The sequence below is a fragment of the Enterococcus sp. CR-Ec1 genome, from assembly GCF_002850555.1.
GTDB lineage: Bacteria > Bacillota > Bacilli > Lactobacillales > Enterococcaceae > Enterococcus_D > Enterococcus_D entomosocium.
The window spans coordinates 3,022,253-3,452,500 of the sequence record NZ_CP025223.1 but is presented as its reverse complement, the minus strand read 5'-3'; the positions used below and the strand labels follow the sequence as shown (position 1 = coordinate 3,452,500).

396 protein-coding genes, 14 tRNA genes, 1 other RNA gene, 7 pseudogenes, 1 riboswitch and 5 other annotated features (2 of these 424 only partly in view) are annotated in these 430,248 nt (G+C 43.1%); of the genes and pseudogenes, 318 read left to right on the top strand and 100 right to left on the bottom strand.

The features are described from left to right. The 16 genes from CXM95_RS16570 to CXM95_RS16495 all read left to right on the top strand — a co-directional run. Positions 1–19: transfer RNA gene (locus CXM95_RS16570), tRNA-Met, on the top strand (it extends 55 nt beyond the left edge of the window). Positions 20–57: 38 nt separating this feature from the next. After that, positions 58–134, top strand: a tRNA-Asp gene (locus tag CXM95_RS16565). A 1-nt stretch (position 135) separates the two neighbouring features. Then, positions 136–206, top strand: a tRNA-Gly gene (locus CXM95_RS16560). Positions 207–223: 17 nt separating this feature from the next. Next, a tRNA-Ile gene (locus CXM95_RS16555) sits at positions 224–297 on the top strand. Positions 298–318: 21 nt separating this feature from the next. Beyond that, positions 319–406 (top strand) — tRNA-Ser (locus tag CXM95_RS16550). A gap of 10 nt (positions 407–416) precedes the next feature. After that, positions 417–488, top strand: a tRNA-Glu gene (locus CXM95_RS16545). A gap of 12 nt (positions 489–500) precedes the next feature. Beyond that, a tRNA-Ser gene (locus tag CXM95_RS16540) sits at positions 501–590 on the top strand. Between the two features lie 66 nt (positions 591–656). Beyond that, positions 657–730, top strand: a tRNA-Met gene (locus CXM95_RS16535). A 39-nt stretch (positions 731–769) separates the two neighbouring features. Beyond that, positions 770–843: transfer RNA gene (locus tag CXM95_RS16530), tRNA-Asp, on the top strand. Between the two features lie 8 nt (positions 844–851). Then, a tRNA-Phe gene (locus CXM95_RS16525) sits at positions 852–924 on the top strand. A gap of 7 nt (positions 925–931) precedes the next feature. Next, positions 932–1,002 (top strand) — tRNA-Gly (locus CXM95_RS16520). 16 nt (positions 1,003–1,018) lie between these two features. Further along, positions 1,019–1,092 (top strand) — tRNA-Ile (locus CXM95_RS16515). A 15-nt stretch (positions 1,093–1,107) separates the two neighbouring features. Next, positions 1,108–1,179: transfer RNA gene (locus CXM95_RS16510), tRNA-Glu, on the top strand. Positions 1,180–1,270: 91 nt separating this feature from the next. Then, positions 1,271–1,352: riboswitch (SMK box riboswitch) on the top strand. Next, positions 1,350–2,534: a methionine adenosyltransferase gene (gene metK / locus CXM95_RS16505; protein WP_060792588.1), complete on the top strand. Its 1,185-nt coding sequence runs from the start codon at positions 1,350–1,352 to the stop codon at positions 2,532–2,534. It overlaps the preceding riboswitch by 3 nt. A 66-nt stretch (positions 2,535–2,600) precedes the next feature. Next, the gene (locus CXM95_RS16500) at positions 2,601–4,058 is read left to right on the top strand and encodes an MDR family MFS transporter (RefSeq protein ID WP_086298745.1); all 1,458 of its coding nucleotides are present in this window, start codon (positions 2,601–2,603) and stop codon (positions 4,056–4,058) included. Positions 4,059–4,080: 22 nt separating this feature from the next. Continuing rightward, positions 4,081–4,860 carry an alpha/beta hydrolase gene (locus tag CXM95_RS16495; RefSeq protein ID WP_005227672.1) on the top strand — a complete coding sequence of 260 codons (780 nt, stop codon included), beginning with the start codon at positions 4,081–4,083 and terminating at the stop codon, positions 4,858–4,860. A gap of 24 nt (positions 4,861–4,884) precedes the next feature. On the opposite strand, the gene CXM95_RS16490 is transcribed toward CXM95_RS16495, so the two are convergent. From CXM95_RS16490 to CXM95_RS16480, 3 genes and pseudogenes are all read right to left on the bottom strand, one after another. Then, the gene (locus CXM95_RS16490) at positions 4,885–5,463 is read right to left on the bottom strand and encodes a tRNA (mnm(5)s(2)U34)-methyltransferase (RefSeq protein ID WP_005233365.1); all 579 of its coding nucleotides are present in this window, start codon (positions 5,461–5,463) and stop codon (positions 4,885–4,887) included. After that, on the bottom strand, positions 5,438–6,421 hold the full coding sequence (locus CXM95_RS16485) for a TIGR01212 family radical SAM protein (protein ID WP_016613000.1): 984 nt from the start codon (positions 6,419–6,421) through the stop codon (positions 5,438–5,440). Before CXM95_RS16485 ends, CXM95_RS16490 begins: the two co-directional genes overlap by 26 nt. 14 nt (positions 6,422–6,435) lie before the next feature. Beyond that, positions 6,436–7,086 (bottom strand): annotated as a pseudogene (locus CXM95_RS16480) (phosphatase PAP2 family protein). Positions 7,087–7,377: 291 nt separating this feature from the next. Here CXM95_RS16480 and CXM95_RS16475 point away from each other — a divergent pair. Together CXM95_RS16475 and leuS are read left to right on the top strand one after the other, a co-directional pair. Further along, positions 7,378–9,078, top strand: a complete 1,701-nt coding sequence (locus tag CXM95_RS16475) for a muramidase family protein (RefSeq protein WP_005233372.1) — start codon at positions 7,378–7,380, stop codon at positions 9,076–9,078. 42 nt (positions 9,079–9,120) lie between these two features. Continuing rightward, positions 9,121–9,340 (top strand) — a binding site (T-box leader). 86 nt (positions 9,341–9,426) lie between these two features. Continuing rightward, positions 9,427–11,841 carry a leucine--tRNA ligase gene (gene leuS, locus CXM95_RS16470; RefSeq protein ID WP_016620000.1) on the top strand — a complete coding sequence of 805 codons (2,415 nt, stop codon included), beginning with the start codon at positions 9,427–9,429 and terminating at the stop codon, positions 11,839–11,841. 106 nt (positions 11,842–11,947) lie between these two features. Here the strand turns inward: leuS and CXM95_RS16465 are convergent, their stop codons facing one another. Continuing rightward, positions 11,948–12,178: a hypothetical protein gene (locus CXM95_RS16465; RefSeq protein WP_005233376.1), complete on the bottom strand. Its 231-nt coding sequence runs from the start codon at positions 12,176–12,178 to the stop codon at positions 11,948–11,950. 220 nt (positions 12,179–12,398) lie between these two features. Here CXM95_RS16465 and CXM95_RS16460 point away from each other — a divergent pair, with 220 nt between their 5' ends. Then, on the top strand, positions 12,399–12,698 hold the full coding sequence (locus tag CXM95_RS16460) for a DUF5960 family protein (protein WP_008382014.1): 300 nt from the start codon (positions 12,399–12,401) through the stop codon (positions 12,696–12,698). A gap of 98 nt (positions 12,699–12,796) precedes the next feature. Here CXM95_RS16460 and CXM95_RS16455 read toward each other — a convergent pair whose 3' ends face one another. Further along, a complete protein-coding gene (locus CXM95_RS16455) occupies positions 12,797–14,092 on the bottom strand; it encodes an ISL3 family transposase (RefSeq protein WP_101699437.1) in 1,296 nt (431 codons plus the stop codon). A 200-nt stretch (positions 14,093–14,292) separates the two neighbouring features. Then, positions 14,293–15,813 carry a UDP-N-acetylmuramyl-tripeptide synthetase gene (gene murE, locus CXM95_RS16450; RefSeq protein ID WP_101699436.1) on the bottom strand — a complete coding sequence of 507 codons (1,521 nt, stop codon included), beginning with the start codon at positions 15,811–15,813 and terminating at the stop codon, positions 14,293–14,295. Positions 15,814–16,012: 199 nt separating this feature from the next. Here murE and CXM95_RS16445 point away from each other — a divergent pair, with 199 nt between their 5' ends. The 3 genes from CXM95_RS16445 (at position 16,013) to CXM95_RS16435 (ending at position 19,666) form a co-directional block, all read left to right on the top strand. Next, on the top strand, positions 16,013–17,659 hold the full coding sequence (locus CXM95_RS16445) for a putative polysaccharide biosynthesis protein (protein ID WP_008382016.1): 1,647 nt from the start codon (positions 16,013–16,015) through the stop codon (positions 17,657–17,659). Positions 17,660–17,728: 69 nt separating this feature from the next. Further along, complete coding sequence (locus tag CXM95_RS16440) at positions 17,729–18,448, top strand: pseudouridine synthase (RefSeq protein ID WP_101699435.1); 720 nt, start codon at positions 17,729–17,731, stop codon at positions 18,446–18,448. A gap of 141 nt (positions 18,449–18,589) precedes the next feature. After that, entirely contained in the window at positions 18,590–19,666 is a 1,077-nt protein-coding gene (locus CXM95_RS16435; RefSeq protein WP_016620004.1) for a M23 family metallopeptidase, read from the top strand. Between the two features lie 96 nt (positions 19,667–19,762). Here the strand turns inward: CXM95_RS16435 and CXM95_RS16430 are convergent, their stop codons facing one another. After that, a complete protein-coding gene (locus CXM95_RS16430; RefSeq protein ID WP_016620005.1) occupies positions 19,763–20,617 on the bottom strand; it encodes an RluA family pseudouridine synthase in 855 nt (284 codons plus the stop codon). 191 nt (positions 20,618–20,808) lie between these two features. Between CXM95_RS16430 and CXM95_RS16425 the strand changes: the two genes are divergently transcribed. From CXM95_RS16425 to CXM95_RS16405, 5 genes are all read left to right on the top strand, one after another. Beyond that, positions 20,809–22,971, top strand: a complete 2,163-nt coding sequence (locus CXM95_RS16425) for a PBP1A family penicillin-binding protein (protein WP_101699434.1) — start codon at positions 20,809–20,811, stop codon at positions 22,969–22,971. 70 nt (positions 22,972–23,041) lie between these two features. Next, positions 23,042–23,383 carry a YlbF family regulator gene (locus CXM95_RS16420; RefSeq protein ID WP_005227708.1) on the top strand — a complete coding sequence of 114 codons (342 nt, stop codon included), beginning with the start codon at positions 23,042–23,044 and terminating at the stop codon, positions 23,381–23,383. 193 nt (positions 23,384–23,576) lie between these two features. Next, positions 23,577–24,767: a metallophosphoesterase family protein gene (locus CXM95_RS16415; protein WP_034878261.1), complete on the top strand. Its 1,191-nt coding sequence runs from the start codon at positions 23,577–23,579 to the stop codon at positions 24,765–24,767. After that, complete coding sequence (locus CXM95_RS16410; RefSeq protein ID WP_176257010.1) at positions 24,764–27,439, top strand: AAA family ATPase; 2,676 nt, start codon at positions 24,764–24,766, stop codon at positions 27,437–27,439. The genes CXM95_RS16415 and CXM95_RS16410 overlap by 4 nt, the downstream gene beginning before the upstream one ends. Before the next feature lie 16 nt (positions 27,440–27,455). Further along, positions 27,456–28,400, top strand: coding sequence for a 3'-5' exoribonuclease YhaM family protein (locus CXM95_RS16405; protein WP_034872173.1), 945 nt, complete (start codon positions 27,456–27,458; stop codon positions 28,398–28,400). A 169-nt stretch (positions 28,401–28,569) separates the two neighbouring features. Here CXM95_RS16405 and CXM95_RS16400 read toward each other — a convergent pair whose 3' ends face one another. The 3 genes from CXM95_RS16400 to CXM95_RS16390 all read right to left on the bottom strand — a co-directional run bounded on the left by CXM95_RS16400 (position 28,570) and on the right by CXM95_RS16390 (position 30,520). Continuing rightward, a complete protein-coding gene (locus CXM95_RS16400) occupies positions 28,570–29,604 on the bottom strand; it encodes a peptidylprolyl isomerase (protein WP_061053367.1) in 1,035 nt (344 codons plus the stop codon). A gap of 115 nt (positions 29,605–29,719) precedes the next feature. Beyond that, on the bottom strand, positions 29,720–30,094 hold the full coding sequence (locus tag CXM95_RS16395; RefSeq protein ID WP_005227717.1) for a YtxH domain-containing protein: 375 nt from the start codon (positions 30,092–30,094) through the stop codon (positions 29,720–29,722). Beyond that, positions 30,095–30,520 (bottom strand): HIT family protein, encoded by a 426-nt coding sequence (locus CXM95_RS16390; protein WP_005233401.1) that lies wholly within the window; start codon positions 30,518–30,520, stop codon positions 30,095–30,097. Between the two features lie 211 nt (positions 30,521–30,731). On the opposite strand from CXM95_RS16390, the gene CXM95_RS16380 reads away from it, so the two are divergent. From CXM95_RS16380 to CXM95_RS16310, 15 genes are all read left to right on the top strand, one after another. Continuing rightward, positions 30,732–31,211: a hypothetical protein gene (locus CXM95_RS16380; protein ID WP_005233404.1), complete on the top strand. Its 480-nt coding sequence runs from the start codon at positions 30,732–30,734 to the stop codon at positions 31,209–31,211. 84 nt (positions 31,212–31,295) lie between these two features. After that, complete coding sequence (locus tag CXM95_RS16375; RefSeq protein WP_005233406.1) at positions 31,296–32,030, top strand: ABC transporter ATP-binding protein; 735 nt, start codon at positions 31,296–31,298, stop codon at positions 32,028–32,030. Next, complete coding sequence (locus tag CXM95_RS16370) at positions 32,027–33,238, top strand: ABC transporter permease (RefSeq protein ID WP_087664548.1); 1,212 nt, start codon at positions 32,027–32,029, stop codon at positions 33,236–33,238. The genes CXM95_RS16375 and CXM95_RS16370 overlap by 4 nt, the downstream gene beginning before the upstream one ends. A gap of 104 nt (positions 33,239–33,342) precedes the next feature. Further along, positions 33,343–34,122, top strand: a complete 780-nt coding sequence (locus CXM95_RS16365) for a phosphotransferase family protein (RefSeq protein ID WP_005233409.1) — start codon at positions 33,343–33,345, stop codon at positions 34,120–34,122. Between the two features lie 57 nt (positions 34,123–34,179). Next, positions 34,180–34,836, top strand: coding sequence for a tRNA (guanosine(46)-N7)-methyltransferase TrmB (gene trmB / locus CXM95_RS16360; RefSeq protein ID WP_101699433.1), 657 nt, complete (start codon positions 34,180–34,182; stop codon positions 34,834–34,836). 88 nt (positions 34,837–34,924) lie between these two features. Beyond that, positions 34,925–35,887: a competence type IV pilus ATPase ComGA gene (gene comGA / locus CXM95_RS16355; protein WP_101699432.1), complete on the top strand. Its 963-nt coding sequence runs from the start codon at positions 34,925–34,927 to the stop codon at positions 35,885–35,887. Further along, positions 35,841–36,869: a competence type IV pilus assembly protein ComGB gene (gene comGB / locus CXM95_RS16350; protein WP_016612983.1), complete on the top strand. Its 1,029-nt coding sequence runs from the start codon at positions 35,841–35,843 to the stop codon at positions 36,867–36,869. Before comGA ends, comGB begins: the two co-directional genes overlap by 47 nt. Further along, positions 36,866–37,171 (top strand): competence type IV pilus major pilin ComGC, encoded by a 306-nt coding sequence (gene comGC / locus CXM95_RS16345; protein WP_005233413.1) that lies wholly within the window; start codon positions 36,866–36,868, stop codon positions 37,169–37,171. The genes comGB and comGC overlap by 4 nt, the downstream gene beginning before the upstream one ends. Further along, positions 37,155–37,619: a competence type IV pilus minor pilin ComGD gene (gene comGD / locus CXM95_RS16340; RefSeq protein WP_005233414.1), complete on the top strand. Its 465-nt coding sequence runs from the start codon at positions 37,155–37,157 to the stop codon at positions 37,617–37,619. Before comGC ends, comGD begins: the two co-directional genes overlap by 17 nt. Then, the gene (locus tag CXM95_RS16335; protein WP_005233415.1) at positions 37,600–37,914 is read left to right on the top strand and encodes a hypothetical protein; all 315 of its coding nucleotides are present in this window, start codon (positions 37,600–37,602) and stop codon (positions 37,912–37,914) included. The genes comGD and CXM95_RS16335 overlap by 20 nt, the downstream gene beginning before the upstream one ends. Beyond that, complete coding sequence (gene comGF / locus CXM95_RS16330; protein WP_005233416.1) at positions 37,904–38,329, top strand: competence type IV pilus minor pilin ComGF; 426 nt, start codon at positions 37,904–37,906, stop codon at positions 38,327–38,329. The genes CXM95_RS16335 and comGF overlap by 11 nt, the downstream gene beginning before the upstream one ends. Further along, positions 38,292–38,663 carry a competence type IV pilus minor pilin ComGG gene (comGG, locus tag CXM95_RS16325; RefSeq protein WP_008382038.1) on the top strand — a complete coding sequence of 124 codons (372 nt, stop codon included), beginning with the start codon at positions 38,292–38,294 and terminating at the stop codon, positions 38,661–38,663. Before comGF ends, comGG begins: the two co-directional genes overlap by 38 nt. A 167-nt stretch (positions 38,664–38,830) precedes the next feature. After that, positions 38,831–39,835 carry a class I SAM-dependent methyltransferase gene (locus CXM95_RS16320; RefSeq protein ID WP_005233418.1) on the top strand — a complete coding sequence of 335 codons (1,005 nt, stop codon included), beginning with the start codon at positions 38,831–38,833 and terminating at the stop codon, positions 39,833–39,835. A gap of 24 nt (positions 39,836–39,859) precedes the next feature. Continuing rightward, positions 39,860–41,044, top strand: a complete 1,185-nt coding sequence (locus tag CXM95_RS16315; protein ID WP_005233419.1) for an acetate/propionate family kinase — start codon at positions 39,860–39,862, stop codon at positions 41,042–41,044. 357 nt (positions 41,045–41,401) lie between these two features. After that, on the top strand, positions 41,402–42,862 hold the full coding sequence (locus tag CXM95_RS16310; protein ID WP_005227746.1) for a peptide MFS transporter: 1,461 nt from the start codon (positions 41,402–41,404) through the stop codon (positions 42,860–42,862). A gap of 96 nt (positions 42,863–42,958) precedes the next feature. Here the strand turns inward: CXM95_RS16310 and abc-f (CXM95_RS16305) are convergent, their stop codons facing one another. Together abc-f (CXM95_RS16305) and CXM95_RS16300 are read right to left on the bottom strand one after the other, a co-directional pair. After that, entirely contained in the window at positions 42,959–44,542 is a 1,584-nt protein-coding gene (gene abc-f, locus CXM95_RS16305) for a ribosomal protection-like ABC-F family protein (protein WP_101699431.1), read from the bottom strand. Positions 44,543–44,855: 313 nt separating this feature from the next. After that, positions 44,856–46,856 (bottom strand): KUP/HAK/KT family potassium transporter, encoded by a 2,001-nt coding sequence (locus CXM95_RS16300; protein ID WP_008382045.1) that lies wholly within the window; start codon positions 46,854–46,856, stop codon positions 44,856–44,858. A 270-nt stretch (positions 46,857–47,126) separates the two neighbouring features. On the opposite strand from CXM95_RS16300, the gene CXM95_RS16295 reads away from it, so the two are divergent. Continuing rightward, positions 47,127–47,882 (top strand): ABC transporter ATP-binding protein, encoded by a 756-nt coding sequence (locus tag CXM95_RS16295; protein ID WP_008382046.1) that lies wholly within the window; start codon positions 47,127–47,129, stop codon positions 47,880–47,882. Beyond that, positions 47,883–49,463: an ABC transporter gene (locus CXM95_RS16290; RefSeq protein ID WP_086298415.1), complete on the top strand. Its 1,581-nt coding sequence runs from the start codon at positions 47,883–47,885 to the stop codon at positions 49,461–49,463. Between the two features lie 284 nt (positions 49,464–49,747). Here the strand turns inward: CXM95_RS16290 and CXM95_RS16285 are convergent, their stop codons facing one another. The 4 genes from CXM95_RS16285 to CXM95_RS16270 all read right to left on the bottom strand — a co-directional run bounded on the left by CXM95_RS16285 (position 49,748) and on the right by CXM95_RS16270 (position 52,308). After that, positions 49,748–50,227, bottom strand: a complete 480-nt coding sequence (locus CXM95_RS16285; protein WP_101699430.1) for a universal stress protein — start codon at positions 50,225–50,227, stop codon at positions 49,748–49,750. Between the two features lie 64 nt (positions 50,228–50,291). Beyond that, on the bottom strand, positions 50,292–50,582 hold the full coding sequence (locus CXM95_RS16280) for a hypothetical protein (RefSeq protein ID WP_005233435.1): 291 nt from the start codon (positions 50,580–50,582) through the stop codon (positions 50,292–50,294). Positions 50,583–50,750: 168 nt separating this feature from the next. Further along, a non-coding RNA gene (ssrS, locus tag CXM95_RS16275) (6S RNA) lies at positions 50,751–50,945 on the bottom strand. 85 nt (positions 50,946–51,030) lie between these two features. Continuing rightward, positions 51,031–52,308 carry a replication-associated recombination protein A gene (locus tag CXM95_RS16270; protein ID WP_008382049.1) on the bottom strand — a complete coding sequence of 426 codons (1,278 nt, stop codon included), beginning with the start codon at positions 52,306–52,308 and terminating at the stop codon, positions 51,031–51,033. A gap of 216 nt (positions 52,309–52,524) precedes the next feature. Here CXM95_RS16270 and CXM95_RS16265 point away from each other — a divergent pair, with 216 nt between their 5' ends. From CXM95_RS16265 to CXM95_RS16145, 25 genes are all read left to right on the top strand, one after another. Further along, positions 52,525–53,223: a DNA-3-methyladenine glycosylase gene (locus CXM95_RS16265; RefSeq protein WP_101699429.1), complete on the top strand. Its 699-nt coding sequence runs from the start codon at positions 52,525–52,527 to the stop codon at positions 53,221–53,223. Next, positions 53,159–53,647 carry a DUF3013 family protein gene (locus CXM95_RS16260; RefSeq protein ID WP_034872159.1) on the top strand — a complete coding sequence of 163 codons (489 nt, stop codon included), beginning with the start codon at positions 53,159–53,161 and terminating at the stop codon, positions 53,645–53,647. The genes CXM95_RS16265 and CXM95_RS16260 overlap by 65 nt, the downstream gene beginning before the upstream one ends. Before the next feature lie 11 nt (positions 53,648–53,658). Next, entirely contained in the window at positions 53,659–54,606 is a 948-nt protein-coding gene (gene prmA, locus CXM95_RS16255) for a 50S ribosomal protein L11 methyltransferase (RefSeq protein WP_005233456.1), read from the top strand. A 1-nt stretch (position 54,607) separates the two neighbouring features. Continuing rightward, positions 54,608–55,363, top strand: coding sequence for a 16S rRNA (uracil(1498)-N(3))-methyltransferase (locus CXM95_RS16250; RefSeq protein WP_008382053.1), 756 nt, complete (start codon positions 54,608–54,610; stop codon positions 55,361–55,363). A gap of 4 nt (positions 55,364–55,367) precedes the next feature. Beyond that, positions 55,368–56,033, top strand: a complete 666-nt coding sequence (locus CXM95_RS16245) for a deoxyribose-phosphate aldolase (protein WP_016621954.1) — start codon at positions 55,368–55,370, stop codon at positions 56,031–56,033. 187 nt (positions 56,034–56,220) lie between these two features. Beyond that, entirely contained in the window at positions 56,221–58,431 is a 2,211-nt protein-coding gene (locus CXM95_RS16240; protein WP_005233463.1) for a RelA/SpoT family protein, read from the top strand. Between the two features lie 6 nt (positions 58,432–58,437). Continuing rightward, entirely contained in the window at positions 58,438–58,884 is a 447-nt protein-coding gene (gene dtd, locus CXM95_RS16235; RefSeq protein WP_008382058.1) for a D-aminoacyl-tRNA deacylase, read from the top strand. A gap of 313 nt (positions 58,885–59,197) precedes the next feature. Continuing rightward, positions 59,198–60,748, top strand: coding sequence for an ABC transporter permease (locus CXM95_RS16230; RefSeq protein WP_016621953.1), 1,551 nt, complete (start codon positions 59,198–59,200; stop codon positions 60,746–60,748). A 12-nt stretch (positions 60,749–60,760) separates the two neighbouring features. After that, a complete protein-coding gene (locus CXM95_RS16225) occupies positions 60,761–61,435 on the top strand; it encodes an ABC transporter ATP-binding protein (protein WP_005227776.1) in 675 nt (224 codons plus the stop codon). After that, positions 61,428–62,975, top strand: a complete 1,548-nt coding sequence (locus CXM95_RS16220) for a PASTA domain-containing protein (RefSeq protein WP_005233477.1) — start codon at positions 61,428–61,430, stop codon at positions 62,973–62,975. The genes CXM95_RS16225 and CXM95_RS16220 overlap by 8 nt, the downstream gene beginning before the upstream one ends. Positions 62,976–63,161: 186 nt before the next feature. Further along, positions 63,162–64,901, top strand: a complete 1,740-nt coding sequence (locus CXM95_RS16215) for an ABC transporter ATP-binding protein (protein ID WP_042890682.1) — start codon at positions 63,162–63,164, stop codon at positions 64,899–64,901. Then, positions 64,840–66,762, top strand: coding sequence for an ABC transporter ATP-binding protein (locus CXM95_RS16210; RefSeq protein WP_228085046.1), 1,923 nt, complete (start codon positions 64,840–64,842; stop codon positions 66,760–66,762). The genes CXM95_RS16215 and CXM95_RS16210 overlap by 62 nt, the downstream gene beginning before the upstream one ends. Positions 66,763–66,963: 201 nt before the next feature. After that, positions 66,964–67,458 carry a methylated-DNA--[protein]-cysteine S-methyltransferase gene (locus CXM95_RS16200; protein WP_005233483.1) on the top strand — a complete coding sequence of 165 codons (495 nt, stop codon included), beginning with the start codon at positions 66,964–66,966 and terminating at the stop codon, positions 67,456–67,458. A gap of 103 nt (positions 67,459–67,561) precedes the next feature. Then, on the top strand, positions 67,562–69,067 hold the full coding sequence (locus CXM95_RS16195; protein ID WP_005233485.1) for a phosphoglucomutase: 1,506 nt from the start codon (positions 67,562–67,564) through the stop codon (positions 69,065–69,067). Positions 69,068–69,086: 19 nt separating this feature from the next. Beyond that, positions 69,087–69,290: a hypothetical protein gene (locus tag CXM95_RS16190; protein ID WP_005227790.1), complete on the top strand. Its 204-nt coding sequence runs from the start codon at positions 69,087–69,089 to the stop codon at positions 69,288–69,290. A gap of 159 nt (positions 69,291–69,449) precedes the next feature. Further along, complete coding sequence (gene sapR / locus CXM95_RS16185; protein WP_005227794.1) at positions 69,450–70,124, top strand: two-component system response regulator SapR; 675 nt, start codon at positions 69,450–69,452, stop codon at positions 70,122–70,124. Continuing rightward, positions 70,121–71,158, top strand: a complete 1,038-nt coding sequence (sapS, locus tag CXM95_RS16180) for a two-component system sensor histidine kinase SapS (protein ID WP_016621950.1) — start codon at positions 70,121–70,123, stop codon at positions 71,156–71,158. The genes sapR and sapS overlap by 4 nt, the downstream gene beginning before the upstream one ends. Positions 71,159–71,273: 115 nt before the next feature. Beyond that, entirely contained in the window at positions 71,274–72,140 is an 867-nt protein-coding gene (locus tag CXM95_RS16175; RefSeq protein WP_008379298.1) for a GRP family sugar transporter, read from the top strand. 23 nt (positions 72,141–72,163) lie between these two features. After that, complete coding sequence (locus tag CXM95_RS16170; RefSeq protein ID WP_005233503.1) at positions 72,164–73,549, top strand: APC family permease; 1,386 nt, start codon at positions 72,164–72,166, stop codon at positions 73,547–73,549. 274 nt (positions 73,550–73,823) lie between these two features. Next, on the top strand, positions 73,824–75,272 hold the full coding sequence (locus CXM95_RS16165) for an ABC transporter permease (RefSeq protein WP_016621948.1): 1,449 nt from the start codon (positions 73,824–73,826) through the stop codon (positions 75,270–75,272). Between the two features lie 12 nt (positions 75,273–75,284). Further along, entirely contained in the window at positions 75,285–75,959 is a 675-nt protein-coding gene (locus CXM95_RS16160) for an ABC transporter ATP-binding protein (RefSeq protein WP_008379303.1), read from the top strand. After that, a complete protein-coding gene (locus tag CXM95_RS16155) occupies positions 75,952–77,265 on the top strand; it encodes a PASTA domain-containing protein (protein ID WP_086298412.1) in 1,314 nt (437 codons plus the stop codon). The genes CXM95_RS16160 and CXM95_RS16155 overlap by 8 nt, the downstream gene beginning before the upstream one ends. 40 nt (positions 77,266–77,305) lie before the next feature. Continuing rightward, positions 77,306–77,464 (top strand): hypothetical protein, encoded by a 159-nt coding sequence (locus tag CXM95_RS18900; RefSeq protein ID WP_016621946.1) that lies wholly within the window; start codon positions 77,306–77,308, stop codon positions 77,462–77,464. Between the two features lie 73 nt (positions 77,465–77,537). Next, positions 77,538–78,224 carry a response regulator transcription factor gene (locus CXM95_RS16150; protein WP_005233513.1) on the top strand — a complete coding sequence of 229 codons (687 nt, stop codon included), beginning with the start codon at positions 77,538–77,540 and terminating at the stop codon, positions 78,222–78,224. Further along, positions 78,218–79,549, top strand: a complete 1,332-nt coding sequence (locus CXM95_RS16145; RefSeq protein ID WP_016621945.1) for a sensor histidine kinase — start codon at positions 78,218–78,220, stop codon at positions 79,547–79,549. The genes CXM95_RS16150 and CXM95_RS16145 overlap by 7 nt, the downstream gene beginning before the upstream one ends. An 84-nt stretch (positions 79,550–79,633) precedes the next feature. Here CXM95_RS16145 and CXM95_RS16140 read toward each other — a convergent pair whose 3' ends face one another. Continuing rightward, complete coding sequence (locus CXM95_RS16140) at positions 79,634–80,827, bottom strand: toxic anion resistance protein (protein WP_005233515.1); 1,194 nt, start codon at positions 80,825–80,827, stop codon at positions 79,634–79,636. 97 nt (positions 80,828–80,924) lie between these two features. Beyond that, positions 80,925–81,566 (bottom strand): 5-bromo-4-chloroindolyl phosphate hydrolysis family protein, encoded by a 642-nt coding sequence (locus CXM95_RS16135; RefSeq protein WP_008379306.1) that lies wholly within the window; start codon positions 81,564–81,566, stop codon positions 80,925–80,927. Between the two features lie 218 nt (positions 81,567–81,784). On the opposite strand from CXM95_RS16135, the gene CXM95_RS16130 reads away from it, so the two are divergent. Both CXM95_RS16130 and macP read left to right on the top strand, forming a co-directional pair. After that, positions 81,785–82,363 carry an NUDIX hydrolase gene (locus CXM95_RS16130; RefSeq protein WP_008379307.1) on the top strand — a complete coding sequence of 193 codons (579 nt, stop codon included), beginning with the start codon at positions 81,785–81,787 and terminating at the stop codon, positions 82,361–82,363. Then, a complete protein-coding gene (macP, locus tag CXM95_RS16125; RefSeq protein WP_005233519.1) occupies positions 82,356–82,652 on the top strand; it encodes a cell wall synthase accessory phosphoprotein MacP in 297 nt (98 codons plus the stop codon). The genes CXM95_RS16130 and macP overlap by 8 nt, the downstream gene beginning before the upstream one ends. 57 nt (positions 82,653–82,709) lie before the next feature. Here the strand turns inward: macP and CXM95_RS16120 are convergent, their stop codons facing one another. Next, a complete protein-coding gene (locus CXM95_RS16120) occupies positions 82,710–83,312 on the bottom strand; it encodes a class I SAM-dependent methyltransferase (protein WP_008379308.1) in 603 nt (200 codons plus the stop codon). 152 nt (positions 83,313–83,464) lie between these two features. Here CXM95_RS16120 and CXM95_RS16115 point away from each other — a divergent pair, with 152 nt between their 5' ends. Genes CXM95_RS16115 through CXM95_RS16105 form a run of 3 tightly spaced genes read left to right on the top strand, consistent with a single transcriptional unit; the run spans position 83,465 to position 85,067 of the window. Further along, positions 83,465–84,160 (top strand): 5'-methylthioadenosine/adenosylhomocysteine nucleosidase, encoded by a 696-nt coding sequence (locus CXM95_RS16115; RefSeq protein WP_042890679.1) that lies wholly within the window; start codon positions 83,465–83,467, stop codon positions 84,158–84,160. Between the two features lie 43 nt (positions 84,161–84,203). Further along, a complete protein-coding gene (locus CXM95_RS16110) occupies positions 84,204–84,767 on the top strand; it encodes a cysteine hydrolase family protein (protein ID WP_008379309.1) in 564 nt (187 codons plus the stop codon). Further along, complete coding sequence (locus CXM95_RS16105; RefSeq protein WP_008379310.1) at positions 84,768–85,067, top strand: hypothetical protein; 300 nt, start codon at positions 84,768–84,770, stop codon at positions 85,065–85,067. It abuts the gene before it with no gap. 50 nt (positions 85,068–85,117) lie between these two features. Here the strand turns inward: CXM95_RS16105 and CXM95_RS16100 are convergent, their stop codons facing one another. Beyond that, positions 85,118–87,010 carry a M13 family metallopeptidase gene (locus tag CXM95_RS16100; protein WP_016612961.1) on the bottom strand — a complete coding sequence of 631 codons (1,893 nt, stop codon included), beginning with the start codon at positions 87,008–87,010 and terminating at the stop codon, positions 85,118–85,120. Positions 87,011–87,150: 140 nt separating this feature from the next. On the opposite strand from CXM95_RS16100, the gene CXM95_RS16090 reads away from it, so the two are divergent. Both CXM95_RS16090 and CXM95_RS16085 read left to right on the top strand, forming a co-directional pair. Continuing rightward, positions 87,151–87,690, top strand: a complete 540-nt coding sequence (locus CXM95_RS16090; RefSeq protein WP_005233534.1) for a C39 family peptidase — start codon at positions 87,151–87,153, stop codon at positions 87,688–87,690. 71 nt (positions 87,691–87,761) lie between these two features. Then, entirely contained in the window at positions 87,762–88,727 is a 966-nt protein-coding gene (locus tag CXM95_RS16085; RefSeq protein WP_005233536.1) for a ribose-phosphate diphosphokinase, read from the top strand. Positions 88,728–88,804: 77 nt separating this feature from the next. On the opposite strand, the gene CXM95_RS16080 is transcribed toward CXM95_RS16085, so the two are convergent. Together CXM95_RS16080 and CXM95_RS16075 are read right to left on the bottom strand one after the other, a co-directional pair. Next, positions 88,805–89,824, bottom strand: coding sequence for a LacI family DNA-binding transcriptional regulator (locus CXM95_RS16080; RefSeq protein WP_005227844.1), 1,020 nt, complete (start codon positions 89,822–89,824; stop codon positions 88,805–88,807). A 107-nt stretch (positions 89,825–89,931) separates the two neighbouring features. Beyond that, entirely contained in the window at positions 89,932–92,196 is a 2,265-nt protein-coding gene (locus tag CXM95_RS16075; RefSeq protein ID WP_016621941.1) for a glycoside hydrolase family 65 protein, read from the bottom strand. A gap of 251 nt (positions 92,197–92,447) precedes the next feature. On the opposite strand from CXM95_RS16075, the gene CXM95_RS16070 reads away from it, so the two are divergent. Together CXM95_RS16070 and CXM95_RS16065 are read left to right on the top strand one after the other, a co-directional pair. Continuing rightward, a complete protein-coding gene (locus tag CXM95_RS16070; RefSeq protein WP_016621940.1) occupies positions 92,448–94,622 on the top strand; it encodes a PTS transporter subunit IIBC in 2,175 nt (724 codons plus the stop codon). Positions 94,623–94,715: 93 nt separating this feature from the next. After that, entirely contained in the window at positions 94,716–95,546 is an 831-nt protein-coding gene (locus CXM95_RS16065) for an endonuclease/exonuclease/phosphatase family protein (protein ID WP_101699428.1), read from the top strand. A gap of 55 nt (positions 95,547–95,601) precedes the next feature. On the opposite strand, the gene CXM95_RS16060 is transcribed toward CXM95_RS16065, so the two are convergent. From CXM95_RS16060 to CXM95_RS16030, 7 genes are all read right to left on the bottom strand, one after another. After that, positions 95,602–96,042 (bottom strand): hypothetical protein, encoded by a 441-nt coding sequence (locus CXM95_RS16060; RefSeq protein WP_016621938.1) that lies wholly within the window; start codon positions 96,040–96,042, stop codon positions 95,602–95,604. After that, positions 96,035–96,808, bottom strand: a complete 774-nt coding sequence (locus CXM95_RS16055) for a MurR/RpiR family transcriptional regulator (protein WP_016621937.1) — start codon at positions 96,806–96,808, stop codon at positions 96,035–96,037. The genes CXM95_RS16060 and CXM95_RS16055 overlap by 8 nt, the downstream gene beginning before the upstream one ends. Before the next feature lie 63 nt (positions 96,809–96,871). Next, positions 96,872–98,203: a 6-phospho-alpha-glucosidase gene (locus tag CXM95_RS16050; protein ID WP_008379332.1), complete on the bottom strand. Its 1,332-nt coding sequence runs from the start codon at positions 98,201–98,203 to the stop codon at positions 96,872–96,874. Positions 98,204–98,216: 13 nt separating this feature from the next. Then, positions 98,217–99,809 carry an alpha-glucoside-specific PTS transporter subunit IIBC gene (locus tag CXM95_RS16045; RefSeq protein ID WP_016621936.1) on the bottom strand — a complete coding sequence of 531 codons (1,593 nt, stop codon included), beginning with the start codon at positions 99,807–99,809 and terminating at the stop codon, positions 98,217–98,219. Between the two features lie 187 nt (positions 99,810–99,996). After that, positions 99,997–100,668, bottom strand: a complete 672-nt coding sequence (locus CXM95_RS16040; protein WP_005233555.1) for a type 1 glutamine amidotransferase — start codon at positions 100,666–100,668, stop codon at positions 99,997–99,999. Continuing rightward, entirely contained in the window at positions 100,661–102,010 is a 1,350-nt protein-coding gene (locus tag CXM95_RS16035) for a Mur ligase family protein (protein ID WP_042890677.1), read from the bottom strand. Before CXM95_RS16035 ends, CXM95_RS16040 begins: the two co-directional genes overlap by 8 nt. Before the next feature lie 198 nt (positions 102,011–102,208). Next, positions 102,209–103,615 carry a TrkH family potassium uptake protein gene (locus CXM95_RS16030; protein ID WP_008379338.1) on the bottom strand — a complete coding sequence of 469 codons (1,407 nt, stop codon included), beginning with the start codon at positions 103,613–103,615 and terminating at the stop codon, positions 102,209–102,211. Positions 103,616–104,006: 391 nt separating this feature from the next. Between CXM95_RS16030 and CXM95_RS16020 the strand changes: the two genes are divergently transcribed. Further along, positions 104,007–104,825, top strand: a complete 819-nt coding sequence (locus CXM95_RS16020; protein WP_016621934.1) for a Cof-type HAD-IIB family hydrolase — start codon at positions 104,007–104,009, stop codon at positions 104,823–104,825. A 182-nt stretch (positions 104,826–105,007) separates the two neighbouring features. Then, the gene (locus CXM95_RS16010; RefSeq protein ID WP_324847116.1) at positions 105,008–105,802 is read left to right on the top strand and encodes an HAD family hydrolase; all 795 of its coding nucleotides are present in this window, start codon (positions 105,008–105,010) and stop codon (positions 105,800–105,802) included. A gap of 152 nt (positions 105,803–105,954) precedes the next feature. Here the strand turns inward: CXM95_RS16010 and CXM95_RS16005 are convergent, their stop codons facing one another. Both CXM95_RS16005 and msrA read right to left on the bottom strand, forming a co-directional pair. Next, on the bottom strand, positions 105,955–107,019 hold the full coding sequence (locus CXM95_RS16005; protein ID WP_005233563.1) for an iron-containing alcohol dehydrogenase family protein: 1,065 nt from the start codon (positions 107,017–107,019) through the stop codon (positions 105,955–105,957). A 162-nt stretch (positions 107,020–107,181) separates the two neighbouring features. Beyond that, positions 107,182–107,700 carry a peptide-methionine (S)-S-oxide reductase MsrA gene (gene msrA, locus CXM95_RS16000; RefSeq protein WP_016609916.1) on the bottom strand — a complete coding sequence of 173 codons (519 nt, stop codon included), beginning with the start codon at positions 107,698–107,700 and terminating at the stop codon, positions 107,182–107,184. Positions 107,701–107,792: 92 nt separating this feature from the next. Between msrA and CXM95_RS15995 the strand changes: the two genes are divergently transcribed. From CXM95_RS15995 to upp, 9 genes are all read left to right on the top strand, one after another. Continuing rightward, entirely contained in the window at positions 107,793–108,314 is a 522-nt protein-coding gene (locus CXM95_RS15995) for an AAA family ATPase (protein ID WP_101699425.1), read from the top strand. A gap of 2 nt (positions 108,315–108,316) precedes the next feature. After that, positions 108,317–108,742, top strand: coding sequence for a GNAT family N-acetyltransferase (locus CXM95_RS15990; RefSeq protein WP_005233566.1), 426 nt, complete (start codon positions 108,317–108,319; stop codon positions 108,740–108,742). 54 nt (positions 108,743–108,796) lie between these two features. Further along, positions 108,797–109,378 (top strand): GNAT family N-acetyltransferase, encoded by a 582-nt coding sequence (locus CXM95_RS15985; RefSeq protein ID WP_042890675.1) that lies wholly within the window; start codon positions 108,797–108,799, stop codon positions 109,376–109,378. 136 nt (positions 109,379–109,514) lie between these two features. Further along, positions 109,515–110,099: a thymidine kinase gene (locus CXM95_RS15980; protein ID WP_005227882.1), complete on the top strand. Its 585-nt coding sequence runs from the start codon at positions 109,515–109,517 to the stop codon at positions 110,097–110,099. Positions 110,100–110,102: 3 nt separating this feature from the next. Next, entirely contained in the window at positions 110,103–111,176 is a 1,074-nt protein-coding gene (gene prfA / locus CXM95_RS15975) for a peptide chain release factor 1 (RefSeq protein ID WP_005227884.1), read from the top strand. Further along, a complete protein-coding gene (gene prmC / locus CXM95_RS15970) occupies positions 111,169–112,026 on the top strand; it encodes a peptide chain release factor N(5)-glutamine methyltransferase (RefSeq protein ID WP_016621930.1) in 858 nt (285 codons plus the stop codon). Before prfA ends, prmC begins: the two co-directional genes overlap by 8 nt. Positions 112,027–112,202: 176 nt before the next feature. Continuing rightward, on the top strand, positions 112,203–113,231 hold the full coding sequence (locus CXM95_RS15965) for an L-threonylcarbamoyladenylate synthase (protein WP_086298302.1): 1,029 nt from the start codon (positions 112,203–112,205) through the stop codon (positions 113,229–113,231). An 81-nt stretch (positions 113,232–113,312) separates the two neighbouring features. Next, a complete protein-coding gene (gene glyA / locus CXM95_RS15960; protein WP_005233585.1) occupies positions 113,313–114,557 on the top strand; it encodes a serine hydroxymethyltransferase in 1,245 nt (414 codons plus the stop codon). Between the two features lie 249 nt (positions 114,558–114,806). Continuing rightward, complete coding sequence (gene upp / locus CXM95_RS15950; protein WP_005227894.1) at positions 114,807–115,436, top strand: uracil phosphoribosyltransferase; 630 nt, start codon at positions 114,807–114,809, stop codon at positions 115,434–115,436. Positions 115,437–115,614: 178 nt separating this feature from the next. Here the strand turns inward: upp and CXM95_RS15945 are convergent, their stop codons facing one another. After that, entirely contained in the window at positions 115,615–115,851 is a 237-nt protein-coding gene (locus CXM95_RS15945; protein WP_005227896.1) for a hypothetical protein, read from the bottom strand. Positions 115,852–115,977: 126 nt separating this feature from the next. On the opposite strand from CXM95_RS15945, the gene CXM95_RS15940 reads away from it, so the two are divergent. Continuing rightward, a tRNA-Thr gene (locus tag CXM95_RS15940) sits at positions 115,978–116,050 on the top strand. Between the two features lie 70 nt (positions 116,051–116,120). Here CXM95_RS15940 and CXM95_RS15935 read toward each other — a convergent pair. The 4 genes from CXM95_RS15935 to CXM95_RS15920 all read right to left on the bottom strand — a co-directional run bounded on the left by CXM95_RS15935 (position 116,121) and on the right by CXM95_RS15920 (position 118,631). Then, the gene (locus CXM95_RS15935) at positions 116,121–117,260 is read right to left on the bottom strand and encodes a tyrosine-type recombinase/integrase (protein WP_101699424.1); all 1,140 of its coding nucleotides are present in this window, start codon (positions 117,258–117,260) and stop codon (positions 116,121–116,123) included. Between the two features lie 102 nt (positions 117,261–117,362). Continuing rightward, positions 117,363–117,737 carry a hypothetical protein gene (locus tag CXM95_RS15930; protein WP_199559929.1) on the bottom strand — a complete coding sequence of 125 codons (375 nt, stop codon included), beginning with the start codon at positions 117,735–117,737 and terminating at the stop codon, positions 117,363–117,365. Between the two features lie 36 nt (positions 117,738–117,773). Beyond that, positions 117,774–118,196, bottom strand: coding sequence for an ImmA/IrrE family metallo-endopeptidase (locus CXM95_RS15925; protein WP_101699423.1), 423 nt, complete (start codon positions 118,194–118,196; stop codon positions 117,774–117,776). A gap of 15 nt (positions 118,197–118,211) precedes the next feature. Beyond that, entirely contained in the window at positions 118,212–118,631 is a 420-nt protein-coding gene (locus tag CXM95_RS15920) for a helix-turn-helix domain-containing protein (protein ID WP_101699422.1), read from the bottom strand. A 278-nt stretch (positions 118,632–118,909) separates the two neighbouring features. On the opposite strand from CXM95_RS15920, the gene CXM95_RS15915 reads away from it, so the two are divergent. The 47 genes and pseudogenes from CXM95_RS15915 (at position 118,910) to CXM95_RS19210 (ending at position 155,971) form a co-directional block, all read left to right on the top strand. Continuing rightward, entirely contained in the window at positions 118,910–119,098 is a 189-nt protein-coding gene (locus tag CXM95_RS15915; protein ID WP_101699421.1) for a hypothetical protein, read from the top strand. 15 nt (positions 119,099–119,113) lie between these two features. Beyond that, a complete protein-coding gene (locus tag CXM95_RS15910) occupies positions 119,114–119,446 on the top strand; it encodes a DUF771 domain-containing protein (RefSeq protein WP_101699420.1) in 333 nt (110 codons plus the stop codon). Beyond that, a complete protein-coding gene (locus CXM95_RS15905; RefSeq protein WP_101699419.1) occupies positions 119,443–119,637 on the top strand; it encodes a hypothetical protein in 195 nt (64 codons plus the stop codon). The genes CXM95_RS15910 and CXM95_RS15905 overlap by 4 nt, the downstream gene beginning before the upstream one ends. Positions 119,638–120,049: 412 nt before the next feature. After that, a complete protein-coding gene (locus CXM95_RS15900; RefSeq protein WP_101699418.1) occupies positions 120,050–120,373 on the top strand; it encodes a hypothetical protein in 324 nt (107 codons plus the stop codon). Continuing rightward, positions 120,370–122,319 (top strand): ATP-binding protein, encoded by a 1,950-nt coding sequence (locus CXM95_RS15895; protein WP_101699417.1) that lies wholly within the window; start codon positions 120,370–120,372, stop codon positions 122,317–122,319. Before CXM95_RS15900 ends, CXM95_RS15895 begins: the two co-directional genes overlap by 4 nt. Next, positions 122,316–122,546 (top strand): hypothetical protein, encoded by a 231-nt coding sequence (locus CXM95_RS15890; protein ID WP_101699416.1) that lies wholly within the window; start codon positions 122,316–122,318, stop codon positions 122,544–122,546. Before CXM95_RS15895 ends, CXM95_RS15890 begins: the two co-directional genes overlap by 4 nt. Before the next feature lie 20 nt (positions 122,547–122,566). Next, positions 122,567–123,631, top strand: a complete 1,065-nt coding sequence (locus tag CXM95_RS15885) for a hypothetical protein (protein WP_101699415.1) — start codon at positions 122,567–122,569, stop codon at positions 123,629–123,631. Further along, positions 123,628–124,356 (top strand): MBL fold metallo-hydrolase, encoded by a 729-nt coding sequence (locus CXM95_RS15880; protein ID WP_101699414.1) that lies wholly within the window; start codon positions 123,628–123,630, stop codon positions 124,354–124,356. The genes CXM95_RS15885 and CXM95_RS15880 overlap by 4 nt, the downstream gene beginning before the upstream one ends. Positions 124,357–124,369: 13 nt before the next feature. After that, complete coding sequence (locus CXM95_RS15875) at positions 124,370–125,194, top strand: DnaD domain-containing protein (protein ID WP_101699413.1); 825 nt, start codon at positions 124,370–124,372, stop codon at positions 125,192–125,194. A gap of 14 nt (positions 125,195–125,208) precedes the next feature. Beyond that, positions 125,209–125,484 carry a hypothetical protein gene (locus tag CXM95_RS15870; RefSeq protein ID WP_101699412.1) on the top strand — a complete coding sequence of 92 codons (276 nt, stop codon included), beginning with the start codon at positions 125,209–125,211 and terminating at the stop codon, positions 125,482–125,484. Between the two features lie 4 nt (positions 125,485–125,488). Continuing rightward, positions 125,489–125,923 carry a RusA family crossover junction endodeoxyribonuclease gene (locus CXM95_RS15865; protein ID WP_101699411.1) on the top strand — a complete coding sequence of 145 codons (435 nt, stop codon included), beginning with the start codon at positions 125,489–125,491 and terminating at the stop codon, positions 125,921–125,923. Between the two features lie 13 nt (positions 125,924–125,936). Continuing rightward, positions 125,937–126,722, top strand: coding sequence for a hypothetical protein (locus CXM95_RS15860; protein ID WP_101699410.1), 786 nt, complete (start codon positions 125,937–125,939; stop codon positions 126,720–126,722). Beyond that, the gene (locus CXM95_RS15855; RefSeq protein WP_101699409.1) at positions 126,719–126,913 is read left to right on the top strand and encodes a hypothetical protein; all 195 of its coding nucleotides are present in this window, start codon (positions 126,719–126,721) and stop codon (positions 126,911–126,913) included. The genes CXM95_RS15860 and CXM95_RS15855 overlap by 4 nt, the downstream gene beginning before the upstream one ends. Before the next feature lie 141 nt (positions 126,914–127,054). Continuing rightward, a complete protein-coding gene (locus tag CXM95_RS15850; protein WP_101699408.1) occupies positions 127,055–127,246 on the top strand; it encodes a hypothetical protein in 192 nt (63 codons plus the stop codon). A 35-nt stretch (positions 127,247–127,281) separates the two neighbouring features. Then, a complete protein-coding gene (gene dcm, locus CXM95_RS15845; RefSeq protein ID WP_101699407.1) occupies positions 127,282–128,520 on the top strand; it encodes a DNA (cytosine-5-)-methyltransferase in 1,239 nt (412 codons plus the stop codon). A gap of 1 nt (position 128,521) precedes the next feature. Beyond that, positions 128,522–129,310: a DNA adenine methylase gene (locus tag CXM95_RS15840; protein ID WP_101698890.1), complete on the top strand. Its 789-nt coding sequence runs from the start codon at positions 128,522–128,524 to the stop codon at positions 129,308–129,310. A gap of 36 nt (positions 129,311–129,346) precedes the next feature. Further along, a complete protein-coding gene (locus tag CXM95_RS15835) occupies positions 129,347–129,538 on the top strand; it encodes a hypothetical protein (protein ID WP_101699602.1) in 192 nt (63 codons plus the stop codon). Between the two features lie 164 nt (positions 129,539–129,702). After that, a complete protein-coding gene (locus CXM95_RS15830) occupies positions 129,703–130,173 on the top strand; it encodes a hypothetical protein (protein ID WP_101699406.1) in 471 nt (156 codons plus the stop codon). A 284-nt stretch (positions 130,174–130,457) separates the two neighbouring features. After that, positions 130,458–131,324 (top strand): hypothetical protein, encoded by an 867-nt coding sequence (locus CXM95_RS15825; protein WP_101699405.1) that lies wholly within the window; start codon positions 130,458–130,460, stop codon positions 131,322–131,324. Between the two features lie 85 nt (positions 131,325–131,409). After that, positions 131,410–132,228: a phage terminase small subunit gene (gene terS, locus CXM95_RS15820; protein ID WP_101699404.1), complete on the top strand. Its 819-nt coding sequence runs from the start codon at positions 131,410–131,412 to the stop codon at positions 132,226–132,228. Positions 132,229–132,233: 5 nt separating this feature from the next. Further along, positions 132,234–133,508, top strand: a complete 1,275-nt coding sequence (locus tag CXM95_RS15815) for a PBSX family phage terminase large subunit (protein WP_101699403.1) — start codon at positions 132,234–132,236, stop codon at positions 133,506–133,508. A gap of 13 nt (positions 133,509–133,521) precedes the next feature. After that, complete coding sequence (locus CXM95_RS15810; RefSeq protein WP_101699402.1) at positions 133,522–134,913, top strand: phage portal protein; 1,392 nt, start codon at positions 133,522–133,524, stop codon at positions 134,911–134,913. 5 nt (positions 134,914–134,918) lie between these two features. Beyond that, positions 134,919–136,526, top strand: coding sequence for a minor capsid protein (locus CXM95_RS15805; protein ID WP_101699401.1), 1,608 nt, complete (start codon positions 134,919–134,921; stop codon positions 136,524–136,526). After that, positions 136,519–136,722, top strand: coding sequence for a hypothetical protein (locus CXM95_RS15800; protein ID WP_101699400.1), 204 nt, complete (start codon positions 136,519–136,521; stop codon positions 136,720–136,722). The genes CXM95_RS15805 and CXM95_RS15800 overlap by 8 nt, the downstream gene beginning before the upstream one ends. A gap of 224 nt (positions 136,723–136,946) precedes the next feature. Beyond that, positions 136,947–137,531, top strand: coding sequence for a phage scaffolding protein (locus CXM95_RS15795; RefSeq protein ID WP_101699399.1), 585 nt, complete (start codon positions 136,947–136,949; stop codon positions 137,529–137,531). Further along, positions 137,531–138,559, top strand: a complete 1,029-nt coding sequence (locus CXM95_RS15790; protein ID WP_101699398.1) for a head protein — start codon at positions 137,531–137,533, stop codon at positions 138,557–138,559. The genes CXM95_RS15795 and CXM95_RS15790 overlap by 1 nt, the downstream gene beginning before the upstream one ends. Before the next feature lie 8 nt (positions 138,560–138,567). After that, the gene (locus CXM95_RS15785; protein ID WP_101699397.1) at positions 138,568–138,936 is read left to right on the top strand and encodes a hypothetical protein; all 369 of its coding nucleotides are present in this window, start codon (positions 138,568–138,570) and stop codon (positions 138,934–138,936) included. Positions 138,937–138,943: 7 nt separating this feature from the next. Next, the gene (locus tag CXM95_RS15780; RefSeq protein WP_101699396.1) at positions 138,944–139,306 is read left to right on the top strand and encodes a hypothetical protein; all 363 of its coding nucleotides are present in this window, start codon (positions 138,944–138,946) and stop codon (positions 139,304–139,306) included. Next, a complete protein-coding gene (locus CXM95_RS15775; RefSeq protein ID WP_101699395.1) occupies positions 139,303–139,773 on the top strand; it encodes an HK97 gp10 family phage protein in 471 nt (156 codons plus the stop codon). The genes CXM95_RS15780 and CXM95_RS15775 overlap by 4 nt, the downstream gene beginning before the upstream one ends. Further along, a complete protein-coding gene (locus CXM95_RS15770) occupies positions 139,770–140,201 on the top strand; it encodes a phage tail terminator family protein (RefSeq protein ID WP_101699394.1) in 432 nt (143 codons plus the stop codon). The genes CXM95_RS15775 and CXM95_RS15770 overlap by 4 nt, the downstream gene beginning before the upstream one ends. Beyond that, on the top strand, positions 140,188–140,421 hold the full coding sequence (locus CXM95_RS15765) for a hypothetical protein (protein ID WP_101699393.1): 234 nt from the start codon (positions 140,188–140,190) through the stop codon (positions 140,419–140,421). The genes CXM95_RS15770 and CXM95_RS15765 overlap by 14 nt, the downstream gene beginning before the upstream one ends. A 1-nt stretch (position 140,422) precedes the next feature. Then, the gene (locus CXM95_RS15760; RefSeq protein ID WP_101699392.1) at positions 140,423–141,727 is read left to right on the top strand and encodes a phage tail sheath family protein; all 1,305 of its coding nucleotides are present in this window, start codon (positions 140,423–140,425) and stop codon (positions 141,725–141,727) included. Between the two features lie 19 nt (positions 141,728–141,746). Then, complete coding sequence (locus CXM95_RS15755; protein WP_101699391.1) at positions 141,747–142,211, top strand: phage tail tube protein; 465 nt, start codon at positions 141,747–141,749, stop codon at positions 142,209–142,211. Positions 142,212–142,228: 17 nt separating this feature from the next. After that, positions 142,229–142,624, top strand: coding sequence for a phage tail assembly chaperone (locus CXM95_RS15750; protein ID WP_101699390.1), 396 nt, complete (start codon positions 142,229–142,231; stop codon positions 142,622–142,624). Beyond that, positions 142,624–142,797, top strand: coding sequence for a hypothetical protein (locus CXM95_RS18895; RefSeq protein ID WP_164888636.1), 174 nt, complete (start codon positions 142,624–142,626; stop codon positions 142,795–142,797). The genes CXM95_RS15750 and CXM95_RS18895 overlap by 1 nt, the downstream gene beginning before the upstream one ends. A 9-nt stretch (positions 142,798–142,806) precedes the next feature. Further along, positions 142,807–147,267, top strand: a complete 4,461-nt coding sequence (locus CXM95_RS15745) for a tape measure protein (RefSeq protein WP_101699389.1) — start codon at positions 142,807–142,809, stop codon at positions 147,265–147,267. Positions 147,268–147,276: 9 nt separating this feature from the next. After that, entirely contained in the window at positions 147,277–147,954 is a 678-nt protein-coding gene (locus CXM95_RS15740; protein WP_101699388.1) for a hypothetical protein, read from the top strand. Then, positions 147,951–148,928, top strand: a complete 978-nt coding sequence (locus CXM95_RS15735; RefSeq protein WP_101699387.1) for an XkdQ/YqbQ family protein — start codon at positions 147,951–147,953, stop codon at positions 148,926–148,928. Before CXM95_RS15740 ends, CXM95_RS15735 begins: the two co-directional genes overlap by 4 nt. Further along, positions 148,928–149,230 carry a DUF2577 family protein gene (locus CXM95_RS15730; protein ID WP_101699386.1) on the top strand — a complete coding sequence of 101 codons (303 nt, stop codon included), beginning with the start codon at positions 148,928–148,930 and terminating at the stop codon, positions 149,228–149,230. The genes CXM95_RS15735 and CXM95_RS15730 overlap by 1 nt, the downstream gene beginning before the upstream one ends. Positions 149,231–149,234: 4 nt before the next feature. Continuing rightward, a complete protein-coding gene (locus tag CXM95_RS15725; RefSeq protein WP_101699385.1) occupies positions 149,235–149,609 on the top strand; it encodes a DUF2634 domain-containing protein in 375 nt (124 codons plus the stop codon). After that, positions 149,606–150,739 (top strand): baseplate J/gp47 family protein, encoded by a 1,134-nt coding sequence (locus CXM95_RS15720; protein WP_101699384.1) that lies wholly within the window; start codon positions 149,606–149,608, stop codon positions 150,737–150,739. The genes CXM95_RS15725 and CXM95_RS15720 overlap by 4 nt, the downstream gene beginning before the upstream one ends. Beyond that, positions 150,736–151,317, top strand: a complete 582-nt coding sequence (locus CXM95_RS15715) for a putative phage tail protein (protein WP_101699383.1) — start codon at positions 150,736–150,738, stop codon at positions 151,315–151,317. The genes CXM95_RS15720 and CXM95_RS15715 overlap by 4 nt, the downstream gene beginning before the upstream one ends. Continuing rightward, entirely contained in the window at positions 151,314–151,580 is a 267-nt protein-coding gene (locus CXM95_RS15710; protein ID WP_101699382.1) for a hypothetical protein, read from the top strand. The genes CXM95_RS15715 and CXM95_RS15710 overlap by 4 nt, the downstream gene beginning before the upstream one ends. Beyond that, positions 151,581–154,085, top strand: coding sequence for a pyocin knob domain-containing protein (locus CXM95_RS15705; RefSeq protein ID WP_101699381.1), 2,505 nt, complete (start codon positions 151,581–151,583; stop codon positions 154,083–154,085). A 56-nt stretch (positions 154,086–154,141) separates the two neighbouring features. Continuing rightward, positions 154,142–154,510: pseudogene (locus tag CXM95_RS15700) on the top strand (phage holin family protein); the annotation flags it as partial. A gap of 171 nt (positions 154,511–154,681) precedes the next feature. Then, positions 154,682–154,990 carry a hypothetical protein gene (locus tag CXM95_RS15695; RefSeq protein ID WP_101699379.1) on the top strand — a complete coding sequence of 103 codons (309 nt, stop codon included), beginning with the start codon at positions 154,682–154,684 and terminating at the stop codon, positions 154,988–154,990. Next, entirely contained in the window at positions 154,991–155,971 is a 981-nt protein-coding gene (locus CXM95_RS19210) for an N-acetylmuramoyl-L-alanine amidase (RefSeq protein WP_101699378.1), read from the top strand. Positions 155,972–156,046: 75 nt separating this feature from the next. On the opposite strand, the gene CXM95_RS15685 is transcribed toward CXM95_RS19210, so the two are convergent. The 3 genes from CXM95_RS15685 to CXM95_RS15670 all read right to left on the bottom strand — a co-directional run bounded on the left by CXM95_RS15685 (position 156,047) and on the right by CXM95_RS15670 (position 157,975). After that, a complete protein-coding gene (locus tag CXM95_RS15685; protein WP_101699377.1) occupies positions 156,047–156,364 on the bottom strand; it encodes a hypothetical protein in 318 nt (105 codons plus the stop codon). 874 nt (positions 156,365–157,238) lie between these two features. Continuing rightward, positions 157,239–157,496 (bottom strand): hypothetical protein, encoded by a 258-nt coding sequence (locus tag CXM95_RS15680; RefSeq protein ID WP_101699376.1) that lies wholly within the window; start codon positions 157,494–157,496, stop codon positions 157,239–157,241. Positions 157,497–157,684: 188 nt separating this feature from the next. Further along, entirely contained in the window at positions 157,685–157,975 is a 291-nt protein-coding gene (locus CXM95_RS15670; RefSeq protein ID WP_101699374.1) for a DUF5960 family protein, read from the bottom strand. Positions 157,976–158,388: 413 nt separating this feature from the next. Here CXM95_RS15670 and CXM95_RS15665 point away from each other — a divergent pair, with 413 nt between their 5' ends. Together CXM95_RS15665 and CXM95_RS15660 are read left to right on the top strand one after the other, a co-directional pair. Beyond that, complete coding sequence (locus CXM95_RS15665) at positions 158,389–159,300, top strand: ATP-binding protein (protein ID WP_101699373.1); 912 nt, start codon at positions 158,389–158,391, stop codon at positions 159,298–159,300. Continuing rightward, positions 159,291–159,584 carry an STAS-like domain-containing protein gene (locus tag CXM95_RS15660; protein WP_101699372.1) on the top strand — a complete coding sequence of 98 codons (294 nt, stop codon included), beginning with the start codon at positions 159,291–159,293 and terminating at the stop codon, positions 159,582–159,584. Before CXM95_RS15665 ends, CXM95_RS15660 begins: the two co-directional genes overlap by 10 nt. 409 nt (positions 159,585–159,993) lie before the next feature. Here the strand turns inward: CXM95_RS15660 and CXM95_RS15650 are convergent, their stop codons facing one another. The 7 genes from CXM95_RS15650 to CXM95_RS15620 are packed head-to-tail and all read right to left on the bottom strand — an operon-like array spanning position 159,994 to position 166,121. Beyond that, complete coding sequence (locus CXM95_RS15650) at positions 159,994–160,509, bottom strand: YjbQ family protein (RefSeq protein WP_005227898.1); 516 nt, start codon at positions 160,507–160,509, stop codon at positions 159,994–159,996. A gap of 4 nt (positions 160,510–160,513) precedes the next feature. Further along, positions 160,514–161,206, bottom strand: coding sequence for a triose-phosphate isomerase (locus tag CXM95_RS15645; RefSeq protein WP_086298299.1), 693 nt, complete (start codon positions 161,204–161,206; stop codon positions 160,514–160,516). Then, positions 161,203–162,054 carry a class II fructose-bisphosphate aldolase gene (locus CXM95_RS15640; RefSeq protein WP_016621926.1) on the bottom strand — a complete coding sequence of 284 codons (852 nt, stop codon included), beginning with the start codon at positions 162,052–162,054 and terminating at the stop codon, positions 161,203–161,205. The genes CXM95_RS15645 and CXM95_RS15640 overlap by 4 nt, the downstream gene beginning before the upstream one ends. Before the next feature lie 12 nt (positions 162,055–162,066). Further along, the gene (locus CXM95_RS15635; protein ID WP_008379369.1) at positions 162,067–162,351 is read right to left on the bottom strand and encodes a PTS sugar transporter subunit IIB; all 285 of its coding nucleotides are present in this window, start codon (positions 162,349–162,351) and stop codon (positions 162,067–162,069) included. Positions 162,352–162,366: 15 nt separating this feature from the next. Then, the gene (locus CXM95_RS15630; protein ID WP_101699370.1) at positions 162,367–163,704 is read right to left on the bottom strand and encodes a PTS galactitol transporter subunit IIC; all 1,338 of its coding nucleotides are present in this window, start codon (positions 163,702–163,704) and stop codon (positions 162,367–162,369) included. Between the two features lie 15 nt (positions 163,705–163,719). Then, entirely contained in the window at positions 163,720–164,175 is a 456-nt protein-coding gene (locus CXM95_RS15625; RefSeq protein ID WP_008379372.1) for a PTS sugar transporter subunit IIA, read from the bottom strand. 2 nt (positions 164,176–164,177) lie between these two features. Then, complete coding sequence (locus CXM95_RS15620; protein WP_016612940.1) at positions 164,178–166,121, bottom strand: BglG family transcription antiterminator; 1,944 nt, start codon at positions 166,119–166,121, stop codon at positions 164,178–164,180. A 555-nt stretch (positions 166,122–166,676) separates the two neighbouring features. Between CXM95_RS15620 and CXM95_RS15610 the strand changes: the two genes are divergently transcribed. The 6 genes from CXM95_RS15610 to CXM95_RS15585 all read left to right on the top strand — a co-directional run bounded on the left by CXM95_RS15610 (position 166,677) and on the right by CXM95_RS15585 (position 171,579). Further along, positions 166,677–167,861: an FtsW/RodA/SpoVE family cell cycle protein gene (locus CXM95_RS15610; protein WP_034872154.1), complete on the top strand. Its 1,185-nt coding sequence runs from the start codon at positions 166,677–166,679 to the stop codon at positions 167,859–167,861. Between the two features lie 9 nt (positions 167,862–167,870). Next, on the top strand, positions 167,871–168,248 hold the full coding sequence (locus tag CXM95_RS15605) for an arsenate reductase family protein (RefSeq protein WP_005233612.1): 378 nt from the start codon (positions 167,871–167,873) through the stop codon (positions 168,246–168,248). Next, complete coding sequence (locus tag CXM95_RS15600; protein WP_010749086.1) at positions 168,230–168,568, top strand: glycine cleavage system protein H; 339 nt, start codon at positions 168,230–168,232, stop codon at positions 168,566–168,568. The genes CXM95_RS15605 and CXM95_RS15600 overlap by 19 nt, the downstream gene beginning before the upstream one ends. Before the next feature lie 77 nt (positions 168,569–168,645). Then, positions 168,646–168,895, top strand: a binding site (T-box leader). Between the two features lie 71 nt (positions 168,896–168,966). Beyond that, a complete protein-coding gene (locus CXM95_RS15595; protein ID WP_008379383.1) occupies positions 168,967–170,001 on the top strand; it encodes a methionine ABC transporter ATP-binding protein in 1,035 nt (344 codons plus the stop codon). Next, positions 169,994–170,680, top strand: a complete 687-nt coding sequence (locus tag CXM95_RS15590) for a methionine ABC transporter permease (protein WP_005233617.1) — start codon at positions 169,994–169,996, stop codon at positions 170,678–170,680. Before CXM95_RS15595 ends, CXM95_RS15590 begins: the two co-directional genes overlap by 8 nt. A 44-nt stretch (positions 170,681–170,724) precedes the next feature. Then, positions 170,725–171,579: a MetQ/NlpA family ABC transporter substrate-binding protein gene (locus CXM95_RS15585; RefSeq protein WP_010749087.1), complete on the top strand. Its 855-nt coding sequence runs from the start codon at positions 170,725–170,727 to the stop codon at positions 171,577–171,579. 38 nt (positions 171,580–171,617) lie between these two features. Here CXM95_RS15585 and CXM95_RS15580 read toward each other — a convergent pair whose 3' ends face one another. The 3 genes from CXM95_RS15580 to CXM95_RS15570 all read right to left on the bottom strand — a co-directional run bounded on the left by CXM95_RS15580 (position 171,618) and on the right by CXM95_RS15570 (position 174,164). Next, positions 171,618–172,670: a helix-turn-helix domain-containing protein gene (locus CXM95_RS15580; RefSeq protein WP_016612937.1), complete on the bottom strand. Its 1,053-nt coding sequence runs from the start codon at positions 172,668–172,670 to the stop codon at positions 171,618–171,620. Between the two features lie 243 nt (positions 172,671–172,913). After that, positions 172,914–173,231, bottom strand: a complete 318-nt coding sequence (locus CXM95_RS15575) for a DUF960 domain-containing protein (protein ID WP_005233624.1) — start codon at positions 173,229–173,231, stop codon at positions 172,914–172,916. Between the two features lie 318 nt (positions 173,232–173,549). Then, complete coding sequence (locus CXM95_RS15570; protein ID WP_005227923.1) at positions 173,550–174,164, bottom strand: 50S ribosomal protein L25/general stress protein Ctc; 615 nt, start codon at positions 174,162–174,164, stop codon at positions 173,550–173,552. A gap of 300 nt (positions 174,165–174,464) precedes the next feature. Here CXM95_RS15570 and CXM95_RS15565 point away from each other — a divergent pair, with 300 nt between their 5' ends. The 3 genes from CXM95_RS15565 to udk all read left to right on the top strand — a co-directional run bounded on the left by CXM95_RS15565 (position 174,465) and on the right by udk (position 176,586). Continuing rightward, positions 174,465–175,181, top strand: coding sequence for a 16S rRNA pseudouridine(516) synthase (locus CXM95_RS15565; RefSeq protein WP_016612935.1), 717 nt, complete (start codon positions 174,465–174,467; stop codon positions 175,179–175,181). A gap of 14 nt (positions 175,182–175,195) precedes the next feature. Then, positions 175,196–175,879 carry a YjjG family noncanonical pyrimidine nucleotidase gene (locus tag CXM95_RS15560; RefSeq protein WP_016612934.1) on the top strand — a complete coding sequence of 228 codons (684 nt, stop codon included), beginning with the start codon at positions 175,196–175,198 and terminating at the stop codon, positions 175,877–175,879. A gap of 83 nt (positions 175,880–175,962) precedes the next feature. Further along, positions 175,963–176,586, top strand: a complete 624-nt coding sequence (udk, locus tag CXM95_RS15555; RefSeq protein WP_005227927.1) for a uridine kinase — start codon at positions 175,963–175,965, stop codon at positions 176,584–176,586. A 351-nt stretch (positions 176,587–176,937) separates the two neighbouring features. On the opposite strand, the gene CXM95_RS15545 is transcribed toward udk, so the two are convergent. From CXM95_RS15545 to CXM95_RS15535, 3 genes are read right to left on the bottom strand one after another with little or no spacing between them, the layout of a single operon-like run. Further along, complete coding sequence (locus CXM95_RS15545) at positions 176,938–177,411, bottom strand: GNAT family N-acetyltransferase (RefSeq protein ID WP_016612933.1); 474 nt, start codon at positions 177,409–177,411, stop codon at positions 176,938–176,940. A gap of 11 nt (positions 177,412–177,422) precedes the next feature. Continuing rightward, positions 177,423–178,739 carry a sensor histidine kinase gene (locus CXM95_RS15540; protein WP_005233642.1) on the bottom strand — a complete coding sequence of 439 codons (1,317 nt, stop codon included), beginning with the start codon at positions 178,737–178,739 and terminating at the stop codon, positions 177,423–177,425. A gap of 3 nt (positions 178,740–178,742) precedes the next feature. After that, complete coding sequence (locus tag CXM95_RS15535; protein ID WP_005233644.1) at positions 178,743–179,417, bottom strand: response regulator transcription factor; 675 nt, start codon at positions 179,415–179,417, stop codon at positions 178,743–178,745. 131 nt (positions 179,418–179,548) lie between these two features. Here CXM95_RS15535 and CXM95_RS15530 point away from each other — a divergent pair, with 131 nt between their 5' ends. The 6 genes from CXM95_RS15530 to CXM95_RS15505 all read left to right on the top strand — a co-directional run bounded on the left by CXM95_RS15530 (position 179,549) and on the right by CXM95_RS15505 (position 185,761). Then, positions 179,549–180,271, top strand: coding sequence for a polyphosphate polymerase domain-containing protein (locus CXM95_RS15530; protein ID WP_005233646.1), 723 nt, complete (start codon positions 179,549–179,551; stop codon positions 180,269–180,271). Next, the gene (locus tag CXM95_RS15525) at positions 180,261–180,938 is read left to right on the top strand and encodes a DUF4956 domain-containing protein (protein ID WP_101699369.1); all 678 of its coding nucleotides are present in this window, start codon (positions 180,261–180,263) and stop codon (positions 180,936–180,938) included. Before CXM95_RS15530 ends, CXM95_RS15525 begins: the two co-directional genes overlap by 11 nt. Before the next feature lie 15 nt (positions 180,939–180,953). After that, a complete protein-coding gene (locus CXM95_RS15520; protein ID WP_101699368.1) occupies positions 180,954–182,810 on the top strand; it encodes a carbohydrate-binding domain-containing protein in 1,857 nt (618 codons plus the stop codon). A gap of 170 nt (positions 182,811–182,980) precedes the next feature. Then, positions 182,981–184,465 (top strand): ABC transporter permease, encoded by a 1,485-nt coding sequence (locus CXM95_RS15515; protein WP_101699367.1) that lies wholly within the window; start codon positions 182,981–182,983, stop codon positions 184,463–184,465. A 10-nt stretch (positions 184,466–184,475) separates the two neighbouring features. Then, on the top strand, positions 184,476–185,141 hold the full coding sequence (locus CXM95_RS15510) for an ABC transporter ATP-binding protein (protein WP_005233653.1): 666 nt from the start codon (positions 184,476–184,478) through the stop codon (positions 185,139–185,141). A gap of 167 nt (positions 185,142–185,308) precedes the next feature. After that, the gene (locus CXM95_RS15505) at positions 185,309–185,761 is read left to right on the top strand and encodes a YaiI/YqxD family protein (RefSeq protein ID WP_008379406.1); all 453 of its coding nucleotides are present in this window, start codon (positions 185,309–185,311) and stop codon (positions 185,759–185,761) included. 52 nt (positions 185,762–185,813) lie between these two features. Here CXM95_RS15505 and CXM95_RS15500 read toward each other — a convergent pair whose 3' ends face one another. Further along, a complete protein-coding gene (locus CXM95_RS15500; RefSeq protein ID WP_086298287.1) occupies positions 185,814–187,556 on the bottom strand; it encodes an ABC1 kinase family protein in 1,743 nt (580 codons plus the stop codon). Between the two features lie 182 nt (positions 187,557–187,738). Between CXM95_RS15500 and CXM95_RS15495 the strand changes: the two genes are divergently transcribed. The 12 genes from CXM95_RS15495 to CXM95_RS15440 all read left to right on the top strand — a co-directional run bounded on the left by CXM95_RS15495 (position 187,739) and on the right by CXM95_RS15440 (position 200,538). Next, entirely contained in the window at positions 187,739–188,833 is a 1,095-nt protein-coding gene (locus tag CXM95_RS15495; RefSeq protein ID WP_101699366.1) for a D-alanine--D-alanine ligase, read from the top strand. 86 nt (positions 188,834–188,919) lie between these two features. Then, positions 188,920–190,269 (top strand): UDP-N-acetylmuramoyl-tripeptide--D-alanyl-D-alanine ligase, encoded by a 1,350-nt coding sequence (locus CXM95_RS15490; protein ID WP_101699365.1) that lies wholly within the window; start codon positions 188,920–188,922, stop codon positions 190,267–190,269. Between the two features lie 290 nt (positions 190,270–190,559). Next, complete coding sequence (gene cshA / locus CXM95_RS15485) at positions 190,560–192,086, top strand: degradosome RNA helicase CshA (RefSeq protein WP_010749100.1); 1,527 nt, start codon at positions 190,560–190,562, stop codon at positions 192,084–192,086. Between the two features lie 202 nt (positions 192,087–192,288). Next, on the top strand, positions 192,289–192,654 hold the full coding sequence (gene acpS / locus CXM95_RS15480) for a holo-ACP synthase (protein ID WP_005233665.1): 366 nt from the start codon (positions 192,289–192,291) through the stop codon (positions 192,652–192,654). A 121-nt stretch (positions 192,655–192,775) separates the two neighbouring features. Next, positions 192,776–193,897: an alanine racemase gene (alr, locus tag CXM95_RS15475; RefSeq protein WP_101699364.1), complete on the top strand. Its 1,122-nt coding sequence runs from the start codon at positions 192,776–192,778 to the stop codon at positions 193,895–193,897. A 9-nt stretch (positions 193,898–193,906) separates the two neighbouring features. Next, positions 193,907–194,278 (top strand): type II toxin-antitoxin system PemK/MazF family toxin, encoded by a 372-nt coding sequence (locus CXM95_RS15470; RefSeq protein ID WP_005227961.1) that lies wholly within the window; start codon positions 193,907–193,909, stop codon positions 194,276–194,278. An 8-nt stretch (positions 194,279–194,286) separates the two neighbouring features. Then, positions 194,287–194,583 carry a hypothetical protein gene (locus CXM95_RS15465; protein ID WP_016612926.1) on the top strand — a complete coding sequence of 99 codons (297 nt, stop codon included), beginning with the start codon at positions 194,287–194,289 and terminating at the stop codon, positions 194,581–194,583. A 305-nt stretch (positions 194,584–194,888) separates the two neighbouring features. After that, complete coding sequence (rlmN, locus tag CXM95_RS15460) at positions 194,889–195,956, top strand: 23S rRNA (adenine(2503)-C(2))-methyltransferase RlmN (protein WP_010749104.1); 1,068 nt, start codon at positions 194,889–194,891, stop codon at positions 195,954–195,956. A 196-nt stretch (positions 195,957–196,152) separates the two neighbouring features. After that, positions 196,153–196,836: a DUF969 domain-containing protein gene (locus tag CXM95_RS15455; RefSeq protein WP_005233676.1), complete on the top strand. Its 684-nt coding sequence runs from the start codon at positions 196,153–196,155 to the stop codon at positions 196,834–196,836. Continuing rightward, on the top strand, positions 196,837–197,757 hold the full coding sequence (locus CXM95_RS15450; protein ID WP_005233677.1) for a DUF979 domain-containing protein: 921 nt from the start codon (positions 196,837–196,839) through the stop codon (positions 197,755–197,757). A 30-nt stretch (positions 197,758–197,787) separates the two neighbouring features. Further along, entirely contained in the window at positions 197,788–198,435 is a 648-nt protein-coding gene (gene pcp / locus CXM95_RS15445; RefSeq protein ID WP_008379428.1) for a pyroglutamyl-peptidase I, read from the top strand. Positions 198,436–198,876: 441 nt separating this feature from the next. Continuing rightward, on the top strand, positions 198,877–200,538 hold the full coding sequence (locus tag CXM95_RS15440; RefSeq protein WP_005233679.1) for a peptide ABC transporter substrate-binding protein: 1,662 nt from the start codon (positions 198,877–198,879) through the stop codon (positions 200,536–200,538). A gap of 100 nt (positions 200,539–200,638) precedes the next feature. On the opposite strand, the gene CXM95_RS15435 is transcribed toward CXM95_RS15440, so the two are convergent. After that, a complete protein-coding gene (locus CXM95_RS15435; RefSeq protein WP_005227990.1) occupies positions 200,639–200,974 on the bottom strand; it encodes a DUF3899 domain-containing protein in 336 nt (111 codons plus the stop codon). An 84-nt stretch (positions 200,975–201,058) separates the two neighbouring features. On the opposite strand from CXM95_RS15435, the gene opp3b reads away from it, so the two are divergent. From opp3b to CXM95_RS15410, 5 genes and pseudogenes are all read left to right on the top strand, one after another. Beyond that, complete coding sequence (gene opp3b / locus CXM95_RS15430; protein ID WP_005233681.1) at positions 201,059–202,000, top strand: oligopeptide ABC transporter permease; 942 nt, start codon at positions 201,059–201,061, stop codon at positions 201,998–202,000. Beyond that, on the top strand, positions 202,000–203,043 hold the full coding sequence (locus CXM95_RS15425) for an ABC transporter permease (RefSeq protein WP_005233683.1): 1,044 nt from the start codon (positions 202,000–202,002) through the stop codon (positions 203,041–203,043). The genes opp3b and CXM95_RS15425 overlap by 1 nt, the downstream gene beginning before the upstream one ends. Positions 203,044–203,065: 22 nt before the next feature. After that, on the top strand, positions 203,066–204,094 hold the full coding sequence (locus CXM95_RS15420) for an ABC transporter ATP-binding protein (RefSeq protein WP_101699363.1): 1,029 nt from the start codon (positions 203,066–203,068) through the stop codon (positions 204,092–204,094). A gap of 14 nt (positions 204,095–204,108) precedes the next feature. Next, positions 204,109–205,047, top strand: a complete 939-nt coding sequence (locus CXM95_RS15415; RefSeq protein WP_005233685.1) for an ABC transporter ATP-binding protein — start codon at positions 204,109–204,111, stop codon at positions 205,045–205,047. Between the two features lie 30 nt (positions 205,048–205,077). Continuing rightward, positions 205,078–206,075, top strand: a pseudogene (locus tag CXM95_RS15410) (RNA-guided endonuclease TnpB family protein). A 145-nt stretch (positions 206,076–206,220) separates the two neighbouring features. Here CXM95_RS15410 and CXM95_RS15405 read toward each other — a convergent pair. Next, positions 206,221–207,051: an NUDIX domain-containing protein gene (locus tag CXM95_RS15405; protein ID WP_005233702.1), complete on the bottom strand. Its 831-nt coding sequence runs from the start codon at positions 207,049–207,051 to the stop codon at positions 206,221–206,223. A gap of 50 nt (positions 207,052–207,101) precedes the next feature. Beyond that, on the bottom strand, positions 207,102–207,377 hold the full coding sequence (locus CXM95_RS15400; protein ID WP_034872151.1) for a hypothetical protein: 276 nt from the start codon (positions 207,375–207,377) through the stop codon (positions 207,102–207,104). A 356-nt stretch (positions 207,378–207,733) separates the two neighbouring features. Here CXM95_RS15400 and metG point away from each other — a divergent pair, with 356 nt between their 5' ends. The 10 genes from metG to CXM95_RS15350 all read left to right on the top strand — a co-directional run bounded on the left by metG (position 207,734) and on the right by CXM95_RS15350 (position 222,817). Continuing rightward, positions 207,734–209,740 (top strand): methionine--tRNA ligase, encoded by a 2,007-nt coding sequence (gene metG, locus CXM95_RS15395; RefSeq protein WP_005233704.1) that lies wholly within the window; start codon positions 207,734–207,736, stop codon positions 209,738–209,740. A 262-nt stretch (positions 209,741–210,002) separates the two neighbouring features. Further along, the gene (locus CXM95_RS15390; RefSeq protein ID WP_016612920.1) at positions 210,003–212,681 is read left to right on the top strand and encodes a cation-translocating P-type ATPase; all 2,679 of its coding nucleotides are present in this window, start codon (positions 210,003–210,005) and stop codon (positions 212,679–212,681) included. Positions 212,682–212,852: 171 nt separating this feature from the next. Further along, entirely contained in the window at positions 212,853–213,281 is a 429-nt protein-coding gene (locus tag CXM95_RS15385; protein ID WP_034872150.1) for a hypothetical protein, read from the top strand. Between the two features lie 487 nt (positions 213,282–213,768). Further along, positions 213,769–215,271 carry a ribosomal protection-like ABC-F family protein gene (abc-f, locus tag CXM95_RS15380; protein ID WP_101699362.1) on the top strand — a complete coding sequence of 501 codons (1,503 nt, stop codon included), beginning with the start codon at positions 213,769–213,771 and terminating at the stop codon, positions 215,269–215,271. A gap of 469 nt (positions 215,272–215,740) precedes the next feature. Next, positions 215,741–216,814, top strand: a complete 1,074-nt coding sequence (locus CXM95_RS15375) for an ABC transporter ATP-binding protein (RefSeq protein WP_005233711.1) — start codon at positions 215,741–215,743, stop codon at positions 216,812–216,814. After that, complete coding sequence (locus CXM95_RS15370; RefSeq protein WP_008379450.1) at positions 216,814–217,695, top strand: carbohydrate ABC transporter permease; 882 nt, start codon at positions 216,814–216,816, stop codon at positions 217,693–217,695. Before CXM95_RS15375 ends, CXM95_RS15370 begins: the two co-directional genes overlap by 1 nt. Before the next feature lie 4 nt (positions 217,696–217,699). Continuing rightward, positions 217,700–218,518 carry a carbohydrate ABC transporter permease gene (locus tag CXM95_RS15365; protein ID WP_005228015.1) on the top strand — a complete coding sequence of 273 codons (819 nt, stop codon included), beginning with the start codon at positions 217,700–217,702 and terminating at the stop codon, positions 218,516–218,518. Continuing rightward, the gene (locus CXM95_RS15360) at positions 218,502–219,794 is read left to right on the top strand and encodes an MBL fold metallo-hydrolase (RefSeq protein WP_101699361.1); all 1,293 of its coding nucleotides are present in this window, start codon (positions 218,502–218,504) and stop codon (positions 219,792–219,794) included. The genes CXM95_RS15365 and CXM95_RS15360 overlap by 17 nt, the downstream gene beginning before the upstream one ends. A gap of 16 nt (positions 219,795–219,810) precedes the next feature. After that, positions 219,811–221,094 (top strand): ABC transporter substrate-binding protein, encoded by a 1,284-nt coding sequence (locus tag CXM95_RS15355; protein ID WP_016612916.1) that lies wholly within the window; start codon positions 219,811–219,813, stop codon positions 221,092–221,094. 175 nt (positions 221,095–221,269) lie between these two features. Beyond that, positions 221,270–222,817 carry a bifunctional metallophosphatase/5'-nucleotidase gene (locus CXM95_RS15350; protein ID WP_016612915.1) on the top strand — a complete coding sequence of 516 codons (1,548 nt, stop codon included), beginning with the start codon at positions 221,270–221,272 and terminating at the stop codon, positions 222,815–222,817. Positions 222,818–222,860: 43 nt separating this feature from the next. Here CXM95_RS15350 and CXM95_RS18890 read toward each other — a convergent pair whose 3' ends face one another. Genes CXM95_RS18890 through CXM95_RS15340 form a run of 3 tightly spaced genes read right to left on the bottom strand, consistent with a single transcriptional unit; the run spans position 222,861 to position 224,448 of the window. Next, positions 222,861–223,022 carry a hypothetical protein gene (locus CXM95_RS18890; RefSeq protein WP_005233739.1) on the bottom strand — a complete coding sequence of 54 codons (162 nt, stop codon included), beginning with the start codon at positions 223,020–223,022 and terminating at the stop codon, positions 222,861–222,863. Positions 223,023–223,055: 33 nt separating this feature from the next. After that, positions 223,056–223,406, bottom strand: a complete 351-nt coding sequence (locus CXM95_RS15345; RefSeq protein WP_005233740.1) for a hypothetical protein — start codon at positions 223,404–223,406, stop codon at positions 223,056–223,058. A gap of 19 nt (positions 223,407–223,425) precedes the next feature. After that, complete coding sequence (locus CXM95_RS15340; RefSeq protein WP_034872149.1) at positions 223,426–224,448, bottom strand: lactonase family protein; 1,023 nt, start codon at positions 224,446–224,448, stop codon at positions 223,426–223,428. 118 nt (positions 224,449–224,566) lie between these two features. Here CXM95_RS15340 and CXM95_RS15335 point away from each other — a divergent pair, with 118 nt between their 5' ends. The 8 genes from CXM95_RS15335 to CXM95_RS15295 all read left to right on the top strand — a co-directional run bounded on the left by CXM95_RS15335 (position 224,567) and on the right by CXM95_RS15295 (position 233,363). Then, the gene (locus tag CXM95_RS15335; RefSeq protein ID WP_034872148.1) at positions 224,567–224,920 is read left to right on the top strand and encodes a PTS glucitol/sorbitol transporter subunit IIA; all 354 of its coding nucleotides are present in this window, start codon (positions 224,567–224,569) and stop codon (positions 224,918–224,920) included. A 15-nt stretch (positions 224,921–224,935) separates the two neighbouring features. Continuing rightward, on the top strand, positions 224,936–226,117 hold the full coding sequence (locus CXM95_RS15330; protein ID WP_005233743.1) for an AI-2E family transporter: 1,182 nt from the start codon (positions 224,936–224,938) through the stop codon (positions 226,115–226,117). A 282-nt stretch (positions 226,118–226,399) separates the two neighbouring features. Beyond that, positions 226,400–226,981 (top strand): TetR/AcrR family transcriptional regulator, encoded by a 582-nt coding sequence (locus CXM95_RS15325; RefSeq protein ID WP_086372380.1) that lies wholly within the window; start codon positions 226,400–226,402, stop codon positions 226,979–226,981. Between the two features lie 19 nt (positions 226,982–227,000). Further along, positions 227,001–227,537: a flavodoxin domain-containing protein gene (locus CXM95_RS15320; protein WP_008379457.1), complete on the top strand. Its 537-nt coding sequence runs from the start codon at positions 227,001–227,003 to the stop codon at positions 227,535–227,537. Positions 227,538–228,067: 530 nt separating this feature from the next. Next, the gene (locus tag CXM95_RS15310; RefSeq protein ID WP_101699360.1) at positions 228,068–228,994 is read left to right on the top strand and encodes an ROK family protein; all 927 of its coding nucleotides are present in this window, start codon (positions 228,068–228,070) and stop codon (positions 228,992–228,994) included. A 129-nt stretch (positions 228,995–229,123) separates the two neighbouring features. Beyond that, on the top strand, positions 229,124–231,391 hold the full coding sequence (locus tag CXM95_RS15305) for a helix-turn-helix domain-containing protein (RefSeq protein ID WP_008379459.1): 2,268 nt from the start codon (positions 229,124–229,126) through the stop codon (positions 231,389–231,391). Positions 231,392–231,410: 19 nt separating this feature from the next. Next, positions 231,411–232,712, top strand: coding sequence for a family 20 glycosylhydrolase (locus tag CXM95_RS15300; RefSeq protein WP_101699359.1), 1,302 nt, complete (start codon positions 231,411–231,413; stop codon positions 232,710–232,712). Positions 232,713–232,862: 150 nt separating this feature from the next. After that, entirely contained in the window at positions 232,863–233,363 is a 501-nt protein-coding gene (locus tag CXM95_RS15295) for a GNAT family N-acetyltransferase (RefSeq protein WP_005233764.1), read from the top strand. A 238-nt stretch (positions 233,364–233,601) separates the two neighbouring features. On the opposite strand, the gene CXM95_RS15290 is transcribed toward CXM95_RS15295, so the two are convergent. From CXM95_RS15290 to CXM95_RS15275, 4 genes are read right to left on the bottom strand one after another with little or no spacing between them, the layout of a single operon-like run. Continuing rightward, on the bottom strand, positions 233,602–234,906 hold the full coding sequence (locus CXM95_RS15290; RefSeq protein ID WP_101699358.1) for an alpha-L-fucosidase: 1,305 nt from the start codon (positions 234,904–234,906) through the stop codon (positions 233,602–233,604). Positions 234,907–234,931: 25 nt separating this feature from the next. Continuing rightward, positions 234,932–235,429: a hypothetical protein gene (locus tag CXM95_RS15285; RefSeq protein WP_101699357.1), complete on the bottom strand. Its 498-nt coding sequence runs from the start codon at positions 235,427–235,429 to the stop codon at positions 234,932–234,934. Positions 235,430–235,447: 18 nt separating this feature from the next. After that, positions 235,448–237,319: a beta-N-acetylhexosaminidase gene (locus CXM95_RS15280; protein WP_101699356.1), complete on the bottom strand. Its 1,872-nt coding sequence runs from the start codon at positions 237,317–237,319 to the stop codon at positions 235,448–235,450. A 15-nt stretch (positions 237,320–237,334) separates the two neighbouring features. Further along, positions 237,335–237,964, bottom strand: a complete 630-nt coding sequence (locus tag CXM95_RS15275) for a DUF624 domain-containing protein (protein WP_101699355.1) — start codon at positions 237,962–237,964, stop codon at positions 237,335–237,337. Positions 237,965–238,260: 296 nt separating this feature from the next. Between CXM95_RS15275 and CXM95_RS15265 the strand changes: the two are divergent. The 7 genes and pseudogenes from CXM95_RS15265 to CXM95_RS15235 all read left to right on the top strand — a co-directional run bounded on the left by CXM95_RS15265 (position 238,261) and on the right by CXM95_RS15235 (position 250,006). Next, a pseudogene (locus tag CXM95_RS15265) lies at positions 238,261–239,618 on the top strand (alpha-L-fucosidase). Positions 239,619–239,673: 55 nt separating this feature from the next. Then, a complete protein-coding gene (locus tag CXM95_RS15260) occupies positions 239,674–240,627 on the top strand; it encodes an ABC transporter permease (protein ID WP_008379472.1) in 954 nt (317 codons plus the stop codon). Positions 240,628–240,642: 15 nt separating this feature from the next. Continuing rightward, complete coding sequence (locus CXM95_RS15255) at positions 240,643–241,557, top strand: carbohydrate ABC transporter permease (protein WP_008379474.1); 915 nt, start codon at positions 240,643–240,645, stop codon at positions 241,555–241,557. 21 nt (positions 241,558–241,578) lie between these two features. Further along, entirely contained in the window at positions 241,579–243,231 is a 1,653-nt protein-coding gene (locus CXM95_RS15250) for an extracellular solute-binding protein (RefSeq protein ID WP_016612901.1), read from the top strand. An 84-nt stretch (positions 243,232–243,315) separates the two neighbouring features. Then, positions 243,316–246,363 carry an alpha-mannosidase gene (locus CXM95_RS15245; protein ID WP_016612900.1) on the top strand — a complete coding sequence of 1,016 codons (3,048 nt, stop codon included), beginning with the start codon at positions 243,316–243,318 and terminating at the stop codon, positions 246,361–246,363. A gap of 6 nt (positions 246,364–246,369) precedes the next feature. Further along, positions 246,370–248,625: a glycoside hydrolase family 3 N-terminal domain-containing protein gene (locus CXM95_RS15240; protein WP_016612899.1), complete on the top strand. Its 2,256-nt coding sequence runs from the start codon at positions 246,370–246,372 to the stop codon at positions 248,623–248,625. Continuing rightward, positions 248,622–250,006 (top strand): annotated as a pseudogene (locus CXM95_RS15235) (glycoside hydrolase family 1 protein). The gene CXM95_RS15240 and the pseudogene CXM95_RS15235 overlap by 4 nt, the downstream one beginning before the upstream one ends. A 69-nt stretch (positions 250,007–250,075) precedes the next feature. Here the strand turns inward: CXM95_RS15235 and CXM95_RS15230 are convergent. After that, positions 250,076–250,936, bottom strand: a complete 861-nt coding sequence (locus tag CXM95_RS15230) for a MurR/RpiR family transcriptional regulator (RefSeq protein ID WP_008379484.1) — start codon at positions 250,934–250,936, stop codon at positions 250,076–250,078. 216 nt (positions 250,937–251,152) lie between these two features. Here CXM95_RS15230 and rpsO point away from each other — a divergent pair, with 216 nt between their 5' ends. The 4 genes from rpsO to celB all read left to right on the top strand — a co-directional run bounded on the left by rpsO (position 251,153) and on the right by celB (position 256,797). Next, a complete protein-coding gene (gene rpsO, locus CXM95_RS15225; protein ID WP_005228072.1) occupies positions 251,153–251,422 on the top strand; it encodes a 30S ribosomal protein S15 in 270 nt (89 codons plus the stop codon). Positions 251,423–251,716: 294 nt separating this feature from the next. Next, positions 251,717–253,834 carry a polyribonucleotide nucleotidyltransferase gene (gene pnp, locus CXM95_RS15220; protein WP_008379486.1) on the top strand — a complete coding sequence of 706 codons (2,118 nt, stop codon included), beginning with the start codon at positions 251,717–251,719 and terminating at the stop codon, positions 253,832–253,834. A gap of 219 nt (positions 253,835–254,053) precedes the next feature. After that, positions 254,054–255,454, top strand: a complete 1,401-nt coding sequence (locus CXM95_RS15215) for a glycoside hydrolase family 1 protein (protein ID WP_008379488.1) — start codon at positions 254,054–254,056, stop codon at positions 255,452–255,454. 2 nt (positions 255,455–255,456) lie between these two features. Beyond that, positions 255,457–256,797: a PTS cellobiose transporter subunit IIC gene (celB, locus tag CXM95_RS15210; protein WP_034872146.1), complete on the top strand. Its 1,341-nt coding sequence runs from the start codon at positions 255,457–255,459 to the stop codon at positions 256,795–256,797. Between the two features lie 81 nt (positions 256,798–256,878). Here the strand turns inward: celB and CXM95_RS15205 are convergent, their stop codons facing one another. From CXM95_RS15205 to mvk, 5 genes are all read right to left on the bottom strand, one after another. Continuing rightward, complete coding sequence (locus CXM95_RS15205) at positions 256,879–258,801, bottom strand: heavy metal translocating P-type ATPase (RefSeq protein ID WP_051154593.1); 1,923 nt, start codon at positions 258,799–258,801, stop codon at positions 256,879–256,881. A gap of 294 nt (positions 258,802–259,095) precedes the next feature. Beyond that, on the bottom strand, positions 259,096–260,136 hold the full coding sequence (fni, locus tag CXM95_RS15200; protein WP_016612893.1) for a type 2 isopentenyl-diphosphate Delta-isomerase: 1,041 nt from the start codon (positions 260,134–260,136) through the stop codon (positions 259,096–259,098). Then, entirely contained in the window at positions 260,133–261,215 is a 1,083-nt protein-coding gene (locus tag CXM95_RS15195; RefSeq protein ID WP_005233792.1) for a phosphomevalonate kinase, read from the bottom strand. The genes fni and CXM95_RS15195 overlap by 4 nt, the downstream gene beginning before the upstream one ends. A 36-nt stretch (positions 261,216–261,251) precedes the next feature. Next, positions 261,252–262,250, bottom strand: coding sequence for a diphosphomevalonate decarboxylase (gene mvaD, locus CXM95_RS15190; RefSeq protein ID WP_034872145.1), 999 nt, complete (start codon positions 262,248–262,250; stop codon positions 261,252–261,254). Continuing rightward, complete coding sequence (gene mvk / locus CXM95_RS15185) at positions 262,243–263,175, bottom strand: mevalonate kinase (protein WP_172634709.1); 933 nt, start codon at positions 263,173–263,175, stop codon at positions 262,243–262,245. Before mvk ends, mvaD begins: the two co-directional genes overlap by 8 nt. Positions 263,176–263,480: 305 nt before the next feature. On the opposite strand from mvk, the gene CXM95_RS15180 reads away from it, so the two are divergent. Together CXM95_RS15180 and CXM95_RS15175 are read left to right on the top strand one after the other, a co-directional pair. Continuing rightward, positions 263,481–264,125: a deoxynucleoside kinase gene (locus CXM95_RS15180; protein ID WP_008379503.1), complete on the top strand. Its 645-nt coding sequence runs from the start codon at positions 263,481–263,483 to the stop codon at positions 264,123–264,125. A gap of 90 nt (positions 264,126–264,215) precedes the next feature. Then, positions 264,216–265,121, top strand: a complete 906-nt coding sequence (locus CXM95_RS15175; protein ID WP_008379505.1) for a magnesium transporter CorA family protein — start codon at positions 264,216–264,218, stop codon at positions 265,119–265,121. Here CXM95_RS15175 and CXM95_RS15170 read toward each other — a convergent pair. Further along, entirely contained in the window at positions 265,118–265,753 is a 636-nt protein-coding gene (locus CXM95_RS15170) for a pentapeptide repeat-containing protein (RefSeq protein WP_005233801.1), read from the bottom strand. The two genes, CXM95_RS15175 and CXM95_RS15170, sit on opposite strands and share 4 nt — an antisense overlap. Positions 265,754–266,085: 332 nt before the next feature. On the opposite strand from CXM95_RS15170, the gene nox reads away from it, so the two are divergent. The 5 genes and pseudogenes from nox to CXM95_RS19115 all read left to right on the top strand — a co-directional run bounded on the left by nox (position 266,086) and on the right by CXM95_RS19115 (position 270,709). Further along, positions 266,086–267,420, top strand: a complete 1,335-nt coding sequence (nox, locus tag CXM95_RS15160; protein ID WP_008379508.1) for a H2O-forming NADH oxidase — start codon at positions 266,086–266,088, stop codon at positions 267,418–267,420. A gap of 99 nt (positions 267,421–267,519) precedes the next feature. Beyond that, positions 267,520–267,643 (top strand) — a sequence feature (ribosomal protein L20 leader region). Positions 267,644–267,690: 47 nt separating this feature from the next. Then, positions 267,691–268,212: a translation initiation factor IF-3 gene (gene infC / locus CXM95_RS15155; RefSeq protein ID WP_005228103.1), complete on the top strand. Its 522-nt coding sequence runs from the start codon at positions 267,691–267,693 to the stop codon at positions 268,210–268,212. A 60-nt stretch (positions 268,213–268,272) separates the two neighbouring features. After that, positions 268,273–268,473 carry a 50S ribosomal protein L35 gene (gene rpmI / locus CXM95_RS15150; protein ID WP_003128650.1) on the top strand — a complete coding sequence of 67 codons (201 nt, stop codon included), beginning with the start codon at positions 268,273–268,275 and terminating at the stop codon, positions 268,471–268,473. A 63-nt stretch (positions 268,474–268,536) separates the two neighbouring features. Next, positions 268,537–268,896 carry a 50S ribosomal protein L20 gene (rplT, locus tag CXM95_RS15145; protein ID WP_010749133.1) on the top strand — a complete coding sequence of 120 codons (360 nt, stop codon included), beginning with the start codon at positions 268,537–268,539 and terminating at the stop codon, positions 268,894–268,896. A 194-nt stretch (positions 268,897–269,090) separates the two neighbouring features. Continuing rightward, positions 269,091–270,709: pseudogene (locus tag CXM95_RS19115) on the top strand (ABC transporter ATP-binding protein). Positions 270,710–270,733: 24 nt separating this feature from the next. Here CXM95_RS19115 and CXM95_RS15135 read toward each other — a convergent pair. Continuing rightward, positions 270,734–271,309, bottom strand: coding sequence for a helix-turn-helix transcriptional regulator (locus CXM95_RS15135; RefSeq protein ID WP_101699354.1), 576 nt, complete (start codon positions 271,307–271,309; stop codon positions 270,734–270,736). A 549-nt stretch (positions 271,310–271,858) separates the two neighbouring features. Between CXM95_RS15135 and CXM95_RS15130 the strand changes: the two are divergent. The 6 genes and pseudogenes from CXM95_RS15130 to CXM95_RS15105 all read left to right on the top strand — a co-directional run bounded on the left by CXM95_RS15130 (position 271,859) and on the right by CXM95_RS15105 (position 277,531). Then, a pseudogene (locus CXM95_RS15130) lies at positions 271,859–272,457 on the top strand (MptD family putative ECF transporter S component). Continuing rightward, positions 272,454–273,155 (top strand): energy-coupling factor transporter transmembrane component T, encoded by a 702-nt coding sequence (locus CXM95_RS15125; protein ID WP_016612886.1) that lies wholly within the window; start codon positions 272,454–272,456, stop codon positions 273,153–273,155. Before CXM95_RS15130 ends, CXM95_RS15125 begins: the two are co-directional and overlap by 4 nt. Further along, on the top strand, positions 273,152–274,588 hold the full coding sequence (locus CXM95_RS15120; RefSeq protein WP_016612885.1) for an ABC transporter ATP-binding protein: 1,437 nt from the start codon (positions 273,152–273,154) through the stop codon (positions 274,586–274,588). The genes CXM95_RS15125 and CXM95_RS15120 overlap by 4 nt, the downstream gene beginning before the upstream one ends. Before the next feature lie 141 nt (positions 274,589–274,729). Further along, entirely contained in the window at positions 274,730–275,437 is a 708-nt protein-coding gene (locus CXM95_RS15115; protein WP_008379528.1) for a response regulator transcription factor, read from the top strand. Continuing rightward, the gene (locus CXM95_RS15110) at positions 275,427–276,785 is read left to right on the top strand and encodes a sensor histidine kinase (protein ID WP_016612884.1); all 1,359 of its coding nucleotides are present in this window, start codon (positions 275,427–275,429) and stop codon (positions 276,783–276,785) included. Before CXM95_RS15115 ends, CXM95_RS15110 begins: the two co-directional genes overlap by 11 nt. Positions 276,786–276,892: 107 nt before the next feature. Further along, positions 276,893–277,531 carry a PepSY domain-containing protein gene (locus CXM95_RS15105; protein ID WP_005233880.1) on the top strand — a complete coding sequence of 213 codons (639 nt, stop codon included), beginning with the start codon at positions 276,893–276,895 and terminating at the stop codon, positions 277,529–277,531. A 68-nt stretch (positions 277,532–277,599) separates the two neighbouring features. Here the strand turns inward: CXM95_RS15105 and CXM95_RS15100 are convergent, their stop codons facing one another. Both CXM95_RS15100 and CXM95_RS15095 read right to left on the bottom strand, forming a co-directional pair. Beyond that, positions 277,600–277,770 carry a hypothetical protein gene (locus CXM95_RS15100; protein WP_008379536.1) on the bottom strand — a complete coding sequence of 57 codons (171 nt, stop codon included), beginning with the start codon at positions 277,768–277,770 and terminating at the stop codon, positions 277,600–277,602. A gap of 90 nt (positions 277,771–277,860) precedes the next feature. After that, on the bottom strand, positions 277,861–278,295 hold the full coding sequence (locus CXM95_RS15095) for an acyl-CoA thioesterase (protein WP_008379539.1): 435 nt from the start codon (positions 278,293–278,295) through the stop codon (positions 277,861–277,863). 189 nt (positions 278,296–278,484) lie between these two features. Then, positions 278,485–278,689 (top strand) — a binding site (T-box leader). 403 nt (positions 278,690–279,092) lie between these two features. On the opposite strand from CXM95_RS15095, the gene hisS reads away from it, so the two are divergent. The 4 genes from hisS to CXM95_RS15075 all read left to right on the top strand — a co-directional run bounded on the left by hisS (position 279,093) and on the right by CXM95_RS15075 (position 285,276). Continuing rightward, complete coding sequence (hisS, locus tag CXM95_RS15090) at positions 279,093–280,391, top strand: histidine--tRNA ligase (RefSeq protein WP_034872142.1); 1,299 nt, start codon at positions 279,093–279,095, stop codon at positions 280,389–280,391. Positions 280,392–280,402: 11 nt separating this feature from the next. Then, entirely contained in the window at positions 280,403–282,178 is a 1,776-nt protein-coding gene (gene aspS, locus CXM95_RS15085; RefSeq protein WP_016612881.1) for an aspartate--tRNA ligase, read from the top strand. 156 nt (positions 282,179–282,334) lie between these two features. Further along, positions 282,335–283,210, top strand: a complete 876-nt coding sequence (locus CXM95_RS15080) for a YitT family protein (RefSeq protein ID WP_005233887.1) — start codon at positions 282,335–282,337, stop codon at positions 283,208–283,210. A 197-nt stretch (positions 283,211–283,407) separates the two neighbouring features. After that, positions 283,408–285,276, top strand: coding sequence for an acyltransferase family protein (locus CXM95_RS15075; protein ID WP_016612880.1), 1,869 nt, complete (start codon positions 283,408–283,410; stop codon positions 285,274–285,276). Positions 285,277–285,354: 78 nt separating this feature from the next. On the opposite strand, the gene dhaL is transcribed toward CXM95_RS15075, so the two are convergent. The 4 genes from dhaL to CXM95_RS15055 all read right to left on the bottom strand — a co-directional run bounded on the left by dhaL (position 285,355) and on the right by CXM95_RS15055 (position 289,885). Continuing rightward, positions 285,355–285,960 (bottom strand): dihydroxyacetone kinase subunit DhaL, encoded by a 606-nt coding sequence (gene dhaL, locus CXM95_RS15070; protein ID WP_005233893.1) that lies wholly within the window; start codon positions 285,958–285,960, stop codon positions 285,355–285,357. Between the two features lie 14 nt (positions 285,961–285,974). Continuing rightward, a complete protein-coding gene (gene dhaK / locus CXM95_RS15065) occupies positions 285,975–286,958 on the bottom strand; it encodes a dihydroxyacetone kinase subunit DhaK (protein WP_008379550.1) in 984 nt (327 codons plus the stop codon). Continuing rightward, complete coding sequence (gene dhaM, locus CXM95_RS15060) at positions 286,955–287,359, bottom strand: dihydroxyacetone kinase phosphoryl donor subunit DhaM (RefSeq protein ID WP_005228160.1); 405 nt, start codon at positions 287,357–287,359, stop codon at positions 286,955–286,957. Before dhaM ends, dhaK begins: the two co-directional genes overlap by 4 nt. 201 nt (positions 287,360–287,560) lie before the next feature. Then, positions 287,561–289,885 (bottom strand): HAD-IC family P-type ATPase, encoded by a 2,325-nt coding sequence (locus tag CXM95_RS15055; RefSeq protein WP_034872141.1) that lies wholly within the window; start codon positions 289,883–289,885, stop codon positions 287,561–287,563. A gap of 259 nt (positions 289,886–290,144) precedes the next feature. Here CXM95_RS15055 and queG point away from each other — a divergent pair, with 259 nt between their 5' ends. Beyond that, complete coding sequence (gene queG, locus CXM95_RS15050; protein WP_034872140.1) at positions 290,145–291,320, top strand: tRNA epoxyqueuosine(34) reductase QueG; 1,176 nt, start codon at positions 290,145–290,147, stop codon at positions 291,318–291,320. Between the two features lie 39 nt (positions 291,321–291,359). Here the strand turns inward: queG and CXM95_RS15045 are convergent, their stop codons facing one another. Then, a complete protein-coding gene (locus tag CXM95_RS15045; RefSeq protein WP_008379558.1) occupies positions 291,360–291,716 on the bottom strand; it encodes a hypothetical protein in 357 nt (118 codons plus the stop codon). A gap of 164 nt (positions 291,717–291,880) precedes the next feature. Here CXM95_RS15045 and CXM95_RS15040 point away from each other — a divergent pair, with 164 nt between their 5' ends. From CXM95_RS15040 to CXM95_RS15015, 6 genes are all read left to right on the top strand, one after another. Beyond that, entirely contained in the window at positions 291,881–292,756 is an 876-nt protein-coding gene (locus CXM95_RS15040; protein ID WP_008379560.1) for an SPFH domain-containing protein, read from the top strand. 3 nt (positions 292,757–292,759) lie between these two features. Further along, positions 292,760–293,257: an LURP-one-related/scramblase family protein gene (locus CXM95_RS15035; protein ID WP_005233908.1), complete on the top strand. Its 498-nt coding sequence runs from the start codon at positions 292,760–292,762 to the stop codon at positions 293,255–293,257. 19 nt (positions 293,258–293,276) lie between these two features. Then, on the top strand, positions 293,277–294,149 hold the full coding sequence (gene scrK / locus CXM95_RS15030; protein WP_002347415.1) for a fructokinase ScrK: 873 nt from the start codon (positions 293,277–293,279) through the stop codon (positions 294,147–294,149). Between the two features lie 98 nt (positions 294,150–294,247). After that, a complete protein-coding gene (locus tag CXM95_RS15025) occupies positions 294,248–294,997 on the top strand; it encodes an alpha/beta fold hydrolase (RefSeq protein WP_008379569.1) in 750 nt (249 codons plus the stop codon). Positions 294,998–295,104: 107 nt separating this feature from the next. Further along, on the top strand, positions 295,105–296,067 hold the full coding sequence (gene trhO / locus CXM95_RS15020) for an oxygen-dependent tRNA uridine(34) hydroxylase TrhO (protein WP_016612875.1): 963 nt from the start codon (positions 295,105–295,107) through the stop codon (positions 296,065–296,067). A 266-nt stretch (positions 296,068–296,333) separates the two neighbouring features. Next, positions 296,334–297,272: a 2-dehydropantoate 2-reductase gene (locus CXM95_RS15015; protein WP_008379573.1), complete on the top strand. Its 939-nt coding sequence runs from the start codon at positions 296,334–296,336 to the stop codon at positions 297,270–297,272. Positions 297,273–297,384: 112 nt separating this feature from the next. On the opposite strand, the gene CXM95_RS15010 is transcribed toward CXM95_RS15015, so the two are convergent. After that, positions 297,385–298,173 (bottom strand): PHP domain-containing protein, encoded by a 789-nt coding sequence (locus tag CXM95_RS15010; protein ID WP_101699353.1) that lies wholly within the window; start codon positions 298,171–298,173, stop codon positions 297,385–297,387. Positions 298,174–298,305: 132 nt separating this feature from the next. Here CXM95_RS15010 and CXM95_RS15005 point away from each other — a divergent pair, with 132 nt between their 5' ends. The 6 genes from CXM95_RS15005 to CXM95_RS14980 all read left to right on the top strand — a co-directional run bounded on the left by CXM95_RS15005 (position 298,306) and on the right by CXM95_RS14980 (position 303,997). Continuing rightward, positions 298,306–299,172 carry an AraC family transcriptional regulator gene (locus CXM95_RS15005; RefSeq protein WP_101699352.1) on the top strand — a complete coding sequence of 289 codons (867 nt, stop codon included), beginning with the start codon at positions 298,306–298,308 and terminating at the stop codon, positions 299,170–299,172. Between the two features lie 234 nt (positions 299,173–299,406). After that, positions 299,407–300,480: a Gfo/Idh/MocA family protein gene (locus CXM95_RS15000; RefSeq protein WP_101699351.1), complete on the top strand. Its 1,074-nt coding sequence runs from the start codon at positions 299,407–299,409 to the stop codon at positions 300,478–300,480. Positions 300,481–300,510: 30 nt separating this feature from the next. Further along, a complete protein-coding gene (locus CXM95_RS14995) occupies positions 300,511–301,263 on the top strand; it encodes a sugar phosphate isomerase/epimerase family protein (RefSeq protein ID WP_008380356.1) in 753 nt (250 codons plus the stop codon). Then, a complete protein-coding gene (locus CXM95_RS14990) occupies positions 301,260–301,979 on the top strand; it encodes a ThuA domain-containing protein (RefSeq protein ID WP_074536784.1) in 720 nt (239 codons plus the stop codon). The genes CXM95_RS14995 and CXM95_RS14990 overlap by 4 nt, the downstream gene beginning before the upstream one ends. Further along, a complete protein-coding gene (locus tag CXM95_RS14985; protein WP_101699350.1) occupies positions 301,976–302,944 on the top strand; it encodes a sugar phosphate isomerase/epimerase family protein in 969 nt (322 codons plus the stop codon). The genes CXM95_RS14990 and CXM95_RS14985 overlap by 4 nt, the downstream gene beginning before the upstream one ends. 24 nt (positions 302,945–302,968) lie before the next feature. Next, the gene (locus tag CXM95_RS14980; protein WP_101699349.1) at positions 302,969–303,997 is read left to right on the top strand and encodes a Gfo/Idh/MocA family protein; all 1,029 of its coding nucleotides are present in this window, start codon (positions 302,969–302,971) and stop codon (positions 303,995–303,997) included. A gap of 78 nt (positions 303,998–304,075) precedes the next feature. On the opposite strand, the gene CXM95_RS14975 is transcribed toward CXM95_RS14980, so the two are convergent. Continuing rightward, positions 304,076–304,984 carry an ArsR/SmtB family transcription factor gene (locus tag CXM95_RS14975; protein ID WP_008380365.1) on the bottom strand — a complete coding sequence of 303 codons (909 nt, stop codon included), beginning with the start codon at positions 304,982–304,984 and terminating at the stop codon, positions 304,076–304,078. Between the two features lie 246 nt (positions 304,985–305,230). On the opposite strand from CXM95_RS14975, the gene CXM95_RS14970 reads away from it, so the two are divergent. The 9 genes from CXM95_RS14970 (at position 305,231) to CXM95_RS14930 (ending at position 316,346) form a co-directional block, all read left to right on the top strand. Then, positions 305,231–306,472 (top strand): extracellular solute-binding protein, encoded by a 1,242-nt coding sequence (locus CXM95_RS14970; RefSeq protein ID WP_101699348.1) that lies wholly within the window; start codon positions 305,231–305,233, stop codon positions 306,470–306,472. A gap of 159 nt (positions 306,473–306,631) precedes the next feature. After that, positions 306,632–307,507 carry a carbohydrate ABC transporter permease gene (locus CXM95_RS14965; RefSeq protein ID WP_101699347.1) on the top strand — a complete coding sequence of 292 codons (876 nt, stop codon included), beginning with the start codon at positions 306,632–306,634 and terminating at the stop codon, positions 307,505–307,507. Positions 307,508–307,518: 11 nt separating this feature from the next. Continuing rightward, the gene (locus CXM95_RS14960; protein ID WP_061053283.1) at positions 307,519–308,352 is read left to right on the top strand and encodes a carbohydrate ABC transporter permease; all 834 of its coding nucleotides are present in this window, start codon (positions 307,519–307,521) and stop codon (positions 308,350–308,352) included. Between the two features lie 18 nt (positions 308,353–308,370). Next, a complete protein-coding gene (locus CXM95_RS14955) occupies positions 308,371–310,164 on the top strand; it encodes a glycoside hydrolase family 2 protein (RefSeq protein ID WP_087664606.1) in 1,794 nt (597 codons plus the stop codon). 30 nt (positions 310,165–310,194) lie between these two features. Then, a complete protein-coding gene (locus CXM95_RS14950; RefSeq protein WP_101699346.1) occupies positions 310,195–311,601 on the top strand; it encodes a glycoside hydrolase family 43 protein in 1,407 nt (468 codons plus the stop codon). Positions 311,602–311,806: 205 nt separating this feature from the next. Further along, a complete protein-coding gene (locus CXM95_RS14945) occupies positions 311,807–312,733 on the top strand; it encodes an alpha/beta fold hydrolase (RefSeq protein ID WP_101699345.1) in 927 nt (308 codons plus the stop codon). 125 nt (positions 312,734–312,858) lie between these two features. Further along, entirely contained in the window at positions 312,859–313,938 is a 1,080-nt protein-coding gene (gene serC, locus CXM95_RS14940) for a 3-phosphoserine/phosphohydroxythreonine transaminase (RefSeq protein ID WP_101699344.1), read from the top strand. Further along, entirely contained in the window at positions 313,939–315,123 is a 1,185-nt protein-coding gene (locus CXM95_RS14935; protein ID WP_005233935.1) for a phosphoglycerate dehydrogenase, read from the top strand. Further along, positions 315,123–316,346, top strand: a complete 1,224-nt coding sequence (locus CXM95_RS14930; RefSeq protein WP_101699343.1) for a DUF1015 domain-containing protein — start codon at positions 315,123–315,125, stop codon at positions 316,344–316,346. The genes CXM95_RS14935 and CXM95_RS14930 overlap by 1 nt, the downstream gene beginning before the upstream one ends. A gap of 43 nt (positions 316,347–316,389) precedes the next feature. Here CXM95_RS14930 and CXM95_RS14925 read toward each other — a convergent pair whose 3' ends face one another. Together CXM95_RS14925 and CXM95_RS14920 are read right to left on the bottom strand one after the other, a co-directional pair. After that, positions 316,390–317,739: an Nramp family divalent metal transporter gene (locus tag CXM95_RS14925; protein WP_005231816.1), complete on the bottom strand. Its 1,350-nt coding sequence runs from the start codon at positions 317,737–317,739 to the stop codon at positions 316,390–316,392. 156 nt (positions 317,740–317,895) lie between these two features. Beyond that, positions 317,896–320,238: an ABC transporter ATP-binding protein/permease gene (locus CXM95_RS14920; RefSeq protein ID WP_008380388.1), complete on the bottom strand. Its 2,343-nt coding sequence runs from the start codon at positions 320,236–320,238 to the stop codon at positions 317,896–317,898. A 138-nt stretch (positions 320,239–320,376) separates the two neighbouring features. Between CXM95_RS14920 and CXM95_RS14915 the strand changes: the two genes are divergently transcribed. The 8 genes from CXM95_RS14915 (at position 320,377) to CXM95_RS14880 (ending at position 330,913) form a co-directional block, all read left to right on the top strand. After that, entirely contained in the window at positions 320,377–320,862 is a 486-nt protein-coding gene (locus CXM95_RS14915) for a MarR family winged helix-turn-helix transcriptional regulator (RefSeq protein WP_034872137.1), read from the top strand. 160 nt (positions 320,863–321,022) lie between these two features. Then, positions 321,023–322,810, top strand: coding sequence for a glycoside hydrolase family 13 protein (locus CXM95_RS14910; RefSeq protein ID WP_034872136.1), 1,788 nt, complete (start codon positions 321,023–321,025; stop codon positions 322,808–322,810). A 304-nt stretch (positions 322,811–323,114) separates the two neighbouring features. Then, a complete protein-coding gene (locus tag CXM95_RS14905) occupies positions 323,115–324,167 on the top strand; it encodes an aspartate-semialdehyde dehydrogenase (protein ID WP_005233942.1) in 1,053 nt (350 codons plus the stop codon). 122 nt (positions 324,168–324,289) lie between these two features. Further along, entirely contained in the window at positions 324,290–325,972 is a 1,683-nt protein-coding gene (locus CXM95_RS14900) for a ribonuclease J (RefSeq protein ID WP_005228243.1), read from the top strand. 242 nt (positions 325,973–326,214) lie between these two features. After that, positions 326,215–327,654 (top strand): MFS transporter, encoded by a 1,440-nt coding sequence (locus tag CXM95_RS14895; RefSeq protein WP_008380496.1) that lies wholly within the window; start codon positions 326,215–326,217, stop codon positions 327,652–327,654. Positions 327,655–327,852: 198 nt separating this feature from the next. Beyond that, positions 327,853–328,536 (top strand): metal-dependent hydrolase, encoded by a 684-nt coding sequence (locus CXM95_RS14890; RefSeq protein WP_101699342.1) that lies wholly within the window; start codon positions 327,853–327,855, stop codon positions 328,534–328,536. A gap of 37 nt (positions 328,537–328,573) precedes the next feature. Further along, positions 328,574–329,905: a DRTGG domain-containing protein gene (locus CXM95_RS14885; protein WP_101699341.1), complete on the top strand. Its 1,332-nt coding sequence runs from the start codon at positions 328,574–328,576 to the stop codon at positions 329,903–329,905. A 54-nt stretch (positions 329,906–329,959) separates the two neighbouring features. After that, positions 329,960–330,913 (top strand): DHH family phosphoesterase, encoded by a 954-nt coding sequence (locus CXM95_RS14880; protein ID WP_101699340.1) that lies wholly within the window; start codon positions 329,960–329,962, stop codon positions 330,911–330,913. Between the two features lie 140 nt (positions 330,914–331,053). Here the strand turns inward: CXM95_RS14880 and dapD are convergent, their stop codons facing one another. Genes dapD through dapA form a run of 3 tightly spaced genes read right to left on the bottom strand, consistent with a single transcriptional unit; the run spans position 331,054 to position 333,430 of the window. Continuing rightward, on the bottom strand, positions 331,054–331,767 hold the full coding sequence (gene dapD / locus CXM95_RS14875; protein ID WP_005233952.1) for a 2,3,4,5-tetrahydropyridine-2,6-dicarboxylate N-acetyltransferase: 714 nt from the start codon (positions 331,765–331,767) through the stop codon (positions 331,054–331,056). A 12-nt stretch (positions 331,768–331,779) separates the two neighbouring features. After that, positions 331,780–332,535: a 4-hydroxy-tetrahydrodipicolinate reductase gene (gene dapB / locus CXM95_RS14870; protein WP_101699339.1), complete on the bottom strand. Its 756-nt coding sequence runs from the start codon at positions 332,533–332,535 to the stop codon at positions 331,780–331,782. Positions 332,536–332,548: 13 nt separating this feature from the next. Then, entirely contained in the window at positions 332,549–333,430 is an 882-nt protein-coding gene (gene dapA / locus CXM95_RS14865) for a 4-hydroxy-tetrahydrodipicolinate synthase (RefSeq protein ID WP_101699338.1), read from the bottom strand. A gap of 222 nt (positions 333,431–333,652) precedes the next feature. On the opposite strand from dapA, the gene CXM95_RS14860 reads away from it, so the two are divergent. The 8 genes from CXM95_RS14860 (at position 333,653) to CXM95_RS14825 (ending at position 341,244) form a co-directional block, all read left to right on the top strand. Next, positions 333,653–334,822, top strand: coding sequence for a M20 metallopeptidase family protein (locus CXM95_RS14860; protein ID WP_008380505.1), 1,170 nt, complete (start codon positions 333,653–333,655; stop codon positions 334,820–334,822). A 4-nt stretch (positions 334,823–334,826) separates the two neighbouring features. After that, positions 334,827–336,143 (top strand): diaminopimelate decarboxylase, encoded by a 1,317-nt coding sequence (gene lysA, locus CXM95_RS14855; protein WP_005233959.1) that lies wholly within the window; start codon positions 334,827–334,829, stop codon positions 336,141–336,143. Positions 336,144–336,166: 23 nt separating this feature from the next. Beyond that, a complete protein-coding gene (dapF, locus tag CXM95_RS14850; RefSeq protein ID WP_101699337.1) occupies positions 336,167–337,000 on the top strand; it encodes a diaminopimelate epimerase in 834 nt (277 codons plus the stop codon). 93 nt (positions 337,001–337,093) lie between these two features. Beyond that, positions 337,094–337,328: a binding site (T-box leader), on the top strand. A gap of 50 nt (positions 337,329–337,378) precedes the next feature. Continuing rightward, positions 337,379–338,236: a MetQ/NlpA family ABC transporter substrate-binding protein gene (locus CXM95_RS14845; protein ID WP_101699336.1), complete on the top strand. Its 858-nt coding sequence runs from the start codon at positions 337,379–337,381 to the stop codon at positions 338,234–338,236. A gap of 14 nt (positions 338,237–338,250) precedes the next feature. After that, complete coding sequence (locus tag CXM95_RS14840; RefSeq protein ID WP_016621699.1) at positions 338,251–339,276, top strand: methionine ABC transporter ATP-binding protein; 1,026 nt, start codon at positions 338,251–338,253, stop codon at positions 339,274–339,276. Then, a complete protein-coding gene (locus CXM95_RS14835; protein WP_081117871.1) occupies positions 339,269–339,928 on the top strand; it encodes a methionine ABC transporter permease in 660 nt (219 codons plus the stop codon). Before CXM95_RS14840 ends, CXM95_RS14835 begins: the two co-directional genes overlap by 8 nt. 181 nt (positions 339,929–340,109) lie before the next feature. Next, positions 340,110–340,442 (top strand): zinc ribbon domain-containing protein YjdM, encoded by a 333-nt coding sequence (locus tag CXM95_RS14830; protein WP_005228268.1) that lies wholly within the window; start codon positions 340,110–340,112, stop codon positions 340,440–340,442. A gap of 94 nt (positions 340,443–340,536) precedes the next feature. After that, positions 340,537–341,244, top strand: a complete 708-nt coding sequence (locus CXM95_RS14825; protein WP_016612795.1) for a zinc metallopeptidase — start codon at positions 340,537–340,539, stop codon at positions 341,242–341,244. A gap of 55 nt (positions 341,245–341,299) precedes the next feature. Here the strand turns inward: CXM95_RS14825 and CXM95_RS14820 are convergent, their stop codons facing one another. After that, entirely contained in the window at positions 341,300–341,980 is a 681-nt protein-coding gene (locus tag CXM95_RS14820; RefSeq protein ID WP_008380519.1) for a hypothetical protein, read from the bottom strand. Between the two features lie 748 nt (positions 341,981–342,728). Between CXM95_RS14820 and CXM95_RS14810 the strand changes: the two genes are divergently transcribed. Next, positions 342,729–344,336: a CTP synthase gene (locus CXM95_RS14810; RefSeq protein WP_008380521.1), complete on the top strand. Its 1,608-nt coding sequence runs from the start codon at positions 342,729–342,731 to the stop codon at positions 344,334–344,336. Positions 344,337–344,601: 265 nt separating this feature from the next. Here the strand turns inward: CXM95_RS14810 and CXM95_RS14805 are convergent, their stop codons facing one another. Continuing rightward, complete coding sequence (locus tag CXM95_RS14805) at positions 344,602–345,057, bottom strand: YehR family lipoprotein (protein ID WP_005228292.1); 456 nt, start codon at positions 345,055–345,057, stop codon at positions 344,602–344,604. A 368-nt stretch (positions 345,058–345,425) separates the two neighbouring features. Between CXM95_RS14805 and CXM95_RS14795 the strand changes: the two genes are divergently transcribed. The 5 genes from CXM95_RS14795 to CXM95_RS14770 all read left to right on the top strand — a co-directional run bounded on the left by CXM95_RS14795 (position 345,426) and on the right by CXM95_RS14770 (position 350,509). Then, entirely contained in the window at positions 345,426–346,295 is an 870-nt protein-coding gene (locus CXM95_RS14795) for a class II fructose-bisphosphate aldolase (RefSeq protein ID WP_005228297.1), read from the top strand. Between the two features lie 173 nt (positions 346,296–346,468). Further along, a complete protein-coding gene (locus tag CXM95_RS14790; protein WP_005233977.1) occupies positions 346,469–347,728 on the top strand; it encodes a UDP-N-acetylglucosamine 1-carboxyvinyltransferase in 1,260 nt (419 codons plus the stop codon). Between the two features lie 2 nt (positions 347,729–347,730). Next, positions 347,731–349,026 (top strand): transcription termination factor Rho, encoded by a 1,296-nt coding sequence (gene rho / locus CXM95_RS14785; RefSeq protein ID WP_005233978.1) that lies wholly within the window; start codon positions 347,731–347,733, stop codon positions 349,024–349,026. A 99-nt stretch (positions 349,027–349,125) separates the two neighbouring features. Continuing rightward, entirely contained in the window at positions 349,126–349,389 is a 264-nt protein-coding gene (locus CXM95_RS14780; RefSeq protein WP_008380527.1) for a type B 50S ribosomal protein L31, read from the top strand. A gap of 493 nt (positions 349,390–349,882) precedes the next feature. Continuing rightward, the gene (locus CXM95_RS14770) at positions 349,883–350,509 is read left to right on the top strand and encodes a restriction endonuclease (RefSeq protein WP_086316552.1); all 627 of its coding nucleotides are present in this window, start codon (positions 349,883–349,885) and stop codon (positions 350,507–350,509) included. Positions 350,510–350,654: 145 nt separating this feature from the next. On the opposite strand, the gene CXM95_RS14765 is transcribed toward CXM95_RS14770, so the two are convergent. Continuing rightward, positions 350,655–351,554 (bottom strand): LysR family transcriptional regulator, encoded by a 900-nt coding sequence (locus tag CXM95_RS14765; RefSeq protein ID WP_005234023.1) that lies wholly within the window; start codon positions 351,552–351,554, stop codon positions 350,655–350,657. A gap of 236 nt (positions 351,555–351,790) precedes the next feature. Here CXM95_RS14765 and CXM95_RS14760 point away from each other — a divergent pair, with 236 nt between their 5' ends. The 8 genes from CXM95_RS14760 (at position 351,791) to CXM95_RS14725 (ending at position 363,136) form a co-directional block, all read left to right on the top strand. Then, the gene (locus CXM95_RS14760; protein WP_005234024.1) at positions 351,791–352,642 is read left to right on the top strand and encodes a sugar phosphate isomerase/epimerase family protein; all 852 of its coding nucleotides are present in this window, start codon (positions 351,791–351,793) and stop codon (positions 352,640–352,642) included. Positions 352,643–352,672: 30 nt separating this feature from the next. Continuing rightward, positions 352,673–353,521 carry a shikimate dehydrogenase gene (aroE, locus tag CXM95_RS14755; protein ID WP_008380533.1) on the top strand — a complete coding sequence of 283 codons (849 nt, stop codon included), beginning with the start codon at positions 352,673–352,675 and terminating at the stop codon, positions 353,519–353,521. Between the two features lie 87 nt (positions 353,522–353,608). Continuing rightward, complete coding sequence (locus tag CXM95_RS14750; protein ID WP_101699334.1) at positions 353,609–354,892, top strand: MFS transporter; 1,284 nt, start codon at positions 353,609–353,611, stop codon at positions 354,890–354,892. A gap of 115 nt (positions 354,893–355,007) precedes the next feature. Further along, positions 355,008–356,336, top strand: coding sequence for a hypothetical protein (locus tag CXM95_RS14745; RefSeq protein ID WP_005234027.1), 1,329 nt, complete (start codon positions 355,008–355,010; stop codon positions 356,334–356,336). A 17-nt stretch (positions 356,337–356,353) separates the two neighbouring features. After that, positions 356,354–358,474: a hydantoinase/oxoprolinase family protein gene (locus CXM95_RS14740; protein WP_101699333.1), complete on the top strand. Its 2,121-nt coding sequence runs from the start codon at positions 356,354–356,356 to the stop codon at positions 358,472–358,474. A gap of 12 nt (positions 358,475–358,486) precedes the next feature. After that, a complete protein-coding gene (locus tag CXM95_RS14735) occupies positions 358,487–359,155 on the top strand; it encodes a hypothetical protein (protein ID WP_101699332.1) in 669 nt (222 codons plus the stop codon). Positions 359,156–359,242: 87 nt separating this feature from the next. Then, the gene (locus CXM95_RS14730; RefSeq protein ID WP_034878349.1) at positions 359,243–360,082 is read left to right on the top strand and encodes an SDR family NAD(P)-dependent oxidoreductase; all 840 of its coding nucleotides are present in this window, start codon (positions 359,243–359,245) and stop codon (positions 360,080–360,082) included. 138 nt (positions 360,083–360,220) lie between these two features. Next, entirely contained in the window at positions 360,221–363,136 is a 2,916-nt protein-coding gene (locus tag CXM95_RS14725) for an NADH-dependent flavin oxidoreductase (RefSeq protein WP_101699331.1), read from the top strand. Positions 363,137–363,669: 533 nt separating this feature from the next. On the opposite strand, the gene CXM95_RS18885 is transcribed toward CXM95_RS14725, so the two are convergent. The 4 genes from CXM95_RS18885 to CXM95_RS14705 all read right to left on the bottom strand — a co-directional run bounded on the left by CXM95_RS18885 (position 363,670) and on the right by CXM95_RS14705 (position 366,613). After that, the gene (locus tag CXM95_RS18885; protein WP_005234033.1) at positions 363,670–363,837 is read right to left on the bottom strand and encodes a hypothetical protein; all 168 of its coding nucleotides are present in this window, start codon (positions 363,835–363,837) and stop codon (positions 363,670–363,672) included. Between the two features lie 222 nt (positions 363,838–364,059). Then, positions 364,060–364,833 carry an ABC transporter permease gene (locus tag CXM95_RS14715; RefSeq protein WP_005228413.1) on the bottom strand — a complete coding sequence of 258 codons (774 nt, stop codon included), beginning with the start codon at positions 364,831–364,833 and terminating at the stop codon, positions 364,060–364,062. A gap of 5 nt (positions 364,834–364,838) precedes the next feature. Then, complete coding sequence (locus CXM95_RS14710; protein WP_101699329.1) at positions 364,839–365,642, bottom strand: ABC transporter permease; 804 nt, start codon at positions 365,640–365,642, stop codon at positions 364,839–364,841. Next, positions 365,639–366,613, bottom strand: coding sequence for an ABC transporter ATP-binding protein (locus tag CXM95_RS14705; RefSeq protein WP_016612782.1), 975 nt, complete (start codon positions 366,611–366,613; stop codon positions 365,639–365,641). Before CXM95_RS14705 ends, CXM95_RS14710 begins: the two co-directional genes overlap by 4 nt. Before the next feature lie 396 nt (positions 366,614–367,009). Here CXM95_RS14705 and CXM95_RS14700 point away from each other — a divergent pair, with 396 nt between their 5' ends. Beyond that, positions 367,010–367,678, top strand: coding sequence for a CPBP family intramembrane glutamic endopeptidase (locus CXM95_RS14700; protein WP_034872126.1), 669 nt, complete (start codon positions 367,010–367,012; stop codon positions 367,676–367,678). A gap of 46 nt (positions 367,679–367,724) precedes the next feature. On the opposite strand, the gene CXM95_RS14695 is transcribed toward CXM95_RS14700, so the two are convergent. After that, entirely contained in the window at positions 367,725–368,516 is a 792-nt protein-coding gene (locus tag CXM95_RS14695; RefSeq protein WP_008380558.1) for a helix-turn-helix domain-containing protein, read from the bottom strand. A 235-nt stretch (positions 368,517–368,751) separates the two neighbouring features. On the opposite strand from CXM95_RS14695, the gene CXM95_RS14690 reads away from it, so the two are divergent. The 3 genes from CXM95_RS14690 (at position 368,752) to CXM95_RS14680 (ending at position 371,543) form a co-directional block, all read left to right on the top strand. After that, on the top strand, positions 368,752–369,765 hold the full coding sequence (locus CXM95_RS14690; protein ID WP_101699328.1) for an acyltransferase family protein: 1,014 nt from the start codon (positions 368,752–368,754) through the stop codon (positions 369,763–369,765). Between the two features lie 177 nt (positions 369,766–369,942). Then, entirely contained in the window at positions 369,943–371,007 is a 1,065-nt protein-coding gene (locus CXM95_RS14685; protein WP_101699327.1) for a DUF1002 domain-containing protein, read from the top strand. Between the two features lie 164 nt (positions 371,008–371,171). Beyond that, complete coding sequence (locus tag CXM95_RS14680; RefSeq protein WP_087664625.1) at positions 371,172–371,543, top strand: YccF domain-containing protein; 372 nt, start codon at positions 371,172–371,174, stop codon at positions 371,541–371,543. A gap of 277 nt (positions 371,544–371,820) precedes the next feature. On the opposite strand, the gene CXM95_RS14675 is transcribed toward CXM95_RS14680, so the two are convergent. Further along, positions 371,821–372,672, bottom strand: a complete 852-nt coding sequence (locus tag CXM95_RS14675; protein ID WP_005234042.1) for a MurR/RpiR family transcriptional regulator — start codon at positions 372,670–372,672, stop codon at positions 371,821–371,823. A gap of 483 nt (positions 372,673–373,155) precedes the next feature. Next, a complete protein-coding gene (locus CXM95_RS18740) occupies positions 373,156–373,338 on the bottom strand; it encodes a hypothetical protein (protein ID WP_005234044.1) in 183 nt (60 codons plus the stop codon). A gap of 259 nt (positions 373,339–373,597) precedes the next feature. Between CXM95_RS18740 and CXM95_RS14670 the strand changes: the two genes are divergently transcribed. The 10 genes from CXM95_RS14670 to CXM95_RS14625 all read left to right on the top strand — a co-directional run bounded on the left by CXM95_RS14670 (position 373,598) and on the right by CXM95_RS14625 (position 381,974). Next, entirely contained in the window at positions 373,598–374,599 is a 1,002-nt protein-coding gene (locus tag CXM95_RS14670) for a D-isomer specific 2-hydroxyacid dehydrogenase family protein (protein WP_005234045.1), read from the top strand. A 15-nt stretch (positions 374,600–374,614) separates the two neighbouring features. Then, positions 374,615–375,718 carry an iron-containing alcohol dehydrogenase family protein gene (locus CXM95_RS14665; RefSeq protein WP_034878352.1) on the top strand — a complete coding sequence of 368 codons (1,104 nt, stop codon included), beginning with the start codon at positions 374,615–374,617 and terminating at the stop codon, positions 375,716–375,718. 12 nt (positions 375,719–375,730) lie between these two features. After that, on the top strand, positions 375,731–376,558 hold the full coding sequence (locus CXM95_RS14660) for a PTS mannose/fructose/sorbose/N-acetylgalactosamine transporter subunit IIC (protein ID WP_087664627.1): 828 nt from the start codon (positions 375,731–375,733) through the stop codon (positions 376,556–376,558). 19 nt (positions 376,559–376,577) lie between these two features. Continuing rightward, positions 376,578–377,435, top strand: a complete 858-nt coding sequence (locus CXM95_RS14655) for a PTS system mannose/fructose/sorbose family transporter subunit IID (protein WP_005234048.1) — start codon at positions 376,578–376,580, stop codon at positions 377,433–377,435. Positions 377,436–377,450: 15 nt separating this feature from the next. Further along, on the top strand, positions 377,451–377,957 hold the full coding sequence (locus CXM95_RS14650; protein WP_005234049.1) for a PTS system mannose/fructose/N-acetylgalactosamine-transporter subunit IIB: 507 nt from the start codon (positions 377,451–377,453) through the stop codon (positions 377,955–377,957). A 110-nt stretch (positions 377,958–378,067) separates the two neighbouring features. After that, positions 378,068–378,943, top strand: a complete 876-nt coding sequence (locus tag CXM95_RS14645) for a hypothetical protein (protein WP_101699326.1) — start codon at positions 378,068–378,070, stop codon at positions 378,941–378,943. Positions 378,944–378,967: 24 nt separating this feature from the next. Next, the gene (locus CXM95_RS14640) at positions 378,968–379,423 is read left to right on the top strand and encodes a PTS sugar transporter subunit IIA (RefSeq protein ID WP_016621658.1); all 456 of its coding nucleotides are present in this window, start codon (positions 378,968–378,970) and stop codon (positions 379,421–379,423) included. 20 nt (positions 379,424–379,443) lie between these two features. Further along, positions 379,444–380,541: a mannonate dehydratase gene (gene uxuA, locus CXM95_RS14635; protein WP_101699325.1), complete on the top strand. Its 1,098-nt coding sequence runs from the start codon at positions 379,444–379,446 to the stop codon at positions 380,539–380,541. After that, positions 380,538–381,155: a bifunctional 4-hydroxy-2-oxoglutarate aldolase/2-dehydro-3-deoxy-phosphogluconate aldolase gene (locus CXM95_RS14630; protein ID WP_101699324.1), complete on the top strand. Its 618-nt coding sequence runs from the start codon at positions 380,538–380,540 to the stop codon at positions 381,153–381,155. The genes uxuA and CXM95_RS14630 overlap by 4 nt, the downstream gene beginning before the upstream one ends. A gap of 96 nt (positions 381,156–381,251) precedes the next feature. Further along, the gene (locus CXM95_RS14625) at positions 381,252–381,974 is read left to right on the top strand and encodes an HAD family hydrolase (protein ID WP_087664630.1); all 723 of its coding nucleotides are present in this window, start codon (positions 381,252–381,254) and stop codon (positions 381,972–381,974) included. Positions 381,975–382,239: 265 nt separating this feature from the next. Here the strand turns inward: CXM95_RS14625 and CXM95_RS14620 are convergent, their stop codons facing one another. Continuing rightward, a complete protein-coding gene (locus CXM95_RS14620; protein WP_172634710.1) occupies positions 382,240–383,034 on the bottom strand; it encodes an AraC family transcriptional regulator in 795 nt (264 codons plus the stop codon). A gap of 266 nt (positions 383,035–383,300) precedes the next feature. Here CXM95_RS14620 and CXM95_RS14615 point away from each other — a divergent pair, with 266 nt between their 5' ends. The 4 genes from CXM95_RS14615 (at position 383,301) to CXM95_RS14600 (ending at position 388,113) form a co-directional block, all read left to right on the top strand. Beyond that, the gene (locus CXM95_RS14615; protein WP_101699323.1) at positions 383,301–384,917 is read left to right on the top strand and encodes a glycoside hydrolase family 43 protein; all 1,617 of its coding nucleotides are present in this window, start codon (positions 383,301–383,303) and stop codon (positions 384,915–384,917) included. After that, positions 384,914–386,239 (top strand): ABC transporter substrate-binding protein, encoded by a 1,326-nt coding sequence (locus CXM95_RS14610; RefSeq protein ID WP_101699322.1) that lies wholly within the window; start codon positions 384,914–384,916, stop codon positions 386,237–386,239. Before CXM95_RS14615 ends, CXM95_RS14610 begins: the two co-directional genes overlap by 4 nt. A 128-nt stretch (positions 386,240–386,367) precedes the next feature. Continuing rightward, on the top strand, positions 386,368–387,279 hold the full coding sequence (locus tag CXM95_RS14605) for a carbohydrate ABC transporter permease (RefSeq protein ID WP_015510298.1): 912 nt from the start codon (positions 386,368–386,370) through the stop codon (positions 387,277–387,279). Next, positions 387,280–388,113 (top strand): carbohydrate ABC transporter permease, encoded by an 834-nt coding sequence (locus CXM95_RS14600; protein ID WP_005228444.1) that lies wholly within the window; start codon positions 387,280–387,282, stop codon positions 388,111–388,113. Between the two features lie 55 nt (positions 388,114–388,168). On the opposite strand, the gene CXM95_RS14595 is transcribed toward CXM95_RS14600, so the two are convergent. Further along, a complete protein-coding gene (locus CXM95_RS14595; RefSeq protein WP_005234059.1) occupies positions 388,169–389,347 on the bottom strand; it encodes an ROK family transcriptional regulator in 1,179 nt (392 codons plus the stop codon). 250 nt (positions 389,348–389,597) lie between these two features. On the opposite strand from CXM95_RS14595, the gene xylB reads away from it, so the two are divergent. From xylB to CXM95_RS14560, 7 genes are all read left to right on the top strand, one after another. Beyond that, positions 389,598–391,094 carry a xylulokinase gene (gene xylB, locus CXM95_RS14590; protein WP_101699321.1) on the top strand — a complete coding sequence of 499 codons (1,497 nt, stop codon included), beginning with the start codon at positions 389,598–389,600 and terminating at the stop codon, positions 391,092–391,094. Between the two features lie 117 nt (positions 391,095–391,211). Continuing rightward, positions 391,212–392,519, top strand: coding sequence for a xylose isomerase (xylA, locus tag CXM95_RS14585; RefSeq protein WP_101699320.1), 1,308 nt, complete (start codon positions 391,212–391,214; stop codon positions 392,517–392,519). A 141-nt stretch (positions 392,520–392,660) separates the two neighbouring features. After that, entirely contained in the window at positions 392,661–394,127 is a 1,467-nt protein-coding gene (locus CXM95_RS14580) for a glycoside hydrolase family 1 protein (RefSeq protein ID WP_101699319.1), read from the top strand. A gap of 36 nt (positions 394,128–394,163) precedes the next feature. Then, positions 394,164–395,573: a response regulator gene (locus CXM95_RS14575; RefSeq protein ID WP_101699318.1), complete on the top strand. Its 1,410-nt coding sequence runs from the start codon at positions 394,164–394,166 to the stop codon at positions 395,571–395,573. A 137-nt stretch (positions 395,574–395,710) separates the two neighbouring features. Continuing rightward, positions 395,711–396,610, top strand: a complete 900-nt coding sequence (locus tag CXM95_RS14570) for an ROK family protein (RefSeq protein ID WP_101699317.1) — start codon at positions 395,711–395,713, stop codon at positions 396,608–396,610. Continuing rightward, a complete protein-coding gene (gene yicI, locus CXM95_RS14565; RefSeq protein ID WP_016612766.1) occupies positions 396,607–398,877 on the top strand; it encodes an alpha-xylosidase in 2,271 nt (756 codons plus the stop codon). Before CXM95_RS14570 ends, yicI begins: the two co-directional genes overlap by 4 nt. Further along, positions 398,878–400,341 carry a glycoside hydrolase family 43 protein gene (locus CXM95_RS14560; RefSeq protein ID WP_101699316.1) on the top strand — a complete coding sequence of 488 codons (1,464 nt, stop codon included), beginning with the start codon at positions 398,878–398,880 and terminating at the stop codon, positions 400,339–400,341. A gap of 58 nt (positions 400,342–400,399) precedes the next feature. Here CXM95_RS14560 and CXM95_RS14555 read toward each other — a convergent pair whose 3' ends face one another. Both CXM95_RS14555 and CXM95_RS14550 read right to left on the bottom strand, forming a co-directional pair. Continuing rightward, on the bottom strand, positions 400,400–402,196 hold the full coding sequence (locus CXM95_RS14555; RefSeq protein ID WP_086298007.1) for a sensor histidine kinase: 1,797 nt from the start codon (positions 402,194–402,196) through the stop codon (positions 400,400–400,402). Beyond that, positions 402,193–402,798 (bottom strand): YesL family protein, encoded by a 606-nt coding sequence (locus CXM95_RS14550; RefSeq protein WP_086298004.1) that lies wholly within the window; start codon positions 402,796–402,798, stop codon positions 402,193–402,195. Before CXM95_RS14550 ends, CXM95_RS14555 begins: the two co-directional genes overlap by 4 nt. Before the next feature lie 234 nt (positions 402,799–403,032). Between CXM95_RS14550 and CXM95_RS14545 the strand changes: the two genes are divergently transcribed. The 11 genes from CXM95_RS14545 to rbsK all read left to right on the top strand — a co-directional run bounded on the left by CXM95_RS14545 (position 403,033) and on the right by rbsK (position 414,811). Next, complete coding sequence (locus tag CXM95_RS14545) at positions 403,033–403,974, top strand: ABC transporter permease (protein ID WP_005228459.1); 942 nt, start codon at positions 403,033–403,035, stop codon at positions 403,972–403,974. A gap of 15 nt (positions 403,975–403,989) precedes the next feature. Next, a complete protein-coding gene (locus tag CXM95_RS14540) occupies positions 403,990–404,922 on the top strand; it encodes a carbohydrate ABC transporter permease (protein WP_005234069.1) in 933 nt (310 codons plus the stop codon). A gap of 21 nt (positions 404,923–404,943) precedes the next feature. Next, on the top strand, positions 404,944–406,692 hold the full coding sequence (locus CXM95_RS14535) for an ABC transporter substrate-binding protein (protein WP_077452014.1): 1,749 nt from the start codon (positions 404,944–404,946) through the stop codon (positions 406,690–406,692). A gap of 138 nt (positions 406,693–406,830) precedes the next feature. Further along, positions 406,831–407,487 carry an SGNH/GDSL hydrolase family protein gene (locus CXM95_RS14530; protein ID WP_086298001.1) on the top strand — a complete coding sequence of 219 codons (657 nt, stop codon included), beginning with the start codon at positions 406,831–406,833 and terminating at the stop codon, positions 407,485–407,487. Further along, the gene (locus CXM95_RS14525; RefSeq protein ID WP_016621638.1) at positions 407,484–408,950 is read left to right on the top strand and encodes an alpha-L-fucosidase; all 1,467 of its coding nucleotides are present in this window, start codon (positions 407,484–407,486) and stop codon (positions 408,948–408,950) included. The genes CXM95_RS14530 and CXM95_RS14525 overlap by 4 nt, the downstream gene beginning before the upstream one ends. 10 nt (positions 408,951–408,960) lie before the next feature. Next, positions 408,961–409,770, top strand: coding sequence for an alpha/beta hydrolase (locus CXM95_RS14520; RefSeq protein WP_016621637.1), 810 nt, complete (start codon positions 408,961–408,963; stop codon positions 409,768–409,770). A 150-nt stretch (positions 409,771–409,920) separates the two neighbouring features. After that, the gene (locus CXM95_RS14515) at positions 409,921–410,934 is read left to right on the top strand and encodes a LacI family DNA-binding transcriptional regulator (RefSeq protein ID WP_008380606.1); all 1,014 of its coding nucleotides are present in this window, start codon (positions 409,921–409,923) and stop codon (positions 410,932–410,934) included. 140 nt (positions 410,935–411,074) lie between these two features. Beyond that, entirely contained in the window at positions 411,075–411,995 is a 921-nt protein-coding gene (gene rihC / locus CXM95_RS14510; protein ID WP_081117921.1) for a ribonucleoside hydrolase RihC, read from the top strand. A gap of 12 nt (positions 411,996–412,007) precedes the next feature. After that, entirely contained in the window at positions 412,008–413,378 is a 1,371-nt protein-coding gene (gene dcuC / locus CXM95_RS14505; protein ID WP_005234077.1) for a C4-dicarboxylate transporter DcuC, read from the top strand. A 4-nt stretch (positions 413,379–413,382) separates the two neighbouring features. Then, a complete protein-coding gene (locus CXM95_RS14500) occupies positions 413,383–413,877 on the top strand; it encodes a GNAT family N-acetyltransferase (protein WP_086297989.1) in 495 nt (164 codons plus the stop codon). Between the two features lie 4 nt (positions 413,878–413,881). After that, positions 413,882–414,811 carry a ribokinase gene (gene rbsK / locus CXM95_RS14495; RefSeq protein ID WP_086297986.1) on the top strand — a complete coding sequence of 310 codons (930 nt, stop codon included), beginning with the start codon at positions 413,882–413,884 and terminating at the stop codon, positions 414,809–414,811. Positions 414,812–414,902: 91 nt separating this feature from the next. On the opposite strand, the gene CXM95_RS14490 is transcribed toward rbsK, so the two are convergent. Then, positions 414,903–416,117, bottom strand: coding sequence for an amidohydrolase family protein (locus tag CXM95_RS14490; RefSeq protein WP_086297984.1), 1,215 nt, complete (start codon positions 416,115–416,117; stop codon positions 414,903–414,905). A gap of 230 nt (positions 416,118–416,347) precedes the next feature. On the opposite strand from CXM95_RS14490, the gene CXM95_RS14485 reads away from it, so the two are divergent. The 13 genes from CXM95_RS14485 to CXM95_RS14425 all read left to right on the top strand — a co-directional run. Next, complete coding sequence (locus CXM95_RS14485) at positions 416,348–416,761, top strand: RDD family protein (protein WP_005234081.1); 414 nt, start codon at positions 416,348–416,350, stop codon at positions 416,759–416,761. Next, entirely contained in the window at positions 416,739–417,032 is a 294-nt protein-coding gene (locus CXM95_RS14480; RefSeq protein WP_005234082.1) for a hypothetical protein, read from the top strand. The genes CXM95_RS14485 and CXM95_RS14480 overlap by 23 nt, the downstream gene beginning before the upstream one ends. Positions 417,033–417,082: 50 nt before the next feature. Beyond that, entirely contained in the window at positions 417,083–419,410 is a 2,328-nt protein-coding gene (locus tag CXM95_RS14475) for a glycoside hydrolase family 65 protein (RefSeq protein ID WP_086297981.1), read from the top strand. Positions 419,411–419,421: 11 nt separating this feature from the next. Next, entirely contained in the window at positions 419,422–420,699 is a 1,278-nt protein-coding gene (locus CXM95_RS14470) for a sugar ABC transporter substrate-binding protein (RefSeq protein WP_005234084.1), read from the top strand. Between the two features lie 62 nt (positions 420,700–420,761). Continuing rightward, complete coding sequence (locus CXM95_RS14465) at positions 420,762–421,670, top strand: carbohydrate ABC transporter permease (RefSeq protein WP_008380619.1); 909 nt, start codon at positions 420,762–420,764, stop codon at positions 421,668–421,670. 5 nt (positions 421,671–421,675) lie between these two features. Then, positions 421,676–422,512 carry a carbohydrate ABC transporter permease gene (locus CXM95_RS14460; protein ID WP_016612747.1) on the top strand — a complete coding sequence of 279 codons (837 nt, stop codon included), beginning with the start codon at positions 421,676–421,678 and terminating at the stop codon, positions 422,510–422,512. Further along, positions 422,499–424,625 (top strand): glycoside hydrolase family 65 protein, encoded by a 2,127-nt coding sequence (locus CXM95_RS14455; protein ID WP_101699315.1) that lies wholly within the window; start codon positions 422,499–422,501, stop codon positions 424,623–424,625. Before CXM95_RS14460 ends, CXM95_RS14455 begins: the two co-directional genes overlap by 14 nt. A gap of 3 nt (positions 424,626–424,628) precedes the next feature. Beyond that, the gene (locus CXM95_RS14450; protein ID WP_005234088.1) at positions 424,629–425,654 is read left to right on the top strand and encodes a LacI family DNA-binding transcriptional regulator; all 1,026 of its coding nucleotides are present in this window, start codon (positions 424,629–424,631) and stop codon (positions 425,652–425,654) included. 244 nt (positions 425,655–425,898) lie between these two features. Beyond that, positions 425,899–427,779, top strand: a complete 1,881-nt coding sequence (locus CXM95_RS14445; RefSeq protein WP_086297971.1) for a BglG family transcription antiterminator — start codon at positions 425,899–425,901, stop codon at positions 427,777–427,779. A 3-nt stretch (positions 427,780–427,782) separates the two neighbouring features. Further along, positions 427,783–428,568, top strand: a complete 786-nt coding sequence (locus tag CXM95_RS14440; RefSeq protein WP_008380628.1) for a tyrosine-protein phosphatase — start codon at positions 427,783–427,785, stop codon at positions 428,566–428,568. Positions 428,569–428,583: 15 nt separating this feature from the next. Next, positions 428,584–429,849 (top strand): PTS sugar transporter subunit IIC, encoded by a 1,266-nt coding sequence (locus CXM95_RS14435; RefSeq protein ID WP_034872121.1) that lies wholly within the window; start codon positions 428,584–428,586, stop codon positions 429,847–429,849. Between the two features lie 28 nt (positions 429,850–429,877). Beyond that, entirely contained in the window at positions 429,878–430,177 is a 300-nt protein-coding gene (locus CXM95_RS14430; RefSeq protein ID WP_034872120.1) for a PTS sugar transporter subunit IIB, read from the top strand. A gap of 1 nt (position 430,178) precedes the next feature. Then, positions 430,179–430,248, top strand: partial view of a PTS lactose/cellobiose transporter subunit IIA gene (locus CXM95_RS14425; protein WP_005234093.1) — the start only. The gene runs 272 nt beyond the window's last position; 70 of the gene's 342 nt are visible here — the first part of the coding sequence; the start codon lies at positions 430,179–430,181; its stop codon lies beyond the right edge, outside the window.

Below are 430,248 nucleotides of genomic sequence, written 5' to 3'. Positions count from 1 at the left end.
TCAAATCCTGCTCCCGCAATTGCTTTTGTTTTCAAAAGCGCAATAAAAGCTAAATATGGTTTGGTAGTTCAGTTGGTTAGAATGCCTGCCTGTCACGCAGGAGGTCGCGGGTTCGAGTCCCGTCCAGACCGCCATGCGGGTGTAGTTTAGTGGTAAAACCACAGCCTTCCAAGCTGTTGTCGCGAGTTCGATTCTCGTCACCCGCTTTAGCTTTTATTTTTTGGGGCCTATAGCTCAGCTGGTTAGAGCGCACGCCTGATAAGCGTGAGGTCGATGGTTCGAGTCCATTTAGGCCCATCAAAATGTAGTCATACATTTGGGGAAGTACTCAAGTGGCTGAAGAGGCGCCCCTGCTAAGGGTGTAGGTCGGGAAACCGGCGCGAGGGTTCAAATCCCTCCTTCTCCGTTTTTTTATTGGTCCGTTGGTCAAGTGGTTAAGACACCGCCCTTTCACGGCGGTAACACGGGTTCGAATCCCGTACGGATCATTTGTTACTTTTGGAGGATTACCCAAGTCCGGCTGAAGGGAACGGTCTTGAAAACCGTCAGGCGGGTAAAACCGTGCAAGGGTTCGAATCCCTTATCCTCCTTAACTGTCTCTTTTGTTGCGAGCAAAAGAATCACAGTCCTTTAATTACTGAAAAGTAATTACTTATCGCGGGATGGAGCAGTCTGGTAGCTCGTCGGGCTCATAACCCGAAGGTCGTAGGTTCAAATCCTGCTCCCGCAATCGCTTTGTTTAACGGCAAAGCAGCAATACAAAGCTTCTGGTTTGGTAGTTCAGTTGGTTAGAATGCCTGCCTGTCACGCAGGAGGTCGCGGGTTCGAGTCCCGTCCAGACCGTTGTTTTTGGCTCGGTAGCTCAGTTGGTAGAGCAATGGATTGAAGCTCCATGTGTCGGCAGTTCGATTCTGTCCCGCGCCATAGGAATGCGGGTGTAGTTTAGTGGTAAAACTACAGCCTTCCAAGCTGTTGTCGCGAGTTCGATTCTCGTCACCCGCTTTGCATTTTTTATTTGGGGCCTATAGCTCAGCTGGTTAGAGCGCACGCCTGATAAGCGTGAGGTCGATGGTTCGAGTCCATTTAGGCCCATTACATTTTCAAACTGGTCCGTTGGTCAAGCGGTTAAGACACCGCCCTTTCACGGCGGTAACACGGGTTCGAATCCCGTACGGATCATGCAAACACTCTTGAGAGTGTTTTTTTATTACCCAAAAATGATCTTTTTTATCATTTTTCAACTACGAAGGGTCAAAATTTGTTATAATCAGTCCGTTGCAAGTTCCCGAAAGGATTCGCAGCTGCGAAGATGCCTTGTAACCGAAACATATATTAGGGGGAATACAAAAATGACAGAGAAACACTTATTTACATCAGAGTCCGTATCAGAAGGACACCCAGACAAAGTAGCCGACCAAATCAGTGATGCCATCTTAGATGCGTTGCTTGCCGAAGATCCAATGGCTCGGGTTGCTTGTGAAACGTCAGTTACCACCGGATTGGTTTTAGTTTTTGGAGAAATTTCTACTTCTGCTTACGTAGATATCCAAAAAGTCGTCCGTGAAACCATCAAAGAAATCGGCTATACACGAGCAAAATTCGGCTTTGACGGCGATACGGTTGCTGTTTTAGTAGCGATCGATGAGCAATCACCAGATATCGCTCAAGGCGTTGACGATGCTTTAGAAAGTCGCGGAGAAACGGATAAAGAAGATATCGGTGCCGGTGACCAAGGCTTGATGTTTGGTTTTGCCGTTGATGAAACACCTGAATTGATGCCTTTACCAATCGCATTGAGTCATCGGTTAGTCCGTCGTTTAGCAGAGTTGCGTAAAAACAATGAACTAAGCTACTTGCGTCCAGATGCAAAATCGCAAGTAACTGTTGAATATGATGATAACGATCAACCACAAAGAGTGGACACCGTCGTTATTAGTACCCAGCATGATGATGCGGCTGATAATGAAATGATCCACCGTGATGTCATTGAAAAAGTGATCAAAGAAGTGATTCCTGCCGATCTTTTAGACGAGCAGACAAAATATTATATTAATCCTACTGGTCGTTTTGTGATCGGCGGTCCTCAAGGGGATGCCGGTTTGACAGGCAGAAAAATCATCGTTGATACTTATGGCGGCTATGCTCGTCATGGTGGCGGTGCGTTTTCTGGAAAAGACGCAACCAAAGTTGACCGTTCAGCCAGCTATGCGGCTCGCTACATTGCCAAAAACATCGTAGCAGCAAAGCTAGCCAAAAAAGTGGAAGTCCAATTAGCCTATGCGATCGGTGTGGCACAACCCGTGTCGATCAGCATCAACACTTTTGGTACCGGAACCGTCAGCAACGAGCGCTTGATCCAAGCGGTACGAGAAAACTTTGATTTGCGACCAGCAGGAATTATTGAAATGTTAGATTTGCGCCGTCCGATTTATCGTCAGACTGCCGCTTACGGACATTTCGGTCGTACAGATATCGATTTGCCATGGGAACGCACCGACAAGGTGGCGGCACTTTTGGCAAGTGTGAAGGATTAAAAGAGGCGACCTCTATTGATGACTATCAATAGGGGTTCTTTTTTTTGGAGTAAAAGGAGGAGTTACATGCGAACCAATGTAAAATTAGTCACTATTGCGGTCTTTGTCGCAACGTTTATGACCGCGATCGAAGGAACGATCATTACGACAGCGATGCCTACCATCGTTAGTTCATTGAAAGGAATCGAGATCATGAACTGGGTCTTCTCGATCTATCTTTTGACCAGTGCGATGTTGACCCCGATTTACGGCAAGTTTGCCGATAATATCGGCCGCAAACCAGTCTTTCTATTTGGTACGCTGCTGTTTATTATCGGGTCGGCGTTTTGTGGGATGGCCAACACAATGTTGACGTTGATCATTGCCAGAGCATTGCAAGGATTAGGCGCAGGGGCCATGATGCCCGTTGCCCTAACGATCATTGCGGACCTGTATCCCGTTGAAAAGCGGGCGAAAGTCTTAGGGCTCAATAGCACTGCTTGGGGGATCGCCAGTGTCGTTGGTCCCTTAGCCGGTGGATTGATCGTAGATACGATCGGGTGGCATTGGATCTTCTTTATCAACGTGCCCATCGGATTAGGGTTGATCGCTTTGATTTGGTTTTATTTTCATGAAGAAAAAAAGGCCTTTGCTGCAGTCAACATTGATTATGCAGGCAGTCTCTTGTTGATGTTGACGTTAGTAGGGCTCCTGCTAGGCTTCCAATTGCTTGGAGATTATGGGGTAAGTCTGCCTGTTATCGGTCTGTTCGTTTTTTCTGTCCTCACGTTTATCGGCTTCATTCGTGTGGAGAAAAAAGCAGCAGATCCGATTATTGATCTGAAGCTGTTCCACTCAAAATTGTTTGTGGTGGTCAACATCGTAGCAGCTTTGGCTAGCGGCTTCCTGATGGGGATCGATGTTTATATCCCAATGTGGATGCAAGGGGTCTTAGGCATGAGTGCGGGGATTGGCGGCCTTGTGTTGGCACCGTTGTCGATTTTATGGATGATTGGTTCCTTCTTAGCCAGCCGTTGGTTGACACAGCACAGTGTCAGCTGGGTCTTGACGGTTAGCTTGTTGATCACGGCTACCGGTGCTTTGTGGTTGTTTTTGACACCGGCACAGACTTCATTCTGGTTGTTCTTGGTCATTTCTTCTATTACGGGCGTCGGATTAGGGGCAACGATGGTGGTTTGTACCGTTACTGCCCAAACCAGCGTTGCACCCACCCAAGTCGGCGTGGCGACTTCTTTTAATACCCTGCTGCGAACGATCGGGCAAACCATTATGGTGGCGGTCTTCGGTATCGTTTTAAACACCAGCAATAGCGTGGGCTTGGCACAGGCGCAAGTCACTGATAGCAGTGTCATGAATCAGCTGGTAGATCCAGCCGCCGCGCGTCAGCTGCCAACAGCCTTATTAGGGCAATTACGGGAGATTCTTTATAGCGGTCTACACTGGGTTTTTGGGATCGGTGTTTTGTTGATTGTTTTAGCGATTGGTTTGACCCGCACGATTTCGCGAGAATCTGGTACAATATAAAAAAAGGATCGCAGGTGATTGTATGGCTTTTTTACAAGCAAATATCTATTCAAATGTTCTTGAAATGGAGGTAATGATCGATGTGATCTTGCCTCAAAGTACCAAGAAAAAAATCGGCACCCAAAGCCAATCGACGGGCACAGATCTCCCGGTGCTTTATTTATTGCATGGGATGAACGGAAATCATAGTGTTTGGCAGCGACGGACGTCGATCGAGCGGTATGCCGCAGAGTATCAACTAGCGGTCATCATGCCGTCTACTGATCTGGGGTGGTATACCGATACGACCTATGAGATGAAGTATTGGACTTTTATCGCCGAAGAATTACCACAGATTTGCCATGAGCTGTTTCCTCAGCTGACGCAAAAACGAGAAAAAACTTTTGCGGCTGGGCTTTCGATGGGGGGATATGGGGCAGTAAAACTCGGGCTGAGAAAGCCTGACCAGTTTGCGGCGGTAGCGTCTTTGTCTGGGGCATTAGCGCTGGCTGAAAGCATGGATTCCTTGCTGCAGCTGCGAAGCCAAGCTTATTGGGAAGGAATTTTTGGACCATTAGAGCAATTCAAAGGGTCAGAAAATGATTTGATCCATCTGATTGAGACCATCGATCCAAGCACAGCGCCGCGCTTTTTTATTAGCTGCGGAACCGAGGATCAGCTGTATCCGGCAAGTGAATATGCGGTGGATAAGCTGCAAAAACGCAAACTAGCCGTAACGTTTGAATCGGGAACTGGGGATCATGATTGGAATTTTTGGGATCAATGGATCCAACGAGTCCTGCAATGGCTTTTTAGTGAATAAAAAAACCATCAGTCGATCGACACCTTAACGTGCCGAGGACTGATGGTTTTTTCGTTCGATACAAAATAAGATCGGCGGCTGGTTGCGCTGATTGATAAATTGATAGGAAAGGACATTATATTCCTCTTGCGGCAGCTGCTGACAAAAGGAGTGGACTTCTTTCAGCTCTGCTTCGCCGCCAGCGTGTCCATAATAGCAGACGAGGATGATTCTACCTTTCGGGACTAAACGTGTCAGTAAAGCTTCTAAAGCCGTTTTCGTTGTATCAGGCAGCGTGATGATCGCTTTGTCCCCTTTCGGCAAGTAGCCTAAATTGAAAATGGCGGCGTGAACCGGACCACTCACAACATCTGCCAACGTCTCATGGCCTTGATGGATCAGCTGAACTTGCGGCAACAGCTCTTTTTCAGTCAAACGTTTTTTGGTGGCTTGGAGGGCTTGTTCTTGAATATCAAAAGCAAACACCTGACCAGTCGGCCCAACTAAGGAAGCCAGTAATTCCGTGTCAAAGCCGTTGCCCATCGTGGCATCAACAGCGGTATGTCCCGGTTGCACAACTTCTTTTAAAAGGGTGTGGCTATAGCGCATGGCGGTCGGAAGCATTGACAAGCTCCTTTCGCACGTTGAATTTCCCTTGATAGGAGTTGCGGCGTAGCATTTCTTGATCGATCTCATTCAAGACTTCCCATTTTTTCAAACTCCACATTGGACCTACCAGAGAATCCCATGGTGCATCGCCTGTCAAGCGATGAATGATGATCTCTGGGGGGATCATTTCTAACTGATCGCAGATCAATGACACATAGGTATCGCGCCGCATCAATTGCAAACGTCCCTCATGATAATCCCGCAGCATCCGAGTATTGCGCATCAAATGCAGCAGGTGCAGTTTGATGCCTTGGATATCAGAATCTTGAATGGTGCGGCGGACGTTTTCTTGCATCATCTCGATCGTCTCGCCTGGCAGGCCATTGATCAAATGGGTACAGACACGAATATTGTGTTTGCGCAGGCTGGCGACGCCGTCTAAGTAGGTTTGATAATCATGGGCGCGGTTGATGGCATTGCTCGTGGTTTCAAACGTCGTTTGCAGTCCTAATTCGACCCATAAATAAAAGCGTTGATTGAGCTCTGCCAGATAGTCAACGACATCTGCTGGTAAGCAGTCTGGTCGGGTCCCAATGGAGATCCCGACAACACCAGGTAGTGTCAGTACTTGCTCGAAGCGCTCGCGGATCACTGCCACCGGTGCGTGGGTGTTCGTAAAATTTTGAAAATAGACAATGTATTTGTCCACTTGCGGCCACTTTTTGTGCATCATGGCGATCTCTTTTTCAAACTGCTCTGGTAACGGGGCTTCAGGTGCTACGATCATATCGCCAGAGCCGGACACACTGCAAAATGTACAGCCGCCTTTGGCAACGGTGCCGTCACGATTGGGGCAGTCGAAGCCCGCATCGATGGGAACTTTAAAGATTTTTTCGCCAAATTCTTGCCGCAAAGCAAAGTTCCATGAATGGTATCGTTTGTTTTTATCTTCTGCATAAGGAAATGGATTCATTTTTTTACCTTCTTTTATAATTGTTTACGCGTGAAGCGCCAGACAAAACGTTTTTGCAAGTAGTAAGGGTAGGTCAACAGTAGCCAAGACAGGCCGACACAAAAACCGCCTAACACATCACTGGGAAAATGCACGCCAACATAGATGCGGCTGATGCCGATACAACTGATCAATAGGCCTAGCAGAATACGGAGTCCCCATTGCCAAAAAGGCTGCTTGAAGAAAACTGGGACCAAGAAGAGCAATGTCCCATAAAAAACCATACTGCCTGTCGAGTGTCCGCTGGGGAAACTAAAACTTGATTCCGTGACTAAGTGTTCAAGGGTTGGTCGCTCCCGTAAAAAGACCAGTTTGATCAATGGATTAAAGAGCCCGGCAATCCCGATGGTGCCGATACTGAGCCATAGTGCTTCTGCATAATATTTATTGATCACTAAAACGGCTAAAACAGCAAGAAAGAGCAAGATGATCGTGGTAGGATTCGCAAATTTTGTGACTCATAGAAAAAACGGTGTCCAAAACGGATAGCCGGTGCGGATGATGCGAGTCAAGGTTTCGTCAAAGGAGACCAACCAAGTAGGATAAAATTTCACGAGATAGCCGAGAAAAACGAACAGCAGTAAAAAGCAGCTGCCGGCAAATTGAAAATAAAGTTTTTTATGCATGGAAAAGCCTCGTTTCTAGAGAATTTCTGTCCCTTCAAGCAAAGAGACATCTAGAAGGTATTATAGCATTTATCGCAAGACGGAAAAAGCAGGGAACCATTCAGGGAGCATCCCACTGCCAAGGAATATTTTTCGTTGGGTTAAATACAAACTCTTCATTTCAATAAATGTTCGTTTGATTACAAAGAGTTTACAGTTTCTGAAATCGGCTCAAATACCTTTTATAAATTCTTAAGAAATTGTATACTAAACCTACGTTCACTATAAGGAAAAAACGGAGGAATAACGGACATGAACACGAGTCAATCAAGAAAAGTACATCGTCAAGCAGACCAATCGGGCGATAAGTATCGAGTGATCAAAAAAAGTGCAGTTGTTTTAGGAACGACACTGACTGCTTGCTCTGTTGTAGCTCCATTGGTGTCATCGGTTCAAGCAGAAGCCGTAGAGACCTCGATCGCCCAAGTTTCTACTAGCAATTTTGCCGCGCCGAATACTTCCGCATTTATTGCCGAAATCGCTACTTACGCTCAGCCCGTGGCACAAGCCAACGATTTATATGCTTCTGTGATGATCGCACAAGCCATTTTAGAAAGTGGTTGGGGCCGAAGCAGTTTATCAAAAGCACCGAATTATAATCTATTCGGGATCAAAGGCAGCTACAACGGTCAAACCGTTTATATGAGTACTTTGGAGTACTTGAACAATCAATGGTTGACTATGAATGAACCCTTTAAGCGCTACCCATCATACACGCAATCATTCGAAGATAACGCACGTACTTTACGCTCAACCTCTTTACAAAGCGGCGTTTCATATTATTCTGGCGCTTGGAAGAGCAATACGACTTCATATCTTGATGCAACCGCATGGCTAGCAGGCCGCTATGCGACTGCACCCAATTATGCTTCTTCCCTGAATGCAGTGATCCAACAATTTGGTTTGACGCAATACGACACACCTGCTTCTGGCAATGCCGGTGGTGGTGCCACAGCTAGCGCATCAACCAATACTACGACTACAACGGCGGCTGTCAGCACGAGCGGCAGTCAAACCTATACAGTCGCTTCGGGCGACTCTGTATGGTCGATCGCTAACAAACATGGCATCTCCATGGACCAGTTGCGCAGCTTGAACAACATCAAAAATGATTTTGTTTATCCAGGGCAAACGTTGAAAGTCAACGGCAGCACCCAAAGCACTTCGGCAACTTCTACGGTATCGATCGTCAATCGTAATACTTCAGCAACTACATCAGGCAACACCTATACCGTAGTTTCTGGTGATTCAGTCTGGTCGATCGCCAATAAACATGGGATTTCAATGGATCAATTCCGCAGTTTGAACAATATCAAAAATGACTTTGTCTACCCAGGACAAAAAGTTGTCGTCAGCGGTGGTTCGTCTACGAATACCAGCAGTACCACGACAGTCAGCACTGCATCAACTGCTAGCCAAAGCAGTGGCGGTACCTATACAGTGGCAGCGGGTGATTCAGTCTGGTCGATCGCCAACAAACATGGGATCTCCATGGATCAATTTCGCAGTTTGAACAATATCAAAAATGATTTTGTCTACCCAGGACAAAAAGTTGTCGTCAGTGGTAGTTCCGCAACGAGTACAAGTACAACAACGAGCACGACCGTCAGCAGCCAAACCAGCAGCAGTGCTGCAGGCAACACCTATACGGTGGCAGCGGGTGATTCAGTCTGGTCAGTTGCCAATAAACACGGGATTTCGATGGACCAATTCCGCAACTGGAACAACATCAAAAATGATTTTATCTATCCAGGACAAAAGGTGGTCGTCAAGCAAGGCGGCACAACAGCTACTACCAGCACTTCAGCGACAAATGGAACTTACAAGGTCGCATCGGGTGATTCCGTTTGGGGGATCGCAGATAAGTTTGGCATCACGACGGATCAATTTATTCAATGGAACAATATTCAAAATAACTTTATTTACCCAGGACAAACAGTTAGGGTAAAATAGATTGCTATTCCTAATGATTTTTGTTAGGATAAGTGCAAAGAAACTTTCACGTTTGAGAAGGAATAGTAGAAGTACGGTGGGACTTTTAGAGAGTGCATGGTTGGTGGAAATGCACAGCACACCTTTCGAACTCGTCTTCGAGTGATATCTGACTGAACCTGATTTGGCTAGGCAGATACGGCGATGGCCGTTAAAACATCGAGGTCTGCTTTTTTGAGGAGCAGATAAACTTAGGTGGTACCACGTTGATAACGTCCTATAAAAATCATAGCGATTTTTATAGGACTTTTTTTAAGTTTTGCTGGTTGATTTGACGAGCAAAGCACCAATTTTTAGGAGGAGTCCATCGTGAATTACAATCACAAAGAAATCGAAAAAAAATGGCAAAAATATTGGGCAAAGAAAAATGAGTTCAACACCCATGATGAGCCGGACAAACCAAAATTTTATGCGCTAGATATGTTCCCATATCCATCCGGACAAGGATTACATGTCGGACATCCAGAAGGCTATACGGCTACGGATATCTTGAGCCGCTTCAAACGCAGCCAAGGGTACAATGTACTGCACCCAATGGGCTGGGATGCCTTTGGTCTGCCTGCCGAACAATATGCACTAGATACAGGAAATGATCCAGCGGAATTTACGAAGAAAAATATTGAGACCTTCCGCCGTCAAATCAATGCGCTAGGGTTCAGCTATGACTGGAATCGTGAAATCAATACGACAGATCCTGAATATTACAAGTGGACCCAATGGATCTTTACCAAGCTTTATGAAAAAGGGTTAGCTTATGAAGCCGAAGTTCCGGTAAATTGGGTACCAGAGCTTGGAACTGTGATCGCCAATGAAGAAGTCATTGACGGCAAGAGCGAACGGGGCGGCTATGATGTGATCCGCAAACCGATGCGCCAATGGATGCTAAAAATCACGGCATATGCTGATCGTTTGTTGGACGATTTAGAAGAAGTTGATTGGCCAGAAAGCATCAAAGAAATGCAACGCAATTGGATCGGACGTTCTGTCGGAGCCAACGTAACGTTTAAAGTGGCAGGGATGGAAAAAGACTTTACCGTCTTTACGACTCGCCCAGATACCTTGTTTGGTGCGACCTACGCTGTATTGGCACCAGAACATGAGCTAGTGGCTCAAATCACTACCCCAGAACAAAAAGCAGCCATTGATGCCTATGTAGAAGAAGCATCGAAAAAATCTGATTTGAACCGAACAGATTTGGCCAAAGAAAAAACCGGTGTCTTCACTGGTGCCTATGCCATCAATCCCGTGAATGGCAAAGAGATCCCGATTTGGATCGCCGATTACGTTTTGGCTTCTTATGGAACAGGTGCGATCATGGCGGTTCCTGCCCATGACGAACGTGACCACGAATTTGCCAAAACATTCGGTTTAGAGATCATTCCTGTATTGGCAGGGGGCAACGTGGAAGAATCTGCCTATACCGAAGATGGACTGCATATCAATTCAGACTTTTTGGATGGGCTAGACAAAGAGACCGCCATTGAAAAAATGGTCGCATGGTTGGAAGAAAACCATGTTGGGAAAAAAGAAGTCAGCTATCGTCTTCGCGATTGGTTGTTCTCTCGCCAACGGTATTGGGGTGAACCAATCCCAATCATCCATTGGGAAGATGGGACGACCACAGCGCTTGCTGAAGATCAGCTGCCATTGCGTTTGCCAAAAACCGACAATATCAAACCAAGCGGTACCGGGGAATCGCCATTAGCTAATGTCACGGATTGGGTCAATGTCACCGATCCAGAAACTGGGAAAAAAGGACGTCGCGAAACCAATACGATGCCACAATGGGCAGGAAGCTCATGGTATTTCTTACGCTTTATCGATCCTCATAATAAGTCTGTTTTGGCAGACTATGATAAATTGAAACGCTGGATGCCAGTCGATATTTATATCGGTGGGGCGGAACACGCTGTCTTGCATTTGCTTTATGCTCGCTTCTGGCATAAATTCTTGTATGATATCGGTGTCGTACCAACGAAAGAACCATTTGAAAAATTGTTCAACCAAGGGATGATCCTTGGGGAAAACAATGAAAAAATGTCGAAATCCCGCGGCAACGTCGTCAATCCAGATGATGTCATCAATCAATACGGTGCAGATACTTTGCGTCTATATGAAATGTTTATGGGACCATTGGATGCATCGATCGCCTGGAATGAGAATGGCCTTGAAGGCAGTCGCAAATTCTTGGATCGCGTGTGGCGCTTGATCGTCGATGAAAATGGCAAAATGCGCGACCGCATCACGACATTCAACGATGGAAAATTGTCGAAGGTGTATAACCAAACGGTTAAAAAAGTGACGGAAGATTATGAACAGCTGCATTTCAATACGGCGATTTCCCAATTGATGGTCTTCGTCAATGAAGCGTATAAAGCTGATGCCTTACCTTACGAGTATGTCGAAGGATTTGTGCAGCTATTGGCTCCAATCGCACCGCATATCGGTGAAGAGCTCTGGTCGATCCTCGGGAATGACCATGGGATCTCTTATGTGCCTTGGCCAACCTATGACGAAAGTGCCCTAGTGGAAGATGAGATCGAAGTCGTCTTTCAAGTCAACGGCAAAGTTCGTGCCAAAGCAATGGTTCCAGCAGACGCAGAAAAAGCAGTGCTTGAACAATTGGCCCAAGAAAACGAACTTGTCCAAGAACAGCTCCAAGGAAAAACGATCCGCAAAGTGATCGTCGTACCCAATAAATTGGTTAATATCGTTGCAAACTAAACGCTAAAAAAGTAGCTGCCTAACAGGACAATGGTCTGTTAGGCAGCTTTTTGGTAGCGACAAAGAAAAAAAGTGTTACTGAGTGGTTCTCAGCAACACTTTTTTGTTATTTTTTGCGAATGATCCCATAGAACAAAGCGGCTGTTGCGACCAATGGAATCAAGATCACTAGTAGAAAGCCGTTTGGATACGTAGCGCGAGTGAAAATTTCTGATGAAGCATCACTTCCGCCAAATAGATGATTGGAAATCATGAACTGAGCCATCATAGCAACGATTGCGACAAAACCAATTGCAGCACCAGTACCGACGAATAATTTTTTCTTTGCGTTGTTCATTACATTTGCCCCTTTTATAGTCTCTATGTATCATTATACAAAATTTGGATACGTGTTCAATCTGATTTTGTCAAATAATTGATTCGTAATACACTTGAAATGTTTCTGACATATTTAAGCGCTAAAAAAGCCAAATTTCCGCTTGTTAGCGATCATATTATTCGCTGATCCTCACAGACTCTCGTATAATAAAGAAAGAGAAAAGAAAGAGGGGACTTACATGGAGTATCAATCATTTGAAGGCCAAACGGCTTTTTTTGAAGATTATGCACGGATTGCCAAACCTGGCTATGAAGAAGAGGCAGTCACTGCCGATGTCTTGGAACAGTTGAATCAACAATTAACAGAAGAAGAGCTGTTTTACCGTTTAGCAGCCGAAGATGCCAAAGAAGGGCAAGTCTTTTTGTTTCCTTTCAGCAAGCGAATGTTTACCGAAGACCTTGACGCTGCCATTTCAACAGAATTCCGTTATGATGGCGCACCCTATGTCTATGAGACTTACGAAGATGAACAACCTTAATCACACAGGAAAAAAGGGCTCTTTGTCAATAAGGACTGATGAGTTGTGCAAAATCAAATCTGGGTCAGAATGAACCGCATTCTGGCTCAGATTTTTTGTTATCTTACATTGATTAATTGATTGATCAAAAAGATTCTAATTCTCATGTTCTCGAATGATTTAAATCCGTAGGATACTCGTTTCATTGTCTTTATGTGGGTATTCTTCGCTTCTATTTTTCCATTGGAATAAGGATAGATCATTGCGTTGGTGATGCCTTCTTCATAGGTCAGAAGGTTTTGAAGCTTCTCCCGAAAGCCGTCATCTAACGTTTCGGGAAGTTCTGCCAATATGCAGAAAAATAAGTCAGGGTCTTTGTCTCGAAAGGCTTCAACTAATTCATGAAAAAAGGGATACGCCTCCTTCAGGGGCGTAGAAAACTCAAGCAATCGATCAATCATCATTGCTTCAGTAAGAAATGGGTATTTTGGTGCTCGGAAACTTTTCCATGTTTTGTATTCATAATGGTTGATGTTTGCACGATTTTTTAGCAAAAAGCGCCAGTTCTTTTTCAGTTTTTCTGCCTGGCTTTTCTGTCCTACTTTACGAAGTTCATTCATTTCACGGATACGCAACCCATTGAACGCTTGATTCATGTGTTTGACAATATGAAACCGATCAATCACTATTTTCGCATTTGGCAGAACACGTTTGGTGAGCTGGAAGTAGGCAGCGTTCATGTCTGTAACCAAGAATTCTACTTCTTCTGGATTGGTACAACCTAAGAAATAGCTTGTTAATCGAGGTAATTTACGCGTAGGCAAAACATCTATTAATTTTCCTGTTTCGCCATCTGCGCAAATAAAGCTCATTTTATCTTCTATGGAAGCATGCGAACGAAATTCATCAACCATCAATACTCTGGGGAGAATCTTCTTAGATTGCTTTGGTAAATAGCTTTTAAACTCTTTCAATGTACGAATAACGGTGGTCAAAGATACCTGACAGCTTTTCGCAATAAAAGATAAAGATACTTTTTCAGTCAGTAAAGAAGCAATTTTATATCTAACATGATTTGCGATTGAATGTCTGGGTTGGACAAAATAACTTTGAGCAGTCCAATGGGTTCGGCAGTTTTTACAGGTATAGCGCTGTTTTTTTAGGCGCATAACCAAAGGCATATGATTGTATTGTTCAAAACGGACAATCGTTTCCTTCTTCCCATTTTTCACTATAATTGCTTTCCCGTTTCCATCTACCACAGTAGAACCACAACTTCTACAAGCACGAGGAGCAGGCGAGAGAACAGCATCGACGACCAACGTCTTTTTCTTCTGAAGGGTCTCGTAAGAGACCTCTATAATCATCAAATCTTTCTCTATTATTCTCAGCATTTTTTTGATAGAATCATTCATATAGCATATCGTCCTCTCAGTTGTTTATTTTGTGGTGATTTAATCATACTAGAGAACGATATGTTTTTTAATACCTAAAATGAAAATGGGACTGAAGAATCAATTCTGATTCATCAGTCCCATAAATTATAGAGCCGAAAAAAGCTTTCAGATGATTTAATGGATCATCTGAAAGCTTTTTTTGTTGAGACAACTTGTTGCTATTGGTGCTTGGCTTGCTGCTGCGCTAAGGTCAAGTCACCGATGTAAGGGACTTTTTTTCCAGCGACTTTCAAGTATTGTTCGGCGCCTTTGCCCGCAATAATCACGATATCACGACCGTCTGCTTCAGCGATCGCCAATTTGACGGCTTGAGCCCGATCCATCTCATGAATGATGGCAACTTCAGGATTGGTGATAGCATCTGCAATTTCTTTTGCGATCGCAGCTGCTTCTTCAAAATCAGGATCATCGCTGGTCAGGTAGACTTTGTCCGCATATTCTCCTAGCGCTCGTCCCATATCTGCTCGGCGAGATTGGGCTTTTCCGCCAGCACTGCCAGTGACAAAAAGCAGGCGGCCATCTGGTCGTAATTGACGGGCAAGTTCACTTAATGATTGGAAGCTCAGGTAATTGTGGGCATAGTCAACGATCATGACGGCGCCATTTTCTTTTTCTAAAACGATCATTCGTCCAGGGATGATCACTGTCGGCAGGACTTTCTGAGCGTCCTCACGAGAGGCACCCGCTAAGCAGGCAGCCAAAATCGCCGCTGCGGCGTTCTCATGGTTGAAAGAACCTAAGATCCCCAGTTGATATTCACCAGAGACTTGCAAGACATCAGAAGCAGCTGTCAGGGCGAAACTCTTTAGGTCCATTCCTTCTTGAACGACATAATCGGCATCTGAACGTCCGTAGGTGATATAAGGAACTTGATGGACTTCACAAGTTTCTCGCAGCAAGTGGTAGTGATCGCTTTGACGATTTAAAATCATTTGTTTGCTGTTGCGAATCAGTTCCCGTTTGCAGTAAAGATAATCATCATAAGTTGGATGTTCCACCGGTCCAATGTGATCAGGCGAAATATTCAAGAACGCGCCAATATCAAAGGTAATGCCGGCGACCCGTTTGGTTTTATACGCTTGAGAAGAAACTTCCATTACAAGATGGGTCATGCCGTTTGCAACAGCCTCAGCCATCATTTTATAAAGATCCAGTGTTTCGGGAGTCGTCAACACTGCTTTATTAAAGGTTTTTCCATCGACTGAGTTTTCCTCAGATGAAAAGAATGCTACTTTTTGACCCGTCGATTCTGCTAAAATCGCCCGAGCAAAATAGGCGCAGCTGGTTTTGCCTTTGGTGCCAGTGATGCCGATGGTCACCAGCTGTTCTTGCGGGTTGCCATAAAACGCTTGAGCGATCACTGCCATCGTTTCTCGAATGTCCGTAACAATGATCCCGTAGGTTGCGAAGTTGTCATAAGGTGTTTCTGAAATGTAGCACTGAATGCCTTGATCAATGGCGGCGGCTAGATAGCTTTCTTTAAAAGAAGCCCCTTTACAGAAAAAAAGCGTTGCCGCATCGGCCGTTCGCGAGTCGTAACTTAAGGAGGTAAAGGCAATATCAGTCATTTCTTGCGGCACGGTATAAACCCAATCAGTGGGGGTGATGATTTCTTTTAATAGGTTTTCCTGCAATAAGAGTTTGCGGATCTGTGGCACGGTAATGAGTTCCTTTTGCATCGTTGTTCTCCTTCATTCCTCTAAAGATTTCTCTTATTATAGCATAACTCCTAAAAACCGCCGTTTAGGAGGGAAAAGTTTTCTTTTTTTTCTTCTTATTTTGAAGAAACTTTAAGATGTTGCAAAAATAGATTGCGACCAACTCTTTTTCGAATTAAAATGGAAGGGATATGTTTGTAGAAAGTTGGAGATAATGGCGATGGATAATCACATGCGTTCAGTGTCAAAAGAATTAACTACACAAGAAAAAATGGCTCAAGGATCTGCTTGGATGACAATGGGCAATATCGGTTCACGTTTGCTTGGCGCCATTTACATTTTACCTTGGTATTATTGGATGGGGGCAAATGCCGATAAAGCAAATGCGTTATTTGGGATGGGCTATAATGTTTACGCCTTATTTTTAATGATCTCAACTGCTGGGATCCCATCGGCAATTGCCAAGCAGATTTCTTTTTATAATTCTCGCCAAGAATACCGCACCAGCCAGAAGCTCTTTTTAAGGGCCTTCCAATTGATGGCAGGCTTTGGCGTGGTGACCGCCGGAATCATGTATTTGGCAGCCCCATGGTTGGCAACGGCTTCAGGTGGCGGGGAAGAATTGATTCCTGCAATGCGCTCATTGAGCATTGCACTATTGGTCTTTCCTTGTATGAGTGTTATGCGAGGATACTTCCAAGGAAACCAAGACATGAAACCTTTTGCGATCTCGCAAGTTGTCGAACAAATCGCCCGCGTCTGCTATATGCTTTTGGCGACCTTCATCATTATGCGGGTTATCGAAGGCGAATACACGGCGGCTGTGACGCAATCGACCTTTGCCGCCTTTATCGGTGTCTTAGCCAGTATTTTGGTTTTAGGCTATTACTTCCAAAAGCAACGGGTGCGGATGGACGTCTTAGTCGATATGAGCAAAGAAGAAACCGTGTTGCAAACCAAAGAATTGGTTTTAGCGACCATCAAAGAAGCGATCCCTTTTATTATCGTTGGTTCTGGGATCACGATTTTAAAATTGGTGGATCAATACACCTTTGTGCGGATCATGAGTAGTTTTACTGAATTTTCAAATGATCAGCTCTTAGAATTAATGGCGATTTTCGGTAGCAACCCTGATAAGTTGACGATGGTGGTTATCGGATTAGCTACTTCCATGGCTTCAACAGGCTTGCCTTTGATCAGTGAAGCAGTCGCCAAAAAAGACAAAAAGAACTTAGCTAAATTGATCAGCAACAACTTACAATTGTATTCCTTTGTAATGTTCCCAGCGACCTTCGGGATGATCGTGCTGTCTTATCCCTTATACACCTTGTTTTATCGTCCAGATGCGTTAGGAGCGAGCGTTTTAGTCGCTGCCTGTCTGTCTGGTCTGGTCTTGGGCTTGTTTATGCTTAGTTCTAGTATGCTGCAAGGAATGTACCACAACAAAGAAGCCGTTGTTTTCTTCTTTGTAGGATTGCTGGTGAAGTTGATCCTGCAGTATCCAGCGATTCGGTTGTTCCAAGTTTATGGCCCATTAGTTTCCACGACGATTGCTTTAGGGATCGTCTGCTGGCTGAACATTCGCAAGATGATTCGCAAAGGCCATTTCAATGTAAACTTAACGTTGCGACGGACGTTATTGATTGGCGCGATGACGATCATTATGGTGATCGCAGCGTTGATCGCCCGCCAACTCTTTGGTCTCATCTTTAGCTCGGAAAGAAAAGTCCAAGCCTTTATCTTGAGCTTGCTAGTAGCAGGAGTCGGTGGCAGTGTGTACATCTACATTGCGCTGAAATTGCGTTTAGCTGAAAAACTACTCGGCTCATCAATGGTTCGTTTACGCCAGAAATTACACATCAAATAAAACTAGAAGCAGCCGCTGAGCCTCCTTTGCGAGACCTTGGCGGCTGTTTTATATGAAAGGAAGAAACCGATGCGTTTAGACAAGTTTTTAGCGGATATGGGCTATGGCTCCCGCAAAGAAGTGAAACAGTTGATCAAAAAAGGTCTCGTGACCGTCAATGGACAAGTCATCAAGAGTGACAAAGCGCAAGTACTAGAAACACAAGATACCGTTTGTTTTGAGGGGGAACCCATCGTCTATCAAAGCCAGTTTTATTATTTGCTGAATAAACCCGCTGGAGTGATTTCGGCAACCGTCGATTCCTATGAAGAGACGGTCTTAGATTTGTTTTCTGAAGAAGCGTTTCGCGAAGATTTGTTTCCAGTAGGACGGTTGGATAAAGACACCGAAGGCTTTTTGCTGATTACGAACGATGGCGGATTGGCGCATCAATTATTGTCGCCTAAGAAGCATGTGGAAAAAGAATATTATGCCCAAGTCGAGGGAATCATGACAGCGGAGGATCAAAAAAACTTTGCCAAAGGCATCAAATTAGACGGCGAGTGGACCTTGCCGGCTGAACTGCAGATCCTCAACGTCGATGAAGACGAAACGCGCAGCGAAATCAAACTGATCCTCCATGAAGGCAAGTTTCATCAAGTCAAACGGATGGTCCATGCAGTAGGAAAAGAAGTCGTTTATTTGAAACGGATTCGCATGGGAGGCCTGTCCCTGCCAGATGATTTGGCATTAGGCGAGTATCGGGAATTGACTCCTGAGGAATTGGCGAAGCTGCAAGAGCGAGGATAAGACGATCGGCGAGCTAAAGAAATTCTTATGAAAGTTGTTATTCGGCTGCAATATTTGTAAAAAAAGCCCGTTTTATAGGTGATTTACATGAAAGTTTGCAACAATAGACTTTAAACTGTTGGAAAAACCCTCTTTTTTTTCATGAATAAGCATGTTAAAGTAGCCAAGCTACTAAAAAAAGAAGGAGTTACCTCATTGAAGAAAAAGATTTTTTTATTGCTCGCCCTTACGTTGCCTCTTTTCCAGCCAGCTATCAGTTATGCTGCTGAAACCAAGAGCAGCGAGGAACTGACGGTTTTGACCACAGAACTAGCCTCTTATGAAGACGAAGTCACCACCAGCCAACAGAAAGTCACAGCGTTGGAAAGTCAATTAGCGGATTATCAGGAAGAATTAAGCCAATTGGCAGAAGAAAGCAAGGAAGTTCAAACGCAGATCACTGCACTGAATGATCAAAAAGCCCAGCACCAAGGAAGCCAAGCGCAAAGCAGTCTGGTAGTCGATGGACCGCAAGCCACGATCCAGCAACTACGCAAGTTTAGTGAACAACAAGCGGCTTTACGGGAAGTGAACCAACAATTGGCGGAAAAAGAAGCCGAACAACAACGAATCACTTCGTACCAAACCTTGACGCAAGCCCAATTAGTACATAGCGAAGAACAATTAGCAACAGCCAAAAAAGAATTGCAGTCCCAACAAGAGCAGCTGCAGCAGACGCAAGCCCAAGTGCAAGACCTACAAGAAAAAGTGGAGCAAGAAGCAAAAGCAGCTGAAGAAGCGAAACAAAAAGCCAAAGAAGCAGCGGAGAAAGCGGCAGCCAGTGAATTTTCACTGCCAATCACTGGCTCCGTGTCGATCTCCAGCGGTTTTGGTACTCGAGCAGACCCGACTGGTTTTTCAGGGACGCAGCATGACGGGATCGACTTCACAGGTCAAGCGGGGGAGAAGATCGTCGCCGCTCGTGATGGACAGGTAGAAGATGCTGGCTATGGCCCAAGCACTGGAAATTACGTGATTTTGGCTCACGATAATGGCTTTTACTCGTATTATTTTCATTTAACAGCTGTCAGTGTCTCAAAGGGGGCGACCGTTGCAGTCGGCGACCAAGTCGGTACGATGGGGACGACTGGAAATTCGACAGGCGTCCATCTGCACTTTGGACTGAGTAAGACGTTGTGGTCAGATTTCGTTGATCCAGCAGCTTACTTACCGCTATAAACCAAAATACCAAGTAGAAGCATGGAGAAAATCATCTGAAACCAAAAAGCATGACTGACAAGAGGGATTCCTCAAGTCGTCATGCTTTTTGGTTGCTTACCACAAGCCCGGTTGAGCGATGATCACTAACTGTTCTTTGGTAAAAGGATGCTCTAGATGCAATTCGTAGCCATGCAGCAGCAAACGTGGCGCTGGTTTGTTTTGGTAAAGCGGGTCGCCAACGACTGGATGACCGATGCTGGCAAGGTGGACGCGAATTTGGTGGGTCCTACCAGTTTCTAACACACAATACACATTGGTTGTCTTTTGTTGGGCGTGGGCGATGGTTACATGGGTGACGGCTGACTGACCGTTGCGGGAGTCAATGATCCGCTTGCGACGATCGTGACGGTCACGACCGATTTTTTTGGCGATCGTTTGATCTTGCGTAAGTTTCCCCAAAACAGTGGCTTGATAGCGACGGAAAATCTGTTTGTTTTCCAGCATTCGGCCCAAGATCGGCAACACCAAAGGATTTTTTGCAAATAAAACCACACCGCTGGTTTCTTTGTCTAAACGATGGACCACATAAGGCTGCTGCTGTTTCGGCGCAAGGTAAGCAGCTGCATCATTCAACAGAGTATCGGCTTCTAATGGCTGATTTGGGTGCGTCTTGACCCCGGCAGGCTTGTTCAGCACCAATAAGTGTTCATCTTCAAAAAGTACGTCGACTTTGTCCGCTTGGCCTAACTGGATCGGCTGGTAGCTGTAATCACTGTCTTCAATGATCAAAGTGATTTGATCGCCGCCACGAACTTCTTGATGAAACATCGCGGGCTGCTGATTGACGGCCACATTTTTCCGTGTGCGCAGAAAATGGCGCACTTTTCGTGGAACGAGCCACTCCTGTTCCAACAAATCGCGAAGCGGCATGGGCGGGTGATTTTCGGGTAAAGTCATGGTGTATTCCATAATAACGTCCTTTCTTTGCTATTCGCTACCGACTATTATAGCATCTTTAAGCTTTTCTTATAAAAAAAACAATAAAAAACAGAGTATTCAATGCTAGAATAATAAAGCATTCTTTTCGAATGAAATTACGTCTAGAGCCGTATAACAAAGAAAGTCATTTATGCTACACTTAACCAAAGGAGCGTGAAGTAATGGATTGGAAACACATCCTTCACAAAATAAAGACCGGTTGGCTGACCTTTTGGCGCTGGTTAAAACCGTATTTGCAGCAATTTCATCAATGGCGCAAGCGGGTTTGGAAAAAATACCACGTAAATAAAATTTTTATTTTACTTAGTTTAGTTGCTATCTTAATCATGAGCGGGTATTTATTTTATATCGCCAAAAATACGAAAGTCAGTGAATTAGAGTCAGGTCTGAAAGAATCGACGGTGATTTTTGATGCCAATGGTGATGAAGCAGGGCAGTTGTACTCGCAAAAAGGCACGTACGTTTCTCTTGATGCCATCTCCAGTGATGTGGTCAACGCCTTGATCTCAACTGAAGACCGCAACTTCTATAATCACCACGGGTTTGATATCAAAGGGATCGCTCGGGCAGCCCTACGTATGCTGGTCAACCGCAGTGCCGAAGGCGGTGGGGGAAGTACCATCACCCAGCAGCTTGCTAAAAATGCCTATCTGTCCTTGGATCAAACCTTTAGTCGAAAAGCCAAGGAGCTTTTCTTAGCGATCGAGATCGAGAAGAAATATTCTAAAGATGAGATTTTAGAAATGTATTTGAACAGTTCCTATTTCGGTAACGGGGTTTGGGGCATTCAAGATGCCTCGCTAAAATATTTCGGTGTCAATGCTTCTGAACTAAGCGTGGGAGAAGCTGCGACGTTGGTGGGGATGCTCAAAGGTCCTTCGATCTATAACCCGATCGACAATCTGGAAAACGCCACGAACCGTCGCGACACCGTCTTGAGTTTGATGGTGGATAACGGCAAGTTGGACCAGTCCGTTGCTGACCAAGAATCACAAGTTGCCTTAGCCAATTTACTTTATGATGGATTTGGCAATTCAGAATCTGGCTATAAGTATCCTTATTATTTCGATGCGGTCATCGACGAAGCCGAATCCTATGGGTTGGACGCCGATGATGTCATGAATCGCGGCTACAAGATCTATACAGCCCTGGATCAAAACTACCAAGCACAAATGGAAGCTGCCTATAAAAACGATGCCTTGTTCCCTGAAAATGCCGCTGATGGCACGATGGTGCAATCTGGCTCTATTGCACTTGATCCGAATACCGGTGGGGTGCAAGCGGTGGTGGGTCGTCGTGGTGAGCACGTCTTTAGAGGATTTAATTTTGCCACGCAAATGAAACGTTCACCAGGTTCCACGATCAAACCGATCAGCGTCTTCGCCCCTGCCCTAGAAGCTGGGTTTGAACCGGACAGTGTCCTGAAAGACGAGCCCCTTGATTTTTATGATGCTCAAAACTTTGACGGGACCTATGCTGGCGAAGCAGTCATGTACCAAGCCCTCGCCCAAAGTTTGAATCTGCCAGCAGTTTGGCTGCTGCATGAGATCGGCTTAGATCGCGGGTATAGCAAAGCACAAGAATTCGGTCTTTCCTTGACCGAATCCGACAAATATTATGGCTTAGCATTAGGTGGTTTGGAAAAAGGGGAATCTCCAATGACGATGGCAGCAGCGTATGGCGTTTTCGCTAATGGCGGGTATTACTACAAACCGCATTTGATCACCAAAATAGTTGATTCAACTGGTGCCGTGATCGTTGACAATACGTCTGTGCAAGGCAAACGCGTGATTTCTAAAGAGACCGCTGATAAAATGACGAGCATGATGCTAGGAACCTTCTCTAACGGGACGGGGGTTAGTGCTAGTCCGTACGGCTTTACGATCGCCGGTAAGACGGGTACGACAGAGACCAACTTTGATGCTTCTAAGGTCAATGACCAATGGATCGTCGGCTATACTCCTGATATGGTTCTGTCAACCTGGCTAGGATTTGAACATGTGAGTGAAGATCATTACTTAACGGGAACTAGCGGACAAGTTGTTGGGAAAATATTTAAAGCAGAGGCCGAAAGCTTACTGCCTTATAGTCAAGGCACCCAATTCCAAGTTGCAGACGCTTATTGGACAGGCGGAAAATTAATGGCAGCCGATGAGGTACCAGATCCTGATAGCAGTACGTCACAAAATAGCAATGATTGGCAACAAACCATCGATGACTTTGCCGAAAGCGCCAAAGAAGGTATGAAGGAATTCGGCAGCAAGATCAAAGAAGGAACGAAAGAATTGTTTGGCGGCTTGTGGAATTCCATTAGTGGAAATTAAAGGAATTAGGCAACTGCTAGTCTAGAACCTGAGAAGAATGGTATACTAGAAAAAAAGAGGAGGCGTCAAAATGGCAAATATTTATGATACAGCAAACCAATTAGAACGTGAATTACGGGAGTCAGAACAATTTCAAGATCTGAAAGGTTCTTTCGACCGTTTGAAAGCAAATGAAGAAGCGTACGCGTTATTCAAAGAGTTTCAAGAGTTGCAACAAAGCCTGCAACAAAAAATGATGGCTGGCGAAGAAATGACGGAAGAAGAAGCGCAAAAAGCCCAAGAATTATCGCAAAAAATTCAACAAGACGGCATCGTTTCTGACTTGATGCAAAAAGAGCAAGCCTTCAGTTTAGTGGCCAATGACTTGAACCGCATCATCATGGGTCCTGTAAGAGATCTATACGAAGCGTAATCGCCAACAAACAAAGACCAAAGAAGCAAGTGAAACTTCAGAGAAATCGGCTGCAACTGCAAGAGTCGTTTCCAAAGAAGTTTCAAAAGCGCTTCTTTGGTTTTTTTTATGAAAAAGGCGAACAAATTTTCGTATTTTGCTGACGGAATGACTGATAAATGTTATGATAGAAGCATTAAGGAGGGAGAAAGAAATGCGATTTTTACATAGTGCAGACCTGCATATCGACCGGTCATTTGAAGGGGTCCATCTGTTATCTGAAAAAGTGAAGACCCAACTCCCTGCTATCAATCAAAAAATCATCCGTAATTTGGTGGATGTTGCTTTAGAAAAAGCGGTCGATTTTGTTTTGCTGGCTGGGGATACATTCCATCAAGCACGGCCGAGTCTAAAAGTGCAGCATGACTTTTTTGCCCAACTGCAACGACTGGGAGAAGCAGAGATCCCAGTCTATATGATTTTCGGCAACCATGATTATTATGATCCGCAACGGTATTGGTTTGCTTTTCCAGAAAACGTCATTCTCTTTTCATCGGAAGAAGTTCAAACGGTACAAGGAACAACGAAAAACGGTGAAACCTATGCAATCAGTGGATTTAGCTACCAACATCTTTGGATCGCTGAAAATAAAGTAACAGAATTTCCCGCAAGAGCAGCGGTGGATTACCATATTGGGCTTTACCACGGGGATCAAGCCGGTGAACGGTATGCCCCCTTTTCAATCAGTGAAATGAAGCAAAAAGGCTATGATTATTGGGGCTTGGGGCACATCCATGTACCTAAGACGCTCTCAGAGCAACCACCGATCCTCTATCCCGGTACGCCTCAAGGAAAGACCAAGAAAGAGCAGGCGACTGGGGTGATTTTGGCAGAATTATCGCCACAAGGACCAACAATCGAGCGCTTGGAGATCGCGGAAATCGCTTGGCAAAAGCAAGTGGTCTCCTTAGCGGATGTGACCGCCTCGAATGCCGTATTGCCAGCGATCATCGAGCGCTTAAAAAGTCCTCGTTCGCGCTTGCTGCATCTGGTGTTGACCGATGTGCAGCAGCTGCCGCCAGATTGGTTTCCAGCTGCGGAAAAAAATGAATGGCTGACCTACCTCAATGAACGGTTGGCACAAACAGAGCCGCTGCAAGTAATCTATGCCCTTGAAGTCGAGCAAGCCAATGAAGACAAGATCGCATTGGCGGTACCACAAGACTATATGCTGCAGTTTTTAGCGATGTATGAGTCACCAGAGATCTTTGCGGACCGACTGTCCGATCTATTGCAGCATCCGCTGATCCAGCGGGGGATCACCCATGAATCATTTCAAGAAGAAGTCTTGCAGCAAGCCAAGCAATTGTTGAAAGACGACTTTCAATGGGAGGAGCAGTCATGAGAATTTTAAAAGCAGAGATTACCGGTTTTGGGAAATACCATGAACAAAGCTTTGCCTTTCATCCGCAAAATCAGCTGCTCTTTGGGCACAACGAGATCGGAAAATCGACGTTGTATCAATTTATTGCCGCCATCTTATTTGGCTTTCCGAAAAAGACAGCCAAGAAAAAAGACTATACCCCCAAAAACGGTGCAGCTTACGGTGGCAAGTTATGGTTGGCGCTGGAACCCTTCGGCGAAGTGATCGTGGAACGCTATCGGCATGTAGACCGCGGTCGTGCCAAAGTCCATGTCGCTGGTCAGACGGTCGATGAGCAATGGCTGGCACAACACCTGCAGCCCCTCAATCGAGCATTGTTCTTCGATGTCTTTACCTTTCAGCAAGAGCAATTGACCCAGATCGATAAGCTAGAAGAAAATGAGCTGCACCAAGCGTTGATTTCTCTGGGAATCAGCGGCAGTCAAAAAATGCTGCAGCAAGTGGCACAATATGAAACCATCAATCAGCAGCAATACAAGCCACGGGGGCAAAAGCTGCCTTTGAATCAGGCGTTAAAACAATTAGAAAAACTGCAAAAAACGATTGCGGAAAAAGAAAGCGAAGAAAGCCGCATCCAACAGCAGTATCAGCAGATCGCCCAGTTGCAAGAACAGATCCAAGACTTGCGACACCAGTTTCAAGCATTGAATGAAGCCTATCAGGAAAATCAGCAGCAGCTGAGTCATTGGGGGCTTTATGAAGAGTGGCAGCAAATGGCACCAGCAGATACGTTAGCCGATCCTCAGCAAGTCCAAGCCATCAAACAGTTTTATCAGCAGTATCAGCAGCTGACGGAAGAAATTCGCAAAAAAGAAGCTGAATTAGATCAGTTGGAGCAAGGAAAAGAATCAGATAAGTATTTCTTTTACCTTGATCACGAGCACCAAATCAATCACTTGCTGCAGCAGCAAGTGACGATGGCGCGTTTGGCAGATCGTGAAGCAGCGGCCAATCATCAAGAAGCCGTCGCCATCACGGAGCTGAATCGCTTGGTCGAAAAGCGCCAATGGAGCAGAGAATCGCCGCCGCTAGTAACGGCTTCGATCCATGAACAAACCACACGTTTACTACAAGAACGTGTGCAGTTAGAAGAGCTCGAAAAGCGCATGATGCGTTTAGAAGAAAAAGCGCAGCCTTTGCAAGCCACCGCAGCTCGCTTAGAACAGCAGCATCCTCAATTGATTGGCCGCAAGCCGGTTTCTCGCCCGCTATGGCCGCTAGGGATCGTCGGTGGGCTGCTAGTAGTGATCGGTATCTTTTTGCCGAGTCCGTGGCGCTGGCTTGCTCTAGGTGTAGGGATCGCAGCGATCATTGGCAGTGTTTTGCCGTTGATGAAAGCAGCGCCAAACAAACAGCAAGGCATCAAACAGGAATGGCAGACGGTTCTCATGCAGCTGGATCTGCTGGGAGAAGAGTTGGCGCAGCTGGGAAATGAACAGCAGCAAAAGCAGCAGCAGATCGATCGTGCCCACCAAGCCCTGACACCCTTTTTTGGTAATTTGCCGGTGGAAAGCTGGCAGTCGTATTTATTAGCCTATGATGAAGATGTTGCTAGCTATCAAGCCTACTCACAGCAGCGCAAACAAGCCTATCAAGAACGGCAAGCCGTCGCAGAAGAACTGGCACCCTTTGACGAGCAGTTCCGACCTTATGCTGAGTGGCTGCCGTTGCAAAACAAAACCTTGTTAGAAAAAGCAGCGATCTTGCAGAGGTTTAATGAAGAGATGCAAACAATCAAGCTTTCACGACTGCAACAACCTAGCACGCTGCTGGCCCAACAGTTGACCCGCACCCGCAATGAACGCGACCAGCTGCTTTCCCAGGCCAGTGATCTCTTACAGCAACAAGGCTTAGATCACCCTGCAGAAATCAGCCTCTGGTTGAAGCAATGGGAAGCGGCGCAACGCACGCAGCAGCGAGCAGAAGAATTGGCGGTGATGTTAACACCGATTTATCCTAAACCAGTGACGCAAGCAGAATTGCTGCAGCAAAAAGACCAGATCAAGCAGCAGCAAACACAGCTTCAGGCACAAATACAGCAGTTGACGGAGCAAAAACAGCGTTTGGAATTAGAAGCAGCAGCTAGTCAAAAAAATGGCACCTTGAATCAGCTTTATCAAGAAGAAAGTGAGCTAAAGGCGGTCATTGAAGAACTTGCTGTGGCATGGGGGAGTCGTCAGTTGGCGGCTTCGATTTTAACGGATGTCACGACCGAGTTGTCAGAACAGCAATTGCCGCAGCTATTGTCGGCTGCTTCAACCTATTTTGAACAGCTATCAAACGGACGTTATCAAAAGATTCTTTTGGAAAATGGCTTGTTGGTAGCGGCAAATGCCAGCGAGACGTTTTCGATCATCGACCTGTCCACAGGCACGAAGGATCAGTTAATCATGGCGTTACGCTTCGGTTATCTAGCACTGCAAAAAAATCACCCATTGTGTCCAATCATTATTGATGATGGTTGGCTGCATTATGATAGTGTTCGTAAGGAACGGTTTGCCGCACTGTTAAAAGAGTTTGGGCAAAGTTATCAAGTAATTTGTTTGTCTTCTGACCAAGAAATGGTAAGCTATTATCAGAAGTACCAGCAGCCTATCCAGGATCTGAGTAAAGGAAGTGAAAGATTTGGCTGATCGGCCAAATAAGCCCATGAAAAAAATTCGTGAATTAACTGTTGATGAAACGTTTCAACTTTTCTTGCTGATCAAGAATGCCGATGTGCGGATCGCGAAAAACGGCAAAAAATTTATTGCCTTCACCTTTCAAGATACATCCGGCACGATCGACGGAAAGTTCTGGGATGCATCAGATGAAGAAATCGCCCGTTTTGAACCCGGGAAAGTAGTACTGCTAGATGGAAAACGGGAGGTCTACCAAGGCAATCCGCAAGTCAAAATCATGCATTTGCGTTTAGCGAAACCGGAAGAGCCCCATGAACCAAGCCAATACATGGAAAAAGCACCCTTGCGAAAAGAAGAGATGGAAGAAGAAATCAGTCAAACCTTGTTTGAGATCACGAATCCTCACTGGAATCGAATCGTCCGTTTCTTACTGAACAAGTATAAAAAGGAATTCTTTGACTTTCCAGCTGCGAAGCGCAATCACCATGCCTTCGCCAGTGGATTGGCGTATCATACGACCACTATGCTGCGGTTAGGAAAAGCAATCGTCAAAGAGTACCCTGAATTGAATGCTTCACTACTGTATGCGGGTATCATTTTGCATGATTTAGGAAAAGTGATCGAGTTGACAGGTCCGATGACGACAGAGTATACCTTGGCGGGGAATCTAGTAGGGCATTTGGTCTTAGTGGATGAAGAAATCACGCAAGCCTGTATGGCTTTGAAATTTGATGACAAAGAAGAAGATATCGTTGTTTTGCGGCATATGGTTTTAGCCCACCATGGCTTATTAGAATATGGGTCACCTGTTCGCCCCCGCATAATGGAAGCGGAGATCCTCCATCAAATCGATAATTTGGATGCTTCCATGCAAATGATGCTGACGTCGATTCGTTTAACGGAACCTGGTCAATACACAGACCGAATTTTTGGCATGGACAATCGGAGTTTTTATGTACCGAAAGAAGTGTAGCGGTGACCTTGTAGCACGATCAACCAAAGTGAATGACGGAAAGAACAAAAACCACGCTAGGCTTGCTTAGCGTGGTTTTTCAGATGTTGGAAAAAGTAGCTGAATCGGCAATATTAACCTAATTAGCATAAAAAAAGAAGCGCCGCTACGACGGCACTTCTTTTTTCGTTTATTCAGCAGAAGAATCTGTAGCACTCTCACTCGTTGCAGTAGAATCATCGGTTGCATCAGTAGCAGAAGAATCTGCCGCTGAGCTGTCCGTTGCATCGGTAGCAGAAGAGTCAGCAGTTGAATCTTCTGTTTCGGCCGCTGTGATGTAATCAGAAAGCAAGTCTGCTAAGTCAGAGTCTTTCATTTTCACATTAGCTGCTTGCAATTCTTGACCGATCGTTGCTGCCATAAAGGTTGAATCATTCAACAAAGTGTTTTGAGCAATTTCAGTCAATTCATCTTTGTATTTATCCATATCATTGCCTTTGTCTTGGTTTTTCACCATTTTCACGATATAGTATTCCGTCGTGTAAGTTGACGTGTTGGTTGCAGAGATCACTTCAGAGATTTCACCATCTTTTAAATCAAAAGCGGCTGTTTTTACTTCACTTGGTACAGCTGATGAAGTAGAATCGAATTTGATCGTTCCGCCATCTTCTTTTGTTGCCGCATCCGTTGATTTTTCTTTAGCGATTTCGCCAAAGTCTGCATCATCTTTTTTCGCTTCTTCTAAGACGTCTTTGGCATCATCTTCACTTGCTACTTTGATGATTTGTGCTTCTACTTCAGGGTGGAAAGAATCCCAAGCAGTTTTCATGTCTTCATCAGTGATATCCATGTTGGCTTTTAAGCCTTCACGTAACGCAAGTTGTTGTTTCAATTCTGCACGGTAAGATTTCACCGTATAACCAGAGGCAGTCAATGTTGATTCAAAGGAATCACTGCCGCCATATTGTTCAGCCACATTATTGAATTGTTCGTCGATCATTTCTTCTGTTACGTCATCACCGTATTTTTCATCAAACACTTTTAAGACGATCATTTGACGCAACGCTTGTTGATTTTCTGAACTTGTTTTTGCTTGGTCATAAAAATCTTGAACAGTGATTTTACCGCCCTTCATTGTTGCGATTTCCTCACTTGAGTTACCACAAGCCGCTAATGCAAAAAGACTCATTGCACTGACTGCTACTAAAATTAATTTTTTCTTCATTCGTTTAAGCACTCCTAATTCTAAAAAGATTCATAATAATCACTGCACCTACTATACCACTTCTAGAAATGGTTGGAAAGAAAACAGCGGATGTTTCAAACAAAATTCATAAAAACTACAAATTTTCGATTTGTTTGTCATCCTCGGCGCTTTGGGCTTGAATCGTCGTGATGTGCTGATTCAATTGTTCCATTTGGGTTTTTATCCGAGCAAGGCGCGGTTGTGCTTGGAATTTGAAGGCTTCCAAATCTTTCGTGAAAGATTCGGTCACAACTGGGATCGTTTCGTCGATCGTTTTGCGGGTTACCATCACAGCATCTTTGAGCTGTTTGACACTGTCATTGAATTCTAAGGTCGCTTCTGTCGTGTCATCTAAATAGCGAATCAATTCTTCACGGGTTTCATTGCCGCTTTTTGGTGCAAAAAGCAAACCGCCTAAGCCGCCGGCGATGGAACCGAACAAAAGTCCTTTAAGAAAATTACCGATCATTTAGTTCACCTGCTTTCCAATTTTTTCGGCGATTGCCGCCAGCTCTTCCCCCGTGTAATTCTCTGCATGATTGCCAAAATGGATCTTGAAATCATCGTCTTTGCTGTAGCGAGGAATCAAATGGACATGGGAATGGAAGACGGATTGGTACGCCAATTCTTTATTGTTGTTGATGATATTTAAGCCTTCGATCTCAGGGAATGCTTTTTCGATCGCCCGAGCAATCTTAGGGATACGGGCAAAAACCGCTGCTGCCAACGTTTCATCGTACTCGAAAATATCCGTCACATGCGTTTTGGGAATGACCAATGTATGACCAGGGGTGACTTGGGAAATATCTAAAAAGGCATAGACTTGCTCATCCTCGTAGACTTTGTAGCTAGGAATCTCACGATTATTGATTTTACAAAAAATACAATTTTCCATTGTAAAAAACCTCCTTGATCTATTACCTCTACTTTACCATATTTTGCTTTTTTTCGTCTGGTTTCCTCTTTGAAAAAGTCGGAACAAGGCAACTGTTCCTTCAACAAAGGCGCTTTTTTAAAGAAATGCGAAAAGCAAGCGAGAAACGCTTGCATTTAGATTCCAACAACCCTAGACTTAATATCAGAAATCATTTGGAAAGAAGGAACCTATGAAACCGATCATTAAAGAAACCTTACAGAAAAAAACAACGACTTCAGCGAAGCTTCGCTACTTAGCCTATGCCTATAAAGAGTGGTTGATCGCGATCACGCTGTTTGTGGTGTTTGCTGGTTCAATCACTTATTCTCTGACACGTCCGCAAGAAGAAGTAGTCAATGCCGCCATTGTCACTGAAACAGCAATGGACCCTGCGGTGCAAAGTGAATTGGAAGCAGCCGTTGAAGCATGGGCAATAGATCAAGGGTATCAAAAAGAAGAGCTGCGGATCAGCCTGGTTTCTTATGCCGAACCAGCCGCTGTCCAAGCCTTTACCACCCGTCTTGCCGCTGGTGCCATCCAAATGGTCGTCTTTCCAGCCAGCGAAGCACAAACGTGGCAAGAGCGCTTTGGCAGCCAAGAACTAGCGCAAGAAATCATTACAGTGGGAGAAAATGAATTTATCCTGCAAGTCACGAATAAAGAAAAATAAACAACTGTTTTGCCAGCTGACTGAATTGAACAAAAAGAGCCTACGTTGACAAAGAGCCATAATCAGGCGAATCGGAGGGAAAAAATGACTTTACAAGTAGCAAACGTGACAGGCGGCTACAATCAGCTGCCAGTCTTAAAAAATATTGATTTTACGATCGGCGATGGGGAGCTCGTTGGCTTGATCGGCTTGAACGGGGCAGGGAAGAGTACGACGATCAAAGAAATCATCGGTTTACTGCAACCTCATAGCGGCACCATCACGATCGATGGCTTGACCCTTAAAGAAAACCCAGAGCAATACCGCAAACAAATCGGGTATATCCCCGAAACCCCTTCTTTATATGAAGAATTGACCTTAAGAGAGCACATTGAAGTGACGGCGATGGCCTACGATCTTCCACAAGAAGAAGCCATGAAGCGAGCAGAACGCCTGCTAAAAACCTTTCGCTTAGAAAACAAACTCGATTGGTTCCCGGCAAACTTTTCAAAAGGGATGAAACAAAAAGTTATGGTACTGTGTGCCTTTTTGATTGAGCCGAGTGTCTACATCATTGATGAACCCTTTCTAGGATTAGATCCTTTAGCGATCAATGCGTTATTGGAACTGATGAATGAGATGAAACAAACCGGGGCATCTATTTTGATGTCCACCCACATTTTAGCAACCGCAGAGAAGTATTGTGACAAATTCATCCTCTTGCATAACGGTGAGATCCGCGCACAAGGGACATTGGCGGAACTAAGAAGCCAATTTCAAGCACCAGAAGCCTCCCTTGATGATCTGTACCTCGCACTGACAAAGGAGAGTCAAGCATGAAGCAGTTTTTCTCGCAACGCTTACAGCGGCATCAAAAACAGATGACACGCTATTTGCGCTATGTCTTCAATGATCATTTTGCTTTGATCAGCACCTTCTTAGTCGGAGGTCTGGGGCTCTATTATTCTGAATTGCTAAAAACATTGCCGCGGCCGTTTCCATTAGGCGGCATCATCGTGGTCGCTGTTTGGCTCTTTGTTTTACCGCTGGGACGCTTAGCGACACTGACGAAACCGGCAGATTTGATTTTTCTGTTAGCCAAAGAAGGACAAATGACAAGTTATCTCAGCCAAGCGTTACGTTATTCCCTCTGGCTGCCCTTTGGGGTTTTATTTTTAACCGTAGGGGCAACGATGCCTTTGGTCGTGGTCACAGCAAACAGCACCTTTGCCTCATTCCCATACTTTTTAGGGATGATGTGGCTCTTAAAACTGGGGGATCTTTCACTACAACGGATTCGTTTGTATCAAGAAACTCAGCAGCAAGTCAAACAGCAGCGAGGCATCTGGTTCGCAAGTGCGTTAGCTGCCACACTTGCCAGTATTTATGTAGCACCTTGGCTAGGGTTGGGGATCAGCATCTTCCAAGCAATCTGGTTCCTCTTTGGACTGAAAGCCAATAGCCAGCTTTTGGATTGGGACTATATGATCCAAGCCGAACAGTCGCGCTTAATGCGTATCTATCGGTTTATCAACTTATTTACAGATGTTCCCCAAATCACGACGGAAGCCAAACGGCGCAAATACCTCGACTGGCTGCTGGCAAAGATCAAACCAGTGCACAGCAATACGTACCTCTATCTTTACTTGCGCCGAGTGATCCGTGGGGGGCAATATGGCGGGCTTTATGTCCGTTTGACTTTGATTGGTGGGTTCGTCTTATTCTTTGTCGATGAGCTTTGGATCAGTCTGCTGATCGGCTGCTTGTTTCTTTATCTGATCGGTTTCCAACTGATTCCTTTGATCAATGAGTTTCAATACATGGTTTTGACACATCTGTATCCCGTGCCAGAAAAACAAAAAGCCGCAGCGATCAAAAAAATTCTTGGGGCACTCTTACTGGTGACCGCAGTTCTTTTCGGCGTGATCTGTTGCTTGCGCTTGCCTTTTGTTTGGCAAGGCGGTATCGCGTTTCTTGGCTTCTTAGGGTTTGCGGGTCTTTTTTTAGGCATCTACTTGCCAGGGCGATTAAAGAAAATGCACGCCTGATCCACAAGTGGCCTCTCTTACAAAAAGCGAACGCATATGCGCTTGACGGCGACCCATTAGGAAGCTAGAATAAGAGGTACTGCGAAATAAGGAGAGAAGCTAGGATGGATATTCGCTTGGATCAAGATTGGCGTATGCGGCCAATCAAAGGCGACACCGGGAAAGCCTATATCGGGCTCAAGGACAACGACAAAGTCTTTATCAAACGAAATACGACCCCGATGCTTGCGGCACTCTCTAAAGAGGGCATTGCACCCAAACTCGTCTGGACGAAACGGACAGGAAATGGGGATACGCTCTCCGCACAAGAATGGCTGGATGGACGGGTCTTAGATCCCGATGAAATCGGCCAAAGAAATGATGTCATTGATGTGTTGTATCACTTGCATCATTCAAAAACGTTGGCACAGATGCTAAGCAAAATCGGCGGACAAGTCAGATCGCCTGAACAGATGCTGATGGATTATCAGGATCAGCTGCCTTCTGCGGTCGCCCAAAACCGTTTTATTCATTTGGTCACCGAGTATTTAAAAACCAATATTCCAGCTTTTGACGAGCAGAAAGCCGCGGTCGTCCATGGCGATGTCAATTATCGAAATTGGCTAGTTTGTCAAAACTATTTGTATTTAGTCGATTGGGATTCCGTGATGTTTGCAGATCCGGCAATCGATATCGGCACTATTTTAGGTCACTATGTGCCATTATCTGGCTGGTCTCATTGGCTCGTGCGCTATGGTATCCACAGCAGCAGCGAAGTGATCGAAAAGATTTATTGGTACGCATTGTTGAGTATGCTGCAAGAGGTCAAAAAATATTATCTGCGAGGCGATTACAAAGCCATGAATGCAGAGATTTTACAATTAAAACGAATTTATAGCGAATGAAGAGAAGATGGAGCGAGGCAATTTGGTTCCATCTTGTTTTTTCGGAAAGGAAGAAACATGAGAGTAAGAAAACGTGCAGGTGCAAAAGAGCTGATTGACGCTCATCCAGAATACGTTGTGGCAGAGCCTACTGAATGGAAAGGGCGTTGGCATGAACGCTTTGGCAATGATCACCCGCTGCATATCGAAATTGGAATGGGAAAAGGCCAATTTATTACGGAAATGGCGAAAGCTCATCCCGAGATCAATTATATTGGTGTGGAAATGCAGATTAGTGTCGTTTCGATCGCATTAGATAAAATGATCGAGCAGGAGATCCCGAACTTGCAACTGCTGCATGTCGATGGTTCCGCATTGACCAACTATTTTGCAGACAATGAAGTAGACCAGATCTATTTGAATTTTTCTGATCCATGGCCTAAGAAGAAGCATGAGAAGCGCCGTTTGACTTCCAAAGCCTTTTTAGCAGTCGACGAGCAGATTTTACGTCCCAACGGCGAGATCCATTTCAAAACGGATAACCAAGGATTGTTTGAGTATTCCTTAGCGAGCTTTTCTCAATACGACATGATTATCAAACAAGTTTGGTTGGACTTGCATAACAGTTCCTTTGAGAACAATATCATGACGGAATATGAAGAAAAATTCTCAAGCCGCGGGCAGCGGATCTATCGGGTGGAAGCCCAATTTGTGGCAAAAGAACCACAGAAATAAACGAATGATGAAAGATGAAGCAAATTTGCTTCATCTTTTTTTTCTATTCTCAAAGCGTTTGCGTATTTCTTTTTAGGAGGGATAAGTCGTGGATATTCAAGCATTCTCAGACGAGTTGATTCATTATGGGAGACAAGAACACATGCAGGATCTGACCATTTTGCCTAGCGGTACACAGATGGAGGTGATTTTCAGTAAAAGCTATCTCAGAAAGACCTATCAAGTACTGACCAACGAAGAAGCTCAGCAGCTGATCACCCGCTTCAAATTTTTAGGAGGAATGGAGGTGGGAGAACGGCGCAAAGCTCAGTTAGGCGCAGTCAGCTATCTGTTAGGCGATCAGCTACAGCGGTTGCGCGTCTCAACGGTGGGTGATTATCAAGGGCGTGAAAGTCTCGTGATGCGGTTTCTTTATCCTTTGAACAAGGAGCATCTGCGCTATTTTTTTGCAGAAGACGTCCAGCAGATCCAACAGACAACCAAACAAAGAGGCCTATATTTATTTTCTGGTCCCACTGGCTCAGGAAAATCGACCCTCATGTATCAATTAGCACGGGCAACCAAGGGACAAGTCATTACCATCGAAGATCCTGTGGAGATTGAAGAGCCGCATTTTTTGCAGCTACAGACCAATTTGAAAATCGGACAAGACTATGATGAATTGATTCGCTTGTCTTTACGGCATCGTCCGGACCTGCTTTTGATTGGTGAGATCCGTAACAAAGAGACGGCGCAAGCCGCTGTACGAGCCGCTCTGACAGGTCATCGAGTATTTGCCACGATCCATGCACGAGGTGTAGCAGAAACCAAGACACGGCTGCTGGAATTGCTAGGGGCAGACGATCTTCTGGCGCACGCGTTGCAAGGGATCATTTATCAGCGATTGTTGCCGAATGAAGTCAACGAACCCCATGGATTGCTGGCGTATCACTTTTATGAGGGGCAAGTGGAAAAACAGTGGCAGCACGTATTAAAACGAGTGAAAGAAAGTGGGTGGATCACCGATGAAGTTTATGAAAAAGAAGCCCCAGCTACCACGCCGTGCAACTGAAGCCCTCTTGGTCACCTTCACGGTGTTATTGGAGAGTGGCTTTTCCCTACAAGAAAGCCTCCAAGTGTTGCTGCGCAGTCGCCAGTTTTCTGAACCTGTGATCGAACAGCTGATTGCCCATCTTGCCCAAGGGCAAAGCTTGGCAGCAGCAGTAGCGCCGTTGTCTTTATCGGCTACCGAAAAAAATCAGCTTTATTTAGCAGAAAGTCATGGGAATCTCACGACGACCTTGCGGCGGATGGTCGACTACCACAAATTGGTCAACAAGCAAAAACAGCTGCTGTACAAAGTAGCGGCCTATCCGCTTTTGCTACTGGTCTTTTTAGTGGCGGCTCTCTTTGGCATGCATCGCTTTTTAATGCCTCAATTGTTAGCCTCTGGCATGATCGACGAAGGTCATTGGGGCATTCGCGCCATCACTTGGGCACCAGCAGTACTTATCCTCTTCTTGTTGGTAAGTGTGCTGCTTTTTGTGATCAGCCGCTGGGTATTTGCCCGCCGCACTGCCTTGCAAAAAGCTGTATTCTTCAGCCACCTGCCATTGTTCGGAGCATTGTACACGAGTTATCACACGAGTTTTTTCGCATTGGAATGGGGCAAGTTGTTTCAGCAAGGGTTAGATATCCAACAGATCATTGAGTGTATGGAGCACACCAATAAAGCTACCTTGATCCAAGAATTAGCGCGAGAGTTGCGAGTGACCTTGACACTTGGCGGAGAACTCCCAGAAAAACTTCGTCATTTCTCGTTTCTCACACCAGAATTTTCTTTGATCGTCTTTCAAGGAGAAGTACGGGGAAAGTTAGGAGAAGAGCTTTTTTTATACAGTCAATTATTGATGGATCGCTTGTTTCAACGAATCGAAAAAGCTATTCACTGGGTTCAGCCTCTGATTTTTTTGTTGGTTGCTTTAATGATCGTTGGGATCTATGCCGCTATGTTTTTACCAATCTATGGAAATATCCAAGGAGTGATCGAATGATAGAAAAGAAAGTCGCATCTTCTCGCAAGCAGGGGATTTGGCGTGTCAAAAAAGGCTTTACATTGGTTGAAATGTTGGTTGTTTTATTAGTGATCAGTATTTTGGTTTTGTTGTTTGTCCCAAATCTTGCCAAGCAAAGAGGAATCATTGATGAGAAAGGAAATGCGGCCATCGTGAAAGTGGTGGAAACCCAGATCGAACTCTTTCGTCTGAATGAAAATCGGGAGCCCTCGAGAGAAGAATTGATCGCTGAAGGGTATGTATCTGAGGAGCAATATGCGATTTATGAGCAAGGGGACTAAGGGCTGTCGACGTTGCTCTTTTGCTGGTTTTACTTTAATAGAAAGCCTTTTGGTCCTCATGGTCAGTAGTATGTTTCTCTTTTTTCCCGTCGTGGCCATCGAGTACTATCAACGATCTGCTGAAGTCTTAGGCTTTTGTGCACGCTTAGAAAAAGGCCTCTATACCATACAGCAATCGGCCATCATCGATAACACACAAACCCGAGCCGTTTATCAAGCAGCGCCAACGCCAACTGTTTCATTTTATGGCGCTGCAACTGAGCCGGTCACCAAGATCGAAGTCCCTCCTCAACTAGCGATGCAGGCGTTTCCCGATATTCTTTTTAGTAGTCAGTCCGGCAACAATAGCAGTCTGCGAAGGATCGTTTTCTATTGGCAGGAGAAAAAGCAAACCATCAGCTATAAGTTTTTATTTGGGAGCGGACGCTATGAAAAAATCGTTGAATAGCGGGTTCATCTTAGCAGAAAGCCTGATTGGCTTTGGGGTGTTGGCAACCTGTGTGTTATTGTTTTTAGCGATGCAGACCGCTTCACTGACGCAAAGTGCGGCATTGCAGGAAAAAGCCCAAATGCTGCGGGTGCTGTATGAAGAAGTCCAGAACCACTCCTTTGATGCGTCAACCATTACCTACACGACGCAGCGTCAGACGGTCTATCAAGTTCGCTTTTGGCAAGCAGCGCAGCATCAACAGGCACGCATCCAAAGTGGCGAACAGCTCTGGGAGATTGTGTATGAAGAGTAAAGGCTTTACTTTGTTGGAGTGTCTGTTGTCTTTATGGGTATTGGCGATCTGCTTATTGATGATCAGCGGGATCGTCAAGCACCTCGCACCGGTCAATCAGCAGATCATGGCTCGCAAAGATCAAGAATGGCATGTTTTTTTGTTTCAGTTGGAACGGGAATTAAGTACCTGTGTCTATCTATCAGTCAGCGAGAACACGCTATATTTGCGAAGCAGTCAAAACAATTCGGTAACGATCGATCGCATCAACCGCGTGTTGCGGAAACGGGACAACAATGGCTATCAACCGTTGTTGACAGAAGTGGCAGATGTGTCTTTTGAGAAAATTGGCGCAGCGATCCGCTTTACCGTTTCCTTTGAGAATGGAGACCAGAAAATTGGACAATGGAAAATACACTCACAAGAGGCGGCATAAAGGCGGTATTTTACTCACAGCATTGTTGTTTGTGCAGCTGTTGAGCTTGATGTTATTGCTGGTGTTAGAAAACAGCCGCACAACAGCCCTTTTTTATACAAAAACCATTGAAACCTATGAAGCCCGTATTATGAGTGAACTTTTCCATGCGGAATTCTTGCAAAACGAGTTGGAAGATCGAGGGACACGGTTTTATAATGTAGGAAAGTTGACTTATGAACGGCAAGGACAGAGCTTACAGATCGAATGCTATGTCAAAAGTCGGCGATTTACTTTTACCTTTTTGTTGCCTGAAGAGCAGCCTGAAATAGACACAGATGACCAAGAAGAATAGTACAGGAAAAGGATGGTTGTTTCGACCATCCTTTTTCATACAGAAATAGAAAAAGAATGTTTACAGCTTCACAAATTATTCTAAACGAAAGCGATTGATTATTTTGGATGAATCGGCTAAAATTAAACAGGTATATATGTTGTTATAGTTTTGAAAAGAGGTGCAAGATGTCCGCAGAAAAAATGGAAACGTCTTTTCATTTGACCGTTGAAGCGATCCAACTGCTTCAAAACGCATTGGAAACGTCTTTTTTTGATGCTTACGTAGAGACGATCGAAAATTTTGTTGATCAATACCAAGTTCGCGTGATCGATGGGGTACCAGATGAAGCAACTGCTGCTCGTTTAGAAACCATCTATCAAGAAATTCGAGCAATGGAACTATCGGCAGAAGAAAAACGCAAGCTTGCGCAGTTGGTTTTGTTGAAAGGCAGCCAAACGGAGCGCCTGCAGGCCAATCACCAACTGACACCAGATAGTCTTGGGTTTTTATTCGTCTATTTGATCGAGCAGTTGAGTAGTGCCGATCAACCAGTGAAACTTCTTGATTTATCGGTAGGCATGGGGAATCTCTTATTGACAGTCTTGCTGAATCTGCAATTAGCCAAGCGTCCAGTAGAAGGAACCGGTGTGGATATTGACGAAACCTTGTTGGCGATCGCAGCTGCAACTGGCGAATGGACCAAAGCGCCCTTGCATTTGTTCCATCAAGATGGCTTGCAAGAGCTTTTGATCGAACCGATGGATCTGGCGATCAGCGATCTACCGGTGGGCTATTACCCACAAGATGACAAAGCCCGCAGCTTTATTACGGCGGCTCCAGAAGGACACAGTTACGCCCATCATTTGTTGATGGAACAAGCGATGAACTATGTCAAAGCTGGCGGTTACGGTTTGTTCTTACTACCAAGCAATTTCTTGGAAACGGAACAGAGTGAATTTTTGAAAAAATGGCTGAAAGAAAAGGTTTATTTGCAAGGAATGATTCAGCTTCCTGAAGAACTCTTTAAAAATGAACATTCACGTAAAAGTATATTGCTTTTACAAAACCACGGAGGGACAAGCAAACAAGCAGAAGAAGTCTTGCTGGTCAAGCTAGCCTCACTGAAAGAACCAAAGAACATCACAAAACTTTTTGAACAATTTGCGGCTTGGAAAGCAGCAAATCTGTAATATAATTCGGATAAGGAGATCATCATGTCAAAAACAATCGCAATCAATGCTGGAAGTTCAAGTTTAAAATGGCAATTATATCAAATGCCAGAGGAAACAGTTGTCGCTAAAGGAATCGTTGAACGAATCGGTTTGAAAGATTCTATCTTTACCATCAAATATGGGGAAGATCAAAAATTCGAACAAATCATCGATATCAACGATCACGAAGTAGCTGTAAAAATGTTATTGGATCAACTGATCGAATTAAACATTTTAGGTGCTTATGATGAAATCACTGGCGTCGGTCACCGCGTCGTTCACGGCGGAGAAGATTTCCCTGATTCAGTTGTGATCACAGACGAAGTGATGGAACGCATCCAAGCATTGGCTGAATTTGCGCCATTACACAACCCAGCAAACTTGATGGGGATCACTGCTTTCAAAAAAATCTTGCCTGAAATCATCAGTGTCGCTGTTTTTGATACTTCTTTCCATGCAACGATGCCAAAACACAATTACCTATACAGCTTGCCATTAGAGTACTATAACGAGTTTAAAGTACGTAAATACGGCTTCCACGGTACAAGCCACCGTTATGTTTCTGAGCGTGCGGCAGAAATGTTAGGCAAACCAATCGAAGAATTAAAAATCATCACTTGCCATCTAGGGAACGGTGCGTCGATCACTGCAGTTGACGGCGGAAAATCAGTAGATACATCAATGGGCTTCACGCCGTTAGCTGGTGTAACGATGGGAACACGTTCTGGTGACATCGATCCTGCTGTTTTGCCTTACTTAATGGAAAAATTAGATTTGAACATCGATGAAATGGTGGATGTTTTAAACAAAAAATCTGGTTTATTAGGCTTAACTGGTATTTCCAGCGACATGCGCGATCTAGAAGCAAACTACGACAAAGAAGAAGTCAAAGTTGCTTATGACGTCTTTACTGACCGCATCCGTAAATACATCGGTGGCTATGTAACGACCATGAACGGTGTCGATGCGATCGTCTTTACTGCTGGTATCGGTGAAAATGATGCCCACGTCCGCAGCGAAGTTATCAAAGGCATGACTTGGTTTGGTTGCGAATTAGATGCCGATCAAAATGCAAAACGCGGCGAAGAATTAGTGATCTCAACTGAAGAGTCAAAAGTCAAAGTACTTTTGATCCCAACAGATGAAGAATTAATGATCGCTCGTGATGTGGAACGTTTACGCGGCTAAGCGAAAACATTTCTTAGAATAGAAGCTGAAACACATGCAAGAGAAATGCTTGCATGTGTTTTTTTGTAGGAAAGTCCGCAAAACGGGACTAGAGAGAAAAATTGGTGAAGACCATTTTCTAATTTTTTAAACAGAAAATTTAATAATTATACATATGAAAATTGGCTCATACTGCACCTAGGTGGATGGCTTCTCATTTTGCTTTCATTTGAATTTAAATTTCCTTCCTTTTTTACAAGATGTTCTCAGGGAAATACCCTTGTAAAAGTTGCCAAATGGGAATAAACTGGCATTTGTGAATTTTCAGAAAAATTCCGCTATTTTATTTTCATTAATTTTTATAAGGGGCCATTACATATGGAAAAAGAAAAAACATTCTTAGGTCAGCCGCGAGGGCTGTCGACGTTATTCTTCACGGAAATGTGGGAACGATTCAGTTATTATGGTATGCGGGCGATTTTGGTGTACTTCATGTACGATGCAGTTGCCAACGGCGGCTTAGGGTTGCCAAAAGGAACGGCTGTGGCGATCATGTCGATTTACGGTTCCTTAGTGTATATGTCAAGTATTGTTGGCGGTTGGATCTCGGACCGTCTTTTAGGATCAAATAAATCCGTCTTTTATGGTGGAATCTTGATCATGTTAGGACACATCGTCTTGGCAACACCTTTAGGGATTCCAGCGTTGTTTGTGTCCATGATGCTGATCGTCATCGGAACCGGACTCTTGAAATCCAACGTGTCGGGTATGGTGGGGCATTTGTACAGCAAAGACGATATCCGTCGGGATGCTGGTTTCTCAATTTTCTACATGGGGATCAATATCGGTGGCTTGTTAGCACCGATCATCGTCGGGATCTTAGGACAAGAGGTCAACTACCACTTAGGCTTTTCGATTGCTGCTATCGGGATGTTTATCGGTTTGGTGCAGTATTATGTGCAAGGAAAAACCACGTTGAAAAGTGTAGCGATCGCGCCAACGAATCCCTTATCGGCAGCCGAAAAGAAAACCTTCTTCCGAGCAGTCGTTCTAGTTCTTCTCGCATTGGCAGTGTTATTTGGCGCAGCTGCTGCAACAGGCCATCTGACGGTTGATTTCTTCATCAACTTCATCAGTGTTTTAGGTATTTTCTTGCCGATCTACTACTTTACCAAAATGCTGCGTTCGAAAGATGTCACACCAGATGAAAAGAAAAAAGTGTTGGCCTACATTCCGCTGTTCTTGTCAGCGATCGTCTTTTGGTCCTTAGAAGAACAAGGCTCATCGATCTTGGCATTGTTTGCTGCTGACCGTACGCAATCAACGTTATTCGGCATCAATATTCCAGCAAGTTTGTATCAAACCTTAAATCCACTTTTTGTCGTCTTACTGACACCTGTCTTTGTCTGGTTGTGGACCAAACTAGGCTCTCGTCAGCCACGGACAGAAGTGAAGTTTGCCATCGGTTTAGTCTTAGCCGGTTTGTCCTTTCTATTGCTAATGCTGCCAAGCCTCTTGTTTGGAGTAGAAGAACGGGTCAGCCCATTATGGTTGGTATTGAGCTTCTTCATCATGATTGCAGGGGAAATGTGTCTTTCACCGGTGGGCTTGTCGGTGACGACCAAACTAGCGCCGAAAGCTTTCGAAGCACAAACCTTGGCGATTTGGTTGTTAGCAGACGCTTCTTCACAAGCCATCAATGCGCAAATCGCTCGGTTCTATACACCACAAACAGAAGGGATGTACTATGGCATCGTCGGCGGAGTAGCCGTTGTTGTCGGCATCATCTTGTATTTAGCTAGAAAACCGATCCGCAACTTGATCGGCAACATTCATTGATCAAAAAATAAAAACTTGATTTTCCGCCTATGCATGGATTGAACAACCCATGCTTACTGTAGGAAAATCAAGTTTTTTTTGTTGCGAATCAATGTCTTAGTCAATCAATGGGCTTAGTGGCTGGCGTGTGATCTGCTGCTGTGCAATGACCAGGGCTTCTTGGAAGTGCTGCTGCAAAAAGTAGCGGTCATGGCTGACTGCCAGCAGGGTCCCTTGATAATCTTGCAGCATTTCTTCAATTTCTTCTCGGGCATAGCTGTCGAGGTGATTGGTTGGTTCATCCAAAATCAGGACGTTGATTTTTTCTAAAAAGAGTTTCAGTAACGCCAAACGGATTTTTTCACCACCAGATAAATCTTTGATTCGTTTGGCCACATCACTTTGATAAAACCCACTTTTGGCCAATTGCCGACGAGCAGCCTCTTCGTTTCCTGTCAACGTCTGTACGTAGGCCAACAAGCGGCTCTCAGTATCGGCAAACTGTAGCTGTTGGGGCAAATAGCCGATTTGTAAGCTGCTGCCGCGCTTGATAGTGCCGCCGCTAGGAAGCTCCTCACCGAGAAGTAATGTGAGTAAGGTTGATTTTCCGGTACCATTGTCGCCGATGATGGCTAGATGCTCCCCACGGTAGATTGCAAAACTGCTGTCTTTGAATAGGAGCTGATCGGCATATTGCTGGTGCAAGTCGCGAACGATGAACACCTCTTTACCTGATTTTCCGCCATTTGCCAAGCCTTGCAGCCGATTTTTCGGGGGCGCTGGCGGTTTGACCAGTGTAAGTTTCGCTAGGCGGCGTTCCAATTCTTTGGCTTTTTTGAAGAAGGATTCATTGTCTCCTTCATGGCCCCACTGACGAAATCGACGAATCATGACTTTCAGTCGCTGGACTTCTTTTTGCTGCAGTTCGTAATTTTTGGTCAGCTCCGCCAAGCGAGCTTCTTTCAAGACACGAAATCGGCTATAGTTCCCAGGATACTCAATCAGGGCGCCTTCTTCCAGTTCCCAGGTCTTGGTGGTGACTTGATCGAGAAAGTGTCGATCGTGAGAAACGACTAGAACCGCTTTTTTCGTATTCTGTAAATAATTTTCCAACCAGCGGATACTTGAAAGATCCAAGTGATTGGTTGGTTCATCCAGTAACAGCAAGTCAGCATCGGTGACTAACACTTTGGCTAAAGCGACTTTGACCCGTTCACCCCCGCTAAGGTCTGTTAACCGTGCGTCCTGCCGATGGGGAATTCCTAACCCTTGTAAGATCGCGGAAATTCGGTCTTCTAATCCATAACCGCCCAGCTCTTCAAAGCGCTGCTGCAGCTCGCCATAACGGATCAGACACTTCTCTAAATCAGTATCGGGTTCTGCCATCAAGGCTTCGTAATGGCTCATTTGCTGTTTGAGTTCTTGAATGTTAGCTGCAGAATGGAGCAGGTAGTGGGTAACGGTTGCTTCAGAAACTGTCAGCTCTTGCTCGACCGTCCCGATCCTCAAGCCTTTTTGGCGGCTGATAACGCCGCTATCGACACCTTCACTGCCAGTCAAGATTTGTAAAAAGGTTGATTTGCCCGTTCCGTTGATGCCGACTAGGGCAATTTTTTCCCCAGCTTCGATTTGGCAGGATAACTCCTCAAATAACGGATTCCCGCCGATGGTTTTTTTAATAGCAATTGCTTGTATGATCATGATCTCTCTCCTTGAGACCACTCAAAAAGGCCATGGATATCCATGGCCAGTGTTATTTAAACTCAGATTTTTTTGAGAAAAATACCTTGAGATGGCCATTGATTTTACGTAAATTTAACTGTTTTGGACAGACTCGTCCCGTCAACAGCAACTGTAAAACCAATTGCATGGCTAAATGCGATATGGTATCGTTGGTAATTTTCATTACTTGTTATTTTAGTCATGCGCATCATGGTCGTTTTCCCTCCTTTGTGTCTTTGTCTTTTCAGTGTACCTGAAAGTATCAGAAAGTTCAACCAGTACTGGCGGTTTCTTAGCGTTCCTCGATGCGTAATTCTGTCAGAGAGCTTTCTTTCATCTGACCGATGACCAAAGGAACGGTCTCATGAACCACATCGCTGTATTCTAAGCCGAACCAGCGTTCAGGTGAAATAGTATGGCGTTTGATAAAAAGCTTCGTCTGCATGACTTGCTTCTGCCATTTGCTTAATGCAGTTGCATTCGACAGCTCTTCTTCGATCATCACGAATTGGAAATCACCCACATTGCGTCCAGGCGTTAAGGAATAGCGTTGCGGCTGCAGCGGCAAGCGACCATCTTTCATCAATTCTTGAATGATTTGGCGAATGTAGAGATTGACTTCTTGCGGCACCCGAAAGCCGAGATAAAGCTTTAGTTTAACGATAAAATCGGTATCTGCCATCGAAACTTCATATTTTTTCGTATAAGGTTCATCGGTGACTTCCACATTGACGAACCAATACACTTTGGCACGCTTCGGCCGTTTGTCTAAAATGGAATAGATGAACTGCTGACCGATCTGATCGTCTTGCAGTTTAGGAACCATGAAGACGACGTTCGTCTGAGATAATGGCAAAGAATCATCTTCCCGCAACTGTTTCAATTGAGGGATGTAGGTAGAAAGTGCAACTTCTTCGGCAGCATTTTCTTGAATACGATTGCCCCATTCCCAAATCAGCATCACACCGATGATCACGCTGGCTAATAAGATGGCAACGTAACCGCCATGGAAAAATTTCGTCGCACTAGAGATAAAGAAAATGCCTTCGATCGCTGCAAAAAAGAGCGTGATGAACGGTGCCAAGAAACGGGTCTTCTTGTTTTGGTGCAAGTAGAAATACAGCAAAATAGTGGTCATCAACATCGTTACCGTAATGGCCAATCCATAAGCGGCTTCCATCCGAGTAGAGGTCTGGAAGAATAAGACCACGCCGGAACAGGCGATCCACAGCAAGGTGTTCAAGGCAGGAATATACATTTGCCCGATAGACGCCCCCGGATAGATGATTTGCATCCGCGGCAATAGTTTCAACTTGATGGCTTCAGAAACCAAGGTAAAGGAGCCAGACAGCAGAGCTTGCGAAGCAATGATGGCAGCGAGTGTGGCGAAGCTGACACCAAAGACTGTCCACCCTTGCGGCAATGCTTGGAAAAATGGGTTCAAGTTTTCGATTTCTTGATAAGTCGGGTTTTGATAGACTTGCAGCAGCCACGCCGCTTGACCAAAGTAATTCAGCATCAAGCAGATTTTGATATAGGGCCAGCTGGCATAAATGTTTTTTTTGCCCACATGACCTAAGTCCGAGTAGAGGGCTTCCGCACCAGTAGTCGCCAAAAAGATATTGCCGAGAATAAAGAGACCAGCGCTGTTATCGGGACTAAAGAGCAGATTGATCGCATACCGGGGATCAAGGGCCCGAATCACCGAAAGGTCACCGGCAAAGTTCATCACACCGACGATGCCCAAGAAGGTGAACCAGCCTAGCATGATCGGTCCGAAGGCTTTGCCGACAAACTCAGTCCCAAAGCGCTGCAGGGCAAAGAGGACCAATAAGATTGCTAAGGTGATGCCGACGATGATCGATTGGTCATTGCCGAAGCGATCAAAAAAGGCTGGAATTCCCCGTAATCCTTCGATGGCAGTGGTTACGGTCACGGCAGGCGTCAATACCCCATCTGCTAGCAGGGCTGCGCCCCCGATGATCGCTGGAATAATCAAGTAGCGGCTGTTTTTACGAACTAAGGTATAAAGGGAAAAAATCCCGCCTTCTCCATGGTTATCCGCGTTTAATGCGATCAAGACGTACTTGATCGTCGTTAACAAGGTCAGCGTCCAAAAGACGAGCGAGACGCTGCCTAAGATAAAGTCGGGCGTTAAGGTGCGTAGTCCGCCATTGTCCTCCACCAGGGCTTTCATTACGTAAAGTGGGCTCGTACCGATATCACCGTAGACCACCCCCATGGCGACTAAAAGTCCGCCGGCGGTCACTTTTTTCATTTTACTTGAACTCATTGACTGTTTTCCCTCCATTTTAAACTGCAAAAAGACCTAAGCGGCCCCTTGCCACTTAGGTCTTGCAAGAAACATCTTAAACCAGCGGATTCCCGCTTGCTGTTGATCTAAGATCATGGAACGATCCATGTGCTACTCCCCTAAAGTGCTCTTATTATCTTTGTTTTTGCAGCTCCTGTCAATTGATTTGATAAAAATGGCAATAAACATTTTTCTTTTACTACGTTTCAGCGTAAGATAACAATAGGTATGGAATAAGGAGGCAGGAAAATGATTGAGATCAAGAATCTGACGAAACAATATGGACCAAAAAAAGCATTGTCTGATCTTTCCCTGACGATTCGTCAAGGGGAGATCTTTGGCTTTCTGGGACACAACGGGGCAGGGAAGTCGACAACGATCAAAAGCTTAGTTAGTATTTTACAACCGACGAGTGGGGAAATCTTTTTTGACGGTCAATCCCTCGTGGAACATCGGGAAGCGATAAAAAAACAAATTGCCTATGTGCCGGACACGCCAGATTTGTTTTTACAGCTAACGGCAGGGGAGTATTGGGACTTGATTGCCGCAGCGTATGAGGTGCCAGCAGCGGAAAAGGCCGAGCGTTTGCAAAAATTAGGGCGCTTGTTTGATATGCTGTCTCATGAAGAAGAGACCATCGCTAGCTTTTCCCATGGAATGCGGCAAAAAACGCTGCTGATTGGGGCATTGATCCCCGATCCGGACATTTGGATCTTGGACGAACCATTGCAAGGCTTAGATCCCCAAGCAGCGTATGATTTAAAAGAAATGATGAAACAGCATGCTGCCAAGGGCAAGACCGTGATTTTTTCTACCCACGTCTTAGACACCGCCCAGCAGTTGTGTGATCAATTAGCGATTTTGAAAAAAGGTGAGCTGCTGTACAATGGCTCAGTGGCAGATTTGCTGGCACAGCATCCGTCGCTTTCTTTGGAAACGATCTATCTGCAAATGACTGGGAGAAGTCAAGAAGAAGCGATTCTTGCAGAAGCGGAGGAAGCGTAGATGCGAAAACAACAATTTCTGACGCTGACCTCCGTTAATTTGCGGTATGCCAATCCCCAACTAACAGACAAAGCCCGCAAAAAAGGCAAGGCTGGTTCGACCTTGACCAGTTATCTGTTGTTTCAATATGCGCTTTCTGGGGTAGTGTTTCTCCTAATCTATGGCTTGACGATGATCACATTGGATTTTAGTCAGATGCCGGGCTTTTTTACCTATTATGTCGCTTTGTTCGGAATCTTAGGCTTTTCCCAAGGGATTTCGTCCATTTACAATGTCTTCTTCGAAAGTCAAGATCTGCCAGCGTATTTGCCGCTGCCCTTTCGACAGAGTGAAATTTTTCTGGCAAAGATCGTGGTGGTATTTCTTACCGTTGCGCCGTTTATTTTTCCTTTGTTGGTCTTATTTCTCCTGACAGGGATTCGGGCAAACGTCTTTTTCTTGCTGACGATCTTATGGGCGTTCTTGCTGTTCGGCTTGTTTTTAGTCTTGATCTTCAGCATTTGCAGCTTGATCGTCTTCAGCCTGACCCGCACCAAGTTTTTCTTGAAGCATAAAAAATTGGTCACTAGTTTATTGCTAGGCGTGACGATGCTGGTTGTTGTGATCGGGGTCTTAATGATGAATCAGGTGAATACTTATGAGACAGACGTGGTAGACCGGGGAGCGATCAGCTTTTTATTGCCTTTTTATTATGTGATGGTGGCACCGTTTCAAACGACCGGTTTGCTTAGCTTGCTAGGGATCATCGCCACAGCAGGCGTGCTGCTTTTTGCCCTCTATCGATTGATCTTGCCGAAGTTTTATGAGCAAGTGGCAGCCGCGGCGCCTAACCAAGGGAGTGTTCGTCGGAAACATAAGCCCAATCAAGGCTTGGGCCAGCTGTTGTTTAATTACAATTCGCAGTTGATCCGTGATCCGAATTTGATCATGCAAGTCTTTTCTTCTTCGTTGCTGATGCCCATCATTTTCTTAGTGTCTTTTGTGTTTACAGGAGCGATTCAGTTAAGTGAATTGGATGAGCGGTTTATCGGTGTTGTTTTCGTGGCGGGGATCGCCTTGGCGGCACTGATGGTCAACCCGACTTCTTTTATCAGTAATTTGATTTCATTGGATCAGGAGAATTTCTTGTTTGTCCGCTCCTTGCCGCTATCGATGAAGCGCTACTTGCGGGAAAAATTCCGCTTTGGCGTCGTTTTGCAGCTGAGCTTAACGGCAGTCATCGTGCTGGCAGCAGTGCTTTTATTCAAAATGCCGCTGATTTTGGCTATCTCTTTCCTAGTAGGAGCACTTTGGAGCAGTTTTCTTTTGTGCTTGAAATATTTTGCTCGGGATTATCGATTGCTGCTTTTGGATTGGACCAATATCAGTCAATTGTTTACGAGAGGGGCGGGGAGTCTTGGGTTAGCCATTGGAACAGTCGCAACGCTATTTCTTTCCGTCATTGTTATCATCCTTTATGGCTTTGCTGCGACTTCGGTTGATTTTTGGTTATTGAATGGTCCGGTTTTCTTTGTGATCCTCTTGACCAGCGTCCTTTGGATAGCCCATTATCACCATAGATTTTGGCGTCGTTTTTCCTAAGGGAAGCGACGCTTTGCTTTTTTTATTTAAGGATGGGTAAATTAACTATTTATTCAGAAAATTCAGAAAAACTATTTACAATCAAAAGGAAACATGGTTAGATAGGAGTACCTATTACTTTGCTTTCATTTTTTGCTGTACAAGTTTGGATAACCGACTTGTCAAGGAGCTGTGACCAAAGGCAAAAAGACCAATGAGACCTAAGTGCTCGTTAACTCTTTTGCTTTTGTCACGGTTTTTTTTGCACAAAAAAACCTGCCAAGCAGCGGCAGGTCGTCTCACTATTAAGCTTTCGTCTGGTCTTTTGCTGGGACTTTGTTTTCTAGGTCTGTCCGCACAACTAACACATCACAGCCAGCATGGCGAATGACATACTCAGACACGGAACCGATAAAGATTCGTTCCACGGCATTTAAACCAGTGGCACCGATCATAATCAAATCGATGTTGTGATCTTCGGGCAATTGTTTGGCAATGATTGGTTTTGGCGAGCCGTATTCAATCACTGTTTTGACTGCAGTTACTTGGTGTTTGCGGGCATAATCCTCATAGTCTTTCAAAGTTTGTTTGGCCATTTCGGTTGCTTGCTCAGCAAGCATGCCGTCAAAAGAAGAAACGGTTTGAAAGGCCCGAGTGTCGATCACATGTGCTAAAACTAATTCAGAATCATTCCGCTGTGCCACATTCACGGCTTTTTTGAAGGCTAATTCTGACTCGCTAGACCCATCGACGGCTACCATGATTCGTTGATATTGTTGTAACATAAGAAACACTCCCATCTGTTATCTTCTACTTTTATTGTAATGCTTTTTTCTGGAAAAAGAAAACCTAATCTTCCTTTTTTTTCATTTTTTGTGCCAGCAAGATGCTGAATGAAGCGGAAGAGAGCAGCAACAACGCCAAATAAAACAAGGCAATCAGCTCTCTATCGACAAAGCCCACAACCAATGCCACTACGCCTAAAAGGAAATGAATGAGGCTATAGGTTTTTAAGAAGACTTTATTCGCCTCAGTAGTAGGGATCAAAGTGAAAAAAATCGCTTGTTTGGCATAAAGCAAATAACTGGTGCCGAATAATACGAGTGCCACGATCGTAAATAATAGAAGAATCATAAACATACGCCATCCTATTCTAAGTTGATAGATTTAGTATAGCGAACCCTAGAAAGAATAGCAAAAGCCACCCTTACTTTGATATCAGATGGAGGACGTTGCACGGTTTCTAACGGCTAGAAAACGCAAAAAAGCCATCTGTTAAAAACAGATGGCACATTCTAAAAAGAATGGGTAATATCCGTTGATGCCGTTCTTTTTCCCATAGTATTGATCCCGCAAATTCTAGCAGGTGGGTTCCACGGTCTAAGCTTCGAACTACCAAAGGAAAAGGCATGTTACCAGCATTGACACAAGACGGATCCCAAGATATCAATAAAAATGTTCGGTCAACACACAAAAGGGACAACTCGTACATCACAGAATTCCCACCCTTATAGTAGCATAGGAATGACGAAGGTGCAATAAAGTTGTTTGAAAACGATGCCAAAAAGTCACTATTTTTTCTAAGCACCTAGTTTTTTTTCTTTCGTTGCTGCAATTGTTGGTACCGTTGGCCCAACGCTTGCTCATATTTACCGGTGGCTTTCGGTTGATAATAGTGGGTACCTTTTAGCTTATCAGGTAAATATTGCTGATCGACCCATGCATCATCAAAATTATGTGGGTATTGATAGCCAACTCCTCGATTCAAACTTTCGGCGCCTTTGTAATGACTGTCTCGTAAATGATCCGGGACATCTCCAGCTTTACCGCTACGAATATCTGCGATCGCTGCATCCAATGCCATGTAGGCCGAGTTGGATTTTGGTGACAAACATAGATCGACCACCGTATCGGCCAAAGGGATCCGAGCTTCCGGCAAGCCCAAACGTTCAGCGGCTAACACAGCATTGACGGTTCGAGCAGCGGCTGCTGGGTTAGCTAAACCGATGTCTTCATAACCGATGACCATCAAGCGCCGACAAATGATCGCCAAATCGCCTGCCTCTACTAAACGACCTAAGTAATGCAGCGCACCATCCACATCGCTGCCGCGAATCGATTTTTGAAAAGCAGAGATCACATCATAGTGCGCATCCCCATCTTTATCATGGGTCAATGCTTTGCGCTGTACGCACTCTTCGATGATCGCTAAGGTCAAATGAATAATGCCGTCTGGTCCTTTTGGTGTGGAACGGGCAGCGAGTTCTAAGCCATTGAGGGCGCTTCGTAAATCACCGTTGGTCGCTCGCGAGAGATGCAAGCGGGCATCATCGGTCAATACGATGGTTTCTGATCCAAGTCCGCGAGTTTCATCTGCTAAAGCTTGATCAATGGCGGTCAAAATATCTTCTTCTTGGAGCGGTTTGACTTCAAAAATCTGTGTCCGACTGCGAATCGCTGGATTGATCGTAATGTAGGGATTTTCCGTCGTGGCACCGATCATAATAATCTTGCCGCTTTCTAAATGGGGCAGTAAAAAGTCTTGTTTTGTCTTGTCTAGTCGATGGACTTCATCAAGCAATAAAATGACAGTACCGCTCATTTTGGCTTCCTCTGCCACGATTTGCAGGTCTTTTTTTGTATCTGTGGCGGCGTTCAGCATGCGAAACGCATAGCGTGTCGAGCCGGCAATCGCACTGGCAATGCTGGTTTTTCCGGTTCCCGGCGGTCCGTATAGGATCATCGAAGAAAGCATTTTGGCTTCGACCATTCGGCGAATGATTTTCCCCGGGCCAACCAAATGCTGCTGTCCGACGACTTCATCTAAGTTCCGTGGCCGCATTCGATAAGCAAGTGGCTGCTGCATAAAACGATCCTCTCCTTTTCCTGTAAGTATAACATAAGAACGTACATTCTCATAAACAAGCTGATTTGCGTCCTTACGAAAACAAAAGGGCGCGTATTTTCCACTCAGTCAGCAAAAAACAGGTTCGTTGAAAAGAAATCGTTGAGATCACCGCAACTCTGTAGTCAAAGATAGTAAGTTGACCGAGAATTGTGTAGAATAAAGAGGGTGATGAGAATGGATGAATTAATGGCACTATTTGCGACACAGCCGACAACGACCATCGCACGTGCCTTATTAGGAATGTATTTGGAACATGAGATCCCAGAAGGAACATTAGGTGGGTATATCGTGGATTGTGAAGCGTATCTAGGTCCCGATGATCTGGCGGCTCATAGTGTGGGCATGCGAAACACACCAAGGGTTCGGGCGATGTATCAGGAACCCGGCACGATTTATTTATATACGATGCATACGCATCGAATTGTCAACTTTATTACGCAACCAAAAGGCATCCCACAAGGAATCATGATTCGCGGGCTAGAACCGGTGGATGGGATTGACTTGATGGAACAACAGCGACAAAAAACGGGACCGGATGTAGCCAATGGCCCCGGGAAAATAGTACAGGCACTACAGATTCCAGCTGAGCTTTACGGCGAATCGATTTTTACGAGTCCGCTGCATTTGGTTCCTGAGCGCCGACGTACCCCAAAAGAAATTTTGGCATTGCCTCGAATTGGTATCCCGAACAAAGGGGAGTGGACTCAGATGCCGCTTCGATTTGCGGTAGCTGGTAATCCTTATTTAACAAATATACGAAAAGCCGCTGTTCAGCAAGATCATGGCTGGCTAGAAAGAAGGAATAGTGATGGCGAAAGAAACGATATTGACTTACTTAGATCAGCGATTAACGAAAAAAATCTCCGATTATGATGTGGCGATCGATTGGGATGCCAAAAATCATACCATCGAATTGGTGTTGCGCTTGTTTGCCGAAAATCCTCAACAAGTCCAAATCGACGATGCGCAAGGTGTGGCATCAGAGGAAGCGATCATTGAATTTGAAGATGGGATTTTGTTGTATGATCCACAAAAATCAACGTTTGATGAAGAAGATTATTTAGCGACGATTCCTTATGCAGGAAAAAAAGGGATCCAAAAAGCGTTGTTAGACGGATTGGTTGATTACATTCAAGAAATTTTAGAAGAAGGCCAAAGCGATCTGCTTGATTTCTTGAACGATGACAGTGAAGAAGCGATCTTTGAATTGCGATTCAACGAAGAAGCATTTGTGGAGAAAATGACGAACTATCAAGCCGGGGCTGGGGAAACCATGATCCCGTACCCTAGTTACTAAGGAGAACGAACATGAAATGGAATGAAGTAACCGTAGCGACAGCTAGCGAAGCAGTGGAAGCAGTCGCCAATATTTTAATGGAACACGGAGCAAGTGGGGTAGCGATCGAGGACGTTTTAGATGTCGAAAATTTTAAAAGCGATGCGTATGGCGAAATTTTGGATAAAGAAACCTATACGACCTTAGAAGAAGGTGCGCAAGTCAGTGCCTATTTCCCAGAGACGATTTTTTTGCCAGAAGTGCTGCCGACGATCAAAGCAGCCATCGACCGTCTGCCGGAGTATGGTTTGGCAATCGGCAAAAACACCATCACAACGAGCGAGGTCGTGGAAGAAGCATGGGCAACGGCCTGGAAAAAATATTACCATCCAGTCCGTATCTCCCGCTATCTGACGATCGTGCCGAGCTGGGAAAACTATCAACCGCTGCAAGAAGATGAAAAGATCATCACCCTTGATCCGGGAATGGCCTTTGGGACCGGCACGCATCCTACGACACGCTTGACATTACAAGCCCTAGAAGTCTACTTGCGGGGCGGTGAAACCGTCTTAGATGTCGGGACGGGCTCAGGGGTGTTAAGTATCGCCAGCAAATATTTAGGTGCCAAAGACGTGTTTGCTTATGATCTAGATGAAGTCGCTGTGAGGTCCGCCCAAGAAAATATGGCGATGAACCCCATTGCTCACGATGTGACCGTGCAAGCCAATGACCTTTTGCAAGGGGTGACGGTCCCTGCTGATCTTATCGTTGCCAATATTTTAGCGGATATCATTTTATTGATGATCCCTGATGCATGGCGTTTATTGAAGCAAGAGGGCACCTTGATCGTTTCTGGGATCATTGAGACGAAAAAACAATTAGTGATCGATGCCATGATCGCACAAGGCTTTGAGATCGATCAATTGTTCAATCAAAAAGACTGGTATGCGATCGCCTTTAAAAAACCAGAGGTAGAGTAAGATGCAGCGATATTTTTTACAGGAGCCTTATGAAGCAAAAGCGGTGTTTGCCGTTTCGGGAGAACCCTTCCACCATATGATCCGAGTGATGCGCATGACTCCCGGCACGAAAGTCGGTTTAGTTTTTGAGGATCATTTGGCGATCATCGCCAAGATCAAAGAGGCCGATGAAGAAACGGTTTACTTAGAGGAAGTCGAAAAAGAACAGCAGGACAAGGAATTGCCGCTGCAGGTCACGATCGCTAGCGGCTACCCGAAAGGCGACAAGCTGGACTTGATCGTTCAAAAAGGCACGGAACTTGGGGCGGCAGCATTTATCGGTTTTCCTGCGCAAACTTCGGTCGTGAAATGGGATCAAAAGAAGTTACAGAAAAAGCAGCAGCGGCTGCAAAAAATCGCCCAAGAAGCGGCGGAGCAATCCCAACGGCAGATCGCACCAGCCATCACACTACTGGATAACGCCAAAGCATTTTGGCAAAGCCTCAGTCAGTACGATGCGGTCCTAGTGGCTTATGAAGAATCAGCCAAGCAAGGAGAAGTAGCGATGCTGCTGCAAGTGATCACCGAATTGCCCGTTGGTAGCAAAGTTTTAGCGATCTTTGGCCCAGAAGGCGGTCTGACCCCCTCCGAAATCGAAGGAGCCCAGGAAAACAACGCTAAATTATGCGGGTTAGGCCCTCGGATTTTACGAACAGAAACAGCACCGTTTTATTTTTTAAGTGCTGTCAGTGTGCTAACGGAATTAAAGAGGATGTGAGTTGATGAATAAGAACCAAGAAGCAATCAGTGTCCGTTTGTTGACGGCCGATATGACCGACTGGGTCTTGAAGGATTTTATCAATCAATATAAAACGGCTTTAAAGGAAGTCGTCGTTTTGCCTAGTGCCATTCGGCGGGCGAAAATCTTGGCACAAGGCTCTTCCTTACAAATCGGCGCAGTGATCGATTACCCCCTTGCCCAAGGAACACTGGCAAAGGTAGCGTTTGAAATCGGTCGGGCGTTTATGGAAGGTGCCGATTTTTTGGAAGTCTGGCTACCGGCTTCTTCCTTCATGGAAAATGATCGTGGCTTTGCGGAATTGACCGAAACGATTCGCTCCTTGACCTTGACAGGAGGGGAGATCCGCTTAGCTGTGCAAACCGAGATCATGAATGAATTGACGAAGATCCAAGTGGCACAACGCTTGAAAGAAGAAGCATGGCCAAAGATCGTGTTAGGACAAAAACAACCACTAGCAGAAGCATTGCACGACGTGAGCTTGTTTTCCTTAGATGGTGGCAGTCAACTGTCGATCCAGATCAATCCTGACACAATAGATGAACAAGCTATGCAATCACTACAGGCTGCCGGCGCCGAGAAAATCGGGCTCTCGTATCATGTTTTTGAAGAATTGCTTAAGGACAAGCCGGCACCCGATGTGCTTTGAACAACAGCGATTGAAAAATAGCTGAAAAATTTGTATAATAATACTACTAAATAAGAACTGCAGGTTAGACAGGAGTCCCATGCTTAGAACGTTTGTCCGCAAGGCTTTGGGTGCGTGACGAAACGTTAACAGCGACTTCTGTCTGCCTTTTTGATAGCACAAAAAAGAAAAGCAGGAGGCGGAATGAATGGCAAAAGAAGTTATATTGACCGGGCCCAATGTCATCAAATTGGTCGCTCATTATATGAGTGAAGAACATGTTGCCTTTGTCCAAAAAGCATTAGATTACGCGACAGAAGCCCATAAAGAACAATTCCGTAAATCCGGCGAGCCTTACATTATTCATCCAATCCAAGTTGCGGGGATCTTGGCAGAATTGCAGATGGACCCTCATACCGTTGCAACTGGTTTTTTGCATGATGTCGTCGAAGATACCGATGTGACGTTAGCCGATCTGAAAGAAGAATTCGGTGCCGATGTAGCGATGCTAGTGGATGGCGTGACCAAGCTGGGTAAGATCAAGTACAAATCTCATGAAGAACAATTAGCAGAAAATCATCGGAAAATGTTGATCGCCATGGCGCAAGATTTACGGGTCATCATGGTCAAACTGGCTGACCGTTTACATAATATGCGTACGTTGAAACATCTGCGGGAAGACAAACAACGCCGCATCGCCCAAGAAACGATGGAAATCTATGCCCCATTGGCTCATCGTTTAGGGATCAGCCGAATCAAATGGGAACTAGAAGATATTTCTTTGCGTTACTTGAATCCACAGCAATATTACCGAATCGTGCATTTGATGCAGACCAAACGAGAAGAACGGGAATCCTACGTTTCCGAAACCGTGGAAGAGATTCGGATCGCTACGGAGGAACTAGATATCTATGCTGAGATCTATGGTCGACCAAAGCATATTTACTCGATCTATCGCAAAATGAAAGACCAAAAGAAACAGTTCAATGAAATTTATGATTTGTTGGCGATCCGAGTGATCGTTGACTCCATCAAAGATTGTTACGCGGTTTTGGGAACGATCCATACAAAATGGAAACCAATGCCTGGGCGGTTCAAGGACTATATCGCTATGCCAAAAGCCAACATGTACCAATCGCTGCATACGACGGTCATTGGTCCCAAAGGCAATCCTGTCGAGATCCAAATTCGGACCCATGAAATGCATGAGATCGCTGAATTTGGGGTTGCTGCGCACTGGGCCTATAAAGAAGGCAAGACCGAAAAAGTCCGAGCCGACAAGATGACCCAACAAGTTGGCTGGTTCCGTGAAATCTTGGAACTGCAAGATGAAAGCTATGATGCTTCTGAATTTATGGAAGGTGTCAAAGGCGATATTTTCAGCGACAAAGTCTATGTATTTACGCCAAAAGGTGATGTGACGGAGTTGCCTCAAGGCTCCAGTCCACTGGATTTTGCCTATAGCATCCATACCGACATCGGCAACAAAACTACTGGTGCCAAGGTCAACGGCAAAATGGTCCAATTAGACTATAAGCTGAAAAATGGCGACATTATTGAGATTCTGACATCACCGAATTCCTTTGGGCCAAGCCGCGACTGGGTCAAACTAGTGGCTACCAGCAAAGCGAAGAACAAAATCAAACGATTTTTTAAAGCCCAAGATCGTGATGAGAATATCATCAAAGGACATGAGGCAGTGGTTCGTACCTTACAAGATATGGGCTTTGTGCCAAAAGAATTCTTGACGAAAAGCAAAATGGCGGAAGCTTGCGAACGATTCAATTATCAAACAGAAGATGACCTGTTTGCCTCTGTCGGCTATGGGGAAGTCAGTCCCACGACCTTAGCCAACCGTTTGACCGAAGAAGAACGGCGCGAGAAACAAATCGAGAAGCAAAAGCAGCAAGTCCAAGAGATGATCAATCAACCGGCGAAAAAAGAACCAGAAAAAATGAAGGTTCGTCACGAAGGCGGCATTGTCATTGAAGGGGTCGATAACTTGTTGATCCGCATCTCCCGCTGCTGCAATCCGGTTCCTGGGGATTCGATCGTCGGCTATATTACTAAAGGGCGGGGAATCTCGATCCACCGCAGCGATTGCCCCAATGTTCAAAACAAAGAGGCAGCGAACCGTTTGATCGATGTTGAGTGGGAAGATGCCACCGACATCAACAAAGAATACGATGCCGATCTTGAGATCTACGGCTATGATCGGTCTGGGTTGCTCAACGATGTCTTGCAGACGGTCAATAGCGTCACGAAACGCTTAGTGAGTGTCGAAGCCAAAACCAATAAAGACAAAATGGCAACGATCCGTATCACGGTGGCGATTCAGAATTTGACTCATTTGAAATCGATCGTTGATAAAATCAAGCAGATTCCAGATGTTTACAGCGTCAGACGTACGAAGGGGTGAGAAAGAATGCGGGCAGTGATCCAGCGAGTCAGTCAAGCAAGCGTGTCGATTGAGGACAATATCGTCGGTGCGATCCAACAAGGGTTCATGGTTTTGTTGGGGATCACCCATGAGGATACAGGCGACGATGTGGCTTATCTCGTAAGAAAAATCAAAAATCTGCGGGTTTTTGAAGACGAAGAGGGCAAAATGAATCGGTCACTGGAAAGCATAAACGGCGCGGTCTTGAGTATTTCACAGTTCACCCTTTATGGGGAGACCAAGAAAGGCAATCGCCCTAGTTTCATTCAAGCGGCACCGCCAAGTATTGCGACCCCGCTTTACGAAGCCTTTAATGAAGGTTTACAAGCCGAAGGCATCACTGTTGCTACTGGAAAATTTGGCGCAGATATGCAAGTCGCCTTGGTCAATGATGGCCCGGTGACGATCGTGATCGATACGAAAGAAAAATAGGGAATACAAAACGAAGGATTTTCTCGCTGGAAAAGAGTCGGAGAATTCCTTCGTTTTTTTTATACTCTCGAAAGCGCTAAGCATTTTTGATGGAATCCAAGTGAAATCTAAGTTGAAATCGGGAAATCTTACAAAACTGTTAGCAAAAATTCCATTCTTTTATTTGTTATTTAACATCTTTTTCTTGTTCTTTTATAAGGGTTATTAAATGGAAATATCTTTTTCACCCGTTTTTTAATATTTTAAATTCGAAAAACGATCCTTTATTGCGATTGTTCTTGAGGGAGAAGTATGGAATAATTGTTAAAAAATAATGTCACTGGAGGAAATAACAATGAACTTTTGGCAGCGTGCAATAAAGAGTATCACCAGAAGAAAAGGGAAATCATTTATTTTATTTTTAGTTCTATTTATTTTAGGCAATGTGATCGCTGGTGCTGTAGCAATTCAACAATCCACTGCCAACGTGGAGCGAGAGACGAAACGCAAAATGGGGAACGTAGCTACGGTGGAAATGGATTGGGAAGGTTTTGAAAAAGACCATGCGGATGCTTCGGAGGAAGAGCAGTCACAAGAAGATTTTTATCCGAAACCACCAGCGCTGGATCTTTATGAGCAAATCGGTCAATTAAGCTATGTGAAATATTTTGATTACCAAAATCAAGCTTGGTTAGAAACAACAAAATTGAAAGCCTATACGCCGGAGGATGGATCGGTCGGCATGGGTGGCAACTACTTCTCTTTGAAGGGCGGAAATTTGGTTGAGCCATTAGACATGCAAGAAGGCTTGATTCGCTTGGAGGAAGGCGAGGGATTGACAGAAAAAGATGTCAGTGAATTGACGAACGCGGTATTGATCAGTAAAGAGATCGCAGAATTGAATAACCTGAGTGTCGGTGATCAATTGGTATGGGATACACGGGCAGAAGTCATGATGGAAGGTGGTTCAAGCGAGGGAGTAAGTGATGATAGTGAGGATGCGACGGACGAAACGGCTGAGAGTGGCAATCGTGTCGCGACCTTTGATTATCCCGTGACCATTGCAGGGATCTTTTCTGTAATTAAAAAGGATCAAAGCAATCAAAGTAGTTCATCAGATCAAAGTGATTCACAAAATAGTGATCAGGTATGGCAAGTGATGGAACAAATCAATACCTTTTATGCTAGCAATAATTTAGTGCAAGATTTTAACAAATTGCAGTCTGAAAAACTTTGGGGTCAAGAAGTGATCGAAGAAGAGTCAGACGCCTATTATCAACCGATCTTTGTCCTAAATTCAACGGATGACGTCGAAGCCTTTAAACAAGAAGCCGGTGCGTTATTGCCCCAATATTATCGTATCATTGCTAATACGGATCAATACGAGCAGATCGCCGGTGGCTTTACTCGGTTAGGGGTGATCGCAAATTACATCGTGATCATTGCGTCGATCGCAACCATCTTTATTATTTCCTTAGTGGTCTTGCTTTTCTTACGAGATCGGAAACAAGAATTGGGCATCTATCTCTCCTTAGGGGAAAGCCGTGGGAAAGTCATTGGACAGATCGTGATTGAAGTCTTGCTGGTTAGTTTAGCCGCACTGCTATTGTCCTTAGTGACCGGGAACTTATTAGGTGGTGCCGTTTCAAATACCTTGATGCAAAACGATTGGATGAGTAATCAAAATGATATGGGCGGTGTTTATTCTGGCGGTTTGATGGCAGCTGATATTGATTACATGGATATCAAGAATGCCTATCAAGTGTCCTTCTCAGCAGGCTACATCATTACGTATCTGCTGTTAGGTTTAGGAACCGTCTTGTTCTCAGCTATTTTACCGCTGTTGTATATTTTACGCTTGAATCCAAAGAAAATCATGATGTAGGAGGAACCAACGATGACTTTATTAGAAACCAAAGCAGTCGATTACTATTACCAAGACGGCGATCAGCGCCGCTATATACTGAAAGAGACCTCTGTTTCTTTTGAAAAAGGGACTTTCTATGCCATCTTAGGGCAATCTGGTTCGGGAAAAACGACGTTTTTATCCTTGATCAGTGCGTTGGATAGTCCGAAAAGCGGTCAAGTACTTTATGAAGGCACCGATATCGAAAAAATTGGGCATGAAAATTATCGCCGCGACGACATCAGTATCATTTTCCAAAGCTATAATCTGATTCCCTATTTAAGTGCAGTTGAAAATGTCTTAGTGCCGATGGCGATCACGAAAAATCAGCTGCCAGACAATCAGCGAGAAGTGGCATACAATTTACTGGATTATATAGGCATCACCAAAGAAAAAGCCGATCGGCTCGTCAATCAATTATCTGGTGGAGAACAACAGCGGGTAGCGATCGCCCGGGCGTTAGCCACCAATGTCGATATCATTTTAGCGGACGAACCAACGGGGAATTTGGATGAAGAAATGGAACAAGAGATCATCGATATCTTTAAGGAGCTGGCACACGTCCACAACAAATGTGTGATCGTCGTGACCCACGCTAACGAGATCGCTCAACAAGCGGATGAAGTCTTGTATTTACGTAAAGGTGTGTTGAGTAAACATGAGTGATTTTTTATCAAATTTTAGCCCGGACAACTATGATGGCAAAAAGAAATCCGCTGGCAATAGCGAGAAAAAAACTAGCGAACCTGTCGGAGATCAAAATGCAAGAGGCGCGGAGCAAGCGAGCAAACCAGCGGAGCCAACGACGGTTCACCAATCAGAAGAGCCGACAGCTAGTGAGCCGATGAGTCGCTCGGCAGCCCGTCAACAAACACAGACGACTGAAGCAAAAGCGGCGAGTTCTGGGACTGAGAAGGTAGCATCAAAGGAACCAGTCAGCCGTTTTGGTAAAGAAGAAACGGAATTTGATCCGACCTACAAAAAGCGTCAGCAGAAAAAAATCTTGCTGATTGCTTTACTGACCGCCTTGGCGGTTGCCGTGATCGGGATCGTCTATTATCAGATGACCCATGTGAAGGTGCCGGATTTCACTGCCCAAGATCTGTCAGAAGCGCGGACGTGGGGCATGGAAGAAGGCGTCGCTATCAAAGTGGAGCAAGAATATGACTTTGACAAAGACGTCAACCAAGTAATCGACCAAAGTGTCGACCCTGAGAAAAAAATCAAGAAGGGTGCCACACTGACACTGACGGCGAGTCTCGGGCCTGATCCTGAAGAACGCTTAGAGCTACCGGATTTTTCAGCGATGCAAGTGACCGAAGCAAAAGATTGGATCGCTAGCAATAAAGCCGAAAACCTCTCTTTGATCGAACAATTTGACGACAATGTAGCAGCAGAAGCTTTTATCAAACAAGAGGCGGCCAACAAAGAGCTTGATTTAGCCGAATACAAACGCAAAGACCGTTTGAGTGTCTACTATTCAAAGGGCAAAGAAGTCTTTGAAAAAAATATTGAAGTACCTGATTTTACAGGCAAAGCCAAAAGTGAAGCTTCTGAATGGGCGAAAAAGAATGACTTGAAATACAAAGAAGAAACCGTCTTTTCTGACAGTGTCGCCCTGGATCTGGTCGTTTCACAAGAACCAGTCAAAGGCAGCAAACTTGCGAAAAAAGAAGAATTTGTGGTGAAGGTCTCAAAAGGCCAAGCTTTGACCGTTCCAGATTTTTCACAATACACGATCGAAGAAGCCCAAGGACTAGAATCAAAAATCCCGCTGCAAGTCAGCACGGTCTATTCCGATCAAGTGGCGTATGGTAGTTTCTTGAGTCAGTCGGAGGAAGCGGGCAAAGAGTACAGCGAAAGCGATACTTTGCCAACTGTCAAAGTCGTCTACTCATTAGGCAGACCGTATTTGAAAGACATCCGTTTCCAAGCAACGGAAGGCGACTTGCCAAAACTATTCTTTGATGAATACAAATCAAAAGGCGCCAATGTCTATTACGAAATCTACTATGTCGATTCGGCGGAACCAAAAGGAACCGTCGTTGAAATGAGCCGCTACGGCGAGTTCATTCCCCTAGAAACGTGGATCACCATCGGTATCAGCCGCGGCAATCTGCAAGGCAGTACCCAAACACCGCCGGCAGAGGATGGCGGGGAGGCGGATGAACCGGTCAGTACCGCTAGTTCATCTGCTGCCGAATAATCTCGCAACCGACACTTTTTCACACAGCATCAAAAGGTAAGCACCCTTCCTTGGAAGGGTGTTTTTACTTACTAATTGTAAAAAAAACACGAGCGAGCCGCTTGAAATCGCTGGATCGATAAAGTAAACTTGATGGTAACGAGAAAAAATGGCTCCGCAGTGCCATCTATAGAAGGGACGAAACAAATGATAAAAAAATTACTCGCGAATGTTGGCAGCTATAAGAAGGACAGCTTGCTGACCCCTGTGTATGTAGCAGGAGAGGTTGCCTTAGATGTCATTATGCCCCTGATCATGGCCATGATGATCGACCAAGGGATCGAAAAAGGAGACGCCGGTGTGATTCTAAGAGATGGCGGCTTGCTTTTTTTATGTTCCTTGATCGCATTACTTTTAGGAACGCTTGGCGGACGAACGGCAGCGATCGCTTCGGCTGGTTTTGCCCGCAACCTGCGGCACAATCTGTTTCGCCGAATCCAAGATTTTTCCTTTTCAAACATTGACCGCTTTTCTTCCTCCAGTTTGATCACCCGCTTGACCACTGACGTGACCAACGTCCAAAATGCGTATCAAATGATTATTCGTATTCTGGTCCGCAGTCCGTTAGTTCTGATTTTCTCACTTGCAATGGTTAGCACCATCAGCCCAGAACTTATGACGATCTACTTAGTTGTTTTACCGATCTTAGCGATTGGCCTTGCCTTAGTGATTCGTTTTGCCCACCCGCTATTTCTAAAAGTATTCCGCATTTATGACCGCTTGAATAATGTGGTGCAAGAGAATCTACAAGGGGTTCGCGTTGTGAAATCGTATGTCCGGGAAGAACAACAAGAAGAACTGTTTGGCGAAGTGTCCACCGATGTTTATCGGAATTTCACTCTCGCGCAACGAATCGTCTCTTTTAACATGCCATTGATGCAATTTGCAGTCTATACATGTATGTTGCTCTTGTCATGGTTTGGTGCCCAGTTGATCGTGGAACAAAGTAGCCTGACGACTGGTGAATTAGTCAGCATGTTCAACTACACGATGCAGATTTTGATGAGCTTGATGATGATGTCGATGGCTTTCGTGCAGATTTTGATCGCACGAACGTCGGCAGAACGGGTCGTGGAAGTATTAGATGAAGAAAGTGACTTGAAAAATCCCGCCGAACCAGTCAAAGAAATCAAAGACGGCTCCATCATTTTTGAAAATGTCGGCTTTAGTTACGCCAATGACAAAAACAAGTTGGCGCTGATTGATGCGAATCTACGCATCGAATCCGGTGAAGTCATTGGGATCATTGGTGGAACCGGGAGCGGGAAATCCACCCTCGTCCAGCTGATCCCCCGCTTATATGATGTGATTGAAGGGCGTGTCATCGTCGGCGGTCATGATGTTCGCGACTATGATTTAGAAGCATTGCGGGACCAAGTAAGTATGGTCTTGCAAAACAATGTACTCTTTAGCGGCACCATCAACGACAATTTACGTTGGGGCAATGAAGAGGCGTCGGATGAAGAGATCCAGCGCGTGGCGACGATCGCACAAGCCGATCCTTTCATTCAAGAGTTTCCTGATAAATATGAAACGCAGATCTCACAAGGAGGGAACAATGTTTCCGGTGGGCAAAAACAACGGTTGACGATTGCCCGTGCCTTATTAAAGAAACCGAAAATCTTGATTCTCGATGATTCTACTAGTGCCGTCGACACCAAAACCGATCGCAGTATCCGCGAAGGCTTGAAACGAGAAATTCCGGGAACGACGACGATCATTATTTCCCAACGGATCAATTCGATCGAAGACGCCGACCGGATCATCGTAATGGATGATGGCAAAATCAATGGCATCGGTACCCACGAAGAATTGTTGGCAAACAATGCCATCTATCAAGAAGTGTACCATTCGCAGCAGAAAGGATTTGGTGAAGGTGAAGAATAGACAAGCAGCAAATCCCAAGCGTACATTAAAACGTTTATTGCGAACGATGTTTGGCGACTACAAAGGACAACTCCTATTCGTCGTTGTTATGATCTTGTTAAGTGCTTTTGCCAACGTTCGTGGTTCGTTGTTTTTACAAGTCGTGATCGACGATCATATCACACCGCTTTTAGGGCAAGCCAATCCTGATTTTGGCGGCTTGTTTCGGGCGATCGTCCAAATGGCGATCATCTACCTGATTGGGATCTTGGCCGCACTGATCTATAACTTTATGATGGTCAAGATCAGTGAGGGCACGCAAAAAAAAATCCGTGACCAAATGTTTACACATATGCAGTCTCTACCAGTCGGCTACTTTGATGCCCGCTCAGATGGCGACATCATGAGTCACTTTACCAACGATACGGATACGTTGCGTCAAATGATCTCCCAAAGTATTCCAAACTTGATGATGGCGGCGGTAACCTTTTGTTCTGTCTTTATCGCCATGTTCTCCATCAGTGTTCCATTGACTCTGTTCGTGATGCTGTCGGTTATTTTGATGCTGAATGTGATCCGCATCATTTCTCGCCGCAGCGGCCGCTTCTTTGGCGCACAGCAACGAGATTTAGGCGCTGTCAACGGGTATATCGAAGAAATGATGCACGGACAAAAAGTCGTCAAAATCTTCAATCATGAAAAAATCGTCATGGAAGAATTTGATGCCTTAAATGATCAACTGCAAGAAAGTGCCACTAAAGCCAATGTCAATGCCAATACCTTGATGCCGATCATGATGAACTTACTAAATGTCCAATATGTCTTGATCGCCATCATTGGTGGCCTGTTTGCCATCAATGGTGTTTCTGGACTGACGGTCGGGATGATCGCTTCTTTCTTGCAACTGAGCCGTTCATTGAATGGCCCTATCAGCCAAGTATCACAACAAATCAACTTTGTGATCATGGCATTAGCCGGTGCTGAGCGAATTTTCAACCTATTAGATGAAACGCCAGAAATCGATCATGGCTACGTCACACTGGTCAATGCCAAATGGTCGCAAGGTCAACTAGTTGAAACCAAAGAACGAACAGGCACGTGGGCGTGGAAACATCCCCACGAGGATGGAACCATTACCTATACGGAAGTGACGGGAGACGTGCGATTTGAAGATGTTGATTTCGGCTATGTCGATAATCAACTGGTCTTACATGAGATCAATCTGTATGCAGAGCCTGGGCAAAAAGTTGCCTTTGTTGGTGCAACAGGTGCTGGTAAGACAACGATCACCAATCTGATCAATCGATTCTACAACATCCAAGACGGGAAGATTCGCTATGATGGTATCAATATTGAAAAAATCCATCTGGAATCCCTCCGTCGCTCATTAGGAATCGTTTTGCAAGACACCCATTTGTTTACTGGAACGATTCGCGAGAATATTCGCTTCGGAAAACTGGATGCTAGTGATGAAGAAGTGCTGGCAGCAGCGAAACTAGCCAATGCCGACATGTTTATCAATCATTTGCCAGAAAAATACGACACCGTGATCACGGGCGATGGCGAAGGGCTTTCCCAAGGTCAACGGCAGCTGTTGGCAATTGCTCGCGCAGCGATCGCTGATCCGCCAGTGATGATCTTAGACGAAGCCACCTCAAGCATCGATACCCGTACAGAGCGGATCGTCCAATCAGGGATGGATCGTTTGATGTCTGGACGGACCGTGTTTGTGATCGCCCATCGATTGTCTACAATCCAAAACTCCGATGCCATCATGGTGATGGATCATGGCCGTATCATTGAGCGGGGGACCCATGAAACGCTGTTGGCAGAAAAAGGCACCTATTATCAGCTATATACTGGGAAAATCGAATTGGATTGATTCTGCCATTGCTACGGCTTGAAGCTGCAGCGACTGGCGATCTGCCTATTTTCCCCTTGTTTGCAACGACCGATTGGCAGTAAGCCAGTCGGTTTTTTTGCGCAGCTCGAAAAAATGGTATACTGTCACTGAGACAGCCGTAGAACGGCGGCAGCACGTAAGCAGTTGTGCTGCGGAAAATGGATTCCACGAGGTGAAAATATGAAACTAGCATTGGCAAAGATCGTTTTAGACGAAGAATGGTATGAGGTGGTCCAATCGGAAAAAGGGCTAGTGTATTTTGGTCGGCAGCAGGATCATCATGAATTACTCAAATTCTTTCCATTGGCTGAAATCAGTAGTATAGCTGACCTTGATCCAGTAATTGAAACGCAGCTGCAAGCTTATTTTGCAGGGGAACCAGTGACGTTTACTTTTGCGTTTGATTTTGTAGGGACACCGTTTCAACAAACCGTTTGGCAAGCACTGACCCAAATTCCTTATGGTGAAACCACTACGTACAGTGACTTGGCGCTGCGCATTCAACGTCCGACCGCTGTCCGAGCTGTCGCCAACGCAGTGGGGCGTAACCCAATGATGATCGTGGTTCCTTGTCATCGGGTGTTAGGAAAAAACGGCCGCTTGACGGGGTATCGGGGCGGGTTAGCAACCAAACGCCGACTACTGCAACTGGAAGGGATTCCGTTTAAAGAATAAGGAAAGCAAACTATTTATAGTAAAAAATACTAAAAAGCAATTTCATTTCCTTTTTTCTCTGGTATAATAAAATTGATTCCGGTTACAAGAAGGGGTGGAGGAAATGAACATCGTTGATTTGCAAAATGGTTCTGATATTCGAGGGATTGCGATCGCAACAGAAAAAGAACAGGTGACGCTGACGGAGCAAGCGGTTCGGCAAGTTGCTTCGGGCTTGCGCAACTGGTTGGAAACAAAGGGCAGCGGACCTTTTCGCGTGGCAGTCGGTCGTGACAGTCGCTTGAGTGGCGAAGCACTGCAAGAAGTGTTGATGGCACAGCTGCAGCAAGAAGGCGTGGCAGTGATCGATTGTGGCTTGGCAACGACACCAGCCATGTTTATGAGCACACAGTTTGCGGATTTCGACTGTGATGCTGGTGTGATGCTGACAGCTAGTCATTTGCCTTATTACTTTAATGGAATAAAAATTTTCAGCCGCCAAGGCGGTGCCGAAAAAATGGATATCCACTATATTTTGACCCACACTACCGTTCATGAGGCAGCGGAAAAAGGAAGCTATCAGCAAAAAGACCTGCTGACGCCCTATGCCCAAGATCTACTGCAAAAAATTCGCCAAGGGATGGGAACCAATGAGGAAAAACCTTTGGCTGGATTAAAGATCATTGTTGATGCAGGCAATGGTGCCGGCGGCTTTTTTGCTGAAAAAGTGTTGCTGCCGCTAGGGGCAGATACGAATGGCTCGCAATTTTTAGAACCGGATGGGCATTTTCCCAATCATATCCCTAATCCAGACAATAAAGAGGCGATGGCAAGTATTCGTGAAGCCGTCTTACGAGAACAAGCCGATCTAGGCATTATTTTCGATACCGATGTCGACCGCTCGGCTGTCGTGACCAAAAGCGGTGAGCCCTTGAACCGCAACAATATGATTGCTGTATTAAGCAAGATCATCTTAGCGGAACACCCAGGCACGCGCATCGTCACCAATTCGCCAACCTCCAATCATTTAAAAACTTTTATCGAAGCACTGGGAGGACAGCAAGTACGCTATATTTCTGGCTACCGCAATGTGATCAACAAAGCGATTGAATTGAATGAAGCAGGACTGGACACACAGTTAGCCATCGAAACCAGCGGGCATGCCGCGTTTAAAGAAAATTTCTTTTTAGATGACGGGGCGTACGTGATCGCCAAGCTCTTGATGATGCTGCCACAATTGCAACAGCAAGGCACGACACTGGATGAGCTGATCGCGGCGTTGCAACAACCCGCCGAGACCCAAGAATTGCGCTTTGCGATCCAAAAAGCCGACTATCAAGACTATGGTCGCCAAGTGATCGCGGATTTAGCCGATCATTTGCTGCCAGGCTGGCAGATCGATCCAGAAAATGAGGAAGGCATTCGCATCAACTTGACAGCGCCCTATGGCCAAGGCTGGTTCTTGCTGCGAATGAGCTTGCACGAACCACTGCTGGTGCTGCAGATCGAAAATGATGAAGCGGGTCATCTACCGGCAGTCGTTCAAGCAATCGGTCGCTTCCTATCGCAGTATGAAGCCATCGATCAAAGCAAACTGACACAGTTTTTAGCACAGCAACCAAAAATTTGAAGAAAAGCAGGGAACTAAAATGGTGATCTTGATGCTGCTGATCATGGCAGTGACGTATGGTGTGAATTTTTTCTTGTTTCGTTATTTGAACAAACGACCAAAAATCGATGTCGTTGAACGGTTATCAATGCTATTAGGTGTCAACATGAGTGTGCTTTTTTTCGATGGGATTTTATTGTTTATCGGAAAACTACTAATTGAGACTGTTGAGATCATCGAGTAACCTAGTCGTCCGTTTTTTGTTTGCCTCTTCACTGATTCCTCAGGACAGTGAAGAGGTTTTTTAGGGTTTGCTAAAAACGGCGATTAATGTTCGCATTCGTTTTTGATATTTGATAAAGTAAAGAGGAGAAAATTACGCAAAGTGAGGGAATTCACGGATATGGCAAAAATAATGGTAGTAGAAGATGAAGCGGTGATTCGCCAACTGATTATCGAAGAACTAGAAAAATGGCAGTTTGAGACCTTTGGCACGACGGATTTCCATCAAGTGTTGACTGACTTTGAAGAACAAGAGCCCCAACTGATTTTACTGGATATTAATTTGCCGGTTTTTGATGGCTACTATTGGTGTCAAAAAATCCGCGAAGCTTCCAAAGTACCAATCATTTTTATTTCCAGTCGCAATACCAATATGGATATGATCATGGCCATGAATATGGGGGCGGACGATTTTGTGACAAAACCTTTTGAGATCGACGTTCTGATTGCAAAAATCAATGCCTTATTGCGCCGTTCCTACAACTATGTAGAAAGCAGCAGCGAGACGTTAGTGCATAACGGTTTGACCCTCAATATCGACAACAGCAGCATGTATATCAATGGCGAAAGCATCGATCTTAGCAAAAACGAATACCGCCTGCTGTATATTTTGATGAAAAATCACGGCAAGATTTTAAGTCGTGAAAAACTCTTGCGGGCCTTATGGGATGACGAGCGTTTTGTAGATGACAATACCTTGACGGTCAATATCAATCGTTTGCGACGAAAAATCGAACAAGCGGGGATGAATGGCTACATTGAAACCAAGGTTGGTCAAGGGTATATCGTACCATGACAAAGTGGCGGGTTTTGCGCAGTTTTTTGAAAGATCGTTGGCTGCTGTTTATTGGCTGGCTGGTCTTTTTCGTGTTGACGGTCTTAGTTTTTTGGCTGACTCCTCATTCCCCGATGGATTGGGGTACAGTCGGCTATCTCTTTTTGATGCAAAGTGTCTTGATGGTGTTCTTTTTGGCAATCAGCTACTTATCTAAGCGGCGTTTTTGGCAAAAAATCACCCCCAAGCCCGGAGACAGCTTGCTGCAAAACTACTTGCAAGGAGCACGCTCGGCGGAAGAAGAACGGATCGAATCTTACATCAATCAGTTGATCCGAGAGCACCAAGAATTGATGCAGCAAGTCGTCAGCAATCAAGAAGAACAAAAGGAATACATCGATTCGTGGGTCCATGAAATCAAAGTACCTTTAGCCGCATCACGATTGCTTTTGCATTCGATCGAATTTGATATTCCAGATGAAAAATTCATCTTACTAGAAAATGAATTGAACCGCATGAACGAATACGTCGAGCAAGTCTTGTACGTCGCCCGTTTGGACAGCTTTTCAAAAGATTATCTGGTCCAAGAAATTTCATTGAAAGCCGTCATCCAGCCGGTTTTACGCAGTCAGGCAAATTATTTTATCCAAAAGAACCTGCACTATGCCGTTGAAGGTGAGGATCAGCAAGTGTTGACCGATGAAAAATGGCTCGGCTTTATCTTTCGACAATTGGTCAGCAATGCCGTTAAGTACACACCACAAAATGGGCAGCTGACAATTCGGATCGAAAAAGATGCCCAAGGAACCTATCTCCACTTGCAAGATAGTGGGATCGGCATTCCTAAAGAAGACATGCGTCGCATCTTTGATAAAGGCTTTACGGGCGAAAATGGGCGCCAAACGGACACCCACTCGACGGGATTAGGGCTCTTTTTAGCGAAAAGTTTAGCGAAGGAATTAGGCATCGAGCTAACGGCTTCGTCGACAGTTGGAAAAGGAACCACCATGACGCTGTTCTTTCCCTTGTTGAGTTATTATGAGGAAAAACGCTAATCTGCTTTTTTTCGAGTATCTTTTTGTGTTTTTTGACAAAAATCACTTGTCCCTAGAACGTTTTCACTGATACACTAAAGCCTGTGTTTAAAATTGAATGGTAAGGATGAATGAAATGGAGATACTCGTTGCATTAGTACCAATGTTTGCGTGGGGCAGCATTGGTTTAGTAAGTGCCAAACTTGGCGGGGATGCGAACCAGCAAACGCTAGGAATGACGATTGGTGCCTTTTTCTTTTCTCTGGTCGTATATTTTGTGACGATGCCAGTGATTGATGGAAAGGTGATTTTGATCGGTCTTTTGTCTGGTCTCTTTTGGTCCGTCGGTCAAAACGGTCAATTCCATGGCATGAAATATTTAGGTGTGTCTGTTGGACTGCCGCTTTCAACCGGCATGCAGCTGATTTTAAATACGGTCGCCGGTGCATTGTTTTTTGCGGAATGGACCCAGACCCGCGATTATGCATTAGGTGTTAGCGCGTTGATCTTATTGGTGATCGGGGCTTATCTGACCGCTCGCCAAGATGGTGAAAGTCCGGTAGAAGCCGGCAGCAAGATGCTTGATTTTCCTAAAGGATTTCGGGCATTGATCTCATCCACTATTGGGTACGGCGCCTATACGATTTTGATTACTTGGGCAGGATTGGACCCATTGGCGATCATTTTGCCACAAAGTGTCGGGATGCTGATCGGTGCCAGCCTATTTGCTTTAAGAAAGACGAAGGTCGACCGTTTTGTAGGGAAAAATACCTTGTCAGGATTGTTATGGGGCATCGGCAATGTCTGCATGCTGATCACGGTTCAGCAAGTCGGACTAGCGGTGGGCTTCTCATTGTCGCAGATGGGAATCATCATTTCAACGCTAGGCGGGATTTTTATTCTCGGCGAAAAGAAAACCAAAAAAGAACTGCGGTATGTGGTGATTGGTTGTCTGCTGGTGATTATCGGCGGTGTTTTGCTGGGGTATATGAAAGCAACATAAACGTATATTTTTGAGGAGGAGTTATGGATTTATTTCGAAAAAAAGTCATACAACGGGAAAGTGTGACGAATTTAAAAAAAGAGTTGAAGTTAAAAGATTTGATTATGTTGGGGATCGGCGCCATTATCGGCACAGGTATCTTTGTTGTTACAGGGACTGCTTCTGCTGAGTATGCCGGACCGGCATTGATTCTTTCCTTTGTTGTAGCTGGTATCGTTGTTGTGTTATCAGGGCTTTCTTTTGCGGAATTTGCTTCTCGGATCCCCGTTTTAGGGGGCGCCTATTCGTATCTGTATGTCGTTTTTGGTGAATTTACCGCGTGGCTGGCAGGCTGGTTTTTGATTTGCGAGTTCTTATTGGCCGTTTCTTCGGTGGCATCTGGCTGGTCAGGCTATGTGCAAGGCTTTTTGGCCAGTGCGGATATCCATTTACCAACTGCGTTGACGGGCGGTTATGACCCAAGCAAGGGGACCTACATTGATTTGATCGCTGGTTTAGTCATTATTTTTGTAACCTTGTGGGTCAGCCAAGAAGCGAAAAAAGCGTTACGTTTGAACAATGCCATGGTATGGGTCAAATTCGGCGTGATCCTCTTGTTTATCGTCTTTGGTGCCTTTTTCGTGGAACCAGACAACTGGCAGCCCTTTATGCCCTTTGGTTTTTCAGGCGTTTTTAATGGTGCAGCGTTAGTTTTCTTTGCTTTTCTTGGCTTTGATGCCGTCGCAATGGCGGCGGAAGAAGTCGAAGATGCCAAGAAAAATGTCCCTCGAGGAATCATTGGTTCCATTGCGATCGCAACTGTCCTTTATATCATTGTCACACTGATCATGACGGGAATCGTTCCGTTTGCTGAATTAGGAGTCAATGATCCGGTAGCTTTTGCGATGCGTTATGTCGGTCATGGGGTTGTCGGATCAATCATTTCTGTGGGTGCGATCTTGACCTTATTAACAGTGACGATCGCTATGATGTACTCCTTGGCGCGTCTGTTATATGCCATCAGTAAAGATGGGTTATTGCCAAAAGCGATGCAAGCCATTGATCCAAAGCATCAAACACCAAAGAAAGCGACCTACATCGCGGGTGTTTTTGCTTTCTTCTTTGCGGCAGCTTTCCCATTGAATATCTTGGCAGAATTGACCAACATTGCGGCATTGTCGTATATGATCTTAATGTCCTTAGGAATCATCAAGCTGCGGAAGATGATGGGCCCACCTGCTAAAGGCGAATTCAAAGTACCACTGGTACCGTTATTGCCTTTGTTGTCCGTTGCCAGCTGTCTCTTCTTGATGACCCGTCTACAAACGGCGACCTGGATCGTTTTTGGGATCTCCTTAGTGATCGGAATCGCGATCTATTTTGTATATGGCTATCGTAACAGCGAATTAAATGAGAAAATTGACGAATAGGATTGTGAAAAGGCAAAGACCCGGATGCGGTTTTTGTCTTTTTTTATGTAAATATAGCCGAGCTTCCTATAAGCAGCGTTTTAGGAGGCTTTTTTTGTTATTCAAATAGTGGTCATTTCTGGTGCTGATCATTGCAATGACAGTCTTTCTTGATCAAAAGTCCTCTATGAATCTGCTTTTTTTTGAGAAATTTTCCAAATGACAGATTCGCTAAAGGTTCATCCAGTATGCTTTTGTTAGAGAAAAAAAGAGAGGATGTTGGCAATTGAATTATATGAAACGGGCATGGCTGAGTGTGACGAGAAAGCGAGGAAAATCTGCAATATTGTTTGCTGTTATTCTAATTTTAGGAAATGTGATCGCTGGCGCAATTGCGGTCAATCAGTCGACTCAAAATGTCGAAAAGCAGATCAAAAACCAATTAGGTTCCCTCGCAACGATCGATATCGACTATGAATCCTTGATGGCAAATAGTGAGGGCGGCGCAAGTATGGAGGAGATTCAGCCGCTGCCGGAGGAGCTGATCAAACAAATTGGCGAGCGCTCGGAAGTCAAACAGTATGACTATTTGCGAGAAGCATCGATTGCTGTTGAAAACTTCAAACCTTATCGTTTTAGTCGTCAAGAAGATGATGACAATGTCATGATCGTTGGGGGCATGCTTTCCTTGATCCATTTGGCAGGAACCAATCTCTTAAAGCCGCTAGACTTTGAAGAAGGTACGGTGAATTTAACACAGGGACGCTTCTTCACTGAAGAGGAACAGCGTACCGGAAAACGTGTGGGGTTGATTTCTGAAGAGTTGGCTCAGGAAAACGGCTTAGCCGTCGGTGACACCATGGTCTTAGATGGACAGTTTATCGACTATTCGTCTGGTGAAGAGACAGAGAAACAAAAAGGCAATGATTACCCAATTGAAATCGTCGGGATCTTTAAAAACACAAATTTAGAAAAAGCGAATGAAAAAAATGATAATTCGAGTTCGTCCTTTTTTGATGATAGTCCCTTCAATCGTATCTATATGCCAAATGATGCTGTGAAAACGATTGTTGAAGAGGAACGTGCGGGGCAACAAGCGGCATTTCCAGCGACAGATCCTGGTTCTGATAAGGATTTCTTTACCCCGCAATTTATTTTGAATCAACCAGAAGATGCAGAACAATTCAAACAAGAGGTGACACCACTCTTGCCAAATGGCTATAAGGTCAATGCTTCTACGGATGAGTATGACCGTGTGGGAACCAGTATGAATCGCTTATCACAAATTTCCTCGTATGTCGTAGTGATTGCGGTGATTGCTTCCTTGATTATTATCTCCTTGATCATTGTCTTGTTTACCCGAGATCGTAAATATGAGTTAGGTATCTACCTTTCGTTAGGGGAACGCCGGAAATACGTGTTTGCACAGATTGTGATCGAACTCCTGTTGATTGGTGTCAGTGCAATGCTGATCTCCTTGGTTACAGGGAATATGCTGGGCAAGATGGTTTCTGAATCTTTGTTAACCAGCAGTATGCTAGAGGCAAACCAGACAGGGATGGAACAATTCTTTGTGGGTGCACCGAAAATCGACCAAGCGACGATCAACGAGGCGTTTCGCGTTCAATATACCTTATCTTATGTGATCGCCTTTTTAGCGACTGGGATCGTGACGATCTTGCTTTCGGCAGTGGTGCCGCTGTTGTATATTTTACGGTTGAATCCGAAAAAAATCATGCTGTAAGGAGCGATGAACATGGCAATTTTAGAAACAAAAGACATGACGTATTACTACCAAGATGGCGAGAATCGCCGGAAAATTTTAGATAAAACCAATATCTCCTTTGAAAAAGGCAAATTTTACACGATCTTAGGAAAATCAGGCTCAGGAAAGACCACTTTTCTTTCCTTGATCAGTGCATTGGATCAGCCAACCGATGGGGAAGTGTTTTTTGAAGAAAAAAATATCAAAACGATCGGTTATGAAGAATATCGCCGCAACAAAATCAGTTTGATTTTTCAAAGTTACAACTTGATCCCTTATTTGACGGCTTTAGAAAACGTCCTTGTTTCGATGGCGATTTCAGACAACAAACTCCCGGATCAGCATGATCAAATTGCGTATCGTTTGCTGGACTATATCGGCATCAATTCCACGAAAGCCGATCGTTTCGTCAATCAGCTTTCCGGTGGGGAACAGCAGCGGGTCGCCATCGCTCGTGCTTTAGCGACCAACGTTGATATCATTTTAGCCGATGAACCTACCGGGAATTTGGATGAAGGCATGGAACAAGAAATCGTGGATATTTTTAAAGAACTAGCGGCGATCCACAACAAGTGCATCATCGTAGTGACCCATTCGACCGAGATCGCCAAGCAGTCAGATCAGACTTTTTACTTAAAAAAAGGTGCGTTGACGGCCTATGAGTGATTTTTTATCGAAGTTTGAAGAAGAACCGAAACAGCCAGACAAGGGATCAGCAGCAGCCGAAGTACCTTCTTCCCGTGCTTCCCGCAAAGAAAAAGGTTCAGCTTCTTTAGAAGAGGGGATCGAACATGATCCCTCCTTCAAAAAGAAGCGGCGAAAAAAACGACTGCTAGGGTTAGCTGCCTTGCTTGGACTCTTTATACTCAGCGGCTTTTTATTTTTCCAATTGGCGTATGTCCGGTTGGATAACTTTGTGGACAAAGAGATCTCAGAGGTCAGAGAATGGGCAGCGGAACATGATCTTGCGGTTGATGTCACACCAGCCTATGATGAAGCCCCAGCCAATCAAGTGATCGCCCAAGCAGAAGCCGCCAGAAGTCGAGTCAGAAAAAGAAGCACCCTGCATCTAACCGTGAGCCAAGGACCTGATCCAGAAGAGAAATTGGCATTGCCAGACTTTATGGAAATGACGAGGGACGAGGCAGCAGAGTGGATCGAAAAAAATCAAGCAAGCAATTTGACGATCGTCGATGAATACCACGATGAGATCGAGGAAAAAGCACCGATTCGAGTAGAATTTACCAATAAAGAAGTCTCACGAGAGAACTATCATCGTCGAGATGTCGGACGAGTCTTTTATTCCAAAGGCGAAGAAACCTTTGAAAAAGATATTGAAGTACCAGACTTTAGTGATAAAACCCGTGCAGAGGTAGAAACATGGGGGAAAGCCCATGAGCTGGAGCTTGAAGTCAAAGAACAGGCTTCGGATACTGTGGAAGAAGGCAAGGTCATTGAACAAAGCGTGGCACCAAAAGAAAAAATCGCGAAACGGGATGCGTTTCAAGTAACGATTTCCCTAGGGAAAGGGGTCACCGTACCAGACTTTTCAACGATTTTACCAGATGATGCCCAGGCCGCTGTTGAGGGTGTCACTGTGCGGATGCGGATGCAGTTTACTCAGAGTCTGCCCTATGGACAATTGATCTCGCAAAGTGAGACCGCCGGGACCGTCTTAACCAGCAAAGATGACCAAGGCATTGAAGTCGTCTATTCGGCAGGTCAACCTTATATCAAAGATTACCGTCGAAGCGAGATCCTTGAAGGGGATCTGCAAAAACTCTTCTTTGATGAATTCCGTTCAAAAGGGGCGAACATCAGCTATCAAGTCCGTTATGTCAATTCAGCAGAACCCTACGGGACAATCGTGGGGATGAGCAAGTTCAATCAGTTTTTACCGTTAGAAGATACGATTACCTTCGATATCAGCTTAGGCAATCAGACAGCCCCAGCGGCATCTGATTCTGAATAGTCGCTTTCTTTTTTAGTCAACCTGCAAAAGGAGGAAACCCATGCGTCATCAAGAGAATTTTCAAGACCTTAGGAAAAAGCTGTTTGTGTTTTTACTAAGCGGTATGGTAGCATTGTTGCTACACATGTGGATTCATCAAACAAGTGTACACATGCGGATCGTTTCAACAGAACCTTTTATTGGAGAACAATTGGAATGAGTCTATAGGAATGATTGTGCTTACTGAAAAGTGATTGAAAAAGAAATGATGAGTGTAAAAGGGGGACTGACCGATGCGGATCTTATTCGTAGAAGATGAGCCATCGATCGCAGAAGCGGTTGCCAGCTTATTGAAGAAACAACATTATTCCGTTGATTTGGCGTATGATGGCGAAACCGGATTAGATTATGCAGCGAGTGGTGTATATGACATTCTCGTTTTGGATATCATGCTGCCAAAAATCGATGGGATCACATTGCTAAAGACGTTACGCAAGCAAAATATTCGCACGCCGATCATTATGTTGACGGCCAAAAGCGAAGTCGATGACAAAGTACTCGGCTTGGATGCAGGGGCAGATGATTACTTGACGAAACCCTTTCAAATGAAAGAGTTGCTGGCACGGATTCGTTCGCTAGGCAGAAGAAAAGATTTGGATTATCAAGAAGACCAGTTAGCCTTTGGCAACGTGGGCTTAGATCGTAATGAGCTGCAGTTAGCCACACCTAGCAATCAAGTGGTGCTGTCACCCAAAGAAATGAAACTGATGGAGCTATTTTTAGCCAGACCTAAAGTGATTTTATCAAAAGAAACCATCATCAATAAAATTTGGGGCTTTGATCCCGATGTGGAAGAAAACCGCGTTGAAATCTATGTGTCTTTGCTGCGGAAAAAACTGACGCTGCTTGAAGCGGATATCGGCATTCGCACGATCCGCAATGCGGGGTATATTTTGCAGAGCAAGGAGCCGCCATGTTAAAAAAATTGCGAAATAAAATGCTGTGGTTCAATATGGCGTTGATCTCAATCATTGTCTTAGGTGCCTTTACCTTTATCTATATTTTGAATGCCACCCAAATTGAAAACGAGATCCAATCATTGATCTCGCAAGAAGCAAACACCCTAGCTGCGGTACCTTTGGATGAGGAGGAAGTGCGGCAATCACTGACAGAGCCTGAGTATCCAATGATGTTGACCATCACGAATAGTACCAGTGAGCTCAGAGAGATCGCTCTACTTGACATTAGCCAAATGGATGTCGTGATTCAAAGTATTGATGAGAGCGTCGATCAAAACGAGCTTTATGAAGCCTTGGTCGATGCAGCGGCGAAACAAGGGGAGATTCCTAACGAAGTGAAGGTGAATGGTCGAAATTGGCGGTATGCGCTCTTTTTAGTGACTTCTTTCAATCAATACTCAATCGATTACGATGCAATAGGGGAATATTCCACCAGTATCAATAATTACGAGCCATTTTATCAAGTGCTGTTCTTTGACGTCACCGACTACAAAACCAGTCTAAGCAACTTAAGAAACACGCTTTTGCTCATCGGCGTTTTAGCTTTAGCCAGTATTTATATCGCTAGTTTTTATGTGGCCAATCGAGCCTTGCGACCGGTGGAACTGGCTTGGCGCAAACAAAAAGAGTTTGTTTCTAACGCTTCCCATGAGTTGAAAACACCACTGGCGATCATTCAAGTCAATGCTGAGGTATTAGCTGGCAGTCCAGAAGAAACCTTGGAAAGCCAAATGAAATGGCTGGAAAACATTCAGTTAGGTTCCGAACGGATGGATGAGCTAGTAAATAGCTTATTGCTGTTGACCAAATTTGAAAGTGCCGAGCAAGAAATGGTGCGTTCGGTGATCGATGCCAGTCAAGTCGTGCAAAGTGTTTATCAAAGCATGGAGGCGATTGCGCTGGAAAAAGGGATCCACTATCAGGAACAGATCGCTAAACAGGTGCGCCTTGAAAGCAATGAGCAAGCCTTGCGGCAATTGACCATGATATTGGTAGACAATGCCTTGAAATACACGCCCGCTGGAGAAACAGTCACAGTGGCCCTAATCGAACGGCAACGAAAGACAGTGCTGCAAGTCTCCAACGGTGGTTGTCCGATCCCCGAAGAAAAAATTCCCTATGTCTTTGACCGCTTCTACCGCGGGGATCCTTCTCGCAATCATCAAGAAGGCGGCTATGGGTTAGGTTTAGCCATCGCCAAAGCCATCACAGAAATGCTGCAGGCGCAAATCAGTTTGACGGTGGATCAAGACGGCGTCAATCATTTTGAAGTTTCATTTCATTGAGATTGGATCGCTGCCTTCACTTAAATAAAATTTTTCAAAAAAAGAGGACTCCATGAATGGAAGTCCTCTTTTGATAGGTGAAATTTACTTGTTGCTAGTTAAATCCAATAAGCGGTCTTTCAAGTCTTCTTCTAGATGACCCAATTCCACTTCGGCAGCACGACGTTTTTCTTTTCCTTCTTTTTGGATCCGTAATGTTTCTTGGATCGTTTCCACAAGGTCGTTTTGTGTTTTTTGCAATGTTTCGATGTCGACGATGCCGCGCTCGTTTTCTTTCGCTGTTTCAATAGCAGAAACTTTCAACATTTCTGAGTTTTTCTTCAATAGATCATTGGTGGTCTCAGAAACTTGGCGCTGTGCCGTAACTGCATCTTTTTGACGCAATAAAGTCAAGGCAATGACCACTTGGTTTTTCCATAGCGGGATCGCTGTATTGACAGAAGCTTGGATTTTTTCTGCTAACGCTTGGTTCGTGTTTTGGATCAGGCGAATTTGCGGTGCCTGTTGGATCGTGATTTGACGTGCCAAGCGCAAGTCATGGGTCCGTTTGTCTAAACGATCTAGGAATTGCGTGTAATCGTTGGCGATCTGTACGTCCATTTGATCATTCGTTTCTTCTGCTTTTTTCATGGCTTCAGGAATGATTTTGGTTTGCAATTCTTGCATCTTCAACTCGCCAGCGGCAATGTAGATGTTCAATGCATCGAAGTAATCTTTGTTCTTTTGATACAACTGTTCCAACATCAGGTTGTCTTTTAGCAAACCGTCTTTTTCTTTATCCAATTTGACGGCGATCTTGTCGATTTGGGCACCGATTTTTTGGTATTTAGCGGTGATTTCAAAAATGGATTGTTTTACTTTACCAAACATCCGCTTGAATAAGTTGCCTTCACCTGCACGCAGTTCATCTGGATTGGCTTCTTGCAAGCGATACATCAACTCAGTCAATGAGTCGCCCACAGGGCCGATATCAGCTGCTTGGACATGGTTCAACATAGATTGGGAAAACTCCCCAAGTTTGGTTTGGGCAGCTGCACCATAGGTGATGACTGCTTGCTGGTCAGTTGCATCGATCTTGCTGGCTAATTCTTGGGCCTGTGCTTGACGCTCTGGCGGTAATTTGTCAATCAAACGCGGTGCTGTTTGCTGTTCTTTCAGCTGACTGATCTCCGCTTGTTGAGTAGTGGTCAAAGTGTCGACAGGGGTTGAAAATGGGTTGTTCAATAAATCGTCAAGCGTATCCGTTACGGGTTTTACTTGATTTGGTGTGTCACTCATAATAACTCCTCCTAATAATTGTCTGCTTTCGAAAAAAATCTAGCCTGGGCTAGATTTTTTTTTAGATTCTTTTTTTGTTGCCAATCAGAATCTATCCCTATTCATTATCTCGTTTTATGCTTTGTTTGGCAATGGATAACTCAATATCCATGTCATCAAGATCGTCTGCTACAAATTGGGAGTAGTCTTTGGCGATCAAGGAAGCCATTTGCTCGATAATTTGTGTGCTTTCTTCGATTTTATCATAGGTCTCACGACTTTTGATCTCATGGCTATTGATTTCAATGAACTTATCGGTCAAATCGACCATATTGGGCAAGTGGGTATAAAGGAAATGACTTGCCAAAGGCAGTTTAGTTGGTTCTTTTACGAGTTCTTTGAAAAGAGCTTTTGAGGCACGCAAGGCATCGTGACGCAAGTCAATGGCTTTTAACTTGTTATTGCTAGTGATATTTTTTTGGTATTTATCGATTTGGTGTTTCGTCTGATTCATCGTTTCACGGAACAATTCGATCTCACGAGCAGTCATTCCGCTTTTCAAGTAATGGGCTTCTCGTTCTCTCGTTAAAGAAGGCAAAACTTGTGGATCCGCTGCCGGAACTTTACGTCCTCTGATACCGACGTAGACTAAAATCGCACCGACGATTAATAATAGGCTCGCAAATGAATCGCCTACTACGTTAAAAATAATACTGATGAGGACGATCGCACCAACGATCAGCCAGATGTTTTTTTTCATTTTTCCTCCTCCTAAAAATCTCTTGGACAAGTAGATTGGGTTATTCGACATCTTTATTTTAGCATGTTCACTAAAAGAAAAATATCAGACTTGGGGTGGATTTTCCGATTTTTAGTAAATTCATAAGCTTTCTTGCTATTTCTTAAGAAGATATTTTTTCTAAATTATGCTAAAGTGTTTGATAGATAAGACGTATGAGGAAAGTTAGGTGTCGATAGATGTTAGAATTTAAAGATTTTGAAGAAAAAACGATCCAACGGAATGAAATTTTCCATGGCAAAATCATTGATGTGGTGGTTGATGATGTCTCCTTGCCCAATGGTGGAACCAGTAAACGCGAACTAGTCTTCCACCCAGGTGGGGTGGCCGTGATCGCCTTGACGAGTGAGAACAAAATGCTGTTCGTTCGCCAATTCAGAAAGCCATTAGAGCGAGTGATTTTAGAGATACCAGCAGGCAAAATCGATCCAGGAGAAGGCGCACGTCCAGATTTGACTGGCGCCCGGGAATTGGAAGAAGAGACTGGCTATCGCGCAAAAACGCTAGAGCATGTTTCTTCTATGTACCTTTCACCAGGATTTGCGAATGAAATCTTGCACGTCTATTATGCGAAAGAGCTGGAAAAAGTGGCAAATCCCTTACCGCAAGACGAAGACGAAGTGCTGGAAGTCTATGAATTGAGCTTAGAGCAAGCACAAGCCGCTATCGCTGATGGAACGATCTGTGATGCGAAGACCGTGTTTGCGATCCAATTTTGGGAGTTGCTGGAATTGAAACGGAGGAACGGACTTGCCTAAAGAACCATTGATCACCCGCAGTGAACTTCGACGCCGACGCGAAGAAGAACAAGCGGCGTCTGAACGTAATCAGCAAATCGTAGAAAAGCAAAGCAAGAAAGAATGGAAACAAAAAGAAAAACAAATTGATAACCACTACCGAAAAGTGCGCAAGAAAAACAAAGAAATCACGAAGACCCGTGCCGGTGAGAACCAGAAATCTCGGGATCTGAACCGTTTTTTAATGAAAGCCATTGTGATCGTCACTTTATTGTTAGTCGTCGTCGGTTTGGCGATCTTTTTGTTGTGATTCATCTAGTACTAAGAAAAAGCCGCCCCTGCATCTTCTGCAAGTGCGGCTTTTTTGTTATTCGGTCGGCTTTTTCAAAATAGCTAAAAACATGGCCGCTGGCTGATTCATGAACAAATGATCCGCTTCATGAAAAACGGTAAAGGAAGTGTCGGTAAACCCAATCGCCTCTGTCAGTTGAGTCAATGCAGCAGGGTCAAACCCATTATGAACCAGCGGGTGAGACACGGCGGGATTTTTGAGGAAATCCACTAGGTAAAGGGTTCCTCCTGGCTGCAGCAAGGCGTATAGTTTTTCCATCATAGCGGCTGTGTCAGGAATATGCAGCAAGACGAGGGATAGCAGCACAGCGTCTGCTTTTGCTTGTAAGGATTCTTGCAGCAGATCGTGGACAGTTGCAGAAGCATTGGCCAGCTGCAGTTGGTTGATTTTTTTTTCAGAAACCTCGATCATGCCAGGGGCAGTATCCCAGATGGCTAAGTGCTGGACATAAGCTGCTAAGGGCAGACTTACTAGGCCGGTACCGCCGCCGATATCGATCAGAGTTTGGTGCTGGTTGTCTTTAAAATAAGGTTCAAGGGTTTGGGTGACTAATTGTGCTAACGCGATCCGTTCAGGGGTATCGTATTTTGCTGCCATGGCGTTGAAAATTTCAGACATAAGTGCCTCCTTTGATAATGACAAAAAACTGTTCGTTTCGTCAAAACTAGTTTATCATGAAAGGAGAAAAAACACGTCAGTAGATACGTGGGAATTTCTGTTGTTTTTCATTTTAAAGGATGAAAAATAAACGAGAAGCAGGAGGCAAACACATGAAAATTGGTATTATTGGTGCAATGGAGGAAGAAATCAAGACGTTGCGGGAACAGTTGATTTCACCGCTTTCTTGGGAACGCGGCGGCGCACTATTTATTTCAGGAAGTATCGGCAATCATGAAGTGATCGTCGTTCGTTCAGGTATTGGTAAAGTTCTGGCATCGATCACCACTAGTTTACTGATCCAACAATACGGGGTCAATATGGTGATCAATACTGGATCAGCTGGTGGGATCGGTGCCGGTTTACAAGTAGGGGATTTAGTGATCTCAGATAAAGTGGCCTATTTTGATGTCGATGTGACTGGCTTTGGTTATGAATATGGCCAGTTGCCTGGTGGGATGCCTTTGTATTATGAAGCCAGCCGCTATTTGATCAGTGAGATGACGAAAGCCGCAGAAGCGACCCATCATACCGTGAAAAAGGGACTGATCGTTACTGGTGACAGCTTTATTCATGACCCGCAAAAAGTACAGGAGATTTTAGGACATTTTCCAGATGCCTTGGCTTGTGAGATGGAAGGAGCCGCGATCGCACAGACTGCGCAGCAATTCAATATTCCTTTCTTAATCGTGCGCGCGATCAGCGACACCGCCGACCACGCAGCAACCGTCTCTTTTGATGAGTTTATCTTAGAAGCTGGCAAGCGTTCCGCTGAAATGGTCTTGGCATTCGTTGAAACATTAAAGTAACTTAAAAAACAGGAGAGCCGATCCGTAAGAGGAGGAAGGAAGCATGAGAGCATTACTATCCATTGATTATACGTTTGATTTTGTTGCAGATGAGGGACGATTGACGACGGGTGCTGCTGGGCAAGCGATTGAAGCTGCCTTAGTGGCTCGGACGCAAGCCTTTATCGAAGCCGGTGAGTATGTCGTTTTTGCCATTGATCGTCATGAGGAAACAGACAACTATCATCCTGAAAACCGCTTGTTCCCACCCCACAATCTTGCGGGCAGTGCGGGGCGACATCTTTATGGTCGTTTAGCCCCGCTTTATGAAACCTATCAGGAAGCGCCAAATGTCTATTGGATCGACAAGCGCCATTACTCAGCGTTTAGTGGTACCGACTTGGACATCCGACTCCGGGAAAGAGGGATCACGGAATTGTACCTGACCGGCGTTTGTACCGACATCTGTGTCTTGCATACAGCAGTGGATGCCTATAATTTAGGCTACCAACTGGTGATCGATGCAGATACCGTTGCCAGCTTTGACGCGGTCGGACATGAATGGGCACTACGCCATTTTGAAAATACCCTTGGTGCGAAAATCATTTCTGCGAAGGAGGAAGCATAAATGGGATGGATGGATCAATTAAAAGCAAATTTCAGTTTCAGTGAACTGACTAGCCTTTATCAAGCGTATCAAAAAGGGAATCTTGATGTGAAGGCGTTGTTGAACAATGACTTCTTACAAAAGTATACAGATTTTCAGAACTTGGATGAGTTTATGGCTAAACTAGGAATCCAGAATGAAAACCAAATCTTCGACTTTCTAAAAGACCGCCCCAATCGACAAAAAGCCGATCAAGTCGTCAATGAGCATTCTCAATTCGATTCTGTGATTAGTATGATGAAAAAAGCTTTACAGAAATAAACAATTGGCGAAGAAAAAGCGCAAGCAGAAAAATCTGCTTGCGCTTTTGTTTACCAGATCTGCACACGATCTTCTGGTGCACGATACATAGGGTCACCAGGTTTGATATCAAAGGTTGTATAAAATTCATCGATATTTTGGACTTGGATATTGGCCCGTAGTTTAGCTGGTCCGTGGACATCGATCGCCAGTAAGAGCTGTTGGTATTGTTCTTTGGCTTTTGTACGCCAAATCTTCGCCCAATTGGTGAAGAAGTCTGTTAAAGAAACATCGCTTTCTTTTTGCGCTGCTTCTAGCGCACAGCTTAGTCCGCCTGCATCGGCGATGTTTTCAGAAACAGTCAATGTTCCGTTGACGGTACCGCCGGCAAAGGGCAAGCCATCAAACTCGTCGATCATCGCTTGAGCTAAGCGTTCAAAGTGGGCCAGATCTTCTTCTGTCCACCAATTGTTTAAATTACCATATTCATCAAATTTTGCCCCGTTGTTGTCAAAGGCGTGGGAGATCTCATGAGCAATGACCGCGCCGATCCCCCCATAATTTGCGCTGGTGGATTGTTCCAAACTATAAAAGGGCGCTTGTAAGATTGCGGCTGGGAAAACGATCACGTTCTTAAATGGGTGATAGTAGGCATTCACGGTAGCGGCGGACATTTCCCATTCCTCGCGATCCACGGGCTGCTGCCATTTTTTGAAGCCATCTTCTCGGAACAAACGATTGAAATGCAGGGCATTTGCCAGCAGACTTTTCTCTTCATCGGTATGCAATTGATCATAAATAGCAGGAACTTGATCAGGGTACCCGACATGGATGCCTAAACGATTCAATTTGATGATCGCTTTTTGGCGGGTTTCTTCACTTAACCACGTGTTGTTGCGCAAACGATCTTGGTAGACAGCAATCATTGTTTCCACCATGTGTTTGACGTCTTTTTTCGCCATTTCCCCAAAGTACTTGCGTCCATAATAATCACCGATCACTTGACTAAAATGACCCATCGTTAAGTAATAAGCCGCTTTTTGTTGGGGAGCCGCTTCATCGATCCCTGATAAGTAGCGACTGTAGGTTCCGCCTAACTGACGCAATTCTTCACTCAGATAGCTAGTATAGCGCAAGCTTTGGTTGACGATCATCCAGCCTTTCAAGAGTTCAAAATGGCTATCAGAAACAATAATGTCAAAGGCTTCAAAGTAAGCGGGTTCCGTTACGATCAGCTCTTCTGGTGTACCTGGTAAAAGGGCTGTCAAGAGTTGTGTAAAATCGATCTTGCTAGCTTGCTTTGCAAATTCCTCCAAGGAGCGAGGATTGTAGTTTTTACTATAATCCGCACTTTCTTCCGCACTGCGGACGTGAGGGGCGATCAATTTATCAAATGCGATCGCTTGCTCTACCAACGATTCCGCTTCTGCTTGGTCTTTTCCGTAAGCAACTAAAACGTTGACGGCCATCTCAAAGTAGACTTGCAGCATTTCGCCTGCTTGGGGATTTTCTGTGTAATAGGTTTTATCCGGCAAAATAGTAGCAGGCGGATAGACCGACAAAGTATTCATTTGCGCATTTTTCATGTCTGCATCGACATCCAGTTGGAAAGGCAAGGCAATGCCATCTAAAACGAAACTTGCCAGTTGCTGATTCAATTCCTCATAAGAACGCAACGCTTCGATTTTTGCTAATAGTGCATTTGCTTCAGTAGCGCCAGCTGCCTCTCGTTGGGCAAAATCGCTGGCTAAGCGGTAAAAAGCCACAGCATCCTTCATGCGGCCTTTTGGCGTAGCATGGGGATCGTGTGCCATATTTTCAAATTCTGCGATCATTAAGGAATCGATTCCGTCAACGAGATCTTGGAATCCACCCGTAGCGGGTTTATCTGCTGGAATAACAGCGGTCTCCAGCCACTCGCCATTTACATAGTCATAAAAATCATCTTTTAACAAGGTTGTCATGTCTTTCGCTCCTCTCGCTTTCTACTATTATGAAACAAAATCTGTAAGGACGCAAAGAAAAGTTTTCTAGACGAAAAAGGGTTTTGATCCAAGTAGGAGGAGAATCTAAGGTATAATAAGAAAAAAGGCAGGTGAACGAGATGGAACAAGTAGAGTGGAAAGGGATCGCCGAAGAGCGGTTTCGTCCGTATAAGCAGTGGGTCACTCCTTCAGGGTATTTATGCGGCACCTATGCGGCAGCCGTCTTTTTGGCCTACTATCAAGATTACATCGATGAAACGATCATCCCGAAAGCGTTTCGTCGAAAAAAACAGCGGGATCTGACAGTAGTGACGGAAATGCTGCGTGTGCTGATTCAGCCTCATGGGTTGCCGACGATCGCTTGGCAAGTCAGTCATGGTTTGACTCGGTTTTTCGATCAATTCCAATTGCCTTACCGCGGACGTGCGACCGTTGTTGGCGGTTGGCATCGAGCGTGCAAACGAATCGACGAAGGCAAACCGGTGATCATCGGTATTTTGAAGCCTTTAGGCAGCACATATGGCAATCATTGGGTCGTGGCTTACGCCTACGCCGAAACCGCCAGCGGAGAACGCTATTTTAAAGTTCATGACAACTGGGGCAACTACAAAAAAGTAATTCCCGCCAGTTGGGTAAACGGTACCGTCACACTTCCTTGAACGAGACGGTTAAAAAAACAGTCACTTTGTGCTAGAATAGAAGAAAACAACCACATTCATTGGAGGCAATCATGGGCGAAAGTTATAAAGATAGTTCGTTGAAAATTTTTAGTTTAAATGGAAATTTACCATTAGCAGAAAACATTGCGAAAGTTTTCGGTACAGAACTAGGGAAGTCAAAAGTGACACAGTTTAGTGATGGAGAGATTGCCATCAATATTGAAGAAAGTGTGCGGGGCGACCATATTTATATCATTCAATCGACGAATGAACCCGTCAATGATCATTATTTAGAGTTGCTGATCATGATCGATGCGATGAAACGGGCTAGTGCGAAGACCATCAATGTCGTTTTGCCTTATTACGCATATGCGCGGCAAGACCGAACCGCCAACCCGCATGAGCCGATTACTGCAAAATTGATTGCCAATATGCTGGTGGAAGCAGGGGCTTCTCGGATCTTGACGCTTGATCTGCATGCCGTCCAAGTTCAAGGATTTTTCGACATCCCAGTGGATAATCTCTTTACGATCCCATTGTTTGCCCATTATTATCGCGAACAAAAAATGACTGGTGACGACTATGTCGTTGTTTCACCAAAAAACAGCGGTGTCCAACGGACCCGTAGTTTGGCAGAATACTTAGATACAGCGATCGCGATCGTCGATCAAGATGAAGCCGATGGCGGCTATGTGATTGGTGATGTCGTTGGGAAAAAATGTATTTTAGTTGATGACATTTTAAATACCGGCCATACATTGGCAAAAGCGGCAGACTTGTTGAAGGAAGCTGGTGCCAGCGAAGTGTATGCTTGTGTGTCTCACGCCTTACTTTCGCCGCCAGCTAAAGAAATTTTGGATCAATCAGCGATTGAAAGGATTTGTGTCACCGATTCTTGTTGGACCAGCGAAGAACGCCATCCAGAAAAACTGCACTACATTTCTTGTGCTGAATTGATGGGGGAAGCCGTTCGCCGCATTCACGAAAATACACCAATGAGTCCATTGTTCCGCCTGGAAAGCAAAGAGTATAAATAAAAATATGAAAAGCACCCGCTATCCCTAGGGACAGCGGGTGCTTTTGCGTGTGGGGGAAGTGGACCAGACACAGCGGATCAGTTCAACTGATTGCGGTTCAAGACCGTTTCTCGTTTGATCAGCTTATGTGGTACGACCAGCTGTACGCCGTTTGAATCTTCATGATTCAATTGCGCCATCAGCCGTTCGGTAGCGATTTTTCCTAAGGACAACACGTTGATATCGATACTAGTCAAATACGGGTGTGTCAAAGTAGCAAAGATCGAATTATTGAAACTGATGATGGATAAGTCATCCGGGACTTTGTAGCCATACATCGTCGCTAATTGAATGATCCGCACAGCGAACAGATCATCGATCACGACGATGGCAGTTGCTTGGGATTCTTTGATCGTTTCTTCAAACGTGACGTAATCTTCCGCTTTTTCAAAGGTCAATGCTGGATAAAAGGGGAGATTTGCCAGCATCATGGCTTTTTGGTAGCCGAAAAAACGTTCGAAATACAGATTTTCATGGGTCGTATTAGTAGCAAATAAAATCTTCGTATGCCCTTGGGCGATCAGATGCTCGGTTGCTTGCTTGCCTAACAACTGGTTGTCATTATCGACAAAAACGATTTTGTCTTCATTGCTGTATGGTTGACCAATCAAGGTAAAGGGGACTTCTTTTTCGACCAGATAATCGATGATGGGGTCTTTTTCATCGGAATAGACCAAGATAAAGCCATCTACTTGTTTTTGCAGGTGCATTCGTTCCACGTTTTTTAGTAATGTAGCAAAGTCACGGGCGGAGGCAACGGCAACCGTCATTTGATGATGGCGGGCCTCTTCATTGATGGCTTCGATCGTTTCTAAATAAAAGGGGTTTCCTAGTCGTTCTTTCGAATCAAGGGGCGGCAAGATCACGCCGATGGCACTAGATATCTGTTTGCCGAGATTTCGAGCCGCAAGATTGGGGACGTAGCCCATTTCTGCCATTACTTTGCGCACTTTCTTCTTAGTATCTTCAGAGATACTGGGATGATCGTTTACGACACGAGAAACCGTGGATGTAGCGACGCCAGCCTTTTTGGCGACATCTTTGACCGTAATGCTCACTGATTTCCCTCCTTTTTTAGCTTATAGTATCACAAAGTGTCGGCACAAGGGTAGAGCCAATCAAAAGAAAGAAGAAATGCAGACATTTCTTCTTTCAGAAGGCTTGTTTAGCTAATCGCTGTACTGATTTCGTCTTCTAAAACATAGTCTTTGCCATACACCTTGATTGGCAATGCCTCACCGCTGATTTTTTTCAAAGTCACCGTCGACTCATTGACGGAAACAAAGAGCAGACGTCCACGATAGTTGATGTGGAAGGCATAGCGGCTCCACGTTTTAGGTAAGAATGGCGCAAACCCTAAGTGGTCGTGATCGGTTTTCATTTGAGCAAAGCCTTGAACGATCGCTAACCAGCTGCCGGTCATAGAAGTGATGTGCAAGCCATCATCGGTATCATTGTTGTAATTGTCCAAATCAAGACGAGCAGTCCGCTCATACATTTCCAACGCTTTTTCTTCCATGCCTAATTCCGCTGCTAAAATCGCATGGATACTTGGAGAAAGGGAAGATTCATGCACTGTCATCGGCTCATAGAAATCAAAGTTCCGTTGTTTTTCTTCTTTGCTGAATTGATCGCCGAAGAAGTAGATCCCTTGCAAAACATCGGCTTGCTTGATAAAGCAAGAGCGCAAGATATGATCCCACGACCAATTTTGGTTCAACGGCAAATGTTTTGGATCAAGATCGGAAACGGGCATCAAGTCTTTGTCTAAGAAGGTATCATGCTGGACGAAGACTCCAAGCTCTTGGTCTTCTGGGAAGTACATATTGTCGATGATGTCTTGCCATTTGGCTTGCTCTTCGTCAGAGATCGTGACAGTCGCTTCGTCTTTGAAGGCTTCATAGCTGGCTAAGGTATAAGCTAAGACCCAAGTAGCCATTTTATTGGTGTACCAGTTGTTATTGATATTGTTTTCGTATTCGTTTGGTCCAGTGACGCCATGGATCATGTATTTTTGCTGACGTTTTGAATAGTGGACACGATCTGCCCAGAAACGTGAAATCGCGCTTAACACTTCTAATCCTTCTTTTTTCAGGTAACTTGTATCGCCAGTATAATTCGTATAGTTGTAGATGGCATAAGCGATGGCACCGTTTCGGTGAATTTCTTCGAAAGTGATCTCCCACTCATTGTGGCATTCGATCCCAGTGAAGGTCACCATTGGGTAAAGGGCACCTGCTAAGCCTTGTTTTTGCGCATTGATATGGGCTTGCGGCAATTGGTTGTGACGGTATTTCAACAAGTTGCGGGTCACTTCTGGTTTTGCTAATGCCAAATACAATGGGACTGCATAGGCTTCGGTATCCCAGTAAGTCGCACCGCCATATTTTTCACCAGTAAAGCCTTTCGGTCCAATGTTCAAGCGCTCGTCTTCGCCATAATAGGTTGAAAACAATTGGAACAGGTTGAAACGAATCCCTTGTTGCGCCGCAGCATCGCCTTCAATGATCACATCGGCTAAATCCCAGCGGGCTTTCCAAGCAGCGACTTGTTCTGCACGCAACGCATCATAATCTGCTTTGTATAAAGTGCCTAATTCGGTGACTTTTGCTGGATGATCATGAGCGGGAACATCACGACTCGTAACGATCAAGACTTCTTTGATCAATGAGAAGGTGTCACCGGCTGCCCCAGAAAAGGCAAAGGTATCAGCGACGCAAAGTTCGCTTTTCACGGAATCAATCGGTGTTTGGCTATGACGCATAGCAGAAGTGACAGTAAAGCGTTCAATGTCAAAATTATTTTCTACGGTCCGAGTCGTCAAGTAATGGAAGGTTTCGGTTTGGCCATGAGCCAATTCTTCCCAGAAACGTTCGTCGTAGTTGCTGTCTTCGTTATGGACGTTGTTATCTAGTTTAGAAATGACTTTGATCTCAGCGTCGCCTTCAATGATCTCAGCATCCATCTTAATGAGGGCAAGTTCACGTTTTACGATGCTCAAGAAGCGTTCAAAAGAGAATTTAACCGTTGCACCTGCTAAAGTCACAGTATAGTTGCGGCGTAAAATCCCAGTTTCCATGTCTAGTTCTAAATGGAAATCACTTGGGCTGATTTTTGCTAAGTCGACTAATTGGTCATTGATAAATAGATCCATTGCAATAAAGTTGACCGCATTGATCACTTTGCCAAAATAGTCAGGATAGCCGTTTTTCCACCAGCCAACACGGGTTTTGTCTGGGTACCAGACACCTGCGATATAGGTACCTAAGTGATGATCGCCGCTGTATTGTTCTTCAAAGTTGCCGCGCATTCCCATGTAGCCATTCCCGATGCTTGTTAGCGACTCTTGCAGTCGACGATTTTCTTTATCTAAGGTAGATGTCGCGATTTTCCATGGATCGATCTCGAACAATCGTTGGATTTTTTTCATGAAAGTCCCTCCAGAATCTTTTTGATATCTCTATCATAAGCGCAAACGATTGCATCGTCAAGTGAAAGTTGTTGCGTTTAAAGAATTTCCTATTAGGAAACATCGAGAAGGAAAGATTCAGTTAGATAAAGGCGAAAAAGCGAATAGAATACCTTTTGATATTTCTGGGTTTACAAAATCTTTTTTCTCCGTTAGAATGAAATCATTAAGAAACCGATTGCGTAAATCGATTCAGGGAAGGAAGAAGGAAGATGAAAAAATTATTGAGCTTCGAATTTTGGCAAAAATTCGGAAAAGCGCTAATGGTGGTTGTCGCTGTTATGCCAGCCGCTGGTTTGATGATCAGTATTGGGAAAACGATCCCAATGATCAATGCCGACTGGGCATTCTTGATCACCACAGGAGGCGTCATTGAAAACATTGGTTGGGCAATTATTGGTAACTTGCATTTATTATTTGCATTAGCTATTGGTGGTAGTTGGGCTAAAGAGCGAGCTGGTGGGGCATTTGCTGCCGGGATCGCCTTTATTTTGATCAATCGGATCACTGGTTCGATCTTTGGCGTGACGAGCGCGATGTTAACCGAAGAAGGCGCCTTTACCCATACGTTGTTTGGGACAAAGATCATGATCGACGGTTTCTTTACTAGTGTATTAGAAGCACCTGCTTTGAACATGGGCGTCTTTGTCGGGATCATCGCCGGTTTTGTGGGGGCAACAGCTTACAACAAATACTATAATTTCCGCAAATTACCGGATGCGCTTTCCTTCTTTAACGGCAAACGCTTCGTCCCTTTCGTGGTGATTGCCCGTTCAGTAGTCGTCGCATTAGTGTTATCAATCGTTTGGCCTTACATTCAAGCCGGTATCAACAACTTCGGTTTATGGATCGCGCAATCACAAGAAAGTGCGCCCGTTTTAGCACCTTTCTTGTTTGGAACCTTGGAGCGGCTGCTCTTACCATTCGGGCTGCATCATATGTTGACGATCCCGATCAATTACACCGAATTAGGTGGAACCTACACAATTCTTTCTGGGGCACAAGCCGGCACCCAAGTCTTTGGACAAGACCCATTATGGCTTGCTTGGGCAACAGATCTAGTGAATATGCGCAATGCTGGAGATACGTCACAATATCAATTTTTATTGGAAAACTTTGTTCCTGCCCGCTTTAAAGTTGGACAAATGATTGGTTCATCTGGGATCTTGATGGGCTTGTCTTATGCCATGTACCGCAATGTCGATGCGGACAAACGGCACAAATATACCTCTATGTATTTATCAGCTGCCATCGCTGTCTTCTTGACAGGGGTAACAGAACCGTTGGAGTTCATGTTTATGTTTGCTGCCGTACCGCTTTACATCGTTTATGCAGTCGTACAAGGGGCGGCATTTGCGATGGCGGATATCGTCAACTTACGGGTCCATTCTTTTGGGAATATCGAGTTGTTGACCCGTACCCCAATGGCGATCAATGCCGGCTTAGGACAAGATTTGATCAACTTTGTGTTAGTGACCATCGTCTTTGGTGTCGGGATGTATTTCTTGGCAAACTTCTTGATCAAAAAATTCAACTTTGCAACACCAGGTAGAAACGGCAACTATGAAACAGAAGGGGCCAGCGATGCGCCAGCAACTGCTTCGGCGGATGGCAACTTGAACCCAGATTCACAAGTCGTGAAAATCATTCATTTATTAGGTGGACGTGAAAATATCGCCGACGTTGATGCATGTATGACTCGTTTACGGGTCTCTGTGAAAAATCGAGAAGCGGTCGGCGATGAAAAAGCGTGGAAAGCCGCAGGGGCTTTAGGCTTGATCGTAAAAGACAACGGTGTGCAAGCAGTCTATGGACCGAAAGCAGATGTCTTAAAATCAGACATTCAAGATATCTTAGATTCTGGTGTCACGATTCCCGAACCGACTGCTAGTCAAGCACCAGCTGAAACCACTACCCATCAAAGCCAAGGCGTGACAGCTGAACTAGCTGCCGTTGCCACTGGAGAAGTGATGCCGATCACCTCTGTCAAAGACCAAGTGTTTGCGGAAAAAATGATGGGTGACGGTTATGGTATACGTCCAGAGCAGACGACAGTTGTCGCACCAATCAGCGGGAAAGTCACCAACATCTTCCCAACGAAACATGCGATCGGCTTGCTTTCTGATGAAGGCATCGAAGTATTGGTTCACATGGGCTTAGATACCGTTGACTTAAACGGTGCACCCTTTACGGTAGCTGTCACTGAAGGACAACAAGTGGCGGTCGGTGACAAGTTAGCGGAGATGGATCTCGCTGCAGTAAGTGCTGCTGGCAAAGACACCACCATCGTTGTAGTGTTGACCAACAGCGATCAAATCGATTCCTTTGAATTGACCCAAATCGGCAAGCAACAAGCAGCCGCAGTTGTTGGAATCGTAAAACTATAATAAAATGACAAGCGGGTCGACTCTTTTGTTGACCCGCTCTCTTTTATTTTTAAAAGGAATCGTACAAGCAAACCGAGAGAAGGAGCCTTATTCATGAAGGTATTAACATTGAACACCCATAGCTGGTTAGAAGAAAATCAGCTAGAAAAATGCAAAATGATCGCAAAAGAGATTGCAACAGGCGACTATGACATCATCGCCTTGCAAGAAGTCAACCAAACGATCGCTGCTCAAACCATCGTTCCTGATGGGCTTTATTGCCCGACAGATACGCTGGTGGAAATCAAGGAGGACAATTTTGCTTTACGCCTAGTGGAAGAACTGCAACTGTTAGACTGTGACTACTATTGGTCATGGACCTACAGTCACGTAGGCTATGACATTTACCACGAAGGCAATGCCTTATTGTCCAAACAGCCCATCATTGCCAAAGAATATCTTGCTTCACAAGCCACGGATGTCTGGGATCATACCACGCGCAAAAACCTGAGCGGCGTGACTGAAGCCGATGGGCAGATCGTACAAGTCGTTAGCTGTCACTTTTCTTGGTGGCAAGACGGTAAATTTGCCTACGAGTGGCAACAGACAGAAGCATTTTTAGCAGAACGGGCAGATACCTTATTGATTCTAGGAGATTTCAACAACGATGCGGCCAGTTCTGGGCATCAACTGGTCCTTGACAGCTCCTTACAGCTGCAAGACAGCTTTTTAACGGCTGCTGAAACGACCGGGGAAGCCTCTGTCGTTAAAGCCATTGATGGCTGGCAAGACAATCGAGAAGCGTTGCGGATCGATTATGTTTTTGCATCAAAAGACCTGCAAGCAACGGAATATGAAGTCGTTTTTGACGGAACGCGTACTCCAATCGTCAGCGATCACTTTGGAATCAAAGTGGTTTTTGCTTCAAAAACAGATCCAAACTAACATGAGCGACAGCAAAAAGCAGTGCCAACCGGCACTGCTTTTCTTTTTGGGGAAGTTAAATCGCTGATCGAACAAGGAGGAAAAAGAATAAACTCAATAAAAGAATGAATGCTAATGCCCCATAGGTAAAACTCTTTTCGCCCCAAGTTGCGGTTTCCTCCTGACTCGAAAGACTTCTTCTTGTAAAAAAGACGAGTCCTGCGCCGATGACATTCGCTGTCAGCAACTGTTGGAAGAAGATCAGGAATAAATACTGTCCCAAAAGGCCTTTTTTACTCATGGAAAACCGTTGAATAAAGTACAGGCAAGCCCCTTGCAGCAAAAGGAGACTACTTAACAAGACCCCTAAAGCGGCTAACGGTTGCGAGTTGAGGTACTGGGCAAAGGTCATCCCATGGTTGAAGGCAGTCAAGGAAAGATAAAGATAGTAAGCACCGGCGATCAAAAGCCAATAACTCAGTAAAATCAATGGAAACGCCCATTTTCGTTTAGTCATGGTTGCCCTCCTGTAAAGTGAATAGTCCGTAGGAACGGATCAAATAATCAATCAAGCAGCTCAGTCCGATCAAAGACTGGCTAGGGATTTTCTTGCGACCGATTTGAAAAAAATCGCAATAATAGGTCAGGTGAAACGTTGAATGGCGAGCAAAATAATTATCTCCTGGCGCACTCAATGTCAAAACGGGAATCTGACGAATCGCAAAAGTCGTCAGATTCTCTTTGACGTTTTCTGTTTCGCCGCTGAGTGAGGCGATGATCACACAATCTTCGGCAGTGATCATCGGCATGACCATATCAAATTCCGTTTTGTTCGGCAATACGATCACTCGTTTTTCCATAGAAAGCATCATTTTGGAAAACTCCTCCAGTGCTTTCTTTTGGGAGAACCCAGTTGGGTAGCAGTAGATGGTTTTGCTGCGGTCAAACAAGCGGTTGAGGGCAGCTAAGTCTACTGTTTTTACATAGTTTAGGGTGGCGAAAATATCCTCTTGTTGCTTTTCAAAAATCGTTTTTTGCTGCGAAATCGTTGTTGCCTGTTCTTGCTGATGCCGTAGAAAATATTTGAACTCGGAATAGCCAGAAAAACCAAGTTTTTTCGTCAACCGTAAAATAGATGACTTTGAGACGTGAACCTGCTCGGATAGCTCGACGATCCCCATAGATAGAACGGTATCGCCGTGGGAAAGAATATAGTTCAGAATGCCACGATCAAGTTCACTTAACTCTGCTTGGTGCTGTTGAATCAAATACTGTAATTTCACAAAAACCCCTCCTTATTGATTAAGTATAGCTGAAAAGCCAGGAGGGGAGGCGAAGAACGCTGGCTAGTGTAATTCTGGCCAAAAGGCTTGATTTGCTTCGATCAATTCATCGAGTAATTCTTTGGCTACACGGGCATTTGGGACCACTTTTGAAAGAATCAGTGCTTGCCACAGCTTCTGGTAAGAACCCTCTGCCCAAGCTTCCACGACTAATTTTTCTACGGCGACTTGTTGTTCCATCAATCCTTTTTGGAAGCGAGGGATCTTGCCTTGTGTGATTGGTTCTGCCCCGTTACTGCCGACGATACAAGGCACTTCCACCATTGCCTGTTCATCAAAGTTGACGATCGCTCCTTCGTTAGGCACGATCAACAGCATTCGTTCTTGCGTGTTATAAGCAATCGCTCGTGCAAGGTCAACAATGTAGCTGGCGTGTTCATCCACTTCAAGCGTGGTGTCAGTCGCTGTCTGGTTCTCTACGATGCGTTGGCATTCACCAAAGACGTGTTTTTCGCGGCCAGCCATGACTTCATTTGCCCGTGTAAAAGATGGGTTGGTGTGCGCCACTTCATCTTGAGGGAAAAAGTAATACTTCAAGTAGGTATTTGGCAAAGTGGATGGATCAACCTCGTACACTTCTTTTGCTTTGGCAAAGGTGTGCATCCAGCTGGCATCAGCATGTTGGCTCGCTTCGATTTCTTCTGGCAATGAATAGCCGTATTTTGCTACATGCGCTTGGATCTGCGGCAGCAAGTCATTGCCAGCTTTGTCTCGTATATCTGTCCACCAGCCAAAATGATTCAAGCCATAATAGCGAACGACCAATTCTTTGCGAGAAGCTAAACCGATCGCTTGCGCCATCCGTTCTTCGATTCCCACTGGCATATCACAAATATTAATGATCTTAGCATCAGGGCGCAATTTACGAGTCGCTTCTGCGACGATCGCTGCAGGATTGGAATAATTCAACATCCACGCATCAGGGGAATATTTTTCCATATAATCGACTAACTCCAATACACCGCCGATAGAACGCATCCCATAAGCGATCCCGCCAGGACCACAAGTTTCTTGGCCGACCACACCATATTTCAAAGGGATTTTTTCATCCTTTTCGCGCATCGCATACAAGCCAACTCGGATATGCGCCATCACAAAATCGACATCCTGAAACGCGGTTTCGGGATCAGTGGTTGCTAAAAAGCTGATTTCGGGTGCGCGTTCTTTCAATAAAATCTCGCAAGCTTGTGCCACTTTTTCTTGTCGTTCTTCCAAATTGTCGTAAAACTTGATTTGGCGAATCGGGAAACGATCCAAGTGTTCTAAAAGCATCAAGACGATTCCAGGGGTAAAGGTACTGCCGCCTCCAGCGATCACGATTGAAAATTTTTTCATTTTTGTTTCCTCCTTAGTCTGATACAGCTAATAATTTTTCGAATTGTTCTCTCACTTGTGGCACATCCAGACCAACGATCACTTGGAAGGCGTTGCCGTTGCGAACAACACCATGGGCACCAGCACTTTTAAAGATGTCATCTGGCAGCACTTGGTCTTGATCTTTAACGGTGATTCTTAGGCGAGTAGCACAATTAGTGACTTTATCAATGTTGTCGCGACCGCCAAACCCTTCTAAGTAGACTGCGGCTTGTTCGGTGTAGCGATTGGCACCAGCAATCACTGGAGTTCCAGTGTTGGCTTGTTTTTCTTTGTAATCTTTTTTGGTGTATAGTTTGACTTCGCTATTGTTTTCTTCCCGTCCTGGTGTGGCTAACTTAAATTTGAGGATCAAGAAGCGGAAAACAAGGAAATAAAGCGCAGTAAAGGCTAACCCAATCACCAACTGCGTGAAGATCATACTGCGATGATTTTGAAATAGCGGAATCCAGACCTTCGCTAACAGATCGATCAAGCCGCCCCCCATATCTCCAACGACCCCGAAGGCAAACATCGTTGCCGCCATGGTCGCTGCTAAAACAGCGTGCACCGCAAAGAGGGGTGGTGAGATAAAGAGGAAGGTAAATTCCAATGGCTCAGTGATACCAGCTAAAACGGCAGTTAAAGTGGCAGGGATCAAAATCGCTAAGACTTTCTTTTTATTCTCAGGCTTGGCTGTGAAATAAAAAGCAGCAGCGATCCCCGGTGCAGCAAAGATCTTAGAATTGCCATGTAAAGCAAAGCCCCCTTCAGGGAAAAGCTCTTTCAATGGTCTGGTGGATTGGGCAAATTCTTGTAAATGTGCCATCCAGTATTTGGAGATTCCTTCTTCGACGACAGCAGGACCAAAAACAAAGGGGGTATACACGAAATGATGGAGACCTGTGGGGATCAATATTCGCTCTAAGAAAGTATAGAGCCAGACCCCAAAGACCCCAGCACTTGCTAGAAACCCTTGCATGGACCCAATGCCAGCTTGGACTTTCGGCCAAATCAATGCAATCAAGAAAGCGACTGGCAACATCAAAAAGAATCCAAGGATCACGACAAAGGAAGAGCCTTGGAAGATTCCGAGAAAATCAGGCAGCTTCGTATCGAAAAACTTGTTGTGAAGATAGACGACGATCGCCGAAATAAAAATTGCTCCGATAATACCAGTATCTAATGTTTTGATGCCGGCGATCATTTTCAAGCCACTCTCACCGCCGGGATCAGCTGCAAAGTTGACACCGAAGAAGTGACCAAAGTATTCGATCATGCCAGAAATAAAATAATTACAAGTAATATAGACGACAAAGGCTTCCATTGCCGCTCGCGCATTGGCTTTTTTTGCGAGACCGATCGGTAATCCAATAACAAATAGTAATTCCATTTGGTTGAAGACCGTCCATGCACCGTTTTCAATAATCGTCCAAATGTTGAACCAAGTAGAGCCTTCAGTGGCGATGCTCCCCACAAGCATCGGATTTTTAAAGATAATACACAGCGCGACCATGATCCCCGAAAATGAAAACAAGAGGACCGGGGTAAACATCGCACCGCCAAACCGCTGAACTTTTTCCATCATAATTTCTTAACATCTCCTTTCAATTTTTACTACAACCTCAGTATAGAAAAGAAAGATAGCGGTTACAATAAAGCGAGGTGGCATAGGAACGTAGAAGCAAACAAAGAGAAAAGGTAGCAACTGCGGGGAAATTTCCCATAAAAAAACAAACCTGCGAAAAACAGGTTTGTTTGCTAAGTACGTGTATTTAAATTTCGACGTTGCCATAACGATTGGCAAGGGCGGTGCGGATCAAGCGCTCTGCCAAATGCTCATTTCTTGCGAGAAGCGGTCCGTGGAAGTAAGAGCCGAACACATTGCGGTAAACCACGCCTTCGGTTTGGTCTTCGCCATTGTTTCCTTGTCCTTGGATGACTTTCCCCAATGGTTTTTCCCCTTTACCTAAGAAAGTACGGCCATTATGGTTTTCAAAGCCATAATAGGTCTCATCGAATTCTTCATTGTGGATCACGATGTCACCGATGAAACGGTTGTTTTCTTGGCTTAAGGTGTAATGATCCAAGGCACCGATCCCCTTGATTTTCTCGCCGTTGGCACCGATGTAGTAATGACCCAGCAATTGATAGCCGCCGCAAATTGCCAGCATCACGCCATCATTTTCGATATAGCTGGTCAGGGCTTCTTTTTTTGATTGGATATCTTGTGAAACGATCACTTGTTCAAAATCTTGTCCGCCACCGAAGAAGACGAGATCATATTTTTCAGGATCGAAGGGCTCGTGAATGCTGACGACTTCTGCGTTGAAGGTCACGCCTAGTTTTTCGGCCACGTAGCGCAACATCAAGAGATTGCCGTTATCGCCGTAAGTATTCAAAAGATTTCCATACAAGTGGGCAACATTCAGTTGATACTTAGTCACGACTCATTCCTCCTTTGATATAGCCTTTTTCCGCAAGCTTTTTGCGTAGCTGCAGGACTGCAGTGTAAGTCGCTAAAATATAGACTTTTTCTGTTGGTAAGTCTGCAATTTGCTTGATGACGTCATCAAGTTCAGGGGTTTCAATGATTTTCTCTTCAGGGATCCCCGCAACTTTTAACCGCAACGCCATATCTTTGTGACGATCACCACCAGCGACCACTTGAGGAATCCCCATATCGGCAAACGCTTCATGGTCGCCATCCCAAATCCAGCTGACGTCGATCCCATCTGCGTAGTTGGCATTCAACAAGCTGACTAGTGAGAAAGGATAGGGCGACAGGCTGATCATATCGATGACTTGGTTCAAACCAACAGGGTTTTTAACTAAAACTAACGTACATTCTTTGTCCCCGATGCGGATCACTTCTTGGCGGCCAAAGACTTTTTCGTCATAGGCCAAACCAGATTTGATTTTTGCAGGTGCTACGCCATAATATTCCGCAACCGCAGTTGCCGCCAGCGCATTGTAGACATTGTACATCCCACCAACTTCGATGCGATAGTCATTGCCATCGATCACAAAAGCAGCAGAGGTGTTGTCCATTGCAGTCATTTCCGTCAGTTTATAATCCAATTCTGGTCGATGGAAGCCGCAATTTGGGCAGTAGTATTTCCCAAGATTGGCATAGGTGATCATTTTATAATGCAAAATGTGATGACACTCAGGACACAACACGCCATCCGTATTGTAATGGGCCATCTGCTCTTCATCTGGCAAATGATCAAATCCATAGTATTTCCGCGGATTGACAGTTGCCACCGAATTGAACAGTGGCGAATCCCCATTGCAGAGGATCGTTGCTTCCGGTGAGTTTGCGGCACCTTCAACGATCATTTTATAGGTCGTATAGATCTCGCCATAACGGTCCATTTGATCGCGGAAAATATTGGTGAAAACGAACAATTCCGGTTTGATGTACTTCGTTACTTTGCTGAGACTGGCTTCATCGATTTCTAAAACCGCAAATTTTTTGCCTTTTTTAGGGCGTGCCGATAGAAAGGTTGAAACGATCCCTTGGACCATATTGGCGCCGGTGGGGTTCGTTAATACTTCATCAAATTCTTGGCGCAAAATATTGACAGTCAAGGCAGTCGTCAATGTTTTGCCGTTGGTGCCTGTGATCACGACGACTTGGTAATCTTTCGCCAAATGATCTAATATATGTGGATCAACTTTTAATGCTAATTTACCAGGCAGGCTTGAGCCACCTTTGAAAAAGTTCTTTAATACCCATTGAGAGGTCTTACCGACTGAAACAGCCAGATGACTTCGTATTCCCATAATGTAACCCTCCATTAGAGCGAATGCTTTCGTTGTGCAAATTCAATTTATCATACCATATACCAAGAAAAAGGTTAAATTGCTTTTGCGATTCTTTAAATTTCTACAAAGACCATTCTGATAAATGGCTCTTTTACTTGCGATGATCAAAGGCTTGAAAAGCAAAACAGCAAACCTTCTGCCAGGTTTGCTGCTGCTTTAACCGATAATGATTTTTTCCGTTGGGTACTCGTAGCCTAAGTCACGTGTTTCTTTTGGTACGAATAACATCAAGGTGTACAGCATACCGACACGGCCGATAAACATCAAAAGAGCAATCACGAGTTTGCCGATGGTTGATAAATCGCCCGTGATTCCTAAAGAAAGCCCTGTGGTTCCAAAGGCCGAGGAAACTTCAACAATGATGGCGATCAAAGGGATATCCTCGATGGCGGTCAAGAATAAGACACAAAAGAAGCACATGCCCATCGAAAGCATGAAGACCACCACTGATTTACGGACGTCATCTTGATCGATCCGGCGACCGAAGATATTGATATTGTCCTCACTTTTCAAGAAGGCATAGAGGTACAGCCCAATGATGGCAATGGTCGTCGTCCGAATCCCCCCACCAACAGAGCTGGGACTACAACCAATAAACATCAGCAAGGAGAAAACGATCAACGTCGTGGTTTGGAAGTTGCCTAAGTCATGGATCTGCAGGCCAGCATTCCGCGTTGTCATGGAATAAAACATGCTGTTCATCCACATACCACTAAAGCTGTAATCTTTGAATAAATAATCTTTCTCAAGGAAAAAGATCGCTAATGTACCGCCGACAAAGAGGATCACGAAAGCCAAAACAGCAATTTTTGTGAATAAAGAAAAGCGAAACGGCAAGCGGCGGCGTTGTTTTTTCATTTTAAAAAGGACCCATTCCCGAAAGTCCATGATCACTGGAAATCCGATCCCCCCGATAAAAATCAAAATCATGATACACGTCAGGAAGAAATAATCATGGGAAAACGGCAAGATGGAATTGCCCGTCACATCAAACCCTGAGTTGGTCACAGCAGAGATCGCTTGATAAAACCCATAAAAGATCGCGTCACGCCAATTGTCATAATACCCGTAAAGATGAAAATAAACAGCGAAGATCGTACCTGCTACCAACTGACAAACTAAAATGATGGTAAACGTCGTTCGAATCATCCGAACGATCCCGCTAAGCTTTGGCTGGTTCATATCTGTCATGATCAATTGGCGTTGCTTTAAACTGATTTTGCGCCGTGAAACGATCGCAAAAAAGGTCGAGATCATCATGATCCCTAAACCACCAACTTGAAAGAGGACTTCCAATAAAATGACCCCGCGGTCGTTAAATACGTCATTGATCGGGAAGGTAGTCAACCCTGTGACACTGACCGTGCTGACCGCCATAAAGAACAGATCGATAAACGCGACATGAGAGCCCGGTTCCCGAAAGAAGGGAAGTGAAAAAAGCCCCAAAGAGACCACCGTCATCACGATATAATAAAAAACAATCACTTGGATTGAAGATACATTCTGGGAAATAAACGTCTTGCTCCTGCGCTGCGTCAAGCGAGCAAAGCGGGTAAAGTTCATAACAAAAACCCCTCACTAATTAAACTATCCCCAGTATACCAAAGAACCAAGTAGATTTGAAAGAAAGCAGGATAGAATTTATGTGGGGCAGAAATTGCGCAAGGAAACGTTTCTGGAGTGATTCTTTTCATTCGGGCAAAGGAGCCGCCAATCAATCCTTGTGTTTGGCAGCGATGGTCTGCCTTTGAATGATCTTCAATCATTGTAAGGATTTTTGAAAAGGTAGGCACGATTGAATGGTGTAAAGCAGTAGTCTCTTTTTTGAGAGGCACTATCCCTTCAATCGATTTTTTAGCAAGAAAAAGGATGCGGAAGTTGTATATACATGTTAAAATAATAATGTGAGAAAAACGCTTTCTTTAATAAAGAAAGCCAGAATGGAGAGAAGTAGATGAATGCCAACCCTTATGATATCAAGTTAGTAGCTGTCGATATGGATGGAACCTTTATGCGCACGGATTATACGTATGATGTTCCCCGCTTCAAGGTCGTGTTGGCCCGCATGAAAGCAGTCGGCTGTCAGTTTGTCGTTGCCAGCGGCAATCAGTATTACCAGTTGCGGGCTCAATTTCCCGGCTATGATCACGAGCTGAGTTTTGTTGCAGAAAACGGAGCACTTGTCAAAGACAAAGAAACAGTGCTTTTTGCAGCGGACATTCCCCGAGAAACGGTTTTCGCAACCTTAGATTTATGTAAAAAATACTCCGAAGTTAAAAATGTAATGTGTGGGCTCAATAGTGCTTATTGTGAACGGGGAACGGTCAGTGATGCTTTTTTTGAATTAACAAATAAGTATTACCACAAATTGCAATGGGTCGATGACTTTGCCCAAGTAGAGGACACGATCCTGAAATTTGCCCCAACCGTTCCTGTCGAAAAAACGGCCTATTATTCGGAACTATTTCAAAAAGAACTAGCTGGTTTGCTAGTGCCAACAGGCAGTGGGCATGGTTCCGTGGATCTGATCGTGCCTAACTGCCACAAAGCATCAGGATTGGCACGCTTGGTAGAGCGATGGGGGATCACTCCTGAGCAATGTGTCGCTTTTGGCGATGGCGGCAATGATTTGGAAATGTTAGCCTATTGCCAGAGAGGCTATGCGATGGACAATGCGCCAGAAAACGTCAAAGCCGTTGCCACCGCTGTCTGTCCCTCAAATGATGAGGATGGAGTATTAGTCACATTGGATCAGCTGTTCCCGATAGTCTAGGCGTTCTTTAAGATTCTTAAAAATAGGTAAGTATTCCGATCAATTTTCACGATTTCAGAAGAAAACGCTGGCAATTTATGAGAAGATAAAAGAAATAAAAGATAACAGCGACGATCCGCACGGAACAATAGAGAGAAAAGCGCATCAATTTTTTGAAAATCGAGACGGAAATGGGGAAGATCATGAAGAACGTGAAAATTATTTTTTTTGATGTTGATGGCACACTGATCGACATGAACAAAAAGCAAATCTCTGAAAGAATGTTAGCCACATTAAAAACCTTGAAGAAGCAAGGGATCCTGTTGTGCATTGCGACTGGCAGAAGTCCCATCGCGTTGCCGCAATTTGAAGGCGTGACCTTCGATGCGTTTTTGACCTTTAACGGATCGTATTGTTTTAATCAAGCCGAGGGGATCCACCAAAACCCTATTCCTAAAAAAGATGTTCAGCAAATCATAGAAAATGCGACGGCGCTCAAGCGTCCAGTAGCAATCGCAACGAAGGATCGTACCGTTGCCAATGGCAAAGATGCTGATTTAGTTGAGTATTTTTCCTTTGCTCATCAAGAAGTGATCGTGGCAGAAGATTTTGAAGAGTTGATCCAACAGCAAGACATTTTCCAAGTGATGTTAGGTTCAGGGAAAGAAGACTACGCCAAAGTGATGGCAAATACTACAGAGGCGAAAATCACCGCCTGGTGGGATCGGGCAGTCGATATTATTCCAGCCAGCAGCGGGAAAGGAAGCGGCATTGCCAAAATGCTGGCTTACTATGGCTTGGATAAATCCGAAGCCATTGCCTTTGAGGATGGCAACAATGACATTGAGATGCTGGAGGCAGTTGGTCGGGGTCTAGCAATGGCCAATGCTTCGGATGAGTTAAAAGCGATCGCTGACGAAGTGATTGGTCACGTAGCCGAGGAAGGTATTTATCAATACTGCTTAGAAAACGGGTTGCTGGGTGAAGCCGTGCAGTGATGGGCAATGCGTCAGTTGCTGTTGCCCGCTAAGAACATGCGCAGCCAGGATTGCTACTGCGTGTCAGTTTGATCAAATAAAAAAACTGTTTCCGAAATGCATTAGGGAAACAGTTTTTTATTGATATAAAGTTGTTTAGCAATTTGTACGGTTTACAGCGCCTCTACTGCTTCGATCGCCTGATAGACTTTTTCGGGTGTGATCGCAGGATCAATCAAAATAAAGGTTTCTTCTTCCTTGACAGCATAGGTCAGAACCGAGGCGAAGTAATCCCGATCAAGGCGTGTCACGTGGAGATCCTTCAGCTTCATCGGCAAGTGCAAAGCTTCGTAAAACGGCCGTAATTCTTCAATCACATCAAAATCATTGGTATAGGCAAGCTGGACCCAAATGCAGTAGGCGACTTTATTGCCGTGCAAGACACTATGGGTCTCATTCAAATAAGACAAGCCGTCATGCAGCGCATGCGCACCGGACGTGCGGCCAAACTCTACTGCAAAACCGCCAACTTCGCCTGCCAAAGCAATGATCGCGTCGGTGATGCGGGCAAAGGCGGGTGTCAGCTGCCCAGCTTCTAGGTCTTTGACAGCTTGGATCGCATCGGCAATCAGCAAGTTTTTGATCAAAAGAGCGCTTTGGAAACCTAGCCGTACTAAGGCAGTCTTGTCGTCTTCTGCCATGTTGCGGACGATGGCTTCCATTTCATAATATTTGGCTAAGGTATCAGCGATCCCTGCGATAAAGTAATCAACAGGTGTGGCTAGTAAAAAACGGGTGTCGACGATCGTCATGTAGGCACCTTTTTTGGCATAGTCGATTTTACAAATCGTATGATCGGGGTAATAGGCGACGATCACCGGGGTAAAGGGCGCACAGTTGGAAACCAATGTAGGGATCACGATCAGCTCTGCGCCAAGGGTTTGGGCGGTGATTTTTGCTGTATCAGCGACCTTGCCGCCGCCGATTGCCACCACGGCATCTGCTTGCTGGATCGCTTCAGCTAAGGTTTGCGCATTTTCATAACTCGATGATCCATCGTAGCGGTAGATCGGGTAGTCAAATGAATGAGGGTAATAGTTCGAAAACACATCGAATGACTGCTCCCCAGTAATTACTGCTACCTCTTGGAACTCTCGTAAATACTCCGGCAAATCAGTTAAGACCCCATCGCCCGTAATATAACGGTTTGGACCTGGACGGACTTCATTAGCTAACATCAAACAAACACTCCTTTATAATCGTCAGAATTTTCTAATCAGTGTAGCGCGAAAATGCCCTGACTGTCAATTTCCTTTTTGGGAAAAAACAGAAAACAGCCGATCTGCTGACGAGGCAGATCGGCTGTTAGTGATGAATTGTAAGGAACGTTCTCCAAAATGTTAAGCCCAGTTTTGGCGAATAAAGCCGGCTCGACCGGAGCCTTCGCTATAAGCATTGTAATGGGCTGCATTTTTTTTGTAAAAATCTTGATGATAATCTTCTGCAGGATAAAAAGGTTCTGCTGGTTCGATCTTCGTTACGATCGGACGGTCAAAGCGGCCGCTAGCTTGCAACTGCGCCTTTGATTTTTCCGCAATCGCTTTTTGTTCTTCACTATTGTAAAAAATCACTGGACGATAGGAATCACCACGGTCGGCAAACTGACCAAACGCATCCGTGGGGTCTGTCTGCTGCCAATAGATGGCAACTAATTCTTCATAAGAGATGACTTCAGGATCAAAGGTGATTTCAACTGCTTCGGTGTGACCGGTGGTACCTGTCGTTACTTGTTGGTAGGTTGGGTTAGGGACATGGCCGCCAGTAAAGCCCGAAACCACTTTGAGGATGCCTGGCTGTGAATCAAAAGGCTTCACCATGCACCAAAAACAACCACCAGCAAAAATTGCCGTATCTTTCATAGGTATTCCTCCTTTGCTTCTATGGTATGCTTCTAGTAGAGAAAAACAAGAGATATGCTTAGATAACTTACTAACGAAGAAAGGAACCGCCCATGGAAAGCATGTTAATTTTACTACGGGGGAATTCTGGCAGCGGAAAAACCACTATTGCCAAAGCTGTTCAGCACGTTTTTGGGGAAGAGGCAGTGCTGATTTCACAAGATGTTTTTCGGCGAGAAATTTTTTGTGTCAAAGATACCCCTAATAATTTAGCCAGCGGTTTGATGAAAGAAGCTGTCCTATATGCGAAGGGGAAAGTGCCGATGATACTTGTTGAGGGGATTTATTCTCGTGAAAAATACCAAGACTTTCTCGACTTTCTAATGAAACTCTTTCCCCAAAAAAAGGTAGTTTATTATTTTGATCTTTCTTTCGAGGAAACGGTCAAAAGACATCAGACCCGAATGCAGCGAGACTATTTATCCGAGGAAGCGATGCGTAAATGGTGGCTTGAGCGAGACTTGCTTTTCCCAAAAGGATCTTCAGAGGAAAGACTGATCAAAGAAGGCCTAACGATAGCAGAAACGGTCGATCAGATCATCGCAGATTATCAAGAAACAAGAAGGAGTGATTGAATATGGCGCGAATCATTGAACAAGGAACAGACCAAGAATTGGCTGCGTTAGAAACAGCATTAACAGCATACACAAAGCATCAAAAACCATTTACACAAACAGAGACCTATCAGAACTTTAGCAGTGTAATCAAAAAAGAGGGTGTGGTGATTGCTGGTGGCATTGCCTACGCCTCGATGTATCATATCGGCTATCTTGACACCCTGTGGGTCAAAGCATCCGAGCGGGGAAAAGGGTATGGCAAGCAGATTCTTACGGATCTTGAACAGCAGTTGAAAGCATTTGGCTGTGAAAATTGCCAGACGGCGACTTTTGATTTCCAAGCACCAGATTTTTATCAGCGAGTGGGCTATGAAGAAATCGGGAGAATCGCCCATACGCAAAATCAGCTAACAGAAATTTTTCTAGTAAAGAAATTACGTGATTGAATCCCAAAGAAACCGTTGAACAAGGACGAAACCAATGAAAGAGAGGCACAACCAATGTTAGATAAATCAATTCCATATGCAGAAATCTGGATGAAGCGAGCACACAAAAGCACACCGATCCAGCCCATTCAATCCGATAACTATTCGCTACGCAGCTACCAAGCAGGAGACGAAAGGCACTGGGCACGGATCGAAACATCCGTCGGAGAGTTTGACAATGAGGAAGAGGCATTGGCGTATTTTGAAAAAGAATTTATGCCCGAGCAAGCACAGCTAGGACAGCGAATGTTTTTTGCCATTGATCAAACAGGTACACCGGTCGGCACGGCTACCGCTTGGAAAAAAGCCAAGCAAGACGGTACACCGGTTCCGCTAGTCCATTGGGTAGCAGTAATGCCGCAAGCTCAACGTCAAGGGATCGCTCGCGGCTTGGTCACGCAAGTCGTTTCTGTCTTAGAGGCAGCCAACGAGCCGATGTATCTTCATACGCAAACGTGGAGCCACGCAGCAATCAAGCTCTACCAGCAGCTCGGTTTTGTGATCATTGCAACGGATATCAATGGGAATGAAAATCCAGAATATCCACTGGCTTGTCAAGTATTGGCAGAAGTGGCCAGAAAAGCCAGAAATGATTAAGAAGTACCGGCAGCAAAAAATCCGTTAACTTTTCGTAAAACTCTTGCGTAAAAGGCGGCGTGTGTCGAATTTAAGTCTGTAAAAATTCTCCTTTTTCAAGTATAATACCAAAGGAGTATGAGGAAGGATGGGCGAGATGGCACAGCTTTTTTTTAAATATGGCGCAATGAATAGTGGGAAAACGATCGAGATACTGAAAGTTGCTCACAACTATGAAGAACAAGACAAACCAGTCGTGATCATGACAAGTGGATTGGACACGAGAAGCGGCGTGGGAAATGTTTCGAGTCGCATCGGCTTAGAGCGAGACGCGATCCCGATTTTTGATGAAACGGATCTATTTCATTTGATCAAAGACCTCGGTTATAAACCTTATTGTATTTTGATCGACGAAGCACAGTTCCTAAAGAAGCATCACGTGCTGGCTTTCACCAAAATCGTGGATGAGTTAGGTATTCCTGTAATGGCCTTTGGCTTGAAAAATGATTTCCGCAATGAATTATTTGAAGGCTCAAAATACTTGCTGCTTTACGCAGATAAAATCGAAGAGATGAAAACCATCTGCTGGTTCTGTCATAAAAAAGCAACCATGAACTTGCACTATATCGACGGAAAACCCGTTTACGAGGGCGATCAAGTACAAATCGGCGGCAATGAAGCGTATTATCCAGTTTGCCGCAAGCATTACTTTCACCCGGGAATGAAAAAAGAAGGAGAATAATCAATGTACGATCAGTTACAAGCAATCGAAGACCGTTACGAAGAATTAGGCGAATTACTAAGTGATCCAGCCGTGATCTCTGACACCAAACGCTTCATGCAGCTTTCAAAAGAAGAAGCCAATACACGGGAAACGGTGGAAGTCTACCGCCGTTACAAAGAAGTCGTTGAAGGAATCAAGGACACTGAAGAAATGCTTGGGGAAAACCTAGATGCAGAAATGGCTGAGATGGCCAAAGAAGAACTCTCTGACTTGAAAAAAGAAAAAGACGTTTTAGAAGAACGCATCAAGATTTTGTTGTTGCCAAAAGACCCGAATGATGACAAAAACATCATCATGGAGATCCGTGGTGCAGCAGGCGGCGACGAAGCAGCCTTATTTGCTGGCGATCTTTTCAATATGTATCAAAAATATGCGGAAAACCAAGGCTGGAAAGTCGAAGTCATGGATGCCAACGTCACTGGGATCGGCGGCTACAAAGAAGTCATCATGATGATCACTGGCGACAACGTCTTTTCAAAATTGAAATATGAGAGCGGCGCCCACCGAGTGCAAAGGGTACCGTCTACCGAATCACAAGGCCGAATCCATACGTCTACGGCAACGGTCGTGGTTATGCCTGAAGCAGAAGAAGTCGAAATCGATATCGCAGACAAAGATATTCGTACCGATATTTACCATGCCTCTGGTGCCGGTGGTCAGCACGTTAACAAAACAGCTTCTGCTGTTCGTTTGACTCACTTGCCAACAGGGATCGCTGTTGCGATGCAAGATGAGCGTTCACAGCTGAAAAACCGTGAGAAAGCGATGAAAGTCTTGCGGGCACGGGTCTATGACCAAATGCAGCAAGAAGCACAAAGCGAATACGATGCAAACCGTAAATCAGCAGTGGGTACCGGCGATCGTTCTGAACGGATCCGGACCTATAACTTCCCGCAAAACCGCGTAACAGATCACCGTATCGGGTTGACTATTCAAAAATTGGATCAAATTTTAGCTGGAAAACTCGATGAAATTGTTGATGCACTGATCGTTTACGATCAAACATCAAAATTAGATGAGATGCAAAATGGCTAAAACCTATCGAGAAGTCCTTTCACGGGCTTCTTCTTTTTTAGAAACGAAAGGACTGGACGGGTATGCGATCCAATACCTGTTTTTACAGCGAAAAAACTGGCAGCAACTCGATTGGCTGCTGCAGATGGACCAACCCATCCTAAGGGAAGATGAGGCACAGATCGCAGCAGATCTTGAACAGTTGCTACAGCATGAACCCCCGCAATATTTATTGGGGTATGAAGAATTTTATGGTCATCGCTTAAAAGTGACCCCTGCAACCTTGATCCCGCGTCCAGAAACCGAAGAGCTGGTGGAAAACTGTCTGGCAAAACTACCAGCAGATCAGCCGCTACGAGTCGTTGACATTGGCACGGGTACAGGAGCGATCGCCATTGCCTTAAAATTGGCACGTCCCCAGTGGTCGGTAAGTGCCGTGGATCTTTCAGCAGAGGCGTTAGCCGTTGCTAAAGAAAATGCGACAGCCTTAGGTGCAGAGATCCGCTTTTTCCAAGGAGATACCTTGGAGCCTGTGGCAGATCAGCAATGGGATCTGATCGTTTCCAACCCGCCGTATATCAGCGCTGAAGAGTGGCCGCTGATGGATATCAGTGTACGGGAAAAAGAGCCTAAAATGGCGCTTTTTGCTCAAGAACAAGGATTGGCGATCTATAAGCAATTAGCACAGCAAGCACCGAAGTGTTTGGCACCAAGTGGGCAAATGGCGCTGGAAATCGGCTTCCAGCAAGGACAAGCTGTTCAACAGCTTTTTGCAGCCGCTTTTTCCAACAAAGAAGTTACCGTAGTAAAAGATCTTGCGGGTCAAGATCGGATGGTGTTCGTCAGTCATCCACAAGATGTGGATAAATAATTTTTTTTTGCTACAGAAAAAGTGCAAAAACCTTATGAAATGAACAATTTGGGAATAAATGGAGTTATAAACAAGGTTATCCACACTTGACAAACGACTTATCCACAAAATGTGGATAAGAAACGAGAAAATGTTGATAAGTGTGGAAACTTCTCAAAAAAGGATGTGGATAAATTGTGGAAACAAAAATTTTTGATCAATCACAGTTAAACGAAGCAGCAGCTATCTTAGCTGAGGGGGGATTAGTGGCGTTCCCGACGGAAACTGTCTATGGACTAGGGGCTAGCGCGCTTTTGCCAAAAGCTGTTGCGCAAGTGTATCAAGTCAAAGGACGACCTAGTGACAACCCTTTGATCGTTCATATTGCCGAGCCAGAGCAGTTGGAACCGTTTGTGGATAACAAGCATCCTTTTGCTGATAAATTGATGGAAACTTTCTGGCCTGGGCCCCTAACCTTGATCTTTTCGATCAAAAAAGACAGCTTACCTAGCATCGTTACTGGCGGCTTATCCACAGCGGCGTTTCGGATGCCCAACAACACCAAGACGTTAGCGTTGATCAAACAAGCCCAACAGCCATTGGTTGGTCCTAGCGCAAATACATCTGGTAAACCAAGCCCAACATCAGCTGCGCATGTTCAGCATGATCTGGCAGGCAAAATCGCTGGCATCTTGGACGATGGGGTGACACAGATCGGTGTCGAATCAACGGTCTTAGATTTGAGTGACCCAACGGCACCGCCGATCATCTTACGCCCTGGTGCAATCTCTAAAGAACAGCTTGAAGCAGTCTTACAAACAAAAGTCCTCGTCGATCAGCATTTAGTAACAGAAAGTGAAGCACCCAAAGCGCCAGGCATGAAATACAAGCACTATGCACCGAATACCAATGTCATGATGGTCAATGACCAAGATTGGTCGGCAGCCATGGCTTGGGCGAGAGAACAGCAGCTTAAGGTAGGTGTTTTAGCTGGACCGACGATCGCCGAGCAGGTCCGCTTCGAAGCTGCAGCCATCTATTTATTTTTTGATGACAGTGTGGAAGCTGCGACAAAAGGGCTGTTTGCGGGGTTACGGGCGTTAGATGAATCGATTGCTGAGCTAGATGTCTTATTCGCACCCACGTTTCCAGAAAGCGGCTTAGGGGCTGCTTATATGAATCGGTTGAAAAAAGCTGCAAATCAAAGTTTCTTTCAAGAAAATTAGCAAAAAACCAGAATTCATTATAGGTAGCTTATGAAGAAATGTGATACAATGCTACCATTAAGGTAAAGGGGTGTTGTAAGCATGGATTATCAAACGTTTGATCCCGAATTGTGGCAAGCGATCGAAAAAGAAACGAATCGTCAACAAAACAATTTGGAATTGATTGCGTCTGAAAATATCGTTTCAGAAGGTGTAATGGCTGCGCAAGGTAGTATTTTGACAAATAAATACGCTGAAGGTTATCCAGGTCGTCGTTACTATGGCGGCTGTGAATTTGTTGATGTGGTAGAAAACTTAGCAATTGAACGGGCGAAAAGTATTTTCGGTGCGGCATATGCCAATGTTCAACCGCATTCTGGTTCTCAAGCCAACACAGCAGCTTATTTAGCGTTGATCGAAACAGGCGATACAGTATTAGGGATGGATCTTTCCGCAGGCGGTCATTTGACCCATGGCTCACCAGTGAATTTCAGCGGCAAGACCTATAATTTTGTTAGTTATGGTGTTGATCCTGCAACAGAAGTCATTGACTACAATGTCGTTCGTATTTTGGCGCGCAAGCATCAACCGAAACTGATCGTTGCCGGTGCCAGTGCTTACTCACGTACGATCGATTTTGCGAAGTTCCGTGAAATCGCTGATGAAGTTGGCGCAAAATTGATGGTGGATATGGCGCATATCGCTGGTTTAGTAGCGGCTGGTCTTCATCCAAACCCAGTTCCTTATGCGGACATCACGACTTCTACGACCCATAAAACATTACGCGGCCCTCGAGGCGGCTTGATTTTAACAAATGATGAAGATTTAGCGAAAAAAATCAATAGTGCCGTTTTCCCTGGTATTCAAGGCGGCCCATTAGAGCACGTGATTGCAGCGAAAGCTGTTGCATTTAAAGAAGCACAAGATGCGTCGTTCAAAGAGTACTCTGAACAAGTCATTCGCAATGCGCAAGCAATGGCGAAAGTCTTCAACCAAGCACCACAAGCCCGGTTGGTCTCTGGTGCAACAGACAATCACCTATTATTGATCGATGTGCGTGGCTTTGATTTGAACGGAAAAGAAGCAGAAGCATTGCTGGATCAAGTCAATATCACCGTCAATAAAAACTCTATTCCTTTCGAATCATTAAGTCCTTTCAAAACGAGTGGGATTCGCGTGGGGACACCAGCGATCACTAGTCGTGGCTTTAAAGAAGAAGATTGTGTCGAAGTGGCGAAATTGATCGTCAAAGTTTTAGAAAAACCAAATGATGAAGCCGTCTTGGCAGAAGTAGCGACGCAAGTCAAAGAATTGACGGACAACTATCCACTTTACAAAAACAAATAAATTGGGACTGTGACAGAAGTTAAGGTCAGACAAGACGTCTCACGCGTTTTTCCTACGCTCCAGCTCCTTTGATCACCAAAAGTGAAAAAGGGGCTAGAATGAACGTAGAGGCGTGTTACATGCCGTCTTGTCTCCTTCCTTCTAACACAATCCTTTTTTTGAGGAAAAGCAGTATTGCCTGTGGCAGATGGTTGTAACAAGAGCCGATTTGCTTTAAAATAAGAGAAAAACCAAAGGAGATTTTTTTAAATGGGTAAATTTCAAGTAATCGATCACCCGCTGATCCAACACAAATTAACAATGATCCGCGACAAGAACTGTGGAACAAAGGTTTTCCGTGAAGTTGTTAATGAAATCGCAATGTTGATGGCGTATGAAGTGTCTCGCGACATGCCGCTTGAAGATCTAGTGATTGAAACACCAATTGAAGAATCAACACAAAAAACACTATCTGGTAAAAAGGTAGCGATCATTCCGATCCTGCGCGCAGGTCTAGGCATGGTTGATGGTATCCTTGAATTGATCCCAGCCGCAAAAGTTGGTCATATCGGGATGTACCGTGATGAAGAAACGCTAGAACCACACGAATACTTCGTAAAATTACCTGAAGATATCGATGAACGTCAATTATTTATCGTTGACCCAATGTTAGCTACGGGCGGTTCAGCGATCATGGCGATCGACGCACTGAAAAAACGCGGCGCTTCAAACATGAAATTCGTCTGCTTAGTTGCTGCACCAGAAGGCGTGAAAGCATTGCAAGATGCCCATCCAGATGTTGATATCTACACTGCAAATCTTGATGAACGCCTAAATGAACACGGCTATATCGTTCCTGGTTTGGGCGATGCCGGTGACCGTCTATTCGGTACAAAATAAATCAATACAAATAAGACAAAGGCAACTGCTTCAAGTTTTGCCTCGTCAATGATGCCATGGAAGAAGATCGACTGCCAAAACGGTTCGATCGGTTATCCATGGCTTTTTTTAGCTTTTCATAAAATCAGACAATGAAAAAAGGAGAAAATCAACTGATTTTCTCCTTGCATTAAACGGGTTATAGTTTGGTTAATTGTTTGTAATTGATGATCAATACACCATTACTTTGCGAAACTAATTTCTGGTTTTCTGGGGTTTCGTTCAGCTCGACCACCGCAGAGTTTTTCAACTGCTTTGTGATGGTACCAGTTTGTTTCTTCCCATGGAACGTGAACATGACAGGAGTAGCGACCTCAAACGTTGAACCTTCTTGTGACGGGACAATTGTTGTTTCGAATTTACCAAATGTTGCCATGTAAAAACCTCCTTGATACTTCTATTATATCACAATTTTCGGAAAATTTCAGTAAGTAGATTTTTTTCAGCAGACCTCTTTACAAAACAACCGTTTTTGCATATAATTTTCTTTGTGCCATACAACGCCAGCTTAGCTCAGTTGGTAGAGCAACGCACTCGTAACGCGTAGGTCACAGGTTCGAATCCTGCAGCTGGCATATAAATTAGCCCTAGAATCTTTTTATATCAAGGTTCTAGGGCTTTTTTGTGCCAATGATGTGCCAAATGCTATTTATCTTTGTATAAACCATCAAATACTTGCTTTATTTTTTCGTCTTCTCGTTCTTCTAATTCTTTTATAGCGTGACTGTATGTCTCCATAGTGACTGCCAAATTTTTATGGCCAAGATGTTTCGATACTGCCATTATATTTATACCTTTGTAAATCAATACTGAAGCATGGGTGTGCCTTAATCCATGTATAGTCAATGGTGTGTCAATTTTTAATTGGCGGAGTAATTCTTTCAATTTCTTGTTTACTGCATTATTCGAGATTAGACCTTCTTTTGCATTGTAGAAAACAAAATCAAACTTTGGATTGACACCTAAACCAGTAAAGAGCTGTTTCTGGGAACTCTTAAAACCTTTCATGATGCGGACAGTCTTTTTATCTATTGGGACCTTACGATTTGATTGCTCGTTCTTAGTCGGAGCAAATTCTTTAGTGTCCATATAATCCCACGTACGATCGACTGTGATAACTCCATGGTCAAGATCAACACGATCCCATGTTAGGCCCAATAACTCTGCAAAGCGTAGTCCGGTTGCGCCTGCAATAACCAACATAAATCTAGAAGCAAAACGTGGATCCAACCTCTGGGAAGCTAGATTCATAAGATCTTCAAACTCTTGATAATTTAGAAATTTGTCTTTTTCTTTTACTGAAGGGGCATGTCCTTTTATGACTGCCCTCTGGGTGAAATCATAGGGGATAACACCTTCGTCAACTGCATTTCTGAGGCTAGATCTTATTTGAATGTTAAATCTCTCTACTGAAGCATCTGCGTGTTTTAAAGCAAAATCATTTAATTTTGCTTGATAGGATGTTCTTGTTAGACTTTTTAAAGTATCGTTTGGAAAATACTTCTGGATATTCATCAGGGTGTTTTCGTATTTTCTGAAAGTGACATTTGATACTTTTCCTTTTTTATATACGTTCATCCATTGCTCGAAGTGATCGTATAACAAGACATCTTTAGTAGTAACACGTAGACCTTTCGCTAATTTTGATTCAATATCTGCAGCTGCTGCAACAGCATCTGCTTTTTTGGGAAAGCCGCTTTTTCTAAGCTTCTTATATTTTCCATCCTCATCTTTAAATGAGATCTCGTATTGCCAGGAATTCCCTCTTTTTATAAACCTAGCCATGATTGAATCAACTCGCTTTCTCTGATACAATAGGCATAACAAAATAAGCTCTGCCTTTTTTTGGGAAAACGCACACTAACTTTGGTCGGTGAAGTGCGTTTTTTATTTTTGTTTCAACTTATTAGCAGTATCTAATCTTTTTTTGAATCTATCTATTTTAGGAGAAATATCCTTTCTCATCGATTGGTTATTTTCGAATACTTCCACAGCAGTTCTTAGCACCCTTATTTCATTATCGTAGTCTCTTCTTTTACGGTATATAATTGCTAAACGATCGTAAGGATAATTTCCTTCAAATCTATCAGATACATTTCTTTCATATAATTCAATCGCTTCATCGATTTTACCGCTCTTCTCCAATTCTCTTCCTGTTAAATTATTTTCCACTGATTTCTCAAATAAGTTTCTCTTATTGCTATCATAAGTTTCAATTATATTATCATCTACTTTGTTATTTAAGTTTTTAAAAAACTTCACGGTCTTAACCTCGATTCTTATATTAACGACAAATAATTACACAAATCTTTCAAAGCTTTCTGGTAATCCGTAGTAGTCTAATATATCGAACTTACTAATTAAACCAATGTCATTGTGTGTGCCATCGATGATGAGTTTTGTGGCGAAATAGTTCGCTTCCTTTTCAATTTTTAGTTCTGAGACTATAGTTGTTTTTGATAGAAACGGCGTGTTTTCATTGGGATGACAAATTGAATGTCCTAATTCATGCGCACATGTAGCGAGTTTGTAATCATCAGAAAGTCTGTTATTAATATGAATGATCTGTATTCTACTATGCTTGCTATAATACCCGTAGATTTCGCCTAAATCTTCAAAAATTACAAGTATACCTCTTTCTTTAGCAATTCGAAATGGATTACGAGTTTCATGAATTCGAACTAAGTTGTTGATTTTTTTGTTAATGTCTGGCAGTTCCATAAACAATTACCTCACTTAGTCTCGATATTTATTTGGCGTAAATTTTTTCTTGGCTTCTATTTTTGCTATTCTGAGAGAATTTTCAAGTGAGATAATCAATGCTTCTCTCGTTACTTCGCTCATTTCACCTCCATCTTTTGAAAATGCTAATGCTCCGCCATTTGAAAGATCTTTAATCATATTTTCTAATTCTTTTTGTATGTCTCTTTCATCTTTATCAGTCAGATCGTAATATTTCTTATTATCGTCTCTACCTAAAAGATAATCTGTAGATACATCAAAAAAATCAGCAACAGCTTCAAGCTTATCGATTGAAGGTTTACTTGTTTTCCACTTGTATAAAGAATTAATACTCATATTTGTTTTTTCAGCTAAAGTTTGTAAAGTGATTCCACGTTCTTGGCATAATTTTTTTACTCTTTCAAATACTGTCATAAAAGCATCCTCCATGACGCTTAAGATTATATAATAAAATATTACCAAAAATGAGTTGACAATATTATAAAATTTTATTATAGTAATCTCGTAAGCAAGTTTGTTAGCAAAATAGTTGCAACTAAAAAGACCTAATGACCGTTCCCCAACGAAAAAATAGGCTTTGTTGTGCTTATTTAGCTATGACTTCATTTTATAAAATATTACCAAAAAGTCAAGCTTTTTTAACTATACGCTAACGAATTTGCTTACACATACTAAAAAAGGAGGTTATAAAAATGCCTGATACAACTGATTTAAGAAAAAAAATCATGGATTTTAAGGAGAAAGAAAAACTTTCCTATCAAACGATGGCAGATTTAATTCAAGTTAATAAAGTAGAAGTCTATCAAGCTGTCACAGGGTCTCGAACTAATCCCAAATCGAACATCATTATCTCTAAACTGATTCAAGCATATGGAATTTGATAGGAGGGATTAAATATGCAGCAGTTAGAAGCAGAATTGTCAATAAAAATTCCTATACCAGAAGAAATGATACTGATAAACAAGACTCGTTTGAAAGAATTGGAAGACAACGAGTTTGCTGGAAAAATCTTTACTATGAGAGATTTTGCTGAACGAAGCAATCGATCAAGTAAATGGTTAAAGGATAACATCTTGAACAATCCTCAATTAGTAAAGAAATTAAATATAGAAAATGGCGGTTTCGTTTACTATCCGAATTCTCAGAGTGATCGCTGGTTGTTTAACGCTAAGGGACTTATCAAGTTTATTGATGAGGAACTCGGTAAGTATTTGGGAGGTTCTAGATGAGATATACACTACAACAAGAGCTGCTGATTTACACCTTGGCCAAGGATAAAGTTCTTATCTTAAACGATCAGCTACACGACCGCAAAAGCTTACTGAGCGATTCTCAACGAGAACAGTTACTCAGAGATCTCAAAAGATACCAAGAGTTACTTTATCAATGCCGATTGAATCGTCAAATAGATTGGAGGTGATTTTTTGAAAAGTTTACGAAGATCAGCATTCATCATCACTATATTTTTCCTAGGCGTTTGGTTCGGTAACCACCGTCAATTGTCATATTGGGCAGTCGTAACATTACCAGTGTCAATCATGTGGTGGCTAATAAAGTATGACGAAATAGCTTATATAAGACGGTTAAGAAAGGGGGATACAAAATGCTGATAGAAGAGCAGCTTCATCAGTTCCAATGCAAGAGTTGCAATAGAAAGACGCTTATAAATGCTACTGAATTGAAAAAATGTGAGCCGTGGAAAGGTCCCTACTGCACTAAATGTGGCAGACGTCTCAAGGAGATCAAGAAATGAAGAAACGACAAAAAGAGCCTACACCAGTTACCGCTAGTGTAAGCCAAACTTAAACCATTATTCAAGGAGAGTGTAACATATGAACGAAAAAATTCAAAATTTGATTATGGCACTAGCATTGGAATGTCGTGCGAACAACGTCACTTTATCATTATGTGCTTTTGATGATAACGGCTTAGCATCATTATCTCAGGTGGGTTCAAATACTCAGGTTGAACTGGCTATCTTTAATCAACTTGACCAATTGGAAGAAAACTTGAATCTTTGCGACTGCCCGGACTGTAAAGCCAAGTTAAAACAACTGAAAGAAAACGATCAAGAAAAACTCGAAAAAGAGTCACCAACAGATTCAAATGATCTTTCTGAGAAACTCGCAGCATTCTTTCGAGGTGATCTTATATGAAAAAAATCATGTTAAATCGTTTATCTCTTAAACACTTCAAAGGTCTGGATTCATTTGATTTCGAACCGTTAGGTAAAAACGCCACGGTAAGTGGTCAGAACGGATCAGGAAAAACAACACTGGCTGATGCATTACTTTGGTTGCTTTTTGGTAAAGACACTCGAGGTGCAAAATTAAACCCTAAACCTTTGGACGGAAACAACGAGGAAAAGCTGGGATTAGAACCGACTGTGGAAGCGGAGCTTGCTATTAACGGCACCGTGGTCACGATAAAACGAGTTCAAGAAGAAAAGTGGAATACACCTCGCGGGCAACTTGAAAAGGTTCGAGGTAGTGACACAACCAAATACACGATTGATGGTGTGCCGACCTTGGAAAAAGAATGGAAAGCATATTTTGAAAAAATCAGTGCTGAAAATATACTTCAGATTCTTTTTGATTCTACATTCTTTATGAAGATGAACTGGAAAAATCGTCGCGAGATCTTGGTCAACATGACTGGCTTAAGTGATGAAGAGATCATCGCTAAGGATCCTGCATTGAAAGCTATCGAAAAGGTCATCAAAGAGCATACGATCGATGACTATCGCAAAATCCTTGCTTCTCAGAAAAAAGAAGTGAAGCGGCAAATTGATGGATTGCCAGCTCGCATTCAAGAGGTCACAGATATGTTCGCTAAAGCAAAAGCTGACATCGGGGACCAAACTGCTGATGAGATTCAGGAGCAAGTTTTTGAATATGAAGCAGATGTATCTGACCTACAAAATAAACTGAATGCAATAGCCGCTGGCAATGCAACGCTTGATTGCCATGAAGAACTAGCCAAATTAAAAGTTAAGTTAGCAAATGCTCAATCCGCTTATCTATCGAGTACCAATATGGAGACACGATCTTTACAAGATGATCTGAATAAACAACGACGAATCGTGAATGAAATTTGTTCGCTTAGGGACGAAGAAGAAATTAAGAAAGATAGGGCAATCAAGCAGTTCTATGATTTAGATCAATTTCTAACTGAGCATCGCAATAAATATCGCATCTTAAAAGAAACTGCTTTTGATGATCATCAAAAAGTATGTCCTACGTGCGCTCAGGAACTACCGGCCGATCAAATCGAAGGAATGGTTTCGAGATTTAACCAACAGAAAGCAAAGGACATGGAATCCAACATCGCTGAGGGGAAAGCTGCCAAAGAAAAATTGCTCGCTTACAAAGACGTAATTGCTGATCATGAAAAAGAATACATTCGTTTAGAAAAGAGTTTATCTGAAGCAGAAGAAACATTGAAAAAAATCAATGAGGAACTCGTATTCATTGAAAGCTCCACTCAAAAATTTGAAGAAACAAAGGATTATCAAAAAATTCAAGATCAAATCAAAGTCGTGCAGCAAAAGATTACAAATGCCACTTCTGATACGGTTGCTGAAGAGCAAGAAATCAAACAACAGATCAAAAAAAAGCGAGTGCTGATTGCTGAAGCACAAGCAAAATTCCAACGTTTATCTAGTCTATCGGATTACGAAAATCGCATCGATGAACTCAAAGAAGAGGATCGTTTGTTGAAGGCACAAAACCAAGAGATTGAAAAGAACATGTTTCTTTTGGACGAGTTTACTCGCAAAAAAGTTAGCTATCTTGAAGAGTCCATCAACAGCAAATTCGAATTGGTCAAATTCAAATTGTTTAACATTCTGAAAAATGGCGGTCTTGAAGAAGTTTGCGAGGCGACATACAACGGTATCGAGTATGGAACAAGTTTGAATACTGGCGCCCGGATTAATTGCGACTTGGACATCATCAACACCTTAAGCAAAGAATTTGGGTTGAGCGTTCCGGCATTTGTGGATAATACCGAATCAGTAAACGACCTACATCCAATCAATTCGCAAATTATTGAGTTACGTGTAACAAAAAATAAAAATCTGAAAGTCGAGGTATCGGAATGAACGAAGTTTTTGTATACGGCAAGATCAACAATGAAAAAGTGCTAATTGGCACTTTTGAATCTACAGAGAATATTTATGAAGAAGTCGAAGAGAAACTAGATTATCTAAATCTATCTCACTTGATGGATCAACAAAATCGCATTTATGTTCGCACGAGATTTGATGATTACCGCATGATTTGGGGAGAAAAAGAGTTGCCAATTATTGATGTGATGAAAAAAAAGTAAGCTTGATAGGAGTATAAAAAATGACAAATCAAAACACACCAGCAAAAGTATACAAATCACAGCTAGCAAAAATAAACGACACGTATATGCCGCAGATTGAAAGTCAGTTACATGGTAATGGTATCCATATGACCGAGTATCAGCGTACCTGTGTTATCAATTCAATCTCGGCAATCAACGAAATGCTCGTAAAAGAAGGTATCAGTGTTGGGGACATTGATCAAAGTAACTTGACTCAAACTTTGATACATGTAGCGGCACTGCAGTTGAATGCAACAGCCACTCCTCGTGAAGTGTATTTCATAAAACGCAAACAAAAAAATAAAAACGGAACGGAAATCCAAATCGTTGAGATGGGGATCGAGGGTGATGGAAATGATGCTATTCTTTCTCGATTTGGCCGGAGCATTAAAAAAGTACATCGTCATTGGGAAGTGAGGGAGAATGATGGATTTACTTATCCGGGATACGCGGGTCTTGAAGTGACACCACCAACTTGGACACCCAAAGGCGAAGGGAACGTTATCCGCGTTGTTTATCCGATTGAGTACAACGATGGGCAAGTAGAATTTTTTATTTCCGAACGCGAAGACGTCAAGGCTAATTTATTAGCTCACATGTATAACAACTTGATGTGGGATAACAAAAAGGTTGAGAAAAAAGAAAAAATTAAAGAATTTGCTGAAGTGCATTCGCTTGATGAAATTCTAAACAGTAGTGAGATGCAAGAACTCGGGAAAATAAGTCCAGCTTGGAAAGAGCCACAAAGTAGAGAGTCAATGATTGTCCGAAAAATGAGAAATAGAATTGTTAAAAAGATTCCAAAGGATTTCTCCAACGCATACGTTCAGTCGATTGTTGAATCTGTCGAAGATGATTTCCAAGCACGTCAACTACAACGCAAGGAAGCAGAAATTATCGAGGAAATCGATCAAAATGCGAATACGGAAATCTTAGATCCTAAAACTGTTGAAAAAGATGATCGTCCGAAAAATGTAACTGAAGACGGCCAGATTCATGAAGGTCAATTCACGGAGGAATCGGAGCAAACCAATTTCGACCTCGGAGAGGATGATCCGTATTGATTTCTATTAAAGTATTTGGGTCAGGAAGTAAGGGGAATGGCTATCTAATTGACGATGGCCATTCTCAGCTGATCATCGAGTGCGGTGTCCCATTCCAGCATTTGCAACAACAAATGGGACATGATTTTTCAAAGGTAGCAGGGGCGCTTATCACGCATGAACATCGAGATCATTGCATGTATATAAAGAAATTAATCGGTGGAACTAGCGTTTCAGTTTTCGCTACAGAGGGAACGACTCAAGCTATGTTTGCCGATGAAAAACTCAAACTTAAGCAATATGACTCCTATCGCTTTAAACCACTCCTATACAAAGAAACTCAAAAAATTGGCACTTGGTATGTGACACCATTCGAGACCAAACATGATGTTGCTGAACCTTGCGGCTTTCTGATCGATAACACAGCTGGAGATAGATTAGTCTTCGTCACGGATTCCTATTATGTGAAGTATCTCTTTCCAAATGTTACTCATATGATGATTGAAGCAAATTATTCAAAAGAAATCGTTGATCAGAAAATGAATCGTGGTTTCGATATCAAACGCAAGGAACGGCTGCTTGAAAGTCACTTCGATTTTGATCGGACACTCGATTTTATCAAGTCAAACAAAAGCGATCGACTACAAGAAGTTTGGCTACTTCATCTATCAGATGCAAATAGTCATGAACAAAAATTTAAAGAGGAAACGCAAAAACTTGCTGGCGTTCCTGTTTATATAGCTTAGGTGGTGGGAAAGAATGAACCATGGCTATATAAAACTTTACAGAAAAGTGATGGATTCATTCGTATGGACTAACCCTAACATGTATAAGCTATGGTCTCTTTGTTTAATGAAGGCCTCTCATGAACGGAGAAAGTTTCTTTTCAACGGAAAAGAAATGTGGCTGAACAGCGGTGAATTCGTCACAGGGCGCGACGCGATAACGTTTGAGATGAACAAAGGAGCCAAACGTGAACATCAAGTGAACAGCGCTTCTGTATGGAGATGGCTTAAGAAATTCGAAAGTGAGCAAATGTTGAACATCAAATCAACTACGAAATACAGCGTCATATCAATAAATAATTGGGATGAATATCAAGGTAGTGAACAACAAATGAACATCAACCGCACAACAAGTGAACAACAAGTGAACACAAACAAGAATGATAAGAATTATAAGAATGAAAAGAATAATAACATACATGATGAAAGTTCACCTTTGCAAGAAATCGTTCAAATCTATGAATCAATTTTCGGGATGATAAATTCATTTGTTTTTCAGAATTTAGAACAGTGGTGTGAAGATCTATCACCAGAATTGGTCATAGAAGCTTTGAAGCGATCTAAATCAGCTAATAACTTCAAATACACTGAGAACATTTTGAAAAACTGGGACAGCCGTGGTGTTAAGACAGTAACCGATGTTGAAAACATTGATGCAGAATTCAAACAACGAAAGGGTATTTGGAAGAAGCCGACACGATCTGAACCTGTTCCCGAATGGTTAGATGATCCAGAAGGCTATAACGCTAGAAAAGAAGCCGAGCTGATGCAAAGTGCAAAAGATGATCTGCCATTCTGAAAACGGAGGGAACTATGAACTATTTAGGTATAGTAGAACGACTAATTTCAGCCACAACTGATCAAGAGAATTTAATCAGTTTAAACTTCGCTAGGGAGGGATTAAAAGCTGAGAACGTAAATCAACTCCCAGAAGCAGAAGCAAAAAAACGTTTTGTCTATTATTTAAGACCATTCTTTATTTTCCGCTTGTATCCAAGCGTTTATGAAACCGGCAAGTGGGTAAGACTTACTTTTGACGATTATTTAAGAGGGATAAATAAAGAACTTAATAGGACAGGGAAGGATTGAGCAAATGGAAATATTTTTTACAGTTCCCGGGGAACCAGTGCCGCAAGGGCGACCTAAATTCACTACGAAGCCGTTCGTTCGTGCGTATGACCCGCCAAAATCAGCAGCGTATAAAAAGTTAGTGGCTGCTTATGCATCGAGAGTGAAACCTACTACTCCGTTAGAAGGAGATTTGTTCGTGAAAATTGATGTCTATAAAGGCTCGTTGAAGAGTTTCAGCAAAAAGAAGCTTGAACAGGCTGAAGCGAAATCTCTAAGACCCAGAACAAAGCCCGATGCAGATAACTACGCAAAAGGACCGCTTGATGCATGCAAAGGAATTCTTTGGAAAGATGATGGCCAAGTTGTCGATCTGTTCGTCAGCAAGTACTATTCCAAGAATCCTAGAATTGAGATTCGTATTCAGGAAGTAGATTCAATACAAGAAACACTATTTTGAGGAGGAAAAATAAATGACATTAGAATTTAACGCAACAGTACGCGACAAAGGTTTAGGAAACGATGATAAAAAGAAAATCTTACTTGAGGTTCCGATCAGTGAGTTGAAAGGGAAAGTTGAAGAATTAACGCAGCTTACCAACAAAGCTGTCACGATTCAAATTATCCCTCAATACTATCGGTACACAGTGCCTTTTGACAAAAGCACCAATGCACCAACACAAGAATACGTTGTAAACAACGACGGGTCAATCAACTTTGTTAAAAAAGAGCAAACACAACTGGAAGTTGACGATCAAGGAAATATCGATATTGAAAACCGTCCGTTTGAAGTCACAAAAGATATCGTTGATGAATTTATTCTTGCTGCAAGTTCTCTTGAATTTCCGGGAAATATTAATCCACGAAGTGTGCTCATTCGACTTGAAGACGGCGAGCCAGCAGAAGATGTGGCAGAAGACTACGAAATGTCAGCAATCACATTGCTCAACGAGCTTGAAAAAGCACGTGAATATTATGCACCGTATGCTGCTGCATGGGATAAAAAGCGTAATGAAGTAATCTTTTTGGAAAAAGAACCTGAAACCGATGATTCTGACGTTTCAGAAGAAGCTAGCGAGGATATTTCTGATGAGGCGAATAACGAATCGGAAACAGAAGAAAACATCTCAGAATTGGAGTCAGATGCCAATGAAGACATTTCCGGAATTGACGAAGAAGCTGACGGTGATTTACTAGGACAATCCGATCCTTATGGGAACGAACCGCCGGAAGATGATGGAGAGGAAGATCCTTATTGACTTTTGAAGATGACAAAATAATTATCTTAGAAGACGCAAAATTCTACTGGAGCATCGGCAGGATCAACCAAGCAAAAGATCTCTTCGGCAAAGGGTTTAAGCCTAGCGAAGTGGCTCAAATCATGAATGAGAAATTGATCGATGTTGGATTATTGTACCTTCACTTGTTGGAAAGTAACCAGATTAAGTAGGTGATCCCATGACATGCAATCGATGTAAAGGCGAAAGGATTATTTGGGGAAAAGATATGTTTGACCGGGCAGTAGCAATCAACTGTCCGGTCTGCAATAAAGATGGTGCTGCTGTTCGTAAAGAAACGAAGGAGTGGGCAAATGGACATTCTCGAAGTATTTTGGACAAACGTTGACTGGCACTTAAAAGCTAAGAAAGTAGCTTTGAGAAAAACTCACGAAGAAGCGAGAAAGAAAAGAGCCGGAATTCAATTGCGGACTGTTGAGGATATTGCAAAATCTTTAAAGATCGATGATTATTCGATACTTTTTGAAAAGATTGAGAGTCAGTAATCCACCAAAATAACCAACTAGAAAGGAGACGGAAAATGAAATTTTTAGATCTGTTCGCAGGTATTGGCGGTTTCCGTCTTGGAATGGAACAAGCCGGTCATGAATGTGTCGGCTTTTGTGAAATAGATAAGTTTGCGAGAGCGAGTTACAAAGCTATTCATAATACAGAAGGAGAGGTGGAGATGCATGACATCACATCAGTTTCAGATGAGTTTATTCGAGGAATCGGAGATATCGACATTATCTGTGGAGGATTTCCGTGCCAGGCTTTTAGCATCGCTGGAAAGCGGCAAGGTTTCGAGGATACTAGAGGAACTCTCTTCTTTGAGATTGCAAGGTTCGCATCTATTCTCAGACCACGCTATTTATTCCTTGAGAACGTCAAAGGACTCCTCAATCACGAAGGAGGGGCTACGTTCGAGACGATCCTCCGAGCCTTGGATGAACTCGGGTATGATGCGGAATGGGAAGTGCATAACTCTAAAGACTACGTTCCGCAAAACAGGGAGCGAGTTTTCGTTGTCGGACATCTTAGAGGAGAACGTACCGAGCAAGTATTTCCTTTCGAAAGAGAAAGTGGAGGCATTGATAAAGAATCTGGAAGAATAAATATTGTAGGGTCAACAAAAAGAAAATATCAATCTTCGCTGGGACAAAGAGAAGTGGTTTATAGCTCTAAGGGCTTAGTGGGTGCTTTGACAGCCACAGACTATAAAGGACCTAAGCAGATAGCTATCCCAGTATTAACGCCTGATCGTACTGAAAAACGGCAGAATGGCAGACGATTCAAAGAAGACGGTGAAGAAATGTTCACGCTAACGGCTCAGGATCGTCATGGTGTCATGGTTGTCGGAGGTCTTTATACGAATGATTCCGAAAGGTTTAGTCGTGGTGTGCTGCCTGGACTAAGCAGATCACTTAAGTCGCAGAACCATGATGCCGCAATTTTAATAAAAGAAGCAACTGCACAAGGTTACGCACAAGCCCTGCCAGGAGATTCAATCAATATCAGCCATCCAAATTCTGAAACAAGACGGGGGCGAGTTGGTAAGGGTATTGCCAATACTTTACTAACAGGAAAAAAGCAAGCTGTAGTTACAGAAGAATTTCAGATTCGAAAACTAACACCTAGAGAATGTTGGCGGCTGCAAGGATTCCCAGATTGGGCATTCGATCGTGCAAAAGAAGTTAATTCCGATAGCCAACTATATAAGCAAGCAGGCAACTCAGTTACTGTGCCAGTGATACACGATATAGCAAGGAGGCTCGTATGAGGTGAAAAGAATATTAAATTATCCCGGAAGTAAATGGCGCATGGCGGACTTAATTGTCGATATGATTCCAGAGCATACGACTTATGTGGAACCCTTTTTCGGCAGTGGAGCTGTCTTATTTAACAAATCGCTGTCCGTAGTAGAGACAATAAATGACTTGGACCAACGTGTTTATAATTTTTTTAAAGTGTGCAGAGATAATCCTAAGGAGTTAGCAAAGGCTGTCTATTTAACACCTCATAGCAGATTGGAGCACCAGTTGAGCGGACAGATTGTGGGCGATAGTATAGAAGATGCCAGGACATTTTTAATCCAAAGCTGGCAATCTATTGGTGGGATACAGAAACATAAAACTGGATGGAGAAGTAATATCGACAAGATAGGCGGCAAGATTCATGAATGGAATGAAATACCAGGGCGGATACTTGAAGTCGCAGAACGGCTTAAACAAGTGCAAATAGAAAATCAAGATGCAATTGAATTACTTCAAAGATACAATCGCAAAACTGTATTTGCCTATATCGATCCACCGTATGTGATGGCGACCAGAAAAGGCAGGCTTTATCAAACGGAGTTTGAAGATAAACAACATGAACAGCTGTTGGATTTCCTTTCATCTGATTTTAAATGCAAAGCGATATTAAGCGGGTATCAATGTGAAATGTACGATGACATATTAAGTTCATGGTACAAAGTACAATTTCAAGCGAATGCAGAAGCCGGTCAAAGTAGGCTGGAAACACTTTGGTGCAATTTTGAGCCAAACGGTCAGCTGTCATTATTTGGTTAGTCAGCTATCCGACGAAATAGGAGAAAGAATATGATTATGAAAAATAAATTTGTAATCTTTGCATTCTTGGGATTAATCGCAGTATCATCTTGGATTTCTGCATATGTGATTTTGTCCCAAGCAAAACAAATCGTGAAGCTACAAGAACAACTGCAGCATGAGCAGATGAAGTACAAGGTTATTATCAATGATCCGCTGGTGCGAGATGCGATGGAAAGTGGGGGATGATTATGACAGTTGCAGTTTTAGTGTTCACAGGATTCGTAGTGATAATGGTCGTTGCAGTAATTGTTGGAAAGAAGATGGACGATAGAGAAGGAAAATAAAAAAGCCACTACCTTTTGGGTAAGTGACCTGTGACAAGACTATTTTACCATAAAGGGGTGGCGTTTGTGAGATTTCAATGGCTTAAAAACTACCAAGACTTAGAAGAACAAATACTCTTCATGAAATGGAATCTTAACAAGAGTAGGTTGGAATTAGATCGATGGGTCAACGGTGATTTAGCAAACGTGCGCCTTGAAAAAAATTCAAGATCATCATCGTTGGAAGAAAACATCAGGATTATAGAGAATGAATTAGAGCTGCTTGAAAAAGAAAAAATTGAACTGATGGAATTAATCGATTCTTTCAGCGGAGCAGACAATCAGATTGTAAAATTAAAATATATTGACGACATGGATGTTTATGATATAGCAGATGCTACAGGCTACAGCGTATCTTATATCAGAAAGCGGCATACTGAGATTCGAAAGACATTGTCATTTGTTGATGAGTATGAGGCACGGCGAGAGGAACGCTTGAAGAAGCAAGAAGAAATTGATTATTATTCAGCAGACCAAGATCAATTAAGCTTGTTTTGATATTGTCACAAAATGCGACCTCAAAGCCTGTGTATATTTCTTGATTTAAACGGGTTATAGTAATAGCGTAGAAGAAACGGAGAGACGGTTGTTGGACTACTCACACTAATCCAAATACCGAAAGGGGGCTAATCCCTCATCGCTTTACTTCTTTGACGGATACGAAAGACAGCACAATTTTTTGAAAGAGGTGGATCATCTCATTTCGAAATTCGCTAGTGCTGTCTTTTTAGTGTATTTGTTGATATGATAAAAGCAAATAATTAGATAATGGAGTGATAAATTTGGCAGATGAAAATAATCAATCAAGTGAAAAGACCATTGAAAACAATAATTGCTTTATCATTACACCTATAGGGGCTCAGGACGGAAGAGAGAGAAGATTCGCTGATGGTATCACTAATGAGGTTATTGAGCCGGTCTTGAAAGAGTTTGAGATGACACCAATTGTTGCGCACAGGATTAGTGAAACTGGATCAATTAACGATCAAGTTATACAACATATTTACAAAGATAAATTAGCAATTTGTAACTTAACAGGTTTAAATCCAAATGTTATGTATGAACTTGGCGTACGCTATACAATGAGAAAACATACTATTTTAATTTGTGAACAAGGAACAAGATTGCCTTTTGATATTATCACAGAGAGAACTATTTTTTACACTAACGATATCGCTGGAAGTGCTGAACTTAAACAGCAACTAAAAGACATGATATCAAGAATTGATTATTCCTCTGAACCTGATAATCCTATTTTTAAGGTTTTGGATTTTGAAAAAGCGATGGGGAATGTCAAAGATGAAGGCGCCGCTGATGCACTCATCGAAAAATTGAAAGATGTCTTAGAAAATCATAGTACACAAAATGTCATAAAAACGAGTACCTATGCGGCTGTAATAGAAAAATTGGACAACATTCCTTTTTCAGCAACAGATTGGAACGGTTTAGTTCATTTCACTTTGACCAATTCTAATCAGCAGGTATATTTCACTAAGTCAGCGGCTTCAAATTCTCAGAAAGTTTGGGTTGTATATTTTCATTCGAAAGTACCTGTGGCTGTTGGGTTTAATTATATTGTGAATGCAGTAAATCAAATATTTAGCGGAAGAGCAAATGTGATGTTAGTAGATACAACAAATCAAGAATAGAAATTATGTATCGTAAGATCCAACATGATTCAAATAAAGTTAAAACAAAACTCAATTAAGAGTGATCGTGAGGTGGTGTGTATGAATGGCTAGGCAACGAGATCCAAGGAGGGATCAAGCAAGAGGAATTTGGCTGAAATCTAATGGCAAAAAGCTTTTGAAGGATATTGCTGAGGAACTTGGCGTTTCTGATTCTCAGATTAGAAAATGGAAATCGCAGGATAAATGGTCAGAAGAATTGAAAGGTAATGTTACCAATGCGAAAAGTAACGTTACCAATCGAGGTGGCGCACCGCCAGGAAATCAAAATGCCAAAGGAAACAAAGGGAACAAACAGGCATCTCCGCCATCAGGCAATAAAAATGCACTGAAAACAGGGGAATATGAAACCATATTTGCGGACTATCTAACTGAAGAAGAGAAGGATCTTTATTCGAATTTGAATGATGATCCTTTTTTTGTTATGTCAGAAGAGGTCCGGCTGTTAAAAATAAGGCAGCGAAGAATGATGAAGCGTATTGCTGATGTGCAAGCCGGACTAACAGAGAAAGAAACCGAACAGCTTTTAGAGCTGCGAGGGCGTAAGACGCTTGTCGAATCGAAGAAATTCGGACGAAAAGTTCAGGTTGATGTTCCAGAATTAGTCTTGACGGAGAGGAAAGAAAAATCGTTCAGGAAAATTGAAGATATCTTGGCCATTGAAGATGCCTTAACACGAGTGAGCGCTCAATTGCAGCGTGCAGTTAAGCAGCTTGCTGATCTAACGATGAATGATAAGCGCAGTAGGCTGATGGACGTACAAATCGATCACACGAAAGCTCAAACAACCAGAGCATTGATCAATAAGGATGGCGATGAAAATGATGGCGGAACTGTTATCAACATCATCGACGATATTGGGTGATCGGCATGGCTAAAGTGGTAACACAAAAAAATGTAAAACTCACTGATGTCTTGGCTCCTTCATTTTATTCATTTCACAAAGCCGTAAAAGACGGATTGCATTCTTCCTATTGGTTGAAAGGTGGTCGTGGATCTACAAAATCATCCGCTATTTCAGTTGAAATTATTCTCGGCATTGAAAAGGATACAAATGCAAATGCTGTTGTTTTACGGAAAGTAGCTGAAACGCTTCGAGAGTCAGTTTATGAACAAATGCTCTGGGCAATTGACATCCTTGGCTTAACTGACGAATATCATGCATCAGTAAAGCCATTACGAATAACTAAAATTAAGACAGGGCAACGGATTATATTCAAAGGTGCAGAAAAGCCTAAAAAGGTAAAGGCATCAAAATTCCGTAGGGGTTATGCAAAATTCATATGGTATGAGGAAGTTGATGAATTTAATTCGATGGCTGAAATTAGAACGATCAATCAATCTCTTGGCCGTGGTGGTGCAGGTATCACCATCTTCTATTCTTTCAATCCGCCGGAAAGTAACACTAACTGGACAAATCTAGAAATTCAACAGCAACAAGTTCGTGATGAGGTTTTTGTCCATCACAGCGATTACAGGACTGTTCCAAAAGAATGGTTAGGGGAATTGTTCATCCAAGAGGCAGAACACCTTAAGAAGACGAATGAGGACAAATACAAGCATGAGTATTTAGGTGAGGTGACTGGTACAGGTGCAGAAGTATTTAAGAATATCACTGTCCGTAAAATCACCGATGAAGAAGTTGCAAGCTTTGATAAAATATCGCACGGTATCGACCACGGTTACGCTGGGGATCCGATGCACTACACGAAAAATCATTTCGACAAGACGCGGAGTAAGCTTTATATATTCGGAGAGGTTCATAAAGTGGGATTGTCTAACCTTAAGGCAGTTTCAGCAATTAGAAAACTAAATCCTGATAACGAAATTGTTATAGCAGATAGTGCTGAACCTAGAACAAATAATGAATTCAAAGATTTAGGATTGAAGATAAAAGGAGCTAAAAAAGGACCTGGTTCTATCGAACATGGGATTAAGTGGCTGCAAGATCTGGAAGAAATTATCATCGATCCATATCGTTGTCCAAATACTAAGCGAGAATTTTCAACTTATGAGCTGGAACGAGACACTAACGGAAATCTTAAAGGGTCTTATCCAGATAAAAATAACCACTCGATTGATGCGGTTCGTTACTCTCGTGAAGAAGAAATGAAGAAACCAGCCAAAATAAAAATTATGAAGTAGGAGGTGTTGCGATTTGGACATTGAAACAGTCAAGAAAATCATTAGTGAGAATCTGAAAGGTTTTCCCAGTAAAATTCGAAAAATAAGAAAATCAGAACTCTATTATGAAAATAAAAACGACATCTTACGTAGGAGAAATCCTTTAGCGGATAGAATTAAGGATAAGGATCCCGACAATCCCTTGAGGAATGCAGACAATCGTATTAGTCATTCCTTTCATCAGTTGCTGGTCAATCAAAAAGCAGCATATGCTATGACTGTACCGCCACTGTTTGATGTTGATGATAAGACATTGAATCAAGAGATTGTAAAACTCTTAGGTGATGTCTATCCTAAAGTGGCTAAAGACCTATGCATCAATGCTAGTAATGCAGGAATTGCGTGGATACATGTGTGGAGAGATGAAGAAAATCAGAATTTCTTTCGATATGCTGTCATTGATTCGAAGCAAATCATACCGATTTACTCCAAGCGATTAACTAATCAATTAGAGGGGATTTTGAGAGTATATGAGGATTATGATGATTCTGGAGATGTTTTACTAGTTTATGAGTATTGGAATAATGAAGAATGCAGTGTTTATTCTCGGAAAAAAAGCAAGACACTCGATAATCTAGAGGAATATGAGGTGTTTAATCTCATAGATGTTGCAACGAATCAACCTGCTGGCGCAACAAATACCTATAAACACGGATGGTCAAGGCTACCATTCATTCCTTTGAGAAATAATCCTCTACAACAGCCAGATTTGGAGATGTACAAAGCCCTTATTGATGTTTACGACAAAGTCTTTTCGGGATTTGTTAATGATGTTGATGATATTCAAGAAATCATTTATGTGTTGACCAATTACGGCGGGGAAGATAAAAAGGAATTCCTGAGTGATTTAAAGAAATATAAAATGGTTAAGGTCGAAGATGATGGACAAGGGGCTAAAGGAGGAGTTGAGACACTCGCTATTGATATTCCAATTGAAGCACGATCAAAGATTTTGGAAATGACACGAGATAGTATATTTGTCCACGGCCAAGGTGTGGATCCTCAGAAAAATATTGGCCAGAACAACAGTGGCGCTGCTTTAAAATATATGTACTCATTATTAGAGCTTAAAGCTTCAATGTTAGAAACAGAATTCCGCTTAGGATTCGCTGAATTGGTCCGTTTCATTCTAGAATATTCTGGCAAAGATGCGAACATTACAATCAAACAGACATGGACACGCTCTGCTATCAACAATGACCTTGAACAAGCGGACATTGTCAGCAAACTTGCTCCTGTGACGAGCGAAGAGAATCTTGCCAAAGCTAACCCGATTGTTGAAAATTGGGAGACAGAGGTCGCAAATCTAAAACAGGAGCGTGAAAAAGAATTTCGAGGAGAGGATGATTATCGACCGGAGGAATGATCTAAATGAGATATTGGCAAAAGCGTTACCTGCAGATTTCGATTGATCGTGATCGAAGGGACCAAGAGTACATCCGACAGATGCAAAAAGAATATAAGCGTTTATCAAAGTCAATTTACAAAGAGATAAAGGAATGGATCGACCGATATGCCGATAACAATCAAATTTCATCTAAAGAAGCGCAACAGATCTTGTCCAAGAAAGAACAAAAGACCTGGTCGATGACATTGGAACAATTTCGGCAAAAAGCAATATCGGGCGGCTATGAGCAAGAGTTAAATCATGAGTATTTCAAATCAAGAGTCAGTCGTTTGGATCAGCTTCAACGACAGCTTTACTTTGAACTTGCCGAGATGGCGAACAATCAAGAAGCAGCGATGCAATCATATCTAAAAGAATCGCTTAATGATAGCTATCTTCGTCAGATCTATGAGCTGACCGATCAGGGTGCTTTTTCTTTGGACTTTAGTCGGTATAGTAGCTATGCATTGCAAGTGGCCATATCCAAACCGTGGAAAGGAAATAACTTTTCACGAAGAATTTGGAAAACCCATCTAAAAACCATTCCGGATCGCTTGTCAAAAACGATGTCCTTATCAATCCTACATGGCTGGGGCGTGGATCGTACGGTCAAAGAAATGATGTTTGGAATCGATTCTGTGTTGCGTAATAGAATGACAACTCTAGTTCAAACAGAATCGGCCCACTTAGCTGAGGTGGCCAATGATAAAGCAATGGCTGAAACTGGTGTAAAGGAGTGGGAATGGCTTGCTACTCTTGAAGCTCATACCTGTGATCGATGTGGCGGATTTGATGGTCAACACTTTGAACGAGGTGATCCAGATGCTCCAGATTGCCCTGATCATCCAAACTGCAGGTGCACTCGAGTGCCGGTCATCCTCGGATGGTCAAGTGCATCAAGATGGCAGAGAGATCCAATCACTGGTAAAGGGAATGTTGAGAACTATCAAACATTCCACGAGTGGAAAAAGAATCAATCAGTCATAAAGCAAGATACACCAAATGGTGAAGTCTTAAGAGAAAAACAAGAGGATATTAAGCCAATTAAATGGATTAAATATATTCCAGGTATTACTGATAAAGGAGAGAAATCCTTGAATGACTATAATCAAAAAATTAATGATTACAGTAAAACGACTGGTAATGAAATGTCCATATTGTTAAATACTAAGACAGGGAAATTGCTTTCTAGTCAAACCGGAGAGCCGGATAGAATAGACTTTAATAATAAAACCATAGAGGCATTGAAGAATAGCGAGAAAGGTTCATTAGTATTAAGTCATAATCATCCAGGAACACTAAACTCTGTATTTTCTAAAGCTGATATAGATAAGTTGTTTGAATATAAATCTTTACAAGCTCTAGCTCTACAAACTAGCAATGGTAATCAATATGTATTAGATAGGAATGGAAAGTATCCAAATAAAGTTTCAAGAATGCTATTTATTGGTGGTAAATATGATAAGACTATACAAAAATATATTAAAAAGTATGGTCAAAAAGATGAGCTATGGGGTAAAATAACTGAAGAAGCAGTAAAAGAAATCGTAAACCAGTATGGGTTTACTTTTAGGAGGGTAAATGATGACTGATGCCTATATGGAATATCCAGAGTTTAAAAGATTATATCCAGATAAAAGCATGGAGGATTGGTTAGAGTATTCGAAACAGAAATCTTATAATGATGCCTTAAAAATGTTCGAAGAAATAAAGTCAGATTTGTCTCCGGAAGAACTTAGTGAAGCAGAACTTGGATTAAAAGAATTAGCAGAAGACTTAAAAAAATAGCACCCTATTACTTAGTTGTGATTGAGTGCTATTTTTGTATCTAAAAAAGGAGTGCTCTCTATGGATGAAGACGAATTGGAAGAGGTTTGGGAACTTGAGGATTTAGGTATTTTATAGTCTAGCTTGCTAGGCTTTTTGTTTTGTCAAAAATCGACCGGAACGTCGTTAAACTACCAAATCCAACCGGTGTCGTTGCACCGTAAAATCTCGAAAGGATGAACAATATGAAAAGAGAAGAGCTAAAAAAAATAGGACTGTCTGATGAGCAAATGGATGCGGTGATGGCAGCACATGGCCAAACTGTTCAATCACTTAACACTCAGATCGCTACATTACAACAGTCAGAAACAGATTTAAAAGGGCAATTGTCTAGTCGTGATAAGGATCTTGCTAAGTTACAAAAAGACAATAAAGACAACGAAGAACTGCTAGGGCAAATTGATTCTCTGAAGAAACAATACAAAGACTTAGAGAAAACCAGTAGCGATAATTTAGTAAAAATTCAACGAGAGTCAGCGCTAAACTCTTTACTAGTTGAATCGAAAGTAAAAAATCCTAAAGCTGTCGCTGCATTATTAGATGATGAAAAAATTGTCTTTAAAGAAGGAGAATTATCTGGAGCAAAAGAACAGATTGAAGCTCTACAAAAGTCTGATGCATATCTGTTTGATATGGGCACCAAACCGGGAGGATACAATCCACCTGCAGGACAGGCTGCAACAAATTACGCTTCTTTTGACGAAGCTATGGAAAAAGGTGACGTAGATGGTTTCTTGCGTCAACAAATTGAAAGTGAGGAAAATGAATAATGGCGAATGAAATTACAAAAATTCTGGATACTATTACTCCAGAACAGTATACAAAATATACAAATTGGTACGCGGAGCAACACTCGGCGTTCATTCAATCGGGTATCTTAGTACCAACACCAACTTTAGATCAAATGATCGTAGCAGGTGGGCTGCTAGTTACAATGCCCGAATGGAGTAAGACAGCGTTAGTTGATCAAGTCTTAGCTGAAGACAAAGCTCTAGAAACTGGTAAAACCAGTGCAGCTAAACAAGTAGCACCAGTGCTTTACCGTGGAACGGGGGCAGCGTATACGGATCTTGCTGCAATCACTGCTGGATCTAATCCTGCAACTCAGATTTTAAGTGACTTTGGTGTATATACGATCGAATCTGACCAAGAAATTTTGCAAGCGATCATCAAAGCGTTGTTCGCAAAAGGAACAGGACAAAACAAAGGGGCATTGGCAGATTCTCACGTATCAGATCAATCTACGGCCAAAAATCCAGTGATTTGTCCTGAAATGGTTATTGATGCACGGTCGATTTTAGGAACTTCTCGAAGCAAGTTATCAGTGATTGCAATGCATTCTAAAGTAAAAGCAGAACTGGAAAAGCAAAATACTCAAACAAAACATTTTATTCCCGCAAGTGACTCTAAGTCTGGATTTGATACGTATCTCGGTATGCGTGTTGTAGAAGATGATGCATTACTACCAAATGCAGATGGTATTTATGAAACCTATCTTTATGCTACAGGTGCCTTTGGTCGAAATACTGCAACACCAGCAGACATGGTGACTTATGAACCTGATCGTGATAAAGCAAAAGGAAATAACATGCTTTATGTTCGTCGTGCTCGTGTAATTCATCCTTTCGGCTTGGCTTTTGAAAATGCTCAAGTTTCTGAGCTAACGCCAACAAATGCTGATCTAGCTTTACCTAAAAATTGGAAGAAAGTTCGCGAAGACAAGAAAATTGGTTTGGTTTGTTTGCGTCACAAAATCAGTGCTGATTTAGAAGAAACGACGCCACAAACTGAAGGATAAGTGATCGTATGGAAGAGCTGAAAGAACGAATTCTTAAAAAATTGAAGAAGCTGAAAGGCATCGATGACGATGGTTCAAACGATGTCTTTTTGTTTGCAATTGAAACAGCTATTCAAGACATTCTGAACTATTGTCATTTCGAAATAGAAGACTGGCCGGTGGCTTTGGATAACACTACAGTTTTAATGTCAATTGATCTTATCAATGAAACAGATTTTTTTCTTAAAGCGGCAGAAGCTGAAATGAAGTCTTTAAGCGAAGGGGATTTCTCAATCACAAAAGAAACTAAGGCAGAGGCGTATCAAAAAATGATGCAGTTGCCTTCATTTTCTAGAAGCTATTTCAGGATCCTGAATCAGTTTAGACGGTTGAGGTGAATATTCCATGTTTGATTTTGCAAAAAAAGAATTTGAGAAACAATATGATTCCAAAATGACAGTGAAAAAGAACCAGCAGGTCAAAGAAGGGACTATAACAAAATCTAAATGGGTTGCTGTAAATGGTCTGAAAGATATACCTTGTCGCATCTCGAAAAAACAGATTACTCCAGTTAGTGAGGGAGATTTTGCAGGTATCTCTTATTCAATTTCCTTGTACTGCGACCCATTACTGGAAATTGAACCCGGGAGTCGCATATCTATTACTGATCTTTATGGTGTAGTAAGAGAGTATAAACGCTCATCAGAAGGCTTTTCTAGTTACAGAACACACCAAGAGATTTCAATTGTAAGGGATGATAAAGCATGAGTTCGGATTTCATTTATGACGAGTTTTTGGCTTTTGCTAATAAGTTTCATAAGAACTTGCAAGAAGAAACGTTTATTGTCGATGTCATGAATAAACTAGGAAATATTATGATTCGAGAAGTGAAAATGAAAACGCCAGTCGGTAAATATGATAATTCTGTATTTTTCGTCTCAAATGGAAAGCTGCTTGTTTTTGAAGCTGGTAGCACAGCACGAACAGGTGGAGAATTGAGAAGGAATTGGATCCTTGACGGTGTGGAAAGTACTGGTGATGGATATGCTGTTACGATCTCAAACAATACGGAATATGCATCATATGTTGAGAACGGTCATAGGAAAGCAGATCATTCTGGATGGGTGGAAGGCCAGTTCTTCTTGAAAATCACGATGGAAGAAATTCTCGATCAATTACCAAAAATCGTTGGCCCGGCGTATGAAGAATATTTGAGAGGATTTGGTTTTTCATGATCGATGTAACGTTAGCAATTGCAAACGAACTTTCTAGAATCGTTCCTGATGCGGTCATCTACCGGGAAAATCAGGAACAAGGATTCCAAGAGCCGTCTTTTTATATCTACGAAATCATGGCCGATAGTAAGGGCGAATTGATGTCATATGAGAATCGCAAACATCTATATTGTGTGATGTGGTTTCCTGATACAACAAAAGATGATCCTGGTGTGAAAGAGCAGTGCGAAAAAATGCGTAGCAAGCTATTAGATGAGTTTAATCGTCTGGACTGCTTATCTGTTGGTTTATTAAATAGAGAGGCTAAAATCGAATCTGGGACGCTCAATTTTACATTTAAAATCAGATATAGAGTTGCTTTTGATAATGAAACATCAAAAATAGACTCATTTGAACAAAAAGGAGGTTTGAAAAGTGGCAAGACCTAAAAAAGCAATTACAGAGGCAACAGTCGAGAGTATTGGAGAAGAGATTGCGAATGAAGAAATCAGTGAAGAAAAAAAGTTTCCTAAAGAGGATGTTATTCGTTCAGCAGATTTTTCTCCAATTGATCGAGATTTTTTAAGCGGCTACTTAGAAGATAAGAAATACACAGTGGCTGAGGCTAAACAGGCTTTAAATAAAATAAAAAAAGGAGTTGTAAATTAATATGGCAGGTGGAACATGGACTACACAGAATAAAGTACGACCAGGAGCATATGTTAATGTTCGTTCCAATGGAAATGTCGGGACATCTGATTCAATTACAGGAGTAGTGGCTTTGCCATTGGCTCTAGATTTTGGGCCAGAAGGCGAAGTTATTGAAATTAATGTTAGTTCAGATCTGACTAGATTTGGATACGACCTAACACACGAAAAACTTTTGCTGCTCCGAGAAGCATTGAAGCAAGCTGCAACTGTATTACTTTATCGAGTGGGTAGCGGAGGAAAAGCAGCAGCTGTCGAAGGATCGTTATCAGTTACGGCACTATACGGTGGAACAAGGGGAAATGACATCAGTGTTATTTCAAAAGAAAATGTAAATATTACTGGAGCTTTTGATGTTGAGACATATCTTGAGGGCCGATTGATTGATTCTCAGACGGTAAAGACGATCGGAGAATTAATCAATAATCGGTTAGTTTCTTTCACTGGCGAAGGAGATTTAACTGCTTTCTCGATTGTCTTAGAAAATGGATCTAATACTGCAGCAACGGCGAATGACTATATGACTTTCTTTAGCAAGATTCAAGTATATGATTTTAATACCATTGCTTTGCCAGTCAAAGATGAAGTTACAAAGGCTGCGGGCGCTTCTTTTATCAATCGCATGAGAAATGAAGAGGGCAAAAAGTGCCAATTAGTAGTTGCGGGTTATGCGGCTAATAGTGAGGCTGTTATCAACATTAAGAATGGTGTAGTGCTGTCAGATGGAACCTTAATTTCTCCCGAACAAGCAACAGCATGGGTAGCAGGAGCTTCGGCGGCAGCGGGTGTTGCGACATCGCTAACTTACAAAGCTTATGATGGCGCTACTGATGTAACACAACGGTACTTAAATTCGGAGATCATCACTTCACTGCAGAATGGTGAATTCGTATTTACAGAAAAACGAGGATCTGCTGTTGTTGAGCAAGACATTAATAGTTTACGCTCATTCACTACCGAAAAAAGCCGAGACTTTGCTAAGAACCGTATTCTTCGAGTATTGGATGATATTGCTAATAACTCAAAGAAAACATTTGAAGATAATTTCATTGGAAAAGTAAATGCAGATCAGGACGGCAGAGAGTTATTCAAAGCCGATCGTATTAGCTATTTCAATTCATTGCAAGGAGCAGGAGCAATCACGAATTTCTCTGCAGATGATGTCGTGGTAGAAGCAGGAAATGATAAAGATTCTATTGTACTTAATGTACAGGTTCAGCCAGTAGACGCTATGGAAAAACTTTACATGACAGTACAGGTCTTATAAGAAAGGGGAATAAAAGAATATGCCATTTTTAAAAGCTGGTGACGTGATTTCTGGTCGTGAAGGAACCGCCTTTATGACCATTGATGGCCGGAATATTCCGATGTTTTGGTTAAAAAATATTGAGGCTAAAGTTGAGTTAATCAAAACAGAAGTTCCGGTTTTGGGTAAACGAATGAATCAACAAAAAGTAACTGGGGCTAATGGTACTGGATCAATGACAATTCACAAAGTAACCAGTGAATTTGCAGCAATCGGTATCAACTACCTTAAGTCGGGAAAGATTCCTGATATCACAATTAAAATTACAAATGATGATCCCAATAGCACCGTAGGTCGGCAATCGACGCTTATCAGTGATGTTATTTTTGATTCTATCGTTATTGCGAAGCTAGATATCGAATCAGAAACATTAGATGAAGATGTTGACTTTACATTTGCAGACGCTGATTTACTAGATCAGTTTGTTGAACCATCACTAGGATAATTTAGGAGGAGACACACATGGATATCAAAAGTTTTATGATTGAAGCACAAGGCGGAACAAAAGAGGTCGAATTTGATCGGTTTGAAGAACCATTTGTTATTGAAGCAATTTCAGAAACCGAAAATGATCGCTTGAAAAAAGCGAGCACCTCTAAACGGCGCAGTAAATCAGGAAATACTATCAAAGATCTTGATACTGATCGATATGCAGACGCTTTGCTATCTCGATGTGTAAAAACGCCTGACTTGCACAATGCAGAACTGCAAGCTTATTTTAAAACGGACGGATCGGCTTCTGATACATTGAAAGCAATGTTGCTTGCAGGCGAATATGCAACACTATCAAAAGAAGTATTAGAGCTTAACGGTTTTGATGAGAATGAAGAAGATCTTAAAGAAGATGTAAAAAAATAATGGAAGACGGCGAATCCGGTGAGTTTTGGTATGCATATCATGCGTACCATCGCAATGGGATGACGCCGTCTATTTTTTCAAATCTTCCCAAAAGAGAAAAAGCAATCGTTATGGCTTTCATAGATATCAATATTGAAGCAGAAGAAAAGGCTAATAAAAAAATGAAGAAGTAGGTGGATTCTATGGCATCTCTAGAAGCGAGCTTAAAGCTTCGAGATCAATTCACCGCAGTTCTCAAAACAATCGATAGCGCCTTAAATCATACAACGCAAACCATGAGTTCATTTAAGCAAAAAGCAGCTGGTCCGGCTCAAGCATTACAGCAAATGGCCACAGCAGCTGCTAGTGCTGTTAGTAAGATGAATTCAAGTATTCGAAGTGGATTAGATGTTGTGATGAATGTGGTTCGCTCGACTACCGAGAGAATCTTAACGCTATTCGGGAACTTCGGAAATCAAATTTCGACAAAGCTAAATCTTGGAGGTGTGACCTCAAAAATATCCTCAGCATTTAGCGGAGTGACCAATAAAATTTCATCTGTATTTTCTGGTCTAGGAAAAATAGCAGGATCCGCTTTTAGTTCAGTGACGTCTGCTGCTAAGAGTTTAGGTTCAGGAGTATCATCAGTATTTACTTCAGTGATTGGGCATGCTAAAAATTTTGGCAGTAACCTAGGCAATGCATTTAATGGCGCGAAAAATTCGTTCAAGCAGTTTGGGCACGATTTAAAATCAGGCTTTTCAGGAATCAAAGAATCTACAGGACAAGCAACAAATGGTGTGAAAAGTTTTGTTGCTGCTATTGGCTTGATGAAAGCTGCAAGTGCAATAGTAAATACTGTCAAAAGTTCGATCGATGGAGCAATTGATCGTTTTGATACGCTGAATCAGTTTCCTAAAATGATGCAAGCTGTTGGCTTTAGTGCCGATCAAGCCGCAACTGCAAAAGATAAGCTAGTGGCGGGGATCGATGGATTGCCAACTACTTTAGGTGAGGTTGTAAGCACCACACAGCGTATTGCAACAATGACCAAAGATTTGGATGGTGCTACTAAAACAACGTTGGCCCTGAATAACGCATTCTTGGCTTCTGGTTCAGATTCTGCAAAAGCCTCGCAAGGGCTAGAGCAATATATTCAAATGCTCGGCAAAGGCGAAGTGGATATGCAGTCTTGGCGATCGCTTCAAGATACTATGGGGGTTGCTCTAAATGAAGTTGCTGAATCTTTTGGTTTTGCTGGTCGTTCTGCTCAGAATGATTTGTACAAAGCCTTGCAAGAAGGAAACATAACTTTTGATCAGTTCAACAACAGAATCATTGAAATGAGTGAGGCAACTGGCGGATTTGCAGAACGTGCTTTGATTGGTTCTGAAGGTATTAAGACGAGCTTTAAGAATATCAGAACAGCTGTTACGAACGGCGTTGAGGGGTCCATAAGGAAAATAGATTCCTTAGTTGAAAAGATTACTGGGAAAAATATTGCTAAAAACTTAGATGGTGTGAAACAAAAAGTTAAAGATGTTTTCGCAGCGATTAATGGAAACGATGAAAAGACTGGTCTGTTGGATCGTTTACCAGGAATGATTGAAAAGGTTACTCCTTATGTGAACGTATTGAAAGGCGCCTTTAATGATTTGAAAGGACCGATTGGCGATGCAATCAATGCAGTCAAGAAAAGCCTGTCCGAATTAACAGGATCCTTTGGTAGTCAAAAAAGCGTGGCTAGCTTTCAATCGTTTGTTGATGGAATAACGGAGAGTATATCTAAACTTGCAGGTTTTGTTGAAAAACATTCAGATTCAATTGCTAAATTAATTTCATTGTTACCCAAATTAGCAGCTGCTTTTATTGGGTTTAAAATCGGCAAAGGAGTTTTATCACCATTCCTTACATTTGGGAAAGGATTAACCACTGTCTTATCCGCTACTGGTAAATTAGGTGGTAATTTGGCTGGTAACTTTTTAAGTATTTTTGGTTTTGGAAAGAGCAAACCCGGGAGCGATCCTTCGGGTGGCTTCGACATGGGTGCAAAAACCCTAATTAGTCCATTAAATACTTTCTTAAATACAATGAACGGTTTTGCAAAAGGCGCAACAAACCTAGCGCTTGTTTTTGGAGTTATTTTATTGATCAAGCAAGCAGCCCAAGCTCTCAAAGAAGTAAGTGAGAAAATTCCTGATAATTTGGCTATGCTATCAGTGAAACTGGGAATGATGGCAGCTGCATTGGCTGGTATGGGTGTTTTTGTTGCCGCTGCAGGACTAATTGCTAAAAGAAATCCAAGCGCTGCAATAGCGGGTTTGGCAACTGTTGCTGCATTATCAGGAAATATTATTTTGGCAGCAGAAGCTATGAAACAAATTGACTCAAAAGTACCTACTGATATAGCGTCTTTTGGTGCAAAACTTGGAAACATGGCAATTGCACTTGGCAGCATGGCGGCTATTGTGGGAATTGCGGGTGTACTGGCAAATCTTAATCCTTCAGCTGCAGTAGCTGGATTGGTGGTTGTTGCTGCGCTAAGTGTTGAATTAATCTTAGCAGCAGAAGCCATGAAACAAGTGAATAATAAGGTTCCAAGCAACATAGGGGATTTCGCTTCTAAAATTGCAAATATGGCGATAGCTATTGGTAGCTTATCTCTGCTGGCCGGCATCATAGGATCAGTCATGGCTACAGGAATTGGCGGAGCAATCATTGCAGCGGGTCTGTTAGCAATCGCAGCCGTTGCCGCTGATTTGATTCTTGTTGCTGAAGCAATACAACAAGTCCAAAACAAGGTCCCTGATGATCTGTCTGGAGTAAAAACAAAGATCGACAATATTGCTGAAGTAATTGGATATTTTTCTGACAAAAATTTGGGCAATATCTTCAGTGTGTTTAGTAATGCTGTAGGTATGCTAAATACTGCAGTAGTCGTATCTAACTTATCGAAGTTTGTTGAAATTGGTAACGCAATGATCGATCTTCAAACAGTAGTTTTTTCAAGAACAGCTGTGATGGGGGCAATTGAAGACATTCAATACTGCATGGATGCTTTGACCAATGGTAGTTTCATAAGCAAGTTTGGAGCTTTAGCTAATAGCAGCTTAGACACTGGGACAACCTCTAATGTAGAGAAAATAATCGATACCCTAATTCAAATTGGTAATAGTTTTCAAAAATTGGAGTTAGTTTTATTTACTCGAAGCGCAGTTGAAAAATCTATTCTTGATATTCAAAGTGCAATTGATTTATTGACTAGTGGAAGTCTATCAACAAAATTGAGTAATTTCATAGGCAGTGGTTTTGACAGTGGAACTGTCAATAAGGTCTCTGAGACTATTGATACGCTGATAAAAATTGGAAATCAATTTGTTAAGCTACAATCAACTGTTTTCTCTGCAAACGCTGTTCAATTGGCTATCGATGATTTGCAAAAATGTATCGATATGCTGACTGGAGGTGGTTTGTGGGATAAACTAAAAAACTTTTTTGGAAGTAAAATTGACACAGGTACCTTGAACGAAGTCAGTCAAGCGATAGACGTACTGATTCAAATTGGTCAAAAATTTTCAAGTCTGCAAGGTGTTCTGTTTACACCAAGTGCAGTTCAGCAAAGTATTACAGCAATTAATGATGTTATTGAGACTATCGGCACTTCTTCTATAGGGAATTGGATAGGTACAATGGTTAAATCATCACAATTGGGGGAAGTTGTTTCTACAATTTCTCAATTGACCCTTGTACGTGACGCCATAGCTAATTTCGGGAGTGGAGAAATCAATACACAAGGAATCGAAGCAGCAATTACTGCAATCGATTCAGTAATTCAAAAGCTGAACACTTTACCGGAAACTGCTGATATTGGCGGCTTACAAAACATGATCGGTGTTTTACAATCCTTAGTAAGTCAGTTTGATGCTGTAGTAGCAGCTACACAAGCAAGCATGACAGGAATGGATGGGCTATCAGCTAATTTCAGTTCCAATCTTTCATCAATGCAAAGCAATACTACAGCTACAATGAGCGCAATTCAGTCGGCAGGCACTTCTGGGATGGCAGCATTTACTTCAGCTATTGCTAGTGGAATGGCTGCTGCATCGAGTGCGGCACGAGCCGGAAATACTCAAATTGTTAGTGCTTTTTCATCGTTGAGGAGCCAACTGTTTTCTGCAGGTTCTTATGCGATGTCTGGTTTAACTGCCGGGATTCAAGCAGGTGCAGGATCAGCAATCGCAGCAGCGCAGTCGGTAGCAAGTCGAGTGGCGTCGACGGTTCGTAGTGCATTAGATATTCATTCACCTTCACGAGTTATGATGGCTATTGGTGGATTTGTATCTGAAGGATTGGCTAATGGTATCCTTGCGGCTCAGAACTTAGTGCAAAAGGCAAGTGACGCACTGGCGTTGGCAACAATTCCGGATCAGTTAGCGACAGTTGCTGCGAATGGGTCGGTTACGAGTAGTGTTCATGTAGATGATGAAGATATCTCTCGTTTAAAAGCATCATCAAATCCAACTGTAGTTGTTCAACACAAGCAGGTAGTACCACAAGTTACGATTCACATTGACAACAAGGATGGAGAGCCAATTGATGAAGAAGCTTTGCTTCAACAATTTGAAGATAAAGTAATTGAGTTAATTGACGCGGATCTAAGTTAGGAGGCATGTATGGCAATTAAATTCTATTTAGAGATTAGTGGGAAGCGTTACATGCTTCCCGTTAATCCTAGTTCAATAAAAGTCGATGTTCCAAGTAGAAATGAATCAAATGAAGTTGTAAAGCTGGGAGAGATCACCCAGTTTGCAATCAAAGGATTAAAATCAGCATCCTTTGATTGCTTTTTTCCTGCAAGCAAAGACAATCGTTTTGTTATGAATGGAAGTTCTTTTTTGCCACCAGGAGATTATGTTTTGCTTTTAGAAAAAGCTATGGACAACCAAAAAGCAATCAGGTTTATTGTCACTGACACAAAAATTAACATGCTTGTTTCAATTGAATCATTCTCATGGTCGATTGTTGATTCAACAGGGGATATTGAATATTCCCTTTCTCTAAAAGAGTATAGAGAGTATGCTGCTAAATATGTAAAAACAGTAGCAAAGCAAGTAAGTCGACAACCGGCAAGACCGACCGTCACTCAAGAGATCACAATTGGGTGCACAGTTATTGTCAATGGCAAACTACATCGAGATTCTTATGGATCAGGTCCTGGGCTAACTGAGGTTAATGCTACCAGAAAAGTAAATTTCATCGCAAAAGGTCGTAGTCATCCCTACCATGTAACATTAACAAATGGCGGATGGCGTGGCTGGGTTACCGCTGGAAGTGTGAGGAGAATCAAATGAACTTACAGATTCTGGAAACTAGTATAAACAATAGGGAAATGTACGATATTTCAGAAATAGCGAGCAATCCAAGATGGACAACTGGAACATCATCCCAGCCGGGTAAATTTGAGTTTTCTGTTAATGTTGATAAGGTTGTTTTCATTCGTAGCGGAGATATTATTGAGGCCAAAAGTGATGGCAAGACTTTCTTTAAAGGAAAGGTCTTTATTAGGCGAAAAAGCAAATCTATGTTGTGGCAAATTATTGCATATGACAATATGCGATATTTAAAAAATGAGGATACCCTTGTTTTTGGTGCGTCTAGTGTGTCTAACAGATTTAAAAAAATATGTGAAACACAGGGATTAAAATATAAAGTTTTAGACCAGGTGCCGTATAATTGTCCAGCAGCAGTTATGGATAATAAAACTTATTTTTCAATGCTAGAAGATTCGTTAGAAGACACAAGGGTTAACTATAGCGGTATGCGTTATGGTATTAGAGATAACGCTGGAATATTAGAGTTTTTTTCTTATAATCGTATGATCACAAAGCTTGTTATTGGTGATAATTCACTTATGACTGATTATGATTATGAAGCTTCAATTGATGATTCGGCAAATGCAGTCAAAGTTATTCGAGAAGATTCTGAAAAAAAATCTCGGGAAGTCTATACGGCCAGTCATTCTGGAAATATAGAAAAGTGGGGACGACTGCAAATCGTTGAGACAGTAAGCGACGCCGATTTAAACTCATCCCAATTGCAACAACAAGCTAATTCTTTATTGCGTGAAAACAATAAAGAAGTTAAAACATTGGGATTAGAAGCTGTAGGCTCGTTTGAAATTCAAGCAGGAAACAGTTTCATCTTAAGAGTTTCGGATTTACAAAAAGATGGAATAGGAAACGATAGTCTAGCTCTAGTGACTTCTTGCGTGCATAACCTCGGAAATGTTCATACGATGAGTCTACAAGTTGAGGTGGTGGCATAATGGCTGGAGAAAAACTTGCAAGAGTCATCAAAGATAACAGACCTAAAGACAGCGAACTATCGGACTTGATTTACGGTCTAGTAACGAGTATCAATCCCCTTGCAATTCGCATTGATAATCGTTATAGCGTTGGAAGCCAACATTTGATCTTATCTCAGATGGTGAAAAATTTAACGGTAACGATTACTATAGATGGAAAACAGGGGACTGCTCAAGTATTTCGCCCACTACAAGTCGGGGACCATGTTCGTATGTTAAGAGTGAGCAAAGGACAAAAATTTTACGTTTTGGAAAGGAGCTAATGAGATGGATGAAGAGATGATTGAACAACTACCATCGAGGACTTATCGTGTTCTTAACGGTAGGATTGCTGGATGGGTTGATGATTTAGACGCAATTAAACAATCCATCGATAAGATGCTACATACCGAACGTTTTACGTGGCCTATTTACACAGATAACTACGGAATTGAATTACAAAATCTAATTGGCCAAGACATTGATTTAGTTATTTCAGAAATCGAGCGTGTAATTACAGAAGCAGTATCTACTGATGAGCGAATTATTGGCTTGGAAAATTTCTCAATCACACAAGAAAGCAGAAGTTCAATTCTGGTTTCTTTTTTTGTGTCGACTATTTATGGCCAAGTAAAAATTGAACAGGAGGTGAAAGTAGAGTGAATCCAGTAGAAATCGGACAGTATTTGGAAGCTTATGATTATGATTACTTTATTAACAAGGCCTTATCAAAAGTTCCAGAAGGCATTGATACAAGAGAAGGATCGATTATTTACGATGCTTTAGCCCCAACATGTTATCAACTAGCAGAATTTATGATGCAGCTGAAAAATATTTTACTCGAGACATTTGTATCAACAGCCACAGGGCAATATCTTGACTATCGAGCTGAAGAAGCGGGTTTGATCCGTATCCAAGCAACGAAATCTATTGTACGTGCAAAATTTAAGAAAGCAGATGGAAGTCCATTTTCTTTAGCGATTGGAAGTAGGTTTTCTTCCACTGGAGATGATCTAGTTTATTATCGTGTGATTGTTGAAGAATCCGAACCTGGCACCTATCGATTGCAAGCTGAGACTGAAGGGGAGTTAGGAAACAAATTTATTGGAACCTTACTACCACTGGATAATTTTAACGGCTTAGCTGAAGCTGTTTTGACTGAAATTCTGATTCCAGCTAGAGACACTGAATCGGATGACGATTTAAGAAAGCGAATTATAGAAGCTAAAGAAGTTGTAACTTTCGGTGGAAATATCTCTGACTATTACTATTTAACATCTGGCATCGATGGAGTTGGAGCGGTTCAAGTTTATCCGGTCTGGAATGGAGGAGGAACCGTCAGATTGGTTATTTTGGATGATTCCTACCATTCTGCTTCTTCGGTTCTTATTGATCGTGTCCAACAACTGATTGACCCTACAAAGGATGGCCAAGGACTAGGATATGCGCCGATTGGCCATAAAGTAACTGTTGCTGGTCCAACTCAAAAAGTTATTGATGTTTCTTTTGAATTGACTCTTAATTCAGGAATTACCTATCCTCAGGTTGAAGCACAAATAAAAAGTGTAGTAGCAGATTATTTTGACAAGGTCAGAAAATCATGGGATGAGCGTAGCGAGTCAGGATACGAGAGTTGGGTTTTTCGTTCCCAAATTACTGCTGCAGTTTTGTCAGTATTAGGCGTGGCAAATGTTCAATCCTTAAAGTTGAACAATGTAGAAGCAGATATGCAAATGGAGCTATCTGATATGAAACAGGAATTACCAATGCTTGGGGAAGTGAGTGTTGTATGAGTCTTAAGGAATTAGCACCAGATTGGTATGAAAATATCAAAGAGTTTAATATCTTATTTGATGTTGAAGACAAATTGATTCAAGAAACGAATGAAAATATCAATAAAGTCAAGCAAAATCAATGGATTCAAACAGCTGATGAACAAACGATATACTTTCATGAGCAACTTTTAGGAATCCTTGTCAATCCAGAAACGGAAGACCTAGAATTTAGAAAACAGAGAATCTTAAATCGATTGCAATCTACACCGCCGTTCACGGTCTCATATTTAAAGGACCATTTGAACAGAATTTTTGGTAAAGAAAACTATTTGTTGATTGTTAACTATGACGACTATCAAATGGTTTTAGAAACTGCTGCAGAGAACGCAAATTGGTTTTTAGAAGCTCAAAAAATTATCCATAAAGTAAAACCAGCAAATATTATTTATATACAAAGTCCGACGTATCTCCAAGAAATTACATTAGTGGAATCTGCTGCAATAGCACCATTGACCTATTTTCGACTTGGAAGGAGTCGAGTTGGTAAGGATCAGCTATTAAGACGATCTGAAGAGAGTGAGGTGATTCTTCATTGATTACTGAAAGTTTAAAATCAAAAACCAATCATGCAATAAAAGAAATGGTAACTATCATTCGGTTAAACGGTGAGGTGCTAGTAAATGAATTCAGTTCGGTAGTGGAAGGATCTATTTTGCTTTTAGAATTCGAAGTTCCGGAAGAAGTTTCAATATTAACGAAACTTGAGTTTTATGATGGGGAATCTCTTCTTTCTGAATGCAAAGTATACGTCCCAATCAATGGTAATACATTGTTTAAATATCGAATAGAGGTGAAATAGATGGCAAAACAATGGAAAAATGAAGACATTATTTATCCTGAGGACGCCCAGCGTTGGGAAAGTGGGCTAGAAAATGCTCAACAAAACAATGCTCAGAATGAAACTAATCTTAAGAATCACACGGATAATAAATCGAACCCTCACAATGTGACAGCGGCACAAACTGGAGCTTATACGAAAGCTGAAGCAGATACCAAAGACTCAACTGTTCTTTCAACTGCAAAGGCATATACGGATTTACACTCTGTAAAAAAAGATAATCCTCATGGAGTAACTGCAGCTCAGGTTGGTGCTTACTCAAAGGTAGAGTCAGACTCGAATTTGACAGCAGCCCTGTTACCTAAGACTAATTCACGAGGATACAGTAATGGAATCGTGACGGATATTTCTGGTGCGGATTTAAACAATTTGACTGAAACTGGAACTTTTATGGGATCCGCTCTAACAAATGCACCATCATCAAGTTGGTGGTTTATAACGAACTTGGTCCATACATCTAATTACATTACTCAGATAGCTTATGTTGTTTCAGCTACAGCAGATCGTCCAAGAGTGAGGAAGAAATCAAATGGTATTTGGGGAGAATGGCAGACATTAATGTTTACCTCTGACAATGCCGTTTCCTCATCTAAGTTGCAAACTCCTAGACGTATTGCCGGAGTAGATTTTGACGGAACTAAGGACATTTCAATACCAGCGAATAACGTAGGTGCGTATACTAAAAATGAAGTTGATACTCAAATTGCTACTGCTAAAAGCAGTATTATAAGTGGGAATGTATCTTCTGCGACAAAGCTACAAAATCCTAGGAAAATCAACGGAGTAGATTTTGATGGAACATCTGATATTAATTTTACTTCTGTTCCTAAAGTCACGGTAATACCAGCAAACTCGGATTTGAATGACTACTATAGCCATGGATTCTATGGGTGCACCTCTTCTCAAAATGCATTAACACTTTTAAATAGCCCTACAACGGTGGCTTTTACATTATTGGTTATGAATACTAGTAGCACTTCAATTGCGACACAGATTCTATCTGAGTACGGAGTGGGAGCTGGATCAAAGCTTTATATCAGAAGAAGGTATGCTGCCGGGTCGCAAGTGTGGGGAAATTGGTATCCTCTCGCAACTGCTGATGGCACTTTACAAGTAGGACTGTATTCCCAAACCGCAAGTAAGCTAAACGCAGCTCGTACTATCTCGCTTACAGGAGGAATTACTGGGCAAGTTTCATTTGATGGGACGACAAATGTCGCGATACCCACTACTATCGCAGGTAATGCGCCTTCAGCTACAAAACTGCAAACGGCAAGAAAAATTAACGGAATAGCATTTGATGGTAGCTCAGATATATCAATTACAGCTGATCCTAATCAACAGAGTATTCCTGCTAATACTAATTTAGACAATTTAACAACGCCTGGCTTTTGGACTTCAGTATCAGATGGTAATACTGGAACATTAACAAATACACCATTTGGGTCAGGTACCTTCACCCTGCAAGTCGAAACAGGTTTGAACGATACTCGAATTATTCAAACGGCCAAACGGGCAAGCAATGGAGATGTCGCTATTCGTTCAAAAACAGAAGCTTCAGATTGGCGTGCATGGACTGCACTCGCCAAAGTTGATGGGACTCAACAAGCAGGGCTGATCGCAGAAAAAGCTGGGGCATTGCAAACTGCGCGAACGATATCCCTATCTGGCGCTGTTGCGGGATCTGTAGCCTTTAATGGTGCAGGGAATGTTACGATCGCAACATCTCCAGGGTCAACAGTAGTGAATACTTCAGGAGCACAAACCATTAATGGAGCAAAAGAATTTACTACTCGTCCGACAGCAGGAGGATCAATGTTGGCAAAATATGAAGAAATTGCGATGCCAATGAGGTCAGTGCTCACAGGTACTTTGGTTTGGAATGATTTAAAAGAGGTAGGATTGTATTACCTAAATGGAATTACAAACAAGCCCAATTTGTGTAGCAATTACGGACACCTTGAAATAATTTCTCAGTACAATACGGGTAATGTGATTCAGCGTTACACAGATGTTAACGGCACAACAATTCAACGATCATTTATATCAGGTGGCACTGGCTGGACTTCTTGGAAATTAGTAGCATACGATTCAGGCTGGCAATCATTAGCATATGTTGCACCGTTCACTTATTACAACAGTGCTACTATTGATCTCCCTAAAATCCGCCGAATTAACAACCAAGTCTACATCACGGGAGTAGCTACAGTAACTAAAGAGTTACCTACTGGTACAGATGCAATCATGATGCTGTCCGCTCCAATGCCCTCATGGGCAAGACCGGACAACACAGTATACGGAGTCCAACAGGGTACAGGGCAAAGATCATGGCTATTAACAATTTATACAAGCGGTAATGTAGGTCTAAGCCGTTATGGACTAACCACAGGTGAAGCCGTTCAAGCGGGACATTGGTTACCATACAATTTGACGTGGTTCGCGACTTACGATTCTGGAATAGATTAGAAAAGATACTAAATCGACAACAGGTCGATTTTCAAATTAAAGAAAAGGTGGTTAATATGGTGATTATTGATAATGGAGTGTTACTAAATGAATTTCGAGGATTGTTGACAAATGGATATGTACAGCTGTTCTTGTGGGTAGTAGTAGGGGATATTATTACAGGATTGTGCAAAGGGGTGTTCATTAAAGACGCCAACAGTACAAAAGGTTTGCTTGGAATCGTTAAGCACATGCTAGTTGTTTGCTTAGTGATCATTGCTTATCCGTACCTAAAGATTATGAATCTTGAGACGTTTGCGACCGCATTCGTCTTTTTCTATATCGCAGCTTATGGAATTTCTATTATCGAAAATCTTGGGCAATTGGGAGTTCCGTTCCCAAACTGGGTAAAAGAAAGACTGACTAAATTACAAGATAGTACTGAAAATCCAAAACCTAAAGTAACAGAAATCAAAATCGATTATGGTGACGGACAATCTGAAACTCAAGCTCTGGATAGCAAAGATGTGCCAGATTACGGTGATGGCCAAGAGTTCACAGAAATGAAGGAGTAGCCAATCGGCTGCTCTTTTTCTATATCCGAAGGAGGAAAAATAATGTTCAAAGAAGGTTCTTATGTAACTGTATTGGGTAAATTACAAGTCAAGGAAATCGGAGAAGAATACATCCAGTTAGATCCATTCGAAAAAGGCGAAACAGAAACAGTCGACCGGTACGAAGAAAATGGTTTTAAAGAGGTTACCTCGGATGGAATGCCTAAAGAATTTGACGGATTTCAAATTGGTGATTTCTTTTATTTAACAGGAAAATACAAAGTTTTAAGATCGAATGAAATCTTTACCAAGATTGAATTCGAAGGTCGTATGTTGTCATTGCCAAATCACAAATTAGTGGAGGTGGAATAAATGGTAGTAAGTTATTCAGGAATTGCAGGAGCTCGTGGATCAAATCCAACTGCAATCGTATTGCATAATGATGCGGGAAGCCAAGGTGCAACTGCTGCATTTTATAAAAACTGGCTAGAAAGTCATACGCCTTCTTTAGGATTTGCTCATTACTATGTTGCTAGTGATGGAACATATCAAGCAGAGAAGGACAGCAACAAGGCGTGGCATACAGGAAACAGCAAAGGTAATGCGAATTACTTAGGGATTGAAGTATGTCAATCCATGGGGAATGAATCCACGTATCTTGCGAATGAACAAAAAGCATTTAAATTGGCTGCCGATTTATGTAAGAAGTACGGTCTAAATCCTGCTTCAGCTGTTTTCCCTTTACATCGTGAATTGAGTTCTACATCTTGCCCTCATCGAGCGTGGGATTTACACGGGAAAGGCGTAGCAGCTATCAAAAAATATTTCGTGGATCAAATCAAAAAATATTACAGTGGAGATAGCAATTCGAACAATAATTCTGGATCGTCAACTTCCACTGTGACAACCAAATACGCTGTTGGTTCATCTGTTAAAGTGAAGACTAGTGCTACTCATTATCAGACAGGGCAGTCAGTCGCTAACTTTGTAAAAGGATCAACGTACAAGGTGAAGCAGATTAAAGAAGTTAATCAATCACGATCTAAGTATGCTTTTCTGTTAGAAGGTATCAATTCTTGGCTATTAGGACAGGATTTAGAGTCTGCTTCGAGCGGATCTAATAGTTCGAATAATAGTGCATCGTTGAAAGGTGCAAGCTTACCAAATAAGGGAAGTTATAAGTTTACTGTTAACACTATTATTCGTGCTAGTGCATCTACTTCTTCGGCAAATGTAGGGATGTGGTCAGCTGGTCAAACAGTTAACTATGATCGGAAGGTTGTAGCTGGCGGCTATGTATGGCTTAGTTGGATTGGCGCTTCTGGGAAACGGAGATATGCAGCTGTAGTTTAAGAAAAAGGCTTCTTACTTGATATAGAGTAAGAAGCCTTTTTATGATTTTAGATTGTAATTCATTAAAAAGATATATCAAAAATCGCTCCAGTCCTTATTTTCAGAAGAAGCCATTTCTTTTTCTCTTCGTTCGAGATCTCTTCTGCGTTGTTCTAGTTCCAATCTCCGCTCTCGCTCATTAAGTTCTTCTTCTTCCCTCAGTCTTTGTTTGTTTGCTCTCATTTTCGGAATATAGATGATAGCGAGTATAATTCCCAATATTAGGAAGAAAACTAGTAAATAAGGTGCAACCGCCATCAGAAAACTGCCTATTAATAGAAAGCCGATTACTCCTCCGCAGCCACTACCACAGCCACATCCATTATCTTCTGTAACTACATATCTCTTTGCCATTATTTTCCCCCTTGTCATTTTTTCTTTATTGTACCAGAAAAAAATTATATAAGAGAACATTTTTCTAACTCGGGATTTTAAGGCATAAATAAATGTGCAAATAAATTAACCCTAAATCGGCAAACACCGACAACTAGTAATTAAAGATAATAAAGATCACTCTTTCTAATGTATTCAAACTAGTCATATTGCTGATTTGTCCAAGAGTATTGAACAAAAACAAGCTTCCATGGCAAAAAAATAGCCCGCTAAGGCGGGCTTGTACATAGATCATATTCGTTTTACTTGCGGTAACCAAGTTTATCCTATACATTAGTAGGTGCGTGCAATACTCTACGAGGAGTATTAGGCGGTAATGCTTGGGGAAGTGTGCCTAGTACTCTTCGATTTTTTTATTTTAGCATTATTTCAATGTAATAGATATTATTGATTAGAAAACCGTCATAAATTGGTTGAGTTTAATTAATAAAAGATGTAATCTAGATTCATACCCAAGTGTTTTTTTCGTTTACTCTTTCGAGATCCACTCTATTATAGCTAGGGTGGATTTTTTGTTGAAATAAAAACTATGTTCTTGTAGAATGAAATCATAGCCTTAACCGGGGCTATTTCATTTTATATCTTTTTTCAGGCCCACTCTCCTTGAGGGTGGGTTATTTTTGAGCAAAAGGTTTGAATAAATTTTTAGATCGCTCATATAATTAATTTACCATATAAAAAAACTTTTTTATCTAATTGTGCCACTCCTACCCGGGAGTGGTTGTTTTTTTGTAAAAAAATAGCACAGCATATTCTCATATGCCGTGCAAGTGGAACTATGTTCCGTCATCATAATAATCATATAGTAATTTGCTGAATAGGAAAAGTAAAACGCTTATTGAACATTGGTATTTTCAAATTCAATCATGATCTTCGTCTTACCAATCACCGAATACTTCTTAACAACAAATTGTTTCCGGGCGTTATACTCACCAGCAACCACAATGTGCATACCTTCATCGACATCGGCTAAGAAGTTCAAACTATGTGCAGCAATCAAGCAATTCTCATTATCCAAAGAGAACCGCACCAAAGGGGTCTTGCTCATCTTCAACACACGAATCTTCGATACATAGCCTTTCATCGATTTCATAACAATCGCCTCCATAGTGTTGTACATAATAGCGACAATCCGTTTTGCCTAATGCGACAGCAACATAAAACTCGACACATTTTGTGCCAAATAAAGCTTCCTGTGACTCAGAAATACTGTCTGGGAATTCCTCTATAAACTCAGATAGAGATAAGTACCCTTGCTCGTATTGAGTAATAATGTTCATTTCAGTTTCCACCCGGTTTGTATTTTATGCTAGGATCGTATTTTCGGAGAATTTCGTCTTGTGTCCTAACATGATCAAATAAATAGTTATCACCGTCTTTTTTAAATACAAAAGCCAAAACTTTCGGATACATAGAGTAACTTGTTGGAACCGTAAAATATGGTTTTCCGGTGTTCTCCATAGTTCTAACAAATTGGTCGTACATGAAATGTGCTGGACCCATCCTCTCTATAAATTCGTAGTAGTAACGTTCTAATGCATAGGTTCTCTGGTGCGCCAGTGGTATTTGCATGTAAATCACTCCTCAAACAGATTATACGAACGTTTGTTCTGATTGTAAAGGTTGCGAGATTAAATATTACTAATAAATGTTAGATTATCTATGGAAATAATTATGTAAAAAGGGGCATGACACCTTAAAATCAGTATTATCAATGGATGTTAAAGGGGAAGGGAAGTGATTTCAATCAACCACTTCAAATTTGTTATAATTCTCTTTCGTAATTCATTCTGTCGTAGCGGATAGGATTTTTTGTTGAATTGTAACAGTATAATCTGTAAAATGAATGTAGCCTTAATTGAGGTTATTTTCGTTTTGTTATCATTTTTCTGCCCACACTTCTGCGAGAGTGGGGAGTTTATTTGCATGTTGTTTTAGTTTGTGTCTTGTGCGATTTTTAATTAAAGGTATACGGAGAGTGACGCATGTCAATTAATATCATTGTTCCATCCCAACTCAACAGATTCAATATACATTCTATTTTGAAGGATATTATTTCACCAGACTTGAAGCCTAAATCTAATGAAATGAGTTTTGATCTAACCCAAATTACTTGGATGGATCCAGCAGGAATTGTAGCCCTATTTAATATTGGTAAATGGTTAAAAGAATTTGATGAGGTCAAAGCTACATTCAGTATTGCTCAGAGAGGAACAGGATCCTTTAAAAATAGGAGAGCGATGGAATTTCTTGAAGATTGTGGTTTTTTTGAAGCTTTCTTTGATAAAAAAGATGTATATAAAGCCCACCATGATTATCGACCAACATCTTTACCGATTAGGACATTGGCTGTGAGCGAAAGCTACACATGGAGGCAAAATACTTTGAAACATTGGTTACAAACATGTACGAGCAGAAATCTTGAGTTTTCAAGCATTCAAGTCGGTGTAGAAGAAATATTTAATAATATTGCCGATCACTCAGATAAAAAAATAGGTTGTGTATTTGGTCAATATTTTCCTCAAAACAAAGATCGTCTAGTAATAGCAATATCGGATTTCGGAAGAGGTATACCAACTGTTATGAGAGAGAAGTATTCCGAACTCAAAGATCATGAGTTACTTGTAAAAGCTCTTGAAGAAGGTGTTTCAACTCAATCTCAACCCGGAAATAGAGGAGCTGGGTTACCTAATATAGTTCGGAGTTTAACTGCTCGAAAAGTAGGTACTGTACATATAATGACCAATTATGCTATTATGACAATAAGGGATGGCAAAGCTACCTCTTGTTACACAACAAAAAACTTCTATCCTGGAACGTTTTTTGAGATTGAGATAGATATTCATAACGAAGCCTTGTATGAAGGAGAAGAGGAGGATGATTTCCTATGGTTTTAGTCGAAATTAAAAATGACGTGGGCCATTACTCGACAAATGAAGACGGACAAAAGCTTTATTACATGATTGATCAGGAATTTAAAAATTTGAATACGGTAGAAATCTCTTTTGAAGGTGTTAGTGGTTTAAGTTCTTCTTTTATCAATTCTGCCTTCATTGAGCTTCTTAATCAATATGATTTCAATTTTATAAAGAAGCATCTGAAGTTTACACACTCTAATAAACAAATTAACTCATTAATTCTGAGCCGTTTTAAGTTTGAACTTTCTAAATGCGCAATATAATATCTTAAAAGTGTTGGACCTTAGCGAAAGCTAAGGTCTTTTTTCATTGCTTCAAATTCAATCATAATCTTCGTTCTTCCAATGACAGTGTACTTCTTCACAACAAACTGCTTTCGATCGTTATATTCACCAAACACAACAATTTGCATCCCTTCGTCAACATCAGTCAATAAGTGCCAAATTATGTGCCAAATAAATTTCATACCAGTACTAACTAGTATGTATGGTTATAAAGGAAGTGTTAGTAAAAAGCACTTTTTCTAACGTAATTTAACATGATTAGATATGTATTTGCCTGCAGCTGGCATAAGAAATGAAAAACCATGAATCCTCTTTTAGAGGATTCATGGTTTTTCTTTTGCAGGTGATAAGTAATCTCAATTTTTCCTGATTTACCCGATAACTGTTCTTATTCGCCCATTAGCATTACATGGCATGTCCTATTTCGCACACGATTTTGATCGAAATCAACAAAATAGATATAGCCTACAGAGCCGATCTCTAGCTTGCCGTTACTTAAAATAAAACTTTCGCTTGCACCGAAAAAACTCGAGCGAATATGGGCATCGCCGTTTAAAATCGTTGCTGGATCTGTTGGGTAGTTTGGATCGTCCAGACTCATCAAAAATTCTAAATGCTTTGGTCCAGGATAACGATAATCGGTATTTTCTGATAGTTCACGAGGAATAATTTTATCGAGAATTCGGTTTAAATCAACTTGAAGAAATTCATCTCCGTTAAAGTCTGTATCATGCATGTATTCTTCAAAGATAACAGAACAGGTCGTATGGGGAGACTGTACGAGACAGATTCCATTTGAAATTCCGCTTTTTTCAACCATCGTTTTCACTTCTTCTGTGATGTTGTGGTAAGACACTCGATTCCCGTTAGAAGTTAACGTCAGTTGCTCTTTTAAAAATTTCACAGTGTTAATCCTCCTTTTTATGCTTCACCGCTTGTTTGATCATTTCTGTAAGGGTTTGAACGGGATCATCTGCTTGCACAATGCCGCTTGTCCCTCCGGTACCATCAGCACCTGACGACAAAGCTTTTTCAACATCGGCCGCACTAGATATACCAGCAGCCTGCAAAATCAGGATTTCTGGATCAATTTCCCGAACAACACGATTTGTTTCCGTCATGTATTGAAGATCACTGGTTTGTCCTGTCCCAATTAGTTCGGTTGGCTCGCAAACCATCACATCCGGTTTCAGGGAAGCCGCGGCTCTCGCTTCAGTCAATGAATTCGCACACACAATTGTTAAGAGACCCAATTCATTTGAGCGCTGAATCGCTTTAGTCAGTTCTTGCAATGTCATGGGGTGTTCAGCATGGTTTAAAAAGGTAGCTTCAGCTCCGGCTTCTGCCACTGCTTCGGGTAAAACATAGCCCATTCCACGACCAATTTCGATTCCGTCTAAATGTTGGACAGTGACGAATAAATGTGTTGTTGCCTGTTTAATTAAAGAAACGTCTGCATGCTGAACAGTAAATAGAATGTCGATGTCATACAAAGATGACAACTCATCAGCAACTTTTGCCAATGCCAATGCTTGGTTTCCATAAAGATAGGCTTTGGGATTGACGACAAAGAATGGCGTTCTTAAGGTTCTTTTTTTCATTTGTTTTCTCCTTCACGATAAGGTTTGGTATGAAAGACTGTAAAATAGTGCTCGAGTGTTTTGGCCATTCCATTGCTTGCTGAGTGAAGTAAATCGAAATAGTCATTTGGTTGATTTTTGTTAATTTCATTCATAGCAGCAGTGACAAAGTCAGTAAAAATGTTTATTTTACGGATACCTTCTAAGGCACATTTTTCAAGGTTTTCATCGCCAGAAGAGGACCCACCATGCAGAACAAGAGGAATACTGACGGCAAGGTGTATTTCCTTTAAAACGTCAAAATTTATTTTGGGAATCCCTTGATAATGTCCGTGAGAGGTGCCAATAGAAACTGCCAACGAATCAACCCCGGTTAATTTGGCAAATGCAACAGCCTCAGAAGGTTCTGTGTAAATAGATTGACTATTTCCGGCTGATTCCAGACTGTTTTCCGACCCGACGTGCCCGATTTCGGCTTCAACAACGACACCATTTTTATGAGCGTAATCGGCGATCTCCTTTGATCGGCGGACATTTTCTTCAAATGGCTCCTCAGAAGCATCGATCATTACGGAAGTAAAACCTAAATGAATGGCTTTTTTGATGACCTCTTCATCGGTACCATGATCTAGGTGCAGAGCGATAGGTGCAGTGCTTTTCTTTGCCAAAAATTTTCCAATCATGGCAGCCTCTTCTAAAGTCAACATGTTCATATGGGACTGAGCGAAGGCCAATATCAAAGGCTTGTTTAAACGTTCAGCAGTCTCCGCGTATGTTCTTGCACTAGTTAAGTCGAAAAAATTTGCTGCAGGTAATGCATAGTTGTGTTTTTCTGCATGTGCGAATAGTTCTTTTGTTGTGACCAACATAGGGCATTCTCCTTATTCTTTGATTTTCTTTTCGATTTCCGCGTACATTTCTTCTGTACCAATTCCTGTTAAGAGTGGCAGCCCCATAATTACGCGATCTTTGATTGAGTCTGGAACAACCGTTGTACTCACCACGATGTCATAGTCATCAATTTTATTCATCTCATCTGCCACTTTGGATTGATACAGTTTCACTTGATCAGTCATCCCTTTTTCTTTCAGCCATTCTTTTACCTTATTTGTTACAATTGTTGAAGTTGCAACACCTGTGCCGCACATAATCAATAGTTTTTTCATTATCATTTCCTCCTATTATTTTGATAGTTGTTTCTTGGGACGAATTTTATTTACATAAATCAATCCAAACAAAACAGAGACACCAATTATGGCTAAACCGCCCCAGCTTAATATTTTGGTTAAGCCGACATAAAGGAATGTGGTCCATAAACCACCTTCAGCCATAGCAGTGATCATAGAGTTTCCTTGTAGATCAAAGTTTGCGGATCGAGCAGCAGTAGTGACAAGCGGTGCTGCCCACGAAGTAATATAGAGAATGCTTACCATATAAATCGTTCCAGCAATTACCGTTCGAATGATGTTTCCTCCAAAAACAGCAGCCATCAAGCAAATCAGAAAGGGAATGGTTGCTAAATCACCAAAAGGCAAGGTCGTATTGCCAGGTAGAACTACGGCTAACAAAATAGTGATCGGAACTAGCAGCAATGAGGAAGAAAGGACAGCTGGATGACCAACCGATAATGCTGCATCCATACCGATGTAAAGCTCTCTTCCAGGAAACCGTTTTTTGACGAATTCATTTGCAGATTCAGAAATAGGTGTTAGTCCTTCCATCAGTAAAGCAACCATTTTAGGCATCAAAACCATCACAGCGCCTGTTTGGACGGCTAATTGGCCGACACCTGCTGTGTCATATCCGGCAAGTATTCCCATGATGAGACCAATCAAAAATCCCATAACAGTAGAGTCACCAAAGACACCAAATTTTTTCTGAATGGTTTCTGGATCTGCTTTCCAATCTTTTAGTCCCGGAATACGATCAAAGAGCCAATTCATCGGTAGTGCAAAGATGAATCCGGGTGCGGCGGTACCATGAGGAAAAGTGATATTAGGAAATCCGTAGAACTTATTAATGATCGGACCTAAAATATCTCCCATTAAAAGAATCATCATCAAATAGATGACGGTGGCCGCGATCCCCATTGCAAAGTCTCCAGTGAGGGCATAAATCAGAGAAGAGATGAAGGCTGCGTGCCAAATATTCCAAATATCTACATTCAATACTTTAGTCAGCCCTAAAATGATGAGTAGAACATTTAGGACCACACCAATCGGAATCGCAAGACTTCCTAAAATCGTCCCATAAGAAATTGCCGCTGCGGCAGGCCATCCGACATCAATCGTTGTCAAATTTAATCCTAGACGTTCAACCATATGCTGGGCGGCAGGACCCAAGCTGCTGCTTAGAAGGTCAATCACCAAATTCAATCCAACAAACCCGACACCAACAGTTAAGGCTGAAGTAAAGGCTTTGCCAGGCTTGGTCCCCAAAATTATTCCAAAAATAAAAATTAAAATAGGCAAAACAACGATTGAACCTAGATCAACGAACCACTGTAATGCAATTAACATAATTGTTCCTCCTTTTTATTGCAGTCCATTTTTTTCAATAATCGAAAGATACGCTTCTTTAGTCGTTACTGCGGATAGGGCTTCCAAAACACCTGGTGTTTGAAACATAGAGATAAGATTTTGTAGCATACCCAATTGCTCATGTGGTTCCTTCAATGCAAGCATGAACAACAGAGATACATCGATTTTCTTTTCTTGCGAACCCATTTCAATAAATGAAAGGGGAGAGGCAAGTGACATAAAAGCGACTTGGGATCGTAAAACAAATTTGCTGTCCGTATGTGGGATCGCTACCCCAATGCCGTTAATTTTTAAACCTGTAGGAAAGGTTTCTTCTCGCTGTACGATATTTTGATAGAACTGATCATTTACACAATGAGTTTTGATGAGTTCGTCTGCTAATAGTCGAAAAGCTTCCTCTTTTGTTTTAAAATCTTTTTCAAGTAACACGATTTGGTGATCAAAAAACATGATCAATTTCCTCCTCTTAACAATCTTTGATACAGTTCTTCTTGCGTTTGACTATTAACGATCCATTGAATTTCTTCGGCTGAGTTGAACAATCCGTAAATCGAAGCGATCAACTCTTTTGCCTCGATCATGTTTTCTTCAGCAATCGCAAGCAAAACAATCAGTTGGATTTTTGTGTCTCCCCAAGTAATTGGCGCATCGAGGGTGAGAAAAGCAAGTTTTGTTTCTTTCACTGTATATGGATCAGCATGTGGAATGGCTACTCCTGTCTTTAAGCCCGTGCTTCCTAGTTCCTCTCGTTCAAATAGAGAATGCTTAAATTTCGTTGTAACAAGCTTTTTTTTCAGATAATCATCTGCTAAAAAATCCAGTACATCTTTTTTTGTTCGAAACTTTTTTTTGACAAAAAGGAAAGTAGGATCTAAATATTTTTGTAATAAAGTCGTTTTCTGGTATTTTTTTGAGTAAAAATTTTTCTCATTCTCATTAAGATTAGATATCTTTGCTGAGATTCTTCCTATTTCTTCGGTAGTAGGAAGCGGCGAAATATAAATAACTGGTAGTGCTGTAATGTCCAATGGAATAGTTGATATAATCAAATCAACAGTCTCAAGAGATGTACTGACCAGTTTACTCAAAGGAATGATCTCCAGTACGGTATCAGCAGCGATCGTCTGTTTGATACGGTTAAAAATCAACTCCGATGTAGCAAAACCAGATTGGCAAACAATTAGTATATGGTTAGTAATTTTTATCTTTTCAAAGGCTAGCTGAAAATGGATCGTCAGAAAAGAAACTTCGTCTTCTGTTAATAAGATTTGAAATCGCTCCTCTAAATCTCCAATTGCATATTTGGTCAATGTATACATTGTTGAGTATTGTTTTTTGATACTTTTTATCAGTGGGTTTTTCAATAAAATTCCTGTCTTTGATCGATGGATCATGGGAACGATATGAGCCAATAATGTTTGCAGCAATAATTTATCTTGTGTCAGATCTGCGTTTAACATATGTGACATTTTTTGAATAATTTGTTTCGTACAATTTGTGATAGTAGATTCGTGAGGCTCATCCATTTGACCAAAAGGTTCGATGCCGTGTGCTAATAACAAGGAACATACATATTGAATATCTGTATCACTAAATTGAACAGGTAGTTGCTGTTGGATCATTTCAGAAAAATCAACCGCGATCATATAGAATTTCATTCGTCTAAGTTCGTCAAATACTAGATGCTCTTGTTTTTCAATGTGTTTATCTATAAGAAGTCTTGAAAGAAAAATTCGCAATGAAAGCTTCAAGGATTCAATAGAATAATTATTGACTGGATGGCCGATTGTTTGAGTCATGTCTGAGACAAATTTCTTCGTTAAATCGAGAACCTTAGAGTCAAAGAGATTGTTGACCAAAAGATTTTCACTGGCTTTGGCGTCGGTATACTTCTCTAAAAAAGATTTGAATACGTTTTGAGCAGCAGATTCAACTGAGGTTAGCTTGAGTCCGCTAGTAGTCATTTTTGTTGATACTTGATGGAATCGACAGAAAGCAACGATTTCATCAACATCTTTCTTTATTGACTGGTTGCTAATATAAAAATATTCAGAGAATTCCTGATAATGCATTGGTTTTACTGAAAACAGATAGTTAGCGAAAATAAAGATTTTACGATAATTAGGTGAAAATAGTTCGAGTTTAGTCTCTTTTTTTGCTAACAATCGATAACCATTCTGTTTTGCTGATTCAGAACCAGATAAAAAGATTCCTTTTCTTGGTACTTTTTTGATAGCTAGTCCCGAATCTTTTAGTTTCTTTTCTAAAGTCGTTAAATTGTTATAAACCGTTTTTTGGGATACATTTAACTGCTTTTGAAAAAAAGAGGCAGGGCGAAACTCCGTTTGTTCTAATAGTAGTTGCAACAGTAGTTGTTCTCGATTATTTAAAATCATTGGTTCACCTCCGGAAGCGCTTCCTTAATTGTATTCTAGTGAAATTATGTGGTGGCGTAAATAACATTTCATTACCACATTAATGTGGTAAATAGGCTCGTCGTGCATCAATTTATATTCTGAGCAACTTAAGGGAAGTAGTCACAGGTTGCTATTTCTTTGAAACGAAAATAAGGTGGCAATTTTTGACTGATTTAAAGTTGCTTTGTTCGGTTACATTGAGTAAAGAATAATTAAAATAAAGAAGAATACTTAGAATAAGATATTTTATTAAGTAAGGAGAATAGACGAATTCAGCGAGTTTTCATTGAAAAGTATGTCGCTGAACTTCCTATCTAGTACATATACGATCGTTTTACTCTGATTGATCAGATATGCATCAGAATATAGCCCTTCTTTCATTGTAATTCTAAACAATTTCGGATTGTTTTTAACCCTCTTTTCCCGAAAATCATTAAAGTTTCTAAATTTTTTGTGAATGCTCGTGGACAATCCTTTCTTTTCTCCTCAAATATCACTATAATGGATAAAGATTCTACAGAAGAGAGTGTGGACATGGAAAATTCACGAATAAAAACGAACGATAATCGAATTGATTACGGTGTGATTCTACCCGTATTTTTATTATGTCTGATTGGTGTGGCGTCCTTGTATGTGGCGTTGACCCACGATCCAAATAACCCGAATATGTTGCGAACGTTAGGGTTTCAAGCTTTATGGTATGTGCTAGGTATTATTGCGGTGATTATTATCATGCAGATCAAATCAAAATGGCTTTGGAAATTGACTCCCTATATTTATGGAGCCGGATTAGCCGTCATGTTGGCGCTTTTGAAATTTTACGACCGGACAATGGCTGCCTCGACAGGGTCAAAAAACTGGTTCCGTTTTGGGGCCTTTACTCTCCAGCCGTCAGAGTTGATGAAGATCGCCTATATTATGATGTTGGCCTTAGTCGTCACACAGCACAATGTCAAGCATCGGGAACGAGATCTGAAAACAGATGGGTTGCTGATTGCGAAAATGTTGGCCGTCACGATTCCAGTACTGATCCTGATCACCTTGCAAAACGACTTTGGTACGATGTTGGTCTTTCTGGCGATTTTCGGTGGGGTCTTCTTGATGTCGGGGATCTCTTGGCGAATCGTTGTGCCAGTGATTGCGGCATTCGTGATTCTCGGCGGCGGAACGATTTTCTTAGTGACTACCGATGTTGGTCGTGAGTTGCTGTACAATACAGGGATCTTTAAAGAGTACCAGTTTGCCCGTATCGATTCGTGGCTAGATCCTTTTCATGATACCCAAGGGCAATCCTTCCAATTGGCGTACGCTCTGATGGCGATCGCCTCTGGCGGGATGTTCGGGAAAGGATTTAATGTCAGCGATGTGTATGTACCAGTCCGAGAATCTGATATGATTTTTTCGGTGATCGGTGAGAATTTTGGGTTTATTGGCAGCGCGTTTGTCATTTTATTGTATTTTATTTTGATCTATCGGATGATCCGCGTATGTTTCGATACCAACAATGAATTTTATGCTTACTTGGCAACTGGGATCATTATGATGATTCTCTTCCATGTGTTTGAAAACATTGGCGCAAACATCGGTCTCTTACCGTTGACGGGAATTCCACTGCCGTTTATTAGCCAAGGAGGATCTGCCCTATTAAGCAATATGATTGGGATCGGTTTGATTTTATCGATGCGCTATCAAGCTGAGACCGCACCAAAAACACTTTAAGGAGTTCACATGATTACATTTTATTGGTACCCAAAATGCAGTACATGCCGAAATGCGAAGCGTTGGTTAGAAGAGCACGAGATTCCCTTTGAAGCGATCGATATGGTGACCACACCGCCTCAACCGGAACAATTGCTGGCTTGGATCCAATCAAGCGAAGCACCGTTAACCCGTTTCTTTAACACAAGCGGCATGAAATACCGTGAATTGCAATTAAAAGAAAAAGTGCCGACCATGACTGCCCAAGACGCAGCCGACGTGCTGGCAACCGATGGTATGTTGATCAAGCGCCCACTGCTAGTTAGCGGCGACCGCTTTTTGATTAATGGATTTAAAGAAAATGAATATGAAGGAGTCTTACTAGAATCATGGAAAAGAAATGCTTAAGAAAAAAAGATAATTTGTGGGTTTTGTTTAACGGGAAAGAATATTGTGTCGGTTTAACAAAAGAAGCGCAAGAAGAACTTGGTGCGGTCACGTTTGCTTCGATTCAAAAAGCAGGAACTGCTTTAAAACAAGGAGAGACCCTTGTTGAGCTGGAAGCGGAAAAAGCAGTCAGTGAATTTCCAAGTCCATTGACGGGTGTGATTTCTTCCGTAAATGAAAAAATCGATCAATCCATTGATACCTTAAATGATGAAGACGAAATGAATGCTTGGCTGGTCAGCTTCAAAGAGGTTGACCCAAGTCAATTTGAAGCTTTGTAAGTCAGATCTGTAAAAACGACTATTTTTTCAAAAAGAATTGACAGTCGGATAAGACGTTGCTATAATTTGCTCAATAAATGAATGCTTTGAAAAGAAGAGTACATGTTCTTAACGTACACAGAGAGCCCTGTTTGGTGCAAATGGGCAACGGAGAGAGGATGGAAGATGGTCTTTGAGCATGATAGGTGAGTGGAAACAAGCCTATCACGGGAGGCACCCGTTACAGTGCAGCAGTATGCGAAGCAATTCAAGTACTGAGCGAGGCTGTTGATGTGAATCGACAGTAAATCAAGGTGGTAACGCGGAAGTTGTGCTTTCGTCCTTTGTAACAGTATAATGTACAGAGGATGAAAGCTTTTTTTGTGTTTAACCAACCAAAGAGGAAAGATGGGAATAACATGGCATTAATCGAATTGTCGCATGTAAAAAAGTCATTCGGCAAAAAGCAAACGGCTGTCCACGCCGTCAATGATGTTTCACTGCAAGTGGAAAAAGGCGATATCTATGGAATCGTTGGCTACTCTGGTGCTGGGAAAAGTACATTAGTTCGTTTGTTGAACGGCTTAGAATTGCCGACAGCAGGAGATGTAGTCATTAACGGTCAAAATATTTTGGCATTGAAAAACAAAGAATTGAGAAACTTCCGTAAAAAAATCGGCATGATTTTTCAGCACTTTAATCTATTATGGTCTCGAACGGTGGCGGAGAACATCGAATTGCCATTGGAGTTGGCAGGCGTTGAAAAAGCAAAACGACGGCAACGGGCGCAAGAGCTGATCAAGTTAGTTGGGTTGGAAGGACGGGAAACTGCCTATCCGGCACAATTGTCTGGCGGACAAAAGCAAAGAGTCGGGATTGCTCGTGCATTAGCGAATGAACCAGAAATTTTGCTGTGTGATGAAGCAACGAGTGCGTTAGATCCACAAACAACAGAAGAAGTGTTGGATCTCTTGCTTTCCATCAATAAAAAATTGCATTTGACGATCGTGCTGATTACCCATGAAATGAACGTCATTCGCAAAATCTGCAACAAGGTCGCGGTGATGGAGCATGGGCAGATCGTGGAAGAAGGATCAGTACAATCGGTTTTCCGTAACCCACAGCAAGAAGTGACCAAACGTTTTGTTCAGCAAGATTTGGAACCAGAAGAAGATGTTGAAGAACTACGGCAAGCCTTCTTACGAGAAAATCCGCAAGGGCATTTAGTGACCTTGACCTTTACACAAGACAACGCCAATGAACCAGTCATTTCACAAGCGATCCGCCGCTTTCAGATCGATGTCAATGTCGTTTACGGAAAGATCCAACAAACCAATGAAGGATCCTTTGGCGGCTTGACGGTCTTATTGACAGGTGAAGCAAGTGAGGTCGAAAAAGCGATCGCCTTTTTCAAAGAGCAGCAAGTGGGCGTGGAGGTGATTGAGCGTGGATAAATCATTTGTAGAAACCTATTTTAATTTTGAAAAAGTCGACTGGACCAACATGCAGCAAGCAACTCTGGACACTTTGTTTATGACTTTTTTCTCAATGGTTTTAGTGGTTGTGATCGGTTTGCTTCTAGGATTGGCGCTTTATTCACTAGGGCGTAAACAAACGGCGGGAGCCAACATTTTCTATAATGTGGTTTCCATCATCAGTAACGCCTTTCGCTCAACGCCATTCATGATTTTGATGGTCTTGATCATTCCGTTTACAACATTATTAGTCGGTTCGTTCCTAGGGGCAAAAGCAGCGATCCCAGCATTAGTTTTATCGGCTGCGCCGTTTTATGCTCGGATGGTGGAAATTGCTTTTCGTGAAGTCAATCCTGGTGTGATTGAAGCCGCCGAAGCGATGGGCGCCAGTTACTGGGAGATCATTTATAAGATCGTGATTCCAGAAAGTGTTCCGGCATTGATTTCAGGACTGACGGTCACAACGATCTCAATGATTGGTTATACCGCCATGGCAGGTGCGATTGGTGCCGGTGGGCTAGGCGCTTTGGCTTGGCAAGAAGGATTTCAACGTGGAAATTACACTGTTACGCTTGTTGCAACAGTGATTATTTTAATTATCGTTTTCATTATCCAAGGGGTCGGCGATTTCCTTGCGAAGGCCACCGATAAACGGTAAATGAAACGAAGAACAAAAAGTGGAAAATATGGGAGGAAATGGATATGAAAAAGATTTTTGGTATTGCAACAACCTTATTGTTAACTGCCGCTTTAGCTGCTTGTGGAACAGGCTCAAATTCAGGAAGCTCTGATTCATCTGCGGCTGAGGGAGAATCAACAAAATTAGTGATCGGTGCATCGGTTACGCCTCATGCGGAAATTTTAGAACAAGCCAAACCTTTACTAGCAGAAGAAGGCATTGATCTTGAAATCAAAACCTTCGATGATTATGTGTTGCCAAACAAAGCATTGGAAAATGGCGATATCGATGCCAATTACTTCCAACACATTCCTTACTTAAACAAACAAATCGCAGACAATGGCTATGACTTTGTCAATGCTGGTGCGATTCATATCGAGCCAATGGGTCTTTACTCAAAACGAATCTCTGATATTTCAGAACTAGAAGATGGTGCAACGGTTCTTACTTCCACTTCTGAATCTGACTGGGGTCGTATCCTAACGATTTTACAAGATGCTGACTTGATCACCTTAAAAGACGGCGTTGATACAGAAACGGCAACCTTTGATGATATTGCTGAAAATCCGAAAAACTTAGAATTTAAACATGACGTCGATCCATCTCTTTTGGCGACTGCTTATCAAAACGACGAAGCAGACCTAATTGCCATCAATGCGAACTTCGCATTTGGGATCGATTTGAACCCAGCGGATGATTCTGTTTTATTAGAAGCGGATAATTCTCCTTATGTCAACGTGATTGCTGTCCGCAGTGGTGACGAAGATAGCGACAAAATCAAGAAATTGATCGAAGTGCTTCATTCAGACGAAATCAAAGACTTTGTTGAAGAACAATGGCAAGGTTCAGTGAAAATCGTTGATGCTGACGCAAAATAATTCACTGATAGTAAAATGATTTTAAAAAGAGCGTACCGCTATTCAAGTGGGCGCTCTTTTTGTTGCGGAAAGGCAATGATGGGTTGGAAGAAAGAGACGTCTTGCCAAATGCATTCATAGAGCAAGGGCAACTCGGGATGCTTCTTTAAAAGTTTTTCGTAGTGGGGAAGCTGTGTCAAGAAAACACGGACCAAGCATTGTGAACGTTCAGATAAGCGAGGATTTAATGGCGGATAGACAAATAAATTGCCCTCCAATAATGCCCCCAGCAGATGGGCTTGGAAAATTTTCGGCAAAAGAACCTCTAACGGCTGCTCGATTGGATACTGCCTCAAAACTGGGGTGATGATTTGGCATAAGAGGACAGATTCTTCTGCAGGTACATAGAAAGGCTCCAGTGTTAGAAGCTGTTTCCATAAAAACAAATAGCTGCGTTCACCGACTAAGTAGAAACTTGGAACAAAGTGTTTGGGAAAAACTTGTTGAGTAAACGTGATTGATGTGTTGGGATAAAAAGCAGTTTTCCGTAACTGATGGATTTGTGTCAGCTCCTGAAACGCTTGATTGGGGGAGATAAGCGCTGGGTTTGCTAAGAGGGTAAGGCGAAAAAGCACATAGCGCAGTTGTCGTTCGTTGCCAGTGATTAAAGGATAACTGCGGCGATCGATAGCTAGTTGATAAGGTGCTAAAAAGTTAGAAAAGGATGAAAAGCGCCGATGCAAACTGGATGGGCTGAGATAATAGCGTTTGTAGAGGTCTGCAAAGGAAATAGTCGGCATTTTTAACAAGAGCAAGAGTAGCTGATAATTTACACTTTTATTGAATAATGCAGCAATCATTTCCATATGGGGGAGGGAGCAACTGGCTGATTGCTGCAAATGACGGTCTGCACGAATGTGCCCTTGTTGTACATCATAGTGGAAGAATGGGTCCTCGTTTAAATAGCTTGACAGCAGCCGGCGGATCGTTTTGACAGAGATATTTTGGGCGGAAGCAGCTTTATTCAAAGGCAGGGGATTTTCGGTTAAAAGTGTTGTGGAGAGTCGCAGCATTTGCATAATATCTTTTTCAAGGATATTTTTCAACATCATGCACCTCTTTCAGCTAAATTTTGCAACTGTCCTTATTATAAGGGAACTTCATTCGTTATTTTCACTCGCAAAAAATAGTCAATAAAACGTAATAAAAAACGATGTTTTTGTCGAGTATTTATTTGAAATTGCTGCTAGACAGAATTAAATGAAAGGAGGTATGCAAAAAAAAACCGCCTTCTAAAATAAAAAGGGTGGTTTTTTATATAGGTGTCGTTATAAAAAGAGAATGGCGAATGGGCGTTAACGAGTCTCGCTAGGCAATAAAATCGTTTGCCGTTGCCCATCGTCATATACATAGACTTTTTGGGGATACAGGTCGGAATACCGGTACGGTAGATCAACACCAAGTTCGATTTGACTTTGGGCTTGAGAAAAAAGCAGGGTGACACGACCATGATTGTTTTGGACTTCAAAGGTGAGCAGATTTGTCAACGGAATAAACCCTTTTAAATCAAGATCAATGATTAACCATATACTATCGATCAGTTCGCTAGGTAGTGTTTGAACAATACCGCCAGAAGCGTAACGACTGCGGTGATCATCAAATGTTTCAAACATAATAAACCCCTCCTTCAAGTAGGCTTGCCATTAACATCAAATTTGTCTATTTATCATAATGAAGAACCGTCAAAAATGCAACTACTTCTGCTTTTCTTTTTGGTCAGCGACGCATTTTAACTATTTTCTTAAAAATTTGTTGGGTTGGCTGGACCAAGCTTTCCCAAAGACGTCTTTCAATGGGAAATAGTCAGTTGCAGCATACCAGCTCTTCGTAAGAATGAAAAGGACTCTTGAAGGGAAATCCCTTCAAGAGTCCTACATTTCTTAGAAGTGTCTGTTGATTGAAGACGTGGTCTTAAGAACGGTGTTCTATGATTACTCTTCGTCTTCACCGATAACTGCTGGTTCAGCAGCTTCGCCGGCTTCTTCATCTTCAGAGATTTCTTGTGGTTCAGTAACCGCAACGATTTGTTCTTCTGGATCGGTCACGATCGTGTACTCGTCGTTCTTAGGCAGATCAGCCACTGTTAATGAATCGCCGATCTCTAATGACGTCACATCGATCTCAACACGTTCAGGCAATTTGTCTGGTGTTGCTGATACAACGACTGTATACAAGTTTTGTGCTAGAACACCACCAGCTTTGACACCAGCAGATTCACCAATTAAGGTTACTTCTGCTTCTACTTCTGTTTCTTCATTCATATCGACAGATAGGAATTCAACGTGGGTTAAATTGCGTGTGAAGGTATCTGATTGATACTCTTTGATCAGTGTATTGACTTTTTTGCCTTCTAAACTGATCGTGATTACGGTATTCAATCCATTTTCACGCAAGATTTTTTCTAATTCTGCTGCATTGACAGCAATCGGTGTGCTTTCTACTTTGTACCCATTGACAATTGCAGGTACTTTTCCTTCGTGACGCAACTTGTTCCGTAAAGAACGTGGGCGAACTTCTCTTTTCGTAACTTCTAATGATACTGACATAACTCAATTCCTCCTAAAATTTTCTCGTTAGTAACGAGATTTTTTAAGCAAATTTTGTTAACTCTGCACATTAAGTGGTACGTGAGTGAAAACACGCAAAAGGGCAGTTGTGTACACAACTGCCCCAGAAAGTTTTGGTTCAACTTTTCTCCACCAGGTCATAACGCTGTGTATGAGAAACTATATTTACTTTACTCTTTAACCTTACGCAAAAAGACAAAGAAAGTCAAATCATTTGAAATCCTGGCAGTTTCCTTTCGCTAAATCCTAAGCTATAATAGCCACTATGGAGAAAAATTTATGCGTTTAGATAAAGTGATCGAGCAACAATTGAATACATCCCGGAAAGAGATGAAACGGTTGTTTCAGCAAGGAAAAGTCTTTGTGGATCATAGGATTGAGCGAAGGCCCGAGCGCAACGTCGATAGCAGCTTGCATCAAATCATGGTTGCGGGGCGGCAGTTGGAAACACAGGAACGCTATTATATCGTCAACAAGCCCAAGGGTGTCGTTACAGCCAATCTGGATCAACAGCACCAGACAGTGATCGCTTTGATTGCACCCGAAGATCAACATCCTGATCTTTATGCCGTCGGTCGATTGGATCGGGACACGGAAGGGTTGGTATTAGTTACGACGAATGGTCAGTTAGGCTATGACTTGCTGCATCCCACCAAAAAGGTGACCAAGCGATATGAAGTGGTGGTCAATGACTTGGTGACTCCTGAGGATGTGGCGGCATTTGCTGCAGGGATCACCTTTCATGGTGGTGTCACTTGCAAACCAGCTGCCCTAACGATCATCGATGCCCGAGCGGATCATTCCTTTGTTTCGTTAGAAATTGCTGAAGGCAAGTTCCATCAAGTGAAAAAGATGTTTTTATCCCGAGGGAAAAAAGTCATTCAGCTGAAACGAACAGCGATGGGTTCGCTGGTTCTACCAGATGATTTAGCAGTGGGCAGTTATCGCTCGCTGACGCAAGAAGAATTAAAAGGACTGGCGGCGCATTTCCGCTGAGAAAGAGGGAGAAAATGAAGTATAAAACATTATTATTTGATGTCGATGACACGATCCTCGACTTTCAAGATACCGAAGATCAAGCCTTAAAAGCACTGTTTGAAGCTCATGGCTTGGAAATGACTCCAGAGCGCAAACAAAGCTATCAAACGATCAATCATGATTTGTGGCAGCAGTTTGAGCAAGGGAAAATCACGAGAGACCAAGTCATCAATGAGCGTTTCGGCTTGTTTTTTGAAACGCAAGGCATTCAGGTCGATAGTCCAGCAGTTGAATTGGCGTACCGAGAATTTCTAAATGAAGGACATAAACTGTTAGACAACAGTGATGAGATCTTAGCGGAGTTGGCGCAGCATTTTGACCTATACGTGGTTACGAACGGGGTTTCTGAAACCCAGTACCGTCGCTTGGAAGATGCCAAATTGAAGCCCTATTTCCGTGATATTTTTGTTTCAGAAGACACGGGTTATCAAAAACCAATGAAAGAATATTTTGACTACGTGTTTGCCCGCATACCAAACGTTAAAAAACAAGAAACAGTCATTATTGGCGATTCACTGACTTCAGATATCTTAGGCGGACAATTGGCAGGGATCGACACGATTTGGTTTAATCCAAAGAAAAAAAACAGTGGTGAGATTCAGCCTACCTTTGAGATCGAACGCTTGCAGCAATTACTTCCTTTATTGCAGCACTGATTCTACAGAAACAGTAGTAATTTGCCGAATTTTCGCTATAATAGAACCAGTGTGAATTTTTTAAGATGAAAGAGGTTAATTGAATGACGAATGGCAAGCCCATTATTATTGGTGTGACAGGTGGATCAGGTAGTGGAAAAACAAGCGTGAGTCGGGCGATCTTTAATCATTTCCCCAACCATTCTATTATGATGCTTGAACAAGACTCCTACTATAAAGACCAAAGTGATCTGAGCTTTGAAGAACGGTTGAACACCAACTATGACCATCCTTTTGCATTTGATACTGATTTGTTGATCGATCACTTGCAGCAGCTGCTTGCATATCAAACGATCGAAAAACCTGTCTATGATTATGTCGCTCATACCCGCAGCGAAGCAACGATCATTCAAGAACCCAAAGAAGTCATTATCTTGGAAGGGATCTTGATTTTAGAAGATGAACGTTTGCGTAATTTAATGGATATTAAACTTTATGTTGATACAGATGATGATATTCGCATCATTCGCCGGATCAAACGTGATATGGAAGAGCGTGGCCGGACGTTGGATTCTGTGATCGAACAATACTTGACGGTCGTAAAACCGATGTATCATCAATTTATCGAACCGACAAAACGGTATGCTGATGTCATCGTACCAGAAGGCGGCGAAAACCACGTAGCCATTGATTTGATTACGACCAAAGTGGCAACCTTCTTATCCTAAGGTTTCTTGAATCCATCGATTTGAACGTTTCTTTTGAGAAGAAACAACTGGTTCATGTAAAACTGCTGATAAGTGCTCTTTCTTGAAAGATGTTTATCCGCAGTTTTTGATTTTATAAAAAAAAACAGTAGTATTCCGACTAATTTTATGGTAAAGTAATCCTCATGCGACGAGTCGAGAAGGTCTAGCATTAGCTGACCAGATTGATAGCAGAGGCACACCGCGTAAGCAACCTACCGGATTTGTAGGGTGTCGGAATATTCCTTTTGTGGAGATAGGGTATTCTACTAGCAATAGTACTGTGAGTGAAAAAAGCTGTGAACAATTTTGTTCACAGCTTTTTTTGTTTATTTACGTGAGAGAACAGCGATAGATGGTGGAAGACTCTCCCCAAGGGTGGTAGCCAGTGCCGATCGGTTCGAAAGCAAACTGCTCATAAAAAGTAGAAAGATCCGTACATAGATACAGAGAATCAAAACCAGCTCCAGCAGCGCGCTGTTTAGCTGTTTCGATCAAAAGGCGGGCACCGCCTTGGCCACGCCACAAAGGGTCCACATACAAGGCGCAAAGCCAAGGCGTCAAATCCATCCGACTGATGAAGTCGTTGGGGATCAAGCCGCCGCAGCCGATGATTTGATAAGGTCCGTCTGCTGCGATTTCTTCGTTGACCAGCAGTAGCCATTGCGGCAAAATGCTTGTTGAAAAACTATGGGTCAGGCTGTCTTCATAAACCATGAGGGAATCGGGGCCAGCCCACTGTTTTTGGAAGTAACGGATCGCTTCTGCTAAGTATTCAGGGTGTTCTTTAAGGGTGATGACCTGCATTTTTTTCTCCTTTATCCTTCTTTAGGTAAGCGAATCTGAAAAATAACCCCTCGTGGCTGCAGATCTTTGACCAGAATTTGTCCTTTGTGCTCTTCGACGATTTGCTTGGCGATCGCTAAGCCTAAACCATAGCCGCCGGTCTCCTTGGAGCGAGAACGATCCTCGCGGTAGAAGCGGTCAAAGATGCGAGCTTTCTCTTCATCGGAAATAGTTGGTCCCGTGTTTTTGACCTCGATCAGCCATTGCTTGTTAGAAATCTCCGATAAGAGCGTAATTTTATCACCACTGCTGGTATATTTTAAGGCATTATCTAGGAGAATCACGAGGACTTGATGAATTTTCTTTTGATCAAAGCAAGCGGTCGTTTTGGCAAAATTTTCGACAATAAAATGTTTTTGATCCAGTTCGGCAATTTCTTTGAAAGGTTTGACTAAGTCATCGATAAACGGAACTAATTCGACGGTTTCTTTCGTTAACAGCAGTTGATTGGAATCACTGCGGGCAATCGTTAGTAGATCAGCCGTTAATCCAGTTAGCCGTCGGGTTTCCGCTAACGCTTGTGCAATGCTTTCAGATTCTTCAATGATCGTATGATTGGGCTTGGTAAACAGGCGCTCCAGACTATTTTGAATGATCGTCAATGGTGTGCGCAGCTCGTGAGAAGCATTTTCGACAAATTCTTGTTGTTTCTTCCACGAGGCTAAAATTGGGCGCATGTTCAAGCTGGAAAGCAAGTAGCTGATCCCGATCGAGAGAATCCAGAAAAAAATCATCGATAAAATCAAGATGGTTTGGAAATTGTTCATGGCATTTTTGATTTGATTGGTGTTCGCTAAGACTTGGATATAGCCGACCCCGGCGTCATTGGTTGGGGCTTTGGTGGTGATTGAGCGAAACAAAAGTGTCTCTTCTTCCTCTGACAAGGACTGATCCACCACTGAAAAAGACGTGATACTGTCTAAATGGCTCGTATCTAAAGATAGACTTGCCAATTGTGAAAAACGGCCGCCTAAAGTCTGTTTGTTTAAAATCTCGCCGTCCTCAGACCAGAGGATCAACTGGGTGTTGAAGCGATTGGTACCAGGGATCTTCGGCATTGCACTATCTGGTGGCAATACCTCTAGATTGGATTGCGAAGCGCTGATCTCAGCTTGGATCAAGCGGGTATCTTTGACTGCTTGTTCCAAAGAAATATCGGTTTGACGATAAGCCGATTGGTTGAATAATTGGAGCACGATCGTTCCTAAAAGTAAGAAGACCAAAGCAAAGGCACTGACATTTAGGAGAAAGGAGTGCAGCCGTTGTCTCTTAGAGCGTTCTTTATTCATAGACTAGGCTCCTTGCATAATATAGCCGACATTTCGCAACGTACGGATCTCTTTGTCGATTCCTGTCTGGCGCAAGTGTTTTCGCAGATTGCTCATGTAGACTTCTACGACAGTCAGGGTCGTTTCTGAATCGAACCCCCAGATGCGATCAAAAATCTGTTCCTTGGTCAAAATAATGTTTCTATTTTGTAGAAAATAGAGCAGTAGCTCAAATTCTTTCCCTTGAATCGGTAAAAGCTCCCCTTGATAGCTGACCTCGTTGGTGCCAAGGTTACAGAGCAACCCGTTATATTCCAGTGTATTTTCATTGAACAAACCTAAGGAGCGTTTTAGCAACGCTTTGATCCGCATCAATAATTCTTCCCGATAAAAAGGCTTGGTCAAATAATCATCAGCCCCTTTTTGAAAGCCGGTTACTTTGTCTTCTAAGCCGTCTTTGGCTGTTAAAATCAGGACGGGTGTTTGGAGTCCTTTTTTTCGTAATGCTGAAAGCACCTCATAGCCGTTCATCTCAGGCATCATCAAGTCAAGAATAATCAAGTCATAGATCCCCGTTTCCGCCTCGTACAAGCCTTCACTGCCATCATATGCTTGCGTGACTTCACCGATTTCGCTGACGATCTCTTTCATATTTTCAGATAATGTTTTGTCATCTTCGATTACTAATAATTTAATCATGTTCCCACCTCTTTAAGGATAAGAATAGCACGAATAGCATAAAAAATGCTTAAAAAAACTGTTTTGTCTTAAGCTGCATTTAAGATAGCTGCCGTAAATTCAGTGCATGGATTTCAAGGGAGGAACATTTTATGAAATTAAAAAAAGTCTTTCAAAGAAAAGAGACGAAATATCTATTGACTAAGGAGCAATTTCCAGCATTTCTTGGCGAGTTGCAGCAAAAAATGGCGATCGATGAATATGGGCAACACACGATTATGTCCTTGTATTATGATACCCAGGATTACCGCTTTATTCGTCATTCGATGGACAAACCGAAATACAAAGAAAAATTTCGGGTCCGCAGCTATGGGGTACCGACAGAGCAACAGTTGATTTTTTTAGAGATCAAGAAGAAAGTCAGTGGCGTGGTCTACAAACGCCGCGTTCCGATGCCCTATGCTGACTATTGCCGCTGGTTGCAAACGGGGGTCTTGCCGTCAATGGAGGAAGCCCCGCAAATCGCTGCGGAGATCCACTGGTTATTTAAGAAAAACCCGGACCTGCTACCAAAAGTCTTGATTGCCTATGATCGCCTGTCGCTGTTTGTTGATGATGATAGTGAATTTCGCGTGACGTTCGATCAAAACATTCGCTTTCGCACCTGCGATCTCATGTTAGGTTCCGGTAGTGACGGTGCACTAGTAGCACCGGAAGTCGGAGTGTTGATGGAAGTCAAAGCCCTCGGCTCTTATCCAATATGGTTTGTGGAACTGCTGAACAAATACAGTGTGCGCAAAGGCAGCTTTTCAAAATATGCCCAAACCTATCAACGGCATTTATTCAAGAAGGAGGAACGGTTACATGTTATCTAGTCTATTTTCTGGCGATACGAGCACCCTTGAATGGAGTAGCTTATTGAGCTGTATCGCCGCCTCATTGCTTTTAGGATTATTAGTGGCAGCGATCCATATGATCCGCAATGTCTATACGAAAAACTTCGTCATTACCTTGGCAGTCTTACCGATTCTCGTTCAATCGGTGATCATGCTAGTCAACGGCAATCTTGGCACAGGGGTGGCGATCTTAGGTGCCTTCAGTTTGATTCGTTTCCGCTCGGTTCCCGGGGGTTCTAGAGAGATTACCAGCGTCTTTTGGTCGATGGGGATCGGTCTGGCAACTGGGATGGGGTATGTCGGCTATGTTGTCATTTTTTCCATTATCGTGGCGCTTTTCTTGACCCTTTTATATACGATGCCCTTTGGCGATCGACAAGCCACGAGTGAACGGGAACTGAAGGTCACGATTCCGGAAGATTTGGATTATCCACAATTATTCGATGATCTCTTTGAAAAATATACGCATTCTGCCAAACTGACATCGGTTCGAACGACGACGATGGGAAGCTTGTATGAATTGCGCTATCAGTTGCTGTTAAAAGACCAAGCGCAAGAAAAGCAAATCATTGATGAAGTTCGGGTTCGTAATGGCAATTTACCTGTTGTTTTAGGCAAGCTCACCGCTAACCGCGATGAGCTGTAGAAGGAGGAACCTTTTATGAAAAAACTCATTTATCCACTCTTGCTCTCATCGCTGCTCTTAGGCGCTTGCGGGCAAACCGATAGTACTAGCACGAGCAGCAGTTCCAGTTCCGCAGCAGCAGTTTCCGGTTCTGCCGCAGTGACCAACGTTTCAACGACCCTTGATGATTCTGTGGACTATTACGGTAGTTACGAAGAAGAAGATGTTGATGCTTCCTACGATGAGGCAACTGCTACGCAACTTGAATTGAATGGCAGCGACACGACGGCTGTTGATGGCGTTTCAGTGGAAGACCAAACCGTGACGATCACCCAAGCCGGCACCTATGTCGTCAGCGGGTCGTTAAGTAATGGCCAACTGGTTGTCAACGTCAACAAAGAAGAAAAAGTCCATCTGATCTTTGCCGGTGTCACGATCACCAATGAAGACGGGGCGGCCGTCGTCATCGAACAAGCAGAAAAAGTCATCACGACCTTAGCCAGTGATACGACAAATACTCTGACGGATGGCAGCAGCTACACCTTGGCTGAAGGCGAGACAGAACCAGATGCTGCCTTTTATAGTAAAGAAGATTTGTCCATCAACGGCGATGGGACGTTGGTGATCACAGGAAATTACAGCAACGGATTGCGCAGCAAAGATGATTTGGTTTTAGCAGGGGGGACGATTGAAATCACAGCGAAAAACAATGCCATCAAAGGAAAAGATTCCGTGTCGATCTTGGCGGGGAACTACACACTGAACACCACTGAAGGAGATGGCATCCAAGCGAATAATACGGAAGATGCGGAAAAAGGCTACGTTGCGATTGATGGTGGTACCTTTACGATCCAAAGTGGTCGTGACGGGATCCAAGCAGAAACAAATTTAAGCATCCAATCAGCTGATATCACGATCAAAACGGCTGACGGAGCCCAAAGTCAGTCGCTAGTGACGGATGAAAGTTACAAAGGATTGAAAGCTGGCGGTGTGATGACCATCAGCAGCGGCACCTTTGCGATCGATAGTGCGGATGATAGCTTGCATGCCAATGATACGATCAACATTGCAGGTGGCACGATCACTGCCAGCAGTGGCGATGATGGGATCCACGCCGACAATGAATTGACGATCTCCGACGGAACGATTTCTATCGAAGAATCCTATGAAGGATTAGAAGCAAGTGTAATCACGATTGCAGGTGGCACGACACACGTCGTGGCTAGCGATGATGGGATCAATGCCGGTGGTGGCAGTGATACGGATGAAACAACGGGACAATTTGGTCAAGACAGTTTTGGCGGCGGCCCTGGCGGCGGCGATACCGCGGATGACAGTAAACAGATCACGATCACTGGTGGAACGTTGGTCATTGATGCCGAAGGGGATGGCCTGGATAGTAATGGCAATGTCACCATGAGTGATGGCGTCGTCATCGTAAATGGTCCAACGACCGGTGGCAATGGTGCTTTGGACTATAACGGCACATTTGAACTCACCGGCGGCGTCTTGTTAGCGGCAGGCACGACCGATATGGCCATGAACGTTAGCGGTGGTAGTCAACAGTCGATCGGAATCAGTTTCGATCAAACCCAATCAGCCGAGACCCTAGTGACCTTAAAGGACAGTCAAGGTCAGACGATCTTGTCCTATGCCCCAAGCAAAAGCTACCAACACGTGGTTCTTTCCAGCCCAGATTTGACCGATAGCAGCTATACGTTGGTCAGTGGTGGGACGAATGATGCACAAGCAGTCTCCGGTTATTATGCTGGCGGAACCCTCAGTGATGGGACAGAGTTAGGAACATTGTCCGTCACGGATACTATCGCTAACTTGACCCAATCAGGTGCAACAGCGACAACCAATCAGATGGGCGGTGGTTTTGGTCGTTAGTTGAAGTTTCACCGATCATCACCAAATGGTTATCAATAAATCGAACAGATCGCAGGCAGCCGTTGCGGTCTGTTTCTATGATTCAAAAAATCAGGAGACGGTTTAAGGTCAATTTAAGCTAGGATCCTTATAGTCGAAAGACAATAAATAGCTATTCAGGAGGAACAAAGATGAATTTTTTGAAACGAGGTCTCCAAAGTTTATGGGCGAAAAAAGGCCGGAGCCTGTTGCTGATCGCCGTATTTTCTGCAATCTTGATTTTTGTATTGGCGGGTCTGACGATTCGCAGTGCGGCACTAGTAGCGACTGAAAATGCCCAGAAAAGTGTTGGCGCAACTGTGACGTTGCAAGCAAACCGCGAGCAGGCTTTTCAGCAAAGGAGCTCTTCTTCTGACAGCGATGACCAAAGCACCCGACCAGATCCAGGGAGTTTTCAATCGACACCAGTAGCGATTACTGATGCCCAAGCGATCGCCGATTTAGACGGGGTTGCCTCATATAGTTTTGAAGTCAGCACCTCTGCTGATGCCGTCAGCGGGATCGAACCGATCTCCAGCAGTGACTCATCGACAGAGTCAGAAGCAACCGATAGCAGCGAGACGGGGCAAATGGACGGTATGCCAGGAGGAATGCCTGGTGGGAATATGAGTACGGGTGATTTCCAAATCACTGGTGTATCAAGCAGTGCGGCGTATACGACTTTTTCGGAAGGAACAGCGACGATCACGGATGGAGAAGGAATTACTTCTGAGGATGAAGGTACGAACCAAGTCCTGATCGAATCCTCACTAGCTGAAGCGAATGATTTGGCGGTCGGAGATACGTTTTCGATCACTGATGCAGAGGACAATGAAGTAGAAGTGACGATCAAGGGAATCTATGAAACGAGTGAAGTTGGCAACAGCATGAGCCAAATGTTTAACTTTCTCAACCCAGCCAACACGATCATTGCCTCTTATACTCTTGCCAATACGTTGAGCGGCAATGAGGACACCATTGATTCAGCAACCTATATCTTGAGTGATCCGTCTGAGATGACAGCATTCGTGGAAGAAGCGGAAGGGTTGATCGATACAGAAACCTACAGCATTCAAACCAACGATCAAATGTATCAGTCGATGCTGACACCATTGAATAATGTCGCTAGCTTTGCAAAAAATATTATTGTGTTAGTTGCTGCTGCCGGTATCATTATTTTGACGTTGATCGTGATGATGTCGATTCGGGAACGTCGCTATGAGATTGGTGTATTGCTCTCTTTAGGCGAGTCACGGGCTAAAGTGATCCTACAGTTTTTCACAGAGATTTTTGTCTGTATGGTGTTTGCTTTAGGGATCGCGGCCGCTAGCGGCAATCTTGTCGGGAATGCCGTCGGAGAGCAATTATTGGCACAACAAACAGAGACAACGACTGATCAAGCAGCCACTGAAAACGCTGGTCCTGGAGGCGGGGAGATGCCGCAAATGGGCGGAAATCGTGGTGGTTCTTTCCCATCCTTCACCCAATCAGCAGAAGTGGAGTCCTTGGAGATCACCGTTTCCCCTCAACAAATTGGTTTATTGGCATTACTCGGTCTAGGGATCAGTTTTGGCTCGATCTTACTCTCTTCCGCGGGCATTTTGCGGTTGAATCCGAAAAAAATCTTGGTTTCTTAGGAGGAACGACATGACATTACGAACAGAACAATTAGGATATTGGTATCAAAGCGAAGCAGAAGCGCTGTTTCGTGACGTTGATTTGACCTTTGAACCTGGCAAGATGTATGCGATCTTAGGTTCCAGCGGATCGGGGAAAACAACTTTCCTGTCACTGATCACGGGCCTAGATACACCGAAAGAAGGAAAGATTTTCTACAATGAAGAAACGTTAGCAAAAATCGGATTGCGAGAATACCGCCGCAAAGATGTTTCCATCGTGTTCCAAGCGTATAATCTATTGCCTTATATGTCGGCACTGGACAATGTGATCACAGCCATGGCGATCGCGAAGTCGCAGCAAGCCGATAAAAAGGCCTATGCTTTAGCCAACTTAGCCAAAGTTGGCATCACGGAAGAGCTGGCACTGAAAAAAGTGACCCAATTATCGGGTGGGCAACAGCAGCGGGTCGCTATCGTTCGCGCGTTGTGCTGTGAACATGAGCTGATCGTAGCCGATGAACCGACTGGAAATTTGGATGAAACGACATCTAAAGAAATCGTCAAACTGTTTCAAGAAATTGCCCATGAGCAAAAAAAATGTATCATCTTAGTGACCCATGAACAAGAAGTAGCAAAGGCTTGCGATGTCGTTTATGAGTTGAAGGAACGAGCATTTTCTAAAATTGAAAGGTGAGCTTTGCGTATGGTAACTGCTAGTTAGTGAGACAAAGATCGTCATTCTTATTCCCTCATTGAGCAAGACTGAAATGAAAATACCGCAAAGTCTGCTTGCATCTTCTAGGTGCTCCTCTTACAATAGAAGTAATTGTAAAAGAAGGAACTTTTGAGAGGAGCAAGCAGATGCGGCTTTTTATTGACGGCGACGGTTCGCCGGTGAAAAATGAAGTGATTGAACTGGCTCAGCAGTATCAGCTGCCGGTAGTGATCGTGACCAGTGTCGATCATTATACGACCAAAGACTATCCCGCCCATGTCCACTTTGTCTATGTCGACAAAGGCTCGGATCGCGCGGATTATGAAATCGTGAAGGAGATAGAACCCGGCGATTTTCTCGTCACCCAAGATTATGGCTTAGCCTCGTTAGTCTTGCCCAAAAAAGCACGAGTTTTTCACCATAACAGTACAGAGTATTTGCCAGAAACGATCGATTTTTTATTAGGTCAACGCTACTTAGGTGCGCAGATGCGTAAAGCAGGCAAGCGCACAAAAGGACCGAAGCCCTTTACGAAAGAGGATCGGGAAGTCTTCAAACGAATCTTTGAAAACGAATTGCGACAGACCCTTGCAAAATAAGCACCCTCAAGACCCAGCTTCTGCATGAAACACGGGAATTGAAGGTGCTTATTTATTTCTTACGAAAACGATCATAAAAGTATTTGCCGACTAAAGCTACGATCGCGAAAAATGCCAAGGTATATCCGAAGATCCCCATCTGATGGACGAAGGCTCCTTGTTGCGGGCTGGCGACCACCAATAAGGAAGAGCCAAGGATGACCGCAGCTAGAATAATACCGATCACCAGTCGATTGACCATCTGATCAAAGCGATCCAATAGCTGTTTTTGTTCGCGGATCTCTAAATTTAACCGGTGTTTACCAGTCGCAAAAGTGTCTAAGACAGCCAAGGTTCGATCAGGAAGATGGCTAAGTGCCCGCAAGCTTTTTGCGGTTGCCAAGGCGCTTTTTTTCACCTCGTCTTCAATACTCAGCTGCTGTAAGAAATATTTTTGTGCAAAAGGCTGAGTGACTTCCATCATTGATAATTCGGGGTCTAAGGCTTTGATCACACCTTCCAAGGTGCCAAAAGCCTTAATCAGCAAGGTGATGTCTCGATGCATCTGCAGTTGGTTATCATGGCAGATCGTGATGACTTCCCCCATCACTTTTTGCAAGTCGATATCCTTTAGCGGCATATTATAGTAGTTTTCAACAAATTTTTGAAGATCCTGATAGAAGGCGACTTCATCAAAGGAACTGCCGCTGCTGTTGCACAAACGCAAGACAGCTTTGCCGACTTCTTGGGTGTCTTGGGTATACAAAGCAATCAATGCATCAGCTAAGCGACTGCGTAATGACTGATCCAAGTGTCCCATCATCCCAAAATCTAAGAAAATCACTTGGTAAGGCGGCATAATCGCTTCTTCTTGCCACTTCAATGAATAATCAACACCGCCGAGGACACCGACGCGCTGTTTGACTTGGAATGGTTTTGGTCGGTTGGTTTGATCTGTGAAGACATGTAAAAAAAGATTGCCAGGATGCGGATCAGCGTGAAAGAAGCCATCTTCAAAGACTTGCTTCATAAAGTTTTCGACTAATAGCGTTCCCACTTGTTTTTTCACTGCTTTCACGGACTGATTGTCATAAACGATATCTTGATTGCTGCGGGTCAGCAAGCAGTTCAAACTTTCACCGGCCATGTAATCCATGACTAATACTTTTTGGGTGCACCATTCGGGATAAACTTTTGGCAATGCCAATTGCGGGTTTTGGTGATTGTTTCGGTAGAATTCCTGCGCATTTTTCATCTCTTGCAAAAAATTCGTTTCATTGGCAAGGGATCGTCTGACTTCGCTTAACACGCTTTTTAAATCCACCACATTGGCTTCTGGAATTGCACGAACTAACGGTAGAGCCTTTTCAAAAAGATCGAGATCTACTTGAATCGCCGCAATGATTCCCGGATGCTGCACTTTGACGATCACTTCTTTGCCGCTGATCAAGTTTGCTCGGTGGGCTTGTCCGATGGAAGCTGAGGCGACTGGGATTTCATCAAAAGCGGAAAAAACTTTCGTTAGTGGCTGCTGTAGTTCTGCTTCCAGCAGTGCTTTGACCTTGGGAAATGGATCGCTTTTGACATTGTCTTGTAACTGCTTGAAGGCATCAACGAAAGTGCTGGAAAGCAGGTCATTGCGGACCGAAAGCATCTGCCCGATTTTGATAAATGTTGGTCCTAATTCTTCAAACGCTTGACGCACCATTTCGGGATGCTGCTGTTTGCTGATATTTTGAACGACTTTGTATTTCAAAAAGACTTGAAGGATTTGTTTTAATCGTCCTTTTCTAGAAGGAGCAGTTTGTTCTGTCATAGGTCCCACCTCTTTAAACGTGCCGTGATATATTCATAGTACTGACAAAATGAAAAACATTCAACTAACGACTGTGTAAGCTTAAAGAAATTTCTGCAAGATTTAATGCCGGTTGGTCGATTTTGTGCTAAAATGTGGAAGACTTAGTTTGGTAGAATCAATGAATACAGGAGGAAATTCTTTTGAAAATCATTTTATTATACGGGGGACGCAGTGCAGAGCATGAGGTATCACTGTTATCCGCTTTTTCAGTTGTTAATGCTGTATATTATAATTACTACCAAGTTCAATTAGTAATGATCACTAAAGAAGGACGCTGGTTAAAAGGCCCATTATTGTCTGAGGCGCCAACGTCACCAGATACTTTGGCATTGACCAACGAAGAGACCAAAAGGGAAGAAATTTCACCTGGGGCCATCTATGAAGAAGACGCGATCGTCTTTCCATTGCTCCATGGACCAAACGGCGAAGACGGCACGATCCAAGGGTTTTTAGAAACCATCGGAATGCCTTATGTCGGTGCTGGTGTCTTGACTAGTGCCTGTGGGATGGACAAAATCATGACCAAGTACATCTTGCAAGCTGCGGGAATTCCGCAAGTTCCGTATGTACCAGTCTTGAAAAATGCGTGGAAAGAAAATCCGAAAAAGATTTTCGATCAATGCGAAGGCAGTCTCCTTTATCCGATGTTTGTCAAACCAGCCAACATGGGATCAAGTGTCGGTATCTCGAAAGCCGAGAACCGCGAAGAACTGCAAAATGCGTTGCAAGAAGCGTATCGCTACGATACCCGAGCGATCGTTGAACAAGGAATCGAAGCCCGTGAGATCGAAGTCGCTGTTCTTGGAAACGAAGACGTGCGGACCACCATGCCGGGAGAAATCGTAAAAGATGTTGCGTTTTATGATTACAATTCCAAATACATTGACAACCGAATCGAGATGCAGATTCCTGCACAAATTCCCGAAGAAACACAAGCCAAAGCCCAAGAGTTTGCGAAAAAAGCCTATACGATGTTGGGCGGCAGTGGGTTGAGCCGTTGTGATTTCTTTTTGACTAATAAAAATGAGCTCTTTTTAAATGAGCTGAACACGATGCCAGGGTTCACTGAATTTAGCATGTACCCACTGTTATGGGAGAAGACCGGCTTGCCTTATGGGGATTTGATTGAAGAATTGATCCAATTAGGGATGAATCGTTTCAATCAAAGACGTTCGTTCTTGACCAACGTAGAAGCAACCGAAACGGAAGCAGAAAACGAAAACGAAGCAGAATAAATAGCAGGAAGAAAGCCAGCTCAACTCAAGGAAAATACTTGAAGCGATCTTGGGCTTTCTTTTTTTGTAAAAAAGGAGCGAAACTGATGAATTTTACTGTAAAAGAAGCCGCTGCCGTATTTGGTCAGCCAATTGAAAATGAGACACCACTTGCCTCTGTGGAGTTTGACAGCCGTCTAATCAAAGAAAACAGTCTTTTTGTTCCCTTGGCGGGGACTCGGGATGGACATGAATTTGCCCAACAAGCCAAAGACAATGGTGCGATCGCGACATTGTGGAGTCATCCCACCATCCAACCACCGCAAGGCATCCTTGTGATCCCCGTCAAGGATACTGTCAAAGCGTTCCAACAGTTAGCACGAGCCTACAAAGAAAAACTTGCGCCAAAAATCATCGCTATTACCGGAAGTAATGGGAAAACAACCACAAAAGATATGGTAGACGCGGTTATGGCACAAAAATACCAGACCTACAAAACTCAAGGTAACCATAACAATGAACTAGGCGTGCCTTTGACTATCTTGCATGCACCAGAAGATACGCAAGTGTTGATTTTAGAAATGGGAATGGACCATGCAGGAGAGATCGAAGTCCTTTCGCGCTTAGCAGAACCTGATGCAGCGGCGATCACTTTGATTGGCGAAGCCCACATTGAAAACTTAGGGTCCAGAGAAGGGATCGCCAAAGCCAAAATGGAGATCACCGCAGGATTGAAAAAAGACGGCTTCTTTATGATGCCGGTGGATGAACCATTGTTAGACCCCTTTGTTCCTAACTTGACGCAGACCATTGAAACTTTTGGCTTAACAGAGGGAGATCTGCAAGGAGACATCGTAGAGGAATCGCAAGATCAAACGATTTTTACGGTAGCAGGTACGACTTTTACCTTACCGGTATTAGGCGGTTATAATGTCAAAAATGCCTTGATCGCGATTGGTTTAGGACGTCATTTTGGTGTATCAAATGAAGCCATCAAGGAGGGCTTGGCGCATTTTCAATTAACGAAAAATCGGACCCAATGGGTGACTGCCGGTAATGGAGCAGCGATTTTGAGCGATATTTACAATGCCAATCCGACTGCCATGGGTCTCGTATTGGATAGTTTCCGCAAATTGCCGTTAGAAGGAAGACGGATCGCCGTATTGGCAGATATGCTTGAATTAGGACCAGATTCTGCACAAATGCACGAGCAGATGGCCGCACATTTAGATGACTCGTTCCAACTAGTTTTTCTTTATGGCAAAGAAATGCAAGCATTGCAAAAACGACTAGCTCAGTCACCACTTGCTGACAAGGTGCGCTATTTTGCGACAGATGAAAAACCACAACTGATCGCCTCCTTAAAGGAAACTTTAGAACCTTCCGACAGCTTGGTAATCAAAGGGAGCAATGGCATGGGCTTGAGCGAAGTCGTTGATGCACTAAAAGGAATGTAAAGCGGAGTTGAAATCTTGCTGAAACTTTCAAAACGTGTTATACTTATCTAACGCCGAAAGATGAAGCACAGAATGATTACTGTAAAAAACATTGACGTTTTGAGATAAAATGATGGCTGAGACAAACAACACTTGTTTTAGCCTTTTATAATGCCTTCGTGAAGCGGTTTTTCGGTACCGAGAGAAAGATAAGAGTAAATGGGACTACTCTTGTGTTTCTGAAGAACTAACCTACGCTTCGATGATAGAAAAACAGGCATCGAAAAGATGACCAGCCTAGGAGGATCCATTTGAAATTTAAAGATCTAGAATTATCCAACGAATTATTGACTTCTGTTGAGCGTGCCGGCTTTGAAGAAGCAACACCCATCCAAGAAGCAACGATTCCATTAGCCTTAGCAGGCAAAGACGTGATCGGTCAAGCACAGACCGGTACTGGTAAAACCGCCGCATTTGGTTTGCCAATGTTAGAAAAAATCGACCCAGCGAACCATCAACTACAAGGATTAGTGATTGCCCCAACCCGTGAATTAGCGATCCAAACCCAAGAAGAATTGTATCGTCTTGGTAAAGACAAAAAAATTCGCGTTCAAGCAGTTTACGGTGGAGCCGATATTGGCCGTCAAATCCGTCAATTAAAAGATCGTCCCCATATCGTAGTTGGTACGCCAGGACGTATGTTAGACCATATCAACCGCCACACCTTAAAATTAGGTACGGTTGAAACGCTTGTATTAGATGAAGCAGACGAAATGTTGAACATGGGCTTCTTGGAAGATATTGAAAAAATCATCAGCCAAGTGCCAGATGTTCGTCAAACGTTGCTATTTTCAGCAACAATGCCGCCAGCAATCAAAAATATCGGCGTGAAATTCATGAAAGAGCCTGAACATGTTCAAATCAAAGCCAAAGAAATGACCGCTGATTTGATTGATCAATACTATGTTCGCTCAAAAGATTACGAAAAATTCGATGTCATGACTCGTTTGTTGGATGTGCAATCACCAGAATTGACGATCGTTTTCGGTCGTACGAAACGTCGTGTTGATGAATTGGCACGTGGTTTAGAAGCCCGTGGCTACAAAGCTGAAGGCATTCATGGGGACCTTTCTCAACAAAAACGGATGAGCGTTTTACGTTCATTTAAGAGTGGTCAATTAGATATCTTAGTTGCCACAGACGTAGCAGCTCGCGGATTAGATATTTCTGGTGTTACACACGTTTACAACTACGATATCCCTCAAGATCCTGAAAGCTATGTTCACCGGATCGGACGTACAGGTCGTGCCGGAAAAGGCGGAATGTCAGTGACTTTCGTTACACCAAACGAAATGAGCTACTTGCATGTCATTGAAAACTTAACGAAAAAACGGATGACACCAATGCGCCCACCAACCGAAAAAGAAGCATTTAAAGGTCAATTAGGTGCCGCAATCGAATCTGTTGAAACAAAATTGGATGAAAATGGTTTGGATAAATACTTGCAAGCAGCCGACGATCTTTTGGAACGTTATTCTGCACAAGATTTAGCAGCACTGCTTCTAAAAACAATGGCGAAAGATCCAGCTGATTTAGAACCAGTCAAAATTACACCAGAACGCCCATTACCTCAAGGAAAAAAATCATTCAATAAAAACGGACGTCGCAGCAATAACAGCAATGGCGGCAATCGTAACCGCAAAGAAAACGGTGGGAACCGTGGCGGCGGCAACGGCAATAAAGCCCGTGGTAACTATTCAAAAGATGGTGCCCGTAAAAACAATCGCCGTAGCAACGACAAAAAACGCGGTTTCGTTATCAGAAATAACCAAGACTAATTGAGTTTGTGGACCTTGTAAGGAAACTTGCAAGGTCTTTTTTATATAAAAAACAAATACGAGCAATTGAAAATCTTAATCTCCGTATAAACTCGTCAGATTTGAATGGTAATTCGCCATTTTTTTGGTAGAATGGTAACTAGCTAAACAAGGGCCAATTCCAATTTGGAAACCCCTATCTTAAGTAAAGGTAGCGAGAAGAATGATTAAAGGAATCGGGATCGATGCAGTCGAGCTGCCTCGAATGAAAGAATTAATTGAAAAAAAACCTCAGTTTATAACGCGTATTTTAACAGAGAAGGAAGCAAAATTATTTGCCCGTTTGCCCCTGAAACGTCAGGTAGAGTTCCTCGGGGGGCGCTATGCCTGCAAAGAAGCGTTCTCCAAAGCTTGGGGGACGGGGATCGGCAAAGTTTCTTTTCATGATATTGAAGTCTTGACCAATGAATTCGGTGCACCGATCGTTACCAAAGCACCGCACCCTTTAGAAAAAACGTTTGTCAGTATCACCCATACAAATGATACTGCCTTTGCACAAATTATCTTAGAAGTATCGGATAGTGAGTAACCTGAGTGGAAGTCGTCACTTGGTGAAAAAACGACGATACTTTATGGACGAACAGCCGACTACATAAAACCAACTTAATTTGTTTGTCTGATCAAGCATTAGTAGAAAGAAGGAACTGGAAATGGTGGTTGCTTACCATAGACCAACGAAAGCGATTATTGATACGACCGCGATTACCGAAAACATCAAAAATGAGATTGCTCACTTACCAAGCGAGACGTTTCTTTTTGCGGTGGTAAAAGCTAATGGGTACGGGCACGGAGCGGTACAAGCTGCTCAAGCAGCCAAAGAAGGCGGTGCAGCCGGTTTTTGCGTTGCGACGATCGATGAGGCAATCGAATTGCGAGAAGCAGGAATCACTGACCCGCTGCTGATTTTAGGGGTTGTGAACGTGCAAGATATTCCCTTACTTGCAGAATACGATTTTTCTTTTCCAGTCGCTTCGATGGACTGGTTGGTAGAAGCCGGTACTTATTTGGAAGAGAATCCTATAAAGACACCGCTTAAAGTACATGTCAAAGTGGATACCGGCATGGGGAGAATCGGTTTTTTGACCCCAGAAGAAGTGCTTCAAGCCGTTCTTTGGTTGGAAACTCATCCCACATTTGATTGGGAAGGAATCTTTACCCATTTCTCCACAGCCGATCAAGCTGATACAACTTATTGGGAAACACAGCACCAGCGGTTTAAAGAAGTCTTAACTGTTTTGCCGTATTTGCCGACATATATACATACAGGCAATAGCGCGACCTCCTTGTGGCACAAAGAGGCCGTTGGGAATATGGTCCGTTTTGGGATCGCGATGTATGGATTGAATCCGTCAGGTCATGCATTGAAGGAACCATTTTCCTTAAAACCAGCCCTTTCACTTGTTTCTGAACTGATCCAAGTGAAATTACTTGAAAAAGGAGCGGGGATTGGCTATGGTGAGACATATATCACGCCCCGTCAGGAATGGATCGGCACTGTGCCTATCGGTTATGCGGATGGCTGGTTACGAAAAATGCAAGGCTTCTCACTCTTAGTAGAAGGCGAACCTTGTGAAATCGTCGGTCGGGTGTGTATGGATCAACTGATGATTCGTTTGCCGCGAGCCTTTGCTGTCGGTACAACGGTCACGTTGATTGGTGAGAATCATGGGAAACGAATTACGATGCAGGATGTTGCAGACCAGTTAGAAACGATTCACTATGAAGTAGCGTGCACCCTCTCAGCAAGGGTTCCGCGAGAATATAAAAGTTAGGGTGGTCCTATGGTAAAAAGGGGAGATATTTATTTTGCCGATCTTTCACCAGTCGTTGGATCGGAGCAAGGCGGAATACGACCGGTCTTGATCATTCAAAATGACTTGGGCAATCACTTCAGTCCCACCGTGATCATTGCGGCGATCACGGCAAAAATGGCGAAGCCGAAATTACCAACCCACATTGGGATTTCCGCTTCTTGCACAGGGATTGGCAAAGACTCCGTCATTTTGATGGAACAGATCCGCACGATCGACAAAAGTCGGTTGAAAGAAAAAGTTTGTCATTTAGACGATAAAGTGATGTGTGAAGTCGATGCTGCTTTGATGATCAGTATTGGTGTGGAGCCGACCTTTGCTACATCAACGATCGAGGTGTAAAACAAGCAATGGGGTATGTAGTATTAATAGTAGTTGTCATTTTATTGATTCTCTTTACTTATAAACATATTCGCCGTTTTCTTTCAGAAACCAAAAAGCGCAACGAAACCATGGAACAAGGGTATTACCTTGTCAGTCATACATATGAAGAGAAACGGGAACAGACCCATTATTACGGCGTTTTTCAACAAGGAGACAAAGAACTGATATTAGAAATGTCACTCCAGCTTTATTTACAGCTACAGCCACCGCAACGGGGGATGTTGACCGCCAAAGAAGGCCGAGTCCTTTCTTTTGAAGGGTGATCATGTGAAGAAAGCAGTGCCCATGAGAGAGTATCTCTTCAAGGAAAAGCAAACAAGCAGGAAAGAGCTGCTCCATTTATTTCACAGGAGTTGGTTCATTCACTGCTTGTTTTTTATGACTAAAATGTTTGTGAGAGCTATTTCAAGTAAGATGGCGTGATGGATGGGAACATTGAGCATCGAAAAAATGATCAACCAGCGCAGTAGAGCAACGGTTTTGCTTTGACAAACAACCAAGGTACGGTTGCTTTTCACAAAGAATTCAGTTATAGTATGTAGCGACTAGTTTGAAAAGAGGGAAAAAAGTGAACCCATCGATTTATGGACTTACCAAATCAGATCTATCTTTGTGGATAACTGAACAAAATGAAAAGAAATTTCGAGCCAACCAAGTGTGGGAGTGGCTCTATGAAAAACGAGTAACCAGCTTTGAAGAAATGACCAATTTACCGAAACCTTTGATTGAGAAACTGACGGCAGCCTTTGTGATCAATCCCCTGAAGCAGATGGTGGTACAAGAAGCCAGTGATGGGACCGTCAAGTATTTATTTCAATTGCCCGACAATCACATGATTGAAACGGTCTTGATGCGTCAAGAGTATGGCATGTCGGTTTGTGTGACGACCCAAGTCGGTTGCAACATCGGCTGTACCTTTTGTGCCAGTGGGTTATTAAAGAAACAGCGGGATTTAACAGCAGGCGAGATCGTGGCTCAAATCATGTTAGTACAACACTATTTTGATGAACGCAACGAGGGAGAACGGGTCTCTCACGTAGTCGTCATGGGGATCGGCGAACCCTTTGATAACTATGACAATGTGATGCATTTCTTGCAGATTATTAACGACCCAAAAGGTTTAGCGATCGGTGCGCGGCATATTACCGTGTCAACCAGCGGCTTGGCGCATAAAATCAAAGAGTTTGCGGAGAACGGCTTGCAAGTGAACCTAGCGATTTCGCTGCATGCCCCAAATAATGAAGTCAGAACCTCCATGATGCGGATCAATCGGAGCTTCCCGATTGAAAAACTGATGGCAGCGGTCGATTATTATTTAGAAAAAACCAATCGTCGCATCACGTTTGAGTATATCATGCTGGATCATGTCAACGACCGACCGGAACATGCCCGTCAGTTGGCAGCATTATTGAAGGATAAAAAGAAATTGTCTTACGTCAACTTGATTCCTTATAACCCAGTGAGTGAGCATGACCAATATGCTCGAAGTAAAAAAGCCGATGTGTTAGCTTTTTATGACATTTTAAAGAAAAACGGCATCAACTGTGTGATTCGTAAAGAACATGGGACAGATATCGACGCAGCATGCGGACAGCTGCGAAGCAAACAAATGAAAAAAGAAGCTTCTGCTTCTTAAACAAAAAAAACCAAAAGAAGGACTGCACAAGCGCAGTTCTTCTTTTGGTTTTTTATTATCTAAGCAATTAAAAAACGCCTTAAAGAAAGCGTATTCCTGTAAAGAAAATTCAAAAAACATTGTTTTACAAGAAAAAAATAGATTATACTAAAAGCTGGTATTCATTAAAAATAACTTACTGTGAAAGGATGATTTGATGGAATGGATTAAATTAATTGGTATTCTAGTTATTTTAGTCGGCTTTTTGCTGAAGCTAGATACTATTGCTGTCGTAATCGTTGCTGGTTTTGTCACCGCGCTTGTATCGGGAATTTCTGTTGTTGATTTTTTAACAATGTTAGGAGAAGCGTTTGTCAATAATCGACTCGTGACACTGTTCTTGTTGACATTACCAATGGTCGGCTTGTCGGAACGTTTTGGCTTGAAACAGCAGGCCGTCATATTGATTGAAAAAATCAAAGGCTTGACACCAGGGAAGTTTTTGAGTTTGTACTTATTTATTCGGGAACTTGCTGGCTTTTTCTCTATTCGGATCCAAGGACATACGCAATTTATCCGCCCAATCGTTAACCCGATGGCGCAAGCTGCTGGGGAAAATAAATTTGGGGAACTGGATGAAAAAGATCAGGAAAAAATCAAAGCTCGGGCTGCCGCTAATGAAAATTTCGGGAATTTCTTTGCCCAAAATACCTTCGTGGCTGCTTCTGGTGTGCTGTTGATCGTAGGAACGTTGCAATCACTTGGATATGATGTGGCAGCTAGTTCGATCGCTCAAGCATCATTGCCGATCGCATTGATCGTCTTAGTTATTGCCACGTTATCGAACTTGCTCTTTGATCGCAAATTAGCAAAAAAATATGGCAAGAAGGAGGAGAAATAGATGGAAGGAATCGTTAACGGATTACTAGAATTCTTTTATATCTTGATTGGGCTGCTGTCGATCATGACGGCTGTCCGGGTTTTTCGTGAAGCAGACCATCCTACACGATTAGGCACCTCTGCCTTTTGGTTACTGCTAGGGGTCGTCTTTGCTTTCGGAAATTTTTTGCCGTATCTTGTGGACGGAATTTTGATCGTTTTGATGGGCTGTTTGACCTTCTTCAAACAAGTACAGATCGGTAAAATCGTCGACGTTGATGATGAAAAAGCCGAAGCGTCAGCAAAACGGATCGGTAGTACGATCTTCGTACCATGTATCAGCTTGGCATTGATCGCTGTGGTGATTTCTTATACACCATTAGGGGGCCAAGTGGGGATCGGGATCGCGTCGATCTTAGCACTCTTGTTGGCAGTCGTGCTAACTTCCGCTAAACCAAAAACAGTGTTAGACGATTCCGACCGGATGCTTCGCCAAGTCGGAACTGCCGGTATCTTGCCGCAGTTATTAGCAGCACTAGGTGTCATTTTTAACGCTGCTGGTGTTGGTGATGTGATTTCTCAAGGAATCTCTGGCGTCGTGCCAGAAGGCAATCGTTTTATCGGTGTCGTGGCTTACTGTTTAGGAATGATGATCTTTACTATGATCATGGGAAATGGCTTTGCAGCATTTACCGTTATAACTGCCGGTATTGGCGTACCTTTCGTAATGGCGCAAGGCGGCGATCCAGTTGTTGCTGGCGCTTTAGCAATGACCGCTGGTTTTTGCGGCACGTTGCTGACCCCGATGGCAGCCAATTTCAATGCACTGCCAGTGGCTTTGTTAGAGATGAAAGACCCTAATGGTGTCATTAAAGCACAAGCCCCAATTGCTTTATTATTGTTAGTGATCCACATCGCTTTAATGTACTTTTGGGCATTTTAGTGGTAAAACAGAGATGGAAGGATGATGGAAATGAAACTATTAATTACCGGATTTGATCCATTTGGCGGAGAAGCAATCAATCCTGCCTTAGAAGCAGTGAAATTACTGCCAGATACAATTCATGGTGCACAGATCGTGAAAGCAGAGATCCCCACTGTATTTGGGAAATCAGCGGCGATCGTCGAAGAGAAAATTGAAGAGGTCCACCCAGATGTCGTCTTAAACATCGGTCAAGCGGGCGGCCGGTTTGCCATCTCACCAGAACGAGTGGCAATCAATGTGGATGATGCTCGGATTCCTGATAATGAAGGCAATCAACCCGTCGATGAAGCGATCCAAACAGAAGGAAAGCCTGCCTACTTCACACAACTGCCAATCAAAGCAATGGTAGAAAATATGAAAAAAGCAGGAATACCTGCAGCCGTTTCTAATACTGCTGGAACCTTCGTCTGCAACCACATCATGTATCAAGTACAATACATGATCGATACAAAATACCCTGAAATGAAAGGCGGTTTTATTCACGTGCCATTTATTCCTCAGCAAGTCGTCGATAAAGCAGGACAGCCTGCAATGAGCATCGAAGACATCGCCAAAGGATTAACTGCAGCAGTGGAAGCTATCGTTGATTATGCCGACAAAGAAGATTTAAAAGCGATTGGCGGCGCGATCCATTAATCATTGAAGGACATCCTTTCGAGGACAAAACAAAAGTTCTTAAAATGAAAAGACCTGATCAGTAAGCATGCGATCAGGTCTTTTTTGTCTGAATTTGATAAGAAATCATCCTTGTTTTCTGCATGTTTGCTTTTCTATCAGACATTTCTCATTTTGATGACTGAAATGAAAAAAGCAGACAGAAAATGAATGTAAGTTACATTTAACCATGTTTTTTTATTATTTTTTTCGCTTTATTTCTTATAAATAAAGAAAGGAAAAATAGCATTTAACGAATGTTTGATGAGAGTAAGGTAAGTAAATACCAAGAAAACTTTCTTCCGAAGGTGTTTTTTATCGAAAAAGGGATTGCTTTTTTAATAATTATTAATTAAAATCTTATCTAACTTCAGAAATCGAATGATTATTCTGAAAATTAATTCAATTAAGGGGTAGGACAGGATGAAAAATAAATGGGCCTATGGTTTAGTAGCTGTGTGTGGCGTGGTGTTAGCCGGCTGTACAACAGGCGGAACAAATAGTTCAAGCAATGACACAGCAACTAGCGGCGATAGCAACGCAGAACAAGTATTTAACGTAGTGGTTTCACAAGAAATGCCAAGTGCGGATCTTTCATTAGCAACCGATACGATCAGCTTCAGTGCATTGAACAATGTATATGAAGGACTGTATCGTTTGGATGCTGACAGCACACCACAACCTGCTGGTGCAGCTGAAGCAGCTGAAGTCAGCGAGGATGGACTGACTTACAAGATCAAATTGCGCGAAGATGCGAAATGGTCAAATGGTGACCCTGTTACAGCAGCGGATTATGTCTATGGCTGGCAACGGACGGTCAAACCTGAAACTGCATCAGAATACGCGTATCTATTTTCACCAGTCAAAAATGCGGATGCCATCACGGCAGGCGATACGGATCCATCAGAGCTAGGCATCAAAGCAGTGGGGGATTATGAATTAGAAATCACCCTAGAAAAAGCAACACCTTACTTTGATTACTTATTAGCATTCCCATCATTCTTCCCGCAAAATCAAAAAGTAGTGGAAGAAAATGGCGATCAATATGCATCAACAAGCGACAATGCCGTTTATAATGGACCATTTGTCCTGACTGGTTTTGATGGGCCAGGAACGGATACAGAATGGGCTTATGAAAAGAACGATCAGTATTGGGACAAAGACACTGTTAAATTACAAACAATCAACGTAAGCGTCGTGAAAGAATCCTCAACTGCCTTGAATCTTTTCCAAGATGGTCAAGCAGATGATGTCATCCTAACAGGTGAACTGGCGCAACAGATGGCTAACGACGAAGCATTCGTTTCTCAACCAGAAGCAACGACTTCTTACTTAGAATTGAATCAACGTGATGAAGATTCACCTTTCCGTAACGAAAACTTGCGTAAAGCAATCTCTTATGCGATCGACCGTGATGCCTTAGTAACATCGATCTTAGGTGATGGTTCAATTGCTTCAAGTGGTTTGGTTCCAGAAGGCATGACTTTCAGCCCTGGCGATCATACAGACTTCACAGAAGCAGCTGGCAGCGTCATTAGCTACGATCAAGAGAAAGCAAAAGAATATTGGGAAAAAGCCAAAGAAGAATTAGGAATCGATTCATTAGAATTTGATATCTTAGCTTCTGATACAGACTCAACCAAGAAAATCATTGAGTACTTGCAAGACACGATCGAAAAAACATTGGACGGTGTGAAAGTCACGTTAAGTCCAGTTCCATTCTCTGTTCGTTTGGATCGTTCAAATGCGGGTGATTTTGATACAGTAATGGGCGGTTGGGGTGCTGACTATGCCGATGCAAGTAGCTTTACTGACTTGTTTACGACAGGTAACTCATACAACCGTGGTCAATGGAGCAGTGAAGAATACGATGCAGCTGTAAAAGCAGCAGGTACGACCAATGCCAATGACCCTGACAAACGTTGGGAAGATTTAGTCAATGCAGAAAAAATCATTATGAATGAACAAGGTGTCATTCCAGTTTATCAAAAAGCGGAAGCACATTTACGTGCAACAAAAGTCAAAGGTGTTGTTGCTCACGCAGCGGGCGCACAATACGACTACAAGTGGACATCAATCGAATAATCACGAGTAGTTGACTTGAAATGCCGAAGAAAAGGCTGGGACAATTTCTTGTCTCAGCCTTTTGCTTCTCATTTCAATGAGTAAAAATATAAGAGTGAAATTAACTAGTAGCAATCATTAAAAAGAGCAATGAAAGGAATAACAAGAAGACACCAGGCCATAACCAAAAGGCGTAACTCTGTTTGCCGACTTGGGATAATTTCAGATAATCTGTTTTATTTTTGGAAAAAGCTTTCTTCATGGAATATTGAAAATGGTCAAAGAAACCAGAAGCAAATACCCATAAAAAACCGCCAATGATCAAAAAGAACAGCGCCCACAAGAAAAGGGCATCTGAAAGAGCTGCTATGGAAAATTCATTTTTTATGGCTAACCATCCGCCAGAAATTGCGAGGCATAGGAGGGGTATGAGCCCACTACTTTTTTTTATTTTCATGATCTGACTCCTTTTTAATGATTCGTACTATGTTAATTTACATAATTATTGAATAGAAGTCAAAATACTTAAGGGGGAAACTGCGTGAACAGCTTTTTGAAATATTTATTGAAACGAGTGTTCTACATGGTCTTAACATTATGGCTGATTGCCACGATCACCTTTTTCTTGATGCAATTTTTGCCAGGAACACCATATACGAATGCTGAAAAATTAAGTCCAGAACAAATTGCCTTGCTAAATGAGCAAGCAGGATTGGACAAACCGATCATTACCCAATATTGGCTTTATTTGACCAATCTACTAAAAGGTGACTTTGGGATCTCTTTCCAATTTAAAAACCAGCCAGTAGCGAATTTATTATCAGGAAGAATCGGACCTTCACTGCAACTAGGACTACAAGCGATCATCTTTGGTACCTTCTTTGGGATTATTTTAGGAACGATCTCTGCAATGAAACAAAATACTTGGGTCGACACAACGTCTACCTTAGTGGCGATCTTAGGGCGTTCGATCCCTAACTTTGTCTTTGCCGTTTTGCTGCAATATATTTTTGCCATCAAACTAGGGATCTTGCCGATTGCCAAGTGGGAGACCTTTGCCAGCACGATCTTACCGACCGTCGCCTTAGCGATGTCGCCGTTAGCGGATTCCGCTAGGTTTATTCGAACCGAGATGGTGGAAGTGCTGCATAGTGATTATGTCGAGTTGGCACGAGCAAAAGGTTTGAGCCGCTGGGAAATTGCCTTCAAGCACGGTTTGCGGAATAGTTTGATTCCGTTATTGACGTTGTTAGGACCGCTAGCTGTCGGTTTGATGACTGGTTCCCTTGTCGTAGAAAATATTTTTGCGATCCCGGGTATCGGTGAACAGTTCGTAAAATCAATCATGACCAATGACTATCCGACGATCATGGCGGTAACGATCCTTTATTCCGCAATGTTGGTCTTTGTGATTCTTGTTGTTGATATTTTATATGGAATCGTTGATCCGCGGATCCGAGTTTCAGAAGGGAGTCGTGGCTAATGGCAGAGAAACCTTACACAGCAAATGATGTTGCTGCCATCGATGCAGCCAAATTTCAACCGTTACAAAAAAATACCAATGAAGAGCGTGAAGCGATCGCAACCCCCTCATTAACCTTTTTCCAAGATTCGTGGCGTCGTTTGAAAAAGAACAAAGCCGCTGTTTTCTCAATCGTTTTGTTGCTGATCATTATTACGATCTCAATCATTACCATTTTTGTCTCGCCACATGATCCGACCGCGCAAAATGTGACCTTTACAAATCTGCCGCCGAAAATTCCCGGTATCAACATCAATGGCTTAAACGGCTATGCGATGGTGGGAGGCGAGCTAGTAGATAAGTATGCAGCTGCCAATGTACCTGACGGGACATATTTCCTTTTAGGAACGGATGGATTAGGTCGTGACTTATTGAGTCGTCTATTTGTAGGGACACGTATCTCCTTATTGATTGCGTTTATCGCAGCGATGCTAGATATCATCTTTGGTGTAACCTATGGTTTGATCTCTGGTCTTTTAGGTGGACGAATCGATAATGTGATGCAACGTTTCCTAGAAATCTTATCAGGTATTCCCAACTTGGTGGTAATGATCTTAATGCTGGTAGTTTTCGAACCTGGGATCTTCTCGATCGTGGCAGCAATGGCGATCACTAACTGGATTCCAATGGCGCGGATCGTACGGGCCCAAACAATGAAACTGAAAGATCAGGAATTCGTTTTAGCCGCAACAACGCTGGGGGAAAGCCGTCTTAAGATTGCGATGAAACACGTATTACCAAATATTTCCAGCGTGATCATCGTACAAATGATGTTCAGTATTCCCTCGGCGATTTTCTTCGAGGCCTTCCTAAGCTTTATTGGGCTAGGATTAAAACCACCTTCAGCATCTTTAGGGATGCTACTAAGCGATGGCTACAAAACCTTCTTGTTCCTGCCTTACCAAATGTGGGTACCGGCTGTGACCTTGTCTGTGATTATGATTGGGTTCAATTTGCTGGCAGACGGTTTGCGTGATGCCTTTGATCCGAAAATGAAAGAGTGATTGCTATGAAAAAGTCTTAGAAGTGAAAAACTTAGAAATTTCTTTTGACACCTTTGCTGGGAAAGTCCAAGCGATCCGCGATGTCAGTTTCGATCTATACAAAGGAGAAACCTTGGCGATCGTGGGCGAATCCGGGAGCGGCAAGTCCGTGACAACCCGCAGTATCATGGGGTTATTAGCCAGCAATGCCAATGTCGATAATGGCCAGATCCTCTTCAATGGGACGGACATTTTGAAAAAATCCGAAAAAGAACTGCAAAAAATCCGTGGCAAGGAAATCGCCATGATTTTCCAAGATCCAATGACTTCACTAGACCCAACGATGCCGATTGGCAAGCAAGTGGCAGAGTCATTGATGAAGCACAACAAAATCAGTAAAAAAGAGGGCTTGCGACAAGCGTTGGAATTACTGAACCTTGTCGGCATCCCGAATGCTGAGAAACGCTTGAAAAATTATCCGCATCAATTTTCGGGTGGTCAGCGGCAGCGGATCGTTATTGCGATCGCGCTGATCTGTTACCCACAGATCTTAATTGCAGATGAACCGACGACTGCATTGGATGTAACGATCCAAGCACAGATCTTAGAGTTATTAAAAGATATTCAGAAGAAAATCAATTCGTCCATCGTCTTTATCACCCATGACTTGGGTGTCGTTGCCAATGTGGCTGACCGAGTAGCCGTGATGTATGGTGGGAAAATCGTCGAAGTGGGCACCGCAGAAGAAATCTTCTACAACCCGCAACATCCATACACCTGGGGCTTGTTGGGTTCGATGCCAACGTTAGAAGGGACAGGCGATCGTTTGTACGCGATTCCTGGTTCACCGCCGGATCTGTTGGACCCGCCAACCGGGGACGCTTTTTATCCACGAAACGAATTTGCTTTGCAGATCGATGCAGAACAGCAACCGCCGTTCTTTGATGTTTCACCGACCCACAAAGCAGCAACGTGGCTGTTAGCGCCGCAAGCACCGAAGGTAACTCCGCCGGATGAGATCTTGATTCGCTGGAAAAAATTCCAAGAAAAAAATACTCAGGCATCTGTCTAAAGGAGGAGAAACGGTTGGAAAAAGTTTTACTTGAAGTAAAGAATCTCAAACAATATTTTAACGTTGGCCGCAAAGACGAAGTCAAAGCCGTCGATGATATCTCCTTCCAAATCTATGAAGGAGAAACCTTTGGTCTAGTAGGTGAATCCGGAAGCGGAAAATCGACCACTGGACGGACGGTGATTCGTTTGAATAATCCTACCGGAGGCGAAGTTCTTTTTGATGGACAAGATGTTATGAAAATCAAAGGCAAGAAACCGCTGGCTGATTTTCGCCGGGAAGTTCAAATGGTCTTCCAAGATCCTTATGCCTCCTTGAATCCACGGATGAAAGTTCGCGACATTATTGCCGAAGGGATCGATATCAACGGATTAGCTAAAAATGAAAAAGAACGCAATGATCGGGTGGATGAACTCTTGCGAACCGTCGGACTAAACCCAAGTCATGGGACCCGTTATCCTCATGAATTTTCAGGGGGACAACGTCAGCGGATCGGAATCGCCCGAGCATTAGCCGTCGATCCAAAATTCATCATTTGTGATGAACCGATCTCGGCATTGGATGTTTCGATCCAAGCCCAAGTTGTCAACTTGCTGCAAGATCTGCAAGAAGAACATAAATTGACGTACTTGTTTATCGCCCATGATTTATCGATGGTCAAACACATCAGCGATCGGATCGGCGTGATGCACAACGGCAAACTGCTAGAAGTAGGAACCAGTGATGAAATCTATCATTACGGGGTCCATCCGTATACTGAAAGTCTTTTATCAGCGATTCCGCTGCCAGATCCTGACCATGAGCGTCAACGCAAACGGATCAAATACGTCAGCGAACCAAACGATAACCAAGAACGAGCAATGGAAGAGATCGCACCAGGACATTTCGTTTATGCCACGAAACAAGAAGCCAAGATCTACCAAGAAAAGTTAGCACAAAAAAAGGGGAACTAGCGTCAAAGGTATAGGGAGTGTTAGGAGGAGATGAAACTGGGTGTTTTAAAAGCATACAAATTTCGGATCTATCCTAATGGACAGCAAAAACAGTTTTTCATCGAAACCTTCGGCTGTGTTCGGTTTACGTACAATCAACTGCTGGAGGCGAAGATGGAGGAGCTGGCCAACAATGAAGCAAAGCAAGGGTTGACGCCAGCCAAACTAAAAAAGGAGTATCCTTTTTTGAAGGAGACCGATAGTTTGGCATTGGCGAATGCACAAAGGAATCTGGACCGAGCGTTTCGAAATTACTTTCAAAAGCGGGCTGGCTTTCCAAAAATGAAAACCAAAAAAAGTATTTGGCAATCGTATACTACGAATAATCAGCAGCACACCATTTACTTTGAAGAGGATCAAATCAAGCTGCCAAAGCTCAAAACACTGGTTCCAGTAAAAAAGCATCGGGAGATCAAAGGGAAAATCAAATCGGCAACGATCTCAGCGAAAACAATGAAGAGTTTTATATCTCGATTCTTTGTTTGGAAGAGATCACACCACTCCCGAAACAGCAAGCGTCTATCGCGGTTGTTTATGATCCGCAGCAGCTGATCAAAGCCAACCAATCGGTACCGGTCACTTGTGAGCATGCGATCCAAACAAAACAGAAGCTGACACGAGCAGAACGCAAACTTCAGGTGAAAGCTACGGCGGTCAAACGGAAAAAAATCCTTTTGACTCAGGCACGGAATTATCAGAAGCTAAAAGGAAAAGTCGCTCGCCTCTATCGTTTTCACTGCTGTCAAAAGCGGGAATTCATCGATCAAGTCAGTTATCATCTCGTAAAACAGTACGATACAATCTATTTGGAACAAATTGCTGAAGAAACGGTTCTAAAAGCCGGTCATTACAGCATCAGCGATTGGCATCAGTTTGTTCGCAAAATCCAGTACAAAGCGCAGTGGTACGGCAAAGAACTGCGTTTTGTCACGTTGGACACGCAGGACCAACAGAAGCTAGAGCGGCTCTCAGGCGAAATGAGCAGCTGATCTGCTTGAACTGGAAGGAACGCCAGGGATCGCCTAGGGTATAGAAAAAATCTTTATGATTTTTGTTTCTAGGAACCACGTTCACTAATTATGATTAACCAGCAACCCCCTGCCAAACTACAGTTTAGCAGGGGGTTGTATTTTTTTACATTTTATCACCTAAAAATGCGTCATTTAAGCGATAGATCTTTGAGGGACGCCCGATGCCAACGGGCTTTTCGCCGACCTCCGTAAAATATTGAAGCATGGATTTTTTAAAGTTGGAATGATCGATCATTTTGAAATCGATCCCCAAAAACTTGGCGAATACTTTGCGGGCTTCCGTGATCGTAAAATCTTTGCCTAATACAAGAAGCACTTGCGGCTCGTGTTCCATCTTGTTGGCAACCCGTTTGAAGGCTTTGAGAATGATCGCGCTGTGGTCAAAAGCCAGCGTATCTTTTCCAACAGAGGCACCAGTCACCAGGTCAAGAATGATCTCGATCTCACCGCTGGTCAAATAGATTTGATTGGCTTTTCTTTCCAGAGAAAACCAGCGTACCTGATTCGCATCGTCCCCAGCACTTAAGGGCTCTTCACCAATAAATGCCAAATAGCTGACGGTGATTACCCACCCACGCGGATCACGACCAGGGGTGCTGAAGGTGTGCAGCTGTTCGATGTTTTGTTTGGAGATAGTGACCCCGATCTCTTCTTGGGTTTCACGGATCACACTTTGGCCTGTCGATTCATTCGGATTGACGAAGCCCCCCGGCAATGCCCAAGAATTGCGGAAGGGATGGCCTTTTCTTTGGATCAGCGCAATTTTGAGTTGTTCTTCTTCTTTGTTGTAACACATCAACACCATATCGACGGTTACGGAGGGTTTCTCGTATTTCGGCTGATCTTGTGCCTGATACCACGTAAGAAAGTCTGCTTCAGAAGCTTCTTTCTCATAGTAGTGTTTTTCAGCTGATTTTGAGGTAAATTCTTTCATTGGTTTCTCCTGCCTTAGATAAAGTAAGTAACTGAGCGCGATGGTTTTCCTTAACGGAAAAAATAAGGAACGATCAAATTAATGAAAAACAGTGCGAGATAAAGCCAAGAAGACCGAGGGTGTTCTTTGAGTGCTAAATAGCCCCAAAGAGCGATCCATAGCAGAAAAGCTACCCGTAGGATTGCCAGCGCTGTCGCAAAAAGCGCCGCGTAATCATGGCTGTTGAAGTAAGCAAACAAAAAGGGGTAACCTGTGGTTGAAAAGAGCAAGTGCCCCACAGAAAGCGCGGTTAAAAGCAAAAAATGCTGTTTGTTTTTTCGAGTCATAGCGTTCCTTTCTATAAGAGAAGTCTTCCTCATTATAGCAAAAGAAGTACCTGTTAATCAAAGAGAGATAAAACACCTTTATTTCTTATGAGATTCGTTGTCAGGATCAGATTCTTCCCCTAGAACATTGAAGTGAACGGCTATCTGCGCTATGATAACTAGTAGAAAAGAAATACTCAAATCTGCTGGTTTATTTGCTGCGTTTTAAGGACGAAAACGATTCCTTTGCTTCTTTTAGAGCATGAAGAAAGGTCTTATTATGTCCGCTTTTTTGATTAAATTTATAGCATTTTTGGGTTGCGAACTGTATACTACCTAAGTATACACTTTACTAGTGAAAAGGAGGACTTGCGTCCATGGCTGAAAAAGAAACATTCTATATTACGACGCCAATTTATTATCCAAGCGGCAAGCTGCATATCGGGAATTCTTACACGACGATCGCTTGTGATGCGGTAGCACGATACAAACGATTGATGGGCTTTGATGTCTTTTATTTAACGGGTGTCGATGAGCACGGTCAAAAAATCGAGAAAAAAGCAGAAGAACTTGGCGTAGATCCGCAAGAATACGTCGACAAAATGGCAGCTGACGTCAAGAAATTATGGAACACACTAGACATCAGTTATGACAAATTTATCCGTACAACGGATGACTACCATAAAACAGCCGTTCAAAAAATCTTCCAGCAATTGCTTGATCAAGGCGATATCTATCTTGGTGAATATGAAGGCTGGTATTCTGTTTCTGATGAAGAATACTTTACTGAAACGCAATTAGCAGAAGTTTACCGAGATGAAGAGGGCAAAGTCATCGGCGGCAAAGCGCCAAGCGGTCATGAGGTAGAATTGGTGAAGGAATCTTCTTATTTCTTCCGCATGAGCAAATACGCCGATCGTTTGGTTCAATACTATGATGAACATCCAGAGTTCATTCAACCAGAATCACGCAAAAATGAAATGCTGAATAACTTCATCAAACCAGGTTTAGAAGACCTGGCTGTTTCCAGAACGACCTTTAAATGGGGCATTCCTGTCACGGCTAGTCCTGAACACGTGGTGTATGTTTGGATCGATGCGTTATCTAACTATATTACGGCATTAGGCTATGGCTCAGAGGACGATTCCTTGTTCCAAAAATACTGGCCAGCTGACGTGCATATGGTTGGGAAAGAAATCGTGCGTTTCCATACGATCTATTGGCCAATCATGCTGATGGCCTTAGACTTGCCCTTACCGAAAAAAATCTTTGGTCATGGCTGGTTGATGATGAAAGACGGCAAGATGTCGAAATCAAAAGGCAATGTCGTTTATCCAGAAATGTTAGTGGAGCGCTACAGCTTAGATGCGTTGCGTTACTATCTATTACGGGCGGTTCCTTTTGGTAGCGATGGTGTGTTTACACCAGAAGATTTCGTTTCTCGTTTGAACTACGATCTAGCCAACGACTTAGGCAACCTGCTGAATCGGACGATCGCCATGATCAATAAATATTGTGATGGCTTAGTGCCCGATTATGCCTCAAAAGTAACGCCTTTTGATAGCGAGCTGTCAACGACTGCGGCCAATGTGGTTGGTCGTTACCATGAAGCCATGGATAAAATGGAATTCAGTACGGCATTGTCAGAAGTTTGGACATTGATTTCCCGTGCCAACAAATACATTGACGAAACCCAACCATGGGTGTTAGCCAAAGAAGAAGAAAAGCGCGCGGAATTAAACAGTGTGATGGTTCATTTGGCGGAAAGCTTACGCATCGTTGCGATCTTATTGCAACCGGTGATGACAGAAACACCAGCCAACATTTTCCAACAATTAGGACTGGCTTCTGTTGCCATGGATCTGAAAGATTTACGCTTTGGTGAATTTCCAAGTGGCACGAAAGTCGTTGCCAAAGGCACACCGATTTTCCCTCGGTTGGAACTTGAAACAGAAGTAGCCTACATCCAAAAGAAAATGGCTGAAGGGACACAAAGTCCAGAAGAAACAGTCAAATGGAATCCAGAAGAAACCACATTGCAATCAGACAAAGCCGAGATCAAATACGAAGACTTCGACAAGATCGAATTAAAAGTGGCAGAAGTCGTTGATTGTCAAAAAGTCAAAGGGGCCGACAAGCTGCTACAATTCCGCTTAGCTGCGGGAGATGATCAAGATCGTCAAATTTTATCGGGGATTGCTGAATTTTATCCAGAACCACAAGATTTGATCGGCAAAAAAGTCGTGATCGTTGCCAACTTGAAACCACGGAAAATGCGGGGGCAAGTCAGCCAAGGAATGATCCTTTCTGCAGAAGACAATGATGGTCGTCTGCAAATCGTGGAAGCGCCAAAAGGCATGCCAAACGGCTCGGTCATCGCTTGATTTTTAAGAGAAATTCTTTGTTGAATTTCAGCGAAAATAAAATTGCCAGACCCGAAAAGTTTTTGTATAATGTAGGTTATTGATATGAACATGAGGGAGTAATTGGCGGATTTTATCTGCGGCAGTATCACCATCCTGAAAGAAATTTCTGGTGCTGTCTTAAACAGTGAGACTTATGTATGCTTAGACAGTGCATACATAAGTCTATTTTTTTTCATATCATGTACAATAAAGGAAGAGTAAGTATAAAAGGAGGAGAAACATGTCAGAAGAAAACAAAAAGGAGCAGCTATCGCAGGCGTTTTATGCGCAAGAAGCGCAGCATGTTCTGGAAGAAATGCAAACAGATGCCAATGGATTAACGAACGATGAAGCGCAAAAACGCTTATCTGAGTATGGTCCCAACGAATTAGAAGAAGGCAAAAAGAAATCGATGGCACAAAAATTCTTTGAGCAATTTAAAGATTTGATGATCATCGTTTTGCTAGCGGCGGCAATTATCTCAGCAGTCGTTTCCCATGAAGTCGTGGACTCAATTATTATTTTAGCAGTTGTCATTATCAACGCGATCATGGGTGTTGTTCAAGAGGCAAAGGCAGAGCAGGCCATCGAAGCACTAAGAGAAATGTCCACACCAAATGCCAATGTACTGCGTAATGGTCATACCGTCACCATCAAGAGCGATGAATTGGTTCCGGGGGATATTGTCCTATTAGAAGCTGGCGATGTCGTACCGGCAGATTTACGCCTCTTAGAAGCAAGTTCGTTAAAAATTGAAGAAGCCGCTTTGACCGGTGAATCCGTACCAGTCGAAAAAGAATTGACTGTCATCGAAGGGACGGATGTCGGGATCGGCGATCGCGTCAATATGGCCTATTCAAACAGTAATGTGACCTATGGCCGCGGAAAAGGGGTCGTGGTCAATACAGGAATGGGAACCGAAGTTGGGAAAATCGCTGGCATGCTAGCTAGCGCCCAAGAAACCGAAACACCATTGAAACGTAACTTAAATGAACTAGGAAAATTCCTGACGATCGCCATCATTATCATTGCAGTGATCATGTTCTTTGTTGGAACGATCTTTAACAATACGTCATGGGTCGACATGCTATTGACTTCGATCTCATTAGCAGTAGCGGCGATCCCAGAAGGGCTGCCAGCGATCGTAACGATCATCTTAGCCTTAGGTACGCAAGTAATGGCGAAACGAAATGCAGTGATCCGTAAATTACCAGCGGTTGAAACCCTTGGGGCAACGGATATTATCGCTTCTGATAAAACTGGTACTTTGACGTTGAATCAAATGACCGTGGAAAAATTGTATGTCAATAACAAACAACATGCTGCTTCAGAAGATATTCCGTTAGACAACATGGCATTAAAAGTCATGAACTTTGCCAATGATACAAAATTTGGTGAAGAAGGCAACTTGATCGGTGATCCGACCGAGACCGCATTGGTGCAATTCGGGATGGATCAAGGATTCCATGTGCGGGATCTCGTCAATCAAGAACCACGGGTAGCGGATCTGCCCTTTGATTCTGACCGAAAACTTATGAGTACGATCCACCAACAAGAAGACGGCCGCTATTTAGTTGCTGTCAAAGGTGCACCGGATGTCTTACTAGGCAGAACCTCAAAAGTACTATTGGATGGCCAAGAGCTACCAATGACGAATGAAGAAAAAGAAAAAATCTTATTCAACAATACCGATATGGCAAAACAAGCGCTGCGGGTATTGGGAATGGCCTACAAATACGTAGATCAAGTGCCAGAAAACTTAGAATCAGAAATCGTCGAAAATGATTTGGTCTTTGCTGGCTTAGTCGGAATGATTGACCCAGAACGGGCAGAAGCAGCCGATGCGGTACGTTTAGCCAAAGAAGCTGGGATTCGTCCCATCATGATCACCGGAGACCACCGGGATACAGCTGAAGCCATTGCGGGACGTTTAGGGATCATCAAACCGAGCGATGATGATGCTGTCTTGACCGGCGCTGAACTCAATAAAATGAGCGAAGAAGAGTTTGCCCAAAAGGTAGCCCACTACTCAGTCTATGCGCGGGTATCGCCGGAACATAAAGTCCGCATCGTCAAAGCTTGGCAGCAAGAAGGCAAAGTCGTTGCCATGACCGGTGATGGGGTCAACGATGCACCATCACTGAAGCAAGCCGATATTGGTGTTGGCATGGGGATCACAGGTACCGAAGTTTCTAAAGGTGCTTCCGATATGGTCTTAGCCGATGACAACTTTGCTACGATCGTCGTAGCGGTGGAAGAAGGACGTAAAGTCTTCTCCAATATTCAAAAAGCGATTCAATACTTGCTAGCCGCTAACCTAGGGGAAGTTTTGACCTTGTTCTTAGCAACCTTGTGGGGTTGGGACTCGCTATTGCCGATCCACTTGCTTTGGATCAACCTAGTAACCGATACCTTCCCAGCAATTGCCTTAGGAATGGAGCCTGCTGAAAAAGATCTAATGAAACATGCACCGCGGGGACGCAGTTCCAACTTCTTCTCCGGTGGTGTGATGAGCAGTATCATCTACCAAGGGATCTTAGAAGCAGCAACCGTGCTGTTCGTTTATTGGTCAGCGATCCAATGGCCCGTTCACAATACGTACGATGCGATCCATGCCGATGCCTTAACGATGGCCTTTGCCACGTTAGGATTGATGCAATTGTTCCATGCCTTCAACGTCAAATCGATCCATCAGTCGCTCTTTAAAGTAGGAGCATTTAGAAACAAAGCCTTCAACTGGGCGATCCTACTTTCCTTTGCATTGATGCTAGTGATCTTCATTGTGCCAGGATTGAATGATATCTTCCGTGTCGCACACCTTGACTTGTATCAATGGGGCATCGTTTTAGGCGCCTCCTTTGCGATCATTCCAGTCGTTGAGATCGTCAAAGCGATCCAACGAGCAATGGGACGCAAATAAGCCAAAAATAAACAGAAAAACAACGAATGGTCTGCTGTCCTTCTCCATGGGCAGCAGGCCTTTTTTTGCTGGCTTATTTTCGATAAACCCTATGGCTGTTTCTTGACCTTTTCATTTGCAGCAAGAAACGGTAAAATAGAAGATAATAACAAAGAAAGTAGGGGACCCACTGTGCGACCAAACTTAGGTTTTTATGTACAAACAATCAACGATCTTGTCAAAGAAACAGAAGCGATCGGGGAGAAAATGAATCCCAATTATGAAGAGATCCGCAAAGCGATCGACGAGAAGAAAGAAGCAGAGGTAACACCTGAGCGGCTAGCTGAGATTACCAGAATTTTTAAAGAAGGCACGGACAAATACCGCTTGATGCTGGAAAAAATCAGCAAATTGCGTCCACCAGCGAATGTGATGGGGATCCATAAAAAATTCGAGCGAGCGTATATGAAATATGTTGCCGGCTGTGATGAGATGATTTTGAGTCTGGATAACAAAATCGACCAAGAAGCCTTTGATTCAGCTGAAGCTAAGCAAGATGAAGCAACGGACGAAATTTCTTTTGCTATCCAACGGATGACCGCTTTATTGTTAAAAAAATGATAAACATTCAAGTTAAACAAGAGTTATTTAATTTAACTGTTATGTTTTTCACATGTAAAATTTTTTTATCGGAGGTATAATGAATTCACAACCAACAACCTTTTTATTTTTCATTTTACTCCTTTTGCCATCAGGACTAACCAACCTGATGGTTTTTTTTTTGTTTTTTAATGAAATATTTCCATCAAAAGCGGGGATAGTTTGTGAACAAAATATAAAGTTGAAATAGCAAGGAATAGCAAGCTTGCGCTTTTTTGTCGATGAATGCTATACTTAGGGCACTATTAAACGAAATGAGGGATCCTCCATTGAAAAATTAACCAATTTGTTGAAAGCTGCATGAAACTGTTCCTCCAAGGGGATAGTCTGCAGATTTTCAGGATTGGTTGACTTTTTCAATGGAGGATCTTTTTGTGTACCTCTAAAAACTGATTCTGAAAATAGCTTTAGGTCTACTCTATTCCGTGAATAGAGACGAGGTATATTTATGTCGAATATCAGTATTAATCATTTAACTTTTGGCTTTGATAGCCAGGAACGGTTGCTTTTTGAGGATGCCAACTTGAACCTTGATACACAATGGAAATTAGGGTTGATTGGTAGAAATGGTCGCGGCAAAACGACCTTGCTGCGTTTGCTGCTCAATGAATTGCCTTATAGCGGCTCGATTACCCATGAGCAGCAATTCGTTTATTTTCCCTTAACAGTCGCTGACGAACAGCAACTGACGCTTTTTGTTTTACAAGAATCCGGTGAATTTGAGCAGTGGCGTTTGGAACGAGAATTGAACCTGCTGCAACTTGATCCAGAAGTTCTTTGGCGGCCCTTTGCCACTTTATCTGGCGGCGAGCAAACGAAAGTTCTATTGGCGCGTTTGTTCGTTGATGAAGAGAATTTTGCTTTGATCGATGAGCCAACCAACCATTTGGATGTGACTGCTCGCCAACATGTTGCCCGCTATTTGCAGCAAAAAACCGGGTTTATCGTTGTGAGCCATGATCGACAGTTTGTCGATGAAGTCGTCGATCATGTATTGGCGATCGAAAAAAGCCGCTTGGTGTTGTACAAAGGGAATTATTCAGTTTATGAACTGCAAAAGCAGCAAAAAGATGCCTATGAGCAAGAACAAAACAGCAAGTTGAAAAAAGAAATCGGTCGTTTGAAGCAGACGGCAGCCGAGAAAGCGGAGTGGTCCCGAGGACGCGAACGGGACAAATTAGGGTCGCCGACCAAAAAAGGCAGTGGGGCAATCTATGATACGGGGGCGATCGGTGCCCGAGCGGCACGGACCATGAAGCGCTCGAAAGCGATCGTTAAACGGATGGAAGATCAAATTCAAGACAAGTCTGCGTTGTTAAAAGATATTGAGTGGATCGATCCTCTGAAAATGACCCCGCTTGTTAGCCATCATGACGTGTTGCTGGAAGCAGAGCATTTTCAGCTCGGCTATGAGAAGCCTTTGTTTAAACCGCTGACGTTTGCGATCCGTCAAAAAGAGCGCTTGGGGATTCAAGGGGCCAACGGATCTGGCAAGTCCAGTTTGATTGCGAGTATTTTAGGTACTTTCGAAGGACAGCAGACAGGGAAGATCAAAACAGCCCATGGGATCACCATCAGTTATGTTCGACAAAACTACGAGGACAACTGTGGGATGCTGACAGAGTTTGCCCAAGAACATGGCTTGAATTATCAAGATCTGCTAAATAATTTGAAAAAACTTGGCTTGGAAAGAGCTGTTTTTCAAACGCCGATCCAGCAAATGAGCATGGGGCAGCGTAAACGCGTGGAACTAGCCAAATCATTAGCAACACCAGCAGAATTGTTTATCTGGGATGAACCTCTGAATTATTTGGATGTCTTCAATCAGAAGCAATTAGAGGAAGTAATCCATTTGGTGGAGCCTTCTATGCTGATCATTGAACACGACCGTTATTTTCTTGAGCAAGTCTCAACGAAATTGCTGACGTTGACGATCGATGAAGTCGAATAACTGAAGGGGAAAAAGGACGATTGTTTTCTTTGGGGAAACCGTCCTTTTTTGTTATTTTAATCGGAGAGATACTGACGATTTTAGTAAGTATTTAATAAGGGTGCTTTTGATAAAAAAGCTGTGTAAAAATAGTGTTATTATACACAGGTATGTATATTTGATAAAATTCATTCATTTTTTCATGAAAATTTTCGAAAAATGACGAAACGTTCGGGATTAGCGGGTAGAATTCCCTTTGAATCACTCATCGTTTTCTCATTGTTTGGTAAATTAATTAAAAATTCTTTCATAATTCCCATTGGTTTTTACAAAACATTTACAATAATAGTATCGAATAAAAACATTCGTTTGTTATGATTAAAATCGAATTTCTTTGAGCGTTTGACCGAAACATCAAGAGTTCGTTTTTTTTGTGACTTGAAATGCCAGTCAACTATTCGGAGGAAAAAGAGAAAATGGAGGGGCAGTTTTGATAGAAGTAGTCGGGTTGAAGAAGGTTTTTGATAATAAGTTCGAAGCCTTGAAAGCAGTAGATTTTACAATAGAAAAAGGCGATTTGGTTTGTTTGTTGGGACCTAGTGGTTGCGGGAAATCGACGATATTGAATTTGATCGCGGGGTTGTTAAGTCCCACCGATGGTGATATCCGCTTTAATGGTACTTCCGTTGTTAAGACGGAGCCGAAAGACCGCAATATCGGGTTTGTTTTTCAGAACTATGCCCTTTATCCCCATATGACTGTGTTAGAAAATGTCATGTTTCCCTTGACAGTCGGAGAGAAAAAAATCAAGAAAAACGAAGCACAGAAAATTGCTGAAAAGTTCATGAAGCTGACCAATATTGAAGAATTAAGTCAGAAAAAACCAGGAACCCTTTCCGGTGGACAACAGCAACGGGTCGCCATTACTCGTGCTTTGGTGCAAAGTCCAGAAGTGTTACTGCTGGATGAACCATTGAGTAACTTAGATGCCCGTTTGCGCTTGAAGATCCGTGAAGAAATTCGTCGGTTAGTCAAAGAAGTAGGAATCACTACGATCTTCGTGACTCATGACCAAGAAGAAGCTCTTTCTATCAGTGATAAGATTATTTTGATGAATGAAGGGATCATTCAACAAAATGATGATCCGCAAAACCTTTACTTAGAACCAAACAATCTTTTCGTAGCGAAATTCATTGGTAATCCAATCATCAACATCTTGCCAGTAGAAGTCAAAGAGGGACAAATGATCCATCCAGCATTCACGATCCCAGTTGACCGCTTTACCGACATTCGCTTCAAGAAACCATTGACAGACGGCCAATATACGTTAGGTATTCGTCCAGAAGATGTGCTGACCACCTTACAAACGGGGTTGTTCCAAACAGAAATCAAGAGTGTGGAGCTGATCGGACGAGAACGAATCTTGAACTTTGATCTGGCTGCAAAACATATGAAATCGATCGTTAGTATTGAAGAGATCATTGAAGAAGGCGCGCAAGTGTCATTTGATTTTCATTACAAAAAAGCCTTTATCTTTGATGAAAAAGGAGAGCGGGTCTACTAATGTTCAAAAAAAATTATAACCCTGAGAATCAACCAAAGGCGTGGCTGTTTTTACTGCCTTCATTGGTCATTATTTTCTTATTCAGTGTGTATCCGCTGTTTCGTTCTTTCATCATGAGTTTCCAAAAAGGAACCTTGATTAACCAACAGTATGCTGGGCTTGAGAACTATCAAAGGGTTTTAACGGACCCCGTATTCTTTCGAGCACTGCAAAACACAGCACTGTTTGCTTTTGCGGTCGTGCCGATCTCGCTGATTCTCTCATTAGCGATTGCTTGGATCATTTTTGAAAAAGTCAAATACAAAAGTTTTTTTGAAACGATCTTCTTTATGCCCTATGTCACAAGTACGATTGCGATCGGGATCGTGTTTCGTTACTTTTTCAATGGCTCTTACGGGATCATTAATTATCTGCTAGGTCTTGTCGGCATTGCGCCAGTCAACTGGCTAGATAACGTCAACATGAGTATGACGACCTTGATCATCTTCGGCGTTTGGACGAGCCTCGCCTTCAACATTATTATCTTGTTGGCAGGAATGCGCAACATCGACAAAGAACATTATAAAATCGCAAAAATGTTTGGCGCTACCGATGGCGAAATTTTTCGGAAAATCACCTTTCCGCAGTTGATCCCGACCTTTGCTTTCTTGTTGACGGTCAATCTGATCAGTGCCTTTAAAGTTTATACCCAAGTATATGCTTTGTTTGGCGGCCAGCCAGGGATCGCTCGTAGTGCCACGACAGCAGTCTTTTATATCTACGACAAATTCCATATCGCCGGACGTCCGGGGATTGCAATGGCGGCAACCGTGATCTTGTTTATCATTATTTTGCTCGTCACCTTTATCCAAAATAAACTTTTGAAGAAAGTGGGCGAATAAACGAATGAAAAAAATTGTCACGATTGTTTCGATGCTGTTTTTAGCAATTTTAGCAGTGATCACGCTGTTTCCCTTTGTCTATATGATTTTAGCTGGTCTAATGACCTACAGTGAAGCAACCAGTATTCCACCGACGATCATGCCAGAGTCCTTCCAATGGAGCAACTACGGGGAAGTCTTTACCCGAGCACCGTTTTTACGCTACTTCTTCAATACGGTCTTTGTTTCAGCGGTCACTACCATAGCGACGCTGATCACGGCAATTTTAGCTGCTTTTGCATTAACGAGTCTTGAATTCAAATACAAGCGTCTCGTGATTGGTTTGATGATCTCCTTACTGATGGTTCCTTATGAATCCATCATCTTTACCAATTACAATACGATTGCTCGAATGGGCTTATTAAATACGTATAGTGCCTTGATCATTCCGTTTCTGACCAGTATTTTTTACATCTATTATTTAAACGGTTATTTACAAAGTATTTCTAATACCTTTTATAAGGCAGCCAAAATTGACGGTGCCAGCGACCTAGCTTATATCCGCCGAATTTTGATCCCCATGTCTAAACCAGCCTTGGTGACAGTCGGGATTCTGACGTTCATCTCTAGCTGGAATTCTTTCTTATGGCCGTTGTTAGTGACGAATGAGAAAAAATACCGTCTCTTAAATAATGGATTGGCTGCCTTTACCACAGAAAGCGGCAGTGACGTTCATTTACAAATGGCGGCAGCGACCTTGACCGTCATTCCAATTCTGATCATTTACTTGATCTTTAGAAAAGAAATTATCAAAGGAGTGGCTAAAGATGGCATCAAAGGATAAAACAACGATCACCTTCCATAGCGGAATTTTAACGATTGGAGGAACCGTCATCGAAGTTGCGTACAAAGATGCCCATATCTTTTTTGATTTCGGTTCGGAGTATCATCCAGAAACACCCTTACCAGATGAAGAATTACAAACGTTAGTTGCGCATCGCTGGATACCAGAACTGAAAAATGTCTACGATCCACGCTTAGACTACACGTACCAAGGAAGCGAAACGAAAGAATACCAAGAAACAGCAGTTTTTCTTTCCCACGCCCATCTGGATCATTCCAAGATGATCAACTTTTTAGACCCAAATATTCCTATGTACACCTTGAAGGAAACCAAAGCGATCCTCGAAGTGTTGAATCAAAAAGGGGACTTCTTGCTGCCCGTTCCTCATGAGGAAAAAAGCTTTGTCCGTGAATTGATCGGCTTAGAACCCCATGATGTGATTCGGATCGGGGAAATCGAAGTCGAGATCATTCCAGTCGATCATGATGCGTACGGTGCGGCGGCCTTGTTAATTCGCACGCCGGATCATTTTATCGCTTATACCGGTGATTTGCGTTTGCATGGCTATCATCCAGAGCGTACCAAAGAATTCTGTCAATTAGCCAAACACACGGATCTATTGATGATGGAAGGGGTCAGCATCAGCTTCCCAGAAAGAGAACCGGACCCCAAAGCGATCACGGTGGAAAGTGAAACAGAATTGATTGAGACCTTCGTGCGTTTGGTCAAAGAAAATCCCCAACGACAAATTACCTTCAATGGCTATCCAGCCAATGTTGAGCGCTTTATGGCGCTTGTTGAAGCCGCGCCGCGGACGGTTGTTTTAGAGGCGACGCAAGCTGCTTTGTTGAAAGAAATTTTCAATAAAGATGTACCGTTCTATACGATCGATGATCAAGTACCAGCGACTCTCGATCCAGCCTTCGCCATTTCTTATCAGGCATTATGTGCCGACACGAGCCAGTACCTTTGGCAAGCAGTCGCGCATTTTGAAAACTTGCAAACAGGTGGATTGTATATTCACAGTGATGCGCAGCCGTTAGGCGATTTTGATCCAGCTTATCAAGTCTTTTTGGATCAACTGGCAGCACTGGAGATCGAATTTGTCCGTTTGCCAAACTCGGGACATGCAAAACCAGCTGATTTAGATCAGATCATTGCCTGGATCGAGCCCCAACGATTGGTTCCAATCCATACGCTGAAACCAGAAAATCTGGTGAATCCGTACGGTGAAGGAATATTGCCGCAACGCGGTGAAAAAATTATTTTAGAGTGATAGAGGAGAGGAAAAAATGAAAACAAAGAAACTTGCATTTGCAGCAGCTGCAGCCGCGACATTGGTATTAGGGGCTTGTGGAAACAACAACGATTCATCTGGTTCTACCGAAAGTGATGAAATCGTTACAGAACTAAGCGAAGATACGACTGTCACCTTTTGGCATGCAATGAATGGTGCGCAAGAAGAATCATTGACGAAATTGACGGAGCAATTCATGGACGAAAATCCAAACATCAAGATCGAATTGCAAAACCAATCCAGCTACTCTGATCTACAAGCAAAGGTGAATTCAACCTTGCCTTCACCAAAAGATCTACCAACTATCACCCAAGCATATCCTGGTTGGTTATGGAATGCTGCCCAAGATGACATGTTGGTTGACCTTGGCGAATACATCAACGATGATACTATCGGTTGGGGTGACCAAGAAGAAATCCGCAGTGCCCTTTTAGAAGGCGCGCAGATCGACGGCGTGCAATACGGGATTCCTTTCAACAAATCAACAGAAATGCTGTTCTACAATGCAGACATGTTAGACGAGTATGGTATTGACGTACCGACAAACCTTGAAGAATTAAAAGAAGCTTCTCAAGAAATCTATGAAAAATCAAACGGTGAAGTAGTAGGTGCTGGTTTTGACTCATTAAACAACTACTACGCCATCGCAATGAAAAACCAAGGTGTTGATTTTGACAAAGACTTGCAACTAGACAGCGATGAATCAAAAGAAGTCATCAACTACTACCTGGATGGTGTCAAAGAGGGCTACTTCCGAATCGCTGGTTCTGATCAATACTTGTCTGGACCATTTGCCAACGAGCAAGTCGCAATGTATGTCGGCTCAATCGCAGGGGAAGGTTTTGTTAAAAAAGATACCGAAGGCAAATTTGAATATGACGTAGCAGCTCGTCCAGAACCAATCAACTTGCAACAAGGAACTGACTTGTACATGTTCAACAGCGCAACACCAGAGCAACGTACTGCTGCTTTTGAATACATGAAATTCTTGACTTCTCCAGAAGCGCAAAAAACATGGGCAATCGATACCGGCTACATGCCAGTTGTTGAATCTGTTTTGGAAAGCGATGAATACAAAAACAATCCTGAAACAAAAGTGGCTGCCAAATTAGAAGATGCAACCAAAGAATTGTTCTCGATCCCAGTGATTGAAAATGCTGATCCTGCTTACAATGAAATGCGTTCAATCATGGAAAACATTTTGTCTAATACAGATCAAGATGTCGATCAATTGATTGAAAACGCAAAACCACAATTAGAAGATGCTTGGAACCAATAATTCTGAATTTCTTCGTCAAAATAGGGTATAATCAGGGAAACACCTGAGATGAAACACCAAAGGGTTTGTATCATAAGGTTTGAAGACGCAAGGAAGCAGAATTTGCTGGCTTTCGAGGGTTTTCGACTTATGCGCATGCCCTTTTGGTGTATTGAGGGGAAAAGGAGTCTTTTGAATGAAAATCACGTTTTTAGAAACGAGCGATATGCATGGCTATGTCTATCCAACCAATTTTGCCGATGACACGGAACAAGGATTCGGCGTGGCAAAAGTTGCCACCAAAATGAAAGAACTGCGCCAAGCAGCCACCGGATCGGTCGTAACGATCGAAAATGGCGACTTTATCCAAGGATCGCCCTTAAGCTATTACATTGCCAAAAGCCAGCACTCCGTTGCCGCATTGACCGCTGTCGTCAACCACCTAGACGTTGATGTTCATGTCTTAGGCAATCATGAGTTCAACTACGGTCTGCCTTATTTGCAAGAAGCGATCGCCAGCTACCAAACGCCGGTACTTGCAGCCAATATTTTAAATGAAGCGGGGGAACCATTCTTTGGGCAAGCTTACACCATCATTGAAAAAGAAGGGGTAAAGATCGCGATTTTAGGAATGGTGACGCCCTATATTCCTCATTGGGAACAACCTGCGACGATTCGCGGGATGCAATTTGTCAGTATTGTTGAGACGGCGAAAAACTATGTACCTTACTTACGAGAACAAGCCGATATCGTTGTCATCAGCTACCATGGCGGCTTCGAGCGTGATTTAGTCACTGGGGAACCGACCGAATTATTGACTGGCGAAAATGAGGGCTATCAATTACTGCAGGAAGTTTCAGGAATCGATGCCTTCTTCACAGGACACCAACATCGTGAGATCGCCACAAAAATCAATGGTGTCCCTGTTGTGCAGCCCGGTTATCGTGGAAGCTTTATCGGCGCCATCGAATTGACGGTTGAAAAAAATCAGACAGGGGTTCATGTCACAAACAGTACGGCTGCGTTGATCCCTGTTGCGGATGCTGTCCCAGATCAAGAGACGTTGGCTTTGTTAGCACCCATCGAAGAAGAGTTACAAACATGGCTAGATCAGCCGTTAGGCAAAGTCAGTGGGGACATGCGAATCAACGATCCGATGGGGGCACGCTTGAAAGAGCATCCTTATATTGAATTCATCAATCGTGTTCAGATGGCTGCCAGCGGTGCTAAAATTTCTGGCACTGCTCTTTTCAACAATGAAGGCAAAGGCTTTGGCGCAACCATCACGATGCGGGATGTGATCACCAATTATATTTACCCAAATACATTAGCTGTAGTCAAAATAACAGGTGCCGAATTAAAAGCTGCTTTAGAACAAACGGCGGATTATTTAGCCGTTGTTGACGGTCAGATCGTTTTCAATCCTGCTTTTATTGAACCAAAACCGCAATATTATAACTACGATATGTATGAAGGCATCGAGTATACGATCGATCTTAGTCAACCCGTTGGTCAACGAATCACCCGTTTGGACTTTGAAGAAAAAGCCATTGCGATGGACCAGGAATTAGAGATCGTCATCAACCAATACCGTGCCGTGGGCGGTGGCAACTACGCCATGTTTTCTGCCGAAAAAATCGTTCGTGAGATTCAAGTCGATATGACGGAACTGATTGCTGACTATTTGAAACAGCATCCTCAGATCGAAGCTACGACGAATCAAAACTTTCTAGTGACGTTATAATAGCAAAACAGCCTGCGATGAATGAATCATCGCAGGCTGTTTCTTAATTTTCTACATTACGTACATAGTCATCAAAGTATTTTACCAAATCCGCTTTGACTTGTTGATAGTCTTCTTCGGAATAGTCTTTGTCTTCTAGTTTTGCTTCGAAAAATGGCATGGCCAATTCTTCTCGTAAACGATCCAACACTTGTTCTTGGTTCATAACGTCACCTTTTTCACTTTTGATTTGATTTCATCATAACAAATGAAATGAGGCTGTCAATGCTTCGTAAGTGTCTTTCATTTTTTCTAAACGATTTTTTAAAGAAACAAAATCATCGTCATCATGAAAAAGGACTTGTTTTAATTCAAAATAATAGATCTCAAAAGCATCAAAGAAAGCAATGACTTCCGCTGTTTGCAGCTCTTTGGCAGTATCGCAGCGAATATAGGCTTTTTCAGCGATCGCATACGTTTCCGCAGTCGTTAATAGGACCAATGATTCATTGTATTTGCGGCTCGTCACTAGTTCAAAGGTTGATTGACATTTATTGTAGATATTAGAAAAATCTTTGAGCACGAGTTCCTTTGGTGTTTTATCAAACATGGGGGAATCCTCCAAAACTTTATTTTTTGAATAAGACGCAGACACATTCTGGTGCGTAGATGTCTTTTTCTAAGACAGTCAATTTGCCAGTGGCTTCATCGCGTTTGTATAACGTTAGGTTATCAGAATTTTGGTTGGCACAAACCAGATAATCGTTTGTCGGGTCCAAATCGAAATCGCGAGGGAAGTCGCCTTCTGTTGAGATTGATTGAACAAAAGCCAGGCCAGCGCCTTCATCGGTTACTTCAAAAACAGCGATTGAATTATGGCCGCGATTTGAGCTGTAAACAAAACGTCCATCGTTCGAGATCCGTACCGCAGCGCCACTGTTGAAATCCGTAAAGTCCGCAGGGATCGTTGGCACCTTTTGGATTTTCTCAAAACTGCCATCTGCTTGATTGTAGCGTAAAACAGTCAATGAGCTGTCTAATTCGCCCACTAAGTAAGCGTATTGGTTATTTGGATGGAAGACTAAGTGACGAGGACCAGTTCCGTCTTCTGCCACATAGACAGCTACTTCTGTCAGTTTGCCATCTTCTGAAATATCATAAGTATAGACCCGGTCCGTTCCAAGGTCACAAACTGCTAAACGTTGGTCTGGTGTTAAGTCAGTATAATGGACATGAGGTTTGTCTTGGTTTTCATGAGAGCCGACGGGTTCATCATGGTAGATGCTGTCCGTTGCTTCGATGCTGCCATCTTCTAGAATTTTATAAACATTCACTTCACCTTTGTGGTAGTTGGCACCATATAAAAGCTGACGGTTTTCATCAACTGCTACATAGCAAAGGGGTGCGCCTTCTTCCGTTGCGGTATTCAGCAAGGTAAAGTCTGGGGTATAAGCAGCGGCGCCGCCGTTGCCAGCTACTTCTGTGACGCTGTAAACTGCTTCTTTTTTACTGCGGACAAGATAAGTCGGACTTTTTTCTTCCGCACATAAGGTCAAATCGGTCAGTGTTCCTTTTTCCGTATCTAAAGCGATCGAATAGATCCCCTTACTTTCGCGACGAGTGTACGTACCTAAATAAATCGTTTGCAACATAAAAAAACCTCCTAATAGTTTCATTCCTCTTTAATTCTACCATAGAATGCGGATTTGGGCGGGCAGAAAAACTCTTTATGTTATAATAAACGAGAAGATAGAAAGGGGAGTTTGTCATATGAAAAAAGGGACGATCAAAGAAATCGGTCCACAGGCGATCGATTCGCAAGAAAGAATGATCATCTTCTTTGGGGAAGAAGCGACCGATACATTGCGAGAATATTCAGTCATCCAAACGATTCCTGATTCGCAAGCGTTAGTCGTAAAGAAAGAGGATCAGATTACTTTTGGTGATCAGACCTATCAAGTCCAATATGTAGGAACGGTGGCTAACCAAATCCTGCAAACGATCCAGCATGTGACCTTTGTCTTTGACGAAGTGCCGGATGAAGAACCGCTTTCAAGTGCGATTTATTTAACGCCAACTGTTTTGCCGAACCTAGAAGTCGGCATGCAAGTGACGTACAACTAGGAGGCAAAGAATGTCATGAAAGAAACGCAGAAAAAGCCGCATTCCTGGTTTTGGAAATGGTTTTTAAACAATCAAGCAGTGACCAGCTTGCTGGTCATTTTATTGATTCTCTTAATTTTGCTGCTCTTCACGAAAGTTTCATATTTGTTTGAGCCTGTCTGGCAATTTTTAGCCATCGTCGGATTGCCAATCATTTTGGCGGGGATCTTGTATTACTTGATGAATCCCACTGTTGACTATTTGGAGCGCAAAGGAATCAAACGAATTTACAGTATTTTTGGTCTTTTTGTTTTGGTGGTTGGTCTGATTGTCTGGGGGGTGGTGGTCATCATTCCTAAGATCCAAGAGCAATCCATGAGTTTTGCGGATAATCTGCCGGGGTATTTGACGATTATTGAGAATAAGGTGAATGAAATCTTGTCTGATCCAATCTTCTCGCAAGTCCAAGATCAGATCGAAGCTTCCAATGAGAAGTTGATTTCTTCTCTGACGGATATCGTCCAAAATCTTTCCCGCAGTACGATTCAAAATCTAGGTAGTTTCTTCGGAGCCGTTGCGACGATCGTTTTAGCGGTCATTACCATGCCGTTTATTTTGTTCTACCTACTGAAAGATGGCCGCAAACTAGCCCCTTATTTTGTCAAATTTTTACCAACCAAAATGCGCCAGCCGTCACTGATCGTTTTAAAAGAAATGAATGACCAGGTATCCTCCTATATTCGGGGACAGCTGACAGTGGCGTTTGCGGTCGCAGTGATGTTTATGATCGGCTTTAGTATTATTGGCTTAGATTATGCCATCACACTGGGGATTGCAGCGGGATTTCTAAACTTGATCCCTTATTTAGGCTCCTTTTTGGCCATGATCCCTGCGGTTTTTTTAGGAATCGTCGGCGGACCAGTGTTACTGATCCAAGTTCTGATCGTCTTTGTTATTGAGCAAACCATTGAAGGACGCTTGATTTCGCCATTAGTTCTAGGAAATGAGTTGTCGATCCATCCTGTCACGATCCTGTTAGTCCTCTTGACTTCAGGAAAATTGTTTGGTCTTGTTGGGGTCATTTTAGGGATTCCTGTCTATGCGGCTGCCAAGGTGATCATTACCCATGTGTTTGAATGGTATACGCGGGTTTCCTCCTTGTATGAAGAGGAAGAACCAATCCTCGAAGCACCACCAGAGGACACCCCAGAAGTTTAGCAGCTTCGAGTGCAAAAGAGTCCATACGTATTATCAACGGTACAGCCTTTTTCTGTGGGCTGTACCTTTTTTGTGCGGATAAAAGAGCCAGCAATCACTGGGAAGTAATGCAAGATTTACAACCTATGAACGGTGATTTGGGAGAAACCGACAGTTCTTTATTCAATAGAAAGAGTGAGGGAGTAGTGTCTTGAACCCGATTGACTTCGCAGGAACAAAAGAATATAATCGAGTTATATAAATCGTTTATATAATGTGACTTGTGCTTAAGGAGGGACTTGGATGCCAAAACAACGAATAACAAAGGAAATGGTGGTTGATGCCGCTTTTGAGATTGCTCGAAAAGGCGGTATGGAGCAAGTGATTGTAAAAAATATTGCGGAAAGGTTAGGCTGTTCAGTCCAGCCCATTTATAGTTATTGCACCAATATGGAAGGACTGCGGACAGAAGTAGAGCAGAGAGCACGGCAATTTTTACAAGAGTTTTTAGAAGCCCATAGTGACACCCAGGATCTGTTTCGCAGTACCGGACACGCATATTTGCAATTGGCGAAAGAAGAACCCCAAATTTTGAGAATTTTTGTCTTACAAAAAAGAGCGAATGTTTCGTCATTAGAAGAGCTGTATCAGTTGGAGACGAATCCTCAAGTAGCCCAAAGGATTGCCGCCGATTTGAATATTAGCATAGAAACCGCCAAACAGCTACACATGCATATGCTCATTTACACGATCGGAATCGGTACGATTTTCGCAGTAACGACACCTGGTATTCCACTAGATGAAATCTATGCACAACAGGAAAAAGCTTACGAGATGTTTTTGAAACAGGCAATAGATGGCGCAAAAAGTAGGTCGCAGTCCTAACTGCAGGGAGGAATTCCTCATGAAAAATGGCATTATTGTTTATCAATCGAAATACGGCGCTGTCAAAAAGTATGTCCACTGGCTTCAAGAAGCAACAGGTTTTCCCTGCCTAGAAACCCCAAAAGCCAAAATAGCTGAAGTAATGGATTATGACACAATTATCTTCTGTGGGGGAATCTATGCTTCGGGTATTGCTGGACTGTCCTTTTTAAAAAAGAATAGCAATCAGCTAAAAGGCAAAGAGATACTCATCTTTTGTGCGGGAGCTTCTGTTCCTGAAAAAGTGGTAGTGAAAAAACTCAGAGAACAGAATCTCACGGGTCCGCTAAAGGACATCCCCTTTTTTTACGGAAGAGGACAATGGCAGGAAAGCAAAATGAACTTTTTCGATCGAACCTTAGTGAAAATGTTAAGAAAAGCGGCCGCTAAAAAAGAGCCACACACCTATGACCCACAGACGAAGGTACTCATGGAAGCCAATGGACAAGATTGCGATTGGACGGATAAAAAATACTTGGTTCCGTTGGTGGATTATTTGGAGCAGGAATTGTATTGAACGAGCACAAGCGCTTTATTGAGGTTTTATGAATCAAATGAGCAATAAGTGACCAGAGTGTAAGAACAGAACAAAATTAGTTTACTGCGAATAGATTTTTTGTTGTGACACCAAGAGTCTGCAACTAAGTTCTTAAAATTGTTTGATCTATTCCTAAAATTCAATGAGTAGGTAGAATGCCGATCACGCATGAGAGGATGTCTTATGCGTGACGGTTTTTTTGTTTATAGCTTATCTTAATAGAAAAAACGGGAGTAGCTGATTCCTTTGTTTATAAAATTCTCAGACATTGTATCTAATAGTTCTATTTTTTAGCTTTGCATGATGAACATTTTTGTGAAGCTGAACGTTAAACCAGGTCTTTCAAGTGCTAAAAAAATAAGCAGAGAAGCTATCTCTGTATGTACAATGTATATTCTTTCTAAATGCAAGATATCTTTCGTTGCGGGCTTTTTTATGGCTTGGACGGATTTGACATATTGTTGCAAGAAATACATATGGTCGCTGAAAACATTGGGTGCGTATACTGAATGCAAGACAAAAGAAAACCTTGTGAGGTCAAGAAAATGTGGATTTTAGCAATTGATATTGGCGGTACTGCTATTAAATGTGGGTTAGTGAATAGTCAAGGGGAACGCAGACAATTGACTCAATTTCCTATGAACAAGGAATATTCCACAGTCACGCAACGTATATGTCGACAGATCGATGCATTCTATGCAGCAGCATTTGATGGCATCGCTATTAGCTCAACGGGACTGGTTGATCCCCGAAGCCAAGAAATCGGGATGACATCACCTTTATATGAAGGATTTGGTAAAAGACTGGTTAAGCATTTGCGCAGTACATACCAATGTCCAGTGGCTGCCGAAAATGATGGCAACTGTGCGTTATTGGCAGAAAAATGGTTGGGTCACGCTCAAAATTGTGCGTCCTTTGCGACAATTGTCCTAGGTACATCCGTTGGCGGTGGCTTGATGATCGATCATCAATTGATTCGCGGCAAACACTTACTAGCAGGAGAGTTTGGTTATCTGCTTTTTCCGACCGAAAGGAAGGATTGGGAACTTTGGAGCATCGCAGGGTCAACCAGAACATTAGTAGAGAAAACAGCAAAACGTATCGGAGACCCAACAATCAATGGCCAGCGTATTGATACACTGGTTCAAGAACAAGATCCGCGATGTCTGCCAGTAGTAGCTGATTTTGTCGATAAACTGGCGGCGGCTTGCTATAGCCTGCAATATATGATTGATCCGGAAATCATCTTGATTGGCGGTGGAATCAGTGCGAGCCGTTTCTTGATCCCACATGTAAACGCACGATTAGCTATGATTGCTGAGCAGATTCCTAGTACTGTTATCGTGCCAAACATTTGTGCCTGTCGTTTCGGCAATGAATCTAATTTATTGGGCGCTTGTTATAACTGGTTAAGAAAATACAAGCCTGATAGCTGACTTGTAAAAAAGCATTGTTTTTTATTAAAATAAAGCGTATTTTATTAGAGTATCATACATTCTTTTCTCCTAAATAAGTACCGATAAATGAAAGCGTTTTTGAGCTTTCGAAATAACAGAGAATAGGTGATGCAAATGGGAAAGTACACGGAACTGAATCGTCAAAAACTATTTAGGGGAATCATTCGTGCCATCAGCTCTTATTTAATCGTGTTTTTAGTGCCTTTTTTAGCCGTGTCATGGATTTGGTATGATACATCTGTCAAAAGTATCAATGAACAAGTGATGCTGACCGCTAGAAATCAATTGATTCAGTTGAAATATTCTTTAGAAAATACGTTTATTCAATTGAATTATCTGACGCAAAAAATGACCAATGATCATGTTGTCTCATTGAAATATTTGCAGCATCCTTACTTGACCAAAGAAGCAAGAGAGGCCATGCAAACGTACAAAATCACCAACGACTTAGTCGAAGAAGTCTATTTATATTATAAAGAGTCCCCAGCAACCTTGTATTCAACCGTAGGATCATTCTCTTTTGACACATTTTTGAAAAAAGTACTGCCGAAAAATGAAATGGGCCAGGAACAGTTAGCCGCACAATTGGATTCCTCAGCGCCTACATTGTTGACCTTAGAAGGCGCCGGTGAGGAGCAGCGATATTCCCGTTTCTTTTATATCGTTCCCATTCAAAGTGAAGAGATGACTGTCTATGGCTCAGCGATCTATGAAATCAAAGAGAACAATTTGAAGAGAATTCTTGATCTCAGCAATAACGATGGGATCAGTAACACCTATATTATCAATGATGAGTACCAGTTATTAGCCAGTACCACCAATGATGAGTTAGCGCGCTTTTTAAATCATCCCGAACGCATGAAAAAAGGCATTCAAACAGGACGAATGCGGTTTGAACAATCAACGTATTTTGTTCAAGCGATTGCCAATAATGAATTGAATATTTCAGTGGTAGCCGTTGCTAATCCGAATCAAGCGCTGGCATCGGTCAACCGTGTACAAGAGCAGTTCGTCCTAGTATTTATCGCCATATTATTTACGGGTATCACTGCAGTCGTGATGCTTGGGTTACGTAGTTATCGCCCAATTCGCAAAATCGAAAATCTGGTTCAGGAGTTTCATCGGGACCCCAAAATGACCCTTCATTCGATGGATGATGTCCATAATACCTTGGCGGCATTTTTGGTTGAGCACCAAGAACTGCATCAGGAAGTCCGCCTGCAAACACCTCATGCCAGAGAGCAAGTGCTGCGCAAATTAATGAGCGGACGTTTTCGGTCCGAGCAAGAACTGGCTTTGCTTTTAGAAGCGGTTCATGTCTGCTTTCCTAAGTCAAATTACTTTGTGATCGCCATCGATACGAAAACTGTGGATTCCAAAGCCAAGCAAGGAGATAAAAAATTTCTGATCGATTATATCGAGGAAATCAAAGAGGCGGATTATACGGCATATGCGACGGAAATTTTATCCAAAGAAATGTTAGCCTTGACCGTAGGGTTTGTTGATGGCAAAGAACAACAAGAAATTGTGGATGCCATTGCGGAAAAAATTACCCATGCGATCTCCCTAACACCCACAATGGGTGTCGGTATGACGGTCGATCAACTAACCGCCATCAATGAATCCTATATCGAAGGGTTGGCAGCACTGGAAAATCAAGGGAGTCAAGGCAAGCAAATCAGCTACTATGCGGAGCTTTCCAAAGAGACCAATCATTTGCCAATCAATTACCCAGACAATCAAAAATTAAAATTGATCCAAGCCTTGAATCAAGGAAATATTGAGATTGCCAGTGAAACGATCCAGCGGTTAATCGAAGAAGGCGAGAGTAAACAGACTTCGCCTCGTGTCCAAAAAATGTATGGCTACTACTTGTTGAATACGATCGCGCAAGTCGGCGGTGAATTGGTGGGGGCAGAAGTACTGCATACCGCTTCTGAAAGTGCTGATTTCAACAGCTTGAATCAATTGCAGTCTGCCTTGTTAACGATTGCCCAGCAGATTTGCACGAAGGTGCAGAAACAGCCGCTGGATGACGAGTCGGAAATGAATGAGAAAATCTTCAGTTTTATCCAAGAAAATTACCATTCCTCACAGCTCTCCTTGGAATCGGTGGCAGAGGAGGTTGGTGTTTCTGTCTCTTATGTCAGCCGTTTTGTAAAAAAAGAAAGCGGCAAAACCTTCTCCAAATATATTCAAGAACTAAGACTGAAAAAAATCAAAGAGGAACTGATTGAAACAGATTTGCCAATCAAAGAAATTATTCGCAACAATGGGTATTATGATGTTTCCAATTATACGAGAAAGTTCCGAAAAATAGTGGGTGTGACACCAGGGCAATACCGTGAAATGAACCAAAAAATGAGAAATTATTGAAAGTATGGGGGAAAATGAGATGAACAAACAAGTTGATTTGACAAAAGTTCAGCAACGAGCAGCCGTCTTTTTTGAGGAAATAGGTTGGCAGTCGGCGAAAGATCCGTTACCGAAAATAGTGATCGATCCGCAGCTGGATGCTGATTTTCGATTTGAAAACCAAACAATCAGTGTGTCCTCGCCAGAACATGCCTTTTACGCGTTAACCAAATATGGCCGAGATCAGGCGACGGGTCAATTAGCACAGAAAAGCTATCTAGCAGCGCTTAAAGAACGCTGTCTGATGATCGATATCGGGCGCAAATTTTATTCGCTAGCTGATTTGAAAGCAATCGTCCGCAGCATGGCTTGCTTCCAATTCACTCATCTGCAACTTCATTTTTCGGAAAACGAAGGCTTTCGGATTGAATCTCAGCAATTTCCAGAAATTGTTTCGGAAGAATGTTTGACCAAGCAAGAAATTCGTGAATTGATTGCGTATGCTCAAAACCATGAAATTGCCATTATCCCTGATTTTGATTCTCCTGGTCATTTGCGTCAAGTCCTAGCACAAAAACCTCAATGGCAATTGCCGACAGCAGCTGGCACTCGTGATGATCGAGCACTGAACATTTTGGATTCAGAAGCGGTAGCCTTTATTCAGGAAGTTTATCGAGAATATGCGCAACTGTTTGAAGACAGCACCTATTTTCACATCGGGGCCGATGAGTTTATTGATTTTGACCAGTTAGAAAACTTTCCACAAATGATCGAAGCTGCCCGCGAGCGTTATGGGGAAAAAGCCAGCGGAATCGAAGTTTTTATTGATTATGTCAATGAGCTGGCGGCCTTTGTTGAAAGTCTCGGCTTTGTTGTGCGGGTCTGGAATGATGGTTTTTACCGCTTGAATCGCCAAGAGCAGACAACGTTGACGGAGAATTGTCAAATCTCCTATTGGACCCGTTGGAACCAGAATATGGCGCCGGCGGATGTCTTTTTTGAAAAGGGCTATACCATGATCAATCACAATGATAATTTTTTCTATTATGTCTTAGGAGAAGCGGCAGGGTATACCTACCCAACTTACGAAAAAATCAGCAATGAATTCCAGTTGACGACGTTTGCCAATGGACAACAAGTTGCACAGGAACAGCTTGCCCAAACACAGGCGATCGCTTTATCCGTCTGGGCGGATGTACCTGAGGCTCAGACTAGTCGTGAAGTGATCCAAGCGATTTTTTGGCTCCAAACGGCCATTAGCCAAAAAGTTTATAATGAGCCAAATCGACCAAAAGAAACATTTCGAAAGCTTTATGATGGGTGGGAAGCGACATTTAGCTGATTGTTAGAGGAATTGGGTGAAAGGGCACATCGCTGACAATCCCTGTTGTTTTCTTTATGATGAATAAGTTTAGCGACAAGTGAAACAAAAGCCAATAGTATTTTGATAAAATGAACGTAACTCCGAGTGAGGGGAGAAATGGAGCAATAAGTGATCATAGACATTCAACCGTTGAAGAAAAAAGATATCCTTGAAATGGATCAAATGTTTTTAAAGCAAGGGTGGCCTTCTCGCCAGCAGCTCTTGATGGAGTATTTAAACGAGCAAGAAGCGGGGGAGAGATACATTTTGCTTGCCAAAATAAACAACAAAACTGCCGGGTATTTGACATTGGTCCCTCTAGCAAAGCACGGACCATTTAAAGGCTTGTACCCAGAAATTGTGGATTTTAATGTTTTTGAATCTTATCAAAAACAAGGGGTAGGCAGTCAGCTTTTAAAAGCAGCCGAAGAAAAGGCACGAGAAATAGCTGCCGTGGTGACATTAGGGGTAGGTTTACACAATGGTTATGGATCGGCCCAGAGACTGTATGTAAAACAAGGCTATATTCCAGATGGATCTGGTGTTTGGTTCAATAATCAGAATTGTGCGATGAATGTGCCTTGTTGTAACAATGACGATCTTGTTCTTTATTTGTCTAAGGAACTTTGACCCTCCCGTGGTAAGTACCTTTAAAAAAGGATTAATCCCGCAGCTTGTTTGCATGTTCTCATCACCTGTTCAACAAGCTAGCTCGCTACTTTCGTATAAGCGAATTTGGGGAGTTTTTGAAAAAATAGCCATAAAAAATGACTAGAAACGATCAGTTTCTAGTCATTTTTTTGTAAAGAAAGTAAGGACAATGTTTTTGTATCAATAAAATATTCATTTAGGACAGTGCAATAGGCGCTTATATTTCTTTTAAAGTGATTTCGACCACTGGTACCAACACATCTGGGGGGCAGACGGGTAAGCTGAGAACAAGGTCCTCTTTGTTGATGATGGCTTCCGTTGACGTGAGAACTTCCTCGGGATCAAATCCTCGATAAAACAACTCGGAGCCATCATGTAAGAAACGGATATGCTTCACGCATCCTGCAAGTCCCGGAAGATGCAAGGATTTGTAGGGGTAGGAGAAGAGGTGCAAGTAAAGTTTATTCCCGTTTTGGGTGTAACGACTGTCAATAGGCGGTTGAAAAGTGCTGGCACCACAGCCGATAATCGCTTGCTGATGATAATGCATCCATGAACCGATGGCTTCTAAATGGCCGCGAGTTGGTAAGTTGATTTCTCCACGAGCATTCGGACCGATATTTAAGAGAAAGTTCCCATCTTTTGCTACTGTGTCAATCAGCATTTTGGTCATCATTTCACTGGATTTCCAGTGCTGAGCATCACGATCATAGCCCCACGTTTCGTACATCGTTTGGCACGCTTCCCATATTAAAGGCAATCCATTCGCTTCTAATGGTTTGTCTGGTTGGAATTGCTCAGGGGTGGTAATCCCTCGGCCCAAATCCAAACGGTCATTCAGTAACATCTCCGGCTGTAGACTTCGGCAAATTTCTTCGATCCGCTTACTATCCCAATCGGCGGCACCCTTGCCTTTTGACCATCCCCAATCTCGATGGCTATAAGGAAAATCAAACCACATATAATCGATGGTTCCATAATTGGTCAATAGTTCGGTGACTTGACCAGCCAAAAAATCTTGGTAACGGCGCATGTCCCGCTGGTCATTGGTTTGACGGGCTTGAATAGACTCTCGTTGCGGATGCAGGCCGTCGAGCGTGAAATCTGGATGATACCAATCGATCAGCGAATGATACAGTCCGACCTTAATGCCTACCTTGCGAAATGCCGGCAGCAGTTCTGCTAAGAGGTCTCGCTTGAATGGGGTGTTGGTTACTTTGTAGTCGCTGAGCGCGGTGTCCCAAAGGGCAAAGCCTTCATGATGTTTCGTCGTGAAGACCATGTATTGAAAACCGGCCTTCTTTGCGGTTTGAGCCCATTCCTCCGCGTTGAAAAGATCAGGATCAAACTGAGAAAAATAGTTCTCGCGATAGGTGGTGGGTTCAATTTTTTCTGTCGTCATAAACCATTCGTGTCGAGCGCCAATACTGAATAGGCCGAAATGGATGAATAAGCCAAACCGATCATGGAGGAACCAGTTTGGATCAGGGTAGTTGGCAGGCCAATTCTTATACGTTCTCATTAAAAATCACTCCTTTTTCACTCACTTAAAGAAATTCTGTATTCGTCATGACTGTTTCTTGAATTTTCCAGCCATCTGCTTCCTTAACGAAAGTATGGTAAGCCTCTGTGATGTGATCACGGTAGGAAGAATCTTTTGGGCTGATCGTTTTCTGTTGCGCCGCGACCAGCATGGATTCTGTCTCTTGTTTAACGACTTCAAAAGAAAGCAGCGTGTGCTGCAGCTGTTCTTCTGCAAAAAAAGCAGCCAATTCTTGGGTCGTCTCTGCTCGCGCCGCTGCCACGAGCGTGGCGGCATAAGCTGTCGCGTCTTGGTCAGAGGCTGCTTGTAAATTTTCTTTCAGCACTGCCAAACAAGCCTCCGCCGCTGCTTGACTTGTAATATTACCTGTCATCTCCAGTTTTTCTGAAGGTTGGGCATGAACTGGAGCAGAAGAATCGGTTGTTAGAAAATAGAGAAAGAATAGGCTAACAACAGCCAGCAAACTCACGATGATGGTTCGGCGCAGCAAGGATGTTTTCATAATTTCTCACTCCTTCTTTTAAACATCAGAAATTTTCCCCGCACTATAGATTCCATGAAATAAATTGCGACCCACAGAAGTGTTGCCGCTGAAAGGGGTCACCATTGGTAAGGACGGTTGAGTCAATTCTTCCAAAGTATCGAGCTCCCCGTCCAAGAAGGCAGTAAGCCGCCAGAGTGTCGTGTCGCAGCGCATCAGCAAGGCGCCGTAGCGCAGATCGATACTCTCAAAACCGAAAGGTCGATTCCAGTCAAACCAGACTTGACGATGGGCTTCATAAAGGGATTGCAAGGCGGATTTATAGACACTGAGCTCATCGACTGCTTGGCACAGTCCGGTGCGATCCTTGCTTTGATACGCACGGGTGATTTGGTGGGAAATGTTGGCCTTTTTAGCCAAAACGACTGCCATCTGTTGATAAAAGGCAAACATCGTTTGTGTGTCCCGTGTTGCTTTCACAGCGGCCAACTCTTGAGCCAATGTTTGATAGTGGGATGCTAAAGAAAGATCAGTTAAATTTTCTTGATACAAGCCATACAGCAAGTCTTGGTAGAGCAACAGCTTGCTGGGGTTTTCTCCGTGAGGATTGTTTTCTGGTACACCTGCAGTTTGATCAAAGCGATCAAGCAGTAAAAAATCTTTGGCTATTGATTGGTGAAAGAGCTGAAATTTTTTAGTTAAATTCTCTAACGAAAGGTCGTTTCCAAACTGCGCTTCACTGAAATATTGCAAACCTAATAGCGCAGCAATCAGCGGTGTTTCGGCTCCGTCGTCGCCCCAAAGTGTGGCATAAACTTCCTGAACATCGTTTTCTTTGGCGGCTTGCAAGGCATGACGCATGGTGGCGAAACTCTTGCCATAGTTCGGCGCCAAACCGTTCCAAGTCCAGATACCTCCAGCAAAGGCGATCCGCTGTTTTAATTCCCGATGTTTCGCAAACATTCGCTGATAAGAGGCATGATCATGGTGGTAATAATCCCAGTAAACCATTTTGACAGCAGGAAGGTCAGCAAACAATTCTGTGGGAAAACACACGTCTGGATCGTAATAATCACCAGTAGGTGCACCGATCCTAAAAAACATATCGCTCCACATCATCGGCTTAAAACCCACTTTTTGACAAAGCGCAGCTACCCGCTGCAGATGTTCGGCCATAATCGAGAAACGGTCTTTTAAACCGTGCAATACCAAATATCTTCCTTTCCCCAATTGGTGTGCTTCATCCATGCCAATGTGTAGCTGATCCGTCGTAAAACACGAACGGATCGAACAGATCGCTGCTTCCAAAAAGGTATATGTTTCTTCTTCTCCCACCAGTAAAATATCTTCCGTGTCCCGAATGTTTTTAGCAAATCCCCATTTTAAGGGATTCGTTAAGTGTGCCAATGTTTGAATCGCCGGAATCAAAGTTACACCTATAGATTGCGCGTAGCTATCAAGCTTCTTTAACTCACCTTGTGTATAACGGCCTCGTAAATGACCAAAATAAGGATACTCTGGAATTTCATAAGTGTCTTCCATATAAAGCGTGAGACGATTAAGCCCCATCTTGCTTGTCAATAGAATAAAGCGTTGCAGTTTTTCAACGGTCATTACTGCATTGCGGGACAGATCGATCATTGGTCCAATTGCTTCAAAATGCGGCTGTTCTTCTAAGACATAGACTGGGCGGTCTTCATGCACCCATAAAGTTAATGCCCGAAATAAATGGGCCTTTTCTTGATAGTAAATGATTGTTGCTAGCGGACCGTGGCAAATTTTCAGAGAACCGGTCCGTTGAATCAGCTGTAATGGATGCCCTTGCGGTGATTCTCGCAACGCTAGTTCCGGTAGTATGTGACTAAAAAAATCATCAAGATTTTCATTACTTTGGATAAAAATGTCTTTCATTACGAACGTCCCTTCTTAAGTTTCTTTTATCAGCAATGATTCTGAACGTTGGATCGCTTGAAAAGAGAACCAACTATTTGGAAAAAGGAAAAAAGGAACAAAGCCGATGACTAATAAAATCGGTAAAAAAGTCAAAATGATTGTAGTTACTAAGATTCCCAAAATCATCGCAATCGTTTGGGGAATACTGATAACCATCAGTATTACTGCTTGCTTAAAATAGTGAAGAAGGGGCAAGTCATAACGCAAATACACTGGCAGCAGATACAAGCTGATCAAAAGGGCACTGATAAACAACAGCAGCAAAAAAAAGTGAATCAAGCTATTTTGGATAAAGGTACTAGAGATGCGCAATTCTAGCCATAAGAAAAGCAGCAAACCCGCTTGCATGGCTCCTAATTGATTGGCGCGACGGAAATTTTTTTTCACGACAGTTCTGAACCAAGGCTTCAAAGCCGCTGGGCGTTCCTTTTTTTGGAAACTGTTGAAAAAAGCTTGGATAATCGTAGCGGTGGCAGGGAGAATGCCTAAAAATATCCCATATCGAAATACCCAATAAAACCAAAGAAACTGCAATTTTAGGCAATGGAGGAGCCATTCACCGACTTGATAGGAAACATGATAAAGTCCATTGGATTGTTTCATAAAATCCTCACTTTCTTACGGATTACCATTTTGTATCCGCTTTAATTGTTGTCCTTATCGTACCATTGATCCATGGATAATGGGCATGGATGAAAAAATCACACATCCCATACAGGAAAAACACAGCAAATATATTTGATCCGCTTTATTTCTCCTAACGCTTTTATGGAAGGAAGCTTTTTTCGTTACAAATTTTACAAACGCTCTTGCTTGGTTTAACACAGTAAAAAAAGTTACATATTGTTAGATGGACTTTTTTTCGTTTACATTTAGAACAAAGAAAGGAGTGCAAATGTATGATAAAAATTCGCGGCGATATTGAAGAAGCCAAGGAGAGAGAGCAAGCAGCGTGGGTCCCGGAAACAGAAATGCTCAAGCAGCGTCTGGAATGGTTTCAAGACTTGAAATTCGGAGTAATCTTCCATTATGGGCTGTATGCTGAAGCGGGGATCGTTGAATCATGGCAATTATCTGAAAAAGATGAATGGGCTAGAGAAAACCAGCCCTATCGAGAAACTATCGAAGCACTGCGTTTGGATTATTGGCAGTTGATTAATCGATTTGAGCCGAAGAAGCTGGATACCCGTAAATGGGCCAAGATCTGTAAGAAGGCGGGATTTAAGTACTGTTTATTCACAACAAAGCATCATGATGGGTTTTCGATGTTTAACACAATGGAGTCAGAGTTTAAAATCGGCGGGAAATTAAGTCCCTTTAAACGCGATATTTTACAAGAAGTGTTTACGGCGTTTCAAGAAGCAGGGATTGCAACAGGAGCCTACTATTCTAAAGCTGACTGGTATTCTCCTTTTTACTGGTTGGATGATGATACCGTCAAAGGCCGTCATGCCAGCTATGACACCCACCTTCACCCAGAAATCTGGGCGCGCTATGTGTCATTTGTGCATCGTCAGATTGTAGAGATTACTTCCAATTACGGAAAAGTCGATTTTCTTTGGCTAGATGCCGGTTGGTGCGGGCAAGGAAAAGAAGACCTACAAATGGATCGTTTAGCTGAGATTGCACGTGAGAAACAGCCGGAATTGATCATCGTTGATCGAATGATGGGTGGCCGTCATGAAAACTATGTGACACCAGAACGCAAAATTCCTGCATTAGCAGAAATTCCTAAAAAAGTTTGGGAAAGCAATATCCCGATTGGGAATGATTGGGGATATGTGCCGAATGATACCTTCAAGAGCAGCCAAGAACTGCTGGAAACCTTGATTGAGGTAGTCAGCAAAGGGGGAAATTTGATTTTAGGTGTCGGCCCAACACCTGATGGCGAATTTACATTCGAAGAGACCCAACGCTTAGAAGAAATCGGCAATTGGTTGGCGCTATATGGTGAAGGCATCTATGAAACGCGGGCGAACCCAATAGCTTGGCCAAATGAATGGCATTTGACCTATCAAAAAGAGGGCAAGGCTCATTTTGCATTTCGCAGTATCGCTGCAGGCGCTTTCGAACAGATTCCTTTAACAGAGATTGGTGCAACTGAAGAAGACGAGCTAATTGATCTAGCCACTAAAAAGCGTTACCAGTCTATAAAAACGCTACCGAACCGTACCTCTTATGGTCGGATATCAGTCAGCCGAACGTTGGGGCAGTTGGGATTCGCGTTTCGACACATAGGGAAAAAAATACACATTGATTTGAAAGCGAATACAATTCATGATAAGGCTAACACCAAGCAAGGAGGAGGAAGAATGGAAACAGCGCCAATCAGACAAACCGTTTCAGTACCTAAAACAAAGAAACAAGATATAAAAATGAAGATCAAGAAAAATCGGCAATTGTACTTGTTTGTGTTGCCAGCATTTTTGATTATTTTGATTTTCTCTTATGGACCGATGTATGGAATCATTATTGCATTCAAGGATTATATGCCTTCATTAGGGATTTTGGGCAGTCCTTGGGTTGGATTTAAACATTTTCAACGTTTCTTCGATTCCTATTATTTTTGGGAACTCATCAAAAATACTTTAGGAATCAGTATCTATTCGTTGGTTGTCGGTTTTCCGCTGCCGATCATCCTGGCATTGGCTTTGAATGAGATCAAAGACGGCCCGTTTAAAAAGATTACCCAAACAGTCACTTATGCCCCAAACTTTATTGCTGTGGTGGTCATGGTTGGTATGGTCATTGCTTTCTTATCTCCTTCAACAGGGATCATCAATCACCTATTAGAATTTTTGGGTTTCGAGCGGATCAGCTTTATGACTAATCCCCGTTGGTTTAAAACGATTTATGTCCTGTCCGGAGTTTGGCAAGGAACGGGATGGGGGTCTGTGATTTATCTGGCAGCTCTATCTGGAGTCGATACGCAACTGCACGAAGCGGCAACGATCGATGGCGCTTCTCGTCTGCAACGCGTTTGGTATATCAATATTCCAACGATCATGCCCACGATGGTGATCTTATTGATAATGAGCTTCGGCAGCTTGATGTCAGTTGGGTTTGAAAAAATCATCTTGATGCAGAATCCTTTGAACATGCAATCCTCGAATGTGATTGCGACCTTTGTTTACCAGCAAGGGCTGTTAGATGCGCAGTACAGTTTTGCTGCGGCAGTCGGCCTATTTAACTCATTGATCAATTCCGTATTGTTGATCGTAGTCAATCATATTGCCAAACGTTTAAGCAATTCTAGTCTATTGTAGGAGGGAGGACCAAAAGTGAAAACAACTTCTTTAATAAAAGATACCCGTGCTGATAAAATCTTTTTGATCTTTGTTTATGTGTTTTTAGCAATTTCATTGCTGATCGTTTTATATCCGCTGATCTATATCGTCAGTGCTTCGATCTCAAATCCGCATCTGGTAAACTCAGGTGAAATGTGGCTTTTACCAAAAGGAATCACCTTCGAAGGCTATCGAACATTATTGGGCAACAGCAGTATCTGGCGTGGCTATTTGAACACGATCTACTATACAGTGTTAGGAACATCGATCAATCTCTTGGTAACCTTGCCTTGTGCCTATGCGTTATCGCGAGAAGATTTTTATGGGCGACGAGCCTTCACCAATTTTATGCTGGTTACCATGTTCCTGTCTGGTGGCTTGATTCCCAGCTATTTGCTGATTCGCAGCTTAGGTATGCTGAATACCGTTTGGGCACTGGTGATTCCAGGGGCCGTCTCGGTTTACAATGTGGTTGTCACACGAACGTTTTTTCAATCCACAATTCCGCGAGAGATGGAAGAAGCAGCGATTGTGGATGGTTGTTCCGATTTTCGTCTATTCATGCAGATCGTTTTACCATTATCAACGCCGATCATTGCGGTAATGGCTTTGTTCTATGGCGTCGGACATTGGAACAGCTTCTTTAACGCATTGATCTATCTTTCTGATCGATCGATGTACCCGCTGCAGATGATTTTAAGAGAAATTTTGATTCTTCAAGATATGTCTTCAAATACCGTCAGCAATGTGACTTCAGAAATGGCGAATATGCTATACAGCAAACAGCAACTCGCTCAAGTCATCAAATACGGCGTCATGATCGTTTCTTCGTTACCGGTAATCATCGTCTATCCGTTCTTACAAAAGTATTTTGTCAAGGGCATGATGGTCGGTTCAATTAAAGGATAAAAAAATCAAAGGAGGAAGAAAATGGGATTAAAAAAGAAAATTTTAGGAATGGCGGGTGTCGCTTTATGCAGTACCCTCGTCTTGGGTGCCTGCGGCAATTCTTCAGATGAGGGAACTGGAGAAAAGAAAGAGGTTGCTATCAATCATGACAGCCAATTTCCAATCATCAAAGAAGGCGAAGAGCTGACCTTGAATATCATGGCACCAGGTGTGGGAATGGCCGAGTGGGAAGACATGCCGACGCTACAGGATTACCAAGAAAAAACCGGTATCAAACTGACTTATACGACACCGCCATCGGCTGACTTTAGTACGAAACTGAACTTAGCTTTTGCTTCCGGCGACTTGCCGGATATCGTTTACGGTGCTGGTTCGCAAGCACTGACGGCTTCGATGGAGATCGATTACGGTTCACAAGGGATTTTACTTCCCTTAGAGGAGTATATCACGCCAGAAATCATGCCAAATCTTTATGCACTGACGCAAGAAGATCCTTCTATTTTAAAATCGATCACCACGCCAGATGGGCACATTTACTCCTTACCAATGATCTCTCGGAATGCGACTTCAATCTGGTGGCAAGGCCCGATGTGGTACAACGGCACGTGGCTAGATAATTTAGGTGTATCAGAACTGCCGAAAACCACAGAGGAACTGCAAGAATTGTTGACGCGTTTCAAAGACGAAGATCCTAACGGAAATGGTCAAGCAGACGAGATTCCATTGACGGATGTCGATATGAACTCGACACGTGTTTGGTTGATGGCCGCCTTTGGCTTACGGACTCGCGGGATTCAAGTGGACGATGATGTGGTCTCCTACACACCGACATCAGAAAACTACAAAGCATTCTTGGAATACATGAATACACTTTACGATGAAGGCTTGCTGGATAAAGAAGTTTATGGACAGTCAGATGAGCAGAAAAAAGCGAAGGGTGAAAACAATCAACTAGGGCTTTTTGCCGACTATTTCAGCTTCTTTACTACTGGTCGCAGTGAGGCAGAGGCGATGAACGATCCGATGTTCCAACCGTTGACCTCTGAATGGGCACCAGAAGCCAAGATTCCTGGCAGTCCACGAATCTCTCGGGGAACTTTTGCATTGACCAATGTCAATCCTTCCCCAGAAGCTTCCATGCGTTGGGTGGATTACTTCTATTCGGAAGAAGGCACAAAATATATTGAACAAGGGCCAGAAGGTGTTCTTTGGGAGTACCAAGAAAATGCGGATGGCGAAAAAGTCCGGGTTTATGTGGATGGCATTGATACAGACAACACGGAAGACGAACGCGGCAAAATCACGCCGGCATATGGATTGACTACACCAAACATAGTCATTGATACAACAGGTGAATACCATATTCGCAAAACGGCTGATGAAGAACCAGATACTCGTTTTAGTGATTGGGTTGCACAAGAAACGGCAGAAAAGATGGAAGACATCGCTGAAGTACCATTCCCGCTACTGTATTTAACGATTGAAGAAAATGACAAAGTAGCAGCCACTGCCACTGATTTGACAACTTATGTAGAACAAATGGAAGCGAAGTTTATCACAGGTGTCGAGCCATTAGACAATTGGGACGATTATGTGAAAACGATCGAAGCAATGGGCATTGACGAATATGTCGAAGTCTATCAAACGGCCTATGACCGCTGGAAAGCAAACTAATATCATACGATAAGGGAAACGGGTCGAGACAATCAATCTCCACCCGTTTTTTTTCAAAAAATAGATAGAGGAGTCAAATGAAAAATGAGAGTTATGCAGCCTTACGAGTTTGAACGCATCCGAAAAATTTTCTACAAATTAAAACAGTACCGTGTACGCTATCAACAGCCAATAGACCCGCTTTTTTTAAAACAAGAGGATTGGGTACCGTATGAGCAAGGGAGTTATTTCGGAGAAAAAAACACCTATTATCAGCTGAAAGGCAGCTTTCAAGTTCCCAATGATTGGGTAGGGAATCCTTGTGTCTTACAAGTCTATTCAAGCCTCTCAGAGTGGGACAACACCACCAATCCCCAAATCAAAATTTATTTGGACGATACCTATGTCCAAGCTATCGATGTCAATCATCGAGAGGTCACTTTGGCTGAAGGATATCAACAAAAAGCAGTCAAACTGAAGATTGATCTGTTCTCGGGCCGTTCCGATAAACCATTCCCACTGCATATCAACTTATTGGCATTGGATCCTGTCGTCAATGAACTCTGGTTTGATTTTTATACGCTGTTTGATAGTTGGCGTGCCATTCGTGCGTTTGGCGGTGACGAAGCATTTTATCAACAAGTTCTTGGTCAAGTCGCCAATGTCTTGGATTTTCGTACGCCCTACTCAGCGGCATTCTATGAAAGTCTCGCAAAAGCCAAGCAACTGCTTGCGTCATGTTACTTACCAGCGCATACACCAAAACAAAAAGTGACGGCTGTCGGCCATACCCACATCGATCTGGCGTGGCTTTGGACGGCACAGCAAGCAATTGAAAAAGGTGAGCGCAGTTTCCAGACGGTCTTGAAATTGATGGAGGAGTATCCAGATTACACGTTTTTTCAAAGCCAACCACAACTGTATCTCTCCATGAAAACACATTATCCTGAACTTTACGCTGCAATCAAAGAAAAAGTTCGAGAAGGAAGATGGGAAGTTGACGGGGCGATGTGGGTGGAAGCCGATTGCAATTTGACTTCAGGGGAATCGCTGGTTCGTCAGATCCTTTATGGCAAACGGTTTATGAAAGAGGAATTTCAAGTCGATAGCCGCATCTTATGGCTACCGGATGTCTTTGGTTATTCAGCCGCCTTGCCGCAAATTTTACGCAAAACAAATACGCCCTACTTTATGACGACGAAGCTGTCATGGAACCAGTTCAATCAAATTCCTTATGATTCCTTCTATTGGCAAGGAATTGATGGCAGCCGCGTTTTGACGCATTTTATTACCACCATCAGTGAAGGATACAGTCCAAGAGATTATTATACGACGTATAATGGATTGCTAGATCCTTACACGATCAAAGGCAGTTTTGAACGTTATCAGCAAAAAGATCAGCACGACGAAATTTTGATTGCCTATGGGTACGGTGACGGTGGCGGAGGCCCGACGAAAGAGATGCTAGAAGTCCAGAAACGGCTGCAAAAAACATTGCCGGATATGCCGACGATTACTGGCAATCATGTGGGGGGCTTTTTTGATCGACTGGCAGATTCTTTTAAGGAAAAATCTGGGCCAGTCTGGTACGGCGAATTGTACTTTGAATACCATCGTGGAACACTGACTTCGATTGGCAAAAACAAGAAGGCCAATCGCCAAGGAGAATTTTTCTTACAGACGATTGAAAAACTTTATAGTATTTGTGCAATCAATCGTTATCCGCAAGCTGAATTAGAACAACTTTGGAAACAGCTGCTATTTAATCAATTCCATGACATTCTGCCGGGAAGCTCGATCAAAGAAGTTTATGATCAGACGGATCAAGAGTATCAACAGCTCTTTGATAAAGGCTGCAAGCTGATCGAAACTTTGATTCCAGCGGTGCAAGCAGCCGAAGCTACGTCATGGCATGTCTTTAATCCGCTGGGACAAGAGCGGACGGGTCTGGTCTATTTAGACGATCAGACAGGGATCAAAGAAGCTTACCTGACTCAGCGGACCTATGATGACCGGCTCTTAGTCAAAATTCCCGCCATGGCTGGATTGAGCTGCAAAACACTGACCCCTGTCTCAGCTGTGCCTCAATCAAAGCAAGTGGCAATGCGGCTGGAGGAATCGTTTGAAACGGTTGATTTTAAAGTGATTTTTGACAAACACTTTGACATCATCTCTTTATTTGACAAACGGCATCAACGAGAGATCGTACCAAAAGGCGAGCGGTTGAATCAGTTAGTAGCTTATGAAGATCTGCCGATGGATTATGATGCGTGGGACATTGATATTTATTACCAGAAGAAGCCTTATCCTGTGAAGCAAGTTCCCTCAGCTGAGGTCGTTGAGCAAGGTGAGATTCGTGATACCTTGAAAATCAAACGTCAGTTTGAAGATTCTTTTATTACCCAATGGCTACATTTTTATCATGGCACCGGAAGAATCGATTTTGAAACAGCGGTTGATTGGCAGCAGCATCAATTGCTGCTGAAGGCATTGCTGCCGATTGATGTCAACACATTGGAAGCGACATTTGATATTCAGTTTGGGCAGGTAAAACGACCTGTGCATCAAAACACGACATGGGACCAAGCACGTTTTGAGAGCTGTGGTCAAAAATGGGTTGATCTCTCAGAAGGAAATTATGGGGTTAGTATTTTGACAGATTCGAAATATGGGTTCAATACGGATTATCAAAAGATCGGGCTTTCTTTGATTAAATCGCCGATTGATCCGTATCCAGAAGCGGATCAAGGCTTTCATGAGTTTACCTACTCCTTGTACGCCCACGAAGGGACTTGGCAAGACGCGCAAACGATGGAAGAAGCTTTGGCATTGAATGTTCCCGTTCTAACCGTTCCAAGTGTGCCACAACTATCAGCAGAAGCTTTTCTAGCAGTCGATCAAAAGAATGTCTTGCTGGATACGGTGAAAAAAGCCGAAGATGAAGAGGCACTGATCGTGCGGTTGTATGAATATCACAATCAAACCACCGCCTGTCAATTGCGTTGCCAAAAAAGAATCAAAAAAGCGGTTTTAACGAATCTTTTGGAAGAAACCGTCGCTGAACTGCCGGTCGAGCCGCTGGATGCCCAAAGCATCACAATCCATTTCCAGCCTTTTGAGATCCAGACCATCATGCTTTATTTAGAAGACTAAATAGAAATGGAGAAGCATATGATTGAGACACTTTTACGGCAAATGACGTTGAAAGAAAAAATCGGCCAGCTGAATCAGCGTCTGTATGGTTGGGAAGTTTATGAAAAAACTAACGGAAAAATTATGTTGACTGAAACCTTTAAAAAAGAAGTAGCTCGTTTTGGCAGTCTTGGCTGGATTTACGGCGTGTTTCGAGCTGATCCTTGGTCAGGTAGAAATAAGCAAACAGGCCTGACGACCACGGAGTCCTATGAGCTATCCCTTATGATTCAAACTTATTTGCAGGAGCACACTCGGCTGGGGATTCCGGCCCTTCTCAGTGAAGAGTGTCCTCACGGGCACCAAGGTTTAGAAGCGACGACGTTTCCGGTCAATTTTAGTGTTGGTTCTAGTTGGAATCCAGAGCTGTATCAAGCGGCCCAAACCATCACTGCTCAAGAGATTCGGGCAAAAGGAGCCCATGTTGGCTTGGTTTCCGCATTGGACATTGCTAGAGATCCGCGTTGGGGGCGAACTGAAGAATGTTTCAGTGAAGATCCGTTTTTAACCAGCAGCTTTACCAAAGCGGCCGTCAGAGGATTACAAGGATCAAAAACAACGATAGAAAAGCAGAACGTTTTAGCGGTATTGAAGCACTTTGCTGCCCAAGGTGCAGGAATGGGGGGACACAATGCAGGGCCAGTGGCAATCGGTGATCGGGAATTCCGCGAGATCCATCTGCCACCAATGAAAGCAGGGATTGCTGCTGGGGCCTTGGGGTGTATGGCTGCATACAATGATCTAGACGGTATCCCGTGCCATGCCAATGCTTATTTGCTGCAAGATGTTTTACGAGAAGAAAGTGGCTTTACGGGAATTGTGATGGCCGATGGGTGTGGGCTGGATCGGATTGCTGACTGGCTGGGGAGCCACCCACAAGCGGCCGCCAAATCCTTGACCAGCGGTGTGGATGTTAGTTTATGGGATGAAGTTTTCCCAGTGTTAGAAGAAGCTGTCCTTGAGGGGCTACTTGCGGAAACGGCGATCGATGATGCAGTCCGTCGTGTGCTTCTTTTGAAAGAAAAACTTGGCTTGTTTAAAGAAGCAACGCCCCGTGTTTCATTGCCCCGTAAAGAAAAGGCGCAACAAGTTGCCTTGAAATTGGCGGAGGAATCGATTGTTTTACTAGAGAACAATGGTATTTTGCCTTTGAAGAAAACGCGACAAAAGATTGCCGTCATCGGTCCTCACGTTAAACAGCTCTATCATCAGCTGGGGGATTATACGCCATTCAAGGAAGAAACAACATGTACGACCCTTTGGGAAGGTTTGACCAGTTTAAGTACGCATCAAGCTGACTTCTTCTACGAGAAAGGCTGCGAAATCTCTAGTGGCACACTGGCTCAACGAAGGCAAGCCTGTCAGATTGCAGAAAAAGCGGATGTCGTCTTAGTGACGATCGGCGGCTCCAGTGCCCGTGATTTCACAACGGATTTTGACAAAAACGGTGCCGCCTTAAGGGGATCTCAGGAAATGACCAGTGGAGAAAACATCGACTTGGCTACCCTCGATTTGCCGCAATGCCAGTTGGATTTACTGTTTGCGTTGAAGAAGAGTAAAAAGCCGCTGATTGGGATCGTGATTTCCGGTCGACCGCATTGCTTAGCTCCTTTGCAAGACTTGTTCGATGGGGTGCTTTACGCTGGCTATCCCGGCCAATATGGAGGGGAAGCGATTGCTCGGATTCTTTTTGGTGAAACGGTACCTAGTGGGAAATTAGCAGTTTCTATTCCTGATACAGTTGGACAACTGCCTGTCTGTTATAATTATCGCAACACAGCGTTTCAAAAAGACTACCTCGATCAAAAAGGCGCACCAGTATATTCTTTTGGTTATGGTCTTAGTTATGCCTCTTTTATTTGCAGCTCGGTTTCGGCTGAATATGCAGGGGAAGGCATTATCGTCAGTGGCACACTTGAAAATCATTCTACTGTGTCTGGTAAAGAACTGGTCCAATGCTATCTAAAAGAGTATACAAAAGCATATGTGCCGAGGAAAAAAGTCTTATGCGGCTTTCAAAAAGTATGGGTGCCTAGTCAAGGACAAGCAACTTTTCAACTCGTGATCGGTGAAGCATCATTGCAGCAGCTGGCAATTTCCTTGGAAGAAACAACATCGTTTTGTCTGGAAGTCGAAACAGCAGGTCAGCAGTATCGATTTGTATTTCAACGGTCCAACCCTGACCGCACGTGGCAGGTAATTCAGAAAGGAGCAAAAGAATGATTCACTTTCCAAAAAACTTTTTATGGGGAGCGGCCGCGTCAGCACCGCAAACCGAGGGGGCCGCAGTGGTTGACGGCAAAAGTCCCTCTACATGGGACAAATGGTTTGAGTTGGAGCCGTCACGCTTTTACGATGGTGTCGGACCAAGCGACACCTCAAATACCTACTATCAATACCGGGAAGACGTAGCAAACATGAAGGCCATGAACTTGAATTCCTATCGGACATCGATTGCATGGACCCGCTTATTACCAGATGGAAAAACATTGAATCAGACGGCAGTCCGGTTTTATCGGGCATATTTTCAGGAAATGCTGGATCAAGGCATCGAACCGATCATTAATTTGTTTCATTTTGACATGCCTTGGTGGCTGATGGAAAAAGGAGGTTGGGAGGCGCGGGAATCCGTGGACCATTTTGCATTTTATGCAAAAACTGCTTTTGAACAATTTGGCGATTTAGTGAAAAAATGGGCGACCTTTAATGAACCATTGGTGCATATTGAATGTGGGTATTACGGAGATGCTCATTGGCCGCAAGTGCGTGATTTCAAGCGGGCAATTCAAGTTGGTTATCATACCTTGTTAGCCCATGCGAAGGCAGTTGCTGAGTTTCGTAAAATCGCACTTCCTGATGGAGAAATCTGTATCATCTTGAATTTGTCACCTGTTTATCCAAAAGTCAAGAAGCGGCTGATCGAGAAGCCGCTGAATGGGCAGATCTCTTGTATATTCGCAGTTTTTTGGACTGTGTCGTTTATGGACAATTTCCAGAAAAGCTAACGAGCTTATTCAAGGAGCATCAATTGTCCCCTGAATATGAAGCAACAGATGCGGAAATTTTTCGTGAAAATACCGTAGATTTTATTGGTTGCAATTATTATCAACCGTTGCGGATCCAAGCACCACTTCCGCAGAAGGCAGCATCCGGTCCCTTTGAGCCACGTCAGTTATTTCGTGGGTACGATTGGCCAGAGAAAAAAATCAATCCTCATCGCGGCTGGGAAATCTATCCAGAAGGGATTTACGATATCGCGATGCGTCTAAAGAATGACTATCAAAACATGCCATGGTTTGTTTCCGAAAATGGCATGGGGGTATCTGAGGAAGAACGGTTCATGGACGCCACGGGGCAGGTCAATGATACGTATCGGATCGCCTTTGTTGAAGACCATTTGCGTCAGCTGCATCATGCAATCGAAGACGGGTCTCCTTGTTTCGGTTACCATATGTGGACCTTTATGGATTGCTGGAGCTGGTTGAATGCATATAAAAACCGTTATGGGTTTTATCGAGTGGATTTGAAAAATGACTTCAAGCGTTATCCCAAAGCGTCCAGTTTTTGGTTGGCAGAAGTAGCTGCCAAGAATGCCCTTGATTGATCAAAGTGTCCTTAGAAGAAAAAATACCGCAGGAAAACTTTCCTGCGGACTTCTTTGGCTATGAATATTTTATAAATACTTCTCACGAAAATCGGCAATGGCTTGGCGTGAGGCATAGATATTGCGTGCCAGCTTTTCATTCTTGCTTAAAAAGACATAGAAAAGGACATCGACCGCCAATAGGTGGGCGATAATCGAATTCGTAGCAGCACTACGTTGGTTGGCTTCTTTGGAACGGGACACTTGCAGGGGAACATCCGCCAACTTTGTTAACGGATTACTGCCAAATCGGGTGAGTGACAGAATCGGGACGCCAAGATTTTTAACGATTTCTGCTAAGTGAACCATCTCAGGCGTGTGTCCACTGTTGGAAATGACCCAGAGGAGACTTTTTTTCTCGTTTTTGACGAGTTGCGGCAACAAGAGATTGTAGTCATTTTCAAACACGACGATTTTGCCTAAACGGGTCCATTTTTGTTGGATATCTTGTGCGATCAATGAAGAAGCACCGATCCCGCAGACAAAGATTCGCTCACGAGTCGCGATCAGTTCAGCGGCAGCCAACATCAGCTGTTCTTCTAACAATTGAGCCGTCTCATTCATAGTCACCTGTGCATTGTGGCTTAATTTAGATGTGATGGCATGAAAGGGCTCATTTAATTCAACATCGGCATAGCCCAAGTTTTCATTGGCATTTTGGCGCAAGCCGGATTCCGCAGATAATTGTATTTTTAAATCTGTCAAACTAGCAAAGCCGGTTTTTTTCGCAAAGCGTACGACAGTCGGCGCACTGATCCCAGTGGCTTCTGCTAATTGACTCGCAGTCATCGACGGCACTTTTTCAGGATTGGCCTCCATGAATGCGAAGAGTTTCTTCTCAGAAAGCGATAATTCATTTTTCATGCTCTCGATTCGGGAAAGAACGCTCATCCTTACACTTCCTTTAGATAGAGTAGTATCCTCAGTATAACATAAGTTTTGGAGGAGCTTTCAAAAGAAACGAAAAGAATAGGTAGATAAACTTGCTTTTTTACTTAGAATCAAGTAAAGTAATTACGTGTGAAAAGCACAGTACCTGTTACTTGGTTTAACGAATCACCAACGTTTTACTCAGTCGCAGGGGAAAAAGAAAAAGAGGTGAAAAACATGGCAATTTCAAAAGAACGCAAAAACGAAATCATCAACAAATTTGCACGTCATGAAGGAGATACTGGTTCTCCAGAAGTTCAAATCGCTGTTTTAACAGAAGAAATCAACCATTTGAACGAACATGCACGTATGCACAAAAAAGACCACCATTCATACCGTGGGTTGATGAAAAAAGTTGGACATCGTCGTAACTTATTAGCTTACCTACGTCAAAAAGACGTACAACGTTACCGCGAATTAATCCAAGCTTTAGGATTACGTCGTTAATCAAACAAAGAAAAGTGAGGTTCAACCCGAATCTCACTTTTTTGCTATGAATCACTGCGACTGCAGTGTCGGCTAAAACAGCTGATGCAGTCTGACAGGTGATCTCGAGTCATCTAAAAAGTGAAACACCGAAAGAGCGGCCTTTTGACTGGTGAATCAAAAAGCGCAGCTAAAAAGAATTTTGGGTCCTTGTAAGCAGCATCCTACTAACCAAATGAAAGCAGCGGAACGACATTCCGATTTTTTCATTTGTTTAGTAGTGACTTGCTGGGATCCGATGAAAAGGAGCAGAACATGACAGAAAAACAAGTATTCAAAACAACTTGGGGCGGCCGCCCATTAGAAGTAGAAGTTGGCCAATTAGCCAAACAAGCAAACGGAGCTGTATTGGTTCGTTATGGCGATACGGTTGTCCTAAGTGCAGCGGTTGCATCTAAGGAAGCAAAAGATACCGACTTTTTCCCATTAACAATCAATTACGAAGAAAAAATGTATGCCGTAGGGAAAGTACCTGGTGGCTTTATCAAACGGGAAGGACGTCCAAGTACGGAAGCAACCTTGACTGCCCGCTTGATCGATCGTCCGATCCGTCCAATGTTTGCGGAAGGTTTCCGTAACGAAGTACAAGTAACAAACATCGTAATGAGTGTTGAACAAGATTGTACGCCAGCAATGGCGGCAATGTTAGGTTCTTCTTTAGCATTGTCTATTTCAGATATCCCGTTTGACGGACCGATCGCTGGTGTTGATGTTGGTCGGGTCAATGGTGAGTACGTCTTGAATCCAACAGTAGAACAAGCAGAACAAACTGATATCGAATTGACAGTAGCTGGAACGAAAAAAGCTATCAACATGGTTGAATCAGGCGCGAAGGAAGTTTCTGAAGAAGACATGTTAGGTGCGTTATTATTCGGTTTTGATGCTATCCAAGAATTGGTTGCCTTCCAAGAAGAAGTTGTCGCAGCTGTGGGTAAACCAAAAATGGAAGTCAAATTGTTACAAGTAGATGCTGACTTGAAAAAAGAAATTTTCGACGGCTACTACCAAACAATGAAAACTGCTGTTATGACTGAAGAAAAATTGGCTCGTGAAGACGAGATCGATAAAGTCAAAGACACAGTGAAAGAAGTGTATGCAGAAAAATTTGCTGGACATGAAGAGGAAGCACAATTCTTGAAAGAAGTGAAACAAATCGCGGAAGATCTTGAAAAAGATGTGGTTCGCGAATTGATCACCATCGACAAGATTCGTCCGGATGGCCGTCAATTAGACGAAATCCGTCCATTGGCATCAGAAGTTGGCTTATTGCCACGTGTTCATGGTTCTGGTCTATTTACTCGGGGACAAACCCAAGCATTGTCTGCTTGTACATTAGCACCTTTAGGCGAACACCAAATCATTGATGGATTAGGGGTTGAAGAATCAAAACGATTCATCCACCATTACAACTTCCCTCAATTTTCTGTTGGTTCGACTGGTCGTGCCGGCTCACCAGGACGTCGTGAAATCGGTCATGGTGCATTAGGCGAACGTGCCTTAGCACAAGTGATTCCTGATGAAACAGACTTCCCTTACACAATCCGTCTCGTTGCAGAAGTATTAGAATCAAATGGTTCTTCTTCTCAAGCAAGTATCTGTGCAGGAACCTTAGCATTGATGGATGCAGGGGTGCCAATCAAAGCACCAGTTGCAGGTATCGCAATGGGACTTGTATCTGATGGTGAAAACTACACGATCTTAACTGATATTCAAGGCTTAGAAGATCACCTTGGCGATATGGACTTTAAAGTTGCTGGAACCAAAGATGGGATCACTGCGTTACAAATGGATATCAAGATTCAAGGAATCACTGAACAAATCTTGACAGAAGCATTAGATCAAGCGAAAAAAGCACGGATGGAAATCTTAAATGAATTGACATCAACATTGGCTGCTCCTCGTGAAGAGTTAAGCCAATACGCACCGAAGATCGAAATGATCCAAATCGATCCTGCGAAGATCAAAGATGTAATCGGTAAAGGCGGCGACACCATCAATGGCATCATTGATGAAACTGGCGTGAAAATCGATATTGATCAAGACGGAAAAGTTTCGATTGCTTCTGCTGATGCAGAAATGATCCAAAAAGCTATCAAGATCATTGAAGAATTGACGAAAGAAGTAAAAGTTGGCGAAGTGTACCTTGGGAAAGTTGTCCGTGTTGAAAAATTCGGTGCGTTTGTCAACTTGATCAAAGGCAAAGACGGCTTAGTTCACATTTCACAACTTGCGAACGAACGGGTCAACAAAGTAGAAGACGTTGTCAAAGAAGGCGACGAAATCTTAGTGAAGGTCACAGAAATCGACAAACAAGGCCGTGTGAACCTTTCAAGAAAAGCACTATTGAACGAAGATAAAGCAGAGCAAAAATAAGCTGCTATTTCTAAATTATCGCATTGAAAAGCAAAGTCTAGGAAACTAGACTTTGCTTTTTTTTTGTCTAAGTAGCACATCTTCAAAAGGGTCTTACTTGACAGGAGTTATTTTTTGCTTTAGTGCGAAAAATAAGAGATAATTCAGAATATTGTCTTTGCCATGCAAGCAATAATTCTAAGATGTTAAACGCATCTTATTTAGGATAAGGAGTACGATATGAAACAAACATTTCCAACTGATTTTTTATGGGGAGCATCGATTTCCGCTCACCAAACCGAAGGAGCGTATCAAACCGATGGCAAGGGACTGAGTGTCCAAGATACTCGTCCAAGAGACAACCACAAGATCGCGGATTTTACTGTGGCTGTCGACCATTACCACCAGTACAAAGAGGATATCGCCTTGTTAGCAGAAATGGGGATCAAAATTTTCCGTTTTTCGATCGCTTGGTCGCGAATTTTTCCAGAAGGGCGCGGTACTATTAATCAAAAAGGATTGGATCATTACAGCGATGTCATTGATGAATTGCTGAAACACGGCATTCAGCCCTTTGTAACGTTGAACCATTTTGACTTGCCGCAAGCATTGGAAGACGAAGGCGGCTGGACAAAACGCAGCACCGTTGAGGCATTTGCCGCATACGCCAAAACGCTGTTTACAGCCTATGGGGATCGAGTGACGCACTGGCTGACGATCAATGAACCAAATATCATGCTGTTGGTGGATCAAAAAATATTAGGGAAAAAGATTCCATTATCAGAAAAATACCAGCAATTTCATCACCTGATGATCGCTGAAAAATATGCTTTCGAAGCGTGTCATGAAATCGTACCGAATGGCAAAATCGGACCGGTGCCGAATATTTCGTTGGTCTATGCGGCGACTAGTCGACCAGAAGACAACCAAGCGGCGCTGTATTTCAACAGTGTCCGGAACTGGGCGTACCTTGATTTCGCCTGCTTCGGTCGTTACAATACGGTCTTTCAAGATTATTTGAACCAAAACGGCCTCACGATTGACTTTGGTCCGGAAGATGAGGTGTTGATGAAACGGGCTCTGCCTGACTTTGTCGCAATGAACTTCTACACCACGGTGACAGTGGAGCAGCCGACGGAAGCTGGGGACATGAAAAACGGCATCAGTGATCAGCAAAGTGAAGACATTATGGAGCGTGGTTTTTACAAAGGGTTCACCAATACGTTCTTGAAGAAAAATGCCTTCAATTGGACCATCGATCCCTTGGGACTGAAAACGACGTTGCAAACACTTTATGATCGTTACCACTTGCCGATCATCATTACTGAAAACGGCTTAGGGGCCGAAGACCATCTAGAAGCAGATGGCGCGGTTCATGATCCGTACCGTATCGATTATTTGTCGCAGCATATCAATCAATGCTTAGCCGCGATCAATGCTGGGGTGGATCTGATCGGATATAGCCCGTGGTCTGCCATTGATTTGATTAGTGTGCATGAAGGGATTCGAAAACGGTATGGTTTTATTTACGTAGATCGCAATGATGCAGAGGAAAAAGAACAAAAACGAGTGAGAAAAGACAGCTTTTATTGGTATCAAAAGCTGATTGAAGAAGGGGCGATCCCTTCGTTGGAGGAGTAATGATGACAAGTGTTTTTACCTTTTTAGAAACGCGTTTGATGCCGCCATTGAATAAGTTGGCGAATTTACGCTTTATTCGCGCAATCATGCAAGCTGGGATCATTACGGTCCCTTTTACGATCGTCGGATCGATTTTTTTAATCATCAATAATTTACCACAAATCATTCCACCACTGGCTGGCTTTTTCGAACAAACGATTTTACGATTTTCACCGCTTTATAGTGTCGTAACTACCATGTCTGTTGGCTCGATTGCTGTTTTTTATTGTTTAGCAACAGGGTATTATTTAACTGAGATCTATCATAAAGAAGAGCATTTGACTATGAGCAGTTTTGTAGGGGCGTTATTAAGTTTGTTTGCCTTTTTAATGACGATCGTCCAAGTCGATATCACAGATGGTGCGGCACAATTGCTGCAGTCAGAGAGCGAAACCGCCATTGTTTATAATGGGGTCGCTTTAGGCGGTTGGATCACTCGCTTCAGTGGAGTAGGGATCTTCATCGGGATTATCACTGCAGTACTTGCTACGTCAGTCTATCGTTTTTGTGTAAAAAGAAAGATCACCATCCAGATGCCTGAAGGGGTTCCTGATGGAGTCAGCAAAGCATTTGCGTCATTGATCCCAGCGATTTTGATTGCCTTTTTGATGGTGGCGATCAATGGAGTACTGGCGGTTTTCCACACGGATCTTCACGGATTGCTATCCAAACCATTTGAATTCGTGAAGGAGTTGACGGGTTCGTGGTTAGGAATCATCGTGATTATGCTCCTTATCCATCTCTTATGGGCAGTGGGGGTTCATGGGACGGCAGTTATAAAAAATAGTTTCATCAATCCCATCCTATTGGTGGCTCTAACTGAAAATATCGATGGTGCCAATAATATTTTTGCTGGGGATTTTGTGAACATGTATATTTTTATGGGTGGCGCAGGAAGTACACTTGGATTGGTTTTATTGATGCTGTTTGTGGCAAAATCACAACAGCTCAAAGTCTTAGGAAAAGCAGCGATCTTACCGGGGCTTTTTAACATCAATGAACCAGTGATCTTCGGGGCACCGATCGTCTACAATCCGTATTTGATCATCCCCTTTATCGTAACACCTTTGATCAACGTGACGATTGCTTACTTTGCTAGCTCGTTTGGCTTTGTCGATAAAGTCATTACGGGAATTCCCTGGATTTCACCGGTGGGCATAGGGGCGTTTTTAGGAACCGGCGGTGATTTCCGAGCCATCCTGATCGCTTTGATCAACTTAGGGGTTTCCATTCTCTGCTATTATCCATTCTTTAAGATGTACGATGGCAAACTCTACACGGAACAACTTGCCAATCAAGCATAAGTAGAAAAAACAGCAAAACGCCCGTTGATGGACTTCTAGTGAAGTGCCAACAATGGGCGTTTTTGCTAGTGCAAATAGTGGTCACGTATGCAAAGACTGTTGATACAAGACACAATCATCGCAATCTTTGCGGGTTGGTTTGGCTTGCTGGGGTGTTTCTTTGTGTAATGGCAAAAGCATACGCAACCCGTTTAAGATAACTAAGATCGTGCTTCCTTCATGACCCACGACCCCTAGAGGTAGCGTGAGAAATTCAAGGAAGTTTGAAGCGATCAGCAACAAGATGACACTGATAGAAAAGACGATGTTTTGTTTGATGATCCGCTGTAATTTCTTAGCCAAACGGTGACTGTCGACCAAACGCAGCAAATCATTTTTCATCAAGACGATCTCCGCCACATCCATTGCGACATCTGTTCCTTCGCCCATCGCGATCCCTACACTTGCGGTCGCTAAGGCGGGGGCATCATTGATCCCATCACCGACCATCGCATTGATTTGGTAGGTTTCTTTCATTTCTTTGATCCGAGTGGTTTTCTCATCAGGCAGGCAATCACTTTCGTAGTCAGACAAGCCGATTTCTGCGGCGATCACTTTGGCAGTACCTAAATGATCACCCGTCAGCATCGTCGTGTGAATTCCTTGCTTATTGAAGTAGGCAAGACTCTCACGAGCTTCAGGACGGGGCTGATCCAATAGTGCTAAATACCCTGCTAATACACGGTCACGATTGATATAAATCAAGGTTTTTCCGGCTGCTTTCAATTCTTGGATGCGGGTTTGTTCACTGACAGCAACAGAGGTTAGATCGACTTCTTTTCCAATCGTCCAATGGGCAGCTTGGTAAGTGGTGGCTAGACCGACCCCCGCTTGTTCTTCCACTGCTAATTCCAATGGTCTTTCATCGTGGAAATACGCCAAGATCGCTTCAGCCAATGGGTGATTTGATTGTTTTTCCATCCCAACAATCAGTTGGGGGATAAACGGTTCATCCAGCAATAGATGAACATCAGTGACAGCAGGTTTGCCTCGAGTCAGCGTTCCGGTTTTGTCAAAAGCGATCGCTTTGACATTGGCAAAGGCATCCAAGGCTTGTCCGCCTTTGCATAAAACGCCCAAACGAGCAGCGTGAGAAATGGCTGCTAACGTCGCAGGAGTAGCAGAGGCGACTAAGGCACAAGGGGATGCCACTACTAGTAAGACCATGCCACGATAAAAACTTTCTTGGAACCCCCAATTCGTGAAAAACGTACACAAAACGATCATTAGTGGGACGGCGATCAGGACGATCGGCACATAGATCCGTTCGATTTTTTCGATCAGGGTCGCCGTTTGACTTGGCATTTGCTGCGCTTCTTCCACCAATTGAATGATTTTTGCAAAGCGGGTGTTTTCACTCGTTTGAGTAACTTCAATGTACAATGGCTGCCCAAGGTTGATGGTTCCCCCAAAGACTTCACTGCCTAAACGTTTCTCGACAGGAATGGATTCGCCACTGATGGCCGCCTCATCAACACTGCTGGTTCCTTGGATCACGATACCGTCGATCGGGATCGCACTGCCTTTTGCCACCATAATCGTATCTTTTAACTGAAGGGCTTCGACTGGTACTTCGACGAGCTCCCCAGATTCAATCATTTTTAAGGCAGTCGTTGGTTGCAGTGCCATTAATGAACTAATTTCTCGCGTACTTTTGTTGGTCGTATATTCCTCAAGGGCACCGCTCAAACAAAAGATAAAGGTCAGCATCGCCCCTTCAAACCAATGCCCAATGATACAGGCACCAATGGCGGCTAACGCCATCAGTAGATCGACGTTCAACCGTTTGTCGTGCACCAATTCTTGCGTGCCTTCCCAGGTTTGTTTCCAACCCCCGGCAAGAATCGCTAACAGATAAGGGACAAAGCTATAAGGAATGGAAAAAGATGCCATAAGAAAGCCAGTTGCCATCAATAGCAAACAAGCAATCGTTGAAAAAACAGCCGACGATTCGGATTTACTCATAAGAAACGCCTCCTTTTGAATGTAGTCTATGAATGAAAAAACCGATCCTTTTCTCAAGAAACAATCGATTGTTCCTCCCTCAACTTGAGCATAGCACATTCGAAAACAAGATGGTAAAAAAACAACGTACCTGATAATGAAAGTGATTATCAAGTAGCGATTAAATAACGCTACTATCCAAATGATAAATGGAAACTCACTATTATAGAAAAAAGAACACAAAAAAAGCAGTACAATAAAAAACGAATTGTACTGCTTTTGCTTGTTCGATGTGGTAGTCAGCGACTGGATCGGTTAACGCAAACTATACTTTGCTAAGGGAATCTGACGTGCTTCACACCACTCTTTGACAGCACCAGAAAAAATCAGCTGGATCTTGGTGAGGTCTTTGGTACTTGTCTGTCCTGCCATAGTGTAGAGCAGCTGTAGCTGTTCCTTCCATGATTGCAAGGTGGCGATCGTTTCTTCTTTGCCTTTTGACAAAAGCAGCACGAGGATCGTGGCGGATAGTCCTACACTATCCGCACCAAGGCAAAGTGCTTTGAAGATATCGTAAGCATCCCGAACGCCGCCTGAAGCGATGCGGGTAAAGGGCTGTTGGATCTCATTTGCTTCCAGCAAGGAAATCACGGTGGATTGACCAAAGGTGTCTAAATACGCCAATTCACGTTTTTTTCGACGAGCATTTTCGATTTGAGTAAAACTTGTGCCGCCGCTGCCAGCAACATCAATCGTTTGTACGCCGATCGCCAGTAACTGCTGAATCGTTTCACGAGACATCCCAAAGCCGACTTCTTTGACGACAACCGGAACGGCAACGGAAGCAACCGTTTTTTCCAATAAGGACAGCCATTGGCTAAATTGACGATCGCCTTCGGGCATCACTAATTCTTGTGGTGCATTAAGATGGATCTGCAAGGCGTCGGCGCCAAACAGTTCTACTGCCCGTTGTGCATTTTCAACGGGACTGCCCGCACCAATATTGGCTAATAAGAAGCCGTCAGGATTGGCTTTACGGACGATACGGAAAGAATCGGCGACACTTGGGTCTTTTAAGGCAGCCGAAACGGAGCCGGTTGCCATCATCAAGTCACAGGCTTGCGCGATCTCTGCTAACTCTTGATTGATTTTTAAGGTTTTTTCACTGCCGCCTGTCATGGCATTGATGAAAAAAGGGCTGGAAAATGAGCGGTCAAAGACAGTCGTCGTAATTGACACATCAGCCACGTCAATTTGCGGAAAGGACTGGTGGACCAAGCGAACTGCATCAAAATCGTTGCTGTGTTCTTTATGGAACGCTTTTGCTAAGGAAACATGTTCATCTTTTCGATTCATGATAGGTCCTCCCGGTAATGGTAAACATGCAGCGGCAATGGGGTGATCTCGGCTTTTTCCCACGCACTCATCAATGGTAAAATACCGGTTTTCTGGTCAACGATCACGATGCCACAATCGCCACCGCCGGCACCAGAAGATTTGGCTGCGCCACAATAATTTTCTGCTAGATCACAAAGCTTTTTAAGTGCGGGGGTTTCAATCGGTACACCAGTTAGTGCAGACAACTCCCGCAGGAGCTTTCGATTTTCCGTGATCATTTTTTTGATCGTGCGACTGTCTTCATTTAAAAAGCCGTCGATCAATCGATTGACGCAGTCTTTGCTGGCTGCTAAAAAGGCGGCATAGGCGTTTTCTTTTTCTTCTTTGGATTGATAGACTTGATCCACTAAATCAGAAGTAGAGGCAGGAGAGCCTGTCCAACCAATCAATAGTCGAAGCGATTTCGGAACCGTCAAGGGACGGATCGATAATCCTGGCCAATCGAAAGCAATCAATTCTGTTAAGGTATGGTCCTTTTGTTTGGCTAAGACCCAGTCGTGATCGAAGGTTGAAAAAGCGATCCAGCCGCCATAACAAGAGGCCGCAATATCACCGCACGACCCATTGCCTTGAACAGCGAGATGGGCAAGAGCCGCAATTTTGAATTGGGTCAACCGATCCATTTCCATTTGATAGTACAGATTCAATGCTTTGACCGTGGCAACAGTCACGGCACCGCTGGAACCGAGGCCATATTTGCGACCATTCGAGTTATCCAGTTCACTGGTCACTTTTAAATCGTAAAAGGAAAGGGGGATGCCTTTTTCTTGGGCATATTTTTCCGTCAGACGAATGGCTGCCAAAATATAGTGGAAAGGATTATCCCGATGGTCTAAGACTAATTCGCCTTTGCGACGCGTCCAGCGAATCGGCAGGTCGCTGTATTGGGCAGACTGGATGCTGCCGTTTTTACGGGCCTCTTCCACATTGACTGTAATAAATTGGTCAACGGCAACGATGATTGCAGGATGACCAGGTTCGACAACGGCGTATTCACCAGCAATAAATAGTTTTCCGGGAACGGATAGTTCAATCATTTCGACACTCCTAATCGATGGCTTCTTAATGGCTTCTTAGTTGATGGCAGAAGATTCTTCCACCGGTAAAAAGGCTAATCCTTTACCCGCGTGAGCAGTTACTAATTGTTCTGAGGCAAAGTGAGCACTTAATTCACGTAAAATCGTTTGTTCTTCTTGTTTTTGGCATAAAACTTTGACATTGGGACCAGCATCCATCGTGAAATAGCAAGCCAATCCTTTTTTTCGCAGCATTCGGACACATTCCATGGCTCGTAAAGATTCAGAAGACCAATAAGTAAAAGGTGGTTCGGCGGCTAAGGTCGTTCCATGCATTTTCAAGGCGTTGGCCTCGGTCGTTTCACCTAAAGCAGTAAAGTCTTTCTCGGCAATCGCTTGTTTCATTTTCACGAGATCAGTTGCGGTGGCAGTAAGCCAACCCGGATAAAAACTCGAGGTTTCAACGGTTCGACGCATCCCCTCACGACTGGAAACTTCTTTGGCTTGTGCGTTGATCAAAATAAAGATCATACTCAATTCTTCTTCCCAGCCATTCGACGGCACTTGCGTGGCAAAAGAAGTCTCATCGGTGCCTTGATGCCATTCAGCAAAGCCGCCGTAGATACTCCGACACGCCGAACCAGAACCGCGACGGGCCAAACGGGATAACTCTTGCTCCGACAAGTTTAATTCCAGTGCTTCACTACAGGCACCCGCCAATGCCGCTAATCCACTGGCAGAAGAGGCAAGTCCGGCAGCGGTTGGAACAAAATTTTGACTTTCCACCGTGGCATACCACGGGCAGTCCGCTTTTTTTCGTACCAGATCCAAAAAGTCCGCAACTTTTTTTGTGGCAGCGTCTGTTTGAACCACGCCATCCAATGTAAAGCGATCTTGCGTAAAATCGGGTGAAAAAGCCACCGTTGTTTCTGTGTAAAAAGCATCGAGGGTCAGGGACAAACTATTGTTCATCGGTAAAATGAAAGTTTCATCTTGTTTTCCCCAATACTTGATCAATGCGATATTCGTGTAGGCGCGAGCCTTTCCCTTATACATGTTCATAAACTCCTAATCCTTGTATCCATGCCGCACGAGCGCCATCGGACAATAAAATACGGCTGATATTCTCAGCCTGTTCCTTCGTTTTGGTTAGTGCGATCATACAGCCGCCCCGGCCCCCGCCGGTCAGCTTTGCCCCGTAAGCACCGTGTGCCAACGCTAAGGAAACCAACTGATCCAGTTGCTGATTGCTGACCCCTAGCTGCTGCAGGGCCTGATGGGCGTTGTTCATGCTTTCACCTAATACTTCTAATTGATTGGCTATGATGGCCTCTTTAGCTTTTTTGGTTTCGATCCCTAAACGCTGGATTGCTTGACTAGCCAGCTGCTTGCTGGTTTCAAAAAGATGGGCGACACTTTTGACTGCTTCTCTCGTTTGCCCTTTGATTCCAGTATCAGCGACGAGCAAATAACCGTCGATCGTGAGGGGAAACGAAGTGATGGGATGCCCTTTGATAAAGTAAATGGCATCTGTCCCACTGGCTGCCGCAGCATCGATCCCGCTAGGATTGCCATGAGCGATTTTTTCAGAAAAGTTGACATAGGTCATCAATTCTTCTTTTGTAAAGTCTTTTTTGATCCAATCAAAAAAAGCGCGAGTCAGTGCAACAGCGACCGCCGCGCTAGAACCCATTCCCCGTTCAGAAGGGATAGTGCTGACGATGGAGGTTGCAAAAGGACCCGTGTGGAAGTCTTGTTGCAGACGATGCAGCAAGTCTTTGACATTTTTTAAGTGGCTGGGGACTTCTTCAAGCAGACCGTGATAGTAACTTGAAATCAAGGTGCTTGTTTCATTTGCTGTGATCTCGACTTGTACTTTTGCTCCCGCAAAAGGGAAAGCAATTGCTGGTTCACCGTAAACAACCGAATGTTCACCCATTAAGATGATTTTTCCTGTAGCTATGCCAGTACCAATTGACATTATTTTCCTCATTTCTCTAGGGAGCTTACCCCACATGATTCATTTATCGTTTGTCAGTCAATTGTAACTATCTCCTGACAAAAACACAATTTAATTAAAGATCCTTTCCTATTTTACTAGAAGAAGGCTCTTTCGTTAAGCATTCCGTATGAGATTTCAAAAAAAAGCAAAAATCTTTAAACTTTTATTGAAAAAATTCTTGATCTGTGCTTCAAAAGTTTCAGTTGACGGCACAAGATATAGTGTTGTATAGTTGATATCGCAAAGGCAACATACAATATTTAGTGATGAGTGAGTTGGGGGATATGAGCGTGATCGTATTAGCAGGAACGATTGGTGCCGGTAAATCAAGTTTGACCGCATTGATCGCCAATCATTTTGGCAGTCAAGCCTTTTATGAATCGATCGATGACAATGAAGTGTTACCATTATTTTATGCAGATCCAAATAAATATGCGTTTTTACTGCAAATCTATTTCTTAAATAAACGATTTGAAAGTATCAAGCAAGCCATGAAAGACGACAATAACGTCCTGGACCGTTCCATTTATGAGGATTCACTGTTGTTCCATTTAAATGCGGACCTTGGGCGAGCGACCGATACCGAGGTCAAAGTCTATGATGAATTGTTAGCCAATATGTTAGAAGAGCTGCCGTATGCAGCCCACAAAAAGCATCCAGATCTTTTGGTGCATATTCGCGTTTCTTTTGAAACGATGCTCGAGCGTATTGAAAAACGTGGGCGGGAATATGAGCAGTTGACCTTTGATCCTTCGTTATACGACTATTACAAAGAGTTGAACAAACGCTACGATCAATGGTACGAAGAGTACAATGAGAGTCCAAAGATCCAGATCGATGGCGATCAATTCAATTTTGTCGAAGACCCGCAAGCGGCACAGGCCGTTTTAACGATGGTGGAAGAGGCCTTGAAAGACGCCCGTAAATAAGTAATAGCCAATACAGCCAGGAAAGTCCTTTGATTGGGCTTCTGGCTGTTTTCTTTTATAATAGAAGAAAGCAAGAGTGGAGGATGGATTGTGGAAAACAAACATGTCTTTTATGACGGAAACTATGAATGGATTCAAGTCGACCAACAAGACGCAAAAAGCGTGATGGCACTGCAAAAACAATATCATTTGTCTGACGAGATGCTTACGTACTCTTTAGATAAAAACGAACGCGCGCGGGTCGAATATGATGCCGAAGAGGAAGCATTGCTGCTGGTTTTCAATGTACCTCAGCAAGAAAAGCGTGAAAATCATTTTGAGACCAGCCCGATGACGTTTATTTTAAAAAGGAAGCAACTCTTTACTTTTGCATCCCACAATACCCGTTATGTGATTCCAATGATGGAGCGCTTGATCCTGCAAAACCCGCTGCAAACGCCCATTCATTTTTTGTTTCAAAGCTTGTTCTTGATTTCTGGCACGTTTTTTCCGTTAGTCGAAGAAGTCAATAGTGAGCGGATTCGCTTGAATCAGCGACTACGGGAAAAAACAACCAATAAAAACTTACTGCAAATGTCTGATTTGGAAGTTGGACTGGTTTTTTTAGTGTCTGCCACGAAACAAAATGCGGTCCTCTTGGAGCAAATCAAAGCATTATCCATTTATCGTTTGATGGATGATGATGAGCGGGAACAACTGGATGATGCCTTGATCGAAGCCAAACAGGCAGTGGAAATGACCCAACTGGCATTCCAAATTTTGGAACAATTGTCTGGTACCTACAATAATCTATTAAACAATAACTTGAATGATACCATGAAGTTTTTGACCGTTTGGTCCCTCTTATTGACTGTGCCTTCCATCGTCACCAGTTTCTTTGGCATGAATGTTCCGCTGCCTTTTACCAATAGTATTTTCGGTTGGGGTATTGCCTTGTTGATCAGTTTAGTGTTATCCGTCTGGATGTTGATTGCTTTATGGCGCAGAATTCGTTAGTCGATCACCAAACCTAGACCGGCGGCGATGACCAAGGCTTGTTCTTGATCGACTGTTAGTCCTCGCAAGTGTTCAAAGGACAACGCGATCTTTTGAAATTGATTGGTCCGAAAATCTAAAGTTGCTAATTTTGTGTGAAACCAGTTGCTATTGTTCAACTGGTTTTCTTGTAGCGTCAAGTGTTTCCAATCCATCTCATAAAACTCACTGTCGTTTAGTTGGCACTGACGAAACAGCATCGTCCGTAAATTGGTATTGCTAAAAGAAGCAAAGTTTGCCACGCAATCTTCAAAGGTACAGTCACGGAAATAGCTTTCCGCAAAATTCGTACCAGTCAATTTACACTGTTTAAAGTGAACACGATGAAAGCTGGCACCAAAACATTCCAGATTAGAAAAATCGCAGTTCTCAAAGAGGACATTTTGACATTCCCATTGACTCAAGCGTGTTTTTTGCATCGTCACTTTCTTGAAATGACATTGCTTCAAGATAAGGTTTTTGCAAGTATCATAGCTATAATCACCGCCTTCGAACACCCCCCCTTCGAAAAGCAGTTCTTCTTCTAAATAAAAATCCTGTGGCTCTAATGCCGACAATAAGGGCGGTAGTGGCAATACGATTTTTTTCTTCATCAAGATCCCATCCTGTATGTTTTTCTCTCAGTATAACACGGCGAATCGATGCCGCGATAGTTACGAAAAAGCGGCAGGGTATTGTGAAATTTATTCAATCGGTTTGCAGAATGCTTTTATAACAAGGAAAATCTTTGATTTTTAATACATATTTTTTCACAATCTTTTTACTTGCAAGACGAAAATAATTTCGATATAGAAACTTAACCCGCTGAAAGTGACGTATATCAACGAAAAACTGTCACAAATTTTTAAAATCGCGAAAAAGTTGATAGTTTTCAAATTCACAAGCGAGCTATAATGACAATGTAAACAAAAGGAGGAAATTTTCCATGACAAAAACAGTTATTATCGGTGCAAACCACGCGGGGATTGCTGCTGCCAATACACTATTAGATAACTACAAAGACCAAGAGGTCGTAATGATCGACCGTAATACAAACTTAAGCTACCTAGGTTGTGGGACTGCTTTATGGGTTGGACGTCAAATCGATTCATACGAAGGCTTGTTCTATACAAAACGTGAAGATTTTGAAGCAAAAGGTGCAAAAATCCATATGGAAACAGTGGTTGACCATATCGATTTTGAGAAAAAAGAAGTACACGCTGTGACCAGTGAAGGTGAAACGATCGTTGAATCTTATGACAAAGTTGTCATCGCAACTGGATCTGTTCCGATCTCACCCAAAGTACCTGGACGTGACTTGAAAAACATCCATTTCTTGAAAAAATTCCAAGATGGACAAACGGTTGATAAAGAGTTAGCCTCAGAAGACGTGAAAAACGTTGCCGTTATCGGTGCTGGTTACATCGGTGTTGAAATTGCTGAAGCAGCAAAACGCCGTGGTAAAAATGTGTTGCTTTTTGATGCAGCGACACGGGCATTGCCAAACTACTACGACAAATGGTTCACAGAAGATATGGACAAAAACTTAGCTGACAATGGTATTGAATTGCATTTCGGTGAATTAGCACGTGAATACAAAGGAACAGAGAAAGTAGAAGCAGTTGTAACAGACAACGGCGAATACCCAGTTGATCTAGTGATCAATGCGATCGGTTTCTTACCAAACAATGAGCTAGGCAAAGATCATTTGGAATTGTTTGCTAACGGCGCGTACTTAGTGGACCGCCATCAACGGACAAGCGATGCAGATGTTTACGCAGTCGGTGACTGTGCAACTGTGTACTCAAATGCTTTGCAACAAACCACTTATATCGCATTAGCAACGAATGCCGTACGTTCAGGGATCGTCGCTGCCCATAATATCGGCGGAACTTCTTTAGAATCAACAGGTGTTCAAGGATCAAACGGGATTTCGATCTTCGGCTACAACATGGTTTCAACTGGCTTGTCAGTAGAAGCTGCCGAACGTAATGGCATGAAAGTGAAATACTCTGATTACGAAGATACCCAAAAACCAGGCTTCATGAAAGAAAATGCGACGGTTAAAATCCGCATCGTCTATGAAGAAGAATCACGCCGCATCGTTGGTGCACAAATGGCATCACGAACATCTGAAATCGCAATGGGCATCCACATGTTCTCACTAGCGATCGAAGAAGGCGTAACGATCGACAAGATGAAGCTATTAGATATCTTCTTCTTGCCTCACTTCAATCAACCATACAACTACATCACGATGGCTGCGTTGAAAGCAGAATAAGAAACACGAAAGTCGGAGCGTATGCTCCGGCTTTTTTTTGAAACAATCATGAAAACTGTTGACAATAAGAGGAAAAAGCAGTATACTATAAAAGTTGAGAAATAAAAGCAGAAGCACCCGCTTCTCGCCTGAGTGAAGATATCGCTGGGCAGAATAGGATTCCTACCATTTATTTGTGTGGAGTACGTGCGGGTTCGTGAAGAACTCGTTTTTTTATTGTCTGATTTCGAATCGACAAGCTTTTCTTTCTCTCAAAAAACTCGGAGGTGAATGACCATAGCAAAGGATATGATGGTAAACGACGGCATTCGTGCACGTGAATTGCGTTTGATTGATCAAAACGGCGAACAACTTGGTGTAAAGAGTAAAGCTGAAGCATTGCAAATTGCAGAACGAGCAAACCTTGATGTGGTATTGGTGGCACCAAATGCTAAGCCGCCAGTAGCAAGAATTATGGATTACGGGAAATTCCGCTTTGAGCAACAGAAAAAAGACCGTGAAGCTCGTAAGAAACAAAAAGTAATCAACATTAAAGAGGTTCGTTTAAGTCCAACGATCGACGTCAATGATTTCAATACAAAATTGCGTAATGCACGTAAATTCCTTGAAAAAGGGGACAAAGTGAAAGCTTCGATCCGTTTCAAAGGCCGTGCCATTACCCATAAAGAAATTGGTCAGAAAGTGTTAGATCGTTTGGCGGAAGAAACTGCTGATTTGGCAACTGTTGAGCAAAAGCCAAAAATGGATGGCCGCAGTATGTTCTTAGTCTTAGCACCAAAAAACGATAAATAATGACTCACTGAGTTTCAGTTTAAAGTCAGATAACGAAAGATTTTGAGGAGGAAATTAGTTATGCCAAAACAAAAAACACACCGCGGATTAGCAAAACGCGTAAAACGCACTGGCGGCGGCGGATTGAAACGCTTCCGTGCCTTTACCAGTCACCGTTTCCACGGCAAAACAAAAAAACAACGTCGTCAATTGCGTAAAGCTTCAATGGTTTCAGCTGGCGATTACAAACGTATCCGTCAACAACTAGCACGCATGAAATAATTGCGTAACCCAAGCTTCACGTATACAAACAATTATCGATTTTCATATTAGGAGGAATTATACATGGCACGTGTTAAAGGTGGAACAGTAACTCGTAAACGTCGTAAAAAAGTGCTTAAATTAGCAAAAGGTTACTACGGTTCTAAACACACTCTATTTAAAACAGCAAAAGAACAAGTAATGAATTCATACAACTACGCATACCGCGATCGTCGTCAAAAGAAACGCGACTTCCGCAAATTGTGGATCGCTCGTATCAACGCAGCGGCTCGTATGAATGGCTTAAGCTACTCAAAATTGATGCACGGCTTGAAATTAGCTGAAATCGACATCAACCGCAAAATGTTAGCTGACTTGGCTGTAAACGATGCAGCAGCATTTACTGCATTAGCTGACCAAGCAAAAGACGCTTTAAACAAATAATCAATCGTTGGCAACAACGTTAGCCCCGCTCTTTGAGCGGGGTTTTTTTGTTTTTCTCGATGACCGAGGAATGGTTTCTCACTATCTTTCATACGTTTCTTTCCATTAAGCGAAAAATAGATTATACTTTTGAAAGCGGTTATTTTATTTATCTCACGACTTTTCCACGAACACTGCAGCAAAAGGAGCTTACGATGGCGATTGATTTATGGCGGCATTTTAAAAAAGGATTGACGGTATATATTGGGATTGGAATTGCGGTCTCATTTTTGAGTGCCGCGAATGTCTTTTATTTTCAAAAATTACTCGATTCATTTGGCATGACATTTGATTGGTCAGTTATTTTTATCTATGGGTTAACGCTTGTACTGGTACCGCTTTTGTCCTATCTCGAGCAGAAACCCAAAACGAAATTGCACAACAGCATGTATTTCTATCTCAAAGAACAAGCTTTAGTGAAAATCAGCAAGATTGCCTATTCTGAATACTTGCAGATTGGCTCTGGAGCACTCTTACAGAAAACTGAAGCGGGAGCAGCGGCGGGTAGAAATATCCATTTGAATTTTTATGGACGCTTGTTTAAAGAATTGCTTCCCGAAACACTGTTTAACTTAACTTTTATTGCTATGATCGATAAAAGGTTGATTCCAGCGATCCTTGTGGGCTATCTAATGGTGTTTATCGTGACCAATTTGCTTTTGAAAGTTTTACGCTCTCTCAAAGAACATGCGCTAGTTTCAGAAGAAGCCATGAACAGCACCTTTATCCGCGGATTAACGGAAATGGTCACGTTTCGGATCAATAAACGGTTTGAAAAAGAGATCGCACAATATAAAAATATGTCTGCTGATACAACAGAACGTTTGACGAAAATGACGATGATCCATGAGTTTTTCTTTGGTATTTTTGCAGTTTTAGTCGCATTGATCAAAGTCGCAATTGTGGTATTGGCATTTACAAATCAGATTACGGTCAGCTTGGGTGGTTTAGCAGCATTGATTATTTATGTGGATCGAATCTACACGCCTGTTGCAATATTTAACGTGATTTTTGTTCAATACAGCTTAGATAAAGTTGCCTTTGCACGGTTAAATGAATTTTTCTATCTGCCAGAGGACAAAGCATTAACACAAGGAGATGCATTGTCTGAAACCATCAACTACATCACAGTTAAGGATCTATCCGTCATACTTCAAGAAAAGAAAATCTTAACCGATAGCACACTGGAGCTGAAGCGGGGAGCGATTTATGGGTTAGTAGGAGAAAGCGGCGCAGGAAAATCAACGCTGGTCAAAACGATTTTAGGCTTGTATCAGCCGACGACCGGTGCGGTCCTGATCAATCACAAAAATTTAGTTGCTTACAACTTAAATGATTACTATCAGCATGTCTTTTATCTATCGCAAGATGCGCCAATATTCCAAGGAACGCTGAAAGAAAATATCATTTTTGATAAGGAAATCGCAGACGAGGAAATCATAGGGTATTAGAAAAATGTCAATTAGGCGCATTCTATCAGGCACTCAAGGGAGGACTGTCTGCTGAAATTGGAGAAAAAGGAGCCAACCTTTCTGGTGGGGAAAAACAGCGGATCGCTTTTGCCCGATTGTTTTTCACAAACGCAGAAGTCATTGTCCTTGATGAAGCCACATCGGCTTTAGATGAAGCAACAGAAGAAAAGCTTTTTGCAGCGATCAAAGACCAATTAAAAAATAAACTAGTCATCATGATTACCCATCGTCCGAAAAACTTGGTTTATGCGGATGAGATCATTGAATTGAAAAAAACACAGGTTGAAGCGGCTTCATCATAAAAGCAGCTTCAACCTGTGTTTTGATCAGCGCATCAGTAAATGCGGCAGTGTACTAAGCCATGCAAGCATGCCGACAATCAAGGCAAAGACCAAGACGATGACTGTTTTTGAGAGGAAATCTTTTTTGATGTCCCGCTTTTTCCTAATGGCATCGAGGTCTTGATTTTCCATGAAGGCAACGATCTCTTTATACGTTTTGATATTTTGGGTTTTCTTGATTTTTTCGATCTTCAATGCGGCATACATGGAGACGAGCCAAAAACATAGAGGCGGGGCAATCCACCAGTGTCCTGGTAAAAAGAGAGCAGGGCCAACAGATAATGCGGCCAACAATGTAAAGACCAACATTATTTTCGTGTAGTGATCCATTGCTGTTTTCTCAATCGTTTCTTTCATTTGTTCAACATCCCCTTTGACTAATTCATCTAAAGAAACATCAAATAGAACACTGAGCAATAATAAGGTGTGAACATCAGGATAACTTTTTTCATTCTCCCAATTTGAGATCGTTTGTCGGGAGACATAGAGTTTTTCTGCCAGCCCTTCCTGAGAGAGACTTAATCGTTCCCGATGTTTTTTTATTTGTTTGCTTAAGTTCATTTTATCCGCTCCTTCTACCATTAGTTTAGGCCAACGTCTGCGTTCTAACGATCAAATGTCTTTGACAATGCCTTGAAATCAAGTGTCAAAATGTTTTTACAGTTGGGTTTATGCTGTTTACACAGCAGTACAGCGTTGATTTTCTTCAACGAATAAGCGACAGTCAGCTTTCTTATTGTTTTTTTTAGAAGCACCTGCTGGTTTCTTAATAAAGAAAATGATGAAGAGTCTGTGCTGATTTTTAATGTTTGTCTTTATCTATTATTCATTAATTTCGCAAAGATGGGAATAGGAAAAAGCAACTAAGCGTGTGAAAGCATCATTTTTCCATTAGTGGATCTTTAAAGGTCCCTGTGTGTTGAAATGGAGCCATTCAGAAGTCACGTCTGTTTGTTGGTTCTGTTCTAGAAGAAAATCGACTGTTGATAAGCATATCTCCCCATAAAAACGTCTGCTTTGTGCTATACTGAGGCTTTGTAAAAATAAGTTTGTACAAGCAAGCAGCAACGGTTTTTTCATTGATTGCTTGCAAGAAGGAGCGTATACGCAGTGAAAAAACTAAAGGTTCAAGATTTAATTGCAGTAGGGATCTATACAGCGATCTATTTTCTTTTAATGAGCGTCTGTCTATTGATTTTGCGTTTTGTGATCCCAGGTTTTCATAATTTATTTATTCCAGCAGTCACCGCTTTGTTTTCTGGCATTATCTATCTGATTTTATTGAATAAAGTACCGAAATTTGGCGCAATCACCATTATGGGTACCGTGGTAGGGCTCTTTTTTTGATTTCAGGACATTTTCCATTGGCCTTTTTACCCAATATGCTTTGTGCCTTAGTAGCTGATTTGATTCAATACAAAACAAAGCTCAAAGAGAACGTTCGCGTAATGGCGAGTTATATCGTCTTTAGTTTTGGCTTGATGGGCCCGATCTTGCCCCTGTGGTTTATGAAAAATGCCTATATCGATTCATTAGTGGCTCGCGGAAAAGATGAAACCTACATTGCCGGCGTGTTTGCTCATACCTCCAATGTGATGTTAGGGCTTTGTGCATTGGCCGTTTTGATTGGTGCGGTGGTTGGTTTAGGCATTGGCAGCCGCTTGATGGAAAAACATTTTCAACCAACGATCCAATCGCATAAAGGGTGAGGAATGTGTCGAAAACAAGGTTTGATCCCCGCAGCAAATTGGCGGTGATTCTCTTTGCTAGTTTTACTATGATGGTGTCCATTAGCTGGATCGATGAGTTTGTCTTTGTCACGTTCTTGCTGCTGCTATTTTTAGTCAGCGGCTTTTGGAAAAAAGGTCTGATGTTCTATGGCGTGTTTGTCTTGCTGACACTGGCAGATAGTTTTTTGTTTCGCCAAGGAAACCACCTATTGATCGTGTTGCTGGATTTCTTTTCCGTCGGTTATCGCCGCTTATTGCCAACGATCATGGCGGCGGCTTTTGCCATTAGTGGGACGAAGAACAGTGAGTGGATGGCGGCGTTGCAAAAAATGCACGTGCCCAATGTATTATTAGTCCCGCTGGCAGTCTTATTTCGTTTTTTTCCCACATTGGTACAAGATTTCAAAAGTATTCGCCAAGCGATGCGCTTTCGCGGCATCTCGCTGTCGGCAGGATCGATCTTGCTTCATCCACTGCAAAGTGCGGAGTATTTTTTGATCCCATTACTGATGTCGGCTGAAAAGACCGCAACCGAACTGTCGGCTACGGCGCTGGTTCGCGGGTTAGCATCAGAAACTCCCCATACCACCGTCCACGAACTGAAGCTGCGCTGGTGGGATGGCTTGGTCTTTTTAGCATTATGCGGCTTTATCGTGAAAAGGATGTGGCTTGGATGATCAGATTAGAACAAGTGTCAGTGAAGCGAGAAAATCGAACCGTATTATCTGAGCTTTCTTTGACGGTCGCAGCTGGGGAAGTCATCGTTTTGTGCGGCGCTAGCGGCAGCGGCAAATCGACCCTGCTCAATGTTGTGAATGGCTTGATCCCTGAGCTGTATCCCGCCGAAGTGCAAGGAAAGATCCGTGTCGGAGAAACAGACTTGCCAGTTGCCGATTTCTCCCATTATGCCCAGACGATTGGCGTCGTCTTTCAAAACCCCAAGACGCAATTTTTCACCACGGATGTCTATTCGGAGTTGGCTTTTTCGATGGAAAATGCGGGCGTCGCACCAGAAAACATTCGGCAGCGAATCACCGAAGTAGCACAGCAGTTTTCCCTGACCCCGTTGCTTGATGCTAGTGTCTTTGACCTATCTGGTGGAGAGAAGCAGCTGATTGCTCTCGCTGCAGCCACGATGTTGCCCCATGATGTGTTCTTATTGGATGAGCCTTCCAGTAATTTGGATCAAGAAGCGATCCAAAAGTTGACTCAAGGATTGGCTTCTTTAAAACAACAAGGGAAAACCATTGTGATCGCCGAACACCGCTTGGCGTATTTGGCGCCACTGGCAGATCGCTTCTGTCTATTAGAAGCAGGACGATTGCGGGCGTCTTATCCAGCAGCTCAGCTTTTGTCACTGCCCGAGGAGGCAATTCACGAGTTGGGATTGCGAAAAGTAGGCGAGGTGACATTGGCAGCCCAGCACTGCCGAGAATCTTTGCCAGAAAAGTCTGGATTAAGGGCAACGCATCTGCAGATCAAGCAATCGAAACGCTCAGCAAACAGCAGAAATTGGGCGCTTAACTTGCCTGAACTACAATTGCCGACGAAGCAAGCTGTGGGGATCGTTGGACCAAATGGTGCTGGCAAAAGTACGTTGGTGCAAGTCCTGTCAGGATTGAAAAAATGCCCAGAAGCAGTATTTGCCATCAATGGACAAAAGCGGACCCAAAAGCAGCTGCTGCAGGAAAGCTTTCTTGTGATGCAGGATGTCAACTTGCAGCTGTTTTTTGAAACGGTGGAAAAAGAGCTGCTGATCAAAGCCCAAAACCCAGCTCGTTTTGAAGAAATTGTCTCATTGTTGCACTTAACACCACTCCTTGCCCGACATCCGCAAAGCTTGTCAGGAGGGGAAAAACAACGAGTTGCCATCGGCAGTGCCCTGCTTTCTGGTAAACGCTTGTTGTTTTTCGATGAACCAACGAGTGGGTTAGATTTGCAGCAAATGGAAGAAGTCGCAAAACTGTTGCGAACAGTCGCTAAGGAAGTTGATTTATTAGCGGTGATCAGTCATGATCGTGAGTTTTTAGCTGAAACATGTCCTTACGTGCTTCAACTCCAACAAGGGGAACTCGTTGGCACGTATCAGCTAGCAAAAAATATGGAATAAATGAAAGACGGAGTGGACCTTGGTTCATGCCGTCTTTTTTTGTTGAACATGAAAAAATCTTCATGATTTTTTTCTTTCAATCAGTTAGGAAGTTTTGAAAAAATCCGTTATGATAGAAGCAAAACAGGAGGAGGAGTGCATATGGCCTTGAAGATCTTGCTAGTAGAAGACGAAGAAAGTTTAGCCAGTTTTATTCAGACCGAATTGACTTTTGAGGGATATGACACGGTCTGGGCCAAAGATGGGCAAGAGGCATTGACCTTGTTCAATCAGCAAGCAAATGCCTTTGATCTGATTTTATTGGATTGGATGCTGCCAATCTATGACGGCATCACAGTGGCGCGGCGGATACGCAAAGAAAGCGACATCCCGATTTTGATGATGACCGCCAGAAATCAAACCGCCGATGTGGTGACGGGGCTTGATGTCGGATTAGATGATTATTTAACGAAACCTTTTGAAATCGAAGAACTGTTTGCCAGAATTCGGGTGATCGAGCGGCGGTTGCAACGAGAAGCCAAACAACAAAAGAACCAGCAAAACCAATTAGTGGCGGGGGAGTTGATGATGGACATTGCCAAGCACTTGGTTCAGGTTGCCGGTGAAACCATTGAGTTGACGCCCAAAGAGTTTGGGATTTTATATGAATTAATGAAAGAGCCGGAAGTCGTCAAAACCAGAGATGACCTATTGAATGAGATTTGGGGTTATGAATACGACGGTCAAACGAATGTTGTAGATGTCTATATCCGTACACTGCGGAACAAGCTGGATGTTTGCGGCAAAGGCAAAATGATCGCAACCGTTCGAGGATTAGGCTATGTCTTGAGGACCGACCATGAAGAATAAGTCAGTCAACCAACGTAGAAAAACAGCCCAGTTTCAATTGACGAGCCGCTTTTCCTTGATACTCTTTGGTCTGCTGATTCTCTTCAATCTGCTGTTTATTTTATTATCCGTAGGTTATTTGTTTGAACATATCGAAAATCGTGCCAACAACATTCTTGAAGCCATCGAAAAAGGCGAGGCATCAGGGGATACCTGGGACACTCTCGTCAATGCCTATGTTTCGGCAGATGAAGAAGACGCCCTGCAAGTGATCTTAGCCGATGGCAGTGTCGTTTCATCAGAAGATGCGGAAGAGATTTTTGCCGATATCAATCAAGGACGAGTGATGCCATTTCTCGAAGACATCGTTTTTACAGAGGATGGCATCTATTACACGAAAACCCAAGAAGTCGATGGGGATCAGGTGACGATCGCTATCAATGGGGAGGATAGTGTGGAATTAGCCTATGGTCTCTTTATGATCAGCAGTTTCTTGAATCTGATCGCTGTTGTGGTGGGCAGCCTGCTGATTTATTGGAGTGTCGGGAAATGGAGTCAGAAACTTACCGGCATGGCGCAAGAAATTGCTGCCATTGAACAAAGCCGACAAGGAGAATTGTCAGTGTCTGAAGAACCCATCGAGATTCGTTCGGTGGCCTTGGCTTTCAATAAATTGTTGAAAGAACAGCGTGAGACGATCGAACGGGAAAAACGATTCGTTGCCGATGCTTCCCATGAGCTGCGCACACCTTTGGCTGCGATTCGCGGACATGTCCAATTGATCCAGCGGCGTGGAACCAAACATCCCGAAGTCATTCCTTCCTCGATGGCATTTATTGACAAAGAGTCGAAGCGTTTGGAAACATTGAGCAATCAATTGCTAGACCTAGAAAAAAATCAATCCCAAGAAGAAATGACCCTTGTTAATGTTTCCCAGATCGTCCGAGAAGAGTGTGAAAAACAAGCGACGATCGTTCCGCAATCGATTGAATATTTTGTGGAGAACCAATGTATGAAGCGAGGACATAAACGTGACTTCCAGCAAATCATCCAAAACCTGTTAGAAAATGCCGCGAAGTATTCGCCTGTTGATCAGCCGATTCATGTGACCTTGACACAAGAGCAAAGGCAGTTGTCTTTAACCGTCGCCGATTTTGGCATTGGGATTCCCGATGACAAGAAAGCCTTGATTTTTGAACGGTTCTATCGGGTAGAAGATTCTCGTTCTAGCCAGATTGCCGGTTCAGGCATTGGGCTTTCACTGGTAAAACAGCTGGCAGACAAATATCATGCCAAAATCACCGTGATAGACAATCAACCGCAAGGCAGTATCTTTAAACTTGCCTTTCCAAATGAAAGAGAAAGATGAAGATTTTTTTAGATTTTCTTCAAGCAATTTTGATTCTTTTTCTTTGGGAACTTGTTATTCTAAATATATAGAAAAAAGGAATACACAAACAATTGGAGGAATGAAACATGAAAAAAACAACTATTTTATTCGGAATTGCCGCATTAGGGTTATTGGCAGGATGTACACAAAACAACACGGGAAATTCAGAACCTGCGCAAAACAGCAGCTCAAGCACAGCAGTTGCCTCATCAAGTGAAACAACCTCATCACAAGCAGCGGACAGCTCTTCAAGCAGTGCAGCGATCGCCAATGGGGGCTTGCCTACCGTGACCGTAGAAGAAGCGATCCAAGTATTCCAAGACAAATACCCAGATGCAGCGATCACTTCGATTGATTTGGATACTTCTTTTGGCAATTACTTCTACCAAGTAGAAGGCGTGGATGACACGAATGAGTTTGAATTAAAGATCGATGCAGAAACCAAAGAAACTTCTGAAGAAAGAACGGAAAAATTGGATGCCGATGAACAAAACGGTGTCAAAAAAGATGCCGATCAATTGGACCTAACCAACTTGCTTTCATTGGAAGAAATTTCTGATATCGCCGTGAAAGAAGCTGGCGGTGGTCAAGCAACAGATTGGTCCTTAGACAAAGAAATGAATGTAACCTATTGGGAAGTCAAAGTAGAAGATGGCAACAAACAAACAGATGTGAAAATCAATGCCCAAACAGGTGAAGTACTTGAAACAGAATTGGATGACTAATCCTTTTACGCAGTAAAAAAGATAAGCCGCTATCGTCTATGCGCAAAAGACGATAACGGCTTATTTCTTTACGTATGCTGTTTGACTTCAGTTAACGGTTTGACGCGACCACCAATTTTATCTGCAAATGCTTCGGACTGCTTCCGATCTTCAAAGACCCATAACTTGTCTGGAATTTTTTCACGAGTGCGACGACCATCTTTGCCAATGTAACCATGCAAAACTTTAATCACGTACATCGCCATCATCCTTCCCTGAAATTACTTTTGATTATACGAAAGCCGTTTCAAAAAGCAAGGATTTTGTCTTAAATGAGTGATCAGAATTGATTATTCTCCTGACAGGGCAGCATAATCAGCAAATCGTTGATGGATTTCAGGAAAACTACGCTTCAGCTGCACGATGCGATTGGTCTCTTTTGCTAAAAAACAATGCTTTGAAGTCCCCGTCGTAGCCAACTGACCATCGCTAGTTTTGTAGATCTCATAGCGAAAATCCAAACGCGTGCCCGTATATTTGTCGACCAAAACATCGATTCGCACCTCATCTTCGTAACGAATCATCGTTTTGTATTGCGCACTGACTTCCAGCACAGGAACGATCAAGCCAGCTTCTTCGATGGTATGATATGGTAAATCCAAAAACGCCAGTAATTCCACGCGGGCCTCTTCAAACCAGCGGATATAATTGGCGTGATGGATGATCGCCATTTGATCGGTCTCATAGTAGTGTGGTTGACGGATATAGCCTGAATATAAAGACATAAAAACAGCTCCTTTCATAGAAACAAAACCTTCGTTATTCAGCATAACGCAAAAAGAAAGAAAAGCAAACAGAAGGAGAACTTCTTTGCGTTGATCACTAGAGAAAACGCTACTGGAAAGCAGCGGAGTGAAAAAGACAGTGAAACACCTTGACTTTTTCATAGCTTTCTTGTAGTTTATAGATAATATCAAAAATCAGTGAAGGATCGAGTACTTTATTCTATTCCTTAAAAGAGAAAACTGCCCCGGCTGAAAGCAGTTTAGGACGTGTAAAGGAAAGACAATCTGGAGATGAACAGAAGAAAAGCTGTTCCGTGACCGAGCGTTAATCGAGAGGAGAAGAACATTTCTCGAATTTAGGTGGTACCGCGTGTAATCAAAACTCGCCCTTGTATAAAAAAACAAGGGCGAGTTTTTTGCTGTGAATCACTATGATTGGCTTGCGGAGCAAGACAGAATAGATGATGAACAGTACTAGGCGACCACAGGGAGCGTAGTAACCATACTAGGAATCACTGGGGTTGGCTTGCGGAGCAAGACAGAATAGATGATGAACAGTACTAGGCGACCCTAGGGAGCGTAATAACCGTACTAGGAATCACTGGGATTGTCTTTTGGAGCAAGACAGAATAGATGATGACCAGCAGCAACCAACCACTAAAAGCGCAATAACCCAAAAGCCAAACACGAGAACAACCCACCCACATCAATGAGCAACAAGCAATAGGTGAATAAGCAAACAAGCAATGAAAGCAAAGAACATGGGCAACCATGAAACAAATAGGAGGATGCATACGATGAGTTACCAACGTCCAAAAGGAACCAACGATATTTTGCCAGGAGAATCCGAAAAATGGCAATTTGTGGAAGAAACAGCACGTTTAGTGTTTCGCGATTACCAATTCAACGAAATTCGGACACCGATTTTTGAGCACTTTGAAGTGATCGCCCGCAGTGTCGGGGACACAACGGATATCGTTTCAAAAGAAATGTATGATTTCTACGATAAAGGAGAGCGTCATGTGACGTTGCGTCCAGAAGGCACCGCACCGATCGCTCGTTCTTATGTCGAAAACAAACTATTCGGACCAGAACATACGAAGCCTTATAAAGTGTTTTACATGGGACCAATGTTCCGTTATGAACGTCCGCAAAAAGGCCGTTTGCGTCAATTCCACCAAATCGGTGTCGAAGTTTTCGGTTCAGCAAATCCAGCGACCGATGTTGAGACAATGGCGATGGCAATGGATTTTTATCGTCAATTAGGACTGAGTCAATTGCGCTTGGTCATCAATTCATTAGGTGACAAAGAGACACGCCAAAACTATCGTCAAGCGTTGATCGATTATCTAGCGCCCCATGAAGCGGAGCTTAGTGAGGATTCAAAACGCCGCTTGCATGAGAATCCTTTGCGGGTCCTTGACAGCAAAGACAAGCGAGACCAAAAATTTGTGGCAGATGCGCCATCGATCTTAGACTACTTAACGCCAGATGCCAAGGCACATTTTGAAACCGTAACGAGTATGCTGGATGCGTTGGAGATCCCTTATGAGGTCGATTCGAATATGGTGCGTGGTCTGGATTATTATACCCACACGATTTTTGAGATCATGAGTGATGCACCAAAAATGGGGGCGCAAGCCACCATCTGTGCCGGCGGTCGTTACAATCATTTAGTGGAAGAGCTAGGTGGACCAGAAACACCTGGTTTTGGTTTTGCTTTGGGGATCGAACGTTTATTGATCACTATGGAAGCCGAAGAAGTTGTGATTCCTGCTTTGAATGAGTTAGATGCGTATGTGGTTGGTCTGGGACAAGAAACCAATTTAGAAGCGCTGAAAGTCGTGCAAGCGATCCGTAATTTCGGCTTTTCTGCCGATCGTGATTTCATGGATCGTAAAGCCAAAGCCCAGTTCAAATCTGCTGATAAACAAGGGGCACGGTTGGTTCTGACTCTAGGCGAAACAGAATTAGCAGAACAAGTGATCAATATCAAATCCATGGCAAGCCGTGAAGAAAAACAATTTCCGTTAGCGGATCTTTATGCCCGCTTCGATGAGATCTACGATGAAATGACAACCAAAATGTTTGAGTGAGGAGAAAAAGAATGACAAAACGTACAGTATATTGCGGGTTAGTAAATGAGACCCATTTAAACCAGACAGTGACACTAAAAGGCTGGGTGCAAAAGCGCCGTGACTTAGGTGGCGTGATTTTTATTGACTTGCGCGACCGGGAAGGGATCGTGCAAATCGTCTTCAATCCTGAGGTTTCGAAAGAAGCCTGGGAAATCGCGGACAAATGCCGCAGCGAATATGTATTAGAAGTAACAGGTCAAGTAATCAATCGTGCACCAGAAGCCATCAATCCGAAAATGGTGACAGGTGCCTATGAAGTGATGATCAGCGAAATCACGATTTTAAACACTGCAAAAACACCAGCCTTTTTGATTGAAGATGATCAAACCGTTGGCGACGAGATTCGCATGAAATACCGTTATTTAGACTTGCGTCGTCCAAAAATGACGAACAACATCGTGATGCGGGCGAAAACGACGCAAGCGATCCGCAATTTCTTAGACACGAACGAGTTCTTGGATATCGAAACACCTTATCTAGGAAAATCAACACCAGAGGGCGCGCGGGATTATTTGGTTCCTTCACGGATCTATCCAGGTCATTTCTATGCGTTGCCGCAATCACCACAAATTTTTAAACAGTTATTGATGGGCGCCGGCTTCGATCGCTACTATCAAATCGTACGTTGCTTCCGTGACGAAGATTTGCGGGGCGACCGTCAACCAGAATTTACCCAAGTCGATATCGAAACCTCTTTCTTGACGGCAGAAGAAATCCAAACCTATACGGAAGAGCTATTGGCAAAAGTGATGCGAGAAGTCAAAGGCATCGAAGTTACCTTGCCATTCCCACGGATGACCTATGATGAGGCAATGGGACGCTACGGCAGTGACAAACCAGATACACGGTTTGACATGGAGCTTATCGACTTATCAGAAGTTGTGAAAGACGTTGATTTTAAAGTCTTCCAAATGGCTCTTGAAAAAGGCGGCGTTGTGAAAGTCTTGAACGCCAAAGGGGCTGCAGACAAATACTCAAGAAAAGACATGGACAATCTAGGCCATTACGCTGGCCAATTTGGTGCCAAAGGATTGGCATGGGTCAAAGTTGAAGAAGATGGATTGAAAGGACCGATCGCTAAATTCTTGACGGAAGCAACCGACGCGATTATTGCAGCAGCCAATGCGGAAGTTGGCGATATTCTGATGTTTGGTGCCGATTCCTTTGAGATCGTTTCAGCGACGTTAGGTGCGATCCGTAATAAATTAGGAAAAGAATTAGGCTTGATCGACGAGAGCAAATTCAACTTCCTATGGGTTACTGACTGGCCGCAATTTGAATACGATGAAGAAGCAGGTCGCTATGTTTCTGCTCACCATCCGTTCACATTGCCAAAAGAAAGCGATCTGCCGTTGTTAACGACAGACCCTTCAAAAGTCTATGCGCAAGCCTACGATATCGTGCTAAACGGTTACGAGCTAGGTGGCGGATCATTGCGTATCCATACACGGGAAGTGCAAGAGCAAATGTTTGAAGCGCTAGGCTTCTCACGTCGCGAGATGCAAAATCAATTTGGCTTCTTATTGGATGCTTTGGATTATGGTTTCCCACCACATGGCGGCATCGCCCTTGGGTTAGACCGATTAGTCATGCTCTTGGCTGGTGAAGAAAACATTCGCGAAGTCATTGCCTTCCCTAAAAATGGGAAAGCGGCTGATCCAATGTCACAAGCGCCAAGTACCGTTTCGCCAATGCAACTGTTTGACTTGAGCATTGATGTAACAACGGTTGAAGAAAACGAATAAGCGTTAAACCCATGATGAAATGAGTGATGAAATAGAAATTGGTGAATGAATGAAAAAAGTTCATGAGAATTCACCCATTTCTTTCATTGCTCGTTTCTTTTTTTATGTGCTGAAGTATAATAAAGGCAAATCAAAAAAGTGAGGCTATGAAATGCAATGACTCCTCTGTTTAAATGGCTCCCTCATCCGGAATATGCCAACAAACTTTCATTCTCGATCGTGTACGCACTGCTGGCATCGATTGCGGTCAATTTTTTCTATCAGCCGGGCAATATTTATTCCAGCGGCATTACCGGTGTCGCTCAGATCATTACTACGATCTCAAGAGAATGGATCGGGTTTTATATCCCCTTATCTCTTGCGCTATTATTGTTGAATGTGCCATTATTTTTTCTTGGCTGGTTTAAGATCGGCCACAAATTTACGATCTTTACTGGAATCACTGTTTTATTGACATCCTTATTCGTGCAAATTTTGCCAGAAGAAACCGTCACGACGGACCCGATGATCTGTGCGATTTTCGGTGGTGCCATCAATGGAGTGGGGATCGGCTATGCCTTGAAGAATGGTCTTTCTTCCGGAGGGCTGGATTTTGTCAGCATTGCCATCCGCAAACGGACAGGGAAGACGATCGGCTCGATATCGATTTTCTTTAACATTGTTATTTTGTTCGCCGCCGGAATCTTGTTTGGCTGGCAATATGCGTTGTATAGTGCAATCGCGATTTTTGTCAGTGGAAAAGTGACGGATGCGGTCTTTACGAAGCAAAAGAAAATGCAGGTGACGATCATCACTCGCAACCCAGAAGAAGTCATTCAAACGATCCAAAAACATATGCGGCGAGGCATTACCATCATCAATGAAGCCGAAGGAGCCTACAAGCATGACAAACAAACGGTTTTGCTGACGGTAGTCACACGCTTTGAACTGCCGATGCTGCGCAGTGCTATGAAAGAAGCCGATCCAAAAGCCTTTGTTAGTATTGCGGAAAATGTCCAGATTTTGGGTCGATTTTATGAAGAAGAACTGTAAAAAAGGAGTTGGAAAAGTATTTCTTTATAGAAGTAATTTTTTTTCGCCAAAAATTAATTTTTTTGAAATATAGCAGATGTTGCTAGCTTTATATGGGGGATTTCTGGTAAATTATGAGAGTATGGAATCAATAGCGTTCATGCTGAAATTGTTTTTTTATGAAACAATTGGATCAATTAGAGAAAAGTGGTTGAAAAATGAATAAACGTTTAAGCACAAGCCGCTATATTACCGGGTTTGACGGCATTCGAACCTTGGCAGTCATCGGCGTTATTTTATATCATTTACTACCTACTCATATGCGAGGCGGGTATTTAGGAGTTCCAGTATTCTTTGTCGTATCAGGTTATTTAATCACTGACTTGCTGAGGCAAGAGTGGGATCAAAACGGCAAAATCAAAGTCAAAGATTTTTATATTCGGCGGATGAAACGGCTCTATCCAGGAATGGTGGTGATGCTGCTTATCTCAGCAGCGTATATCACTTTGTTCCAGCGAAACCTGCTGAATAATTTGCGCGGGGTTTTTGTTAGCTCGCTGCTGTATTACAACAACTGGTGGCAGATCAATCATGGGTTATCCTATTTTGATCGGTTCGGCAATGAATCCCCCTTTACCCATCTGTGGTCACTGGCTGTGGAGGGACAGAACTATCTGATTTGGCCTTTAGTGTTTATTTTGTTGATGAAAATCGGCAAGCAGAGGCATCGCGCCTTTAAATTTACTGCCGCAGTCACGATTTTATCGGCAATTCTGTTAGCGGTCCTTTACACACCAGGCGCTGATCCGACACGGGTCTATTATGGAACAGATACGCGGCTCTTTTCGATCTGGATGGGGAGTGCCTTAGCATTCATTTGGCCAAGTACCCACTTGAAGAAAGAGATACCGCAAAAAGCCAAACGGGTCTTAAATATCTCTGGTTTTGCTTCCTTGGCTGGTCTGATCGCAGCGTTCTTTTTCTTAGATGATCATTTGACCTTTGTCTATTATGGCGGCATGTTCTTGATCAGTATCCTATGTACGATTCTTGTGGCAGTCACCGCTCATCCCGGAGCCAGTTTGAATCGTGTATTGAGTAATCCGATTTTCAGTTATATCGGCAAGCGCAGTTATGGGATCTATTTGTATCAATTTCCAGTGATGATTTTTTACGAAGCAAAAGTGGGAAATATCGGTGAGAACGTGCTGATGCACACGTTAGTGGAACTATTCTTGATCTTGTTTATCAGTGAATTGTCCTATCGGTTTATCGAAAACCCAATGCGTAAATTCCAGTACAAAGATACATTCAGAACGGTCCGCGGTTGGTTCAGTAAACCAATTTTTAGTTGGAAAAAACCGTGGTTAGTGCCCAGCTTACTCATTACCCTCGTTGCTTTGTTTGGCGTCGTGACTGCACCGACGAATTATGTCGATGCCCAGCAGCAGCAGTTGAAAGACAACATTGCTGCCAATAAAAAAGCGGCAGAGCAATCGCAAAAGAATGCGAATGCTGAAGGAAATGAAGCGGATGATGAGGCGAACACGAGTGAAGATGAAAAAAATATCATGGAAAAGTATGATTTAACAGCAGCCCAAGTGAAAAAAGCGGAATCTCTTGAAATCACGGCTTTTGGTGATTCTGTGATGCTGGATGCAACGGCTGACTTGAAAGAAGTCTTTACCCAAGCGGTAGTTGATGGGGATGTTGGGCGCCAACTGTATGCGAGCCCTGAATTGATCAAAGACTTGAAAGAAAAAAATCTTTTGCGGGATACCGTCCTTGTGGGGCTAGGGACGAATGGTTCCTTTACAGAAGCCCAATTTGACAGCTTTATGAACGAGATCGGTGATCGCAAAGTCTACTGGATCAATGTACGGGTACCGACACAGCGTTGGCAAAATGAAGTCAATCGGATGTTGGAGCGCATGGCGGAAAAATACGACAATATGACCTTGATCGATTGGTATGATTTGAGTAATGATCAAGAGTCCTGGTTCTATGAAGATCGGGTCCATCCAAATCCAGATGGCATGGATCAATACGTGAAGCTAGTTGCCCAAACGATTTTACAAGATGAATAAACAAGAAAAAGACAAACCTTATGCAATCATAAGGTTTGTCTTTTGTCTTAAACGGTATTTTGTAAGAGCATCGTTTTTTTAATCCTTTTCTATCACCGTTAACAAAGACTCAAATAAAATCGCACTAGAAGCCGATCCGGGATCGATATGACCGATGGCACGTTCACCAACATAAGAGGCACGGCCTTTTTTAGCCACTAGTTCTTTGGTATGCTCTTTCGCTGCTTCGATCGTGTCTTTGGTCAATTCACCTTTTTTCAAGGCTTCTGCGACAGGTTGCCACACATCGACCATCGTTTTGTCTTCAAACTCAGCTTTTCCCCGCATTTTGATGCCGGTCAAGCCTTCTTCAACGATCGTACCTAATTGTTCAAAGGAGTCGATTGTTTCTAGTTCCTTCGTTGCTTTGGTCATATTCATAAACGCCGAACCATAAAGGGGACCCGAAGCTCCGCCGACTTTTGAGATCATTGCCATCGAGAAGACTTTAAAGGTATCACTGATCGTCGTTGGCTGTTGTTTGGCATAAGCTTCTTGATAAGCGGCTACGCCGCGTGCCATATTGTTGCCATGGTCACCGTCGCCGATCGGTGTATCTAAATCGCTTAAATAGGCCTTGTTTGCTTCGATTTCTTTCGTGAAGGTATCTAACCATGCTTGCACCGTTTCTGTTGTCAATTGCATCTCTATTCGCTCCTTTACCAGGCTATTGTTGTGACGGCTTCATTTAACGCATCGGTGTGATCCGTTTCGCTGAAGTCGATCAAGGTCAGTGAAAGTCCCTGCATATCGATGGAAGTCATGAAATTGCCGACTTTATGGAAGGAGACAGGGATGTCTTTTTCTGCGAGTAATTTCGCGACATCATTGGCAAAAACGAATAACTCCATTTGCGGCGTACCACCCATACCGTTGATCAAGACACCGACTTTTTCTGGGGTCTTTTCATAATCCGCCAAGATTTTTTCCACCAACTCTTTTGCTAGTTCACGTGAGGGTTTCAGTTTTTCTCGACGGTAACCAGGTTCGCCGTGGATACCCACGCCATACTCGATCTCATCATCGGCTAAGTCAAAACCTGGTTTCCCAACTTCAGGAACTGTTGCCGCTTTTAATGCGACCCCAATGGTTTTGATCGATGCAACCAAGGCATCGCCCAGTGTTTTTAATTCACTTAAGCTGGCACCATTACGAGCAGCTGCGCCTAAAATCTTGTGGACTAAGACCGTACCGGCAACTCCTCGTTTCCCAGCAGTATAGGTGCTATTTTCAACAGCGATATCATCATCAACGACCACGATCTCCGTTGTGATCTCTTCCATTTCTGCCATATCTTTGGCCATCTCAAAGTTCAAGATATCGCCAGTATAGTTTTTGACGATCAACAAGACGCCTTGTCCTTGATCAGAATCTTGGATAGCCGTCAAAATCTGGTCGGGGGTAGGGGAGGTGAAGACATCGCCTAAAACGGCGGCGCTAAGCATCCCATCACCGACAAAGCCAGCATGGGCCGGCTCATGTCCGCTCCCACCGCCAGAAACAAGACCGACTTGTTCTTTTTGATTATTCTTAGCGATCACCCGTGAGTCGGCGACTTGATGGACCAGTTCAGGATAACTGCCTACGATACCAGCCAACATTTCTTCTACGATCATTGAGGGATCATTAATGATTTTTTTCATGCTTCATGCCATCCTTTCTCGGCTGCTTTTTTTGCTTCTGCAACGATTTGCGCCAAATCATCACTAAAACCAGCGGTGATTGCTGCAGCAAAGGCACCTTCCACCAGCGGCGCGTCGATCAGGTGATAGCGTTCTTGTTGCTGAGGTTCCAGCATGTCGTAAGCAAGTTCGGCATTCAAAACGGCACTGCCTAGATCGGCAAAGACTAAGATCAGTTCAGCATCTGCGGATTCGTTGACGGCATCCACGATTTTCGTGGCGTCAGAACCCAGCTCTCCTTCTGCTGTCCCGCCTAAAGAATAGATCGTGACTGACTCGCCATCAGCCATTTCTTCGATCATCTGTTTTAATCCTTCGGTGAGTTGCTGACTGTGAGAAACGAGTAAAATACTTTTTTTCATCCAATTTCACCAACACTTTCTGATTAAATTTGGCTGTTCAACAAGATGGCTTTTGGTAAAATGATAGCTTTCCTGTTGAAACCGCCTACAGGTTCAGTATACCAAATTTCTTTCTTCTTGTATGGTTGCACCTATGGAGAGGACAAAAAAACAGCATCGTCTTTCTGGACAAAGCAAGAAAGAGCGATGCTGCAAAATCAATTAGGATTGTTTAACGAGCACTTTGGCTGAAAAGCGCTTCGTTAGGAAAGAAAGCCCCACGTACAGGCAGATGTTCAATGCCATCATGCCAAGGAAGTAAGGCAATGTTACGGCGGTCAAGAAACCGACTTCCAGCAATCCGTGGAAAAGCATTGCTGCGACATAGATCCCCACGGTAGTGGTAATCGCTAAGAACAATCGCAATGGATTTAATGGCAAGCAAGCGCGAATCACAGCGATACAGCTGATCCCGATCAACAAATAGTACAACAAGGTCGTCGTATCAAATTGCGACCAACCGTAGTCGGTTTGTAAAAAGCGGATCGCAAAGTAATTGACTAACACCAACAAGGCATTTGGCAACGCATTGAGCAAGACTGTCGGCAAGTAACGACCTTTGATCGGTGCTTTGTTTTCTTCAAAGGAAAGGAAGAAAGATGGATAACCTTCAATTGCTAAGTCGATCAATGTGATTTGGATCGGCAAGAACGGAAAGGCGCTGGATGTCAGGATACAAACCAAAGAGAGCAAGAAGCTGTAAATCGTCTTGATAAAGAAGATTCCCGACGCTTTGGTCACGTTATTGACGACGCGGCGTCCTTCAAATAAAACATCTGGCAACGTAGTAAAGTCAGAATCCAATAAGACAAAGTTAGCGATTTGACGAGCCGCACTGTCGCCAGCAGCCATTGCAATGCTGACGTCGGCTTCCCGTAGTGCCAACACATCGTTGACGCCATCACCCGTCATGGCAACGGTCCGTTGATTGGCTTTTAATTCTTGAACGAGTAGTTTCTTTTGTTCAGGAGTCACACGACCAAAGACCGTATAGCGTGTCGCAGCTTCTCGGACTTCTGCTTCGGTCGTTAAGGTAGAAAGATCGATGGCTTGATCGGCATTCGCTAGGCCTGCACGATGGGCGATCGCTGCGACTGCTATTGGATTATCGCCAGAGATCACTTTTAGATCGATGCCTTGATCCGCTAAGTAAGCCAAGGTTTCTTCTGCGTTTTGGCGGATGATATCGGATAAAATCAAGACAGCCACCGCTTGTGCGTTGGTTGGGTCAAAGGATGTCGGCGTTTTTGGATCAGTTTCTACGGCTAAAATCAACACCCGTAGACCAGCTTCTTGCGCTTCTATGACTTGCGGCAAGGCAGCAGAGCCGGCGACTTTTTCAGGTGCACCAAGATAGACATTTCCTAGATGTTCAAAAGCCACAGCACCCCATTTGCGCTGTGAAGAAAAGGCAGCGACGTCGATCGGCTGATGATCCGTTAGCTCAGGACAGCCTTGACGCAATGCTTGCATCGTCAAATTGTTATCCGTACTGGCTGCCAAATAATTCCCTAAGAGCATGTTAGGGTCGCTGTCGGCTTGGAGAGGAACGATCGATTCGAGAACCATATGGCCTTCCGTCAACGTCCCCGTCTTATCCAGACAAAGGGTATCGACATGCGCTAAGGTTTCAACGGCATACATGTCTTGGACCAAAATCCGTTTTTTTGCCAATTTAATGACACCTGTCGTCAAGGCGATACTGATCAGCAGGACAAGTCCTTTTGGTAACATTCCTAATAAGGCAGCGGCAGAAACGACGACGGATTCCTTGATCCCAGCATCTCGCATCATAAAGGCTTGGAAGAACAAAATCACCCCTAAAGGAACGATTACATAGCTGGTGAATTTGGATACACTACGGATCGAAGCAAGCAGCTCAGAGCGGATCGGTTTGTGGACCTTCGCCTCATTGCTTAGTTTTGCTGCATAGTTTTCTGCACCGACATGAAGGACTGTTCCTGTCACTTCACCGCTGACGATGAAACTTCCTGAGAGTAAGGAAGCACCTGCTTCTTTGACAACCAGATCGGCTTCACCAGTCAGCATCGCTTCATTGACTTCGACTAGTCCAGAAAGCACCGTCATATCAGCGGGGATTTGGTCCCCAGCACCAAGAATAACTACGTCCTCTAAGACCAATTCTTTGGCTGAAATCTCATGGATTTGGGCATCTCGAATCACTCGTACCGTTTGCGGTGAAACAAGTGAGAGTTTTTTTACTAAATTACGCGCGTGCAATTCTTGGCTGATCCCAATGGTGATATTCACAAAAATAATCGCTAAGTAGAACATGTTGGAATAGGCGCCTACGGCAAATAAAAAAACGCCAATCAATAGATTGAGAAAATTGAATAATGTCAGTAAATTGTCTTTGATGATCGCAGCAGTTGATTTACTGGTTTTTGTTTCATAATCATTGTGCAACCCCTCTTGGGTTTTCTTGGCGACTTCTGCTGCAGTCAAGCCGGTGGGTAATTGAGTCATAAGCATCTCCATTTCATTTGTTCATTTCTTTCTAATTCCTTTATCTAGTCTAGCATTCGAAAAAGGCAATGCAATCGTTGCGAGGAAAATAACGATAAAATTAATTAAAATCTTAAACAATCAACACGTGTTCTTTTAAAGAAAGAAAAAAACGGGGGGAACAAACCGCACCATCGACTTTTTTCAGGTGCTTACGTATAATAGGGGAAGAGAAAAAGCCGAGAAGCAGATGCTTAGCGGACAAAAGAGGGTAGCGTGCATGTCTTTAAAAGAAAAAATTATTGCAGAAAGCAAGCGGCTTGGCATCGACAAGATCGGGTTTGCTTCAGCGGAGCCGTTTTTGGCATTGGAGCCTTCCTTGCGGGAACAAAAAGCCAAAGGTCATACGTCTGGTTTTGAGCATCCCGTGATCGAAGAGCGTATCTATCCTGAACGGACATTTGAAAATCCGCAAACGATCATTGCGATCGCTTTAGCTTATCCGACAAAAATCAAAGAGAAAGTCCCGCGGGATGAAAAACGCGGCATGTTTGCCCGTGCCTCGTGGGGCATCGATTACCATGATATTTTGCGAGAACGATTGGATCGCTTGATCGCCTTTATCAAAGAACAAGCGCAAACGATGGAAGAACAAGTCGAATGGCGTTTCGCACCGCAAGTCGATACAGGGGAATTGGTGGATGTGGCGGCAGCGCAGCGGGCGGGTCTTGGCTTTATCGGTCGTAATGGCTTGCTGATTACGGAAGAATTTGGTTCGTTTGTTTATCTAGGGGAGATCGTCACTAATATCTCTCTTGAACCAGATGAAGAAGTCCCGTTTGGTTGTGGGGATTGCATGCGTTGTGTGACGGCTTGCCCCACCAAAGCGTTATTGGGCGATGGTCGAATGAATGCCCAGCGCTGTTTGTCCTATCAAACCCAGACGAAGGGTATGATGCCAGAAGAGTACCGCAAAAAGATGCATAACGTGATTTACGGCTGCGATATTTGTCAGCTGGTCTGCCCTTATAATCGGGGGAAAGACTTCCATTTTCATCAAGAGATGGAGCCTGAAGTCGATACCGTTTATCCAAAACTGCAACCGATGCTGTCTTTATCAAACAAAGCCTTCAAGGCACAATTTGGCCATCTATCTGGCTCTTGGCGGGGGAAAAAACCGTTGCAGCGTAATGCCATCATCGCCTTAGCCAATGTAGGGGATCGCAGTGCCTTGCCAGCGATTTGGCGCTGTGCGACAGAAGACGTGCGCCCAGTGATTCGAGGAACGGCTTATTGGGCCATTGGCCAGTTGGGCGTCAAAGAACCAGAAATGTGGTTAGAGCGACTGCAACGGTGTGCAGAGTTAGAACCCGAAGAAGAGGCGCTACAAGAATTGCAGCCTGCCATCGAACGATTGCAAGCAGTCATTACCAAAAAGCAGGAAAAAGAGCTATAAAAAAAGCAAAACGAGCCCGGGGCCGTTTTGCTTTTTTATTTAATCTAGTACGTCATCACTTTCAACGATTTCTTCTGAATCCAGTTCAAAATCAGGTGCTGGATGCACACGTTCAGGCAGTTCCATTTCTAACTCGCCGTCTTCTGTATACTGATTGTCGGTATCGGCAACGTCAATTAAAATTTCTTCAGGAAGCTCTTGTTCTAGACGATAGCCTTCTGCATGACGCGCATCGAGTAATTCCAAAAGATGTTGCCACTCGTCTTTCGAGATCACTACAACGTCAATGCCGTCTTTGTTTTGTACCTCCACAACAGAGGAAAGATCGGTGCCGACCGTTTTAATGATCGATTCCAACGACCATTTACTCGTTTCTAAGTCAATTTTTTGTGCCATAAGAATTACTCCTTTTTGTGAAAAATTTTGTCCTACCTTAATTGTAACGGGAAAGTTGCAGAAAACAAAATAGCTTGATTGGGAATCGTCGCTGATATGCGCAAGAACATTTGCACAGCGGCTTTAACCAAGGTAAGATAAGAGCAAGAAGGGAAGGAATAAAAATGACAGAAAAACAGACATTTCATGTGAATGGGTATTTAGCACTGGTTGTGCTAATCGGGTTATTAGTTGGCGGCGGTTATTTGTTTTATCATGGGTTCGTAAATGAGAGCGTTCTCGAAATCGTTCTCAGTATTCTTTTATGGATCGTTTCGTTTCTTTTCCTTAGTTCGTTAACGATCGTACAACCCAACCAAGCCAAAGCGATCCTCTTTTTTGGACAATATTTAGGAACCATTAAAGACAACGGCTTGTTTGTGACAACCCCATTAACCCAAAAAATCAATGTTTCATTGAAAGTCCGCAACTTTAACAGTTCGCTGTTGAAGGTCAATGATTCAGACGGAAACCCGATCGAGATCTCGGCAGTGGTGGTATTTAAAGTTGTAGATACCGCTAAAGCATTGTTTGATGTCGATTATTACCAAGACTTCATTGAGATCCAAAGTGAAACAGCGATTCGTCATATTGCGACGCAATACCCTTATGACACGTTCAATGACGATGATCTGACGTTGCGAGGCAATACAAGTGAAGTCTCGGAGGAGCTGGCAAAAGAATTGCAGGAACGATTAGCTGTTGCTGGGGTCGAAGTCATAGAGACCCGCTTAAATCACCTCGCGTATGCGACTGAGATCGCTAGTGCGATGCTGCAGCGCCAACAAGCTAAAGCAATTTTATCAGCACGGCAAATCATTGTTGAAGGGGCCGTCTCCATGACACAAATGGCGTTAGAACAAATCGAAGACGGACAGGACATCAATTTCACAGATGACCGCAAAGTCCAACTGATCAATAATTTATTGGTGTCGATCATTACCGATAAAGGCACTCAGCCGGTGATCAATACGGGCGATGTCAAAGAGAAAGGAGTGTAGCATTTGAAGAAACTTTACATCAAACAGAAGGTTTTCAGCATTGGCGAAAAATTTACCGTGACCGATGACTTACAAAACCCTCGCTATTATGTCGAAGGCAGTTTTTTTAAGATCCCGAAAAGTTTTACGATCTTCAATGAGCAGCAGCGACCGATCGCGGAGATCACCAAAAAAGTGTTCAGTTTATTACCAAAATTTTTTGTGGAAGTCCACGGCCAAGAAGCGATCGTTTTAGAAAAACATTTCACATTTTTTAAAGCCCGCTATTCCATCAGTGCAGAAGGCATCGATGTGGATGGCAATTGGTGGGATATGGATTTTGTGGTCAACCGCAACGGCAAGCGGATCGCAGAGATCCACAAAAAATGGATCTCTTGGGGCGATACCTATGAAGTTGTGATCTATGAAGAAGATCTAGATGACCTGATCATTGCATTAGTGGTAGCCATCGATCGCGTCAAAGCAGATGATGCCGCAGCATCAAGTTCAGCAAGTAGTTAGAAAAAAAGGAGCGATGTGCATGTTATACGGTTCGATTGAAGCAGGCGGCACAAAATTTGTGTGTGCCATTGGCGATGAAGAAATGACGATCAAGGAAAGAGTGAGCTTTCCGACAACGACACCTGAGGAAACAATGCCTTTAGTCATTGATTTCTTCAAACAATACCAAGCAGATTTAGCAGGGATTGGGATTGGCTCATTTGGGCCCATCGATATCCATCGCGATTCTGCCACTTATGGGTACATTACCTCAACCCCGAAATTGGCATGGCAAAATTTTGATTTCATCGGTACCATGAAAAAAGAATTTCCGATCCCTATTTCTTGGACAACAGATGTCAATGCGGCTGCCTATGGTGAGTATGTCTTCGGCAGTGGCAAAGGATTGAGTAGTGTCGTTTACTACACGATCGGTACAGGTGTTGGCGGCGGTGCCTTACAAGAAGGGCGCTTTATCGAAGGATTTAGTCATCCAGAAATGGGGCATATGCTCGTCGTCCCTCATCCAAAAGATGACTTTGCTGGCAGCTGTCCATTTCATGGCAACTGTTTAGAAGGGATGGCCGCTGGGCCAGCCATCGAAAAACGCTTAGGGAAAAAAGGACAAGAGGTTGCAGAAGATGATCCTTATTGGGAGATCGAAGCCTCCTATATTGCTCAATGTGCCTACAATACAACCTTGATGTTTTCTCCAGATGTGATCATTTTTGGCGGTGGAGTGATGAAACAGCGCCATATGCTGCAAAACGTCCACGACGCATTTGCAAAATTGGTCAATGGGTATGTCGAAACGCCTGAGTTAAGCAAATATATCGTGACCCCAGCATTGGAAGACAACGCTGGAACCCTCGGTTGTTTGGCATTGGCTCGAGAAGCGGTCTTACATTCATAAATAAAAAAAGATCATACTCTTTGGGTATGGTCTTTTTTTGCAGCGTATCAGTGGCGCTTTTGGCGACTTTTTGTATACTTAAGCTGAGGTGGAAAAGAATGAAATTAGCTGTTCGAAAAAGAAAAATCGGGAATATTCCGGTCTTAGAAGTCGTACCAGAAGAAATGATTTATGAGCCGCTGCCATTGATTATTTACTATCATGGCTGGCAGACGAGTAAAGAATTAGTGTTGACACAAGGCAGAAAGTTGGCTAGAGAAGGTTTTCGGGTGGTCTTGCCAGATGCAGCCAATCATGGGGAGCGCAAGACCCAGCTATCGGAGATTCCTTCTTTAACTTTTTGGCAAAGTATCCAAACCAATCTATTTGAGTTTTCTTACTTAGTCGATTTTTTTGAAAACCTTGGTTTGGTCAACGGTCAGATCGCAGTTGGCGGTGTCTCCATGGGAGGGATGACCACGTGTGGTTTATTATGCCAGCATCCAGAAATCACAGCGGCAGCTTGTATCATGGGTTCTCCTTCCATGTTGAAATACCGTGACCGCATCCAAATGCACGCCGGCGCTGCTGGGTTCTTTGTACCCGAGGATTATGGTCAGCTTTTAAGCTGGATGGATGCTTACGATCTGTCTTCTCAACCAGAGAAATTAGGACAGCGTCCCCTTTTATTTTGGCATGGTACCCAAGATGAGAAAATTCCTTATGCTGATGTGGAAGCCTTTGTGGCAGAAAATCCAGAAGCAAATCTGCAGTTTATCTCGCGAGAAGAACGCCATCTGGTGCGTGGAGAAACGATGGATCAAGTCACAGCTTTTTTCGTGGCAGAGCTCAATAAAACCAATCCATGACACTGTTTGCTCAAAGAAAAAGATTGTGTGAAAAGGTACAAGCATAAAACTCGTTTTTTGTCACGCGATAACCTATACTGTAGGGTGCAAAAAAAGGAGGAATTGGTTTGACATACCGCGTTTTATTATTTTATAAATATACAACAATTGAAGATCCGGAAAGCTTCGCCAAGGAGCATTTAGCATTTGGAAAAGAAATTGGCATCAAGGGCCGTATTTTAGTAGCCAATGAAGGGATCAATGGCACGCTTTCTGGAACGGTTGAAGCAACAAATCGCTATATGGAAAAAATGGAAGCTGATCCCCGTTTTAAAGGGATTTTTTATAAAATCGATGAAGTAGAAGAACATGCGTTTAAAAAGCTATTCGTTCGTCCGCGCAAAGAATTGGTTTCATTGAACCTGGAAGATGACATCGATCCATTAGAAATGACTGGAAAATATTTAGATCCTAAAGCGTTCAAAGAAGCTTTGTTAGATGAAGATACCGTGGTGATCGATGCCCGTAACGATTATGAATATGACTTAGGCCATTTCCGGGGAGCCGTTCGTCCCGATATCCGCAGCTTCCGTGAGTTGCCGCAATGGATCATCGATAATAAAGAAAAATTTATGGATAAAAAAGTCGTTACTTATTGTACTGGTGGTATCCGTTGTGAAAAATTCTCAGGCTGGTTGCTGCGAGAAGGCTTTGATGATGTGGCCCAACTTCATGGTGGTATCTTTGCTTATGGGAATGACCCAGAAGTTCAAGGCGAGCTTTGGGATGGCAAAATGTACGTCTTTGATGAACGCATTAGTGTGGAAATCAATCATGTGGATAAAAAAGTTATCGGTCGCGACTGGTTTGATGGCACACCTTGCGAGCGCTATGTAAACTGTGCCAACCCAGAATGCAATCGCCAATTTTTGACTTCTGAAGAAAATCAAGCTGCCCATTTAGGTGCCTGTAGCTATGATTGTGCCATCCACGAACACAACCGGTACGTGGAACAACATGGGATCACAGAAGCGGAAAAAGCTGAACGGCTAAAAAACTTTACAACAAACAATGAAACAGTCACTGCCTAAACCGACAACTGTTTCACAGGAAATAATTGAATAGAAGGGTCGCACGTGAGTCCGAAAACTGGTTTAGCTCAGTCAAGTTTTCAATCTTCCGTGCGACTTTTTTGAATGGACAAAATTGGAAACAACCGTTTTTTAATTATCTGAAAAATCTAACTATTCCAATTGTTCTTTTTTCTTTCCTATCGAGAAAAAACGCAAGGCTCTCGCATATTTCATGATTTTAGAGTAAACTATACCTAATTGTGGAAGAGGAAAGAGGAATTCAGATGAAAATTGTTATTGCTGGTGCAGGTGCTATGGGCAGCCGTTTTGCTATTATGCTAAAAAGAGGCGGAAATGACGTCACGTTGATCGACGGCTGGCCGGCGCATATCGAAGCGATCCGTGAACACGGATTACGAGCGAACTTAAACGGTGAAGAGATCGCAGTCCCTTTTTCGATCTATTCGCAAAATGAGATCCCAACGACTGTACAAGCAGACTTGATCCTGGTCTTTACTAAAGCGATGCAACTGGATCAAATGATGCAAACGATCAAACCGATGATCGGAGAGCAAACGAAAGTCTTATGCTTATTAAACGGGATCGGTCATGAGGACACGATTGAAAAATATGTCAGCACGGATAAAATCTTTTTAGGAAATACCATTTGGACGGCGGACTTGATTGGTCCTGGTAATGTTCGCTTGTTTGGGGATGGTTCTGTAGAATTGCAAAATATCGAACCGGGCAAAGAAGAAGATGCCCGTCAATTAGCGGCAGTCTTGGCTGATGCTGGGTTAAATGCGTCTTATTCTGAGAACATTCGCTACTCCATCTATCGCAAAGCCTGTGTCAACGGCACACTAAATGGTTTGTGTTCGATTTTAAATGTGAATATTGCCCAATTCGGACAAACCTCAACGGCGCGTGCGATGGTCCAAACGATTGTGGAAGAATTTGCGGCAGTTGCTACCCATGAATCTGTTGAACTGGATGTATCCGAAGTAGTCCACCATATTGAGGAAACCTATGATCCAGAAGGCATCGGAATGCACTATCCATCCATGTATCAAGATTTGATCAATAATCATCGCAAAACCGAGATCGATTATATCAATGGCGCAATCTCGCGAAAAGGCCGCAAGTACCAAGTGCCAACGCCTTATTGTGACTTTTTGACTCAAATGATCCATGCTAAGGAAGATATTTTAGCAGCAGAATAACCTAAGTAAATCTATTCTAAACATGCAAAAACGGCGTATCCTTTTAGGGTTCGCCGTTTTTTTTGTCCATTTATTGAAAATGTGTTGTTGTAGAGTGCATTCAAAGGTGACGCTATTGAGCAGTCAGATCCGCCATAAACCGTTCGCTACCTTGAAAGACCGCTAATTGATTGACACCAAAGGAACGCAATAGATCGCTCATCGCTGCAAAATCTAACCGATAGTCACTGGCTTTATGGGCATCAGAGCCGAGGGTGAACAATTTACCACCGACACTTTGATACAGCGGGATTGCATATTGATAAAGGTGGGCATTTTGATAGGGGCCAAAGCTCTTCGCGTTGATTTCCATCGCTAAGTCACGGGCAACGATTTTTTTGAAGATCGTCGTTAACTCTGTTTCAAAATGGGCGGCCAATTCCTCAGCTGTAAATTGGAAACGACGCAAGCCATAATCAAAGTGGGTCACGATGTGCCCGTCAGAAAACGAGTCCAACACGTGGGCCATTTGGTCAAAGTATTGTTTGGCGACTGCAAATTTGTCCTTGTTCAACACGGCATCGTCCATATAATCAAAGGTACCGTTTTGATGGATACTGATCAATTTCAAGTCATAGGGATGGCTTTCAAGATAGCGCAAGATTTCTTGTTCTTGACCAGGCACGACACCAATCTCGATGCCTTTTAAGAGTTTCGTCGCTGTGGTCTCTTGCAGCTTCTGGTGGGTATTTACTAGTAATTCATAGTCAGGAATATCATCACGGAATCCCGAATAGGGGTTCTTCAAATCGAAATGATCTGTCGCAACGAAGTAGGCAGGCTGGTAAGCAAGATAATTCTCAAACTGTTCATCTGAATCAAAAGACAAAAATGTATGCAGATGTTGATCATAATAATTCATAAACAAGACTCCTTTTCTTGAATACGATACCACAAAAAAGCAGAAGAAACTATGATTGGCTGAGAAAAGGTTTTCTCTTGGACAATTTTTCGCTTATAATAAATAAGAATAGAGCGAAGGAGTCGGTCAGCCATGAGTATGTACCTTGAAATTCCTGAATTTGAAAGTGAATTTCGTTTTCGAACGTTTCTAAATGATGGTTTGACCATCGTTTACCCCCATGTCCATAAAGAAATCGAGATCATTTACGCTAAGCGCGGCACGGTGAATATTGGTGTTGACGATATGATCATTGAGTTGGAGGAAGGGGATCTGTATCTTTTTTCCAGCGGGCAACCCCACTATTTTCTAGCATCGCCTGAGAGTGAACGCTATGTCTATCAATTTGATATGCAGCTTTTTGAAGAGCCGTTGCTTCGAGAAAATGAAGTATCCTTGATGACACTCTTTGAAGAAGGGGAGCCCCACAGCAAAAATTGGCCAACGAGTTTTACGGAAAAAATAACAGGTCTCTTGATCGAGTTGTATCAGTTGGAAGAGGAAAATGTTGTTGGGAAGCGTTATTTGACTCTCGGGCTGCTTTACCAGTTGATTGGGGAGTGCTATCAAGGTTTGCCTAAGCGCAAACAAGCCGTCAATCCGCTAAAACGAACGGCCGCACAATACAAAGAAACCTTGCAGCGTCTGAATGATGTCTTTGAGTACATCGAATCTCATTACCAAGAAGTCTTGACGATGGAGGACACCGCAAGACATGTAGGGTTTAGTCCCCATTATTTCACGCGTTTCTTTAAAACCAATACTGGCAAGACCTTCATGCAGTTTTTGACGGAATACCGCATCAATCAAGCCAAATTTATTTTGGCCAATGAAAAGATCCCCATGGCAGAAGTCGCTGAAAAAGCAGGTTTTGCCAGTGTCAAAACATTTCACCATGTCTTTAAGGAAGCCGTTGGTCAATCACCGTTGCAGTACCAGAAACAACTGAATCAAAATTGATAGAAACAGCCGATGAGCCTTTGCTTGTCGACTGTTTTTTTGTCAATTTGACACTATTTTTTTCTCGATAGTGTTTTTTTAAGCGCTTTTCATAAATTGTGGAGTGGTTCTTTTTGTTAAAGTTTCATAAGATAATTTTCGGGAATTTTTTCAATGGAAACTGGGAAGAACTGCTTTCGATGTTTCGCTATAATGAGGAGGTAGAAAATAATAAGCGTTTTCAGGAGGAAAGATATGACAGTTAAAGTTGGAATCATTGGGTGCGGTGGGATCGCAAACGGCAAGCACATGCCTGCCTTGTCTCAAGTAGAAGAAGTAGAAATGGTTGCCTTTTGTGATCTGCTGGTTGAACGTGCAGTTGAAGCGAAATCAGCATTTGGGACCGAAGATGCCCAAGTATTCAGCGATTATCAAGAAATGTTGGCACAAGCTGATCTAGATGTGATCCATGTGTGTACACCGAACGCCTCACATGCTGAGTTGACGATTGCCGCACTAGAAACGGATTGTCATGTCATGTGTGAAAAACCAATGGCAAAAACAGCGGCAGAAGCCAAAGCAATGATCGAAGCAGCTAACCGAACAGGGAAAAAACTCACGATCGGCTACCAAAACCGTTTTAGAAAAGATTCTCGTTATCTTCATGAAGTGTGCGCCGAAGGACAATTAGGAAACATTTATTTTGGGAAAGCTCATGCGATCCGTCGTCGGGCCGTGCCAACTTGGGGTGTTTTCCTTGATGAAGAAGCGCAAGGCGGCGGTCCGTTGATCGATATCGGTACCCACGCATTGGATCTGACCTTATGGATGATGAACAATTACAAACCAAAATTTGTTGTCGGAAAAGCGTATCATGAGTTGTCGCAAACCAAAAATGCCGCAAATGCTTGGGGCCCTTGGGATCCAGAGAAATTCTCAGTAGAAGATTCGGCCTTTGGTTTTGTGGTCATGGAAGATGGCGCAACGATTTTCTTAGAAGCTAGCTGGGCGCTCAACAGCTTGGATGTGAAAGAAGCCAAAACGACACTGATGGGCAGCAAAGCGGGTGCGGATATGAACAACGGTTTGACCATCAACGGAGAAGACCACAGTTTGCTGTATGAAAAAAATATCGAACTTGAAACAGGCGGCGTTGATTTTTATGAAGGAAACGGGGAGACGCCAGAAATTTTAGAAGCACAATCGTGGATCCATGCGATCATCAACGATACCGAACCAGTGGTCAAACCTGAAGAAGCAATGGTCGTGACGGAGATTTTAGAAGCGATCTACAAATCATCGCAAACCGGTGAGCCAGTCTACCTATAAGAACTGCTGGAAGAAAAGGAGCGAGCATAAATGACAAAACCGAAAATCGCTTTACAGCTTTGGAGTATTCAAGAGGACTGCAAGACAAATCTTTTTGATGCGTTGAAAACAGTAAAACAAAACGGCTATGACGGTGTTGAATTTGCCGGTTATCATGGACACAGCGCTGTTCAGATCAAAGAAATGCTGGAGCAGTTGGATTTGGCGGTCGCGGCTTCCCATATCCCGTTTGAAGCATTGCAAGATCGTTTTGAAGAAACCGTCGCTTTTGAAAAAACGATTGGCAATCAACGGATCGTGATTCCGTATGCCAGCTTTGATTCTTTGGAAAAATGGCAAGCCTTTGCTGCGGAGCTAACCCAGATCACCCAAAAATTGCAGGCAGAAGGGCTGATTTGCTACTACCACAACCATGCCCATGAATTTACTGAAGTTGCTGGAAAATCCATGATCGATGAACTGATCAAAGACAATCCGCAACTGCGTTTGGAAGCCGACCTTTACTGGTTAGCCTTTGCAAACGTGGCTATTTTACCTTGGCTAAAGGAACGCGAAACGAAGGTCGGCTTGGTTCATATCAAAGATATGCAAGAGCAGCCGCAGGAAAGCACCGAGATCGGCAATGGGATTTTACCAATTAAGTCGTATGTAGAAGCAGCTAAAGCATTAGAACTACCATGGCTGATCGTCGAGCAGGAAGCGTTTCAAAAATTCGCTCCTTTAGAAGCCAGCGGGATTGATTATCTGCAATTAAAAGACATCGTAGAGGAGGTCTACCAATGATCCATGTTACGGTATGGAACGAGTTTCGTCATGAAAAAACGAATGAGACCGTCCAAAAAATGTATCCAGAAGGAATCCATGGTCAAATTGCCAAGTTTTTAGCAGAGGATGATTTTCAAGTACGAACGGCGACCCTTGATGAACCAGAACATGGGTTGACGGAGCAAGTATTGGCTGACACGGATGTGTTGGTTTGGTGGGGCCATATGGCGCATGAAGAAGTCGATGATGCTATCGTTGCTCGTGTGCAGCAGCGTGTATGGGAAGGAATGGGACTGATCGTCTTGCATTCTGGCCACTTTTCGAAAATCTTTAAAACGTTGATGGGAACGTCGTGCGATTTGAAATGGCGGGTAGACGATCAGCATGCGCGGATCTGGAATGTTAATCCAAGCCACCCAATCGCTGAAGGAGTCGGCGAATGGATCGAACTAGAGCAAGAGGAAATGTATGGCGAGCACTTTGATATTCCAGCGCCGGATGAATTGATCTTTGTCAGCTGGTTCCCTGGTGGTGAAGTTTTCCGCAGCGGCTGTACATTCCGCCGTGGGAATGGCAAAATCTTCTATTTCCAGCCTGGTCATGAGACATTCCCAAGCTATTACAATCCCAAAGTGCAAAAAGTGATCCAAAATGCGGCTCGCTGGTGTGCACCAACAGAAAATCGTTACCCAACATATGGGCATTTTCAAGCAATTGAGGAGGAAAGAAAATGAAATTAGGTGTTTTTACCCCGTTATTCAATCAACTTAGCTTTGAAGAAATGATCGATGAAGTAGCGAAAAAAGGGCTCCAAACCGTTGAGATCGGTACCGGTGGTTCTCCCGGCAATGCCCACTTAGACATTGACTGTTTACTAGCAAGTGAAGCAGAGCGAAAAGAATACTTGGCAAAATTAGCTGATAAAGGATTGGAAATCTCAGCTTTGAGCTGTCACAACAACCCAATCTCTCCACTAAAAGCAGAAGCGCAAGAAGCCGATGAACTTTTGCGTAAAACCATCAAATTAGCCAGCTTAATGAATGTACCTGTTGTGAATGGTTTTTCAGGCGTTTCAGGCGGAAATGCAACAGATACACAAGTCAACTGGCCAGTATTGCCATGGCCGACGGAATACGATGACAATTATAATTATCAATGGGAACAAAAACTGATTCCTTATTGGAAAGGCATCAACACGGAAGCGGAAGCGGCTGGTGTTAAAATCGGGATCGAACTTCATGGCGGCTTTTTGGCACATACCCCTTATACGATGTTGAAACTGCGGGATGCTGCGGGTAAAGCCATCGGCTGTAACTTGGATCCAAGTCATTTATGGTGGCAAGGGATCGACCCAGTGGCAGCGGTCAAAATCTTAGGGGAAGCCGATGCGATCCATCACTTCCATGCCAAAGATACGTATTTGGACCAAGACAATATCAACATGCATGGCTTGACGGACATGCAGCCATATAGCAATGTCAAAACCCGAGCTTGGACCTTCCGTTCAGTCGGTTGCGGCCACAGCTTACAAGTCTGGTCAGATATTATTTCTGCACTTAGAATTTATGGGTATGATTATGTCTTGAGTATTGAGCATGAAGATCCAATCATGTCCATTGATGAAGGACTGAATCGTGCCATCAGCAACTTGAAGACGATTATGATCCGTGAAGAAGCTTCATCCATGTGGTGGGCATAAGAAGAAAACCGAGGAGTGTCAGACATGAGTGCAATCAATTTTGCAGTAATCGGATATGGCGGCATGGGTGCGTACCATGTCCACAATATCTTACCAAATGAAAACGAACGAATCCACATCGTAGGAACTTACGATATCAATGAAGAACGTCAAGCGATCTCACAAGAAAAAGGCCATAAGATCTTTAAAAGCTATGATGAAGTCTTAGCCGATGAGACGATCGAAGCAGTATTGATCGCCACACCTAATGACTTGCATAAAGAGTTATCGATCGCTGCATTGAGAGCAGGCAAACATGTTGTTTGCGAGAAGCCTGTTGCGCTGAATACTGCGGAACTAGATGAGATCGTGGCGGTTGCCCAAGAAACCGGCAATACCTTTATGGTTCACCAAAACCGCCGTTGGGATCCTGATTTTTTACTTGTACGCGAACTGTACCGTAATGGACAGATCGGCGATTTGTTCCAATTAGAATCACGGGTCCAAGGGGCAAACGGCATCCCAGGAGACTGGCGTCATGTGAAAAAACAAGGCGGGGGAATGCTCTTAGACTGGGGCGTTCACTTGCTAGATCAAATGCTATGGCTGATCGACAGCCCAGTGAAAGACGTCAAAGTGGATCTTAGCTTTGTGTTGGGGGAAGAAGTCGATGATGGGTTCTTCGCTTTGATTACCTTTGAAAATGGGGTCAAAGCAATCGTGGAAGTTGGAACCTCCAATTACACGCAATTGCCTCGCTGGTACATCAAAGGAACGGAAGGAACAGCCACCATCACCGATTGGGATCTAAATGGTGAAATGGTTCAGGCAACAGGTCGCGAAGACGTGGCCGCACCAAAACCAGTTCAAGCAGGCGTTGGCTTGACGAAAACGATGGCACCGCCATCGGAATTGGCAGCCAAAGAGATTCCTTTCCCGAAAGCCGAAGTGGATTTTGAACCTTTCTACAAGAATTTTTACAACGTTGTACGCAACGGTGCCGAACCTATCGTTAAAAACGAAGAAGTCCGAGCAGTGATGCAGTTGATCGAACGCATTTTTGCCACAGCGTAAGAGAATAGAAAAAAGCACTAGCTGAGGGAGTGGTCTCTCTTCGCTACGTGCTTTTTTTGTGTAATGGAACGACAACAGTCATTCCGATACGTAAAAATTGAACAATAAATCTTGAGGATAATTTCCCCATCGATCGCCGAAAATGGTCAAACCACCAGCGTTTTCGGCAGTTGCAGGTGCAGCAATTTTAAAGGTGAAAAAGTCACTGTGGTCTAAGTCGATTTCATTCAGGTTGTGATCTGTTAATTTTTCTCCATCGAGGGAAGTATCATAGCGATTGATGCGTAAATGCTTAAGCAATCCATATTGACTGAACTCATCGATCCACCATTGCGGAGTCAGAGAACCTCTGACATCCGAAAAGTTTCCTGGTACGGTGTAACTACCGATGCAGTGATTGTTTAAGTAAAAGGAAAGATCACTGGGCCAATAGTTATTCGAAATTGGGAACTCTGAAGCGATCTCCATACTGATTTCCAGTAATTCGATTTTTTCACCATTTTTCAAAGGATTTGGGATTTTGTATTCTAAAAAACCGTTATTTAGCCAGATGATACTTGCATCAACACGTTCTTGATCCAGAAAAGATTTTGGATCATCTAAGGCGCCAATCAAGCGGTCTTTGGTCGCCATTCCACAAGAAGGCTCAGCTTTAAAATCGGTGAAGTGGCCGATTTTCACAGATTGGGAGGTTAGATTCATTTCTGGAAACACTTTTGCTGGGAAATTGATATTGATGAAATCAGTTTTTAGAGACAAATATTTTTTCTTCCAGTCTTGCCCCGATCCTTTTTCGGTTTTGATCAACTGAGCTTCTTCGAGTTTACGGATATGTTTGGTCATTAAAGCATTGCTGATTGCTAATTTTTGTCCAATTTCACTGATGCTTTTCTTCTTATCGCCTAATTCTCTTAAAATCGCTAAGCGAGTTTCATTTGCCAGTGCTTCGTAGATCGGTAAAGATGCGTTTGTTAAATCCAATTCCATAGCGATCACCTCGTTATACTAAAATGTTTAATGAAAAGATAGTTTAATTATAACACAACCTTGTGGATTTACAAAATAGTAAAATGATATAATTTTTGGTTATGCCTTGTTAAAATAATGTTGACAGCGCTTTATATTTATAGTAACTTTACGGTGTAAACATTATTTGACGATAGTCTAACGATTATGTTTATTGATAATTGGATGTCATTTTACTTTTTAGTTAAATTAAAAGGAGTGTAAAAAATGAAAGTAAGTAAATCTATTGTTTTAGTAGGGACAAGCTTATTATGTACAGTGTTGTTAGCTGCTTGTGGCGGGAGTGGTAGCTCAAGTAATAATTCAGAAATTTTGCTTTGGTCTTCGACGACAGGACCAGACGGTGAAAAAATCAAAAAAACGATTGATCAATACAATGAAACAGACCCAGACTTTAAAGTGAAGTTAGTAAGCATGCAAGGTGACACCTTTACTTCAAAGTTGACGACTGCGGGGAAATCGGGGAAAGGTGTTCCTGATTTGGCTTTGATTGCCTCAGAAGCTTTGCCTACTTACAAACACCAAGACATGCTTGAAACTTGGGATGACATGATCGATGGGACAGAATTGGCACGGGAAAACTACGTTGAAGCTGCTTGGGACACTGGTGTAGTGGATGATAGTCAATATGGGATTCCGGCAACCATGGGTTCGTGGGTGATGTATTACAACCAAGATTTGGTGGATAAATATGTTCCAGGAGCGTTGGATGATGGCGTAGTGACGTATGAAGAAATCAGACAAGCTGGGGAAAAAGCAAAAGCAGATGGTATCTATAGTTTTGGCTATACATGGGGCATGCAGAATTATTCGAATCTCTACCAACAAATGGGTGGGGAATGGCAAGATGCACAAGGAAACATCAATATCGATAATGAGTATTCTTACAATGCCGTTCAAGAGTTTAAGGATCTGTACGATGCCGGCTACATGGTCCCAGATGGTGAAGATGCAAATAAACTTTTTGCAAACCAGCAGCTGATTTTTCTTCCAGAAGGAACATGGATGCTAAGTAATATGGAAGAAATCAGTGACTTCACTTGGGGCCAAACATTTACTCCTCAATGGGATGCGGAACATATCATTCAAGGTTCAGGCGTCGATCAGTTTGCAATGTTCAAAACGAACGAGGAACGTTTCGATGAAAAGAAAAGTGGCATGGTCGACTTTCTGACTTGGTTACAAGCAAACCAATTAGAGTGGGTCAAATCAGGTGCAAATCCTACTTCCTTAGCTATGCTAGACAATGAAGAATATGTTGAGATGCCACAATCCTTCTTATTGAAGACAGAAAAAGGACAAGCGGCAATTTCTGTTAACGCAGTTGATGGCTTATCGTATATCTTTGGTGAATATGATAATCGCTCATGGGACATGATCACAGGAAAAGCAGATATTCAAACGACGTTTGGTGAGATCCAAAAAGTTGTAGAAGAAAAGATGAAATAATCTTCTCACATAGAGGCTGTGGCAGAAGGAAGAGCGACCATAAAAAGAATTCAGTCTATTTTTTGATAGGGGAGGAATTCTGATGGGGAGGCTTAAAGGGCTGTCACAGTCGTTTCTTGTTGAGAGCTGCACTAGAAATACAAGGAAGGATGGGTATTGATGAAAAAAAGGTTAAATGGCTGGCCAATCGTTTTTATTGGTCCGCATATGCTCCTTTTTCTTTTATTCTTTTTAGTTCCTGCAGTGATTGGGATCTATGTTTCTTTTACTGAATGGGATCTGTTCAGTACACCGATTTTTGTCGGGTTTGATAATTTTCAAACGATTTTGTTTGATCAAGACTCGTTGTATCATACGCAATTTTTTAATGGAATGAAAAATACGCTGTTTTTTGCGGCAATCTCCGTTCCGTTATGTATTGTAATTCCCTTGTTACTAGCGGTTGCATTATATGCTAAACCAAAAATGATGCGTTTTTTTCAATCGATTCTCTACCTGCCAACACTGTTTGCAATCTCTGCCGTCATGATTATTTGGGGGTTCCTTTTGAGCAAATCTTTTGGGCCAATCAAAGAAGTATTCGGTATCGACATCAATTTTGTAGGCACGCAACCATGGGCATGGATCGCTATTTTGATCGTGACGATTTGGTGGACATTAGGTGGGAATCTAATTATTTATGTTGCTGCATTAAATGGCGTCTCTAAAGAGCAGTTAGAAGCAGCAGAATTAGATGGTGCAAATAGTATAACGAAATTTTTCCGTATTTCTTTGCCGAGTATTCGCAACCAGCTTGTTTTTACCACGGTCATGACGACCATCGCTCAGTTTAATATTTATGGTCAGCCACTAATGTTGACGGGTGGCGGACCCAACAATTCTACTCGCGTGTTGATGATGTACATCCAAGAAAATGCTTTTGGTAGTAGTACCTCGGTTGCAGGAATTTCTTCAGCGATGGCTATTTTACTAGGTTTTGTAATCATGGCAGTTTCGATTGTGCAATTTATGGTCATCAAAAAAATGGAAAGATAGGAGGGAAGAAGATGCGAGAAAACAAACTAGGGAAAAGAATTGCCTTTATTTTGCTAGCGATCGTCTGTGTGATTTGGCTCTTTCCTTTGATATGGGCAATTTTTACCTCGTTTAAATCGGAGGCAGAGATTCAAAAGGTTGGGTTCAGTTTGATTCCACAAGATTGGACGCTGACTAACTTTTTGGGCTTGTTACAAGGCAATGATTCTTCTCCTGTGTTCCGCTGGTTTGTGAATTCAATGATTATTTCAACTTCACATACGCTGTTGGTTATGGTGATCGTCTCGTTTGCAGCCTATGGCTATACACGACTCACCTTTAAGGGGAGAGATTTGATTTTTGCCCTATTGTTAGGAACGATGATGTTTCCCGGGGTGGTCAATTTGATCCCGAATTTTAAAATCGTTGATACGTTAGGTTGGACCAATACATTTCTGGCAGTCATCGTTCCTGGGGCTGCAGGTGTTTATAACATTTTCCTCGTTCGGCAGTTCATTTTAGGGATTCCTAAAGAATTGGATGAATCGGCTGTGATCGATGGGGCCAACGAGTTTCAAATCTTTTATCATATTATCTTACCACTGATCAAACCTGTATTGACGGTGGTTGCGTTATTTAGTTTTACTGGCTCATGGAATGACTTCTTGTGGCCATCGATCGTGATAAACGATATTGATAAATTACCGATTACACCGGGGCTGCAGTTGCTACAAGGGCAATACATGACCTATCCGGGAATTGGAACTGCCGGAGCAATCTTGGCTTTGATCCCTACCTTTTTATTGTATTTGGTGGCGCAAAAAAGCTTTATGGCGTCAATGTCGTTGCAAAGTGGCATAAAATAATTTGTTTTTGGAGGAAATATGAGTAGAGAAGAATACCCGAGACCGCAATTTGAGAGAGAGAATTGGTTAAGCTTAAATGGTGAATGGCAATTTACCTTTGATGACCAAAATCTTGGTTTAAAAGAAAAGTGGTACACAAATGAAGCAAACTATCCGTACAAGATCAATGTTCCCTTTGTCTATCAAAGTGCATTGAGCGGCATTGATCATCGAGAAGTGCACGACGTTGTATGGTATTATCGGACCTTCAATGTGCAAGTCCCTGAAAAAAGTCGTGTCCTTTTGCATTTTGGGGCGGTGGACTATGAAGCAGATGTGTTTGTCAATGGCAATCATGTGAAAAATCATTGCGGAGGGCATACCTCGTTTGCTATAGACATCACGGATGCTCTAGTATCTGGACAAGAGCAAATACTAAGTGTGCGAGCATTTGACCCGCATTTTGATGAAAGCATTCCACGGGGGAAACAATTTTGGGAAGAAGAATCAGCAGGAATCTGGTACACAAACTCAACAGGGATCTGGCAGCCAGTCTGGCTTGAAGTAGTTGCTGAAACCCATCTGCAACAGGTGAAATTTACGAGTGATTTTGATGCTGGCGCCGTGAAGATCGATGTAGAACTGAACCAGTTACAGCCGCAAGTAGTCTTAGAATATCAAATCTATTTTAAAGATGCTTTAGTTACCAGCGGAAAGGCAGACTTTATCACTTCTAAGTTGAGTTTTGCAGTTGATATTTTCCAGCAAGAAATTTTTCGGACGAATTTTCACCACGAAGGCTGGTCTTGGACACCTGAAAAGCCGCAATTATTTGATGTTGAATTGACGCTTAGAGAAGCAGGGAATGCCATCGATCAGCTAAAAAGTTATTTTGGTATGCGTAAAATACATACAGAAAACGGTATGATTTACTTAAATAACAAGCCTTACTACCAGAAGCTGGTGCTCGATCAAGGATATTGGCCGAGCGGTTTGTTAACTGCACCAACAGATGAGGACTTTAAACAAGACATCTTATTGGCCAAAGAAATGGGATTTAATGGTTGCCGAAAACATCAAAAAACAGAAGACCCACGCTTTTTATACTGGGCAGATAAATTAGGATTTCTTGTTTGGGGAGAGTGTGCGGCGCCGGCAATCTATACCGATCGTTCTGTGATGCGTTTGATGCAAGAGTGGGCAGAGATCATCACTCGGGACTATAGTCACCCTTCGATCGTTACTTGGGTACCAATCAATGAGAGCTGGGGTGTACCAAAAATATCATTTGATCGTCAGCAACAGCATTTTTCTCAAGCAATGTATCACTTTATCCATTCGCTAGACCAGCAACGGTTGGTTATTTCAAATGATGGTTGGGCGATGACGGAGACAGATATTTGTGCGATTCATAATTATGCGCATGGGCAAGAATCTGAGCGGCAAAAATATCTATACTTCAAAGACAGTCTCAGCACGAGAGAAAAATTGGTAAATCGAGTATCGACCCCCTGGCCGATTTTCGCTGGAGGATTTTCTTATCAGGATCAGCCTATTTTATTGACTGAGTTTGGCGGTATTGGCTTCGATGTTTCGGGGCAACCCGGTTGGGGCTATACCTCAGTGGAAAATCAACAAGATTTCTTGAAGGATTATCAGCGAATCATGACAGCTGTTTATGATTCTGTCGGACTCTGGGGCTATTGCTACACTCAGTTGACAGATGTTGAACAAGAAATCAATGGATTACTGACCTATGACCGCCAACCAAAAGTTGATTTGGCAGCGATTAAAGAGATCAATGAGCAGTTTCATCCACCACAGATAGAATAAAATGATTGGTAAGGAAAGGAGCGATGTCCGATGGGGAAATCAGCAGCTTGGCTCAGTGGAGTAAGTATCTTGATTGCTGCGCTTATGATAACCGGTTGTAGCGCTGGAACTGATCCAGGGGAAGAAGTGTCCGATTTTACATCAATTATCGATAATGATGGGGCAGATCCTTGGATCTTGCAAACGGAAGCGTTCTTTTATTATACCAAAACGACTGGGAATAATTTAACGCTTTGGCGTGCTGATAACCTCTCTCACGTTGCTGCTGGTGAAAAAAAGATCATCTGGGAAATGCCAGCAGAATTTGAAAGTATCTGGGCACCTGAGCTTCATTACTTAGATGATCGCTGGGTGATGTATTTCGCGGCTAATCGTCCTTCAGAAACACATCGTATGTACGCATTAGTCAATCATCAAAAAGATCCTTACATGGGTGAGTGGCAATTGGAAGAGATCAAAGGGATGGATGATAAATTTGCGATTGATGGAACAGTCTTAGAGATCAATGACAAACGCTATTTCCTTTGGTCGGGCTGGGAAGGGTATGAAAATGTCGCGCAAAATCTTTATTTAGCGGAAATGGCCTCCCCTACGGAAGTGATTGGGGAGAAACGACTTATCTCAGAACCAGAATATGAATGGGAAATGCGGCAAACACCATTGATCAATGAAGCCCCTCAAGTGATGATCAAAGACGAAACAGTCAATTTGGTATACTCTGCCAGTGGAAGCTGGGACAATGATTACGCTCTTGGTCTTATGACCCTAGATGTGGCTGATGATCCGCTAGAAAGAGCGAACTGGCAAAAGGAACCAGCGCCGATTTTCCAACAGACAAACACTGTCTATGGACCTGGTCATAATGGATTTTCCAAATCAAAAGATGGTTCTGAAGACTGGCTGATTTATCATGCTGCTCGGTGGGATCATTCGGGCTGGAACCGTTCGATCCGCTTACAAAAGTTTGGTTGGGATCAAGAGGATAAAATTCTAATGGAAGCTCCTTTGGATGAATGGCATGTTCAAGCGTTGCCAAAAGCTGAGCCCAATCGACTGCGATTAACTGCTAGCCGTGCTTTGCTGGAGGGCGATTTAGTGCTTGTCGAAGATGAGGCAGCACTCTCTAAGAAAGTCGTCCAAGGCTTTGAATCAACGACTGACAAAATTATCTTTGCCCCGCAGATTGAAGAAGCAGACGAATTTCTGGTGATTGCCTATGTCAAAACCACTGATTATCTCTCCTTGAATGACCCAATTCAGGTCAGGATTGAAACGAAACAAGCAAACCACGTGGTGGATGTCTATCCTTCCGAATATTATCAACCGCTACAAGTCCGCATGAAGTTACCGAAAGGGGCGCAGGAAATCACCCTTTCGTCTGAGATTGGGGTGGATACGCTAAGTATTGATCGTTTAGAAATCGTCAAATTCCAATAAAGAATAATGAGGAAGTTTTTTTAATCCAAGCGATGGGTGATTATCGTTTGACTCCTGCTACTTTGTCTTTAGACTATGTGGCAGGATTTTTTTATCCTTGAAAATTCCCAACTCCTACCGCCATAGCCTAAAATTCCATGTATAATAAAGAAAACGACCGTTTTATTTGGCGAAGGGAAAAGAAAAAGCAAAAGAGGTGCGAACTATGAGGATGAATCAAGAAAAGCTGACTTCATCAAATGGGAAGGATCAGCTTTTTGTCAAAACGTGGCTGCCAGAAGAACAGCCGAAAGCAGTCGTGCAAATCGTTCACGGAATGATCGAACACATTGAACGTTACCACGAGTTTGCGGAATGTTTGACTGTGCAAGGCTATGCGGTGGTCGGTCATGATCACTTAGGGCATGGGCAATCCGTGAAGGACACACAGGCTTATGGGCATTTTGGTGAAAAAGAGGGTGCCAAACATTTAGTGGCAGATGTGGCAATAGTCCATCAGTACGCCGCTGCTTGCTATCCAGACCGACCATACTTTATCTTAGGTCACAGTATGGGATCGCTGGTTTTGCGGAATTATTTGTTTAGTCAGCCACATCCATTGACAGGAGCGATCATCATGGGCACCACGATGGAAAAAGCCGTGCTGATGCAAGGAGGTAAACTCGTTACGAACTTGTTGCGGCCGTTTGCCGCTCAGCAATGGCCTTATCACGTAATGGAACAGCTAGTTTTTGGCCAGCACAACCGGCGTTTTCGTCCCAATCGGACCGCCAAGGATTGGTTGACCAGTGATCCGCAACAAGTGGATCGCTATTTGAAGGACCCTTACACCCAATTTCATTTTTCTTTAGCAGCTTACAAGGATCTCTTTACATTGACACAAGCTGCCAGTGATCCGGATCAACTGCGCAAGATTGATTCAGAATTGCCGCTGCTGCTGATTTCAGGTGGAGACGATCCTGTTGGGCACTATGGCAAAAGCGTCCGCCAATTGGCTCAGCAACTGAAGCAAAATGCTGACGTGACGATGTATTTGCTCGAACATGGCCGTCATGAGATTTTGAATGAGCGCAACCGCGAGATCGTTTACAATGAAATTTCTCGCTGGCTATTTGAAAAAATGCCGAAATGACGAACGTTAAGAAATTGGTAGTCTTTTCTGAAAATTCAAAATTATTTTCTCTTTTAAGGCTTTTTTCATTTTCGGCTATCTGTTATAATGATTTTCACATCTAACATAAAGGAGAGATTTTTTGTATGACAGTTTATAACTTTTCAGCTGGTCCTGCCGTATTGCCCCGTCCCGTATTGGAGAAAGCACAATCCGAACTTTTGAATTACCGCGGAAGTGGGATGTCCGTTATGGAGCTGAGTCATCGGTCCTCCTTGTTTGAAGCAATCATTAAAGATGCAGAAGCACTTTTACGAAAATTAATGGGAATTCCTGAAAACTATCAGGTACTGTTTTTACAAGGCGGCGCGAGTCTCCAATTCAGTATGATCCCTTTGAATCTTGCACAAAACAAAAAAGCCTTATACGTAAATACCGGTTCTTGGTCGAAGAAAGCTATTGAAGCAGCAAAAGCGCTTGGAAACGTGACGGTGGAAGTCATTGCCTCTAGTGAGGATCAAAACTTTACTTATATTCCAGAAATTTCAGAAGATGCGATCGATCAAGAAGCGGCTTATTTGCATATCACCACGAACAATACCATTGAAGGGACGGCCTTTCAAACGATTCCGCAGGCTGGCAATGTGCCGATCGTAGCAGACATGTCCTCAAATATTTTAGCCAATGACTATCGCGTAGAAGACTTCGGTGTGATTTATGCTGGGGCCCAAAAGAATATTGGTCCTGCAGGGTTGACGGTAGTGATCATCCGAGAAGATTTACTCAATGATGATGCTGTTTTCTCTCCAATGCTGGATTATCGTCTACAGGCTAAAAATGACTCATTGTACAATACACCACCAACGTATGCTATCTATATTGCTAAATTGGTGTTTGAATGGTTGGAAGAATTAGGCGGCATTCCTGCAATTTTAGAACAAGACCGCCAAAAAGCGGCGCTTTTATACGAAACGATCGAAGCCTCTGCTCTTTACAGTAGTCCTGTGGCTGTTGATAGCCGTTCACTAACGAATATTCCTTTTGTAACAGGGGATAAAGCATTAGATCAGCGCTTCAATGAAGAAGCTGTCAAAGCTGGTTTTGAGAACTTGAAAGGGCATCGTTCCGTTGGAGGAATGCGAGCAAGCTTGTACAATGCCTTTCCATTAGCTGGCGTTCAAGCGTTAGTCGACTTTATGAAATCATTTGAAGCGGAGGTCAAATAAATGTTCCAAATCAAAACATTCAATGCGATCGCACCAGAAGGATTACAGCGTTTAGAAAAAGAAAAGTATGCCATCAACGAGAGCGACCAACCGCAAGGGATTTTGCTGCGCAGCCAGAAATTGCACGATTACGCTTTTCCTGAAAGTGTCTTAGGTATTGCTCGTGCAGGGGCTGGGACCAACAACATTCCCGTCAAAGCATGTACTGAAAAAGGGATCGTCGTCTTTAATACACCCGGTGCCAATGCCAATGCGGTCAAAGAATTAGTGATTGCTAGTCTGCTCTTAAGTGTCCGCCCGATTTTACGAGGTGCCCAATGGGTCCAAACCTTGAACGGTGATAATGTGGAAGAACAAGCAGAAGCACAAAAAAGTCAATTTGCTGGAACAGAGTTAGAAGGTAAAAAGTTAGGAATCATCGGCCTTGGTTCTATTGGAGCGATGGTTGCCAACGATGCTTATCGTCTAGGGATGGAAGTAGTCGGTTATGATCCTTACGTGTCAGTGGATACTGCTTGGACGATCTCTCGTCGGGTCAAGCGTGCCAATGATATTGCGGAAGTCTTTTCAACCTGTGATTTTATTACGGTTCATGTACCGCTAATGGAAAACACCCATCATCTCGTCGGGGAAGCCGAACTTGCGAAAATGAAACCAACAACGAAACTATTCAACTTTTCCCGTAAAGAAATCGTCGATACAGATGCCGTTTTACGTGCATTAAAAGCCGACCGTTTAGCGGGCTATACGACTGATTTTGCAGATGAACAATTGCTGCACAATGAAAAAGTACTCGTCTTGCCGCATTTAGGTGCATCAACAGAAGAAGCTGAAGTCAACTGTGCCAAGATGGCAGCCCGAACATTGAAAAAATTCTTGGAATTCGGGACCATCAAGCGCTCGGTGAATTTTCCAACCGTTGAGATGGCTTTTCATTCGCCTTATCGTCTGACGATCATCAATCGCAATGTACCGAATATGTTAGGTCAGATTTCGTCGATCATTGCGGAATCTGGGATCAATATCGACAATATGCTGAATCGTGGACGGGAAGACTTTGCTTACACCCTAGCCGATGTCGCTTCTGAAGATGAGGCATTGTTGAATCAATTAGCCGATAAACTGCGGGAGAACGAAAATATCGTTCGTGTACGGGTCATCAAAAATCAGGAGGTTGGGTATTAATGGTTCAAGTATTTCCGTTTAAAGCCATTCGTCCAGAAGCCTCATTGGCAGAAAAAGTGGCCGAGCTGCCTTATGACGTGGTCAATTCACAAGAAGCCGCAGCGTTTGCGCAAGGCAATCCTTACAGCTATTTCCACATCGACCGTTCGGAGATCGACTTGCCAGGAATCGATCCTTATGATCCACAGGTGTATCAAAAAGCGGCTGAAAATCTTGCATCTTTTCAAGAAGAAGGCTGGTTGATTCAAGAAACGGCGCCCGCATATTATTTGTATGAATTGACGATGGCTGGCAGAAGTCAAACTGGGCTTGTCGCCTGTACCTCGATCGATGATTATGTCGCTGGGAAAATCAAGAAACACGAGTTTACCCGTCCAGAAAAAGAAATCGATCGGATCAATCACATTCTGGCATGTGATGCCAATACAAGTCCGATTTTCTTGAGCTATCGCCAACCAGCAGCAGTCAAAGAAGCAATCGATGCGTGGCAAGCAGAGCATGCGCCGATCTATGATTTTGTCAGCTATCATGAGGTGCAGCATCGTGTTTGGCTGATCGATGATCCAGCGCTAGTCGCCTCTTTTGCCCAGCAGTTTCAGGCTGTAGATGCCCTCTATATTGCGGATGGACATCACCGTACAGAGTCAGCAGTTAAAGTTGGCTTGCAAAAGCGAGCCGATGGCCAAAGCAGCCAAGAAAGCGACCGCTTTTTAGCAATCTTATTCCCAGAAAATGAATTAGCGATTTGGGAATACAATCGGGTCTTGCGGGTACCAGTGCCAGAAACCTTTTTTGAGCAGGCAGCCCAGCATTTTACGATTCAAGAAACTACAACGAAGAAACCAGCGCAACGTGGTTCGATTCATCTGTACCTAAACCATGCGTGGTGGGAGTTGACCATCAAACCGGAATCTGTGCCGCAAGATGCGGTAGGACAGCTGGATGTGTCGCTTTTACAACAATACGTGCTGGCTGATATTTTCGCGATCCAAGATGTGCGGACAGACAAACGCATTGATTTTGTCGGCGGAATTCGTGGTCCAGAAGAATTGGAACGTTTGGTAGATAGCGGAGAATGGACATTGGCCTTTTCCATGTATCCAACGCAAATGGCCGATCTTTTGGCAGTCGCCGATGCGGGAGAAATTATGCCGCCAAAATCAACTTGGTTTGAACCAAAACTGTTGAGCGGTCTGTTTTTACATGATTTAGAAACGAATTAACCAAAAAAAGCTTACGAGGCTAGCTCGTAAGCTTTTTTCGATATTAGAAGTTGCCGAGTGTTTCGATGATCAAGCGGACATTCAAGACCGTCAGTGCAATGGCACAGATCCAGCCTAAGGTAGAGACCCATAGCGGATTCTTGAAGCGTTCCCCCATGATTTTTTTTGAGCTGGTAAAAAGAACCAACGGAATCATCGAAACGGGTAAGGCGATGCTTAAAAAGACTTGCGAATAAATCAGCAGATCGTCCAAGGCTTGTTCGTTGCCGCCAAAGTAAATCGTACAAAGCAAGACGGGGATCACCGATAAGCCACGGGTGATCAGACGTCGCGCCCAAGTAGGGATCTTCATATGGATAAATCCTTCCATCACGACTTGCCCCGTCAGTGTCCCAGTGATCGTTGAATTTTGACCAGATGCCAAGAGCGCCACGGCAAACAGAACGCTCAAGACTGGACTGGCGACAGCACCAGCAATGGAGGAATCTTGCAAAGCATCGAACAGCGCGGAGAAGGTGCCGACTTCTTCGCTATGACCAAAGAACAAGGCGCTTCCTAAGATCAAAAGCAGGCAATTGACCAAAAAGGCAGCGGATAATTGGATATTGGAATCCCAAGTAGCGAACCGCACGGCCGTTGCCACTTCTTGGGTATCGCTGCGATCGATTTTTCGTGATTGGGAGATCGAAGAATGCAGATAGAGATTATGCGGCATCACAGTCGCACCAACGATCCCCAACGCCATTGTCAGCTGTCCATGGTTCAAGACTTGCTTTTGGGGAATAAAGCCTTGCAAGACAGCAGGCAAATTTGGTTGAGCAATAATGACTTCGTAACAAAAGACCAGCATAATGACCAAAATCAGTGTCATGACGATCGCTTCGATTTTTCGGAAACCCAATTTCATTAAAAAGAGCAGAAGCAATACATCGAAAATCGTTAAGATGACCCCAACTAATAAAGGTAAGCCGAATAGTAGATTGAGAGCGATCGCTCCTCCGATCACTTCCGCGATATCCGTTGCCATGATAGCCAATTCGGTGACGATCCACAAGACAAAGCCTAAACCTTTGCTGGTGTGTTTACGAGTTGCTTGCGCAAGGTCCATCTGGGTCACGATCCCTAGCTTGGCTGCCATGTATTGCAGCAGCATAGCGATCAAACTGGAAATCAAGATCACAGAAAGTAAGAGATAGCCATATTCAGCACCGCCACCGATCGAGGTGATCCAGTTTCCTGGGTCCATATAGCCCACGGCTACCAATGCCCCAGGACCAGAGAACGCTAAGAGATTGCGCCAAAAGCTGCCGTTTTTTGGAATGGCAACTGTATTATTTATTTCTTCCAAGCTAGGACCGTTGGCCGCTTGGATCAATTTTTTTTCATCATTCATCGTTTCACACCCTATCTTTTTAGGTATACCTAAAAACAAATCTATTGTATTCCTCATTTATGGATTTTTCAAGAGAAACCTTTTGGAAGTCAGAAGGAAGGACAAAAAAACAGCAGCCAAAGGAATGGCTGCTGTCTGCTGGGTTTTCTTATAAAATTAGTCGGCGCGTAAAGCGATCGCTGCATCTTTTTTCGCTGCCATTCGAGCTGGAATGTGGCCGCCGATCATCGTTAGGACGGTGCTGACAGCAATCAAGATCAGGCCGTGGACCGGATTTAATTGAGCAACATTTTCGAGATCAGTCATACTATATAAGATTGCGTTGATCGGGAATGTGGCTAACCAAGCAATGAGGACACCTAAAGCTCCTGAAGCGATCCCTAAAATACAGGTTTCGGCATCGAAGACGCGGGTGATGTCTTTTTTACGAGCACCTAATGCTTTTAAGACCCCAATTTCTTTCGTGCGTTCTAGTACAGAGGTATAAGTGATGATACCGATCATGATCATGCTGGTTACCAAGGAGATTCCTGCAAAAGCGATCAAGACATAGGTGATGGCATCCATCAAGCCGCCAGTCAATTGAGTCATCGTACCGGCTAAATCGGAATAAACGATTTGGTCTTCTTTGTCTTTGCCTTTGTTGAAGTCATCCAAGTAATCAAGAATTTTTTCTTTGGCACTGAAATCATTTGGATAGATCATAATGCTGTTTGGTAAATCACTGCCGCCGAGATAAGCGATCAATGAATCTTTGGCACTTTCGTCAACGGGTTCATTCGTCATCACGTTGGTGTCGCTATCTTTTTGTGCTTGGACGATCGCTGAGTCTTGGTTTTCTTTGATCACTTCTTGCGCGAGGGCATCACTGTAGGCAATGCCGGTTGAAAGCAAGTTCATCGTAGAGTTTTGCTTGATACGTAAGATTCCGCTGATCGTTAATTCTTTGTTGTTGCTGTTATCGAAAACTTCATTTAAATCTTGGTTTGGAATGAAGTTTCCAGTCGGCAATTCGGTGTAAAAGGCATCATTAGACGCCAATGTGATTTTTGTTCCCACGATATCGTCGAAGGAAACCGTGTCACCATCTTCAATATCAAAACCGAGATTGATCAATGCATTGACATTCGTTACGTTGTTTTCATCGACGATCAAAACGACATCTGTGCTGGCACTTGGGTAGCTGCCTTCTAAAAGGTCATAGTTGTCTTTCAAGAAATTGCCGTTATCCTCTGATAACTGCTCAGGGAAAGTCGAAACCCCAATACCGGTTGAGGCACTCATGGCAGACATCATGGCATTGGTCTGTTCATTGTCAGGCGACGCGTTGGAGAAGCTGACTTGTTCCACATTGTCATCGATCTTGCGGAAAAGATTCAATGAAGTTGAACGAGTGTAGCCGATATTGTTACTTAACTCAGGATCAATGTCGTTGATGTAATCGAGAAACTCTTGATCGATTTTGTTGATATGGGTTGCACGATCCGTATCACTTAATTTGGCAGTGACCTCTTTATCTGAAGGGAAATCTTCAGATTTATCCCGCGTACCCATCGCTGATGGATCTTGTTCAGTGGCCACTTGTGAGATCGTGATCGGAAAACGAGCTAATGTTTCTGACTGGGTATTGTCGATTTGTTTTTGGAATCCCGTTGATAGTGACAAAACAATGGCGATTCCGATGATTCCGATACTAGAAGCAAAGGCTGTCAAGAAGGTGCGCCCTTTTTTGGTTCGGATATTGTTAAACGACAAACGTAAGGCCGTCATAAAACTCATTTTTGTGTGCTTTAATTCGAATTGGTCTTTCTTTTGGCCTTCGACATGGGGGTTCGAATCTTTAATGATTCGTCCGTCTTTGAATTCAATGATCCGTCCAGCGTATTTGTGGGCCAATTCAGGATTATGAGTAACCATGATGACCAATTTTTCTTTTGATAGCTCTTGGATCAGTTCCATGATTTGGACACTTGTCTCTGAATCTAAGGCACCTGTAGGTTCATCACAAAGGAGGATATCAGGATCATTTGCTAAGGCACGAGCGATCGCTACCCGCTGCATTTGACCACCAGAAAGCTGATTTGGTTTTTTGTGCATATGCTCAGCTAAGCCCACACGCGTCAAAGCATCGGTTGCTTTGGCGCGTTTTTCTTCTTTTGACACACCGCTCAAGGTCATTCCAAGCTCGACGTTGTCGATGATGCCTAAATGACTGATCAAATTGTAGCTTTGGAAGACAAAGCCGATCGAATTGTTCCGATAGGCATCCCAGTCGCGGTCTTTAAAGGACTTGGTTGATTTGCCATTGATGATCATATCACCAGAGTCGTAATTATCTAAGCCGCCGATCACGTTCAACATGGTTGTTTTCCCAGAGCCGCTTGGCCCTAAAATGGCAACAAACTCTTGTTTACGAAAGGCGACGGTGACGCCGTCGAGGGCTTTCGTAGTACTGGCGCCAACTGTATAATACTTCTTGATATCTTTTAATTCTAACATGGGGTCACTCTTTTCTTGCCGTTTTCACGATTATTTTCATTATGTAACCACGCTATCATAATGGTTAACAAAAATCAACGATTATCATTGTTTAAACAAATAATTTATACTAAACTAAAGACAGAAAAGAGGGAGAGTATGGAAAAAGCGTTAGGAACATTCAATATGGCGGTGTTTGCGGAGATCTTTTCGCTGATGGGAAACATATTGTTTGAAGAAATCGGTCTGGAAGATTTAAAATTGACCAAAATGGAAATCTTGGAACTCGTGGTGATCTCTAGTAATGAAGGAATTACGATGTCCGAGTTGGCTCAGCAAATCGGTACGTCAAAAGTCCAAATCAGTCGTTCGATCTCGGGGTTGGAAAAGGCTGGCTTTGTGGTACGCAAAACCAATGGCGTCAATCGTCGCAACGTCAATGTTTATTTGGAAGAAGCTGGGAAGCAGTTGTTTATCCAAAAGAAAAAACAAGTGGAAGACCGCTTGAATGCCAAAACCGCTCAAATGGCTGCGGAAGATATCCAGCAGTTGAGTCAATCGTTGACGGAGGCAGTGGGGATCTTGCGGAAATATGACATTTTACGGACTGGCAATCAATGTGAGAAGAAGACACCGTTTGATTAAAAAAGGGTGAAGCAATCGTTTGCTTTTTAATTGCTGAATTAATTTCATATTGACCTATATTATCGATTTATTAGATAAAGCAACCGATTGCGTTTTTCTCTTGTTTTGACTTCTGATTTGTGCGACAATGGGTATATCAAACAAGTCAAAGGAGTCTGCTATGAATACTACTGCCATCTATCATCGTCCCGAAAGTGAATTTGCGTATTTGTACGAGAAGGATAAAATGCATATCCGTTTGCGTACCGCCCGTCAAGACGTCCGCCATGTCCAGCTACTTTGCGGTGATCCTTACACACTGTATAAAGAAGCTTGGTACCAACAAAGAATTGAAATGCAAAAAATTCTTTCCACGGACTTGCATGATTATTGGCAAGTATCGGTCGGAGCAGAATTCCGCCGTTTGTCTTACGGCTTTTCCATCGAAAGTTACGATGGGTTGCATGTCTTCTATGGGGATCACGGGGTCTACCCCTTTGAACAGCAATATTTAGAAATGAACAACAATTATTTTCGGATGCCTTACTTCCAAGAAGCCGATCGTTTCAAAATTCCCGAGTGGGCGAAAGAAACGGTTTGGTATCAAATTTTCCCTGAGCGCTTTGCAAATGGGGACCCATCAAATGATCCTGAAGGTGTGTTGCCATGGGGCTCAAAAAATCCCGATCGCCAAGACTTTTTCGGTGGGGATCTACAAGGAGTCATCGATCATTTGGATTACCTTGTCGATCTAGGAATCAATGGGATCTATTTCTGTCCGATTTTTGAGGCATATTCGAATCACAAGTATGATACCATCGATTATTTGGCCATCGATCCTGCTTTTGGTGATAACGATACCTTTAAACGATTAGTGGAGGAATGTCACAAACGCGGCATCAAAGTTATGCTGGATGCTGTTTTCAACCATATGGGGGATACTTCGCATCAATGGCTAGATGTCATCAAAAACGGCAAAGATTCGCCGTTTGCTGATTGGTTCCACATCAATGAGTTTCCTGTCAACTACAAAGAAGGGGAAAACTTTGAAGATGCTTATGACATCACCTATGATGTTTTTGCCTTTACGCCGCATATGCCGAAACTCAATACGGAAAATCCCGATGTGCAAGATTATTTGTTGAAGATCGCTCGTTATTGGATCGAAGAATTTGATATCGATGCTTGGCGCTTGGACGTGGCTAATGAAGTTAGTCACTTCTTCTGGAAAAAATTCCGCCAAGTGTGTGATGAGGCCAAAGATGATTTTTATATCCTTGGGGAAATTTGGCATTCTTCTCAACGCTGGTTACAAGGCGACGAGTTTCATGCAGTGATGAACTACGCCTTTACAGATGCAATTATTGAATATTTTGTCAAAGACGAGATCTCCATGACGAAAATGGTCTCGGAATTAAATAACCAGCTGATGTTGTATCGGGAGCAAACCAACCAAGTGCAGTTCAATATTTTGGATTCTCATGATACCCCGCGTTTGTTAACTTTGGCTCGGGGAGACAAAGACTTGATGCGCCAAGTGATGGCCTTTACGTATCTGCAACAAGGAGTTCCTTGCCTGTATTACGGCGATGAGATTGGTTTGACCGGTGATATGGATCCGGATTGTCGTAAATGTATGATTTGGGATGAGGAAAAGCAAGATCGTGATTTGCTGCATTTCACCCAGTCATTGATCAAACTACGCAAAGACAACCAAAAAGTCTTATCTGAAGGTTCCTTGAGTTGGAACTGGGTTTCGGAAGAAGATGGCCTGATCATTTTCGAACGAGAGTTGGGGGCACAGCGGATCATCGGTATTTTCAACACTGGCGAGGACCAACTTACACTCTCTCGTCCTGATTCAATTTTGATGGAACAGTTTGTCCAACTGGAAGATGAGACGATGATCATCGATAACAAAGGCTTTGCTATCGTGAAAGTAAATAACGAAGAATCGAATGAAGCATAAAAATGAGGCAAGAATTGCATATGCAATTCTTGCCTCATTCAATGTTTTGGGTATTTTTAATTTCCCCATGCACGTTGGAAAGAATCTTCCCCAAAATTCCTTCTGTCGGTATTATATCCTATAACACCTAAATGTGACAAATGATAACCCTTAAATATAGGTAGTTTTTTCCTGAAACGGGGAAAACGATTGAAAATTTAGATAGTTCTGCCTTCTTTTTGCGCTTCTTTCCACGAAAGGCCTTTTCTTTTTTACAAGATATGATAAACTAGTAAAAATGTATTTTTATTCGAGGAGTGATTTGATGAGTACAGGGTATCACATAGCAGTTGTCGGAGCTACCGGCGCAGTAGGAACAAAAATGATTGAGATGTTGGAGAAGACCACGTTGCCGATCAAAAAAATAACGTTGTTGGCATCCAAACGTTCTGCTGGGAAGACCCTTGTGTTCAAAAATGAGCCGCTCGTTATTCAAGAGCTGACCGCAGATTCCTTTGCGGGAGTCGATATTGCATTGTTCAGTGCCGGTGGTGGCATTTCAAAACAATTTGCTCCAGAAGCAGTCAAACACGGTGCAGTCGTAATCGACAATACCAGTCATTTTCGGATGGATCCGAATGTTCCTCTAGTCGTTCCTGAGGTGAATCCTCATGCATTAGCGCAACATAAAGGAATCATTGCCAATCCGAATTGTTCAACGATTCAAATGATGGTGGCATTAGAACCGATTCGTCAAAAAGTCGGTTTATCGAGGGTCTTGGTTTCAACGTATCAAGCAGTTTCAGGTGCTGGCGCACAAGCCTTGGCTGAATTGACTCGTGAATCTCAAGAACTATTAGCCGGCAAAGCCGCTGATGAACTAAACCCTGAGATTTTACCAGCAGGCAGCGATAAAAAGCACTACCCAATCGCGTTTAACGCCTTGCCACAAATCGATGTCTTTGCTGAAGACGATTATACTTACGAAGAGTGGAAAATGATCAATGAAACGAAGAAGATCATGGAAGATGCGCAGATCAAAGTAGCAGCTACGTGTGTGCGAATCCCTGTGTTTAGCGGTCATTCGGAGTCGATTTATATCGAGACCAAAGACCATGCCAGTGTTGAGGAAGTTAGGCAGTGGATCAGCGAAGCCCCAGGAGCTGTCTTGCAAGATGATCCGAGTCAACAAGTGTACCCGCAAGCTTTGACCAGTGTGGACAAAACGGAAACCTTTGTTGGTCGGATTCGCAAAGATTTGGATGTCGAAAACGGCTTGCATTTATGGGTCGTTTCTGATAATTTGCTGAAAGGTGCGGCATGGAACTCTGTTCAAATCGCCGAAAGCCTGCATCAGCAAGGATTAGTTCATGTGTAAACCATAAGTTTTTCAGAAAAGTGTGGTGAATGCCACGCTTTTCTTTTTTTTGTTGTATAATAATAGGGACGGCTTATGCTTGGGAAATAATACAGTAGAAAAAAATTAAGAGGTGAATAAAAGTGGAAACGATAAAAATCATTCCTCTTGGCGGTGTACGCGAAAACGGAAAGAACATGTACATTGCTGAAGTTGGCGAGGATATATTTGTGCTGGATTGCGGTGTCCGTTATCCAGAAAATGAATTATTAGGGATCGATACAGTGATTCCAGACTTCACATATTTAGAAGAAAATGCCGACCGTGTGGCTGGTGTCTTCTTGACCCACGGGCATGCAGATGCGATTGGTGCATTGCCTTATTTCTTGGAGAATATCCAAGTACCGGTCTTTGGGACCGAGTTAACGATCGAACTAGCAAAATTGACCGTGAATAAAAATGAAGCTACCAAGCGCTTCAAAGATTTTCATGTGATCGATGAACATTCGGAGATCGACTTTGGCCATGCGACCATCAGCTTTTTCCGTACGACCCACTCTATCCCTGATTCTGTTGGAATCAGCGTAAAAACAGAAGCTGGCAATATCGTTTATACAGGAGATTTCAAGTTTGACCAAACAGCGATCCCTATGTATCAAACCGATTTTGGCCGCTTAGCGGAAATTGGAAAAGAAGGAGTCTTAGCATTGCTAAGTACGTCCTCAAATGCCGAAAATCCAACGCCGATTGCTTCTGAATTGACGATCCAAGATGAAGTTTATGACAATATCCGTTACTGGGAAGGTCGGATCATCGTCGCTAGCGTTGCTAGCAATTTGCAACGGGTGCAACAAGTATTAGATGCGGCGTTTCGTTCTGACCGCAAAGTCGTTTTGACTGGTCAAGATTTTGGTCGGATCATCAAAACGGCCATGAAGTTAGGGAAATTAAAATTACCTGCCGAAGACTTGCTGATCACCCAAAAAGAAATGAAAAAATACTCAGACGAACAGTTGTTGATTTTAGAAACAGGACGCATGGGGGAACCAATCAAAGCGTTGCAAAAAATGGCCAACGGCTCTCACCGGACGCTGCGTATCAAAGAAGGAGATCTTGTTTACATCACGACGACGCCGACAACGGCAATGGAAACGGTGGTTGCGAAAACGGAAGATATCATCTATCGCGCTGGCGGTACCGTGAAACAGATCTCGGATAATTTCCGTGTTTCTGGTCATGCCAACCCGAATGATCTGCAGCTGATGTTGAATATGATGAAACCGAAGTACTTTATCCCTATTCAAGGCGAGTACCGCCAATTAGCCGCCCATGTGGACTTGGCGCAAGAAGTCGGGATTCCGATGAAAAATATCTTCATTACTGCACGCGGGGATGTTTTAGAATACAAAAAAGGCGAAATGATCGCCGCAGGTGCGGTTCCAGCTGAGAACGTCATGATCGACGGGATCGGTGTCGGAGATATTGGGAATATCGTCCTGCGAGACCGCAAAGTCTTATCTGAAGATGGAATTTTCGTTGCAGTAGTGACGATTAATCGTCGCGAAAAGAAAATTATTTCTGCCCCTCAAATCACTTCTCGCGGGTTTGTCTACGTGAAAGCCAGCCGTGACCTGATTCGTGAAAGTGGCGAGATCGTAGAAGAAATCGTAGAAAAACACCTTCATGATGAAGAGTTTGAATGGAGCAAATTGAAACAAGATATCCGTGATCGTTTGAGTCGTTTCTTGTTTGAACAAACCAAACGCCGTCCAGTCATCTTGCCGGTCATCATGGAATCAAGCCAAAGAAATCGCAACCGTAAATAATTCGTTTTGACCTACTGACAAAAGCAGGTGAAAGAATAGCCGTTTGACGGCCGATTTCTTTTCACCGAAGCTTTTGTCTTTTTTTGTGAAGAAAACAAGCGGCGTTTTTTTTCAATAAATACCCCTTATTTTGATCGTGAATGGCAGATAAGGATTGACGGCGAATGGATTTCGATTAATAATACAAAGTTGTCCCCCTAAGACTAGAGGAACAAAATAAGCAAAGAGAGGATGGTCGATTTGTGAATAGTTATCAAGAAAACCCCGTAGTACAACAGAGAAAGTGGTGGATTCTCATTGCTGTTTCGATGTTTACCTTTATGTCAACACTGGATGGGAGTATCGTAAATATCGCATTGCCGACGATCTCGGCAGATATGGGTGTACCTATGAATCAAGCGGAATGGGTCGTGTCCGTTTACTTGATGATCGTTTGTGCCTGCCTTTTATTATTCGGTAAGGTAGGGGACAGTTGGGGCAAAATCAAAGTTTTCCGCTTGGGAATGCTAATTTTTATTATCGGTTCGCTGTTATGCGGGTTTAATCACTCCTTAGCTTTTCTTTTATTTGCCCGAGTGGTGCAAGCGATCGGTGCTAGCATGACGATGGCGACGAATACCGGAATCATTACTGAAGTTTTTCCTATGAGTGAACGAGGACGCGCCTTAGGGATGATTGGTGCCTTTGTTTCGTTAGGCTCCATCGCCGGTCCTGGATTAGGCGGAGTGATTTTGGCGCATTTTTCTTGGCCGTTTATTTTTTGGATCAATGTTCCTGTCGGTATTCTGACGATGATTGCTGGAGAAAAGGTGTTACCAAAAGATATTACCATGAGTCACGATTCCATCGATAAAACCGGGTTTGTGCTGTTTTCAATTGCAATTATCAGCTTCTTCGGCGGCATTTTTCTTGGACAAGAGCGTGGCTTTCTAACGTGGCTGCCGCTGCTGTTGGGTGGGATCGCTTTAGTGGCATTCATCGTCTTTTTGCGAGTAGAAGCGCGTCTGAGCAAACCGCTGATTACCTTTGGGATCTTTCGTAATAAAATTTTCACCATGAGCCTGATCACGGCGTTGCTGATCTTTTCTGCAAACTTTTTTGTCAATGTCGTGATTCCCTTTTACTTGCAAAGTGCCCGAGGCTTAACGCCGAGCGTGGCAGGAATGCTGATGATGGTCTTTCCTTTGATGATGGTCATTGGTTCACCACTTAGCGGGTATTTGACGGACCGTGTAGGACCGGAGATTTTGGTCTTAGCTGGCTTAGCGTTGCTGTCGATCACTCAGCTGATGTATATGTTTATGAATCAGGATACGCCGATTTGGTATTATATCGTTGCCACTGCCATCATGGGACTTGGCAATTCGTTGTTCCAATCCCCAAACAATACGATGGTAATGAGCAGTGTCACCAAAGAAAATCTTGGGGTGGCAGGTAGTCTAAATTCCTTTGCCCGCAATTTGGGCATGGTGTTAGGGATATCCTTAGCAACGACGATTCTCTATGCAGCAATGAGTCAAGCGTATGGAAAGCATGTGACGACCTATATCGCAGGTCGGGCAGATATTTTTGCCTATGGCATGAAAATCACCTTCTTTGGGGCGTTCCTTCTTTGCATCACGGCGTTATTCTTAACAGTCTGGCGCATCTATAAACAAGGCGGACGTAAGAAAACGCTATGATCGCTTGAAGTCATCAGGTCGAACTGTTCTATTCCTTATTCAGAAAGGGTAGAACAGTTTCTTTATTTTTCTTGACAAGAACCAGAAAAAGGACGGATGTAATAAAGCTGCCAGAATTTGTGCTTTTGGATTTCTGGCGTTATCTGTTATAATGAAAAATATTAGACTGTATTACTTAGATGGAAAGGGGAATGTTGTATGAAACTCACGTATCACGGACACTCAGTGCTTGCTATCCAATTAGCGGATGGCCAAAAATTGTTGTTTGACCCTTTTATTACTGGAAATGCTCTGACTGATTTAGATGCAGAGACAGTGGAAACCGATTGGCTTTTGATCACGCATGGTCATAGTGATCATATTGGGGATATGGTGCCGATCGCCAAAAGAAATGAAGCGCCAGTGATCAGTGTCGTTGAAATTTGCCGCTATGCAGCCCGCAAAGGCGTTGCTGAGACGCATGGCATGAATATGGGAGGTTCTTTTGAGTTTCCGTTTGGCAAAATCTCAATGGTGGAAGCGAAACACAGCTCTGGCCTTGAAGAAGACGGAACGATGATCTATATGGGCAATCCTGTTGGAATCATTTTAGAAGCAGAAGGCAAAACCATCTACCACGCTGGAGATACTGCACTCTTTAGCGATATGGCGATGATCGGTGAACGTTTCGACATCAATGTGGCATTTTTACCGATCGGGGATAATTTTACGATGGGCGTTCAAGATGCCGCAACAGCAGCGGCCCTTTTAAACGCGAGCAAAGTAGTACCGATCCATTACAATACGTTTCCAATGATCAAGCAAGATCCGCAAACCTTCGTGAATTTATTGCCGGCAGGTGTGGGCCAGATCCTTGCAGTCGGTGAGACATTAGAAGTTTAAGCAACAGGAAGATTCGTAGTAGGAATAGGGGATAATTATGGCGACAAAACACGACTTGATTTTAGCGCATATCGAGAATCTGCCTGTAGGCAATCGCATCTCGGTGCGGGGAATCGCAAAAGACTTGAATGTCAGTGAAGGAACAGCCTATCGGGCAATCAAAGATGCGGAAAATATCGGCTTGGTTTCAACGATCCAGCGTGTCGGAACCATCCGTATCGAACGAAAACTAAAAAAACACATTGAAAAACTAACTTTCGGCGAAGTCGTCCAAATCATTGAAGGTGATGTTTTGGGCGGCGCTGCCGGTTTGGACAAAGACTTGAACAAATTTGTTATCGGCGCCATGAAAGAATCAGCAATGGAACGCTACATCACGCCTGGCTCCTTAGTGATCGTCGGAAACCGCAACGAAGTCCACAAGTTGGCACTGGAGGATGGCGCAGCCGTCTTGATCACGGGAGGCTTTGAAACAACAGAGGAAATCTGTCGTTTAGCAGACGAATTGGAGTTGCCGATTTTACAAACGACCTATGACACCTTTACCGTGGCAACGATGATCAACCGTGCCTTAAGCGACCAGCTGATCAAAAAGGACATTATGCTGGTGAGTGACATTTATATGCCATTGGAAAAAACCAAGTATCTGCACACCTTTGATACGGTCAAGGATTACAAACTACTCTCGGAGTCTACCAATCACTCCCGCTATCCAGTCGTCAACAAGAATATGCGGGTCGTTGGGATCATCACAGCCAAAGATGTCTTAGAAAAGCCTGATACGCAGATCATCGAACGAATCATGACCCGGGAACCACGGGTCGTAAAAAAAGAGATGAGTGTGGCCTCTGCCAGCCATCAGATGATTTGGGATGGCTTAGAAGTGATGCCCGTCGTAGCTGATGACCTTTCTTTGATTGGGATTGTCACACGCCAAGACATTATGAAAGCGATGCAGATGGTCCAACGACAAACGCAAATTTCAGATACGATTTCTGACCAAATCTCGGGACAGATGCAAGTTATCGAACAAGATTTTGAAGGGAACAAATTGCCGCAGCCGTATTTCAGCTTTGCGGTGACGCCCCAAATGGTTAATGAAGTCGGAACGATCTCTTTTGGTGTCTTGAGTGAAGTAATCGCTAATACGGCGAAACGTACGATGCAGTTGAATCAACGACGCAATAGCTGGATCGAGCAAGTCAATCTGCATTACTTCCGTTTGATCCAATTAGAAAGCGAGATCATCATTCAACCGAAGATTCTAGAACTGGGGCGACGTTCGGCGAAAATCGATATCGAAGTATCGATCGAAAATTCCTTAGTGGCAAAAGCGATCGTGGTATGCCAAGTAATGGAACGCCCATAAATCATCGAAAACGGCACTTATGGAAAAATCTTAGAGAGAAAGTTGAGACCATTCATGAAGGTACAAGAAGAAATACTTGCAACAATCAAAGCATTCGACCGGATCATTATCCATCGGCACCAGCGCCCTGATCCAGATGCATTAGGATCACAAGTGGGGTTGGCAGAAATTTTACGAGCTAGTTTTCCCAAAAAAGAAATCTATCAAGTTGGCGGACCCGTTGAAGGATTGGATTACTTGGCGCTGATGCAGACGATCCCTGATGATTTGTATAAAGGGGCGCTGGTGATCGTTACAGATACGGCCAATGCACCACGGATCAGTGACCAACGCTATGATCAAGGGGCGAAATTGATCAAAATCGATCATCACCCTAATGATGAACCTTACGGAGAACTGGTTTGGGTCAATACGAAAGCCAGCAGCTGTAGTGAGATGATCGTTTCGTTTTGGCAAATGTTTCAAAACGAGCTGACGATGACGCAAGAAGCGGCTCGTCTGTTATATGCGGGCATTGTTGGTGATACTGGACGGTTTTTATATCCGGCAACGACAGCGACAACCCTGCGCTTAGCGGCTGAACTATTGGATTACGGCTTTGATGCTCCGAAGATCAATCGTCAATTGGATCAAGTCTCTCGCAGTGTTGCCCGCCTTTCAGGGTATGTCTACGAAAACATCGAAATCGATGAGATTGGTGCTGGCAAAGTGATCCTATCACAAGAATTGCAGCAGCGTTTTGGCGTAGTGGATTCGGAAACCTCAGCAGTCGTTTCCTTACCAGGGAAAATCGATGAGGTGCTGGCTTGGGCGATCTTTGTCGAACAACCAGAAGGCTATTACCGAGTGCGGATGCGTTCGAAAGGTCCAGTGATCAATGAGATCGCCAAACGTCATCATGGCGGCGGACATCCCCTTGCCAGTGGAGCAAACGCAAAAGACCTTGAAGAAGTTGCAGTAATCTATCAAGAGATCCAAGCAGCGATCAAAGAATTTCAAGCAGAATAAACACTTTCACAAGAACATTTGCCAATAAAAAAAGGGCGTGCCAAAAGCTTTCGGCATGCCCTTTTTTAGACAAAACGCAGCGCAGGCTCATCACTGAACCGGCACTGCGTTTTTTTGCTTATATTTGAGAAAAGCACGGCTTAGCCCCGTAGATCGTCTAAAAATTCGGTTTTGCTTTTCGTTTTCTCGTCTTTCATTTTGATGACTTTGGCTGGTGAGCCAGCAACGACTGCTCCAGCAGGGACATCTTCAGTCACCACAGAACCAGCAGCGACGACTGCACCTTCGCCAACACGGACACCTTCAAGGACGACGGCATTTGCACCGATCAAAACATTGTCTTCTATGATGACTGGGCTTGCTGAAGGTGGCTCAAGAACGCCAGCCAAGACAGCACCAGCGCCAATATGGGCTTTTTTCCCAACGGTCGCCCGGGCGCCTAAAATCGCACCCATGTCGATCATGGTTTCTTCACCAACGACGGCACCAATGTTGATCACGGCCCCCATCATGATAACGGCATTTTTTTCAATGATGGCTTGGTCACGGATAAAGGCACCTGGTTCGATACGGGCATCGACTTTCGTCAAGTCTAACAAAGGGATCGCTGAGTTGCGGCGATCATTTTCCAGATAGTGATCGGTGATTTTGTCTTGGTGCGCGGTTAAAAACTCAGCTACTTTTTGACTGTCACCAACCACGAAATAGAAGGTGCCGTTACCAAACAATTGGATGCCATCTGCTTGGACGTCGCCAAGATCTCCATTGATATAGACTTTTACAGGTGTTTGTTTATTTGCTTCTTTGATATATTTTGCTAATTGATAAGGATCGGAAAATTGTAATTCTGTCATGAGAGACCACCTTTACTTGTCGATTAGATTTTGCATGGAATAAAAACCGGCTGGTTGATCGGCTAAAAATTCCGCTGCTTTTAGCGCACCATTGGCGAAGATTTCGCGGGAGAGCGCAGTGTGTTTTAATTCAATGATTTCATCCTGCCCAGCATAGATGACAATGTGTTCCCCAGGGATCGTTCCGCCGCGAACGGCATGGATGCCCATCTGCTTGCGGTCATTTACTAGATCACTGCCTTCACGCCCGTAGAGATACTCTTTTTTTGTTTCACAGCTGTCATTGATACTATCTGCCAACAGCAAAGCTGTACCGCTTGGCGCATCGAGTTTTTGATTATGATGCTTTTCGATGATCTCAATGTCAAAGTCAGCTTCTAATGCGGGGGTGATACTTTGTAGTGCTTTGATCAGCACATTGATCCCCAACGACATATTGGCAGAATAGAAAACCGGAATCACTTTAGCAGCTAACGGCAGCATCATCTGCGTGTCTTCCGTCAAACCAGTTGTAGCAACCACGATTGGCAGCTGCTGTTCGACACAATAGTTCAACAAGGCAGGGACATTGCTATAATGAGAAAAATCAATCACCAAATCGATTGGCTGCGTGATTTTTTCTGGAAGATCATAGATTGGAAAAGGACCATCTAATTGCTCGGTACGATCCAAGCCGGCGGCCACTTCTAACTGAGGGTGTTTTGCGATCAGGCTTTGCAACACTTTGCCCATGCGACCGTTTGCACCGCTTAATAAAATCTGTTTCACCAAAAACTCCTCCTTACAGCAATCCGTAATTGGTCATTTCTTCTTCTAAATGAACGAGGGTCGCATCTTCTGGGACACCCAAAGGCAAACGATAATGCAATTCACATTTGCCTAGCAAGGAGACCGCTGCTTTGATCGGCACAGGATTTACTTCACTGAAAATCGCATCGATCAACGGTTTTTGTCGCAATTGCTCTTTGATGGCGGCTTTTACATCACCATTTAAGAAATCAGCAACGAGTTGTGCCGTTTGTTTCGGTGCAATATTGCCGATCGTTGAAATCACGCCAGAGCCACCTAAAGCTAAAATTGGGGTTACTTGATCGTCATTTCCTGAATAGATCGCAAAGTCATCATCCGCAAGACGAGCGATTTCTGCGATTTGCGAAATATCACCGCTGGCCTCTTTGATGCCTTTGATATTAGGGATTTTTTTTAGTTCTGCCACGGCTTCAGGTGTTAAATTTAAGCCGGTTCTTGAGCTGACGGAGTATAAGATCACTGGCAGCTCAACGCTTTGACAGATTGCTTCATAGTGAGCGACTAAACTTTTCTTGGTCGCTTTGTTGTAGTAAGGTGTTACAACCAATAATGCGTCAGCACCAACGCGCTGTGCTTCTTTTGAAAGATGGATCCCATGTTGGGTATTGTTGGAGCCTGTTCCTCCGATAACGGGGATTTGACCAGCAACTTGTTTTACCACCGCTTCGATCACCGCGATATGTTCTTCATCGTCTAACGTGGATGCTTCACCGGTCGTACCGCATGCAATGATTGCATTCGTTCCTTGCTGCACATGCCACTCCGCTAACTCCTTCAGCTTATCGAAATCCACCGAACCATCTTGAAGCATAGGGGTAATCAACGCAACGCCAGAACCTTTGAATATTGTCAAACTACGACACATCCTTTCAACCAATTTATTTTTCGTTACTCTACGTATAAGTGTACCAAAACGAGGGGTAAAATTTTCAATAAAAATCGAAACATTTCGACAATTTATACTATAGATTATTCGAATTATATACTATAATATTAAACAATATCAATGAAAAACTGAATATTCGCTGGTTTTTATGGATATTTTTAAAAGGAATGTATAGAAAGGTGTTTTAACATGCAAGTATCGCAAACAGTCACAGAATTAACCGAAGACGTGGTTCGTTTTCGTCGTGAATTACATACAATCCCTGAATTAGGGTTAACTGAGTTCAAAACAAAGGAATACTTGCTGCGTCAGTTGCAATCCTTTGGGATCAAAGAAATCTATCCAGTGATTGAAACCGGCTTGATTGCTGTCTTTCGCAGTGAGCGTCCAGGAAAGACACTGGCCTTTCGAACGGATATCGATGCACTACCGATCAAAGAAGAGACCGGTGTTTCTTTTGCTTCCAAACATGAAGGAAAAATGCACGCCTGCGGTCATGATGGCCATATGGCAACGATGCTAGGGTTTGCCAAATACTTAGCGACGCATCCTGAAGTGATTCGTGGAACGATCGTTTTGATTTTCCAACCAGCCGAGGAAAGCCCCGGTGGCGCTCAACTGATGATCGATGAAGGCATCTTACGAGATTTTGGCGTGGAAAAAATCGTGGGGCTGCATGTCTTCCCAGACTTTCCCGAAGGAGTCATTGCGAGTCGGAAAGGTCCGATGATGGCCCGTAACGGCGAGATCAATCTAACGATCAACGGTACGAGTGCCCATGGTGCCCAGCCTCATCAAGGGCATGATGCCATTTTAGCTGCGGCTGCGATCATTCAAGGATTGCATTCGATCATTTCACGCAATATCAGCCCGCTTTCTGCTGGGGTCATCACTTTTGGGAAGATCCATGGGGGAGATGCGGAAAATATCATTCCCGGCAAGGTCGTTTTAAAAGGAACGATGCGGGCGTTTGAAGATGAAGTCTATGAAACGATGACGCGCAGAATCACCACTGTCGCACAAGAAATCGCCAAAGGATATGATTGCACGGCGGATGTTGAATTCGAACATCTTTATCGTGTCGTGGACAATGATCCTGAGATGGTGGAAGTATTGGAAAAAGTGGTCGGGGAGAGCTACCGAGAAACACCGCCATATATGTTGGCAGAGGATTTTTCGATGTACCAAAAGGAAATCCCCGGCGTCTTTTTCTTTGTCGGTACCCGAAATGAAGAAAAAGGTTATGTCCACCCTTTACACAGCAGCAAAATGAATTTTGACGAAAAAAATCTATTGCAAGGCATCGAATGCTACGTTCGTTTGATCGAGGCGTTGAACGAGCCGACAGACAAGGAGTAAAGCGATGGCAAAAGAAATCAAGAACAATCACTTATACATTGACGGTTGCGATACCGTTGAACTGGCAAAAACCTTTGGAACCCCCCTTTACGTGTATTCCGTTTCGGAGATTCGCGAAGAATGCCAAAAGATTCAGGCGCAGTTTTTGACGCGCTACAGCAAGACACGAGCAGCCTATGCCGCTAAAGCTTTCTGTACTACAGCGATGCTGCAAGTGATCAAGTCAGAAGGACTTTCATTAGACGTGGTTAGCGGTGGGGAGCTGTATACAGCGATCCAAGCTGATTTTCCAGCAGAACACATCGAGTTTAACGGCAATAACAAATCCATTGAAGAATTAGCAGCCGCCCTTGATTATGGCGTGGGACGGATCATCGTTGATGGCATTCAAGAAGTCGGCTTGATCCGCGCGTTATGTCAAGAAAAGCAAGTCGTTGCTAAAATCTTGTTGCGCATCACACCCGAGGTTTCGGTCAGCACCCATCAATTTATCTCGACCGGACAAAAAGATTCAAAATTCGGGATTCCTTTAGATGAAGAAATCTTATTTCCATTAGTGGAAGAAGTGATTCAAGCACCTGAATTGGATTTCTATGGCCTGCATTTTCATGTCGGCAGTCAATTGTCGGACAATCGCTCACATCTTGCGGCAGTTGATGCGGCTTTGGCCCTTGTCCAAACCATTCATGAACGTTTTGATTATTGGATCAAAGAACTAAATGTTGGCGGCGGCTTTGGCGTTCGATACACAGATGCAGATATTCGCCAACCCTACAGCTATTTTTTAGATCCTGTGATGGAAAAAATCGACGCCTTTTATGCGCAGCACCAGAGCGAACGTCCGACCATCGTTATTGAACCCGGTCGCAGTATCGTCGCAGAAGCAGGTATCAGTTTGCACACCATCGGCAGTATCAAGACATTGCCGGGAATCAGAACATACGCCAGCATTGACGGTGGCATGACAGACAATATTCGTCCTGGTCTTTATCAGGCAACTTACACTGGGATCTTAGCCAACCGCGCTTCCGAAGCAGCGACACAGAAGATCACCATTTCTGGTAAAGCTTGTGAGAGCACAGACATCTTAGTAAAAGATCTTGCATTACCGCCCGTTGAAACTGGGGATCTGTTTGCTACGTTCGCAACAGGAGCTTACGGCTATTCGATGGCCAGCAGCTACAATAATTTACAGATACCCGCAGTCGTCTTTGTGGAAAATGGCCAAGCGGAATTAGCCGTTAAACGCCAGTCCTACGAGCAAATGCTGCAAAATGAAGTGGTTCCTTCGTTTCTAAAAGAAGAAGCTTCCAGCAAGTAAAATTTTGAAAAGCAGGTGACAACATGACGATTCCTTATACAAAAATGCAAGGTGCAGGAAATGATTTTATCGTAATCGATAACCGCACATTGAAATTCTCCCATGAACAACTGTCGCAATTTGCTGCTCAGGTTTGCCATCGGAAATTTTCTGTTGGCGCGGATGCAGTCATGGCAGTGGATTTTCCCACAGGAACCGCTGATTTTCGGATGCGGTTTTACAATGCTGATGGGACCGAAGCAGAAATGTGCGGCAACGGCGCTCGCTGTATTGCCCGTTATGCCTTTGAGAAGGGAATTGCTGGCGAGCAGATGACCATCGAAACAGTTGCTGGCGATGTCCCCGCATGGCGCTTGTCGGCAAAACACTACAAAGTAACCTTGAATCCACCGACCGTGACTACATTTGATCAAGCGTACCCGAATCCAATGGTTTCTTTCGTGGACTATGTGGAATTGGGTGATCCAGGAATCCCTCATGCGGTGGTTCACTATCCTGGTCTGGCAGAAACTGAGTTGGAACAGCTGGCTGAACTTGCCAAAGAGATACGCTATTGGGAGGTTTTCCCCAAAGGGGCGAATGTCAATTTCTATGAAGAAGATGACAAGGGTGATCTGATCGTTCGCACGTATGAACGAGGGGTGGAAGGTTTTACCTATGCGTGCGGCACAGGATCTGGTGCCACTGCGTATGTCGTGACCAAACGCCAACAGCAAGCGGCAGCGAATGTCTTGCTGCACGTGTTAGGGGGCGTGTTAACGGTAGAAGTTGATGTTGATCAGGGCGCATTAGAATTGATCGGTGATGCGGTTATGGTCTCTGAAGGCTTGATTCTAGATGAGAATTTGACTCTGTAAACACTGTGAAAGTTATTGCAAAAAGATGATATTTTCGTGAAAAAAAGAATTGACATTCATTTGAGGCTATCGTATAGTTAAACACAAATTAAAAAACACGCGATGATAAGAAGAGTAAGTCAGTTTCGATTGGATCAGAGAGCTCGGATTGGTGAGAAAGAGCACAGCCGTTTGACTGAAGATGGCCTTGGAGCGTTTGGACGTGAGCAAAAGCAAGCGTGCAGCGGGATTGCCCGTTATAGCAAAGCAGTTGATAAACTGATAAGGTTGGCAGCTTGTGCCAATGAATCAAAGGTGGTACCACGAACAAGGTTGTTTCGTCCTTTCTCTATGATGGAGAAAGGACGTTTTTTTATTATAAAAAGGGGGAACAAAAAAATGAAACAGTTGAAAAAGGGAATCGTTGGATTAGTTGCTGCTGCTTTCTTAATTACATTGGCAGCTTGTGGCAATACTAGCAGCACAGGGGATACACAGTCTGGTGAAAACAGTGTAAATGCAGTGGAAGAAAAAGTCGTTGGAGTGGCGCCGGGACCATACGGGGACATGGTGACAGAGGTGATTTCTCCATTACTGGAAGAAAAAGGGTATCAACTTACGACCAAAGTGTTTAATGATTATATTCAGCCGAACAATGCCTTGGCGAATGGCCAAATCGATGCCAATTTGTTTCAACATACGGCCTATCTAGAAAAATTTTCGGCAGATAACCAGTTATCCCTTACGGCATTACAAAAAGTGCCCACACTGGGAATGGGCATCTATTCGAATCAACTGTCCAGCTTGGATGAGTTAGCAGACGGGGCGACTGTTTCGATTGCCAATGATGCCTCAAATTTAGCTCGGACCTTGCAACTGTTAGCTGCCAATGAGTTGATCACCATCGCAGACAATATCGACGAAACGAAAGCAACAGTGAATGACATCGAAGGAAATCCGAAGAATCTGACATTTAAAGAATTAGACGCAGCTCAATTGGCTCGTTCGTTAGATACAGTCGATTTAGCTTTAGTACCAGGAAACTTCGCTTGGGCGGCTTCTCTTGATCCCGCAGATGCTTTGGCGTTGGAGTCATTGAAAGAAGAATATAAAAATGTCTTTGTGGTGTCCTCCGAAGAAGAAGACAGTGATTTTGCTAAGGCAGTTACGGAAGTATTAGAAAGTGACGCATTTAAAAAAGCGATTGCCGAATCACCGTTCAGCAACTTTGATCAACCGAAATTTTGGACTGAGTAAGAAGGGCATATCTTATGGCAAAAATAGAAGTAAAACAAGTATCAGTGACATTCACTCATAAAAAACAAATCAAAAAAGCAGTGGATTCCGTTGATTTTTCCGTTCAAGCTGGAGAAGTATACGGGATCGTCGGATTGAGCGGGGCTGGGAAAAGTACCTTGGTTCGTACGTTGAATCTACTGCAGGTACCATCTAGCGGTCAAATTCTGATTGATGGTCAAGACATCACGCAAGCCAAAGGGAAACACTTGCGTGAAGTACGACAAAAAATCGGGATGATCTTTCAGCATTTCAATCTGATCCATAATCGAACCATCAAGGAAAATTTAGCCTTTGCTTTGCGTGCTGGGCATTATCCGCAAGAAAAGCAAGAAGCGAGGATCAAGGAACTGTTGGAAATGGTGGATCTGCCTCACAAAATTCACGAGTATCCGAATAATTTGTCTGGGGGAGAAAAGCAACGGATCGGCATTGCACGAGCGATTGCCAACGAACCTGAGATTTTGTTGTGTGACGAAGCTACCAGTGCGTTAGATGTTGAAACGACTGAAGAAATTTTGAAATTATTGATCCGAATCAAGGAACAGACAGGCATCACCATCGTCTTTATCACCCATGAATTGGATGTTGCCCGCAAGTTTTTTGATCGGGTGGCAGTGATGGAGAAGGGTCGCATCGTTGAAGAACAAACGACCTACGGCTTGTTCAGTCAGCCTAAACAGCCTATGACGAAAAAACTGGTAGGTCGTTACTTGGATCTGACGCTTCCCGAGGAGATTCTAGCATCCTTCACGGAAGGCGACTTGCTGGAATTGCGCTATCAAGGGGAGTATACGTTAGAACCACTGATTTCGACTGTAGCCAAAGCCTATGATGTGTCGATCAATATTATCCACGGAAAAATTGAGTATATCAAAAAAGATGTGATCGGTATTTTGTATATCTATTTGACTGGCCCCGCCGAAGAAGCAGCAAAAGCCCGAGCACACCTAGCTGCGAACGTCTTTTCTCTAAGAAAGATAGGTGAAGAAAATGGCTGATACGCTTGAGATTTTAAAAACAAACCTGCCCCAAGCACTATGGGAAACATTCTTCATGGTGGGAACTTCAGCAATTATAGGAGTAGTTTTCGGCTTATTGATTGGATTAGTCCTGTTTTTAGTCGGCAGTAAACTTTTTCATAAAAATGTTTTCTTGCATCATCTGGCCGATTTTGTCGTCAATGCAATCCGTTCGCTACCATTTTTGATCTTATTGATTACGCTGATTCCGTTATCAGCGATGCTGATCGGTGATCCTTATACCCCGGCCGGCGGAGCGATTGCTTTATCGATTGCCGCGATTCCTTTTTACGCCCGAATCGCTGAATCCGCATTTGCCGAAATCGACTATGGCGTCCTTGAAGCTAGTGTCGCTTCCGGAGCATCGACGGGGCAAATTATTCGCGAAGTGATTTTACCAGAAAGCTTGCCAGCCTTGATTCGCGGATTTGTGCTAACTTTGATCAGTCTTTTAGGCTACTCAGCGATGGTGGGAACAATTGGTGCAGGCGGCATTGGCGATTTAGCAATTCAGTATGGTTATTATCGCTATGAAACGGCGATTTTGATTGTGGTGATTCTCTTGTTGATCCTTTTGGTACAACTCATCCAGTGGATCGGCGATGCTTGTGCAAATTATTTCTCGAAATAAAAATGAATTCTGTGTAGTTCCTTTTCGGATACACGTGAATTATCGCTTCTGTTATTACTCTACAGAAGCGATTTTTTTGCTTATCGGTCACTGATTTTTGGTTGCGCCACTAGTGGTTTTTCGGTATGCTGATGGTGAGTTGTTTTTTACAGCGAAAATTATATTTTAAAGGAGCAACATTATGACTCAAATTCCTAACTGTCCAAATTGCCAATCTGAATACGCTTATGAAGATCGCGGGCTGTTTGTTTGTCCTGAATGCGGAAACGAATGGCAAGAGCAACAAGCGGCGGAAGAAGCACCCGTATACAAAGATGCCAATGGCAATATTTTAGTAGATGGTGATACAGTGACAGTCATCAAAGACTTGAAAGTCAAAGGCGCATCTGGCGCCATCAAACAAGGAACGAAAGTGAAAAACATCAAATTAGTCGAAGGCGACCACAACATTGATTGCAAGATCGATGGCTTCGGCGCGATGAAACTAAAATCAGAATTTGTAAAAAAAGGTTAAAAACAAAATCTTCCAGTCATCTTCATAATTTTTTCACCACTTTAATGGTAAAATAAGGTCAAAGATTAAAAGGGGGAATTTTATCGTGTATGGTATGGGCGGATACGGGTTCGGCTTTTTTTATGACCCGACTTTCATTCTCGTAATTATCGGTATGGTGATATCGCTAGCAGCGTCAGCGTACGTCAAAAGTACCTTTAACAAATATGACAAAGTCAGAAGTAAAAATAATATTACCGGCACAAAAGCGGCGCAGTACATCTTGCAGAGCCAAGGAATCAATAATGTTGGTGTGCAAGCGATCGCTGGTGATTTGACGGATAATTACAATTCTGGCAACAAAATGCTGAGTTTATCACAATCCACCGCACAATCAACTTCGGTAGCAGCAATCGGTGTTGCAGCCCATGAGTGTGGTCACGCAGTCCAAGATGCCAAAGGTTATTTTCCTTTGCGTTTGCGTCATGCGATCGTGCCGATCGCCAATATCGGAACTAGCATCTCGATCCCGTTGATTTTGATCGGGGTACTGTTACGAGGCTCGTTTCTGATCAACTTAGGTTTGTTGGCTTTCTCATTGGCGTTTATTTTCCAATTAGTGACCTTGCCAGTCGAGTTCGATGCCTCAAAACGGGCGATCCGTATTTTGGCAGATGGTGGCTTGTTAACAGAAGAGGAAGTGCCACAAGCGAGAAGAGTGCTCTTTGCCGCAGCGTTGACCTATGTCGCAGCTGCCGTAGCAACCTTATTGCAGCTCTTACGTTTGATTATTTTATTCGGTAATAACAACCGTCGGAATTAATCGACAGTATGACAGAAAAAAGACCAGCTCAGCATCCTGAACTGGTCTTTTTTCGTTATTCTACTATTAAGTAAACGTAATAGACGTTTTCAACGCTTTTTAAATTTTCTTCAGATAGATTGTTTTCCATTTCAGCATATAGTTTAACGTCACCGCCCTTGGCAATATAAAGCAATGGAATTTCTTGTTTTTTCTCAATGTTAAGCTCGTTATTGGGAATACTAGTGCTAGCTCCAGTGGGAGATAAACTATCTTCTCCAAGGGACGTATAGTGGAATTTAGATAAGTCGGTCATTGTATTTGATGAGGAACCATTTGAAAATAAATCAACGAAGAGGAGAGAATCGCTCTTAGTAATTCCTATGTTCAAATAGCCATTATAATCACTTCTTGGCTCTGTTATCAGGGAAGCGACTATTTTGTGTTCTTTTATCTCCCCTTTTTGATAATAATCAAAGTAAACCGTCATGGACTCAGCCACTGTGTTAAATTTCAGTTGTGAGCCAAAATCCAACAATAAACTAGAAAGGTCCATAGGGTTCTCTAGCTGAACAAGGTGATTATTGGGGACGCCAGCTACTTTTTTACTAGGGAAAGGACTGTAATTATAGTAATAACAATAAAGCATGGTAGGTAGCCCTATCACGAGCAAGAATGCGAAAAAAATCTGTAAAGGATTTCGAGACCGGATTAGTGTCTTGACAGTATCTGGTGCTTTTTGGTTTTTAGCAGTCATTGTCTTCTTCCTCCAAAATTGTGGCTTCTATAGAATCTCTTTTGGGAGACAATAGAATTTGATTGTTTCCTTATCGGTAAATGATTACCGGAAGATACCACAAAAAAATAATTTAAATATATATCTATAATCTCAAAGATAACCAAAAAGCGCAATCAAATTTTGATATTTATTGAGGGCACTCCTTATTGGGGAAAAATCATTCAGAGCACATTACTTGGCAGACAAAAATAGCAGAATAGTTAGCTCTATCCTGCAAAAGAAAAATTATCTTAGCGTAGAAGGCAGGAATCGAACCTGCACCTCGTCTTTGCCAAAAATAACCAGAAATACGTTCCGATCATTTTTACCAAAACGAGTAAAGCGCCAGACTTCATCTACACTTTGTATTATGCCAAAGAGAGTTCAACGATTTCGTAAGAAGCAATGAAAAAATTGCAAAAAGTTGTGCAGAAAACATGAAGGTTGTTTAAGAAAGAGTAACCTTAGAATGCCGGCGTGAAAAAGGAGGAACCAGCTGCATCGAAGCGTAAAGCGCTTCGTTTGGAAACCTCCGTTTTTTCTGAAAAAATCAGATAAAGTTTTCTTGACATTTGTGAGGTGAGAATGTATCATTCTGTTTGGGCACTCTTTACAAGAGTCAGAAAGTGATTTAGAATTTTCGCTCCCTATTCATTTATGGATAGGGAGCTTTTATTATTTTCTAAATGCTTTTCCTGTAAAATAGATTAAAGGAGTTTTTCAGTTTATGACAAAATATATTTTTGTAACCGGCGGTGTGGTTTCTTCTATTGGTAAAGGGATCGTAGCAGCATCATTAGGACGTTTGTTGAAAAATCGTGGCTTGAAAGTAACCATTCAAAAATTCGATCCGTACATCAACGTCGATCCAGGAACGATGAGCCCATATCAACATGGTGAAGTATTCGTAACCGATGATGGAGCAGAGACCGACTTAGACTTAGGTCACTATGAACGCTTTATCGATATCAATTTGAACAAATACTCAAATGTAACAACTGGAAAAATCTATTCAGAAGTTTTGCGGAAAGAGCGTAAAGGAGAATACTTAGGCGCGACTGTTCAAGTGATCCCGCACATCACCAACGAGATCAAAGAAAAAATCATGCGGGCAGCCAAAATGACTGATTCAGATGTGATCATCACAGAAGTCGGCGGAACAGTAGGGGATATTGAATCATTGCCGTTTCTAGAAGCTTTGCGTCAAATGAAAGCAGACGTAGGTGCGGACAACGTGATGTACATCCATACGACGCTGATTCCTTATTTGAAAGCAGCAGGCGAAATGAAAACAAAGCCGACCCAACATAGTGTGAAGGAACTGCGCGGCTTAGGGATTCAACCAAATATCTTGGTCGTTCGGACAGAACAACCTGTAGGACAATCAACAAAAAACAAATTGGCACAATTCTGTGACGTGGCACCAGAAGCCGTGATCGAATCTCGTGACGTTGAGACCCTGTATTCGATCCCATTGGCACTGCAAGCGCAAGGCATGGATCAAATCGTGTGTGATCATTTGAAACTGACTGCACCAGTTGCTGACATGACTGAATGGCAAGCATTGGAAGAAAAGGTGCTGAATTTGAAGAAAAAAGTACGCATCGCGTTAGTTGGAAAATATGTGGAATTGCCAGATGCTTATCTATCAGTTGTCGAAGCCTTGAAACATTCTGGTTTTGCCTTTGATGCAGACATCGAGATCGATTGGATCAAAGCCCAAGAAATCACACGAGAAAACGTGGATTCTTACTTAGGTGAAGTAGACGGTATTCTTGTTCCTGGTGGATTCGGTGATCGCGGGATTGAAGGAAAAATCGAAGCGATCCGATATGCTCGGGAAAACGATGTGCCATTCTTAGGGATTTGTCTAGGGATGCAAATGGCTTGTGTGGAATATGCCCGCAATGTCGTTGGCTTGGAAAATGCCAATTCCGCAGAAACAGATCCTGAAACAGCCAACAACATCATTGACTTGATGGCTGACCAAGAAAACATCGAAAACTTAGGTGGAACATTGCGTTTAGGCTTGTATCCATGTAAAGTGAAAAAAGGCACCAAAACAGCTGCAGCTTATGATGGGGAGGAAGTTGTTCAAGAACGTCACCGTCATCGTTATGAATTCAACAACAAATACCGTGAAATCTTTGAAGCAAACGGGATGGTTTTCTCAGGTGTGTCACCAGACAATCGTTTGGTTGAGATCGTTGAGATCCCAGAAAACAAATTCTTCGTGGGTTGCCAATTCCACCCAGAATTGATTTCTCGTCCAACTCGCCCACAACGCTTGATCAAAGCCTTTGTTGGAGCTTCATTAGACAACCGCCAAGCATAATAATCGCTAGCGGCAAAATCAAGCAATGAATGTGCGAAACTCCTCATCTCAAGATGGGGAGTTTTTTTGAGTTGTGCGATCCCAGTAATCCGTAAAAGGTTGAAACTTGCTTGAGCGTTGGTAGAAGCTATCCCTTTTTGCACACAAAAAAACTTCCGTCAAAGCGACCGGAAGTTTCTGACTGATGCATTATTTTTTTCGCTAACAGTTCGAATGAAATCCGCCAGCGGAAAACCCATGTTGATTTGCTGGTGCCTAGAGAGGATTATTCTTTTAGCTTATACCCTTGGTCTAAGAGCATTTCCTCTGTACGTTCCATGCTGATCCCATTTTCAGTGTTTCCTTCGAAACTAACCCCAGGCAATTGTTTCGCTGAATCATAATCCAACTCATCATAATTGATGGTCAAGGATTCAGTCGCTTCACTATCTGTATAGTCGAGGGAATAGTCCAACCCTTTGACTTGCTGATACTTCTTAGCGATCGGATCAAGCACGGTTTGTGCTTCTTCTTTAGTCGTTACCCCGATCGCTGAATACGGCATGACATTGTTCGCAGTCTGAGTTTTTACTTTATCGCCTTCATAAGTGAAGACCAGTTCCATCGAAACCCCATTTTGATCCATTGTGAATGTTTTGGTTTCTTCCTTGGCCCCCGAGCTACAGCTTGCCAAGAAAAGAACTCCGATGACTGCCAAAAATCCAATAAGCGCTTTTTTCATTTTATCCCTCCTTTTTTACATAATAATATAGCCGCTTTCACAAGGCTATTCTTATGCTCAAAAGAGAAGAGGAAAGGATTTGCTGGAAGATTATGATAAAATAACGAAAAAATATGTGAAATTTTTCTCGAATTTTCACATGCCGATTTGTTATCTAACGACCGTAGACAGAAGAGAAAAACCTTACAGAATCGTAGACTTTCAGAAAAGATGATGAAAATGCTGGATTTTTATATTTGTGCAATCTTTTTTTGAAAAGAGAAATTCCTCTTTTTAGTAGCAAATACCGCAAATCTTTGCTAAAATAGCATTGTCGGTTAAGCATTGCTTAACAAATAAAGTTTTTCAAAACTTAGGAGGAATTTTTTATGCCAGTAGTATCAGGAGCTGAATTCTTAAAAGCTGCTCGTCAAGGCGGATATGCAGTCGGCGGATTCAACACAAACAACTTAGAATGGACACAAGCGATTTTAAAAGCTGCTGAAGCGAAAAAAGCGCCAGTTCTAATCCAAACTTCAATGGGTGCTGCCAAATATATGGGCGGATACAAAGTTGCTAAAGACATCGTTACAAACTTGGTTGATTCAATGAACATCACTGTTCCAGTTGCAATCCACTTAGACCATGGTGATTACGATGCAGCAATGGAATGTATCGAAGTTGGTTACACTTCTGTTATGTTTGATGGCTCTCACTTACCATTTGAAGAAAACTTGAAATTGGCTAAAGAAGTTGTCGAAAAAGCACACGCAAAAGGCGTTTCTGTTGAGTGTGAAGTTGGTTCAATCGGCGGAGAAGAAGATGGAATCATCGGTTCTGGCGAATTAGCTGACATCGAAGAATGTAAACAAATGGTTGCAACTGGTATTGATTACCTAGCTTGCGGAATTGGTAACATTCACGGTCAATACCCTGAAAACTGGAAAGGCCTTGCTTTTGACCACTTACAAGCAATCGCTGATGCAGTAGGTTCTGATGTACCATTAGTATTACACGGTGGTTCTGGTATTCCTCAAGACCAAATCGAAAAAGCAATCTCAATGGGTGTTTCTAAAGTAAACGTAAATACTGAATTCCAATTATCATTTGCTAAAGCAACTCGTGAATACATCGAAGCTGGCAAAGATAAAGAAGGCAAAGGATTCGACCCTCGTAAATTATTAGCACCAGGTGTTGCTGCAATCGTTAAAGATGCAGAAGAACACATCGACTGGTTCGGTTCAGCTGGTAAAGCTTAATCTTAATCAAAGATCAAAACTCTTAGAATCACTGATTCTAAGAGTTTTTTTGTTTTCTAAGAAAATATTCTTGATGCGGGGATCAAAAATATACTGCATCTTTTTTCTTTGTGTAATCTGTGCTAAAATTGGAATGATACACATAAATTAAAAAAGAGTATAGGTGGAATTCAATGAAAAAAATTGTCATCAACGGCAATCGTCCCTTAAAAGGTGAAGTCACCATTAGCGGCGCAAAAAACAGTGCAGTCGCATTGATCCCGGCAGCGATCTTAGCTGATTCACCGGTCATTTTAGAAGGAGTGCCCGACATCCAAGATGTGCACTCATTAATTGAGATTATCGAAATTATGGGCGTGAAGACCCATTTTGAAAACAATACGCTAGAGATCGATCCAACCAATATCGTTTCGATCCCGATGCCTAACGGAAAAATCAATAGTCTACGGGCTTCGTATTATTTCATGGGGGCATTATTGGCGAAGTTTGGTGAAGGCGTCGTTGGGTTGCCTGGCGGCTGTTTCTTAGGCCCGCGACCAATCGATTTGCATATCAAAGGCTTCGAAGCACTTGGCGCAAAAGTCACCAACGAGCATGGCGCCATGTATTTGCGTACCGAAGAAGAAGGCTTGACTGGCGAACGGATTTTCTTAGATATGGTCTCCATCGGAGCAACAATCAATGTAATGCTGGCAGCAGTAAGAGCCAAAGGTAAAACGATCATTGAAAATGCTGCACGGGAACCTGAGATCATTGATGTCGCGACCCTTTTAAATAATATGGGAGCGAAAATTAGAGGTGCAGGTACCAATGAAATTCGTATCGAAGGTGTGGAAGAACTGCACGGTTGTCGTCATTCTATTATTCCAGACCGAATCGAAGCAGGAACCTATCTTTCTTTAGCCGCAGCAGCGGGTGAAGGCATTACAGTCAAAAATGTGATTTATGAGCATCTAGAAAGCTACATTGCGAAATTGGAAGAAATCGGTGTGCGAATGGATATCAGCGAAGATGAAATCTATGTGCATCCCTCAAAAGAGTTGAAACCAGCGACTGTGAAAACTTATCCTTATCCGGGATTTGCCACAGACCTGCAACAGCCGATCACACCATTATTGCTAAAAGCAAAGGGAACATCGGAGATTATGGACACGATTTATGCCAAACGGGTCAACCATATTCCTGAATTAGCACGGATGGGCGCACAAGCAACGACAGAAGGCAACATGATTTTTGTCAGCGGACCGAGCCAATTGCACGGAGCAGAAGTTGTCGCTTCTGATTTGCGGGCAGGGGCTTGTCTAGTTATTGCCGGATTGATGGCGACTGGCACGACTAGCGTCTTTAATGTCGAGTACATTTTGCGCGGCTATGATCATATCATCGAAAAACTAACGGCTCTTGGAGCTGATATTCAAATGATAGAGGAGTAATTATGAGCGATTATCTTACGATGGCAGAGTTGGAAAACAAAACCTTAAAAGAGATCTACACCTTTGCCAAAGAGTTTCGAATTCCTTATTACAGCCAAATGAATAAAAAAGAATTGTCATTGGCTGTGATACGGGCGCAGGCGGAAAAACAAGGCTTCTTTTATATGGAAGGAATCTTGGATATCGTAGGCCAAGAAGGCTATGGTTTTTTACGTCCAATCAACTATGGACCGAGTGCAGAAGATATCTATATTTCTTCTTCACAGATTCGTCGGTTTAGTTTGCGTAATGGCGATAAAGTCGCCGGTAAGGCGCGCCCGCCTAAGGAATCTGAACGCTATTATGGATTGATGCACGTTGAGTCTGTTAACGGCAAAGATCCAGAAGATGCCAAAGAGCGCCCGCATTTTCCAGCGCTGACGCCCCTTTATCCGAACCGTCATTTAAAATTAGAAACAACGTCAGGACGTCTTTCGACTCGGATGATCGATATGCTGGCGCCAGTGGGTTTTGGTCAACGAGGACTGATCGTTGCCCCGCCTAAAGCTGGGAAAACCAGTATATTGAAAGAAATTGCCAATGGGATTACGGACAACTATCCTGAGGTGGAATTGATCGTACTTTTGATCGACGAGCGTCCAGAAGAAGTAACTGATCTAGAACGTAGTGTCAAGGGTGACGTGGTTTCTTCAACCTTTGACCTACAGCCTAGCAATCATACCCGTGTTTCAGAATTGGTACTAGAACGGGCGATGCGCTTGGTGGAAGACAAGCGTGATGTCGTGATTTTGATGGATAGTATCACTCGTTTGGCGAGAGCTTATAACTTAGTCGTTCCTCCAAGCGGACGTACACTAAGCGGCGGGATCGATCCAGCTGCTTTGTACAAACCGAAGAAATTCTTTGGCGCTGCCCGCAATATTGAAGAAGGCGGTAGTTTGACGATCCTTGCCACAGCTTTGGTAGATACCGGCAGCCGCATGGATGATGTCATCTATGAAGAGTTTAAAGGAACCGGCAATATGGAGCTGCAGCTTTCTCGCAGCCTCGCAGAACGCCGGGTCTTCCCAGCGATCGACATCAAGAAATCTGGTACCCGTAAAGAAGAATTGCTGATGAGCAGTGAACAATTGGAAGAAACTTGGCGCTTACGCAACAACATGTTGGGGGATTCCTTGGAGTTCACAGAACAATTCATTCAATTCTTGCGCAAAACGAAAAAGAATGAAGAGTTTTTAGCGGCTTTTCATGATGTCCATTTCGGAGACAAGCGGCCAAAAAGAAATATAAAAAGATAATTGCATCTAAAATCCAAACATGGTAAGATAGTCATGTTGTAAAATCGACAAATCAACTCTGGTGAAGCAAATGAGCCAGGGCAAAGGAGAGAAGAAGAAATGAAACAAGATATCCATCCAGATTATCATCCAGTTGTATTCATGGACTCAACTACTGGTTTCAAATTCTTATCAGGTTCTACAAAGAATTCTCAAGAAACTGTTGAGTGGGAAGACGGCAACACGTATCCATTGATCCGTGTCGAAGTAACTTCTGATTCACATCCATTCTACACTGGACGTCAAAAATTCACACAAGCAGACGGACGTGTGGACCGTTTCAACAAAAAATACGGTCTCAAAGACAACAACGCTGCAGAATAAGACAAATAAATGTAAATGTTGTTTCGATAACATTTCTGAGGTTTCCCTTTTACGAGGGAAACCTTTTTTTGTTTTTATAGGTAATAGACACTCAACTGCTAAACCGAAAAAAAACATTCAGAATCTGTTACAAACAAAGTAAAAGGAATCAATAAATCTGTAGGCAAGAATGTTGAAATTAGCACTGTAACGAATCCTATCTAGTAATTTTCGAAATGGAGCAATGATCAAGAGTGGTTTGATTTAATCATCGATTATTATTGAATATTCAAACTTCAATTGACATTTATCTTGAATAAAATTATCATTAAATTAATAATATTCCGTTATAAGTTTCTTATTTTTGACTTATTTTATCGAGTTCACACGATTTTTATTGAGAAAAGTAGATAGTTCTCTCTTTAAGAACCAGTTTCTATTCTACATAATTAAAGACCACTCACTAGCTATGCTTTAACGAATCACATCCAAAACAATCAAGAAAGGAAGAGACATGTTTTCATTTAAGAAAAAGAAGGAAGTCATTAATTTCTCGGAACTAAGCAACCATAATGAACGTACATACCCGAAAAAATTGAAAAAGATTGTGGCTCAATTAGAAACCTGTAAATCAGAGGATTTGAATTATATTGCTGAATGTATTTTACAAAAGATGGGATATACCGTCCAAAACATCGATGGTTACAAAGATGGTGGTATTGATGTGTATGCTTTTTCTAATAATAAAAAGGCAATAGCGGTCCAATGTAAAGCCTGGAATCCGCAAAAGACAACGGAGCGGATCAGTAAGCCACTCGTTGCCGCATTTAAAGGGATTTTTCCAGACAAAGGGTTTCCCAATGGGCTTTTCATCACTACACATTTTTTTACAGATCAAGCATTAGAAATAGCCGGTGATAATCTACTGTTGGTTGATAGAAAAAAACTGATTGAGCTGCTTGCGCATTTTTATCCAGAGATGATCAGTGAGTTGTTTTATTATAAAACCTTGACGGAATTAGAAGAATGCAAGAGTTGTAAAAATGGGAAGAAGTTGAAACTCTACAATAAGAAGAAGCGCAATTATTACTATATCTGCGAAACGTGCGGTGAGTATAGCTCTTTTCATTATTCGTCATGAGAAAAAAGAACAAGAGAATAAGCAATAAAAAACAGACATTCTATTAATGAATGTCTGTTTTTTATTAAGTGAAAACGCCAAAAAAAGGCGGGAACATAGTTTTATTCCTATTTTCTAAAGCTTTGTTTTTCACCCACCCAGTCACTCAATAAACGATCTGTTTCGGATTTGCATGGGCCAAAATAAATTCTTTGAAATTGCTGACTACAGGTGGTAAGTAAGTCTCTTTATTGTAGGCTAAATAAAAGTATCGCTCCCAACTGATGCCATTAAGTTTGATTCGCTTAAGGGGCAAAGAGTCAAGCATCGTCATATTGGGAATGATAGCAATCCCCAATCCTTGACTGACTAGTCCAGCGATCACTTGATCGATCTTGACTTCGTAGGCTACTTGATAGCTGACGTTGTTACGCTGATAAAGGTCATCGATGATTTCACGTAAGGCACTTTTTTTGCTGAAAATAATCTGGGGATATTCTGCTAAGTCGTCCAAAGAGACTTCATCAAATTGTGCGAGAGGATGATCCAACGCGGTGATCACGACAAGTTCTTGACTTGCAATCGGGACGAATTCAATGGTTGGTTCATTGGTGATGTAGGAACAAATACCGAGATCATAGCGCAAGGTTTTTAGTCCTTGGACTGTTTCGGTACTGACGCTATCTGAGTGAAATTCAAATTGAATCTTTTTTTCAGGATTTGCTTCAAGAAATTGTTTAGTGATTTTTGGTACGTAAGATGTACCGAGGACTTGCAAAAAAGCAAAGCTGATATGCCCAAAGCCTTTGCTGATTTTTGTTACTGTATCGATACCCGAATCTAAGTTTTCTAACGTTCGTATAACATGTTCATGGAAAATTTTTCCAGGCTTGGTTAGGATCACATTTCGTCCGTTTTTTTCAAAGAGTTGTACACCTAGCTCATCTTCTAAAAGTGAAATGGCATTACTGAGACTTGGTTGTGTGATGTTGAGCAATTTACTCGAACGTGTATAGTGTTCTTCTCTAGCAAGGATATCAAAATATTTTAAATGCTGAAGATTCATAGAAACCTCCTCTAAAATCCTTCTTTTTTTATCAGTATATCACAAGACTTATATCTTTTATCTATAGATCCATAAAGAAAAAACAATTAGAAGTACGGAGAGGGAAAAGCTATAATAACGGTAATAAACATTGTGAATAAAAACACAATTACTGCGGCCGCTTTTTAGTTCGTGTTTTTATTTCCAGCTGTAAACCAAGTAGTAGTTGTTTACAGACTTTTAAAGGGGGAAATAACATGAGAAACATTCCATTGACGATTAGCTCTTACACATTAGGGACAGAGATTAATTTTGAAGACAGAGTGAAGATCGCGAAAGAGGCAGGATACGACGGGATCGGTTTACGTGCGGAGACCTATATGCTTGCTGTGAAGCAAGGCTATTCTGATGAGCGGATGCTTGAAATTCTTGCAGAACATGACATGAAAGTAACCGAGGTCGAATATATCACCTTGTGGGCTGATCCAAATAAAACGATGGAAACACCGGAAACACTGCTGCAACAATTTAAAGAGCAAACGATCTATCATATGGCACGTTTGTTTGGTGTTGGGCACATCAATTGTGGCTTAATGGAAAAATACCCAGCAGAGGTTCATATCCAAGCCTTTAAAGAACTATGTACACGAGCAAAAGAATTAGTCATTGGGTTAGAATTCATGCCTTATAGCGGTGTTCCTGATCTAGCTAGTGCATGGAATATTGTCAAAGAGGCAGATTGTGAAAATGGGATGCTGATCCTAGATACATGGCACTGGGCGAGAGCCAACATGACAGCAGCTGACTTGGAAGGGGTCCCAGCGGAGAAAGTTGTTTCGATCCAAATTTGTGATGTTTTAGAAAGACGATATCCTGATACGATCTTACGGGATGAGTCGATGCACGATCGCTTATGTCCAGGAACAGGATGGGGTGATACCGAAGGCTTCTTACGGGCACTAAAAGCACACGGCATCAAGCCTCGTGTTGTAGGCACGGAAGTGATTTCTGATCCGATTTTAAGTCAAGGCTATCAAAAAGCAGCAGAGCAAAATTACAAAACGAGTATTGAAGTGATCCAAAACGCATGGCCAGAATTGCTTGCGTAAAAAAAAATCAAATAGAAAAGAGGAAATACGATGAGCGAAAAAATTTCGGGAAAAACGAAGCTCTTAGGATTGATCGGTACACCTGTTGGGCATTCTGGTTCGCCAGCCATGTATAATTATGGCTTTGACCAGCTTGATATCGATGCAGTTTATTTAGCTTTTGACATTAAAGAAGACCAAGTCGCCCAGGCGATCGAGGCATTTCGAACCTTCAAAATGAGTGGAAATGTCACGATGCCTTGCAAGACGGCAGCGGCAGAATACATGGATGAATTGACCCCCGCTGCAAAAATGGTTGGTGCCATCAATACTATCGTCAATGATGAAGGCAAGCTCGTCGGCCATATTACCGATGGTGTCGGCTTTGTTGATAATCTGCAAGCACACGATGTAAAAATGAAAGATCAAAAATTTGTTGTGATCGGAGCTGGTGGAGCTGCCACCGCGATCCAAGTCCAATTGGCGATCGAAGGCGCAGCCTCCATTGCAATTTTCAACATCAAAGATGCATTTTATGAAAAAGGCAAAGAGACCGTTGCTCGCATTAAAGAATATTACCCTGATCTAGTAATTGATATTTATGATCTGACGGATCAAGCGTTACTTGCTGAAAAAATAAAAGGAGCCGATTGTTTAGTGAATGCAACGACTGTTGGAATGGGTGAAGGAAATACAGCGACACCGATTGCAGACACAGAGGTACTGCATGCAGATTTGACGGTGGCTGATGCGATCTATAACCCACCAATGACCCAGTTATTGAAAGATGCCAGCGCAAAAGGTTGTAAGACCGTGGGTGGAAAAGGAATGCTGGTGGGACAAGGAAAAGCCGCCTTTAAACTGTTTACTGGCAAGGAACTGCCTGTCAGAGCAAACTAACTAGGGACCGAGTATCCCTTTCCTACGAAAATTTCCCTGTGGGTATTTCGTAGGAAAGCTGGATGTTCTTTTATAAGGAGCGTACAAATGAGAGCAAAAAAGTATATTTTGTCACTGGCAACTATCTATATGTGTTATTTCACTCATGGGATCCAAGCCATTATTTTAAGCCAAAATGCGACTTATTTTTCGGATAAATGGGGCTATACCGATGCTTCTGCAGGAGCCGCTGCGGTATCGTTGGCCATCACTGCGACCGGATTAGGAAAATTTTTGACCGTCTGGATCGGTGGAGAAATTTCGGATAAAGTGGGACGCAAAAAAATGGCGGTCATGGGGGCTGTTTTGTATACGCTATGCTTTTTAGGTCTGTTACTGACGACGAATATGGTGATCGCGTCTGTCTGTGCCTTTATCGCAGGGGTGGCGACTTCTGGTTTCTGGGATGCTGCATTGTATCCCGCTTCTCAAGAAGCAGCACCGAAATATGCGGCTTCAGCAATGATTGGGATCAAGTTTTTTGTTTCTTTGTCAGGGGTTATCTATCCCTTACTTGTGGTAAATTTCATCGGGTCTGGGAATCAGTCGATGGGGATTATTATTCCATTAGTCCTATCGATCGTCTGCACGATTTTAGCAGCTATCGCGCCATTCGCCTATGATGACATGATGAAAGAAAAAGCGGCAACCGTCGATGGAAAAGAAACGAATGCGGTTCAAGAAGAAATTGCGGCAATGAAGGCCAGAATGCTTGTTAAGCCGAATATGGTCGTTAACTTCTTCACAATGTTCTTTGGTTTCATCTGTATGTTCATCATGTACGGCGCCCAACAGTATACCAAAGCGTTTGGTTTGACGAATGCTGGTTTGACTGAGATGCAGTCAGCAGGGCTAACATCGATCTATACTTTTGGCTCAATGGTGGCTGTTTTGTTTTGGGCAGTAATGATGGGGAAATTGCGTTGGAATCCCTTAAAAGTCTTGTTTATTGATACGGTATTCATCGCTCTTGCGTTAGGGATGGTATTAGTGATCCAACATGTCGTAGTGATTTATATCAGTATCGCCTTCTTGGGTTTCTTTGCTGCCGGAGGGGCGTTGCAAACTGGGCTAGGGGTACGACAAATGTTTTGCCCTGGACCAAAAGGTCGAAATACCGGGATCTACTATACTTGGATGGGCTTAGCAAGTACCTTTTTACCTTACATCGTTGCTTCCATGACTCGGTCAGTAGGAGAAACGCAAGCGATTTTTATTATGATGGGCTTATTACTCGCAGCTGCGGTTTTAGCGATCGTCATGATGGTTTATTTGTTACTGCAACACAAAAGAGTATTTGGCTACAGCGCATTTGATAAATTAAAGGACTAAACGTCCTGGAGGATAGTGGCCAACCACTTCCTCCTTTTTCGCTTTTGTTAAACGGCGGCTTTCGCGTATCTGGCTGCAGGTTCAAACGGCGTAATTTGTATGGAGGAGAAGAAGAATGGATAGCTTGATTGGCTTATTACTAGTAGTGTCATTTGGTGGCATGGTTTTTTATTGTATCAAAGGATATAACCTGATGATTGGTTTTATCGTTATGGCAACATTATGGGTGTTGTTGCCGCTTATAGGGAATGTCATTTCACCCAATCCGGCATTTGAAAACCTCCCTTTTACCGAGATGCTGGCACAGGTCTATCAACAGGCGCCAGAACGCTGGGGGGCTTCACAAATGAATATTTTTGTAGGAGCATTCTTTGGTAGGATCTTGTTGGAAACGGGCATTGCGGCAACTATCATTCGTAAGAGTGTGGAACTAGGTGGGGATAGCCCAGCGATTATTCTAGTAATTGTCAATTTGATTACCGGCTTTATCTTTTCATCCATGTCAGGTGCCGGATCTGTCATCGCGATCGCCGTGATCGTATTGCCAATTTTATTTTCGATTGGTATTCCTAAAGTCGTGGCATTCTTTAGTTTTTCGGCTTCCGTTGCAGCAGGTGTTTTCTTAAATCCAATCAATTTCACACAGTATCAAGCCTTTTTTGGCAATGTGAATGGTGGGGTTGATTACACCTATAATGATTATTTTTCGTTTGGATTATTGGCTTTCTTTGTGATGATTCTGGTTTCTTCGATTTTTGCTATTGGGTATTTGAGAGTAGAAAGTTTGACCTATGCTTGGGCGGTTGGAGAAGAACCGAAAGTTCAAGACGTTCCTAGTTTGGCGTTACTTACCCCTTTTATACCGGTCGTAGGAGTCATCATCTTTCAATTTCCAGTGATCTTTTGTTTTATTGGTGCGAGTCTTTATGCCTTGTGGATTTGTGGTGTTTTAAAGGATGGGTTTAGAAAAGATTCTCAGATTTTGACACGTATTTTTGCAGATGGGGTCAAAGATACTGCGACCTTAGTTGCCTTTTGGATGACCCTTGCGATGTTCAATGCAGCTGCAACCTTCGCTGCACCTTATTTTGAATCATTGCTAGGAGGAATCATTCCGACGCATCCCTTAGCGCTTTGTTTGCTTTTTGGTTTTTTAGCTCCCTTGACCTGGTTTCGCGGGCCACTTTCTTTGATTGGTTGTGGTGCAGCGTTATTAGCAGTAATCAGCAATCAAACCAATTATCCTGTGACGTTTTTATATCCGTTGTTCATTTCTAATATGATCGGAATGGGTCATTTTGATTTGACCATTTCTTGGAATGCTTGGGGATTAGGCTTCAATAATATCAATACGAAAGATTACATGAAGGTTGCTTTTTTACCAGGAGTCGTCATTTCGCTGGTTCTTGAAATTGCGACGTTCCTGTTATATAGCCCGATTTAAAAAAGTAGGTGAAAAAAATGAGAAGAAGTGTCCGAATTGGCATTGATGTGGGTGGAACTCATACGAAAGCTGTCGCAATCAACAATGACACGCAAGAGGTGATTGGAAAGTCATCTGTAAAAACGACCCACAAAAGTGAGCAAGGGGTTGCAGAAGGTGTAGTGGCCTCTTTTATTAAGTGTTTAGCCGAAAATCAGATCCAGCCAGATGAAGTGGTCTTTGTCGCTCACAGCACAACCCAAGCCACCAATGCACTCTTAGAAGGAGATGTAGCGAAGGTCGGCATTATCAGTACAGCAAAGGGCGGCGTCGAAGGTTGGCTGGCAAAGTGGCAAACGGCATTAAAAGACATTGATTTAGGTACGGGAAGAAGTATTGAAGTCGTTGCTCGCTTTATTCCTAAAAAAGAGCTTTCAGAAGCAACAATCGAAGCGGCATTAGCAGAACTACAACAGGCACAAGCTCAGGTCATCGTGACTTCAGCAGCTTTTGGTGTAGATGATTTACAAACAGAAGAAAGAATCGCTGAAGTAGCCAAACGAAAGGGCATCGAAGTAACCTTGGCGTCGGAGATGACCAAACTATATGGGTTATCCCGGAGAACCCGTACCGCAGCAATCAATGCATCGATTTTGCCTACGATGCTGGAAACGGCAAATTCAACAGAAAATAGTGTTCGCCAAGCAGGTGTGGATGTACCACTGATGATCATGCGGGGCGATGGCGGGTTGATGGACATTGTTGAAATGAAAAAACGACCGGTGCTAACGATGCTTTCTGGTCCAGCAGCCAGCGTGATGGGAGCATTGATGTATCTGCGAACGTCGAACGGTATTTATTTTGAAGTAGGGGGAACTTCTACGAATCTTGGCGTGATCAAAAATGGTCGGCCAGTCATCGATTACTCAGAGATTGCAGGCCATAAGACGTATGTCAATTCATTAGATGTTCGCGTGCTAGGTGTGGCTGGCGGCAGTATGGTTCGAGTGAACAAAAAAGGCGTGATAGACGTCGGCCCAAGAAGTGCCCATATCGCTGGGTTAGAATATAGTACGTATCTGCCAGAAGAAGAGATCGTTGCACCAGAACTGGAGCTTTATGCGCCAAAAGAAGGTGACCCAGCAGATTATGTTGCAATCAAACTTGCTAACGGGAAACGAATTACGATCACGAATTCTTGTGCAGCGAATGTCTTAGGATATGTCACAAAGGATGATTTTTCCTATGGCAATGCCCATTCGGCCAGAAAAGCCATGCAGCCTTTAGCGAAGTACTTAGAAACGACGGTGGAGGATGTCGCACAGCAAATATTGGATCAAGCAGTCCAAAAAATAGCACCTGTGATTCAATCTTTTGCCCGCAAGTATCAATTAGAGCCTAACCAAATGACTTTAGTAGGTGTAGGAGGAGGCGTCTCTTCACTGATCAAACATGCAGCGAAACAATTGTCGTTGAATTATAAAATACCTGAAAATGCTGAAGTGATTTCATCGATCGGTGTGGCGTTATCCGTCGTTCAAGACGTGGTGGAACGAATTGTCCCGAATCCAACAAAAGCGGATATTGCAGCAATCAAGCAAGAAGCAGCTACTTTGGCGATCGAGAGTGGGGCAACGCCTGATAGTATTGAAGTCTATATTGAAATCGATCCTCAGACGCAAAAAATTACTGCGCGAGCCTCCGGTGCCACAGCTGCTCAAGCCGCTGAGCGTCAAAACCAAATTAACCGTGAAGAAGCGCAAGACATTGCCTATGCTGAGCTGCAAGTTGCTAAAGAAAACGTGGTTTCTTGTGCTACAAGTGAACATTTTTATGTTTATGGCGCAGCGACAAAAAAAGGCGATCGTGTTTGTGTCATTGATCATCGAGGCTTTATTCGCGTGCAAAGAGACCATGCAGATGTCGTGAAAACGACGATCCAAAGTTATAGTGAACAAATCGCTCGTCTTTGGGAAAGTATGGCGAACTACCAAAGTGATCTAGTCATCCGGCCAGATTTTTATATTTGTGCTGGACCGCGTCTCTTTGATTTTAGTTCGACAGATTATAACCAATTGATGATGTTGATCGATATTGAATTAAGTCAGTTGATTGGTACAGAAGAGATTATTATTATTGCTGCGAACCGCTTGCAGTAGGCCAAGGAAGGAATGAGATCCGTGAAAGTAGAAGAATTTTGCCAACAATTTTTACACCTATGGTCTCAAGCAACCAATCCTCACCTGCAGCTGTTCAAACAAGACCCCCTTCACGCCAAAGTTGATCCTGCGCAGGCAGAGTCCTTTATTGAAACTGCTGAAAGCATAGGTAAGCAAGAAGCCCGCTGGTATCGAGAGCATCCTCAAGAATTGCAAGGAATCATTGATTCATTAAAGATCAATGAACTGCCTGAAGCGCAAGCGCAACAGGAGCGCTATACCTTTGCTGTCTATAAAAAAACAGATCATATTATGATTGATCGCAATTTCTTGGCGCAAGCGCAGCATTTTATCGAAGCACAGCAATTAAGCCGATTACTTCCTGCGACGACACTTACGAAATTGGTTTTCATGCATGAAGTGTTTCATGTATTGGAATATCGTAAAAATCTCTGGACCATTCAAAGACAACTGCACTATCAGATAGGTTTTTTGAAAAAACAGGCACGTCTCTATTCCTTGAGTGAGATCGCTGCTGCATCTTTTGTACAGACGTTTTATCAGCTGGAAAATTCCCCTACATTGCTTGCTAGCTGCATAATCTATTGTAAAAATCCTGAGCTCGCTCAAGCGCTCGTTACGACTGCGTTAAAGGAACAAACCATTCACAGAAGCTATTGATCAATGGAAAAAAAGAATTAGTTTCTCTGCTCATATCAAGGTATATTGTTAGTGAAGAATATAACAATATTAGAGGTGGTATAAATGATGGAGCAATCTTGGTTGAATCTTAAGAATGAAGTCGTAGTTATTACTGGCGCTTTAGGTGGTATGGGGAAAAAAATCGCACAGGACTTTGCTGATCAAGGCGCACAACTTGCATTAGTTGATTTACATGAGGAAAACCTTGCCAACTATGCTGTACAGCTAGCAGATCAATTCGGTGTGAAAGTAAACAGTTATGTCTGCAATTCGACGATCGAAGCGCAGGTAGATGCATTGGCAGAAAAGGTCAAAGAAGATTTTGGCCGCATTGATGTTTTGGTAAACACAGCGGCTATTTTGAAATTTTCATTGCTTGAAGATCTACCATTTGAAGAATGGAAACAAGTGATCGACGTCAATTTAAACGGCTACTTCTTGGTTTCTCAAAGAATCGGGCGAGTGATGATCGCACAAAAATCAGGGCGGATGGTGCATGTCTCAACGATCGCCTCAATCAGCCCTGAAACATATTCTGGTGCGTATAGCCCAAGTAAGGCTGGAGTTAATATGATGTCGAAACAAATGGCCGCCGAGTGGGGGCAGTACGGTCTTCGCAGCAATTGTGTCTTGCCATGCTTTGTGAAGACACCGTTATCCGCAAGCTTTTATGCAGACCCAGAAGTTGAAGAAGGGCGGAAACGTTTAACTGCCAATAAGCGAATCGGCGATGTGCAAGACATTGCTAATGCAGTCCTTTACTTAGCCAGCGAACGTTCCGATTATACGAACGGGCACGAATTACGTGTTGAAGGCGGTTTTGGGATCATGATGGGGGATCAAGTACCAAAACCTGGTGGGCGTAAACAGTATGCCATCAATTCTCGGCCGGAAAACCAAAAATAAATGGGGAAATGAAGTAAGTAATAACTGAATAGGGGAGACACTCATCTTTTCGACTTGTTCGAAAAAGATGGGTGTATTTCGTGATGCCTTAATACATGCGGTCTGACGAAGCAAGCTATTTGAAAGGAACTGATTTTTATGAAAAAAGAATTATTTGAACCGATCAAACTATCTTCTGGCGTTGAACTTAAAAATCGACTCGTTATGGCACCTATGACAACTCAATCTGCTTTTTACGATGGTGAAATAACGGAAGAGATCATTGAATACTATCGCTGTCGTGCCGGTGCAGCTGCGGCAGTGATCGTAGAAAGCTGCTTTATCGAAGAACATGGGCGTGGGTTTCCGGGAGCACTCGGGGTAGATACAGACAAGAAAATTGCTGGGCTCACTAGATTAGCAAAAACCATCAAAGAAAAAGGCTCGAAAGCGATCCTGCAAATTTATCATGCTGGACGAATGGCATGGCCTGAGTACAATGGTGGAGTACAACCGATTTGCGCAAGTCCCGTCGCAGCGTTACGACCAAACGCACCTGTTCCGAAAGAAATGAGTAATGATGAGATCCTAACGATGATTCAACGATTTGGAGACGCGACTAGGCGTGCGATCAAAGCTGGTTACGATGGTGTGGAGATACATGGTGCGAATACCTTTTTGATCCAACAATTTTTCTCGCCCCATTCAAATCACAGAAACGACCATTGGGGAGGCAGTCTGGAAAAAAGAGCGCACTTTCCATTAGCCGTATTAAAAGAAGTACAGCGGGTCCGTCAAGAAGAATCGGTTGAAGACTTTGTTATCGGTTATCGTTTTTCGCCAGAAGAAATGGAAAAGCCTGGGATTTGTTTTGAAGAAACGATGTACTTGTTGAATCAACTAGCGAAAAGCAAGCCAGAGTACCTTCATTTTTCAATGGGAACGTACCAACGAAGCTCTATTATTGATAACGAGAGCAGCGAGCCATCAATTGTGAAGTTTTTAACAATGCGTTCGCCTGAACTTTCGACTATTCCGATTATAGGAGTGGGCTCTATCTTGCAACGAGAAGACGCAGAAGCAGCACTGAAAATTGGCTACGATTTGCTTGCCATCGGGAAAGGATTTTTAGTCGAACCTAATTGGGTTCAGATGATCGCCGAGAAGAAAGTTGTTCGTCATTTTGCTCTTAGTCATGCGCAAAGTGAGTTGAAAATCCCAACACCATTGTGGCAGTTTATGGAAGATATGGTCATTGATCCAGAAGAGGAGAAACAAAAGCATGAACGCTTGAAAGAACTCCAAAAGCGGAAAGTCGCTTACCAACCAGGGACATATCTTGTACAAGCCCAAGGACACAATAGTCCGATTGAAATGCAAGTGACTTTTTCAAAGGAAACGATTGAAAAGATTACGATTGATAAAGGCAATGAATCTGAAGGTTTATCTGATTTAGTCTTTACGAGAATTCCGGCACAGATCATTGAAGGACAAACGCTGAATGTCGATGCTGTTTCTGGTGCTTCTGCTTCCAGTCAAGGGGTGATCGCAGGGGTGGAAGAAGCGGTAAAACTTGCAGGAGCCGATGTAGAGGTCCTCAAAGCACGGCCAAAGCCAGTCGTGGCTTGGTCAGAAGAAGTGGTTGAAGAAGCAGTTGATGTAGTGATCATTGGCTCAGGCGCTGCTGGGCTTGCTGCTGCATTGCGAGCGGATCAGTTAGAACGAAAGGTCATCTTACTGGAAAAATTAAGTTTTGTGGGTGGAGCGATCTCTATTAGTGGTGGAAACCAAATCGTGACTGGTTCGAAACTACAACAGATTGCTGGTGTAAAAGATGATACACCGACAGCAATGGTGGCTGATTTTCTGGAAAACGGGAATGGGCTGAACGATCGAAACCTTTTGACCCTTTTCGCTGAGAACGTAGGAGAAACCACAGATTGGGTCCATGAATACTTAGGTGTAGCCTACGATATGAAGCAAGGGCTGCACGTCCTACCAGAATATCAAAAAAATCGCGAACTTGCTTATCAAGGGGGCGGCGCTGGATTTGCCCAGACCGTCCGTAAAACACTACAGAATAGTGCGGTTCGGGTCTTGCTCCAAACGAAAGCCCAACAGCTACTAGTAGATGATCAAAATAATGTCATAGGCGTCAAAGCCCTTGAAGAATCAGGGAAAACACATATGATCTATGCCTCAACAGTCATTATGACAACCGGTGGCTATGGGAATAATGCCTCTTTACTCAAGGAAAGATTCAAGCAAATTTTGTATTATGGACTAAAATCTGCCACCGGCGATGGTCTGTTGATGGCAACCATCCCTGCTTTAAAGGCACAAACACGAGCGATGGATCAAGGAAAAATCTATCCCAATGGATTGGAAGTTTCTCAAGGTGTGGCGAAATCAACGATTGGCGGCAATCTGATCGTGTTGAAAGAAAACGGTATTCTAGTGAATCAACTTGGAAAGCGGGTAGTCAACGAACGAGCTAGCAATAAGTTAGTATTAGAAGCATTAATAAGACAACGCTCGCCAATACTTTATTTATTGCTAGACGGCAAACATTTTGAGCATTTCAGCCAAGGCGTAGCAGAAGGCGGAATCACCAGTGAAGAGCTGGCTTGTTGGATTGCGCAAGAAGGAAAGGCCACGCCTCGCATCCTTAAAGCAGCCACATTAGAACAGTTAGCCATCAAAGCGCAGATGCCTGTAGAACAATTGATCGAATCAGTGGGTAAATTTAACTACTGGGTAGCGCAAGGAAGAGATGAAGAATTTCACCGTGCACCTGAATACTTGCAAGAACCGATTGGTGCAGGTCCCTATTATCTTATCGAACAAAAGCCTCGGTTTGCGACTACGCTTGGTGGGTTAGCGGTCAATCGTTCGTTGCAAGTTTTGAATCAGCAAAACCAGCCCATTAAAGGGCTCTATGCTGCAGGTGAAGTTGTGGGAGGCGTCATGGGATCAGACTCTCCATCTGGTGCCAATAATGCCTGGGCATTGACTTCTGGGAAATTAGCAGCAGAAGCTGTTTGTGAAGTGACGAAAGGACCGAAAAAAGCGTAGAATCCGCTTTTTCGCTTTATTGTTAAATCGAGAAAACAGCGTCGATGACGGATCAGCTAGGAGAATCCTTCTATAATTCTCTTTCAGAAATTTGGCTAGAATCAGAGCGATTTAGGTCGTTTCTCTAGATAATCAAATCAGCAAAAAAAACAGAACGATCCTTTCGGGGGTTCTGGTTTTTTCGTGTGATTTTAACAAACTTGTCGTTTACGACTGATTGGTCGCCTGTAGCCACTGTCAATCTACTTTGCAAAAAAACATAAGTGGTACATCGTTCTACCTCGGACTTGGAAGAGTGATCGGCGAACGCACGGGCATCCACAAAGGTTGCTGCGAAGATGGGGACGGTATCACCGACATCAAAGGTGCATATGTTGCTTTCGCTAGACTTGATAAAGAGCAAAAGAACAGCGATTTGTTTGAAGGTGGACACAAATTGTGTGTGTCCAATAGCTTCTAAATCGGGTGTAATGACTAAAATAGCCTCGTTTGTTTCGGTAGGTTTGTAGCCAGCTCCCCGTGTTTTTGACGACTTAAAGTGTATTTGAATAGAAGAAAACGTAAGAAATGGCAATCAAGCAAACCAACAATAAACCAGAGAGTGACAGAAAAAGCAGCATGATTCGTTTCTTCTTCAATCCAAGTACAAGTATCACTACATTCAATAGAAAGAAAACAAGTAAAATCGCTAAATATTCCATAACTGGTCCTCTTTTACGTTTTTATTTATCTTACCAGAGATTGCTTGCTTTTCCTAGCCAGTTTTTGTCTTTAAGGGGATAAATATTTACAGTATATCAGTGACGTGATTGCTCAAATAAAAAGCGACTGAGTAATTTTACAATTATCGAAAAGAAAAAGAGCACCAATCATTAGAGGATGCGTCTTCAATGATTGATGTCTAAAAGGGCTTCTTGCTTGTTCTACGAACCCGTTGAAATATAATTCTTCAAACCTACTCGCCAAAAGAAGAAGGCGGGAAAGGCAAAGAGCAGACAAACCAACGGTGATAAGATCCACCAAGGATTAGTTACCCGACCAATGACATACAAGAATGGATAATACTGAAACCAAGCCATCGGCACGACGTAGGTCAACAAACGCAAGACGTGTTTTCCGTAGATACTAAATGGGTAGCGACCAAATTCTCGGGCACCATCGGTAAAAATATTCATAAATTCAAGTCCTTGGATCGTAAAGAAGGAAATGGCGGCATACACTAAGAACAATAGGGCGAAAAAGAGGGCGCCACAGACGATCATTAGAAAAAGAGTCAGGACATTTCCAAAATGCCAAGCAATTCCACTATTGGGAATCGCATAAGCAAACAACAGCAAGGCTTGAATAAAACGACCGAGACGCGAGAACTCCATTTTGGAAGCTAAGACTTGAAAGATCAAGGATCGAGGGCGCACGAGTGCCCGATCGAACTCGCCATTACTGATCATTTGTGGAAAAAGATCGAACCCGCGAAAGAAGCATTCCGCAATCGAAAAGGCAAACAAAACCGTCGCAAAGGAAAGCAGGACTTCCTCAAAGGTGAAGCCATCCACTTGATGAAACCGGGTAAACATAAACCAAATGCCTAAAAAAGCAGTAAAGGAACCTAGAAATTGTCCCAAAGCAGTTAACACAAAGGAAACTTTATACTGCATCTGACTTTTGAGATGAATACAAAAATAATGCCAATAAACCATATTCCTTAACCTCCTTGCACAACGACACGCTTGAGTGCCTGCTGCAGCCAAATTTTTCCGATCACGATCAAAAGTACGAGCCAAAACGCTTGTAAGAGCAATGCAGAAACAAGCGCAAAGCCAGTCAGATCCCCGTTGTAAATTCGCAGCGGGACGTTTTGCATGGAAGCAAAAGGCAATAGTTCCACGAATTGGCGAAAAGGCTGTGGAAAGAAAGGCAGAGGAATGACCCCGCCAGCTAAAAATTCACCGATGGAGCTGATGACGATCCGCACCCCGATGGAGGATAATGTATAAAAAGTCGAGATATAGACCAGCTGCGACATAGCGATCACTACACCTAAACTCAGCGCCATAGACAAAAGAAACAAGAACAGGGCAACGATGTTTGCTGGCAGAATCAAGCGATAAGGTGCTGGCAGTAAAAAGGCAATCACAAAAATCGGTCCGCAACGCAAGAGCGCTTTTGCTAAGCGATTGGCAGCCGATTGGCAAAACCAGCGATTGTATAGATCCATCGGCCGCACAAGTTCGTAGGCGATCGTCCCTGTGGTGATGGTATTGAAAATTTCTGCCTCAAAGAACCACAACATAAATAAAGACAAAAAGGCTTGCTGGAGCCAAACATAGGAGACGGTTTGTTGAAAGGTCATGGGAGAGGCACTAGGATCTGCTTGGTAAAAGGCGTGGAATGCCAGAATTTCCATCAAGCCCCAAGCTAGTTGCGTAGCCATCCCGGCAATTGCCGCCGAGCGGTATTGCAAGGTATTGATAAAGCGAATGCGGAAAAATGCCTGATACTTCCTCATATTTGATACTCCTGATACAGCTTAGCGACCATTTCTTCGGCGGTGATACTGGCGACGGCCAAATCGGTGATCTCGACTTGATTGCTGAGCAGACTGAGCAGCTGAGCGACCGACACTTCTTTGGGATTAAGTTTCAGAACAAGGCGACCAACGTCTTTTTGAAGCAGCTGGACGTTTTCTGGCAGATGAGGTTCATTCCCTTGATAGTCGATCTCCAGCGTTTTGACATCAGAAAAACGATGCTTTAGTTCATCGAGGCGACCATCCAGCAAAATTTGCCCTTTGCCGATCAACAGAATTCGCTGTGTCAGCGCCTCGATATCTTGCATATCGTGGGTCGTCAGGATGACTGTGGTGCCTTTTTCTTGGTTTCTTTTTTTAATAAACTGACGCACGGCAATCTTTGATACAGCATCTAAACCGATGGTGGGTTCATCAAGAAATAAGATTTTGGGGTCATGGAGTAAGGAGGCGGCGATCTCACAGCGCATACGCTGACCGAGACTCAAGGACCGAGCAGGGGTTTTTAAGATCTCACCTAAATCTAGTAAGGTGACTAATTCTTCTAGGTTGCGCTGATAACTAGCAGCGTCGACTTTGTAGATATCACGGATCAAATCAAAGCTGTCATTGACGGGGACATCCCACCAGAGTTGACTGCGCTGCCCGAAGACGACGCCGATGTCTTTGACATGTTGAATACGTTCTTGCCAAGGCGTACGACCATTGATGTGACAAATGCCTTGATCAGGGGTCAAAATCCCGCACATGATTTTTATGGTGGTACTTTTTCCAGCACCATTAGGCCCGATGTAGCCAACCATTTCGCCTTCATTGATGGTAAAGCTGATGTCTTGCAACGCATGGACGGTGGTGGTTTCACGAGAAAGAAATGCTTTGGCTGCTTGGCGAAAGCCGCTTTTTCGCTTGGACACTTGGAAGGTCTTGCTGAGGTGTTCTACTTGGATCATTTGGATTCACTCACTTTCTTTTGACAAACGCGACAAAAAGAGCATTCGAAATCGAATACTCGCAACGAGTTGGTCCAAACGAACATGGTTGGGGCAGCGGTTCGTCAGCCAAACAAAAGTAGGAACAGTGTAGCATAAGAGAGCGCTTTTTTCAAACACTACTTATATTTTTTTGAGGGCAGCGAAAGAAAAAACGTGGTTTGTTGGATAAAATACGCAAAATAACTGTTTTTATTTTTTATTTGTTGTAAATACTGAGGAAACTCAGTATCATTAGAAACAAGCCGATAGCGGCTAAGTAGTTTCTGGATATATGGGGAACCAAGTGATGGACTGTGTCATGATTTGTCGTAACCCAATCCTGCAAAATGCAATGAGCAAACGATGGAGGAGAGCATGAAAGCAGTAAAGAACTTATTTATTTTGATTGGCTTATTCTTACTAAGTCAAGTAGGGATGACCGTATTCAGTGTGGTAAAAATCTATTATTTGGAAGCAGGAGAGCCGAGGATTCCTGCGATGATGAGCTACGGGTTGATTGCCTTGCTTTTGGCAAACATTGGCCTACTGATGTATTTGGCTCGGAAGCTAGGACTTGCCACCTTTGACTTTGGCTGGTCAACGAAGCGCAACTGGCTATGGATCATCGGTGGTTTTGTTTTAGGTCGAGTCGTTGCTGTTGGTGGTACTATGTATCTGCAGCATATATCCGATCAAGAGGCGACCGCGAATGATGCATTGTTAGGGGAACTGTTTACAGGCGAAAATCCGCTTTTGATCTTCCTATTGATCGCTGTGGCGGCGCCAATCATGGAAGAAATCGTTTTCCGTGGTGGGTTTATCGGCCTTTTATTCAAGAAATACCCGATAGTCGGGATCATTTCAAGTGTAGCCGTTTTTAGTATCATCCATTCCGTCACCAACCTGGTCGAGTTTTTGATCTACGGTGCTATGGGTCTGATCATGGCGTTGATTTATGTAAAAACTAAGCGTCTAGAAACAGCCATCGCCATGCATTTTCTCAATAACGCCTTGGCGGCGATCGCAATGATCTTGCTAGGATAAGAAGTCAGCAAAAAACCACCGATCAAAACGATTCGGTGGTTTTTGTTTACTCTGGCAGTTGTCCTTGTTCAAAGGGTAATTGTTCCAGTTCTTCTGCAGTAAAGAGGAGATCGCCTTCGTCTTCGATAGAAAATGCGTCACCTGCTGCAGATTTTTGATAGGCGCGCGCTTTATTCATATTACGAAGATAAAGATCCTTGTTTGCATTTAATTCTGGTGCAGCTAAATTGTCTTCGCGATTGCTGCGAATGACGATTTTGCTTGTTTGCGTGCCAAAATGAAAACCGTGATAACCCGAAACCATTAATTGGCTGGCATTTTCGCTGCTGTATTCTTTATAACCCGACAGACGGCCCGTTTTTACCATTGGCCGATCGATCGTATAAGTGATCAAGTATTCCGTATCTTCAGGCAGCTGAATCACTTGTCCGGTTTCCTGATTCGTTATCTCAGTGGCAGGCAAGTGGTACTTTTTAATAGAAGTGATCGTTAGGTCTTCTTTTGTGAAAAAGACTGGATCGATCCAAAATCCTGCCAGCAAAATCGTACTTAAGCTAATACTGAGAACAGTCAAAAGGGCGATCAATACGAGGCCAATTCGTTTTCGGTGGGTGGTCAGATTGAGTTCTTGGACCATCTGTTTGTCTTCTTTTAATAAATAGTCCAAGGTCAATTCAAAATAGTTGCTCAGTTTGACTACTTGGTCTAGATCAGGATAGCTCTTGCCGTTTTCCCATTTTGAAATCAGTTGCCGAGTGACAAAAAATTCCTGCGCCAATTGTTCTTGCGTGAGATTTCGTTTGGTGCGTTCTTCTTTAATAATTTTCCCAATATCCATGTGTCTGTTTTGCCTCCATCATTCTTCTTATATATTATAGCAAACTCTTTTCTATGCGAACGAGGATCTATGAAATTAACGATGCAACAAAGGGTAACATCCTTTATTTATCAATGTTTCTACTTGTTGCACTGTCTTTCTATTCTGGAAGCTTTCAGTGCTGGTCATAAAATGAAAGGTCCAGTAGAGTGAAGTATGTTTGATCAAATTTGACGGAGAAAGGAGAAACGATCGAATGAAGACAAAACACCTTATGGTTCCAATTGGCTATACCCAATTCTTCGCTTCCTTACTGGTGATTCTCGTTCACTGTGGTCGACTGGCAGAAAACAACGGGCTTCATTTTTTGTTAAAGAGTCTCTTATGTCGTTTGGCGGTTCCTTTTTTTCTGCTGCTGAATGGCTATTTTTTTCAAAAGAGCACCTGTTCATGGCAGCAATGGTGCAAACGACAACTCAAGCTTTATTTGCGTTGGTCGATCGTGTACCTTCCCTTAGGTTGGTTTTATTTAGGACAGCAAAATCTTGCCGATCCATTACGGGTCATCGGTTTGGCTGCTGGCTTTTTAACAGTAGGGGTCTGGTACCATCTTTGGTATTTTCCAGCGTTGCTCTTTGGCATGTGGTTAGTAAGGAAAACCCGTTTTCTTGGCTATCGGTGGCAGTTTTTACTGGCGATCAGTTTGTATTTGATTGGCTGTCTTGAAACGTACAGCAGTTATTTAAGTGGACCTTTATTGGTATTTTATCAAAATTATCGGACCCTATTTTTTACAACGAGAAACGGTCTTTTTTATGGGTTTCTTTTTTTGCTGTGCGGGTTTTGTTTAGGTGAACACCAGAAACGTCCTTTTTTCACGAAGCATCTTGGCAGAAAATTTGCGGTCTCTCTTTGCTTATTAGGCATTGAAGGTCGACTGGTGTATCTCAATCAGGGGGACGATAAGAATTTCATGCTGTTCTTTGTGCCGACGACTCTTTTTTTCCTTGCTTGGCTGATCAAGCAGCAACCACAAAAGCGGACTTGGCAAGAAAAACAGGCAGCTGAGGCTAGTCGATTGATCTTTCTGAGTCACCCGCTGTTTCTGGAATCCGGGAAAGTCTTTTTTTCACTAGGAGGGTTTCCGTTGTTCTTTTATACGATAGTTTTAACGGGAGCCTTTCTCGGCTTGAGGAAAGTGGGCAGTCATTTCAAATCCTATGCTGTTGGGTTTGCTAAAAAAACAGTTGATGAAAAGAAAAGCGCCTAAAGTATTGCTGTACCAAGGATAATACCAAATTGCGCCTTTTTTAAATAGCAGCAGAGTTCTAAGTTTTTCTTCATTTCAGACCCTAGACGTAGGCTTTGCAAGAAAACCTATAGTACAATAACAGCAGTAAGAGGGGAAAATCCCTGAAAAAGAGATCAACACTTGGAGGATATAGTGATGAAAAAACAGACTCGAAAACCAGCGATGATTTTAGCGACTCTCTTGGTATCTAGCCAAGTTTTATTAGCAGCACCACAAGTTTTTGCTGACGAAACCAATTCAACGACGAGCAGTTCCACTGCAACAAGCAGTTCTACCGCAACGACAGCCACTACCGACAGTCAAACAAGTACCTCTGACAGCAGTTCAGATCGTTTGCAAGTCAATGCTGTGGCGATCGGAAATGCCTTGACGAAAGCACAAGAAGACTACACACTTGAGCGCTTAGGCATCCAAGGCGAAACACCGATTTATACGACAAACGGTGCTGACTTGATGAAATACATTCCCGATGGCGGCTTTACTGCAGATTGGGCGGTCTATAGCTCGGTCAGAATGCAGACTTTAGAAAGCGGGGCAGGAATCACTGTCGATATCGCGACACCAGATAACATTACCCGCATCACTGCAGCCCAGTACCAAAATGCAGCGCTGACGGCAGGAATCACTGATGCGAAGCTAACGGTCGCTTCTGCCGTACCGATCGACGGTTCCGGAGCTTTAGCTGGGGTATACAAAATCGTTGAAGAATCAGGCGGTGTCATCAATCAGAATCGAGTAGCCGTAGCTCAAGATGAGATGGATGTGCTTTCTACGATCACCGAAGAGAATAAAGATAAAGAAGGCTATTCCGATGAAGCTTTGAATGCAGCGCAAGAACAAGCGAAAACCGATTTGGCTGCTCAAACTGCAGATGGTACGGAATTGACTCAAGCAGATATTCAAGAGACAGTAGAAAAAGCCTTGAAGGACAACGGACTGGAAGGAATCGTTACGGATAATCAAATTTCTGAATTGACCTCTTTGATGAGCGACATGCGAGACAACAATATCTTCGATGACTTCATCAAAGAATTGGATCTGTCAGAAGCTCGCAAGCAAATCGAAGAAACCTCTAAGGGCCTTTGGGAAAATATCAAGAGCTTCTTTAGCGGCATCTGGTCTTCGATCACCGGTGTCTTCGGCAATGACTCAAATGAATCAAATAACAGCAGCGAATCAACGGTTGATTCTGGACAATAGGAATGAAAGCTTGAACCGTTGCTAATTAGAGCTGTGACGATAACATAGCCAGGAAAAAGGCCAAGCATCTGTTTTTTTGCTTGCACACGCCTCATTTAGGTAAAAAAAATTTCAACTTGCGTTTATGGTACAGTTTTTTAGACGAGAAGAAGGGAGGAAGCAAAATGAATTTTCTGGGCAATCTCATTTGGTTTATTTTTGGTGGATTGATTGGCGCAATCTCATGGTTTCTAGCAGGCTGCCTCTGGTGCATCACGATTATTGGGATTCCAATCGGTTTGCAGTGCTTTAAATTCGCCAGCTTGTCATTAGCACCTTTTGGCAAAGAAATCGTCTACCGAGGTGGTGGTACTTCCTTGATTCTCAATATATTATGGCTGATTTTTTCTGGTGTGCCACTGGCTTTAGGTCATTTAGCTAGTGCGGTCATTCTTGCCATCACTATCATTGGCATTCCATTTGCAGCACAATCCTTAAAGCTAGCCCAACTGGCATTGATGCCATTCGGGGCAGAAGTTGTCTCCAAAAGATGGTAAGAAATGGAGATTTCGAAAACACTTTCCGCTAAGATGGAAAGTGTTTTTTTTGTTGAAAATTGTGTCTGAGAATCTTTATAGATTGCACGAAGGTTTTCTCGTTTTGGTGGCTGATTAAACAATTTTTTGTACAAAAAAATGCCTTCCGCTACATTCTGGGAAGGCAATCATAGTTTAGGCAAATAAAACCATATAAAATTTTCATCCCTTCTTACGGATTAATTGCCGTATGTTCATTAAGAAAAAATATCCACAAGAGAACAACCTTTCTATTCTGTTAGGTTTCTTTTGCTGTTGAGATGGAACGTCTAATTTTTGCAATCGAGCGTTGGGCTTTCTCACGGTTAAGAAACATCACGATCACATAGAGGGAGTCCAAGATACTTAACTGGGCAATCCGAGAAGAAAGTGCCTCTGACCGAAACTCGATTTCTTGTGAAATTGAAATTAAGACGACATCGCCAAGTTTTGCCAAAGGGGAAGCCGCATGACTGGTCACAACGATGATCTTGGCACCGTTGCTCTTAGCAACGTTGGCTAACTCAATCGTTTCTCGTGATTTTCCGGTATGGGAGATGAAAAAGGCGCAATCATCTGGTGTTAATACCGCCGCTTCCATCAATTGGATATGAAAATCTGCACTGTGGAAGACAGAGATCGAAGAGCGCAAAAATTTGTGATAAGCATCTGTGGCTACAATCTCAGAGCCACCCACCCCGAAGAAGAAAAGCCGATTGGATTCATTGATCATTGCTGCGGCCTTCTGAAGATCCTCTTCTTTTAATAACTTTCTAGTGTCCGTGAGCGTCGTCATGATCGAATCGAATACTTTTTGTGCGATCGTCAATTCATTGTCCGATTTCTCGATATTTTCATGGATTGAGAGGGCGGCAAGCTCGCTTTCTTGCATCAACATCGCCATTTTGAAGTCCTTAAACCCATTGTAACCGAGTTTTTTTGTGAATTGGAAAAACGTGGAATCAGCAATGCCCAAATCACTTGAGAGATCACTGATCGAACTGTGGCAGACCTTACTAGGGTTTTCTAACACATAGTCGGCAATTGCTTGTTCTTTAAGACTGAGATCTTTATAAAGCGTTTTTATTTGCAAGCGAATCGAGACAGTCAAAAGCTTCTACCTCCTTTTTAATAACAACATCTCTTTACCTCTAAAGTACCTCTTTTGCGAAAAAAATGCAAATAAAAATTATTTTTATTTTTTATATTTACAAAAAAATATTTTTTTGTATAATAAAGGTGTGGAATGGAGGCGCTATCATAAAGGCGAGCTTATCGGTCTTGGAAAATGGAGAATGTGTCTCAAGCTCAAAGAGCAAAGCGACTTAGGGGAAGGGGCGACCTTGCAGGATCAGTGAAAGAAACTACGGTAAAAAAGGAATCGATCTAGTTTCAGCCAGCATTGAGTGAAGCACATCGATACCTGCCAAACGTAGACTTTAGCCGATGTTACCTACAGGAAAAGCGATCAGTCGAATCACGGTCAAGGGTTAGAGCCAGCTTGATTGAAAGGGGGATTCAAATAAGAAAGATTCTAACTACTGACTGCTCATTTTTTCGCTGATGAAATGAAACCGCTTTTCTGTCGGGCAACTTAGTTATCGGGTTGTGTTGATGGCAAAACAGTTAACTTGGTTACAAAATCAGGTGTTTTTGCAAGCTGTTCGCCAATGGCATCGAAGCAAGTGAGAGGCAATGAAGAAAGGGTCAATTGGGAAACCAACGTCGAACTGGATTTGATTTCGTACCAGTTGGCTTGAAATCTCGCTTTACTCATTACTGATTGCTAGAAACATTCGCATAATTTTTGAAATCCCATTGCTAACAAGGCACACTGATAAGATTGGTAATCCTAAGACAGCAAAATAGACTGAATAAATTGCGCTAGCGATCAATTTGGTGGTAGTTGCAGACGCCGTGAGTTTACTCATGATAAATATTTCACAAGAAAACGATTTCTGGAAAAAGATGTGTGGATAAAAAATGGATCTAGCGACCATGAGATGGTCATAAGAAGCTAAGAGAGGAGCGAATCAATGGGAAATTTCAAGATCGCTGTGGTGAATTCAAGCAGTTTTGGCAAAGTGTTTCCAGAGCATATCCAACGCTTGCAAGCGATTGGACCAGTGAACTACTTTTCCTTCGACAGTGAGATCGGTGGCAAAGAGTTGGCGAAAGCATTGGCGGGTTATAACATCATCATCGCTAGTGTGACCCCTTTTTTTACAAAAGAATTTTTTGAAAATAAGGATGAACTCTTACTAATCACACGGCATGGAATCGGGTATAACAACATTGATTTGGCAGCAGCGAAAGAACATCAAACGATTGTTTCAATCATCCCTGCTTTGGTGGAACGGGATGCGGTGGCTGAAAACAATGTAACGAATTTACTGGCACTCTTGCGTTGTACTGTGGAATCAATGACGCAAGTGCGCGCCGACCAATGGGAAAAACGAGCAGATTTTGTCGGCAGAGCATTGTTCAATAAAACAGTTGGCGTTATTGGGGTAGGCAATACAGGAAGTTGTGTAGTGGAGATTTTAAGAAATGGCTTCCGTTGTGATGTTTTGGCATATGATCCGTACAAATCAGCACTGCATATTCAGAGCTTTGGTGGCAAAAAAGTGGAATTAGATGAATTATTGGCCAAATCAGACATCATTTGTCTTTGTGCGAATTTAACAGAAGAAAACTACCATATGATTTCCTTTGCTGAAGTCGCTAAGATGAAGGATAAAGTCTATCTCTCGAATAGTGCACGGGGAGCATTATTAGATGAAGCTGCCATTGTAAGCGGGTTGAAAAGTGGGAAAATCGCTGGTTTAGCAACAGATGTTTTGGAAGAAGAACCAGGAAGCAAAGACCATCCTTATCTTGCCTTCGACAATGTCGTGATGACGCCACATACCTCTGCTTACACATTAGAGTGTTTAGAAGAAATGGGCAATAAATGTGTGACGGACATCGAGAGAATTACCAAAGGATTGTTACCAGATCGCGCTGTACAAGCACAAAGTAAATTTCTAGCAGTTTAAAGGAGTGTGAAAGAGATGTTAACAGATTTAAAGGTAAAGGTAGGTCCACAAGTGTATCGCTATCATGAAGGAGCAATTGATTTTGTGCCAACGGTGCTAGCCGAGTATCAAGTAAAACGATTGTTGATTGTTCATGGGACTGTTTCGTGGGAAAAAGCACAACCAAAAATGACGTTTTTGAAGTCACTGCCCATAGAAATTTTTTACCATCGTTATACTGGCGAATGCAGCTATTATGGGACTGAATTGATTGAAAACATTGCGCAAGAAAAAGAAATTGATTTTATTCTCGGCGTTGGTGGCGGGAAATTGGCGGATTTAGTCGGTTATGCTGCCCATAAAACCAATTTGCCATTCGGATTGATTCCCACATTAGCGAGCAACTGTGCTCCTTGGACACCGTTATCGGTAATGTACAAAGAGTCAGGAGAAGCAGAAGGGAAAACGGAGCACTATTTGAGACAGGCGGCTTTTTTGATCACTGACCCAACTTTAGTCATTGATGCACCGGTGGACTACTTTATCGCTGGGTTGGCTGATACCTTGGCGAAATGGATCGAATCCGAAGCGATCCTTGCTCAGCCACATCTCCAAGACGAACCATTCTTGCAGATGGCCGGCTATACGGCCAAATTATGTGAAACAGCGATTTTATCTCAATCGAAGCAAGCCATTACAGATATGGAACAGCAAGAAGTCACTGATGCCTTTTGTCATTTGTCTGAGATCATTATAGCTGTCGCTGGTATGGTCGGGGGCTTAGGTGACAAATACGCCCGGAATGCTGCGGCTCATGCGATGCATGATGCCATCAGTAAATATTTGCCTGAGAGTCACCGCTTTCTTCACGGAGAAAAGGTTGCTTATGGGATGTTCTATCAATTAGCTCTTGAAGAAAAATGGGCAGCGATTGATCAGCTGCTGCCATTCTATCAAGAGTTACATCTACCAATGAGCCTCCACCAAATGGAAATCTATCCTAAAGACGAGCAAGTGATCGATCAGTTGGTAGCTTTTATTGATTCGAAAGAAAAAGTTCATCTGATTCCGGTCGAAGTCAACAAAGAACGTTTGAAAGAAGCTATTTATGCGTTAGAAACTTATTTGAAAGATGTATAGGAGGAGCGAAAAATGGATACATTGAGCATTACACAAAGTTTACTGATTGCTTTATGGGTGGCAGCAGTCATGTCTCGTTGGCTCGGTGGAGGCGCAACGCTGACTTTACGATTTTCGCCATTAATGACCGGCTTGATCGTCGGCATAGTGATGGGGGATGTCAAACAAGCGATGATCGTTACTGCAGCGTTGCAAATGATCTATATGGGGGTTTTTGCTCCGGGCGGGTCAATGCCAGCAGAACCATCAGTTGCCGCAGCGATTGCTGTGCCCGTGGCTTTACTTGGGAATCTTCCTGCAGAAGCCGCGATTGCCGTAGCAGTGCCGGTTGGCTTGTTAGGAAGTTACCTATATCAGTTCCGGTTCTTTATCAATACCTTCTTAGGAAAATATACGGATAAAGCAGTAGAAGATCTTAATGCCAAAGCAATGAGCCGTTCCATTATTTTATACCCGACATTGGCTTCATTTATTCTATATGTACCGCTGATTTTTATCTCGCTTTATTTTGGTGCCCCACTGATCGCTGATGTAATCAATGCATTAGAAGGAACTGTAGTTATTCATATTTTAGAAGTTGTTGGTGGTGGTTTAGCGGCAATTGGGATTGCGACAACGGTCTATGTCATTGGCCGTAAAGATTATATGGTCTTTTTCTTCCTAGCTTATTTCATGAGTGTGGTTTTAAGTTCACTGGAAATCACCATGGTAACTTATTCGATTTTTGGCATCTTGATTGCATTGATTTTTGTCCAGTCTCAAAAAGGAAAAATAGCGCCTGCTGCAGAAAAAGCGTCGTCAACTTTTGAAGAAGACGATGATTACGATGATGGTTTTTAACCGATAAGGAGGAGCAATAATGTCAGAAATGGTTCAAAATGCACAAGGTGCGCCCGAAGAAATTACCACAAAAGATGTGACTAAAGCCTATTTAAGATGGCATTTCGCAAATGAAATCCCTCACTCATTCGAACGTTATGTGGCACCTTCGCTTTTATATGCAATGATGCCGATTTTGCGCAAACTCTATAAAGAAGATGATGCGTTAAAAGCTGCTTACAAACGACAACTGCTTTTCTTCAATACACAACTGAGTTGGGGTGGCGGAGTCATCACTGGGTTGATGTCTTCGATGGAACAGCAGCGAGCCGAAGAAGAGTATGAGAAAAAAGAAATTTTGATGCAAGATGATTTGATGTACAACACCAAAGCCGGTTTGATGGGGGCTTTAGCAGGGATTGGCGATGCCATCGATTCAGGAACTGTGCAATACATTTTCATAGCGATTGCGGTGCCATGGGCACAACAAGGGAACCCATTAGGATCCCTCTTCCCATTCATTTGTTTTGCCCTGTATCAAGTTTCCATCGGCCTATTCTTTGCTCGTCAAGCCTTTTCAATGGGGCGCAATGCCACTGGACTGATGCAAAGTACAGGTGTTCAAACAGCCATTGAAACGCTATCTGTTTTAGGTTTATTCATGATGGGGGTATTGGCAGGAAATTATGTGAATGTGAGTTCTTCTCTAAAATTTGATATCTCAGGAAGAGAATTTATTATTCAAGATATTCTTGATCAGATCATACCAGGGATCTTGCCATTGGCTGTCGTAATGGGTGTCTACTGGTTCTATAACAAAAAGGGACTGAAAGTGACTCAAGCACTGCTATGGCTGACTTTGATCTTGATCATTTTAGCTGGTGTAGGGATTTTATAAAAAGGAGTGTCAAAAATGGGTGTAGTAAATTTAGCACGAGTAGACGAGCGATTGATCCATGGGCAGGTCATGATGACCTTGTCGCAAAAAAGCGGAGTCAATTCGATCTTTGTAGTGGATGAAGTAGTAGCTAAGGATAAGTTCATGCGGGAACTATACAAAAATGCCGGTAGCCGAACAGGGCAAAAAACGATCGTCGTTACACCAGAAAAAGCCAAATTTTACTGGGATGAATACAACTTCAAAGATTACAACTGTATCTTGATCGCCAAAACCGTCAGCGTGATGTACGACTTAGTCAAACATGGCGTGCCGATGAAAGAATTGAACATAGGCGGTATCGCCCAAAAAGATCCTGAAAAGGATCTTCTCGTTACAAAATCTGTTTATTTAAATCAAGCTGATGCGCAAAAACTCAAAGAAATGAATGAAGAATATGGTGTGGAATCAATCTATTTTCAGGCAACGCCTTCTGCACCGAAATCAACACTGAAGGATGTTTTGAAACAGTTCAAGTTATAAGTAGCATACTAATTCATTTATATCTAAGGAATATTGTGAGGGAAGCTGGGGGATCTCGCAAGGAAAAGAGGTCCTCCAGTGTCAGTAATTTGTGAATAGGAGAATCTGCCATGAATCAAACAGAAGCATTTCGTGATTGGCTTTTTCGTTATCGGTATGTCTATCGGTCGCGATCAACGGATAAAAGCAAACAAAGATTTTTGAAGGCACTCATCGCGGATATCATTCCATTTCGCAAAGACCTTCAGGTGATCGAGTATGATCACACGAAAAAAAACGCCTCACGCAATTTGTATGTTGGTGATCTGACCAAAGCAAAACGGATCATCTGCACATATTATGATACACCGCCAGAGCATTTCGGCGATTACCATTTTTTTGATCGGCAGGAGCAAGGCCGTAAAACAAATCAATTTATTCTGACTGCTTCAGCAGTGATGATTCTTTTAGGGTTGTTGGGGACTTGGCTTTATATCCACTTTGTCTCAGGGAGATTTCCCTTATTGTCTTGGCAAACAGCGCTTTTTGCTTCAGGGGTCGGTATTTATTTTCTGCTATTAAATCGCGTAAGCCGCGGGGCAGGATTTCAGCAAAATCTAACCCGCAATACCTCCTCTATCTTAGCGCTGCTGTCCTTGATCAGTCAAAACAGTCAAACAGCGACGGCCTTCGCATTTCTTGATGACGGAAGTTACGGAGAACGCGGGTTGGAAGTGTTACGTGATTCAGTAAGGCCGAATGCGAAGATTTATTATTTAGATTCTATTGGTGCCGATGCTCCGATTCGAGCTATCGGCAAGCAATTCAATGAAGGGCAACTGCAGCAGTTGGCGATCGAACACAGTAGTGAAGCAATGGGCAGCCTCAACTATCTGTTTTGTGCAGAAAAGCAGCAGGATCAGACGTATGTGCTGCCTAGAAAACAATTAAAGCAAAAAGAGCTGAATCTGAGGAATATGCAAAAAGTTCTTGCGTTATTTGGTTAGGAAGCGAAAAAGGAGGAATAACATTTGTTAGGAATCGTATTGGCAACTCACGGACAGCTGAGTACTGGTTTTAAAGATGCTGCAGAGGTGATCATGGGCAGTGTCGAAAATATTGCGGTCGTTAATTTGAACCACGGAGAGGATATTCAACTTCTGGGAAACAAAATCCATGAAGCGATTCATGAAACAGATCAAGGGGACGGTGTCTTGGTGTTTGCTGATCTATTGAGTGCCAGTCCCTACAATCAGTCGGTTGTTACGATCAATCAATTAGATGAACCACTTCAGGAAAAGACGTATGTGATCGGCGGAGTGAATCTACCGATGGTATTAGAAGCAATCAATCACCAATTTTTGGCGACACCGATTGAACAGGCGGTGGCAGCAGTGATCCAGCAAGGAGAAAACAGTGTAGCGCTTTGGCACAATTCTTCAGCAGGTGATAGTAGCGAAGAAACTGATGAGGACGATGATTTTTAAAAACGAAAGGATGACAGCAAATGCAATGGGGGTTTCGATGGTACGGGGAAGGGGATACGATCCCGTTAACGAATATTCGACAAATTCCAGGAATGCACGGCATTGTAGGAACACTTCTAAATAAAATGCCTGGAGATGTCTGGGAGATTTCCGAAATCAACGCACTAAAAGCATCAATTGAAAAAGAGAATCTTTCACTATTAGGGATTGAGAGTGTGGCGATCCACGATGCGATCAAAGCCGGAACAGAGGAACGGGATCACTACATCGATCAATATATTCAAACAATTCGGAATTTAGCAGCTTGTGATGTACATATGATCTGCTATAGCTTCAAACCGATCTTCGGCTGGGCAAAAACAAATCTATTTTATCAAAACGAGGATGGCAGCTCCTCTTTGCTCTATGATCAAGCCGTTGTGGATGATATGGAACCTAGTGAGATGTATACGCTGATCCATAGCCAATCAAAAGGCTTTAAATTACCAGGTTGGGAAGAAGAACGACTGAAAAAGTTCCAGCGTTTGATGGCAACTTATGAAGGGGTCACTCAAGAGATCCTCTTTGATAACTTAAGCTATTTCTTAAAGCGAATCATTCCTGTGTGTGAAGAAGTAGATGTGAAAATGGCGATCCATCCGGACGATCCACCTTGGGAAATTTTTGGTTTGCCACGGATCACCAAAAATTTAGAGGACTTGAAAAAAATCATGGCCATCGTGGATTCGCCTTATAATGGGGTGACGTTGTGCACCGGTTCGTTAGGTGCCGATCCAGAAAACGACATGGTGGAGATCGTTCATGGCTTAAAAGGCCGCATCAACTTTGTTCATTTTCGCAATGTGTTGTTTATGGGGGAACGCAAATTTAAAGAATCTGCCCATCTTTCCACTGAAGGATCGTTAGATATGTATGCCATTATGAAAGCCTTGGTTGAGGTCGGTTTTGATGGTGTCATCCGTCCTGATCACGGGCGGACGATCTGGGGGGAAGTGGCGATGCCAGGCTATGGTCTGTATGATCGCGCGATTGGGATCAGTTATCTTCAAGGGCTTCATGAAGCCGTCTTGAAAGAGCAAATGCAATCGAGGGGAACGAAGGGAGGAGAGAGCGTATGACACTCTATGAACAATTGGCAAAAACAAGGGTGTTGCCTCTTTACACTGCAACAGACCTTACCTATTTGCCAGTAGTAGAATCACTGCTGATTGAGCATGAACTGTATTTTATTGAAGTGACCTTCCGCAGTGCCCTTGCTTTAGAAGCGATTGAAAAACTCTCTCAATCGGGCAAATTGATCGTAGGCGCAGGCACGGTCCGCACCTTAGAACAAGCGAAAGCAGCAGTTGAGAAAGGGGCGCGCTTTATTGTTTCCCCTGCTCTTGTACCTGATGTGGTGGAATTTTGTCTTGCCGAAAACATTCCAGTGTTTCCAGGGACAGCTACGCCAAATGACATTCAACGGGCAATGGATTATGGCTTATCAGTTGTGAAATTTTTCTCTGCGGATATCTACGGGGGCTTGCCGGCAATCAAAGCCCTCAGTGGTCCGTTTTATGATATTCGATTTGTCCCAACTGGCGGAATCACTCTCGAAAATGTTCAAGACTATTTATCTGATCCGCAAGTATTAGCGGTTGGAGGCTCCTTCATTCTGTCAGAAGCGCTAGTAAAAGAAGGGCGGGAAAAGGCTGACAGCCATTTGGCGCATGTAAAATCATTGCTAAGTTGAGCAGTCAGCTGTAAATAAACAAGATGAAGCAATGGGTGCCAAAGGATTTTGGTACCATTGCTTTTTTATTCGCAGAAAAGCAAAGGAGGCCATAGGATGGAGAAGATAAAACTGGTGATTTTTGATATGGACGGTTTGATGTTTGAAACAGGTCGGTTAGCTTACCGCGCCTATTTAAGAGCCGCGGAGGAGTATGATTTTGAAGTTTGCCAAGATGTTTATTATTACCTGACTGGCAGAACGGAAGCAGATATTCGTAAAGGGATGCAGGAACTTTATGGCAGTACGGTACCAACGGATCGGTGGCGAGAAGCGATGAATCGTCAGAAAGAAGTGATTTTAGCTGAAGAAAAACGGGTTTTCAAAAAGCCCGGCCTTCTTGAACTATTGGAAGCATTAAAAAAACAAGATTGCTTGATAGCCGTGGCGTCCTCTTCGTCGAAAGAAAAAATCAAGGCGTATTTTGAAATGGAACAGATGCCAGATTGGTTTGATACGGTGGTTTCTGGGGATCAAGTGCGAAAGGGCAAACCTGATCCAGAAATCTTTCTGACAGCATGCCAACAATTAGGCGTAAAGCCTGAAGCAGCCTTGGTATTAGAAGATTCTCTAGCCGGCATAAGAGCCGCAAAACAAGCCAAGATCCCAGCTTTTCTGATTGCGGATGATTTGAGTATTTTGCCAGTCAAGAAAAATGGGAAGTATCCTTTGCTTAAACAGCCAAAACTTGAGCAAGAAGTAGCTGCACAGGTGAAAACTTTTTCTGATCTGACGGAAGTCAGAGACTGGCTAGTCGTGAATCATTTTTCTTGGGCTTGATCGATGTTCCAAGAAGCTTCGATAAAGCAAACGGCATTAAGCAAGAACATACGGTGCTATAAATCAGGCATAGCGTTACGGAATCGGTAAAACAACAAAGGTTCATTTTGGCAATTGGTTTTTTCCTGCTCATTTCTCTATGAAGAAGGGGAGAGTTAGAATGTTTTTCACTACTTTCTGGGAACGTGGCAAAAGGCTGACTAGAAAAACGAGTAAGATTGTAGCAGCTCACTTTATAGGTAAGTGAAGCTGCTTTTTTGTTTTGCTATTCCTTCAGCAACGAAAAATGAGCATTGTGTGTTAAGCGGTATTCTTTCGGAGTCAGTGAGGTCAATGCTTTGAAATTTCGATTGAAGGTTCGCACATTTTGAAAGCCAGCCTGTTCTGCTACTTCCGTAATCGGCAAGAGACTATGGGTCAGCAAAAAAGAGGCATGGCGAATTCTTGCTTGATTCAAAAGCCGAGGAAAGGTGCTTTTCAATTTCTCAGTGATCATTCTGGAAACGTAGACGCTACTATAACCGATACTGCTGCTTAGTTTTTCGAGCGTCAGCTCTTCTTTGAAGTGTGACTCGATATAGGCAAGCAGCTGGATCAGGATATCCTCTTGGTTTTTGGCTGGTAGTAAAGTCGTTTGGTGCTCAAAAAGGTAAAGGACTTGATACAGTGCCGATTTTCGTAAATAGAGGGAATCCGTTTCAAATAAAGGATAATACAGCTGATTTGCGACAGACGGATCAATGGTGATAACGGGATCTGACAAAGCGAAATCTTTGGTTTTAGCATAAAAATCTGGAATAAACTCCGGCGAAAAAACCAGAATATGCAGTTGTGATTCCTTAGGGGTTTCGATGGCATGGGTCTGGTAAGGCATGACTAATAACACTTGGCCAGTTGTAAGGACATAGGGACTTTCTTCGATTTTGACAACCGCTTCGCCGTCACTACAAAAAAGCAATTCAAAGGAACGATGAAAATGTTCCATGTAATTAAGCGAGTAGGGATGGTAACTGGAAACGCCTAGGTATTCGCCAAAATGATATTCTTCTAAAATGGTCACGCAATCTTTCCTCCATTTTTTGTCTATCGATGTGTGGAAATCGTCCTGTGAATGATAGCGATTTCATTTTATAATTATGACAGTTCAGCTGAAGAAAGTAAATAGAACAATGATTAGTGAATATTTTAAAAATGGACTGCAGTAACAAGTTTCTTTTTTTAGTTAGGTATATTAGTAAAGAAAACTTACTAACTGAAAGAAGCTCATTCCTACTGACTCTCAGTTGAATCACAAAATGCCAAAAAGGGAAAGAGGAGGAAATTTTTTTGATTACCAATCCGATACTAACAGGCTTTCATCCAGACCCGAGTATTTGTCGTGCAGGAGAAGATTATTACATTGCTACGTCGACCTTTGAATGGTTTCCAGGTGTGCGCATCTTCCATTCAAAGGATTTGAAGAACTGGCGCTTGATCAGTACACCAGTCAATCGTGTCAGTCAGTTGAATATGCTGGGAAATCCTGATTCTGGGGGCGTTTGGGCGCCAAACTTAAGTTACAGTGATGGTCGTTTTTGGTTGATTTATTCAGATGTCAAAACACAATCCAATAGCTGGAAAGATGTGAACAATTATTTGATCACCTGTGAAACCATTGATGGGGATTGGTCAGAACCAATCTATATGAACTCTTCTGGTTTCGATCCCTCGTTATTTCATGACGATGACGGCAAAAAATATTTTCTGAACATGGTATGGGATTATCGCCCGACAAACCATTCCTTTTATGGGATCGTTCTACAAGAGTTTGATTGGCAAGCCAAGAAATTGGTGGGGCAGCCCAAAATTATCTTCAACGGAACAGAGCGCAAATTGACTGAAGCACCGGTCATGTATAAAGTGAACGGCTATTATTATTTATTGACGGCAGAAGGCGGCACCCAATTTGAACATGCAAGTACCATCGCTCGTGGAACACACATTGAAGGCCCCTATGAAGTTCATCCTCAAAACCCTCTAATTAGTTCATGGGGACAGCCAGAGATCCCGCTACAAAAAGCCGGTCATGGTTCATTTGTGAAAACGCAGACCGATGAATGGTATTTTGTTCACTTAACAGGACGAGCGCTGAAGTATCCAGAAACACCCCTCTTAGAAAATCGCGGCTATTGCCCGCTCGGACGAGAAACAGCGATCCAGTCTGTTTACTGGGAAAATGATTGGCCGTATATCACAGGCGGGAACTTTCCAAAAGCGGAGGTCCCACAGCCACAGCTGCCCGAACATCCGTGGGAAACAGAATCAGGCTTTGATGATTTTGAAGATGCGTCGTTGGCACCAATGTTTCAAACCTTGCGGATTCCTTTTTCTGAGGAAATCGGTAGTTTGACCGCACGACCAGGGTATTTGCGCTTGTATGGGCGAGAGTCGTTCAATTCCTTGTTCCATCAAGCACTGGTGGCAAGAAGATGGAGCGATTTTCGTTTCGAAGCAACGACTGCCGTCGAATTTTCGCCGACCTCGTTTCTACAGTTGGCAGGCATGACGAATTACTACAATACACAAAATTGGTCGGCGATCTACATCACTCATGATGAGAGGAAAGGAAAAATCATCACTGTATTGGCAAGCGAAAAGGGCCAACTGAAGAGCCAAAAAGTATCAAAAGTTGTGATACCAGCCGATGTACAAACGGTCTACTTCAAAACGATCGTCAATTATGCCCACTATCAATACGCGTACTCCTTTGATCAAAAAGAGTGGCAGGTCATCGATCAGCTATTTGACAGCTTGCAATTGTCTGACGACTATGTGGCAGAACATTACGGTGGGTTCTTTACGGGGGCTTTTGTGGGGATGTTTGCGATCGATACGACTGGCAATCGTTTGGCGGCTGATTTTGATTCATTTGACTATCAAAAAATCGAGGAGGAAGAAAGATGAAAAATTGGAAACGGGTCGTACAAACAGCGTCAATGGCGGGCTTAGCGGCTTTTATGCTTAGTGGCTGCGGGAATGGTTCAGGAAACAGCGGCTCGGATAACAGCGCAACGGGAAGCAGTGGCAAGGATGAACTCGTGGTTTGGACCTTTACTTCAGAATTATCAACGATGATCAATGATTACTATTTGCCGGCGCATGACGATTTGGCCTATGACATTCGGATCGTGGAGATTCCTTCTGACCAATTCGAGACTAAGCTCGATCCGATTCTCGGTTCCAAAGATGCACCAGATGTGATTGCTTTAGAATCTGCCTTTGTCAAAAAATATGTGGAATCAGGGATGATGGCAGACCTTGGTTCACTGGGACTTGATGAAGCCGCGGCAGATACGTATCAATATGTCAAAGACGTAGGAACTTCAAAAGACGGGGTTCTTCATGCCTTGGCTTGGCAAGCTGCTCCTGGCGGGTTTTATTACCGGGCGTCGATGGCAGAAGAGCTGCTAGGGATCGATGATCCAGCGGCTGCGCAAGCGGCCTTGTCAGACTACGACAAGTTCTATGAGGAAGCCAAAGCAGTCAAAGAAAAAAGTGGTGGAACCACCTATATGATCTCTAGTGTCCAAGATTTGGCGAAGCCTTTTTATGGTCAACGCGAACATGGCTGGATTGAAGACGGTAAATTAGTGATCGACGACAGTTTGTATGATTTGTTGGATATATCACGAAAATTTGTAGAAGAAGGCCTGACACAAGATACAGAAGGACAATCAGAAGCTTGGTTTGCTGGAATGAATAGCGACAATGTATTCGGTTATAGTTTGCCGACATGGGGGCTGCACTATTGGTTAAAACCAAATGCGACAGCTGCCGATAACTCCAGCTCAACAGAAGGGGACTGGCGCATGATCCAAGGACCGTCGTCGTGGTTCTGGGGCGGCACATGGATCGGTGCTACGGCAAATTCTGAGATGCAAGAAGAAGCGGCGCAATTGGTGGCTTACTTGACCACAGATCAAGCATTTTTAAAACAATGGGCCGAAGATACCGGTGATTTTGTATCGAATGAGCGAGTCGTTGAAGAAATTAAAAGCGAATACCAAGAGGAATTTTTAGGCGGTCAAAACCACTATGCAGAATTTGCCGATATGGTTCAAGACATCAACGCGAAAATTCTGACCGAGTATGACCAGACGATTGAAACCCTCTTTACGGATAGTTGTTTGACACCATATTCAAAAGGTGAAGTGGATCAGGAAACAGCAATCCAAAACTTTAAAGATGCGGTCGTCAATGCTTATCCAGATGTTCAAGTAGATTAGGTGTTGTAGAAACCGGCACCGAAGACGGGGTCGGTTTCAACCTTTTCTAGGTACTATGCGCTGCTTAAAGGGCTTGTCTTTACAGGCAGAAGTTGGCAGTAGAATAAAAAAATATCAGGGGGATTACGATGCAGAATAAGAGAAGATTTGAACAGTATCATCGCTATGGGCTATTATTTATCGCACCATTTTTTCTAGCATTCTTGGTTTTTCAGCTTTATCCAATTCTCTATACGATTTACCTAAGTTTTACGGATCTAAAAGGGTGGAATCCAGCTGCCAATCTTGTCGGACTGGATAACTATTTTGCGATTTTTCGCAACCCGTTATTTTTAAAATCGATCAGCAATACCTTTATTTTGTGGGGCGTAAACTTTGTCCCTCAAATTGGCTTGGCTTTGTTGCTGGCGGCATGGTTTACCAATATCAAGTTGCGCTTGCGGGGGAAAGGCTTCTTCAAAGTCGCTTTTTACTTACCCAACATCATTACTGCCGCTTCAGTAGCAATCTTATTTTTCGTTTTGTTCAGTTTTCCGTTAGGTCCGATCAACCTAGTCTTGCAGCATTTCGGTGTTTTGGACCAGCCCTATGACTTTTTCCGTAGTGAAACGGGCACTCGGCTGATCGTTTCCTTTATCCAATTTTGGATGTGGTATGGTCAGACCACGATCGTTTTGGTTTCGGGCATTTTGAGCATTGATGATGCTCTTTTTGAATCAGCAATGGTCGATGGAGCCAATGATGGTCAAATTTTCCGCAAGATCACGCTGCCTTTGTTAAAACCAATCTTGCTTTATACATTGGTGACGTCTTTGATTGGCGGCTTGCAAATGTTCGACATTCCTTTTTTGCTGACAAACGGTAATCCCAACAATAGTGTCTTAACGATCACGATGTTCATCTACAACCAGGCCTTTACCGGGAGTCGGAATTTCAACGTTGCCGCAACCGCGTCGGTACTATTATTGGTACTTTCAATCGTATTAAGCACGTTATTGTTTCAATTTTTCAAAGAAAACAGCAAAGTGGGGCGAAAATAAATGGAAAATAGCTATCGAGCAAAACGATTGTTGATCTATGTCTTTTTGGTGTTGCTGACCATCCTAAGTATACTGCCGTTTTGGGTCGTCTTAGTCAATGCAACCCGTTCAGCGGAACAGATCCAGCAAGGGCTGTCCTTGTGGCCCGGCGGTAATCTCCAATACAACTGGTCCGTCTTAATGGGCAGAGGCTTCAATGTTTTCAATGGGTTTAAAAATAGTTTCCTGATTGCTGCTGGTGCTACCGTTCTCAATGTGTATTTTTCGGCGCTGACGGCTTATGGCGTGATCGCCTATGAATTTCGTGGCAAGAAAGTCCTGTTTGCTGTCATTCTTGGGCTGATCATGATTCCTCAGCAAATCAGCATGATCGGTTTTTATCAATTTATGAATCGCTTAGGACTCTTAAATAATTTTCTGCCATTGATTTTACCAGCGATTGCATCACCCGCGACCGTTTTTTTCTTAAAGCAATACTTAGAAACGATCTATCATCCTGATTTGGCAGATTCTGCTCGTTTAGACGGAGCCGGCGAAATCAAAATTTTCCATCGCATCATGTTGCCTTTGATGAAACCGGGCTTAGCTACCATGGCGATTTTCTCGTTCGTGACCTCGTGGAATAATTTCTTGATGCCCTTGATCTTGATCAACGATACGGAAAAGTATACGTTGCCGATGCTGGTCCAATTGTTGAAAACTGATGTTTACCGTACTGAATTTGGCAGTATGTATCTAGGGATCTCATTAAGTATTATTCCTTTACTGCTGATTTACCTGTTTCTATCGAAATACATCGTGGGCGGTGTGACGGCTGGCGGAATCAAAGGATAGCGATACCCTTTTACCAAAAGAAAACGCTGGACTGAGTTTTCAGTCCAGCATTCATTTAACGGATCGCACGGGAGAGATCAAGTGCCGCAAAGCGCAAATCGTTGATATTTAAGAAATGTTTTGCCACTAAAACGTTGCCGCCAAATAACGGGGCTTGATCGCCTAATCGACTGTTTTTGATCTTCGTGTTTTTGGTGAACTGGCTGGTCAATTTTTGCTGCAGCGCCAGTAATAAATCAGGAATTTTGCGATAGATCGAGCTGTTGATATAGACTTCTTCGGGATCAGAAAAAGTGATGACATTATTCAGCCCAATACTAAGAAACTCAACATTTTGTTGCGCCAATTCGACTGCTGATTTTTCTCCGGCATGGTAGGCTTGTGCGAAGGTATCCGAATTAACGAACGCAGTTTTTGTATAGTGGCTATAGGTATCAAACAAGACTTTGTTCGAGGCATATTGCTCTAAGCAACCTCGATTGCCGCAAGGACACAAGTTGCCGTGAGGAAAGAGCGTAGAGTGGCCAACTTCCCCCGCCATGCCGTGAGTACCGGTTTGCAGCTGCCCATCAACGATGATTCCGACACCGATCCCACTATGGACGCTGACGCTCAGTAAATTCGTGGAATCAGAAGAAAAACAGTACTCGCCTAAAGCCGTCAGATTGGCTTCGTTCTCTATATAGACCGCCGTATTGTATTTTTGGCTCAAAGGGGCGATCAAATCAAAGTGTTCCAAGTCGTAGTAGGGGGCAAAGGTGATCGTCTGATTGTGAACGATACCGTGGATCGCCAAACAGATTCCTACTAATCCATGAGTGGTTTGCGGCATTTGCGGCCAAAATTCTTTCATCATGGAATCGATCGTCGCCAGTACATTTTCTTTAGTGATCAATTCATGGGAATGATCGGCGGAGGCGATCATCTCGCCATTGATATAAGAAAGCATTCCACGAACATAGTTATAGCCGATGTCAAAGGTAACAGCTAAGCTGCTGCGGTGATTGAATTGCAATTGAATCGGTTTGCGACCACCGATCGAAGTGGAATCCCCAATGCCGACTTCGCGAACGAAGTCCGTGTCGATCAGTTTTTTTGTTATTTGAGAAACAGACGCTTTATTGAGATGGGTCAAATTTGATACTTCCGCTCGTGACACATTTTCATTGTCAATGATCGTCTTCAATACAGCCGCTTCATTTTGTTCGCGTATGCCCATTTTATTGATAATCATGTGTTCTCCTCTTCATAGATGTGATTAGTGTTAGTTTACCGTGCAAATTAATATTGTGCAAGCTGAAGAATAAAGAAAAGAGGAAGAATGTAGGAGCAGCAGTTTGAGAACGAAAATCAAAGAAAGAATCGTTGAAAGCGCTTGACAGAAATACGAGAATCGTTTACTATCCAATTAGTTAGTTTTGAATGCTAATTAACCGATTGAGAGGCAATGGTTAACTGCTTCAAACAGAGGAAGGAGAGAAGAGATGGCTTATTTTTTAGGGTTGGATCTAGGAACAAGTGCGTTAAAAGGCTTAGTTTTTGATCAAACCGGGGAACTCCAAGGAACAGCAAGTGTTGACTATCCATTGTCATCCCCTAGACCGGGGTTCAGTGAGCAAGAGCCTGTGCATTGGCAAGAGGCGGCAGATAAGGTAATCAAAACCTTGATCCAGCAGCTTCCAACGTTGCAGAAAGAATTGATCGGCATCAGCTTTTCCGGGCAAATGCATAGTCTTGTTTTATTGGATGAAGAAAACCGAGTCATTCGTCCGGCAATATTATGGAATGACGTTCGAACCACCAAACAATGCCAAGCGATCATGGCATCCTTTGGAGAGGAAATAAAAGCAATCACCAAGAATATTGCTTTGGAAGGGTTCACCTTACCCAAAATTTTATGGGTCCAAGAACACGAGCCTGAACATTGGCAACAAGTTCGTCACATGATGTTGCCAAAAGACTACTTGGCTTTTTGGCTGACTGGTAACTATTCGATGGATTATTCTGATGCGGCGGGTACGTTACTGCTGGATATCGAAAAGAAGTGCTGGTCTGAAGCCATTCTAGAAAAATTCGCAATCGCATCGGATTTACTGCCGCCGCTTTTTGAATCAGCAGCGCCTGTAGGGAAAATGCGAAAAGAACTGCAAGAAGCCTTTGGCTTTGAACAAGAGGTGACGATCTATGCAGGTGGCGCAGACAATGCCTGTGCTGCATTAGGTTCAGGGATCATCGCCGAAGGTGTCGGCATGGTGTCGATTGGCACTAGCGGTGTGTTCTTATCCTTTGAAGAAGCGCAAGAGGTTGATTATCAAGGCGATCTACACCTTTTCCGTCATGCGATCAAAGACAAGTTGTATTCAATGGGGGTCACGTTAGCCGCTGGAAATTCCTTAAGCTGGTATCGTGATACGTTTGCCCCAAACCAATCGTTTCAGGAATTGCTTTCAGCGATCAGTGAGGTAAAACCGGGGGCAGAAGGCCTGCTGTTTACGCCTTATATCGTGGGCGAACGCACACCACATACCGACAGCCAAATCAGGGGAAGTTTTATTGGCATTGACACACGGCATCGCGAAAAGCATTTCAGTCGTGCCGTCTTAGAAGGGATCACCTTCTCTCTGAAAGATTCCCAAATGATCATGGAAGAACGAGCACAGCGGAAATTCACCCAGATCGTTTCTGTGGGGGGCGGTGCGAAAAATGCCGAATGGCTGCAAATGCAAGCCGATATTTTTAATGCAGAAATGCTGACTTTATCTACTGAACAAGGTCCAGGTATGGGCGCAGCAATGCTGGCAGCAATCGGCAGCGGCATTTATCCAGATGCGGCCGCTTGTGTTAACGCCTTTGTCAAATACAGCAAGGCCATTGCACCGATTCCTGAAAATGTCGCCAAATACCAAGAAATCTATGCGATCTACCGGACCGTCTACCAGCAAACCGCGCCTATCTGCCATGCGTTGGCGCAAATCGAATAGCATAATGGCAGCAGAAAATCTGCTTGATTAAAGCGAGGAATCGTTTTTGGTTCTAAATGATTGGAACCAAGTAAGTTAGTTTATTACACTAAAAAACATAAAATGGAGGCAACAACAATGACTTATTTCCCAGAAATCGAAAAAATCCGCTACGAAGGTCCTAAAACAGACAATATGTTTGCATTTCGCCACTACGATGCCGAAGAAGTTGTTTTAGGCAAGAAAATGAAAGATCATCTACGTTTTGCAATCGCCTATTGGCATACGATGACGCAAGACGGCTCTGATCCTTTCGGCGCACCCGTCAACAAACGGACGTGGATCGGTGACACCGAAATGGAAACAGCGAAAAATCGAGTAGAAGCCTTCTTCGAGATTTGCGAAAAATTAGGGGCAGAGTTCTTCTGTTTCCATGATGTTGACGTGGCACCTGCGGGAGAAACGTTAGAAGAATTTTTCCAAAACTTAGACGAAATCACCGATTTGATCAAAGAAAAAATGGAACAAACGGGAATCAAACTATTATGGAATACAGCAAATATGTTCTCACATCCTCGTTTCAATAACGGCGCTGCTTCCACCAATAATGCGGAAGTTTACGCGTATGCAGCAGCCCAAGTTAAAAAAGGCTTAGATATCTCGAAAAAATTAGGCGGTGAGAACTATGTCTTCTGGGGCGGCCGTGAAGGCTATGAAACCTTGTTGAATACAGACATGAAATTTGAACAAGACAACATCGCCCGTCTATTCAAAATGGCGATCGCTTATGGAGGGAAAATCGGTCATAAACCGCAGTTTTTATTAGAGCCGAAACCAAAAGAACCATCAAAACACCAATATGATTTTGATGCAGCGACAACGATGGCCTTCATTCAGCACTACGGCTTAGAAGGAGATTTCAAATTAAATCTAGAAGCCAATCATGCAACATTAGCTGGGCATACCTTTGAACATGAAATCGCCGTCGCTCGCAGCTATAACGCATTAGGCTCACTGGATGCCAACCAAGGAGATATGCTGTTAGGATGGGATACGGATGAATTTCCAACCAACGTCTTTGACTCGACACTCGCTTTATACGAAGTCTTAGAAAACGGCGGCATCGCACCGGGAGGAATCAACTTCGATTCTAAAGTCCGTCGTTCGTCATTTGAAATGGAAGATCTGTTGTTAGCTCACATCGCTGGTATGGATACGTATGCCCGAGCGTTGAAAGCAGCAGCGAAACTGAAAGAAGACCGCTTCTTAGACGAGTTGAAGGAAAAACGGTACGCCTCTTTCCAAGAAGGCATCGGAGCGAAGATCGTTGCTGATGAGGAAAACTTAGAAACACTGACAGATTACGCATTGGCACATGATCAAATCGAATTAGAATCCAGCCACATTGAATATGTGAAATCGCGTTTGAATGATTACCTGTTTTAATAAGAAACGACTGTCGTTCTGAGGAGCGACAGTTTTTTCACCTAAAAAATATCTTTTGGCAATTGTTACGAATCAACCAAATTATGATACGATAAAATGTAACCGATTTAACTCGGTTTAGGAATTGAAGGAGGCAACTTGATGTTTCACACAAACTTAGATCCTTTCCCAGAAAACTTCTTATGGGGGGCGGCTTCGGCGGCCTATCAAATTGAAGGTGCATGGGCAGAAGACGGCAAAGGTCCGTCGATTTGGGATACCTATGCCCAAATTCCCGGCAATACCTTTGAGGAAACCAACGGCAAAGTGGCGATCGATCACTACCATCGATACAAAGAAGATGTTGCCTTGATGAAGCAAATGGGCTTGAAAGCCTATCGCTTCAGCGTGGCGTGGTCGCGAATCGTGCCTGATGGCGAAGGTGCGGTCAATGAAGCTGGTGTGGCGTTTTACGAAAAGCTGGTGGACGAATTGCTTCGGCAAGGAGTAGAACCGATTTTGACGCTGTATCATTGGGATCTTCCTCAGGCTTTGCAAGACAAATACCAAGGATGGGAGGGACGAGAAACAGCAGCGGCATTTGAACGGTATTGCCGAATCCTGTTTGAACGCTTAGGAAAGAAAGTCACCTATTGGGTCACCATGAATGAACAAAATGTCTTCACTTCTCTTGGGTACCGTTGGGCGGCACATCCACCGGGCTTGAAGGACTTAAAACGGATGTATGCAGCCAATCATATCATCAACCTTGCCAATGCAAAGGCAATTAATTTGTTCCATGAGCTGGTTCCACAGGGCAAGATTGGTCCAAGTTTTGGCTATGGTCCGATGTATCCGTTTAGCTGTGACCCAGAAGATGTGCTGGCTGCAGAAAATGGCGAAGCCTTCAACAACGCGTGGTTTTTAGATGTCTATTGCAAAGGCGAATACCCGAAATTTGTCTACAAGCAATTAGCCAAAGTCGGTCTGGCTCCTGAAGTCACTCCAGAAGATCAAGCACTATTAAAACAGGCAAAACCTGATTTCTTAGGGATCAATTACTATCACGGTGGAACGGCCCAACAAAACAATTTGCAAAAGCAGTCAGCTGAAAAGAAAGAATTTTCTAAAGTCGATCCGTATTTGATGCAAGCGGCAGCTGGCGAGTTCTCACCAGAAGAAACCATGTTTGTGTCAGCAGAAAATCCTCACTTGAAAAAAACAGATTGGGGCTGGGAGATCGATCCCGTTGGTTTCCGCGTAGCCTTGCGGCGCATCCAAGCCAATTATGACTTGCCGATTTTTATTACTGAAAATGGGTTAGGCGCTATCGATCAATTGACAGAAGACAAGCAGATCCATGACCCATACCGCATCACCTATTTGCAGGAACATCTGGTGGAACTGCAAAAGGCCATCACGGATGGGGTTGAGCTGATCGGCTATTGTGCTTGGTCCTTTACAGATCTACTAAGTTGGTTGAATGGATACCAAAAACGCTATGGGTTTGTTTATGTCGATCGCGACAATCAAAACGAACGTCAGTTGGCGCGCATCCCGAAGGATAGTTTTTATTGGTATCAAGAGGTGATTCGCACCAATGGGGCAAGTTTGACAAGTGAAACATGATGTAACGAAGGAGTAGCTGAAAATGGAGGTTGGAAAATGCGTAAAGTGTTGATCGTTGATGATGAAGCATCGATCCGAAATGGACTGCCTCTGATCATCGATTGGGAATGTCTGGGGTATCAAATTGTCGGGTCGGCGGAAAACGGCGAAGATGGCTTGGCAATGATCCGCGAATTGAAGCCAGACGTTGTGATCGCTGATATCCGTATGCCGGGAAAAAATGGTCTTGAGATGGTGCAAGCAGCATCGGAGGAAGGGCTTTTGTTTTTTGCCATTATTTTGTCCGGCTACTCAGATTTTGACTATGCCAAGCAAGCGTTGCAACTGGGTGCTGTGACCTATTTGCTGAAACCAGTTGATGAAGAAGAGCTGATTGGTATTTTGACGAAAATCGATCAAAAAGCCAAGACCGATCAGCAGAAAAATCAGAAGAGTCAGTTGATGGAGAAATTGTTTGGCGGGGATCAAACGGGGATCAAAGACGCACAAGCCATCAAGCTATTGCGACTTTCCGAGGAGGCAGATGCCCAAAAGCTGGTTGAGAAATTGCAGGAGCAAGTGGCGCAAGTCATCACCTTGATCCATCGGCATCATCGGTATTTGGTTTTGTTAAACGAGGAACGCTTTCCCGACGAGGCGATCGATGCGTGGTGCCGCAAAAAAATGGCTCATCAAGAGATCTTGATCTCCCGCTGGTTTGCGGCGCAAGAGAACTTGAAGCCATTGATGATCGATATCCAGACATTAAGTAAATTGATTTTCTTATTTCCCAATCAAGTCATTTCTCACCATGTTTTGGATACGACCCAAGAAGCAGAAGAACGAAGCGATTTGCGTGAAGAATTAGTAAAAGCGATTTTGGCAAACGATCCGTTGGAACAGCCGTTATTCCGCTATTATCAAACCTTTTATCATTTATTGGCATTGGAAGAAGAGATCAAATGGCAAGTCAATGGCGACATCGAATGGCTGCAGCATCAAATCAGTGAAAAAGTAGCATTAGCGATCGAATGGTCGACAGACGAAGTGCATCAGCAGATTTTTCTCGCCCAAACGTTTCCGATGCTACAAGAGGTGATCACCGAAAAACTAGCAGACTTGCAAGCAACAGTCGCCAGCAGTTTGAACCAAATCGATATCATTGCAGAATTGATCCAATACACAAAAAAGCATTATCAAGAAGATTTGACCTTGAAAAAAATCGGGGAACGTTTCAATTACAATAGTGCCTATCTAGGCAAGAAGTTTCGCAAAGAAACCGGTAAAAATTATTTGGCGTTCTTGGATGAAGTACGAATGGAAAAAGCGGTGGAAATCTTACGTCATTCCAATCTAATGGTCTACGAAGTTGCTGAATTGGTGGGCTACAGCAATGTTGATTATTTCTATAAAAAGTTCAAACAATACCATCAGGTTTCGCCGAATGAGTTTCGGAAAAATGAATAACCACAAAGATGTCCGTGATTTTCTACGGACATCTATTTTTTAGGGTAACGATGACTAAATTGCTTGGTAGGCTTTCTTTTTTTTCTTTTATATAATTTAGATGAAACTGTAAGCGCTTTTTGAACGGAGGAGGAGAAATGACAGATGTACGCCTGTGCTTTGATGTAGGCGGGACCTATATCAAATTCGGGGTTTTTACCGAGAAGAATCAATGGCTGGACCGAGGCAAAATCAAAACCCCGAGTAATACGCGGGATGAATTTTTTGCTGCCTTAGCTGCCAAAATACAAGAAGTCGAGCAAGCGCATGTTATCGAAGGGATCGGGCTGAGTTTTCCTGGTTTCATTGATTCAGTCAATGGCCGAGCGATCATGGCGGGGGCGTTGGCTCCTTTACACGGCTGTGCTGTCGTACAAGAGCTACAGCAGCGTTTAACCAAGTCTTATCCGATCTGGATCGAAAATGATGCGAAATGTGCTGCTTTAGCAGAACTCTCGACCGGCAATGCTACTGACGTACAAGATTTTGTCATGATCACATTAGGCACCGGTATTGGTGGCGCGCTCGTTCATCAGCGCCAGTTGATTCGCGGAAATGGGTTTCGGGCAGGAGAATTCGGAATGATGATCACTGATTTTCAAGCATCTTCTTTTGCGACCCTCCATGACCTAGCTTCAACGAGAGGACTGATTGATGCCTATCGACGGGCAAAAGCGATTCCTGAATCAGAGGAGATTTTAGGCGAAACCATCATGCAGCAGCGATCGAGTGATCCTGAAACGCAGGAGATTCTGAAACAGTGGGCACGTTATGTCGCACTTGCGATTTACAACCTAGCTGTCACGATGAATCCCGAAAAAATACTGATCGGCGGCGGCATCAGCCAAAACCCTGATTTATTAGCTATAATCAAACAAGCAATCAATGAGAACCCCCATTGGCCGGATTTCCAAGTGCCGATAGAGACTTGTCGTTACTATAATGATTCTGGTCTGTTAGGGGCGTTGACATTGATCCAACAAGGAGGAAAAAAATGAAATTTTCAGATGGCGGTTGGTTATTTCGTGAAGGATTTGATGTGAAATTTGCGGTGCATGTCTACGATGCCCGTAAAGAAGAAAACAAATTGGTCTTATATCTGCCTTATAGCTATGTCGGGCATAAAGGGGCAACACTGGATGGCGGATTGTTAACGATGGAAGTTACTACCCCTAGAACCAATATCATTGGGATCACCCTCTACAATTATAAAGGGGTCCAAGCCAAAGCCCCCAACTTTGAATTGATGACAGAAGAGATCACTCCTGATATTTCAGAAGATGAGCAATCGTATGTTTTTCGCTCGGGAGACTTGCAAGTCGTGATCAGCAAAGAGGAAAATGTGACAGCTTCGTTTTATTACAAAGAACAGCTGATTACCCAAAGCAAACCTCGCAGCAAAGCCTTAGTGATTGATCCGCAAGCAAATACCCATATCAGCGAACAGTTGACCCTGGATGTGGGAGAAACGATTTATGGTTTAGGGGAACGCTTTACAAATTTCGTGAAGAACGGCCAAAGTGTTGATATCTGGAATGCCGACGGGGGCACTGGTACGGAGCAAGCTTACAAAAATATTCCGTTTTATGTAAGTAATAAAGGGTATGGCGTCTTTGTCAATTCACCCGACCGGGTGCAATTTGAAGTGGGGAGTGAAAAAGTTTCTCGTGTTCAATTCAGCAATCCAGGACAAACGCTGCAGTACTTTGTGATCGCCGGTGATGAGTTAAAACAAGTGATCCAGCGCTACACTGATTTGACGGGGAAACCGTCGCTGCCACCTGCGTGGTCCTTTGGGTTGTGGCTAAGTACCTCGTTCTTGACGGATTATGATGAACAAACCGTAACATCTTTTGTAGACGGTATGGCAGAACGTGAGATTCCCCTTGAGGTCTTTCATTTTGACTGCTTATGGATGAAGGAATACGAGTGGTGCAACTTCACGTGGGACGAACGAACTTTCCCAGAACCGGAAAAAATGCTGCAGCGCTTGAAAGCCAAAGGATTGAAAATCTGTGTCTGGATCAATCCGTACATTGGGCAAAAATCACCCTTGTTTGACGAAGGGATGGCCAATGGCTACTTTTTGAAACGCGCCAATGGAGATGTCTGGCAATGGGACAAATGGCAAGCAGGTTTGGCGATCGTCGACTTCACCAACCCTGAAGCGGTCGCTTGGTACAATAGCAAGCTGCGTGCCTTATTAGACATGGGTGTGGATTGCTTCAAAACGGATTTTGGTGAACGGATTCCCACCGATGCGGTGTACTATGACGGCTCTGATCCAGAAAAAATGCACAATTATTACGCCTACCTATACAATAAAGTCGTCTTTGACTTGCTGAAAGAAGTCAAGGGAGCAGAAGAAGCCATCGTTTTTGCGCGGGCAGCTTCGGTTGGTTCGCAACGCTTGCCTGTACACTGGGGTGGCGACAGTACCTCAGATTATCCATCAATGGCAGAGTCACTGCGGGCAGGTCTGTCCTTTGGGTTAGGCGGCTTTGGATATTGGAGCCACGATATCTCAGGGTTTGAAGCTGGCTCAACCCCAGACCTTTACAAGCGCTGGACACAATTTGGTCTGCTGTCTTCCCATAGCCGTTACCATGGCAGCTGGGAATACAAAGTGCCTTGGGTTTATGACGACGAAGCCGTGGCGGTAGCCAAAGCCTTTACCAAGTTAAAATTGTCCTTGATGCCTTACTTGCAAGCTCAATCGGTGCTAACCGCCCAAACGGGGATTCCGATGATGCGGGCGATGGTCTTAGAGTTTCCTGAAGACGAGATGACCCATCATTTGGATCGCCAATACATGCTGGGGGAACACCTTTTAGTTGCGCCCATTTTTAATGATCAAGGAACGGTCTCCTTTTACGTACCGAAAACGAAGGGGCATTGGATCGACTATTTATCTGGCAAAGCTTACGAGGGCGGACGTTGGTACCAAGAAACCTATGATTATTTCCACTTGCCACTGTTAGTCCGACCAAATCAACTGATTATCGAAGGCCATGAACAAACCAAAGCAGTCTATGACTATGCCGAACATCCAACGATCCATCTCTTTGATCCGCAAGACAAGACCGCTGCGGCTATCTATGATCACCACGGTGAGTGGATTGGCGAGGTGGCTGTTGAAAGAGTCGATCAAGAACTGATCGTCAAGCTGACAGGGATCCAGCAAGCATCCTTGCAGATTCACACGACTGCTGGAAAAACGAGCCATAAGCTGACGGCTGACCAAACCACGATAAAGGAGTTCTAGATGCCGATGCGAACCATCACGAATCCAATTTTACCTGGATTTCATCCAGATCCCAGTATTTGCCGTGTCGGTGAAGACTTTTATCTGGTGACGAGTACTTTTGAATATTTTCCTGGATTACCAATTTATCACAGTAAAAACTTGGCAGACTGGCAGCTGATTGGTCATGGACTTTCGCGACCTGAGCAGCTGCAGTTATCGACGGAAAATCCCAATGCTTTTGGTCTGTATGCCCCAACCTTGCGTTTTATCAAGGACCGCTTTTACCTCGTTTGTACCAACGTTGGGGCAAACGAAGGAAGAGAAGGCAACTTTCTGATCTGGACAGATGACATCGCCGGTGAATGGTCTGCCCCGATTTGGCTGGACACTCCTGGGATCGACCCGACGATTTTCGCAGATGACGATGGACAGACCTATTACTTAGGCACCCATAAGGAGATCTATCTGCGGACGATCGATTTGGTTTCTGGAGAACTAGGCCCGCGCCAAAACATTTGGACGGGCAGCGGAGCGGCTGATCCAGAAGGCCCCCACTTGTATAAAAAAGACGGCTATTACTACCTGTTGATCTCCGAAGGCGGAACGTCCTATGGGCATATGCTGACCATGGCCCGCAGCCGTTCCTTGACGGGACCCTACGAAGCATGCCCCAACAATCCAGTGATGACCAATCGCAGTACGAATTTGCCACTGCAAGCCGCAGGGCATGCGGATCTCGTGCAAGATACTAAAGGCAACTGGTGGGCAGTCTGTCTAGCAGTACGCCCCATCAGCTATCCTTTGAGGCATTTGTTAGGGCGGGAAACATGTTTGCTGTCAGTAGACTGGTCAAACTCATGGCCGGTGTTTGGCGAAAAAGGTCATTTGCCAGAAACCATTCAGGTAGACACAGCGGCAGCATCAAAGGAAACACGAAAGGAGAGCAGCAAGCCTGATTACGTGACTTTATTCGAATGGGACCCAACATTGATTGAAGAAGAGCCACATGGCTTCTTGCTGCATCCTAATCAGACGGGTCTGTCTGATCAAGGCAAACTCGCGGCTGTGTTCCAACGACAAACCGCCTTTGAGCAACAATTTCAGGCAACCTTTGATTGTCGGCAACTAACGGATGGACAAGTGGGATTGACGGTTTTCTTAAATGCCACCCATCACTATGAGGGATACCTGGAAAAAACAGCAACCAGTCAGCAGCTGGTTTTCCGCCGACAAATCGGTTCCTTATGGAAAGTGGAAAAGAAACTGTCTTATGCAGCGGATACGGTCACCTTTCGGCTGAGCGCCGATAATGAAACCTATCGTTTTTCTGTTCTTGATGAACAAGGACAAGCACAGCCTTTAGGCAGTGGAGAAACAAAATATCTGACCACTGAGGTCGGTGGTGTCTTTACTGGAATCATGGTGGGCTGTTACGCCAGTGCTTCTTCACCACAACAAACCGTTCGTGTGCGGGATTTCTAATCAATCAAAAGCCCCCCTTCGATTTCTGTTTCAGAAATCGAAGGGGGGCTTTACTGTTTTAGCGAGGAGAAAATGAATCTTGGCTTAGATCGTGGATCCGCAAGGTGACTTGTGTGCCGCTGCCCAACACACTCTCGATCGTTAAGCCGTATTCAGGTCCATAAAACATTTTGACCCGATGATTGACATTGGCTAGCCCAATGTTCTTTTTGGCATGGGTGGAGGGCGTCTTGATTTTTTGCTGCAAGTGTTCGAGTTTTTCTGGCGGTATCCCGCTGCCGTTGTCTTGTACCACGATCACCAGATCATGGCCGTCTTTGGTGATCGTCAAACGGACAAATCCTGGATAGGTGATGCCTTCCAAGCCATGGGAGATGGCGTTTTCCACCAATGGTTGAATCAGGAGGGGCAATATTTGGACCTCTTTTTGGTCGATCTCATTGGAGACTGAATAGGAAAAGTTGACTCGATCGCCAAAGCGCATCCGCTGGATCTTGACATATACGTGAACGGCATCTAAGGACTCTTCTAAACTCGTTCGCTTGGTTCCGTGGGCTTCTAGCGTATAGCGCATCGATTTTGCCAGTAATTTGATGGCATAAACGACGTCAGAATTGCCGGAAGTCAGCGCCATCATACGAATCGTTTCTAATGTATTGAACAAGAAGTGGGGATTGATCTGCCCCGCTAAGATATTAAATTCCATTTGCTGCTGCTGAGTCAACAGCTCTTGCTGTGCCAAACGTGAACGGTAGATCTCTTCTTCTTTTTTCTTGATTCGTTGAATGATCTTGTGGAAATCAAGAGAGATCTGTGAAATCTCGTCTTCGCCGCTAATATTTTGAAAGAAATCATAATCCTCGATCGAGGCAAAGTAGACCGCCTGCTGCAGTTGAGAAATTCGTTTGGTAAAGAATCGAGCAAAGAGAAAGACGATGATGAAAGTAGTGATCAAAATCACCAAAACGATCGTGCTCCACCGGATCAGATTGGCGCGTAGATTGCGATAGGCATTGGTATCCGCACTATAAATCGTGATGATGTCTTCTTTGTTACTCATGGGTAAGGTGCTTTTGGTCAGCATCACCTTGGTACCATCATTTTTTAAAAAGGCAGCACTCGTTTGCGGCTCAGAAAGAGCTGTCAGCTGTCCCGGTTCCCCAACTTGATTGATTTTGTCGCTATAAAAGATGACATCATCATTTAACTGTAATTCCAATTCATAGGATGAATTACGAAGTCGGTTACTGAGATAATTGTAATCGACTTGGATCTCCAAAACGGCAGTTTCTTTTGATAAAGGCAAAGGCAACGTTTTATAAAGACTCAAACGATTTGCTTTGTAATCCTCTGGCATCGTCATCAAAAAAGCATCGGGTTGCTTGAGAGCTCTTTGGTACCAGGCGGTCGCTTGAATCGTGTCATCTGCCTGTTGAAAATATTTATAGTTCGGAATGGTTTGATTCGTCGTATAGATGGTTAATTTCGCAATCGAGGTTTGAAGATTTCTGATCTCATCTAGCTGATCATAGCTATTGATGTCCACGATCGCTTCTTGGTCGTCAAGGTAATTGGCAGTTAAAAGCTGACGTAGATGAGTATCGTTTGATAAGGAACTCGCCGTGTTGGTCAGCGTGTTTGTTGTATCAAAAAGAACAGATTTGACACGCTGAGCATTTAACTCAGCCAAGTGTTGGTAATTGCCTGTCAGCTGTTTGGTTGAATCGTAGACCAATAAGAGACCAATAGTCACTGTGGATAAAAAAACAACAGGTAGATAAAGAATGAACAATTGTCGCCGAATGGAAAACTGACTCAGACGACGAAAAAGTGAGAGATGACTGATTCTTTTCATGCTTGTTGATTACGAAAGATAGAAAGCAACAGGAACGAGCTACAATAAATAACAAAAGAAAAACCAAAAATCAACAAGAGGAATTTAAACAACGGAAATAAAACAACAAAACAAAACGCAGCGATAGGAATAAGCGCGAGGGCTAACGAACGGATAGGGTCCGCGATCGGTAACAGAAACGCGTTTTTTAATGTTTGCCTAAAGCTGTTTTCATAATGTCCAATTAACGCGAGGCAATAGACTAACACAATAAACAGATAAATAGCTGTAACTATTAGAACGAAGGCAAAAATACTGGCAAGAATGGTTTTTGAGGAAAACCAAAACAAGCTACTATACAGTAGTGCTACCATAGGCAACCCAAGAAGGAGAAAACTACCGGTTGCTTTCATGAAGTTTGCTCGTAGCGCTCGGACATAGCCCATGATCAATTCACCACGCTCTTCATCCGCATAACGAATCGTCACTTCATAAAGGGCAGCTGTCGCAGCTCCAATCGTAATAATTGGCAAACAGCTAACGATATATAGTAAATTTAACAATGTGAATTGTGAAAAAACGGTGGTTATTTTGTACAGTTGACCATCAGGATTGTACTTCATTTTTATCCCTCCAAAATTGATATATTCCTATAGTACTCGCAAAAAACAAATATTGAAAGCCTTACCATTTAGGTGTCTTTTATCTGAAACCTTGATATATCAGCATTCTTTATAAATAAAAGAAAAATAAAGTCTAAAATGTACGGATTGACCTCTATTTTTAACAGGTGGCAAATAAGATTTCAGGTGCTAGTATTAAAAATGTAAAAGCGGTTACAAAAAAGGGGGAGGAAAATGGAAAGTAAATTAAGCAGTGTCCCAAGAAAAAATAAGCGGGTGACACGAGAAGGGAAGATTTTGTTTTTATGTATCGTTCCCTTCCTGATTCTCGTGTTTTTGTTCTCTTATTTTCCTTTGCACGGATGGATTTATTCACTTTATGATTACAAACCAGCATTAGGTTTAGCGCGCAGCGAGTTTGTAGGCTTCAAATGGTTTCGACTTCTTGTCTCTAGTCCAACACAAGTGGATCAGATCGTACAAGTAATGAAAAACACCTTTGCCATGAGTTTTTTAGGGATCGCTACTTCGATCCTACCAGTAGGCTTCGCCATTTTACTGAACGAAATCAAGTGCAAATGGTTTAAAAACTTGGTCCAAACGCTGACCACGCTGCCAAATTTTATCAGTTGGGTTTTGGTGTATACGATCGCCTTTAGCTTGTTTTCTTCAACAGGGCTGGTAAACACGTTGCTGCAAGAATGGGGCTTCGTTACCGATCCAGTCAAATTTTTGGATAGCGGCAATCATACATGGCTGATGATGTGTCTTTGGAATATTTGGAAAGGCTTGGGCTGGGGTGCCATCATGTATCTGGCAGGCATTTCAGGAATTGACCCCGAATTGTATGAATCGGCACGAATCGATGGGGCGAATCGTTTCCATCTGATGCGTCATATCACACTACCTGCCTTGATGCCGACGTTCCTTGTGATGCTGATGCTGTCTATCGCCAACTTGCTGAACAACGGGATGGATCAGTACTTTGTTTTCCAAAATGCATTCAATCGAAATACGATCCAAGTCCTCGATTTGTATGTCTACAATTTGGGGATGGGCGGAAATAGTCTATCTCTGGCTACCGCGATCAGTATGCTAAAAAGTGTCATTTCTGTTGCCTTGTTGGCCATCGTCAATATTGCTTCGAAAAAAATTCGGGGGACTTCCATTATTTAGGAGAGGAGGATATCTATGGAACTATCGATTAGTGAAAAGAAAAAGGCGAAAAAAGTACCCAAACGTGAAAACCTGACGTTTAGTATCCTCAATTATACCTTTTTCTTTCTGATTACGTTGATTTGCGCGTATCCTTTTTATTACTTGATTATTAATTCAATCAGTAATAATGAGTTGAGTGCGTTAGGACAAATTCGCTTTTTTCCACAAGAGATCCATTTTGAAAACTACAGTCAAGTGTTACAACTAAAAGGGTTGCCATTAGCCGCAACCGTTTCGGTGGCTAGAACGGTGATCGGAACAGCAGCAACCGTCTTAGCTTCAGCCTTCTTAGGCTTTATGTTTACCCAAGAAAAAATGTGGAAACGAAAATTTTGGTATCGCTTTGTCGTGATTACAATGTATTTCAATGCAGGGCTGATTCCATTATTCATCACCATGAAGACATTAGGTTTAACGAATAATTTTTGGGTCTATATTTTGCCGGCTGTCGTTCAGCCTTTTAACATCATCTTAGTGAAAACCTATATTGAGTCAATCCCCAAATCGTTGCAAGAAGCAGCTGAAATGGATGGAGCTGGCATCATTCAAGTATTCTTTCGGGTAATTTTACCCAACTGTACGCCGATTTTAGCAACAGTTGCGATCTTCTCGGCAGTTGGTCAATGGAATTCTTTCCAAGATACACTGATTTACATTACGGATCAAAGTCTCTACTCCTTGCAATACCTTCTTTATACGTATATCAATCAAGCCAATTCGTTGGCACAAATGGTCAAAAATACATCGGGATCACTTTCCAGCATCGCTTCAGCAGCGACAACGCAGACGCCGACTTCGATTCGCATGACCGTTTCAGTCATTGTTGTTTTACCAATCATGTTCATTTATCCGCTATTCCAGAAATATTTTGTCAAAGGAATTATGTTGGGTGCGGTGAAAGGTTAATAAAAAGAAAGAGGGAAGAAAATGAAAAAAATGTCGAAATATGTAACAACAGGTTTGTTAGGCATGACATTGCTAGGTAGTTTAGCCGGCTGTGGAGGAGCGGCTGAATCTGACACAGACGCTGCTTCTAGCGAAAGTGGTTACGATGAGACGATCACGATCGATGTCTATAATGGGTTAGCCAACTATATGGGGATGCAAGAAGGTTGGTTTGCCAAAATCGTGCGAGATAAATTCAATATGGAATTGAACATCATCGCACCAAACGTTGCTGGAAACGGAGACACTCTTTATCAAACGAGGACGGCAGCAGGTGATTTGGGCGATTTGATCATTGTTGATAATGGCCAACAATACAACGAATTGGTTGAAGCTGGCTTGTTGACCGATGCGAGCGAGTATTATGAAACTATGGAAAATGTTCAGCGCTTTGATGCGGCTGTTCAAAATCTAAACAAAGATGCCGATGGTCTATATGGCTTTCCAACTTCCGTTTCTACATTAAAAGCCACCGATCCTTCAGAAGGATTAGATCCTACATTTGGTGCTTATGTGCGGTGGGATCTTTATGGGGAGCAAGGATATCCAGAAATCGGTACATTGGAAGACCTACTTCCTGTGATTCAAAAAATGCAAGAAGACAATCCAACAACAGATTCTGGGAAAAAAGTTTATGGGTTTTCTCTATTCAGCGATTGGGACGGCAACATGATGAATGCAGGCAAACAGCTGGTCACCTATTATGGGTACGATGAATCAGGATTTGTCTTGGCAAAAGCGGATGGTTCTGATTATCAAAGCATTCTCGATAGTGATTCTGAATATATTCGCGCACTTAAGTTTTATTTCCAAGCCAATCAAATGGGCTTAGTGGATCCAGAATCAACGACGCAAAATTACGATACACTTTTTGCCAAATTCCAAGAAGGACAAGTCTTATTCTCATGGTGGCCTTGGTTAGGTCAAGCGGCCTTTAATACGACCACGAACTTGACTGAAGGAAAAGGCTTTATGTTGGCACCGATTCAAGACCAAAAAATCTTCTCTTATGGTGCGGAAGTTTACGGTGGCAAACAATTTATCGGGATCGGTTCAAATGCCGAAGACCCAGAGCGAATCGCAGCCTTTATTGACTGGCTCTACTCTTCAGAAGGCGTGTTAGCAAATTCTTCTCAAACAAGCGGTAGTAGTGGCCCTGAAGGCTTAACTTGGGAAATGAAAGATGGCGAGCCTGTCTTAACTGAGTTCGGAAAACAAGCGTTGCTAGATGGCGATGGGGATGTGCCAGAAGAATATGGTGGCGGAAGTTACAAAGATGGTGTATCCGCACTAAACGTCAATACGGTATTACCGATCGATATTAATCCTGATACCGGCTTCCCATATGCTTACACAATGTGGGAAAGCTATCAAAATGAAACAACCGATCCTGTAAAAGAAGATTGGTCAAAAAATATGGGTGGTGCAGAATCGACCATTGGCTATTTAGAGGAGAACGACCAATTGTTAGTTGCCCCTGGTGCCAGCTATGTAGCGCCAGAAGATAGTTCAGAGATCTCTACGTTGCGGAATCAAGCCAAAGCGACGATCATCGAGTACTCTTGGCGAATGGTTTTTGCCAAAGATGAAGCAGAATTTGACCAATTGCTAAAAGAAATGCAAGAAACAGCAGACGGCTTAGGCTATCAAACAGTGCTAGAATTTGACATGAATAATGCGAAAGATCAAAACGAAAAACGGGTAGAAGTAGCAAAAGAATTTGGGGACTAATCAAAAACAAAGAATCATAAAAATGGTTGGTCAATGGTTCCTTGACAAAAGTGAGTAAACAGCGTTTGGTTAAGCAATCACTTAAGAAGATTGATCCAGCACCAGCGGATCAGTCTTCTTTCTTTAAGGAGGAAAACAATGATAGTGGATAAAAAAGATCGTCTGCTTTTTATGGGGGATTCGATCACAGATAGTAATCGAAATTATCAAGCGATACCTGCGGGATGGTCGTCATGGGGGGACGGCTATGTTCATCTGATCAACGCCTATACCACAGCATTACTCCCACAAATGGAATTAATGATCGTTAACCGAGGCATCAGTGGAGATACAGTCGTCGATTTGAAGAAGCGTTGGAATGATGATGTATTAGCATTTCAACCAGATTGGGTAACGATCATGATCGGTGTAAATGATGTGTGGCGGCATTTTGATGGCACATTTACTCAAACGGAATTGGTGGGGATTGAAAGATTTGAATCAGAGTTGCGTGATTTGATCGCTCAGACATTACCGAGTGTCAAGGGAATGATTCTCTTGACCCCATTTATGGTTGAAGCCAACAAAGAAGATCCACTAAGAAAAATGCTTACCAACTACCAACACGTGCTTGCTAAAGTAGCGCAAGAGTATGGTATCCTTTTAGGAGATACGCAGGAAAAGTTTGATGATTTTTTGCTTTATCAGTCATCCTATGTCTTAAGCAGTGATCGTGTGCATCCGTCGACTGCAGGACATGTGTTGATTGCAAAAACATGGCTGGAAACAGTCGGTATTTTGGAGGAAAAACCATGATCACAGTAGAAACGATCCGCCAAGTCGCGCACCAAGGTCCCTTTTTCCCAAATTGGCAGTCATTGGGTGCTTTTGTTCTACCAGAATGGTTCCCCAAAGCAAAATTCGGGGTCTTCATTCATTGGGGATTGTATAGTGTTCCTGCATTTAATAACGAGTGGTACTCCAGAAATATGTACATCAAAGACCATCCGGAATACGATCACCATATCAACACCTACGGTCCACAAAAAAACTTTGGCTACAAAGACTTTATTCCCATGTTTACTGCAGAAAAATTCGATGCAAATGAGTGGATTCGACTGATCAAACAAGCCGGTGCCAATTATCTTTTTCCCGTTGCAGAACATCACGATGGGTTTCAGATGTACAAAAGCGAGCTGTCTGAATGGAATGCGGCAGTTATGGGACCGAAAAAAGATATTCTTGCGGAATTAAAAGAAGCAGCTGAGGAACAAGGCCTGCATTTTTGTACATCATCTCATCGTGCCGAACATTGGTTTTTTATGGGACACGGTAAGGAATTCGACAGCGACATCAAGGAACCGTTAGAAAAAGGCGACTTTTATTGGCCTGCTATGCCAGAACCTGATAATCAAGATTTGTATAGCGAGCCATATCCATCAAAAGAGTTTTTAGATGATTGGCTACTGCGAACCTGTGAACTCGTCGATAACTATCAACCAGAGCTGCTCTATTTTGATTGGTGGATCCAACACGAAGCCTTCAAGGAGCACCTGCAACTTTTCGCTGCTTACTATTACAATCGTGGGTCTGAATGGGGCAAACAAGTTGGTATCTGTTACAAACATGATGCCATGATGTTTGGCAGTGGTATTGTGGAGATCGAACGGGGAAAATTTGCCGAACCACAACCTTTTTACTGGCAAACAGATACAGCGATCGCTCGTAATTCATGGTGTTATACCACAACGTTGGATTACAAAACAACACGTGAGATTTTACAGGATTTGATCGAAGTCGTCAGTAAAAATGGCAATCTTCTTTTGAATATCGGGCCGAAAGGGGATGGTTCGATCCCAGAAAAAGATCAAACGATCTTAAAAGAAATCGGTGCGTGGCTGGATGTAAACGGTGAAGCCATTTATGAAGCGAAACCATGGCGCAAAGCCGGTGAAGGACCCACGACCGTTGTCTCAGGACAATTTCAAGAGGCACAGGCGACGACATACACGAGCCAGGATTTCCGCTTTACGGTTCAGGGGGATTCGTTGTATGCTATTGGCATGGCAAGTCCTGAGAATGGACACGCAAGGATCCAAGCACTGACCCAGTCTAAAGATCAAAATTTGCCAGAATTTCACGGCATCATCCAAACCGTGACGATTCTAGGATACGAAGAACATTCTGTTGATTGGCAAGTGACCGATGAAGGCTTGCAACTAACTTTTGAACCAATTGAAACCGACCAACCAATTGTCTATAAAATTACAATGAAATGAGGCGCAATCCGTGATACATGAAAAAATAACCGCACTTTTACCAGAAAGCCAAGCCAGTTTAACTACCTATGTCGTCGAAAATTCTCCTGAAATGGAACCAGATCGTGTCCGACCGGCGGTCATCATCTGTCCTGGCGGCGGCTATGAAATGTTGTCGGATCGTGAAGCGGAACCCATCGCCATCAAAATGATGAGCTTTGGTTTCCAAGCCTTTGTGTTGCATTATAGTATCAAACCGGCTGTCTATCCGTTAGCCTTAAAGGAATTGGCGGCTGCCGTTCGTCTTGTGCGCACCAATCATGAGGTCTGGCACGTCGATCCTGAAAGAATCATTGTTGCCGGTTTTTCAGCTGGTGGTCACTTAGCTGCTAATCTGGGTGTGTCTTGGCAGCAACCTTTTCTAGCAGAGGCTTTACAAGGAGCCAATGAAGAATGGCGACCTAACGGGTTACTGTTGAGTTATCCGGTCTTATCTAGTGGTGAACTTGGACACCAAGATTCCTTCCGTTCATTATTAGCAGATCGCTATGAAACAGAAAAAGCCGCCTTGTCTTTAGAGACTTTAGTCAATGAACAGACACCGCCGACGTTTCTTTGGCATACGTTAGAAGATGGATTAGTCTTGGCGGAAAACAGCCTCCTTTTTGCCGAACAGCTGCGCAAATTTAATATACCTTATGAGCTGCACATTTTCCCTCGCGGTGGTCATGGACTAAGTTTAGGAACACCGGAAACCGCCAACGGCAATCAACACGGGATCGAAGCATCGGTTGTCCGTTGGCCAGAATTGTTTGCTGATTGGGTGAAGTGGAACATCTAAGAGGAATGCAAAAAACAGTATAATCTTTAATCAATCATCTTTGTCGAATTCTCAAATCCGTTTTTTCAGCAGTATAAAAAGGATTTACTGAAAACATAAGATTGAGTGCTTGGTTCATTTACAAAATTAGGAAAGCGAAAGGGGTATTCAGTGAAAGTCAGATTAAAAGACATTGCAAAAGAAGTAGGTGTATCGATCGCAGCCGTTTCTCAAGTGTTAAATGACAAACCGATTCGGATCACAGAAGAAAAAAAACAGCAAATCAAGCGCTTGGCGGCAGAAAATAATTATACGCCGAATGCTGCGGCTAAAAGCCTGGTTTTGAAAAAAACCAATACGATCGGACTGATCATCCCAGATATCAACAATCCTTTTTTTGCCAACTTGGCCAAGGTCTTAGAAGATTTGCTGCGAAAACAGGGGTATCTGCTGATTTTGGTCAACTCAGATGATAAAGTTGACGTTGAGAAGGAATTGATTCAGCTCCTGATTGACCGCAACGTTGATGCGTTGATCATCGCCCTTTCAACCGAATCCTACGCGGATGAGGTACAAACCAAAGAACGATTGAAGAATCTTTCGGTTCCAATCGTTTTGGTTGATAGAGGAATAGATAACTTTGAGGTCGATCAAGTCTTTTATAATAATCGGCATGGGGGATATATTGCTACCAGTGAGCTAATAAAAAAAGGACACAAAAAGATCGGCACGATGATGAACCCTGATAAAAATATCAATTGTGTGTATCGATACCAAGGCTATTTAGATGCGCTGAAGGAATTCAATCTCCAACGAAAAGACAGTTGGCATGTGGTAACAAAGTTCCAATTTGAAGACGCCTATGAAAAAGCAGACATTCTCTTAAAAAACCGAGATGTAACCGGCATTGTTGCTGGCAACGACTTGATTGCATTGGGAATTATGAAGCGTGCCAAAGAACTAGGAATCAAGGTTCCAGAGGATGTTTCGATCGTAGGATACGACAATCTTGTTTTGAATGATCTTTTAGAAGTATCTCTAACGTCTGTGGAACAAGATGTAAATGATTTAGGTGAAAAAACGGTTCTTGCCTTGATGAATGCAATCAGCGGACAGAAGCCACGTTACGTCCAATTGACACCTAGATTGATAAAAAAGAACAGTGTGACTGAAAGAGTTTCCTAGCGAAACTCTTTTTTTACTATTGACAGCGCTTTAAAACGATGTTATTCTTTGTGTGAACATTAGATAAAACGCTTTATCAGATGTTCGCTTTTTTTAGAAAAATGATAAAACGTTTTATCAAAGGTGAGAGGAGAATACGTATGTCAAAAAAAGAAGTCATTATTGATACGGATCCGGGGATCGATGATGCAGTTGCGTTGGGAATTGCTCTATTTAGTGAAGTCTTGGAGGTCAAGTTGATCACGACAGTGGCCGGAAATGTCGGTATTGAACATGTCACCAATAATTTACTGAAACTGCTTTCCTTTTGGAATTTGTCGATTCCAGCAGCACAAGGTGCATCTCAGCCACTAACGCGAGCAGTCAAAGATGCCAGCGATGTTCATGGGGTCACAGGAATGGCCGGCTATTCATTTCCAGAACCAGATCGTTCATTGCTGCTGGAAACTTCAGCTGTGGAAGCGATGTATCAAACGATCAAAAAGAATAAAGAAAAAATCACAATTGTCGCATTAGGTCCTCTAACGAATATTGCTCTTTTGCTTAAGATTTATCCAGAAGTCAAAGAAAAAATCGATGAGATCGTTTTAATGGGCGGAGCCTTAGGTAGAGGAAACTTTGGTGTATTGTCAGAGTTCAATATTGCGATTGACCCCGAGGCTGCAACGATTGTTTTTGAGAGCGGCTTACCACTTTCTGTAGCACCATTAGATGTGGGCGCCAAAGCGCTTGTTTACCCAGAAGACAGCGCAAAAATCAAAGAAATGAATCAAACCGGAGATATGATGGTTCAATTATTCAAAAAATATCGTGGTGGCAGTTTTGGCACGGGGCTGAAAATGTATGACAGTTGCGCGATCGCTTATCTTTTGTGTCCAGAGATGTTCACTGTTCAAGAGACTTTTGTTGCGATCGAAACACAAGGAGCCTACACAGCAGGTGCGACAATTGTCGATCTCAACAATCGTCTGAAGCAGAAAAACAATTGCCGTGTTTGTGTCGATATCGATGAAGCGCTCTTTAAAGAATGGTTTTTACAGGCAATCAGCAAGTGTAAATAGGAGGGGAAAGAAATGATAGAAGCGATTTTAGTACTCGTTGTTTTGGGGATCGTCGGATATTTTATTATTAAGAGTTATAATCCAGCATTGATTTTGATTATTGGGGCACTTGTCTTGCTTTGTGCATCCGTTGCTTTAGGAAATCCGCTTTACCCAGAAGGCGAAGGGACTGGCTTGGCCTTATTCGATATTTTTTTAAAGCTTAAAGATACGATCATCTCTCAAGTAAGTTCTGCTGGTCTAGTGATCATGATCTTATTCGGATATTCAGGTTATATGAATCTCATTGGTGCCAATCAAAAAGCTGTCAATATCCTGGTTCAGCCAATGACCAAAATCAAGTCTAAGGCATTATTTATTCCGATCGTTTTCTTATTAGGGAATTTGATGTCGTTAGTCGTCCCAAGTGCATCTAGTTTGGCAATAATTTTGATGGCAATCCTTTATCCACTGCTTCAAGGGATTGGTATCTCTTCCTTAACAGCAGCCGGTGTTATCGCAATGACTGCCACGATCATGCCGACGCCATTAGGTGCGGATAATGTGATTGCGGCTCAGACATTGAATTACAACATCTTAACTTATGTTCTGTACCATGCGAAAATTTCCATCCCAACATTGCTGATCATGGCCATTGTTCATTACTTTTGGCAAACGTATTGTGATAAAAAAGAAGGCAAAGATGCCTTTGTAGAACTAAAAGAAATTGAAAGTAAGTCAGAAGAAACGGCTGTTCCTGGATTTTATGCAATTTTACCACTCCTTCCTTTGGTGTTGATCATTATCGTTGGTATAATCGGTATATTCAAAGAAGGTGTAACAATGGATATTTTCGTCCTAACGATGATTTCCTTTTTTGTCGCATTACTGATTGAATGTTTGAGAAAGAAATCTTTCAAAATCGCGCAAGAAAGTGCAGTGGAACTATTCAAAGGAATGGGACAAGGGTTTAGTCAAGTAGTCATGTTGGTTGTGGGTGGATCATTATTTACCACAGCTATCCAAAGCTTAGGAGTGATTGATTCACTAATGAGTGCGGTAGAAAATTCTCAATCTGCTGGCGTGTTAACGGCATTGATATTCAGCGGCGCAACCGCATTGTTCGGTATTTTGAGTGGCGGAGGATTGGCGATGTTTTACGCTGTGATTGAACTGATTCCCGATATTGCCGCTAAAGCGGGAATTGACGGGATTTTGATCGCCTTGCCAATGCAGATGATCGCCAATCTTGGCAGAACGATCTCACCAGTTGCCGCTGTAATTATGATTGTGTCTTCTTCAATCGACGTCAGCCCTGTTCGGTTACTGAAACGAACCAGCGTTCCAACGATCGTTGGGATTATAGCAGTGGTCATTTTGTCGTTGGTATTGCTCCCTTACTAGAGTCATGAATGAACTACAAAGGGCGTCACGGCAAGAATTAGCAGAGATTTTTCAACTGTTCATCGAAGCAAAGCAGCAGATGAATAGAAGGAAAATCTACCAGTGGACTGATACTTATCCCTCCCTAGAAATCTTAGCGAAGGATATCGAGAAAAAGGAACTGTTGGTGTTGAAGGATGAAAATAAAAACATTGTAAGTGTCGGTGTTTTGTCAGTTGACTCATTGTCAAATTGTAGCAAAGAATATCATGGGATAAGAACGATTCAGCGACTCGTTGCGAGACCATCTCAAGCGGGGCAAGGCTTTGGCCGCCAGTGGATCAGAAGCTGTTTGGAACAACAGTGTGATGAAGGGGAAACACTTCTTTCAATCACAAATCATACCAATCTGCCCATGCAGCGATTATTTGTAAAAACAGGGTTTTTAAAGGTTGGTGAAACGACCATTGAGGGTCGGGAAGCCTTTGGTCCTTTTTATATATTCAAGAGAAATAGGTGATTTTTTGAGTAAGATAACGATTTTAGGTAGTGTGAACATGGATATCGTGATCACGACAACACGAATGCCGAGGATCGGCGAAACGATCATTGGGGAGCAAATTGATTATTTTGTCGGGGGCAAAGGAGCAAATCAAGCAGTGGCAGCTTCTCGTTACGGTGCATCAACAAAATTTTTAGGGAAAATCGGGGAAGATACTTTTGGGGAAAAGGTTCTTCAGCACCTCAGCAGAGAAGCTCTCGATTTATCGGCTGTTTCCCGTGAAAAAAATATGTTCACAGGAATTGCGAGTATTTTTAAATTAGCAGAGGATAATTGTATCACTGTCGTCCCCGGTGCGAATGGACTGATCGATGAAGCCTACGTTCAGCAAACAATCAGTGAACTTTCACAAGGGGATATCTTACTTACTCAACTGGAAATTCCTGTGGAAACAATCAAACAAGCATTGATTCTTGCCAAGAAAAAAGGAGTTCTAACGATTTTGAATCCTGCTCCTTACAATGAAATCGTACCGGAACTCCTGCCGTATATTGATATTTTGACACCAAATGAAACGGAATTTGCCGCTTTGATCGGTAAAGAGGCCATTTTGGAAGACGAAATTGAGCAGGTCATTGCTGATTGGCAAAAAAAATATGCCACGCGAATCGTTGTCACACGAGGAAGCAAAGGGGTAACATTTGTAGAAAAGTCACAAGTTGTGACGATTCCATCGAACAAAGTTTCAGTTGTAGACACTACCGGTGCGGGGGATACCTTTAATGGCATCTTGGCAGCAGCTTTAGGGGAAGAAGCCGATTTTTATGAAGCCGTTTCTATGGCGAATAATGGAGCTAGTCTGTCCGTTCAAAAGCTGGGGGCTCAAACAGGAATGCCACTAAAAAGTGAAATAGAAGAGTTTATGAAGCAGCAGGTTGATTCATTTACCTGAAAGACTATGTACAATTAGCAAACGACTATTCCTGAAAAAAGGCATCTGCGCCTCTAAAAAGAAGCGCAGATGCCTTTTATATAGGTAAGATTTATGCGGTGAAAACAACTGTTCCGTGATAAAAGCTTTTGCTGACGAAGCCTTTACGGGCAACGAATTCTGCCGTACAAGTAGCTGGTGTCAGTAAGAAATCAGCCGAATCACCAACCTTAGGCCATTGCTGCGCACCGTTTTTATCCAATGGGACTTTGCCATCCGTGACTAAACCTAATGCTTGCGTCAAGTCTTCCTGACTTTTGACGGCAAAAATCTCTAAATAGCGGGCCAGTTTTTCTTGTAAAGAACCATCTCCTAGAGAAGACCAAGAATCATAGACGTTGTCGCAACCAATATGAACAGCAACGCCATAGCTTTGCAATTCCTTAAGCGGTGGAATCGTGCCAGGGCTGATGGGAATACTTGAAATGATGTGGATCTCTAAATCTGCTAAGGCTTGAAAGACTTCTTTGCGTTCTGTGCCTTCAAAGTCATTTAGACCAAAGGCGTGACTGATCGCCACATTTCCTTGCATATTGAATTCCTTCGTCAAACGAATCATTTCTTTGACGGTCGCTCTGCCAGCTTCTTGCCGATCGTGAAGATGGAGGTCAATCCCGACATGTCCTTTTTGAGCAAGTTCAAAAGTTGTCCGTAAGGAAGCCTGGTAATCTTGATCGAGTGTATAAGGATCAACACCGCCAATAAAAGATGCTTTGCCCGTTGCTAAGGCTTCTTCAATCAAAGAAGCAGCATTTGAGCGCAATAAGCCATGTTGTGGGAATAAGACCAACTCCGAGCCAAAAGGTTGTTCGGCAACTAATTCGGTAATCGCATCAAAATAACGCAGCTGAGTCATTGGTTCAATATCAATATGTGAGCGGAACATCACCGCACCATGAGGCAGTTCTAAATCGATCAGCGCTTGTCCGCGTTCTTTGATCGATAACGGCAAGGCATCTAATTGGGGAATCTCAGTTTCAAATCGTTCCACCAAGCTAGCTGCCGGCGTTACTGGACGCCAAGGAGTACCTAATTTACTTTTGTCCAAATGACAATGTTTTTCGATCAATCCTGGCAACAATAACTGATTTCCCCCATCAATGATCGTCGCTTCGCTTGATGCCTGCCATTCGGTCATCGGCACGATCTCCGCTATTTTTCCATCATTGATCCCGATTGCTGTATTTTCTGTTTTGGTTCCATAAGACCAATCGCCTTCTTTTAAATAACTCGTCTCAAGTTGTACATTTGTAAGCCATAAATCCAAGAAATCGCCTTCTTTCGTATTTGCTTCATGGTATCACAAGTAAAGCTGGTTCCCAACCAAATCGCTTGCAAAAAAACAGACAATCTAAAACGTTTTAGTATTCACGCGATTTTCCATTAGGAAATCGGAAAAAATAAACATTATTTTTTTATGAAAACGCTTGAATAGAGAAAAGATGTCTGGTAATATGTGGATGTAACGAAAAGGTTTTCGAAAAGAGGGGGACAAATATGCTGTTACTAAGATTGCTAGCATTTTTGATTGATTGCATGATCATTTTTTTACCAAGTACCATGCTTAGCTATCTCCTAATGGTACCTGCTGGAGTAACGATTGTCTTGCCACAACTTCTCTTTGTGGTCTACAACATGATTTGTTTGAGTAGTTTTGAGGGGAAAACGATTGGCAAACATTTTGCGAAACTCGTTGTTTTTACGAATCAACGTAATTTATTAACTGTAGGAATGAGGGAAGTAGCAAAATTGCTCTACTTTTTACCAATGATCGGTTGGTTGTTTTTCACTGGTTCTTTCTTCCTCTATCTAGGTACGAAAAAAACGTTACACGACATTTTAGGACAAAGTGTAGTGGGGTTCAATAAGAAACAGGGGAATGATCAGTATGAACGAAACCTCCTTCGATGAGTTGTTAACAGGGAATCCTTTATTGGAGATCAATACACAAGCGCTACTTTTGTTAGTTATTTTTGCTTGGGCTAGTGCTAGTCTTATTGCTTGGAAGTGGCGAAACGAATACCAAGCCGCAAAAATAATTAGAGATTATGCTTACTATGCGCCACTCCACTTGATCGTAGGATGGGTGTTTCTTAACGCAGCAATTGTCCTAGTAATTGGTAGTTATTTCATGGGCTTGATTGTACTTTTGTTTCGGTCCAATAACTATTTTTATAAATAAAAAATTTTTGAAAGAAACTAAAACGTTTTCTGAAGAAATAGGAGGAAAAAATGGAGACAGCGATGCAGTATTTAAAAGAAGACCCTTGGAAAATTACGGAAAAGACCTTTGATACAAAATGGTTAGGCAAAGCAGAAGCCATCATGTGTTTGGGCAACGGGTATCTGGGGATGCGCTCTGTGACAGAAGAGAAATATGTTGGCGAAACGCGTAATCTTTTTGTTGCAGGAACCTTTAATAAATTCGACGAAAATGAAGTGACTGAGCTTCCTAATGTGCCGGATATGATTGGAATGGAGCTCCTTTTTGATGGCGAACGATTAGATTTATCAAAAGGCAAATATTCAAACTATTCACGTGTCTTAAATTTGAGAACTGGGGAACTCACGCGCTCCTTTCAATGGAAACATGGTCAGATTAATGTCGAACTGACCTTTAAGCGATGTGTTTCCTTTGCCCAAAAGCATGTGTTTGCGCAACAAGTGCTGGTCGAAAATTTAGGAAAAGAAGTCACGTTGGAAATTATTTCTGGTATTGACGGACAAAAGACAAATAGCGGCTCACAGCATTTTACTGAAGGTGACAAATCATTAACAGAAAATCGTTTCTTACAAATGATGCCAAAGACCACTCAATCTAAGATCGCCTTTGTTCTTTCGACAGCACATAATCTAGAAAAAACAGAAGATTGCTATGATGGAACCAAGAAGCGGATCGAGATGGGAAGACGGAAAATCTACAATCGTTACTGGCAAACCTTGGCACCTAATGAGACGTTGAAGCTTGAGAAGTTTTCTTCTGTTTATACCACGATCGATAAAGAGCATTTAGGAAAGGCACCACAAGATTTGAAGAAGATTGCCCTTGAAGAGCTGAAAGAGATTCGCAAAAACGGCTATCAGGAATTAGCAAAAGCTTCAGCAGCGGCATGGGACAAAGAAGTCTGGTCCGTCTTTCCAATCAAAATCAAGACAGAGAACACACTAGATCAATTAGCGATTCATTTTGCAAAATATCATCTACATGTGATGACACCAGCCCATGACGAACGCATGAACATAGGTGCCAAAGGCCTATCTGGGGAAGGGTACAAAGGACATACCTTTTGGGATACAGAGATTTTCATGCTGCCATATTTTACCTTCACACACCCAGAAATCGCCAAAAAATTAGTGACTTATCGCTATTTAGGTTTGGCTGGTGCCCATAAAAAAGCTACTGAGAACGGCTATCAAGGCGCCCAATTTCCGTGGGAAGCTGCTTGGCCTGAAGATGGTGAGACTACGCCAGTTTGGGGCGCTGCGGATATCCTTACGGGCTTACCAACGAAAATTTGGTCAGGATTTATTGAACAGCATATTACCAGTGATGTCACCTACGGCATCAAACAATTTATTGATGTAACGAATGATCAACAATTTGCATGGGAAAAAGGTTATGAAGTGATTTTTGATACGGCGATCTTCTGGGCGAGTCGTTTAGAGTGGTCCGAAGAAAACCAGCGCTTTGAAATTTTAGACGTAGTCGGACCAGATGAATATAAGGAGCATGTCGATAACAATGCTTTCACGAATCATACTGCGCACTGGAACATTCAATTAGCCATTTCATTGTATGAAGAGTTGAAAAAGAACCAGCCAGAACAATTTGCGAAACTAGCTGAAAAATTACCATTAAATGAAGCTTATCAAGAATGGCAAGCAAAAGTAGCTGCTATTTATTTACCGCAACCGAATGAAGCGGGAATCATCCCGCAAGATGATACCTATTTGACGAAAAAAGAGATCGATCTCACGAAATATAAAAATGATTCGCAAGTAGGCACACTGTTCCATGAGTATAACTTAGAACAAGTCAACGAGATGCAAGTTTCGAAACAAGCGGATGTTCTTTTGCTCTTGTTCTTATTTGAGAACCTTTTTCCAAAAGAAGAGAAACGGTTGAATTGGGATTACTATGAGCCGAAAACGTTGCATGATTCTTCCTTATCCTTATCGACACATGCCATCCTCGCTGCTGATTTAGGGGAAGTAGCACTTTCTTATGATTTGTTTCAACAAGCAATCAACATTGATATGGGAGAAAATATGCTGTCTTCCAATGAAGGGATTCATGCAGCATCACTCGGCGGTATTTGGCAAATGACGGTCTTCGGCTATGGTGGTATCCGTTGTTTAGACGGCCAGTTAAGAATCGAACCACATTTACCAAAGGCTTGGGAAGCACTTGAATTTGGTATTATGTGGCACCAACAGCCATTAAAGATTGAGGTCACACAGGAAGGTTTTACGGTCACCAACCATGGGGAGCAAGCGATTGAGTTTATCGCTTTTGATAAGGTTTATCTGCTTGAAGAACAAATCAAAATCACTTTTTAGGGGGAAATAAAATGACTGGATGGAAAAAAGTAGTAGGAACAGGGCTTCTATTGTCTGGAGCAGTGGTGCTGGCAGCTTGTGGGGGAAACGAAGACACCAGTAGTTCGACAGATCAGACGGATTTCACGGGGGATTCGTTAACGATCGGTGTTTGGGGTGGCAACGAGGCAGAAGAAAAATCGTTGGATGAGATGATCCAATCTTTTGAAGAAGCAACGGGTGCAACAGTTGAAAAGAAAGTATATACCGATTATAATACCCAAATTCAAGCTGACATGGCTGGTAGAACGGCACCAGATGTCTTTTACGTGGATGCCTATATGTTCCCATGGTTCTCAGAGAATGGCACACTTGCAGAGCTGGATCCGGCTAATTTTGAAAGTGAGCAGTTTTATGATAGCTTGATCGATGCTTTTACGACTTCGGATGGACAACTGCAGGCTGTTCCCAAAGATATGTCAACTTTAGCACTCTATTTCAATACAGCGATTTTTGAAGAAGCGGGTGTGTCGATCGATGAAGTGCCAGACACACTTGAAGCGTATGTTGAGTGGCTGCCGTCGTTCCAAGAAAAAATCAATGAGGCGTATGGTGACGGAAATGTTTTTGCCATGAGCTATAACCAAGATATGGCTCGCAACTATCATCTTGCAACGCGGGAAAATGCTCAACCAATCAATGAAGATGGGACGGCTAATTTGGCTGATCCAGCAGTAGTTGATAATCTTTCGATTTTAAAAGAGTTGGTCGATACGAAAGCAGCTGTTACACCGCAAGATATCGGAACAGGTTGGAACGGCGAAGCTTTTGGTTCTGGAAAAATTGCGATCATGGATGAAGGAAACTGGGTGTATGAGACACTTAAGACAGAATTTCCTGATATTCCTTTTGTTGTAAAAGAAATGCCAACGTATAAAGGAACGGAAGGGTCAATGATGTTTTCTGTCGGTTGGGGAAAATATGTTGGGACCGAAAAAAGTGCCTTGGCAGATAAATGGATTCAACACGCTACTGGTCAAAGCGGTATGCAAGCATGGGTTGAAGGAACCGGGACATTACCTAGTCGTCAAGATGTAGCAGATGCGGCCAAAATCACAGAAAACAGTGACTTGAATGTTCACCTAGAGGCTTGGGATTATGCAACGATTTGGCAAAAGGGCACCACTTTAGATACGATCAACAAAGCCTATCAAAACTTTTTACCGAATGCTTTAAATGGAAACATGACCTTTGAAGAAGCAATGGAAGCTGCTGATGAACAAGCGAACGCAGATATTACAGCAAATTAGTCTGAATTTGAACGAGGGAGAGGAACTCCTCTCTCTTTTCTTTTGGGAAAGGTGACAACATGATGGAACGAAAAAAAACTAACTATACAAAAAGCCAATGGCAAGAAATCCGACAAGCTTGGCTCTTTCTGGCTCCAGCAATCATTGTCGTAGGAATCTTTTTCGTCTTAGCTGTTCTCTTTGCTTTTTATCTATCTTTCAACGACGTCAATTTGTTTACCAATACATTTTCTTTTAAAGGGATAGAAAACTATTTACGTATCTTCACCGATCAAAAAGCGCGAATCGCTCTTAGAAATACGGCCACGTTTGCCTTGGTCGTCGTTCCGTTACAAACGATTTTTGCTTTGATTATCGCGTATATTTTAAGCAGCAAAGGAATCAAGGGGAAGAAACTGTTTCGGATGGTTTATTTTTTGCCAACTTTAACTTCTAGTTCAGCATTGACGATCATCTTTATGTTTATTTTTAATATTTACGGTCCAGTCAATGACTTATTTATGAATTTAGGATTTTACTCAGAACCAATCAATTTTTTACAAGAACCGGCCTATGCGTTGAAAGTGATTATGGTAATGAATATCTGGTCGACCGTGCCTTATTATATGACGATCTATTTGGCTTCTTTAGTTGATCTGCCTCATTCTTTGTACGAAGCAGCAGAGATCGATGGTGCGACAACCGTGGATAAATTACGGTATATCACGATTCCTTATCTACGCCCAATCACTACCTATGTACTGCTGACGGGGATCATTGGTACCTTTCAGATGTTTGACCAGGCGTATATCTTCTCGAACGGATCAGGGGGACCCAACAATTCGACTCTGACCTTGTCACTAATGATTTACCAATACGCCTTTGGACAAATGAACACGATGGGGTATGCGGCAGCATTAGCGATCGTTTTAGCAATTATTATCTTTATCACGTCACTTTTAGCAGAAAAATTGAACAAAGAAAGAGGGTAACGTCCGTGAGAGGAAAAGAGAAAACAAAAATTTTAAAGATCTTGCTTTATACGATCTTGATTCTTTATGCAGTACTGACCTTTTATCCTTTTGTCTGGGCAATTGCTGCATCTTTCAAACCCTATAGAGAAATTGTTTCTGGGGATATGAGTTTGATCCCCAATGAGTTTACTTTAGACAATTTTCGATATGTCTTGGGGCGCTCTTCTTTGTTTATGCGCTGGTTTCTAAACTCCGTGATTATATCCGTTATTGGAACGACCATCAATATTTTATTAAATACGATGGCAGGTTATGCCTTAGCAAGATTAAATTTTCCGGGGCGTGAACGAATTTACTATGGGTTTTTGGCATTGATGATGGTGCCAGCTCAGGTTTTGTTGATTCCAAATTACTTAATCTTGATGAATCTAGGAATGTTAGATAGTTTTTCAGCATTGATTTTACCAGCTGCGATCAACATCGGGAATATCTTTATGATGCGTCAATTCTTTTTATCTTTTCCAAAAGATGTGGAAGAAGCTGCGGCAATCGATGGTCTCGGCAGATTTCAAACATTCTTTCGTATCGTGATGCCATTAGCAAAACCATCCATCGCAACACAAGCTGTCTTTATTTTTATGGGCTTTTGGAATGAATTCATGAAACCAATGCTCTATTTGACCACGCCAAGTAAATATACTTTGACTCTAGGGTTGCAGACTTTCCAAAGTCGAAATGGTGGTGTACGATGGGATCAGACGATGGCGGCAAGTGTGATCACGATCATTCCCATTGTGATCATTTACTTGCTGTTCAACAAATATTTCTTACAAGGAGTGCGAATGGATGGCGAAAAATGATTCATTTAAAGTAAGAGCACAGGAACTTTCTCATCAAACCCCTGAATACTTAGAAACATTGTTTGCAGTTGGCAATGGTCAAATTGGCGTGCGTGCAGGTCACCCCTTAAAAGTCAATGAGCTTTACGAGGGAAACCCAGGCTCCTTTGTTAATGGTTTTTTTGATAGTGAGACGATCCAATATGGTGAATGGGCATACGGCTATGCCAAAGAGCATCAGACGATCATCAAGCTGCCGAATCTAAGAGGCGTACGTTTACAGATTGGTGACGAGGACTCTAGTGCTTCAGAATGGCAAGTAAAGCCTATACAAATGACTTTGGATTTGGAAAAAGGCGTGTTGGATGAATCCTATAAAGTAGTAACGCCACTAGGTAAAACTTTTGAATTGGTGATGCAGTCGTTTGCCTCTGTGACACGAAGTGAACTTTACGTCTGTCAGTATCAAATTAAGAACACCAATTTCTCAGAGCCAATTTCCATAACACATCCGTTAGAACAAAAAGCAGCAATTGTTCAAACAGATGATCCTCGGGTTGCTAGTAAAGCACATCACTTACGAAAAGCTGATTATCAGGATTATGCGATTTGGACTGCTGAAAATAGTCAACGAAGTATAGCAATTCGAGTGATCAATGGCGAAAAGCAAGTACAAGCAGAGGAAACGCTTACGACGGTTTTCCAAATGAAACTACTTGAAGATAATCAAAATCACGAAACACCTTTTAACCAAGAGTTAGCCGATTTTGAAGTTCTCTTGCAAGAGCAGCAACAAAGTTATCAGCAATTTTGGGCGGCAAGTGATATCCAAATCGAAGGAGATCCAGTTCTTCAAAAAGGCATTCGGTTCAATTTGTTTCATTTGAATCAAGGTGCGGGGCGAGACGGCAGAACAAATTTCGCAGCCAAAGGATTGACTGGCGAGGGATATGAAGGGCATTACTTCTGGGATACGGAAATGTATCTGTTGCCATTTTTTATTTTCACGAACCCTGAAATAGCCAAGGCATTGCTTTCCTATCGCGGGAAGATCTTGCCGCAAGCCAAACAACGGGCGCAGGAGCTAAGCCAAGAGGGTGCTTTGTTTGCTTGGCGAACAATTGATGGAAATGAGACGAGTGCTTATTATCCAGCGGGAACTGCCCAAGTCCATATCAATGCGGATATCGTTTATGCATTCCAATTGTATGAACGAGTGACTGGCGACCAGGCATTCATCGAAACGGTTGGCAGTGAAGTTGTTTTTGAAACGGCGAAATTCTGGTTGAGCTATGGCGATCTAGTAGAAAAAGAGGGCAAACTTGCCTTTTGCATCAATGGAGTGACTGGACCTGATGAGTACAGTGCCCTTGTTAATAATAATTTTTATACGAATAAAATGGTTCAAAATAATCTATATTATGCCATTGAGTTAGCACAGCGGTATGGTAAATACCAAGAAACAATTAGTGCTTGGCAGCAAGCAGCCGACTTAATGTACTTTGGTTACGATGAACAGCGAGGGATTACGAAGCAAGACGATGGATTCTTAGAACAAGCAGTCTGGCCATTTGAAACTACACCTGCTGAAAAGTATCCTCTCCTGCTGCATTATCATCCAATGGTCATCTACAAACATCAAGTCTGTAAGCAAGCCGATACGGTTTTAGCCCAAATGCTCTATACAGGAGACTTCAGTCTTGAGCAATTAAAAAAAGATTATGACTATTACGAACAAGTGACGACGCATGATTCCTCCTTGTCTCGTTCTATTTTTAGCGTGATGGCGAGTCGAATTGGGGATTCTGAAAAAGCCTATCGTTATTTTATGGATACGGCTTTGATGGATTTAACGGATCTCCAAAAAAATGTTGTCGATGGCATTCACGCAGCAAATATGGGGGGAAGTTGGCTGAGCTTGATTTACGGTTTTGCAGGGTTGTATTACGATCAAGGCCTGCGATTAGCGAATCATTTGCCACAGAAAATAAAAGAACTAAAATTTACGCTCTTTTATCAAGGAGAACCTGTTAAAATCAGTTTAAAGGATCGCGATATTGACTGTCAGTTAGCGGAGACAACCCAATTGCTCGCTACGAAGACTGATGGTGGTATTTGGATAAAGGAGAGATAGCAAATGCGAACAACGATTCGCGATGTGGCAAAGGCAGCCGGTGTATCAATAGCGACTGTATCCAAAGTTTTTAACGGGTATAGTGATATCAACCAACAAACCAAGCAAGAAATTTTAAAAATAGCGAAAGAATTAGACTATTCCCCAAACATGGCAGCAAGGACACTGTCTTCGAAGAAACAACAAACCATCGCCTTGATTTTAAATGAGTTGAATTTCAACCGAAAATCAACGATGCCTTTGGAAGTGTTGAATGGGGTCTATCGTTATACGGATCAGTCAGATTTTGAGTTTGTCTTTTATGGGACAAGTACTGAGAAACAAAAGCAAAAGACGTTTAGTCAGTTCTGCAATGAGCACAATATCACTGGTGTAGTGATCCAAGGGTTAAAAACCACCGATCCTTACTACCAGGAAGTACAGCAAACCTCTTTGCCGACAGTTCTGATTGATATGGAAATCGACAATCCTAAGATCGGCTTGGTTTCGATTGACAATGAAAAAGCGGCGCAAGAAGCTGTGGATTTTTTGATTGCCAATAATCATCGACAAATTGGCATGATCAACGGGAGTCGTGATGCCAATGTCAGTGAACTTAGAGAAAAAGGCTACCGCGCTTCTTTGGCAGCGCATGGCTTGTTAGTGAATGAGTCGTATATCCAGTACGCCAACTATGAAGAAGAAATTGCCTATTTGATTTGTAAAAATCTGTTAGAAAACAATCAAGAAATCACTGCACTGTTCTGTGCTAGTGATATTATGGCAATCGGAGCGATACGAGGAATCAAAGACATGGGCTTGCGGGTTCCTGAAGATATTTCGGTCATCGGGTTCGATGATATTATTTTGGCTAGCTACGTAACGCCTGAATTAACAACCGTTGCCCAAGATATGGAACGAATCGGTTATGAAGCAGCTGAATTACTAGCAGACATCATCACCAATCAAGCAGAAACGAGCCATCGAAAAATTAGTCCCCATCAATTAAAAGTGCGACAGTCGGTAGAGAAAATCAGCGAGGTTCGCTAAATAAAAAAGACATGACCTTCATTGAGTGAAGATCATGTCTTTTTTTGTGGAGAAGAAAACTCAAACAAATTGGTCGGTCATATGTGGCAACAACAAAGTGAAAGTCACGACCATTCGTTTTTTTGATAAGAAGCAAAGCACAAGGCAAGCAACTTCTTGTAGAAATTTCCCTTAATGAAAGGGAAGATATACCTATGGAGGTTGCTTGGGTTTGACTCTAAACTAGTAAGCGAGGGAGAGAGAGATGGAAAAATTAAGCCTATTGTTGTTAAGAACACTTTCGGAGCATGACGGTTTTATGACGAGTAAAGCGGCTGCTGCCGAGTTGGGTGTTAGCAGAAAAACCGTTCGCCGTTATGCAGAAGAAATCAACCAGCATCAAGAACGATACGGTTGTATGATTCAAGCGAAAAAAGGGAGTGGGTTGTATTTACAAATAACGAACGAAGAAGCTTTTCAGCGAAGGAAAGAACAAGCGTCCCACAATGACGACTTTGTTTCTAGAATTATTGAATTCTTTATTCAAGAAGAAACGTATATTAAATCCGAAATGCTTTGCGAACGCTTATTCATTTCTCAGAGTAAGCTATCTCAAGAATTGAAAAAGCTGCGACGGATACTAAGCCATTACCAGCTCTCCATTCAAACGAAGCCGTATTACGGAATGAAACTTAGCGGTAGCGAATTTGACTTGAGACGGTTTATGGCTAGTAATTATTTGCAAAGAACCCATATCAAGCAGTTAGAAGAGGGCACAATCAGCGAAGATACACCGTCGCTTCTTCACCAGCAGATAAAAGCGATCGTTTCGACGGAGTTTTCGCAAAAAGCCTACCCCATGTCGGAGGCTATTTTGAACAATCTGGTGAATCATTTAGCGATCGCTGTCTTACGCATGCAAAGCGGCCGCTACTTAGATCGAAACCTACCGATCAGCGGCAGGACCAATGATGAGCAGACATTACTAGGAGAGCGAATCATCGCCAGAATTGAAAAAGAGTGTGCTGTACATTTTACCGAATACGAGCGAAATTATGTTTTAGGGCAAATCGTTGGCAAACGAGTAGTCCCTAGAAATGAAAAGATGACTGTTTCAGATGAAGCAGCAGAATTGGTCAGCAAAATTTTAAAAGCGATCAAGGAAAGCCGCCAAATCGATTTCAGCAAAGACTTGGATCTGCAAACGATGTTGATGTTGCACTTTGCTCCGCTGATCGATCGGATCGAATTGGGGATCGAGCTGAAAAATCCTTTGTTGAATGAGGTGAAGGTACACTGTAATGTCGCTTATGATTTAGCCATCATTGCCGGTCAAGTCATTGCAAAGCAATTTGAAAAGACCATCAGTGATCATGAACTCAGCTATTTGGCGATGCACTTTGATGTGGCTTTAAATAAGAAAAATTCGCAAACACAGCGCAAGTATATTTTAGTGGTCAATGACCTAGGCCGAGCGGCCAATACCTTCCTTAAAGAGAAATTTGAGTTTTATTTTCGCAATTATATCAAGAAAGTCACGGTATGCAATCAATATGAATTTTTGCAAATGATCGAAGAGCAGGAGTTCGATTTTATCTTTTCTTCGATTCCACTTCCTTACGAAGGAACGATTCCTGTTATGAGTGTTGATTATTTTATGCAACCGGATATGATCAAAAAGATCGAAGCCGCATTGGCCGCTGTCTTCACAGAAGAAGTGCTTTTGAACTACTTTAAGGAATCGTTATTCATCTGTGAACAAGAATTTGAAACAAAAGAAGCGGTGTTGCATTTTTTATGCCAACAAATCAAAGAACAGTATTCAATGCCTGAGAATTTTGAAACGTTGGTTTTTGAACGAGAAGCCTTTTTTGGAACCGATTTCTTACCGTCAGTCGCTTTCCCTCATCCCAATGCGCTGATTGGTGCAGAAACGGTGATTGCCGTTGCAAACTTGAAAAAGCCAGTGTTCTGGTACAAACAGACGGTTCGTCTCGTTTTCTTATTAGTGATTGCTGAACAAGATCACTTAAAAGTGAAACCGCTGAATGATCATTTGATCAAACAATGTTCTTCGTTGGATAAAGTAAACAAACTAGCTGCGACAACGGACTTTATGACGTTCATTAATTATTTAAAGGAGTAGTGTATGACAAATGAAAAAGTAACCTTAGAAGGTGCGTATAATTTTCGCGATTTTGGCGGCTATCGGACCAAAGAGGGCAAATACGTAGTGACTGGAAAACTATACCGCTCAGACGAATTGAGCAAATTGACAGAAGCTGATCAGAAAAAATTAGCAGCTCTGGGAATTGAGAAAATTATTGACTACCGCAATGCCCAAGAAAGAGCAGACAATGAAGACAAACCCATTGGGAATGCTCAGATACTTTATTTGACGCCAATTGCTGATATTGCTGCTTTAGCTTCTTCAGAAGAAGGGGAGCCAATGGCGCTTTCTGCAGAAAAAATCACCGCCGAAGTTGCAAAAGAATTGATGATTCGGCAAAATTATGAATTTGTTGAAAACAGTCAATGCAAGACCGTTTTTAAAGAAGTATTGGCCATTCATTTGGAAGCTGAAGGTGCAGTGGTTCAGCACTGTCGTGGTGGCAAAGACCGCACCGGGTATGGGGTTGCCCTGATTCAGTTACTGCTGGGTGTCAGTTATGAAGAGGTCATGGAAGATTACCTGCTGACCAACGAGTACAAAAGGGAGAAAAATACCAAGAGTCTCAAGCAGATACAAGAAGAAACGAACAACCCCGATTTTGTGGCAGCAATGCGATACTTCAAAGAAGCTGATCGGTGTTTTTTACAAACCGCTTTGGATTTGATTGAGGCTCATGGGGGGATTGAAACGTATGTAAAAGAAGAACTGGGTTTTTCACAGCAGAAAATCCAGCTACTTAAAGATAAATACTTGCGGGATTAAGTGAAGGAGGACCTTATGAATACACTGAAAGATAAAATACTAGCTGCAGCCGTTCAAGTACAAAACAATATTTATATGAAAGCCATTGCCAATGCAATGATGGGCTTAATGCCCGTCATGATGATCAGTTCCATTGCCTCCTTGATCAATGCGATCGACATTGGGGCAACGCAACAGATAATGGAACAAATTGGTTTGAAAGCATTATTAACCCAAGTCAACGCGATGACGATCGATGTCGTTTCCGTTTATGTCGCCTTTCTAGTTGGCTATAAATTAGCCGAGCATTTAAATGCGGATCAACTAAATGCCGGTATCATGAGTTTGGTATCATTTTTGATCTTGAGTCCGATTTCGACTTTAGAAGAAACCCGTACGATGGAGTTGTCGACCCTTGGCTCCGGTGGGATGTTTGTCGCCATGTTTGGCGGATTGTTGGGTGCCAGAATTTACATTTTATGTGTACAGAAGAATTTGATGATCAAAATGCCGGATTCGGTACCGCCGATCGTCAACAAATCCTTTGCAGCGATCGTGCCAGCAATTATTGTTTCAGCCATTATGGGCATCATTTACGTGGGTATGGCGGCAACTCCTTACGGCACACTGACAGATATGATCTATACTTGGGTACAAGCTCCATTGACCTTATTAGGAGCGAATATTTTTGCTTGTATGATCATTGTGGCGTTTATCGAATTTCTTTGGTTCTTTGGCATTCACGGAGTGTTGGCTGTTTATCCGATCTTGATGTTGGTCTTTTACCAACCAGGGCTTGATAATCTGGCGGCGTACAGTGCCGGCCAAGCATTACCACATCTGTTTACGATTGGGTTTATTTTGAACAATCGCGGGGCTCGTTCATTTGCAGTCGCTTTACTGGCTATTTTTGGCTGCAAATCAGAGCAACTAAAAGCTGTTGGTAAAATTGGATTGATCCCTTCCATGTTTGGTATTTCTGAGCCAATCAAATTTGGGATTCCTCAGGTGATGAATATCAGAATGCTGCTTCCCTTGATGTTAACACCGGCTGTTTCCGTGTTGTCAGCATATCTCTTAACAATTGTCGGCTTTTTGCCTTACCACAATGGAGTCAATATCCCAACTGGATTTCCGATTATTTTCGGTGGCTTCTTAGTGAATGGCTGGCAAGGGATCATTGCACAATTGATCCAATTTGTCTTATGTATCATCATCTACATCCCTTTTATGCGTCTGCAAGACAAAGCAGCACTAGCTGAAGAAAAGAATCTGCAAACCCAAGCGGCAGTCGTTGAGTAACAAATAACGAGAAAATGGAGGAAAAATGATGAAAAAAATAGTGTTAGTTTGCGCTGGCGGCATGTCTACTGGCGTCTTAGTAAATAATATGAAGAAAGCAGCGCAAGAAAAAGGAGAAGCGGTGGCGATCGATGCGTTCTCCATTGAATCGGTCACGACTGCAGCAAAAGATGCTGATTGCGTACTGTTAGGACCGCAAGTTTCTTACCGATTAAATGAAGTCCAAGGCTTAGTTGCTTGTCCAGCAGCCAGTATCGACATGCGCACCTATGGCATGATGGATGGAAAAAAAGCATTGGAACAAGCACTTGAACTAATAGGAGAGTAGAATGGAAGAAAAAGAACAAATTTGTTTTCAGATTATCTCGCAAGCGGGTATGGCAAGAAGTTGCTTTTTTG

Bases quoted from the DNA above. Each gene is read 5' to 3' on its own strand.
- metK (WP_060792588.1), top strand. From the start codon at position 1,350: ATGACAGAGAAACACTTATTTACATCAGAGTCCGTATCAGAAGGACAC.
- CXM95_RS16500 (WP_086298745.1), top strand. From the start codon at position 2,601: ATGCGAACCAATGTAAAATTAGTCACTATTGCGGTCTTTGTCGCAACG.
- CXM95_RS16495 (WP_005227672.1), top strand. From the start codon at position 4,081: ATGGCTTTTTTACAAGCAAATATCTATTCAAATGTTCTTGAAATGGAG.
- CXM95_RS16490 (WP_005233365.1), bottom strand. From the start codon at position 5,463: ATGCTTCCGACCGCCATGCGCTATAGCCACACCCTTTTAAAAGAAGTT.
- CXM95_RS16485 (WP_016613000.1), bottom strand. From the start codon at position 6,421: ATGAATCCATTTCCTTATGCAGAAGATAAAAACAAACGATACCATTCA.
- CXM95_RS16475 (WP_005233372.1), top strand. From the start codon at position 7,378: ATGAACACGAGTCAATCAAGAAAAGTACATCGTCAAGCAGACCAATCG.
- CXM95_RS16465 (WP_005233376.1), bottom strand. From the start codon at position 12,178: ATGAACAACGCAAAGAAAAAATTATTCGTCGGTACTGGTGCTGCAATT.
- CXM95_RS16460 (WP_008382014.1), top strand. From the start codon at position 12,399: ATGGAGTATCAATCATTTGAAGGCCAAACGGCTTTTTTTGAAGATTAT.
- CXM95_RS16455 (WP_101699437.1), bottom strand. From the start codon at position 14,092: ATGAATGATTCTATCAAAAAAATGCTGAGAATAATAGAGAAAGATTTG.
- murE (WP_101699436.1), bottom strand. From the start codon at position 15,813: ATGCAAAAGGAACTCATTACCGTGCCACAGATCCGCAAACTCTTATTG.
- CXM95_RS16445 (WP_008382016.1), top strand. From the start codon at position 16,013: ATGGATAATCACATGCGTTCAGTGTCAAAAGAATTAACTACACAAGAA.
- CXM95_RS16440 (WP_101699435.1), top strand. From the start codon at position 17,729: ATGCGTTTAGACAAGTTTTTAGCGGATATGGGCTATGGCTCCCGCAAA.
- CXM95_RS16435 (WP_016620004.1), top strand. From the start codon at position 18,590: ATGAATAAGCATGTTAAAGTAGCCAAGCTACTAAAAAAAGAAGGAGTT.
- CXM95_RS16430 (WP_016620005.1), bottom strand. From the start codon at position 20,617: ATGGAATACACCATGACTTTACCCGAAAATCACCCGCCCATGCCGCTT.
- CXM95_RS16425 (WP_101699434.1), top strand. From the start codon at position 20,809: ATGGATTGGAAACACATCCTTCACAAAATAAAGACCGGTTGGCTGACC.
- CXM95_RS16420 (WP_005227708.1), top strand. From the start codon at position 23,042: ATGGCAAATATTTATGATACAGCAAACCAATTAGAACGTGAATTACGG.
- CXM95_RS16415 (WP_034878261.1), top strand. From the start codon at position 23,577: ATGCGATTTTTACATAGTGCAGACCTGCATATCGACCGGTCATTTGAA.
- CXM95_RS16410 (WP_176257010.1), top strand. From the start codon at position 24,764: ATGAGAATTTTAAAAGCAGAGATTACCGGTTTTGGGAAATACCATGAA.
- CXM95_RS16405 (WP_034872173.1), top strand. From the start codon at position 27,456: ATGAAAAAAATTCGTGAATTAACTGTTGATGAAACGTTTCAACTTTTC.
- CXM95_RS16400 (WP_061053367.1), bottom strand. From the start codon at position 29,604: ATGAAGAAAAAATTAATTTTAGTAGCAGTCAGTGCAATGAGTCTTTTT.
- CXM95_RS16395 (WP_005227717.1), bottom strand. From the start codon at position 30,094: ATGATCGGTAATTTTCTTAAAGGACTTTTGTTCGGTTCCATCGCCGGC.
- CXM95_RS16390 (WP_005233401.1), bottom strand. From the start codon at position 30,520: ATGGAAAATTGTATTTTTTGTAAAATCAATAATCGTGAGATTCCTAGC.
- CXM95_RS16380 (WP_005233404.1), top strand. From the start codon at position 30,732: ATGAAACCGATCATTAAAGAAACCTTACAGAAAAAAACAACGACTTCA.
- CXM95_RS16375 (WP_005233406.1), top strand. From the start codon at position 31,296: ATGACTTTACAAGTAGCAAACGTGACAGGCGGCTACAATCAGCTGCCA.
- CXM95_RS16370 (WP_087664548.1), top strand. From the start codon at position 32,027: ATGAAGCAGTTTTTCTCGCAACGCTTACAGCGGCATCAAAAACAGATG.
- CXM95_RS16365 (WP_005233409.1), top strand. From the start codon at position 33,343: ATGGATATTCGCTTGGATCAAGATTGGCGTATGCGGCCAATCAAAGGC.
- trmB (WP_101699433.1), top strand. From the start codon at position 34,180: ATGAGAGTAAGAAAACGTGCAGGTGCAAAAGAGCTGATTGACGCTCAT.
- comGB (WP_016612983.1), top strand. From the start codon at position 35,841: ATGAAGTTTATGAAAAAGAAGCCCCAGCTACCACGCCGTGCAACTGAA.
- comGC (WP_005233413.1), top strand. From the start codon at position 36,866: ATGATAGAAAAGAAAGTCGCATCTTCTCGCAAGCAGGGGATTTGGCGT.
- comGD (WP_005233414.1), top strand. From the start codon at position 37,155: ATGAGCAAGGGGACTAAGGGCTGTCGACGTTGCTCTTTTGCTGGTTTT.
- CXM95_RS16335 (WP_005233415.1), top strand. From the start codon at position 37,600: ATGAAAAAATCGTTGAATAGCGGGTTCATCTTAGCAGAAAGCCTGATT.
- comGF (WP_005233416.1), top strand. From the start codon at position 37,904: ATGAAGAGTAAAGGCTTTACTTTGTTGGAGTGTCTGTTGTCTTTATGG.
- CXM95_RS16320 (WP_005233418.1), top strand. From the start codon at position 38,831: ATGTCCGCAGAAAAAATGGAAACGTCTTTTCATTTGACCGTTGAAGCG.
- CXM95_RS16315 (WP_005233419.1), top strand. From the start codon at position 39,860: ATGTCAAAAACAATCGCAATCAATGCTGGAAGTTCAAGTTTAAAATGG.
- CXM95_RS16310 (WP_005227746.1), top strand. From the start codon at position 41,402: ATGGAAAAAGAAAAAACATTCTTAGGTCAGCCGCGAGGGCTGTCGACG.
- abc-f (WP_101699431.1), bottom strand. From the start codon at position 44,542: ATGATCATACAAGCAATTGCTATTAAAAAAACCATCGGCGGGAATCCG.
- CXM95_RS16300 (WP_008382045.1), bottom strand. From the start codon at position 46,856: ATGAGTTCAAGTAAAATGAAAAAAGTGACCGCCGGCGGACTTTTAGTC.
- CXM95_RS16295 (WP_008382046.1), top strand. From the start codon at position 47,127: ATGATTGAGATCAAGAATCTGACGAAACAATATGGACCAAAAAAAGCA.
- CXM95_RS16290 (WP_086298415.1), top strand. From the start codon at position 47,883: ATGCGAAAACAACAATTTCTGACGCTGACCTCCGTTAATTTGCGGTAT.
- CXM95_RS16285 (WP_101699430.1), bottom strand. From the start codon at position 50,227: ATGTTACAACAATATCAACGAATCATGGTAGCCGTCGATGGGTCTAGC.
- CXM95_RS16280 (WP_005233435.1), bottom strand. From the start codon at position 50,582: ATGTTTATGATTCTTCTATTATTTACGATCGTGGCACTCGTATTATTC.
- CXM95_RS16270 (WP_008382049.1), bottom strand. From the start codon at position 52,308: ATGCAGCAGCCACTTGCTTATCGAATGCGGCCACGGAACTTAGATGAA.
- CXM95_RS16265 (WP_101699429.1), top strand. From the start codon at position 52,525: ATGGATGAATTAATGGCACTATTTGCGACACAGCCGACAACGACCATC.
- CXM95_RS16260 (WP_034872159.1), top strand. From the start codon at position 53,159: ATGGCGAAAGAAACGATATTGACTTACTTAGATCAGCGATTAACGAAA.
- prmA (WP_005233456.1), top strand. From the start codon at position 53,659: ATGAAATGGAATGAAGTAACCGTAGCGACAGCTAGCGAAGCAGTGGAA.
- CXM95_RS16250 (WP_008382053.1), top strand. From the start codon at position 54,608: ATGCAGCGATATTTTTTACAGGAGCCTTATGAAGCAAAAGCGGTGTTT.
- CXM95_RS16245 (WP_016621954.1), top strand. From the start codon at position 55,368: ATGAATAAGAACCAAGAAGCAATCAGTGTCCGTTTGTTGACGGCCGAT.
- CXM95_RS16240 (WP_005233463.1), top strand. From the start codon at position 56,221: ATGGCAAAAGAAGTTATATTGACCGGGCCCAATGTCATCAAATTGGTC.
- dtd (WP_008382058.1), top strand. From the start codon at position 58,438: ATGCGGGCAGTGATCCAGCGAGTCAGTCAAGCAAGCGTGTCGATTGAG.
- CXM95_RS16230 (WP_016621953.1), top strand. From the start codon at position 59,198: ATGTCACTGGAGGAAATAACAATGAACTTTTGGCAGCGTGCAATAAAG.
- CXM95_RS16225 (WP_005227776.1), top strand. From the start codon at position 60,761: ATGACTTTATTAGAAACCAAAGCAGTCGATTACTATTACCAAGACGGC.
- CXM95_RS16220 (WP_005233477.1), top strand. From the start codon at position 61,428: ATGAGTGATTTTTTATCAAATTTTAGCCCGGACAACTATGATGGCAAA.
- CXM95_RS16215 (WP_042890682.1), top strand. From the start codon at position 63,162: ATGATAAAAAAATTACTCGCGAATGTTGGCAGCTATAAGAAGGACAGC.
- CXM95_RS16210 (WP_228085046.1), top strand. From the start codon at position 64,840: ATGCCATCTATCAAGAAGTGTACCATTCGCAGCAGAAAGGATTTGGTG.
- CXM95_RS16200 (WP_005233483.1), top strand. From the start codon at position 66,964: ATGAAACTAGCATTGGCAAAGATCGTTTTAGACGAAGAATGGTATGAG.
- CXM95_RS16195 (WP_005233485.1), top strand. From the start codon at position 67,562: ATGAACATCGTTGATTTGCAAAATGGTTCTGATATTCGAGGGATTGCG.
- CXM95_RS16190 (WP_005227790.1), top strand. From the start codon at position 69,087: ATGGTGATCTTGATGCTGCTGATCATGGCAGTGACGTATGGTGTGAAT.
- sapR (WP_005227794.1), top strand. From the start codon at position 69,450: ATGGCAAAAATAATGGTAGTAGAAGATGAAGCGGTGATTCGCCAACTG.
- sapS (WP_016621950.1), top strand. From the start codon at position 70,121: ATGACAAAGTGGCGGGTTTTGCGCAGTTTTTTGAAAGATCGTTGGCTG.
- CXM95_RS16175 (WP_008379298.1), top strand. From the start codon at position 71,274: ATGGAGATACTCGTTGCATTAGTACCAATGTTTGCGTGGGGCAGCATT.
- CXM95_RS16170 (WP_005233503.1), top strand. From the start codon at position 72,164: ATGGATTTATTTCGAAAAAAAGTCATACAACGGGAAAGTGTGACGAAT.
- CXM95_RS16165 (WP_016621948.1), top strand. From the start codon at position 73,824: ATGAAACGGGCATGGCTGAGTGTGACGAGAAAGCGAGGAAAATCTGCA.
- CXM95_RS16160 (WP_008379303.1), top strand. From the start codon at position 75,285: ATGGCAATTTTAGAAACAAAAGACATGACGTATTACTACCAAGATGGC.
- CXM95_RS16155 (WP_086298412.1), top strand. From the start codon at position 75,952: ATGAGTGATTTTTTATCGAAGTTTGAAGAAGAACCGAAACAGCCAGAC.
- CXM95_RS18900 (WP_016621946.1), top strand. From the start codon at position 77,306: ATGCGTCATCAAGAGAATTTTCAAGACCTTAGGAAAAAGCTGTTTGTG.
- CXM95_RS16150 (WP_005233513.1), top strand. From the start codon at position 77,538: ATGCGGATCTTATTCGTAGAAGATGAGCCATCGATCGCAGAAGCGGTT.
- CXM95_RS16145 (WP_016621945.1), top strand. From the start codon at position 78,218: ATGTTAAAAAAATTGCGAAATAAAATGCTGTGGTTCAATATGGCGTTG.
- CXM95_RS16140 (WP_005233515.1), bottom strand. From the start codon at position 80,827: ATGAGTGACACACCAAATCAAGTAAAACCCGTAACGGATACGCTTGAC.
- CXM95_RS16135 (WP_008379306.1), bottom strand. From the start codon at position 81,566: ATGAAAAAAAACATCTGGCTGATCGTTGGTGCGATCGTCCTCATCAGT.
- CXM95_RS16130 (WP_008379307.1), top strand. From the start codon at position 81,785: ATGTTAGAATTTAAAGATTTTGAAGAAAAAACGATCCAACGGAATGAA.
- CXM95_RS16120 (WP_008379308.1), bottom strand. From the start codon at position 83,312: ATGTCTGAAATTTTCAACGCCATGGCAGCAAAATACGATACCCCTGAA.
- CXM95_RS16115 (WP_042890679.1), top strand. From the start codon at position 83,465: ATGAAAATTGGTATTATTGGTGCAATGGAGGAAGAAATCAAGACGTTG.
- CXM95_RS16110 (WP_008379309.1), top strand. From the start codon at position 84,204: ATGAGAGCATTACTATCCATTGATTATACGTTTGATTTTGTTGCAGAT.
- CXM95_RS16105 (WP_008379310.1), top strand. From the start codon at position 84,768: ATGGGATGGATGGATCAATTAAAAGCAAATTTCAGTTTCAGTGAACTG.
- CXM95_RS16100 (WP_016612961.1), bottom strand. From the start codon at position 87,010: ATGACAACCTTGTTAAAAGATGATTTTTATGACTATGTAAATGGCGAG.
- CXM95_RS16090 (WP_005233534.1), top strand. From the start codon at position 87,151: ATGGAACAAGTAGAGTGGAAAGGGATCGCCGAAGAGCGGTTTCGTCCG.
- CXM95_RS16085 (WP_005233536.1), top strand. From the start codon at position 87,762: ATGGGCGAAAGTTATAAAGATAGTTCGTTGAAAATTTTTAGTTTAAAT.
- CXM95_RS16075 (WP_016621941.1), bottom strand. From the start codon at position 92,196: ATGAAAAAAATCCAACGATTGTTCGAGATCGATCCATGGAAAATCGCG.
- CXM95_RS16070 (WP_016621940.1), top strand. From the start codon at position 92,448: ATGAAAAAATTATTGAGCTTCGAATTTTGGCAAAAATTCGGAAAAGCG.
- CXM95_RS16065 (WP_101699428.1), top strand. From the start codon at position 94,716: ATGAAGGTATTAACATTGAACACCCATAGCTGGTTAGAAGAAAATCAG.
- CXM95_RS16060 (WP_016621938.1), bottom strand. From the start codon at position 96,042: ATGACTAAACGAAAATGGGCGTTTCCATTGATTTTACTGAGTTATTGG.
- CXM95_RS16050 (WP_008379332.1), bottom strand. From the start codon at position 98,203: ATGAAAAAATTTTCAATCGTGATCGCTGGAGGCGGCAGTACCTTTACC.
- CXM95_RS16045 (WP_016621936.1), bottom strand. From the start codon at position 99,809: ATGATGGAAAAAGTTCAGCGGTTTGGCGGTGCGATGTTTACCCCGGTC.
- CXM95_RS16035 (WP_042890677.1), bottom strand. From the start codon at position 102,010: ATGGGAATACGAAGTCATCTGGCTGTTTCAGTCGGTAAGACCTCTCAA.
- CXM95_RS16030 (WP_008379338.1), bottom strand. From the start codon at position 103,615: ATGAACTTTACCCGCTTTGCTCGCTTGACGCAGCGCAGGAGCAAGACG.
- CXM95_RS16020 (WP_016621934.1), top strand. From the start codon at position 104,007: ATGAATGCCAACCCTTATGATATCAAGTTAGTAGCTGTCGATATGGAT.
- CXM95_RS16010 (WP_324847116.1), top strand. From the start codon at position 105,008: ATGAAGAACGTGAAAATTATTTTTTTTGATGTTGATGGCACACTGATC.
- CXM95_RS16005 (WP_005233563.1), bottom strand. From the start codon at position 107,019: ATGTTAGCTAATGAAGTCCGTCCAGGTCCAAACCGTTATATTACGGGC.
- msrA (WP_016609916.1), bottom strand. From the start codon at position 107,700: ATGAAAGATACGGCAATTTTTGCTGGTGGTTGTTTTTGGTGCATGGTG.
- CXM95_RS15995 (WP_101699425.1), top strand. From the start codon at position 107,793: ATGGAAAGCATGTTAATTTTACTACGGGGGAATTCTGGCAGCGGAAAA.
- CXM95_RS15990 (WP_005233566.1), top strand. From the start codon at position 108,317: ATGGCGCGAATCATTGAACAAGGAACAGACCAAGAATTGGCTGCGTTA.
- CXM95_RS15985 (WP_042890675.1), top strand. From the start codon at position 108,797: ATGTTAGATAAATCAATTCCATATGCAGAAATCTGGATGAAGCGAGCA.
- CXM95_RS15980 (WP_005227882.1), top strand. From the start codon at position 109,515: ATGGCACAGCTTTTTTTTAAATATGGCGCAATGAATAGTGGGAAAACG.
- prfA (WP_005227884.1), top strand. From the start codon at position 110,103: ATGTACGATCAGTTACAAGCAATCGAAGACCGTTACGAAGAATTAGGC.
- prmC (WP_016621930.1), top strand. From the start codon at position 111,169: ATGGCTAAAACCTATCGAGAAGTCCTTTCACGGGCTTCTTCTTTTTTA.
- glyA (WP_005233585.1), top strand. From the start codon at position 113,313: ATGGATTATCAAACGTTTGATCCCGAATTGTGGCAAGCGATCGAAAAA.
- upp (WP_005227894.1), top strand. From the start codon at position 114,807: ATGGGTAAATTTCAAGTAATCGATCACCCGCTGATCCAACACAAATTA.
- CXM95_RS15945 (WP_005227896.1), bottom strand. From the start codon at position 115,851: ATGGCAACATTTGGTAAATTCGAAACAACAATTGTCCCGTCACAAGAA.
- CXM95_RS15935 (WP_101699424.1), bottom strand. From the start codon at position 117,260: ATGGCTAGGTTTATAAAAAGAGGGAATTCCTGGCAATACGAGATCTCA.
- CXM95_RS15925 (WP_101699423.1), bottom strand. From the start codon at position 118,196: ATGGAACTGCCAGACATTAACAAAAAAATCAACAACTTAGTTCGAATT.
- CXM95_RS15920 (WP_101699422.1), bottom strand. From the start codon at position 118,631: ATGACAGTATTTGAAAGAGTAAAAAAATTATGCCAAGAACGTGGAATC.
- CXM95_RS15915 (WP_101699421.1), top strand. From the start codon at position 118,910: ATGCCTGATACAACTGATTTAAGAAAAAAAATCATGGATTTTAAGGAG.
- CXM95_RS15910 (WP_101699420.1), top strand. From the start codon at position 119,114: ATGCAGCAGTTAGAAGCAGAATTGTCAATAAAAATTCCTATACCAGAA.
- CXM95_RS15905 (WP_101699419.1), top strand. From the start codon at position 119,443: ATGAGATATACACTACAACAAGAGCTGCTGATTTACACCTTGGCCAAG.
- CXM95_RS15900 (WP_101699418.1), top strand. From the start codon at position 120,050: ATGAACGAAAAAATTCAAAATTTGATTATGGCACTAGCATTGGAATGT.
- CXM95_RS15895 (WP_101699417.1), top strand. From the start codon at position 120,370: ATGAAAAAAATCATGTTAAATCGTTTATCTCTTAAACACTTCAAAGGT.
- CXM95_RS15890 (WP_101699416.1), top strand. From the start codon at position 122,316: ATGAACGAAGTTTTTGTATACGGCAAGATCAACAATGAAAAAGTGCTA.
- CXM95_RS15885 (WP_101699415.1), top strand. From the start codon at position 122,567: ATGACAAATCAAAACACACCAGCAAAAGTATACAAATCACAGCTAGCA.
- CXM95_RS15875 (WP_101699413.1), top strand. From the start codon at position 124,370: ATGAACCATGGCTATATAAAACTTTACAGAAAAGTGATGGATTCATTC.
- CXM95_RS15870 (WP_101699412.1), top strand. From the start codon at position 125,209: ATGAACTATTTAGGTATAGTAGAACGACTAATTTCAGCCACAACTGAT.
- CXM95_RS15865 (WP_101699411.1), top strand. From the start codon at position 125,489: ATGGAAATATTTTTTACAGTTCCCGGGGAACCAGTGCCGCAAGGGCGA.
- CXM95_RS15860 (WP_101699410.1), top strand. From the start codon at position 125,937: ATGACATTAGAATTTAACGCAACAGTACGCGACAAAGGTTTAGGAAAC.
- CXM95_RS15850 (WP_101699408.1), top strand. From the start codon at position 127,055: ATGGACATTCTCGAAGTATTTTGGACAAACGTTGACTGGCACTTAAAA.
- dcm (WP_101699407.1), top strand. From the start codon at position 127,282: ATGAAATTTTTAGATCTGTTCGCAGGTATTGGCGGTTTCCGTCTTGGA.
- CXM95_RS15835 (WP_101699602.1), top strand. From the start codon at position 129,347: ATGAAAAATAAATTTGTAATCTTTGCATTCTTGGGATTAATCGCAGTA.
- terS (WP_101699404.1), top strand. From the start codon at position 131,410: ATGGCTAGGCAACGAGATCCAAGGAGGGATCAAGCAAGAGGAATTTGG.
- CXM95_RS15815 (WP_101699403.1), top strand. From the start codon at position 132,234: ATGGCTAAAGTGGTAACACAAAAAAATGTAAAACTCACTGATGTCTTG.
- CXM95_RS15805 (WP_101699401.1), top strand. From the start codon at position 134,919: ATGAGATATTGGCAAAAGCGTTACCTGCAGATTTCGATTGATCGTGAT.
- CXM95_RS15800 (WP_101699400.1), top strand. From the start codon at position 136,519: ATGACTGATGCCTATATGGAATATCCAGAGTTTAAAAGATTATATCCA.
- CXM95_RS15795 (WP_101699399.1), top strand. From the start codon at position 136,947: ATGAAAAGAGAAGAGCTAAAAAAAATAGGACTGTCTGATGAGCAAATG.
- CXM95_RS15790 (WP_101699398.1), top strand. From the start codon at position 137,531: ATGGCGAATGAAATTACAAAAATTCTGGATACTATTACTCCAGAACAG.
- CXM95_RS15785 (WP_101699397.1), top strand. From the start codon at position 138,568: ATGGAAGAGCTGAAAGAACGAATTCTTAAAAAATTGAAGAAGCTGAAA.
- CXM95_RS15780 (WP_101699396.1), top strand. From the start codon at position 138,944: ATGTTTGATTTTGCAAAAAAAGAATTTGAGAAACAATATGATTCCAAA.
- CXM95_RS15775 (WP_101699395.1), top strand. From the start codon at position 139,303: ATGAGTTCGGATTTCATTTATGACGAGTTTTTGGCTTTTGCTAATAAG.
- CXM95_RS15770 (WP_101699394.1), top strand. From the start codon at position 139,770: ATGATCGATGTAACGTTAGCAATTGCAAACGAACTTTCTAGAATCGTT.
- CXM95_RS15760 (WP_101699392.1), top strand. From the start codon at position 140,423: ATGGCAGGTGGAACATGGACTACACAGAATAAAGTACGACCAGGAGCA.
- CXM95_RS15755 (WP_101699391.1), top strand. From the start codon at position 141,747: ATGCCATTTTTAAAAGCTGGTGACGTGATTTCTGGTCGTGAAGGAACC.
- CXM95_RS15750 (WP_101699390.1), top strand. From the start codon at position 142,229: ATGGATATCAAAAGTTTTATGATTGAAGCACAAGGCGGAACAAAAGAG.
- CXM95_RS18895 (WP_164888636.1), top strand. From the start codon at position 142,624: ATGGAAGACGGCGAATCCGGTGAGTTTTGGTATGCATATCATGCGTAC.
- CXM95_RS15745 (WP_101699389.1), top strand. From the start codon at position 142,807: ATGGCATCTCTAGAAGCGAGCTTAAAGCTTCGAGATCAATTCACCGCA.
- CXM95_RS15740 (WP_101699388.1), top strand. From the start codon at position 147,277: ATGGCAATTAAATTCTATTTAGAGATTAGTGGGAAGCGTTACATGCTT.
- CXM95_RS15735 (WP_101699387.1), top strand. From the start codon at position 147,951: ATGAACTTACAGATTCTGGAAACTAGTATAAACAATAGGGAAATGTAC.
- CXM95_RS15730 (WP_101699386.1), top strand. From the start codon at position 148,928: ATGGCTGGAGAAAAACTTGCAAGAGTCATCAAAGATAACAGACCTAAA.
- CXM95_RS15725 (WP_101699385.1), top strand. From the start codon at position 149,235: ATGGATGAAGAGATGATTGAACAACTACCATCGAGGACTTATCGTGTT.
- CXM95_RS15715 (WP_101699383.1), top strand. From the start codon at position 150,736: ATGAGTCTTAAGGAATTAGCACCAGATTGGTATGAAAATATCAAAGAG.
- CXM95_RS15705 (WP_101699381.1), top strand. From the start codon at position 151,581: ATGGCAAAACAATGGAAAAATGAAGACATTATTTATCCTGAGGACGCC.
- CXM95_RS15695 (WP_101699379.1), top strand. From the start codon at position 154,682: ATGTTCAAAGAAGGTTCTTATGTAACTGTATTGGGTAAATTACAAGTC.
- CXM95_RS19210 (WP_101699378.1), top strand. From the start codon at position 154,991: ATGGTAGTAAGTTATTCAGGAATTGCAGGAGCTCGTGGATCAAATCCA.
- CXM95_RS15685 (WP_101699377.1), bottom strand. From the start codon at position 156,364: ATGGCAAAGAGATATGTAGTTACAGAAGATAATGGATGTGGCTGTGGT.
- CXM95_RS15680 (WP_101699376.1), bottom strand. From the start codon at position 157,496: ATGAAATCGATGAAAGGCTATGTATCGAAGATTCGTGTGTTGAAGATG.
- CXM95_RS15670 (WP_101699374.1), bottom strand. From the start codon at position 157,975: ATGCAAATACCACTGGCGCACCAGAGAACCTATGCATTAGAACGTTAC.
- CXM95_RS15665 (WP_101699373.1), top strand. From the start codon at position 158,389: ATGTCAATTAATATCATTGTTCCATCCCAACTCAACAGATTCAATATA.
- CXM95_RS15660 (WP_101699372.1), top strand. From the start codon at position 159,291: ATGGTTTTAGTCGAAATTAAAAATGACGTGGGCCATTACTCGACAAAT.
- CXM95_RS15645 (WP_086298299.1), bottom strand. From the start codon at position 161,206: ATGAAAAAAAGAACCTTAAGAACGCCATTCTTTGTCGTCAATCCCAAA.
- CXM95_RS15640 (WP_016621926.1), bottom strand. From the start codon at position 162,054: ATGTTGGTCACAACAAAAGAACTATTCGCACATGCAGAAAAACACAAC.
- CXM95_RS15635 (WP_008379369.1), bottom strand. From the start codon at position 162,351: ATGAAAAAACTATTGATTATGTGCGGCACAGGTGTTGCAACTTCAACA.
- CXM95_RS15630 (WP_101699370.1), bottom strand. From the start codon at position 163,704: ATGTTAATTGCATTACAGTGGTTCGTTGATCTAGGTTCAATCGTTGTT.
- CXM95_RS15625 (WP_008379372.1), bottom strand. From the start codon at position 164,175: ATGTTTTTTGATCACCAAATCGTGTTACTTGAAAAAGATTTTAAAACA.
- CXM95_RS15620 (WP_016612940.1), bottom strand. From the start codon at position 166,121: ATGATTTTAAATAATCGAGAACAACTACTGTTGCAACTACTATTAGAA.
- CXM95_RS15610 (WP_034872154.1), top strand. From the start codon at position 166,677: ATGGAAAATTCACGAATAAAAACGAACGATAATCGAATTGATTACGGT.
- CXM95_RS15605 (WP_005233612.1), top strand. From the start codon at position 167,871: ATGATTACATTTTATTGGTACCCAAAATGCAGTACATGCCGAAATGCG.
- CXM95_RS15600 (WP_010749086.1), top strand. From the start codon at position 168,230: ATGGAAAAGAAATGCTTAAGAAAAAAAGATAATTTGTGGGTTTTGTTT.
- CXM95_RS15595 (WP_008379383.1), top strand. From the start codon at position 168,967: ATGGCATTAATCGAATTGTCGCATGTAAAAAAGTCATTCGGCAAAAAG.
- CXM95_RS15585 (WP_010749087.1), top strand. From the start codon at position 170,725: ATGAAAAAGATTTTTGGTATTGCAACAACCTTATTGTTAACTGCCGCT.
- CXM95_RS15580 (WP_016612937.1), bottom strand. From the start codon at position 172,670: ATGATGTTGAAAAATATCCTTGAAAAAGATATTATGCAAATGCTGCGA.
- CXM95_RS15575 (WP_005233624.1), bottom strand. From the start codon at position 173,231: ATGTTTGAAACATTTGATGATCACCGCAGTCGTTACGCTTCTGGCGGT.
- CXM95_RS15570 (WP_005227923.1), bottom strand. From the start codon at position 174,164: ATGTCAGTATCATTAGAAGTTACGAAAAGAGAAGTTCGCCCACGTTCT.
- CXM95_RS15565 (WP_016612935.1), top strand. From the start codon at position 174,465: ATGCGTTTAGATAAAGTGATCGAGCAACAATTGAATACATCCCGGAAA.
- CXM95_RS15560 (WP_016612934.1), top strand. From the start codon at position 175,196: ATGAAGTATAAAACATTATTATTTGATGTCGATGACACGATCCTCGAC.
- udk (WP_005227927.1), top strand. From the start codon at position 175,963: ATGACGAATGGCAAGCCCATTATTATTGGTGTGACAGGTGGATCAGGT.
- CXM95_RS15545 (WP_016612933.1), bottom strand. From the start codon at position 177,411: ATGCAGGTCATCACCCTTAAAGAACACCCTGAATACTTAGCAGAAGCG.
- CXM95_RS15540 (WP_005233642.1), bottom strand. From the start codon at position 178,739: ATGAATAAAGAACGCTCTAAGAGACAACGGCTGCACTCCTTTCTCCTA.
- CXM95_RS15535 (WP_005233644.1), bottom strand. From the start codon at position 179,417: ATGATTAAATTATTAGTAATCGAAGATGACAAAACATTATCTGAAAAT.
- CXM95_RS15530 (WP_005233646.1), top strand. From the start codon at position 179,549: ATGAAATTAAAAAAAGTCTTTCAAAGAAAAGAGACGAAATATCTATTG.
- CXM95_RS15525 (WP_101699369.1), top strand. From the start codon at position 180,261: ATGTTATCTAGTCTATTTTCTGGCGATACGAGCACCCTTGAATGGAGT.
- CXM95_RS15520 (WP_101699368.1), top strand. From the start codon at position 180,954: ATGAAAAAACTCATTTATCCACTCTTGCTCTCATCGCTGCTCTTAGGC.
- CXM95_RS15515 (WP_101699367.1), top strand. From the start codon at position 182,981: ATGAATTTTTTGAAACGAGGTCTCCAAAGTTTATGGGCGAAAAAAGGC.
- CXM95_RS15510 (WP_005233653.1), top strand. From the start codon at position 184,476: ATGACATTACGAACAGAACAATTAGGATATTGGTATCAAAGCGAAGCA.
- CXM95_RS15505 (WP_008379406.1), top strand. From the start codon at position 185,309: ATGCGGCTTTTTATTGACGGCGACGGTTCGCCGGTGAAAAATGAAGTG.
- CXM95_RS15500 (WP_086298287.1), bottom strand. From the start codon at position 187,556: ATGACAGAACAAACTGCTCCTTCTAGAAAAGGACGATTAAAACAAATC.
- CXM95_RS15490 (WP_101699365.1), top strand. From the start codon at position 188,920: ATGAATTTTACTGTAAAAGAAGCCGCTGCCGTATTTGGTCAGCCAATT.
- acpS (WP_005233665.1), top strand. From the start codon at position 192,289: ATGATTAAAGGAATCGGGATCGATGCAGTCGAGCTGCCTCGAATGAAA.
- alr (WP_101699364.1), top strand. From the start codon at position 192,776: ATGGTGGTTGCTTACCATAGACCAACGAAAGCGATTATTGATACGACC.
- CXM95_RS15470 (WP_005227961.1), top strand. From the start codon at position 193,907: ATGGTAAAAAGGGGAGATATTTATTTTGCCGATCTTTCACCAGTCGTT.
- CXM95_RS15465 (WP_016612926.1), top strand. From the start codon at position 194,287: ATGGGGTATGTAGTATTAATAGTAGTTGTCATTTTATTGATTCTCTTT.
- CXM95_RS15455 (WP_005233676.1), top strand. From the start codon at position 196,153: ATGGAATGGATTAAATTAATTGGTATTCTAGTTATTTTAGTCGGCTTT.
- CXM95_RS15450 (WP_005233677.1), top strand. From the start codon at position 196,837: ATGGAAGGAATCGTTAACGGATTACTAGAATTCTTTTATATCTTGATT.
- pcp (WP_008379428.1), top strand. From the start codon at position 197,788: ATGAAACTATTAATTACCGGATTTGATCCATTTGGCGGAGAAGCAATC.
- CXM95_RS15440 (WP_005233679.1), top strand. From the start codon at position 198,877: ATGAAAAATAAATGGGCCTATGGTTTAGTAGCTGTGTGTGGCGTGGTG.
- CXM95_RS15435 (WP_005227990.1), bottom strand. From the start codon at position 200,974: ATGAAAATAAAAAAAAGTAGTGGGCTCATACCCCTCCTATGCCTCGCA.
- CXM95_RS15425 (WP_005233683.1), top strand. From the start codon at position 202,000: ATGGCAGAGAAACCTTACACAGCAAATGATGTTGCTGCCATCGATGCA.
- CXM95_RS15405 (WP_005233702.1), bottom strand. From the start codon at position 207,051: ATGAAAGAATTTACCTCAAAATCAGCTGAAAAACACTACTATGAGAAA.
- CXM95_RS15400 (WP_034872151.1), bottom strand. From the start codon at position 207,377: ATGACTCGAAAAAACAAACAGCATTTTTTGCTTTTAACCGCGCTTTCT.
- metG (WP_005233704.1), top strand. From the start codon at position 207,734: ATGGCTGAAAAAGAAACATTCTATATTACGACGCCAATTTATTATCCA.
- CXM95_RS15390 (WP_016612920.1), top strand. From the start codon at position 210,003: ATGTCAGAAGAAAACAAAAAGGAGCAGCTATCGCAGGCGTTTTATGCG.
- abc-f (WP_101699362.1), top strand. From the start codon at position 213,769: ATGTCGAATATCAGTATTAATCATTTAACTTTTGGCTTTGATAGCCAG.
- CXM95_RS15370 (WP_008379450.1), top strand. From the start codon at position 216,814: ATGTTCAAAAAAAATTATAACCCTGAGAATCAACCAAAGGCGTGGCTG.
- CXM95_RS15365 (WP_005228015.1), top strand. From the start codon at position 217,700: ATGAAAAAAATTGTCACGATTGTTTCGATGCTGTTTTTAGCAATTTTA.
- CXM95_RS15360 (WP_101699361.1), top strand. From the start codon at position 218,502: ATGGCATCAAAGGATAAAACAACGATCACCTTCCATAGCGGAATTTTA.
- CXM95_RS15355 (WP_016612916.1), top strand. From the start codon at position 219,811: ATGAAAACAAAGAAACTTGCATTTGCAGCAGCTGCAGCCGCGACATTG.
- CXM95_RS15350 (WP_016612915.1), top strand. From the start codon at position 221,270: ATGAAAATCACGTTTTTAGAAACGAGCGATATGCATGGCTATGTCTAT.
- CXM95_RS18890 (WP_005233739.1), bottom strand. From the start codon at position 223,022: ATGAACCAAGAACAAGTGTTGGATCGTTTACGAGAAGAATTGGCCATG.
- CXM95_RS15345 (WP_005233740.1), bottom strand. From the start codon at position 223,406: ATGTTTGATAAAACACCAAAGGAACTCGTGCTCAAAGATTTTTCTAAT.
- CXM95_RS15340 (WP_034872149.1), bottom strand. From the start codon at position 224,448: ATGTTGCAAACGATTTATTTAGGTACGTACACTCGTCGCGAAAGTAAG.
- CXM95_RS15335 (WP_034872148.1), top strand. From the start codon at position 224,567: ATGAAAAAAGGGACGATCAAAGAAATCGGTCCACAGGCGATCGATTCG.
- CXM95_RS15330 (WP_005233743.1), top strand. From the start codon at position 224,936: ATGAAAGAAACGCAGAAAAAGCCGCATTCCTGGTTTTGGAAATGGTTT.
- CXM95_RS15325 (WP_086372380.1), top strand. From the start codon at position 226,400: ATGCCAAAACAACGAATAACAAAGGAAATGGTGGTTGATGCCGCTTTT.
- CXM95_RS15320 (WP_008379457.1), top strand. From the start codon at position 227,001: ATGAAAAATGGCATTATTGTTTATCAATCGAAATACGGCGCTGTCAAA.
- CXM95_RS15310 (WP_101699360.1), top strand. From the start codon at position 228,068: ATGCAAGACAAAAGAAAACCTTGTGAGGTCAAGAAAATGTGGATTTTA.
- CXM95_RS15305 (WP_008379459.1), top strand. From the start codon at position 229,124: ATGCAAATGGGAAAGTACACGGAACTGAATCGTCAAAAACTATTTAGG.
- CXM95_RS15300 (WP_101699359.1), top strand. From the start codon at position 231,411: ATGAACAAACAAGTTGATTTGACAAAAGTTCAGCAACGAGCAGCCGTC.
- CXM95_RS15290 (WP_101699358.1), bottom strand. From the start codon at position 234,906: ATGAGAACGTATAAGAATTGGCCTGCCAACTACCCTGATCCAAACTGG.
- CXM95_RS15285 (WP_101699357.1), bottom strand. From the start codon at position 235,429: ATGAAAACATCCTTGCTGCGCCGAACCATCATCGTGAGTTTGCTGGCT.
- CXM95_RS15280 (WP_101699356.1), bottom strand. From the start codon at position 237,319: ATGAAAGACATTTTTATCCAAAGTAATGAAAATCTTGATGATTTTTTT.
- CXM95_RS15275 (WP_101699355.1), bottom strand. From the start codon at position 237,964: ATGAAACAATCCAATGGACTTTATCATGTTTCCTATCAAGTCGGTGAA.
- CXM95_RS15260 (WP_008379472.1), top strand. From the start codon at position 239,674: ATGGAAACAGCGCCAATCAGACAAACCGTTTCAGTACCTAAAACAAAG.
- CXM95_RS15250 (WP_016612901.1), top strand. From the start codon at position 241,579: ATGGGATTAAAAAAGAAAATTTTAGGAATGGCGGGTGTCGCTTTATGC.
- CXM95_RS15245 (WP_016612900.1), top strand. From the start codon at position 243,316: ATGAGAGTTATGCAGCCTTACGAGTTTGAACGCATCCGAAAAATTTTC.
- CXM95_RS15240 (WP_016612899.1), top strand. From the start codon at position 246,370: ATGGAGAAGCATATGATTGAGACACTTTTACGGCAAATGACGTTGAAA.
- CXM95_RS15230 (WP_008379484.1), bottom strand. From the start codon at position 250,936: ATGAGCGTTCTTTCCCGAATCGAGAGCATGAAAAATGAATTATCGCTT.
- rpsO (WP_005228072.1), top strand. From the start codon at position 251,153: ATGGCAATTTCAAAAGAACGCAAAAACGAAATCATCAACAAATTTGCA.
- pnp (WP_008379486.1), top strand. From the start codon at position 251,717: ATGACAGAAAAACAAGTATTCAAAACAACTTGGGGCGGCCGCCCATTA.
- CXM95_RS15215 (WP_008379488.1), top strand. From the start codon at position 254,054: ATGAAACAAACATTTCCAACTGATTTTTTATGGGGAGCATCGATTTCC.
- celB (WP_034872146.1), top strand. From the start codon at position 255,457: ATGACAAGTGTTTTTACCTTTTTAGAAACGCGTTTGATGCCGCCATTG.
- CXM95_RS15205 (WP_051154593.1), bottom strand. From the start codon at position 258,801: ATGAGTAAATCCGAATCGTCGGCTGTTTTTTCAACGATTGCTTGTTTG.
- fni (WP_016612893.1), bottom strand. From the start codon at position 260,136: ATGAATCGAAAAGATGAACATGTTTCCTTAGCAAAAGCGTTCCATAAA.
- CXM95_RS15195 (WP_005233792.1), bottom strand. From the start codon at position 261,215: ATGATTGAACTATCCGTTCCCGGAAAACTATTTATTGCTGGTGAATAC.
- mvaD (WP_034872145.1), bottom strand. From the start codon at position 262,250: ATGTATAAGGGAAAGGCTCGCGCCTACACGAATATCGCATTGATCAAG.
- mvk (WP_172634709.1), bottom strand. From the start codon at position 263,175: ATGTCAATTGGTACTGGCATAGCTACAGGAAAAATCATCTTAATGGGT.
- CXM95_RS15180 (WP_008379503.1), top strand. From the start codon at position 263,481: ATGAGCGTGATCGTATTAGCAGGAACGATTGGTGCCGGTAAATCAAGT.
- CXM95_RS15170 (WP_005233801.1), bottom strand. From the start codon at position 265,753: ATGAAGAAAAAAATCGTATTGCCACTACCGCCCTTATTGTCGGCATTA.
- nox (WP_008379508.1), top strand. From the start codon at position 266,086: ATGACAAAAACAGTTATTATCGGTGCAAACCACGCGGGGATTGCTGCT.
- infC (WP_005228103.1), top strand. From the start codon at position 267,691: ATGACCATAGCAAAGGATATGATGGTAAACGACGGCATTCGTGCACGT.
- rpmI (WP_003128650.1), top strand. From the start codon at position 268,273: ATGCCAAAACAAAAAACACACCGCGGATTAGCAAAACGCGTAAAACGC.
- rplT (WP_010749133.1), top strand. From the start codon at position 268,537: ATGGCACGTGTTAAAGGTGGAACAGTAACTCGTAAACGTCGTAAAAAA.
- CXM95_RS15135 (WP_101699354.1), bottom strand. From the start codon at position 271,309: ATGAACTTAAGCAAACAAATAAAAAAACATCGGGAACGATTAAGTCTC.
- CXM95_RS15120 (WP_016612885.1), top strand. From the start codon at position 273,152: ATGATCAGATTAGAACAAGTGTCAGTGAAGCGAGAAAATCGAACCGTA.
- CXM95_RS15115 (WP_008379528.1), top strand. From the start codon at position 274,730: ATGGCCTTGAAGATCTTGCTAGTAGAAGACGAAGAAAGTTTAGCCAGT.
- CXM95_RS15110 (WP_016612884.1), top strand. From the start codon at position 275,427: ATGAAGAATAAGTCAGTCAACCAACGTAGAAAAACAGCCCAGTTTCAA.
- CXM95_RS15105 (WP_005233880.1), top strand. From the start codon at position 276,893: ATGAAAAAAACAACTATTTTATTCGGAATTGCCGCATTAGGGTTATTG.
- CXM95_RS15100 (WP_008379536.1), bottom strand. From the start codon at position 277,770: ATGTACGTGATTAAAGTTTTGCATGGTTACATTGGCAAAGATGGTCGT.
- CXM95_RS15095 (WP_008379539.1), bottom strand. From the start codon at position 278,295: ATGTCTTTATATTCAGGCTATATCCGTCAACCACACTACTATGAGACC.
- hisS (WP_034872142.1), top strand. From the start codon at position 279,093: ATGAGTTACCAACGTCCAAAAGGAACCAACGATATTTTGCCAGGAGAA.
- aspS (WP_016612881.1), top strand. From the start codon at position 280,403: ATGACAAAACGTACAGTATATTGCGGGTTAGTAAATGAGACCCATTTA.
- CXM95_RS15080 (WP_005233887.1), top strand. From the start codon at position 282,335: ATGACTCCTCTGTTTAAATGGCTCCCTCATCCGGAATATGCCAACAAA.
- CXM95_RS15075 (WP_016612880.1), top strand. From the start codon at position 283,408: ATGAATAAACGTTTAAGCACAAGCCGCTATATTACCGGGTTTGACGGC.
- dhaL (WP_005233893.1), bottom strand. From the start codon at position 285,960: ATGCAATTGACAACAGAAACGGTGCAAGCATGGTTAGATACCTTCACG.
- dhaK (WP_008379550.1), bottom strand. From the start codon at position 286,958: ATGAAAAAAATCATTAATGATCCCTCAATGATCGTAGAAGAAATGTTG.
- dhaM (WP_005228160.1), bottom strand. From the start codon at position 287,359: ATGAAAAAAAGTATTTTACTCGTTTCTCACAGTCAGCAACTCACCGAA.
- CXM95_RS15055 (WP_034872141.1), bottom strand. From the start codon at position 289,885: ATGACTCAATTACCCACCGGCTTGACTGCAGCAGAAGTCGCCAAGAAA.
- queG (WP_034872140.1), top strand. From the start codon at position 290,145: ATGTCTTTAAAAGAAAAAATTATTGCAGAAAGCAAGCGGCTTGGCATC.
- CXM95_RS15045 (WP_008379558.1), bottom strand. From the start codon at position 291,716: ATGGCACAAAAAATTGACTTAGAAACGAGTAAATGGTCGTTGGAATCG.
- CXM95_RS15040 (WP_008379560.1), top strand. From the start codon at position 291,881: ATGACAGAAAAACAGACATTTCATGTGAATGGGTATTTAGCACTGGTT.
- scrK (WP_002347415.1), top strand. From the start codon at position 293,277: ATGTTATACGGTTCGATTGAAGCAGGCGGCACAAAATTTGTGTGTGCC.
- CXM95_RS15025 (WP_008379569.1), top strand. From the start codon at position 294,248: ATGAAATTAGCTGTTCGAAAAAGAAAAATCGGGAATATTCCGGTCTTA.
- CXM95_RS15015 (WP_008379573.1), top strand. From the start codon at position 296,334: ATGAAAATTGTTATTGCTGGTGCAGGTGCTATGGGCAGCCGTTTTGCT.
- CXM95_RS15010 (WP_101699353.1), bottom strand. From the start codon at position 298,173: ATGAATTATTATGATCAACATCTGCATACATTTTTGTCTTTTGATTCA.
- CXM95_RS15005 (WP_101699352.1), top strand. From the start codon at position 298,306: ATGAGTATGTACCTTGAAATTCCTGAATTTGAAAGTGAATTTCGTTTT.
- CXM95_RS15000 (WP_101699351.1), top strand. From the start codon at position 299,407: ATGACAGTTAAAGTTGGAATCATTGGGTGCGGTGGGATCGCAAACGGC.
- CXM95_RS14995 (WP_008380356.1), top strand. From the start codon at position 300,511: ATGACAAAACCGAAAATCGCTTTACAGCTTTGGAGTATTCAAGAGGAC.
- CXM95_RS14990 (WP_074536784.1), top strand. From the start codon at position 301,260: ATGATCCATGTTACGGTATGGAACGAGTTTCGTCATGAAAAAACGAAT.
- CXM95_RS14985 (WP_101699350.1), top strand. From the start codon at position 301,976: ATGAAATTAGGTGTTTTTACCCCGTTATTCAATCAACTTAGCTTTGAA.
- CXM95_RS14980 (WP_101699349.1), top strand. From the start codon at position 302,969: ATGAGTGCAATCAATTTTGCAGTAATCGGATATGGCGGCATGGGTGCG.
- CXM95_RS14975 (WP_008380365.1), bottom strand. From the start codon at position 304,984: ATGGAATTGGATTTAACAAACGCATCTTTACCGATCTACGAAGCACTG.
- CXM95_RS14970 (WP_101699348.1), top strand. From the start codon at position 305,231: ATGAAAGTAAGTAAATCTATTGTTTTAGTAGGGACAAGCTTATTATGT.
- CXM95_RS14965 (WP_101699347.1), top strand. From the start codon at position 306,632: ATGAAAAAAAGGTTAAATGGCTGGCCAATCGTTTTTATTGGTCCGCAT.
- CXM95_RS14960 (WP_061053283.1), top strand. From the start codon at position 307,519: ATGCGAGAAAACAAACTAGGGAAAAGAATTGCCTTTATTTTGCTAGCG.
- CXM95_RS14955 (WP_087664606.1), top strand. From the start codon at position 308,371: ATGAGTAGAGAAGAATACCCGAGACCGCAATTTGAGAGAGAGAATTGG.
- CXM95_RS14950 (WP_101699346.1), top strand. From the start codon at position 310,195: ATGGGGAAATCAGCAGCTTGGCTCAGTGGAGTAAGTATCTTGATTGCT.
- CXM95_RS14945 (WP_101699345.1), top strand. From the start codon at position 311,807: ATGAGGATGAATCAAGAAAAGCTGACTTCATCAAATGGGAAGGATCAG.
- serC (WP_101699344.1), top strand. From the start codon at position 312,859: ATGACAGTTTATAACTTTTCAGCTGGTCCTGCCGTATTGCCCCGTCCC.
- CXM95_RS14935 (WP_005233935.1), top strand. From the start codon at position 313,939: ATGTTCCAAATCAAAACATTCAATGCGATCGCACCAGAAGGATTACAG.
- CXM95_RS14930 (WP_101699343.1), top strand. From the start codon at position 315,123: ATGGTTCAAGTATTTCCGTTTAAAGCCATTCGTCCAGAAGCCTCATTG.
- CXM95_RS14925 (WP_005231816.1), bottom strand. From the start codon at position 317,739: ATGAATGATGAAAAAAAATTGATCCAAGCGGCCAACGGTCCTAGCTTG.
- CXM95_RS14920 (WP_008380388.1), bottom strand. From the start codon at position 320,238: ATGTTAGAATTAAAAGATATCAAGAAGTATTATACAGTTGGCGCCAGT.
- CXM95_RS14915 (WP_034872137.1), top strand. From the start codon at position 320,377: ATGGAAAAAGCGTTAGGAACATTCAATATGGCGGTGTTTGCGGAGATC.
- CXM95_RS14910 (WP_034872136.1), top strand. From the start codon at position 321,023: ATGAATACTACTGCCATCTATCATCGTCCCGAAAGTGAATTTGCGTAT.
- CXM95_RS14905 (WP_005233942.1), top strand. From the start codon at position 323,115: ATGAGTACAGGGTATCACATAGCAGTTGTCGGAGCTACCGGCGCAGTA.
- CXM95_RS14890 (WP_101699342.1), top strand. From the start codon at position 327,853: ATGAAACTCACGTATCACGGACACTCAGTGCTTGCTATCCAATTAGCG.
- CXM95_RS14885 (WP_101699341.1), top strand. From the start codon at position 328,574: ATGGCGACAAAACACGACTTGATTTTAGCGCATATCGAGAATCTGCCT.
- CXM95_RS14880 (WP_101699340.1), top strand. From the start codon at position 329,960: ATGAAGGTACAAGAAGAAATACTTGCAACAATCAAAGCATTCGACCGG.
- dapD (WP_005233952.1), bottom strand. From the start codon at position 331,767: ATGACAGAATTACAATTTTCCGATCCTTATCAATTAGCAAAATATATC.
- CXM95_RS14860 (WP_008380505.1), top strand. From the start codon at position 333,653: ATGCAAGTATCGCAAACAGTCACAGAATTAACCGAAGACGTGGTTCGT.
- lysA (WP_005233959.1), top strand. From the start codon at position 334,827: ATGGCAAAAGAAATCAAGAACAATCACTTATACATTGACGGTTGCGAT.
- dapF (WP_101699337.1), top strand. From the start codon at position 336,167: ATGACGATTCCTTATACAAAAATGCAAGGTGCAGGAAATGATTTTATC.
- CXM95_RS14845 (WP_101699336.1), top strand. From the start codon at position 337,379: ATGAAACAGTTGAAAAAGGGAATCGTTGGATTAGTTGCTGCTGCTTTC.
- CXM95_RS14840 (WP_016621699.1), top strand. From the start codon at position 338,251: ATGGCAAAAATAGAAGTAAAACAAGTATCAGTGACATTCACTCATAAA.
- CXM95_RS14835 (WP_081117871.1), top strand. From the start codon at position 339,269: ATGGCTGATACGCTTGAGATTTTAAAAACAAACCTGCCCCAAGCACTA.
- CXM95_RS14830 (WP_005228268.1), top strand. From the start codon at position 340,110: ATGACTCAAATTCCTAACTGTCCAAATTGCCAATCTGAATACGCTTAT.
- CXM95_RS14825 (WP_016612795.1), top strand. From the start codon at position 340,537: ATGGGCGGATACGGGTTCGGCTTTTTTTATGACCCGACTTTCATTCTC.
- CXM95_RS14820 (WP_008380519.1), bottom strand. From the start codon at position 341,980: ATGACTGCTAAAAACCAAAAAGCACCAGATACTGTCAAGACACTAATC.
- CXM95_RS14810 (WP_008380521.1), top strand. From the start codon at position 342,729: ATGACAAAATATATTTTTGTAACCGGCGGTGTGGTTTCTTCTATTGGT.
- CXM95_RS14805 (WP_005228292.1), bottom strand. From the start codon at position 345,057: ATGAAAAAAGCGCTTATTGGATTTTTGGCAGTCATCGGAGTTCTTTTC.
- CXM95_RS14795 (WP_005228297.1), top strand. From the start codon at position 345,426: ATGCCAGTAGTATCAGGAGCTGAATTCTTAAAAGCTGCTCGTCAAGGC.
- CXM95_RS14790 (WP_005233977.1), top strand. From the start codon at position 346,469: ATGAAAAAAATTGTCATCAACGGCAATCGTCCCTTAAAAGGTGAAGTC.
- rho (WP_005233978.1), top strand. From the start codon at position 347,731: ATGAGCGATTATCTTACGATGGCAGAGTTGGAAAACAAAACCTTAAAA.
- CXM95_RS14780 (WP_008380527.1), top strand. From the start codon at position 349,126: ATGAAACAAGATATCCATCCAGATTATCATCCAGTTGTATTCATGGAC.
- CXM95_RS14770 (WP_086316552.1), top strand. From the start codon at position 349,883: ATGTTTTCATTTAAGAAAAAGAAGGAAGTCATTAATTTCTCGGAACTA.
- CXM95_RS14765 (WP_005234023.1), bottom strand. From the start codon at position 351,554: ATGAATCTTCAGCATTTAAAATATTTTGATATCCTTGCTAGAGAAGAA.
- CXM95_RS14760 (WP_005234024.1), top strand. From the start codon at position 351,791: ATGAGAAACATTCCATTGACGATTAGCTCTTACACATTAGGGACAGAG.
- aroE (WP_008380533.1), top strand. From the start codon at position 352,673: ATGAGCGAAAAAATTTCGGGAAAAACGAAGCTCTTAGGATTGATCGGT.
- CXM95_RS14750 (WP_101699334.1), top strand. From the start codon at position 353,609: ATGAGAGCAAAAAAGTATATTTTGTCACTGGCAACTATCTATATGTGT.
- CXM95_RS14745 (WP_005234027.1), top strand. From the start codon at position 355,008: ATGGATAGCTTGATTGGCTTATTACTAGTAGTGTCATTTGGTGGCATG.
- CXM95_RS14740 (WP_101699333.1), top strand. From the start codon at position 356,354: ATGAGAAGAAGTGTCCGAATTGGCATTGATGTGGGTGGAACTCATACG.
- CXM95_RS14735 (WP_101699332.1), top strand. From the start codon at position 358,487: ATGAGATCCGTGAAAGTAGAAGAATTTTGCCAACAATTTTTACACCTA.
- CXM95_RS14730 (WP_034878349.1), top strand. From the start codon at position 359,243: ATGGAGCAATCTTGGTTGAATCTTAAGAATGAAGTCGTAGTTATTACT.
- CXM95_RS14725 (WP_101699331.1), top strand. From the start codon at position 360,221: ATGAAAAAAGAATTATTTGAACCGATCAAACTATCTTCTGGCGTTGAA.
- CXM95_RS18885 (WP_005234033.1), bottom strand. From the start codon at position 363,837: ATGGAATATTTAGCGATTTTACTTGTTTTCTTTCTATTGAATGTAGTG.
- CXM95_RS14715 (WP_005228413.1), bottom strand. From the start codon at position 364,833: ATGGTTTATTGGCATTATTTTTGTATTCATCTCAAAAGTCAGATGCAG.
- CXM95_RS14710 (WP_101699329.1), bottom strand. From the start codon at position 365,642: ATGAGGAAGTATCAGGCATTTTTCCGCATTCGCTTTATCAATACCTTG.
- CXM95_RS14705 (WP_016612782.1), bottom strand. From the start codon at position 366,613: ATGATCCAAGTAGAACACCTCAGCAAGACCTTCCAAGTGTCCAAGCGA.
- CXM95_RS14700 (WP_034872126.1), top strand. From the start codon at position 367,010: ATGAAAGCAGTAAAGAACTTATTTATTTTGATTGGCTTATTCTTACTA.
- CXM95_RS14695 (WP_008380558.1), bottom strand. From the start codon at position 368,516: ATGGATATTGGGAAAATTATTAAAGAAGAACGCACCAAACGAAATCTC.
- CXM95_RS14690 (WP_101699328.1), top strand. From the start codon at position 368,752: ATGAAGACAAAACACCTTATGGTTCCAATTGGCTATACCCAATTCTTC.
- CXM95_RS14685 (WP_101699327.1), top strand. From the start codon at position 369,943: ATGAAAAAACAGACTCGAAAACCAGCGATGATTTTAGCGACTCTCTTG.
- CXM95_RS14680 (WP_087664625.1), top strand. From the start codon at position 371,172: ATGAATTTTCTGGGCAATCTCATTTGGTTTATTTTTGGTGGATTGATT.
- CXM95_RS18740 (WP_005234044.1), bottom strand. From the start codon at position 373,338: ATGAGTAAAGCGAGATTTCAAGCCAACTGGTACGAAATCAAATCCAGT.
- CXM95_RS14670 (WP_005234045.1), top strand. From the start codon at position 373,598: ATGGGAAATTTCAAGATCGCTGTGGTGAATTCAAGCAGTTTTGGCAAA.
- CXM95_RS14665 (WP_034878352.1), top strand. From the start codon at position 374,615: ATGTTAACAGATTTAAAGGTAAAGGTAGGTCCACAAGTGTATCGCTAT.
- CXM95_RS14660 (WP_087664627.1), top strand. From the start codon at position 375,731: ATGGATACATTGAGCATTACACAAAGTTTACTGATTGCTTTATGGGTG.
- CXM95_RS14655 (WP_005234048.1), top strand. From the start codon at position 376,578: ATGTCAGAAATGGTTCAAAATGCACAAGGTGCGCCCGAAGAAATTACC.
- CXM95_RS14650 (WP_005234049.1), top strand. From the start codon at position 377,451: ATGGGTGTAGTAAATTTAGCACGAGTAGACGAGCGATTGATCCATGGG.
- CXM95_RS14645 (WP_101699326.1), top strand. From the start codon at position 378,068: ATGAATCAAACAGAAGCATTTCGTGATTGGCTTTTTCGTTATCGGTAT.
- uxuA (WP_101699325.1), top strand. From the start codon at position 379,444: ATGCAATGGGGGTTTCGATGGTACGGGGAAGGGGATACGATCCCGTTA.
- CXM95_RS14630 (WP_101699324.1), top strand. From the start codon at position 380,538: ATGACACTCTATGAACAATTGGCAAAAACAAGGGTGTTGCCTCTTTAC.
- CXM95_RS14625 (WP_087664630.1), top strand. From the start codon at position 381,252: ATGGAGAAGATAAAACTGGTGATTTTTGATATGGACGGTTTGATGTTT.
- CXM95_RS14610 (WP_101699322.1), top strand. From the start codon at position 384,914: ATGAAAAATTGGAAACGGGTCGTACAAACAGCGTCAATGGCGGGCTTA.
- CXM95_RS14605 (WP_015510298.1), top strand. From the start codon at position 386,368: ATGCAGAATAAGAGAAGATTTGAACAGTATCATCGCTATGGGCTATTA.
- CXM95_RS14600 (WP_005228444.1), top strand. From the start codon at position 387,280: ATGGAAAATAGCTATCGAGCAAAACGATTGTTGATCTATGTCTTTTTG.
- CXM95_RS14595 (WP_005234059.1), bottom strand. From the start codon at position 389,347: ATGATTATCAATAAAATGGGCATACGCGAACAAAATGAAGCGGCTGTA.
- xylB (WP_101699321.1), top strand. From the start codon at position 389,598: ATGGCTTATTTTTTAGGGTTGGATCTAGGAACAAGTGCGTTAAAAGGC.
- xylA (WP_101699320.1), top strand. From the start codon at position 391,212: ATGACTTATTTCCCAGAAATCGAAAAAATCCGCTACGAAGGTCCTAAA.
- CXM95_RS14580 (WP_101699319.1), top strand. From the start codon at position 392,661: ATGTTTCACACAAACTTAGATCCTTTCCCAGAAAACTTCTTATGGGGG.
- CXM95_RS14575 (WP_101699318.1), top strand. From the start codon at position 394,164: ATGCGTAAAGTGTTGATCGTTGATGATGAAGCATCGATCCGAAATGGA.
- CXM95_RS14570 (WP_101699317.1), top strand. From the start codon at position 395,711: ATGACAGATGTACGCCTGTGCTTTGATGTAGGCGGGACCTATATCAAA.
- yicI (WP_016612766.1), top strand. From the start codon at position 396,607: ATGAAATTTTCAGATGGCGGTTGGTTATTTCGTGAAGGATTTGATGTG.
- CXM95_RS14560 (WP_101699316.1), top strand. From the start codon at position 398,878: ATGCCGATGCGAACCATCACGAATCCAATTTTACCTGGATTTCATCCA.
- CXM95_RS14555 (WP_086298007.1), bottom strand. From the start codon at position 402,196: ATGAAAAGAATCAGTCATCTCTCACTTTTTCGTCGTCTGAGTCAGTTT.
- CXM95_RS14550 (WP_086298004.1), bottom strand. From the start codon at position 402,798: ATGAAGTACAATCCTGATGGTCAACTGTACAAAATAACCACCGTTTTT.
- CXM95_RS14545 (WP_005228459.1), top strand. From the start codon at position 403,033: ATGGAAAGTAAATTAAGCAGTGTCCCAAGAAAAAATAAGCGGGTGACA.
- CXM95_RS14540 (WP_005234069.1), top strand. From the start codon at position 403,990: ATGGAACTATCGATTAGTGAAAAGAAAAAGGCGAAAAAAGTACCCAAA.
- CXM95_RS14535 (WP_077452014.1), top strand. From the start codon at position 404,944: ATGAAAAAAATGTCGAAATATGTAACAACAGGTTTGTTAGGCATGACA.
- CXM95_RS14530 (WP_086298001.1), top strand. From the start codon at position 406,831: ATGATAGTGGATAAAAAAGATCGTCTGCTTTTTATGGGGGATTCGATC.
- CXM95_RS14525 (WP_016621638.1), top strand. From the start codon at position 407,484: ATGATCACAGTAGAAACGATCCGCCAAGTCGCGCACCAAGGTCCCTTT.
- rihC (WP_081117921.1), top strand. From the start codon at position 411,075: ATGTCAAAAAAAGAAGTCATTATTGATACGGATCCGGGGATCGATGAT.
- dcuC (WP_005234077.1), top strand. From the start codon at position 412,008: ATGATAGAAGCGATTTTAGTACTCGTTGTTTTGGGGATCGTCGGATAT.
- CXM95_RS14500 (WP_086297989.1), top strand. From the start codon at position 413,383: ATGAATGAACTACAAAGGGCGTCACGGCAAGAATTAGCAGAGATTTTT.
- CXM95_RS14485 (WP_005234081.1), top strand. From the start codon at position 416,348: ATGCTGTTACTAAGATTGCTAGCATTTTTGATTGATTGCATGATCATT.
- CXM95_RS14480 (WP_005234082.1), top strand. From the start codon at position 416,739: ATGAACGAAACCTCCTTCGATGAGTTGTTAACAGGGAATCCTTTATTG.
- CXM95_RS14475 (WP_086297981.1), top strand. From the start codon at position 417,083: ATGGAGACAGCGATGCAGTATTTAAAAGAAGACCCTTGGAAAATTACG.
- CXM95_RS14470 (WP_005234084.1), top strand. From the start codon at position 419,422: ATGACTGGATGGAAAAAAGTAGTAGGAACAGGGCTTCTATTGTCTGGA.
- CXM95_RS14465 (WP_008380619.1), top strand. From the start codon at position 420,762: ATGGAACGAAAAAAAACTAACTATACAAAAAGCCAATGGCAAGAAATC.
- CXM95_RS14455 (WP_101699315.1), top strand. From the start codon at position 422,499: ATGGCGAAAAATGATTCATTTAAAGTAAGAGCACAGGAACTTTCTCAT.
- CXM95_RS14450 (WP_005234088.1), top strand. From the start codon at position 424,629: ATGCGAACAACGATTCGCGATGTGGCAAAGGCAGCCGGTGTATCAATA.
- CXM95_RS14445 (WP_086297971.1), top strand. From the start codon at position 425,899: ATGGAAAAATTAAGCCTATTGTTGTTAAGAACACTTTCGGAGCATGAC.
- CXM95_RS14440 (WP_008380628.1), top strand. From the start codon at position 427,783: ATGACAAATGAAAAAGTAACCTTAGAAGGTGCGTATAATTTTCGCGAT.
- CXM95_RS14435 (WP_034872121.1), top strand. From the start codon at position 428,584: ATGAATACACTGAAAGATAAAATACTAGCTGCAGCCGTTCAAGTACAA.
- CXM95_RS14430 (WP_034872120.1), top strand. From the start codon at position 429,878: ATGAAAAAAATAGTGTTAGTTTGCGCTGGCGGCATGTCTACTGGCGTC.